Genomic DNA, 455377 nt, shown 5'->3' with positions numbered 1-455377 from the left:
AAGTGATGAGCGAGGGGGACCTGGCCGGTCCACGGTCGCCACCAGCGTCTCGTGCAGGAGGGCGACGCGACGCATGAGGCTGCCGGCCGCCAGCCCCGGAGGAAGTACGAGACCGCCAGAGCGGCCAGCGGCGCGCCGAGTGCCGCCTGGGGCAGCGAGAAGGCGGCGCGCAGCGACGGCCAGGCCACTCCGAGCACCGCGTCGGGCAGCCCGAGGCTGATAAAGCCGAGGTAGGCGAGCACGAGGAGCGTGGTCAGGTGACGCGAGGCGGCGGTGGGCTCGGGCATGAAGGCGAGGCGGCGCGCGGCTGCAGGGAGCCCCGGCGCCCGCGCTTTAATGGGGGCAGGGCGCGCTCGCACGTGAGCGAGGGGCTCGCGGGCGCCGGCGCGCTCTCAGCCGGGGGCCGGCTCTCCGTCTGCTGCGGGGGCGCAGATCCCGAAGTCGCCGGCGCAGGTGCCCGCTCGCCTCGGCTCGGCGTCCCTCGAAGAGGTGCGCCCACGATGCGAGCCGCTCGGCCGCGCTGCCGGGCGACGCCCGGGGGCCGTTCACCGACTCGGCCGGCGCGGCTCGGCTCGCCTCGCCTCGGCGAGATCGCACGACACTCCCGTCAGACCAGGACGCCGGTGGGCTCCAGCCTCGTCGCAGGGGCTTCACCGACCCGCGCTGCAAACGGCGTCCAGGTCGCCTGCACGTCCTCTGGGCGGCTTGGCACGGCCCCTGCTAAGGCCCATCCGCATGACGACCACGACTCGCCTCCTCACCTTGTCCTCGCTCTTCCTCGCACTGCCGGCCTGTGACTCGAAGGTCGAGGGTCATCACGCGAACGACGGCGACTCCGCGGCCGGCGAGGGCGACAGCGAGGGCGACGAGGAAGGCGAGGGCGACAGCGAGGGCGAGGTCAAGAGCGAGGACGAAGGCGAGCCCGAGCCCGAGCCCAAGGCGGACTTCGGCCGCGCGGGCGAGGTCTGCGACCAGAGTCAGCTGTCCAGCGAGTGCCAGATCGGCGGCGTCGCCGGCCTCGAGTTCTGCGTGTGGTCGCTCGATCAGTACAACCACATCTGGACCGCCTGTCTGACGGAGACGTGCGCCAAGGAGGGCGACTCGCGCGCCTGTGAGGGCGGCACCCAGCACTGCGTCGCTTACGAGGCGACCCCCGACACCGGCGAGACGCGCTGGGGCGAGTGCGGCGAGGCCGACGAGTGCAAGCCGGGCGACAGTCAGTCGTGCGGCTTCGGCGAGGAAGAGTTCGACATCGACATGGGCTGCATGGTCGACGAGGAGACCGGCCGCCACGTGTGGAACTGGGAAGACTGCAACACCCCGCTGGTGCTGAGCTTCGGCGACGCCATCGAGTTCGCGCCGACCTCCGCCTCGGCGGCGGACTTCGACATCCACGGCGGCGCCGGCAGCTGCGCCCGCGCCGACTGGCCGACGGCCACCACCCCGTGGCTCGCGCTCGACCGCGACGGCAACGGCAGCATCGACGGCGGCCAGGAGCTGTTCGGCGCCGCCACCCGCATGTCCTTCGGGTCAGGTGTGCACAACGGCTTCCAGGCCCTCGCCGAGCTCGACAGCGACCACGATGGCAAGATCACCGCCGCGGACGCGCGCTGGGGCGAGCTGATGCTGTGGGCCGACCACGACGCCGACCGTCGCTCGAGCGGCTGGGAGATGCTCCCGCTCGCGAGCTTCGAGATCGTCGAGATCGATCTCGGCTTCACCACCCGCCGCGAGTGCGATGCGCGCGGCAACTGCGGCCTCGAGCGCGCCAGCTTCGTCTACCGCACCGCCGGCCAGCAGCGCACCGGCGAGGTCGTCGACGTGCGCGTCGCCTGCGAATGAGAGGACACGGCCGCGGGGCGGGGCTCGAGACATCGCCTCGGCCCCGGGCTGCTCACCCCGACGGCTCCAGCAACTGCTGCCCGAGCGCCTCCGGGCAGCGCCACGCATCCGCCACCGGCTCGTATGTACATATCGTCGTGCGCGCGCTCGATCGCGGCCCTGCCGGCGGCTGATCGTCCGCGGCGATGTCCGTGAGCCGGCTGGTCTCGCGCAGCTGCAGGTCCGCGTGCCCGTCGCCGTCGACATCGCGGGCCAGCCACACCGTCTCCGCCGTCGACTCGCTGCCCCCGACATCCTCGGCGCGCATCACGTGCCGACGCGTCGCCGAGAACTGCACGTGCAGATCGGCCACCTCGAGGATGAACCCGACCTCGCCGCTCTCGTGGTCCATCGCCTGGTCGTGCTGCGGCCGCTCGACCGGAACGATCACCGTCAGCTCCGAGCGCCCGTCACCGTCGACGTCGTACACCTTGAACTTGTGGGGCACGTCGTCGACCCGCATCGACCCCTCGAACAGCCGCCTCCGCCCCAGCACCGCGCCGTCGCGCACACGCGCGACCTCCCACGCGAACACCTCGCGTCCGGCCGCCGACCACATCACGTACGGATCGGCGATCGCCCCGGCGAGGCACACGCTGAGCTCCCCCGGTGTCCCTTCGCACGCGTCCACCTGCGCCTCCAACCCCGTCAGCGCCGCCTCGAGCCGCCCGGCTCGCCGCTCCTGTGCCTGCCACGCCCGCGCGCCGTACCAGCGCAGCAACACCAGCTCGTCGCGCCCGACCGCCTTTCGATCGACCACCTCGATCACCTCCGCGTCTTCCCCTGCGAGCACCCGGTCCAGCGCCTCGAGCTCGACCGCCGACCCAGCGGGCGGAGCGACATCCGGCCTCGGCGCCTCGGCGACCTGCGACGCGACATCCTTCGCCGCAACGACCTCCGTTCCGGGGCCGACATCCTTGCCCTGGGCGACCTCTTCCGACCCGACCGCCGCGCCGTCCTTCGCCGCCACGACCGTGTCCGCGGCTCGATCGGCCGCGACCTGCCCGGCCGGCCCAGCCACGACCTCGGCCTTCCCGTCACTCGCTCTCCCACCCGTGCCCTCGCTGGCCGTGCAGCCCATCGCACCGCTCAGCGCGACGATCCACCCGAGCGCGCGTGGTCTCGAGATCGACATCCAACCCAGTCAGCCACGCTCTCCTCGCCGGGTCAACCAGTTCGCGCGCGCGCTCACCCGCTCCGAGAAAAAGACACCGAATCCCATCGCCGTTCAGGAGGCTGCTGCGACGAAATCGTGGATCGACTGCGCCCGAACGTCGAGCAGCCGATGGTGCTGGCCCAGCTGATTTTGGCCTTCTCGGCCCCCGCGGATCCCGGCGAGGCCCCGAGCGGGGCGCGAGCGAGCGAGGGCCGCAGCACGACCGTGCCTCGATAGAGCTCGTGGTCGGGACAGCCGGGCGCTCTTCCAGGCCGGCTGAGCCGCCGCGGCACGGACAGTGTCGCTATCGGCAAAAGGCTGCCCGTGCGGCAAGCCGCGCGTGCGCGGGCTGCAGGGACGTGACAGGAGATCCGGTCCTGCGAAAGAACGCACGTTCGGCTGGTAGGAATGAGCCGGGTGGCATTTGCCTGACGATGGCGCTCGCCGCGCTGTCGAGCGCGTGCGGCCGTTGACGCGCTCCTGGAGCTGACGTCCCCGCTTCGCGCTGCGGTCGCGCCGGCGGGGACTGCCGTGGTTGCTAGCGAACACACCTTACGACGAGGCGGTGGTTCATTCATCGAAGTGCGGGTCTCCCCGTGGCCTCCAGGGCGCGGGCGGAGCCGCCCCGGCCGCGCGAAATGCCTCCACGGCATGAACGCGGTTCGGGCCGGGACCGAGAGCAATGCCCATAGCCGCGCTCGCGCGGGCGAAGGATGAAGTTTATGAACAGATCCACTCTCTCGACGAACAATGCTCGGGGCGCAGCCGGCGTGTGCGTGGCGCTACCCTTTCTCGAAGCCATGGCGCGACCCGGCGCGGGCTCGCGGCCGCGAGCGGCCCATCCGCAGCGCTTTATCGTGTTCTATACGCCGAACGGCACGGTGATGAAGAATTGGCGGCCGTCGGGTGACGAGGACGCATTCACGCTCTCGCCGATCTTGCAGCCGCTGGAGCCCTTCAAGCAGAAGCTCGTCATCGTCGACGGCGTCGACGCGCTGTCGGCCTATCACGGGCCGGGAGACGCCCACCAGAAGGGGACGGGGCAGGCGCTGACCGGCACCCAGCTGCAAGAGGGCAATTTCAAGGGCAGCAGCGACTTCACGGCCGGGTGGGCCGACGGCATCTCGATCGATCAGAAGATCGCCGACGCGATCGCGGGCTCGACGAAGTTTCGCTCGCTCGAGTTCGGGGTCCGCATCAAGGGCGCCACGGTCAGCTCGCGGATCTCTTACCGCGGCCCGGCGCAGCCGCTCCTCCCGAGGTCGATCCGGCGGCGGGTTTCGCCCGGATCTTCGGCGACCTCCATCTGTCCGCCGACGAGCGCGCGCGCAAGATCGCCGAGCGCCGCAGGGTCCTCGACGCGGTCGCGGCGGACTACGAGCGGCTCCTGCCGAGGGTCGGGGCGGCCGACCGGATCAAGCTGGAGGCGCACCTCGAGGCGGTCCGCGACATCGAGGGGCGGCTCGAGTCCGGGTACGACGAGAGTGGCGTGTGTGCGCCGCCCGAGCTCTCCGACGAGCCCGACCTGCAGACGCTGGCGAAGGTCCCGGCGCTCGGCAAGCTGCAGATGGATCTGCTCGCCATGGCGATCGCCTGCGACCTGACCCGAGTGGCGTCGATCATGTGGGCGAACTCCTCGAACATCGACCCGTTCCCGTGGCTGTCGATCCACGAGGCGCACCACGAACTGTCTCACCGCGGCGACAGCGACGACGACGCGCAGGAGAAGCTGACGAAGATCAACACCTGGTACGCCGAGCAGTTCGCCTATCTGCTCGCCAGATTGAGGGCGATCCCCGAAGGCGACGGCACGGTCCTCGACAACACGCTGGTGGTGTGGGTCAACGAGCATCAGAAGGGCAATAACCACGATCGCAGTCAGATGCCCTACGTCCTCGCCGGGAAGGCGGGCGGCGCGGTGAAGACGGGCCGCTGGCTGCGGGTCGACGGCGAAGTGCCGCACAACAACCTCTGGGTCGGCTGCATGCACGCGATGGGGATCGACGAGATGAGCTTCGGCAACCCCGAGTACTGCACCGGCGCCCTGAGCCTGGCCTGAGGCCGCGTGCGGCAGGACGCCGGGGCAGGCGCATCGGTGGTCGGAGGACCCGGGCGGGACGGGTCCGCGCACGCGGTACGCGGCCGCGACCCACGTCGGCCGGAAGCGAGAGCGCCATGTCGCCGCGTACGCTGTCGATCCGGGGCCCGGCGGTTCGTCCCGTGCAACGCGGTCACGTCGCGGATGACCTTCGGCGCCCACCTGCCGGGCCTGCTGCTCGGGCTCGGCGCGGTCGACGTCGGCGCCGAGGAGACCGCGCACTTGCTGCGACCCGGCCCGCAGGTCGCCCTCAGGCTTGCGACCGTGCGAGCCTTGCGGACCCACGCGGTCGCCTCCGGCTCGTTCACGGAGGCCGAGTTCGACGAGTACTGCGCCCTGCTCGCCGACCCCGACCTCGTCGCCGTCAACTCGCCCCTGATCAGCGTGTGGGGCCGCAGGCCCTGATCGAGGCGTCGCGCGGGGCATCGTCGCCGCGAGCGGGGAGCGCGAAGAGGAGCGAGGCTGGCCGATGAGACAGGTGGGGCGAACCGGGACGTTGGCATATGTAGGCGGGCGGGACGGGAAGGGCCCGCGAGGGCCGGCCAGGCCTCGTCCGCGCAAGTCGGGAGCGAACGGCCGGTGGCCGGCGGTGAGGCGAGGTCGGTGCGGCGGCGCGCCGAACGGGGCGACGATGAGGCCGGGGTCGTGCCAGTTCGCTGCACAAAGTCCGTGAAGTGTGCAATGGTGGCTTGCACAAAGTCGTCGCCGTGTGCAATGCTGCATCGACGGTGAACGGGTCCAGGGGCAACGGCGAGACGCGCGAGGCGATCCTCGACGCCACCGATCGGCTGCTGACGACCCGGGGGTTCCGCAGCGTGACGATGGACGACATCGCCGGCGAGGCGGGGGTCAGCCGCCGGACTGTCTACATGTACTTCCCGAGCAAGGAAGAGGTCGGCCTGTCGTCGATCGACCGGGTGGTGGCGCAGACGTACGCGTGGCTGGCGGCGCTGGCCCGCGGGGGCGGCGATCCGGCCGAGGTGCTGCGCTCGGTGCTGATCGAGCGGGTGCTGCGACGGCTCGACAGCGTCAGCGCGTACCGCCAGAGCCTCGACGAGCTGTTCGAGGCGGTGCGGCCGGGGTACATGGCCCGAAGGACAGCCCACATGGAGCGCGAGGTGGCGCTGGTGGCCGGGGTGCTGGCGGCCGGCGTGGCGTGCGGGCGGTTCGAGGTCGAGGACGCGGCGGCGACGGCGTCGACCCTGGTGAAGGCGACCAACGCGTTCCTGCCGTACAGCCTGAGCGTCGCCGAGCTCGGCGAGCGGGCGAAGGTCGAGGTCGAGGTCCGGCGCATGGCGGCGCTGCTGCTGAAGAGCGTGGTCGCGCCGGAGCCTCGACGTGTGGCGAAGCGGCCGACGCGGGCGAAGCCGACACGGGGCAAGCCGGCGCCGGCGCGAGCTCGGACGCGGGGCGCGAAGTGAAGACAAAGAGGTGAGGCGAAGATGCGATTGTCGACAGTGATCCGCGGTTGGTTGGCGCTATCTACCCTGTATTCGCTCGGCTGCGCGAAGGCGGCGGTGGCCAGTCCGGACGCGGCGCCGCCGACCTCCGGCGGACCGCAGATGGCGGTGCCGAAGGCGCCGCCGCCGAGAGGGCCGGACGGGCCGATCACGGCGGCGGAGCGCGACGAGGCGGTCGAGGCGTTGGCGCGCGCGCTGACGGCGAAGTACGTGTTCCCGGACAAGGCGAACGAGGTGGCCAGGGCGATCCGCGCCCGCCGCAAGCGCGGCGAGTACGACAAGATCACGACGGGCCACGCGCTGGCGACGACGCTGACGAACGACATCAACGAGGTGCTGCGCGACGCGCACTTCCACGTCCGCTTCAGCAAGGAGACGCTGCCGCCGCAGGAGACCGAGGGGAAGCCGTCGGCCGAGGAGCTGGCCCGCTTCGAGGACTTCTCGCGCCGCATGAACGGCGGGTTCGAGAAGGTCGAGCGGCTGCCCGGCAACATCGGCTACCTGGAAGTCCGCGGGTTCGCGTTCCCCGGCCGCGGGTTCGAGGCGGCGTCGGCGGCGATGGCGTTCCTGGCGGAGACCGACGCGCTGATCGTCGACCTGCGCCGCAACGGAGGCGGGTCGCCGGAGATGGTGGCGTACCTGTGCAGCTATCTGTTCGACGAGCGGGTCCACCTGAACGACCTGTACTTTCGGCCAGCCGACGAGACGCGCCAGTTCTGGACGGCGCCGGTGCCGGGCAAGTCCTACGTGGGCCGCGAGGTCTACGTGCTGACGAGCCCGCGCACGGGGTCGGCGGCGGAGGAGTTCGCGTACAACCTGAAGAACTTGAAGCGGGCGACGATCGTCGGCGAGGTGACGTGGGGCGGGGCGAACCCGGGCGACATGGTGCGCCTCGGCGACCACTTCAGGGCGTTCGTGCCGACGGGCCGGGCGATAAACCCGATCTCGAAGACGAACTGGGAGGGTGGGCGTGCAACCCGACATCGCAGTGCCGGCCGAGGACGCGCTGCGGGTGGTCCAGGTCAAGCTGATCGAGCAGCAGATCGCCAAGGCGACGGACCCGGAGCTGAAGGCGGAGCTGGAGGAGCGGCTCCGCGAGCTGCAGCCGAAGTGAGGCGCGGCAGAGCGGGAGGATATGTCCGATAGGACATGTCTTATCGGACGTGGCCGACGAGACAGATGGCTGGCGTCGGGGCGGCGCTCACATGGCGAGCTGGGCGCCGTCGATCGCCAGCGAGTGGCCGGAGATGAAGGCGGCGTCGTCGCTGCTGAGCCAGGCGATCGCGCGGCCCACCTCGTCGGCGCGGCCGGGGCGGCCCATCGGGATGGCGGAGATGACGGGCTCCATGACGGCGGGGAAGTTCGCCAGAGCGTTGTCGACCATCGGCGTGCCGGTGATGGCGGTCGGGGCGACACAGTTGACGCGGATGCCCTGCTTGGCGTGGCCGAGGGCGGCCGAGCGGGTGATGCCGAGGACGGCGTGCTTGGTGGCGACGTAGGCCGAACCGGTGGGGGTGCCGACGTGAGGAGGATCGAGGCGACGTTGACGATGCTGCCGCCGCCGCCCTGGGCGACCATCTGCTTCAGCTGGTGCTTCATGCCGAGCAGGGTGCCGCGGACGTTGACGGCCATCATGCGATCGAAGGCGGCGCCGTCGACGTCGGTGACGGGGCCGAAGTCCTCGCAGATCCCGGCGGAGTTGACGGCGCAGTCGAGGCGGCCGAACTCGGCGACGGTGGCGGCGACGCCGGCGACGATGTCGTCCTCGACGGTGACGTCGAGAGGGACGAAGATCGCCGGGGTGCCGCGGGCGCGCAGCTGCTCGACGACGCCCTGCCCCTCGGCCCGGCGACGCGCGGCGACCACGACCCTGGCCCCGGCGTCGGCGAAGGCGAAGGCGGTGGCCTTGCCGATGCCCGATTGCCGCCGACGATCAGCGCGACCTTGTCTCGCAACGAAACCATGCTGCGAGCATAACCAAAAGGCGCGGGCGATTCGGCGGCGCGGCAACGCTCGCGGCGGAGCGCGCCGCGGAGGTCTCCACGCGCGACGCGAGGCGGTGAGAGGTCCTCGATGCAATGGATGCATCGGCGGCGCTGCACGGGGAGAGTCGCGTTGCTCCGCGGGGAGGGTCGGCGTGGTCGGTCAGCGCGGGCCGGAGGTCGGTTCGACGCGGACGCAGGTGCCCTCGGCGCCCTCGCGGACGAACTTGGCCAGCAGGGCCTCCATCTCGACGCGGGTGCCCTGCGCGAGGGCGTCGAGGCGCGTGCGGGCGACGGCCGGCGAGAGGCCCAGCATGTCGCGGAGGGCCTGCAGGACGCGGATCGGTCGCGGGCCGAGGCTGGTGAGGCGGACGATCCACGAGCCGTTGGTGGCGAGGACGGCCGCTCGCGCGGCCGAGTCGCCGGCGTTGCTGTCCGACTCGAGCGAGAGGCCGCAGGCGAGGCAGCGGATCGCGGTGGACCAGCGGACCCCGTCGTCGCGGCGGGCGACGGTGTGATGCACGGTCACGCCGGTGCCGCACTGGGGACACCGGGCGGACGTGGTCGCGTGTTCACGCGTGACCGACACGGCGCTAGGAGGCGGGGACGGGCTCGGCCCCGAGGTCGCGGGCGAGGTCGGCGAGCTCGCCGATCGGGACCTGCAGCGCGGGCAGACGGGTGATGTCGGCCCGCGCGGCCTGGGCGATCGACTCGCTGGCGCGCATGATGAGGCCGCCGTTGGCGTCGGCGACGACGGTGTAGCCGGCCTTGCGCAGGCGGGCGAGCCGGGCCTGGGCGGCGGGGGTGAGGTCGGTGGCGGTGATGCGCAGGGAGGGCACGCGGCCGGGCCAGAGGGCGGCGAGGTAGGCGGTGATCCGCGGCGGGTAGACGACGCCGCCGGCTGTCTTTTCGTTCAGGTGGACGTCGACCAGCGCGGGGTAGCCGTGTACGTCGCAGCGGACCGCCCCGTGCAAGTGGCTGGTCCACATCGCCTCGGGGCTGACGGGCGCGGGCCACAGGCGGTCGAACCACGCGGCGATGGCGTCGTAGCTGGGGAGGCGCTGGCCGCCGAGCGCGTCGCCCAGACGCTGGACCTCGGCGCCGAACCGCTCGCCGCGCTCCTCCCGGCGCAGGCGCAGGAGGATGGCGAGGACGGCGATGGCGATGGCGGCGTACCACAGGCCGAACAGCAGCAGCCCGCCGCAGACGATGGCGGCGAACAGGAGGCCGAGGCCGCCGTCGCGGACCTGTTGCTGGCGCCGCTCGTCGGCGTGGCGGGCCAGGAGGGCGCGGCGGGCGACCGCGAGGGCGCTGGCGGGGATCCGGCCCTCCGGCTCGGGGCCGGCGAGGTCGGGGCGATCGGGGAGGAAGGAGCGGACGGCGGCGATCAGGTCCCGGGTCGCGGGCGAGGCGGGGCTGTCGGCGGGCTCGCGCACGGCGGCGACCACCAGCGGCGCCTCGGCCAGACCGCCGGGCGGGGCCGCGAGCCCCGCCGTGGCCGAGGGGGTGCTGAGGCTGGCGCCGGAGCGGTTGGAGAGGATCGCCAGGAGCGAGGAGTTCGAGGGGCTCATCGCGGCGCCCGGGAGGGTGTCGCCGGCGGCCGTGCGCGCGGCCGGGTCGCGGGCGAGGCTGGCCCCGAGGCCAGGTACCTGCTCGCGCGGGGCGGGCAAGGGGCCGGACAGCGCGGCGGGGTCGAAGCCGGGAGCGACCGCGGTGCGGAGGCCCGGCGCGGCGGGTGAGCTGTCTGCAGGGACAGGTGACGAGGAGGCGCGGAGGGCGGCGAGGTGGCTGTCCGAAGGGACAGATGATGGCCGGCTGTCCGTGGGGACAGGCGGGGAGCGCGTGGGCGCGCGGTCGAGGTCACGGCTGTCCGTGGGGACAGGCGAGGAGCGCGTGGCCGCGCGGTCGGGGGCACGGCTGTCCGTGGGGACAGGTGGGGAGCGCGTGGCCGCGCGGTCGAGGTCATGGCTGTCCATGGGGACAGGTGGCCGGGGGCTGTCCGCGAGGGCAGGTTGGTGGAGGCTGTCCGCAGGGACAGGCGCGTCGACGGGCAGGGACAGCTGGGCCGGCTCCGGCGCGGCGTCGTGCCCGTGGGCGGGCAGGCCCGCGGCCAGCTCGGCCGCCTGGGTGCCGGGGCGGGCGTCGGTCCAGCGGCCGGGGCGGGGCCCTCCAGGGTGTCGCCGGGCTCGGGGGCGGCGAGCGGAGCGTTGCTGTCCCTCAGGACAGGTCGCATGGGGGTCGGGACGGCGGGCGGCGGGGCCGGGCCGATCGAGAGCAGGGTGGTCGGCGGGACGGGCGCGGCGAGCAGCCTGGCCGAGGGCCGGGCTGGTGACGCGCGTGGAGCCGAGGGCTCGGCGGCGGGATCTCGGCGTCGGGTTCGGGGCTGACCTTCGGGACAGGTGCGCTGTGGACCAGGTCGCTGACGGCCTGCTGGATCGCCCGCTCGTAGAGGGCCAGCGCGTCGGCGACGGCCGGCGGCAAGCCGTGGGGCTGCCGGCAGGCGGGGCAGTCGGCGGCGTCGCGGAGGTCGGCGAGCGAGAGCGCGTGCTGGCAATGCGGGCAGCGCAACGCGAGCGTCGGAGAGAGCACGGCGGGACCATACCGCAGAACACGGGCGGCGGACCGGCCTGCGGGCGCGGGCGTGGGCGCGCAGGCGGAGCGGGCGGCCCGGGAGCGACGGCGGCGGTGTCGGCGGCGAGATCGCCGAGCGGGCTCGTCGGTGACGGCGGGGCCGGGCGCGGTCGAGATCGCGGCGGGGCGCGTGACGAGATCGACAGGTCGGGGCGGTGAGGGCGGTCCGCGAGCGGAGGAGCGGGCGGGACGCAGTTCGTGAGCGAGGAGCCGGTAGCGGCGCTGCGCGAGTGCTGGCGGCCGAAGCGGCGATTCGGTTGCGATTCGGCGCCGGGCGCGGGCGAGGATGCGCGCGGCGGCGACTCGCGGTATGAGGAGGCGCCGCGCGCGACCGGCGGGCGGCGAGCTTTACCGTGCCCGATCTGCCCGTCTCGCCTCCTTCGCCCCGCGGCCTCGATCTCCCCGGCGCCGCCACTCAATTCGCGCCGCTCGTCGACGAGCGGCTGGCCAACGGCGCCCGCCTGCTGATCCTGCCCGGGCGACCGGCCGGGGCCGGGCCGGCGGCGGTGCAGCTGTGGGTCGGTTCGGGCACGGCGGCCGAGCGAGAGGACGAGCACGGCTGCGCCCACCTGCTCGAGCACATGCTCTTCAAGCCATGTGTTTTGGGACATGGCCCGAAGAGCAACCGCGCGCGCCTGGCGGCGGCCGGGGTGCGGCGGGCCGAGGAGGCGTTCGACCTGGCGGGCGCGATCGAGGCGCTCGGCGGCGACATCAACGCGTTCACCAGCCACGACGAGACGGTGGTCCACGTGACGACGCCGGCGGCCCGCGCGGCCGAGGCGGCGGCGCTGGTGGCCACCGCGACGCTGTTCCCGACGCTCGACCCGGCCACGCTGGGGCAGGAGCGCGAGGTGGTGATCGAGGAGATCAAGCAGTACGACGACGACCCGGGCCAGCGGGTGACGCAGGCGGCGCTGTCGCGGGTGTACGGAGCGCACGCGTACGCGCGGCCGGTGCTCGGCCTGGTGGAGGAGGTCGCGGGGCACTCGGCGGCGCGGCTGCGCGGGTATCACCGGCGCGCCTATGCCGGCGAGCGGCTGACTCTGGTGGCGGTCGGCGCGGTCGACGTGGCGGCGCTGCGCAAGGTGGCGCGGGCGATCGTCGGCGCGTTGCCGGCGGCCAAGAGGCGCGCGACGGCGGGCGAGCCGGCGGCGAAGCCGGGGTGACGCTGCGCCGCGCCGAGGTCCAGGAGACCTACGCGCTGCTGGCCTGGCCGGCCCCGGCGGCGGGCGCGGCCGAGGCGGCGGCGATCGACGCGGCGGCGGTGGTGCTCGGCAACGGCGAGTCGTCGCGCCTGGTCGCCGAGACACGTCGCAAAGAACAGGTCGTTTCGGACATCCAGGCCCACTGCGACACGCTGCGCCACGGCGGGACGGTGATGGTGTCGGCGCGCACGACCGCGGGCCAGACGGCGGCGGCGGTGGCGGCGGTGCTGGCCCAGGTGCGGCGCCTGGCGGACGCGCCGGTGTCGGCCGAGGAGCTGGCGCGGGCCAAGGCGATCCTCGAGAGCGACCTGGTGTACCGGCGCGAGACGGTGCAGGGCCAGGCGCACGCGCTCGGGGCCTGCGCGACGCTGTTCGGCGACCTGGCCCGCGAGCGCGAGTACTACGCGGCCCTGGCGGCGCTGACGCCCGAGGCGGTCCGCTCGGCCTGCGCGCGCTGGCTCGACCCGGCGCGCGCGAGCGTCAGCCTCGAGCTGCCGCGCGCGGAGGTGGATGTCCCGAAGGCCAGGTCGATCAAGGCCGCGGTGGCCGAGGCGCTGAAGCCGGCGGCGACGCCGGGGCGCGCCGGGGTGAGGCCGCGCTGCGCCAGCGACGGCATCGAGACGGTGACCCTGGCGTGCGGGCTGCGCCTGCTGGCGCGGGTCGAGCCGGCGGTGCCGGTGGCGGCGGGCTGGCTGATCTGGCCGGGCGGGCTGCGGCGCGAGCCGGCGGCGCTGGCCGGCGCGAACTCGGTGATCGCGGCGCTGCTGACCCGCGGCAACGCCCGCACCGGCGGCGAGGCGCTGAGCCGGGCGATCGACGGGATGGCCGCGGGGCTCGACGGCTTCGCCGGCCGCAACAGCCTGGGCCTGCACTTCGAGTGCCTGAGCCGCCACTTCCCGGCGGTGCTCGGGCACGCGCTCGACTGCGCGACGACGCCGAAGTTCGCGGCCGACGAGCTCGAGGAGGAGCGGCGGGTGGCGCTGCAAGATCTGGCGGCCGAGGTCGACGACCCCGGCGCGGTGGCCAGCCGCGGGCTCAACGCGCTGCTGTACGGCGAGCACCCGTTCAGCCGACCGGGCCGCGGCACGCCGGCCGGCCTGCGGGCGCTGACGCCGGCCAAGCTGCGCGGGCTGTGGCGCCGCGACTACCCGATCGGGCAGGCGGTGCTGGCCCTGGCCGGCGACATCGACGTGGCGGCGGCGGCGGCCCAGGTCGAGGCGGCGCTGCGCGAGGCTGGCCTCGGGGACAGGCTGTCTGAAGGGCCAGGAGCGCCGAAGAAGTTCGCGGCGCCGACCGGGCCGCGCGAGCGGGAGATCTTCCAGGACCGCGAGCAGGCCCACATCGCCCTCGGCTGGCCGGGCATCGCCGTCGGCGACGAGCGCGAGCCGACCCTCGACGTGCTCAGCGCGGTGCTCGGCGGCCAGACCGGGCGGCTGTTCACGGCGCTGCGCGAGGTCCAGGGGCTGGTGTACGAGGTGTCGATGAGCAGCGTCGAGGGCCTCGACGCCGGCCACGTGGCGATCCACGCGTCGACCAGCCAGGACAAGCTGCCGAAGGCGATGGCCGCGATCGCGGCGGAGGTCGAGCGCGCGGTGCGAGAGCCGCCGTCGACGGCGGAGGTCGAGCGCGCCAAGGCGTGGCTGGTCGGGCAGTTCGAGCTCGGCCAGCAGCGCCGCAGCCGGATGGCGTCGCTGCTGGCGCTGTCCGAGGTCTACGGGCTGCCGCGCGCGCGTTCGCGTACCCGCAGCGCGTGGCGGCGGTGACCGCCGAGGGGGTGTGGGCGCTGGCGAGGACGCTGTTCCGCCCGCAGCGCGCGGCCCGCTGCGTGGTCCGGGCGCGCCGGCGCAAGGGCTGAGCCGGCGCCTGCCCTTCGGGACAGGCTTTCGCCCGGTGCGAGCGTGAGGCGGAGCGCCGGAGCCCGGATGTTCGGCGCCGGGCGTGGGTCTCGCGCCGACGCGACGGTGAGCTGGCGCTTCGGACATGAGCGAAGGGGCAGGCGGCCGGCGCGACGCGGCGGGCTCAGGCTGCGTGTCGGGTCAGCTGCAGCTGAAGAGGACGCAGGTCGCGCTGCAGCACTGGCCGCCGGTGTTGCAGCTCTGGCCAGCGATCTTGCAACAGCCCGAGAAATCGAGAGCCAGGCAGTTCGCGTTGCACTTGAGGAGGCCGCCGCCGTAGTTGGGGAAGTCACTGCAGGCCTTGCCCACGAGGTCGGTGCCGTCGCAGGTCTCGCCTGTCTCGGCGACCCCGTTGCCGCACATGGGCTCGGGCATCGCGGTCGTGCCGGGGTCCGGCTCTCCGCTGCTGGTCGAGCTCGTCGTCGCGGTGGTGGTCGTCGTCGTGTCCGGGTCGCCCGTGGTGGTCGTGCTGGTGGACGTGGTGGTCGTGCTGGTGGACGTGGTGGTGGTCGTGCTTGTCGAGTCGCTGGCGGTCTCGGTCGAGGTGGAGGTCGGCGTGGACGAGGTGCTCGTCGAGGTCGGTGCGCTCGTCGTCGTCGTCAAGGGCGGGTCGGTGCTGGCGTATCCGGCCTCCGTGGTCGAGGGACCGCCCGTGGAGCCGGAGCTACCAGAAGGCTGGTAGAAGCAGGCCGACGCCAGGCCGAAGAGGAGCGCCAGGACACGTCGCGTCACGGTCCCTCTCTAGCATGGAAGGAGGGGCGGAACGGCGCGGATGCGCCCGCATGTGCCGGGTTGCGAGAGCGTCGAGCGAGGATCAATCCTCGTCGTCCGGATCGACGTCGGGCTCGGCGACCCGGCGCGCGCCGGCGACCGTGAGGTACTCGTCGCGGTCGCGCAGGCGGTCGACCCGGAGGTCGCCGCCGACGTAGAACTCGGTCTCGAAGATGGCGAGCTCGCGGGCGACGAGGTCGCCGAGGACGACGGCGCACATCAGCCGGTCGGACACGCAGAGGTCGCCGCGCACGGTGAGGCTGCCGGTGACGACGATGGTGCCGATGTCGTCAGGGGCGGCGGCGAGCTGCAGCTGCGACCAGTGCTCGTCGCTCAGCCAGGCGTCGCCCTCGATCGTGACATCGCCGTCGTAGACGGCGCAGGCGCAGCCGTAACGGCCGCCCGAGGCGAGGCGGGCGAAGGTGCCGTGGCGGTGGTCGAGCTCGGCTTCGCTGATGACGACGGGCTTCGGCACGCGGCGAGTCTGGCACGCGGCGGGGGCGCTGTCATGGGGGCGACATGGCGTGATGGACATGTTTTGAGGGACATGATTCTAGAGTCATGTCCGAACCGGCAGCGCGCGCCTCGGGGACGGTAGGCGTCGAGCTGGCGAGCTGCGTCCCGCGGCTGATCGATGGTGGCGGAGCCCACACTCCACGTACTTAAGAAAGCTGTCCTCAGGGCCAGTCGTCGAGGTCGAGGCCGCGGGCCAGCTCGGCGTCGCCGGCCAGCAGATCGCGCAAGGTCGCCTCGCGCACGCCGAGGGCGCGGGCGCCGGCGCTCACGCTGCACTGGGCCGCCAGGACCGCCCGGACCTCGCGGCGAAAGGCGAGCGGGTCGGCGCGGCGGAGGGCCAGGAGCAACGGCTCGCGGGGCTCGGCGGGCAAGGTCACGCGCGAGGACTGTAGCGCTTGTCGCGGCCAAGGCGGAGCGCGGCGAAGCAGAGGCCGTGGGGTTCGTCGCAGCGGGGACGCGCGGGCCGAAGCCGAGGCCGGGGCGCTTGTCGCGGCCGGGGCAGACGTGTTGAAGTGGCGTCGATGTCGGGACGATGGATCGGCGCGTGGATGTTGCTGGGGCTGCTGCTGGGCGGTTGCGACCCGGCGAAGGAGAGGGAGCTGGCGGCGGTGCGGGCGGAGCTGGCGGCGACGTCGGCGCTGGTCAAGGAGCAGGGCCAGCGGATCGAGTCGCTGACGAGCGAGCTGGCGAAGGCGCGGGCCGATCGGGTCCTGTGCGAGATCGACCGGTCTCCGCCCGGTGGGGCCGGTGACGCTCCGCCAGCGCCGGCGACGGACGCTCCGCCGGCAGGAGAGGCGACGCCGACGCTGTCGCCGACGTGCGCCGAGGGGACCTGCGTGGTGAAGCGCAGCGAGCTCGAGGCGTTCATGGCGGCGCCCGAGGCGATGGCCCGGCTGGCGCGCGTGCTCCCGGCGATGGAGGACGGCAAGGCGGTCGGCTTCAAGCTGTTCGCAATCCGCTCCGAGTCGCCGCTGGCGCTGCTGGGTTTTAAAATGGGGACCTGGTGCGCACCGTGGCCGGGCAAGCGGTGGGGGACATGGAGGCGTTGCTGCGCGCGTACTCGCAGCTGCGCACGCTCGACCGCTGGACGGTCACGGGCACGCGCAAGAGCGGGCCGTTCGAGGTGACGATCGCGGTGCAGTGACGAGAATGTCCGAAGGGACAGGTGCGTGCGACGGGCCGAGCGGTGCGACATGACGAGCTCGGTATCGTGAGAAAAATGTCCGAAGGGACAGGTGCGCGTGGCGGGCCGGGCGGTTCGCGGCGACGATCTCGGCACGCGATGATACTGTCCGAAGGGACATGTGGTCGTGGTGGGGCGGGCGGTTCGTGGCGACGACCTCGGCACGCGAGAATACTGTCCCGAGGGACATGTGCGTGCGGCCGTCACTTCGCGTCGGGGTCGAACTGAAACACGGCCTCGATCGGGACTGCGAAGACGAGGGCGATCCGGAAGGCGACCTCGAGCGAGGGGGCGTACTTGCCGCCCTCGATCGCGTTGACGGTCTGGCGGCTGACGCCGATCCGCTCGGCCAGCGCCTGCTGCGTCATCTCGCCGTGCTCGAAGCGGAGCTGGCGGATCCGGTTCTTCACGCTGCCGCGCGCGGGCTCCACGGCTACATCCCGCGCCGGTAGTAGACGAGCTGCAGCGCGAGGCGGGCGAGCTCCGACAGGTACAGCGACAGCAGCAACAGGTGCGCGACCCACACCGGCTCGACCGCGACGACGAGGGCGCCGATGGCCCCGATCACGCCGGTGGCGAGGATCCAGCCGGTGCGGCCCTCTGCGCGTCCCTCGAGCTCGCGGTCGCGGACGTCGGCGGGCTCGGGGCGGCCCATGAGCGCGGCGACGAGGTGACCGCCGATGAGGATCGCCACCAGCAGCACGACGGCGACCACGAACACGCCGGCGAAGTCCGGCAGGATCGTGATGCCGCTCGCCAGCATCCAGCCGGCGACCACGAAGTAGAGGCCCAGCGCGACCGCCATGCCGAGCAGCTGGATCCACACGCTCTTCTCCGCGAACGAGGCGCTCATGCGCGCCTCAGGGGTGGCAGCTTTGCTTGACACGATGTCAAAGATACGCGACACGAAAGCGGTGTCAAGCTAGCTTGACATGAGTGGCGAGAACGTGGCGGAACGCCTGGCCTGCAGGCGCTGGCGTCGAGCGACAGCGATGCGCGGGGACGCGCGGGCGCCGGAGCGTTGTGGCAGGGGCCACACGGATCTGCTCCAGGTTTTGGGTGGGCGAAGTCGCGCAAGATCGATCCGCGCGGGCGATCGAGCCGTTCGCGTCGGGACGAGTTGCGCCACGAAGTCGCTCGCGCGCCCGGTGACGCGGGCGTCGGCCTCGCGTGTCTGCGAGGACATGCGCGCGAGGACATGCGCGCGAGGACATGCGCGGGGACGTGCGTGCGAGGGCATGCGCGCGAGGACATGCGCGGGGACGTGCGTGCGAGGGCATGCGCGAGGACATGCGTGCGAGGACATGGGCGCCAGGGCATACGCGCGAGGACATGGGCGCCAGGACATGGGCGCGAGGACATGCGCGCGAGGACATGCGCGCCAGGACATGCGCGCCAGGGCATGCGCGCCAGGACATGCGCCAGGACATGCGCGCGAAGACCTGTCCGAGAGGACACGCCCTCGGAGCCAGCGGCTCAGGCGGCGGAGGCGACGCCGAGGGTGCGGGCGAGGGCGCGGGCGACCGCGAGGGGGCGGCCCTTGAACACGCGGACGTACGGGATGGCGCTGGCCCGGGCGGCGCGGGCGAGGATCCCGTCGATGTTGTGGGCCTGGAAGCCGGTGGCGATGAGCACGTAGTCGTAGCTGTGGCGCGAGATGCTCTCGCACTGGGCCTGGACCTTGCGGGCGTTGCCGTCGCACCAGGTGATGTCGAGGCCGAGCGACTCCTCGAGCTTCGACTTGAGGTCGGGGTCCTCGCGGTTGCTGACGAACAGGACCCGCTTGCCCTCGACCTTGGGCCGGACCTGGGCGACCAGGTGCGCGCCCGGATCGTCGACGTCGTCGGTCTCCTCCTCGAGGTCGCTGTCGCTGTCGGACGGCAGCACGCCGAGCTCGCCGCGCTTGATCACGTCCTGCAGGCCGGTGAGGCGGCGACGCATGCGGCGGTCCTCGAACAGGTCGGGGCGCAGGGCGTCGATGCGCGGGCGGATCGGCTGGACCAGCGACGCGACCTCGGGCGTGTTGTGGGCGTCGAAGGCCCGGCCGAGGAAGGCGAGCAGGGCCTCGTCGTCGAAGCTGTCGGCGGCGACCAGGGCGTCGCGTTCGGCTCGCACCGCCGCTTGCTGCTGGCGCACCTGATCGGCCGAGGGCCCGGTCTTGGCGCGCTCGGGCGGCGGGATGAACTCGGGGTCGAGCCAGCGGCGCAGCTGCGGCAGGCGCTCGCCGAGGCGCCCCGCGAGCCAGCGCAGGCGGCCCATGACGGCGCCCCAGGTCTCGGGGTCCTCGGCGGCGATGAAGCGACGGATGTCGCGCAGCGCCTGGGCGTGCTTGACGAGCGCGTCGAGCTGCTCGTTCGGCAGCTCCTCGGGCGGCGTGGTGAGGTGGCGCGGCGGCGGGTCGGTGACGTTGCCGGCGATGGCCTCGACGGCGCGCTGGGCCTCGCGCAGGAGGGCGCGGGGCTGGCCCGGCGGGGCCTTGCGCGGGCGGTCGGCCCAGCCGTAGTCGTCGACCGGGACCTCGCTGGTCATCGCGCGCTCGCGATGGTTCTGCACGAACTCGTGCGCCTCGGCCCAGGTCTTCGGCGCGTGCAGCGTCTTCAGCCCGAGCTCGGTGACCACGCACGCGGGCACCGCGTTCATCTGCAGCGCCTGCACCGAGCCGGGCCACAAGGTCTTGCTGAGGTTCGTCAGCTCGTGGGCGATCCGCCGCACCAGCACGGTGATCTTGTGCTCGCCCTGGAACTGCTCGTCGAAGCTGCGCGCGCGGGAGATCCAGGCCAGCATGTAGACCTTCTGATAGCGCGGCGACATCAGCGCGAAGTCGGGCCGCATGTCCTGGATGTCCTTGAGGATCTCTTCCAGGGTCTCGCGCGCCTCGGCGACCGCAGCCGCGGGATAAGTCGGTAGCTGGATCCGGCCGACGATCGGGCTGCGCGGTAGCTCGGGCTGCTCGGGCGCGGCGGGCGGGGCGGTGGGGATAACTTCGGCGGATACTGCGGCGCTGGGTGGCGCCGCCTGCGGACGGGCTGGCTCCTGGAGGCCGTCGCGGAAGCGATCGAAGAGTTGACGCGCGGCCGCCGACGGAAACATCTGCGTCAGCGCATCTTCGAGGGCGCTGTCACGATCGGGTCCGCGGCCGAGCCACCGCTCCGTGTCGCGCCAGATCAGCACCTCGGTCCACTGATGGGTATACATCGCGTGGCGGTAGCCGCTGTCCGCGAGAAACTTGGGTAGCCAGCGCGCGCCGTCGTCGTGCATCGCCCGTTACGCTAGTCTTTTCGCGCTGCTGCTGCAACGAAGGGGCAAAATGCCGCGCGCGGACGGAGGTCCGCGCGGGCAGGGTGAGGGCCTGCCGTGGCGGAGGCTGTTCAGCGCCGCGCGCGCCGTCACGGACGCCGTTCGCCGCCCGTGAGGCCCGATCAGAACCGCGTGCGGCGGTTCAGGTGCCGATGACGGAGCCGCCGTCGACGCTCAAGATGGCGCCGTTGATGAAGCTCGACTTGTCGTCGGCCAGGAAGAGATAGGCGCGAGCGATGTCGTCGGGCAGTCCGGCGCGGCCGACCGGGGTGTGCTCGATCAGCGCGTTGTAGACCTTCTCGGGGATGCTCTTGACCATGTCCGTGGCGATGAAGCCCGGGGCGACGGCGTTCGCCGTGATGCCGTAGCGGCCGAGCTCGCGCGCCCATACGCGCGTCATGCCGACGACGCCAGCCTTGGCGGCGACGTAGTTGGTCTGGCCGAAGTTGCCGTACAATGCGACCACCGAGCTGGTGCTGACGATCCGCCCGTACTTCTGGGCGATCATCGTCGGCACGACCGCCTGGGTGCAGTTGAACACGCCCTTGAGGCAGACATCGAGGACGAACTGGAACTGGTCGGCGCTCATCTGACCGACCACCTGTCCGTCCTTGACCTTGACCAGCTGGCCGTCGCGGACGACGCCGGCGTTGTTGATGAGGACGTCGATCCGGCCGAAGCGCTCGAGCACGGCGGCGACCCCGGCGACGCAGTCCTCGGGCTTGCTGACGTCGACCTTGCGGGCGATGGCGACGCCGCCGGCGGCGGTGATCGCGGACACGACCTCCTCGGCTGCCTGTTCGGCCAGGTCCCACACGGCCACGCCGTAGCCGGCCTCGGCGAACTTGAGAGCGGTGGCGCGGCCGATGCCGTTGCCGCCGCCGGTGACGATGGCGATCCGCGGTTGCTGGGTGCTTGTCATGCGGCGGCGAGCGTACCGAGGGCCGCCGAGGTCGCCTGCACCAAGAGCCAGGGTGAGATGTGAGCTTGCGCCGTGTCGGTGACCGCAGCGCGCGGCTCGGGCGTCCACGGAGGATGATGGGCGCCGCTTGTCGTCTCCAGGGCGATCCCCGTAGGATGCGCCGACCCCATGACAGAGACCGCGCCGCCCGAAGCCCTGGTCCGCGAGATCAAGGAGCTCATCATCGAGGCCCTGATGCTGCAGGACATGACCCCCGAGGACATCGACCCGGAGGCGCCGCTCCTGGTCGAGGGGCTGGGCCTCGACTCGATCGACGTGCTCGAGCTGGCGATGGCGATCGGCAAGAAGTACGGCGTCAAGACCCGCGCCGACGACGCCCAGAACCGCCACATCTTCGCCAGCGTGACCAACCTGGCCCGCTTCGTCGCCGAACAGCGCGCGCCGGCGGCGAGCTGAGGCCCGACATGGCGGACCCGAACGGCGAGCCGCGGCGAGCCGCGGGGTCCCGAGGTGGGTGCCCGCGGTGCTGCGGTCGGTGGTGATCGGCGGCTATCCGCTGGTCGTGTACCTCGGCATGACGCGCTGGAGCCCGCGCACGCTGGCGCTGGTGCTGGCGGTGGCGCTGCTGCCGGGGCTTCTGCTGCGCCTGCGCGAGGCCCGGCGCGAGGACCTGTGGCCGGTGCTGCGGGTGCCGCTGTCGCTGTTCGGGCTGTTCGCGGCGGCGGCGCTGTCGGGCGAGCAACGGCTGTTCATGGCCCTGCCGGTGCTGGTCAACCTGGGCCTCTTGGCCAACTTCGCCGCCAGCCTGCGCGGGCCGGTGTCGCTGGTCGAACGGTTCGCGCGCCTGCAGGAGCCCGACCTGCCGCCCGGCGGGCCGGCGTACTGCCGCACGTGGACCAAGATCTGGTGCGGCTTCTTCGTCGCCAACGCGGCCGTCAGCGCCGGCCTGGCGCTGTGGGCCCCGGTGGCCTGGTGGACGCTCTACACCGGACTTTTGGCCTACCTGCTGATCGGGGTAATGTTCACCGTCGAGTTCGTCGTCCGCAAGGCGACCTTCCGTCGCTTCGGCGACGGGCTGCCCGACCGCCTGCTCCGCCGACTGCTCCGCGCATGAAGTCGTTCGTCCCGCTCGTCCACACCGATCCCGCGGCGCTCGTCGCCGTGGGCGAGGCCGGCGCGCGCACGGCCGGCGAGCTCATGCGCGACGCGAGGGCCGTCGCGGCGCGGCTGCCGGGGCCCGCGCCGGGCAGCGAGGTGCTGGTGGTGTGCGGCGACCGCTACCACCTGGCGGTGACGACCCTGGCGGCGTGGCTGCGCGGCCACGCGGTCGCGCTGCCGCCCAACGCCCAGCCGGCGGCCGTGCGCGAGCTGGCCGGGCGGCCGTCGGTGGTCGCGCTGCTGCACGACTCCGACCTGGCCGACGCGCAGGACGTCCGGGAGTGGCTGGAAGGACATGTTTTAAGGGACATGGCCGATCCGACATGGCCCGAAGCGCTGGCGGCCGATCGCCGGCTGGCGGTCGTGTACACCTCGGGCAGCACCGGCGACCACCAGCCGTGCGCCAAGACGGCCGCGCAGCTGCTCGGCGAGGCGCAGGCGCTGGCGGCCACGTTCGCCCTGCGGGCCGGGGAGGTGGCGCTGGCGACGGTGCCGCCGTACCACCTCTACGGGCTTTTGTTCGGGATCCTGGCGCCGCTGGCCGCGGGGGCGGCGTTCGCCCGCGAGACGCCGCTGCACGCCGAGACGGTGGCCCGGGCGGCGCGGCAGGTGGAGGCGACGGTGCTGGTCAGCACGCCGGCGCACCTGCGCGGGCTGACGGTGCTGACGCGCGGCGACTTGCCGCCGCTGTCGCGGGTGTTCTCGTCGGGCGCGCCGCTGCCGCGGGCGACCGCCGACGAGCTGCTGACCCTGCTGGGCCTGCAGGTGACCGAGGTGTACGGCTCGTCGGAGACCGGCGGGATCGGCTGGCGGCGGCACGAGGATGTTTTAAAAGACATGTCCCCGGAGCCAGCCTGGACGCCGCTGCCGGGAGTGACGGTCGAGGTGGCGGCCGAGGGGCGGCTGCTGCTGCGCTCGCCGTTTCTGGCCCCGGACGCGCCGGTGCCGTACCCGTGCGAGGATCGCGTCGAGGTCGACGCGCGCGGCGGATTCCACCTGCGCGGGCGGCTCGACGGGGTGGTGAAGATCGCCGGCAAGCGGGTGGCGGTGGCCGAGGTCGAGCAGCGCCTGCTGGCGCTGGCGGCGGTGGCCGACGCCGCGGTGGTGGCGGTCGAGTCGCCGGGCGCCCGCGGGCACGAGCTGGTGGCCGCCGTGGTGGCGCGCGAGGCCGGGCGCGACGCCGGCGAGCTGGTGGCCGAGCTGCGGCGGGCGCTGCTGCCGTGGTTCGACCCGGTGGTGGTGCCGCGGCGGATCAAGGTGGTGCCGGCGCTGCCGCGCGAGCCGAGCGGCAAGCTGACGCGGCGCAAGCTGCACGCGCTGCTCGGGCTGGCGGGCGAGGAGGAGAGTGCGCCGGGTGGCCCGAGGGACATGTCCGTGAGTTCGGCGAGTGACGCGCCCAGCGCGGGAGCGGGACTGGGTGGCTCACGGGACATGTCCGCAGGGGCAGGTGGCCCGGGAGCGCCGGTGAGTGGCCCCAGGGACATGTCCGCGGGGACAGAGGGCCCGGGCGCGTCGGCGTTCGCGCTGCGCGGGCATACGCGGCGCGACGAGGGCGGGGCGGCGGTGCACGAGGTCGAGGTGGGGGTGCCGGTCGACCTGGCGTTCTTCCGCGGGCACTTCGACGCGCTGCCGGTGCTGCCGGGGGTGGCGCAGCTGACCGCGCTGGTGGTGCCGCAGGTGGCGGCGCTGCGGCCGGAGCTGGGGCCGCTGCGGCGGGCGGCGCGGCTGAAGTTCACCCGGCCGATCGCGCCGGGCGACGCGCTGGTGCTGCGGCTCGAGGTCCGCGGGACTCAGGTCCGCTTCTCGCTGGCGCGGGCGGGCGAGGTGGTCACGGCGGGGGCGCTCGAGTACGAGGCGCGCGGAGGCTGAGGCGGTGCGTATGGCCGAAGGGGCAGGTCGTTGCCAGATGTCCGGGAGGACAGGTCGTCCGCCGGGCGGCGGGCCGGGTGCGGCCGGCGGCGGGAGGCGAGCGTGAGCGCTGAGAGGGGCCAGGACGTGTCTCGAGGGACAGGTGAAGCCGCGGCGTTCCGGCCGTGCGCGCTGATCCCGACCTTCGATAATCCGCGGACGGTGCGGGACGTGGTGCTGCGGGTCAAGGCGCACCTGCCCGACGTGGTGGTCATCGACGACGGCTCGGGGCCGGAGGGCCGCGCCGCGGTCGAGGCGATCGGGGCGGAGGGGCTGGCGCACGTGCGGCGGCGGCCGCACAACGGCGGCAAGGGGGCGGCGGTCAAGACCGGGTTCCAGTTCGCCCACGAGCTCGGCTACACCCACGCGCTGCAGGTCGACGCCGACGGGCAACATGACCTGGGGGACATCCCGCATTCCTCGCCACCGCGCGCGAGCGGCCGGAGGCGCTCGTCCTCGGGGCGCCGCTATACGACGCGTCGGCGCCGAAGGGGCGGCTCGTCGCCCGCAAGATCACGCTGTTCTGGACCAACTTCGAGGCGGGGCGCGGGGTCATCACCGACCCGATGTGCGGCTTCCGCGTGTACCCGCTGGCGCCCGCGCTGGCGCTCGGGCGCACCGGCGACCGCATGGACTTCGACATCGAGATCGCGGTCCGCCTGGTGTGGGCCGGGGTGCCGGTGATAAACCTGCCGACCCGGGTCCGCTACATCGGCCGCGACGAGGGCGGGGTGTCGCACTTCCGCGTGTTCGGCGACAACGTCAAGATCTCGTGGCTGCACACCCGGCTGTCGTTCCAGCGGGTGATGGTGCGCCCATGGGTCAACCTCTACCGCCGCCTGCGCCGCCCGGCGCTGCCGGCCGGCCGCTGACCGGGCTGCGCGAGAGGACAGGTTCGATCGGCCATGGCTCATCAGGCAGGTACGAGGGGACATGTCCCGGAGGACAACCGGGCCGGGGCCGCGGCGGGCGAGCGCGGGGCGGGTGTGCCGGCGACCACCGCGTGGCAGGGGAGCGAGCGCGAGGCGGGCGGGGCCGCGGCGGTCGAGGGCGACCGGGCGTGGATGACCCGGCCCGAGCGCGGGACGGTGCTCGGGATCAAGGCGACGCTGCTGTTCTGCCGGGTGTTCGGCCGCCGCGGGGCGGGGGTGCTGCTGGCGGTGATCACCTTCTACTACGCGCTGTTCGCCGGGGCGGCGCGGCGGGCCTCGCAAGACTACATGCGGCGGATCGGCCAGCCGCACGGTTTTATGGCCAGCTGGCGCCACATCTACACGTTCGCCCGCTGCGCCCTCGACCGCGTGTTCCTGGTCCGCGGCGAGACGTCGCGGTTCCGCATCACGCACACGGGCATCGAGCACCTGCGGGCGCTGCAGCAGCAGGGCAAGGGGGCGCTGCTGCTCGGGGCCCACCTCGGCTCGTTCGAGGCGATGCGGGCCAGCAGCGCCGACAAGCGGCTGCCGATCCACATCCTCGCGTACTGGCAGAACGCGAAGATGATCAACGACTTCTTGCGCACGGTGCAGGCCGACTTCGACGTGCGCGTGATCCCGATCGACCCGCGCGACACCAGCTACATCCTGGCCGCCAAGGAGGCGATCGAGCGCGGAGCTGGTGGCGGTGCTGGGCGACCGGGTCGGGGTCAACGAGAAGACCTGCACGGCCGAGTTCCTGGGCGCTCCGGCGCGCTTCCCGACCGGGCCCTACACCCTGGCGGCGCTGCTAAAGTGCCCGATCTATTTGACTTTCGGGCTTTATCACGGGCAGGGCCGCTACGATCTGTATTGCGAGCCCTTCGCCGAACAATTAGAACTCCCCAGAGGCCGCCGCGAGGCCGCCACCGCCGCCCATGTCCAGCGCTACGCCGAACGCCTCGAGCACTACTGCCGCCTCGCGCCGCTCAACTGGTTCAACTTCTACGAGTTCTGGAGGGCGGAGTGAGTAGCGCGCGCGTCCTCATCGTGGGGCCCGGGGGCATCGGCCTCGACGACGTGGTTCAGCTGGCCGAAGGGACAGCTTTCCCGGCGCTCGACGACGCCCCGGAGTACCGGGCGCTGCTGGGCCGCGGCGCCGACCACCTGGCGCGCCGGCTGGCCGCGGGCGAGGTCGTCTACGGGGTCACGACCGGGTTCGGCGACTCGTGCGAGACGAGCGTGCCGGACGAGCACGTGGCGGCGATGCCGATCAACCTGATGCGCTTCCACGGCTGCGGCACGGGGCGGATCCTCGACGAGGTCGAGGCGGCCGCGGTGGTGGCGGTGCGGCTGGTGGCGCTGGCGCGCGGCTGGTCGGGCGTGCGCGTCGAGGTGCTCGAGCGGCTGTGCGACCTGCTGCGGCACCGCCTGCTGCCGCGGATCCCCGCCGAGGGCTCGGTCGGCGCCAGCGGCGATCTGACGCCGCTGTCGTACGTGGTGGCGGCGCTGGTCGGCGAGCGCGAGGTCTGGTTCAAGGGACAGGTCGCGCCCGCGGCCGAGGCGCTGCGCGAGGCCGGGATCCCGCCGCTCGTGCTGCAGCCCAAGGAGAGCCTGGCGCTGATGAACGGGACCAGCGTCATGGTCGGGCTCGGTTGCCTGGCGGTCGCGCGCGCGCAGCGGCTGGCGCGCCTGTGCGCGGCGCTGACGGCGATGGGCAGCGACGTGCTCGGCGGCAACCCCGCTCACTTCGACGACCGCATCTTCGCCGCCAAGCCGCACCCCGGCCAGAGGGCCGTGGCGGGGTGGATCCGCGAGGATATCGAGTTCCCGCGGCCGGCCGCCCCCGCCCGCATCCAGGACCGCTACTCGATCCGCTGCGCCCCGCACGTGATCGGGGTCCTCGTCGACGCGCTACCCTGGGTCCGGCAGTGGCTGGAGGTCGAGATCGTCGGCGCCAACGACAACCCCCTGGTCGACCCGGAGACCGGCGAGGTGCTGCACGGCGGCAACTTCTACGGCGGCCACGCCTGCTTCGCGCTCGACTCGCTCAAGACGGCGGTGGCCAACCTCGCCGACCTGGTCGACCGTCAGATCGCGCTGGTCTGCAACCCGGACACGAACGCGGGCCTGCCGGCCAACCTGGTCGGGCGCACCGGCCCCGATCGTGCGGCGCACCACGGCTTCAAGGCGATGCAGATCTCGGCCTCGGCGCTGGCGGCCGAGGCGTTGAAGCTGACGATGCCGGCCAGCGTCTTCAGCCGCAGCACCGAATGCCACAACCAGGACAAGGTGAGCATGGGCACGATCGCGGCGCGCGACTGCCTGCGGATCGTCGAGCTGACCGAGACGGTCGCCGCGATCGGGCTGCTCACCATGTGCCAGGCGGTCGACCTGCGCGCGGGGCACAACGTCCACGCGCGGGCGCGCACGCTGCACGCGGCGGTGCGCGGCGTCATCCCGATGGTCGACGCCGACCGCCGTCAGGACCGGGACATCGCGGCGGTGCTGACGCTGCTGCGCGCGGGCGCGTTGCCGATCGGAGCGCTGTCGTGAGCCGCCTGCACGAGGTCTCGGTCGAGTTCGAGGTCCCGTTCCACGACGTCGACATCCTCAACATCGTCTGGCACGGGCATTACTACAAGTACATGGAGTACGGCCGGACCGCGCTGATGCGCTCGCGCGGGCTCGACGTCGAGGACATCCGCCGCGCGGGTTACGCCCTCCTGCTGGTCGACAGCCACTGCCGCTACACCTACCCGCTGCGCTACGCGGACCGCGCCCGCGTCGACGCGTGGTTCGTGGCGGTTGCGCCGCGGCTGGTCGTGGCCTATCGCATCCGCAACCTCAAGGACGACCGCTGCTCGGCTCGCGGGCAGACGATCCTCGTCACCACCGACCAGGAAGGTCGCCTCTTGTCGGAGACGCCCGATGCTCTGCTCCAGCGCCTGGTGTAGCTCGCCATCCTCGCCCGCCCGTAAGGGCATGTCCGCCTGGACAGGTCTTTCGCGCATGTCCTCGCGGCCATGGTCTTTCTGAGCGGTCCGATCGGCCAGGCGAGCGCCGCCGAGCCGCTGCCGATCACCGTGGCCGCGCCGGTGGTCGCCAGCATCACGCTCGACCAGCTGCTCGGGCAGTTCGCCGGGATGAGCGGGCTGCAGGCCAGCTTCCGCGAGGAGAAGCACATGGCGCTGCTGGCCGCGCCGCTCGTCAACGAGGGCACCATCTACTTCGTGCCGAACGGCAAGAAGCCGCGCCTGGCCCGTCACACGGCCAAGCCGGCCCGCTCGGTGGTGGTGATCGACGGCAGCGCGCTCAAGCTGGCCGACGACGCCGGGCGCGAGGAGATCGCGCTCGACAAGAGCCCGGCGGTGCGGCTGTTCGTCGACTCGTTCGTCAAGATCTTCGCCGGCGACCGCGAGGCGCTGACGACCATGTACGCGATGGACCTGCAGGCCGAGGGCCAGCGCTGGACGCTGAAGCTGAAGCCGAAGCTGGCGCCGCTCGACAAGCTGATCGAGCGGGTCGAGATCGCGGGCGACGGGGTGGTGATCGCGACCATGCGCGTGGTCGAGGTCGGCGGCGACGAGGCCGTGACCACGTTCTCGGCCGTCGACGCCAAGCGCAAGTTCTCCGCCGAGGAGCTGGGCTCGCTGTTCAGCCTGCCGCCGAAGCCGGCCGCGGCGCCGCCGGCCGCCCGCTGAGCGCGGCGCGGTCTCGCTGGTCACCTGTTCCATGGAACCTGCCCGATCAGACAGGCCGAGCGCGTGGCGGGCGGGCCTCGGCGCGGCGCTCATGGCCGGGCTGGTGGCGTTCTGCGCGCTGCGCCTGCAGGTGGTCACCGACATCACCGCGTTCATGGCCGACGTCGCCGACCCCAAGCTGGCGGCGCTGTCGCGCGGGATGGCCAGCTCGGAGCTGACGCGCACGCTGGTGCTGTCGGTCTCGGACGAGCGCGGTGAGCCGGACGTGGCGATCGCCGGCGCGCAGGCGCTGGCCGATCGGCTGCAGGGTCGTCCCGAGGTGGCGTGGCTGCGCACCGGGCCGGGCGAACTGCACGCCGAGGCGATCCACAACCTGTACTACCCGCGGCGGTTCTACCTCCTGGCCGACGAGGCAGCTGGCCTTCAGGACAGGTTGTCCGACGACGGCCTGCGCGCGGCGGCCCGCGAGCTGCGGCGCCAGCTCGGCCTGCCGACGTCGGGGGTGATCAAGCAGATCGCGCCGGCCGACCCGCTGCTGGCCTATCCGGCCCAGCTGCGCCGGCTCGAGGCGGCCCAGGGCGGCGGAGTGGCGCTGCGCGACGGGCACTTCGTGGCCGAGGACCAGCACGCGCTGGTGATGCTGGCGACCCGCAGCTCGCCGTTCGACGCCGCCGACCAGGCGCCGCTGCAGGCCGCGATCGAGGCCGCGTTCGCCGAGGTCGACGCCCAGTCGGGCGGGCGCCTGGTGCTCGAGCAGTCGGGCGTGGCTCGCTTCGCTCTGGCGGCCGAGACCAGCATGCGCGAGGACATCGGCCGGATCTCCACGGTCTCGCTGGTCGGCATCGTCGCGCTGTTCCTGCTGATGTTCCGCTCGCCGCGGCTGGTGCTGCTGTCGCTGGCGCCGCTGGTGGCCGGCGTGGCGGCGGCGCTGGCGGCCTGCCTGGCGCTGTTCGGGGCGGTCCACGGGCTGACACTGGCGTTCGGGGCGACGCTCATCGGCGTGTGCATCGACTACTCGGTGCACCTGTTCAACCACCACATGCTCGACCCGCGCGGCGGGCCGCGCCAGAGCGCGCGGCAGATCTGGCCGGGCCTGCTGCTCGGGGCGCTGACGACGGTGGCGGGCTTCGCCGGGCTGGCGTGGACCAGCTTCCCGGGGCTGCGCGAGGTGGCGCTGTTCGCCTCGATCGGGGTGCTGGTGGCGGCCCTGGCCACGCGCTACTGGCTACCTGACCTTTTGCCCATGGCCCCAAAGCCAGGTTGGGTGCAGCGGCGCGCCGCGGCCGGGCTGGCGCGGGTGGTCGCGGGGATGCGACGCCGGCGCTCGGCGGTGGCGGTGCTGCCGGCGGTGGCGCTGGGCCTGTGCGTGGTCGGGCTGCCGCGCATCGAGTGGTCGGACGACGTGCGGCTGCTGACGGCGCTCGACCCGGGGATGCTGGCCGAGGACGAGCGGGTGCGGACGCGGGTGTCGCGGATGGACGCGGGGCGCTTCGTGGTCGCGTTCGGGGCCGACGAGGAGGAGGCGCTGGCCGGCAACGACGCGGCGGCGGTGCGCCTGCGCGGGGCCCAGGCGGCCGGCGAGATCGAGGCGTTCCGCAGCCTGCACGCGCTGGTGTGGTCGGCGGCGCTGCAGAAGGACAACCAGGCGGCGCTGGCCGACCCGAGCCTGCCGGCCCGGCTCGACGCGGCGTTCGTGGCCGAGGGCTTCCGCGCCGGCTCGTTCGCCAAGTTCTTCGCGGACATGTCCCATGGGCCAGACGTGATGCGGCCGGCCGACCTGGCCGCGACGCCGCTGGCCGAGGCGGCGCGGACGTTCCGGGCCGAGCTCGACGGCGGCGAGGTGGCGGTGGTGACGCTGCTGCGCGGGGTCGCCGACGCGACGGCGCTGCAGGCCCGCCTGGCCGACCTGCCGCAGGTGCGCTACTTCGACCAGCAGGGCATGATGCAGGCGGCGTTCGGCCGCTACCGCGCGCGCACGCTCGAGCTGGTGGTGTTCGGCCTGTTCGCGGTGCTGGCGATGGTGTGGGCCCGCTACCGCCGGTTCGGGCTGGCGCTGGCGGCGTTCGCCCCGGCCGTGCTGGCGGCCGCGACGGCGCTGTCGGTGGTGGCGCTCTCGGGGATGACGATCGGGATTCTGCACGTCGTCGCGCTGCTGCTGGTGCTCAGCATGGGCGTCGACTACGGGGTGTTCCTGGCCGAGAGCCGGCGCGACCCGGGCGGCTTCGACGCGACGGTGCTGAGCGTGCTGCTGGCGTGCCTGTCGACGGTGCTGGCGTTCGGGCTGCTGGCGATGTCGCAGAGCCCGGCGCTGCAGGCGATCGGGGTGACCGTCGGGCTCGGGGTGCTGCTCAGCCTGGTGCTGGCCCCCGCCGCCCTGGTGCTGGCCGGCGCGGGCGAGGGGAAGGAGCGCGGATGAACCGGAGAGCATGGTCGATAGGTCCTGTCGTCGCGGCCATGCTCCTCGGGGCATGTGCGAAGGGACAGGAGGCCGAGTCGACGCCGCCGCAGCTGGCGGAGGCCGACTACCCGGGGGCGCTGGCGACGACGCTGACGGGGCCCGACTTCATGGCCCGGCAAAGGTTGCATGGGACGGCCCGCGGGCGCGAGATCGGCGGCGAGGTGGTGCTGCAGAAGCAGGGCGACGCGCTGACGCTGATCGGGCTGACGCCGTTCTCGACCAAGGCGTTCGTGGCCAAGCAGCAGGGCGCGGAGGTGAAGGTCGACGTGTTCGCGCCCGAGGGCAAGCTGCCGTTCCCGCCTCGCTTCATGCTGCTCGACGTCCACCGGGTCCAGTTCCTCGGGCTGCCGGGGGCGCCGCTGGCCGACGGGACCCACCGCGGCGAGGTCGGCGAGGAGAAGGTGACGGAGGTGTGGCAGGGCGGGGCGCTGCTCGAGCGCCGCTTCGAGCGCAAGGACGGCAAGCCGGGCGGGGAGATCGTCGTCACCTACGAGGGCGGCGGGATGAAGGACGGGGCGCTGCCGTCGCGGCTGAAGCTCGTCAACGGGTGGTTCGGCTACGAGATCGCGGTCGAGACGCTGCAGTGGCAGCCGCTGTGAGCGCGTAGAAGAACGGCCATGTCGTGAAGGACATGGCCGAAGAGACATAAGAGTTGCCGGCCGGCGAGCGTCGCCGGGGGAGCGGCGACGGGCGGCGGCCGGCCGGGGCCTCAGCGGCTCTCGAGCTTGAAGCCGGTGAGGCAGCGCTCGCCGCCGTTGCCGGCCTTGTAGGTCGGCGTGACCTCGACCTGCTTCTTGGCGCGCAGGGCCTCGAACAGCAGGTTGACCGCGTTGGCGCTGAGCTCGCGGCCGGGGCACAGCGAGCCGCCCCACTTGTAGTCGCGCTTCTGCCCGGTCTTCTCCTTGATCGAGACCGAGCCGTTGAACATGGCGTGGTTGTCGCTGCTGCTCTCGTAGAGGGTGACTGCTTCGACGTTGCCGACCGTGCCGTTGGAGTCGGCGAAGGCGGCGGCGGGGAGCATCAGCGCCGTCAGGGCGGCGAGCAGGGACAGACGAGGACGTTGCGACATTGTGATTCTCCTGGGGGTCGGCCCGTGGTGGGCACTCGGACTGCGGAGGCCAGGGTCCTATTTGCGTCCCCGACCTGCAACACCAAGTGAGCTCTCGATCTGGGCGAGATCGCGGGCCGAGGGCGCGTCAGCGCCCCCTGCGGGCTGGCGACGACAGGATCGGCCTGGAGACAGAGATGTCTTTCGGGACATGTCGCGCTGGCGCGCCGGGACACGTGACCGCGGGAGCGGAGCGTGTCTCTCGGGACAGGTCGGTCACGTGCAGGGCTCGGGAGGCCGGCCGGGAGGCGAGAGTGTCTCTCGGGACAGGTCGCCCGCGTGCGGCGGACAGCCGACCGCCCGTCGAAAAATGTCTCTCGAGACAGTTCGACGCGCGGCGGACAGCGGCGGGCCCGTCGAAAAAAGTGTCTCTCGGGACAGGTGCGGCCGCGCGCGGGGACGGCCGACCGGCCGTCGAAAAAAGTATCTCTCGGGGCAGGTTCGGCCGCGCGGCGGGCAGCGGACCGGCAAGTCGACAAAAACGTCTCTCGGGACAGGTCGACCACGCGCGGCGGACGGCCGACCAGATTGTCGGCACAAGTGTCTTTCGGGACATGTCGAATGCGACAGTCCCGAGGGGCAGCTCAGCCGCGCGCGCGCAGGGCGGCGCGGATCTTGGCGAGCGTGTCGTCGAGGCGCGAGGCGGGCACGCTGACGCGCGTCGGCATGCCGCCGCCGAGGCCGAGCAGGGCGACGAAATCGAGGCCGCTGGCGAAGCTGGCGGCGATGTTCAGGGTCTGGCCGTCGATGACGACCGCCACGGGGGCGCGCTCCTGGCCGAGCAGCAGCAGCTCGGTCTTGTCGAACGAGCGCGGATTGCCGGGCACGCGCACGAGGGCGACGCCATCCTCGACGACGTAGGCGCGGGCCAGCGCGGCGGCCTCGGCGGCCATGGCGTCGAAGTCGGCGGCGGCGGCGGCGATCGCCTCCTGCTCGGCGCCGCGCGGGCGACCGGCGACCAGCCAGCGGACGATCTTGTTGAGGAGGACGGTGTCCTCGTAGTGGGCCCGCAGCGCCTTGTCGACGAGGGCGCCGATCGGGCCGACCTCGCCGATCCGGGTGTCGACGGCGCGGGCGTCGGCGTCGGCGCCCGGGTAGGGCTCGACGCCGCGGAGCAGCCACTTGGCGGCCGAGTAGAGGCCGTCGAGGTCGAAGTGGGCGACGATGGTGTCGACCGGACCTGTCTCTTCGACCATCTGCGGCGTGACGATCTCGGGGCAGGCGCCGTGCTCGGCCTTGGTGTGGAGCACGAAGCGCCGGTCGCCGCGGAACTGGGCGTGGCGCTCGTGATCGTGGTGGTCGACCCACCGGGCCAGGCGCGCGCCCAGGCCGGCGAGGAACTTGCCCGTGATCTTCTCGAAGCCGCTGCCGATGCCCTCGGCCGCGAAGGCGACGTCGAGCACGACCACGCGGCCGCGCAGGTTCGCGGGCTTGGGCAACCGTCGCGGACTGGCGAACACCAGGTCGATCGCGGCGGCGTCGGCGAGCCTGGACGTGGCGCTCACCCTTCCAGCGCGGCGCGGGCGGATTCGAGCTCGCCGAGCGCGTGCGCGTCGCCGGCCGCGCGCGCGGCCTGAACGCCCTGATCGAGGACCTGCAGGGCGCCGTCGCGGTCGCCGGCCTCGACCAGGGTGTTGCCGGCCATCAAGTAGGCCGGCACGTATTCGGGGATCTTGGCGATGAGCTCGCGGAACTCGACGATCGCCTCGGCGAGCTGCCCGCGGCGCTTCAGCTCCATGGCCAGGCCGTAGCGCGGGAACGCCTCACCTGGCTTTTGGGCCACGAACTGTCGGAGCATCGCCAGGCGATCCACGGCGGGACCTCAGGAAGCGGCCTGCTGCTGGCGCATGCGCGGCTTGTAGGTCTGCTTGTGCTTCTCGATGTACTCGCCGGCGGCCGCGTCCTCGACGCCGAGGGCCTTGAGGACCTCGGGGGTCTGGTCGAACACCGGGGTGTCCTGCAGGTGGCCGACGAGCAGCAGGTAGCTGGCGACGTGGGCCGGCGGGTACTTCTTGAGCAGCTCGGCGACGCCCTCGCGCAGCTTCTCGGGCGGGTTGGTGACGCAGAAATCCTCGTCGGTCTCGCCCATGGTGTGCTTCACGCCGAGGAAGTCGAGGTAGTCGACCAGCATCTGGCGGTGGTGGCGCATGAGCCACTCGAGCAGGAGCGCGAGCGCGAGGTTGTCGTTGCCGCCGGTCAGCTCGGTGTCGAAGCGGCGGCGCCACGCGCGGCGGCGGGCGGCCTGGGTGTACGCGGTCGGGGGGACGTTGACGCTGCAGCCGCCGGCCTTGAGCACCTCGCGGACTTCCTTGCCGGAGAGCTCGTCGTAGTACGCGTCGATGTGGCCTTGGCCCAGGTGTTGACAGATCTCGATCGGCTTCACAGCGCTTCCTTCGGGTGGCCGGCACCCTAACCGCCCTGCCGGTTCCGCGCAACCCGGCCGCGCCGGGAACGCCGTCCGGCAGCAGGCCGGCTTTTGCCGGGCCGCCCGGGGCGCTATGGTTGCCGGACCCTCGCCGATGCGATCCTCCCCCGGCCCGCGCGCCCCGGTGCGCCCTTGACCCGCGCCGTCCTCCTGTGGCTCGCGCTCGGCCTCGCCGCCGCGGCGGCGCTGCATCGCTTCGGCCCCGACGTTCCTGTCCTTGTTCACCCTGCCCGAGTGGCTGGCGGCCCGGCTGTCCGAGGCCGGCGACCGCACTCTGGTGCTGGCGCGGCCGAGCGTGCTGTGGCTCATGCCGGTCGCGCTGCTGCCGTTCCTCGTCGCGGCCGCGCGCCGCTCGCTGGTCGACCTGCCGGCCTGGCAGGTCGCGCTGCAGCTCGGGGCGCGCGTGCTGCTGCTGCTGGCGCTGGCGCTGGCGCTGGCGGCCCCGAGCCTGGAGGCGCCGCGGCGCGGCAAGACAGTGGTGGTGGCGGTCGACGTGTCGGCGAGCGTCGACGACGGCCAGCTGAAGGCGTTCACCGCGGTGGCCCGCGAGGTGGTCCGGCTGGTGAAGGCCGAGACCGGCGACCGCGACGACCGCACGCGGCTGCGCCTGGTGACCTACGCCGGCCGGGCGCAGGCGGTGCCGCTGTCCGAAGAGACAGGTGATATCGATCTGTCCCGAGAGCCAGGTGGCGGGCTGGCCAGCGACCACGCCGGAGCGCTGCGGTTGGCCGAGGCGCTGCTCGACCCGGACACCGAGGGCCGGGTGGTGCTGGTCAGCGACGGGGCCGCCAGCGTGGCCGAGCGCACCGACCTGATCGCGGCGGCCGAGGGGCTGCGGCGCCGCGGGGTCGCGCTGCACACCCGCACCGCCGCGCCGGCGGCCCGCGGCGACGTGCTGGTCGCGGGCGTGCACCTGCCGGGCGAGCTGCGCGTGGGGCAGACGTTCGACGCGGCGATCGACGTGTGGGCCAGCGGGCCGCACACGCTCAAGCTGTACGTCGAGAAGGACGGGGTGCCGAACCCGCTGTCGCCGAGCGTCGACGTGACGCTGCGCGGCGGGCCGCAGCAGATCAAGGTGCCGGTCCGCGCCAACGCGCCGGGGCCGATTGTGATCGCTGCCCGACTCGACGCGGCGGAGCTCGACGCGGCCGACAACCGCAGCCTCGACAACGACCGCGCGGCGACCGTCGGCGAGGTCCGCGGGCGCCCGCGCGTGCTGCTGGTCGGCGAGGGCGATCCGTCGGGGCGCTGGCGCGGGCGCTGCGGGCCGACCACCTGCAAGTCGACGCGGAGGCGGCTTCGGCGATCCCGGCGGCGGCCGAGGGGCTACAACCGTACGACCTGGTGATCCTGTCGGACGTGCCGTCGCGCCACGTGTCGGGGGCGCAGCAGCAGGCGATAGCGAAGTGGGTCCAGGACGGCGGCGGCTTCGTGATGATCGGGGGCGAGAGCGCGTTCGGGGTCGGCGGCTGGGGCGGCAGCGTGCTCGAGGACGTGCTGCCGGTCCGCTTCGAGGGCGAGCGCCAGCGCGAGCAGCCGACGCTGGCGCTGGTGCTGGTGATCGACAAGAGCGGGTCGATGTCGAGCGAGGACCGCCTCGACCTGGTCAAAGAGGCAGCTCGCTCGACGGCCAGCACGCTCGATCCGGGCGACGAGATCGGGGTGATCGCGTTCGACTCGCGGCCGGTGACTCTGGTGCGCCTGCAGCCGGCGGCCAACCGTATCCGCATCGCCGGCGACATTCGTCGGCTCAGCGCGGGCGGCGGGACCAACGCGCTGCCGGCCCTGCGCGAGGCGTACATGCAGCTGGCGGGCAGCAAGGCGCTGGTGAAGCACGTGATCCTGCTGTCCGACGGACAGTCGCCGGAGGCCGGGGTGTCGGCGCTCATCACCGACATGCGCGACGCCGACATCACGGTGTCGGCGGTCGGCGTCGGCGCGGGGGCGGGCAAGGACTTCCTCGCCCGCGTGGCGGAGCGCGGCCGCGGCCGCTATTACTTCAGCCAGGACGGCACCGACGTGCCGCGGATCTTCTCCCGCGAGACCCGCGAGGTGACGCGCAACGCGGTGGTCGAGCGCGACCTGTTCGCGCGCGTGGCCAAGAGCGCCCAGGTGCTGCGCGGGATCGACTTCGACCGCGCGCCCGGGCTCGGCGGGGTGATCCCGCTGAAGACCAAGCCGCTGGCCGAATTGCTGCTGCGCACGCACGTCGGCGACCCGCTGCTGGTCCGCGGCCGCCGCGGGCTCGGGCGCACGGCCGCGTTCGCGTCCGACGCCAAGCCGCGCTGGGCGCATCGCTGGATCGGCTGGGACGGGTTCCCCAAGTTCTGGTCGCAGGTGGCCCGCGACCTGATGCGCCAGGGCGCCGCGTCGCTCGGTGGGGCGTCGCTGCGGATCACGCCCGGCGCCGACGAGGGCAGCTTCCGCGCGGTCGTCGACGTCGACGCGAGCACCGGCTTCGTCAGCGACCTGCGCGGCGAGCTGCAGGTGATCGATCCGTCGCTGCCCGCCGGCGCCGAGGGCCACACGACGACCCTGGCGGCCCAGCTGACGGCGCCGGGCCGCTACGAGGCGACCGTGCTCGGGGTGCGCGCGGGCCAGCGGCTGATCAAGGCGCAGATGTTCGACGACGGCCAGACGCCGCCGCGCCTGGTGGCCGAGGCGACCGGGCAGGCGAGCGTGCCGTACCCGAGCGAGCTGGCGCCCGATCAGCTGGGCGCCGACCCGGCGTGGCTGGCCACGCTGGCGCCGGACGGCTCGCACTCGGGGCCGATCGACGCGGTCGTGACGACCCCGGGGCGCCGCAGGGGACGCGCCAGCGGGCGGTGTGGCCCGAGGTGCTGTGGGCGCTGGCGCTGCCGCTGCTGATCCTCGATCTGCTGCTGCGACGCGTGGCGTTCGGCCGGGCGCGCCGCGGCGAGATCGGGTGAGCGGGCGGGGATGTCTCGTGGGGCATGTCCTGATGGACATGCGGGCTGGGCGCGGCGAGACGGATGCATGGGGGAATGAGGATGCCTCGAAGGGCATGTCTTGAAGGACATGCATTGGCGGGCGGCGGGATGTCTCGATGAGCATGTCTTGAAGGACATGCATGCGCGCGGTGACGGTGACGAGCCGTCTCGATGAGCACGTCTTGCGGGACATGCAGCAGTACGGTGCGGGCGGCGCAGGGCGAGGCGGTGGATGGCTCGTGGGAAGGGAGTCCTTCGCCGCGACCGTGACTCCGCGGCGCTCTGCTCGGCAGGGTCGCCTGTCTCGAAGGACATGCCACGTGGATCCTCGACGACCCTTACATATGTCTGTTTGGGCATGTCCATTAGGACATATATTGTGAGGCGTGACGCGCAGCACGGGCGGCGTTTGCATCGCGGACGGCGCCGCGCATCCCTGGAGAAGGGGTGGCGATGCAGGGGAGCGGCTCACACATTCGACCCGGACGCAGGGCCGCGGCGCTCGTGGCGCTGCTCGGCTGTCACGCGCCCGAGGTCGTGGGGCTCGACGGAATGGTGCCGGACGCGGTGCCGGGGTGCGCGGGCCCGGGCGGGCGCGGGTTCGCGTTCACGGGCGGGCCGCAGGTGTTCGTGGTGCCGGAGTGCGTGACGACGCTGTCGGTCGAGCTGTGGGGCGCGCAGGGCGGGCCGAGTCGCTGCGGGATCGACGAGATCCACGGGCTGCCCGACGTGCAGATGGACGGCGGTCGCGGCGGCTGGCTGCGCGCGGAGCTGCCGGTGCGACCCGGCGAGGTGCTGCTGGTGCTGGTCGGCGGACGCGGCGGGATCGACGGGGCGCCGGGATGGAACGGAGGCGGACGCGGCGGCGTGTGGGCCGGGGGCGGCGGCGGCGGATCGGACATCCGGATCGGCGGCGCCAGCCTGATCGATCGCGCGCTGGTGGTAGGCGGCGGAGGCGGCGGCTCGTGCGGCTTTCCAGACCACGGGGCGGGCGGCGCCGGCGGGGGCTCGTCGGCGACGACGGGATCGTGGGCGAGGACTTCTGGAGCGCGGGTGGCGGCGGCAGGCAACACGCCGGAGGCGCAGGCGGCTCGTCGCCCGGGCAGTCCGGGGTGTTCGGGCTCGGCGGCGGAGCGGCGCGCTATCACGTGGCAGGCGGCGGCGGCGGCTGGTACGGCGGCGGCGGGGCGTTCGGCGCGGGCGGTGGCGGCGGTTCGTCGCACGTGGGCGTCGACGCGGACGAGGTGGAGTTCGAAGCGGGAGCGCGCCGCGGCGACGGTGCGGTGCAGATCTACTGGTGAGCGCGGGCCGCCTGGCGTGACGCGGGGTGATGGTTGCGATCGCTACCGCGTCGAGGCGGGCGCGCGTGCGCCTCGCGGTCGACGGTCGACGACTGCGATCCGTGGCGAGGATCGCCGGCTACGAGCCACGGCTGCTTCGCGGCGGTGGTGATGCGTCATGGAGTTCTTTAGGACATGTCTCGAGAGACATATGATGGGCGATCGCTCGTGACTGGCGACACAGGGGTGTTTGCGTGGATGCCTCGTGCGCCTCATGCCTACAGGTCGCAGGGGAGGCCGCGCAGATGGTTCTCGAGGGTCGGTGGCGTACGGTGTCGGTGATGCTCGCAATCGTGTCCGGCGGCTGCGACGAGATCACGGATACTCGCCACCTGCGACCGGTGCCGAGCACGGTCGCCGGTGCAGGGGTCGAGGCCGACGACGCGCTGGCGCTCGAGTGCGAGGCGGAGGCGCTCGACGTGTGCGAGGCCGAGTGCGTCGACGTCGCGAGCGACGCGCGTCACTGCGGCGGCTGCGGGCGCGTGTGCGCGGGCACGTGCGCGGCGGGCTACTGCGAGGCGCAGTGCGGGCCGGGCCAGCTCCGCTGCGACGGTCGCTGCGTCGACCGCACGCGCGTGACGCCCGACGGGAGCGCGCGCGAGTTCGAATTCACCGGGGCGCCGGAGACGTTCGTGGTGCCCGAGTGCGTGTCGCGGCTCACCGTCGAGCTGTGGGGCGCGCAGGGCGGCGGCTCGCGCTGCTGCGACGGGCTCGAGCAGGCCGACGGAGGGCTCGGCGCCTACGTGCGGGCGGAGCTCGAGGTGGAGCCCGGCGAGGCGCTGCAGATCCGCGTCGGCGGGCGCGGCGGGCTCGAGGGCGCGGCGGGCTTCAATGGTGGTGGCCTGGGCGGCGCGTTCGCGGGCGGCGGGGGGAGCCAGCGACGTGCGCCAGGGCGGCGGGACGCTGGAGGACCGGATCTTCGTCGCGGCCGGCGGCGGGGGCGGGCAGTGCGGCTGCCCGGACCACGGCGCAGGCGGCCCGGGCGGGCTTGCGATCGGCGGGCCCGGGGTGGCGCTGCTGCCCGAGTGGCACGCGGCCGGCGGCGGGACGCAGAGCCACGGCGGGGCCGTGGGCTCGACGCCCGGCGAGGCGGGCGGGTTCGGCGAGGGCGGAGGCGGCGGGGTCTACCACGTGGCGGGCGGCGGAGGCGGCTGGTTCGGGGGCGGCTCGGCCCACGCGGCGGGCGGGGGCGGCGGGTCGTCGCGCCTGGGCGCCGACCCGGACGGCAGCGGGCTGCCGGCGGTGCGCGAGGGCGACGGGCTGGTGCGGATCCGCTGGTGAGCGCGGGCGAGGTCACGTGTCCGTTCGCACATGACCGGAAAGACATCCACTCGACCCGCCGGCCCGGCCTTCCCCCCTCTGCCGCGGCCGGCGGGTTTCTTTGCCGAGGTCGTGGCATCCTCGCCGCGGCCGCGCATGACCGCTCCCGATCGCACCATCGTCGCCGCCGACGGCACCCGCGTGGTCTACCGCAGAGAGGGCGAGGGGCCGGCGCTGCTGCTGTGCAATGGCATCACCACGTCGCGGTTCTTCTGGACCCACCTGGCGCCGCGCTGGGCCAGGCGGTTCACGGTGATCACGTGGGACCTCAAGGGCCACGGGCGCAGCGACCCGGCTCGCACGGCCGCGGGCGTCGAGATCCCGGCGCTGGCGCGCGACGCCCTGGCGATCCTCGACGCCGAGGGGCTGGCGGAGGCGGTGCCGGTCGGCTTCTCGATGGGCTGTCAGGTGGCGCTCGAGATCTATCGCGCCGCGCCGGCGCGGGTGCGCGGGCTGGTGCTGCTGCTCGGGCCGTCGGGGCGGGTGTTCGACACGGCGCTCGGTCCGGTCGGGCCGGCGCTGCACGGGCTCATCGCTCGCCTGCCGGCGCCGGGGTTCCGGGTGGCGTTCCGCGGGGTGCGCTCGATCGTCGGCCTGCCGGGGAGCCGGCGTCTGGGGCAGCTGCTCGGGCTCATCGGCCCCGCGGCCACGCCGGCCGACGTGAAGCTCTACATCGATCACTTCGTGCGCGACCTCGACCCGGCCACGTTGGCGGCGATGGCGCTGGCGGCCCAGAGTCACTGCGCGGGCGACCTGCTGCCGAGGATCGCCGTGCCGACGCTGGTGGTGGCCGGCGACCGCGACGTGTTCGCGCCGGCGCCCCGGGTCGGCCTGCCGCTGCATCGCGCGATCCCGGGCAGCCAGCTGCTTCGTCTGGCCCACGGGACTCACACCAGCCTGTTCGAGCACCACCAGGAGATCGGGGCGGCGGTCGAACGGTTCTGCGAGGGCCTCACGGGGCGCCGCGAGGTCGGGTAAAACGGCGGCATGCGCCGCTTCGCTTCGCTTACTCTCCTCCTCGCCGCCTGCAGCACCGCGGCGGCCACCTCCGGCCCCGACAGCGCCGGCGGCACCGACGGCTCGGGTTCTTCGATCTCGTCGACGACCGGCGAGCCGCCCGGCCCCGGGTCGTCGGCGGCGACGGATACGCCGACGACCGGCGCGGGGACGACGGAGGGTGGCACGCTGGATCCGGACGCGACCACCACGGGCCAGGGCTCCGAGGAGGACTACGACGCGCCCGGGGCGGCGCCGGTCGGCAACGCGACGTTCTCGGTGGTCGCCGGCGAGCGCACGCTGTTGGTGGAGGCGTGGTATCCGGCCGACATCTCGGCGCAGGCGGCCGCCGACGCCGGGCATCCGATCGCCGAGTTCGTGCCGGAAGGCCCGCAGCGCGACATGATGGTGGCGCTGCTGGCCAAGCTGTCGGAGCACGGGCAGGTCGGCGTGCGCGAGCAGACCCGCTCGGCGCGCGACGCCGCGTCGGCGGGCACGGGGCCGTACCCGCTGGTGATGTTCTCGCACTGCCACGGGTGCGTGCGCTTCTCGATGTTCACGATCGCCGAGCACCTGGCCAGCCACGGGTTCGTGGTGGTCGCGCCCGACCACGCCGGCAACACCCTGTTCGATGAGCCGCAGGCGCCGCTCGACGAGGCGTTCCTGCAGGTCCGAGTGGCCGACCAGATGGCGGTGCTCGACGCGGTGCTCGACGCCGGCAACTCGGCGGTCCCCGAGGCCATCCGCGGCGCGATCGATCCGGCCCGGATCGGCGCGATGGGCCACAGCTACGGGGCCGCGACCGCGGGGCGCCTGGCCCAGGAGGACGACCGGATCGTGGCGGCGCTGCCGATCGCGGCGCCGGTCCAGAACCCGATCTTCTCCGGCACCAAGCTGGCGGAGATCGACGAGCCGCAGCTGTTCGTGCTCGCCGCCGAGGACAACAGCATCGGCAAGATCGGCAACCAGCTCATCGAGTCCAACTTCGACGCCGCGGCCACGCCGGCCTACCTGGTGCGGATGAAGGACACCGGCCACTGGGGCCCGACCGACATCTGCGGCCTGGCCGAGCAGTTCGACGCCGGCTGCGGCCCGGGCGCGCGTCAGACCGACGGCAGCGAGTTCGTCTACCTCGAGCCGCTGCAGGCGCGGGCGATCGTCGCGGCCTACGCGGCGGCGTTCTTCGACCACCACCTGCGCGGCAACGCGGCGGCGCTCGAGTTCCTGCAGACGGCGACGCCGCCCGAGGTGGTCGAGGTCGAGGCGCGGCTGTAGCGAGGGGAATGTCTGAAAGGGCATGTCTCGAGAGACATGCCCTCGGAGGCATGGCGCCAGGGACATGGCGCCAGGGACATGCGGTCTCTCGGTGCGACCTGAGCGACGGCTACCCGGGGCCGCTCGAGTTCGAGCGGCCCATGCGGTGAGCGGGGCGACGTGGGCCCGTCGTGCCGCGCGGGAGCGTCGGGCACCCGGCGGGCGCGCGAGTCGAGAAGTCCAGCGCTCTGCGTCCGGAGGTTGCCTCTCGAGGTGTCGCTCGCGCCGCGCGGTCCTGGTTTTTGAACTGTCGCGGGGTCGACGAGCAACGCCGTTCCGTCGCGGCCTTCTCGGGCGATGACGGGCGGGTTCGTCCGCGCGGGTCGGCCCGGCGCGGGCGGAGATCTTGTCGGGCGGGCCTTCGCGGGCCATGCTGCGGGACATGGACTTCGCACGGCTCGCGGAGGGGCTCGGCGGCGAGACCCTGGCGGCGGAGGCGGGCGGGCGGAGCGAGCTGGCGCCGTTCGTCCTGCGCTTCGGGACAGGTCCCGAGGTCCATGTCTATCCCGAGCTCGAGGACGGCGCGTGCGTCGGGGCGGTGTTCGCGGTGCTGCGCGCCGACGCCGGCGAGATGCCGCGGATCGTGCTGCGGGCCGAGGACGCGCTCGACCGCGGCGGCAAGGCGGTCGGCCTCAACCGCGAGCTGCAGCTCGGCGACCCGGCGTTCGACGCGGCGGTCTACGTCGAGTCCGAGGCCCCGGACGCGCTCGTGGCCCGGGTGCTGGCCGAACCGGCGGCGCGGGCGGCCGCGGTGGCGCTGGTGCGCGGGCCGGCTCGCGAGGTCCAGCTCGGCGAGGGTCGGGTGACCGCGCGGCTGTCGGCGGCGCAGCTGGCGGAGACGACGGTCGCGGAGGCGCTGCTCGCGTCGCTGCGCGCCCTGGCGACGGCGATGGCTGTCCCGAAGGACATGCCCACGCGCGGCGAGCTGGTGAGCCGGCGCGCGGTCGGCCACATCTTCGTGATCGCGTTCGCGTGGCTGGTCACCCTCGGCCTGGCGGTGCTGCTGCGCCCGCCGCCGGTGCTGGCGTGGGGGCCGGTGTTCGGGGCGCTCGGGCTCGGCGGCCTGTTGTGGCTGGTGGTGCTGGTCCCGCTCGGGCTCATCCTGCGCGGCGCGCCCGACTCCCTGCGGTGGTTCACGCTCAGCGCGGCGGCCTTCCTGCTGACGACGCCGTTCGCCGGGATGAAGCTGGCGCTGTGGGCCAACGCGGCGCTCGACCGCGGCTCCGAGGTCGCCGTCCGCCTGCCGGTGCAGCTGGTCGACCGCAGCGAGACGCTGGTGCTCGTCGACGTGGTCGGGCTCGAGGTCGGTCGCACGTCGACGCGCCTGTCTGTCCCGATGGACAGGGTCTTGGGGACATTGCCGGAAGCGCCTGGCTCGTTGGTCCTGACCCAGCGGCCGGGGGCGCTCGGCTGGCCGTGGCTGGTCGACCTGCGGCCGTGAGCGGTGGTAGGGGGCAGGCGGCCGAGACCGCGTCGAGAGGCAGGGCACGTCCGGCTGTCTCTCGAGACATGTAGTATCCCTGCGGCGAGGGACGGAGCATCGTCGGCCGCCGCGAGCGACGCCCGGCGCCGAGCTCCTGCCCGACATGGTCGAAGAGATAGGTCTTATCGAGCATGTCGAATGTGACATGTCTCCGAAGACATGCCCATGAGGGCATGTCGTGGGGGACATGCTTCACCGTCAGCGCGCCAGCAGGGCCCGGCGCAGCACGCTCGGGTGGAACAGGTCGCGGCTCGGGCGCATCAGGTGCAGGACCTCGATCAGGCGCAGGTAGAGCTCGGGCGAGCGGGTGGCGGCGGCGAAGATCCGGTCGACGAAGCGGTGCATGAGCTTGAGGCCGGGCGAGACCTTGCCGGTGGTGCCCGGCCAGCGCAGGTCGTCGCTGCTGGCGGTCATGAAGGCGGCGAGGTTGCCGGCGGCGAGGCGCTTCTGGAAGCGCAGGCCGAGCGGCTCGTGCGGGCGCGCGCGCAGGGCGTCGTCGAGGACCGTGGCGGCGACGGCGGCGACGCTCATGCCCTGGCCGTAGACGGGGTTGAGGGCGCAGGCGGCGTCGCCGAGGACGACGAAGCCGTCGGGCCAGCGGCGCAGGCGCTCGTAGTGGCGCAGGCGGTTCTCGGTCCTGCGATAGCCGTGGATGGCGGAGCACGGCGTGGCGTCGACCAGGACTTCGCGCAGAGCGGGGTCTCGAGCGCGCCGGCGAACTCGAGGAAGCCGGCCTCGTCGACCGGCGGGAACACGCCGCCGTAGCCGACCAGGGTGACGATGTGACGCCCGCCCTCGACCGGGTAGACGACGCCGCCGCGCGGGTTCTTGCCCGGCTTGCCCATGGCGTAGAGGACCTTCCAGTCAGGCCGGGCGCGCAGCTCGTAGAGGCGGGTGGCGTAGCCGAGCTGGGCGTCGATGATGGTCTCGGGCGGCTCGGGGTAGCCGAGCGCGGCCAGCCAGGTCGGGGCCTTGGAGGCGCGCCCGCCGGCGTCGACGACGAGGTCGGCGCGCAGCTCGTCGGCCGCGAGCTCGGGGGCGCCGGCGCGGCGGTGGACCTGGACGCCGACGATCCGCTCGCCGGCCGCCTGCAAGCCGGTGACCTCGAGGCCGGAGTGGATGCGCACGCGCTCGTCGGCGACGAGGGCGGTGCGCACCTGGTACTCGAGCAGGCCGCGGGTGCAGGCGCGCGAGCGCAGCGGCGAGGGACCCGCGGGGCCTGACCGAAGGGGGTGTGCCAGGCGACGTCGTCGAGCCAGTCGATCTCGTGGGCGCCCGCGGCCGCGAGGGCGTCGCCGAGGCCGGGGAACTGCTCGCTCAAGATCTTCCAGCCGCGCGTCAACAGGACGTGGACGTGGTGGCTCTGCGGCGCGCCGGCGCGCGGCTCGGGCCCGGCCGGCAAGCTGTCGCGATCGAGGAGAGTGACGCGCTCGAAGTGACGCGTGAGCACGCGGGCGGCGAGGAGGCCGGCGATCCCGGCGCCGATCACGATCGCGCGGCGAGGCGCCGACGCGGAGCCTGTTGTGGGCATGGCGGAGTGATACGACAGCGCGGCCACGGCCGGAAGCGGGCCCGCACGCAGGCGGGGCGCGCGATCGCTCGCGCTCCGTGCCAGGCTGGTCGAAGAGACAGGTCGGGCAGGACCCGGCGCTGCCCCGCGCGGGCGCCGGTGGCCGCCGGAACGGCGTGCTCGCCGCGGCCCGAGGGGAGGGCGAGCTGACCGAAGGGACATGTCCGGGGCGGTCTGCAGCGGCGGGGTGCGCGGCGGAGGTCGGCGAGGGCGATCGCCGGCGGGGCGATCGAGGCTGGCCGAAGAGACATGTCGCGGCGGCTGCGGCGGCGAGCCGGGTGAGGCGAGCGGGCATGGAGCGCGGGTGCCGAGGCGGGGACGCGCCGGCGAACGGGCCGAGCTCGGGAGGCGGGCGACGGCCGCGCGCGGGCAGCGAGCGCGGGTGCCGAGGCGGGGACGCGGCGGCGAACAGCCTGGGCTCGGCCCGGCCGGCTGCGGCATGACGAGGTTCGCCGGGTAAGCGGTGGCTGGCTGAAGGGACAGGTTCGGCGCGGGCGCCAGGCGGCGCGCCGGGGTCGGCCCCATTATAATATGTCCGAAGGGACATGTCGTCGCGGGCGACGCGGTGATCGGCGACACGCGAAAGGAGGTGATCGCAATCGCAGGTGTGGGATGGACGGGCCCACGAGCTTCCGCACGAGCGCTCGCCTTGACCGCTCCAGAGGCCGCGTGTATCCCCAAATCGATGCTCCGGCGCGCCACCACCGCGACTACCACCACCACCCTTCCGGGTGGGGTCGGTCGCGTGCGCGTGCGCTGAGAGCCCGAGACACACGCCCTGCGAAGCCCCGCCCGAGCCGGCGGGGCTTTTGCGCGCATGGTGGCGTCGCTCCGTCCGGCCGGTCCTTTCACCCCCGGAGACCGCCGCCATGAGCCACGACATCAGCCCCCATTCCGTCCTCGACGCCCACGACCACCGCGCCCTCGGCCCGCGCCTCGGCCTGTTCCACTTGCAGGAAGAGGCGCCGGCGATGGTGTTCTGGCACCCCCGCGGCCTGGTCCTCGCCCGCGCGCTGGAAGACGCGGCCCGCCGCCGCGCCAGCGCCGACGGCTATCACGAGGTCCGCACGCCGCAATTGCTGCGACAGCCGATCTGGGAGAAGAGCGGCCACTGGCAGCATTTCCGTCAGGGAATGTTCGCAGTCGCCGACGAGGGCTGCTGCGCGGCGCTGAAGCCGGTGAGCTGCCCGGGTCACATCCAGATCGCCCAGCGCAGCGCGCTGTCGTACCGCGACCTGCCGCTGCGCCTGTGCGAGTTCGGCCTGTGCCACCGCGACGAGCCGAGCGGGACGCTGCACGGGCTGTTCCGCCTGCGCCAGTTCACGCAGGACGACGGCCACGTGTTCTGCGCTCCCGACCAGATCGCGGCCGAGATCGTGCGCTTCTGCCAGGGCGCCCGCAGGTTCTACGCGGGCTTCGGGTTCGATGACTTCGCGGTCGGGCTGTCGACGCGCCCGCCGGAGCGGGTCGGCGACGATGCGCTGTGGGACCGCGCGGAGGCGGAGCTGGCTGCGGCGGCCCGCGAGGCGGGGCTCGATTGCGTGGTGCAGCCGGGCGAGGGGGCGTTCTACGGGCCGAAGCTCGAGTTCTCGCTGCGCGACCGCCTCGGCCGCTCGTGGCAGTGCGGGACGATCCAGCTCGACTTCAACCTGCCGGAGCGCTTCGGGCTGCATTACATCGACGAGGCCGGTCAGCGCCGCCGCCCGGCGATGCTGCACCGGGCGATCTACGGCAGCCTCGAGCGCTTCCTGGCGATCGTGCTCGAGCACCACGCGGGCGCGCTGCCGGCCTGGCTGGCGCCCGTGCAAGTGGTGGTGGCGCCGGTGGCCCCGGCCCAGCAAGCGGCGGCAGAGACGGCAGTGGCCGAGCTGCGCGCGGCGGGGATCCGGGCCGAGCTCGACGACCGCCGCGAGACGCTGGCCCGCCGCGTGGCGGAGGCGCACGCGCAAGGAGTGCCGATGCTGGCGGTGATCGGAGCGCGCGAGGCGAGCAGCGAGGCGCTGACGCTGCGGATCCGCGAGGAGCAGCAGGTGCTGCCGCGCGCGCAGGCGGTGGCGCAGATCGTAAGGCACTGCGCGCCGCCGGTGTGACGGGGCGGAACGAGTCGCCGCCCGCGCGGAGCGGGCGGGCTCTCGGGATGAGACATGAGTGCATTCGACGCCCGAGCCCCAAGGACGAGCTCGTCGCTGGCGGGATGCTCGTCTCGACGGGTGCAGGGACCCTCGCGGTATCTGGCCGCATGGCGGCCGACGTGGTACGGAAGAGGCGTGCAGATCCGCGACATCGAGCTCACGAACTTCCGCGGCTTCGAGGCACTCAAGTGCGAGCTCCACCCGGAGTGCACGCTGTTCGTGGGGATTAATGGATCTGGCAAGACCAGTGTGCTGGATGGGATCGCGGCGTTGCTTGCGATCTGGACGATGGCGACGCAAAATCGCGGGCACGATGGGAAACTCTTAGCGGATGACCGGCGCTTGATCCGGCGGGTCGTCAACGGCGTGCCGAGCCCGAGGTCGCGGGCCAGACCCGCGTTCGCGGCCAGATCGAGGGGCCGGGCGCGGGGCTGCACCGGGAGGCCGTGACCCCCGATAGTGCGGAATGGGCGCAAGGATCCCTCTTTGACACCGCGAGGCGGGCCGTGTCTTCGACCGGGAGAGGCCAGCAGATCGAGCTCCCGCTCATCGCATATTATCGGACGGGCAGGCTGTGGAGCGGAAACGAAGGTCGGGAAACGACGAAGCTTCTGAGCGTTCTCGACGGATATCGCCATTGTCTCCAGGCGGCCGTGGGGTATCAACTCCTCGAGAGCTGGATGTCCTGGCGAGAGTCCGTGCGCTTGCAGGAAATTTCGCGCGCCGTGGAAGCCAACCTATCGGTGGCTGCGGTTCGGGAGCCGCTGCTCGAGGTCGTGGCGAATGCGATCGTCGATTGTGTGGAGGGCGCGAAGCGTTTTTATTACTCCGTCAATCACGAAGAGCTGCGGGTCGACTTCAAGGATGGCCGCACCCTGCCTTTCCGCGTCCTCTCGGACGGTTACCGTAACTTGTTGGCCCTCGCTGGCGACATCGCATGGCGGGCGGCGCGGCTCAATCCCCACCACGGCGAGAACGCGGCCAAAGAGACGTCCGGGGTCGTGCTCATCGACGAGCTCGATCTCCACCTGCATCCGAGCTGGCAACGATCCGTGCTCCCGAACCTGCGGCGCGTGTTCCCAGGATCCAGTTCATCGCCACGACTCATTCGCCGCAAGTGTTGTCCACGGCCGAGCCAGAGTGGATCCGCGTGCTTCACCCGGACGGCCGCATCGGAAGGGTCGAGCACACGCATGGACGGGACTCCAACAGCCTGCTCGAAGATGTGTTCGGCGTACCGGAGCGGCCGGTCGAGACGCGAGACGAGGTTCGCCGGCTCTTCGACCGGATCGATCGGGGCGCGTTCGACGAGGCTGAAGTGCTTTGGCAGAAGTTGCAGCAAGAACTCGGGCCGGACGATCCGGACATCGTCCGCGCGAGGACGGCGATCGATCTCGAGAGGGGCGTATGATCTCTGCGCCCAAAGGACCTGCACCTGTCTGTCTCACGACCCTCACCACGACGCCTGGCGCCGATTGGGACAGCGTCCATGGCGATCAGAAGCAGTCGATGCGAGATGCGCTCGTGCGCGATCAGGGGTCGCTCTGCGCCTACTGTCAGCGACGGGTGCAGCCGACCGAGAGCGAGATGCGTATCGATCACTGGCATCCGCGCGAGCGCGGAGGTGGCGTATTCCAGTGGAACAACCTCGTCGGTTCTTGCGCCGACCGGATTACCTGTGACGTTGCCAAGCAGGAGACTCCGTTGTTCCTCCATCCTGCCCGGGGCGTGGGGCCGGATCCGCGTCGTTTCCTACGATACACAGGGTCGGGCGAGGTCGTCGCGGACGATGCACGAGCCGGCGAGGACATGGAAACGCTCGGTCTCAATGATGCTCGTCTGGTCAGGGCACGACGGGCGGTCATGGATGCGCTGGGCGCGTGGTTCGAGCGGAGCAGTCCGACGACGAAGGAACTGCACCGGCGAATTGCACTTCTGGAATCTCCCGAAGGGGAATCTCCGAGTACGCGGCAGTTCGCGCGTATTACTTTCGAAAAAGGTCAGGGCACGCGGCACGCCAGCGGAGTTCTAGCGCCGAGACTTGATGCCGCTCGTTTCCCGGTGCTCGCCGCTGTGAGCGGTGCGACGAGGGATCGAGGGTGGGTGCGGGACGCTGCGACTTCTTCGAGGTGGCGCGTTCCCGCAGGTCGAACCAGGGCGTCGCCGCGTGACTCGAGTGTCGAGAAACGCGACGCGGTGTTTCAAATCCGACAGCCGCGCGGAGGCGAGGGAGATCGCCCGGGTCGCGTCGGGCGGAGGGGGGCGTCCGGGCCGCCGGCGGGCGCGAGAGACGGGCTCGCTGCGCGGCTGGGGGGCCGTAGCCGCGGGTCTGGCTCCGGGCGACGGGCGAAGGCGCGCGTCGCGCTCCGGGCCATCTGCCACTCGTCGGCGGGACCGTGGTGAGCGACAGTCGGGCCCCCGGCATGTCCGTAAACGTTCCCAAGCCCATCACCGCGCTCGAGGCGCTGGAGCGTGCGCAGTGGATCGCGTTCGCCCCGTTCGTGTTCCAGGCCACCCGCGTGCTGCGCGACCGCGGGATCCTCCTCGCCATCGAGCGCAGCCGCGAGGGCCTCACCCTCGAGGAGGTCGCGGCGGCGGCGGAGCTGCCGATCTACGGCACGCGCGTGGTGCTCGAGGCGGGGCTCGGGATCGGGCTCGTGACCGAGGTCGATGGCCGCTATCGCATCACCAAGACCGGCGTGTACGTGCAGCACGATCCGATGACGCGCGCCAACTTCGACTTCGTGCGCGACGTGAACTACCACGGCATCGCGGGGCTCGACGCGGCGGTGGCGTCGGGCAAGCCGGAGGGGCTCAAGGTGTTCGGCGAGTGGCCGACGGTCTACGCCGGGCTGTCGCAATTGCCGGAGTCGGTGCGAAAGTCGTGGTTCCAGTTCGACCACTACTATTCCGACGGGGCGTTCGGCGCGGCGCTGCCGCTGGTGTTCGCGGGCAAGCCGAAGCGGCTGCTCGACATCGGCGGCAACACGGGCAAGTGGGCGGCGGCGTGCATGCGGCACGACCCCGACGTCGAGGTGACGCTGATGGACCTGCCGGGGCAGCTCCGCAACGCCGAGCAGAACCTGCGCGAGGCGGGGCTGCTGGCGCGGGCGCGCTTCCACGAGGCCGACCTGCTCGACGAGCGCTCGCCGGTCCCGACCGACTTCGACGCGATCTGGATGAGCCAGTTCCTCGACTGCTTCTCCGAGGCCGAGATCGTGTCGATCCTGCGCCGCTGCGTCGCCGCGGCCGGGCCGAATTGCAAGATCTACATCCTCGAGGCGTTCTGGGACCGCCAGCGCTTCGAGGCCGCCAGCTTCTGCCTGCAGATGACGTCGCTGTACTTCACGGCGGTCGCCAACGGCACCAGCCAGATGTACCGCTCGACGACGTTCCTCGCGTGCGTCCACGCGGCCGGCCTCGAGATCGAGCGCGAGTACGACGACCTCGGGGTCAGCCACACGCTGCTGGTGTGCCGCCCACGGCCGATGTGACGCGCGCACGCGTGGGCTCGGCCCGCGGGTGAGGACGGGCGCCGCGTCCGATCGACGACCGCGGCGCCGCGGCGTGAGGCCGCGGTACGTTGACGGTGGATGCTCGTCGCCGTGCTCGCGCTGCTGGCCGCCCCGGTCGTGACGCCGGGGCAGGACGCTCACTACCGGCTCGACAACGGGCTCGAGGTGATCCTCCGCCACGACCGACGGACACCGCTGGTGGCGGTGCGGCTGCGGGTCCACGCGGGCAGCGTCGACGATCCGCGCGGTCGCAGCGGGCTGGCCCACGTGGTCGAGCACGTGGCGCACGAGGGCTCGGCGCACGTCGATCGCAACCGGCGCGAGGGCCTCGAGTACGCGCTTTCGGCCCACGCGAACAACGCGGAGACCGGGTTTTATGCCACGGAGTATTATTATACGGCGCCGGCGCAGGCGACCGAGCACGTGCTGTGGATCGAGGCCGATCGCCTCGGCTTCGTGCGCGGGCAGCACGGCGCGCCGACGCTGGCGGGCGTGCGACGGATCGTGCTCAACGAGCGGCGCCAGCGGGCCGAGCAAGATCCGCTGGCGCGGCTCGAGATCCAGGCGCTGACCGCGTTGTTCCCGGCGGGGCACCCGTATCACGGGGCGATCATCGGCAGCGCGGACGACCTGGCGGCGGCGACGATCGCCGACGTCGACGCGTTCCTCGGTCGATGGGTGCATCCGGGCAACGCGACGCTGGTGCTGGTCGGCGATCTGCCGGCGGAGACGCCTGCGTGGATCGAGCGGCAATTCGGCGGCCTGCCGGCGCAGCCGCGACCGCCGGCGCGCACGGTGCCGCAGGTGAGGCGAGCGACCGAGCTGCGCGTGACGGCCGAGCGACCGGTGGGGGCGGCACCTGCCGTGCTGATGGCCTGGCCGTCTCCGAAGCTCGACGGCGACGGCGACGCGACCGCCGACGTGCTGGCAGAGGCGCTGGAGCGCGGCGGATATGTCCGGCTGGCGCGCGCGGAGGGTCCGCCGGAGGCGGCCGGATTTCAGGCGACGCAGCGCAGTCTGCCGAATCAGTCGGTGTTCTTCGTGCGGGTGATCGGCCGCGTCGGCGGCGATCCGGAGCGCCTCGTGGCGGAGGTCGATCGCGTGCTGGCTCGCGTGGCCGAGGGAGCCCTGGCGGAGCCGGCGGTGCGACGCGCCCGCTTGCGGATCGCGCGGGAGCATCGCAGCGCGCAGCAAGACCTGCAGGACCGCGCGGCCCTGCTGGCGGCGGAGGCGGCCGCCGGCAAGCCGCTCGGCGGGGCGCAGGACGTCGCGGAGTGGATGGCGGTGACGCCCGCGGAGGTGGCTCGCTTCGCGCGCGAGCTGCTGCGGCCGGAAGGACGCGTGGCGGTGCTGGCGGAGGGGGACGGATGAGGCGCGGGGGCGTCGCAAGGGCGTGGTTGCTGGCGTGGCTCCTCGGCGCGTGCGCGAGCAATCAGTCGTGGCGGCACACGGCGCCGGAGCTGCCCACGAACGCGCCGCCGGTGGTCGCGCCGCGGATCGAGCGGTTGGGGCCGTCGCTGCTGCACGTGCGGCGGGCGGGTCCGACGACGGCGATCGGGCTGGTCTTGCGGACAGGTGCGGAGATCGATCCGCCGCTGGCGAGCTTCACCCTCGAGCTGCTGGCCCGCGGGCCCGATCGGGCCGTCGAGGACGCGCTCGGCGAGCTCGGCGGGGCGATCGAGGTGGTGTGGCTCGGAGACGGGGCGCTGCTGCGGGTCGAGGTCGAGGCGTCGGCGTGGCGCGAGGCGCTGGCGATCGTGAGCGCGGCGCTGCGCGGCGCGGAGCTCACCGCGGAGGACGTCGAGGCGCTGCGGCGCGAGCGGCTGGCGGCCCAGCAGCGGCGCGACGGCGATCCGGCGAGGCGGGGGCTGCACCAGCTGCAGCGCCGCCTGGCCCCGCGGCTCGACGCGCTCGGGGAGGCGCGCGCGACGGCGGGCTGGTCGATCGAACATGTCCGAAAGGCGCAAGAGCAGTGGCTGCGGGCCCGGCCGGCGCTGGTGGTCGTCGGGGAGGCGCCGCGGGCCGAGCTCGCGCGGGCGGCCGCGGGGGCGCTGGGCGAGTGGCCGGGGTCGTCCGACATGCCCGCGCCCGCGTCCGAGCTAGCGACGGCGCGCCGCGAGGTGCTGGTGGTGCCACGACCGGGGCTGGCCCAGACTGCCATCGTGGTGGGCCGAGCGATCGCCGGCGACGCCGACGACCTCGCGCTCGAGCTGGCTTCGGCCGTGGTCGGCTCGGCTCTGCGCGAGGTGCTTCGGCGCGATCGCGGCGACACGTACAGCGTGGCGGTGAGCCACGTGCCGGCCCGGGGCGGCGGAATGCTGGCGATCGAGACCCAGGTCGACGCGGCCGCCACGGGCTCGTCGCTGCGGGCCATGCTCTCGCAGCTGAAGGCGGCGCAGGGCCGCTTCTTGACCGGAGACGTGCTGCGCCTGCTCGGCCTCGCGTTCCAGGTCGAGCGCATGCTGGAGCACCAGCGACTCGCCGCCGTCATCGAGGCGGTGGCGCGGATGCAGGTGGCGGGGCGGCCCGACGACGCCCTGGCGGCCGAGCTGCGCCGGCTCGGGGGCGTGCGCGACGACGACGTCGAGCGCGCGCTGGCGCAGTGGTTCGAGCCGGCGGCGATGCAGGTGGTGTTGGTCGGCGATCCCGCGACGATCCGCGCCCAGGTCGAGCCGCTCGGGCTCGGGCCGCTCAAGGTGATCGACGACTCGCTCTGAATGATAGGACATGTCACATGTGACATGTCTAAAGGGTAAGTTTCACAAGGACATGTCTTGAAGAACATGTCCTCGAGGCGTCGATACGAGCTCGGTCGACGCGCGGGCGCTCGTACGACGAGCCTCGCGCGCAGGAAAAGCCGGGGACCGACGCGGGCGCCCGGCTCGTGGGGGACGCAGCGCTCGCGCGCGACTCAAGACTTCGGCGGGAGCACGCGGAGGGCGATCCGGCGGTTCTGGGCGCGGCCCTCCTCGGTGGTGTTGGCGGCGACGGGGTGCTGCTCGCCGTAGCCCTCGGTCTCGATGCGATCGCCGGGGACGCCGCGCGCGACCAGCTCCTTCTTCACGTTGTCGGCGCGCTCCTGCGACAGCTTGAGGTTGGCGTTCGGGTCGCCGGTGTTGTCGGTGTAGCCGCCGATCTTGATGTGCACGTTGGGATAGGCCTTGAGGATCGCGGCCAGGTTCTCGAGCTGCTCGTGCGAGCCGGCGGCCAGCGTCTGCGCGTTGGTGTCGAACACCAGGCGGTCGAACTCGAACCAGGTCTTGTCGTCGTACTTGGCGCCCTTGTCGCGCAGGAAGGCGAGCAGCTTGGCCTCGACGCCGTTCTCGGCGAACCGCAGCTCGCGGTTGACCTCGGCGACGTGGACGGGCCTGAGCTCGGGCTGGGCCTTCGGCGCCGGCGCGGCCTGTGGGGTCGGCGTGGCCTGTGGGGTCGGGGGGTCGCGCGCTTGCTCGCGGGCGGCGGAGCAGAGGGAGGCGTGCGCGTGGCGACGGCCGCCGGGGTCTCGTAGCGCGAGGCGGTGGTGTCGGCCTGGCGCTCGGTCCGGCGGGCGTCGAGGAACCACCAGGCGAGCAGCGCCAGCGGCAACAGGGCCAGCGGGATGGCCCACCAGGCCGGCCGCCGGGGCTCGACGGCCGCGGGGTGCGGCAGGTGAGGCACTTGCGGCTGGGCCTCGCGGACGACGTCGTAGATCTGCGCGCGGCCGATCGTGCCCGCCAGCGACGGCGGCACCGCGTTCATGATCTCGCTCTGGTTGCCGAGCAGCGCCTGCCCGAGCGAGCCGACCGTCAGGCCGCCGCCGCGCACCAGGCCGCCGACCGCCCGCAGGACCAGCGGCGCCGCCATGCTCATCAACGAGGCGGCCGCGGTGCTGCCGATGCCGGCGTGGCGGGCCAGGCCGCCGACGACGTCGTCGGTGCGACCGCCGAACAGACTCGAGGTCAAGCGGGTGCCGAGGTCGCGCGCGCGGGTGGCCTCGGCGGCGCCGCTGAGCAGGCGCGCCGGATCGTCGAGCGCCGAGCTCGTGAGCGCCGGATCCTGGGCCATGTTGAAGAATTCGCCGAGCGCCAGCGGATCGCGGGCTTTGTTGGCCAGACCGGCGAGCATGGCCGAGCCCGCGGCGGCCAGGCCCTTCGACGCCGAGGCGCTCGAGATCCCGAGGGCGGACGCGGCGCCGTTGACGATGCCGCCGGAGGTCAAGGCGTCGCGAACTGTGTCTGTCAGGGAGAACGTCATGGTGTTCCTTTCGAGTCGCGCGAAAGAGTAATCGGGACGCGCGATGCGACAACCCGACGCTGCGGCCGTCCGCTCGCGCTCGTGAGGGTCGCCGGCGGCGCCGCGAGCGGCGCGGCGGGCCGCTCGTCACAATGACTCGAAGGACATGTCGGAACGGCTATGTGGGCAGCGCACGGGTCCGCGGGTCGGCGCTGTGATCCGCGCCGCGCTCACGAGGCCGCCGGCTCGCCGTCCTCGCCGTCGAGGATCCGCCGGACCAGACCGACCAGGGCCTCGCCGGTGAACGGCTTGGCGATGAAGCTGGCGGCGGCGTCGAGCTCGGCGGCGGCCTGCAGGGCGCGCTCCGGCGAGCTGCTGGTGAACAGGACGCGCAGGCCGGGGCAGCGCGCCGCGACCCGCTGGGCCAGGCTGGCGCCGCTGGTCCACGGCATCACCAGGTCGGTGACGAGGAGGTCGACAGAGCCGCCGTTGCGCTCGCAGATCAGCAGCGCCTCGGCCGCGTCGGCGGCCGCCAGCACGTGGTAACCGGCGGCCCCGAGCACGCGCAGCACGAGCCGCCGCACCGGCTCGCTGTCCTCGACCAGCAAGATGGTCTCGCCGCCGGGCTCGCGCGTCTGCGGCGCGGGCGCCGTCGACGGCCGGCGCGGCAGCGGCTCCTGGTCGCGCGGGAAGTAGATCCGGAAGGTCGTGCCGCGGCCCGGCTGGCTGTCGACGACGATCGCGCCGCTGGCCTGACGGACGATGCCGTAGACGATCGCGAGGCCCATGCCGGTGCCGAAGCCGGGCGGCTTGGTGGTGAAGAAAGGTTCGAAGATCCGCGCCCGCGTCGCCTCGTCCATGCCGCTGCCGTCGTCGCGCACGGTCATGACGACGCGCGGACCGGGCGGCAGGTCGAGGTGAGCGCCGTCGTCGTCGCCCGCCTCGAGGGTGGCGGTGGCGATGACGACGCGGCCGCCGACGCGGGTGGCGTCGCGGGCGTTGATGACGAGGTTGACGAGCAGCTGATCGAGGTGGCCGGGGCCGATCCGCACCGGACACGGCGCGCCGGCCAGCGAGATGGTCAGGGTCCGCTCCTCGCCGAGCAGGCGGACGAGCATGCCGCGGAGCTCGCGGATCTTGGCGCCGAGGTCGATGACCTCGGGGGCGACGATGTCGCGCCGGCTGAAGCTCAGGAGCTGCTGCGTGAGCGCGGCGGCCCGCTCGCTGGCCTTGCGGATCTCCTCGAGGTCGGCGACGTCGGAGCCGGCGGCCTCGCTGGCGCCGACGCTCTTCTCGAGGATGCCGGTGTAGCTGAGGATCACGGTGAGGAGGTTGTTGAAGTCGTGGGCGACGCCGGCGGCCATGCGCCCGAGCACCTCCATCTTCTGCGCCTCCTGGAAGCGCCGCTCGAGGTGACGCTCGCGGGTGACGTCGACCACATGGGAGAGCACGAGGTCGGGCGGGACGAAGCCGAACGAGACGACGAAGATCGCGGGCGGGCCATCGGGTCGCGCGACCTCGACCTCGCGGCGGAGGGCGCCCTGCGTGGCGACGCAGGTCTTCATGGCGTCGACGAGCTCGGGGCGGTCGGGCAGCAGCTCGGCGAGGTCGCGTCCGACCCATGCCGACACGTGGCCGTCGCTGAGGGCGAAGGCCGCCAGGTTGTGATCGACGAGCACGAAGGCGTCGCCGCGCTGCTGCCAGCACACCGTGGCGATCGGCAGGCGCTCGTAGAGCTCGCGGGCGTGGCGCTCGCTGGCGCGCAAGGCCTCGACGATGCCGGCCCGCTCGGCCAGGGCGCCGATCCGGCCGGCGATGACGTGCAGCATCTCCTGCTCCTCGCGCAGGAAGTAGCGCGCGCAGGGGATCTGCGAGTCGGCGATCCGGCACACCTCGAGCACGCCGGCGACGCGACCGCCGACGCTGATCGGCGCCGACTGGCTGCACGGATCGGCGGCGAAGCGCGACGAGGTGTAGACGCGGTCGCCGAGCTGGATCCGCGCCGCCACCTCGGGCGGGTAGCAGTAGCCGCGCGGGATCCGGTCGGCGATCTGCCACAGCGCCTCGTCGAGCGTGAGCTCGTCGCCGGCGATCGACGAGACCTCGAAGAGCAGCTCGAGCTCCTTGATCCGCTCGCGCAGGTCGTGCTCGGCGCGGCGCAGCGGCGAGATGTCGGTGACGAAGCCCTCGAGCACGGCGGCGGTGCCTTCGCCGCGCAGCAGTCGGCCGCGCTCCCACACGTGCTTGAGGCGGCCGGCGCGGTCGCGGATCCGGTACTCGATGGTGAACGACTGACCGGCGGCGATGGCCGTATCGACGGCGGTCTCGACGGCGCGGCGGTCCATGGCAAGGATGAGATCGGCGTAGGACCGCCGCTCGCTCGCCAGCAATTCGTCGGGCCGATAGCCGGTGAGCTCGAGCGCGCCGGCGCTGACGTAGTCGAGCGTCCACACGCGGTCGGCCCGGCAGCGATAGACCATCCCCGGTAGGCTGTCGATCAGCGCCGCGAGGTCGCACGGGGCGCCGGCGTGTCCCTCGGACTCTTGCATATGCGCTCAGCATAGCGGACGGGCCGCGCGTCTTCTCGTCCGCGAGCCGACGCCTCGACGCGGTGGACGGCGTTCGTGGCGCGGCGGCCGCGACACCTGTTTCAAGGGATAGGTCCGTCGAAAACGGGCTGTGGTCATTCACCCGCGCGTCGTCGCCGCCGAGCGTCGGCAGCAGCAGACGAGCGGGGGACCTCGATCGTCGCTCCGCGGTCCACACGTGGGGGCCGGCCTCCTCGAGTCGGCCTTGAACCATCGGGCATGGCCTTCAAGACATGTCCCGATCGCCAGCCGGAGCCACGAGCCCGCCGCTAGCGGCGAACGGCGGCGATCCGGGCGACCGCCCGGCGCGCGGCCAGGTCCTCGGTGGTGCGGCCGGTGGCGGCGCTCTCGGCCAGCAGCTCGCCGGCGGTGGTGCCGAGCGCGGCGATGAGCGGCTCGCGGTCGGCGAGGTGCATCACCGAGCGGCCGATGCCCTCGATCACCGCGCCGGCCGAGGCGACCACGTCGGGGACGTGCAAGATCCCGCGGGCCCGCAGCGCCTCGGCGACGGCGGGTTCGGCGAGCAGGTTGTTGGCGGCGCCGCACAGCGCCCAGGCCGGCGCCTGAGCGGCCACCTCGGCGGTGACGACCCCGCCGACGGCGCACGGGGCGAGGACGTCGACCGGCGCGAACAAGATGTCCTTTGGGTCATGGACGTGAGAACCTGTCGCTTCGGCCACATCGTGGGTGCGCCGCGGGTCGACGTCGGCGACCCGCAGGAACGCGCCCTCGGCCGCGAGCGCGCGCGCGACCGCCGAGCCGATCGCGCCGCAGCCCTGCACCGCGACCCGCAGGCCGCCGAGCCCGCGCCCGCGGGCCCGGGCGCACGCGCGGACGCAGGCGACCACGCCGCGCGCGACGGCCTCGGCCAGGCCGTGATCGTCGGTGTGGACGTAAGGGCAGGACTCGGCCATCGCCGCGAGGTCGGCGGTGGTGGTGCCGAGGTCGCCGGCGGTGCGGAAGACCCCGCCGAGCTCGGCGATGAAGCGGCCGAGCGCGCGGAAGGCCGCCGGGCGATCGAGGCCGGGGTGGTCGAGGACGACCGCCTTGGCCCCGCCGGCGTCGAGGCCCGCGAGCGCGCACTTGCGGGTCATCGCCCGCGCCAGCGCGGCGGCCTCGGCGATCATCGCGGCGGCGTCGGGGTAGGCGCGGGTCCGGACGCCGCCGGCGGCTGGCCCGAGAGACAGGTCGTCGATCACCAGGACGGCGGCCAGGCCCGAGGAGGGTCGCGCCACAGCACGCAGCGAGCGGCGCCGGCGGGGTCGAGGAGGTCGGGGAGCGTCGCGGACATCGGCGCGACTTACCGCGCTTGCGCGCGCGTGCGCCGGCCTACGGTCGCTCGCGCATGGGCACCTGGGACGACGGCCTCTACGACAACGACTCCGCGCTCGACCTCGTGAGCAGCCTGGTGAAGCTGCCCGCGATCGACGCCCCGCCGGTCGCGCTGGCGGTGGGCATCGGCCTGGTCGCGTGGCTGCAACCGGTGGTGCTGAAGCTGCGCGGGGCGGACCACGTGGCCGCCGCGCTGGCGCACGGCGAGGCGCTGCCGGCCGACGCGCGCGAGGTGCTGGCCGGGCTCGCGCGCGATCTCGAGGGCGCGCTCGAGGGTCGCTCGCGCAGCGAGGCCGCGGAGGCGGTGATCGGCGGCTACAACGACGGCCCGCGGTTCGACGCGCTGCTGCGGGTGCCCGGCGGGCAGGCGAGCATCGACGCCCTGGGCGAGCGCGCGGGCGCGGTCCTCGATCGCGCCGACGACGGCGATCTTTATGAGGGCGCGGGCGACTACGGGGCGCTCGGTCTCGTCGTCGAGCTGGTCGACGCCGGCCTGTGGAAGCCTGCGCCGGAGCGCGTGGTCGCGTGGCAGGGTCGCTTCGACCGCGCCGACGCGGGCACGCCCGACGAGCGGGGCTTCTGGGACAGCTACGCCGCGCGCGTGCGCCGGGGCTTCGAGCTCGTCCTGCGCGCGTGAGCGCGCCTCTGGCGATCGTGAGGCGCGGCCGCGGGGCTGCCGTCGCGGTGCGTCGGCTCGTATGCTCGGGGCCCGCGACGTCCGCCGTCGCGACAGGAGCCCCATGAACGACCGAGGCCGTGAACGAGACCTTGTCCTCGCACCGAACGAGTTCGCCTTCATCCTGGACGAGACGAAGGGCAACATCAACGTCTACGTCGGGCCGCACAAGACGAGCCTCGCCAACACCGACGCGCCCGTGGTGTTCGACGCCGGCAGCAAGCGGTTCGAGCGGCGCCCGCTCGACGGCGCGATCCAGTCGCTGTCGATCGCGCCCGAGGGCTGGTACCTGAGTTTGAAGAACCCGGCGACCGACAAGAGCCACCCGCGGACCGGCGCGCTCAACAACCTGCCGTCGCTCGACACCGGTCGCAAGGTCAACATCCCCGGGCCGGCCTCGTTCGCGCTGTGGCCGGGGCAGATGGTGCGCGTCATCCAGGGCCACCACCTGCGCTCCAATCAATACCTGCTCGTGCGCGTGTACGACGAGGAGGGCGCCAAGACCAACTGGAAGAACGCGGTGCTGCGCATGCGCGCCGAGGCGGCGGCGGACGAGGGCGAGGCGGTCCACGTGCAGCGGCCGCCCGACCTGACGATGGGCACGCTGCTGATCATCCGCGGCACCGAGGTCGCGTTCTACATCCCGCCGACCGGCGTCGAGGTGGTGCCGGACGTCGACGGCAACTACGTGCGCGAGGCGATCACGTTGGAGCGGCTCGAGTACTGCATCCTGCTCGACGAGAACGGCAACAAGCGCTACATCCAGGGCCCTGCGGTGGTGTTTCCGCAGCCGACCGAGACGTTCGTGGCGATGCGGGGCGCCCGCAAGTTCCGCGCGATCGAGCTCAACGAGAACACCGGCCTCTACATCAAGGTCATCGCGCCGTACGAGGAGAACGGGGTCCGCTACAAGGTCGGCGACGAGCTGTTCATCACCGGCAAGGACACGATGATCTACCTGCCGCGGCCGGAGCACGCGATCATCAAGTACGGCGATCAGGAGCGGCACTACGCGGTCGCGATCCCCGCCGGCGAGGCGCGCTACGTGCTCGACCGCAACAAGGGCACCATCACGCTGAAGCGCGGCCCGGCCATCTATCTGCCCGATCCGCGGATCGAGCTCATCATCCGCCGCGTGCTCGATCCGAAGACCGTCTCGCTGTGGTTCCCCGGCAACCGCGAGGCCTACGACTACAACCGCCGCCTCGCGCAGCAGAACGCGCCGCAGATCGCCGCCGAGTTCGCGGCGGTGGCCTCGGTGCCGGTGCAGGCGGCGCGGGCCTCGGCCTCGCCGAAAGCCGCGCCGGCGCCGGGCGGACCGGCCGCGCCGCCGCCTCCGCCGCCGTCGTCGGAGTTCGCCGGCGACGACTTCACGCGCAGCCAGACCTTCACCGGGCCGCGCACCATCGTGCTCGACACCCGCTACGACGGCGCGGTCGCCATCGACGTGTGGACCGGCTACGCGGTGCTGGTGGTGTCGAAGACCGGCGAGCGCAAGGTCGTGACCGGGCCGCACACGCACCTGCTCGAGTACGACGAGACGCTGCAGGTGCTCGAGCTGTCGACCGGCACGCCGAAGACCGAGCACAACCTGTTCAAGACGGTCTACCTGCGGGTGCTCAACAACAAGGTGTCCGACCAGGTGGAGGTCGAGACCCGCGACCTCGTGCGCGTGCAGCTGCAGCTCAGCTACCGCGTCAACTTCGAGGGCGACCCGAACCGGTGGTTCGAGGTCGAGAATACGTCAAGTTCCTGACCGACCACCTGCGCTCGCTCGTCCGCGCGGCGGTCAAGCGCCACGGCATCGAGCAGTTCTACGCCGACTCGGTGGCGATCCTGCGCGACGTGATCCTCGGGGTCGCGGGCGAGGACGGCAAGCGGCCGGGCCGGCGCTTCGAAGAGAACGGGATGCGGGTGTACGACGTCGAGGTGCTCGAGGTGACGATCGGCGACGAGGCGATCGCCGAGCTGCTGGTCCAGGCGCAGCACGCCGCGGTCCAGCAGACGCTGTCGCTGGCCGCCGAGCAGCGCCGGCTCGACATGGTGCGCCAGGCCGAGGCGGTCACGCAGCAGGTCGCGGAGGCCAAGTCGGCGACGCTGCAGCAGGCGATCGCGCTGCGCACCCGCGAGGGCGAGCAGCAGCAGCGCCTAGCTGGCCGAGCTGGCGGCCAAGCTCGACTTGCACGAGCGCCAGCAGCAGGCGCTGCTGGCCGAGCAGGAGCGGATCGGGGCGATCCACGGGGCCGAGCTCGGCCGGCGCCAGGCGACCGCGACGCTCGAGCTGACGGTCCAGCAGCAGCAGCTCGACCAGCGCCTGCGCGAGCTGCAGGCCGAGGTCGCGGCGGTGGTCGAGAAGGCGCGGGCGGTCTCGCCCGACCTGATCGCCGCGCTGCAGGCGTTCGGCGATCGGGCGCTGGCGGAGAAGATGGCGGAGTCGATGGCCCCGCTGGCGATCCTCGGCGGCGAGAGCGTGGCCGAGGTGCTCGCACGGCTGCTGCGCGGCTCGCCGCTGGCGCGCCTGCTGCCGGGCGCGGCGAACGAGCCGGCCAAGTCGTGACGATGGGGCTCCGGCGCCGCGTCCCAGGTGTGGGGTGCGGTGACCGGGGCAGCGGTGTCGCGGTGCCGCGGTGACCGGGTCATCGGCGTCGTGAGGCATCGTCCCGGCGCCGCGCGGCCGGCTCGCGCCCGCGCGAGCATCGGTACAGGCCGCGTGTTAGGCTGTCGCCATGAGCTTAAGTGATGTGCGCCGTCGTTTGCCCGTGGTCGCCTCGTTGCCCGCACCAGCCAATCGCTGGCTGAGCATCCAGGACCGCCGCGAGGCCAAGGCGCCGCGCTGGGCGGTGTGGGAGCTGACCCTGGCGTGCGATCAGCACTGTGCGCATTGCGGGCCGCGGGCGGGCCACAAGCGGCCCGACGAGCTGTCGACGGAGGAGTGCCTGAAGGTCGTGCGCGAGCTGGCGGACCTCGGGTGCGGCGAGGTGGTGCTGATCGGCGGCGAGGCCTACCTGCGCAACGACTTCATCCTCATCATCCGGGCGATCCGCGAGGCCGGGATGGCCTGCACGATGACGACCGGCGGCCTCAACCTGACCGAGGAGCGGGCGGCGGCGATGATCGAGGCCGGGATCGGCAGCGTGACCTTCTCGATCGACGGCCTCGAGGACACGCACGATCGCCTGCGCGGGGTGCAGGGCAGCTGGAAGCGGGCGTTCGCGGCGATGCGGCGGATCCGCGCGGCGGGCGGCAAGATCGCCAGCAACACCCAGATCAACGCGCTGACCCGCCACGAGCTGCTGCCGCTGTTCGAGCTGCTGGCCGACGAGGGCATCCATTCGTGGCAGCTGCAGATCACGGTGCCGCACGGCAATGCGGCCGATCACCCGGAGATCTTGCTGCAGCCGCACATGTTCATCGACATCTTCGAGACGCTCGACAAGGTGCTCGACCGCTGCGAGGCCCGCAAGGTCCGGCTGTGGCCCGGCAACAACCTCGGCTACTTCGGGCCGCTCGAGCGGCGCCTGCGGAGCTCGCAGCGCAAGCACTGGCGCGGCTGCACGGCCGGGGTGTCGGTGATGGGCATCGAGAGCGACGGGGCGATCAAGAACTGCCCGAGCCTCGGCGGCGGCACCAACATCGGCGGCAACTGGCGGGTCCACGGGATCAAGAAGGTTTGGGAAGAGTCGTATCAGCTCGGCTATATCCGCGCGCGCACGGTCGACGACCTGTGGGGCTATTGCCGCGAGTGCTACTACGCCGAGACGTGCATGGCCGGCTGCACCGCGGCCGCCGAGCCGCTGCTCGGCCGCCCCGGCAACAACCCGTTCTGCCACCACCGCGCGGTGATGATGGAGCGCGCGGGGCTGCGCGAGCGCATCGAGCAGGTCCGCGGCGCCGGCGGCAAGTCGTTCGACAACGGCCTGTTCCGGGTGATCCGCGAGCACGTCGATCCGGAGCTGCGCGAGAAGCACGGGCCGGTGGCGATCGAGGAGCCGCGGGTGTCGCGGCTCGAGGAGCCCTTCGGGGCCGGGCGCACGGTCACGCTGTGACGGGCGCGTCGCCGCGGCGCCGAGGCGGCGCGCAGTGATTCGCGTCGGGCGGTTTCGCGGCACTCGGCGCCGAATACGAGGATGACTTCGGGGACATGTCCCCGAAGTCATGACGTCATCGCCGCAGGAGCGGCTGGGCCGCGTGTCGTTCGTCGAGGCGGCTCCGTCCGCGATCTCGGCGTGTGCCACGGCTCGACCGCGTGAAACGCAGGCCACACGTTCGCCCGGCGCGGACGCGCCGGCCGGAGCGGCGACGAGAAAACCGCATGTCCGCACGGACAGGTTCGTGCGGGCACGCGGCCGGGTGCGGGCGAGCGGTGCTGGGCTCAGCGGCCCTGGTCGTTGGGCTCCCACGAGTCGGCGCCCGCGTAGGTGCTGGCGTCGGACGAGTCGTCGGAGGTCGTCCAGTCGGTCGTGGTCCACTCCTCGTCGGGGCCGGCGTAGGTGCTGGCGTCGGACGAGTCGTTGGTGCTGTTGGTCGTCGTGGTCGTGGTCGTGCCCGGCGTGGTGTTCGTCGTGGTCGACGTATCGCCGGTCGTGGTGGTGGTGTCGCCCCACGTGTCCCACTCCTCGTCGGGGCCGGCATAGGTGGCGCCGTCGCTGGAGGTGGTGATCGTCGGGTCGACGGTGTCACCGCCGGGGTTGGTCGATTCGGAGACCATCGAGGTGTCGACCGTATCGGCGGTGTCGACGGTGTCGCCGGCGGTGGCCGACGTCTCGTCGCCGATGTCGCGGTCGACCTGGCAGGCGGCGCCCATCACTCCCAGACTGGCGGTGAAGGCGACGGCGGCCCACGTCGCGCCGAGCGAGTGACGCTGAACGTGACCGCAGAACGGGCAGGTCGCGTCGGAGGCTCGGAACAGACAGGCGCATTCGGGGCAATCGATAAGCGAAGACATGCCCGGACCTTAGCAGATCGAGGGCGCAGGCGACCAGAAAATCTGCCAGCGCGGGACCGGGTCCGCCCGGCGTCGGGTACACTGAACCGGTGTCTCCGGGACTCGCGGTGGCGCTCGCCCTGACGGCTGCGAGCCTGGTCGGCCTCGTCGCTCTATACCGCGAGGGGCTGCGCCGGGTGCTGCTGCGCGCGGTCGATCCGCGGCCGCTGGCGCTGCTGCGGATCGCGTTCGGTTGCTGTCTACTCGTCAACTTGCTCGAGATCGCGCCGCTCGCCGCGTATCTGTTCTCCGATGAGGGGCTCCTGCCGCGGGCCGCCGTTCCGGAGCGGATGGGCCGCGGGGCGCTGATCGGCTTCGGCGACGGGGTGCGCGAGCCCGCGGGCCCGCGCGACGCGACCGCGGTCCTCGATTTCGTGATCAGCGGGCGCTGGTCGCCGCTCTACTTCGCCGACAGCCCGGGTGTGGTCGGGGCACACCTCGGCCTGCTCTTCGCGGCAGCGCTGGCGCTCACGCTGGGGTTTCGCACGCGGCTCAGCGCGATCGCCTCGTGGTTGCTCTACGCCGGGCTGCTGCGCCGCGGCGAGGCCCACTGGGGTGGAGAGCAGGTGTTCTGCGCGTTCCTGTTCCTGCTGATGTGGTCGCGCTGCGGGGCGGCCTACAGCGTGGACAACTGGCGCCGCTGCCGGGCATTGCGAAGACGTGGCCTTTTGAGCATGCCCTCGGGGCCAGGTGGGGGCGCGGGCGCGGGCCCGTCGGCCGCGGCGCCCCATGGGCTGGCGGCGATCTATCGCCGGATCCCGGCCTGGCCGCAGGCGCTGATGGCCGGCCAATTGGTGCTGTGCTACGCGGCCAACGGGTGGGTCAAGGCCGGGACGTCGTGGCAGACGGGGGACGTGCTGCAGTTCGTGCTGCTGCGCGACACGTATGTCCGTTGGGACATGTCGGCCGCGATCGCGGCGATGGGGCCGTGGCCGCTGCGCCTGGCCGCTGGGGCGTGATGTGGTGGGAGCGGCTGTTCCCGCTGGTGCTGGTCGGGCTGGCCGCGAGGGCGCTCGCGCGCTCGGGGACGCCGGCGCTGCGTGGGTCCGCGGCGGCGGCGGCCCGGGTGTGCTGGGGCGGGCTGGCGGCGGCGGCGGCGATCGCCGCGGCTGTCCCTGTGGACCTGGTCGAAAAGCCAGGCACGCCGGGGGCGGCGGAGCGGGCCGCGGCGCTGGCGGTGCTGGCCGCCGTGTGCGCGGCGGTGGCGATCGCGGGGCCGCGGTCCGGGGCGGCGGCGCGGCGGCTGGCCGCGGGGCCGCTGGCGCCGAAGTGGTGGCTCGGGTTCGGGCTGCTGTTTCACCTCGGCAACCACGCGCTGCTGGCGGTGGGGGCGTTCGCGCCGGCGACGATCAGCGTCTACCTGGTCTGTGGGGCAGGTCCGTGGGCGGTGGCGACGCTGCAGCGAGCGCTGCGCGGGCTGGCGCGGCGGGGTGTACCTGTCCCCGAGCACCTGCGCGAAGAGACAGCTTGCGAGGACCCGTCGCTGCCGCACCTGCACCACGACGCGGCGGCGCTGCCGGGGTGGGCGATCGCGGGGGCAGGCGGGCTGGTGCTGGCCGGCGGGGCGATCGCGCTGATCGGCGGGACAGGGGCGCGGGCGTGGCACATTGCGTGGCTGGCCGCAGGGACAGGTCTGACGATCGTGGGTTGGCGGATGGCGCGGCGCGATCGCGGCGCGGTGATCGAGCTGCGCGAGCCGTGGGCCCACGGGCCGGCGGGACGCCTCGCTGCGGGCGGGCTGGTCGCGTACCACGTGGTGGCGCTGCTGGTGTGGCAACTGCCTGCCTGGTCGAGTGTGCCGTGGCGTTCGCAGGCGCGGGCGCTGGTGGGGCCGTGGATCGAGCTGAGCTTCACGAGCCAGGTGTGGGCGATGTTCGCCCCCAACCCGCCGCGCGAGCAGAACCTGCTGCGGGCGACGGTGGTCGACGCGACGGGGGAACGGCATCGCTTCGGGGCGGAGCCGCAGCGCGAGGACGACCTGCCGCGGCCGCACGTGTGGCACGACCGCTGGCGGAAGATCGGCGACAACGTGCTCGGGCAGCGCGAGAAGCTGGCGCGGTGGCACGCGCGCTATCTGTGCCGCCGCTGGGCGCTCGAGCACGCGGGCGAGCCGCCGCGCGAGGTGCTGCTCGAGAATCTGCGCGCTCCGTTGCCGCCGCCCGGCAGCGACCCGCGCGAGCACTTCGCGGCGCGACACCAGGTGCGGGTGGTGGCGCAGGTGAGCTGCGCGGACGAGCCGTTCGCGCAGCTGGACCCCGAGGTGCGCGCGCGGCACGGGCTGGCGCCGGTGTCGACGGAGACGCGGCGGTTCGCGTGGGAGCGGCCGGCGACGTGGACAGAACGACAGGCGCGACGCGATCCGCTGGCGCCGCTGTGGCCGCTGGCGGCGCTGGGGCTGCTGGGGGCGCTGGCGCGGTGGAGCGGCGAGGATCGCCGCGCTCGCGTGGCGGCCCGGGTGGCTGCGGCTCCCGCGGAGAGGGATGCGCAGGGGTGATCGGGGCGCCCGGGGCTCGGGCGGGGCGACGGGCGCGCGAATGTGACGGCAAAACGGAGCAGAGGCGTGAACGTCTCGGGATGTCTGAGAGGACATGTCCTTGAGGGCATGTCTGAAAGGCCGGGACAGGCAGACGTGGGCTGGGGCGAAATTTCTCGGAGAAGACGGCTTCAGGACGCGTTCGGGACGCCGGGGGCAGAAAAGGAGTGTCTGAAAGGACATGTCCATACGGACATCGCGGGAGGCCTTGACCGCGAGGGCTGAAACGGTATGTCTTGAAGGACATGTGTGGAAGGGCACTTCGGGTGCCGCGGCATGGGAGGAGGCCGAGTCGGGATGCCTTTAAGGACATGTCCTCGAGGACATGTATGAAACCCGGGAAGGGTGAGACGGAGGCGGCGGTCTCGAATGACATGTCCTTGGAGCCATGTCGCTAGCTCGACGGGGCGATGGGCGGCTCAGGGACGCGGGACCCGAGTGAATCTGGCTCTGAAGCCATGTCGGCGGGGCGGGCGACCGGGGGAATCGCACGCTGGAGCGGGGGCGCGAGCGAGGGCCTCGCGCGGTAAGACTCGGGCATGCAGACGCCGTCGTTCATCGCGTGCTGGTCGGCTCATGGCGGGGTGGGGCGCACTCTGGCCGTGTGGGGCGTGGGGCGGGTGCTGGCGGCGCGCGGGCTGCGGGTGCTGCTGGTGGACCTCGACCTCGAGGCGCCGGGGCTGACGCGGATCGCCGCCACGGACGGCGAAGGGATCGTCGAGTGGGCGGCCAGTCGGGGCGATGCACAGGCGCTCGTCGAGCGGTGCGTGGCGATCGGCGAGGGGCTGCGGGTGCTGCCGGCGGGGCGGCTCGGTGCGGATATTGGGATCGACTGGACGGGTGGGCGGCCGCGGAACGGGGCGCGGCGTGGGACGAGCTGCGCCGGGCGATCGCGGGGGCCGACGTCGCCGACGTCGTGCTGATCGACGCGCCGACTGGTTCATCGCGGGCGGCCGAGCGCGGGGTGCGGGCGCTCGCCGATCGCGTGGTGCTGTTCACGGCGCTCGATCGCCAGCACGTGGCCGGCGCGGCCGAGCTGGTGCGTCGCTGCGAGGACGCGGGGCTGGCGACGCGGGTGGTGGGCAGCCCGCTGCCGGTCGGCGAGGACGAGCTGAGGGCGGTGCGCGAGGCGGCGGCGCGCGGCGGGGATCGAGCTGTCCCTGGTGATCCCGCAGCACCCGCGCGCGGCCCTGGACGAGCGGGCGAGCGAGCGCGGGCCGATCCTCGCGGCGCACGTCGAGCTCGCGCGTGTGATGGTGCTCGACGCGGGGTTCGAGGTGCGATCGATCCTCCGCGCGATCGAGGCGGCGATCGCTGAAGAGGCGTGGCCGCGCGTCGTGTCGCTGGTGCGGGTGGCGAAGGTGGTCGAGCCGAGCGGCGAGTCCCTGGCGGCGACGCTGGGCTGGTTGCGCGAGCACGCGGGGCCGGGCGCCGGAGATCCGGTGTTCTCGCTCCTGGTGGAGGCGTTGCCGGCCGATGCGCCGATCCACGCGAGCTTCGCCACGGCGCTGCACCGGGCCGGCAACCCGCTGGCGCGCGGCTTTTACGAAAATTTCTGGCGGAGGTGCCCGAGCACGCGGACATGCTCGGCAACTTCGCGGCGTTCCTCAGCGACGTGGGCGGCGAGCACGATCTGGCCGAGGCGTACTACGAACGGGCGCTGGCCGCTGACGGCGAGGACGCCGACCATCGCGGCAACTTCGCCAACTTCCTCGCGCTGATCCGCGGCGATCGGGAGCGCGCCGACGCGTGCTACCGCGAGACGATCGCGCTGGCGCCGGAGGACGCGCACCACCTCGGCAACTACGCGAACTTTCGCGTCAGCGCGTTCGTCGATGCGGCCGGGGCGGAGGCGCTGTACCGCCGGGCGCTGGCGATCGAGCCGGACGACGGCAGCTTGCTCGGGAACTTCGCCCGGCTGCTGCTCGCGGAGGGTCGCGCGGCGGAGGGCCGCGAGCTGCTGGCGCGCGCGCTGGAGGCGTCGGAGCCGGAGTCGGCGCTGCGCTGCGAGCTGTGCTTCTACGCGCTCGCGCACGCGCCGGAGCTGTGCCCGGACGCGCTGCCGCAGCTGCTCGCGGCGCTGAGGGCCGGGGTCCGCTCGCCGGGGTGGGACCTGACGGCGAACGTGGCGCGGGCGCGAGGCGAGGGGCATCCGCAGATCGAGCTGGTGGCTGCGCTGGCGCGGGTGATCGCCGACGAGGCGCCGCTCGCCGAGCTCGATGCGTTCACGCGAGAGCGCGCGTGAGTGCGGACGTGTTCACGCGAGAGCGCGCGTGAGTGCGGACGCGCTGCGGTCGATGACTCCGAGCAAGCGCCGGCGCGCGACCTCCGCCGGCGGCTCGAGCCACGGCTTCGGGCCGCCGGGGGACAGGCGTTCTGTTGATGGTCCAAGAGACATGTTGAATAAGACATGTCCACGAAACCATGTCCTTCTTCACATGTTCGTTCAGACATGGCTTGTGACGGACGACGGGGAGCGGGCCGACGAGCGGGCGCTGCAGTGAGCCGTGCCGGGTCGTTGCCGAGCCCTCGAGCGCCGGACCTGCGCGGCTGCACTCTGACGCGGACGGTCAGAGATACCCGGTGATCGCCGGGGGCGGTCCTGGCGGTCGCGCTTGCCGTCCTCGTAGATGACGGGCGCGGCGGCCAGCGCCTCCTCGGTGGCGTCGTCGAGGCAGGCGACGTTGACGGCCCAGAAGTCGCCGCCCATCTCTTTCTCGAGGTAGCCGCGCGAGCACACGTGTGCGCCGCAATGGCCGCAGTGATAGTGGTTGATGTCGCCGGGCGGCCAGTGCAGCGGGGTCGGCTGGTAGTCCTTCACGGCGTCCTGGCCGGCGGTGATGCGCACGGCGGGGTAGGGCACCAGCGCCTTGCGGTAGCCGAGCTTCCAGCAGAAGCTGCAGTTGCACTTGCGAATGCCGGCGGCAAGGTCGATGTCGGCCTCGAAGCGGATGGCGCCGCAGTGACAGCTGCCGTGGTAGGTGGTCGGCATCGGGGAGGTCTCCGCGGGGAGCATGCACGACGATGGCCGTCGTGCCAGCGCGACCTGGTGCGTGCGCGCGTGCTGCCGCGGCGGTACCATCGCGGTCGATGTCCGCCAGCGAGTTCCAGGTCCGTCCGGCGAGCTGCGACGACGCGGCCGCGATCGCCGAGGCGCACGTCGACGCCATCCGCTCGCTGGGTTCGTCGGCGTACGCGCATGAGGTGGTGGCGGACTGGGCGAGCCCGCGGACGGGAGAGCGCTACGTGCAGGCGATGCGCCAGGGCGAGCAGTTCTTCGTGGCGGTCGACGCGGACGCGCAGGTCGTCGGCTTCGCGGCGCATCGCGTCGAGGCCGGGGACCACCGCGTCGCGGTCTACGTCCGCGGTCGCGCCAGTCGCCGCGGCGTCGGCTCGTCGCTGTTCGCGGCCGCCGAGGCCGTGGCGCGCGCCCGCGGTGCGAGCGAGATCCGGGTCGACGCGTCGCTGGTGGCGGTGCCGTTCTACGCGGCCCGCGGGTTCGTGAGCGAGGGCCCGGCGATGCACACGCTGCGCAGCGGCCGGGCCATGGCGTGCGTGAAGATGCGAAAGCCGCTGACTTGAACGCGCGAGGACCCGCGGGCCGGAGCGCGCGGGTCCTCGGTGCGTAGCGCGGCGGACCTGTCTCTCAGGCCAGCAGCTCGCCGTACTCGCCCTGCTCGAGGCCGGCGCGGCCGAACTGCGTGACCGGGCCGCCGTTGTCGGTGCAGCCGACGGCGTTGAGCAGGGTGATGAGCAGGCGGTTGTGCGGGTGGGTCTGGACCCACGGGTCCTGGCCGTCGATGAGGTCGATGTAGTGGCCCTGCTTGAGGTAGCCGCCGGCGCCGCCGGCGATGATGACGGGCAGGTCGAGGTACGAGTGGGCCTTGCCGTCGGACAGCTCGTTGAACCAGACGACGGCGCTGTTGTCGAGCACGGTGCCGTCGCCCTCGCTGTACGAGGACAGGCGGTCGAGCAGGTGGCGGTACTGCTCGGCGTGCCAGCGATCGATCTGGGTCAGCATCTCGAGGTAGCCGGCCACTTCCTCGCCCGAGTTGTCGTCCTTGGTGTTGCCGTGCGACAGCTTGTGGTGGTTGAACTCGTGGTTCATGCCGTCCCACTTGTAGATCGGGCCGCCGGAGCCCGAGGCCCACTGGATGCTGCCGACGCTGGTGGCCCCGCAGGCGACCGCCATGGCGAGGATGTCGAGCTGCATCAGACCGATGGTCTTGAACTGCCAGTCCTCGAGCACCGAGTCGGGGTCGATGGCCTCGATCTCGGCGGCCCGCGCCGGGTCGAGGGCGCACTCGATGAGGCCGTTGCCGACCATGTCGATCTCGAGGTCGCGGATCGAGTCGGCGTGCATCTCGAGCTTCTGGGCGTCGGCCTGGCTGAGGTTCTTGGCCTTGAGCGCCTTGAACTCCTCCTCGACGAGGTCGAGCACGCTCTGCCGGCGCGTGGCGATCTGCATCTTCACCGCCTCGTCGAGGCCGCCCAGGCCCATGAGGTCCTGGTAGGTCAGCCACGGGTTGCCCTCGGGCGTGACCGGCGTGTTGTTGCCGGCGTAGGAGATGTGGCCGAGCCAGTTGGTGTGGCGCCAGCCGACGGAGAGCGTCATCGACGGGCTGCCGTCTTGGTTGAGCTCCTGGGCGGCGCGCTGGTCGACGGAGATCCCGCGGGCGTAGAGGGTGCCCGGATCGAGGGCCTCGGCGGTGAGCTTGTGGCCCATGCCCTTGGCGTGGTCGTCCCCGGGGGTGTCGGCGTCCTGGCCCCAACCCTTGGGCACCATGTGCATGCCGCGAGGGATCAGCAGCTTGCCGGCGTAGTCGGCCAGCGGCTCGATGCTGGTGCCCATCAGCGACGCGGCCGTCAGCGGGCCGGGCGCGGCGGGGAAGAAGCTCTCCATGTTGACGCCGTTGCACATGAAGAACACGACCAGCCGCTTGCCGCCGGGCTCGGCCGCCCTGGCGGTCTTGATGAAGCGCCGCCAGCCGAGCGACTCGAGGAAGGGCAGCGCGACCGCGACTCCGCACGCGCCTCGCAGGAAGTTGCGCCGTCTCATGGTCATCACTCCTCCACCGCGCGGAAGCGGAAGGTTCGGGTCAAAGTGAGGGACACCAGCAGCTCCTTGATGTTGTAGCCCGAGGCGGCCAGCTCGGCGTCGAGGGCGTCGATCGTGCAGCGATCGATGGGGGCGACGTCGCGGCCGTAGCCGTAGCGGAACCAGTTGGTGAGGTAGCAGCGGGTGCCGTTGGCGGACTCGCCGATCTGACCCACCATGTCGACCGCGTCGGTGAACGAGAGCAGCCACGAGCCCGAGACGGCCTCGCCGCTGGCGTCGACGGGGGCGCCGTTGTCGAGGTCGCGCCACTTGCCGAGGGCGTCGTAGTGCTCGAAGGCGAAGCCGGGCGGGTTGATGATGCCCTTGTGACAGCCGGCGCAGTACGGGTCCTGCTGGGTGTGAGCCTCGACCTGATCGCGGGTGGTGACGATGTCGTCGCCGAGCGGCGGCAGGTTGGGGTCGATGCCGCCGGGCGGGGGCGGCGGCGGCGTGCAGAGGATCTGCTTCTGCACGAAGGCGCCGCGGAAGATCGGCGACGACATGCTCTGGTAGGCGTGGGTGGCGAGGAAGCTCGGCTGGGTGAGGATGCCGGCGCGCTTCTGCGGGTCGAGGGCGGCCTCGGTGAACTCGGCGCCGAACTGGCCCTGCAGGCCGTAGAGGGCGGCGAGCTCGGCGTTGACGAAGGTGACGGGGGCGGTGAGCAGGGCGGCGTAGTCGCCCTCGAGCTCGAACACGACGTGACGCACGAACCGCTGGGTCTCCTCGCGCATGGCGTGGGCGAGGGCCTTGTTGAACTCGGGGTAGAGGTCGCTGTTCTTCTGGAGGTTGTCGACCTTGTCGAGCTCGAGCCACTGGCGGTGGAAGTCGGCGACGGGCGCCTCGGCCTTGGGGCTGTCGAGCAGGCGCCGCGCCTGCGCCTCGACGCCCTCGGCGGTGTCGAGCTCGCCGGCCTCGGCGGCGGCGAGCAAGGCTTCGTCGGGCATGCTGCCCCACAGCAAGTAGGACAGGCGCGAGGCGAGCTCGTAGCCGGCGAGCGGGATGACCTGGTCGCTGTCGACGCTGTCGCTCAGCTCGACGCGGTAGAGGAAGTGCCCCGACTGCAGCATGGCCTCGATGATGAAGCGGATGCCCTGCTCGAACGGGGTGCCCTCGGGGTAGAGGCCGGCGCCCTGGCTGAACAGGCCGCTGTAGGTGGTCTGCTCGGTCGGGGTGAGCGGGCGACGGAAGGCGCGGCGGCCGAACTCGGCGACGAACTGCGCGGCGCACTGCGAGCCGTCGCCCTCGGGCTGACACGGCAGCAGGGCGGCGAGGGCGTCGGGCTTGGTGGCCTCGCCGGCGAGGCGCTCGGCGGCGCGGCGATAGTCGCGGCCGAGGCGATCCTTGACGACCATCTGCTGGGCGTTGTTGTCGAAGCCGGCGACCGCTGGGTCGGCCAGGAACTCGGCCGAGGGCAGCGGGTCGAGGTTCAACTTCAGGAGGTCGGCGACGGTGAGGTCGTACTGCGAGTGGGTGAGCCGGACGAGCCGCGGCATCGGCCCCGGTTGCGGGCCCTCGTCGCACGAGACGGGCTGGCTGCCGCCGGTCGGATCGTCGCTGGTGTCGGTGCCGCCTTCCGTCGGATCGCCGCCGTCGGTCCCGGCAGAACCCTGGGTCGGTCCGGGGTTCTCCGTGGCGCCGACGGTCGCGCCGGCATCGTCGTTGCCGCCTCCGCCTCCGCCGCCGCAGCCGATCGCCGGCGCGAACAGGGCCAGCGCGGCCAGGTATCGTGGTAGGGATCGTGACACTCGGTCGCCTCCTGGGAAGCCACGGTAGAGGCCGGCCAGAGGGCTTGCAACGCAGGATCGGCGCGGGGCCGAAGGCCCCCACGGGGCCCTCGTCGAGGCCGCGGCAGGGAGCCCCGACGGCGCGGACGCGCTATGTTGGGGGCATGTCCGACCGAGAGGTGGAGAAGACCGACGCGGAGTGGCGCGCGACGCTGAGCCCGGAGCAGTACCGGGTGCTGCGCCAGGCGGGGACCGAGCGCGCGTTCACGGGCGCGTACTGGGACGAGAAGGCGCCGGGCCAGTACCGCTGCGCCGGCTGCAAGGCGCTGCTGTTCGACGCGACGACGAAGTTCGACTCGGGCTGCGGCTGGCCGAGCTTCTTCGACGCGGTCGATCGCTCGGCCATCGAGGAGCGGGTCGACACCAGCCACGGAATGCGCCGCGTGGAGGTGCTGTGTCGCCGCTGCGGCGGCCACCTGGGCCATGTGTTCCCCGATGGTCCGCAGCCGACACGTCTGCGTTATTGCATCAACTCGCTGAGCCTCGACTTCGAGCGCGAGGGCGGATCGCAGTAGGCCGATCTCGCCGCTCAGTCCGACAGCCAGTGGCTGCGAAAACGGGCGCCGTCCCAGTAGATGAGCGCGCTCGAGGACTCGAGCTTCATCATGACGATGCCGTCGCCCTTGAGCGCCGGGGCCTTGCCGCCGGGCCCCCCGGGCACGGAGGTGCCGCGATCGTGGACGTACCAGGCGTCGCGCGCGGGCAAGGTGAGGCCGGCCTTGGGATCGTCGTCGAGCCAGACGGCCGGGCGCCCGCCGCCGCGCAGCACGACCAGCCGCGGCAGCGCGCCGGCGCCGAGCTTGGGCACGACGCTGACGAGGTAGTCGGGCGCGGCGTCGCCGTCGAAGTCGCCGCGCAGGTAGAACGGGTTGATGCCGCGATCGATGGCGTGGTCGGCCCAGATCTTGGCGGCGGCGCCGCGCTCGAGCAGCTCGGGCGGGGTGTTGGCGTCGCCGAGGCGATCGGCGAGCGCGGCGTCGTCCTGAGCCGGCGGTGGCGGCGGCGGCGACGCGGCTGGCGTGGGCTCGACCTTCGCGGGCGCGGGCGAGGGCACCGCGGCCGGCGCGGTGCAGGCGAGGACGGACAGGCCGAGGGTGACGAGGAGGTCGATGCGAGCGCTCATGAGGAGGAGGCGGAGCGTCACGACAACGGCGGCGGCCGGCGGCGCATTCCGTCGCGCCTCGGGATAGCACGCACGTCGGCGGCGCCCAGCCGCACGGGCCTGGCGCCGGTCGCGGCGGCGTCGACCGGAGCAGCAGCGGCGAGGGCGCGGATGGCGGCGAGCGAGCTCGGCCGTGGGCCGATCGGGGGACGCCGGGCGACAATGAGGAGGTGCTCGCCCTCGCATGAGGGACATGTCGCAGCGAACATGTCCGGTGCGACATGCGCAGTTGTTCGCTGGCGGAGTATGTCTAAAAAGACATGTCATCTCGGGTGGCGAGCGTGCCGGGCGCGAGGGCTGGCGCTCGCTGCGAGGTTGCTGTCTTTCGGGACATGTCTTTCTGGCCGTGCCATCGGGAGCATGCGGTGGCGGGGCCGTGGTATCCCGGTTCTCGAGCGTGCCCGGGCGCTGGCGCTCGCTGCGATGGTGCTGTCCGATAGGACATGTCTTCATGGCCATGCCATCGAGAGCATGCGGGTGGCGCTCGTGGTGGAGATTTTGGGAGGATATGTCTCCATGGAAATGTCTTATGGGTCGTGCCACGGACAAGGGCACGAAGGCTCGGGACGGCCCAGCCTTGAAAATGACATGTCCCCGTGGACATGCTCTCGGGCACAGGTGACAGCGCCCGCGCTCAGCGCTCGCGCGCAGGCGAGAAGCCGGGGCCGGGGTCGGGGCCGATCGGGGTCGGGCTCGGCGGCGGGTCGGGCGGCGGCGGCTCGGCGACGGTCTGCGGCGCGGCGTCGGCGGTGCCGAGCTCGGTCTCGGCGCTGACGTCCTCCGGCAACACGGGGGCGTCGTAGGGGCGGAAGCGGGTCTTGCCGGCGCGGCCGGCGTTGAGGCGGTCGAGCTCGGCGTCGGTGAAGGCCTGCGGCGAGCCGTACGGCGCGACCTGGCGGACGAACGCCTCGATCTTGGCGCGGGCGGTGCGGGCGACCTCGAGGCGCATGCGATCGACCTCGGTGCGACGGGTGCTGGTCGGGTCCTCGCACTCCTCCCAGCGCTCGAAGATCCGCCGCTTGCGTTCGATCAGCGGCAGCTTGGCGTCGCGCCAGACCTCGAGGAGCTGGCCGCCGAGGTCGGCGAGCTCGCTGCGCAAGCGCTGCTTGTACCAGGCGTTGGCGAGGTGGAAGCGCAGCGGCTCGGTGGCGATCATGAACGCCTGCTTGGCGCTCTTGTGGCGGTTCTTGCGGCGGCCGTCGGCGAGGCCGCCGAAGCGGGCGCCGAAGCCGACGAGGATCGGGGCGCGGCCGTACGGGGCGGCGTTCCGGGGAACAGGGCGTCCTCGATCACGCCCATGAACCAAGGCGGGTGTCGCTCGGGCTCGGGCTCGCGGAGGCGGCGGCGCCACAGGTCGAGGCCGAGGAAGTTGATGTCGGCGGTGCCGCCGTGGTCGCGGAACTCGACCGAACCGTCGGGGTAGATGATGGCGGTGAAGCCGTCGCCGCGGTGGCGCAGGCGACCGGCGCCGTCGGGCTCGAGGTCGACCGAGGGGCGCGGGATGTTGGGCGGCAGCTTGGCCGGGGCGGCGTGGACGTCCGGCGCGACCGCCAGGCCCAGCACGATCGCGCTCGCGCGGACGAGACGGGGCAGGGGCGGAAGGCGCGGACGCATCGATGAGCTCCGGCACAACACGGCGAGCTGGGCCGGCATTTCTGCGGTCGTCGCCGCCGGGCGTGGGCGCTTCGAGTTCATCGCTGAACGCGGTGGCTGTAAAGCGGCGCGGAGGTCGCTCGGGCGCGCGAGGGGGCGCGACGCTGCGCCGCACGAGGAGCGCGGTCGAGGCGGGCGAGGGCGTCGTCGCTTCATCGGGGGCTGGGAGCCGTGGCGTCGACTCGTGGGGAAGCCGCCGGTCTCAGCGTCGTCGCAGCGGACTCAGTCGCGCTGGCCGCGGGTGCGCGGGTCCTTGTAGTAGGCGCGCAGGACCCGGTGATCGGCCTTGCGGGCGCGATTTCGCGCGGCGACGTCGCGGTCGCGGGCCAGCGAGGCGAGCTCGGCGACCAGCTTGCGGTAGCTGTCGAGGCGCTCGGGCTCGATCTGGCCGGCGGCCGCGGCGGCCACCACGGCGCAGCCGGGCTCGTGGGCGTGGGTGCAGTCGCGGAAGCGGCAGCCCTCGGCGACCGCGGCGATGTCGGCGAACGCCTCGGGCACGCTCTCGTCGGCGTTCCACAGGCCGAGCTCGCGCATGCCGGGGGTGTCGATGACGAGGCCGCCGCGCGGCAGCACCAGCAGCTCGCGGTGGGTGGTGGTGTGGCGGCCCTTGCCGTCGTCGCGCAGGCCGCCGGTGCTGAGGCGCTCCTCGCCGAGCCAGCGGTTGATGAGCGTGCTCTTGCCGACGCCCGAGACGCCGATCAGCGCGGTGGTCTGCGGGCGGGCGACGTAGGCGTCGAGCTCGTCCAGGCCCTGACCGCTGACGCTCGAGAGCACGTGGATCGGGATGCTCCGTTCGCCGGCGACGCGGGCGAGCAGCGGGCGGATGGCCGCAAGGACAGGTTCGGCGCTGTCGACCAGGTCGGCCTTGGTCAGCGCGATCACGGGGGCGGCGCCGCTGGCGAGGGTGATGGCGAGGTAGCGCTCGAGCCGGCGCAGGTTGGGCGCCTGGTCGAGCGGGTGGACGATGAAGACGCTGTCGACGTCGGCGGCGACGATCTGCGGGGCGGCGGCGCCGCGACCGGCGGCGCGGCGGGTGAGGACGGTCTTGCGCGGGAGGACGGCGTGGATGGTGGCGGTGCCGGCGGCGGCGTGGACGTCGAGCGCGACCCAGTCGCCGACGGCCGGCTTCTGCATGGCGTCCCTGGCCGCGGCCTTGCGCAGCTTGCCGGCCAGCTCGCCGCGCAGCTCGCCGGCGGCGGCGAGGACGATGTAACCACCGCGGTGCTCGGCGGCGACGCGACCGGGCAGGTTGCCGTCGCCGCGGTGGTTCGCCCAGGCCGCGGCGGCGTGCTCGTCCCAGCCGAGGCGCGCCAGCGGATCTGGCGCTTCGGTCATGTCTTTTTGCTCATGTTGATGATGACCTTCTTCGACCCGGTATGGATCACCGGGCGCGGGTCGGCGAACTTGCGCACGCAGGCGACGCCGTCGCCGAACGGGCCCGCGCCCTCGTAGATCGGCTCGATGACGATGCGACCGGTGCGGTCGATGAAGCCCCACTTGTGGTCGACGCGCACGGCGGCCAGGCCCTCGCTGAAGCTCTGGGCCAGGTCGAAGCGCGGCTCGATGACCATGCGGCCCTCGCGGTCGATGAAGCCGGTCTTGGCGCCGACGCCCACCGGGGCCAGGCCCTCGGCGAAGTTGCCGGCGCGGAGGAAGCGGAAGTCGACGGCGGCGGTGCCGCTCTTGTCGCAGTAGCCGTACTGGCCGCTGTCGCCGACGGCGGCGAGGTCCTCGTGGAAGTCGCCGGCGTCGGTGAAGCGCGGCTCGATGGCCCAGGCGCCGCTCACGTCGATGAAGCCGAACAGGTCGTCCTGCTGGACGCAGGCGAGGCCCTCGCAGAACTCGCCGGCGTAGTCGAAGCCGGCGGGCACGACGACCTGGCCGGTGCGATCGATGTAGCCCCACGCGGGCACGCCCATCCGCGACAGCGCGCGGAACGGGGCCCGGCCCTCGGCGAAGCGGCCGAGCTGCGAGGCCTGCGGGGGGCCGGGACGAACGCGCCGGCGCGGTCGCAGTAGCCGGTCTGGTCGCCGAGCTGCACGCACGCGAGGCCGTCGGCGAAGCTGGCGGCGGCGGCGAAGCGGGCCGGGATGACGAGCTCGCCGCGGACGTCGATGAAGCCCCAGCCGCCGTCGAGCTTGACCGCCGCGAGGCCCTCGCTGAAGCCGAGCGTCAGCGCGTAGGCCGGGGCGATGGCGACCTCGCCGCCGGCGCGGACGAAGCCGAAGCGGTCGCCGTCGCGGAACGGCAACAGGCCGCTGGCGTGGGGCAGGGCGAACCGCAGCGACGAGGCGGCGAGCACCTGCCCGCGCGGGTCGATCAGCAGGAACGCGCCCGGCTCGCCGTGCGGGTTGACGTACGGGAAGTCGATGTTGCGCAGCAGGGCGCCCATCAGCGCGTCTGGCGATTCGGACAGGTCGGCGCCGGACTCGACGCGGCTGGCCACGCGGTCGAGCAGGGCCACGACTTCCTTCATGCCGATCGGCGCGTCGCCGAGGTAGGTGCCGAACTCGTGGCCGAGCCGCAAGGTGCAGCGCGACTTCTTCTTCGGGCCCTCGAGCACCTCGATCTCGTGCTGGTAGTCGGCCATCGCGTCGCCGTGCAGGCCGGTCGCCGCCTTGAAGCCGTACTGCGCCAGGCGGCCGAGGACGTCGCCGTAGACCTCGGGCGGCAGCTGCACCTCGCAGTGGCGGCCCTGCGAGGTCCACGTCGCCCGGCCGTCGGGCTCGAGCGTCAGCGTGTCGACCTCGCTCGAGTGGCGGGAGCCGACGCGATAGACGATCTGGGTCGCACGGCTGAGGGTGCCGGTGGCGTTCATCTCGGGGGTCCTCGGGGGCCCGACTATAGCGCGGCGGTCCTCCGCAGGAGGCCGGCGAAGCAGCCTCGCGGCCGGCCGCCGGCGCGCGCGCTCACGAACCGGTCGCGGCCGGACCGGCGTCGCCGTCGTCGCGGTCGAGGGCGCGGCGGATGCTGGCGGCCCAGCCCTCGAGGTCGGTGAGGGTGGCCTGGAGCTCGGCCGGCGAGCGGGCCAGCTCGGCGAGGCGGGCCCGCAGCTGGTCCTTGCCGAGGCGCAGCCGGCCGCGCACGGTGCCCTCGGGCACGCTGAGCAGCTCGCTGATCTCGCGCCCCGACAGGCCCTCGAAGATGTTGAGCTCGAGCACGATTTGCTGGTCGAGCGGGATCTCTCGCAGCGCCAGCACGAGCAGCTGGGCCTCGCGCCGGCGCATGACGATCGAGCTCATCGACGACGGCGACAGGTCCTTGGCGCACAGCGCCCCGAAGTCGAGCGCCTCGCCCTGACGCTTGTGCTTGGTGCGGATGTAGAGGCGCAGCACGTTGAGGGCGATGGCGAAGACGAACCGCTTGAAGCTGGTCTCGCCGCGGAAGCCGTCCTTCGCCTTGGTGCACTCGAGGAAGGTCTGACTGACGAGGTCGGCGGCGTCGTGCTCGCTCGAGACCTTGTTGCGGAAGAAGCGGGCGATCGCGCCGAAGTGTCGCTTCACCAGCCGCTCTCCCGCGCCGCGATCGCCGCTGCGCCAGGCCGAGAGCAGTTCCCAGTCGGGGTCCATGGCGCCTCGATCTTACCTCCGATCGCGCCGCCCGCGGGGCCGCTCCGCCTGTTATCTTCACTGCGATCCGACGATGTCGACGCCGCCCCACACGCCGCCCGACACGCCTCCCGACTTGAGGGCCGCCCGCGGCGCAGGTGCGGGCACGTGGGGTGACGTCGACGTCCATCGTCTCCACGCGCGCGTGATGGGCCGGCTGTTCGGCGAGCCGGCCGCGCCCACCATGATCGGGCGCTTCCACGTCGAGCGCCGGCTCGGGGAGGGGGCCATGGGCGTCGTGTATGCGGCCGTCGACGCCCAGCTCAATCGCCGCGTCGCCATCAAGCTGCTGCACCCGCACCTCCAGGGCGACGACCAGGGTCGCGCCCGCCTGCTGCGCGAGGCCCGGGCGATGGCACGCCTCGAGCACGAGCACGTGGCGCGGATCTACGAGGTCGGCGCGTGGGGCGACCAAATCTACATCGCCATGGAGCTGATCGAGGGTGTGACCCTCGAGGCGTGGCTGCGCGAGCGCCCGCGGCCGTGGCAGGAGGTGCTCGCGGTGTACCTGCAGGCCGGGCGGGCGCTGGCCGCGGCCCACCACGCCGGCCTGCTGCACCGCGACTTCAAGCCCGAGAACGTGCTCGTCGACAGCCGCGACCGCGCGCGCGTCCTCGACTTCGGACTCACCTGCGCCCTCGATTTCGGCGAGGCCCTCGACGACGAGCTGATGCCGCTGACGCGCACCGGCAGCATCCTCGGCACGCCCGCCTACATGGCGCCCGAGCAGCAGCGCACCGGCAACGCGGAGCCGCGCTCCGACCAATTCAGCTTTTGCGTGGCGCTGTTCGAAGGTTTGTTCGGTCTGCGGCCGTTCGGCTCGCTTCCGCGCTTCGGACAGGTCGAGATCGCGCCCATTCCGCGCGAAAGTCGCGTGCCGTTGCGCGTCCGCCGCGCGATCGTCCGCGGCCTGTCCGAAAAGCCAGCCGAGCGCTGGGCGACGATGGAGGAGCTGCTCGCGGCCCTGCAGCCGCGGCGGCGCTTCGCCGAGAACCCCGAGCCGGTGCCCGTGCGGACGTGGCTGATCGCCGGCGGCGCGGCGGCCACCGCGGCGGGCCTGGTCGCGCTCGGGGTGTCGCTGGCGCAGCCCGAGGCGGGCGCGGGCGCGGCCGCGGCCCCGCAGGCGACCGCGCCCGAGAGCGCCCCCGCCGACGCGCAGGCCGGCGAGCTGGCGGTCGAGCGCGCGGCCGCGGAGCGCCAGGCCCACGCGCTGCGGGTCCGCGACGCCGCGTTCTCGCTGCTGCCGCGCGACCCGACCGCCGCGGCGCTGCTGCTGCGCGAGCTCGACGAGCCGGGCGCGCTGGCTCAGCGCGTGCTGGCCGAGCCGATCAGCCAGGCGATCCTGCGCGGTCACGACGGCGCGGTGACGGCGGTGCGCTGGGTCGAGGCTGTCCCGGGGGACAGGAGCGCGGTGCCGGGCGCGGTGGGGGCTGTCCGCGAGGACAGGTCAAAGGCGCGGACGGGAGCTGTCCGCAAGGACAGGTCGAACGCGCGGACGGGAGCTGTCCGTGAGGACAGGTCGGATGCGCACCGGCGCGAGGTCGTGCTGGCGAGCGGGGCGGGCGCTGGTGCGTCTGGCCGCGCGGACAGGTCGGACGTGCGCCGGCGCGAGGTCGTGCTGACGAGCGGGCTCCCGGCGGGCGCCGGTGCGCCTGTCCTCGCGGACAGGTCGGACGCGCACCTGCGCGAGGTCGTGCTGGCGAGCGGGGCCGGCTCCGCGGCGGTTGTCGATCCGCCTGTCCTCGCGGACAGGTCGGACGCGCGCCCGCGCGAGGTCGTGCTGGCGAGCGGGGCGGTGCCGGTCGCCGGTGCGCCTGTCCCTGAGGACACGTCACCTGTCCCGCAGGACAGCCCACGGCCTGCCGCGGCCGCCGAAGATCTGCGCGGCGCGGTCGAGACGGTCGACGCCGCCGGCAACGTCCGCCGCTTCGCGCTGGCCGGCGGGCCGCCCACGCCGGGGGCAGGCGGCTCCGTGTCCGATCCGCGGCGCGGACCCGGCGGCGAGCAGCTCCGCACCGACGCGCGCGGCGGGGTGTCGCTGGTCGCGGTCGATCGGGTCACGCCGCTGCGCGGCGTCGCGGGTCCGCTCGCGGCGGTCGCGTGGAGCCCCGACGGCGCGCGCGTGGCCGCGGCCGGCCCGCGCGGCGAGGTCTGGGTGGTCGCGGAGGGCCGCGCGACCCTGGTCGTCGCTCGCGGCGCGGCGGTGGGCGCGTTGGCGTGGGACCGCAACGGGCGCCAGCTGGCGATCGGCCGCGACGACGGCGGCGTCGAGGTCTGGCGGGTCGACGGCACCCCGCGGCGGGTCGCCGCGGTGGTCGGCGACGGCGGCGTCACCGGCCTGGCTCTCGGGACAGGATGGTTCGCCAGCGGCAGCGACGACGGCAGCGCGCGGGTGTGGCGGATCGGCGGGACCGCGCGCCCCTACGTGCTGCGCGGTCACACCGGGCCGGTGCGGGCGCTGGCGTTCGCGCCCGTGGGCGTCCGCTTGATCACCGGCAGCGACGACGGCAGCGCGCGGGTGTGGCGGCTCGCGCCGGCCGCCTTGCGCGAGCATGACCTCGGCGCGGCCGTGCACGCGCTCGCGTGGAGCCCCGACGGCACCGCCCTGGCCGCCGCCGGCGCGCGCAGCGTGTGGCTGCTGCCGACCGACGACGGCCCGGTGCGCCGGCGCGACCACGCCGGCACCGCGCTGGCGCTGGCCTGGCGGCGCGACGGCCAGGAGCTGGCGATCGCCGACGACGGCGGCGCGGTCACCTGGATCCCCCGCGGCGAGGGGGCGACGCGGCGCGTCAGCCTCGACCGCCGCCCGGTGTCCGCCCTGGCCTGGGATCCTCGCGCCGATCGCCTGGCCGCGGGCGGCAGCGAGGGCGCGTTCTTCCTCTGGCCTTCGGGACATGACTTCAAGGACATGCTCGATCCGTCCCGCGCGCCGCAGGGGCGCGGGGCCATCACCGCCATGGCCTGGTCGCCGGTCGACGAGCGGCTGGCGGCGGTCACCGCCTCCGGCTTCGTGCTGGTGCGCGTCGAGCAGACGGTGTTCATCGAGCTCGGCCACCCGCTGCGCGCGCTGGCGTGGAGCCCCGCCGGCGACGCGCTCGCGGTCGCCGGCGAGGCAGGGCGCTTGTCCGCGTGGCGGCCGCCACCGGCGTGCGCACCGAGCTGGGGCGGGCCTCGGCGGCGCTGACGAGCGTGGCCTGGGACCCGCGCGACGGCTGGATCGTCGCCGGCGCGGCCGACGGCGCGCTCCTCTTCTGGTCGCTGCAGGGCGACGCCGGGCCCGAGCTGCTCGCGGGCCACGGCGGCGGCGTCAACGCCCTCGCGTACGACGCCGGCGGCGATCGCCTCGCCTCGGCCGGCGCCGACGGCCGCGTCGTCGTGTGGCCGCGGCCCGGCGAGGGCCTGCGCGCGCGCCTCGCCGCCGCCACGCGCGCGTGCCTGCTGCCCGCGGAGCGCCGGCGCCACCTCGGAGAGGCCGACGACGTCGCGGAGGCGCGGGCCGGCGCCTGCGAGCGATCATTTGGTAATCTGAATTACTAAATGATCGAATGCGGCCCGACGGTGGCCGCAATGCGTGCAGTCGATCGCGCGGCGGCCTGTCGCCCCCAAAGCTCGTCGGCGACCCGGGCAACCACGCAACGCGGCGGAAAAATTGCCGTCATACGTCTGCTACACGGTTTTCTCGAAATTTTTGTCGGGGGCGGTGATCGATCGGGCGGGTGCCGTTACTCGAGTGACAGGTCGGGTCCCGCGGTCGTCGCGGACTTCCCGCCCCATGCGCCACGGAAGGTGCTCTGCCACGGAGGCTGTCTTTTAGGCCAGGATGGCCAATCCTATTTCTCGCGGTCCGACCAGGCCGTCGCCAGCCTTGTGTGTTCCATGCAAGGCCGGCCTGTAGGACAGCAACGTCGCCGCGCGCCGCAATGACGCGGCCGCGGCCCTCAAGGAGAGCACATGTCGACAGTACGATCGCAGGGGCGCCGTTCGCTCCTGATGGTGGGGATCGCATTGTCCCTGGCGATGCCGGCGCCCGCGTGGGCCGGTCAGCCGGGGGAATCCACGAATGGATGGAAGACCGAATCGGCGGCCGCGCCGGCCGCCGACGACGACACCGTCGTCCTCGACGATTCGCCGGGGCCCGCGAAGAAGAAGAGCGGGAGCGGCAAGAAGAAGGCCGCCAAGGCGCAGCCGCGCGAGGCGATGATCAAGGCTCAGGTCGATAAGGCCGAGGCCGAGCGCGCGCCGCTGCAGGACCAGGCGCAGCAGCTGTCCGACGCCGGCAACCTCGAGGGCGCCGTCGGCCTGCTCGCCGGCGGGGCCGAGGCCCTGCGCGACCCGGTGCTGCACCTCGCGGCCGCCGACGCCCGGCAGAAGCTCGCGCGCAAGCGCAGCGCCGACCAGGCCAAGGCCGAGTGGGAGGCCAGCCTGCGCCACATCGACCGCGCGGACGCGTTGCTCGCGGCCAACAGCGGCGGGGCGGTCGACGGCATCCGCGTCAACCCGGACGACCTCGAGACGATGCACGCGTGGAGCACCGAGCTGCGGACCGCGGCCGATGGCGCGCTGCCGGACCTCGTGCGGCGCACCAACCCCGTCCGTCGCAACGCCCGCGGCGAGCTGATCGCCGGCTCGATCTTCCTCGCCGGCGGCCTCGCGGCCCTCGGCGTCATGGGCGGCGGCATCTACCTCAGCAAGTCGGCCGACCGCGAGCTGCCCAAGGCCGGCGACAACCCCGAGTACCTCGCCCCGCTCGAGGCGCAGAAGAAGCAGGGCGACACGATGACCGCCGCGGGCGCGGTCGCCGGGGTCCTCGGCGTCGCGCTCGGCGTCACCCTGGTCGCCCTCGGCGCGACCGACTTCAAGAAGGCGCGCCAGGAGCAGCTCTCGCGCGTCCGCGTCGCGCCCGCCGTCTCGCCGACCTTCGGCGGCATGTTCCTGTCCGCGCGCTTCTGACCCCCTGGCCCGAGGCCGCCGATCGTCGCCCCGGCCCGGGCCCCGCGATCCCCACCTGTCCTACGGGCCACATCTTCCAGGAGCACCTTCGACCATGACTCAACGATTCTACTCATCGATCCCGCTGATCTCCGCCGCAGCGCTCGCGCTGATGGTGGGCGGCGCTTGCAAGACCGTCGTCCTGCCGGGCAACGACAGCGGCGACGAGACCGAGGGCACCGGGGGCACCACCGCCGGCGGCGGCACCGACGGCGGCAGCAGCACCGGCGGTGACGGCGAGCAGGGCGAGGCCAACTGCGGCGAGCTGTCGGCGCAGACCCTCAACATCCTCGACAAGAACTGCAAGCAGTGTCACGGGGCCGACAGCGCGGCCCTCGGCAGCATCAACTACATCACCAACCTCGACGCGCTGATCTCGAACGGCAAGGTCGTCCCCGGCGAGCCGAACAACTCGGCGATCTACCGCCGCATGGCCGCGACCATGCTGCCGATGCCGCCCGAGGGCCAGGAGCCGCGGCCGAGCGAGGACGACATCCGCGTGGTCGAGCAGTGGATCGGCGAGTGTGCCGGCGTGACCGGGTGCGGCGAGAACCCGTGGATGACCCGCACGCAGGTGATCGACCTGATCCGCAACGACCTGCTCAACACGCAGGAGATCTCGGCGGACGCGCGGCCCTTCATCCGCTACTTCAGCCTGGTCCACCTCTACAACTACGGCTGGTGCGACGACCAGATCGAGATCTACCGCCACGCCCTGTCGAAGCTGGCCAACAGCCTGTCGAACGAGATCAAGGTCGTGGCGCCGGTCCCGATCGATCCGGACAAGCTGATCTTCCGCATCGACATCCGCGACTACGACTGGGACGCGCCGGGCCGCGTGCTCGACATCGAGACCAACACCTTCGTCGAGGAGTTCCGCGACACCTGGGAGCTCATCGCCAACAAGGACCCGTACGCGATCGAGTTCATCGGCGACAGCGCCGAGGACGTGAAGCAGGCCACGAACACCAAGTTCTTCCTGCTGCAGGCCGACGCGTTCGTCGAGGTGTCCGCGCAGCCGCCGCTCTACCACGACATCCTGCGGATCCCGCGGACCCGCTTCGAGCTCGAGCAGAGCTTCGGCATCGACGTGGACGCCAACGTCACCGAGGAGATCGAGACCAACCCGAACCGGGTCGCGCGCGCCGCGTTCCACGAGTCGGGCGTGTCCGAGAACCACCGCGTGATCGAGCGCCACGACTTCCCGAACGCCAGCAACCGCGTCTACTGGATCAGCTACGACTTCCAGAGCAACGCCGGCGACGCCAACGTGTTCGTCGACCCGTTCGGCTTCGTCGAGGACGGCAGCGAGATCATCTACAGCCTGCCGAACGGCCTCCAGGGCTACATGATCGTCGACGGCCAGGGCGTCCGCATCGACGACGCGCCGATCCAGATCGTGCAGGACAAGAACGCGCCGGACGGCGTGGTCCGCAACGGCAAGTCGTGCATGGGCTGCCACAACGTCGGCATGATCAACAAGGAAGACGACCTCCGCTGGGAGATCGACAACAACCTCGGCGAGGGCGACTTCGACGACAACCAGCTCGACGCCGTCCGCGCCCTCTACCCGAAGCGCGACGACTACAACGTCCTGCTCGCGCTCGACTCCGACCGCTTCAACCTCGCGGTCAAGTCGGCCGGCGTGCCGCTCGGCGGCGACAAGGAGCCGATCGTCACGGTGTTCAACGCCTTCGACGAGGACGTCGAGATCCGCCGCGCCGCCGCCGAGCTGTGGACCACCGAGACGACCCTGCGCGAGAAGCTCGGGCAGCTGAGCCCCGACCTCGACGACCTTGGCAAGAGCCAGACCGGCGTCCGCCGCGACGTGTTCACCGCCGCCTATGCCGACGCGATCTGCCAGCTCAAGGTCGGCATCACCAAGGCCTGCAAGTAATCCTCACCCACCAGACCGCCCGGGCAGATCTGGCGACCTGCCCGGGCGGTCGCCTGTCGTCTCACCGACCTGTCTGAAAAGACATCTCGCGCGCGGGCCCGCCAGGGACGGGCATAGGTCCGCGCGTGGCCCGGCGCACGCGGGATGGGGCGCTCGCGCCCGTGCGCGATAGCGTCCTCGCCGCAGGGGCGCAGGTCGTGTACCGTCCTCCATGGTGGGTGCCCACTCGCCCGACGACAAGCGCTCCGGGCCCTCGGACCCGGACCTGCTCGCGACCACCGACACCAAGTCGCCGGCGCTGGACGTCACCGCCCGGGCCCGCCCGAGCCCGATCGAGGAGACGGCCCTCGCGTCACCTGGTCGAAGAGACAGCACGCCGCTCCACGCGGCCTCGGGCGTCGGCCTGCGCGGCGCCGCGGCCCCGCTCGAAGACTCGCTGATCCGCCAGTCGCGCCGGATCGGCCGCTACGCGATCCTGAGCGAGCTCGGCGAGGGTGGCATGGGCGTCATCCTGTCGGGCTACGACGAGGTGCTCGAGCGCCGCGTCGCCATCAAGGTCGTGCGCTCGCACCACCGCCAGGACGAGCGCCTGCAGGCCCGCCTGCTGCGCGAGGCGCAGGCGCTGGCCCGCCTGTCGCACCCCAACGTCGTCCAGGTCTACGAGGCCGGCGCGATCGGCGACGAGCTGTTCATCGCCATGGAGTTCGTCCGCGGCGTCACCCTGTCGGCCTGGTTGGAGGACCGCGAGCGCTCGCAGCAGGAGATCCTCACCGTCTTCTCGGAGGCCGGGCGGGGCCTCGCCGCGGCGCACCGCGTCGGCCTCACGCACCGCGACTTCAAGCCCGGCAACGTCCTCGTCGACCTCGAGGGTCGCGTCCGCGTGGTCGACTTCGGCCTGGCCGCGCTCGCCGAGCAGGCCGAGCGCCCCGCCGGCGACGAGCTCGTCGACGTCGGGGTCGAGCGCACCGTCTTCTTCGCCGGCACCCCCGCGTACATGGCCCCGGAGCAATGGCTCGGCGGACAGGTCGACGCCCGCACCGATCAGTTCAGCTTCTGCGTCGCGCTGTGGGAGGCGCTGTGGGGCTCGCGTCCGTTCTCCGGCGACACCGTCGACGAGCTGCGCGACCAGGTCCTGGTCGCCGACCTGCCCGAACGCGTGCAGGTCGGCCCGCGCGCGGGCAAGCGGCTCTACCGGGTGCTCGCCCGCGGCCTCGCGCGCGTCCCCGACGCCCGCTACCCCAGCATGGACGCGCTGCTGGCCGACCTCGCCGGCCCGCAGGTGCGCGCGCGACATGCCGTGGTCGGCCTCGGCCTCGGCGCGGTGATCGGCCTGGCCGCGGCCGCGTGGAGCTTCCAGGACGAGGGCCGCTGCCTCGGCGGCGAGGCGCGCCTGGTCGGCGTGTGGGACTCGGCCCGCCGCGACGCCGCCGCCGACGCCTTCGAGGCCAGCGGACTCGGCTTCGCCGACGAGGCGTGGACGCACGTGGCCGGCCGCCTCGACGCCCGCGCCGAGGCGATCGTCGCCATGCACCGCGACGCCTGCGAGGCCCACGCCCGCGGCGAGCAGTCGGAGCACCTGCTCGACCTGCGCATGGCCTGTCTTTCACGACATGTCCATGAGGTCAGGGCGGTCACCGACCTGCTGGTGGCCGCCGACGCCGGCGTGGTCGAGCGGGCCGTCGACGCCGTGGCTGCGCTGCCGCCGATCGAGCGCTGCGCCGACGTCGGGCTGCTCCGCGCCGAGGTGCCGCCGCCCGCCGATCCGGCCACCGCGCTGGCCGTCGACAGCGTCCGCCGCGCGCTCGCCAACGTCGCCGCGCTCGAGCACACCGGCCGCTACGAGGCCGGCCTGCTCGGCGCCGACCAGGCCGTCGCCGCCGCCGAGGCCGCCGCCTACGCCCCGGCGGTCGCCGAGGCCCAGCTCGCGCGCGGCCGCTTGCTCGCGCTCGTCCAGCGCGACGCCGAGGCCGAGACCAGCCTGCGCGCCGCCTTCACCACGGCCACCGCCAGCCGTCAGGACGCGGTCGCCCGCGACGCCGCGGCCGCCCTGGTCGACACCCTCAACACCCTCGGCCGCCTCGACCACGCCGAGGTCTGGCTCGAGATCGCCGGCGCCGCCCAGACGCGCGCGCCCGACGACGGCACCGCCGCCTTGCTCGCCCTCGCCCGCAGCAAGTTGTTGTGGTCGCTCGGGCGCTACGCCGAGTCCGAGGCGCTCATCGAGCGCAGCGTCGCCGCCTACGACGCCCTCCACGGCGCCGACAACCCGGCCACCGCGCGCGCCCGCCAGTGGTTCGGCACCGCCCTGTGGGCCCGCCAGGAGTTCGACCGCGCCAAGGCTGTCCTTCCGGACAGCCGCGCCCGCCTCGAGCGCGCCTTCGGCCCCGAGCACCCCGAGGTCGCCGCGGCCCTGCGCTACGAGGGCAACCTCTACTTCGTCCTCACCGACTTCGACGCCGCGCTGGCGACCTGGCGCCGCGGCCTCGACATCATCCTCCGCACCCGCGGCGAGGACGATCCGCTGGTGGTCGTGTTCCAGGGCAACATCGCCGCCGCGCTGGCCCGCGCCCGCCGCCCGATCGACGCCGTCGCCGCCTTCGAGGCGGTCGTGCGCTCGCTCGAGCGCCGCCACGGCCCCGACCACATCGAGCTGTGCACGCAGCTCGACAACCTCGCCGCGTCGTACCTCGAGGCCGGCCAGCTCGACGCGGCGCGCGCGGTCATCGACCGCTCGCTGGCGATCCGCCGCCGCGTCCTCGGCGAGGACCACGCCGAGGTCGCGCGCTCGCTGCTGGGCCTGGGCGAGTGGGGCCTCCACGCCAGGGACTACGCGACCGCCATCCCGGCCTTCGAGCGCGCCCTGGCGATCCGCGCCGGCACCGACGTCCACACGCTCCTGCGCGGCCGCGCCGAGTACGGACTGGCCCGCGCGCTGTGGCTGTCCGAGCGCGACCGCGTCCGCGCCCGCGCGCTCATCGAGCAGGCCGTCGCCACCTTCACCGCCCTGGGGCCCGCCGGCTCGCTCGACCTGACCGAGGCCACCGCGTGGCGCGACGAGAACGTCACGCCCGGCGGGTCCGCGCCGGCCCAGCCGAAGCGGTGAGGCGCTCGCTCCCGGTGGTTCGCTCGAACATGTCGTAAAAAACATGTCCATGAAGACATGTCGATGAAGTCATGTCGGAGCGTCAGCCGGCTGCGCGGCGACGGCCGAGCGCCTCGGCGCGCCGTCGGAGCGACGCCTCGGCCGAGCGCGCGGACGGGGCTCAGGGGTCGCGGCCGGCCGCGTGCCGCCGGCAGCGGCGCCAACATCCTCTCGCCATCGCGGGCCGGGCCGCGCTACCTTCCGCGGATGCGCCACGTCATCGTCTTCGGGGCCACCTCCGCCATCGCCGCCGAGGTGAGCGCCCGCTGGGCCGCGCGCGGCGATCGGCTCCACCTCGTCGGCCGCCATGCCGACAAGCTCGCGGCCGTGGCCGCCCGCTGCGCCGGCGCCGAGGTCACCACCGGGGCGGGGGACTTCACCGACCTCGCGCGCGGAGGCGCTGGCGAACGAGGCCGTGGCCGCGCTCGGTGGCCGGGTCGACGTCGTCCTCGTCGCCCACGGCGACCTCGGCGATCAGCAGCGCAGCGAGCACGACGTCGCCGAGGCCGCGCGCATCGTCCAGGTCAACTTCCTCTCGGTGATCGCAGTCCTGGTCCCGCTCGCGGGCGTGCTCGAGCGCCAGCGCAGCGGCACGCTCGCGGTCATCACCTCCGTCGCCGGCGAGCGCGGCCGCCCGCGCAACTACACCTACGGCTCCGCCAAGGGGGCGCTGCACGTCTATCTGCAGGGCCTGCGCAGCCGCCTCTACCCCGCGGGCGTCAACGTCACCACGCTCAAGCTCGGCCCGGTCGACACGCCCATGACCGTCGGCCACCCCAGGAACGCCCTGTTCGCCACCCCGCAGCGCGCCGCTCGCGACATCGACCGCGCGATCGCCCGCCGGGCCGTCGTCGCCTTCGTCCCGTGGTACTGGCGCCCGATCCTGTTCGTCGTCCGCCACACCCCCGAGCCGCTGTTCCAGCGCCTCGGCTTCCTGTCGGGCCGCTGAGGGGCACGGGCGAGGCGCGCTCGCGGCCAGGCGTTCGAGACATGCCCTCAGAGGCATGCTCTCTCGGACATGCCCTTTCGAGCATGTCCGTTCAACCATGGCAATCAGCCGAGCTCACCCCAGCGGACGATCGTGCCGTCCTCCGAGCTGCTCCACAGCGCCCCGCCGGCCCACGTCAGCGCCCGGACCGAGTCAGTGTGGAAGCGCAGCATCGCCAGCGTCGCGCCGTCCGTCGCCTGGTGCTGCACGATCGGTCCGGCGGGGTGGCCGATGAACAGCCAGCGCCCCTCGTCATCGAAGCAGAGGCAGCGGTGCGAAGTCGACTCACCGTGCAGCTCCGGCGCCAGCTCGACCATCGTCCCTGTCACCACGTCGACGATCCGCGGGCGGTCGACCCCGATCACACCGACGCGCGCGCCGTCGCGGCTGATCGCCACGCTCACCGCGAGGGTCGGCAGCTCGAGCGTCAGGAGCGTCTTGTTCTTGGCGAGGGCGACCACGACCAGCTGCTTGCCCACGGTCACCACCACCGCCGAGTCGCACAGGGCGATGCGCGACCAGAAGCCCGGGAGCTTGAGGTTCTTGGCCCACTTCGTCGCCCCGAACGCGCGCCACTGGGCATGCGTCGTCGGCTCGGCCAGGCGCGACACGGGGTACGTGCGCGACGTGACGCCCCAGGTCCGCCCGTCGGGCGCCAGCGCCAGCTCACCCGCGCCTTTCTGGACGTCGAACGACTCGCCCGGCTGGCCGGCGGCGTCGAACTCGGTGATCTTCAACGGCCCCAGCGGGTAGGGCTGGTAGAACACGAGCAGGCGCTGCCCGTCCGCGGTCGCGGCGATGTCGTGGATGGTGTCCAGCTCCAGCAGCTTCATCGCGCCGCTGTTCAGCTCGAGCGTCATCACCGCCGGCAGCGAGTTGGCGGGTTGGCACCTCTGCAGCGTCAGGGCGTCGTCGCGGACCGCCAGGCGCTGCGCCCCGGGGCTGTAGGCGGTCAACGACGCGACCTGCTGCCTCGGATCGTCGACGTGCCAGATCCGCACCGCCGAGGTCGCGTGATCGATGGCCGCGACGTGGGTCGCGCTCGCGGCTGCGGCCTGGCCCTCCCAGCCCGGCATCTGCCCGGTGGCGGATTGCAGATGCGCGGTGAACACCACCCGCTGCTCCGCGACGTCCCACACCTGCACCGCCCCCAGCTCGGCGTAGAGGGTGACGCGGCTGCGGTCGTACGCGATCGTCCCGCCGTTGGCCCGCTCGGGCAGGTTCTCCAGCCGCTCGATCGCCCCGTCGACGAACGCCGCCCGTTCACCGCCCTCGCCGATCAGTCCGCGCGCGTCGGCGAAGAACGGCTGGAAGCCGGCGACGAACGGCGAGTCGTCGAGCGCCTCGATCCTCCCGTCGGGGTGAATCGCCGCGACCGCGTCGTCACGAAGATAAATCACCCCGTCGGGGCGCACCGCCAGGCACCTCGCGTCCGCGAGTTCCGGCGGCAGCGCCACGTCTCCCAGCGGCGCCCCCGTCATCGCATCGACGGAGCACAACGCCACCGGCGTGCCCTCGCGGCGCCACACCAGCCGCGAGCCGTCGGGCGAGAGCGCGGCGCTCAGGCGCTCGCCGAAGCGGTCGCTCGCCAGCACCTCGACCACGCGCCCGGTCGCCGGCCACACGCGCACGACGACGCGACCGCTCGAACCGAGGGCCCACGCGAGCACCGACTCGCCGTCGGGGTGCGCGAGCATCCACCACACGCCGACGACCTCGACCCTGGCCCGCGGCGGCGACGGTGCGGCCGGATCGTGCAGCGTGATCTCGTGGCTGCCGCCGACCACCAGCGAGCCGTCGGCGAGGAACGCCAGCGCGTGCGGCTTGCCGGCGAAGATTCGCAGCGACGGCGCGCGCGGGGCAGGGGGAGGTGGGCGATCGGGGCCGAGGGAAACGGGGTCCAGCGCATGGGGGGTGCGACCTCGATAGCAGCGCGCGGGTCGCGTCCGCAAGCGCCGTCCGGATCGCCGGTGGGCGCTCTCTCCTATGACCGAAAAGACAGGTAGAAGGACCTTCGCCCCGATAAGTCCCTGCGGACATGTCCCGAAGAACACCTGCTCAGTACAGCCGCAGCACCGCCACGCACGCGTCCCACAGCACGTGGGACACCAGCACCACGAACAGGCTGCGGGTCTTGAGCCCGAGCCAGGCCCAGAAGAAGCCCGCGCCCGCGGCCGCCACCACCAGCGCCGGCACCCCGAGGCTCACGTGCGCCACCGCGAAGGCCGCCGCGGACGTCGCCGCGCCCCACCACGGCCCCGCGCGCGACGCCACCGCGAACGCCACCGCCCCGCGCCACACCACCTCCTCCGCCGCCGCGATCAGCGGCAGAAGCACCGCCGCGAGCCCGGCCGGCAGCAGGTGGACCCAGCTGTACACCGCGGCCACCTCGGTTCGCGCCTCCGGCGTCACCGCGAACAGCAGCTGGCTCCCGAGCCAGCCGGCCGCGACCAGCACCGCCGCCGCCATCACCCCCTGGACCAGCCCGCGCAGGCTCGGGCGCCACAGCTGGGGCCACGGCAGCCGCACCGTCAGCAGGCACAGCGGCACCAGCACCAGGTTGGCCGCCAGCATCCGCCACCACACGTGCGGCGTCAGCGAGCCGAGCGCCCAGATCAGCGCCACCGCCAGCGGCACCAGCCAGGCCACGTGGATCGCGCCTTTGGAACATGTCCTGAAGAACATGTCCTCGTCGCCACGTCGCAGCCGCAGCGACAGCCCCAGCCACGGCTCGACCCCGGCCGACAGCGCCACGATCTTGGCCGCGGTCAGCGGCTGCGTCACCAGCCCGAGCTCGGCCGCCGCCGGGCCCGGATCGCCGACCAGACCGTGGCTGAGCAGCCCGAGCTGCGCCCGCGTCAGCAGCGGATCCGGCAGCCTCTCGAGCCCCGCGACCGCGACCGCCAGCAGCGGGGCGGGGCAGGGCACCAGAGTCACCGGCAGCGCCAGCGCGTCGGCCACCCGCGTCACCACCTCGCGCAGCGTCAGCACCTCCGGCCCGACCACGTCGTAGCAGCGCCCGATCGCCGCCGGCCGCTCCAGCGCCGCCGCGATCGCCAGCGCCACGTCCTCGACCAGCACCGGCTGCAGCGGCGCGTGGCCGCCGTCGGGCGCCGGGAACACCGCCGCGTGGCGCAGCGTCGCCGCCAGGTTGCGCACGAAGTCGTCGCCCGGCCCGGCCACCGGCCCCGGGCGGAGGACCGTCCAGTCTGTCTCCGAGGACATGACCGAACGTTCAGCCTCTCGCTTCGTCGCCATGTACTGGGTCGGCCGCGGCGGCTCCGCTCGCGGTCCTGCCACGCTGACGTGGACGAGCCGCCGGATCGCCGCCGCCTGCATCGCGGTCGTCAGCGCCGCCACCGTCGCCACGTGGGCCGAGTCGAACGACTGCCCCGGCTCGGGCCGCTTGATCCCCACCAGGTTGACCACCGCCTCGCAGCCCGCCAATGCGGCCACCAGCTCGGGCCCCCGCGGCTCACGTCCACCTCTCGCCACACCAGCCCTGGCCGGTCGAAGCGGCCGCGACGGCCCCGCGACAGCCCGACCACCGCGTGACCGGCCTGCAGCAGCGCGTGGACCGTCGCCTGTCCGATGAACCCGCTCGCTCCGGCCACGGCGACCCGCATGCGAAGCCAGCCTCGCACCCGCCGGGCCCGCGGCGCAAGGCGGGATTTTGCTTCTCAAACGCCGTCCGCGCGCCTACAACAAAAATCAGACCCGCATGTTCAGCGCCCTCGCCGATCACGCCTGCGCCCGCTTCGACCGCGTCATGCGGCACGGGCTTCGCCGCGTCCTCATGCAGCGCAACGAGCTCGACCGGCTCGCGCGGGCCGAGCTCGAGCGTCGCCTCGAGGTCGTCGCGCAGTACACCGACCCCGCCGTGCTCGCCGAGCCCGATCGCCTGCTCGCGCCGCCGCCGGCCCCGCCGCCGCTCGTCCCGCTCGCCGTGCGGCCGCTCGTCGACGGCCGCGCCACCCACTTCAGCTTCGCCTCGCCGTACCGCCCGCGCGACCCTGGCTACGCCCGCGAGTACGCCACCTACGATCGCGTCGACACCGTCCACCTGCACGCCTGGCAGCACGACCGGCCCGCGCCCGCCTCGATCTTGCTCGCGCACGGCTGGTGCGTCGGCAACCGCCGCCTGCACGAGATCGAGTTCAGCATCTCCACCCTCTACCGGGACCTCGGCCTCGACGTCTACCTCTACGTCCAGCCGTTCCACAGCCTGCGCAAACCGACGGCCGCGCGCTTCTCGGGCGAGCTGTTCCCCTCGACCGATCTGGTGCGCACCAACGAGGCCTTCATCCAGACCGTCCAGGACGTGCGCGCCGCCATCACCGCCATCCTGCGCCACAGCCCGGCGCCGCTCGGCATGATGGGATCGAGCCTCGGCGGCTACACCTCGGCTCTGGTCGCCTCGATCGATCCGCGCCTGTCCTTCGTCGTCCCGATCATGGCCCCCGCCTCGTTCGCGCACCTCTTCTGGGATCACGGCGAGGGCGACTCGTTCCGCCGCCAGGCCGAGGCGCTCGGCATGACCCGCGAGCGCTTCCACAGCTCGTGGGCCCTGCACAGCCCCCTCTCGTACGAGCCCAAGGTCCCGTGGGAGCGCCGGCTCGTCGTCACCGCCCGCGGCGACGGCCTCGTCACCGAGGCCCACGCCGACGTGCTGTGGAACCACTGGCAGCGCCCGCGCCGCTTTCGCTTCACCGGCGGCCACTTCCTGCAGCTCGGCCGCCGCGACTACATCCGCGAGCTGGCCCGCTTCCTCACCGACCTCCGCATCATCCCCGGGCCGCGCTGAGGCGCCGCAGGCCCGCGAGGGCGCGTACGAGGCGCGAAGGACTGGCGTGTCGCTCGGATGCGAGGGCACCATGTGCGAAGGGACATGCTCTTTCAGGCATGGCTGAAAAGACATGCTTCATGGAGCATTGCCGGTAAACATGTCGTACGAGATAGACATGTTCTTTCGGGCATGTGATCGCGCACCGAACTCCCCGCAGCAGCCGCGAGCGAGCGCGGTTAGGCTGGGCGACCAAGAGGCCACGTGCCTCGGGCGACGCGTTTGCGTGGCGCGAGACAGAGCTCGGCCACACCGATTCGACGCGAACAAGGCAGGCATTCCGCCGTCTGGCTCGGCCGCAGCGGTCCGACGCGAACGGGCATGGACCGCGCCCCTGGCTCGGCCGCTCGGCTGTTGGACGCGAACGGGGCAGGGACCACGCCGCTGCTCTCGGCGCCCGCCGATCCCGACGCGCAGGTCCGCAGCGCCGTCGTGGCCGTCGCGCTGACTCGCGCGTCGAATCACCGCTCGCGCTCCGGCTCCAGCCCCGCTGGACCGGACAGTCGTACTCCCGCCGCAGCACCTCGTGCCGATCGACGCACTGCGCTTCGCCCATCGGCTACAGCGCCGGCCCGGCGACGTCGCCTGCGCCGCCGCGCGATCGAGCAACGCGTTTCAGCTCGCCTCACCATCGACGCACCGACGCGGGTCACGAATGACGCCGCAAGGAACGGTCGCGCGAGCGCCATGAACGGGCGCGCGTCGACCGAGCCTGAAGGGACAGGCGGCGGGCCGACCGACGTCATCGACCGTGCAGCCGCGAGCGCGGGTCATCCTCGCGACCGACGCTCCGATGAGCCGGCTCCGGCTCGCACCGCCAGCGCCCGGGCGCCGCGGGCCCGCGAAAGCGCCTCTGCGTGGGCCTCGCCGCCGCGACGGCAGGGCGACGGTCGGTGCGCCGACGCCAGGCCGTCGCCGTTCCTTCTTCATCCTTCATCGCGTCGGGCCTGTGCCGCGCATCACCGATGTGTCGCAGCGACCTTCTTACACCGGCGATGCTCGCCCACATCCCCGGGCCGCCCGAGCTCGCGATCGTCGCGTCGCGCCGGGACCGCCAGCGCTGCGCTTCCTTGATCTCCTCCGCGTGCTCTGGCAGCATGAGACCGTGCGGTTAGGTCTTGGCGCGCGCCCGGCGGGCGTCGCCGTTCTCTTCTCGTGGCTGGTAGCGACCGGGTGTAGCCCTGGGCGGTCCGACGCGGCCTCGCGCGGCACCGACGGCGAGGGCAGCACCGTGGCGACCGCCGGCGAGGGGAGCACCACCGGCACCGCCGGCAGCACGAGCACCGGCGACGCCGCCACCAGCATGCCGGTCACCGGCACCGGCGCCCTCGTCACGCCGCCGCCCGACCTCGCGCCCGAGCTCCCGCCCGCGCCCGTCGAGCCGTGCGAGTCGCACGCGGTCGAGGCCGACTGCGACGCCGCCGGTTGCATCTGGTTCGCCACCGAGCGCCTCGCCGATCGCTCGACCTGCGCCTTCGAGGCCGCGGGCTTCTGCGCCACCGCCAGCGCCTCGACCGGCGACGAGGACTACGACTCCACCTTCTACAAGCGGGTCGGCGACGTCGTCCACGTCCGCCGCGTCGGTCGCAAGGCCGGCGAATTCCCGGCCCCGAGCATCCTGCGGGCTGGACCGAGTGCGGCCTCGGCTCGCAGGATCCCGAGGCGTGCGCCTGCGTGTGCGCGGCCGGCCGCTGCCCGGGTGACATCGCCCTCGCGCTGCTCGACGCGTGCGCCTCGCCGCGCCCGTGCGACGACGAGGTCGCCGGCGACGCCTGCCTCTACCAGGCGCTCGCCGGCGAGGCCGCCGCCAGCCTCCGCGTCGAGGGCCTCGTCGGCACCCGCGACATCGACGACCGCGTGTTCCTCCGCGGCGACGGCACCGCGACCTGGATGCGCAGCACCTGCGACCCGCGCGACGCCAGCTGCCGCGACCGCAAGTGGGAGCTGCCGCGCCTGTGCTCCCTGCGCGACCGCGCCGGCTTCCTCGCCTGCGCCGCCGCCGACCCGGCCGACCCGCAGTGCCGCGACGTGGCCGCCTGGTTCAGCGAGTGCAAGCTGGCCCCCGCGACATGTCCTTAAGGGCATCCTTCGGGCGCCGGCTGCGGCTGCCCCGGCGGACCTGTCTCATCGGCCAGCCCGCGTCACGCCGGCTCTCGCGGCCGCCGAAGCTCCAGGCGTGAACCGTCCTCCGTCCGACCCGGTCGAGACGGCTCCGTGCCGGGCTCGACCGCCCGGTGATTTCGCCGCCCGCCAGCCGGCCGTCCTCGAGCCCGAGGCCGTGTGAGGCGACGAGCCCCTCGTTCGCGCCCCCTCCGAGGCGCTCGCCCGTTTGCGCGAAATCGCCCCTCGCACCTGCAGCACGACCTCGGCTACCGTTCTCGCCGTGTTGCAGGTCAAGAAGTACGGCAACCGTCGGCTCTACGACACCGAGGGCAGCCGGTACGTCACCCTCGAGGAGATCGCGGAGCGCGTGCGGATGGGCGAGGACCTCAAGGTCGTCGACGCCAAGAGCGGGCAGGACCTCACCCAGATCACGCTCGCGCAGATCATCCTCGAGAGCCGCGGCGCCGCGCGCCTGCTCCCGGTGTCCCTGCTCAAGCAGCTCGTGCGCATGCGGGACGACGCCCTCGCCGAGTTCTTCGGCCGCTACATCGCCTGGGCCCTCGAGGTCTACCTGCAGCTCAAGGGGGGCGCGCGCGCCGTCGTCCCGTGGAACCCGCTGGCCGACCTGGCGATGCCCGGGATCCTCAAGCGGTGGTTCGGCGGGGCCCCGCCCGCGGCCGGCGAGCCGGCGCCGCCGCCGTTTCCCGACGAGCCGCCGCCGCCCGAGCCTGGCGGCATGTCCGACGAGCTGGCCGCGTTGCGGCGCGAGCTCGCCGAGCTGCGGCGGACCGTCGAGGACGGCAAGCCCCCCCGCAAGGGCAGGCGGCCCGCCTCCTGAGCCGTTTGTGCGCTGCACAATTCAGGTCTTGATCTCGAGCCGCGTCGGCCTATCCTCGGCCGGCAGACCCCGGCAGACCGTTTCGCAGGTGCAGCACGGCCGGGCCTTCGGGTAGCCTCGGGAGCGGAGGATCTTCGCATGTTCATCGGCGACTGGATGCGACGTGGAGCGCAGTACTGGCCGGACAACCTCGCCGTGGTCGACGTGGCCAAGGGCGAGGCGGGCCGCTTCACCTACGCCGCGCTGAACCGGCGCGCCGACGCCGTCGCCGGGTGGCTGCGCGGCCGCGGCGTCGAGCGAGGCGACCGCGTCGCGCTCCTGGCCCACAGCGGCGTCGAGGTCCTCGACGTCTTCTTCGCCTGCGCCAAGCTCGGCGCGATCTTCGTCCCGCTCAACTGGCGCAGCCCCTGGCGCGAGCTCGTCGACGTCATCCTCCCGGTCGCGCCCAAGGTCCTGGTGTTCGGCCCCGAGTTCGCCGCCACCACCGCCGAGCTGCACCCGCACACCGCGATCGCCGAGCTCGTCCACCTCGAAGGCGAGCCTTTGGCCGGCAGCACCGCCTACGCGACCATCCTGGCCGGTCCGGCCGAACCGGTCGACAACCCGGCCGTCGACGTCGAGGACATCGCCTGCCTGCTGTTCACCGGCGGCACCACCGGCGCGCCCAAGGCCGCCCGGATCTCGTACCGCCAAATCGCGTGGAACACCCTCAACACGATGGTCCACGAGATCCAGCGCGGTGACGTCACGATCACCCACACGCCGATGTTCCACACCGGCGGCCTGTTCGTGTACACGGTCCCGCTGCTCACCCTCGGCGGCACCGTCGTGATCATGAAGAAGTGGACCGCCGACGACATGCTCGCGCTCATCGAGCAGTACGAGGTCACCGCGCTGTTCTGCGTGCCGACCCAGTACCAGATGATGCTCGACTCGCCGCGCTTCGCCGCGACCTCGTTCGCCAGCGTCCGCTTCCTGACCAGCGGCGGCGCCCCGCTGCCGGTGCCGCTCATCCGCGCGTTTTGTGCGGTGCACAAGGTCGCCTTCAAGCAGGGCTTCGGCATGACCGAGTTCGGCCCCGGCGCCTTCTCGCTCGCGCCCGAGTTCGGCGAGGCCAAGGCCGGCAGCATCGGCCGGCCCAACTACTTCGTCGACGCGCGGATCGTCGACGAGGACAACGTCCCGGTGAAGGACGGCGAGGTCGGCGAGCTCGTGCTCAAGGGCCCGGCCGCCTGCTCGGGCTACTTCGGCGTCGACGCCCCGCACTTCGACGAGCACGGCTTCTTCCACACCGGCGACCTCGCGCGCCGCGACGCCGAGGGCTTCTACTACATCGTCGATCGCAAGAAGGACATGTTCATCTCCGGCGGCGAGAACGTGTACCCGGTCGAGATCGAGAAGATCCTCTACGAGCACCCCGCGGTCGCCCAGTGCGCCGTCATCAGCGTGCCCGACGCGCAGTGGGGCGAGGTCGGCAAGGCGGTCGTCGCCCTGCGCCCGGGCGCCAGCGCCAGCGAGGCCGAGCTGCTGCAGCGCTGCCGCGACCACCTCGCCCGCTACAAGGTCCCCAAGTCGGTCGTCTTCCTCGACGCCCTCCCGCTCTCGCCGGCCGGCAAGATCCTCAAGCGCGAGCTGCGGACCCTGCTCTCCACCTCCGCATAGGAACTTTTCGCCATGTCCCAAGAGACAGCCCCCAGGAACCTCACCGCCCGGATCCTCCGGCTCGTCGGCTACCTCACCGACCCCAGGAGCGGCCCCGGCAAGTGGTGGATGCGCTTCGAGGGCGCCTCGACCGGCGTCATGACGCGCCTGGCCACCAGCCCGCGCTACCTCAAGTTCGCGGGCCGCGGGCTGCAGAAGATGTTCCACCTCCACCGCGACGTCGTCGACCTCACCGAGGAGGTCCTGCACTTCTGGCGCGTGCCGACCCTCGGCGACTTCAACGAGGTGCGGGCGCAGCTGCGGCGGGCCGAGGACCGGCTCGAGATCACCACCACCCAGCTCGAGCTCGCGCTCCAGCTGCTGGAGAAGCTGCAGGCCGAGCTGGCCCGCTCGGTCCGGGGGGCCGCGTGACGACGCCGTTTTCGCGGGTCAAGGGCGCCGCGCGCAAGCTCGCGGACATGGCCGAAGGGACAGCCACGATCGGCGCCGCCTGGCAGCGGGCGCTGCGCGACCGCGCGATCAGCCCGACCCGCTACCTGGCGCCGCTGGTCAAGCGCGCGACCGGGCTCGGCGATCCGCCGGTCAACTCGACGCCGAAGCGGGTCGTGTACGAGCGCGGCGGCATGAAGCTGATCCGCTTCGAGCCGGCCGTGCGTCGCTTCCGCACCCCGATCCTGTTCGTCTACTCGCTGATCAACCGCTACTACATCCTCGACTTCCTGCCGGGTCGCAGCCTGATCGAGTTCATGACCCAGCAGGGCTTCGACGTCTACGCCATCGACTGGGGCACGCCCGGCGCGGTCGAGCAGGACATGACCTGGGACGACCTGCTCGGCGGCTTCGTCGAGGCCGCCAAGCGGTGGGTCTTCAAGCTGTCCGGCGCCGACGACCTGACGATGTACGGCTACTGCATGGGCGGCACGATGGCGCTGGCCGCCGCGGCGCTCCACCCGAACGGCGTGCGCAACTTCGTCGCCCAGGCCACCCCGGTCGACTTCAAGCACGGCGGCATCTTCACCACCTGGACCGACCCCGAGTTCTTCGACGTCGACAGCATGGTCGACGCCTACGGCAACGTCCCGATCGACCTGATGGAGTCGGGCTTCTCGATGATGGCCCCGGTGCAGCGGATCTCGAAGTGGTTCGAGGTGTTCCGCCGCCTCGACGACCGCGACTTCGTCACCAACTTCCTCGCCATGGAGCACTGGGCCGCCGACAACGTGCCGTTCCCCGGCGAGGTGTACCGGCAGTACATCCGCGACTGCTACCAGGAGAACAACTTCTTCGAGGGCCGCATGATCGTCGGCGGCCGGCGCGTCGATCTGCGCCAGATCCACGGCCCGCTGCTCGTCCTCGTCGCCGACAACGACACCATCGCCCCGCCGCCCTCGTCGGAGGCGCTGCTCGGCGCGGTCGGCTCGACCGACAAGACCCTGCTGCGGTTCCCGGTCGGGCACATCGGCCTGTCGACCTCGAGCAAGGGCCCCAAGGTCATCTGGCCGAAGATCGCCGGCTGGCTCGCCGAGCACAGCGAGCCGCTGTCGCCCGGGTGAGGCCCCGGGCGGGCCTTCGCGTCACTGTCCGAGCCACGTCGAGATCTGGGCGGCCGCCGTCGGGTGCCAGCCCAGCTTGAGGTGGTTGATGTCCTTCAGGACAGCCGAGTCGGTGAGCGTCCCGATCCCGTCGGTCGCCGCGCAGCTGTCGACGAACACCACGCCGTCGCTCGGCCCGGCGATCTCGTTGGGGATCCCCGGGATCAGCACGCTGTTGTCGTCGAGGTTCAGGTCGCCGCACAGCAGGTGCGTCGAGATCGAGGCCGGGATGCCGGCGTCGATCATGTCGGCGATCACCGAGCCTTGCTGGATCGCGTAGTCGATGCCCTTGCCGCGGGCGTACACGCCCTTGTACTGGCCCTCACCGTAGTAGGTCGACTCGCTGTCGCCGACGATCCACTGCATCAGCCCGTTGTTGGCCGTGCCGGTCAACGGATACACGTCGTCCCACGCCGCGAGCATCTGCAGCTGCCCGCGGTAGTTGTCGCCGGCGGCCGACTTGTAGATCGCGTACTCCGAGCGATCCTCCCACAGGCCGAAGATCAGCAGCTCGTCGTGCGGCCCGGGCGCGTGGATCTTGCCGCCGAAGTCGGCGTAGACGCCGGCGTTGTGGGCCGTGCCGTAGCGGAAGATGTAGTCGAAGCCGAGGTTCGGCCCGCCGATCAGGATCAGCTTGCCGATGTCGTCGCGGTACTCGAGGTGACCGCCGGTGAGGCCCGACGCGTACATGCGCGTCGACATCACGCCCTTGCTCCACCCGATCACGTCGACCTTCTCGACCGCGGTGCGCTCACGGATGATGTCGATGGCCCACGCGATCTGCAGGGCCCAGAACACGTTGTCGCCCTGGCTGTGCGCGTGCGAGACCGCGAACACGCGGTGGCCCGCGGCCGCCAGCTCCTGCATCAGGCCGATGTCGGGGCAGGTCGACTGACCGCAGCCGAAGTCGCCGCTCTCGCCGGGGTTGGCCCACGCGCGGTCGGCCTGGTCGTTGGCGCCGTGCGCCAGCAGCACCGTCGACTTGGCGCCGTTGTTCCAGCCGGGCGCGTAGTACAGCAGAAGCGCCCGCTGTGCGGGACCGGGTCGTTGCCGAAGAACTCGAGCCGCTGCCCGGTCTGGTGGGCCCGCTGATCGAGGTCGAAGCGATCTTCCTGAATGAAGAACGGATCGGGGTCGAACCACCGCTCGACGCGGACCCAGCCGTTCAAGATCCCGTCCTCGAAGGTGTCCTCGAGGACGAGCCCGTGCAGCCCGTCGCCGCCGGTCTCGGTGGTCGTGCCCGTGGGCGCGGTCGGATCGTCGGTCGTCGTCGAGGTGGTCGCGGGCGGCTCGGTCGTCGTCCCCGTCGGCGGCTCGTCGCCGGTCGATGTCGGCCCCGTCGTCGCAGTGCCGGTCGCGTCGCTCGAGGCGGTCGAATCGGTGCCCGGCGTGGAGTCGGTCACCGCCGCGGTCGTCGCGTCGGTGTCGCCGCCATCTTGTGGGGTACAGGCGAGGAGGAGGGTGAGGGCGGCCCAGGGACGGCGTGTTCGCATGTGCAGCAATTAGCCCATTCCTCGCCGGCGCCAAAGCGCGCAGGAGCCCGCTTTCGCGGCTAGAACACCAATGCGGCAAAATTTCGCAGCGCCGCAAGAAAGCGCTCGTGCTGCTCGATGTGCGGCGAGTGTCCGCAGTCGAAGAACACCACCTCCTCGTAGCGCCCGCCGTTGCCGGCGTAGGCGTCGAGGACCGCGCGCATCTGCCCGACCATCGGCTGCGGCGGCGCGACCTCGTCGCCCGGCCAGCCCGGCACCGCGCCCAGCTTGCCGAGGAACCCGAAGTCGAACACCGACGTGTCGCTGACGATCTGGTCGTCGGCCCCGCGGATCCACAGCACCGGCGGCCGCGGATCGACGCCGGCGAACGGCGACAGGTCGACGTACTTCGGCGAGATCGCGTTGTTCATCCCGCGCGTGCCGGGCGCGACTCCCGGCCAGTTCGCCGAGGCGGTCATGTCGCCGGGGTAGTGGTCGTCGCCGATCTTGGTCTTCACCACCGCCTCGACGAACGCGTCCTCGAGGGCCGGCTCGACCCGGAACGGCGGCTTGAAGTAGAAGGTGTTCATGACGTTGCGCGGCGACACCTGGTTGTCGCCGCTGCGGTCGCCGGCCTTGATCAGGCGCGCGAACTCGGGGTTGGCAGTGCCGCCGCCCGAGCCGGCGAAGTCGGCGGTCGTCGCGGTGCCGCGGGCGTCGCGGGTGCCGCCGAAGCCGTAGGGCGACATCGGGTTCTCGAGCACCAGCCCGGCGACATTGCTGGCGTGGTCGATCGCGTACTGCATGATCACGCCGCCGCCCGCCGACCAGCCGACGAACACGGCTGGCTTCGAGGACAGGTCGAGCGCGACGAGCAGCGCGTGCAGGTCGTCGGCGAAGTCGCATACGCCGCGGGTCGCGTCGATCGGCGCCGGCTCGGTGTCGCCGAAGCCGCGCATGTCGGGCGCGATCACGCGGAAGCGATCGGAGAGCGCCAGCATCAACGGCTCGAAGAACCCGCCGCTCGAGGCGTTGCCGTGCACGAGGACGACGAGCGGCGCCCCTGCCGGACCGGCGATGCGGGTGTGGACGCGGAGACGCGAGGTGGGGACGAGCTGCTGTTCGATCGGCATGTCGGCAGCAGGCAGAGTCGCAAATGACCCCGCACTTGTCGATGCGAGCGAGGATGCTCGATTTCGCGCCGAGGGAGTCACCTGGCGTAAGGGACAGGTCTCTCGGTGGACCATGCCGGCGCGAGGCCCTCGCATCGCTCGGAGTCCGGGCGCGCAGGGCAGGGCGCGCATCGAGTGATGCTCGGCGGCCGCACCCGCCGCGCGGAGCCCTGGACGCGCAGGACAGGGTGCACGGCTCGTGCGGTGGAGGCTGGGTCCTCCGGCGCACTGCGCCGCAGCGTCACCACGCGGCCCGGTCTGCCCCTGCGTTTCGGGTCGGACCCGAGGCTGCTCCGCTCGCCCGCTCGTGTCAGCGTCGCCGCGAGCGCCGGCCGATCGCCAGACCGGGGACGCTCCGCTCCCCCGCTCGCGCCGGGCCGCCGTCAGCGTCGTCGCGAGCGCCGGCCGATCGCCAGCCCGAGGACGCCCAGGGCCAGCAGCGCCGGCGCGGCGTCGTCGCTCGTCCGGCAACCTTCGCAGCCCTCCTTCTTCGGCGGCGTGCCCTCGCTGCCCCCGTCGGAGTCGGAGCCCTGCGAGGTGCCGGAGCCGTCGCTCGTCGACGTCGTGCCGGTCGTGTCCGACACGCACAGCTTGAACGACTTGCACATGCCCGCAGCGCACGCACCGCCCTCGCCGCAGTCCCCGAGGATGTTGTCGACCGAGAAGTCGCCGCCGGTGCTGGTCCACCCGCCGCCGCACGTGACCGTGCCCGCGCAGCGCTCGACCTCCTTGCACACCTTGCCCGAAGGACAGGTGTCGGTGCACTCGTTCGGCTCGCAGTACTCGCCCCCGTGGCAGCCGTTGGGGCTCGAGCCGTCGGGACAGCTCGGCGGTTCGGACACGGCGTCGGCGCGGGCGGTGCGGCTCGCGGCCGGAGCGAGCAGGAGCAACAGGGCCGCGGACCACCGCGCGGCGGAGCTTGTTAAGCAGCGACACAAGGTCATCGCGCGATCGTACACGCGGCGAGGCGACCTCCGCAACTCGCGCGGACGCGGACGCGCGCCCCGGACTGGGTCTTGCGACCGCGAGCGGCCGCGCCCGTTCACGGCTGGCCCTTGTGACATGTCGATCGAGACATTGCGCCGTGTCCGACGGTCGGGCGGGTCGACCGGCTCGCCGGTGGTCCCGGTCTCGGTCGTCGCCGCAGTCGGGTCGCTGGCGTCGTTGCTGCCGCCGCCGCAACCGCAGGCGAAGACGAGCGCGAAGGTCCATCGATGCGAAGCGAATGTCATAGGTCGACGCTAACACGTCGATCGGCTTCGGCAGCACAGGCGAATGCGCGCCCTGCGGCCTGCAGTCGCCGTTCTGCGGCGGTTTACGAGGTCGGCGAGCCTCACGTCGCGGGCGGCCCGACGAAGTCGAACATGGCTTGAAGGACATGTGCCATGTATCGCGGCGCCCGGGTCGCGTGGGCCGGCATCGCAGCTGGGGGCAGAACAACACCAACCTCGGCGAGCCGTACTGGGCCGCCCCGACCGCCGTCCCGAGCCCGAGCGGCACGCGGATCCTGTTCGGCAGCGACTGGGGCGGCGGCGAGACCGTCGACGCCTACGTGGTCGAGCTGCCGAGCTACACGCCCTGAGCGGGCGCCTGTCCTTGCAGACATCCGCGATCCCAAACCGCGAGGATGTCCCCAGGGACAGGTCATCTCTCGCGCAGCTCGCCTGTCCGCAAAGACAGGCGAGTCTCCTCGCCGGATCAGCGCGGCCCGTAGATCACGTCCGAGCGCACCGCATACTTCACGCCGGCCGTCACCTCCGCGCCCTCGTGGAGCAGCAGGTGATCGAACACCACCGCGCCGCCGACCGTGGGCTTCAGCGCGAACCTCACCTTGTTGTCGAACTTGCGCCCGCGGCCCTGGCCGCGGCGCTGCGACTTGTCCTTCTCCTCGAAAAAGCGGGTCGCGCCGCCCTCGAACTCCGCGTTGAGAAAGATGACCAGCGACTCGCGCGTCTCGCCGAGCGGCACCGCGGTGCGGACATCGACGTGCGGTGAGAAGCGCATCCCGACCTCGTAGCGGTACACGCGGAAGCGGAAGTTGAGCCCGCGCAGCGGCGCCCCCTCGTGCTGCGGACCTACGACCCCGCGGATCCGCTGCCACAGCCCGTCCGCCAGCTCCGGCGCGTCGAACACCACCCGCAGGTTGTTGCGGGCCGCGAGGTTGACCCGGTACGTGTCGTCGCCGATCGCCAGGCCCGCGTGGGTGAAGCCGATCGCCTCCGCCGCCGCGATCAGTCGCTTGCACTCTTTCGGCGACATCACCCCGTGGAGCACATGCACCCCCGGCGCCACCTCTTCGCGGCGGGCGGTCGCCTCGCGGTCCGCCTCCAGGACCGCCTCCGTCAGCGCGTGGGGCGCCGCGTGAAACGTCGCCTCGCGGCGGAACGACTCGTGCTCGCGGCTCCGCATCCCCTTGCCTCGGCTCACGGTCCTCCTTTTATCACGCCCCCATGCGGCGCTCCGCAGTGCGGACATTCGACCGCGAGAGCGCCGCTCGCGCAGGCCCTCGAACGGCTCAAACTGCCTCCAGCCCGCCGCCTGCACGGACTTTTCCTGAGCTTGCTCAGCATATCGGCCTCGGCTAGTGTCGTCTCGTGGCCAACTACTTCGACGACAACGAAGACCTCCAGTTCTACATGGATCGCGGCCTCGACTGGGCGCCGATCGTCGGGCTCGTCGAGCAGGACTTCCGCATCCCCGGCGGTTACGCCTCGCTGGACGAGGCGCGGGCCGCCTATCGCGACATCCTCGGCATGGTCGGTGAGTTCGCCGCCGAGCAGGTCGCGCCGAAGTCGATGGCCATCGACGCCAAGGGCGTCCACTTGAAGGACGGCGAGGGCCACCTCGCGCCCGAGACCGACGCCCTGTTCGAGCAGATCAAGGGCCTCGACCTCCACGGTCTGGCCCTGCCGCGCGAGCTCGGCGGCATCGGCTGCCCCGCCGTCGTCCACTTCATGGTGTGCGAGCTTCTGGCGCGGGCCGACAACGTCGTCATGACGCACTACAACTTCTACAGCGGCATCGCCCTGATGCTCCTGCTGTACTCGGTGCACGAGGGCTCCACCACCTTCGACCGCGAGCAGCGGGTCATCACCGGCACGCGCTTCCAGCCCGAGATCGCCGAGATCCTGCGCGGCGACGCCTGGGGCAGCATGGACATCACCGAGCCCGACGCCGGCAGCGACATGGCCGCGCTCAAGGCCCGCGCCGAGCAGGACGAAGAGGGCAACTGGTTCATCACCGGCCAGAAGATCTTCTTGACCTCCGGCCACGGCAAGCACCACATCGTCATCGCCCGCACCGAGCCCGACAAGCCCGGCCTCGGCGGCCTGTCGCTGTTCCACGTCCCGGCCTACGAGGACATGCCCGACGGCACGCGGCGTCGGATCGCCGTGATCGACCGCCTCGAGGAGAAGCTCGGCCACCACGGCTCGGCCACCGCCGCGGTCAGCTTCGACCGCGCCCCCGGCCGCCTGGTCGGCAAGCGGGGCGAGGGCTTCCAGCTCATGCTGCTGCTGATGAACAACGCCCGCGTCGGCGTCGGCTTCGAGTCGATCGGCGCCTGCGAGGCCGCCTACCGCAAGGCCAAGGCCTACGCGGCCGAGCGCCGCAGCATGGGCAAGTCGATCGATCGCCACGAGATGATCGCCGACTTCCTCGACGAGATGCAGACCGAGATCCTCGGCCTGCGCGCGCTCGCCATGCAGTGCGCCTACCACGAGGAGCTGCACCAGCGCACCAAGATGCAGGGCGTGCTCGACACCGACCCCGACAGCATCGAGCGGGCGCGCGTGCTCAAGCAGGCCAAGCGCCACGCCAACCGGGCCCGCCGGCTCACCCCGCTGCTCAAGTACATCGCCAGCGAGAAGGCCGTCGAGATGGCGCGCAAGTGCATCCAGATCCTCGGCGGCGCCGGCTACGTCCGCGAGTACGGGGCCGAGAAGCTGCTGCGCGACGCCATGGTCCTGCCGATCTACGAGGGCACCAGCCAGATCCAGTCGCTCATGGCGATGAAGGACGCGATGAGCGGCATCATGCGCAACCCGCAGCGCTTCCTCACCCGCGTGGCGCAGGCCCGCTGGCGCAGCCTCTCCGCCCTCGACGCGCTCGAGCGCCGCGTCGCTCGCCTCACTTCGCTGACGCTCGCCGCCCAGCAGCACCTGATCCAGCGCACCGCCGCCGACAAGCTGCGCGGCCTCGGCAAGCACAAGATCACCGAGTGGTCCAAGGAGTTCTTCCAGAACTGGGACCCCAAGCGCGACTTCTCCTACGCCATGCTGCACGCCGAGCGGCTGACGCGCCTGATGGCCGACACCGCGATCGTCGAGATCCTCCTCGAGCAGTCGCGCAAGCACCCGGAGCGCCGCAGCATCCTCGAGCGCTGGCTCGAGCGCGCCGAACCGCGCTGCAACGCCCTCTACGAGGAGATCACGACCCGGGGCGACCGCCTGCTGGCCCAGTTGCGCGACCAGCAGGAGGACGAGGCCGCCTCGGCTCGCTGAGCCCCGCGGTCCCGGTCGGCGCCGGCCGGTCTGCCGCGAGCGGGCCGCGCCGGCGCGCGCATTTCGGGCCAGCGGCCGCGAGATCGGGTACCGTCCGGCCCCCATGGCCGCCCGCTCCCGATCCGCCGCCGAGCCGCGCCCCGCGACCGCCCGACGCGGACGGGCGCGCAAGGCCACCACGGACGAGTCGGGCGCACCTGTCGAGCCGCGTCGACCCACACCGCGCCCCCGTCGCACCGGCGGTAGCGAGCGGACCCGGGAGGCCGCTGCGGACGAGTCGCAGTCTGCGACCCCCCGGCGCGCGCGGGCCCATGAGACCTCGGGCGCCGAGCCACGCCGAGCCGCGCGGTCGAGCGTGCGTAAAGCCGCGCCCGCCGAGTCGCACCCAGCCGCGCCGAAGAACGAACGTACCCCCGAGGTCGCGCCCACCGAGCCGCGACCTGCCCGGCGCGTGCAGGGTGGGGTGGCCACCGCCGACGTCGTCGTGTCCGCGCGGGTCGGCGACAACGCCGAGCTGTTCGCCCAGATCCTCGAGTTACATGTCCCGAAGGGCAGCACCGTCGCCGACGTCACCTACGGCCTCGGCGTGTTCTGGCGCCGCGTCCCCGACGGGGCCTACACCCTGCTCGCCAGCGACATCGCCCTCAAGCCGGATGTCCCCGCGCGCGCCGGCGCGAAGCTGACGAGCGGCGTCGACTGCCGCGCCTTGCCGTACGCCGACGCCAGCCTCGACTGCATCGTCCTCGACCCGCCCTACATGGAGGGCATGTACCGCCGCAGCGTCGACCACATGGCCGGCTCCGGCACCCACGCCGCCTTCCGCCGCGCCTATTCGGCGGCCGCCGTCACCGAGTCGGGCCCCAAGTGGCACGACGCCGTCGTCGACCTCTACGAAAAGGCCTGCCGCGAGGCCGCGCGCGTGCTCGTGCCCGGCGGCGTCCTGATCGTCAAGTGCCAGGACGAGGTCAGCGCCAACAAGCAGCGCCTCACCCACGTCGAGCTGATCACGGGCGGCGAGTCGCTCGGCCTCTACTGCAAGGACCTGTTCGTGCTCGTGCGCCCCAACAGCCCCGGGGTCAGCCGGCTCAAGGCCCAGGTCCACGCGCGCAAGAATCACTCCTACTTCCTCGTGTTCGAGAAGCGCCGCCTGGCGATCCGCAGCGTCCGCGACTTCGCGGCCGGCGCCGACATGTCCGCGAGGACGGCCACGGCCGTCCCCGAGAAGCTGCCCGAAGAGACAGGCGCGGGCCCGAGCAAGAAACCGCGCAAAGTCGCCACCAAGCGCGCTGTCGGCGATGACATGTCCTCCAGGACAGGCCCGTCGAAGCCGGTCGTCCCCGAGAAGCTGACCGAAGAGACAGGCGCGGCCCCGAGCAAGGAACAGAGCAAAGCCGCCACCAAGCGCGCTGTCGGCGATGCCACGCCCTCCAGGACAGGTCCGTCAAAGTCAGAGACGCCGGTGGAGCCCGAGGCGATCGCGCAAGCCAGGGCCGCGAGCACCCGCGCGACCGCGAAGCCCGCCGAAGCGGAGATGTCCCAAGAAACAGGTGCACCGCCACCTGCGACCCTACCCAGCAACCCGAGCGAAGCGCCCGCCGGGACCCATAGGTCCGTCGAGACAGGCACGCCCCAGGCCGAGCGCCCACCGGCCACGCCGGCGACAAGGGCCATCACCGCCAATCTGTCCTTCGAGACAGCCCCCCGCACTGCCTCGGCCTCGCCTCCGTCGCAGCTGCCGCTCCTCGACCTGTCCCAAACGCCAGCCCCCGAGTCCTCCCCGGGCCGACCCCGCCGCCGCCCAGCCAAGGCGGGGCAGGGGGGTGGCGGTTGAGGCGCCGGGAGTTGCGCGCGAGAGCCGCGCTTGCCATTTTGGCAACCCGCCTCGGACGGCCTGACAATTGCGCGTGACACCCTCGTTCTGGCTCCAGGAGTTGCTTTAGAATCATTCGCTTTTCACCGAGGACCCCGAATTGCACACCGCGGGTTCGACTCGAGCGCCCATGACCAGCACCGCCCGTACCCCGACCATCCTCGTCGTCGACGACGAGCCCAGCATCCTCGACGCGCTGCAGAAGGTATTGGCGAAGGAGAACATGTCCGTTCGGACAGCCTCGAGCGGACAGCAGGCGCTCGACATCCTGCGGAACGTGCCGGTGCAGGTCATGATCACCGACCTGCGCATGCCCGGCATGACGGGCGAGGACCTGCTCAAGGCGGTCAAGGCGCTGACCCCCGAGGTCGAGGTGATCATGATGACCGCCTACGGCACCGTCGAGAACGCGGTCGGGGCGATGAAGCTGGGCGCCTACGACTTCATCTCCAAGCCGCTCAAGCGCGCCGCCATCATCGCCGCCGTGCAGAAGGCGCTCGACAAGCACGCGCTGGTCGCCGAAAACCGCGAGCTCAAGGCCCAGCTGGCGGCCGCGACCAACCGCCCGATCGTCGGCAACAGCCAGGTGCTGCGGGCCGCCCTCGACATGGCGCGCCAGGCCGCGGGCTCGTCGGCGACCGTGCTGCTGCTCGGCGAGAGCGGCACCGGCAAGGAGCTGTTCGCCCGCTACATCCAGCAGCACAGCCCGCGCGCCGCTCGGCCGCTGGTGCCGACCAACTGCGCCGCGCTGCCCGAGTCGATCCTCGAGAGCGAGCTGTTCGGCCACGAGAAGGGCGCCTTCACCGGCGCGGTGCGGGCCCGCGAGGGCCGCTTCCTCGAGGCGCACACCGGCACGCTGTTCCTCGACGAGATCGGCGAGATCCCGCTGCACATCCAGGTCAAGCTGCTGCGCGCGCTGCAGGAGGGTGAGATCGAGCCGGTCGGCGGTCGCCTGTCGAAGGTCGACGTGCGCCTCATCTGCGCCACCAACCGCGACCTCTCCGAGGAAGTGAAGGCCGGGCGCTTCCGCGAGGATCTCTTCTACCGCATCAACGTCATCCCGATCCGCGTGCCCCCGCTCCGCGATCGCCTCGAGGACGTGCCGCTGCTGGCCGACCACTTCCTGCGCATCTTCGCCGGCAAGCACGGCAAGCCGGTGTCCGGCTTCACCGAGGCCGCGCTCTACCGCATGGGCAATACGGCTGGCCCGGCAACGTGCGCGAGATGGAGAACGCGGTCGAGCGCGCGGTCGTGCTGTGCCGCGGCGGCCTCGTCGACGAGAGCGACCTCCCGCCGGAGCTGCGCGACCCGCAGGCCGGCCATGGGCGTCAGATCACATTCTCCGTGGGGACCCCGCTGGAGGAGGTCGAGCGCCGGATGATCACGGAGACGCTAAAGTTCACGCGCGGCGACAAGCGGTTGGCGGCCGACCTGCTCGGCATCGCCACCCGCACGATCTACCGCAAGCTCGAGTCCGGCGCGCAGCCTGCAGAGCCCGCGCCGCGCGTCGAGTCGGAGAGCGACGAGGTCATCCACTAGCGGAGAGCGATGGAAGCCGTCTTCAAGCAGCACTTCTGGGTCGTCAAGGCGCTGGGCCTCAGCGTCGCCGCTGCGTTCGCCGCCTCGGCGTTCACCACCTGGCTCGGCACCTCGTACATCTACGAGACCCCGACCGACGAGGCCGAGGCGACCGGCACCGACACTGACGGCGCCAAGGAAGAGGAAGAGGACGAGGAGGACAAGCCGATCATCAACCCGCGGCTGATGTCGAGCCCCTCGCGCGGCCCCTCCGCGGCCGACCGCAACAAGGTCACGCAGACCATCCTCTCGCTCAACCTGTTCTGCCCGACCTGCACCAAGGTCGTCACGCCCGAGACCGGCCCCGGCGGCCCCGCGGTCGCGCCCGACCTCGGCCCCGGCGAGCTGCCGCAGGTCGCGGGCGGCAAGCAGCCCGGCGAAGGCCCGTGCACGCAGCCGCTGCGGCTCATCGCCACGATGGAGACCAACATGCCCGAGTACTCGTGGGCGACCATCCGCGACGAGGAGGACGGCAGCGTCGGTCCGTACTGGCCCGGCGATCGCATCCGCTCCGGCGTCTACCTCGTCAGCGTCGAGCGCAGCCTCGTCCACGTCAAGAACGGCGGCGCCCTCGAGTACATCGAGCTCGGCGTCGAGCCGCCGAAGCCCTCGGCCAAGCCGCTGCAGGTGGCGGAGAAGAAGGAAGACGCGCCGCCGGCGGCGGGCGCCATCCCCGGGGCCGAGGACGCGATCAAGTGCGAGAGCGAGAACTCGTGCACCGTCGATCGCATGTTCATCGACAGCCTGTTCGCCAACCCGGCCGCGCTGACCAAGCAGGCGCGGGTGATGCCGTCGATCAAGGACGGCGAGACCAAGGGCTTCAAGTTCTACGGGATCCGCCCGGGCAGCCTGCCCAAGCTGCTCGGCATGAAGAACGGCGACCTCCTCACCTCGGTCAACGGCATCGAGCTGAAGTCGGTCGACCAGGTCATGGGCCTTTTGACCAAGATGCGCAGCGCCAGCAACCTCCAGGTCACGATTGAGCGCAAGGGCGAGTCGATCACCAAGGACATCACGATCCAATGATTGCGCGTAGCAACCCCGTCCGCCCGACTGCACTGGGCCTCGTCTCTCTCGGTCTGGCCGCTCTGACGCTCGGCCCGACCACCGTCTCCGCGTCCGCGCAGGATCCGACCACCGGCAGCCGCGGCGGCGAGCTGATCGGCGACGAGGGCGGCGGCACGCCCGGCGGCGGCCCGATCCCGTTCAACACGTGCAAGAAGACCCCGCGCGGGGCCAAGTTCACGATCACGTTGCCGAAGGAGACCGAGCTCGAGGACCTCGTCAACTGGATCATGTCGATCACGTGTCAGAAGTTCATCTGGGACCGCAAGGTGCGGTCCGGCAAGGTGACCATCCTGTCGCCCGAGCCGGTCACGGCCGAGGAGGCCTACGCGGCCTTCTACGCCGCGCTCGAGACGATGGGCCTGACCGTGGAGCCTTCGGGTCGCTACTTCAAGATCGTCGAGACCACCGACGCCAAGAACCGCACACTGCCGACCTACGGCGACGACGCCAACGCGCCCAACAGCGACCGCTTCGTCACCAAGCTGATGCGCGTCAAGCACGGCAACAGCAAGGAGATCAGCGACGTCCTCGGCCAGCTCAAGAGCAAGGCGGGCAGCGTCGACCTGGTCGGCAACCTCCTCATCATCACCGACAAGGGCTCGATGGTGCGGCGGCTCGAGACCTTCGCCGCCGAGCTCGATCAGCCGATGGGCAGCGAGAAGATCTTCTTCTACCAGCTGCAGTACGCCAACGCCGAGGAGGTCGCGCAGATCATCCGCGACATCTTCGGCGAGGCCAAGGCCAGCGGCGGCGGCGGCGGCGGCGGCGGCGGGGCCACGGGCGGCCGCGCCGGTCGGCGGGCCAGCGGTGGCGGCGGTGGCGGCGGTCAGACCGACTCGGCGATCAGCCGCGTGATCGTCGACGAGCGCAGCAGCACCCTCATCATCGTCACCACCGAGTCCGACTACGTCGTCATCCGCAAGCTGATCGAGCGCCTCGACGTCAAGCTGCCCGGCGGCGGCGGCCGGATCCACGTCTACAAGCTCAAGAACGCCGACGCCACCGAGGTCGCGCAGGTCCTCTCGCAGCTGGCCACCGGCGCCAAGCAGGCCGCCCAGGCCTCGCAGCAGGGCGGGCAGAAGCCGCCCGCGGGCAATCCGGTCAGCGCCGACCTGTTCTCCGGCGACGTCAAGGTCACGCCCGACCCGGCGACGCGCTCGCTGGTCATCATCGCCTCGGCGGCCGACTACAAGAACTTGGAGCCGGTGATCGAGAAGCTCGACCGCGAGCGGCGCCAGCTCTACATCGAGATCTACATGCTCGAGGTGAGCATCAAGCACAACACCGACGCCGGCGCGGGCGGCCACTTCGGCTACCCGATCAGCACCGAGCTCGGCGGCACCGCCGGCACCGCGATCGGCATGGTGGGCAGCGCGCCGACCCCCGCGCTCAACTCGCTGCTGCTCTCGCCCGACTCGCTGAAGAACTTCACCCTCGGCCTCATCGGTCCCCCGCTGCTCAACTCCGGCACCATCCTCGGCACCGGCCGCGACGTGCCGGCCTTCGGCGCCATCATCCAGGCGCTGCAGAGCAACAGCGACGTCAACGTCGTCAGCGAGCCGCACATGTACGCGGCCGACAACCAGGAGGCCACCATCGAGGTCGGCCGCAACGTCCCGACCCCGGCGCCCTGTCCTTCGGAGCAGGTGGCGGCGGCGGCACCGGCCTGGTCCCGCTGCAGTCCGTCGAGCGCCAGGACGTCACCCTGCGCATCAAGGTCAAGCCCTACATCAACGACGAGCGCAACGTGACGATGGACGTCGAGGTCGAGGACCGCGACATCACCGAGAAGGACCCGGTCCTCGGCGTCACCACCACCAAGCGGCGCATCAAGCTCGACAAGATCGTCGGCCGCGACGGCCAGCCGGTCGTGCTCGGCGGCCTCATCCGTGACCGCGAGAGCGAGAACGTCAAGCAGGTCCCCGGCCTCGGCTCGATCCCGCTCCTGGGCTGGCTGTTCAAGAACCGCGTCAAGGAGAAGGAGAAGATCAACCTCCTCCTCGTCATGGTCCCGCACATCATCGACAGCCCCGACGACGTGCGCCGGATCCACGAGCGGCGCGACAAGGAGCGGCTCGAGTTCATCGAGCGCGAGACCAACTTCCGCAAGCGCGAGCTCAAGAGCAACATCAACTACCGCAAGAAGTCCGGCATCTTGGCCGCGATCGACAAGGAGGCCCGGCGCATGGAGCAGGAGGAGCTGCTGCTGCGCCGCGCCGAGGAGGAGATGCGGCGCGAGATCATCACCGGCGAGCTCGGCCTCAGCCCGCGCTCGGCCGCGGTCGACGACAACGTCGGCGGCGAAGGCGGGCGGCGGCGCGCCGCCCGCGACGGTGAACCCGGCGCCGGTGATCCGGCGCGAGCCCTGAAGCTATCCTGTTGTCTGAGATGCCCATGGACACCGCCCTCAAGACCACCGCAGAACGCAACGCCGGCTCGACCTTCGCGCCGCTCGGGGTCCGTCCGCTCGCGCGCCCGCTCGGCGAGATCTTGATCGAGATGGGCTGCGTCACCGCCGAGGCGCTCGCCGAGGGCTTGCAGGCGCAGCACCTCGAGGGCGAGAAGATCGGCGAGACGCTGGTGCGGCTCAAGCACTGCTCCGAGTGGGACCTCGCGCGCGGCCTGGCGCGGCAGTTCGGCCTGCCCGCCCGCGAGAACACCGAGATCAGCGACATCCAGGACGAGCTGGTCGAGCAGCTGCCGATCCAGTACGCGCGCGCCAACAAGGTCCTGCCGTACCGCCTCGACCGCGAGCGCGGCGTGCTCAGCGTCTACGCCGCCGACCCGCTGCGACTCCTCGACCTCGACGACCTCGGCACCCTCTACGACGCCGACGTCGACGTCACGCTGATGCCGGAGTCGAACGTCCTCGAGATCATCAACCGCACCTACGCGCGGCGCACCAAGGACGTCGACCTCGAGAAGAAGGAAGAGGAGTACGAGGAGGAGGACGAGGACATCCTGCATGCCTCGGCCGAGGACGCGCCGATCATCCGCTTCGTCAACAGCCTGATCTTCAACGCCTCGAAGGAGAAGGCCAGCGACATCCACATCGAGCCGGGCGACAAGGAGATCATCGTGCGCAACCGCGTCGACGGCGTGCTGCACGAGGTCAAGCGGGCCCCCAAGGCGCACCTCCCCAGCGTCATCGCCCGCGTCAAGATCATGGCCGGCCTCAACATCGCCGAGAAGCGGCTGCCGCAGGACGGCCGCATCCGCCGCAAGATCGCCGGCAAGGAGGTCGACATGCGCGTCGCCACCGTGCCCACGGCCCACGGCGAGCGCGTCACCGTCCGTCTCCTCGACAAGTCCGCCGTCGCGCTCAAGCTCGACAACATCGGCATCGCGGCCGACCACCTGCGGATGATCCGCGACGTCATCAACCGGCCGCACGGCATCTTCCTCGTCACCGGCCCGACCGGCTCGGGCAAGACGACCACGCTGTACTCGGCGCTGACCGAGATCAACACGCCGGACCTCAACATCCTCACCGTCGAGGACCCGGTCGAGTACCAGCTCGCCGGCATCTCGCAGGTGCAGGTGCAGAGCAAGATCAACCTGACCTTCGCGGCCGGCCTGCGCTCCTTCCTGCGCCACGACCCCGACGTGATCATGGTCGGCGAGATCCGCGACGTCGAGACCGCCGAGATCGCGATCCAGGCGTCGCTCACCGGTCACTTGGTGCTCAGCACCATCCACACCAACGACGCCGCGACCGGCATCACGCGCCTCGTCGACATGGGCGTGCAGCCGTTCCTGGTCGCCTCGTCGCTGGTCGCGCTGCAGGCCCAGCGCCTGATCCGCCGCGTCTGCGTCCACTGCTGCGAGCCGTACCGGCCGCTCGCCACGGAGCTCGAGGAGATCGGCATCATCCCCGCGGCCTTCTACGCCGGCGAGCAGGCGCTCAAGGTGCCGGTGCGCGACGAGAACGGCGAGGTCATACCGCTGTCGGTGCCCGAGCCGCGGCGGCTGCCGCCGCGCGGTCACGTCTACCGGGCCGTCGGCTGCGACAAGTGCCAGGGCAGCGGCTACTCCGGGCGAACCGGCGTGTACGAGGTCTTGATGGTCAGCGAAGAGGTCCGCCGCCTGGCGATCCGCAACGCCGACGCCATGCAGATCAAGCAGGCGGCGCTGGCTCAGGGCCTGCGCACGCTCCGCGACGACGGCGCGCACAAAGTCGTCTGCGGCATCAGCACCCTCGACGAGGTCCTGCGCGCGACCTCGGTGGAGTCGTAACGGAGCATGCCGGCGTACGCGTACACGGGCCTGCGCAAGGACGGCAAGACGGTCAAGGGCGTCGAGTCGGCCGACACGGTCGCCGCGCTCAAGGCCAACCTCAAGCGCGCCGGCATCTTCCTCACCGCGGTCAGCGAGACCACGGCGCAGGTCGCGGCCGCGGGCGGGGCAGGCGGCCGCGAGGTGGACCTCGGGGCGCTGTTCGACCGTATCTCGCAGAAGACGGTCTCGCGCACCACGCGGCTCTTGGCCACGCTGCTGTGCGCCGGCGTCACGCTGCCCGAGTCGCTGTCGGCGATCACCGAGCAGAGCGAGAGCCGGCGGCTCAAGGGCATCCTCAGCGACATCGCCAACAAGGTGAACGAGGGCAGCTCGCTGGCCGACGCCTGCGCCCGCTACCCCGACGTGTTCCAGCCGCTGTTCATCAACATGGTCCGCGCGGGCGAGGCGTCCGGCTCGCTCGAGACCGTGCTCCTGCGCATCGCCGACTTCATGGATCAGCAGGAGGAGCTGAAGGGCAAGGTCACCTCGGCGATGATCTACCCGGCGATCATGACCGTGCTGTCGGGCGGCATCATCACGATGCTGATGCTCAACGTGGTCCCGCAGATCACGGAGATGTTCGAGGGCATGAACGCCCAGCTGCCGTGGAACACCGCGTTCCTGATCTGGCTCAGCGACTTCATCGCCGCCTGGTGGTTCATGATCATCGTCGGCTTCTTCGCCGCCGGCTGGCTGTTCCGCCGCTGGCGCAAGACCGACATCGGCCGCGCGACCGGCGACACCATCCTGCTCAAGCTGCCGATCATCGGCGACCTCGCGCGCAAGCTGGCGATCGCGCGGTTCGCCCGTACACTTGCGACCATGCTCGCCAGCGGCGTGCAGCTGCTCGCGGCGCTCGACATCGTGCGGGCGCTGCTCGGCAACTGGGTGCTCGAGAAGGTCGTCGCCACCGCCCGCGACAACATCCGCGAGGGCGAGGGCATCGCCCCGGCGCTCAAGCGCAGCGGCCAGTTCCCGGCCCTGGTGACGCACATGATCTCGGTCGGCGAGCGCTCCGGCCAGCTCGAGCAGATGCTCACCGACGTCGCCAACGCCTACGACCGCGAGGTCAACACCGCGCTCACGCGCATGACCGCGCTGCTGGAGCCCCTCATGATCGTGTTCATGGGCGGCAGCGTCGGCTTTATCGTGTTCTCGATCATGCAGCCGATCATGATGCTCAACGAAATGGCCGCGCAGTAGCCCGAGTACCTCAGGAGAGACCACCCATGAATCCGCAACTTCACACCGTCCGCCAGGCCGTCCGCCGCCGTCGTCAGAGCCGCGGCATGACGCTGATCGAGATCCTCGTCGTGCTGGCGATCATCGGCCTCATCGTCGGCGGCGTCAGCGTCGTCGCCTTCAACGCGCTCTCGGACTCGAAGGTCAAGGTCGCCTACAACGAGGTGGTCGAGATCCAGAAGCTCAGCGAGCAGTACATGCTGCAGAAGAACGACAAGTGCCCGAAGAGCATGGCGGACCTCAAGGCCGCCGGCGTCACGGCGCGCGTCAAGAAGGACCCGTGGGGCGAGGAGTACGTCATCGTCTGCCCCGGTCAGCACGGCCCGGTCGACGTCACCTCCAACGGCCCCGACAAGAAGCCGTCCGGCGGCGACGACGTCAACAGCTGGGAGGACCCGAAGGAGATCGAGGCCGCCAAGGAGGAGAAGAAGTGATCGGGCGCTAGCCCCGATCGTTCTCTCCCGCGAGGATCGTCATGGCCATGCGGAGTCGACATACGGCAGCGCGGCGCGGGAGCCTCGGCTTCACGCTGATCGAGGTCCTCGTGGTCATGGGGATCCTCGCGCTGCTGATCGGCTCGGTGATCACCGGCCTCGGCGCCAGCAAGCAGGCGCAGGTGGCCCGCGTCACCAACCAGCTCGCCAACACGATCCGCTTCGCCTACAACAAGGCCCGCGTCACCGGCACCTACTACCGCCTCCTCATCGACATCGACAAGAACTCCTTCACCATGCAGCGCGGCGACGACCGCATGTACCTGCCCGCGACCGACCGCTACGGCCGGATCGTCGTCATCGACCCGGGCAAGGTGAAGGAGAAGGAGGAGCGGGACAAGCGGGCCGAGGAGAACTACAACCGGTCGCTGCAGGCGCGCGTCCTCGACGCCGTCAAGGGCGCGCCGGTCGGCAAGCCCGGCCAGACCATGGGCCCGATGGGGCAGCCCATGGCGAGCGTGGCCCAGGGGACAGGTACTCCGGGACAGCCGACGAAGGCCGGCACCCCGGGCGCGCCGGCGACCCCCGGGCAGCCCGCGGCGGCCGGCGCGGCCAAGCCGGGCACCACGCCGTCCTCCGGCTCGTCGCTCGACAAGTACATCACGCCGCCGAAGAAGGTCCCGCGGCGCAAGCCGCCGATCTTCGGCGCCTTCGAGGACGACAACAGCCTGTCGGAGCTGCGCAAGCCGTTCAAGTTCCCGGCCGAGGTCAAGGTCATCGCCGTGCGCACCGCCGAGGACCTCAAGCCGATCACCAAGGGCGAGGCGAGCCTCTACTTCTTCCCGCAGGGCCACACCGCTGGCGCACATCCACGTGCAAGAGGTCGCCAACCCGGAGAACGAGTTCACGATCATCGTCAAGCCGCTGACCGGCCGCGTCGAGGTCAAGGAGGGCCACATCGACCTGGCGCTGCAGGAGGACCCGACGGCGATCCGCGACGACCTCGGCAAGAAGATGAACCGGAGGGCGTTCTGACATGACCTCGCCCGACACCAAGCGCCCGCGGCTGCGGCCGCCCGAGCAGCGCTACGCCGCCGCAGGCTTCACCCTGCTCGAGGTCATGATCGCCATGGCCGTGCTGGCGCTGTCGTTGACCTCGATGCTCACCTCGCAGATGGCCAGCCTGCGGGCTACTCGCTACGCCCAGACCATCACCTCGGTGGCGTTCCTCGCCGACTACCAGCTCATCGAGACCGAGTACATCGTCCGCAAGGAGGGCGGCTGGGTGCTCGAGGACAAGTTCTACGAGGGCACCTTCGCCGACCAGGGCTGGCCCGACGTCAAGTACAAGTGCATCGTCGACTTCCTCAAGCTGCCGGAGTTCACCGAGCTGCGCGCGGCCAAGGACGACACCGACCGGGCCAACCGCGGCGAGAGCAGCATGTACTACCGCAGCGCCGCCGATCAGGCGTTCACGGCGCTCGGCATGGTCTGGACCCCGGTCAAGCAGGCGATCGAGCGCTCGATCCGCAAGGTCAAGTGCACGGTCAAGTGGAGGAACGGCAACCTCGACGAGGAGTTCATCGTCAACACCTTCTGGGCCGACCCGGAGAAGCTCAAGCAGCTGCCCGGCCTCGGCGGCGAGGCGAAGGAGGGCGACCTCGGCGACGAGAAGCCGCAGGGCGGCGGGGCCGGGACCGGCACAGGGACCGGCACCGGCACCGGGGCGCAGCCGGCCGGCGGGCGCCAGACGGGCGCGACGGGGCCGGGCGCGAGCATGGGCATGGGAGGGAAGCGATGAGCGCCATCGGCCATGTCGTTCCGACCATGTCCTCCAGGACAGCCCGCCAGCGCGGCCTGTCGCTGATCGAGATCCTCGTCGCGGTGGCGATGATGACGATGATGACCGCCTCGGTCTACGCCAGCTTCAGCACCACGGCGCAGAGCATGCGCTCGGCGGAGAAGACCCAGCAGAAGTACGCGGTGCTGCGCAACTGCCTGGCGCGCATGGGCACCGAGGTCTCGCTGGCGTACCTGTCGCACAACCGCCCGGCCGGCGACGACAGGCACTACACGCTGTTCGAGGGCCGCGACCAGTTCAACTCCGACAGCCTGACGTTCTCGGCGTTCGCCCACATCCGCATGCGCAAGGACGCCAACGAGAGCGACCAGTCGGTCGTCCAGTACTTCCTCGCCAAGGACCCGAACGACGCCAACCGCACCCACCTGTTCAAGCGCGAGACGCGGCGGCTCATGGGCGACGTGCCGGAGAAGATGGAGGAGTGGTGGCCGGCCTACGTGTTCTGCGAGGACATCAAGTCGTTCGACGTCAAGTTCTGGGACGTCAAGCGCATCGAGTGGCGCGACGAGTGGCGCACGATGAAGCAGGACATGCAGCCCAACCGCCTGCCCGAGCGCGTCAAGATCACCCTCGGCGTGTGGGACGCGGACCTCGGCAAGGAGGTCAAGTACGTGACCCAGACCCTCATCCCGATGCAGGAGCGCATCGACTTCTCCCGCTGAAAGGCCCCCGCCCGTGACCGCCCACCCCGACACCGCCAAGCCCAAGCGACATGTCCGTCCGGCCAGGTCCGGCGCGGCGCGTCGGCGCGGCGGCGGCAAGGAGCACGGCATCGCGCTGCTGATGGTGCTGGCCTGCATCGCGGTGCTGCTGCCGTTCACCGCCGCGTTCAGCTACACCACGCGCGTCGACTGGCAGGCCGCGATCAACCTGCGCGACGAGATCTCGGCGCGCAACCTGACCCGCGGCGGGATGCGCCTGTCGCTGCTGCTGTTCGAGCTGCAGCGCATGGTGTTCAACCAGAAGCAGTTCCGGCAGATGCTCGGCACCTGGGACATCACCCAGGTCGCGCCGTACCTGATGTCGGCGTTCGGCTCGAAGGACGGCCACGAGGCCATCTCGGGCCTGGTCGGCCTCGACAACTCGACCTTCAAGGACCTCGCCATCGACCACGGCGGCTTCGAGATCCGCGTCGAGGCCGAGAGCGGCAAGCTCAACGTCAACTGCCTGGCGGGGACCGGGCAGGGCAAGGACAACCCGCAGGCGCGCACCGTCGAGACGCTCGAGGCGATGCTGATGCCGACGCTCTACGACCCGCTGTTCGACGAGGAGAAGAGCGACGGCCAGCGCTACACCCGGGCCGACGTCATCAAGGCGATCGTCGACTACATCGACGAGGACAACAAGTCCTGGGACATGGTCAAGCTGGCCTCGTCGTCGACGCAGGAGCGCTACCGCTACACCGAGATCTTCGACCCGTACCAGCCGCGCAACGCCCGGATCGACAGCGTCGAGGAGCTGCACCTGGTCCAGGGCGTCGACGACGACCTGATGACGGCGATCGCCGCCGACCTCACCGTCTACGGCGGCTGCAAGGTCAACCTCAACTTCGCCAGCGCCGACCAGATCGCGCTGGTGCTGCGCCACTCGGTCACCGAAGAGGACAAGTGGAAGACCGAGGGCGAGAACTTCCTGATCAAGACGCTGCCGCTGGCCCGCTACGTGGTCGACACGCGGACGATGAGCCTGTTCTCCGACATGAAGGCGTTCAAGGAGTTCGTCGAGAAGCCCGACAAGCTCATGAACCCGATGGCCGCGCTCGGCGGCGGCGGCGCGGCCGGGCAGGCGCTCAACCGGGCCAACCTGCCGCGCATCCCCGAGGGCATGAACATCCGCGAGAACAGCGAGGAGAACAAGGACTCGGGCGAGCAGCTCGGCGGCCTCAGCGACATCGCCACCATCGCCCCCGAGCGGGTCTATCGCATCGAGATCATCGCCGAGGTCGGCGCGGTCAAGAAGCGCCTCACCGCGATCTACGACATGCAATTCGTCCGCAGCGAGGGCGCGAAGGGCACCGGCGCGTGGCTCTACCTGCGCGAGGACTGATCTCCATGGCTCTCATCTTCAACCGCAAGGACTGCCGCACGTGGCTCAGAAGTACGTAGGACTCGACCTCGGCACCTCCGAAGTCAAGGCCGTGCTCATCAACGCCGGCCTGCGCACCATCCAGGTGCTCGAGACGGTCGTCGAGCCGGTGACGCTCACGCCGCAGGGCGACACCTCGCTGGCCGCCGCGCTCGACATCGGCATCGCCGTGCTGCGCCGCCGCGGCTGGAACCACTACCCGATCGGCGTGGTGCTGCCCGGCAGCTTCGCGGCCTATCGCGTGTTCAAGTTCCCGTTCAGCGACCCGCGACGGATCGCCCAGGCGATCGCGTTCGAGGCCGAGGGCCAGTTCCCCGTCCCGCTCGAGAACCTCGAGCTCGACCACGTGCCCGCGACCGTCGCCGGCGGCGGCGGCCAGGCGCTCGCGGTCGCGGTCCGTCGCTCCGCCGTCGACCAGGTCCAGGCCGCGTTCAAGGCGGCGACGATCGACGTCAAGCTCATCACCGTCGACGTCCTGGCGACCGCGCAGGTGCTCACCGCCGACCTGCCCGAGCCGGCCAAGGGGGCGCCCTCCGAGGCGCGCACGCCGGTGGTGCTCGGCCTCGACATCGGCCACGCGACCACCGACCTGGTGGCCTTCGGCGCCAAGGGCCCGCTCGCGGCCCGCATGCTCCGCCGCGGCGGCGTGCACGTCACCCGCGCGCTGCAGCAGCGCTACCAGCTGAGCGACGCCGAGGCCGAGGCGGCCAAGCGCGACAACGCCTTTCTGCCGCACCGCGGCCAGGGCGACCTGTCGGCGGAGCAGCTCGAGTCGGCGACGATCGTGGCCCGCGCGCTCGAGCCGGTGGTGCGGGAGATCGAGCACACGCGCATGTGGCTGCGGGCCGAGTTCTCGGCCGAGGTCGTGCAGCTGCGCCTGTCCGGCGGCGGCGCCAACCTCCGCGGCCTCGACGCCTACCTGGCCGAGCAGCTCGGCCTGCCGACCGAGCGCGCCCGCCCGCGCGAGAGCCTCGGCCTCAAAGGTCTCGCGGGACATGACTGGACGGCCATGTCGGCGGCGCTCGGCGGCGCCGTCGGCTGCGCCCGTCGGCCGCTGATCCAGCTGCACAAGGACGCCGCCGTCCAGCGCGGCGGCGACGGCAGCTGGATCGCCGAGCGCATCGCCACGGTCGCCGCGCTCGGGTTCGCGATCCTCGCGTTCGGCGTGGTCGACACCGTGGTCGGCTCGAGCGCGCTCGAGGCGGAGCGCGCGGCCTACGAGGAGGAGCTCGGCGAGGCCAGCCACAAGGTGTTCGGCGAGGCGCTCACCTCGAAGGCCGAGATCGAGGACCGCCTCAACGCCGTCGACGGCCGCGACATCACCAAGCTGATCCCGCAGCGCGGCGCGCTCGACGTGCTCGCCGGCTTCGTCAAGGCGGCCACGCCGACCGGCCCGAAGCCGGCGCCGGCGCCGACGCCGATGGTGGCGGAGGAGGGCGCCAGCCCCGACGCCGAGCGCGTCGGCGACGACGCCGACAGCGCCGGTGCAGCTGCCCTCGGTCGAGGGCTCGGCGGGCGTCGTGTGGGACGACGACTTCGTGCTGTCGCTGATCGAGATCCGGCCGCGCGCGATCCAGTTCCGCGCCTCCGCCACGCGCTCGTCGGCGCAGGAGCGGTTCAAGAACAAGCTGCTGCAGACGCTGCCCTGCGTCATCCCGTTCCAGGTCGCCAAGGTGCGCGACGAGGGCACCAAGAAGGTGTTCGACCCCAACATCGAGCACGACTGCTACAGCAGCACGGAGACCGAGTCGTGAGCGCCATCGAAACCACCCTGTTCGGGTTCATGTCCCGCTTCAACCAGCGCGAGCGGGCGCTGCTCGGCGTGCTGATGCTGGTGTTCTTCGTCACCGCCGTCGGCGTGCTCTACATGATGCGCAAGAGCTCGTTCGACACGGCCCGCGCCGAGATCGCCGAGCTGCGCGAGGCCCTCGTCCTCGTGCGCACCAAGGGCACCGCGTACGACACCAAGAAGAAGGAGAAAGAGGCGCGCGAGGGCAGGATCGCCAGCGCCCAGCCGATCGTGTTCTCGATCCTCCTCGAAGAGGCGCAGAAGGACCTGGTCACCGGCACCCTGCGCGGCGAGGAAGAGCGGCAGCCGATGGTGGTCGACGAGGAGAAGGGCCTGACCAAGCGCGTGGTCGCGTTCGAGGTCCGCAACGTGGCGCTCGAGGAGCTGCTGAACTTCCTCGCCAAGCTCGAGGGGCAGCCGGGCAACATCCTGTTCGTCGAGCGCCTGATGCTGCGCTCGCCCTCGGCGCTCGAGGACCGCCTCAACGCCGAGGTCGAGCTCGCCACGTGGCAGCTGCAGAAGCCCGAAGAGCCGGCGCCGGTGCCCGGCGGCGAGGAGGGGGAGTCGTGAAGATCCGCCTGCCCAACCTCGCCAACCTGCGCCGCGGCGGCGGCGACCTGCCCGCGGCTCCGCCCGCGAGCGGCACCATCGTCGCGCCGGCGGCCCCGATCGGCGGCTTCGGCGACCGCATGCGCCTGTTCTCGCGGCGCCTCCGCAGCTCCGCCGGCTGGGTGTTCCTGGCCGTGTTCGTGTTCTTCGCCTTCATCTGGATCAGCCTGCCGACCCGCGCGCTCGCGTGGCGCATCGGCCACCAGGCGCGCCAGGCCGGCTACCTCATCGACATCGAGGACATGTCGGTGCGGCCGTGGGGCAGCGCGACGCTCTACAACGTCACGTGGACGTACGCGCCGTCGCACCCGGGCCAGATCCCGCACCAGATGGTGCTCGACGCGGTCGACGTCGACTTCTCGATCCTCGGCTACCTGCTGCTCGGCAACATCGACGTCGAGGTCGACACGATGCTCGACGAGGCGCCGATCCACGCCGAGTACGCGCGCAGCGGCAGCGAGTCGAGCATCAAGATCGAGGTCACCGAGCTGCCGCTCGGCTCGGTGCCGAAGCTGCAGCAGGCGCTGGGCGCCCCGCTGCGCGGTCTGTTCGCCCTGCACGTCGACATGACGATGCCGGAGAACCTGTTCGAGAAGGCCGAGGGGTCGATCTCGCTCGAGTGCGCCTCGTGCTCGATCGGCGACGGCGAGGAGCTGCTGTTCATCCCCGGCTCGTCGGGCATCACCGCCAAGGGCATCACCATCCCCGAGATCGACCTCGGCACGCTGGTCGGCAAGCTGAAGGTCGCGGAGGGCCGGGCCACCGTCGAGGACTTCAAGACCAAGAGCGCCGACATCGAGCTCGAGCTCACCGGCGACATGCCGCTCAAGGATCCGTTCTCGAAGTCCGAGTTCGCGTTCCAGATGAAGCTGCTGGTCACGCAGGCGCTGCAGGACAAGAGCGAGACGTTGCGCTTCGCGGTGCAGACTGCCGGCCCGTCGTCGAAGATGGATCCGCCGGACGACGGCTGGCTCGGCTTCAAGCTGCGCGGCACCGTCGGCAAGCCGCGCTTCATGGGCATCAAGAGCAAGACCGCCGAGGAGCGGATGCTCGAGCGGCGGCAGAAGAACGCCGAGCGCGAGGCGGCCAAGAAGGCGCGCACGAAGTCGCGTTCGACGAAGAAGACCGAGGAGAAGGACGCGCTCGAGCGCAACAACGGGCCGGAGCTGCCGAGCGTCGGGGCGGGCGAGACCGGCGGGGCCGACCGCGAGCCGACGAAGGCGCCGGACACCGAGATGCGTCCGGCCGAGCCGCCGTCGACGCCGTCGACGCAGCCGCCGCCGCCCGAGCCGGAGCCCGAGGCGCGGCAGGAGGAGCCGCCGCCGCCGCCGCCGCTGCCGCCGGCGATGGAGGAAGTGCAGCAGCCGGAGGGTGGTCAGGGGCAGGGCCAGGGCGACGGTCAGGCCCCGCCCGAAGGCCAGCCGGACGGCCAGGCGCCGGCCGAGGCGCCCCGCGAGGGCGAGGCGCCGCCGCCGAATGACGCGCCGACTGGCTGAACGCCGTGCCAGTGCGCCTTCCGTGCCAGACATGAAAATCTCGCAACGATAGGAGAATCGTCGTGGGCGGAGGACGCGGGTTTGCGCGAGCGCGCAAAGTATGCATTACACCCGCGCATCTTCCGCCCGCAGAGTAGGCGAAGCCCCGCGGAGGTACCGCCTATGACGAACTTTGAAGAGACCAGGCCGACCCGAATTTTAGTGGTCGATGACGAGTCAAGCGCACGCTCTGCACTCAGCGAGCTGCTGCGCGAGGAAGGTTATGAAGTCCAGTCCGCCGCCGACGGATACAAGGCGCTCGGACGCATCGACCAGTGGGAGCCGGATGTCGTCATCACCGACGTCAAGATGCCCGGCCTCAATGGCCTCGAGCTCATATCCAAACTCCGTGAAATCTACCCTGACGTCGCGGTCGTCGTGATGACGGCCTTCGGCTCGGTCGAGGGCGCCGTCGAGGCGCTCCACCTCGGCGCCGACGATTACCTCAGCAAGCCCGTCGACCTGCCGCAGCTGCTCATCGTGCTGCAACGGGTCCTGCGACACCGCGCGCTGCAACGCGAGGCCCGCCACCTCCGCTCGGCGCTCGCTAGCCAGCGCGCCGACCAGCGCGCCGGCATCATCGGTCAGTCGAAGGTGTTCCGCGACCTCCTCGGCCTCGCGCGCCAGGTCGCCGACTCGCCGGTGTCGGTGCTCGTCACCGGCGAACGCGGCACCGGCAAGCAACACCTGGCGCGCCTGATCCACCACTGGTGCGGCCGCCGCGGCCCGTTCGTCAGCCTGCAATGCAGCGGCTTCACCGACGAGGCGTGCGCCCGCGAGCTGTTCGGGGTGCGCGACGGCGAGGCGGTGCTGCGCGAGGGCCGACTCGTCGAGGCCGACGGCGGCACGCTCTTCCTCGCCGACGTCGACGAGCTGCCCCCGGGCGTGCAGGCGGCGCTGCTGCGGTTCCTGCAGGATCGGGCGTTCTGCCGCGTCGGCGACAGCGAGCCGCTGCAGGCCGATGTCCGCGTGATCGCGGCGACCAGCCAGGATCTCGGCGCGGCCAAGGGCAGCAAGCTGCGCGAGGATTTGTATTACCGCCTCAACGTGGTCAGCCTGCGCATGCCGTCGCTGCGCGAGCGCCGGGACGACATCCCGCTGCTGGCGATGCACTTCCTGCGGCAGTTCGCGGCCCAGGCACATCGACCGGTGGTCGGCTTCAGCGAGCGGGCGCTCGGGGTGCTGCTCGGGTGCGACTGGCCGGGCAACATCCGTCAGCTCGAGAACAGCGTCGAGCGAGCGGTGGTGCTCGCGCGCGGTGCGGAGATCGAGCCGCGCGACCTGCCGCGCGAGCTGATGTCGAAGATGCGCGGCGACGACTCGGCGCCCGTGATCCCGGGCGCGTCGCTGCGAGAGATCGAGCGCTACGCGATCCTGCGGACGCTCGAGCACGTCGGCGGCAGCACGAGCAAGGCCGCGAAGATCCTCGGGATCTCGCCGCGCAAGATTCAGTACCGCCTCAACGAATACCGCGTCGCTCCGCAGACGGGGATGCCCCCCGTGCCGCCCGAGCCGCACGCGCACCGCGGCGCGCTGAAGTAGGGCGCAGAACATCGAACCGCGGCGCGTGACCACGGTTCACCGACTTCCATGGCTGTCCCGAGGGACATGTCGTATCGCTCCAGCGCCGCTGCGCCCGGGCGCGTGGAGCGCGCGTCCGGTGACGTCGTGGCAGCGTGTTACGCTCGCGCCTTCGGAGGGTGCGATGAAGGAGATCGAGATTCGGATCGGGCGTGGCGCCGCGGCCACGCGTTTCGCCGCCGTCCTTGTCAAGTCCGGCAGCACGGCCACCCGCAGCTTCGAGCGCGCGCAGCGGCCCGGGCGTGCAGCTCCACCTCACCGGCGAGCGCGACTACCACGTCGCCCTCGTCGCCGAGCCCTCGGCGGCCGACAAGGCGCTGCTGCGGTCGTCGGTCGGGCACAAGCTCCTGCTCGACTTCCCCGGCCGCCGCGCCGTCCGCCAGCGTCTCGCCGGTCTCTCGGGACAGGGCCTTCAGGACAGGCCGGAGCCCCGGGCGGCGGCGCTCGACCTGACCGCGGGCATCCACGGGGCGGCCCCGCTGTTCCTGCTGCCGTCCGGCGAGCTGGCCGGCGACGCTGCCGGACCTGCCCCGAAGGACATATCGGCGCTGCCGGTGTTCGTCGCCGCGGCGCGGTGGATCTCCGCGCGGCGGACCTCGAGCTTCGAGTGCCTGTTCCCGCCGAGCGCGTTCTTCCCCGACGAGCCGCTGCGGACCGAGCGGCTGACGCCGGCGCAGGCAGGGGCGCTGCTGCAGCAGGTCGAGGCGGTGTTGACCGCGGCGGCGCCCGCGGGTCCGCACGGGGCGGTCGACGACGCGGTGCAGCTGCGCTCGGCGGCGCTGACGGTGCTGTCGCACGTGGTCGCCACGGTGCTCAAGGACCCGGAGTTCCGCGCCGCCGCCGACGCGGCCGCCGCTCGCATCTTCCGGCTGATCGACGACGAGGCCGGACCCGGCGGGCGCAGCGAGCTGCGGGCGCACGCCATCTCGCTGCTGTCGCTGCGCGGTCCGGCGCTGCGGCCCGAGCAGCAGGCGCGCGCGCAGGCGCTGCTGCGCTCGCTGTCGCGGCAGGCCCCGCCGTACGCGGCGCTGAACGGGCCGTGGCGGCTCGCTCTGGCCTCGGCGTCCGAGTTCTTCCCCGGCGAGGTCGAGCTGCTGCAGACCAAGTACGGCTTCACCAAGATCGCCGCGCCCGAGGGCACGCCGAAGCCGCCGAACCAGTGGGGCGAGGGCTACGCGGTGCTGCAGGCGCCGTTCGTCGGCAAGGGCGGGCGCGAGTTCTTCGTGTTCGCCCGCTCGGCCTCGCCGCGCGACGAGAACTTCGAGATGTCGCAGGAGTTCTTCACCGGCCTGCTCGTCAGCCGCCACGCCAACCTCGGCGCCTACGACATGCGCGCCTCGGCGATCCAGACCCAGCAGGTCGGCTACAAGCTGATGATGAACTGCCAGTGCGCCGGCCTGACCACGCGCTTCGCCATCGCCCGCATGTTCCCCGACGCCGACATCTTCTCGAGCTGGGACTCGACCTACTTCCGCACCGGCGAGGGCGACAAGGTGGTGGCCTCGGAGGGCATCGACTGCTTCGTGGCGATCCTGCGCGGCCTCGCCGAGGAGGAGGACTTCGCGGCCATCGACCAGCGGATCCGCAAGGCCCAGTGGCACCACCGCCAGAGCCGCACGCCCGACTTCGTGCAGTTCATCGGCCCGGCCCACCCGCTGGTGGTGGCGCGCTACCAGGACATCAACCGCGACGGCAAGGCCGACTACTACGACGGCTTCCTCGACTTCCGCCTGGTCGAGATCGCCGAGAGCCTCAAGGACTCGGCGGTGCCGCGCGACCCCGGCGCGTCGCCGTCGCAGATCAGCGGCGAGGCGGCGCGCGGCTCGGCTGGCCGCCGGCAGCCTCAACCGGGTCACGCAGTACTCTGAACTTTGGGACAGCTTGCCGGGTCAGGCCGAGATCCTCTACGCGTTTCGGGCCGGCGGCTTCTTCAGCGGCGCCGAGCCGCCGCGCGACGTGCCGGCCGGCAAGGGCCCGCGCGGAGAGCTCGGCCGCTTGCCCGCGGTGGTCCGCTACGTCCGCGACCCGGCCGGCGACGCGCTGACCGCCGACGTGCTGTTCCACAGCCACCTCAGCCACAGCGCCCAGGAGCTCAAGCGCTTGCTGGTCGCCGCGGAGGCGTGGTGGCGGGCGATCGACCTCGGCTACCTCGCCGACGCGCCGCCGCTCGACACGCCGCTCGGCCAGCGCGCCGGGCTGCTGCTGCTGCTGGCCGGCCTGCTCGAGTTCCCGGCCGACCAGAACTTCGTCGACGGCCTGTGGGAGATGGCGCTCGACATGCTGCAGCTGCCACGGCTGTCCCGCTCGCTGATCCGCCGCTGCAACAGCGACGAGGACCACGACAACGGCAACTACTACGGGTCGGTGCGAGGCATCCGCGAGCTCGTCGGCACGGCCGAAGCCCCCGGCGGGGCGCTCAAGCAGGCCAACCCGGAGGCCTACGAGGACCTGGCCGCCGCCGACCCGGCGATCGGCCGCGCCCGCCCGCTCGGCGAGGTCGCGCAGGCGGCAGGTGTGAAGCAGCTGAGCGCTGCGATCGGCCTCGCCCGCCCGCCCGGCGAGGTCGCGCAAGCGGCAGGGTGTGAAGCAGCTGAGCGCTGCGATCGGCCTCGCCCGCCCGCTCGGCGAGGTCTCGCAGGCGGATGGGGCGTGAACCAGATGGGCGCGGCGATCGGCCGCGCGCGCCCGCTCGGCGAGGTCGCGTGAGCGGCAGGGGCATGAACCAGCCGGGCGCGGGCGCCGGGGCAACGCCGCTGCTGCGACGCCTGTCGGCGTGCACGTTCACGGCGCCCTGACTCGCGGGCTGCCGGGCTCGCGCGAGGCGACGCTCGCAGGAAGTATCTCGTCCGCGAATATGCGCTTCAGGACATGTCCCGAAGCACATGCGCAGCTCACTCCGTGTTGCTGTCCGCAGGGACCTGCTCTTCGGGCAATGTCCCGGCGACCAGGTGCTCGAGCCAGGCGGCGAAGCGCGGGCCGGTGAGCCCGTGGCCGAGGTGGTAGCGCAGCTCGGCCTCGACCGCGCCGCGCCACGCCTCGATCTCGCCCGAGCCGGCCAACAGCTCGCCGACCGTGACGTCGCCGAGGCCGGCGACCGCCTCCGTGAGGACGGCTTCGACCTCGGCGGGCAGGCGGTCCCAGGCTGCGACCGCGACCAGCGCGGCCTGGACGTCGGCCGCGACCACGGCCGGGTCGAGCTTGACCAGCTTGGCGTGGACGGCCGACTCCGGCAGGTCGAGCAGCGAGGCGAGGACGTCGGCGCGGAAGGCCGCGCCCTCGCCGGCGTGCTTGGGGTCGCTGACGCGGTCGACGATCATGTCGATCACGCGACCGACGGCGCCGTCGACGAAGCCGCGCACGCGATCCTCGACCGAGGCGTCGAGCCCGACCACGGAGGCCACGCCCTTGGCGACGCCGAACAGCTTCGAGGTGACGCCGGCGCCCGGGATCTTGCTGGTGTCCGGCAAGATCGAGCCGACCTTCTTGGCGAAGTCGAGCAGGGTGGTGTGGAGGATCGTGCGCGACAGGTCGCGCACGGTCGCCTGATCGACGACGGCTCGCACGAGCGCGCGGTTCGGCGTGTAGGGCCTGCGGACCACGGTGCGAAGCAACGGCAGCAGGTCGCCGGGCAGCCGCGCGCGCAGCGTGCCCTGCCGCGGACGGATCCGGGCCAGAGCGTCGCGGAGGCGCTGCTCCAGCCACGACGCGTGGCCGGGCGCGGCGGCGACGGCCTGCAGGCCGGTGACGATCAGCGGGGTCAGCCGGACGGGATCGATGAAGCGGCGCGCCGGCGCAGCGAGGACCTCGTCGACCAGCAGCGCTGCCAGCGCGGCGAGGTAGCGCGGCTCGTCGCGCAGTCGCGCGAGGAGGGCAGGGACGTGGGGCACGCCGGCCCTATACCAAGCTTCTCGCACGGGGGATACGCTGGTCCTCACGACGCGCTACGCCGAGCTCTCGCCCGAGACCCGGCCTCCACCACGCGCGTTGTCCCGCCGCCATGCACAGTCGCAACGTCGAGATCAAGAGCCCCTGCCACGAGTCGTGGGACGCCATGCACGGCGATGCGGAGCGCCGCTTCTGCGATGTCTGCGCCAAACACGTGCACAACCTCTCGGCGATGACGCGGCAGGCCGCCACCGATCTCCTGCAGGCGCACAAGGGCGAGCACCTGTGCGTCCGCTACTCGAACCAGGAAGACGGCCAGATCGCGTTCCGCGACACCGTCCCGCTGTCTCGCCTCCGCCCGGTGCGGACCGCCTTCGCGGCGCTGCTGCTCGCCGCCTGCGCCCCGCACGGCGACGGCCCGCCGATCCAGGACATCGGCGACATCGCCATCGAGGCGATGGCCCGCGACGCCAAGCCCTCGCCGGAGGGCGGCTGCGAGGTCCAGACCGGGCCCTTCACCACGATGCACTTCCCCGCGGGTCACGAGGTCTGCAAGAACGTCGTCGATCTGGGGGCCCAGATCCGTCCGCCTCAGCCGCCGCCGATCCCGACGACCCCCGAGGTGACGGTGCCGACGATGGGCGCCGCGCCGATCGCCGCCGACCCGCCGCCGCCGCCGCCGACCGAGGAGTTGATGGGCAAGGTGGCGCCGGTCGAGCACGCGAAGATGGGCGAGGCGATGCCGGAGGTGAAGGAGCCGTGCGACCCGCAGCCCGGCTTCGCCCCGCCGCCGCCGCAGATGGGCCAGGCGCCGGTGAAGGTGGTCGAGCCGCCCAAATCGGAGCCGCTGATGGGCGACATCGCCGTCGACATCCCGCCGCCGCCGCCCGAGCCGGTGCGGATGGGCCGGATCGCCCCGGCCAAGACCGGCACCGCGAAGGTCGTCGGCGACCGCTGAGCGGGGATCGACGGAGCATGTCCGGACGGTCATGCTTGCGCCGAGCCCTTGCGAGCTCGGGCCGCGCAGGTGCGGCGCCGTGGCCGCGGCGGTCGTGGGCATGGGCGAAGGCCGCGCCCGGACGGCCGGGCCTGCGGCCGTACCGGTGAGCACGCCTCGCGCCCGCTCGGGTGGCGCGCGGGCCATGGTCCAGAGGACATGCCCGAAACGCCATGCTGCTTCGGGCATGTCTTCGAGGACATGCCCGAAGCGACAGGCGCTCAGCTACCGGCGGTGAAGTCCTCGCGGTTGCTGTCCCACCAGGCTTGCCAGGCGCGCAGGGCCAGGTCGCGGCTGCGGCGGTCGCCCTCGGCCGGGAACGGGATCCGCTGGCCGGTGATCCGCGCCAGCTCGTCGGCGGCCCAGCGGCGCACGGCCTCGTCGCGGTGGCGCAGGCCGTCGATGACCCACTCGATGCGCGGCTCCTGGCCGTGCTCGGCGTACCAGGCCCGCCAGCGCTGGGCGCGGTAGCCGTGGTGCTTGGCGGTGATCGAGCACAGGGCCTCGAGCGCGGCCTCGCGGACGTGCTTGTCGCGGACCGCCAGCAGGTCGATGAGGCGCGGCACCGCGAGGGTGTCGCGCAGGGTGCCGGCGGCCTCGACCGCGAGCAGCTGGCGGTCGCGGTCCGAGCTCTCGAGCTCGCCGCGGATCTCCGCGGCCACCGTCGCGAAGTCGGGCACGCGGCTGTAGGACTCGAGCACGCGGGTGGCGATCAGCCGCACGTCGGGGTCGGGGTCGAACGCCAGCTCGCCGAGCGGCCGCAGGCACTTCGGGTCGCGCAGCTCCTGGAACAGGAACGCGGCGTAGAAGCGGATCTGCGGCCGTGCGCTGGCGAACAGGGCGAGCACGTGCGGGCTGACCGCGTGGCCGAGCTCGACGCAGGCGCGCAGCAGCGGGCCGTGAGCGCTCGGCGGCGGGAAGTTGGTCGCGTTGGCGAGGTCGATGGGACCGGGGAAGCGCGCGGCCAGGCGGGCCAGACCGCGCTCGTCGAGCGCGCGCAGCCGCGACACGCTGGTCCACTCGGCCGGGTTCTGCAAGAAGTCCTCGATCACCGCGTCGATCTCGCGGTCGTCGAGCGCCGCGCCGGAGGCGGCCTCGGCGGTCGCGGCCGGCTCCTCGGTCGACGGCTCGTCGCTCGCGGGCGGCTCGGCGGCCGGCGCGGCCGCGGGGCGGTCGGCCGCCGGCGGGGCCGCGACGGACCCGCTGGCTTCGGCGGCGTCGCCAGTCGCGTCGACCTGCGCCTTGGAACCGGTCGCCAGAGACATGTCCTCGGGGGCATGTTCCGAAGGGATGGCCCCTCGCGCGGTCGACTGGGCCGAGGCGTCGTCGGCCTCCGCCTCGCGCACCAGCTTGGGCATGGTCAGGGCGCTGGACGAGGAGTCGGGGCGCGGGTCGTGCTTGCCGCGCCGCCGGCGCTGCGCGGGCCGATCAGCGTGGTCGGCATCGACAGCGTCGGACCGCCCTCGAGCTCGTCGGGGTCGCTGCGACGAGCCATCGGGTGCGGCGTGGCGGTGAGGCCGCCCGAGCGCCGCAGCGTCTTCGGGATCACCAGCACCGGCTCGTCCTCGGCCGGCTCGTTCCCGCGGCGACGGCGGCCCGCGCCGGGCGTGCCGGGCGGGGCGACGAGGTTGGGGATCAAGGTCTCGGGCGGGACCGGGGAGTCGACCCGCGGGAGGTCGAGGACGGTCTTGGCGTCGGGCGCGGCGCGGGTCTCGACCAGCAGCGGCTCGTGCGTCGGCGGCGGCGAGAGGTCGAGCATGGTCGGGGTGTCGGAGGCGGCGCGCGGCCACTCGTCGAAGTCGTCGCGCGTGGATGCCCGCGTGGTCTCCTCGAGCACCACCCGCGGCGCGCCCGGCAACGTCGCCGCCGGATCGTGATCGACGCGGGCCTCGGCGGCGGTCGCGGCCGAACGCAGCGCCGCGGCCACGGGCAGCGGGTCCTCGATGCCCGACGGCTCGGCGGTGGCGATCCAGCCCGGCATCTCCGGCTGCGGGCTCGCCGGCGGCGGCTCGGGGCTGTCCGATCGGGCATGTCCGAAGGTATTGGGCCGATCGGACAGGTCGATCGTCACCGCCGGCAGCGGCGGCTTGGTGAACATCGCGGCGAAGCGGGCCACGAGCGGGCTGTCCTGGCCGTTCTCGGGGCCGAGGGGCACCGGGACCGGCGCGAGGCCGAGGCCGGGGCCGCCGCGGCGCGGCGGCGGGCTGTCGGGCTCGTCGGGGTCGTCGGTGAGGTCCTCGTACTCCGGCTCGTCGGCGGGCGCGGGCGGCGGCTCGTCGGCGAGCGTCTGGGCCCGCACGAGCGCCGAGCTCTCGGCGCGCACCGGCAGCGGCGTCACGGTCGCCGGGTCGTCGCGCCGGATCGGGTTCTTCAGGGTGATGACGGCGCGCCCGCGGTTGGCGCGGCTGCGCATCCGGCTGGCGAGGCTGTTGCTGTCCCCGAAGCCAGGTTCACTCGCGGCGCCGCTCGCGGTCGGCGGCGCTTCGGGCTCGTCCGAGGCCTCGGCGACCGGCGGCTCGGGCTCGCTGTCCGAGCTGTCCGCAGAGACAGGTGGCGTCGTGCCCGGCGCGTCGGCCTCGTCGACGGTGACGATCGGGGTCGCCGGCCGGATCGACGGGCGCGTGCGGTCGGCCGGGCCGGCCCCTGGCGTGCCGCCGGGCACCACCCAGCCGAGCAGCCGCAGCAGCGCCTCGAGGCTCTGCCGGGCCGTGTCGCACAGCTCGCGCAGGACGGTCCGCTCGCGCGGATCGAACGCGACGCCGGAGCGGTCGAGGTAGAGCATCAGCACGGTGCGGCCGCCGGCGAGCACGGGCTCGAAGATGCAGGGGATCCCCAGCGGCTGGCCGACGGCGAACGACAGGCTCGGCTCGATCAGGAGGTGCAGCGGGCCCTGGCCGGACACCGCGCGATCGAGCAAGCCACCCTCGGGCAGCGGGATGACGAGGCCTTCGGACATCCGCAGCGCGCTGCCGGGCGCGGCCAGGACGCGCAGGCCCTCGCGCTTGACCCCGAACAGGGCCACGCGCGGGGCGATCAGGCTGGCGGCTCGCACCAGGGCCTCGGTGATCCGGTCGCGCTCGCGCGCGGTGGCGAGGGTGGCGCGGGCGGCGTCGAGGCGCTGCGCCAGAGTCATGACCATCGGCTGCGGCGCGGCCGGCGGCTTGCGCGTCGACGACTCGACCAGATCCTCGTCGGACGCGGTCTCCGGGGTGCTCGTGGCGACTTCGGCAGAGCTGGTCGAAGGGACAGGCTGGCTCGGCGCGGGCTCGACGGGACTGGCCGAAGAGACAGGTGGATTCGGCGCGGCCGCAGGGCGAGCGACGCCGTTGCTGGAGCCGTGCGCGGGGGGGACTTGTCGGGGGCGGGGAGGGCGCCACGCCGACGGGGATGCCGACGAGGGTGCGCCTGTCCCAATTGCCAGACGAGGTGTCCGAGTAGATCGGCACCCCGAGGGCCGGGGTCACCGGTCGCGGCGTGGTCGCCGGCGGCAGGATGATGAGCGGCGTGTCGGGGGCGATGGCCATCGCCGCCAGCGATGCGTTCTCGTCCTCGAAGCCGCCCGGGTCGATGAGCGGGGCGTCCGGGGCGACGGGGACGGGCGAGGGCCGCGTCGAGGGTCGGTTGGCCGCCGCAGCGGAATCGGGCTCGGGCGCGCGGGAGTCGTACGCCGCCGTCTGGCGGCTCGCCGCGGCGGCGGGCGTGGGGGCGGGCTCGGTCCGGCGTCCCGCAGCGGCGTGGCTCGGGGTGTCGAGCTGGGGTGACCTGGTCGGAGAGACAGGTGTCGTGTCTGACGCGGGCGCGCGGCCGGAGGGCGGGGCCGAGGAGCTGTCCGTGGGGACAGGTGCTGGCGCGCCGGTGACGCCCGACGACGCCGATGCTGCGCCTTGGCTGTCCTCAGGGACAGGTTTCGTGGGCGTGGCGCTCGCGGAGGCGGCCGTCCGGTCCGCGGTGAGGGCGCGGCGGCACGGACATCCCGGTCGGGCGCCGGCGAGCCGGCGGGAGTCGGCGCTGCGGGGGCGGCGGATGCCGGGTCGTTCCCCGGGCGGGCTCGGCTGCTCGATCCGGCCGTCTCGTCGCGGCTGTCCTTGAGGGCAGGTGCGAGCGGTTCGATCGAGCTGTCTCCGGGGACAGGCGCGGTTGCGGCGGCGTCGGCGGACGCGCCCGTCCGCGGCGAGCCGGTCGCAGCCTCCGCTGGCGGCGGAGCGGCGCTGGACGGTGACCCCGTCGCGCGCGCCGCGGTGTTCGGTCCCGACATCGCCGCCGGTCGCGGGCCGGCCATCTGTCTGTCCGCTGGGACAGGTACGTCGGCCTGCAGCGCGTCGGCCAAAGACGCCGGGGCGGCGGCAGTCGAAGCGGTCGTCCCGTCCGCCACGACAGGGGCAGTCCGCGGGTCTGCCGCGCCGCTCGAGCTCGCGGCGCCGGCGGCAGGCCCGGCCTCGGCGCTTTCTACCGTCGCGTCGACGGAGCTGTCCCCGGAGACAGGAGCATCCGGGGGGCCAGCGGCGGGCGCCGATCGCTGCGCGGCGCCGGCGGTCTGGTCGACCGCAGCGCCGTCGGTCCGCGACGAACCACGGGCAGGGCCCCCGGCCTCGACCTCCAGGCCATGGGTGGCGGCGGGCGCATCGGTGCGAGGGGCCGGAGCGCTGGACGTCGTGCTCCCGTCCGGGCGGGCCGCTCGTTCGGCGCCGGCGTTCGCTGCGTCGGCGATTCGAGCGTCGACCGGCGTGTCCGCGCCGGACGGCTCCCGTCGGGCGTCGGCGTGCGACCTGTCCGCGGGGACAGCCGCTTCCGTCGCGCGGTCGCCGGCCGGCCGGCTGTCCGCAGGGACAGCTGCCTCGGCGCGTGCATCCGCCGGCCGGCTGTCCGCGGGGACAGCTGCCTCGGCGCGGGCCTCGGTCGGCTGCCTGCCCGAAGGGACAGCTGCTTCGGAGCGAGCCTCCGTCGCCTGCCTGTCCGCGGGGGCAGCTGCCTCGGCGCGGGCTTCTGCTGGATGCCTGCCCGAAGGGACAGCTGCCTCGGCGCGAGCCTCCGCCGGCTGTCTGTCCGCCGGGGCAGGTGACTCCGTCGCCTGCCTGCTCGCGGGAACAGCTGACTCGGCGCGGGCCTCCGCCGGCTGCCTGTCCGCCGGGACAGCTGCTTCCGCCGCCCGCCTGTCCGCAGAGCCAGCCGCTTCGCTCGGCCGCGGCTCGGCGGCGCCCGGCACCAGGCTGATCGTGATCGAGGCGGTGCGCAGCGCCTCGAGGTAGTCGAGCAGGATCAGCGCGTAGCGCGGGGCGAGGATCGAGCCGGTGCGCTCGGCGGCGATCTTGGCCAGGCAGCACTCGGGCGCGACGACCGGGTAGAAGCCGCGGACCATGCGGTAGAGCTGGCCGAGCTTGGCGTCGGGCAGGTCGGGGTGGACGGCGACGATCAGCCGGCCGTCCTCCTGCGCGAGCGGCATGGCCCAGCCGATGTCGACCAGGTCTCTCGGGACGTGTTCCCAGGGACGGCTCGCCCCGCGCTCGAGCAGCCGCACCGGCGCGCCGGGCAGGCCGCAGGCGCTCTGCAGCAGGGCGTCGAGCTGCATCGGGGTCATCAACCCGAGCTCGAGGATCGCGGTGTCGAGGCTGCCGCCGGCGAGCTGCTGCCGCCGGGTCGCGGCCTCGAGATCGGCGCGCGACAGCGGGCCGTTGGCTTCGAGGTGGCGCAGGAGGAGGCTCAATGTTCCCTCACGACGTAGGTGCCTGTCAGGTAGTCGTGGAAGGCCCGCTTCTCGCGGTCGAAGGCCATCCACAGCGAGCCGAGGCCGCCGGGCACCAGGCCGACGGCGGTGCCCGCGAACCGCACCGTCGCGCGCACCGGGCCGACCTTGCCGCCGGCGCGGTGGACCACGCGGATCCCGGTGAGCTTCTGCCCGGGTGTCCTTCCGGACAGGGCGATGAAGAGCACGAAGTAGATCGCGACCATCACCAGGAGCGGCGCCAGCCACACGAGGATCTCGAGCGGGTCGACGGTCAGGAGCTGGAGCAGGCCGGCCCACGAGAAGGCGCCGCGCACCGGGCTCGCCTCGCCGATCACGCGCTGAAGACCGAGGTGCAGCGGGCCGGCGGTGACGAGCAGGATCGCGGCGTCGACCAGCGCGGCGGCGAGGCGACGCCAGAAGCCGGCGACGCGCACCGGCACCAGCGCTTGCCCGCACGCCGGGCACGTCGGTCGCCCGTCCTTGACGAGGCCGATGTCCAGCGCTGCGTCGCAGCTCGGACACGGTGCGGGTCGCTCCTTGCGGGACCAAAACGCCATCGGCGCGCACCATAACACGGCCCCGGGCCTCCCGGCCCGTCCCCGCGCGGCGCGGCCGGTCCCCGCCGGCGCTCAGGCGAACATCACGCGAGCGACGGCGACCAGCGCCGCCGTCTCGGTGCGCAGCGTGTAGGGCCCGAGGCCGAGCGCGCGGAAGCCCGCGGCGCGCAGCAGCGCCGCCTCCTCGGGGGTAAACCCACCCTCGGGCCCGACGCACACGCGAGCACCCGCGGCGACCGCCGGCGCGTCGCTCGATGTCGCGCGCAGCTCCTCCCACGCGAACAAGCCGGGGAGGTCGGTGCGCCGGTACGTGGCCTCGCGGAGATCGACGGGTCCCGAGATCGCGGGCGCGCGCGGCCTGCCGCACTGCCGCTGCGCCGCTCGCAGCACCCGCGCGATCCGTTCGCCGCCGGGCGCCGCGCCCTGGCTGCGGGCGCAGCGGACCAGCACGACCTCGGCGACGCCGATCTCGCACAGCGCCGGCAGCACGTCCAGCACGGTGGCCGGCTCGGGCATGCCGAGCAGGACCACGACCTCGCGCGCGGGGACCGGCACCGTTCGTTGCTCGAGCAACTTCACGGTGGTGCCGCGCGCGTCGCCGCCGACGACCTCGGCCAGCCACAGCGCGCCGTGGTCGTCGATCGCCTCGATGCGCGCGCCGTCGCCGACCCGACGGACCCGCCGGAGGTAGTGCGACTCGGCGGCGTCGAGGTCGACGCGCGCCGGGTCGGCCGGCGCGCCCACGAACACCCGCGTGCTCATCCGGCCGCTCGCAGGACCAGCGCGCACCACTCGGCGAGGTCGCGGCGGTCGGCCAGCGCCAGCCCGGCCGCGGTGTAGGCGGCCAGCACGTCCTCGGCCTCCTCGCCGAGCACGCCGCTGAGGACGACCGCGCCGCCGGGGGCGAGGCGGCGCGCGAGGTCGCCGGCGATCGGGATCAGCACGCCGGGGCGGATGTTGGCGAGGATCAGATCGAAGCTGTCCGAAAGTTCCAAGACGGTCGCGGCCCGGATCTCGAGCCGGTCCTCCAGCTTGTTGGCGGCGGCGTTCTCGGCGGTGGTGTCGGCGGCCTCGGGGTCGTTGTCGGCGGCGACCACCGCGGCCTGCGGGAACAGCCGCGCCGCCGCGAGGGCGAGGATGCCGGAGCCGCAGCCGAGGTCGAGCACGCGGTCGGGGCGCGCGCCGGCCTCGGCGAGGGCGACCAGCAGCTCCAGGCACAGCCGCGTGGTCTCGTGCTGGCCGGTGCCGAAGGCGCGGCCGGGGTCGAGGACCAGCTCCATCTCCGGGTCGCCGGGCCGGCGATCGATCCAGCTCGGCCGCACCAGCAGCGTCGTCGTCGCGGCCGAGAACACCAGCGGCGCGTAGAACTGCTTCCACGTGTCGCGCCAGTCGTCGTCGGTGCGCACCGCCGGGGTCAGCCGCAGCGGCAGGCGCAGGTCGGCGCCGAGCCGCTCGACCTCGGCGATGAGGCCTTCGAGGCCGTCGGGGGTGGTGTAAATCGTCAGCTCGGGGATCTCGCACCGACTGCCGAGCGTCGACGCGTCCCGCGTCTCCACACCCGCAGCGCGCGGGTCCTCGGCGATCAGCGTCGCCAGCGCCTCGAGCCGCTCCGACGCCTCGGTCAGCTCGCCGAGGTCGAGGCCCTCGCCGTCGTCGGACCGGCCGCGGAGCTGGACCAAAAGCGTCGCCCACGGTTCGGCGGTCGTCTCTGCTGTCTCACGCATGGCGCGGCAATATAGGCGAGTTCGTCACAATATCGACGGATCACATGCATGCTCAATTACAAAAAAGGCTCTAACAGCCCGTGACCTGCGGCCCGCGGGCCCGTGCGCACTTTAACTTTATTCGCCCCGTGGCCTCTGCCATACCTCAGGGCCAGATCTGGGCGGCGCCTCCGGCGACGGCGACCCATGAGGGGTTGGCCGCGACGCATCATCCCCCGGGCGCTGCAGAGGGAGAGGCACATGGTGGCATTTACGGGAGTCAAGGTGTTCTCGGCGACCAAGGCTTGGGAGCGCGAGCAGATCAGCGACCGCATCAACGAGTGGCTCGAGGCCAATCCCGGCGTCGAGATCGTCGACAAGGTGGTCACCCAGAGTTCCGACAGCGAGTTCCACTGCCTGACCATCACCCTGTTCTACAGCCGCCCGACCAGCCGTGGTGCCCACGCCCAGGCGTCCGCGGCGCCCTGACGCCGGTCGCGGCCCGCAGTCCGAGTCGAGCTTTCTCCTCGTGCCCCGGCGCCTGTCGCGTCGAGGGTCGCGCTGTCTCGGCGGTTCGCGTCGTGCCCCGTCGAGAGCGCGAGGGACGCGGCCCGAAGTACGTCTGACCTTCGGGACAGGTCCCCTGGGACATCTGGTGGCGCCGCTTGTCGCGCAGCCTGGCCAGCGGGTATGGTGCGCCCGGCGATGGCACGAGGGCGGCTCAGCGTCGAGGCGTACGCAGCGGGGGTGCAGGCCGGCGATCGGGCGGTGCTGGCGCGAGCGATCACCCTGGTCGAGAGCCAGCGGGCCGACGATCAGGTGCTGGCGCGCGAGCTGGTGGCCGCGCTGCAGACGGGCGATTCACGGGCAGGCGGGGCGCTGCGCGTCGGCATCACCGGCAGCCCGGGGGCGGGCAAGAGCACGCTGATCGAGGCGCTCGGCCTGCATCTGGTGCGAGACCTCGGCCGGCGCGTCGCCGTGCTCGCGGTCGATCCGAGCTCCGTGCGCAGCGGCGGCAGCATCCTCGGCGACAAGACCCGCATGCAGGAGCTGGCCCGGGAGCCGCGCGCCTTCATCCGCCCGTCGCCGTCGCTCGGCGAGCTCGGCGGCGTCGCCCGCCACACCCGCGAGACCGTGCTGCTGTGCGAGGCCGCCGGCTTCGACGTCGTGCTGGTCGAGACCGTCGGCGTCGGCCAGTCGGAGGTGATGGTCGCGCAGCTCGTCGACTGCTTCCTCGTCCTCATGCTCGCCGGCGCCGGCGACGAGCTGCAGGGCATCAAGCGCGGGATCCTCGAGCTCGCCGACATCCTCGCCATCACCAAGGCCGACGGTGACAACCTCGCCGCCGCCGAGCGCGCCCGCGCCGAGTACGCCCTGGCGATGCGCCTCATCCGGCCCAAGCACGCCGGCTGGTCGGTCCCCGTCGTCACCACCTCTTCCGTCACCGGCGCCGGCCTCGCGGCGCTGTGGCAGACCGTCGAGCGTCACCGCGAGGCCCTCCAGGCCGGCCCCGCCTGGCAGGCCCAGCGCGAGGCCCAGCACGTGTACTGGCTGTGGCGCGCGATCGAGGCCGAGTTGATGCGCCGCTTCGCCGCCGATCCCGAGGTGCTCGCGCGCCGGCCCGCGCTCGAGGCGGCCGTCCGCGCCGGGCGGCTCAGCCCCGACCACGCCGCTGCCGAGCTGCTGGCCGCGTTCGCCGGGCCGGCGGGGCGGTAGGGCAGATCCTCGCGCGCATCGTCGGTTCGGGGGCGAAGCGTTGCGCGGGGCGAGCGCGGAATCCGGCCGGTCGCTATGATGCGCCCGTGAGCGTCGATCCCGACCGGTTGCTCGAGTTGTTCCGCCGTCACCTCCCGCTGCGCGAAGGTTCCGTCGAGCTCGCGTTCGCCTCCGGCTACGACGCGCCGGTGTGGCGCACCGAGGCGGGTTATTTCATCGTGGCCCTGCGGCTGACGACCTTCGATCCGGTCGACGGCGTCATCCCGCTCGACGTCCGCGAGCAGGAGGTTTTCATCGGCGACGATCGCAAGCACGCACCCGAGCGCTGGCTGGCGTACGTCGAGGGCCACCTGCGGGCGATGCCCGCGATCCTCGCGCATTTCGACGAACCCGACGCGATGATGCCGTGCGACCTGTTCGTCTACGAGGCCGTGCTCGCCGACGAGGCGCTGCAGCGGGCCGACGACTTCGCCGCGGCGCTCCGCGATCCGGTTCGCATCGCGACCATGGACGAGGCCGCGCGCCAGGCCGAGTGGCGCGAGCGCCTCGAGCCGCTCGGTCTCGCCGATCACGTCGACGAGGTGCGGGCCATGGCGCGCGCGTCGATCCGCCTGCACCTGTCTCGCAGCGAAGAGCTCGACGAGGACGAAGACGATGACGACGATGCCGAGGTCGACGAAGACGAGGGCGGAGAGGACGAGGACGATGACGACGATGCCGAGGTCGACGAAGACGACGGCGACGAAGACGAGGGCGGAGATGCCGAGGTCGACGACGACGACGACGAGGACGCAGAGGCCACCTATAAGCCCGGCCAGACGCGCCTGGGCGGCGCTCCCGACTTGCCGCGCGACCTGCCGTGGCCCGAGGTCGACGGCGTCTTGCTGACCTTCGTCGCCCAGTTCGACCTCGCCGGGCTCGCGGGCCATCCCGCCGCGCGCGAGCTGCCCGCGCACGGCCTCCTGAGCTTCTTCTACGCCCCCATCCCGCCCGACGGCGTGCGCGGCCATCCGGTGCGGGTGCTCCACTTCACCGACCTCGACGCGCTCGCGCGCCGTCCGGTGCCTCCGGGGTCGAGCCGCTGAGCGCCTACGACATCGACGTCGCCGACGAGCGGCTGTACCCGTGCGTCGACAGCTACTTCTTCTACGAGTCCTTGCTGCCCGAGGCGCGCATCCTCGCGGTCCATCGTCAGCGTCAGCGGGGCGAGGGGGCGAGCTCGTCCCGTTCAACCCGCTCGAGTACTTCATCGCCGAGTCCGGCGAGCTCGACGACCACGAGCGGCCGTACCACCGCCTGCTCGGCCACCCGGCCTCGATCCAGGGCGATCCGTACCTCGACGTCGAGATCGACACTCGCCCCCAGGGCTGGGACGGGTGGGACGACGGCAGCCCCGAGGCGCTGGCGATCCGCCGGCGAGCGCTGCGTTGGCGGCTGCTGCTGCAGATCGACGCCACGGAGCGGGACGAGCTGCTGCTCAACCAGGACGGCGGCTTCTTCTACTTCTGGATCCCCGCCGACGCCCTGGCCGTCCACGACTGGTCGCAGGCGCGCGGGGCGCTGCAGTGCCACTGAAGCGCATGTCCGGGGAGCATGTCCGTGAGGACATGCTCGAGAACATGCCCTCGAGGGCATGCTCGATCAGCCGGTCGCGCCGCGGCCGGTGATGTCGATGCGGCGCCAGGCGCCGGTGCGGAAGCGGAGCACCATCGCCAGGGCCAGGAACACCATGTACACGCACATGCTCCACATCGCCGCGGTCGCGCCGCCGTCCCAGACGAACACGGTCAGCCAGGCCAGGGGCAGCCAGATCGCCCAGGCGAGCGCGATCCGGAGGACCAGCGGCCAGGCGGTGTCGCCGGCGGCGCGCAGCGCCTCGCTGAAGGTGATCACCGAGGCGTCGAGCAGCTGCCACACGGCGCTGATCGCCAGCAGCTGGGCGCCGAGGTGCACGACCTCGCTGGACGTCTCGAGCTCGTCGCGGGCGAAGATCGTCATCAGCGGCACCGGGATCGCGAAGTAGAGCAGCCCGACCAGGCCTTGCCACGCGGCGGCGACCGAGAAGGTGCGCATCACGATCCGCGGCACGTGGTCGTGGCGGCCGGCGCCGATCGCCTGGCCGACCAGCACCGCGCCGGCCGAGCCGAGGCCGAAGGCGGGCATGAACGAGACCGAGTTGACGGCCACCACGGCCATCAGCGCCGCGACGGCGACGGTCCCGAGCTCGGCGACCACGAGGTTGATGAAGATCAAGAAGGCCGCGAACTCGAGGAACCAGTTGAGGCCGTTCGGCAGGCCGAACCGCATCATCCGCGAGAACTCGCGCAGGTCGAGGCGGCCGTCCGAGCTGTCCGGAAGGTCAGGTACCGGGTGCTCGACGTGGCCGAGCGCCGCCGGGTCGATGGTCCGCCGGTCGCGCGCGCGCCAGAAGGCGTGGCAGCACACCGCGAAGCCGGCCACGCTGGCGAACACGCTGGCCCACGCGGCCCCCTGGACGCCGAGCGCGGGGGCGCCGAGGTTGCCGTAGATCAGGACCCAGTTGAGGCCGATGTTGACGACCATGGCGACCAGGCTGGCCCGCATCGACACCTGGGTGTCGCCGAGGCCGGCGAACCAGTTGCCGAGCGCCTCGGTGCCGACGACCACGCCGGTGCTGAGCATGCGGATCGCCATGTACTCGGCCATCACCTCGCGCACCGCCGGCTCGTGGCCGGTGAGCGACAGCAGCGGGCCTATCGCCGGGATGGCGGCGATGGTGGCGAGCATCGCCAGCGCGGCCAGGCACACGCCGTACCAGGCGTAGCGGCGCGCGCTGGCGAGGTCGCCGCGTCCGGCGAGCTGGGCCGCGTAGCTCTGGACGATGAACGTGATGCCCATCGGCAGCACGAGGATCCCCAGCGCGTTCATGGCGCCCGTGGTCGCGGCCGCGAGCGCGTCATCGCCGAGCGGGGCGACCATGGCCGCGTCGCTGAAGCTGATCACCGACTGCGCCGAGCGTGCGAGCACGATCGGCCAGGCGAGGGTGATGAGCGCGCGGAGTCCGGGGACCGAGGCCATGGGCGCGGGAGGATACTCGCCCTTCGCCCGCGACGTCTCGCGCGTCAAGGCGCGCGTGAACTGTGCAGCCGCCGGATCGACGAGGCTGTCGACGCTCACGCGGCCGTTGCTGGCGAGGTGACGCAGCACCTGCCACACCGCCACCGGGTCGGCGCCGAGCGATTCGGCGAGCTCGCGCGCGGTCTTGCTTCCCGAGCCGCCCGTCAGCGCGGCGAGCACCGCGGCCTGCAGCGTGAGCACGCCCTTCGCCGCCTGCTTGCCGGCCTCGACGCCGGGCTGGTGGTAGGCGTTGACGTCGATGAGCTCGGCGTAGATCCCGACCGCGCGCTCGAACAGCGCGATCAAGGCGCCGACGGCGGCAGCGTCGACCTGGCGCAGGACGATGGTCGCGCTGGCCCGACCGCGCTCGGCGAGCGCGGCGCGGGTGCCCTGATAGAAGCCGTCGAGGCAGTCGCCCGAGCTCACCTGCGGCTCGACCTCGACCATGCCCGGGCCCGTGACCTGACCGTCGAGGTCGCGGAGCACCCGCACGAACACCGCGAAGAAGTTGTGCAGGCCGTCGCGCAGCTGCTGCACGTAGGCGTGCTGGTCGGTCGAGCCCTTGTTGCCGTAGACCGCGAGCCCCTGCCACACCTCGCGGCCCTGGCGGTCGAGCCGCTTGCCGAGCGACTCCATCACCAGCTGCTGCAGGTAGCGCGACAGCAGCGACAGGCGATCTTTGTATGGCAAAATGACCATGTCCCGAAGGCCATGTCCGAGCCCTGCTGGTGCCACAACCAGGCGAGCAGGGCGGCCGGGTTGCGCCGCGCCGGCCGCACGCGGCCCCACTGGTCCATCGCCGCGGCGCCGCGCAGGAGGCCGCGCCAGTCGTGCCCGAGCAGCGCCGCCGGCAGCAGGCCGACCGGCGAGAGCACGCTGGTGCGCCCGCCGACCCAGTCCCACATCGGGAAGCGCGCCAGCCAGCCCTCGCGCTGCGCCAGTTCATCGAGCGCGCTGCCCGCGAGGGTGATGGCGATCGCCCGCCTGGGGAACTCGATCGCCTGCCGGGCGCAGGCGGCCCGCAGCTCGAGCATGCCGTTGCGCGTCTCGACGGTGGAGCCCGACTTGGAGACGACGAGGATCAAGGTCTGCGCGAGCGTACCTGTCTCTGCGAGCAGGTCGGCGATGCCGGCCGGGTCGGTGTTGTCGAGGACGCGCAGGCTGAAGCCGGGGCCGCTGTCGCGCGCGGTCAGGGCGGCCTCGAGCAGCTGCGGGCCGAGAGCGCTGCCGCCGATCCCGACGAGGATGGCGCCGGTGAACGGCCGACCGTCGTCGGCGAGGATCTGGCCGCCGCGCACGCCGTCGGCGAAGGCCTCGATCTGCCGCCGCTGTCGTGGATGGCCTGGGCGATCGCGGGATCGGGGGCGCGCTCCGGGTCGCGCAACCAGTAGTGCCCGACCATGCGGCCCTCGTCGGCGTTGGCGACGGCGCCGCCCTCGATCCGGTGGAGGGCGTCCAGCGCAGCCTCGAGCCGCGGGGCGTTGGCGGTCAGCGCGGGCTCGTCGAGCTGGGCGTCGGCGAAGTCGAGCTCGATGTCGAGTTCGGCACGGTAAAGGCGCCAGGTGAGATAGTGGTCGAGTGCGTCGGCCATGTCGGCGCGCTTTATAGCAGCGTCGGCGCTCGCGGGGGCCTGGGGACGCCAGGCCTCGGGCGGGCGGCCTTGCTTCGGAGGTTCGTCGCGCTTGCTGCGGGTCTCTCGGTTCGCGAACTGCCGAGGCCGCCTCGCGGGCGGTCGGGGACGCGGGCCGGCGCCCAGTCCTCGCGGATGCACCCTCCTTCGTCGGGCGCATCTCGCTGCGGATGGGCGCCGACCCGCGTCCCCGACCGCTGCACGGCCCGCCTCGTGGGTGGCCCGAGCGCCGGTCGTCGGCTCCGGTGGCGGGAGGGCGCGACGCGGGGAGGCTCTCCGAGCGATGGACGGCCGGCCGGCCGCCCATCGCTCGGACCTCCTGGAGAGCTATCCGGCGCTCGTCGGTGCGCGGCGACGGGTGGCGCGGGGAACGTCTCGGGGCGGGCGAGGGCGGGGAGGACTGGGGAAACTACCGGACATGTCCTTCGTGGCATGTTGTCTGGAACATGGTGAGGAGGACATGTCGCAACGGGCATGTCCTTGCGGGCATGCCGATCGGCGTGGGCCTGCTCGACGGAGACGGAGGGCCGGCGGCGGTGCGAAGGCGCAGGCTTCAGCCGGGATCGAGGCCGACGCCGCGGACGATCTCGGTCATCGCGGGGCGGGCGGCGGCGAGGTCGTCGCGGGTCTTGATCGGGAGGAAGCGGGCGCGATCGACCCGCAGGCAGGCGGTCCGGGCGAATTCGGTGATCTGGCCGATGAGCTGTTCGAACTGGATGACGGGCAGGTCGTCGCGGCCGGGCCACTCGACGGAGCGCTGGACGGGGAACCAGGTGAGCGGGTAGGGGCGCTCGAGGGCGGCCAGGGAGATCCACAGGGTGTTGGTGTTGAAGTGCGGATACTGGGCCAGGGAGACGCCGGGGGGCAGGCGGAAGGACTCGATGATGGTGGCGCGGCCGTCGACCTCGGCGACGCAGCCGCCGGCGTCGTCGGGGGCGCGCGCGACGACCTCGACGCTGAGCTCGGCGCCGCCGTCGACTGCGTCGAGGTGGGCGCCGAGGACGGTGGGATCGAGGGAGGCGCCGAGGTTGTCGACGTTGGAGACGAGGAGGTGCTCGACGCCGCTGCGGCGCAGCTCGGCGACGACGCCGCTGTCGCGCACGCGCCGGAGGGTGTCGCCGTGGCCGGGCGCGGCGTAGACGGTGGTGTCGGGCAAGGCGTCGGCGCCGGGCAGGCTGACGAGCGGGGTGCCGTCCGGCAAGACGCGCGGCATCAAGGACTGCAAGAACTCGAGGCGATCGTCGGCAGGGACGCCGGACCAACCGATGGTGGCGAGGTGATCGCCCGAGGCGGCCGCGGTGGCGAAGCTGTGCATGACGACGGCCGGGACGCCGGCCGCGCGGACGCCGGCGAGCTTGACGGCCAGGAACGAGAGGTCAGGTCGATCGGGCAAGACGGGGACGACGCCCTTGACGACGCCGCCGAAGCGCGTGGCCATGCCGCCGTTCAAGATCAAGGCGGCGACCTTGCGCGCGGCGAGGGCTTCCTGACCGCGCGCGCGCCAGCGGGACCGGGCGTCGGCGCGGCCGAGGTCGAGCAGGACGTCGTCGCCGAGCGGCCGCGGCGGGGCGGTCAGCCGGGCCCGGGTAGGGCTGAGCTCGCCGCGGGCGAGGGCGCTGCGGAGCTCGTCGAAGAGGGCGGCGTCGAAGGCGATGTCGGCGACCGAAGGGCGGAGCATGACGCGCTCGTCTTACTCCACGTCGGCCGCGCGGTCGAACCCGAGGGCCCGAAGACCCGGCGAAAGCGCCCGCGGGTGACGGGCGGACGACATGCTCGCGACGCCTCGCCGACGCACGCCGTCGACTGCGGAATCACCGCAAGAGCGCACCCTCGGGAGCGCCAGGAGCCGGTGCCCTGGCGACGCGGCGCGCGAGGTCCGAGCCGCGTGGTCGCACCGGACCTCGCCGCCCGGAACGACCCTCGTCGTGGACGCCGTCGTCGCGGACGCCAGCGTCACGCGTCGAGGCGGACGCGCGGGATCACAGGCGACCGACGCCGCGGGCCCACGCGACGGTGTGCTCGAGGCCTCGCGCGAGCGGCCACTGCGGGGCGTACTCGAGCTCCCGCACGGCCCGGCTGTCGTCGCACCACCAGCCCGGGGCCATGCTGCCGCGGGCCTTGTCGAGCGTCAGCGCGGGGGCCTTGCCGCGCAGGCGGCCGATCGCGTGGTTGATGCCGGCGACGGTCCACACCGCGGCCTGAGGCATCGGCAGCGCGATCGCCCGCCGGCCGAGCGCGGCGGCGGCGGCCCGGCCGAACTCGACGACGGTGCTGCGCTGGCCGTCGGTCAAGTAGTAGATGCCGGCGCCGGCGGGGTGGGAGATGTCCTCGGGGACATGGTCGAAGGGGCTGCCTTGATCGGCGAGCACGTGCTCGCCGTCGCGGGGGATCGGGCAACCGCGAGCGCCGGCACGGGCGATGCCCTCGACGAGGTCGAAGGCGTGGATGAAGGACATCCACGCGGGGCGCAGGCCGGGCTGGGCGATGACCCCGAACTTGGCCGAGCGGATCATCTGCAACATGTCGAGGTCGCGCGGGCCGTAGACCGCGGGCGGGCGCACGATCACGGCCTCGACGTCGCCGGCGCGCGCGGCCGCGAAGACCAGCCGTTCGCCGTCGAGCTTGCTGTCGCCGTAGAGCGTGTAGCCGACGCGCGGGGCGTGGTGCTCGCGCCGCGCGACCTCCGGGTGCGAGGGGCCGGCGGCCATCAGCGACGACACGTAGACCAGCCGCCGCGGCCGTCGCGGGCCTGGCGGATCGCCGCGAGCACGTTCGCCACGCCGGCCGCGTTGGCCCGCGCGAACTCGTCGCGGGTGAACGCGGCGGTCAGGCCGGCCACGTGATAGACGGTGTCGACGCCGTCGAACGCGGCCGCCATCGCGTCGACGTCGGACAGCGACGCGCGCACGAGCTCGGGCTGCGCGTCGGTCCGCGCGAGCGCGTCGGCGAGGTTGTCGAGGTTGGCGCTGGCGCGGACCATCGCCCGCACCGCGTCGCCGCCCGCGAGCAGACGATCGACGAGGTGACTGCCGATGAAGCCGTTCGCGCCGGTGACGAGGACCTTCGTGCGCACGAAGCGGGGGATTACCTACCGCGACGCGTCGACGTCAAGGCTGTGACACAGGACCCGAGAGCTTCACCACGCGCCGCTTCGATCGCGGTCTCCTGTCCGCAGCATGCGTGACATACAGCCAGTGTGCGACGCATTTCGCAGTCCACACGCGAGCGCGAGCGCGACTCGGCCGTCGAGTTCGCTGCAGGGCGTGGAGATTGTTGCACTCGAGATTAACTACCAGCGGCCGATGCAGCCGCATGCGGCCGTATCGCGGCGCATCATTTTATGCACCGGTTTAAATAGTTCGCCGATAAGGCCAGCGCGTCGCAATCTGCAACATGTGCAACGAGGCGACAGCGCGCGCTGCACGTGGATCCGCATGCGCTGAGGAACAGAATTTCCGTGACAGCCGCGATACTTTCGCTGTAACTACGCCCGGGCCCCGACATGCCGGGGAGTTCCGTGATGGGCCGCGAAGCCGAGCACAGTTTGGCCGACTTCTACTTCTCGGACAGCGACGATCCGCTCCGTCCGCCCGAGGGCTTCGTGCAGTGGGCCGAGGCCGGCTCCTGGGCGATGTCGATGTACGAGCCCCACATGTTGGGGGCCGTCGCACCGCGCATGGCGATCGAACGCGCCGGCGAACGCAGCGACGTCATCAACCTCAGCTCGTACAACTACCTCGGGCTCGCAACGCACCCGGAGGTCGTCGAGGCGGCGCAGGAGGCCCTGCGCACCTACGGCACCGGGGCCTGCGGATCGCCGCTGCTGTCGGGGCTGTCGGATCTGCACCGCGGGCTCGAGCAGGAGCTGGCGGCGTTCCTCGGCCAGGAGGACTGCATCCTCTTCAACAGCGGCTTCGCCGGGGGAATGGGCACGCTGGCCGGCGTGTTGCGCAAGGGCGACGTGGCCATCCTCGACGCCAAGACCCACCTGTGCTCGATCGACGGCGCCAAGCTGTCGCGCGCCAAGCTGGTGTTCTTCGACCACAACGACCCCGACTCGCTCGACCAGGCGCTGACCGACAGCGAGGGCGCGCGCCGGCTGGTGGTGGTCGAGGGCGTGTACTCGATGGACGGCGACACGGCCGATCTGCCGAAGCTGCTGCCGGTCGCCGAGAAGCACGGCGTCGGCGTGCTGATCGACGAGGCCCACTCGATCCTCGTGTACGGGGCCAACGGCCGCGGCGTGGTCGAGCACTACGGCGCCGAGAAGTCGATCGGCCTGCAGTTCGCGACCTTCAGCAAGGCGTTCGCCGGCTGCGGCGGCTTCACCGTCGGCCGCGCGCTGCTGCAGTACATGCGCTACTACATCAACGCCTACGGCTTCAGCGCGCTGCCGCCGGCGGTGGTGGCCGGGCTCCGCAAGGCGCTCGAGGTGGCGACCCGCGACAACTCGCTGCGCGAGACGCTGTGGGCCAACACCCGCTACTTCCGCGAGAAGGCGCAGCAGATCGGCCTCGACCTCGGGCATGGCTCGAGTCAGGTCGTGCCGATCATGGTCGGATCGGATCGCCGCCGGCTGTATGAGTTGACGCGCACGCTCCACCGTCGCGGGCTGTTCCTCGCGCCGGTCGACTACCCCTCGGTGCCCGAGGACGGGCTGCGCTTCCGCGTCGCGATCACGGCCGCGCACACGCGCGCCGACCTCGACCGCGCGCTCGAGATCCTCGAGGACACGATCATCCGCGGCCGCGTCGACGGGGCGGCCGAGTGAGCGGGACAGGGTAGGGGGCACGATGAAGACGACGCTGGTGTTCATGTTCCCAGGGCAGAGCTCGCGCTACCCGGGGATGCTCGGCAAGCTGGCCCGGCTGCACCGCCGGGCCGCCGAGGTGCTGGCGCGCTGCAGCGACGTGCTCGGCCGCGACCTCGACGCGCACACCAGCGAGGACAACCCGACGGCGTTCGATCGCAACGTCGACGTCCAGGTCGGCGTGTTCGTCGCCAACCACATGATGCTCAGCATCCTGCAGGCCGAGGGCGTCGACGCCGAGCTGTCGCTGGGGCTGTCGCTCGGCGAGTACAACCACCTCGTCCACATCGGCGCGCTCGAGCTGCCGGAGGCGCTGCGCCTGGTCCAGGCCCGCGGCGAGGCCTACGACGCCGGCCCGCGCGGGATGATGGCCTCGGTCCAGCCGCTCGACCTCGAGACGCTCGAGGAGGTGGTCGAGCAGATCCGCGGCCAGGGCCTCGGGGTGCTCGAGATCGTCAACCTCAACTCGCCGAAGCAGCACGTGCTGTCGGGCGACGCCGCCGCGGTCGAGGCCGCGGTCGCGCTGCTGGAGGACGAGCACTACGTGGTGCCGACGATCATCGAGCGCCAGGTGCCGATGCACTCGTCGCTGTTCGAGCCGGTCGGCGCGGCCCTGCGCCCGCACCTGCAGCGCGCGCGCTTCAAGGCCCCGCGGCTGCCGTACCTGCCGAACCGCCGCGGCGAGTTCATGCCGGCGCCGGGGCCGGGCGTGTTCGTCGACCTGCTCGAGGAGCACGTGCACACGCCGGTGCTGTGGCGCAAGTCGATCGACCGCGTCACCGAGCGCCACCCGGGCGCGGTGTTCGTCGAGGTCGGCCCGCGCCAGGTGCTGCACAACCTGCTCGATCGCAAGTGGTCGTCGCGGCCGAAGTACGCCACCGACAACCGCGACGACGCCGCCTCACACCTGGCCGGCGTGCTCGCGGCGCTGCGCCAGCACCTGCCGCCGACCCCGCGCAAGGACGTGGCCCAGGAGGCGTCGTGGACGAGCTGAGCGGCCTCGACGCGCTGATCAAGCAGCACCGCCGGCGGCCCGTGTTCGTGCCCGGCGAGGGCAGCACGCCGGTCGAGTTCGGCCGCGCCGCGATCGAGCGCATGCTGCCGCACCGCGACCCGTTCCTGTTCGTCGACGCGATCGACGCGGTCGAGCTGCCGCGCACGCCCGAGGACCCGGGCATGATCCGCGGCGTGCGGACGATCGACGCCGGCGACGCCGTGTTCGCCGGCCACTTCCCCGGCGACCCGGTGTACCCGGGCGTGCTGCTGGTCGAGGCGATCGGGCAGCTCGGGATCTGTCTCTTGCACCTCATGGCCAAAGGGACAGCCAGCATCGACGCCGCGGACGCGCCGGCGCGCCTGCGGCTGCTCAAGGTCCACCACGCCCTGTTCCAGGGCGGCGTCCGCCCGGGCGACCGGCTGACGCTGCTCGCCCGCTCGCTCGAGCACAGCGACTACGTCTCGACCTGCGTCGGCCAGGCCCTCCGCGGCGAGGAGGTCCAGGCCCTCGCGGTGTTCGAGGTCTACTTGATGGACTGACTCCCCCAGAAGAGCACGCATGGTCTCATCGCAGGCACAATCGCCCCGCCGCGTGGTCATCACCGGCCTCGGCATCAACACGCCCCTGGGCGACGATCTCGACACCTTCTACGCCAACCTGGTCGCCGGCAAGTCGGCGATCACGCGCTGGAAGTGGCACAACAACGACGGCGTGTACTCGAAGATCGGCGGCGATCTGTCGGAGTACGACGTCAAGGCCAAGCTGGCGCGCCTGCGCGACGTGCTGCCGGCCGAGGTGCACAAGCGGGCCCGCCAGCGGCAACAAGGCGCCGTTCTCGACGTCGCTGTCGGTGCTGTGCGCGGCCGATGCCTGGCGCGACGCGGGCATGGTCGAGGTCGCGGACCCGACCCGCTGCGCGGTGCTGGTCGGCGGCCACAACCTCAACGAGCGCTACTTCGCCGACAACTACGTCACCTTCCAGACGGAGGACCCCGACTACATCGACTCGATGGCGGCGCTGCACATGCTCGACACCGACCACGCCGGCTCGGTGAGCGAGATGCTCGGCTGGAAGGGCGCCTGCTACACGCTCGGGGGCGCGTGCGCCAGCGCGAACGTGGCCCTGCGCAACGCGATCGACGAGATCCGCCACCACGACCACGACATGGCGATGGTGGTCGGCGCGGTGCTCGACTTCTCGCAGATGGGCGTGCACGCGATGGCGCTGCTCGGCGCCATCACCTTCGAGAGCTTCAACGACACGCCCGAGCTGGCCAGCCGGCCCTACGACTCGCGGCGCGAGGGCTTCGTGCCGTCGCACGGCGCCGGCGCGCTGGTGCTCGAGGAGCTCGGCCACGCGCTGAAGCGCGGCGCGACGATCTACGCCGAGGTGCTCGGCTGCACCTCGACGTCGGACGGCTGCCACCTGCCGTCGCCGTCGACCGAGGGCCAGGCGCGCACGCTCGAGCGGCTGCTGCGGCGCGCGCAGGTGCGGCCCGACGAGATCGACTTCGTCTGCGCCCACGCGACCAGCACGCCGCTCGGCGACCTGTCCGAGCTCAACGCGATCCGCAAGGTCTTCGGCGACCACGCCAAGAAGCTCAAGATCAACGCGCCGAAGTCGATGCTCGGCCACACCTGCTGGTCGGCGCCGGCGGTCGAGACCGTGGCGGCGATGCTGCAGATGCGCGGCGGCGTGCTGCACCCGTCGATCAACATCGACGAGCTCGACCCCGAGGTCGACGTCGACGTGTGCGCCAACAAGGCGGTCGAGCACCGCATCGACCTGATGGTCAAGAACTCGTTCGGCTTCGGCGGCCTCAATTGCTGCGCGCTGTACCGCCGGTGGGACCCGAACAGCCTGTGAGCCGCGCCATGAACTTCTTCGTCACCGGAGGCTCGCGGGGCATCGGCGCCGGCATCGTGCTCGAGGCGGTGCGCGCCGGCCACGACGTCGCGTTCGCGTACCGCAGCAACGACGACGCGGCGCGCCAGATCGAGGCCGAGGCGGCGGCGATCCGCCCGGGCGCGAAGGTCAAGGGCTACGCGCTCGACGTGAGCCGCTCGGACCGCGTCGGCGAGGTCGCGGACGCGGTGCTCGAGGACTTCGACAGCGTCGAGGCGATCGTCAACTGCGCCGGCATCAACCGCGCCAACCTCGTGGTCTCGATGTCCGACGAGGAGTGGCACGACGTGCTCGCCACCAACCTGCACGGCCCGTTCTACGTCGTGCGCGCGTTCCTGCCGGCGATGCTGGCGGCGCGCTTCGGGCGGATCGTCAACATCTCGTCGATCCAGCACAACGGCGCGGCCGGCCAGGCCAACTACGCGGCCAGCAAGGCCGGCCTGCACGGCTTCACCCAGGCGCTCGCCAAGGAGTACGGGCGCAAGGGCATCACCGCCAACGTCGTCGTGCCGGGCTTCTTCGACACCGACATGACGCGCGAGACCATGCCGCAGGCGGCCAAGGACTACTGGCAGCAGTACTGCCCGATGCCGAAGGGGCGCATGGGCACGCTGGCCGAGCTGGCGGCGACGGTCCTGTTCCTGGCCACGGGCGGCAGCTTCATCAACGGTCAGGTCGTGCCGGTCACGGGCGGCCTCGACTGGACGTACTGAGAGGGAGGACGGCGATGGCGCACCACCGGCCGCGCGTGGGCATCGAGCGGATCACGGCGTACCCGTGCACGCTCTCGCTCGACATGAAGCTGCTCGCGGAGGCGCGCGACCACGATCCGCGCCACCCGCTCGAGGAGCTGTGGGTCAGCGAGCGCTCGCTCAACCCGACGTGGGAAGATCCGGTGACGATGGCGGTCAACGCCGCGCTGCAGATCGTCCGGCCCGAGGACCGCCAGGACATCGAGCTCGTGATCGTCGGCACCGAGTCGTCGGTCGACTTCGGCAAGCCGATCTCGACCTACGTGCAGCGCTACTGCGGGCTCACGGCCAACTGCCGCAATTTCGAGACCAAGCACGCCTGCTACGGCGGCACCGGCGGTCTGATGATGGCGGCTCACTGGGTCGCGTCGGGCGCGGCGCCGGGCAAGAAGGCGCTCGTGGTCTGCACCGATCAGAGCCGCGTGCACCTCGGCCAGCCGTGGGAGTACGTGCTCGGCGCGGCGGCGACGGCGATGCTGGTCAGCGCCCAGCCCGACGTCCTCGAGCTCGACCTCGACACCTGCGGCTACTGGACGCAGGAGATCTTCGACACCTACCGCCCGACCTCGACGAAGGAGGTCGGCCACGCCGACACCAGCCTGTACGGCTACCTCGACGCGCTCGAGGGCGCCTACGACCACTTCGTCGCCCGCTCGGGCATGGTCGACTACGACGCCGAGTTCGCGCGCCACATCTACCACGTGCCGTTCGGCGGCATGACCTTCCGCGCCCACCGGGCGCTGCTCCGCCGCGGCCCGCACGAGATGTCGCTGCGCGAGGCCAGGGCTCACTTCGAGCGCAAGTCGAAGCAGGCGCTGCGCTTCAACTCGCGCTTCGGCGGCACGTACACCTCGGCGACCTTCATCGCCATGCTCGGCCTCATCGACGCCGACCCCGAGCTGCGCGCGGGCGACAAGGTCTCGATCTTCTCCTACGGCTCGGGCTCGTGCGCCGAGTTCTACCGCGCGACCGTCGGCGAGCGCGCGCGCGAGCAGGTCGCCAGTCAGCACGTCGGCGCCGGCCTCGATCGCCGCATGCCGCTCACCATCGACGAGTACGAAGCGCTCGAGCGCCAGCGCGCCGCGTACATCGACCAGAGCGACTACGAGGTCGACCAGTCGGGCCTGCGCGGGCTCTACGAGCGCGCCTACGCCGGCAAGGGCCGCCTCGTGCTCGACGCGGTGCGCGGCTACCAGCGGGAGTACCGCCTGTCCTGAGGCTCCGACCATGCCGCGCACGTCCCTCGCCACGCCGGCCGCGCCGCCCCTCGGCGGCGTGCGGCCCGGCCGCTCGTTTCATCGTCTCAGCACTCCGGAGGTGATCGCGTGCGCGTCCGCTGCGAAGAGGGCGAGCTAGTTCATCGGCTGTTCCTCGGGACAGGTCCCGGAGGACATGTCGCATTGGACACCGACGGGATCGCCGCGCTGGCCGAGGCGGTCGAGCAGGCGGTCGCCGGTCCGGCGCGCGCGCTGGTGATCGCCAGCGAGGGCCCCGAGTTCTGCGCCGGCATGGACCTCGCGGCGGCGCTGCGGACCCCGTCGGCGCAGATGCGCGAGGCCATGCAGCGCTTCGCCAGCTGCCTCGAGCTGCTGGCCAGCGCGAAGCTGGCGACGATCGCGGTGGTCACCGGCGCGGCCAGCGGCGGCGGGGTCGGCCTCGCGGCCGCCTGCGACCTTGTGGTGGCGGCGCCGGGGGCCACGTTCGCGCTGCCGGAGCTGCGCTACGGGCTGGTGCCGGCGGTGATCTTCCCGGCGCTGGAGGCCCGGATCGGCGCGCGGCGGACCCGGCGGCTGGCGCTGACCGGCGAGCTGGTGACCGCGGCCCAGGCCGAGCCGTGGGGCCTCGTCGACGCGGTCGCGGACGACCCGGACAAGGCGCTGCGCGGGCTGTTGCGCTCGCTGCTGCGCGCGCGCCCGCAGGCGGTGGCGACGCTCAAGCGGATCACCGGACCCGCGGGGCAGGGCGGGGTGGCCCAGACCGCGGCCGACCTCGAGGACCCCGAGCTGCGGGCGGCGCTGGCGGCCCTGCTGGCCGAGGGCCAGGCGCCGCCGTGGTTCGTCAGTCTGAAAGGACAGGAATGAACGCGCATGTCCAAACAGACAGCCTCGTCGAGGTGACGCTCGAGCGCGACGGCGTGGCCGTGCTGACCATGCGCGACGCGGCCGGCAAGAACGCGTTCGGCCGCGCGTTCGTCGCGACGTTGACGCGCGCGCTCGAGGACCTCGGCCGGCGCGCCGACGTGCGCGTGGTCGTGATCGCCGGCCTGCCCGAGGTGTTCTCCGCCGGCGGCGACCGCGACGTCCTGCTCGGCCTCGCCGACGGCACGATCGCCCCGTACGACCTGCTGCTGACGCGGGCGCTGCTCGAGGTGCCGGTGCCGACGATCGCCGCGATGGCGGGGCCCGCGGTCGGCGGCGGCCTGGTGTTCGGCCTCGCCTGCGACATGGTCGTGATGGCCCGCGAGAGCCGCTACGGCGCCAACTTCATGGACCTCGGCTTCACGCCGGGGATGGGCGCGACGCGCCTCGTGCAGTTCGCGTTCGGCGAGTACGTCGGGGCCGAGATGCTGTACGGCTCGCAGTACTTCCGCGGGGAGCATTGGCGGGGCGCGGCCAGGTCAACGCGGTCGTGCCGCGCGCCGAGGTGCTGCCGCGGGCGCTCGACATGGCGGCGCGGATCGCCGACAAGCCGCGGGCTGCGCTGCTGTTGCTCAAACGTGCGCTGGCGTTGCCGCGGCGACGGGCCTTCGAGGAGGCGCGCACGGTCGAGTCGATGATGCACGAGGTATGCTTCGCCGACCCGGAGACGGTGGCGCGGATCCGCACGAACTACGGGCCAGGCCAGGGAGGATGACGCTTGCTCAATGACTTCAAGGACAGGGTCGTCTTGATCACGGGCGGGACGCGCGGCATCGGCCTCGCGTGCGCGCTCGCGTTCGGGCGCCAGGGCGCGCGCACGGTGCTGACGCACCGCTGGGGCTCGGCCGACGAGGACGCGCTGAAGGCCCGCTTCATCGCCGCCGGGGGCCCGGCGCCGCTGGTGATCGAGGCCGACGCGTCGCGCGAGGAGGACACCGACAAGCTGACCGCGCGGCTCAAGGAGGAGTGCGACGGCGTGTGGGCGTTCATCAGCAACGTCTGCGTGGTCCAGCGCGGCGAGGGGCCGGAGAAGCACACCCGGCGCGCGCTGTACAAGAGCCTCGAGTACTCGAGCTGGCCGTTCGTCGGCTACCTGCAGGCGCTGCACGCCGCGTTCGGCCGCTACCCCCGCTACGCGCTGGCGATGTCGTCCGACGGGCCCGACACGCACTACCCCGGCTACGACTACGTGGCGGTGGCCAAGGCGGTGCTCGAGACGTTCGTGCGCTACATGAGCACGCACTTGTACGAGCACGGCTGCATCGTCAACGCCCTGCGCACCCGCCAGGTCATGACCGAGAGCTACGAGCAGATGTTCGCCGCCCAGCAGCGCGAGCTGGCGAGCAAGTTCCCCGAGTTCGCGTGCACCGTCGACGAGGTCGCCGACACGACCCTCGCGCTGTGCAGCGGGCTGTTCGACGCGATGGGCGGGCAAGTGCTGACGCTCGACCGCGGCGCGGCGTTCGTCGACAACGTCGCCACGCTCGGGCCGCGGCTCGTCGGCGGCAGCGACAAGGAAGGAGCTCCGGCGTGATCCTCCGCAACGACCTCAAGGGCAAGGCCATCATCGTCACCGGCGGGACGGCGGGCATCGGCCTGGCGACCGGCCTGCTGTTCGGCAAGTACGGCGCGCACGTGTACCTGACGCACCGCTGGGGCTCGGCCGACGAGGACGAGCTGCGGGCCCGGTTCGAAGCCGCGGGCGCGCCGGCGCCGACGATCGTCGAGGCCGACGCGTCGCAGGACGAGGACACCGAGGCGCTGATGGAGGCGGTCAAGCGCGACCACGACGCCGTGTTCGCGCTGATCAGCAACGTGTCGTTCGCCCACGTCAGCAAGTCGCACGAGGACCTCGACAAGAAGAGCTTCCTGCGCAGCCTCGGCTACAGCGCGTGGCCGTTCGTCGGCTACCTGCAAGCCATCCGCGAGACCTTCGGCCGCTGGCCCGCTACGCGGTGGGAATGTCGTCGCGCGGGCCTGAGTACTTCCTCCCGGGCTACGACTTCGTGGCCGCGAGCAAGACCGTGATGGAGACCTTCTGTCGCTACCTCACGGCAGATCTGCTCAGTGAGGATGTTCGCATCAACATCCTGCGCGCGAACCCGGTCGAGACTGCATCGCTGGAGGCCACCTTCGGGCCCGACTTCGTGCCGTTCTGCAAGAAGTACTACTCGGAAGGCTGGTTCATCGACCCCGACGAGGTCGCGGCCGCGGCGCTGGCCCTCTGCAGCGGCCTCATGGACGGCGTCAAGGGGCAGATTCTGCTACTGGACAGGGGCCTCGGTTTCGCCGACAACGTCGTTCGCCTGTTTTCGGCGCGCGAGCGCCACGGGCTGAGTTTTGACCTTCGCTTCCTGCGAGATTCGCTGCGGGCAACCTGCACCGCGCCCACCAAGGAGAACCGAGAATGAGCACCCGCGATGATGTCTTGGCCGTCGTCAAGCGCCACCTCGTGGACACCGTCGAAGGGATCGATGCGGCCCAGGTCGACCCCGCCAAGTCGATGAAGGACCTCGGGGCCAACAGCCTCGACATCGTCGAGGTCGTCTCCTGCAGCATGCGCGAGCTCAAGGTGAAGATCCCCGCGCCGAGCTCAACAAGCTGACGAACATCGACGAGCTCGTCGACCTGCTGCACAAGACGGTGCAAGAGAAGCAGGCCGCGGCGTCCTGAGCGCCGCCGGCGTGTGTCCCCGCGGACAGGGTCCCGGGACATGACCGATCGGCCAGACACGTTCGCGCCCGCGCTGCGCTCGCCGCAGCCCGGGCGCGCTCGTCGTACCTGGACCTCGCGCGTCGCTTAGCCGGGTGGCTCGAGCGCAGTCGTGCGCGGCGCTGGCGCTGGGGTGCGTCAGGCCTTCGGGGCAGGTGTGGACCTCGGGCGGAGAACGCGGCGAGGCGGTACGCCTGGCCTTCGGGTCAGGTGTAGACTCGTTCGCTAGTACAGCCGCCCCGAAGTTCTTCGAGGGTTGTTAGGCCTGTGGCGTGAGGACCCACCCGAAGTCCGCGACGAGCGCCTCGAGCAGTGCGTCGCGGGGGGCGCGGAGGGGAGTCGGTTGCCAGCGGCCCGTGTGGGTGGCCATCTCAAGCTGCCAGATCTGGCCGGCCACGCGGCGCAGGCGAGCGTGCGGGATAGGGTCGTTTGAGGGACCGGACTCGAGGGTGATGAGCGCCCCGCGGTGGCGGACGCGGATGTGCGCGAGGTTTGGACGACGGCGAAAGAACTGTTCGACGGCGCGAAGGTCGTCGTCCGTGTCGGGGACGGCGCGGCGGGCGGTGGTTCGAGGGCGGCTCATGAGGCGAGTCGCCGCTCATTCTGGACGAAGTGGCCGCGGAAGGTCCAGTTGAACGGGTGGGCCTCCTTGCGGTTCCAGTGCCGGATGAAGCCCCTCACGGCGCGAAGCAACGCGTCGGCGTCGGGGAAGTCGGCGTGGCGCAGGACGCGACGCTGGAGCAGCGAGAACCAGATCTCGATCTGGTTGACCCACGACGCGTGCAGCGGCGTGTAGACGAAGTGGAACCGGCCGCCGTGACGCTTGTTGAAGCGGGCCCAGCGCTCCTCTCGACCATCGTAGTGGATGTTGAGGTTGTCCCAGACGACGTACACGTCGCCGGTCGGGTACTTGCGCGCCAGGCCCTCCATGAATGCGACGAGGTCCTTGGCTTCGCGCCCTGCCTTGCACTCGCCGAACAGCTCGCCGGTGCGAACATCGAAGGCGCCGAACAGGCACCACGTACCACGTCGGATGTACTCGAACTCGAAGCGACCGGCCCGTCCAGGGGCCGGAAGCTTGGTCGGAAACCGGCGTCCGAGTGCTTGCATGCCGGTCTTCTCGTCGACGCAGATGACATGAGCCTCGTCCGGCGGGTGATGATAGAGGTCGCAGATATGCTGTACTTTGGGACAGAACTCAGGATCGGGGCTGTGCAGCCACAACCTCATCTTGTGAGGTCTGAAGTCCTCGTTGCGGAGGATCCTGCCCACCTCGGACACGCTGAGCTTCACGCCCGTCTCGCGCAGCAGCACCTTCGCCAGGGCCCCGTAGGTCCACGTGGTCTGGTGCTTGACACCGTGGTTTTCCGGCTTGTCGCATGCGAGCTTGATGAGCTCGCACCGCGTTGCCGCGGAGACCCGCGCTGGACGGCCGCTGCGCGGCAGATCTGCGAGCGTGCTCACCCGGCCGTCCTCGGCGAAGCGCTGGCGCCACTGCCTCACGGTGTCGACGTGGCAGCCCACTCGCCGAGCAATCTCGGCGTTCGGGAGCCCTTGGGCCGCCAGCAGCACGATCCTGGCTCGCTGAACCAGGCGCGCCTCGATGCAACGACTCCGCGCCAGCGCCTCCAGCTCCTTGCGGACGGACGGCGCCAGGCGGAGTCGCTGCGCTCTCGGTCCCGGCACACCAATGAGATCGTTTTCGCGCGCTCTCTATTTCAAGGCCTACGGCCCCTTCAGCGATGGATCCAGGTGGATCCATGAACCGCCGCCGTCGATAAACCCCTGGAGAACTTCGGAGCGGCTGTACTAGGCAGCCGGAGGACCAGCGCCGCGGCGAACCGGCGCACCTAGGCCCGAGGCCAGGCGCGGCCTTCGGGCGCCGCAGGCAGCGTTTCGGCGTTACATCTGGCCTGAGGGGCAGGTGCGGACTTCAAGCGGGTCAGCGCTGCGGCGAGGATGCGCCTGGCTTTTGGGTCAGGTGCGGACTCTGTCGGGGGTAGCCGGCGGACTGGCGCCGCGGTGAACCGACGCACCAGGTTTGAGGCCAGGTGCGGCCCTCGGGCGCGGCAGTCGGCGGGCAGCGCTGCGTCGTCACACTTTGCCTGAGGGGCAGGTGCGGACTTCGGGCGCGCTGCGGCGAGGATGCGCTCTGGCCTTTGGGCCAGGTACGCGGCTCGGTTGAGCCCGCGGGTCGGCGCGCAGTCATCACCTGACTTGCAGCTCAGGCGGGCGGGAGTCGGCGGACCAGCGCCTCGGCGCGGCGCCAGGCCGACACGACCAGCAGCGCCCACACGTTGAGCCCGACCGCGACCGCGAGCGCGGCTGTCCAGAAGGACAGATCGAGCCGGATCGCCGCGGCGGCGGTGGCGACGTAGAGCAGCGCGAGGTGGGTGTCGTGGCTCAGCGGCGCTGCCATGCGCAGCGGCGGGGCCAGCAGCGAGCGGGCCGCGCCGGGGGTGGGACGAGGGCCGGTGTGCTCCGGCCCGAGCAGCGCGGCCGCGATGTCGTGGAACACAGCGGGGCCGAGCCCGCGGGACAGCGCGGCGACCGAGGGCCGCGGCGAGGGCGGCGCTGTGTCGCTGCCTGCGCCGGTCAGGTCGCGGAAGCGGCGACGCAGCTCGGCGTGCAGCCCGACGTGGATCAGCGCGCTGACCAGCGCCACCGACGCGAGGGTGCAGGCCCACGGGTTGGCCGGCGCCGCTCGCAGCGTCAGCGCGACCCAAAAGGCGGCGCCGATCGTAAACTCGAGCGTGCCGGCCTCGGCCTCCGCGGCGCCGGCGAGGAGGCGGCGACACCGGCTGGCGACGGTGAACGCGAACAACAGCCAGGCGGGGAAGATCCAGTCGACGCCGCTCGGCGCGGCCAGCAGCACGGCGACGGCGCCGGTGAGGCCGACCACCAGTCCGGCGAGGGTGAGCAGCTCGACGCTCGGCGCCGGTCGCACCCGCTCGAGGACCCACGCTGCGAGCGGCCGATGGAGGTGGCGATCGAGAGTTCCCTCGGTGATCGGATCGTCGTCGGCCATCGCCTCGGAGGGTGGGCGGGGCCTCGGGCCCTGTCAAGCGAGCCCCGGCGCCGCCACAAACCGCTCAGGAGCGCGGCTTGACGTTGTCGGGGACGACGAGCCCCTGCCCGTCGACGGTCTTCCAGAAGGCGGGCCAGCGCGAGATCTCGCGCAGCGTCGGCAGCACGTCGACGGGGTTGTGCGGGTACGTGCGGCGCAGGAACAACACCGCGGCCTCGGCCGACGGCGCCTCGAGGAAGTGCGCCTCGCCGGGTGGGTACTCGTAGCGGAATTTCAGGAGAGGCGGGGTCACGGGGCGGGCTTCCGACGGTGGGTATCCCACAGCACTTCGGGGACGGCGAAGGCGTGGGCCGCGGCGCGGGCGACGACGAAGAACCAGTCGCTCAGGCGATTGATGTAGCGGACGGCCTCGGGGCGGACCGGCTCGACGCGGGCGAGGGCGACGACGTTGCGCTCGGCGCGGCGGCACACGGTGCGCGCGAGGTGGGCCCAGGCGCCGAGCGGCCCGCCGCCCGGCAGGATGAAGCTGCGCAGCGGCGGCAGGTCGTGGTTCCACGCGTCGAGCTCGTGCTCGAGGCGCGTGACGTCGGCCTCCTCGACCTTGAGCGGCGCCTTGCCCTCGGTCGCGCCGGGCGTCGCCAGCTCCGCGCCGAGGTCGAACAGCTCTTGCTGGATCCGCGCCAGCGAGGCGTCGAGCGCGGCCAGGAACTCGCGGCGCTCGCCGGGCTCGCCGACGCGGGAGAGCTCGACGCGCAGCACGCCGATCACCGCGTTGAGCTCGTCGACCTCGCCGTAGGCGGCGACCCGCGGGGTGTCCTTGCCGACGGTGTCGCCGCTGGCGAGCATCGTGTCGCCGCAGTCGCCGAACTTCGTGTAGACCTTGCTGATGTAGACCACGGGGCTGTCCGATCGGCCAGGTTTATTCGGGCAGGTGCTCGGGAGCAGGTGCCGAGGGACATGCCCGTGAGGACATGTCCCTCAGGACAGTCGGCTCAGCGGCCCTTCAGCGCGGCGATGAGGCGCGGCTGGAGCTCGGGGATGATGACGAACACCCAGCCCAGCTGCGCCTTGACGCCGTCGACGAGGATCGCCCAGCGGTGGCGATCGTCGAGCTCGATGACGAAGATCAGGAGGCCGTTGTCGCCCTCGATGATGAACTTGTTGATGCCCTTGGCGAGGGCGTCCTCCGAGCGGGTCAGCGCGTTGTGCAGCTGCTCGGACAGGCGGTTGAACATGGCGCACGCCTTGGGCGCCGAGTTGATGCCCGCGAGCGACATGCCCGAGGCCTTGCTGATGATGTCGACGCTGATGAGGCCGCCCATGAGGTGGTCGTCGAGCTCCTCGAGGATGGCCTTCACGACCTTGAGGTCCATGTCTGACAGCTCCTTGTCGCGCGCTGCAACGTTGGGGGCGGCCGCGTAGGCCGGCGTCGGTGGGGTGAGGGGCAGCGGCGGAAGTGGCGGGACGGTGACCGGCGCAGCTCGCTGCGGCTTCTCGATCACCGGCACCGGCGGAGGGGAGGGCGGCGTCGCGGCACGTGGCGGTGGCTCGCGTTGCGGCGGCGGCTCGCTGCGCGGCGGCTCGCTGCGCGGCGGGGGCTCGTTGCGCGAAGCCTCGTCGCGCTGACGGGCCCGGTCCATCAACAACGCGACGATCGAGGTGTGTCGCACCGTCTGCGGGCAGTTCTCGGGCAACTGCGAAGACGAGACGCTCCCCTCGCGCCAGTCGAGGATCGTGTTGACGGCGTCGTCACCCTGGGCCGCGCCGGTCTCGGCGTGGACGAGGTTGCCGCCCTGGAAAAACATCGCGCCGACGCCATGCGGCGACTCGACGGACAGCTTGATCGACATGCGCGACGTCTGCGCAAGTTGCAGGATGTCCCAAAGTTCAAATCCACCGATCTGGGCGATCGTGGTTGCCATTATTCGCCTCCCCGTGGCCCACGTGGGCCGCGACCGCGATCGGAGGGACAGCTCCCGCCGATGTTGGTCTGGGTACAATACCGCGCCTGCTCATATCTTTGGGACAGGTTCTTCACGCGAGCCTGCGGCGACGCCATCTCAGCCCAGGTCCGTGGGGCCGTAACGGCGTCGCGTGTGTCCCGTCTCACTCGGATTACGAGGTTTGGCGTCCGAACTAGCATCCGCGCTCGCCGGGCAAGCCTGCGGTCAAGGCTTTTCGCCGGCCACGCTAACACCAGCTTCGGAAAAAGCTACGTTGGAGACACCGGACACGCTGCGCGCTGAGTGCGCAGCGCCGCACGAGTCTCCCGGGACCTGGCCGCCCGACCCTGCTCGCATCCCGCGTCACCGCAGCAGGGCGTAGGCCGACGTCACCAGCAAATTGGCGATCGCCAGGGGCATCGCGGCCCGCTCGAGAAAGAAGAGAGCAGCGCGCACGCGAGCCGGTGGCCGGCGCGTGCAGCCGCTGCACGAACCACACGACCGCAGCGATCTTCGCCGCCGCCACGACTGCGCCGATGAACAGCACGAGGCCGTGGCCGCTGCCGGCGAGCGCCGCCGCGGGCAAACCACCGCCGAGGAAACAGGCGACGAACGCCGCTGCGAAGGCGAGTCGCTCGAGCCGTCCTGCCGGCGGCGCGGCCGCGGCCGCGAGGGCCACGGCAGCGGCGATGGGTTGCACGAAGATTCCCCAAGAGGAGGGATCGCAGCTCCGCCGACGAGCCCCGCTGCTTGCTCCCCCACGAGCCGCCGTGGATCGAGAGTCCCAAAGGCCAGCAACGGACCGGCGAATGCGGCGGCGAGGGCGAGGTCGCGCGACGCGAGGCGGCGGGCCAGCGCAGCCCGGTCGACGAGGCGACCGAGGCCGGCGAACACGAGGGCGACGAGATAGACGAGCCAGCCTTCACCGACGGCGATCAGCGACAGCGAAGCACCGCCCCGACCCACGGCGCACTGCTCGACGTCCGCCGCCGAGAGGCTGCTGCCGACGCCGTCGAAGCACAGGCCGGGACCGAACGGGAACAGCGCCAGGGCGGCGAGCACGGGCAGCCAGGTGGTCCAGTTCAGCCGGGTGCGACGCGTCGAGATCCACGCCAGCGCGACGAGCGCGAGCGCCAGGGCGGTGCGGATCGCCGTGCGCCGCAGATCGCTCGCGAGGTCGGGCGGCTCCCAGCGGAGCTCGACGATCTGGGGCGCCTCTCCCGCCGCAAAGAGGAGGCGCGCGCTGCCGGAGCGAGAGGCGCCGGCGCGATCGAAGTGGTCGCGGTCGACGCGGAGGCGCAGGCTCACGGCTCCGCCGGCAGCGATCTCCCGCGGGTACTCGCGGTTCTCGATCGAGAAGGCGCCCCAGTCGGGGGTGCGGGTGTCGAAGCGGATCCGCGTCAACGGCACGGGCGCCGCGCCGTGATTCACGAGCCGCAGCTCGAGACGCTCCGCCGCCGGCGTGAACACGAGGGTCCCCGGTTCGGGGCGCACGCCCGTCGGCGGCGCGCCGCAGCCGAGCGCGAGCGCGACGAAGAGGACGCAAGGCGCGGTGGGCGAGGTCGCGGCGCGGAGGAGGTTGCGACGCGGAAGCGGCGAGCTCGCGTGCGCGACCAGCGAAGTGGACGGTAGCGATGCGACGTCCACCGACGCGATCTCAGGCGAGGTGCTCGTGTTTGCTTCGAGGGCGCGAAGAAGTGGAAGCGGCGACGCAGTATCGGGCGAGGAGCTCGCCAGCGTCTCAGCGAGACCGCGCATGGCCGAAGCGGACGGAAGCGGCGATTCGACCTCGGGCGGGGCGCTCGCGCTTGCGTCGAGGTTGCGAGGAAGTGCGAGCGGCGATGCGACCTCGAGCCGAGTGCTCGCGCTTGCTTCGGAGCTGCGAAGAAAGAGAGGCGGTGAGACGACCGCGAGCGAGGAGCTCGCAGACAGCTCGTCGACGCCTGGCAGGGCCGAAGCGGGCGGGTGCAGCGGGAAGTCCTGCCCCGCGACCTCGAGCGAGGAGCTCGCACGAACCTCGAAGTCGCGAAGCTGCGACTGGAGCTCGCGCGACATGTCGTCCGGCACAGCGACGTCGCCGACGCTTCGGGCACGACCATTCGCCGAGACGCGCAGCGCGACGTCGCCGCTCGCCGACGCGGGCGCAGGCGAGGCGGCAGCGCGCGGGCGGATCATGGCGCGCGGGTCAGCGAGGGCCACGCGATCGCGGTCGCCAAGCCCAGCAGACCGAGGCCGGCGGCGCTGACCCAAAGGGCAGGTCCTTCCGGACATGTCGTGCTGGACAGACAGACCGCGGCGGTCGGCGCGAACAGGACCAGGGCCAGCGCGAGCGCGAAGCCGAGGCCGGCGAGCGCGAGGAGGCCGCCGGTGTCGACGGGCTGGCGCGGGCGCAGCTGCACCAAGCCCTCGCCGGCGTCGGGCGCGGCTTGCTGCCTCGCCCGGGCGCGGACCAGGCCGGCGAGGACCCCGATGAGCCCGACGGCTGCGACGAGCGGCAGGTAGTCGAGCAGGGGGCCCATTTACGGGATGTTCCCTTCCATGGCCAGCTCGAACACCTCGACGTCGTCGGCGTCCTTGGCCATGAGGAAGGCGCGGAGCGGGCGGTCGCCGCGGTAGACCTTGAGCTCGCTGTGGATCGCGCGAGCCGCTTCCTCGGCCGGGATCCCGAGTTCAAACGCACCCATCAACGGGACGGCGACGCTCGTGAAGCCCTTGACCTTGCAGGCCACCAGCACGGCCGCGGTCGCGCGCAGGACGTCCTCGACCTGGACGCGGCCGCCGGGGCGATCGGTGTTGGGCACGTGGATGAGGTACTTCGCCTTCATCTTGCCGGCCGGCGTCACGAACGCGGCGCCGATCGCCAGCGGGGTGTGCTCCTTCACCATCGCCTCGATCTCGCGACCGGCGAGGTCGCGGATCTTGTTGGCCGGGAAGTGACTCATCACGCCCTCGGAGTTGGTCGGACAGACGAAGGCGTCGACCGCGATCTGCTCCCAGGGCAAGGTCGAGATCTGGATCTCGACGGACTCATTGATGTCGGTGGCCACGCGCGGACCTTACTCAAGCCTGCAGCATCGAGTCCAGCTCGGCGGCGATCGCGGACTCGGGCTCGTTGCGGACGGTCGAGAGCTCACGAATGACCAGGTTCCGGGCGGTCTGCAGCATCTGCCGCTCGCCGTGCGAGAGGTTCTTGGTGTGCTTGAGGAGGCTCAGATCGCGGTACACCTCGCCGACCTCGAACAGCGAACCCGTGCGGATCTTCTCCATGAAGCCGCGGTAGCGCCGGTTCCAGGTCTGGCGATCGCACGGGACCTCGTGGTCGCGCAGCAGATCGTAGAGCTCGTCGATCATCTCGCCGTCGGCGAGGGGACGCATGCCGTTCTCTTCGGCCTTGGCCACCGGCACGATGATCTTCAGGCCGGAGCCGAGGACGCGCAGGTGATAGAACTGGAAGGGGCGCGACTCGATGATTTTCGTCTCGAGGGCCATGACCTCGGCGACACCGTGAGTCGGGTAAACGGCCTTCTCACCAACGTTGAATCGGGGTTGCATCGGCAGTTCGTCTCCAGGCGTTTGCGCGCGCCCCTCTGCACCTCTTGTGCCGCCGACTCGTCGACGGGCGTCGTGGGGACGATTTCCCCACCTTCAGGGTAGTTCGGGACAGTTGGGCCCGGTGCAGTCGGGCTCGGCGCGTCGGCGCAGGGTGCTCCTTAGCGGAAAAAAGGCCCAGGGGGCCGATCGGGGCGATCCTGCGGGTGACGGCGCCGCCTGTGGATGGCGCGGCGGAAAGGGCGAAGAAGCAGCGACAAGCCAAGGGGGTCGGAATTCGGACGGCCGCCCGGACACCGGTCGGCCACTTGCCGGCCATCGCGAGGCCAGCAGTCAGGTGGCTACTGCAGGTGGCTACGATTGTGGCCACCCCGGACGAGCGGGTTTGCCCGCCTGTCGGGCAAAGTAGATAGCAGCCGGGTAAGGCGCGTCCAGTGAAAAGAACGGTGTGAACCTGGCATATCTCACTGCAGGGCCACGATCCGCCATCCCTGAGGAGTCTGCTCGAGCGTCAGGGCGCGCCCGGGCTCGTAGCGCAGGATCGCGCGTTCCATCCCCGGCGTGAACTCAATTGCCCCAGGTTGCTTCAGGAGTTGCTCCAGAAGGTCGGCGCGGCGGTTCCAGTCGTCGCGGAGGCGCGAAGAGAGATCGTCTGCGAGCAGCGCGGAAAGCGCGCCGAGATCGGCCCGCCGGACGGCGGTCAAAAAGGCCCGAATCGCGCTGGCCGGGGTCGAGAGGTCCGGCAAGCCCGGCAGGCCGGTCACGATCTGGTAATGACCGCCGACCTGCGCCCAGGCGAGGACGGCGCCGTCGTGGATGGTCTCGCCGCCCCGCATCGGCGTCTTGAGCGCCGGCGGCAGCGTGTCGAGCGCGGCCTTGGCCGCCGAGCGCTCGGCTGCCTGCGCTTTCCAGCGCGCCGTGAACGCCTCCTTCGAGGTCGCGGCGCGCAGCTCGGGCTGAGCAGGGCGTACGCAGCGGCCGGATCGTCGGCGGCCAGAGCGCGGGCATAGGCGTCGCGCAACGCTTCGGGGCTGCGCGCGCCGCCACCGCCGCGACAGGCCAGCAGCAGCAGACCGACGAGCAACAAGGACGAGCGGCGACGTACGGGCCGCCGAATGCCGGGTGCGCGGAGCGTGGGCAAGGCTCGATGGATTCCTGTCACAAAGGCCAGGTCGGCTCAGGCCTTGGGCCCGCTGCGCTTGTCGAGGATGATGTCGTGCGCGTACTCGTCGCGCGTGGTCGGGTAGTCGATCGTGTAGTGGAGGCCGCGCGACTCCTTGCGCTGGCGGGCGCACTCGATGATGAGGCTGCCGACCAGAGAGATGTTGCGCAGCTCGAGCACGTCGCGGGTGACGCGGAATTTCCAGTAGTACTCGAGGATCTCCTCGCGGATGAGGTCGAGCCGCCGCCGCCCGCGCTCGAGCCGCTTGTCCGAGCGGACGATGCCGACGAAGTTCCACATGGCGGCGCGCACCTCTTCCCAGTTGGCCGAGACCATGACCGCCTCGTCCGACTCGCGCGCGGCGCCCTCGTTCCACGGGCTGACGTGGTCGGGCGGGCCGCGGCCGAAGTCGTCGCAGGCCTGAGCGGCGCCGTCGGCGAGGACGACCGCCTCGAGCAGACTGTTGGAGGCCAGGCGGCAGGCGCCGTGGAGGCCGCTCATGGCGACCTCGCCGATCGCCATCAGCCCGGGGACGTCGGTGCGGCCGTGGCGATCGACGACGATGCCGCCGCACATGTAGTGGGCCGCGGGGACCACGGGGATCGGGTCCTTGCGCATGTCGATGCCGACCGACATGCAGCGGGCGTGGATCGCCGGGAAGCGGCTGACCACGTAGTCGGGATCGAGGTGCGTCATGTCGAGGAACACGCAGCGCTCGCCCGACCGCTTGAGCTCGGCGTCGATCTCGCGGGCGACCACGTCGCGCGGGGCGAGCGAGCCCATCGGGTGCCGCTCGGCCATGAGGTCGCTGCCGTCGGCCCGCCGCAGGATGCCGCCCTCGCCGCGCAGCGCCTCGGAGATCAAGAAGGTGTTGGCGTCGGGGTGGTGCAGGCAGGTCGGGTGGAACTGCATGAACTCGAGGTTGCCGACCGAGGCGCCGATCCGGTAGGCGACCGCGACGCCGTCGGCGGTGGCGACCGCCGGGTTGGTCGTATAGCGGTAAACGCGGCCGGCCTCGCCGGTGGCGAGGACCGTGATCGGGGCGACGAAAGCCTCGACGCGATCGGCGGCGTTGTTGAGGGCATACACGCCGAAGCAGCCGCGGCTGCCGTCGACCTTGGTCCAGCTCAGGAGGTCGATGACGGTGTGGTGCTCGTGGATCGTGATGTTCGGGTGGGCGTGCGCGGCCGCCAGCAGGGCGCGCTCGATCTCGTAGCCGGTGGTGTCGCGGTGATGCACCACGCGGCGGCGCGAGTGGCCGCCCTCCCGCCCGAGCTCGAAGGGGGCGTGCTCGTCGCCGCCGACGCGGTCGAAGTGGACGCCGTAGCGCTCGGCCAGGCGCCTCACGAGGGTGGGCCCGCGCTGGACGGCGTAGGTGACCATGTCACGGTTGCACAGGCCGGCGCCGACGGTCAGCGTGTCCTCGATGTGCTCCTCGAGCGAGTCGTCGCCCGCGAACACGGCCGAGATCCCGCCCTGGGCCCAGCGGGTGTTGCTGGACTCGGCGCGGTGCTTGGTGAGGATCACCACCGGCCCGCGATCCGCGACCTCGAGGGCGAAGTAGAGGCCCGCGAGCCCGCTGCCGAGCACGAGGTAGCGCGCGTGGTGGATCGGCGTGCTGGCAATCATGGTGCTGGGGCGAAAGTAGCAGAGCGGCGGGGCCGGTCGACAAGGGTCCGCCGCGGCGATAGGCTGGGCCCGTGGGAGCAGAACGGCCCATGTCGCGGCGGCAGGCCTGGCAGGTGCAGGGCGCCTGCGCGGCGGTGCTGGCGGCGATTTTGAGCGCGCATCCGGGGCCGGTCGGCGCGGCCGAGCCGAGCTACCGCCGCTACACGGACGCGCAGGGGGTGGTCCACGTGACGCCGGTGCGCGCTGTCGGCGCGGGACGGCGCGAGGTCGAGGAGATGCCGGGCAGCGGCGGCGAAGGCGGGGCGCCGAAGACGGCGGCGGCCGAGGCGGAACCATCGGCGCCGCGCCGAGATCCGCAGGTCGAGGTCGCAGAGGCGCTGGCCGACGAACGCTCGCGCCGCTGGGAGACGCACATCCGCGGGGCGGCGCGGCTGTATCAGCTGCCGGAGTCGCTGGTGCGCGCGGTGATTCACACCGAGAGCAACTACTATCCCGGGCGGTCAGCAGCACCGGGGCGATGGGGCTGATGCAGCTGATGCCGTCGACTGCGCGCTTCCTCGGGGTCCAGCAGCCGTTCGAGCCGCGCCAGAGCATCTACGGCGGGGCCAAGTTCCTGCGCCTCCTGGCCAACCGGTTCGGCGGCGACATGGTGCTGGTGGCGGCCGGTTATTTCTCGGGGGCCGGCGCGGTGCAGAAGTACGGCGGGGTACCGCCACACCCGGGGGTGCGTGCGTACGTGAAGGCGGTCCTGCGCCGGTTCTATGCGTACGAGCGGCTGCTTCAGGACGGGGCCGGCGGGGCGAGCCCCGCGCGGGCGATCGCCGGACCGTGAGCCGCCGCCGATCTCGCAAGACCTCGCGTCTTGTCTTGGACCTGGCCCGAGCTTCGCGGTAGGCTCCCGCGGCTTTCTGTGAAGAGGTACGAAGGCTTCCGCCGGGAGATCCTGAATCTCCCCAACATGATCACCATCGGCCGGGTGTTCCTCATCCCGCCGGTGCTCATGCTGATCGACAAGACCGATCCGTGGCGCTGCGTGCTCGCGTCGCTGCTGTTCACGGTCGCGTCGCTGCTCGACCTGATCGACGGCTGGCTGGCCCGCCGCTCCGGCCTGGTGACGGTGTTCGGCAAGTTCGTCGATCCGCTCGCCGACAAGATCATGGTGGCGGCGGTGCTCATCTATCTGGTGATGGACGACCGCGCGCCCGCCTGGCTGGTGGTGCTGCTGCTGACCCGCGAGTTCTACATCAACGGCCTGCGCTCGCTCGCCAGCTCGGAGAACATCATCATCGCTGCCAGCGCCGGTGGTAAGGCGAAGACGGCGTTCCAGCTGACGGGCATCTCGTTCCTGCTGATGCACTTCCGCTACCGCCTGCCGGGCATCGAGGAAGCGCTCGACTTCCATCGCGTCGGCCTGGTGCTGCTCGGGCTGTCGGTGTTCGTGTCGATCAAGAGCGCGGTCGACTACACGTTCGGCTTCCGCGAGGCGCTGGCGCAGAAGAACGCCGAGTGAGCCGGGCGCGCCAGATCGCGGCGCTGGCCGCGTCGGAGCCGGGCGGCGCGCTGGCGTGGCTCGACGGTGGGGCGGGGCGAGGGTTCGTGGCGCTCGAGCCCGACCTCGAGGTGGTGGCCGACGACCTGTCGGCGTTGCCGACGATCGAGGCGCTCTGGCGGGCCGAGCCGACGCTGCCGTGGTTCGGTTGGCTGACGTACGAGGTCGGCACTGCGGCGCTGCTCGGCCGCCCGCCGACGACGGCGAGCTTGCCGGGGCTGGTGCTCCGCCGCTACCGGGCGGCGCTCGAGCTCGGGGCGCGCGAACGGATCCACGGGGACGCTTGCGCGGGGGCGGAGCTGCTGGCGCGGCTGGCGACCGCTACCTGGCCTTGGGGACAGGACTGGCCGCTCGGTCCGGTCGAGGCGCTGGTCGCTGCCGAGGACTACCGGGGGCGCGTGCGCCGGGCGCAGGAGTTCATCGCGGCCGGGGAGACGTACCAGATCAACCTGACGCAGCCGTTCGTGGCCAGGTGGCTGCCGGAATGGGCGAGTCGGCCGGTGGCGGCCAGGGCGGCGGCCGTGTACGCGGCGGTGCAGGCGGCGACGCCGGCGAGCATGGGCGGCCTGCTGGCGATCGAGCCCGGGCGGCCGTGCGGGCGCTGGGCGATCTCCAATTCGCCGGAGACGCTGCTGGCGATCGAGCTGGGGGCGGGAGAAGACGGGGGCGACCTGGCGCGCTCGTGGCCGATCAAGGGGACGCGCCCGCGAGGGGCCGATCCCGGGAGCGATCGGGCGGCTCAGGAAGAGTTGCAGCGGAGCATCAAAGATCTCGCTGAACATGTGATGATCGTTGATCTTGTGCGCAACGACCTGGGCCGGCTCGCGCGCCCGGGTTCGGTCCGCGCGCCGGCCCGGCCCGAGCTGGTGACGCTGCCGACGGTGCATCACCTGGTGTCGGAGGTCCGCTGCACGCTGCGCGAGGGATGGACGCTGGCGGAGGTGATGGCCGCGGTATTCCCGGGCGGGAGCGTGACGGGAGCCCCCAAGCGACGCACGGCCGAACACATCGAGCGGCTCGAGCAGCGCGCTCGCGGGATCTACTGCGGGGCGATCGTGGCGCTGCTGCCCGACGGGCTGCGCTGCAGCATCCCGATCCGCACCGGAGTGGCCGACGCAGCCGGGCTGTGGCTGCAGAGCGGCGGGGGGATCGTGACCGACTCCGACCCGGAGGCCGAACGCCGCGAGTGCTGGGACAAAGTGCGCGCGTTCGAGCGGTCCTGAGCGGCAGGCTTCGGCAGCCCGGTGAGCTGCTTGGAAGACAGGGCGAAAAACGCGGGCGACGGCGCGCCAGGAAGCGCGGGAGCCTGATCGCGTCGCGCAGGCGGGCCCTCTGGGCCGCTGACCCGGTTTTGCGACGAAGCGCGCAAGAAGCTTGGGCCGAGGGGCGCTTGCCGGGCAGGCGGGCCGAGGGGCGCTTGCCGGGCAGGCGGGCCGAGGGGCGCTTGCCGGGCAGCGGCCGAGGAGGGGGCCTTGCGTGGAGGCGTCGGGCGCGTCTCGGCTCAGAGGGGGCTTGCCGCGGAATGGGGCGCGAGGTCCAGGGTCGGGGGCCCAGGGCATGAATCGAGCCTGGCTGGCCTCCGAAGATAGAGCTTGGTCGCGGCTCAGGGGCGGGCTTCGCCTCGGGCGTATTCTCTTTGGTTTCAGGCGGTTGTGCGTGAAACATCAAGTACGGGATGAGCAACAGGACGCCGATGACGAGGGCGATGTCGGCGACGTTGAAGTTCGGCCAGCACAGACCGCGAGGGTTCCACGGGGAGCACACGCGGATGAAGTCGACCACGCCGTGGGTGAGGTTGCCGTGGAAGTCGGTGTCCTGGCGCAGCAGGCGGTCGTGCATGTTGCCGAGGGCGCCGCCGATGATGCAGCCGATGGCGAAGAAGCCGTAGAGGCGGTCGGTCGGCAGCTTGCGGACGAGGGCGGCCATGTAGACGACCGTCACCAGGGTGACGACGATGAACAGGGGCCGCGAGAAGTCCTGGCCGCGCAGGAAGCCGAAGGCGGAGCCGGTGTTGAAGCTGTAGGACCAGTGGAACCAGTTGCCGATCGCGGCAATCTGCCGGTTCGGCGGCCGGAGGTTGTCCCAGGCCCAGCTCTTGGTCACGAGATCGAGGATCAGAAACACCGCGGCTGCGGACGCGGTGACGAGGATCGGCCGGAGCCGGTTCGATGCTGGCGTGTCGCTCATGTAGGGCCGAAAACCTGGCCAGTGTACCCGAGGCACCAGGGCGAGCAAGCGCAGCCGCCGCTGCTCCGCGGGCCGCAGAGACGGTCGGAAGGGCAGCCGAGAAGGGTTGCGGGTAGGTGGCGCGGTCGCCGCTGCGCGCGCTGACGGATCCAGGATTCGCGGTTCGAGGGGCTGAGCACGACCGCTGAGCGCGACATCCGACCGTCGGTGCGCGGCAGCACGAGGTCCCGAGGGGTGGGGACGTCGAGGCGCGGCAGGGCGGAGGGCGGAGGGTCGGCGCCTCAAGGTGGCAGCACGAGGTCCGACGGGTGGGGACGTCGTGGCGCGGCGCGACTGGCGATGCGTCACCATAGGCGGCACGCAGGCCCGCGGCCGTGGGGCGATACGGCATTGTCAGGTGCCGCAAGTCGCGGCAGTACGAGGCTCAGGCGGAGGGCCGATGGTCGGCGGCGGCTTCGGTGCGCGGCAGCACGAGCAGGAACAGGAGCACCCCTGCGACCAGGACGGCGTCGGCGATGTTGAAGGCCGGCCAGGTCTTGCCGCCCCACAGGTAGACGACGATGAAGTCGACCACGCAGTAGTCGCCGGCGTAGACCCGGACCAGGCGGTCGTGGAGGTTGCCGAGGGCGCCGCCGGCGATCAGACCGATGGCGATGAAGGCGGCCCGGCTGGTGGTCGGCAAGGTCCGCGCGAGGTGGACGAGGTAGCCGACCGCGGCCAGGGTGATGACGATGAAGAAGTAGCGCGCCCAGTCGACGTCGTTGAGGAACCCGAAGGCAGAGCCGGGATTGCAGGCGAAGTCGAAGTGCAGCAGCTTGTCGCTGACCTTCCAGGCGGCCTGGTCTCGCAGGTTGTTCCAGACCCACGCCTTGCTCCAAAGGTCGAGGCCGAGGCTGAGACCTGCGATCACCGCTGCGAGGGCGATCCGCGGTCCGCGTGTGGGTTCGGGTGGGGCGGCCATGGCGGGCGCGGAGCATACCAGGGTCGCGCCCGCAGTGAACCCGTTCGCGAGGCGAGATCCGTGACGTCGACCTCGCACGCACGCCGCGCCTCCGAAGCCGCGGCTCCAGGGACCTCGAAGGGCGGCGCTCGACGTACGCGACGGTGCGTCCCGTTCGCGCTTGCTCGGTGGCGATCCCGGGAGGACAGGCGATGTTCCGCTGCGCGCCGACCGGCGAGGGCCACGGCCGGACGCGAACCGACAGAGCGGAGGAGGCTTCGAGCGCCGCGGGTTCCGACGGAGCAGGCGCAGTCAGGCGAGGCGCGCATGGGCCTCGGGGAGCCTTGAACTCGCCGTGAGCGTCTTGTGGTGGGCGAGGGTCAGCGTCGGCCGGTGGTGAGCACGTTGGCGATCGCCAGGTAGTTCGATGCGGGGGTGCTCGCCCGCTGTTGGGCCTGCTTGCTCACCCTCATCGTGGGTCCCCTGCTTCGAATTCGACGCAGAGCCAGGCGCCGCGGGGGCAGAGACGTCGTGCTTTCCTGCGGCGAGCCCTCAGGCGCGCTGGAGCAGATCGAACAGGGCCGGGCGGCGGCGGCGGGGCCACGTCGAGCGCGGATGGGCGAGCGCTCGCCGGCCGCGAGAGACCCGCTGATCCATGGCCTGGCGCGTCATGCCGTCGAGGGCGACCGGGCGCTCGGCCTGCAGTTCGGTGAGCTCGCGCCGCTCCTCGCCCAGGAGCGCGGCCAGGGCGTTCTCCAGCAGGACGGCCTCGGGCAGGCGGAGCTCGCGGAGGGCGGCGCGGAGGCGGGCGCGCATGCGCAGCTCCTCGCGGGTGTCCTCGCCGGTGTCGCGCAGCTCCTCGGCGCGCGACTGGGCGTCGCGGGCGAGCGACACCGAGGCTGACGCGAGCAGGACGGTCAGCGGGCGAACTTCGGGATCGGCGAGCTCGGGGTGATGGAGGAGCGTCGCGACCTCGGTGTAGGCGATCGCGTCGACGTCGGACTCTTCGCCGCCGACGACCTCGAACTCCTCGCCCCGAAACGCGGTGACGAACAGGCGCAGACGGATGGCCTCGAACACCAGCAGCTTCGCCAGCGCGGCCTGGAGGGCGCTGCGCCGGTCGTCGTCGCCGCCGCGGGCGAAGTCGACGAGCATGTGCTGCAGCGGCGGATTGCCGACTCCGTTGGCGGCGAGCCGCGCCCATGGCTCCAACTCCTCCGGAATTTCGAGGAAGAGGGCGTCGCGCAGGCCCTGGTGGAAGCTCTGCAGCGCCGGGAAACGCGGGTCGCGGACCGCGGTCAACAAAGAAAGGCCCTGGCGGCGCGCGCGCAGGGCCTCGTCGGCGAGGACGTCGAGCTCGGTCTGGAGCTCCACCACATCAAGGGGGCGGCGACGCCGCCACCGGCCGGGAGAGGAAGGAGGTGGGTGACGGCGGCGGCGACGTTCATGGCGTGCTCAGGGTTCGAACCACCCGCCCGAGGCACGCAAGATCAGGGGCTCGCCGGGGTGTGAGAGGGATGCCGGAGGGCCACGCGCAGCAGCGTCTTCAGGCGCGCGTTGCCGACCCGCTTGCCGATCGCGGCCGGACCCGCGGGCCGCTCCCACCGCGGGGGCGGTCGCCCGGCGAGGGCGGCGAGGCGAGCGAAGATCTCGCGCCGCGGGGTGTGGTCGTCGTCGACGACGTTGATGACGCCGCGCTCGTCCGGCGCGAGGGTCAAGGCGGCGAGGACGGCCTGCACTGCGTCCTCGCAATGGATGAGGTTGGTCGGCTGCATGCCGTCGCCCGCGAGGACTGCGTCGTCGCCGGCGCCGCGGTAGAGGCGGAACAGCTCGCGACCCGGACCGTAGAGGCCGCCGAGGCGGAGGATCGTCCATGGCACTGCGTGGCGCGTGCAGGTGTCTCGCACCAGCCCTCGGCCTCGCGCTGCACGCGACCTCGCGGCTCGTCGGGCCACTCGCGGCAGTCGTCGTCGAGCCACGCGTCGCGGTCGGGCAGGGCCGAGGTGGACGAGGTGTAGACGAGGCGGGTGAGCGGGAGGGTGACCGCGGCGGCGAGCAGGCGCCGGGTGCCCTCGACGTAGAGCTCGCGGCGGTCCTGCTGCTTGCCGGGGGCGTAGCAGACGACCAGCGACTGCACGCCGGCGAGGACCGCGGCGATGTCGGCCGGGGCGAGTGCGGCGACGTCGAGCGGGCGGAGCTCGATGCCTTCCGGGACATGTCCTTGCGGCCATGTCCCGGAGCGCGTGGTCGCAAGGACAGGCGGATCGCCGACGCCCCCGGTCGCCGCGAGCGCGGCGGCCACGGGGGCGCCGAGGAACCCGGCGCCGACGACGGCGACCGGGCGAGCGAGAGGGACGCGCCGCTGGGCACGCGCGGCTCGCTCAGAACGACACGCCGCCGCCGAGCAGGAGGTTCAGGCGGGCGATGAAGAAGGCCGGGCAGGCGCCGGGGGCGGCGCCGCAGCCGTAGCCGTAGCGCGGGCCGAAGCTCATGTCGAACTGCGGGAACTGCAGCCACACGATCCAGCGGTCGTCGAGCATGAGCTTGAGACCGACGCCGAACTGCAGGTTCGCGGCGTGGTTCGTGTAGTGGTAGTAGGCGCCGTTGTAGTAGTTCCAGCGGTCCGACAGCAGGTGGTAGCCCAGCGAGACGTTCGGGGAGATGTAGAGGCCGAGGTCGCGCTTGACCTGGATGTCGTAGGTGAACTTGGGCGCGATGACGAAGCCGAAGCGACGGTAGCCGAACTCCTCGTTGAGGAGGACGCCCAGCGCCGGACCGGAGGCGTTGCCGCTGAAGTGGCCGCTGAACTCCTGCGTCAGCTTGAACGAGCCCCAGTAGCCGAAGCCGCCGTAGCGACAGGGGAAGCCGGGTGCTCCGCAGCCGGGGCCGTAGTAGCCGGCGTCGTAGTAGTACGACGAGCCGCCGATGCCCCACGAGGGGCCGATGCCGAACAGGAACTGCATCGGGCGAGTGCCTGGTCGCAGCACTCGCGGAACGGCCGCTTCAGCGTTCGAGGGGGCGACCGTGCTGCCGAGGAGGGCGGCGCCGAGCGCCGCGGTGGCGAGGCCGAAGCGACGTCGGCGACGACCAGTAGTGACAGGCAGGGGACGGTCCGAGGTGGTGGCCTGGGTCATGGAGACTCCTGCGAGCGAGGGAAGGGGCACGCTCCGTAGACCGGGGCGCGCGCAGTGATTCTAACGTGTCTTGCGGCAAGCACGGAAGTTCGGGGTTGCTCGGAGAAACTCCCGGGGGTGAAGGCACCCAAGGCACTGCCGCCGACGCGAGTGTGATCTACGCTGCGGTCGGTGCCAGGTGATCGAGGCGACGAGGCGGCGATAAGCATTCGTGCGCAGACGCGCACGGCTCGTCACCAGCGGCTCGCCGCGGCGATCGAGACGCGTCGGCTCGAGCGCCGGCGGCGAGCGAAGATCCTGGCGATCTGGGCGGCCTTGTCGACGATCGCCGTCATCGTCACCGCGCTCATCCGTGGGGTGTTTGACCCGCTCGAGCTGGTGTTTTTTGCGAGCACGCTGGGGACGATCGCGTTCGCGTCGTTCTCGGGGTGCTCGCTCGCCCGCTGCCGATGATGGAGCGGCAGGCGCTGGCGGGCGCGGACGCGGCGCTGGCCCTGGACCACCTGCCGCCTCGCGTGGCCGAGCTGGCCCGAGAGACACGCGCTGCGGCTCGCGGTCGAGGCCGCCGATCCGGCCGACGCGGCGATCGACGCCTGGGTGTGGAGCTGGATCCGCAGCGTCCGCGAGCTCGGGCCCGAGGAGCGCGAGCTCGTCGCCCACGTCGGGATCTCGACCCACGACGTCGAGGCGGTGCTGCTCGGCGAGGCGCTCGACGCCGGCCCGGCGGACAGCCCTGCGCTGCCGGCCAGGCGCACGGCGGGCGGGGTCCGCGGCTGGCGCCGGTCGAGCTGGCGGTGCTGGTGCGCCGGGTCGAGCTGCTGGCGGAGCACTTCGAGGCGTTCGAGGTGGCGCTGCTGCGCTACCGCCCGGGGACCTACCGCGGGTCCTGAGGGACATGTCTGTCCCGACATGTCCTCCGCGACATGTCCTTCAGGACTCGCGAAAGCTGACCATGACGGCGTGGGCGTCGTGCTTGTGCTCGAAGTTGGTGGCGCGGCGGAAGGCGGTGGCGTCGACGACGATCGGGTGCTTGATGTGGGCGACGGCGCCGGGCGGCAGGTAGGGCAGGCCGAAGCGGCCGGCGCTGTACTTGAAGAGCGGCTCGGGGATCGGGATCGGCTGGCGGCCGGTGCCGCGGGCCAGCGTCGACAGCGGGACGGGCGGCGGGCCGGCGACGTTGTAGATCCCGCTCAGCTGGTGATCGACGGCGCGCACGATCGCCTCGACGCCGTCCTCGTCGTGCATGAAGTGGTAGAGCGGATCGAAGCCGAGGATCGTCGGCACCCGCGGGCCGGCGAGGAAGCTGGCGAGGGTGCCGCGGTGCGTCGGGCCGAGCATGTAGACCATGCGCAGGACGGCGGTCTTGAGCCCGGGCCAGCGCCACAGCGCGGCGGCGGCGAACAGGTCGGCGGCGACCAGGTCGGCCAGCTCGGGGAAGGTCGAGACGGCCAGCGGCGGCTCCTCCTCGGTGCGGTACAGCGGCGCGTCGGGGGCGGCGCCGTAGATCGTGTGGCGGCCGACGAACACGGCCTGCTTGACGCCGAACTCGTGGCAGTACTCGAACACGAGGCGGGTGCCGTGGAGGTTGATGCGCAGCCGCTCCTCGGCGCTGGCGGTGAAGTGGGTGATCGTCGCCATGTGGATGACGACGTCGGGCCGGTGCTGGCGGAACACGTCGGCGGCCGGCCGCTTGCGCACGTCGGTCTGAAACACGTGCACGCCCTCGGGCGCGTCGGGCCAGGGGCGGCGGTCGATGCCGAGGATCTCGTCGCCGCGGGCGCGCAGGCGCAGGGCGACCATGCGCGCGTGGGCGCCGTTGATGCCGGTGATCAAGATCTTCATGGTTCGGAGTCGGTGTCGGTCGGGCCGGAGGTCGAGGAGGGCGCGGCGGAGGACGAGCCGGACGAGCTGTCCTCGGGTTCCTGTGCGAAAGTTCCGTCGGTGCGCTGGCGGTGGAGCGCGCAGCCGCGGAGGACCAGCAGCTTGACGACGCTCTTGACCTGCTCGACGTAGCCCTCGATGACCTCGTCGGGCTCGCGGCCGGTGCCGGGGAAGTGCATCGGCTTGCCGTAGTGGATCTCGCAGCCGAGCGGCAGCGGGAACGGCACGAGGTACGGTGGGACCGGCCAGTAGGGGGCGCCGACGATCTTGGCCAGCGTCTTGGCGTGGTAGATGGTGGGGAGGGCCTCCTCGCCGCCGATGAAGGCGAAGGGGACGATCGGCGCGCCGGTCTGCAGGGCGATCCGCATGAAGCCGGTGCCGAACTGGACCAGGCGGTAGCGATCCTTGAAGAGCTTGCCGGTGCCGCGCGCGCCCTCGGGGAAGATCATGAGCAGGCGGCCGTCCTGCAGCAGCCGCAAGGCGTGCTCGGGCAGGCCGGGGAGCTGACCGACGCGCGAGAACCACTCGGACACGAAGGGCCAGTTGCCGGCGAACTTCTCGACCATGCCGGTGGCGTGGCGCGGGAGGTCGCGGGCGAAGAACAACGATGCGAGCACCATGCCGCCGTCGACCGGCAGACCGCCGGAGTGGTTGCCGACGAGCATCGCGCCGCCGCGCTCCGGCACGTTGTCGATGCCGAAGCACTTCACCCGGAAGTATCTTGTAGAAGACCTCGAGCATCGAATAGAAGACGCCGAGGTGCTTCTTGGAGATCCCGAACGGATCCATGCCGTATTGATTGAACGGTAGCTCGAGACGTTCGAGGCGGTCCCGGACGTCGCGGCTGGTGAGAGTCTCGAGGCGGAACGGTCCCATCCGGCTCGCAGAAGTCTCAGGCGGCGCGGGTCCTGAAGCAAGTCGCACGCGAGAAGCCGCGGCGAGCGAGGTTCTGTGCGGCTCAGGACGCTGCGGTCCGGACCGCGCGCCGGGGCGGAACCACTGCCCAGGCCGCGGCATTTCGAGCGGCGCTCGCATGCCCTCGCGCGCCCGGGCGCGGGCGCGAGGGCGACGCGAAACGACCCCCGGGCCGCGCTAGGGCGTGCACTTCAGCGTGGCGCCGATGATGGTCGAGCTGGCGTTGCCGCCGTGCGAGGTCTTGATCTGGGCGACCTGATAATAAACGGTCTTGGCGATGCCGAAGTCGGGGAGCGGGCCGAGCGAGATGCGCGGGTCCTCGCCGCCGAGCTCGATGGGGACGCCGATGTTCGAACACGGGAAGCCGCCGGCCTCGAGCGGCTGCCCGAGGGTGAAGGCGGTGGCCTTCGCGGCGGGGTCGCCGGTGCGCAGCTTGCAGAACACGTCGGCGTCGGCCTGGTCGCAGCCCGACGCGCCGCCCCACGAGCAGGTGCCGGCGCAGTACAGCTGGGGGACCGACGAGAAGTCGTAGATGCAGTCCTCGGTGCAGCCGACGCCGGCGTGCGGATCTTTGCCGTCGCAGTACTCGAAGCCCTTGGGCTGGTTGATGTCGACCTTGTCGACGATGCCGTCGCCGCAGTGCGGGCCGAGCTTGCCGCAGCCGGGCGCGCAGCCGTTGTAGTTGTTGTCGTTGAAGCCGTCGTCGCAGGCCTCGACGCCGCCCCAGATGAGGCCGTCGCCGCAGGCGGCGGCGACACAACCCTCGAGGCAGGCGTCGTCGTCCTTGGTGTTGCCGTCGTCGCACTCCTCGCCGGGCTGGGCCCAGCCGTCGCCGCACACCGGGAACAGGCACTCGGCGGTGCAGTCGTCGGTGCTGTCCTGGTTGCCGTCGTCGCAGTCCTCGCCCTCGTGCATGATGCCGTCGCCGCACTCGGGCGGCCGACACTTCGAGGTGCAGCCGTCGAGGTCGTCGGCGTTGCCGTCGTCGCACAGCTCGTCGCCCTCCGGGACGCCGTTGCCGCACTCGCCGACGGGCTCGGTGGTGGAGGTGGTGGGCTCGCTGGTAGGGCCCTGCGAGGTGACGCCGGTGTCGGTGGGATCGGTGGTCGCGGTGCCGTCGGTGTCGACGGTGGTCGGATGGCCGGTGACGGTCTGGATGCCGGTCTCCTCGTCCTCGGTGGTCGAGCCGGTGGTCGAGGTCGGTGACCCGGTGGTCATCATGTTCTGCGTCGGTGTGCAGGCCGCGAGCGCCAGCATCCATCCCAATCTGCGCATATCCGAACGTTAGGCCGGCCTCTGCGCGTTTGCAAGCGTGTTTGCCGCGCGCGTCGACGCGAACGTCGAGCGAGCGCAACTCCGCGCCGAACAAACACGAAAGGCCCGGATGTCACCAGGACATCGCGGGCCCGCGCGTGCACGGTGTCGATGCTTACGCGCTGGTCTTGGCCCCGAGCACGCGGGCCATGGTCGAGCCGAGGTCGGAGGGCGTGTCGGCGATCGACACGCCGGCCTCGCGCAGCGCGGCCAGCTTGGCGTCGGCGGTGCCCTTGCCGCCCGAGATGATGGCGCCCGCGTGGCCCATGCGCTTGCCCGGAGGCGCGGTGACGCCGGCGATGAAGCCGACCACCGGCTTGGTGACGTGCTCGCGAATGAAGGCCGCGCCGTCCTCTTCGGCCGAGCCGCCGATCTCGCCGATCATGATGATGCCCTCGGTCTCCGGGTCGTCCTGGAACAACTTGAGGCAGTCGACGAAGTTGGTGCCGTTGACCGGATCACCGCCGATGCCGATGGCGGTGCTCTGGCCGAGGCCGAGCGTGGTCAGCTGATGCACGGCCTCGTAGGTGAGGGTGCCGGAGCGCGAGACGACGCCGACGCGGCCGGGGGTGTGGATGTAGCCGGGCATGATGCCGATCCGGCACTGCTTCGGCGTGATGATGCCGGGGCAGTTGGGGCCGAGCAGGCGCGAGCCGGGCTTGTCCTGCAGGAACCGCTTGGCCTTGACCATGTCGGCCACCGGGATGCCCTCGGTGATGCAGACGATCAGCGGCACGCCGGCGTCCGCGGCCTCCATGATCGCGTCGGCGGCGAACGGCGGCGGCACGAAGATGACGCTGGCGTTGGCGCCGGTCTTCTCGACGGCGTCGCGCACGGTGTGGAACACCGGGACGCGGCCGTTCAGCACGGTCTCGCCGCCCTTGCCGGGCGTGACGCCGCCGACGACCTGGGTGCCGTAGGCGAGCGACTGCTCGGCGTGGAAGAGGCCGACCTTGCCGGTGATGCCCTGGACGATGAGGCGGGTGTTCTTGTCGACGAGGACGCTCATGGCTGGACAAGCTCCACGATCTTGGTGGCTGCGTCGCGCAGGCTGCTGGCGGTGGTGATCGCAAGACCGCTCTCGTCGAGCATCTTCTTGCCGAGCTCGACGTTGGTGCCCTCGAGGCGGACGACCAGCGGGACCTTGAGGCCGACTTCCTTGACGGCCGCGATCACGCCGGTGGCGATCGTGTCGCACTTCATGATGCCGCCGAAGATGTTGACGAGGATGCCGCGCACGTTCGGATCGCGGGTGATGATCTTGAACGCCGCGGTCACGCGCTCGGCCGTGGCGCCGCCGCCGACGTCGAGGAAGTTGGCCGGCTTGGCGCCGACGTACTGGATGATGTCCATGGTCGCCATCGCCAGGCCGGCGCCGTTGACCATGCAGCCGATGTTGCCGTCGAGCTTGACGTAGCTGAGGTCCCAGCTCTTGGCCTCGAGCTCGCTCGGGTCCTCCTCGTTGGGGTCCCGCAGCTCCTCGAGCTCCTTGTGGCGGAAGGTCGCGTTGTCGTCGAACGAGACCTTGCTGTCGAGCGCGAGCACCTGGTCGTCGCCGGTGACGACGAGCGGGTTGACCTCGAGCAGGGCGCAGTCGAGGCGGTCGTAGGCGGCCGCGAGCGCCAGCAGGAACTTGACGAAGCGCGGGGCGACCGGGTCGACGAGGCCGAGCGCGTAGGCCAGCTTGCGCGCCTGGAACGCCTGCAGGCCGACGGCCGGGTCGATGGACTCCTTGAGGATCTTCTCCGGCGTGTGCGCGGCGACCTCCTCGATGTCCATGCCGCCCTCGGTCGAGGCCATGACGGTGTTGCGACCGGTGGCGCGATCGAGGGTGATGGCGATGTAGAGCTCGCGGGCGATGTTCATGCCCTGCTCGACGAGGACGCGCTGGACCTTCTTGCCCTCGGGACCGGTCTGGATGGTCACGAGGGTGTTGCCCAGCATCTTCTCGGCGATCTGCGCCGCGTCCTCGGCCGACTTGACGACCTTGACGCCGCCGACCTCGGGCTGCTCGACGAAGCGGCCCTTGCCGCGCCCGCCGGCGTGGATCTGCGACTTGACGACGACGACCGGGTTGCCGGTGCGCTGGATCAGGTCGGCCGCGACGAGCTTGACCTCGCCGGGGGTGAACGCGACGCCGCCCTGCGGGACCGGCACGCCGAGGCCGCGCAGCAGCTCCTTGCCTTGGTACTCGTGGATCTTCATCAGGTCGCCTGGCCTTTCCCGTAGGGCAGGAGGGCCACCAGCTCGCGCACGGCGTTGGCCGAGACCTCGAGCATGCCCTTCTCCTTGTCGCCGAGCTTCATCTCGATGACCTTCTCGACGCCGCCCTTGCCGAGCACGCACGGGACGCCGATGAAGAGGTCGCTGTAGCCGTACTCGCCACCCAGCAGCGCGGCGCACGGGAGCACGCGCTTGCGGTCGCGGACGATCGACTCGACCATCGCCACCGAGGCCGCCGCCGGCGCGTAGTAGCCGGAGTAGCCGAGCAGGCCGACGATCTCGCCGCCGCCGCCGCGCGTGCGCTGGATGATGGCGTCGATCTTGTCCTGCGGCAGCAGCTCGGTCAGCGGGATGCCGGCCACCGAGGTGTGGCTCGGCAGCGGGACCATGGTGTCGCCGTGGCCGCCGAGGACCATGCCGTGGATGTCGTCGACGCTGACGTTCAGCGCCTCGGAGATGAAGTACTTGTAGCGCGCCGTGTCGAGCACGCCGGCCATGCCGATCACGCGCTCCTTGGGGAAGCCCGACTCGGCGTACATGACGTGGCACATGGCGTCGAGCGGGTTCGAGACGCAGATCAGCACCGCGTTCGGCGAGCGGCTGGCGATCTCGCGGGTCACGCCGCCGACGATCTTGCGGTTGATCTCGACGAGCTCGTCGCGGCTGGTGAACTTGCCGGTGACCGGGTCCTTCTTGCGCGGCACGCCGGCGGTGATCACGACGACATCGCTGTCGGCCGTCTCGTCGTAGCCGTTGCTGCCGACGATCTTGAGGTCGAAGCCCATGACCGGCGCGGCCTCGGCGAGGTCGAGCGCCTTGCCCTGCGGTACGCCCTGGGCGATGTCGACGAGGACGATGTCGCCGAGGTGCTTCTGGGCGGCCCAGTGTGCGGCCGTCGCTCCGACGTTGCCGGCTCCCACGATCGTGATCTTGTTGCGGCGTGACATGTGCGAGATCTTTCCCCTAGGAGGTCCGCGCTGCATATACCAGCCGCGGAGGCATCGGAGCAACGGCGGCGAAGCGGCCGATGAACGCTGATCTCGCGCTCCTCCGCGGATCTCCGGCAAAGGTGCGACGATCGCGCCGGTCGCGGACGGACGACCGACGCCGAATCGGACCCGGCGACTACCGACGCGTGGGAGCCGCCGGTGTGATGGTCAGCTCGACCTTCGCCCCCTCGCGATCGACGACCACCGGGACGGCGACGCCCGGCTGCAGCTCGCCGAAGCAGGCCATGTAGTCGTCGATGTTGTGGATCTCGCGCTTGCCGATCTTGACGATGATGTCGCCGGCCTTGAGCCCGGCGGCCTCGGCGGGGCTCTGCGGGCGGACGCCCGTGAGCTTCATGCCGTCGACGTTGGCGGCGTAGTCGGGGACGGTGCCGAGCGAGACGCGGAAGCCGCCGCCGCGCGGGGCCGCGGCCGCGATCTTCTTGAAGTCGAGGACGGGCCGCTCGCGCTGCATCAAGGCGACCAGGCGGACGCTGAGGTCGGCGATCGCGACGGCGCCGTCGAGGTTGATCTTGTCGAAGTCGTCGGTCGGCCGGTGATAGTCGTCGTGGGCGCCGCTGAAGAAGTGGAGGACCGGGATGTCGGCGGCGTAGTAGCTGGCCTGGTCGGAGGCGCCGAAGCCGTCCTCGCTCGGCTTGATGACGAGGGTCCGCGCGGCGTCCCGCGGGTCGACCTTGGCGCGGTCGAGCAGGCCCGGCCAGGCGCTGCTGGTGCCGGTGCCGACGACGACGACGGTGTTGTCGCGCACGCGCCCGACCATGTCGAAGTTGAGCATGGCGACGATGTCCTTGCGCGCCTCGGGCGCGAGCGACTCGACGACGCGCTTGCTGCCCAGGAGGCCCATCTCCTCGGCGGCGAAGGCGACGAACTGGAGGTCGAAGGGCCGCGCCTCGGGCGGCAACTGGGCGAGCGCCGCGGCGACGCCGAGCAGGGCGGCGACGCCGGAGGCGTTGTCGTCGGCTCCGTTGTGGATGGCGTCGACGCCGGGCGCGAGCGAGGAGTTGCTGCCGCGGCCGAGGTGGTCCATGTGCGCGCCGAGGACGATGCGCTTGAACCTGTCCCTTGAGCAGGGCGGCGACGTTGGCGGTGGTGGCGGTGACGCGCTGGACGGGGCTGTGCAGCGAGCCCTTGACGACGGCGCCGGGCTTGAGGCCGCCGTGCGGGTCGTCGGCGGTGACGGGGCCCTTCTTGCCGAAGGCCTTGAGGAGGTCGGGGGTGCCGGCGGCGGACACGGCGAGCGCGGGCGCTGGAGGTCGTTGGCCTCGCCGTGGTTGGGGTACGGGACGGTGGCGTCGGGCTCCCACAAGATGAAGCCGACCGCGCCGCGATCGCGGGCGGCGATGACCTTCGACTGCACGCGGGTCTTGGCCGGATCGAGGTGAGGGTCGGCCGGGGCGCCGCTGCGCGCGACGACGATGGCGCCCTTCACCTTGTCGAGCAGCTTGGCGTAGTCGCCGCTGTCGGGGGTGTCGCCGGGGATGCCGTGGCCGACGTAGACGATCCTGGCGCCGACCGGGGCGGCGCTGGCGGCGGCGAAGGGGACGAGGGTGTGCGCGACGGGCCTGCCGCCGAGCTGGAGGACGCTCTGCTCGCCGGAGCGGAGGGCGACGCCGTCGGTGAACTCGAAGCTCTGACGGAAGCTGTCCCCAAAGCCAGGCCCGAGGCCGAGCTGACGGAAGGCCTGCTCGATGTGCTCCTCGACCCGCTGGTCGGCGGCGGTGCCGGGTGGGCGGCCCTCCTGGGCGTCGTCGGCGAGGAAGGCGAGGTGCCCGCGCAGGCGCTCCGGTTGGACCGGGGGCGGGTCCTGCGAGGCGGAGCGCGGGGGGTCGTTCGCGGCGGGCTGGCTCGTCGGGGCCTGCGTGGACTGCTCGGGCCGGCAGGCGAGCAAGGAGGCGAGGAGGAGCCAGGAGGCGCGGGACGACATGGGGCGAAGGATGCGCGAGCGCAGGCGAGCGGCGCAAGAGGTGGGAACCCGGGCGGGCGGCGCGGTCGAGCTGTCCTCGGAGACATGACCTTCCGGACTCGTGGCGGGCGCGGCGCCGGCGGGTCGGACGGGGAGGTCGTGATGGGACTTACGCGCGCGTGGGGGGTCTTCAAGAGGATTAGGATTTTCGTGAGGATCGGGAGGTGCGGGAATTGCTTGCGGAAGCGACAGATGCGGCGTCGCTCCGGGCTGCGATTCACGGTGACGAGTCTCCGCGCGGAGATGGCCGCCGGGAGTCGGCCGCCGAGGAGGCAGGCGCGTACGACGGCGGGCGCCGTGAGGGCGAGGCTGACCGAAGAGGCAGGTTCAGGTCGGGCCGGGCTGAAGATGCTCCGGGGCGACGCGCGGGCCCGCTCGCGGGCAGGCGGCCGAGCAGGCGCCGGCGCTGCACCGTCGTGGGGCGAAGAACGAGGAATTGCGGACGGCCTCGGCGGCCGCGAGCGAGGAGAGAAATATGATTAGAACATGGTATATTGGACATGTCCTTGGGTTCATGGCTGTAGTGACAGGTTGCGATCCGAAGGACCCGGGGGTCACGGGCGGGACCGTCAGCACGGGGACGACCACGGGCGGGAGCGACAGCGAGGGGACGACCGGCGGCGGGAGCGACAGCGAGGGGACGACGAGCGCGGCGGAGACGACCGGCGGCCCGGACGAGACGACCGACGGACCGGGCGACGCGACGACCGAGACGACGACGGGCATGCACGACACCGACTCGGGCTCGACGCCGGAAGACTTCGCGTGCGAGGGCGGGGCGTGGCTGTTCGTCGATCCGGAGACGAGCGGCGCGGGCAAGGTGTCGCTCGCGGCCGACGGGCGGGCGCGGGTGTTCAGCGACGGTCTGTCGCGCGAGTTCGACGCGACGGGGACGCTGGTGGCGACGACACCGATCCCGTCGGGGGCGGTCCACTGGGACATCGACGCCGAGGGCAACGGCTACGGGATGTTCCGCGACGAGGACGGGGTGTCGCCGCGGAAGTGGCTGCGCAAGTTCGACCCGGCCGGAGCGATGCTGTGGGAGCGCGACCTGGGGCCGCGCGATCAGGGCTACGCGTGGGGCTACGACATCGCGGTCGCGGGCGACGGGACGACGGTGTACAGCGACCGCGCCGCCGTCGGCGACGGGACGCGGATGGTCAAGCACGCGGCCGACGGGACGCTGCTGTGGGACCTCGAGGTCGCGGAGCAACTCGAAGTGGCGGCGATCGGCTCGGCGGGCGCGATGGTGGCGCTGGTGTGGGACGAGGGCGTCCGGTTGTTCGACCCGTCCGGCGAGGAGCTGTGGACGCGCCCGTGGGAGCTCTCGGTGCTCAGTACCGCGGCGATCGACGGCGCGGGCGCGGTGGTGGTCGGGGCCGAGATCGGGTCGTCGGCGGTGAAGATCGGGAAGTTCGCGGCGGATGGGACGCCGCTGTGGGACACGTTCGTCGAGGGGATGTGGGGCTTCGGCGACCTCGCGGTCAACGCGAGCGGTGAGATCGCGGTCGGCGGCGAGTACAACAACGAGCCGCCGTTCCGCGGGATGGTGGCGCGGCTCGACCCGTCCGGCGTGACGCTGGCGGTGCACAGCTGCGACAGCGGGTCGTGGGAGGTCGACGTGGCGATCGACGACGCGGGGACGATCTTCGCCTCGGGCGCGGTCGACTTCGAGACGTATCACATGTACGTGACGGCGTACGAGTGAGTCACAGGTCGAGGCGCTCGCGGCAGGCCGACTGCCGCGGGCTGTCTGGAAGGACAGGCGCTGCCGAAGATGTCCTGAAGGACATATGAGGTCAGAGGTCGAGGAGCTCGCGGCAGGCGGCGGCGGCCTGGCGCACGGTGTGGCGATCTGTCCCGAAGTGCAGGCCGGCGGCGGCGAACAGGTCGGGCAGGCGGGCGCGGGCGCCGAGGGCGAGGGCGCGACGCAGGTCGGCGACGGCGGCGGCGGGCTCGGCGAGGGCGCGGCGGTACAGCTGGACCGCGCCGAGGCCGGCGATCGCGTACTCGATGTAGTAGAAGGGCAGCTCGAACACGTGCAGGCGGCGCTGCCACAAGGCGGCGCGGTCGGCCTCGAGGCCGCTCCAGTCGACGCCGGGGCACAGCCGCCAGTGCTGCGCGAGCCAGGCGGCGTCGCGGGTCGCACGATCGCCGGCCTCGTCGGGGCGGGTGTAGACCCAGTGCTGGAAGGCGTCGATGGCGGCGGCGTGCGGGAGGAACAGGACGAGCTGCTCGAGCTGGTGGCGGGCCGCGCGGGCGCAGGTGTCGGCGTCGTAGAAGGCGCCCAGGTGGGTGGCGGCGAGCAGCTCCATGCCCATGCCCGCGACCTCGCAGAACTCGATCGGCGGGTGGCGGTTCCAGATCAGCGGGTCGCCGGCGCAGGCGAGGGCGTGGAAGGCGTGGCCGCCCTCGTGCAAGACGGTGAGCAGGTCCTCGTGGCGGCCGACGGCGCCCGCGAACACGAAGGGGAGGCCGCTGGCGTGGAGGTGGACCTGAAAGGCGCCGGCGGCCTTGCCTGGCCGCGACATCAGGTCCAAAAGGCCATGTTCGGCGAGGCGCGAGAACTGACGGGCGAACTCGGGGTCGACCGCCTCGAAGGCGCGGGCGCAGCCGGCGATCAGCGCCTCCTCGCGGGTGAACGGGACGAGCGGGCCGCCGGGCAGGGCACCGAGGTCCCACGGGCGCAGGACGTCGAGGCCGAGCGCGGCTGCGCGGCGACGGAGGACGCGGCCGGCGAGCGGGACGAACTCGGCGGCGATGGCCTCGTGCAGCGCGAGGCAGTCGGCGGGGCCGTAGGCGAGGCGGTCGAGGCGGCGGAAGCGATAGGCGCGGTAGTCGGGCAGCTCGGCGGCGGCGGCCTGGGCCCGGCGGTTGTCGAGGAGGCGGTCGAACAGGTGATCGAGCTCGGGCTTCACTGCGCGGAACTCGGCGGCGACGGTGCGCCAGGCGGCCTCGCGTCGCGAACGGTCAGGTCGTCGTCGCTGCGCTCGACGTGGGCGAGCGGAATGTCGGCGCCGTCCCAGTGGAAGCGCATGCCGGCCCGCAGCTGGCCGTAGGCGGCGCACAGGTGCTGCTCGGCGGCCTCGAGCGGGACGAGGGCGGGGCGGTGGAGGTCGGCCTGGTTGCGCAGCACCGCGAGGGCGCAGGCGTGGCCGGGCGGGAGGCGAGCTGCGGCCGGGTGCTCGACGAGCCGCCGCGCGAGGCCGTGGCGCAGCGGTTTGCAGGCGGGGCCGAGGACGTCGACGTGGACGAGCCAGGCGCGCGCGGCCTCGGGGTCGTCGGCGCTGGAGCTGGTGGCGATCTGGCGCCGCGCCTGCGCCTCGGCGAGGTGGCTCTCGAGCTCGGACCAGTCGCGCAGCCATTGCTCGAGGATCCACGGGTCGTCGGCCGGCAGCGGTCGCGCGCCGAGCTCGCCGTAGCAGGCCTCGAGATCGGCGAGCCGATCGAGGCGCACGCGCGCGGGCAAGTAGCGCCGCGGCGGCGGCGGGAGCGAGCCGAACACGTGCGTCAGAGTAGCACCGCGGCGCGCGGGCGCAGGGGGTCGAACCAGGCCCCGGAGGCGCAGGGGACAAGGCGACGTCGCGGGGATGCGCGCGTGAGGTTGGCGAGAGGGCGCGACGCCGATGGGCAGGGCGCACGTGTCGGGGGCGCGCAGGTGAGGCTGGTCGAAAGGACAGAACCTCGAGGACAGGACCTCAGGGACATGGCCGAGGTGAGGCGCACGTGTCGGGGGCGCGCAGGTTAGGCTGGTCGAAGGGACAGGACCTCAGGGACATGGCCGAGGTGAGGCGTCGTCCCGGGTACGTGTGAGGCTGGTCGAAGGGACAGGTCAGTCGGGGCGCAGGCCGCGGGTCATCGCGCCGATGGTGAGCTCGATCTCGCGGTCGTCGTCCCACGGGTAGTCGGGCAGGATGGCCAGGCGCGTGATGATGTAGCCGCCGAGGGCGCTCATGAGGAGCCGCAGGACCGTCTCCGGTGGGTCGCTGCGGATCTGCCCGCGCGCCTGGTACTTGCGGATGACGGCCAGCAGCTCGGGGACGACGTGGCGGCCGATGTGGCGGAACACCATCGTGCGCAGCTCCGGGCTGAGCGGGACCTCCTGTAAAAAGATCCGCAGGGCCGGCACGTGCTCGCGCGCGACCGCGAGGCGGTTGCGCGCGAACTCCCGCAGGAAGTCGGCGAAGTCCGGGTAGTCGGTGTCGATCAGCCGGTGCAGGTCGCGGAAGGCGATCGGCGCGAGCACCCGCTCGACGAAGGGCTCGAGGATGTGGTCGAGCAGCAGCTGCTTGGTCTTGAAGTGGCGGAAGATCGTGCCCTCGGCGACGCCCGCCCGCCTGGCGATCTCGCTGGTCGCGGCGCCTCGAAAGCCGCGCTCCGCGATCACTTCGATCGCGGCGCGGACGATGCGCTCGACGCCGCGCACCGGCCCAGAGTCGTCTTCGCGCGTGGCCATGACCCCGAGAGCGTGGCCTGAGTGAGCACTCACTTGCAACTGTCCTGGAGCCGTGACACGGTGAGTGAGCACTCACTTGCAGGAGCGGAGCGATGGGGTCGATCGATGTGTTGGTGGCAGGAGCGGGGCCCACGGGCCTGACGATGGCGTGCGAGCTGCGGCGGTACGGACTGACGGTGCGGGTGGTCGATCCCGCGCCGCGCACGACCGAGCACTCCAAGGCGCTGGTCGTCCACGCGCGCACGCGCGAGGTGTTCGAGGCGATGGGGCTGCGCGCGGCGGTCGAGGCCGAGGCCGAGGCGCTGATGGCGGTGCAGCTGTTCTTTGAAAAGCAGCTGCTGGGGACGCTGGACGTCGCGCGGTTCGGGCCCGACGTGCCGCGGCCGGTGTTCCTCGATCAGAGCGCGACGGAGCGGATCCTGGCCGAGCACCTGCGACACCTCGGCGGGGCGGTCGAGCGCGGGCTGCGTCTGCTGTCGTTCCGCGACGAGGGCTCGCAGGTGGTGGCGACGATCGGCGGCGACGACGGCTGCACCGAGTCGGTGACTGCGCGCTGGCTGGTCGGCTGCGACGGCTCCCACAGCGCGGTGCGCCACGGCCTCGGTCTGCCGTTCGAAGGTTCTGCCTATGAGGACATGTTCGATCAGGCAGATCTGAAGATCCGCTGGGACCGCCCGCCAGGGCTCGGCTGCGGGTTCTTGCGGCCCGCGGGGCTGGTGGTGTTCGCTCCGTTGCCGCGCGGTCGCTATCGCATCATCGCCATGGGGGGCGACGGTCACGCGCCCGAGCCGACGCTCGAGATGTTTCAGAAGCTGGCCGACGAGCTGGTGCCCGGGGCGGTGCTGTACGACCCGGAGTGGATCCTGCGGTTCCGCCTGCACCACCGCATGGTGCCGAAGATGGGCGTGGGCTCGGTGTTCCTCGCCGGCGACGCGGCGCACATCCACAGCCCGGCGGGCGGCCAGGGGATGAACACGGGGATCCAGGACGCCTTCAACCTGGCGTGGAAGCTGGCGATGGTGGCTCGCGGCGCGGCTCGGCCGGAGCTGCTGGCGACGTACGACGCGGAGCGATTGCCGGTGGCGAGGCGCACGCTCGAGATGACGGACCGCCTGTTCCGCGGCGCGACGAGCCGACGGACGATGATGCTGCGCAAGCTGATCGTCGGCACGGCGCTGCGATCACGCGCGCTGCAGCAGCGGTTGGCGCGACGCATGTCGCAGACGGGCGTGTCGTATCGCGAGTCGCCGGCGGTGGTCGACGCCCGCAGCTGGCCGCGGCGCTCGCCGAGGGCCGGTGATCGAGCGCCGGCGGCGATGCTGCGCGCGGGCGCGGCGACGGTGTCGCTGCACGTGCTGGTGGCGAGCGAGGCGAAGATGACCCTGTTGCTCATGCACGGAGCGGCGCGCTCGCAGGCGCTGGCGATCGCGGGTCGGGAGCTGGCGGAGAAGTGGGGCCGATCGCTGGTGGTTCGCGACCTGGTCCTGGGTACAGGCGACGCCGAGACTCTCGGCGATCCTTCGGGCGCCGTGGTCCGCGGGTGGAGAGTGCGCGCGCCTGAGCTCGTGCTGCTCAGGCCCGACGGGCACATCGCCGTGCGCGCGCCGCTGGCTCGCATCGACGTGCTTCAGGCCTACGCAGCGCGCTGGTTCTAGCGCGCGCTACTTGTGGTTGAGGCCGAAGTACGCGGCGAGGAGGCCGAGCAGCGGCGCGACGAACCACAGCACGCGACCGGCGCCGGGCTTGCGAGCGACCAACGCCGGGGCAGCCGCGAGGCAGATCCACGCGAGCAACTTGGGGTGAACCCAGCCAGGCATGGCGCCGCCGTACTTCACCCCGAGCATGCCGAAGCCGGCCGCGACGATGAGCAACGTTCCCACGCCGTGCGTGGCAGCGACCAGGCCGCGCGCGGGGTTGGTGTCACGAGTGCCGCCGGCGATGCCGTGGAACGCGAGGCCGCCGAGGCCCATAAAGAGGAGGACGATGCCGAAGATGTGGAGGACCAGGAAGAGCTCGTAGGACACGGCGGCGCCGAGCCTCGCACGCCTCTGCGCGATTTGACAAGCTCGCCCCGGCCCGAAGGCTGATACACTCGTGGCGATGTCGATCCAGGGCTACAGCGCATCGGAGTTCACCCACGAGGGCGTCACCAAGACGGTCTATCGGCGCGGGCGCGGCCCCGGGGTCATCATCATCACCGAGGTCCCCGGCATCCACGAGGCGGTGGTCGCGTTCGCCAACCTGGTGGCGGACGCGGGCTTCACCGTGGTCTTGCCCGACCTGTTCGGCGAGCCGATGAAGCCGGTGTCCGGCGGCTACCTCGCCAGCACGATGCTCAAGCTGTGCGTCAGCAAAGAGTTCAAGCTGCTCGCCGGCCAGGAGTCGAGCCCGATCACGAACTGGCTGCGCGGCCTGGCTCGCGCGCTGCACAAGGAGCTCGGCGGCAAGGGCGTCGGCGCGATCGGCATGTGCCTGACGGGGAACTTCGCGCTGTCGATGGCGGTCGAGCCGTCGCTGATGGCGCCGGTGATGTCGCAGCCGGCGCTGCCGCTGCCGGTGGGCAAGGCGCGCCGCGGGCAGCTGGCGATCGCGCCGGACGAGCTCGCCACGGTCAAGCGGCGGGTCAAGGACGAGGGCCTCAAGGTGCTCGGCCTGTGCTTCACCCACGACGGCAAGGTCCCGCGCGAGCGGTTCGAGACGCTGAAGCGCGAGCTCAAGGAGGGCTTCGAGGCGATCGAGATCGACTCCGGCCCGGGCAACGCCCACGGGATCAAGCCGTCGGCCCACAGCGTGCTGACCGTCGACCTCGTCCGCGAGACCGGCCACCCGACCGAGCAGGCGCTGCAGCGCACGCTGTCGTTCCTGCGCGAGCGGCTGCAGTAGAGCAGGGCGGCGGCGCCGCCGGTGCGGGGTGACTTCGGGGGCATGTCCGTTCGGGCATGCCCCTTCGCACATGTCCGAACCGGTCGAGGCGCGGTGCCTGGAATTCAGCGCATGCCTTTTCGGGCATGTCTGAGCGGCCATGTCCTTCGGGTCATGGCCCGCCGGACAGGGTCACGTACAGCACAGGGACGGCGACGCCGAGCAGCACGAGCACGCCGCCGCGGCCGACCAGGCCCTTGCGGCCGGGCAGCATGAACAGGCCCGAGGCGGCGAGGAACAGCAGGAACACGGCGTAGCCGTCGGCGATGTAGGTCCAGGCCTTCTTGCCGCGGTTCAGGTGCAGCCAGTTGGCGACCCGCAGCAACAGGCGCGGGCGCTGGCCGTCCTCGAGGACGACGCCGCTGTCGAGATCGACGTGGAGGGTGCTGCCGTCGAGGAGGATCGACAGCTCGCGCGCGTCGCTGCGGTAGACCTCGGTCGGCGGATTTTGGATGGAGAGCTCGGCGAGGACCTCGTCGGCGGCGGCGCGGTCGTCCTCGGGCAGCGGCACGGCGACCTGGTGGCGCGCCTCGTAGTTGTCGAAGTTCGGGTCCCAGTCGGCGATGTGATTGACCGCGAGGCCCGACAGCGCGTAGACGAAGGTGAGGCCGACGGCGACGTAGCCGATGTCGCGGTGGAGGGCGCGCAGCCACGGCCGCCAGCGGACCGGGCGCCGGCGCTCGGGCTCAGGCATAGCGCTCTTCCTTCCACGGGTCGGCGTGGTTGTTGTAGCCGCGGGTCTCCCAGTAGCCGGGCTCGTCGCGGGCGACGAACTTGATGCCGGTCAGCCACTTGGTGCTCTTCCAGAAGTAGAGGCCGGGCACCACGGCGCGCACCGGGCTGCCGTGCGGGCGCGCGAGCGGCTTGCCGGCGTGGCGGTGGGCGACCAGGACGTCGGGCGCGAGCGCCTCGGCGAGCAGCACGTTGGCGGTGTAGCCGTGGGCGCCCTCGAACACGACGTGGCGCGCGGTCTTCTTCAGGCCTGCCTTTTCGGCCAGGTGACTGACGCGCACGCCCTTCCACGCCGCGCCGAGCAGCGACCAGCCGGTGACGCAGTGGACGTCGGCCTCGAGCTCGGTCTGCGGCTCGGCGAGCAGGCCGTTCCAGTCGAGCTCGAACGGCCTCTCGACCTCGCCGTAGACCTTGATCTTGACGTCGGCGGGGCTCGGCGAGCCGGGCACGCCGCCCATGGGCCGCAGCGCCTCGAGCACGCGCTGGCCGGGCGGGAGGCGCGGGCGGCCGTCGGCGAGGGTCATGGCCTTGGCCTCGCGCGTGAGGCGGTCGTTGAGGACCCACAACATGCCGCCGCCCATGGCGGCGACGACGGTGCCGCTGGCGGCGCGGGCGAGGAAGTCGCGCCGGCTCATGGCGGCGGACACGGCGGGAGGCAGCGGGCGAGAGGCGGACATCGTTCGACCTTCCGGCTCGGACAACGCGGGGCCCCAGCGAGTGTTACGCCGGGGGACGGACCCGCAGCCGCAGGGTACCGTCGGCCGCCTGGGTGGTGTCGACGGCCAGGCCGGCGGCGCTCGCCGCGGCGCGCACGCGGGCGGCCGCCAGCGCCCGGGTGAGCGGGGCCACCAGGCGCTCGGCCAGGACGGCGCGATCGTGCTCGCCGCACACCAAAACGAAGGTGCTGCCGGCCGCGCGCAGGCCGAAGTCGGCGACGGCCCCCAGCGTGCCCGCGGGCACGCGCAGGTCGACCGGCTCGCCGGCGCACTCGAAGTTGCCCTCGAGCATGAGGCCGCCGGGGATCTCCGCGACCTCGGCGCGAAGCTCCAGCTCGGCCAGCGCGGCCTCCAGGTCAGCCCGCGCGAGCTCGCGGGCGCCGAGGTCGAGGCGGACGTAGCGGCTCATGGCGTGCTGTCCTTCGGGGCATGGCACAAAGGACATGTCTCTTCGGCTCGGCGCACCAGCCAGCCGCAGCGGGCGCAGGCGGCCGCGGGGGTCGGCTCGGGCAGGTCGGGGGCGCCGGCAGGCTCGTCCAGCGCGGGCAGCTCGAGCTGCTGCTGGGCGAGGTTGCGCGCGGGACACGGCCAGAGGCTGACCCGAGCGGGCCGGCCTGGCAATTCTCGCCGGATGAGCGCGCCGGGGGCCGTGCAGGAGCGCGCTCAGGGCGAGCAGGACGGCTCAGGTACGGCCGGCGGCGGGCTGGCCGGCGAGGCCCTCGGTCGCCCACAGGACGGCGAGGCGGCGCAGCTGGTGCGCGCTGTGAGCCCCGAGCTTGAGCTTGAGGTTGGACTGGTGGGTCTCGACGGTCTTGATCGAGATCTTGAGCGACTCGGCGATGTTGCGGGTGTCGTGCCCGCGGCCCAGCAGCTCGAACACCTCGAGCTCGCGGTCGCTGAGGTTCTCGATGCCGGTGCCGGCCCGCGGGCGCGAGACCATGGCGTTCAGCATCGTCTCGGCCAGCTGCTCGCTCACCGCCAGCTCGCCCTTCAGCGACTTGCGGATGGCGCCGACGATCCGCTCGGCGGGCACGTGCTTCATCAGGTAGCCGTGGGCGCCGGCCCGCAGCACCCGCTCGCCGAACAACTGCTCGTCGTGCATCGACAGCACCAGCAGCTTGAGCTCGGGCCAGGCGGCGCGGATCTGCTTGATCAGATCGATGCCGCTGCCGGTCTTGAGCGAGAGGTCGACGACCGCGAGGTCGACGGGCTTCTCGCGCAGGATCGCCAGGGCGGCTTCGGCGTCCTCGGCCTCACCGACGACCTCCAGGTCGGTCTCGGCTCCGAGGAGCTGCGACAGGCCGAGGCGGAAGATCGGGTGGTCGTCGACGAGGAGGACCCGCGCCGGCGACGAGGGCTGGTCCGCGGGTCCTGTTCCTTGAGACAGGGGAGTGATCGGCGGCTGCACGGTCATAATGAGCGCTCGTACAGTATCCCATAGCCGTGATCGCAGTGTCACGCACCTGGAGTTCGCAGGATGGGTGGGACGTGAGCACGAAAATTCCCACAAGACTCGCAGCAGGTTTGGCGGTGCGAGTCACGTTCGCTCGCGACATCGTGCTCGCTTGAATTGTGTTCAACAGCACACCGTGCGAACCGCCGTTCGCCGGCCATCCTCGGGCGATTGGCGCGGTTGTGCAGACATTGCGCGACCGCAGGTCACGCGCCGCATTGGAACTTAGAGACAGGTTCCTCAAGCCCTGCGGGCCGCAGCGCTCGCCCACGCCCGCAGGGCCGTGATTTCGCCGGCACGACTGCGACTGAGCGGGATGGTCGCGGCGAGCGCGCGAGCGAGGTCGCCGCGCGCGAGCGGTCGCGACTCGGCGAACGCGTCGAGGCGAGCCTCCACGATCGCGCCCTCGATCTCGGCGCCCGAGAGTCCGTCGGCCGCGCGCACGAGGTCGACGAGGTCGGGCAACGGATCAGCGAGGACCGGGGCGGCGCCCATGTGCGAGCGCGGCGCATGCTCGAGATGGATCTCCGCGATGGCAGCGCGTTCGTCCGCATCGGGCAGGTCGACGAAGAAGATCTCGTCGAGACGGCCGCGACGTGTCAGCTCGGGCGGCAGACGCGTGACCTGATTGGCGGTGGCGACCACGAACACCGGACGACGGCGCTCCTGCAGCCACGTGAGCAGGCCGCCCAGCACCCGCGCCGCGGTGCCGGCGTCGCTGGCCGGGCCCTCGCTGCCGGCCAGGCCCTTGTCGAGCTCGTCGATCCACAAAACGACCGGAGCGATGCGCTCGACCGTCGCGGTGACGCGGCGCAGGTTGGCCTCGCTCTCGCCCAGCGTGCCGCCGTAGAGCCGGCCCGGCTCCAGCCGCAGGAGGCCGAGGCCGAGCGCGTGGGCGCAGACGCGGGCCGCCAGGCTCTTGCCGCAGCCCTGCACGCCGACGAGCAGGACGCCGCGCGGGTCGGGGATCGCCGCGGCGCGGGCCTCGGGGCGGAGGGCGAGGGCGCGGCGGGCCAGCCACTGCTTGAGCTGCGCGAGCCCGCCGAGCATGTCGGAAGGGACAGGTTCGACGCGCTCGAGCAGGCCGCCGCGGCGCAGCAGCTCGGCCTTGCCGGCGCCGAGCTCGGCGAGCGCGGCGTCGTCGGCGGGGACGTCGGCGGCGCGGCGCAGCAGTCGACGGGCCTGGTGCTCGGACAGGCCGAGCGCGGCGTGGGCGAGCCGCGAGGCGCGGCGAGCGAGCGCGGCGGCAGGACCGGGACGGCCGGCGATCCGCAGCTCGTCGACGAGGTCGGCGGCGAGGCCGGTGAGCTCGTCGGCGTCGGGCAGCTCGAGCTCCAGCAGCTCGAGCTCGGGGATGGCGACGAGCGCAGGCGCGAGGTCGCCGACGACGACGACCGCGGGCCCGACGCTGCGCTGCGCGAGCTCGCGGAGGGCCCGCAAGGCGACGGGCTCGAGCGGGGGCGGATCGAGCAGCACCCACAAGCCGGGATCGGGGTCGCGCAAGAGGCCGCGCAGGAGGTCGGCCAGCGGCTCGGGGGCGCCGAGGCCGTCGCGCCCGCCGGCCGCGCTCCAGGTGTGGACGGGCCAGTCGAGCCGCTCGCCGACGTCTTCGCACAGCCGCAGCGCCCGCGCCTCGTCGACCGCGCGCAGGCCCAGGCCGCGCGCCCCGGCCTGCAGCGCCTCGCGCAGGCGGAGGCGCGCGCGCGAACGAGGTGTCCTTCAGGTCATGTCTCACGGGGCATGTCCTTCGGACCATGTCAACCACGCGGCCAACAGATGGCCCTGGGCGGCGACCGACACCGGGCCGTCGTCCGGGAAGCAGAAGCCGTTCAGCCACAGGCGGGCGCCGCGGAGGCGCGCGAGGCGGCCGTGGAGCAGCGCGAGGTCGGCGGCGCAGGCGCGGGCGAGCTCGGCGCGGGCGCGCGGCGGGATCGTGTCTGGCCAAAAGGACAGGCGGTAGGCGGGCTTGCCGTCGACGCGGAGGACGTCGAGGCGCAGGGCGCCGCTCGGATCGGCGGCGACCAGCTGGGCGCGCCGCAGCAGGTCGGGGAACGGCCGCGCCCGCGAACCGCGGAAGTCGAGGGCGAAGAACACCGGCGCGGAAGCGGAGCCGGGCAGGGCGCGGGTGAGGCCGCGAGCGAGGGCGCGGGCCGCCGCCTCGAGCGCGCCGGGGACCTGCGGCAGGGTGAGCAGGCCGGCCACCGCGGCGGGGCTGCCCGCGGCCGCGAGGGCTGCCACGACGGCGCGCAGGCGGCCCGGGGCGCGCGGCGCCAGGGCCACCAGGCGAGCGACGGCGGGCTCGTCGAACTCGCCGCGGGCGAGCAGCTCGTCGAGCTCGCGCAGGGCCTCGTCGGCGTCGCCGGCGGCGGGCGGGGCGGGGACCAACCAGAGGTGCGGGCCGGCCTGGTCGCGGGCGCGGTCGAGGGCCGCGAGGGTGTCCGATGGGACAGGTCCGTCCGAGCGCCGGCCGCTCACGTCACCGCTCCCGTATGGCCCTGTCGATCTCGCGCTTCTGCTCGCGCTCCTTGATCGAGGCCCGCTTGTCGTAAGTCTTCTTGCCGCGGCACAGCGCCAGCTCGAGCTTGATCCGGCCGTTGCGGGCCAGCAGGGCCAGAGGGATCAGCGTGAGCCCGGCCTGATCGACCGCGTCGGTCAGGTGATCGAGCTCCTTGCGGTGCAGCAGCAGCTTGCGCGGGCGCAGCGGCAGGTGGTTGCGGTCGTGCGCCTGCGTGTACTCGCCGATGTGCGATTGATAGAGGAAGAGCTGGTCGCCCTGGAACTGGCAGTACGACTCGCCCAGGCTGGCGCGGCCGTCGCGGATCGACTTGACCTCGCTGCCCATGAGCGCGAGGCCGGCCTCGTAGCGCTCGAGGACCTCGTACTCGAAGGTGGCTCGGCGGTTCTGGACGAAGATGTGGCCGTCCTTCGTCGCGGTCTTGTCGGTCTTCTTCACGGCGGGGGTGGAAAGCTACAAAGCGGACCGCAGGAGGGCAAGTCCGGCGGCGCGGGCGGCCCCTGCGGCCCGAACGGCGGCGAGGCAGGCGGTCAGGGTGGCGCCGGTGGTGGTCACGTCGTCGACCACGAGGACGCGCCGGCCGACGAGCGACCGCCCGGCTCGCACGACGACCGCGCCGGCGAGGTTCTCGCGGCGCGCCGGCCCGTCGAGCTCGCTCTGCGGCGTGGTGGCGCGCGTGCGCTGCAGGAGCCGCGGCTCGAGGCGGGCGCCGGTCGGGTGCTCGCGCGCGGCCCAGCGAGCCAGCAGGGCGGCCTGGTTGAAGCCGCGGGCGAGGGCGCGGCGCCAGTGCAAGGGCACCGGCGCGACGAGATCCCAGCCCTCGCGCCACACCGGCGCGTGGGCGAGGAGCCGGCCCAGCGGCCCGGCGAGCTCGAGCTCGCCGACGAACTTGAGCCGCCGGACGGCCGCGGCGAGCGGGCCGTCATAAAGGAAGCAGGCCTCCACGTCGCCGACGCGCCGCGCAGCGGGGTCGAGCCGCGCGAGCTCGGGGGCGCAGCGGCTGCACAGGGGCGGCACGCCCCCGGCCGGCGGGGCCCGGAGCAGGTGACGACAGGCGATGCACACCGGCGGCGCGAGGAAGTCGAGGAGCACACGGAGAGGTCGTGTGAACCGCCGTCGTTGTTGCACGCGCAAGAGATCGCGCTGGAGATCGCGTCGAATTCGCGGCAGCAGAGGCGTGTGAAGATCATTTCGCCGTTCGATGCAAGCAGGCGGTCATGCGCACGATCGCCGCCAGTGCCGAGAAATTCGCCGGATCTGCGGCGATGCTCGCGATCCACGGCGGAGGAAGACGCACACATCGCCGCTACGCGTGATCTGGCGTGCAAATCGCGGCAGTGGGCGGCACGCTAATCCCAGGAGGCCGCGTCATGCTCGCACACGATCTCGGATCTCTCAGCGTCGGAACGGTCTTGACGACTTCCACCTTCACGGTGAAGCCGGCCGATCTGACTGCGCATGTAGAGTCCAGCTTCTTGGGACAGGTAGTGGGTTGCGGAGAGGAGATGCTGTCGACCGGGAGCGTGTCCGGCGGCGGCGCGCCGGAGCCGTGGGGTCGAGTTTGTCCGCTGCCGGTCGCGTTCGGTCGGGCGCTGTCGGCCCTGGCCCACAGCGAGCCGTTCCGCGACGTCGCGCTGACGCTGCGCAGCATCAGTCGCGTGCGGCGCTTCGGTGAGGTGCTGGTGGGGGAGCCGCTGACTGCGATCGCGACGGTGCGCTTCCGCAGCGGCAGAGTACCGAATGCGACGCACGTGACGCTCGCCGTCGAGGTCCACCGCGAGAGCCAGCGCGGCCGCGTCGGTGCGACCGCGCTGAGCTTCGAGGTCGGGCTCGAGCTGCGATCGCTGGCGAGCGCCGCTGCAGAGGTGCAGATGGCCGGCGGCGCCGCCGCCGCTTGAGGCCTGCTTTCGGGCCACTTTCGCCGGGCTCGCCGCGCCGCGTCATGGTTTTCGGACCATGTCTCAAGATGCAGTCCGTCGCACACGCGACCTGCGCAGTGGCCCGCGGTCCGGTAGCGCCGCTGGGTGGTCTTTGAGACAGAGGCCGACGGGGCCTGCGCCAGGCTACGCGGCGCGTTTCCGCGCGAGGGCTGAGATAATCTTCTCGGCCACGATCGGGTGCGCATCAGCTTGCCAAGGCGGATCCCCTGTGTGACCTTCAGTCTGCGGCGCATGCTCTACGAGGACCGCTACAAGCTGATTTTGGCCGCGTGCCAGGACATTCGCCGGCATCGCGAGCAGGTCGCCAAGACGGTGATAGCGAGCCAGCTCCTCGACGCCCTCGACGTCGATGTCCCGAGCGACGCGCTGTTGTCCCACATCGTCGCCGAGTCGCTGTTGCGACGGATCGACCGCAACCTGCTGTCGGGGCGGAACTTGTACCTGCAAGCCGAGAAGCGGCCGCAGATCGACCTGTTCACGCTGCTGCAGCGGGCGATCCCGGCGGTGCCGCAGGGCTACGCGCTGGCCAACCAGTACCTCGTGCACGCGATGCGGCAGTCGAGCACGCCGGCGCTGCTCGAGATCGGGATCGGCAAGGGCCTGCAGATCGTCGCGCTGCTGCGGGCGCTCGCGCGCGACCCCGGCAAGATCGAGCGCCTCCGCGTGATCGCGCTCGAGCCGAACCGCACCGCCCTGAACGAGGGCGTGGCCGCGATCGACGAGGTCCGCGCCGAGCTGCCGTTCGACATCGAGATCTATCCGCTGGTCAAGCTGATCGAGGTCTGCGAGGATGCCGACTACGCGCACTTCGAGGCGCTCGCCGAGGGGAGCTTGTCGATCAACGCGGCCTACACGCTGCACCACACCACGGGGCCCGACAGCGACGCGCGCACCCGGCTGCTGCGGCGGCTGCGGGCCCTGCGGCCGCGGGTGTTCACGCTGGTGGAGCCGAGCTCGGACCACGACACCGAGCACCTCACCCGGCGCATGCACCACTGTTGGCAGCACTTCGCCACGGTGTTCGATCTGGTCGACCGCAGCGACGCGTCCCCCGACGAGAAGTTCGCCATCAAGGAGGGCTTCTTCGGCCGCGAGGTCCGCGACATCCTCGGCACCAGCGACGCCTTCCGCACCGAGCGCCACGAGACGCTCGAGTCGTGGCTGCTGCGGCTGAAGAAGTCGGGCTTCGTGCCGTACCCGGCGATCGACCTCGACGTCGACCTGCCCGAGTACTGCCGCTCCTCGGTCAGCTCCGGGCTCGTGCGCCTGTCGTACCGCGGCGTGCCGATCATCGCGGTGTTCGCGTTCGCAGGGGAGGCGGGATGAGCGACGAGAGCGAGCCGAGCGAGCCGGTGGTCCACGGGGCGCTCATGGGCGGCTTCGCCCAGGCGTGCGTCAACCTCAACATCGTCGCCGGCAGGCGGGCCACCGCGCTGCTGGCCGACATCGACATGGGGCGGTGGTTCCCGCTGTCGAAGTGGATGGAGATCGAGCGGATGGTCGGCGAGTCGTACGCCAACGTCGAGCCGATCCGGCTCAAGCTCGGCATCGAGATGATGACGTTGTGGTACCACCACGGCCCCGGCAAGGCGCTCATCCACCGCGGCGCCGACTTCCTGCACTTTCAGACCGGCAGCCACGGCATCGCCAGCGTCATCCGCGGGCCGCGCGAGGTGGTCGGCTCGTTCGACCTCGCCGAGTTCGACTCGGAGCGCGGCCACGCCGTGATCCGCTCGTCCACGCCGTTCGACAAGACGATCGAGCGCGGCGTGCTGATCGGCGGGGTGATGGCGCCCGGCGACCTCTACTACGTCGACGTGACGAACGACGGCGACCCCAACCGGCTCGTGGTGGAGTTCCACTGAGATGACGCTCGACGAGATCCTCGAGGGGCGAGACCCCGACCGCCTGTCCGAGCTGTCGCGCGAGGACATGCGCCGGCTGTTCTGGATGTACAAGGGCCTGCTCAAGCGGGTCGAGCGCGACACCGCCTACTGGCAGGCGACCAACGACAACCTGCGCACCGCGTACGAGCGGCTCGACGAGCAGGAGCGCGAGCTGGCCCGCGCCTACCAGACCATCCGCCAGGACCTCGAGATCGCCCAGCAGGTCCAGCACGCGCTGCTGCCGAAGGACCACCCGGAGATGCTCGCGCGCTTCGAGTTCTCGGTCTACCACAAGCAGATGACCGAGGTCGGCGGCGACTACTACGACTTCTATCGCCTGCGCGACGGCAGCCACGCGATCGGCGTGTTCGACATCTCCGGCCACGGGGTGTCGGCGGCGCTGATCATGGCCTACCTCAAGGCCCAGCTGGTCCAGACGATGGAGCAGGTGTCGCGCCCGCGCGACATCGTCGAGTACCTCAACAACGCGACCGTCGGGTTCCTCCGCGAGGTCCGCCGCTACGCCACCGTCAACTTCGTCGCGTTCGGCGAGCGCACGTTCCGCTACGTGTGCGGCGGCGGGTACGGGGTGCTGGTCCGCGGCGGCGAGGTCCACACGTTCAACAAGGGCGACCCGTTCATCGGCCTGCGCCGCCGCGCGTACAGCGAGTACGAGCTGCCCTTCGAGACAGGTGACGTGCTGGCGCTGTACACGGACGGCATGGTCGAGGCGCAGGACAGCGCGGGCGCCGACTACAGCACTCGCCGGCTGCACGAGCTCGTGCGCACCAACGCGGAGCTGCCGGCCAATCAGATCCTCCAGCGGTGCCTCGACGACTACGGGCAGTTCCGTCGCGTCGACGCCGACGACATCACCCTCATCGTGCTGCGGAGGCGGGCGGCGTGAGCGATCACGAGTTCGACGACGAACCGATCACGACCAGCGTCGGCCTGACGCTGACGGTCGCGCCCATGGGCGACGCGCGCGGCAACCTGGCGACGACCGTCGGCGAGTCGCTGCTGGCGATGCTGACGGTGTTCTACCCGCAGGCGCTGTGCAAGAAGGCCAACGTGGTCATCACCGAGCTGGTCCAGAACGTGATCGACAACGTCAGCGATCCGGGCAGCCAGATGCGCGTCGACCTGCGCATCGACGGCGACGCGCTGCAGGTCCAGGTCACCAACAAGGCGACCTTCGAGCAGTACCAGGACGTCAAGGACCGCGTCGAGCGGCTGACGACCGCGACGGACCCCAAGCGCCTGTTCGCCGACACGCTCCGCGCCCGCCGCATGCAGCGGCTGCGCGGGGGGCTCGGCCTCATCCGCCTGGTGTCCGAGAACCGCTTCCGCTTGTCCGCGACGTACTCGGGCGAGAACTTGACGATGCAGGCGGTGTTTCCTTTGCGAGGTGCGCAATGAACGTCCTCACCTACGGCGAGATCATGGACGGCGGCGTCAGTGTGTTCCACTGCGTCGCCCGCGAGGACGAGGGGAACTTCTCCCTCACGTTCTCGGGCGTGGTCCGGATCGACAACCCCTATCGCTATCTGTCGGCGCTGCTGCAGGACCTGCGCGAGATCCTGCCGAAGCGGGAGATCCAGCGCAGCGTGCTCGACTTCACCGAGCTCGAGTTCTGCAACTCCAACGGCTTCTACGTGATCATGGACATCGTCGAGCTGGTCTACCTGCTGCTGCCCGGGCCGGTGCTGGTCCGCCGCCTGCAGGAGGACGACTGGCAGCAGGAGACGCTGCCGATCCTGCTCAACCTCGACGAGGAGACCATCGCCGCCCGGACGACCTTCGAGGACGTGCGAGAGTTCTGACATGGTGGCGATCCTCGAGCTGGTGGAGTCGATCGCGCTGCGCGTCGATGCCGACGGCAGGGTGACCCCGGCGTCGCCGGCGGCGGCCCGCTGGCTGGCCGCCCGCCCCGGCGCGCCCAGCCTCGGCGCGCTGTTCGGCGCCGCGTCGCCGGCGTTCCTGCGCAGCCTGGCCGAGAGCAGCGGCAAGGCGGTGCCGGAGAATCCCTGGCCCGAAGGACCTGTCGCATGGGACCTGTCCTTGGAGCCCTCCGACGGGGTGCTGGCGGTGGGCGTGGCCATCCGCTCGCCGCGGGCGCTGGCGTCGCAGCTGGCGACCGCGACCCTGCTCGACAAGAGCCTGGCGCTGGCGGTGCTGCCGCGCGAGTCGGCGGCGCCGCTCGGCGAGCGGCTCCAGCCCAAGGCCTACCGCGAGTCGACGGTGATGTTCATCGACGCGGTCCAGTTCTCGCGCCTGGCCGCCCGCGTCGATCCCGTCACCTGCCTCAAGCAGCTCGACTTCTTCTTCTCGGCCTTCGACCAGATCACGTCGGCGTTCGGGGTCGAGAAGCTGCGCACCGCCGGCGACACGTACGTGGCGGTCTCGGGCATCCCCCACCGCCGCCTGTCGCACGCCGTCGACGCGACGTTCGCGGCGCTGCGCTGCGCCCAGGTGGTGGCGTCGGGGCTGACGCCGATCGTCGACGAGTGGGACTGGAGCTTCCGCATCGGCCTCCACTCGGGCCCCTGCATCTCCGGCGTGCTCGGCTCGAAGAAGCCCGTCTACGACCTGTGGGGCGACACCGTCAGCGTCGCCAGCCACGTCGAGCGCGTCGGCCAGCCCGACTCGGTGTGCGTGTCCGGGGCGGTCCGTCAGCTCATCGAGCCGTTCTTCTCGCTCGAGTTCCTGCAGACGACGGTGACCCGCAGCGTCGGCGAGATCGAGGTGTTCGCGGTCCGCGGGCTGCTCCCCGAGCTGCAGACCGACGACCAGGCGATGGTCGCCAACGCCGAGTTCACGGCCCGCTACGAGTCGCGCTTCGGGTCGCCGTGCCCGACCGCCGCCCAGGAAGCGCTCGGGGTCGAGCTCGGCCAGGGCCTCGACGAGTTCTGAGCCACGGCGGAGCAGGCTGTTCGAGAGGGCATGTTCTTGCGGACATGTCCTCTTCGATCATTCGAGGCGGTAGTCCTTGAACAGGTAGGCGTAGAAGCCGACGACCTCGCGCAGCAGCGACCACGGCTCGCGCAGCTCGAGCTCGAGGTCGGCGTGGGCGCCGGTGGCCTCGACGCCGAAGCGGCGCAGCGCCAGCTTGGTGCGGGTGACGTGGTAGTACTGGCTGACGGCGATGGCGGAGCGCTCGCCGCGGGCGCGCAGGTCGGCGGCGACGAAGCGGGCCGTGGCGTGAGTGTTGACGCCGCCGCGGTCGACGGCGATCCGCTCGGCCGGGACGCCGCGAGCGACCAGGTAGTCGCGCATGACGTCGGCCTCGTGCGGGCTGCCGGGATCCCGGCCGCCGCTGACGATGATGCGTGGGGCGAGGCCGGCGGCGTACAGGGCGGCGGCGCGGTCGAGGCGCAGCTGAAGACGGCGCGAGGGCTCGCCCGCGGGGCTGACGTGGTTGCCGAGGACGACCGCGACGTCGGCGGGGCGAGCCTCGTCGGTGCAGCCGTCGACGGCGACGATGACCAGGTGAACGAGGCCCCAGACGCACAGGAGGGCGAGCAGGCGGAGGATGTACTTTCGTACCTGGCGCATGGGACCTGTCCTCACGGACCTGTGATTTCGCCGGCCGGCGGGCGCACGGGCAGGCAGGCGAGCCGGGCGGTCTCGGGGTCGTAGCGGAAGGTGTCGTGGCGGGCCAGGAGGCGGCGCGCGTAGGCGTGCAGGCGCTCGGGTCGCATCGACCGCCAGGCGACGCCGGCGGCGCCGGTGGTGTCGAACACGCGCACGCGGCCGAGGTGATCGCGGGCGGGGTCGACGATCATCATGTGATGGTACATGCGCTCGCCGCCGCGGGCGCGAGCGCGGTGCGAGACGCTGCAGAGGTGGAGCGCGTCGGGGACGAGGGCGGCGATCAGAGCGTCGGGTGCGAGCTCGCCGAGGCGCAGGTCGAGCAGCTCGAGGCCGTGCGGGAGGGCTTCGGCGGGCAGGCGGGCCGCTATCTGCAGGAGGGCGGCACGGCCGGCGTGAGCGCCGTCCTGGCACGACTCGAAGCCGCCGGGCGGGTCGCAGGGCACGAGGTCGGCGAGCTCGATCCGCGGCAACCACAGCAGGCGAACGCCCTCGAGGAAGCCGCCGAGGCAGCCGAGGTCGTATGTCCCCGGGGACAGCTGAACGGGGCGGCCGGCGTCGGTGCGGCAGAAGCCGGCGGGTTCGTCGAGGCGGATGTGGCCGAGGCGCTCCCAGGCGTCGATCTCGGCCCAGCGATCGGGCTCGAAGGCGAGCTCGAGGCCGCGGAAGATCGCGGCAGGTTCGCGCGCGCGCAGGCCCGCGGCGAGCACCTGCGGGACGCGGGGGTAGTGCGCGAGCGAGGGCCAGCGCGCCAGAAGGTCGCGGTCGCGGGGGTCGATCGGCTCGCGGTGGACGGCCGGGCGGAACGGCAGCGAGGACCCGCGCGTGAGGTCGAGATCGCGGGGGCCGAGCGGATCGAGGTGGGCGAGCGGCGGGGCGGCGCGCGAGGTCGATGCCGGCGCATCGTCCTCGGGCTCCGCGACAGGCGACGGCTCACCGCAGGCGAGCGCGGCCGCCAGGCCAGCCGTGAGCACCCGCGGGTCGCGCACGGGAGGCATCTAACCGCAGCGAGCGGCCTTCGTCGAGGTGCCGGAGGGACGGGTGCCAAACGCGCTCAATCACCCAGATCCGCGGAGCTCGTGAGCCCTGCTCGCGGCCCAAGCGACGGAGGCAATCGCTCGCGTGGGCCGAGGCGCCCGCGCGTCGACGGGTCGCGCGGGGGTCGACGCCCCCGCACGCGCGCTACGGGCGACAGGGTTGAGCCTGGCCGCGACGGTCCGGCGAGCGGTGCGCCGGCGCTCGCTGGTCGGAGCCGCGATTCGACGCCTCTCGAGAACATGTCGAGGAGAACATGCTCGCAGGAGCATGTCCTTTGAAAAGGTCGGAAAGAACATGGCCGGGGGGCCATGTCTGGTGCGAGGCGGCGATTGCCGTGAGCGTACGGCGCAGGACCAGATTGGTCCAGGTGTCGTCAGCGGCAGGGCGGGGATCGTGACGCTGCCGTCGGGGCCCGCGACCACCCGAGGAGAACATGCTCGCTAAAGCATGTCCCTCTAATAAGGATGTCTGAACGGACATGGCCGGAGGGCCAGGTGTCAGTGGGAGGCGGCGATCACGGTGAGCGTGCGGCGCAGGACCAGAGTGGTCCAGGTGTCGGTCAGCGGCAGGGCGGGGATCGTGACGCTGCCGTCGGGGCCGGCGACCACCTCGCCGTGGTCCTGGCCGAACGACCAGGCGACGCGCTCGCCGGGGCGGCAGCGGAAGGCCTGGGTGCGGCGCGGGGTCACGTCGACGAACGCGGGCAGCTCGGCCATCACCCGGTCGCCCTCGCTCGGGTAGCCGGGCGCGGGCGGGTCGGCGCCGTCGCCGGCGTGGACGCGCAGGGCGAATTGCAGGCGATCGACGGTGTCGACCACCGAGGCGCCGTCCCAGCGGAGGAACCGGCCGAGCGCGCCGGCGATGGCGCCGTCCCAGCCGGTGTCGCCGGCGATGGCGACCTCGCCGGCGAAGCCCGCGTTGGCGCTCCAGTCCTGCTTGCCGTTGCCGACGCCGACGCCGGGGTCGTCGTCGAGCGAGGAGTACGAGAAGGCGGGGAACGCCCGGTCGCGGCGCAGCGTGGCCTCGTCGCCGCTGATCGGCGCCCACGAGCCGGTCCACCAGCTGTCCCCGAGGACAGGATCGGCGACGCCGTGGCCGCCCTCGTCCCAGATGGCGAAGTGGCCGACGCCGCGGCTCTGCAGCGCCTGATAGAAGCTCTCGCCGGTGCGCGGGCTCGGCAGGACGGCGGCGCCGAAGTGGATGGTCGGGTCGTCCTTGCCGTGCTTGAGGAACAGGAACTGGTCGCGGGCCTCGCTCGAGTCGGCGAGGGCGCGCGTCAGGTCCATGTGATCCCACGCCGACAGGCCGCCGCCGCCGTCGAGGTCGAGCTCCGGCGCGCCCCACCAGCCGGACAGCTGGGTGATCCGCGACGGCCGGTGGTTGCGGGCGATCGCCTGACCGAGGCGCGCGTCGATGTACGCGAAGTGACGCCCGCGCAGGAGGCCGAGCAGCATCGCCCCGGCGCCGCCCATCGAGCTGCCGTAGACGTAGACGCGCTGCGGGTCGGCCTCGGGTGGTGGCGCACGACGTACTCGACGAGGTGGAGCACGCGGCGCATGGTGTAGTCGGGCGCGCGCGCCGGCCGCGGGCTCGACGTCGGGCAGCGAATCGGCGTAGCCCCACCAGTAGGTGTTGTCGGGGTCGTGCGGGGAGATCCGGATCTCGTTGGCCGAGCCGGTGCCGCCGGGGTTGGCCGTGGCGAAGCCGTGCAGGCCGATCCGCACCGGCACGCCCTCTGGCGGGACGTCGAGCGGGACCATGACCTTGGCGACGAACTCGCGGCCGGCGTAGCCCGGGCTGTCGAGGTAGTCATCTGTCTTTTGGGCCAGGTGGTAACGGACATATCCGCTGGCGTCGAGGAACTCGGTGTCGACGACCTCGGGCCACGGCGGCTGGATGGTGTCGCGGACGACGACGTCGAAGGTGGCCTCGACGCGCGACTCGTGGTCGTGGGCGAGCACCGTGACGGTCCAGCGATCGCCGCCCTGGGTGAAGTCGGGGGTGAAGCGGAAGGTGCGGGTCGGCTCGTCCCAGGTGGCGCCCGGCGGCAGGCCGAGCACGTGGACGCGCAGGGCCGCGGGATCGGCGACGTCGACGACGTCGACGACGAGGCCGACCTCGGTGTCCTCGTCGACCCCGACCTCGGCGGGGACGAGGATCCGCGGGGCCGAGCGCTCGACGGCGAGGGTCAGCTGGCGCGACTCCTCGTCGTCGCGGCGGACCAGCACCTCGTAGTCGCCGCGCTTGCGCGGGCCGCTGTGGGCGTGCAACTCGCCGCCCGAGACGAAGGTGGTCGGCAGCTCTTGACCGGCGACGACGACGACGCTGGAGCGCGTGAACCCGGCGCCGGTGACGTGGAGGTCGAAGGCGACGCCGCCAGGCGCAGGGTCGGGCGAGAGGGCGTCGAGCTCGAGCGGTGAGAGCTGCGGGGCGCCCAGCGGGCCCTCGCTGACGGGCGGGCGCTCCGGCGGCGTCTGCTCGTCAGGGATGGCGCCCGAGAAGCCGCTGTAACAGCCGGCGAGGGCGAGCCACGTGACCGTGAGGTACGCGCGCGAGACCAGGCCAGAGCAGGACAACATGCGCTGATCTTTCCCACGACGTTCGCCGATGCGCCAGCGCCGACCGACGAAATTTCTGTGACGTGGTCGCAAGACCGGCGAGCGGACGGCCCGCGATCCGGCGCACAAGGTAGGTCCGGGGCGCGAACTTCCTGGGGCGAGGCGTCGCCGCGGTCACGCCTCCGGTGCCCTGCTCGTTCCCCTAGGGCTCCCGCCGGATGTCGGTTGCGACATGGCGGAAAGGACATGCGAAGATCAGGCCGGGTGACGCTCGAGCCAGGCGTCGACCTCGGCCTGGTAGTGCTTCGCCCCTGCCTTCGGAACAGGGTCTGCGCCGAGACAGCGAGGGTGCGGGCCTGTGCGCGATCTCCGCGAGAGCCCCAGAGGACCTGTGCGAGCTGGAATTCGGCCTGGGCGCGCTGGATGGGAGCGTCGCGCGGATCGAGCAAGGAAATGCTGCGCTCGAGATCGCGGCGCGCGTCGTCGAGGCGACCTTGCGACTGCCGCACCCTGGCGCGAGGGGTCAGGACCTCGGACATCCACAGCGAGTCGCCGCCGTAGTTGCGCTCGATCGCCGCGACGGCGGCGTCGGCCTCGCGCTCGGCCGCCGACAGGTCGCCGAGGCCCGCGAGCGCGACCCCGGATCGCCCGACTGACGGCGGTATAGAGGTTGTCCTCGCCGAGCACCGAGGCGGACAGGGGCAGGGCCTTGTCGGTGTGGTCGCGGGCGGCGGCGTAGTTGTCGCGGGCGAGCTCGATCTGCGCGAGGGCGAGGTGGGCCAGGACGATGCCCTGGGGGTCGGGGCTCTGCGCGGCGCTCCAGATGGCGAGGGCGCGGGTGGCGTGCTGCTCGGCCAGCCCGAGCTCGCCGCGCACCTGCTGGACCGAGGCGAGGCGCTCGAGCATGGCGGCCACGCGGGTGCTCAGCGGGCCGAAGTTGTGCTCCCAGATCGCCCGCGCCTCCTCGTAGGCGTCGAGGGCCGCGCCGAAGTCGCCGCGCTGGGCGGCGATGTCGGCCAGCGCCGACAGCGGGTAGGCGAGCCGCTCGTGGCGCGGGGGCAGGGCGGCGCGGAGGATCGTCAGGGCGGCGCGCTGGTGCTGCTCGGCGGTGTCGAAGTCGCCGCGCAGGGTGGCGACGTTGCCGAGGTCGGCCAGCGAGAAGGCGTTGCTCGGGTGACCCTCGCCGTAGATGTCGCGGCGCAGGGCCAGGAGGTCCTCGAAGATGATCTGCGCCGGCTCGAGCTGACCGAGGCTGAGGTGGACGTTGGCGAGGTTCTGGCGGGTGGTGACGGCGGAGATCGAGCGCTCGGGCAGGTCGGCGAGCGAGCGGCGGTAGTGGTCGATGGCGGTGGCGTACTCGCGGCGGGCCTCGGCGATCTGGCCGCGACGGAACTCGAGGTCGCCGCCGAGGCGAGGCGGGCGACCGAGGCGCTCGTGGAGGGCCTCGGCGTGGCGCAGCCACGGCTGGGCGTCGTCGGGGTGGCCGAGCGTCTGCGCCAGGCGGCCGGCGAAGCCGCTGGCTGTCTCGAAGGCCAGGCGGTCGTGGCCGGCGGCGAGCGCCTCCCAGTAGGCGTCGCCGTAGACGCGGACGCCGTCGTCGTACTTGCTGGCGACGAACAGCTGCTCGGCGAGCTGCGCCAGCACCTCGGCGCGCAGCGGGCGGTAGCCGAGGTCGCGCGAGCGCTGCTCGGCGGCCTCGAGCAGGTTGAGGCCGGCGCCGGGGTGGCCGGCCGCAGCCTCGGCGCTGGCGCGCGAGAGCTGGTCGCGCAGCTCCTGGACGGCCTCGGCGAGGGCGGGCGCGGGCGGGGCGACGTCGGCGCGGAGGGCGTCGAGGTCGGCGCAGCGGGCCGGGGACGGCAAGGCCTCGACGGCGTCGTGGGCGTGCGCAACGGCGTCGGCGTCGGCCCCGGCGAGCACGCCGAGCAGGGCGTCGAGCTCGTGGCGGCGATCCTCGAGGCAGTGCATGCGCCTGTCCAAAGGTCATGTGATTGCTCGCCGCGGATGTTGGCCGCGGCGCACGCGTCGGTGTGGCCGGCGATCCACGCCTCGGCCCAGGCGTCGACGCGCGCGCCGGCGCGAGCGGCCGCGTCGGGGGCGTACGGCAGGCCGGTGGCCGCGAAGGCGGCGTCGAGGGCGGCGCGTCGCTCGGGGTTCCACGTCGGCGCGAGCGCCTCGGCGGCCCCGGTACACAGCGCAGGCGCTTCGCCGGCGAGGGCGAAGGCGACGGCGCCGGCGACGAGCAGCGCGCCGCCGCCGGCGAGGGCCCAGCGCCTGCGGTCGCGCCGCAGCGGCCGCTCGAGCGCGTCGAGCAGCGCCTGCATCGACGGCCACCTGTCCCCGGGTTCAGCCGAGAGGCCGCGCAGGAGGGCGCGGTGGATCGCCGGCGGGACCTTGGCGGGGCGACGCGGCGGATCGACGCGACCGCGGGCCTTGGCCGCCTCGAGCGCGAACAGGTTGTCGCCGCTGAACGGGCGGTTGCCGTAGAGGCCCTCGTAGAGGGCGACGCAGAAGCTGAACTGATCGGCGCGCTCGTCGATCGCGGCGCCGCCCCGCTGCTCCGGGGCCATGTAGGCCGGCGTGCCGACGAGCGTGCCCACGCGGGTGAGCGGGCCGGACACGAGCGAGGAGGACAGCGGATCGATCGGGGCGCCGGGTTCGGGCGAAGCGGCGGGGCTGGTCGGCTCGACCTCGCCGGCGGGGCGCGCCAGGCCGAAGTCGAACACGCAGATCCGACCTGTCTCTCCGACCAGGACGTTGCCGGGCTTGAAGTCGCGGTGGATGATGCCGACGGCGTGCGCGGCGACCAGGCCGCGACCGGCGGCGAGGAACACGTCGAGGACCTCGCGCACGCCGCGGACGCGGTCGTCGAGCCACTGGGCGAGGGTGATGCCGGGGACGTACTCCATCACCAGGAACACGCCGGCGGTCTGCGGCACCCTGTCCTTCGGGACAGGCTCCGTGCGGTGCGGGCCGATCCGCATGGTGGTGAGGGCGTCGGCGTCGTAGCTGCCGACGTCGTGGACCGCGACCACGTTGCCGTGCGACAGCCGGGCCAGCGCCTGGGCCTCGCGCAGCAGGCGAGCGTGCGCGGCCTGGGCGGGGCCGTCGCCGGGGGCCACGCGCAGCAGCTTGATCGCGACCTTGCGATCGAGGCTGGGGTCGTAGGCGAGGTAGACGACACCCATGCCGCCGGCGCCGAGGCGACGCATGAGGACGTAACGGGTGAGCTGGAGCGCGCGCTCGCGCTGCGAGAGCGACGAGCGGTCGAGGTCCGGGGGCGGGCTCGCGGGGGGCCGCGCGCGGGGCGACAGATCTCCGGCCAGAGTCTCGTCGGTGGCGAAGTCCGGCCGCGGAGGAGGGTCGCCGACAAGCGTGGGATCGGGGTCCGGCCCGGAGGACCGCGGGGTGGGATCACCGCCGGCGCGCGACATCTGCGGGTCCAGGCTAACCCGACGGTGCAGCGCTGTCGTGTCGGGCTTGAGGCGCAATGCCGCGCGCCTGTATCATCCCGCCGATCGCATGACCGTCCTCGTCACCGGCGCCGCGGGTCACATCGGCGCGAATTTAGTCCGTACGTTGCTGTCTCGCGGCGAGCGCGTCCGCGTGCTCGTCCGCAATTCCCAGCGCGCGCTCGCGGGGCTCGACGTCGAACGCGTCACCGGCGACGTGCGCGATCCGGACGCGGCGCGCCGCGCGACCGCGGGAGTCGACGTCGTGTATCACCTCGCGGCCCAGATCTCGATCTCGGGCGACCCGCGGGGGCTGGTGCGCGCCGTCAACGTCGACGGGGTGCGCTCGATCGCCGAGGCAGCGCTGGCCGCCGGCGTGCGCCGCCTGGTCCACTGCAGCTCGGTCCACGCGTTCGACCTCTACCGCGAGGGCACGAGCGGCGTGGAGGTCGACGAGCGCTGGCCGCGGGTGCCCGACGAGCCGAGCCACTTCGCGTACGACCGCTCGAAGGCGGCCGGCGAGCGGGCGCTCCGCGAGGTGATGGGCCGCGGCCTCGACGCGGTGATCGTGCATCCCTCGGGCGTGATCGGGCCGTACGACTTCGGACCGTCGCGCATGGGCCGGATGTTCTTGCAGCTGTACCGGCGGTCGCTGCCGAGCCTGATCGACGGGGCGTTCGACTTCGTCGACGTGCGCGACGTGGTGGCCGGGATGCTGGCCGCGCAGGCGCGCGGCGAGAACGGCGAGAACTACCTGCTGACGGGGCACACGGTGCACGTGCGCGACATCGGAGCCGTCGCCGAGGCCATCACCGGCGTGAAGCCGCCGCGGCTGGTGGCGCCGATCTGGTTCGCGCGCGTGGGGGTGCCGCTGTTCGGGGTCGCCGGCGCGGTGATGCGGCAGGAGCCGCTCTACACCCACGAGTCGCTGTCGGTGTTGGCCACGCGCGCGCTTCGACCACGGCAAGGCCGAGCGCGCGCTCGGCTACACGGTCCGGCCGTTCGCCGACAGCGTGCGCGACATCTACGAGTGGTTCGACGCCGCGGGGATGCTCGGAAAGAAGCGCCTGGCGAGCAGCGAGACGCGGATCTGAGCGGCTGTCCCGCGGGACATGGCCTGCGGGACAGCCGCGATCCTATCGGCGGTCTGTTCGCCGCGCCCGCCAGCTCGGCCACGCGACCGGCGCGTCCAGGTCGGTCGCAAGCCCGATCGCTCCGTCGTGAGCAGGAGCGTGGAGGGGGCTCCGAGAGCGCGGGTGGCTCTCGGGGCATGTCCAAAAGGGCAGGTTCGAGGGGGCATGTCGCGGAGGACATGCCCGAAAGGTCACCAGGACGGCTTCTCTTCCTCGGGGCCCGGGTCGGGCTTGGCGGCGCCGGCGGGCTTGTCGGCGGCGGCCGGCGCGGGCGGGGTCGCAGGCGGGGCGGCCTCGGGCGCGGCGGGCGGAGCGGCGACGGGCGCCGGGGTCGGCTGGGGTTGAGCGGGCGGCGGGGCCGCGGTCTTGGTGTCGGCCTTGGTCTCGACTTTCTTGGCGTCCTTGCTGCCGCAGGCCGGGGTAGTGGCGGTGGCGAGCAGCATGGTGGCCGCGAGGAACTTCTCCAGGTCGATCTTCATCGCTGTCTCCTTCGTGGCGCGGTCGCCGCGCCGTGCCGCGCGAGTATAACCCCGTCCTCGCGGGTCGCCACGAACCGGCGACGGCAGGCGGGCGGCTTGCGCGGGCTCGCCGCGGGGCCTGGCCCAAGGTCAGGCGCCGGTGAACTTCGCCGCCCGGCGCTCGACGAACGACTGCATGCCCTCGCGCGCGTCGTCCGAGCCCATGATCGCGCGGACCTCGGCCATCATGCCGGCGAGGGCGGCCTCGGGGCCGCGCTCCACGGTCGTGCGGGCGGTGGCGAGGGTGGCTCGCACGCCGAGCGGGGCCTGGGCGGCGATCGTGGCCGCGATCTCGGCGGCCCGCTCGACCTGCTTGCCGGGCTCGACCACTTCCTGCGCGAGGCCGATCCGCAGCGCCTCGGCGGCGTCGAACATGTCGCCGGTGAGGAGCCAGCGCATCGCGTTGCCCCACCCGGCGACCTGCGGCAGCCGCAAGGTCGCGCCGCCGAACGGGAAGATCCCGCGCCGGATCTCGATCTGGCCGAAGCGCGCGTCGCTGGCGGCGATCCGGATGTCGGCGGCCAGCATCAACTCGATGCCGAGGGTCAGACAGTAGCCCTGGGCCGCCAGCACGACCGGCTTGCTGCGCACGCGGCCGTGGAGGCCGAGCGGGTCGACCGCGCCCGCGGGGAACAGCGGCTCGCCGCGCGCGACGGCGGGGCCGACCTCGGCGAGGTCGAGGCCGGCCGTGAAGTGCTCGCCGTGGGCGAACACGACGGCGCAGCGCAGTTGCGGGTCGTCCTCGAATTCGGTGAAGGCCTCGGCCAGTTGCCGCAGCATGGCGAGGTCGAAGGCGTTGCGCTTGGCGGCGCGGTCGAGGCCGATCATCCGCACGTGGCCGTGTGTCTGGGTCGAGATCCGGCGGTCCGTGGACATGCGCGCGAGGATACACCGCGAGACGGGACGGCGGGATGACGTGGATGTCCGAAGGGACATGATGGAAGAGACAGTTGATGAGAGGGGGGCGAGGGGGTGAAGGGTGGTATCGTGGCGGTATGGCGGACGAGCCGACGGGAGAAGAAATGATGGCCGCGCTCATCGAGCTGCACCGCGGGCTCGAGCGCATGGGGCCGGGAGACACGCAGTTCAGCCGGGAGATCCTGGCGGGCTTGCCGGCGCTGCCGGAGGCGCCGCGGATCGCCGACCTCGGCTGCGGCGCGGGGGCCGGGGCGCTGCTGCTGGCGGAGACGTTCGGGGCGCCGGTGATCGCGGTCGACGGGTTGCGGGCGTTCCTCGACCAGCTCGAGGCGCGGGCGCGCGAGCGCGGGCTCGCGTCGCTCGTGCGCGCGGTGGAGGCCGACTTCGAGCGCTCGACTGGCCGGCTGGATCGCTCGACTTGCTGTGGTCGGAGGGGCGGCGTACCACCTGACGTTCGCCGGCGCGGTGCAGCGCTGGCGACCGCTGCTGGCGCAGGGCGGGGTCGCGGTGATCTCGGAGGCGAGCTGGTGGACCGACTCGCCGGCCGCGGCGGCGCGCGAGTACTGGGCCTCCGGTTATCCGGCGATGGGGACGGAGGCGACGAACGCCGCGCACGCGCGTGAGGCGGGGTTCGCGGTGCTGGGCGTGCACCGGCTGCCGGCGCGAGCGTGGTGGGACAACTACTACGGGCCGCGCCTGCGCCGGATGGAAGAGCTCCGTGAGACGGCGGACGCGGCGATGCGCGCGGCCATCCGCGAGACGGAGGCGGAGGTGGCGATGTTCCGCGCGCACGCCGAGGACTACGGGTACTCGTTCTACGTGCTGCGGGCGGTGTGACGGCCAGGCTGGTCGATGGGACAGGTTTCGTGGATGATTGAAGGGACATGACTGGAAGAACATGTCCTTCGAGTCGTGTCGGTCTGCTGGGTTTCGGCGGCGGCGGCGGGCTCGCCTCCTGGGGCTTGCGGTAGTCACTCCGGTGAAGGCCTTGCCCCGACGACGACGCTCCACGTGCCGGCGGCGATCGGGCGGGGGACGTAGGAGCGAGGTGGCGGCCTCGACGACGACGGCGTTCACCTCGTTGCCGCCGCCCCGGCCGCGGAACACACCCTGCGGGTCGACGAGGCCCCAGTCGAGGATGTTGTCGTCCGACAGTCGTCGTGGGCGATCTCGATCGCTCGCGTGCCGGCAGGGACGTCGAAGGCGACGAAGAATTGGCCGAGGCTGTCCATCGAGACCTGTCCCTCGAGCTCCTGGACGGTCTCGGCGGCGCGAGCGGAGGCCACAGGCTCGAGCCGCGCGAGCGAGGCGGGCCTGCCGGAGGCGGGTCATGGAGGCACGATCGCGCACCGGCGGGCGGCGCGGTCCGGGCCGTCGCAAGCGACCGGGGCGCTCGGGTACACTCGCGCCCGATGGCCGAGCGCGACCCCGAAACCAACGTGGCCCTCGGTGAGGGCAAGCTGACGTTCCCCTGCGAGCAGTGCGGCTCGGCCCTCGAGTACGCGCCCGGATCGGACCAGCTTCGCTGCAACCACTGCGGTCACACGCAGGCGATCCAGGGCGAGCGGTCGATCCTCGAACATGACTTCGAGGACATGTTGCAGCGGATCGGCCGCGCGCCGGCGTCGACGCTCGGGGGCCACAGCGTGCAGTGCGAGGGCTGCGGGGCGCAGGCGATGCTGGCCGGGCAGGCGGGTCGCTGTGCGTTCTGCGGCGCGCCGGTGGTGATGGACGTCAAGGAGCTCGGCGAGATCGTACCGCCCGAGTCGCTGCTGCCGTTCGGCATCGACGGACCGAAGGCGCGCGAGGCGTTCCAGCAGTGGGTCCGCAAGCTATGGTTCGCGCCGAACGACCTGAAGCGGCTGGCGCAGGTCCACGGGATCGACGGCGTCTACCTGCCGTACTGGACCTACGACTCGCAGACGACGACGCGCTACAAGGGGCTGCGCGGCGATCACTACTACGTGACGGAGTCGTACACCGACGCGCAGGGCAACCGGCAGACGCGTCAGGTGCAGAAGACGCGCTGGCGCCCGGCGAGCGGGACGGTGCACGTCGGCTTCGACGACGTGCTGGTGTGCGCGTCGCAGTCGCTGCCGCGGCCGCTGATCGAGAAGCTCGAGCCGTGGGACCTCCACAACCTGCGCGGCTTCGAAGCCGGCTACCTCAGCGGGTTCATCGCGGAGCGCTACCGGATCGGGCTCGAGGACGGGTTCCAGGTCGCCGACGAGCGCATGCAGCCGGAGATCCGCTCGGCCATCCGCAGCGACATCGGCGGCGACGTGCAGCAGATCCTGTCGATGCAGGTCCGCCACGCGGACGTGAAGTGCAAGCACGTGCTCCTGCCGCTGTGGATCTCGAGCTTCCGCTACAAAGAGAAGGTGTTCCGCTTCATCGTCAACGCCCGCACCGGCGAGGTCGCGGGCGAGCGGCCGTGGAGCGTGGCCAAGATCGTGCTGACCGTGCTGCTGGTGGCCGCGGTGATCGCGGCGATCGTCATCGTCGCAAAGTCGCGCTGAGGTCGGCGCCTGCGGGCCTGTCCGCGCGGACAGGCCCAAGGACACCTGTCCGGTAGAACATGTGCCAGTACACCTGTCCGCAAGGTCATGCGTGCGGCGAGCGATACCAGGTGTCGACGAGCGGACGGATGGCCGCGAGGATGTCGTCGTGGTGCGCGCCGTGCGAGGCGACCAGCCCATGGTCGTGGCCGAGCCGAAGCGGGTCGTAGATCAGTGGTTGGCCCCACAGATCGGTGATGACGCCGCCGACGGCGCGCAGCAGGGCCCACGGCGCGCAGGTGTCCCACAGCTTGGTGCCGCTGCGCGGGTGGACATAAAGGTCGGCCTCGCCGCGGGCGATGGTGCCCACCTTCACGCCGACGGAGCCGAGCCGGAGGTTGCGCTCGGGCGGGATGCCGAGGACCCGCATGACCTCGAGGGTCTTCGGGGAGGCGTGACTCAGGCTGCTGACGAGGCGCAGCTCGGCGAGCGAGCGACCGCTGGCACGCAGCGGGGTGGCCGCGCCGCTGTCGTCGATGACGAACGCTTCACGCCGATCGGGCGTGCAGATGCCCCACGAGAGGCGCGCCGCGCCGGCCTCGTAGACGACGCCGAGGACGGGTTCGCCGCCGATGCAGAGGCCGATCTGGATCGCCCAGCACGTCTCGCCGCGGGCGTACTCGGCGGTGCCGTCGATCGGGTCGACGTACCAGCAGCGCGAGACGTCGGCGGCTGCAGCGGCGTCGTCGGCGGACTCCTCGGCGACGACCGCGTCGCCGGGGAAGGCCGCGCGCAGCGCAGCGACCAGGCGCGCGTTGATCTCGGTGTCCGCGCGAGTGACCGGGCCGGCGTCGTCAGGCTTGTCCTGGGCCTGCATGACGTCGGCACCACCTGTCTGATAGGCCAGGGCGATGGCGCCGGCCTCGCGGGCGAGCGAGAGGACGAGTCGGAGCTCGGGGTCGAAAGTGGCCACGCGGGGAACTCTTTCCGGCGCCCTCGGGCGCTCTCTGAAGGGGGTGGCGAGATCTCACTGAGGACGCGGCCGGGACCGGCTCATCGGGATGCGCCTGATATGCGGTGGAATCTTGAATAACCTGGCGACAAAACAGCGGAAATCAGCCGTCGCCCGAGGCTGGCATTTTTCTCGCTGAACGTCATTTTGGGGTTACGAACCTTGTTCCAAGTTGCGCCCCCGGGAAATCCAAGGTTCCGTCAGGCAAAAAACCTGCTAGTCATGAGGAATGTCACGTGTTCAGCGAGCAGGCCTACGACAGGGAATCATCCAAACCAGCCTCGAGATCGGGAGCGAGCGGGGTGAAGAAGGGCTGACGATGCGCGGCATCGCGGCCCGCCTCGGAGTGAGCGCCACGGCGCTCTATCAGCACTTCGAGAGTAAATCGAAGATCCTCCGCGAGATCCGGATCTACGGGGCCGAACTGCTGCAGAGCGAGGTATTGGAGCCCGCAGCCTCGACCGAGGACCCGGCGGAGCGCCTCGTCAACGCCGGCCGCAACTATGTGCAGTTCGCCAAGTCGCACAAGTGGCTGTACTCGGTGATGATGGGTAACGAGCAGATCGATTGGTCGCAGCACAACACCGAGGAGGTGGACCTGCTGCTGCGCCCGCTCAAGACGTTCCAGGGCTGGCTGGAGGAGGGCGCGGCGCGCGGCTGCTGGCGCGGCGACGTCGACCTGTCGCTGGCCTCGTTCCGTATCTGGATGTCGCTCCACGGGCTCTGCACGATGCTGCTGTCGGGGCGCATCAGCGAGGCGCATCCGGCGTTCCCGCGCAAGGACGAGCAGAGCTTCGTCGACGAGTTCATCATCTCGATGATCGCCTGTCTCAAGCCCTGACGGGCTACGCCGGCACGAAGCAGGCCCCGATGCTCTCGAACCCGGGCGCGGGGCTCGGAAACAGCGGTTCACAGAGGGAGGGCGACGCGCACTGGGCGTCGCCCTCGTTCGTGGCGCAGGTCGAGGTGCAGCAGCTGGAAGAGCCGCATCGGCACCAGCGCCCCCGGCATGCACACGTACGTCGGCGCGCAGCCGCGGCCGTTGAACTCGGAGCAGTTGGCGCCCTCGGTGCCCATGTCGACGTCGAGCAGCATCTCGCAGACGAATCGATCGGTGCCCTGGCGACAGCCGAGGTTGGGCGGACAGATGGCCACGAGAGGATCACAGCTGTCCGCGCAGTAGGTCGTGCCGCTGAACGGACTGGTGACGCACAGGCCCGGGTCGCAGTCGATGTCGTTGCGGCAGAGCGAGAAACAGAGGCCGGAGGTCGGGTCGTCCTGCGTCGGCGAGAGGCACACGGTGCCGGCGCCGCACGCGTCCTGTCCGCTCTCGGGCGCAGGCACGCACGGCTCGAGCGGAAGGATCGCGCTGTCGTCGGGCACGCACTTGAAGTGGTTCTGCAGGCCGCCCTCGCTGATGGCGGTACACTTCTGTCCTTCGGGACATGCGGGAGTTCCGGACGGTTCACAGTCGTAGACCGGGTTGAGGTCCGGCGGCGGCTCCGGCGCTCCCGTGGTCGGCTGGGTGTCGCCCCCGCCGTCGGTGTCGGTGTCGCTCTCGTCGTCGCCCTGGTTGCCGGCGGTGTCGTCGTCGTCGTAGGGGACCCGCTGGCATGCCCCAAAGGACAGGAACGCGAGGACAGAGACGAGCCGGGCGGCGGTGACGCCGGGGCCGCGGAGCTGCGCGTCGAGCATGGGCTCACAGTAGCAGGTGCCCGCGCGCGCGGCCCGATGCGTGCCAGCGCGAGGGCGTGGGGTCCGATCGCGGACCGATGTCGCGGCCGGTTCTCGGACTGCTGTCCGCCTGACGCTGCTGCGCGGACGCGGGTCGGAAGGGGGCGCGGCGGACTGCTGTCCGCGAGGTCGATCGCGATCGCAGCGCATGGGCTCGCCGGACTTGTGTCCGAGGCGAGGGCGACGCACGAGCTCGCCGGACTTGTGTCCGCGGCGAGAGCGGCGCCCGGAGGTGCCCGCAGCGCTCGCCATGCATCGGGGCAGGCTCGTGCGTCGGCTTCGGGTGCGGCGCGACAGGCCGTACACGAGGTCCGCAAGTCGGGTGATGCGTGCCGCGAGCGTCGAGGCGCGAGCAGTTGGGGGCGATGAGCTCTCGTGACCGAGCGAGCGTCGACCGAGAGGCCCGAGGCGTGCGAGCGGGTCGCTCAAGGAGCACCGACGCGATGCGATCGGCGATGCGCTCGCGTGCTCGAGCGTCGAGGTTGACGATTCGTTCGCGGGCTCGAGCGGCCGTCGATGAGGACGATGCGCTCGCGCGCTCGAGCGATGATCGGTGACGGCGATGCGCTCGCGCGCTCGAGCGTCGAGGTTGACGATTCGTTCGCGGGCTCGAGCGGCCGTCGATGAGGACGATGCGCTCGCGCGCTCGAGCGATGAGCGGTCACGGCGATGCGCTCGCGTGCTCGAGCGTCGAGGTTGACGATTCTTTCGCGGGCTCGAGCGGCCGTCGATGAGGACGATGCGCTTTCGCGCTCGAGCGATGATCGGTGACGGCGATGCGCTCGCGCGCTCGAGCGTCGAGGTTGACGATTCGTTCGCGTGCTCGAGCGGCCGTCGATGAGGACGATGCGCTCGCATGAGGATCGAAGAGGGCGATGCGCTCGCGTGCTCGCGCGACTGTCGTCGAGGACGATGCGCTCGCATGAGGAGCGAAGAGGGCGATGCGCGCTCGTGGTGGAGCGACTGTCGATGAGGACGAGGCGCTCGCGCTCGCATCGAGCACGCGTTCGCTGCGCTCGCGTTGGCACTCGAGCGGTGCAGGGTGAAGACGATGCGTCCGCGCGCTCGAGCGTCGCGCGCGCTCGCGTCGGCGAACGAGCCTTGCGGGCGGCGCCTCCGCGCCTTGCGAGCGGTCGCTACAGGGCCGCGGTTCGCAGGTCGGCGATGGCGTTCGCGCAGCCGTGGACAATCGTGCGGGCGTGGTCGAGGCCCTGCTGCGCGGCCTGGTTGGGGCCGCGGTGGAGCTGGACGAGGACCTCGGCGCCGGCGGAGCCGGCGGTGATGGCCACGGGGATGGCCATCAGCGCGCGGGCGGCCTCGGCGGCGCGGGCTCCGAGGGGGACCTGGTTCTCGGGGCCGCTGTCGCCGAGCAGGCGCAGGTGGTCGACGTAGCTGCGGCCCCAGCGCGACTCGGCGGCCTCGAGGGCGTCAGGCGTGCCCTGGGCGTGCGCCCAGGCGACCAGGACGGCGTTGAGGGCCATCCCGGCGGCCCGGCGGGCGTGGGTGAGGGCGGTGCGGCGGACGGCGACGTGGTCGGCGCCGGCCTCGAGCTCGGTCAGCGCGGACCGCATCCAGGCGTCCGCGTCGAGGCGCCACAGCCAGTGGGCCTCGGCCTCCGTCATCCCGACGAGCTCCCGGTGCTGGTCGAGCTGGTCGAGTCGGTGGTCGAGCCGGTGGTGGTCGTCGTCGAGTCGGTCGAGGTGCTCGTGGTCGACGAGTCCGTGGTGCTCGAGGTCGTGGTCGTGTCGGTCGTCGACGTGGTGGTCGTGTCCGTGGTCGACGAGGTGGTCGTCGTGTCGGTCGCGGTGCCGTCGGTCGCGGTGCCGTCGGTCGCGGTGCCGTCGGTCGCGGTGCCCTCGGTGGTCGTGCCGGTCATCGACGAGGCGGTGGCGGAGCCGTCGGTCGGGCCGCTGGCGCTCTCGCTGAGGCTGTTGCTGCCCGGGCCGGCGATGTCGCGCTTGGACGGGAGGTCGTCGCGGATCGGCATGTCGGGCAGGCCGGGGCCGGCGGAGTCGGTGTCGACGCTCTCGGAGACGACGCACTGGCCGATGACGCCCGGCTTGAAGCAGGCGTCGCCCGACAGGATCTTCTCGCCCTCGGCGTAACACTCGAGGCCGGCGCCGCAGTCGCTGGCGCAGCGACACGGATCGCCGGCCTTGGGCCGGCAGCCCGCGAGCGCGACCAGCATGGCCAGCGCGACGCCGGAGGCGAAGGTCTGGCGCGGACGGGGCGGCGTCACGAGATGGCCTTGTACTCGATGCGGACGACCTCGTACTCGCGGTCGCCCTTGGGCAGCTTGACCAGGACCTCGTCGCCGACGCGCTTGCCGAGCATCGCCCGGGCGATCGGGGCGCCGAGCGAGATCTTGCCGTGGGTGGCGTCGGACTCGTCCTCGCCGACGATCTGGTAGACGACCTTCTGGTCGTTCTCGACGTCGAGCATCGTCACCGTGGCGCCGAAGGTGACCTTGTTCTCCTTGACGGTCTCGGGGTCGATGACCTGGGCCATGCCGATCCGCGACTCGAGGTAGCGCATGCGGCCGTCGAGCTGGGCCTGGCGCTCCTTGGCGGCGTGGTACTCGGCGTTCTCGCGCAGGTCGCCGTGGCCGAGCGCGGTCTCGATGTCACGGACGTTCTCGGGCCTGTCGACTTCCTTGATCTGCTTGAGCTCGGCGCGCAGCTTGGCGTACCCGGCGGGGGTCATCGGGATCTTCTGCTCGGTCATGGCGTGTCCTGAGTCGCGGACGGAGGCGCAGGCTCTCGATGATAGTCCTGCAGGGTGCGGGCGACGAGGGTTTTTTCGCCGCTGCGCACCGCCTGGATCGCGCGCGCCGCGGCCATCGCCGCGGAGATCGTCGTAAAGTGCGGGATCTTCTGCATCAGCGAGGTGCGGCGGATGCTGAAGCTGTCGCGGATCGACTGCAGGCCGACGGTGGTGTTGATGACCATGGCGATGGTGCCGTTGACCAGCGCGTCGACGATGTGCGGGCGGCCCTCCTTGACCTTGTTGATGAGCTCGCAGTCGAGGCCGGCGGCCCGGATGGCGACGGCGGTGCCGCGGGTGGCGACGATGCCGAAGCCGAGGTCGATCAGGTGGCGGACGACCGGCATGACGAGGTCCTTGTCGTCGTCGCGGACGCTGACGAAGACCCGGCCCGACTGCGGCAGGACCACGCCGGCCGCCAAGAGGCCCTTGTAGAAGGCCGCGCCGAAGTCGGCCGCGACGCCCATGACCTCGCCGGTGCTGCGCATCTCCGGGCCGAGGATGGTGTCGACGCCCGGGAACTTGTGGAAGGGGAACACCGAGACCTTGACGCTGACCTGGGCCGGCATGCGCTCCTTCAGGCCCATCGGCGCCAGCGGCTCGCCGGCGGCCACGCGCGCGGCGATCTTGGCGAACGGGACGCCGGTGGCCTTGGCGACGAACGGGACGGTGCGGCTGGCCCGCGGGTTGACCTCGAGCACGTACACGTCGTCGCCCTGGCGGGCGAACTGGACGTTCATCAGGCCGACCACGCCGAGCTCGCGCGCGAGCGCGACGGTGGTGCGCCGGATCTCCGCCAGCACCCCGGGCGGGGCCAGCACCGGCGGCAGCGAGCAGCCGGAGTCGCCGGAGTGGACGCCGGCCTCCTCGATGTGCTCCATCACGCCGGCGATGACGACGTCCTTGCCGTCGGCGACGGCGTCGACGTCGAACTCGGCGGCGTTGTGAAGGAACTCGTCGACGAGCACCGGGTGGTCGGGCGAGGCCAGCACGGCGGTGCGCATGTACTCGTCGAGCTCGGCGCGGTCGTAGACGACGCGCATGGCCCGGCCGCCGAGGACGTAGCTCGGGCGCACGAGCACGGGGAAGCCGATCCGCTCGGCGATCCCGCGCGCCTCGTCGGGCGAGCGGGCGACGCCCCAGCGCGGGCAGCGGACGCCGAGGCGCTGCAGCAGCTCGCCGAAGCGGCCACGGTCCTCGGCGAGGTCGATCGCCTCGGCCGAGGTGCCGAGCAGCTTGTAGCCGGCCTTCTCGATCTCGGCGGCGAGGCGCAGCGGCGTCTGGCCGCCGAACTGCACCAGCACGCCGACGATCTCGCCGCGGGCTGACTCATGGGCCAGGACCTCGAGGACATGTTCCGCGGTCAATGGCTCGAAGTACAGGCGGTCGCTGGTGTCGTAGTCGGTCGAGACGGTCTCGGGGTTGCAGTTGACCATGATCGTCTCGTAGCCGGCCTCGCGCAGGGCGAAGCTGGCGTGGACGCAGCAGTAGTCGAACTCGATGCCCTGGCCGATCCGGTTGGGACCGCCGCCGAGGATGACGACCTTCTTGCGCGCGGTGACCTCGGCCTCGTCCTCCTCCTCGTAGGTCGAGTAGAGGTAGGGGGTGCCGGCGGCGAACTCGGCGGCGCAGGTGTCGATGCGCTTGTAGACCGGGCGCAGGCCGGCGGCCTCGCGCTCGGCCCGGAGCTCGCGCTCGGGGACGCCGCGGACCTGGGCGAGGCGGCGGTCGGACAGGCCGGAGCGCTTGGCCCGGGCCAGCAGGGCGGCGCCGAGCGGGCCGGGCGGGGCGCTTTGGACCTCGGCCTCGACGGCGAGCACGGCCTGGATCTGGGCGAGGAACCACGGGTCGATGCGGGTCAGCTCGTGGACGCGCTCCAGCGAGACGCCGGCGCGCAGGGCGTTGCCGACGTGCCACAGGCGCTGCGGGTGCGGCCGCCCGAGCGGGACCTCGGCGGCGGCCGGGCCGTCGCCGTCGAGCGGGAGGTCGAAGCCGTAGGTGCCGGTCTCGAGGCCGCACATGGCCTTGCCGAGCGACTCGCGGAAGGTGCGGCCGATCGCCATGACCTCGCCGACCGACTTCATCTGGATCGTCAGGGTCTCGTCGGTGCCGGCGAACTTCTCGAAGGCGAAGCGCGGGATCTTGGTGACGACGTAGTCGATGCTCGGCTCGAAGCTGGCCGGGGTGGCGCGGGTGATGTCGTTCTGCAGCTCGTCGAGCGTGTAGCCGACGGCCAGCTTGGCGGCGAACTTGGCGATCGGGAAGCCGGTGGCCTTCGACGCCAGCGCCGACGAGCGCGACACGCGGGGGTTCATCTCGATGACGATCTGGCGCCCGGTCTTGGGGTCGACGGCGAACTGAATGTTGCAGCCGCCGGTCGACACGCCGATCTCGGTGACCACCGCGCGCGCCGCGTCGCGCATGCGCTGGTACTCCTTGTCGGTCAGCGTCTGCGCCGGGGCGATGGTGATGCTGTCGCCGGTGTGGACGCCCATCGGGTCGAGGTTCTCGATCGAGCAGATGACGACGAAGTTGTCCTTCGCGTCGCGCATGACCTCGAGCTCGTACTCCTTCCAGCCGAGCACCGACTCCTCGATCAGGATCTCGCCGCGCATGCTCTCGGCCAGGGCGTGCTGGACGTGGGCCTCGAACTCGTCGCGGTTGTAGGAGATGGCGGCCCCGCTGCCGCCGAGGGTGAAGCTGGCGCGGATGATGGTGGGGAAGCCGATCTGCTCGAGCGCCGCCCACGCCTCGGCCACCGAGTGGCAGTAGAAGCTGCGCGGGACGTCGAGGCCGATCTTCTTCATCGAGGCCTTGAACTTGTCGCGGTCCTCGGCGCGCTCGATGGCGTCGAGGTCGGCGCCGATCAGCTCGACGCCGTACTTGGCCAGGATCCCGCGCTTGCCGGCCTCGATGGCGAGGTTCAGCGCGGTCTGTCCGCCGACCGTCGGCAGCACGGCCTGCGGTCGCTCGGCCTTGAGCACGCGCTCCAAGAACTCCGGTGTCAGCGGCTCGACGTAGGTCCGATCGGCGAGATCGGGGTCGGTCATGATCGTCGCCGGGTTCGAGTTGATGAGGACGACCTCGTAGCCCTCCTCACGCAGGGCCTTGGTCGCCTGGGTGCCCGAGTAGTCGAACTCGCAGGCCTGACCGATGACGATCGGGCCCGAGCCGAGGACGACGATCCGACGCAAGTCGTTGCGGCGCGGCATGGCTTATCAGCGCTCCTTGATGTGGGTGCCGTCGAAGGTGTGGTCGTTGCCGATGGCCTTGTTGATGACGTCGCGGTGGGCACTCACGTCCCAGCCGAGGCGCGCGAGGCCGGTGAGGATCCGGGTGCGCAGGCGCAGCGAGTCCTCGGCGGGGTTGCCGAGGCGGGCGACCAGCGGGCCGAGCGAGCGCGGCTCGCCGATGTCGAGCAGCGCCTCGACCGCGAAGAAGCGCACGCCCTCGTCCGGATCTTCGAGGTAGCCGGCGAGGATGTCCGGGACGCGCGCGTCGTCGATCTCCTGCAGGTGCGTGAGCAGCTGCAGCTTGGCGCTCGGGTCGCGCTCGTAGCCCGGCGGGTGGTGGGCCAGCAGCGCGTCGAGGATGTCCCACTCCTGCTGCTTGCTCGCCAGCTCCTCGACGACGCGCAAGACCCAGGCGATGTTGTCGCTCTGGAGGCAGAACTCCTTGGCCGCCGGCAGCACGGTGTCGAGCGGGAGGCCGAGCAGGCGCTTGTACAGCCAGCCCTTCTCCTCCTCGTCCTCGATGGACTTGCTGGCGTTCATCGTGAACCGCTTCATCAGGCCGACGATCGCCGGGATCTCGGCCATCTCCAGCAGCTGCTCCATCGCGTAGTAGCGGTCGGCCGACTGCGCGTACTGGTTCTGGACGGTCTTGATGTGCTTGTCGAGCTTGCTCTTGCTGCGACCCGCGCTGCTGAAGAGGTCCTTGAGTCCCACGATCGTCCCCGTGTCGCTGCGGGCCCGCGAGCCCGCGGTTTTCGGCCCGGTGGGGCCGCGTAGCAAGAGCCCCGCGAGGGGGCTCCATGAGATCGGGCCAGAGGCGCCCGGGTGCAAGTGGCCCTGTGGGCCGTGAAGCAAAGTTCATGGCCCAGGGGGCCGGGAGGCAGGTGCGTGCGCCGTGAGGGCGAGGCGCCGTGAGGCAGGCCCGGCGCGTGCGGTGGGGCGGAGGCGCCGCCCCGCGGCTTCAGGAGGTCGTGTCGCCGGTGGTGGCGCCGCCGGTGGAAGTTGCGCCGGTCGTGGTGGTCGCGCCCGTGGCGTCGGTCGCGTCGGTGGTGCCGGCGGTGCCGTCGCTGTCGGTGCCGGTCTCGGTGGTCGTCTGCGGGGGCGGGGGCGGCGGATCGCCAGGGTTCGCGCCGGTGGCGCCGAGCTTGCACGCGCCCACGGAGTCGTCGTCGGGCGTGTCCTCGCGGTGGCAGCAGCCGTCGATCCGGCACTCGTAGCCGGCCGGACACTCGCCCGCGTCGTCGGGCTCGCAGGCGAACTGCACCGGGTCGCTGGGCGCGTTGAAGCAGGCCGACAGCGCGGCGGACCCGAACAGCAGGCCGCTCAACATGGCGTTCGCGACATGGCGCATGGGTCCTGTTCCTTCGGCCATCTAGAAGCGCACCTGGAGGCCGCCGAGGCCGGCCTGCACGCGGGTGGGCCGGCGCTTGACGCGGTCGGCGATGAACAGGCCGATGGCGGCGGCGAGCACGACGCCGCCGGCGGCGAGGAAGCTGCGGGCGAGCACCGCGTCGCGGCGGCCGCGGGCGAGGATGTCGTCGTACTCGCCCTTGACGTCGGCGTACTGCAGGGAGGCGCCGGTCTCGGGGTCGAGCTGGGCGATGAGCCGCGCGGCCTTGTCCTCCTCGGTCTCGGCCAGGCCGGCGAACACGCCGCCGGTCGAGGCGAGGGCGAAGCCGCCGAACACACACCACCAGCCGGCCCGCTGCAGCGGCGGCAGCCGCTCGGGGACGCCGTCGACCGGCTTGTCGCGCAGGGCGGTGCCCTCGAGCTCGGCCTTGGCCCGCTTGGCCTCGGGGTCGCTGGTGGCGACGGTGCTGCCGAGACCTGCGCTTTGGGACACGTTGTTCGGCGGCGCCACCAGGTCGGCCTGCCCGGCCGGGGGCGGGGCGGTGACCGGCTGGGTCTGCGGGACAGGCTCCTTGCCGTCAGGCCCCGGAGCGGGGGGATCTTGCTTGCTCGCGTCCGGCGCAGGCGCGGGCTTGGACTCGGGCGCAGGCGCAGGCGCGGGGGCCGTGGCAGGGGCGCTCGGGCCCTGCGCGTGGACGGGCAGCGAGGCGCCGGCGACGGCGATGCCGACGACGAGGCCGAAGGCCCGCGCGGACATCGTGGTGAATCGTGCGCCCATCGCCGGGCGGGATTGTAGTCAGGTCGTCGGCGTGACGCTCGTGCGTTTCCGGCGCCCCAGAGCGGCCAGAACGTGTGACTTTTGCCACCGCCGTGGAAGCAGCGAACCGCGTCGGATCGGGCCGAGAGGTATCCACCATCCCTCGTATGGCTCGCCTCCTTCGCGCCGCGCTCCTGCTCGCGCTCGCCGGCGGCTGCAAGCCGAACGGCGCGCGGGTCTCGGACGTGGTCGACGTGACGCCGCCCTCCGGCGAGGTCTATCCGGAGGGGGCCAGCGACTTCACCGGCGAGTGGGTCGGCGAGAGCGCGGGCATCTTCGGCACGCTGTCGATCCAGCGGCTGGCGAGCGATCGCTACTACGGCCGCTTCGTCAGCGAGGACGGGCTCATCCGCTTCGTCTGCAACCTGCGCCAGATCCGGGCCACGCCGCCCGAGGGCGGGGCGATGCTGCCGAGCAACCTGGTGACCTTCCAGTGGCAGGACGGCCGCGGCGGTCGCGGCGGCGGCTACGTGCTGATCAACCGCGAGGGCTCCGCGCTGACCGGCGAGATCCGCTACGGCGGGCTCGGTCCGCTGGACTTCGTCCGCACCGACGCGCCCGACATGGAGGCGCCGGCCGACGCCGAGACGGCCGAGGCGTTCGCCGACGAGCTCGACGAGCAGGCCGGCTGAGCGGGGGGCGACGGGCAGGTCGGCCGCCCGAGCGGAGACGGACACGACGAGCTCCCTGGCGCCGAGGGCATGTGCTCATGGACATGCTCTTTCGGGCATGGTTGGAAAGACATTCCTGATGGGGCATGGTCAAAAGGACATGTCCGAATGGTCATGCCATCGAAGGGCAGTCGCTTCGTGGAAGTCACCGGAATAGCGACGGCTACCCGGGGCCGCTCGAGTGGAGCGGTCCAGCGAGCACAGGCGGCGCAGGATTCGAGCGGCCGACCTGCGCGGCCTGGGCGCAGTCCGGCCGACAGGCCCGAATGAGCAGGTCATCGGGTGGACGAGCCGGATGGAGCGGCCGAGCCGCGCGGCCCGGGCATGGTCCGGCGGACATGCTCGAACGGACAGGTCAGCCGGTGCGCGGGGTGGGGCGCGGGAGCAGGCGGCGCTGGGTGAAGCAGAGGCCCCAGCCGTGCGACTCCTCGGGCGGGCGCGCGGGGCCGGCGACGAGGCGGGGGCCCTCGGCGCGGGCGGGGGTGGGCGCTCGCCGCCCGCGTGGACGCGGACGAGGGCGATGTCGAGGTGGCCGCGGCCGTCCATGTCGAGCGGGAGCTCGGCGACGGTCTCGGCCTCGAGGGCGAGCGGTCCGCCGGGGGCCTCGACGGCCAGGCCGGTGCGAGCGGGCGCGCGGCCGGGGCGGCGCTCCTGCGTGACCCCGAGGTCGCGGATCGGGACGACGCCGCCGGGCCGCTGGACGAAGCCGCCGGACAGGCTCACCCACGGGAAACGGGCGGTGTGCACCCACGTCCGCAGCGGGCCGAGCGTGGCGAAGCACTGCATGGCGGCGTCGCTGGCGCCCCAGTCGCGCACGCCCCAGTTGTGGACGCGCAGGGCGGCGCCGCCGAAGGCCCGCAGGTCGCGGCCGAGGGTGATCGTGCCGTGTAGATCGCCGGCCTGGACGTAGCCGCGGAGCGGGTGGCGGCGCACGGCGCGGAGCAGGCGAGTGTCCCAGGCGGCGGCGCCGAGCTGGCGCGCGAGCAGGTCGGGGTCGTCGTCGGTGCCGGGGACGAACGGCAAGAGGCCGGCGAGGAAGGTGAGGTCGAGGCGGGCCTCGATCGACTCGGCGGGGGCGTCGCCGGCGGGGCGCAGCGGTCGGCCGCGCGGGTCGTGCACGTGCAGGGCGCCGCGGTAACGCAGGGTCCAGGTGCGCAGCGGCTCGACGCAGTCGAAGCTGAGGCCGCCGACCGACCAGCCGCGCTCGCCGTCGCCGCGCAGCAGCGCCTGGCCGCCGGGGAGGCAGTAGATCGCGGTGGGCGTGAAGAGGGTGAGCCAGACGCGGTGGGCGTCGCGGCCGGGCAACCACTCGAGGCGCGCGAGCACGGCGAGCTCGGGCTGCACGCCGACGAACACGAAGTCCTCGGCGAAGTGCGGCCGGCCGTCCCAGGCGTGGCGGGCCTCGTCCTGCGGGCGCGGCCACTCGGCGGCAGGTCGTCGCAGTACGGCCCAGCGCGCGATCGCGGCCTTGACCCCGCGGCGCAAGAGGCCGGAGAGGCCGGGATCGGCGATGTCGGCGCCCAGCTCGAGGCCGGGGTCGTCGCTCGGCTCGGCGAGCCCGACGTGCGGGCGCAGCGGCCGGGGCCCGCGCGGGTCTTCGGAGTGGGAGTCGCGTCCGGACATCGGCCTCGGGAGGCGGCCAGCGTATCATCCGCGCGCCAAAACGGCCACCGGCGCGAGCGGCCCGCGAGCGAGCGATCGAAGGGCGCGCGGGGCCCGGGTCCGCGCCGCGCGAGGGGCCGGGGCCGGCAGGCGAGCGGCCGCCCTTGTGTCGGCGGGCCGCCGCGTGATACCGAAGTCGCTGGAGGTCCCTCTGTGCCCCGTTTCGCCGCCTGCGCCCTGACCGTCGTCCTGACCGCCGCCTCCGCCCTCGCGCCGGCGTGCAACTCCACGCCCGCGGTCGATCCGGCCGAGCAGGCGGCCCAGATGAAGAAGGACCTCGCCAACGCGGCCGCGCGCGTCAACGACGAGAAGTGGGAAGAGGCCCAGAACCTGCTGAAGCGCGTGCTCGAGGTCGAGCCGAGCAACCCGGAGGCGCAGGCGCTGCTGGCGAAGGTGCGGCTGTACGGCGACAAGGACCCGGCCAAGGCGATCGAGCTGATCGACAAGGCGATCGCCGCCAAGGGCGACGTGGCCGACTACCACGCGACCCGCGCCGCGGCGCTCGAGAAGAGCGACAAGGACGCCGACGCGGCCGCGTCGTGGGGCAAGGCGGCGCAGCTCGACCCCGACAACGGCAACTACGGGCTCCACCAGGGCCAGGCGCTGCGCCGCGCGAAGCAGTTCGAGCAGGCCGAGGCGGTGTTCCGCGAGGTCATCAAGAACGACGAGGCGGTCAAGTTCGTGTACAGCGAGCTCGGCGACGTGCTGCGCGAGCAGGGCAAGCTCGACGAGGCGCTCACGACCTACGCCAAGGCGATGATCAAGTACCAGGGCGACAAGACGGCCCACGCCGGCGCCGCCCAGGTCTACGAGGCGAAGGGCGAGACGCAGAAGGCGATCGACGAGTGGTCGACGTACATCCGCATGGATTGCTGCTCGGACTTCAGCAACAACGTGGCGAAGAAGCGGATCGCCGAGCTGCAGCAGGGCCGCGCGGGCTGAGCTGTCCGAACGGGCAGGTGCGGCGCGGCGCGTGCCTGCGGGCCGGACTGGCTGTCCTCGCGGACAGTGAACAGGGCCGCTTCTCGGCTGTCCGTCCGGACAGGTGCGGGGAGATGTCCTCGGGGACAGGCCTGGCTGTCCTCACGGACAGCCGGTCTCTCACGGCGCGAGGCTGGGGCCGGCGATGGCGGCCAGGCTCTCGCGCAGGTAGCGGACCGCGAGCGCGACGGTCTGCTTGCCGCCGTCGCGGGCGAGCGGCGGGGCGACCTCGACGACGTCGGCGGCGCACAGGCCGACCTCGCGGCCGAGAGCGCGGATCAGCTCGACCACGAATTCGGGCTCGAGGCCGTCAGGCTCGGGCGTGCCGGCGGCGTCGGCCCAGTGCGAGTCGGTGCCGTCGATGTCGTTGGAGAAGTAGACCGAGGTGACGCCGAGGCCCTTGAGGTGGGCGACGATGGCGGCGATCGTGCCGGCGGGGTCGGCCTTGACCTCCTCGGCCCAGAACTGGCGCACGCCCAGGCCCTGCTCCCAGTGGCCGCGGTCGTGTCGCGAGGCGCGCACGCCGACCTGCACGAGCCGGCCGTCGCGGCCGAGCAGCTCGTTGGCGTGGTAGGACCAGGTGGCGAAGCAGATCTTGATGCCGAGCCGCTCGGCCAGGAGATCGGTGTGGGCGTCGGGCTGGACGATGGCCCAGCGATCGCGGCGGTGCTTGGCCAGGTTGGCGGCCACGGGCCAGGCGTTGGAGTGGTCGCCGCCGAGGACGACCGGGACGATGGCGGGGTTGAGCTGGTAGACGAGGTCGAGCGCGCGCTCGGCGATCGACAGCGGCGAGACCGGCAAGGTGGCGGCTGTCTCTTCGGGCAGGTGGCCGTAGAGCGCGCGCCGGCTGGCGGCGAGCTGGCCGGCGCTCAACATGTCGTCGTGGAGCAGCTGCGGGATGACGAACACGTCGCCGATGTCGAGCACGCCGGCGGCGGCGGCCCGCGCCGGCCAGTCGGCGTCGCTGGCGAGGAGGCCGGTGCGGATCGCCTGGGGCCCGACGTTCGCGCCGCGCAGGAAGCCGGCGCCGACGTCGAGGGACAGCCGAGGATGACGACGCGCGCGTCGGCGATCGCGGCGAGGTTGCGGCGAAACGCCGCGTCGACGCCGGTCTCGTCGTCGGCGCCGTAGATCCGGCGCTGCATCGCCAGCTGCTCGGCGCGCCCGGTCGAGACGAGGAAGAGCCCGCCGCCTGCCGGACGCAGCAGGGCCGCGAGTTCGTCGAGTGGGGTCATGCGTCAAGGCTAAGCCCGCGCGCGGCGAAACGCGAGAGCACCCGGCGCGGGCGCGCGAGGGGCGGCGCCGGCTCGGTTCGCTGGCAGGCCGCCTCATGACTCGGCGGTCGATCGCGGAGCGCCGCCGGTGACCTTCGTCTCGCGCCCCGAGCGAGCCTCGCCGAGGGCGTCGGTGCTGGTGCTGTAGCGAGGGACGCAGGGACGCGGCGGCCCGGGTGCGGACGTGCGCGAGCGAGGTCTGCGCTCGGTGAGCCGAGCACCGGGAGCTTTACTTCGGTGAGATCAGATGTCCTCGAGGACATGTGCCTCCGCCATGGCGATCGATGGCTCGAGCGGGGCGCATCGGTGGCGAGAAGTGAGCACTTGTTGGCGTTTTCGCCACTTGCCCGGGCGCGGCGACGCGTGCGAGCGTGGGAGCATGACCTTGCGTCCGCACGTGGTCGCGGTGGTGGCCTTGCCGGGGGTGGTCGCGTTCGACCTGACGATGCCGTGCGAGGTGTTCGGGCGCGCCGAGGTGCCCGGGGGCGCGCGGCCGTACGAGGTGCGCGTGTGCGGCGAGACCCGGAGCGTCGACGCGGGGGCGTTTCAGCTGGCGCTGCGCTGGGGCCTCGCCGATCTGGCGCGGGCGCACACCGTGATCGTGCCCGGCGTGATGGACCCGACGCGGCCGTCCTCGCCGGCGGTGCTCGAGGCGCTGCGGGCGGCGGCGCGGCGGCGGGCGCGGATCGCATCGATCTGCAGCGGCGCGTTCGTGCTGGCGGAGGCCGGGCTGCTCGACGGCCTGCGGGTGACGACGCACTGGGTCGCCGCCGGCTTGCTCGCCCGGCGCTATCCGACGCTCACCGTCGATCCGAACGTGCTGTTCGTCGACAACGGGCGGATCTTGACCTCGGCGGGCGGGGCCGCGGGGATGGACCTGTGCCTGCACATGCTGCGCAGCGATCACGGCGCCGCGGTGGCCGCTCACGCCTCGCGGCTCGCGGTCGTCCCGCTCGAGCGCAGCGGCGGCCAGGCGCAGTACATCGTCCACGAGCCGCCGACGTCGACCAGCAGCCTGGCGCCGCTGCTCGACTGGATGAACCGGCACCTGCGCGACGAGCTGACGCTGCCGACGCTGGCCCGGCGGGCCCGGATGAGCACGCGGACCCTCAGCCGGCGGTTCCGCGAGCAGACCGGGACGACGCCGCTGAAGTGGGTCCTCACCGCCCGGATCGCCCGCGCCCAGCAGCTGCTCGAGTCGACCTCGCTGTCGCTCGAGGAGATCGCCGGCGACGTCGGCTTCGCGGCCGCGTCGACGCTGCGCAACCGCTTCGCGCAGGTGATGGGCGCGTCGCCGATGACGTACCGCAAGCTGTTCCGCCGCGAGGGCGAGGCGCGGGCGCAGCACTGAGCTCGCCGGCGACGGCCTCGGCCGCGCGCCGACATGTCCTGAGTGCCGGCCGACCGGGGGCTGGCCTTGCGAACATGTCCCGAGTGCCAGGCTCCCAGGCTGACCCGAGGGACATGTCCCCGGTGCCAGCTCAGAAGTTCACGTCGAGGTACAGGTTCGTCAGGAAGATGTTCTGCTTATAGATGCCGTCGGCGCTGGCGGCCTTCGTCGGCGCCTGGAACTTGTTGAGGACGCTCCGGCCCTTGGTGTCGACCTTGAAGTAGGCGATGTCGGTGAAGGTCAAGCCGAGGTGGAGGCGCTGGTGCAGGCGGAAGCGGCCGCCCAGCGAGAAGGTCATCTTGTTGGAGTCGAGCAGGGCGGGCTCGATGGTCTGGACGGGGACGGCGGTCGAGTCGAAGCCGAGGCCGGCGTACAGCTCGACGGCCTCGATCACCCAGTAGCTGGCGCCGAAGCGGACGCCGCCGGCCGGCTTCCAGAAGCGCGGGATGTTCTGGGTGACGTTCTTGACGTTGTCGTCCGGGCCGTCGCCGCCGTACGACGCGGGGTCGGTGAGGGCGGTGTCGGCGTTGGCGAAGTCGCACTGGCGATCGGCCTTGGTGGCGTCGAGGACGCACTGCTTGTCCATCACCTTCCAGTTGGTGAAGTCGCCGAACAGGCGCAGCTCGAGCTTGGGCACCGGGCGGACGCGGAAGCCGAAGCGGACGATGTCGGGCAGGCGCTGCTGCAGCTCGATCGGCGCCGCGGGGGCCACGGCGGCGGTGCCGAACGCGTTGCTGAGTTCGCCCTTCAGCGTCATGTTGCCGGTGATGTTGGGCCGGCTGGTGTAGGAGGCGCCGATCCACAGCTTGTCGCGCCAGTTCCAGATCGCGCCGATGCCGAAGCTGCCTTGCCAGCCCGAGGCCTTGAGCCAGCTGCGACCCTCCTTGAGGGTGCCGTCGGAGCCCACGAGGTCGTCGGTGCCGTCGGCGTTGCGGGCCCGGATGGTGTCGATCTCGCTGCGGATGGCGCTGCCCGACAGGCCGATCGAGAGGCCGATCTTGGCGATGTTGAAGGCGACGGCGCCGGTGATGTACATCGACCGCAACTTGCCGTCGATGGTGTGCCAGCGCTGCACGCCGTCGACCGCGCCCGGGTAGTCCTGGCTGCCGCGGTACTTCTCGTTGGGCTTCCACGTCGACTGGCCGCCGAACGGGAAGTACACCGCGGCGCCGGCCGAGAAGAACTTGGTGCCGAAGTCCGAGCTGGCGCCGGCGAACGGACCGGCGATGAAGTTGGACAGCTTGGCGACGCCGGCGTTGGCGTCGGTGGCCCCCTCGGGGGTGCCGGTCGCGCTGCTGATCGCGGACTCCGGGCGGTCGTAGCTGACCCATCGGGCCGCGAAGCTGCCGTCGACGAAGATCCGCGTGCCGGGCTTCAGCGCGATACCCGCGGGGTTGTAGTAGATCGCGGTCGGGTTGTCGGTGGTCACGTGGCCGTGCTCGCCGCCGAATCGCGCGGTGCTGAGGCCGGACGCCCGGGCCTCGTTCGCGCCGACGAGCGCGGCGGTCAACAGGCCACAGGCGAAGAGGGTGCGCGAGCGAGACGCATGACGAGCGAGCGACATGAAGGTGACCTCGTACGGCGACAAACCGGCGCCACTTTACACCGAGGTCACTGCTTTACGGCGGACAAAATGCACGGCAGAGTGATGCGCAGGATGTCCCGATCGTTTTCTGTGCCCTGTCCTCGGGCCGGCGCCTCGCTGCTCGGACTGTCCTTGCTGATGCCGCTGCTGGCGGGCTGCCCCGACTCCGAGGCCAAGTTCGAAGAGTTCCTCGACAACACCAAGGACGATCGCGACTTCATGCCGCCGCCGCCTCCGGACGTGATGCCCGCGGAGGCCGACATCAGCGGCGACTTCCTGCTGGCAGTGTCGACGGTCATCTCGCCCGACCTGCCGCTGCAGTTCATCGCCACCAACACGCTGACCACCGACGAGATGGGCAACACGCTCCTCGCGGCCTGCCTGCAGCCGCTGAGCCTCATGCAGGGCAAGGTCAACGTGCCGCGCGAGCCGATCGGCGACCCGCTGTGCTACTCGGACATCCCCGTCGCCGACGGCAAGTTCGACATCGACGCCGGCCTGGTGAAGGTGACCGGCGCGGCCAATCCGGTGACCGGCGCCGACATCGAGGCGACGCTGAGGATGGTCGCCACCATCATCGACGAGAAGTTCTTCTGCGGGGATATCGAGGGCGATCTGTCAGTGCCCTTCGCGCTCGACCTGAAAGGCTCGACCTTCGCGGCGATGCGCCTCGAAGATCCCGCGATGCTGCCGCTCGATGTGACAAAGAACTGCAAGCGCGACTCGGTCCGCGACAAGGAGTGAGCGCGAAGCCGCGCGAAAATCACGCAAGATCACGCGTGATGGGACTGGTTTTTCGCCTGCCCGGACCCGATCATCGCGTCCCCCCACGATGACGACGACGGTCTCGCCCCCCACACCCGCCGGGCAGTGGTCCAAGGTCCGCAACGAGCTGCAACAGCTCTGGCACAGCGAGCTGCGCGACTCCAACATCCGCACCGCGTACGTCGTTTGCGGGATGACGGGGACGGCCTACGGGATGGTGACCGCGGTCGTCGCGGTCTACCTGAACAAGGTCCGCGGGATCGACGAGCTCACGATCGGCGAGCTGGCGATCTTCTTCTCGCTCGGCATCGCGGCGTTCAGCGTGCCGATGGGGCTGCTGATCAAGAAGCTGTCGCCGCGGACGATGCTGGCGGCCGCGCTGCTGGTGTACGCGGGGGCGACGGCCATCTTCCCGTTCCTGCTCAGCTTCGGCGGGCTGGCGACGGCGCGCGGGATCGACGGCGCGTTCTCGGTCGGCGTGTGGGTCAGCCTCGAGACGATCCTGCTGATGCGCACGACGACGGCGCACCGCGGGCTCATCACCAGCCTCTACACCATCTCGATGGCCACAGGTTACGGCATCGGGGCGGTGTTCGGCTGGGCGGTGATGCTGCTCTACCCGATGCAGATGGTGTTCGTGGCCGCGGGGCTGTTCGCGTCGCTGGCGGCGCTGATCGCCTACGTGTTCCTCGACCGCGACATCCAGCCGATCGCCGGCAGCGATCACGGCGGCGATCACGGCCACGAGGCCGGCGCGCAGCCCGTCAAGCCGGCGGAGGACGACGCCCGGCCGCCGATCCTCTCGCTGTATTGGAAGATCAAGACGGCCTGCATCCCGACGTTCTGCTACGGCTACTTCCAGGCGTCGCTGGTGCTGTTCCTGCCCCTGTTCCTCATCGCGGTGCGGAAGGTGCCGAAAGAGGACACGAGCCTGCTGGTGGCGAGCTTCTCGATCGGCATGGCCGCCAGCGTGGTGTTCGTCGGCCGCCTCGGCGATCGCTACGGCCACCTCAAGACGGTGCGCTCCCTGGTGGCGCTCGGAGTGGTGCTGACGGCGTCGCTGGTCTACTTGCCCGCGTTCTGGATGGTCGCCGTCGCGGTGCTGTTCGCGGGCGCTTCGCTGGCGCCGATCTGGCCGATGAGCCTGGCGCTGCAGAGCCTCATCGTCGACCCACGCGACTTCAGCCGCAGCAACGCGCTGCTGAACGGCTCGTACGGGCTCGGCACGCTCGCGGGGCCGCTGGTGTCGGGCTTCCTGTTCAAGCATTACGGCGGCGAGACGATGTTCCTCCACATCGCGGTGCTGTGGGCGCTGGCGCTCCTGGCCACGCTGGCGTTCCGCCGCGACGATCCGAGCTTCCGCGCGATCGCCCACGCCCGCGCGCGCGGCGGGGTGAGGCTATCCTCGCGGGCATGGGCCTGCTTCATCGTCTGTATGCTCGCGCCGCGCCCGAGGTCTGGGAGACCGAGACGCGGCTGCTGCACGCGCTCCGCCTGGTGCGCCGGCCGGTCGCGGTGCAGTGGATCGCCACCGCGATGTGCGACCTCCGCTGTCCGCATTGCTACTCGGGCGCGGGCAAGCGGGCCGAGGGCGAGCTGACGACGCAGGAGGCGATCCGCCTGGTGGTCGACGAGCTGGTGGCGCTCGGCCGGCCGACCTTCGTGATCGCGGGCGGGGAGCTGCTGCTGCGCCGCGACATCGCCGAGATCGTGGCGCACGCGCGGGCGCAGGGGCTCGAGTGGGCGATGCACACGCACGGGGGACATGTCCCCAAGTTCAGGTCGCTGTTCGAGCGTCACCCGCCCACGCTGGCGGCGATCAGCCTCGACGGCGAGGCCCGGCAGCACGACCTGTTCCGCGGGCGTCAGGGCAGTCACGCGGCGGCGCTGGCTGCCATCCGCACGCTCAAGGTGCGGCTGCCCGGAGGTGGTGGCGGGCACGACGGTGACGCGCGAGAACGCCGACCGCCTGGCCGATCTGTTCCCGATCGTGGCTGCCTCGGGCGCCGACTCGTGGGGCCTCCATCTCTTCGCCCCCGAGGGCCGCGGGGCCGAGCACACCGCGCTGTGTCCGACGCCGGAGCAACTGCGCCGCGTGGCCGCGTTCGCCCGCCGCAAGCGCGGGCTGTTCCACGTCGAGCTGTGCAACGAGTGGGGCAGCGCCGGCGCCGACGATCGCTTCTACCGCGACCAGCCGTTCCTGTGCGGGGCCGGCCGGATCTCCTGCGTCGTCGGGGCCACCGGCGAGGTGCTGCCGTGCACCACCACCGACCTGCGCGAGTCGGAGGGCAACGTGCGCGACCGGCTGCTGCGCGACATCTGGACCCGCGGCTTCACGCGCTTCCGCAGCGCCGGCCACCGCGAGTGCTCGGACGGCCACGAGTGCTGGCTGCAGGCCCGCAACGGCAACCCGTGCCGCGAGCAGGCGTTCGGCGCCTGCCGCAAGGAGGCGGTGTGAGGCGCTGGTGGCTCGATCTGGGGTCGTTCGCGGTGGCGCTCGCGCTGGCCGCGGCGGTGGTGCTCCGCTGGCGCCGCGGCCAGGTGGCGCTGCTCTCGAGCGCGGCGGCGCCGGCGATCCGCCTGCTCGCGCTGCTGATCGTGTTCGTGCAGGGCTGCGCCGACCGGCTGCGCGGGCGCGAGGAGCCGGACGGGCACGGGGCGGCGCCCGGCGCGGGGCAAGGCTCTCAGGACATGTCGAATGGGGCAGGTCCTTTGCAGCAGGGTGAAGAGGACATGTCCCGGGAGACAAGTGCTGCGGAGAGCGCCGCGCCGGCGCTCGGGCCCGACGTGTTCCCGCTGGCCGACGAGGCGGCGCTGGGCCGGTGGGCGCGGCTCGTCGCCGACGACGGGCTCGACGTCGGGCCGGGCAAGCGATTGGCGCTGGCGCTGGTGACCGTGCCGGAGGCGACGCCGGCCTCCGACCCGCGCTGGTTGCAGGTCGCGTCCGCCCTCGAGGCGCTGGCGGACGCGGTCGGCGGCGCCGAAGGCGAGGCGTTTCGCAGCCGCTGGCGGGCCCACGTCGAGGCGCGCAAGGCGGGCGGCGGCGAGACGATGGCCGAGCTGCCGGCGCTGCTGAGCAGCATGGAGGCGCTGCCGCTCTTCCACGCGGGGCTGGCCGGCTACCTGTGGCGCCGGGCGGCGCCGCTGCCGGCGAGCGCGCCTGTGCGGGCGGAGCTGCTGGGGCGGATCGAGCGGCACCTGCGGGCCTGCGAGGCGCTGCTGAAGGGCCAGTTCGAGACGGGGCCGATCGAGTTCACGGCGTGGCGCAGCAGGCGGCGCCGCCGGTCGGCTACTCGGGCTTGAAGGTGCCGAAGGGCCTGCTGGCGGCGGCGAAGGGGCACTATCCGCAGATCGACGCGGGCACGTGGACGACCGAGGCGACGCTGACTCTGACGGCGGTCGACGCGGGCGTGACGCTGCTGCGCGCGGGCCGGGCGACGGCGCTGGGGGCGGGGCAACGGTTCACTCTGGGCCGGCTGGACGTGCTGACGAGCGAACGGCCGGCGAAGCTGCGCCACGATGAACTCGGAGACATGTCCCTCGGTGCAGGCGCGGTCGTGACCGCGTGGGACGTGGGCCCGCGGCTCGCGGGGCCCGGGCGCGAGCGGGTGCAGGCGAAGGTGGCAGCGGCCCAGGGCGGCGATCCGAAGGCGCTCGAGCAGCTGCGGTCGATCCTGCCGGCGGCGCACCTCGAGATCCGCCGCGCGCTGGCCGACAAGCCGCAGGCGCCCGGCTCGCCGGGGCTGCGCACGCTGCTCGAGCTGTTCGACCAGTAGCCGATAGATCGGGCCTTTGCGGCATGTCACCAAAGACATGCTGCAGGGGACATGTCGCAAGCGACATGTCCCGAAATCATCCAATGCTCAGCCGGCGTCGACGACCACGCGGATCTCGGCGGCGGCCGCCTCGGCGCGGGCGCGGCACTCGGCGACGTCGTCGCCGTAGGCCAGGACGACGCCCATGCGCCGGTACTTGCGGGTGTCGGGCTTGCTGAACAGGCGGACCTTGGTGCGCGGGTCGGCGAGGGCCTTGCCGACGCCGGTAAAGCGCGGGTTGGTGCCCGGGCGATCGGCCAGGACCACGGCGGAGGCCCCGGGCGCGCGGAGGATGACCTGGCCGATCGGGAGGCCGAGGATCGCGCGCACGTGCAGCTCGAACTCGCTCTGGTCCTGCGTGATCATGGTGACCATGCCGGTGTCGTGCGGGCGCGGGCTGACCTCGCTGAAGATGACTTCGTCGCCGACGACGAACAGCTCGACGCCGAACAGGCCGGCGCCGCCGAGCGCCTCGGTGACCGCGGCGGCGATCTCCTGCGCGCGCGCGAGGGCCTGCGGCGCCATGGCGTGGGGCTGCCACGACTCCATGTAGTCGCCGCGCTCCTGCCGGTGGCCGATCGGCGGGCAGAACAGGGTGCCCTCGTGGCGGGTGCGGATCGTGAGCAGCGTGATCTCGTAGTCGAACGGGACGAAGCCCTCGACGATGACGCGGGCCGAGCGACCGCGGGCGCCCGACAGCGCGTACTCCCAGGCGGCGGCGACATCGGCGGCGGTGCGCACGGTGCTCTGACCCTTGCCCGAGCTCGACATGACGGGCTTGATCACGCACGGCAGGCCGAGGCGCTGGACCGCGGCCTCGACCTCCTCGCGCGTGTCGGCGAAGGCGTAGGGGCTGGTCGGCAAGCCGAGCTGCTCGGCGGCGAGGCGGCGGATGCCCTCGCGGTCCATGGTGAGCCGGGCGGCCCGCGCGGTCGGGATGACGGCCCAGCCCTCGCTCTCGAGCTCGACCAGCGCGTCGGTGGCGATGGCCTCGATCTCGGGGACGATGTAGTGGGGCTTCTCGCGGGCGACGACGGCCCGCACCGCGTCGCGGTCCTGCATGTCGAACACGTGGCTGCGGTGGGCGACCTGCATGGCCGGGGCGTTGGCGTAGCGGTCGCACGCGATGACCTCGGCGCCGAGGCGCATGGCTTCGATCGCAACCTCGCGGCCGAGTTCGCCCGAGCCGAGCAGGAGCAGCCGTGTGGACGAGGGAGACAGAGGAGTGCCGAGCGTGAGATCCATGGCGAGCGCGCGCAGGATAGTGGCGCACTGTCGCGCGCGGCAAGGCGGGCGCCGCGGGCGCGAGGTCACACGCGTCGGCCAGGCCCTCGCGCGGGGCAATGCGAGGCTCTGCGGGGCTCACGCCGGTCGGGCTGCGGAGCTCACGCCGGTCGGCCTGCGGAGCTCACGCCGGTCGGTCGCGGCCGGCGGACCGGCCGGTGCGAGCGAGCCGAGCTGCGGGGTTCATCGTCGACGAGCGCCGCGGTGACGCGAGGTCGCGGATGCGGAGGATCCGGCGCGGGCAGGTCGTCGCGCAGTCGATGCGCGGAGGGCGAGCGCTGTGGTGACGCGAGGTCGCGGATTCGGAGGATGGGGCGCGAGCAGGCCGTCGCACAGTGGATGCAGCCGCGCGTCAGGTGGGCGCGCTGCCGTTGTACATCGCGCTCCACTGGGCGGGGCGGAGGATGGCCCGCGAGGCGAGGTACTGGTCGGCCTGGGCGATCAAGGTGGCGCCGCTGGGGCCCAGCAGCTCGCCGCGGCGGCGCCGGGCGCAGGCGGCGTGGACCGGCATGTCGGCGGTGTCGAAGCTGGCGGCGGCGGCCTCGAGGCGGACGAGCGCCTGCTGGATGTCGCCGTTCTGCGCGGCGATGCCGGCCCGGATCAGCGCGGCCATGGCGACGGAGTCGTGGCGCAGCGCGCGGTCCTCCTCGAGCTGGGCGGCGTCGCGTTCGGCGGCGGCGAGCAGGACGCCGGCGTTGTGCGGCTGCTCGCGCGCGGCCGCGACGGCGGCGAGGCCTCGCGCGTGGAGGAAGAGGATCCGCTGGCCCTGCCAGCCGAAGATGTACGAGTTCTCGACGGCGACCCAGCTCTCGGCCAGACGCTGCCAGGCGGAGCCACCTTGCCCTTGGTACAGGTCGCACGAGGTCTCGAGGATCAGCGCGAGCATGTGCTGGAAGTGGAAGCCGTCCTTCGACCAGCGGCGCATCGCCCCGCGCACGCGGTCGCGCGCGCTGGTGATGTCGTCGGCGCCGAGCAGGGCGTAGGCGCTGTAGAGCGCCGACCAGACCTCGCCGCACAGATCGCCGGCGTCCTCCGACTCGCGCAGCCAGGCGTGGGCGCGGTGGCCGAGCTCGGCCAGCTCGCCGAGCATGAACAGGCCGCGCATCGTGCTCATGCGGGCGAGGTCGAGCTCCCAGCCGACGCCGACGCAGCGGTCGAGCAGGATCTGGGCGCCCTGCTCGCAGTGCTCGAGCGCGCGGCGCCAGCGGCCGAGCGAGACGGCGGCGATGGCGTCGACGATCTCGCACAGGCCGATGAGGCGCGGCTCGGAGAGCTGCTCGGCGAGGCGGCGCGCCTCCTTGAGCAGGGTGGTGCCGCGGCCGACGGCGTTGGCGGTGCCGCGGCTCATGATCATGGCGCCGACGCCGGCGAGGGCGCGGGCGATCCGCTGCGGCTCACCTGTCTGAAGGGCCAGGAGGAGGCCGCGCTGGTAGAAGCTGTAGCCGCGGATCGGGTCGACGAAGGCGAGGCCGACGGCGGCCGACAGGCACACGTCGAGGCGCAGCAGGTCGGCCGGCGGGACCTGCTCCTCGCGCACCGCGGCGAAGCCGAGGCCGCGCAGGCTGAGCTGCGTCGAGCGAGTGATGATCGACATGTTGGCGCGGCCGGGCGTGGCCGGGTAGCCGAGGTCGACCTCGACCAGCGCGGGGCGCAGCATCTGCACGCCCTGGTCGATGTTGCCGCTGACGAGGAACTGCTCGCCGGCGCGGCGGCGCAGCTCGAGTGATTCGGCCGGCGAGGCGCCCTCGGCGGCGCTGGCGTAGACGGGGGCCGCTTCGGCGCTGCGACCGGCCAGCGCGAGCGCGTCGGCGCGGCGACGCAGGAGGGCGCGCCGCTCGTCGTCCGGGAGGTCGGACGCCCACGCGAGGGCGCGACCGTACAGCTGGGCGGCGCGGTAGAAGGCGAGTGAAGCGGCGGCCCGCTCGGCGGCGGCGACGGCGGCCGCGTGCGCCTCCTTCAAGGCGCCGGCGGCGTGCAGGTGGTGGGCCAGCAGCTCGGGGTCGTCGGCCGACTGCGCGAGGGCGTCGGCGAGGGTGCGGTGCAGCTGCGCCAGGCGGTCGCCGCCGAGCTGCGCCAGCACGGTGTCGCGGATCCGGTCGTGGTAGCACTCGACGGTGTCGCCGCTGCGCGAGGCCAGCGTGCGCAGCAGGTGCTGCGCCTGCAGCTCGCCGAGGACCGCGCGATCGGTGACGCCCGAGGCCGTGAACGCGAGGCTCGGCGGGATCGGCCGCCCGGCGACGGCGACGATCTCGAGCAGGCTGCGACCGGCGGCGCGCAGGCCGGCGAGGCGGGTGCGCACGACCGCGTCGAGCGAGACCTCGGCCGGCGCGGCGCCGCGGTGACCGGCGATGTGACGCGCGAGCTCCTCGACGAACAGCGGGTTGCCGCCCGACTCGGCGGCGATCCGGCGCGCCTCGGCGCGCGCGCTGTCGCTGTCGCGGCCGAGCCGGGCGAGCGCGAGCTCCTCGGCCTGATCGGGCGAGAGCGGCTCGACCAGCAGGTCGCGCACCAGCGCCTTGAGCTCGGGCCGCGCGCCGAGCCGCCGCAGCTCGCGGAGCATCGGCGCGTCGTCCTCGTCGATGCGGTACGAGCCGATGAAGAGCATCGCCGGCGGATCGGGCGGCGACAGCAGCTCGACCAGCAGGCGCGCGCTGTCCTCGTCGCCCCACTGCAGGTCGGCGATCCGCAGCACCAGCGGGCGGCGATCGGCGATCCGCGCCAGCAGCTCCTTGAGCCCGCGGAAGGCCCGACGCCGCGCCTCTTGCGGGTCGGGGGCGACGAAGTTGCGCTGCGGCAGATCGGCGACCACGGGGGCGCGCGCGAGGACGGGGAACAGCCGCGTGAGCTCGTGGATCTCGCGCGGCAGCAGGGCCGCGGCCTCCTCCTGCGGGAGGTGGCGGAGGTGCTGCGCGAGCGCGTCGAGGACGCTGTCGAAGGCCTTGTACGGCACGCTCTCGCGCTCGTAGCAGCGGCCCTGGAGGACGAAGGCGCGGTCGTTGCGGCGCAGCTCGGCGATGAAGCGATCGATGAGCGCGGTCTTGCCGATGCCGGAGCGGCCGCGGACGTACACGCACACCGGCGAGCCGGCGAGCGCGAGCTGGAAGGCGTCGCGCATGGCCGACAGCAGGTCGTCGCGGCCGACGAAGCGCGCGCCCGACTCGGTGGGCCCGAGCGGGGCCTCGCCGAGGGCCTCGCGGATGTCGGCGCCGCCGAGCCGCGCGGCCGGGTCGCGCTGCAGCAGGCCCATGCACAGCGCCGCCAGCTCGGATCGACGTCGGGCACGAGCGCCTGCGGCGGCGCCGGATCTTCGTGCTGCTTGGCGTGGAGGATCGCGAGCGGCGGGCCGGTGAACGGCAGGCGGCCGGTCAGCGCCTCGTAGAGCATGACGCCGATCGCGTACCAGTCGCTCGCGGGCGAGGCCGGGTTGCCGGCGGCCTGCTCCGGCGCCATCGTCGCCGGCGTGCCGAGCAGGCCGTCCTCGCCGCCCTCGGCGACGTCGTCGGCGGCGAGGCCGAAGTCGAGGATGACGACGCGGCCGTCGGCGGTGACCAGCACGTTCGACGACTTGAGGTCGCGGTGCAGCTTGCCGGCGGCGTGCAGGGCGCTGACGCCGGCGGCCAGCTGCAGCAAGGCGGGGCGCAGGCGCTCCGGCGGCGGCGCTGCGCCTGTCCTTTCGGACATGCCCTGACGGACATGGTCGAAGAAGCTGACGCCGTCGACGAACTCCATGGTGATGAACCACTCGTCGTCGTGCGAGACGAGCTGGTGGAGGCTGACGAGGTTCGGGTGCGACAGGCCGGCGGCGCTGCGGAACTCGTTCTTGAGGCGGAACAGCGCGCCCGGGTCGAGCTGGTGCAGGGTCTTGAGCGCGATGGTGCGGCCGCTGTCGCGATCGACGGCCGCGTAGACGACGCCCATGCTGCCGGAGCCGACCCGACGCACCAGCTCGTAGCGGCCGAGCGGACGCGGAAGGATGTCCTCAGGGACAGGTGGCGTCACCGGCAGCGAGGCGCGGGCCTGGGGCTCGTCGGGATTCAAGGCGGAGCGTGGATTATGCCACGCGCCCGGGGCCCGGGTCGCCGTCCGCGGGCAACGCCCCGGGCGGGACGCCGAGGCCGGGGCCGCAAAGCCGCGGCAGGTCGGGCGCGAGCCGCTCTTGGCTCCCCGGCGGCATCGGGTCGGCCCGCGTGAGCATGTGGGCGTCGAGGTCGGCCTCGTCGGCGAGGCGGGCCAGGGCGGCGCCGGCGGCGAGCCCGACGCGGGTCTCGATCATGCAGCCGACGAGCACCCGCAGGCCGCTATCCCGGGCCGCGGCGATCGTCGCCAGGGCCGGCGAGATCCCGCCGCACTTCATCAGCTTGACGTTGATCCCCGCGACCCGGCCCCGCAGCGCCGCCACGTCGTCCGGGCCCTGCACGTCCTCGTCGGCGTAGATCGGCAACGGGCAGTCGCGCGCGAGCGCCGCGAGGAGGTCGGGCCGACCCGCAGGCAGCGGCTGCTCGAGCTGCTCGACCCCGAGATCGACCAGCAGCGGGAGCAGGGCGCGCACGTCGTCCGGGGTCCAGCCGCCGTTGGCGTCGACCCGCAGGCGGGCGCGCGGCGCGGCGGCGGCGACCGCACGCAGGGCGGCGCGGTCGAATTCGCGGCCCTTTCCGAGCTTGATCTTGAGCACCGGGAGGTGCGCGGCCGCGGCCGCGCGGGCCGCCATCGCCGGGAGCTCGTCGAGCGCGATCGTGTAAGAGGTGACCGTGGCCCCCGAGGTGGCCGAAAGGACATGGCGATCGAGACCTGCCCGATCGAGCACGTCGGGATCGGCCAGCAGCTCGGCCAGCGGGCGGCCGCAGGCGCGGGCGGCGGCGTCCCACAGGGCGGTGTCGACGGCGCAGCGAGCCGCGGAGTGATCGGGGGCGAGCTCGCGCATGCGCGGGCCGGCGGCCGCGATCGCGCGCGGGTCGGCGAGGATCTCGGGGGAGAGCTCGGCCGCGATCGCGACCGCCAGCGGCGCGGCAGCGACCGCCGACTGACCGAGGTAGCGCACGGGCGAGGCCTCACCGAGGCCGCGGCGATCGGGGCCGTCCGCTGCTGCGCCGTCCGGGTCGCCCGGGTCGATGCGCACGAGCAAGCTCGGCAGTTCGCTCACGGTGCCGCGCGACAGGCCGAACGGGTGGCGCAGGCGGAGCGTGACGAGGGCGGTGCGCAGGTCCATGCCGGCCGCCCCGGTGTACCACCGCCGAGGCGCCATTGTATCGTGGCCCCGCATGCCAGGTCGCCGCCCCGGAGGCTCGTCCCCCAGCGCCGCGCTCGAGCGGCTGTTCGACCGCGACTCCCCGCTCTCCTATGAGGAGCGGCTGGAGGCCCTCATCCGCGCGGCGCTGCCGGACCAGGTGCCGCGGCTGTCGTTCGGCGACGAGCTGGCGCGCGGCGGGATGGGCTCGGTGCGGCTCGCGTTCGACGAGGTGCTGCAGCGGCGGATGGCCGCCAAGGTCATGCACGCCAAGACCTACGACCACCTGATGCTCGTGCACGGGTTCTTGCGCGAGGCCCAGGTGACGGGTCAGCTCGACCACCCCAACATCGTGCCGATCCACGAGCTCGGGCGCGACGAGCAGGGCCAGCTCTACTTCACGATGAAGCTGGTCGAGGGCCAGAGCTGAAGGCGCTGATCGGCGGCGAGCCGGCGACCGACCACGAGCGGCTGTTCCACCGCCTCGAGATCTTCGTCAAGGTGTGCGACGCGCTGTCGTTCGCCCACAGCCGCGGGGTGATCCACTGCGACATCAAGTCGGCCAACGTGATGGTCGGCGCCTACGGCCAGGTCTATCTGATGGACTGGGGCGGGGCCCAGATCCTGCCGCTGCGGTCCGCCGAAGACGAGGCGCGGTGGGTCCGCGACGCCCTGCCGCCGCTGCCGCCGTCGGAGACCGACGGGCTGGTGTTCGGCACGCCGTCGTACATGTCGCCCGAGCAGGCCAACAGCCACCCGCTCGACGAGCGCGCCGACGTGTTCTCGATGGGCGCGCTGCTCTACGAGATGATGGCCGGGCGGCCGCCGTACCACGCGCGCACGGCGATGGACGCGCTGATCCTCGCGCGCGAGGCGAAGTTCGCCCCGCCCGACAGCCACGTCGCGGTGCCGTTCCCGCGCGAGCTGGTGCGCATCGTGACCCGGGCGCTGCGCCGCGACCCCGACGATCGCTACCCGAGCGTGGCGGCGCTGCAGGCCGACATCGTCCGCCTGCTGCGCGGCAGCGGCAGCTTCCAGACGGTCCGCTTCGCCGCCGGCGACCACGTGATCCGCGAGGGCGAGATCGGCGACGCGGCCTACATCGTGCTGGCCGGCAGGCTCGAGGTCTACAAGCTCGAGGCCGGGCACCACGTGTCGCTGCGCTGGCTCGGGCCGGGCGACGTGTTCGGCGAGACGTCGATCTTCGCCGCCTCGCGCCGGACCGCCAGCGTGCTGGTCGTCGAGGACGCGACGCTCACCAAGATCACCAGCGACCTGATCGAGGAGGAGCTGACGTCGATGAAGCCGTGGATGGGCGCGTTCGTGCGCACCCTGGCGGCCCGCTTCGCCGGCGTCGAGGGCCGCGGGTCGCGGACCGCCCCCGTCGAGGGCCCGCCGGGCTCGGTCGCGCCGCGCTCGGTCCCGCCGATCCCGCCGCCGACCAGCTCGGGCGGCGAGAGCGTGATCATCGACATCGACGAGCCGCTCGACGAGAGCATCGACGGCAGCGACATGCACGCGACGCTGCTGGCCCGCCGCGACTGACGTACCGGAGGGGCATGTCCGATGGGGCATGCTCCGGAGGACATGCCTGTTCAGCCATGCCATGAAGGACATGTCGATACGGACATGTCCCATCGCGCAGCGAGGCGCAGCGTTGCGCCTCGCGCCTCAGGCCCGCGCGGGCAGGGAGTCGAGCAGCTCTTGCAGCGCGCGCGGCAGGGCGGTGAAGCGGACGACCGCGCGGCCCGGGCCGGCGGCGACGACCTTGGCGTAGGCGTCGACGCCGGGCAGGGCGGCGAGGACGAGCTTGAGGTCGGCGCGCAGCGGCAGCGAGGCGGCGACCCGCAGCTCGGCGTTGTGGCGCTCGTCGTGGGCCACGAGCAGCGCCGGGAACTCCTGGCCGCCGGTGTCCTTGCCCTCGAGCGCGGTGAAGACGAGCGGCTGCGGCTCGGCCAGGACCCGCCACTCGGCGGCCTCTTCGATCATGTGGATGGCGAACGGGCCGTCGACGCCGGTGACGTCGTGGATCGTGATCGGCTCGCGCACGCCCTTGGGCCGGACCTCGAAGCAGCCGCGGGTGCGGAGGCGGTCGCCGAGGGCTCGCGCGGCCGACTCGGAGATCAGCACCTGACCGCCGACGGTGTAGCTCTCGATGCGCGAGGTCAGGTTGACGTGGCGGCCGACCACGCCGTACTTGGCGCGGCGGTTCGAGCCGATGTTGCCGACCACGACCTCGCCGGTGTGGACGCCGATGCCCATCTCGAGCGCGGGCAGGCCGTGCTCGGCCAGCTCGGCGTTGACGCGGCCCATCGCCCGCTGCATGGCGATCGCGCAGGCGACCGCGCGCTCGGGGTGGTCGTCCTGCGGCACCGGGGCGCCGAACACCGCGAGGATGGCGTCGCCGATGAACTCGTTGATCGAGCCGCGGTACTCGCCGATCACGTCGGCCATGGCGCCGAGGTAGATGTTGAGGATCGCCACCACCTGCTCGGGGCCGAGGCCCTCGCACAGCGTCGAGAAGCCGCGCAGGTCGGAGATCAGGATCGTCAGGGTGCGCCGCTCGCCGCCGAGCTGGCGGCCCTCCGGCGAGGCGAGCAAGGTGTTGACGACCTCGTCGGTGACGTGGCGGCCGAACACCTGGCGGATGAAGGTGTTGCGCAGCTCGAGCTCGACCACCAGGGCCTCGACTTGCTCGATCTTGACGGCCAGCTGCTCCTCGATCTCGTTGGCGTGCTCGAGCGTCGAGTCGTGCAGCAAGACCAGGTCGTCGTGCTCGGCCTGCAGCGCGGCGACGGCGGCCATGAACTCGGCGCGCGCGCCGGGGTCGGCCAGGAGCTCGGCCGCGGCGTCGGGGTCGGCGAGGGCTCGCTGCCAGCGCGGGTCATCCGTGAGCATGCGGGCGGCCGGCTCAGTCGAGGGCGATGACGATCGTCGGCAGGAACTTCTTGAGGTTGGGCAGCGACTTGCCCTGCCACGGGATGTTCGACGAGCCGTGGACCTTGATCTCCGTCTCGCCCTTCTTGCGCGCGGCGATGGCGAACTTGTAGAGCATGTTGATGCCCGAGCTGTTCAGGAACTGCAGCTCGGTCATGCGCAGGCCGAGCGCGGGGCTTTCCAGCAGGACGCGGTCGAGCAGGTCCTCGATCGGCTTGTACTCGCTGGTGCTGAGGCGGAGCACGCCCTCGAAGTGGACCGTGCGCGCGGGCGCGTCGAACCACACGCGATAGCCGGGGCCTTTGATGTCGGTGTCCGACCCGGAGGGTCGCGTAGTTGTGTCCGTCATGACGATTTCACCTGTAGCCGGGCGGCGGTCTTGAGGAGCGCGTTGTCAGGATTGCCAGGGGCGGGGTCGAAGCGCCAGCCGAGCCGGGCCTTGTAGTCCGACAGCATGGTGAGAAAGCCCAGGCCCGAGGTCGTGAGTTCGGGGTTGGCGGCGTTCTCCTCGACCCGCTGCATCAGGAGCTCGGCGGGATCGCCGTCGAGCAGCTCGGCGAACTTGACCCGCAGGCCGTCGACCGCGTCGCCGCACACCTGGTTGCTGACGACGACCACGAACTCGCCCGCCTCGACGCCCGCGTCGATGACGACGGTGCCGCCGGCGCAGAACTTGACCGCGTTCTCGATCAGCTCGTTGAGCACGTAACCGACGCTGCCGACGAAGTCGCGCCGCTCGGCCTCCTCGGTGAGCCCGCCCTCGCCGACGTCGACGAAGTACTCGGCGAAGAAGTCGGCCGCCACGCTGCACTGGTTCCACTTCACCGGGAACGCCCCGGGGTAGAACGTCAGCATGACGCGCGGTCCAGCGTCGGTGGGCTCTTTGTACTCGCCGATGATGCCGTCCATACTCTCCGTCCGCCTCGGCGCCTCAGCGCCGCTTGATCACCACCGTCGTGATGTCGTCGAAGACCTTCTGCGCGCCGATGAAGCGCATGACGTCGTCGACGATCGCCTGCTTGATGTCGGCCGCCGGCCGCTCGTGGACCCGGTGCACGACCTCGCACAGGCGGTCGATGCCGTACTGCTCGCCGTGGATGTCCTCCGCCTCGGTTATGCCGTCAGTGTACAGGACGACGACATCGCCCGGCGACAGGCGCAGCTCGGTGCGGGCGATGAACGCGGCGATGTCGACCTCGAGCCCCACCGGCATGCCGAGGTCGACCGTGTCGATGCGCTCGATCGAGCCGTTCCGCCGGACCACCACCGCCTCCTCGTGCTGCCCGGTGAGGCGGAGCACGCCCTGCGCGTAGTCGAGGAGCACCAGCGTCGCGGTGCGGTCGAGGCCGACGCGCTGGATGTTCTGGTAGAGGACCTTGTTGACGATGTTGAGGAAGCGCTCCGCGTCGCGCTCCTCGGCGGCCTGCAAGGTGCGCACGGCCGTCTGGATCATCAGCATCAGCACGCCGCTCTCGAGGCCGTGGCCGGTGACGTCGCCGATGCCGATCTTGACGCCGTCGCCGGCGCGCAGGACGTCGTAGTAGTCGCCGCCGACCTCGTCCGCGGGCCGCATGTAGCCGGCGACGTCCAGGCCCTCGAGCTCGGCCAGCTCGCGCTCCTGCGGCAGCACCATGAGCTGCAGCCGGCGGGCGACGTCGAGCTCGGCGCCGAGGCGCAGGTTCTCCTGCTTGAGCCGCTCGTTGAGTGCCATGATCTCGCGGGAGGCCCGCTGCAGCTCGGCGGTGCGCTGCTCGACCAGGCGCTCGAGGTCGTGCGTATACGCGCGGATCTCGGCGGCCATCTGATTGAAGGCGCGGCCGAGCGCGCCGAACTCGTCGTCGCTGCGCACGTCGACCCGCACGTCGTAGTCCTTCTGCGCGATCTTGCCGGCGCCCGCGGCGAGGTCGACCAGCGCGCCGGTCATGCGCCGCGAGACCAGGAGGATCCCGAACATCACGATCGCCAGCGCGACGAGGGTGATGACGATCTGGCTGCTGAGGATCCCGCGGCTGCTGGCAGCGATGGTGTCCTGCGCCTTGTGCAGCGAGGCGTAGATCTCGGCGGCAGGCACGACGAAGCCGAGGGTCCAGCGCTCCGGCACGATGTCGGTCGAACCCGACCAGACGTTGAACGGATCGAGCCGCTTGAGCACGACGACGTAGTCCTTGCCGCCGATCGCGACCGGGTCGCGGTAGTCGACGGCGTCGCCGCCGGGCAGCGCGAGCGCCCGGATGGCCGGGTCGCGCGACTGGTGCAGGAACTGCTGGAAGATGTCGACGCCGGCGCCCGACGAGCCGCTGGCCTGCTGCAGGCCGAGGATCTCCTGGCCGTCGGCGTTGACGGCGAACACGTTGCCGTTCTCCTGGGCGAGGAAGGCGAAGCCCGAGCCGGCGAGCTCGAGGTCCTGGACGTAGCGGATCAATTGGCCGAGGGTGACGTCGACGCCGACGGCCCCGGCGAACGCGCGCGCGAGGCGTCCCACAGCGGCTGAAACATGGTCATGATGGCCCCGCTGCCGCCCGCGTCGGTGTACGGCGCGGTGCCGGTGACCTGCGCCGCCGGGTCGCGCATGCGCGCGGGGTCGCCGAGCCAGCGCCGCCAGCCGTCGACGATGCCGGGGAAGTAGAAGCCCCAGAACGGGCTCTTGTTGTGGCCGGGATAGAGTCGATCGGCGTGGCCGGCCGCGTCGGCGTAGGGGGCGATCCGCAGGTACTCGGCGCCCTCGGGGCCGATGAAGTACATGGCCTGCTTCTCGGCCCCGTACTGCAGCAGCGCAGGCAGCAGCAGGTCGAGCAGGGCGGTCTGCTCGACCGCGGCGCGGACCTCGGGCTTGATGTCCCGAAGGCCGGGCTGATCGGGAGCTACCGGCGCGTGCAGGTAGCCCCACACGGCCACCGCCGACGCCTCGCCGGCCTCGGTCTGCGACCAGTCGCCGCGCGGGTCGTAGACGAGGGCGTCGCGCAGCGGCCCGGCGGCGGCGGCGGCGGCGGTCAGCGGCGCGAGGTCGGCCTGCTCGTCGATGAGCGTCTGGGTGACCGCCGCGAGCACGCCGAGCTCGGCCCGCGCCCGCCCGCGCAGGAATTCGACGCGCTGCGCGGTGTCCTCGATGTGGTTGGTGAGGTACTCGCGGCTGGCTCGCTCGAGGCCCTTGCGGATCTCCTCCGACGCGTCGCCGCCGAGCACGCGGATGCCCTGCAGCGAGGCCAGCGCCGCGAGCGTCAGCCCGATGACCAGCCCGACCCCGGCGACGAGGACGAACTTGGTGCGGAACCTTGAGCCCGTGGTGGCCATGCGGTCGAGCGGCGAGGGCCGTCAGCGCTCCGGTTTGCGGCCGGAGGCGACGTAGATCGGCCAGGTGGCGAAGCCGCGGCGGCTGCGGATCGCGTAGACGTGATCGCGGAAGCCCATGCGCAGGCGCTCGACCACCTCCGGCGGCTGCTGCGTGGCGGTCGACAGCTCGCCGGTGACGTACTCCTCCCAGCTCTCGATCACCCGCGCGAAGTCGTCGATCGCGGTGTTGTTGTTGGTGATCGGGATCTGCTCCATGCGCACGTCCTCGAGGCCCATGTCGGTGAGCTGCGAGAACATCTTGGGCCCGAAGTTCATGTCCATGCCGAGGCTCTGGGCGATCTTCACGGCCTGCTGGTAGGTCCACGCGACCGACTCGTGGCGCGGGTAGCCGTAGTTGTGCGCCGTCATCTCGTTGGTCAGGTAGACCCGACCGCCGGGTTTACAGATCCGCACCAGCTCGCGCAAGATGCTCGACGGGTCGTTGAAGATCTGCAGCGCCAGGCGCGAGGTGACGAAGTCGAAGCTGTTCGACGGCAAGAACAGGTGGGTCGCGTCGCCGAACTGATACTCGATGTCGGTGATGCCGAACTCGCGGGCCATCTGCTGCGCGTATTGAAGGAAGGGCCGCGAGTGGTCGACGCCGACGATGTACGCGGGCTCGAACTCCTTGTAGACGAGCACCGCGAAGTCGCCGATCCCGCAGCAGATGTCGGCGATCCGCATGTGCTTGCCGAGGCCGTGGCGGCGCAGCAGCTCGCGCTCGTGCGACCACACGATGTTGGTCTGAGTCCGCAGGACCGGCACGAGCTGATCGTTCTCGATGACGCCCTGACCGGGGTAAAACGCCTTGTCGTACTGCTCGACGATGGTGTTGCCGAACTGCGCGCCGAGGAAGCCGAACCGCAGCGGCGCCCACGGGACGACGCTCGAGACGACGAGCTTGAGCTTGAGGCTCGGGTGGCGCTCGGCGCAGGCGGCGATGAAGCGCGCGAGCTCGAGGAAGCCGGTGTGGTTGAGGTAACGCAGGCGCTTGAAGTTGAGGTAGAGGACGCCGCGCACGGCGTCGGCGGCGTGGTCGAGGCGCGCCCGCACCGGCGCGAACGCCTCGGGGCCGGCGGGCCGCAGCGTCCCCTCGAGCGCGACCTCCTGGTCGTTCTCGCTGAAGCGGATCGAAAACGGTTGCTCGTTCTCCATACCCAGCTCGGCTCACTCGTGCGGGACGGTAAGGACGATGACGCCGACGCCGTCGCCCTCGCGCAGCGCGAGCTCGACGCCGTGGAGCGCCACCAATTCGAGCAGCCCGACCTCGGCCGGCGGACGCAGGATCATCGACTCGAACTCGGCCTCGTAGCGGGCGCGCGCGTCCGCCGGCGCGACCCGCCCGAGGTCGTCGCGCAGCCGCTGCGCGAGCGCCTCGTCGGTCGGTATCGTCAGCTCGGCGATCACGTGCTCGTCGGTGCGCCCGACCTCGACCACGATCTCGCCCTCGCTCGGCCGGGCGCGGAACACGTACTCGAGCACCTCGTTGAGATAGGTCGAGAGGCGCGTGGTCAGCTGCTCGGGATCGAAGCGATCGGAGGCGACGAAGCGCGCGATGTAATCGGCCAGCCGCTGGCAGTGCGTCCAGCTGTCATAGAGGCCGCGGACGCTGATCCGGAGGGTGAGGATCGGGCTCGGGCCGGGAGGTGAGGGGGCGCGAGGTCGGAGGTCATGCCGGGGCGAGGGCGGGAGAGGGGCGGCAGGCGCACCTCGCCCGGATCCGGGCACGGACGGCGCCTCGGTTCACGGTATCACGAAGCCGTCGCGGCCGGCCGCGAGCCGCGGACGCGTGGCCGGACGCAGGGGCGCGCCGGAGCCCGGGTCCGCGCGCGGACGTGCGCCGGCGCAGACGGCCCGCGCGGGCGCGAAAAAAGCTCGCGGGCCTCGGGAACAAGCCCCAAAGGCCCGTGTCCGAGGCGCCACACGACCGGGGCAAGGACGATGACAACGACCAAGACGCTCGCCATCAAAGTGTTTTACGGCGATCAGCTCGTCGATACGCAGACGCTGACGCAAGACGTTATCAAGATCGGAAAACTGAAGAGTAGCCACATCTGTCTGGATGACGAGGCCGTGGCCCGCATGCACGCCGTGATCGAGGTGTCCGGCGAAGAGGTGCGGGTGATCGATCTCGGGAGCGCGGCGGGCACCGTGCTCAACGGCCAGCGGATCGACAAGAACGCGGTGCTGCACGACGGCGACGCCCTGAACTTCGGGCCGTACCGGCTCGAGGTCGGCTTCGCCAAGCAGCAGGTCGCGGCTGCGCCGGCGCCGGCGCAGGTGGCCGCGCCGGTGGCCGTGGCGGCGGCCGCGGTGGCGGCGGCTCCGCTCGCGGCGGCGCCGATGGCGACGCGGGCCCCGATCCAGATCGACCTCAGCGAGGTCGAGGTTCAGAGCGGCTCGCGGGTGGCCGAGGTCGTGGCGATGTACGGCTCGACGGTGCTCGACGTGCAGCACGTCGGCCAGCTGAAGAACCGCAAGTCGCAGGCGCCGCTCTTCCTCGCCATTGGCGGAGTGATGCTGGCCGCCGGCACGGCGGTGTTCTTCAGCGACGTGAACCAGGACTGGCCGGGCTACGGCAAGCGGGTCCAGGAGTCGATCGAGCAGGGCACGCCGCGCCCGACCCCGCCCGGAAACGGCCTGGCGGCGATCGGCATGTTGCTGGCGATCGCGGGCCTCGTGCCGTTCAGCATGGGCCTCATCCGCACCGGCGACTACGTCAACAAGAACTTCACGATCGGCGAGGGCCACGGCGCGTCGTTCCACGTGCCGCCGGCCGGCCTGCCCGAGCCCAACGGCTTCCCGCTGGTCCGCGGCAGCGACCACGAGTTCGCGCTCAACTTCACGCAGAACATGAGCGGCGAGGTCACCTTCGACGGCCAGACGATCACGCTGCAGCAGCTGGTCGCCACCGGCCGCGCGGGCTCGCAGGGCTCGTCGTTCAGCTTCCCGCTGCCGCCCGGAGCGACGGCGCGGGTCAAGTACCAGGACGTCACCTTCTACGTGAACTCGGTCGCGCCGGGCGCGGTGATCAAGGGCGGCAGCGAGACCGACAAGCCGTTCTGGATCTACAACGGCGCGTCGTTCGTGGTCATCGGCAGCCTGCTGGTGCTCACGCACCTGATCCCCAACGAGGCCGGCAACCTGAGCCTCGACGAGATGATGGAAGAGAACCGCTTCGTCGGTTACCTCAACCAGCCCGACAAGCCGCCGGAGGAGGAGGAGCCGCCGCCGGAGGACATGGAGAACTCCGACGACGAGGCCGGCGGCACCGGTCAGCGTCACAAGGGCGAGGAGGGCAAGATGGGCAAGCCCACCTCGAAGACCAAGTCGGGCCTCTACGCCATGAAGGGCCCGAAGGACGCCATCCCGCAGATGGCCCGTAACTTCGACCCCGACATGGCCGCGCGCCAGGCCGGCATCCTCGGGGTGATGAGCGCCGAGAGCGGCCACTTCCTCGCCTCGCCGTACGGCGGCGCGTTCGCGGTCGGCAACGACGACGCGGACGTGTGGGGCGGCCTCACCGGCACGGAGATCGGCGAGGCGTACGGCGTCGGCGGCCTCGGCCTGGTCGGCACCGGCCGCGGCGGCGGCGGCACCGGCGAGGGCACGATCGGCCTCGGCAACACGGGCCTCATCGGCAAGGGCGGCGGCGGCGGCACGGGCTCCGGCTACGGCCGTGGCGCCGGCGCCGGCTTCGGCGGCCGCGGCACCCGCGTCCCGACGGTCCGTCAGGCCAAGGCCGAGGTCCAGGGCGCGCTCGACAAGGACATCATCCGCCGCATCGTCCGCGCGCACATCAACGAGGTCCGCTACTGCTACAACCAGGCCCTCGCCCGCGACCCCAACGCCAAGGGCCGCGTCGCCGTCCAGTTCACCATCGGCGGCACCGGCAAGGTGCCCACCGCGGTGGTCCAGGAGAGCACGATGAAGGACCCGGCGGTCGGCTCCTGCATCGCCCAGGCGGTCAAGCGCTGGACCTTCCCCAAGCCGGAAGGCGGCGGCTCGGTCATCGTCTCGTACCCGTTCGTCCTCGAGCCGGGTTGAGCTGAGTCGATCCGTGAGGCTGTCTCGAAGGACAGCATGTCTCGAAGGCCAGGAGGCCCGGCGCACGCCGGGCCTTCGGCGTCTCGCCCGCCGGCGAACGCGAGCGGCGTGCGGCCGACGATGGCGAGGGCAGGGCGAGGAGCGGGCCGTGGCAGGCCGCGCGAGAGGTCGAGGGCCCGTTTGGCGTCGTTGGCGTTCCGCCGTCGCTGTGGGCGGCTGGCGAGGGGCTCCGAGCAGCCTCACCGATCACTCACCACGTCGGAGACGAAGACGGCGGACGTGCGGGCATCGAGAACAGGCGCCGCCGTGCGTCGGAGGGCGAACCGAAGCTGCTCTTCACAGCGGTGGAAGCGGGGCACCGGGGCCGGCGCGATGGAGCGGGATTTCGTTGCGGCCCGCGGAGGTGCCGAGCGACCTATTCGTCGAATCGAGGCGAACGGGTGCAGCCTGTTAATATAGATAGTCTCGGTTCTCCAATCGGCGGTCGGTGCGCGAGAGGCGACGCAGCGTCACGGAGACGTAGACATGTCCGAATAGACACTTTCACGCGCCGCGCGAACGCGCTCGATGCCACGCCGTGCCACCCGACCCGGGCGCTTCATCACGGCGAGGCCGAGTGCCGGGGCGGCAGATGCTCGCCGCGTGCCCGCTGCGACCCGATCGTGCAGCGACATGACCCAAGAGCCAGCCCTCCGCGAACGCGCCTGCACGCCCCCGCAGAGGCGCGCGCGAGGAGCTTCTGCGCCGCGGCGAACTGCGCTATCAGTCGCCCATGCAGGCCCCTGACCCCTGGGGCGAGCGGTTGCCTCGCAAGCTCGGCCTCGCCAGCACCGTCGCGGTGCTGGTCGGCTCGACGATCGGCAGCGGCATCTTCCGGACCCCGGCGGAGATCGCCGGCCACATCGACGACCTGACCCTGTTCGTCCTCGCGTGGGTCGCCGGCGGCGTGGTCGCCCTGGCCGGCGCATTGACCGTCGCCGAGCTGGCGATCCTCTATCCCCGCAGCGGCGGCATCTACGTCTACCTGCGCGAGGCGTTCGGCAAGCTGCCGGCCTTCCTGTTCGGCTGGGCCGAGCTGCTCATCCTGCGCCCGGCCGCGTACGGCGCGATCGCGGTGACCTCGGCCGAGTACCTGCTGCGCACGTTCGGCATCGACGAAGCGCCGCCGGCGCTCGGACCGCTGTCGCGGGCCCAGGTGGTGGCGGTGGCGATGATCGCCACGGTCGCCGCGGTCAACCGCCGCGGCGTCGAGTTCGGGGCCCTCGTGCAGAACGTCAGCACCGCGCTGAAGGTCGCGGCGCTGCTCGGGCTGGTCGCGCTCGGCCTCCTGCTGGCCCCGGAGGCGACTGTCCCGGCGGCCGCGGTCGCGGCGCCGACAGCCGACGGGGCCTTCGTCCTGGCGATGGTCGCTATCCTCTGGGCCTACGACGGCTGGTGCGACGTCGGCTTCGTGAGCGGCGAGGTCTGCGATCCGCAGCGCACGCTCCCGCGGGTGTTCATCCTCGGGACCGCCGCGGTCGTCGCGCTCTACCTCGCGGCCAACCTCGTGTACCTGCGGGTCATCCCGCTGGAGCAGATGGCCCGTGCGCAGCTGGTCGCCGCCGACACCGCCGCCGCCCTGATCGGCTCGCTCGGCACCACTCTGGTGGCCGCGGCCGTCATGATCAGCACCTTCGGCACCCTCAACGGGTCGATGATGACCGGGCCCCGGGTGTTCTACGCCATGGCGGAGGACCGGCTGTTCTTTCGCCGGCTGGCCCAGGTCCACCCGCGCCACGGCACGCCCTCGGCCAGCATCGTCCTCGGCGCCGCGCTCGGGATCGTGTTCGTCTCGGTCCACAGCTTCGCCGAGCTGGCGAGGCAATTCGTGATCGGCATCTGGCCGTTCTACGCGCTCAGCGTGGCCGCCGTGTTCGTCCTGCGGCGCAAGCGCCCCGACCTGCCGCGGCCGTACCGGACGTTCGGCTACCCGTGGGTGCCGCTGCTGTTCCTGGCCGCCTCCGTGTTCCTGCTCGGCAACTACGCCCTGTCGCAGCCGCGGGAATTCGTCGTCGACTGCGCCATCGTGCTGTCCGGCGTGCCTGTCTACTGGTTGTGGTCGCGCCGCGCGCCGGATGCCGGAATCGTCGGCGATGACACCGCCGACGGCGGGTAGAGGAGATCTCTTCTGACCGCAGACCTGTGAGCATGGTTGGTTGATCATGCATTGCGGTCAGGTGCGCTCTAATCAATAGAGTAAGAATATGTATTGATCTACAATTTTCTTGTCGGCGCCGCGGACGCCGACCGTGGGATCGTCGTAGTTGCCGCCAAAACCTGTCCAGACCGCGAAAAATTGTATTGGCTTTCGCATCCATGCGCGTGAAGTGCGTCCGTGCGGCCGCTCTGTGCTCGCGGTCTCACCGAACCAAGGCGTGATCCGGGGGTGCGTGAATGGTTGCGCTGCGCAGCACGCGACGATTATGGTGGTGCGGTCTCAGGTGAGCTGACCTGAGGCTGCCTCTCCGGCAATGTCCTTTTCACCATGGTCGTTCGGCCAGGGTCTTTAGACCCTGTCCGATGGCCCCAGGGGGTCTCATGTCCGCTCGTCGCGTCATCGTCTCTGCCGTCTCCGCCTGTCTGCTGTCCGCCTGCCACGAGGGGGGATCGCCGCTGAAACCGAGTCTCGCACCGTCACCGCCGACGACGTGGCGGCGCTCGGCCCAGGCGAGGTCCTCGAGCTCGACCTGTCCGAAGGGGCAGTGCGCTTCGCGTTGGTCGACGGGCCGATCGACTTCACCCGCGTATCCGTGCGCAGCGGCGACGAGCGGCCCGCGCTCGTGCAAGACCTGCTGGTCCGTCACGGCGGGCGCTGGGGCGTGCAGACCGCCGGAGCGGCCGCCGACTTCGCGTTCGAGCTCGACGGCGAGATGGTCGCGGCCGCGACCTCGGCGGGCGGGACGGCGACCTTCGTGTGGTCGCAGAGCCAGGCGCTCGGCCGCCTGCCGCGGGTCGACCGGGTGCAGGCCGACGAGGCCGGCGTGCCGCGCTTCATCGCCGGCGACCTCGGGACGCTGACCCGCGGCGGCAACGTGCGGGAGAGCGCCCGCGGCTGGCTGGCCGACATGGCGCCGGTGTTCCGCCTCGGCGACGAGACCGACCTCGAGGCGGTCCGCCACCACACCGACTCGCTCGGCAAGGTCCACGTGCGCTTCCGGCAGTACCTCCACGACCTGCCGGTGGTCGGCGGCGAGCTGACGGTCCACGCCGACGCGCTCAGCGGGCAGGTCCAGGCGGTCACCGGTCGCGTCGTCCCGGCCGAGGCGCTGCCGCTGGCGCCGACCCTCGATCCCGACGAGGCGATCGAGGCGGTGGCGGGCCGCCTGGCCGCCGAGTGGGTCAGCGTCGACGCGCCCGAGCTCGTCTACGTGGTGACCGAGGCCGGCCCGCGCCTGGCCTGGCAGGCGGTGGTCGAGTACGAGGACGAGGAGGGCCCGCAGCGCGACATCGTGTTCGCGGACGCCGTGAGCGGCGAGATGGTGGCCCGTCACCCGCAGATCCACCACGTCAAGCACCGCAAGGTCTACAACGCCAATAACGGCACCAAGCTGCCGGGCAAGCTGATCGTCAGCGAGGGCGGCGCGTCCGACGACAAGGTCGCCCAGGCCGCCCACGACCTCTCGGGCGTGACGCACGACTTCTACCTGGCCAAGTTCGGCCGCGACAGCTTCGACGCCGCCGGCGCGACCATCCACTCGACCGTCCATTACTCGAAGAACTACGTCAACGCGTTCTGGAACGGCCAGCAGATGGTCTACGGCGACGGCGACGGCTACTACGCCAGCCCGTTCGCGCAGGACCTGGACGTGGTCGCTCACGAGCTGACCCACGCGGTCACGCAGTACGAGGCCAGCCTCGTCTACCAGAACCAGTCGGGCGCGCTCAACGAGGCGATGTCGGACATCATGGCGGCGGCCGTCGACGCCTTCAAGAACGGCGTGTCGGCCAAGACCTGGCTGCTCGCCGAGACCTGCTGGACGCCGGGTGTGGCCAATGACGCGATGCGCTACATGTCCAATCCGACCCAGGACAAGCAGTCGTACGATTACTACCCGGAGCGCTACACCGGCCAGCAGGACAACGGCGGCGTCCACATCAATTCGGGCATCGCCAACCTGGCGTTCTACCTGCTGTCGCAGGGGGGCAAGCACCCGCGCAACAAGACGAACACGGTGGTGCCGGCGCTCGGCATCGACAAGGCGGCGCAGATCTTCTACCGCGCGCTGACGAACTACCTCAACTCCAACGCGACCTTCCAGGACGCTCGCGACGCGACGGCTCAGGCGGCCTCCGAGCTCTACGACGCCGAGGCGGTCGCGGCGGTCCACGCCGCGTGGACGGCGGTGGGCGTGCCGGGTGGCCCCAATGGCGACGGCGGCGGCGACGGCGGCGACGGGGGCGAGCAGAGCTGTTCGGGCACGCCCTTCAAGGGCAACCTGAGCGGCAGCGGCAAGGACCAGTTCGAGCCGGGCGGCTCGTACTACTCCACGAAGGCGAGCGGGTCGCACACCGGCTGTCTCGCCGGCCCGGCCGGGGCCGACTTCGATCTCTACCTCTACAAGTGGAACGGCTCCACCTGGGCCAAGGTCGCCAAGTCGGAGGGCCCGACCAACAACGAGTCGGTCACCTATCAGGGCACCGCCGGCCACTACACCTGGCAGGTCGTGTCGGCCAGCGGCGCCGGCGACTACACGCTGACGCTCAAGGCCCCGTGAATAGCCCGCCCGCGGCGGCCTGGCCCCGTGCAGGTCGCCGCGATCGGGGTAGGGTGCAGTCTCCACGTGACAGCCGGTCAGGACCGCGGGTCACGATGTAGGCACAACCACCGCGAGCACGAAAAAAGCGGGCACGGTCCTCATCCGTGCCCGCTCACGCCTCAACAACACACCTCGAATTCGATCGGGCCTCCTCTCACCACGGTACACCCTTCAGCCGCGAAGGACCGAAGACTGCCGGCTTATCAAGACCGAGATGCTCGGGCTTGAATCGCGGCCGGCAGCCGTGCACCGGGGTGCAGAGAGGAGGACCGACCGACGCTTCCATTCTTGTCCGTGCCGACGGTGCTTGTCAAACCGAAAAGCGAGCACAGCAGTCGCAACATTATCGCTCGGTGCATTTTCGGGTCCGCACGCGGACGGCCCACATTTTCGCCCGAGCCCCGATCGCTTCGGCGAATTCGACCGCAACCACGTCCACTACGGTGAATCGCGGGCGGGCCGGCCTGATGCGATTTCGTGGGAGCCCTTCGGACATGTCTGTAGGGTCATGTCGCGCGCTTCCACTGTCACTTGCCCGCGCGCCCCGTGCCGCCTGGCCCCAGGCTCGCGGCCAGAGCGGCGCGCGGAGGATCGGCCGAGGCAGGCCACGATCGCGCCGATCGTCGCGTACAGGTCGTCGCGCGCCGGCCGTCGCGCGAGCGATTCACGTGGGCGCGACGGGGAGGCCGCCGCGATCGTGAGAAGATCGGCCTCGTTCCGCAGGACGCTCGACCGCGCCGCGACGGTCATCCTCGTCGCGCGGGAGCGCGGCCGTGTTCACGGCGGCGCGAAGGGAGACCGTCGTGGGCGCAGGGGGCGTCCTCGTCGCACAGGGTCGCTCGGCCGCGCGAGCGGCGAACGGGGAGGCCGCCGCACTCGCGGGATCGTCCTCGTATCGCAAGGGCGTGTCCGGAGGCGCGAACGGGGAGGCCGCCGCACCCGCGGGATCGACCTCGTATCGCAAGGGCGTGCCCGGTGGCGCGAACGGGGAGGTCGCCGCACCCGCGGAAAACGGCCTCGTATCGCAGGAGCGCTCGGCGTCGTGTCCTGGCGGCGGCGCGAGAGGGAGGCGGGGAGCGGCTCCGTTCGCAACGCCGATCGGCCGCGGGTACGCCGGCGCGAACGGGAGGACGCGGGTGACGCTCGCGTCATCTTCGAGCTCCGGGCGATCGATCGCGGCGCTCCGGCGCGAACGGGAGGACGCGGGTGACGCTCGCGTCATCTTCGAGCTCCGGGCGATCGATCGCGGCGCTCCGGCGCGAACGGGGAGGCCGCCGCGACTGCGGCTGCACGCTTCGTCCTCGCGGCCTCCTGGGGCGGACCGGTCTCCGGGGACAGGCGCCTCGCGGCGAGAGCGGGGACCGGTTTCTCGGCGCGTCCCGGGGGCTGTGCTAGTTTGAGGGGACCATGGCGCCGGCGAGCCACCCGAAGCGGATGTCTGCCCTGACGCTGTGCATGGCGACCACGGCGCTGCTCGCCTGTCGACCCGCGGCGCTCACCCCCGAAGCCGAGCGCGTGCATCGGGGGGTCAATCAGATCCCCCTCAGCGCCCGCCCGCCGACCGCAGGGACCCAGGCCCCACCGGCAGCCGCCCTGCCGCCCCAGGCGCCTGCGGAGGTCTCCGCGGCGGCCTTGCTGGCGCGCGGCGAACCCGAGGCCGCGCTCGCGCGCCTGGCTCACGAGCCCGCGCCCGTCGGTTCGCTGCAAGCCTCCGTGCAGCGCCTGACGAAGGCCCGCGCCGCCCGCGAGCTCGGGCGCCCGGCCGAAGCGGTGCAGGCGCTGGCCGAGCTGGCGGCGGAGCGGCGGCCGGCCAAGTCGTGGCCGCACGAGGTGGTGCTTCACGAGTACGCCCAGGCGCTGGTCGAGGCGGCGGCGTCGGCCCCGAGCGCCGAGGCCGACGCGCTGCGCAAGCAGGCGGTAGCGGCGTGGGAGCGGGCGATCGACCACGAGCCGGTGCGCAACGCGGCGCCGATGCGAGTCGCGCGGGCGCGGACGATGGCGGCGATCGAGGGCCCGGCGGCGGCGCGCCGCGCAGTCAAGGCGCTGACCGAGGTGCTGCGCGATTACCCCGAGCACCCGGACGTCGCCGGCCTCGAGCTGCTGCGAGCGCAGGCGATCGCGCGCGAGGGCAAGACCGCCGACGCGGTCAAGGCGCTGCGCACCGTGGCGATCTGGCGCGCCGGCACCGAGGCGGCCGTCGGCGCCGAGGCGGCGCTGGCGGAGCTCGGGCGCCCGGTCCGCTACAGCGCGGCCGAGCAGCTCGACCGCGCGGCCGCGGCCCGCCGCTCGCGCGACATGACGCTGTCGCGCCAGGTCCTGACGGACCTGGTCGAAGATTCCAAAACTCCGGGACATGTCCGAGAGGTCGCGTTGCGCTCGCGGGCGTCGACCGCCTCGCGCGCCCACGACTACGGCGCGTGCGCGGATGACCTTTCGGTCCTGTTCAAAAGTCAGCCTCGGGCGACCTCCGCGGCGACCTGCTGCGCTGCCTCGACAAGGCCGGGCGCTACGACGAGGCGCTGGCGATCTGGACCGAGCAGGCCGGGCGCAAGGGCGGGGCCGGGCGCGCGGCGCTGTGGGAGGCGATCCGTCAGGCGGTCCGCGGCGGCCGCTACGAGAAGGCGCGCGAGCTGCTCGGGCGCACGCCGGCGAAGGAGCGCCAGCGCGGCGAGGGGCTGTGGCTCGACGCCTGGCTCGACTTCCGCCTCGGCGACTTCGACGCCGCCGCGACCGCGTTCGCCAGCGCGGAGCGCCGCCTGCCGGCCGACCAGGCCCGCGCCGCTCGCTACTTCCGCGCCCGCGCGCTGCTGGCCGCCGGCGCCGGCGCGAAGGCGACGGGCGAGGCGGGCGAGGAGCAGACCCCCGATCGCGGCGAGGCCGAGCGCCTGCTGCGACAGCTCGTGGCCGAGGATCCGCTCGGCTACTACGGCCTGCAGGCGCGCCAGCGGCTGCTCGACATCGGCGCCGATCCGGGGCCGCTGCCGGCGCTCGCCCCGGTGCCCGCAGAGGCGAACCCGGCGCCCGACTTCGCGGCCACGCGCGCGACCTTCGAGGCGCTGGCCGGCGAGTTCGGCTGGGCCTTCCCGGCGCTGGCCCGCGGCGCGGCGCTCCACGCCGCCGGCCTGCTCGACGAGGCGCGCCGCGAGCTGCGGGTCGCGGTCGACGCCTACGAGGGCCTCTACGGGCTCGATCGCGGCGGATGGGTCCCGCGCCACGAAGACCTGGTGGTGGGGCTGAGCTGGAAGTCGACGTGGAAGCAGCCGCGCCTCGGCCTGCCGAAGGACGCGCGCAAGCTGGTGCGCGAGCGCGGGGCCGGCGAGACGCTGCGCGAGGGGCTGTTCGCGCTGACGTGGGCGCTCGACGAGCCGTACCGCCGCAGCCGCCTGATGCCTGCGACGGCCGGCTCGTACAAGGCGCGCTGGCACCCGCGGGCGTTCCGCGAGGCGGTCGAGCGCGAGGCCACCGCCCGCGCCTTCGACCCGACGCACCTGTGGGCCTTGATGTACACCGAGTCGCGGTTCCGCCGGCACGTGGTGTCGTCGTCGGGCGCGCGCGGGGCCATCCAGATCATGCCGTGGACCGGCCAGCAGCTGGCGGCGCGCCTCGGCGAGTCGTTCGACGTCGACGCGCTGTTCGACGAGGAGCACAACGTGCGCCTGTCGGCCTATTACTTCGCCGAGCTGCTGCACAAGTTCCACGGCCAGGCCGCGCTGGCTTACGCGAGCTACAACGGCGGCCCCTTCAACGTCGCCCGCTGGCTGGCCGCCAAGGGCTCGAGCTCGGCCCCGCTCGAGCTCGACGTCTTCATCGCCGAGATCCCGTTCCGCGAGACGGCCAACTACACCCGCCGCGTGCTCGAGGTGCAGGCCGCGTATGCCCTGATGTACGGCGGTTCGCTGCCGCGCTGGCAGAACACGGTCGACCTGCGCGTCGAGGACAACATCGACTTCTGATCGCGCGGTCGGGGCGTGACGCTCGCGCGGCCGACGGTGCGCATGGCGCCCGGCGCTCGCCTGGCCGCCGCCCGCGTGCGAACCACTCGCACATGTCTCCGCGGCAGCGGCGCAGGATCACCGGCGCGGAACCGGACCGGGCGCAGGCTCGCGCCTTTTGCCGCGAAGGAGGCCGGCTTGTCGCCGCGACCGCCGCAGCGGTACCGTCGCGGTGGTGGCGAGCGCCACTCCGGCGGGAGCCGGCACCTTCGCCCTGACGGGCAGACACGAGGTTTTCGTGATGAACGAGAGGCTAAACCAGCTCGGGCAAGCCGCGCAGCGGCTCAACGAGGGGTCCGATCAGCTCAACGCGCTGATCTCGGCGATCGACAAGGCCCTGGGCCGCCTGATGATCGGCATGGACTACGTCCACCCGCGGCCGCTGCAGGAGTCGATGTCGACCGGACGCGACGGCAAGCGAGTCATCGAGCTGTGCTTCCTCGGCTACCTGCGCGTCCAGGGCGAGTACCACCTCGTCATCAAGACGGTGAAGATCCTCGAGTCGAAGATCGCGCTGGCCTCGGAGAACCCGGGCAACGTGATCCCGCTGCTGCAGGCGCCGCGCGTGCTCAGGCACGCGGCCGTCGATCTGTTCCCCGAGCTGATCCAGGTGCTGTCGAACCAGGTCGGCGACCTCGTGGCGCAGATGGAGCGCCGCTGCACCACCGCGAAGGGGCTGCTCGAGCAGCTCGAGGGCCTGGAGGCGCAGATCACCGCCGCCCGCGACGCGCGAGGGCCGGAGCCGTCAGGCGCCTGAGGCCGTTTCGGGCCGCTCCGCCGGCCTTCCTCGCCGGCCGCGGGCGAAGCGTGCTATAGGCGCCCGCGATGCCGCGCCGCGTCCTCGTCACCGCCGCCCTCCCGTACGCCAACGGTTCGCCCCACCTCGGGCACCTGCTCGAGTACATCCAGACCGACGTCCACGTGCGGGCGCGCCGGCTGGCCGGCGAGGACGTGATCTTCATGTGGGCGGTCGACACGCACGGCACGCCGATCGAGCTGCGCGCCCGGCGTGAGGGCGTGGACCCGGCCGACCTGGTCGCGCGCATGCACGCCGAGCACGCGCAGGTCTATCGCGACTTCGGCATCGAGTCGGACATCTTCTACACCACGCACTCGGACGAGACCCGCAAGCACGCCGAGTTCATCTACGAGAAGATGCAGGCGGCGGGGCAGATCGAGAAGCGGGTCACGCGGCAGCTCTACTGTCCCAAAGACCAGATGTTCCTGCCGGACCGCTTCGTCAAGGGCACCTGCCCGTACTGCGCCTCGGCGGACCAGTACGGCGACGTCTGCGAGAAGTGCGGCCACACGTACAACCCGAGCGAGCTCAAGGATCCGCACTGTGCGATCTGCGGGACCACGCCGGAGCTGCGCGACTCGGAGCACCTGTTCGTGTCGCTCGGCCGCTTCGAGGGCTTCCTGCGCGAGTGGCTGAACTCGACCAAGCTGCAGTCGGCGGTCCGCAACTACGTGATGCGGTGGGTCGACGACGGCCTGCGCGACTGGGACATCTCCCGCGACGCGCCTTACTTCGGCTTCTCGATCCCCGGCTACGAGGGCAAGAAGTTCTTCTACGTGTGGTTCGACGCGCCGGTCGGCTACATCGGCGCGACCCAGAAGTGGTGCGACGAGCACCCCGACCGCGCCTCGTTCGCGTCGTACTGGCGCGCCGATCAGAGCCAGGACACCGAGATCGTCCACGTCATCGGCAAGGACATCGTCTACTTCCACGCGCTGTTCTGGCCGGCGATGCTGCACGCGGCCGGCTACACCACGCCGACGCGGATCAACGTGCACGGCTGGCTGACCGTCAACGGCGAGAAGATGTCGAAGACGCGCGGGACCTTCATCCTCGCGCGCACGTACCTCGACCACCTGCCGGCCGACTACCTCCGCTACTACTTCGCGGCCAAGCTCGGGCCGGAGCAGGACGACATCGACCTCGACCTGGCCGACTTCGTCAGCCGGGTGAACACCGACCTGGTCAACAAGGCGGCCAACCTCGCCAGCCGCTGTCAGAAGTTCCTGGTCGGTCGGCTGGAGGGCAAGCTCGGCCCGATCCCCGCCGACGCCGAGCCGCTGATGGCGAAGGCCCGTGAGGCGCTGGCGCAGGTGCCGGCGCTCTACGCCAACTTCGAGTCGGCCAAGGCGCTGCGCCTGGCGATCGAGATCGGCGGCGAGTTCGACGCCTACATCACGGCGCAGGAGCCGTGGAAGGTGGTCGGCAAGGATCCCGAGCGGGCGCGGGCGGTCTGCACCGCGGGCATGTGGGCGAGCAAGGTGATCGCGGCGATCCTCAAGCCGGTGCTGCCGAAGTGGGCGGCGACGATCGAAGAGGGCCTGCGCCTGCCGGCCCCGCTCGACTTCGTCAACGCGATCGAGCCGCTGCCGGAGGGCCTGGTGGTCGGCGCCTACGTGACGCTGGCCGAGCGCATCGACCCCAAGAAGATCGAGGCGATCGTCGAGGCCAGCAAGGAGACGATCGCGGCTCCGGCGGCCCCGGAAGTGCCGGCGTACACGGTCGAGCCGCTGGCGGCCGAGGCCAGCATCGACGCGTTTGCCGCCGTCGACCTCCGCGTCGGCAAGGTGCTCACCGCGGCGCGGGTGAAGGGCTCCGACAAGCTGCTGCAGCTGACGATCGACCTCGGGCCGCTCGGGCAGCGCAACATCTTCAGCGGGATCGCGGCCTCGTACGCGCCCGAACAGCTGGTGGGCAAGCACGTGGTCGTGTTCGCCAACCTCAAGCCCCGCAAGATGCGGTTCGGCGTCAGCGAGGGCATGGTCCTCGCGTCGGGCGCGAAGGACGACGCGATCACGGTGCTCGAGCTCGACCCGCGCAGCTTGCCGGGCGAGAAGATCAGCTGACGTCGCGGCCGCGCCCGGCATCGGCCCATGCGGCCGATGCCGCTCGTGGTGGCTCGGTCGCCGGTGGCGTCGCCCGGGCGGGCTGGTCCGAGGAACATGTCCTGGGGCGCAGACAGCTCGGCCAGGGGGCGAGCGCCTGCTCGACACCCCAGGCGGGGAGTCCGTACCGTAAGCGGGTAAGCGGGCAGCCGGTCCTCCGAGGCATCTGCGCTCGTGAGCGACTCGGCCAGCCCGAGCCGTCACCAGGCTCGAGAGTCAGCGCGAATGTTCATGGGCTGCGGTATCTCCGCCCCCCGGCAGTCCGAGGAACATGTCCGCGTGGACATGCGGTGAGGCCACGCGCGCGCTCGAGGGTCAGGTCGACAGGCACGAGCGCGAGCGAGCGCATTCTCAGGAGTAGCCGCCCCAGCAGAAGTCGAGCACGCGGCCGAGGCCGTTGGCCTCGCAAAAGTTGTGCGCGGCGGGGTCGCACTCCTGGTCGGCGAGCTGACCGAGGTCCCAGCGGCGCACGCCCGAGCTGCTGCACTGGACCAGGCAGACGTCGTCGGGGGTGTTGCGTGCACAGCTGCTGTCGCCGCAGGCGTGACACTGCGGGGCAGACAGCAGGGCGGCGTCGCCGAGGGCGGCGAGCTGTCGCGCCGGCAGCTGCGAGACGGGCTTGGGTTCGGGGGTGCGGATGATCGGTCCGTCCGGATCGGTGGGCCCGGGGCCCGGGGTACAGCCGCCGATCCACGAGACCGCCACGATCCAGAAGATGAGGCGCGGAGGCGGGAGTCTCATGATGGTTCCTCCGCCGGAGTTCTGATCCGGGTCGAGCGGACGAACAAGTCAAAAGGTCGTATCGCGCGCGCCGCCCGCGTGGGCTGACTTTAAAACATGTGCGGCCGGACATGTCCCGAAGGACATGCCCGACCGCGCTCGTCCAGGACGACGTTCAGTTGACCGCGACGGGCGCGGAGGCGCCGAAGAAGCGCTCCTCGAGGGCGGCCAGGCGGGCGCCGACGCGGCCGTCGCCGGCGATCCCGCGCAGGCGCGAGAACACGCGCGCGGCCGTCCGCTCGGCCAGGCCGCGGACGCGGTAGCGCCAGCTCGAGCGCTCGTCGGCGGTGCCGATGAGGACCTGCAACGAGCTGAGCAGCTCGTGCTCGATGCGATCGACGAGCGGGGTCAGGTCCGGCTTGTCGTGAGTGACGTTGAAGTGGATGAGGTCGGTCAGGCGGCACACACCTGGGTGCGCGCGGCCCGGAAGCGCTCGGGTTGATCGCCGAGGTCGGCGTGGATGCCGTCGGCCAGCGCCTGGATGAAGCCGCGCAGGTTCTGCTCGGCGTCGCGGAGGTGTGCGGCGTCGCGGAGGTCGCGGCGGAGGTCGCCGAGCTCGGCCAGCAAGTCGGCCGCGATGTGGAAGCTGTCGAGCGCGCGCACCGAGGGGGTGCCCGGCGGCAGGGCGCGGTCGAACCGCAGGCGCGGGCGCTCGGCCGAAGTCGAGGCCTCCTCGGCGTCGTCGAAGTGGTCCTCCTGGACGTCGGTCGCCGGCGCCTCGGCCTCGGCGGTCTCGGCAGCCTCGGCCGCGGCGTCGTCGCCGTCCTGGCCGCTGTACTTGCCGGACATGAGGTCGTCGCGGTCGATGAGCCAGCGCGAGCCGACGCGGCGGGCGGGCAGGCGCCCGGTCTGGGCCATGTGCCGCACGGTGCGCTCGCTCTTGCCCAGCAAATCGGCGGCGTCCTTGATCGAGATCTCCATAGAGGTCCTCCTGTGTGCCGGCACTCTAACCGAAGTCGGATCGGGCGCCGCAAAATCGGCAGAAATCTTGCCGGTTGCGGCAGGGCCCCTGCCGTTTCTGGATCCAGCAGCCAGTCTCCCGACCGTGCGAAAGCCCGAGCATCAGTGGGAGACCCGCCGTTTCGTGGCCGTCCGCTCGCCCTCGGTGCCGCCGCCACACGCGGCCGAGGAGGCGGCGCAGGCGTTCGAACTCCGGCCGCGCGGCGGAGGTCACGCACAGGTCGCGGTGTTCTCGCTCGGTCGGCAATTGCTGCCCCGGACCGCGGTCGAGGAGGACCCCGACCTGCTCCACGCGGCCCGCGCCTGGCTCGCCGCGCGCGGCTCTCGCGAGCTTCGTGCGATCGACGAGGAGGGGCAGGCCATCTGCTCGGAACGATTCACGTTGTCCGACCTCGGGTCGAGCGCCTCGCAGGCTGTCCGAAAGGTCATCACGCTGGCGCCGTCGAACGCCGAGCTGGTGGCCAGCCTGGGCTGCTTCGACCGCGTGATCGCGTGCGAGGACTCGTCGGACTCGTTGCCGGAGACGGCCAGGTGCGAGCGCCTCGGGCCGGACCTCGGGCCGGATCTCGATCGCGTGGCCGAGCTGCGACCTGACCTTGTGTTCAGCTCGCTCTCGGTGCCGGGGATGGAGCGGATCGTCACCGGGCTGCGCGCGCGGGGTGCCGCAGCGGGTGCTGGCGCCGCGATCGATCGCCGACGTGATCGCCGAGGTGCGGCTGGCCGGGGCGGACCTCGAGGTGCCGGGCCGGGCCGAAGAAGTGGTGGCGGCGATGGAGGCCGAGGCGGCCGCGCTGCGCCAGCGTCGGCCGCCGCGACCGGCGAGGGTCTACCTCGAGTGGTGGCCGCGGCCGATGTTCACCCCCGGGGCCGCGTGCTTCAGCAACAACCTCATCGACCTGGCCGGGGGGGTCAACGTGTTCGCCGACCGGCCCGGCGCGAGCCTCGAGATCACGCCGGCCGAGCTGGTCGCGGCCGACCCGGACATCTGCTTCGTGTCGTGGTGCGGGGTGGCGATCGACAAGCTCGACCCCGACAACTTGATCCACCGGCCCGGGCTCGAGGCGCTGCGAGCGGCCCGCGCCGGCCGCGTGGTGAAGCTCGACGAGCGCTACTCGGGTCGACCGGGACCGCACATGCTCGAGGCGGCACGCATCATGGCGCGCGCGATCGCCAGCCTGTGATCGCGGAGCGCCGATTTTTTGCGGCGGCGATCGAGGTGTGTAAAGGCTGCACCCATGGTGTCGCTCGAACCGCAGGTCGCCCGTCTCGTCGATGAACTCGCGCAGTACCACGGCCATCGCACGCTCTGGCTCGATCGCCGCGGCTATCTGTGCCACGCAGAGCCGGAGGACGACTTCGAGGATATCGGCTACCAGTACGTGGCGACGCTGCTCAAGCCGACCAGCGACGAGCTGCGCGCCACCATCATGCACTTCACGGCCCGCCGCGCGGCGCGGGTGGGGGCGTGCCCGGTGCCGGGCGCGTTCCACATGCACCCGGTGCCGGTGCTGATGGCGATCTGACCTTCAGGTCATGTGAGGCGCCGTTGGGGCGCTGCGGGTGAAAAGTTTGGGACATGGCCTTCGGGTCATGTGAGGCTCGGGGTCAATCGACGGGGGCCAGCGAAGATCGGAGCGCTGGCCGTCACGTATTGCCGACTGGACCTCGCGGTGGGACGCCGGCCTCGGTCGGTCCGCCGATCCCACGCACGGCTGCGGCCGTGAGGGCCGACACGATCGGTCTCGGTGGAGGATGTCCTTCGGGACACGTTGCTCGGCGCCTGTTCGACGGCCAGGGTTGGCCGCCGAACAGGCGCCTCTTCACGTCCTCCACGGTCCGCTCGGGTCGGTGCGCGTGAGGAAGGGGTGTCGTCGACGACTGCCGGCCGGTGGGGCGGCGGGCGGCGGCGGCGAGCGTGAGCTGGCTTTCAAGCCAGGTCCGCCGATGGCGTGAGCTGGCTTTGAGGTCAGGTGCGCTCGCGGCGGCGGCGCACCGCGGCGAGGGCGAGCAGGAGGGCGAGGGCGGGGGCCGGCTCGTGGGAGCGGCAGCCGCAGCCGCTGTCCGTGTTGCTGCCGCCGGTGTCGCCGTCGCTGCCCTCATCGCGGCCGCCGCTGCTGCTGCTCGAGGTGGTCGGGTCGGTGGTGGCGGTGGTGGTCGGTTCGGTCGGGCCGGTGTCGTCGCTGCCGGTCGGGTCGGCGCCGGTGTCGTCGCTGCCGGTGCTGGTGCCGGCCTCGCAGAACACGCCGGGGCGGACCGGGTCGGCGCTGAAGGTGCGGTTGATGATGTTGGCGCGGCCGCGGGTCTGGCCGACCCACATGTTGATCGAGCGGTCGACGATCTCGTCGATGACCGCGTACTCCTCCTCGCACAGGACCTCGTCCGGGCGCTTGAGGAGGACGAAGGAGATGCCGAACTCGTTGGGGGCGTCGGGGTAGGCGGGGACGCGCTCGCCCTCGGCCTGGATCACCTCGTCGATGGTGACGTCGCGCCGCGTGCCGCTGACGGTGAAGTTCTCGGCCTTGAAGAGGAACGAGTTGGGTTCGGGGCAGGCCTGGTCGGGCAGCGCAGAGTCGATGCAGTCGTGCGGGTCCTCGATGACGAACCACGGCTTCACCTCGGAGGGATCCATGAGGCCCATGAGGTAGAGGTCGAGGTCGCTGAACTCGAACTGGTCGAGCTTGTCGGCGGTGAAGGTGCCGTCGCCGTTGTCGGTCCAGCGGTGGCCCTCGACCGGCGAGCCGTTCGTGTGCATGTAGAAGTTCCAGTGGGCCTGGGAGCGGCCGAGGAGCAGCTCGGTGTTGCCGCCGCCGGCGACGTGCGGGAAGGCCAGCCAGGCGTGGCCGAGCTCCTGGCCGAACACCAGCGAGATCCACCAGTCGTCGATCTCTTCGGTGCCGGTCTTGATGAACTTCCGCCAGTTGTTCATGTGCAGCATGCCGATGAACTGGCTGTTCGGGGTGTCGTCGAAGAACTCGGCCGGGATCACCGGGTCGAAGTCGGCGGCGTGCGAGTAGCCGATGCCGGCGACGTCGTTGGCGAGCGACTGATAGAAGGCGCCGACGCCGTCGACCAGGTCGAAGGTCGAGTAGACGACGATGAACTGGGCGTCGTCCGGGTGCGCGGCGAGGAAGCCCTCTTCGAGCGGGCCATAACCGTTGTAGAAGCCGGTGCGCGAGAACCAGTTGGCGTGCTCGACGGTGCCGTCGTCGTCGAACACCATGAAGTTCTTGCGCTGCTCGACGAACTGGACCGGGCCGGCCTGCGCGGTGTCGACGAGGAGGGGGCCCGAGGCGAGGAGGAGGGCGAACGGCGCGACCAGAGCGAGGCGGGGCACGAGGGCAGGATAGAAGCAGTTGCGCGGACACCCAAGCGGATAAAGTCCGCGGACGCGCGGGACGCCGGCCGCGCCGCGACGTCAGGCCCCGGCGCCCGCGCTCCGCTGCTCGAGCTCCTCCCAGCGCGTGACGAGGGCGGCGGCGCGCTGACGGGCCGCGTCGAGCTTGCGCACCAGGTCCGCGACCTGGTCCTTGCCGGCGCTGTAGACAGTGGGGTCGCCCAGCTTGGCCTCGAGCTCCTGGACCTCGCCCTCGGCGGCCTCGATCTTGCCGAGGATCCCCTCGAGCTCGCGCTTCTCGGAGTAGTTGAGGCCGCGCTTCGCGGCGGGCGCAGCGGTCTTGGCGGCCGCAGGCGCGGCTCGTGCGGCGGGCTGTGGTTCGGGAGCCGCTTCGGTCTCGGCCAGGCGCTCGAGGTAGTCGCTGTAGTTGCCGTGGTGGCGCACGACCCTGCCGTCGCCCTCGAAGGCGAGGATCGAGGTGGCGACGCGATCGAGGAACCAGCGATCGTGGGTGACGATGATCGCGGCGCCGGCGAAGTCGAGCAGCATCTCCTCGACCGCGCCGAGGGTGGCGACGTCGAGGTCGTTGGTGGGCTCGTCGAGGAGGACGAGGTTGGAGGCGCCCGACAACAGCACCGCGAGGGCGACGCGGGCCCGCTCGCCGCCCGACAGCGAGCCGACCTTCTGGGCGTAGGCGCTGGGGTCGAAGAGGAACCGCTCGAGGTAGCGGGCGATGTCGAGCGGGTGACCGCCGCCGAGCTCGAGGCCGCGGCGCCGCTCGGCGATGTTGTCGTAGACGCTGCGGTCGTCGTCGAGGCCGGAGCGGTTCTGGTCGAGGTAGGCGATCGCGGTGTGCTTGCCGCGGACGATCTCGCCGGCGGTCGGGGAGCTGGCCGACGATCGAGCGCAGCAGGGTGGTCTTGCCGCTGCCGTTGGGGCCGACGACGCCGATCCGCTCGCCCTGATTGAGGGCGAGGGTGAAGTCGCGGACGAGGACGCGGCCGAGCTCGAGGGTGACGCCGCGCAGCTCGAGGATCGTCTTGCCGCTGCGAGCTGCCTCGAGGGACAGCTCGACCCGACGCTCGCGCTGCGGGCCCGACTTGGCCAGCTCGGCCTCGGCGCGGTTGACCCGCGCGGTCTGCTTGGTGGTCCGCGCCTTGGGCTGGCGCCGCAACCACTCGAGCTCGCGGCGGAGGAAGTTCTGGCGGTTGGCCTCGGTGCGCTGGGCGTGGGCCATGCGCTCGGCCTTGGCCTCGAGGTAGGCGCCGAAGCCCCCGTCGTAGGCGTAGACCTCGCCGCGGTCGACCTCGAAGGTCCGCGTGCACACGCGGTCGAGGATGTAGCGGTCGTGGGTGATGAGGAGGACGGCGCCGCTGTAGTCCTCGGCGAGGTGGCGCTCGAGCCACTCGATCGCGGCGACGTCGAGGTGGTTGGTCGGCTCGTCGAGCACCGCGAGGTCGGGCCGGCGCGCCAGCAGGGCCGCGAGGGCGACCCGGCGCCGCTCGCCGCCGCTGAGGCGCTCGGTCGGCGCGGCGGGATCGCGGACGCCGAGGCGCGCGAGGTAGGACTCGGCCTCCGCCGCCCGCGACCAACCTCCGCAGCGCTCGATCTCCGCGGCGGCGGCCGCCTGCTCGGCCACCAGGGCGTCGACCGCCGCCCCCGCGGCCCGCTCGAGGCTCGCGGTGGCCGCGTCGTAGCGGGCGCGGGCGGCAGACCACTGGCCGAGGCCGCTGAGGACGGCTTCGAGGGCGGTGAGGCCGGGTGGGAGGCGCGGCTCCTGCTCGAGGTACGCGATCGCGGCGTCGCGGCGGAGGACCACTTCACCGGCGTCGGGGACGTCCAGGCCGGCGAGGATCCGGGCCAGAGTGGTTTTCCCGAGCCGTTGTTGCCGACCAGCCCGACACGCTCGCCGGTCATCAGGGTGAGGTTGACGCCGGCGAGGACGCGACGGACGCCGTAGCTCTTTTCGACCTGGCGCAGGCTTGCGATCGGCACGGGGCGGACTCTACCTCCGCCCGGGCCGCCGGCGCGGCAATGTGGGGGAGGGCACGCCCACCTCGGCGTGCGCCGGCCTGCGAGGCGATCCGCCGGCTCGTGGAGGCCGGCGCGGCATGGCCGCCCGGGCCGCCAATTCCAGGGGGTGAGGTGAAGTCCAGGCCCCAGCCGCGTGAGGTGAAATCGCCGCCGGAGGGGTTCGCGGAGGTTGACAGGGCCCGGGCCGAGGGCGGATCCTGCCTCTGGTCATGACCTCAATCGGCACTCACGGAGCCCGCCGGGTCGCAGCCGGCCTCGCTCCGGTCGCGTCGCGCGTGTGCGTCCGGCGTGTCGCTTGTGGAGTGTCGACGCAACGACGCGGTCCCGCTCAGGGCGCCGCGAGCCACGGCCGACGTGGCGTGCAGTGAAGAGAGAATAGGAGAGAGACAGAAGTGAAAATTTTCGTCGGTGGACTGGCGTGGGCGACGGGCGACGAGAGCCTGCGCGCGGCCTTTGAACCCTTCGGTAAGGTCGACGAGGCGATCGTCGTCAAGGACAAGGAGACCATGCGCAGCCATGGTTTCGGGTTCGTGACGTTCGCCGATGAGGCGGCCGGTCGTGCCGCGCTCGAGGCGATGAACGGCGCGGTGCTCGACGGGCGGACCATCCGCTGCGACGCCGCGGTCGAGCGCGCCCGCAGCGATCGGCCCTCGCGGCCCTTCGTCGAGCGCGCCCCGTCGGGCGGCTTCCAGGGCGGTGGCGGCGGTCCCCGCGGTGGCGGCGGCGGCGGCGGCGGCCGTGACTGGGGCGGCGGCGGCGGCGGCGGCGGTGGTCGCGGCGGCGGCGGCGGCGGCTATGGCGGCGGCGGCGGCGGCGGTGGTCGCGGCGGCGGCGGCGGTGGTCGCGGCGGCGGCGGCGGCGGCGGTCGTGGCGGTCGTGGCGGCCGGCGGCGCGACGACGACTACGGCGACGACTGAGTCCTGCGTCGACAACTGAGCAAGTGCGCCGCCCCGGGGAGACCCCGCGGCGGCGCGCTCGCTTGGGTCGCCGGCATCGCGTGGCCGGGAGCGGCGGTCGCAGATCGAGCTGGTCCAAAGGACAGCTCCCCTGCGTCGGTGCGGGGGGCGCGCGAGCGACCGGGCGCGCGAGAGCTGTCTATTGGGGCATGTCCGAACGGCTAGGCCGGGACCTCGATGACGGCGGGGACCACCAGCTCGTGGCGGATCACCGTGCCGTCGGGCTTGAAGTAGAGCTCGTGCAGGCGACCGCCGGCCTCGAACTCGATCTCGTACTCGTCGCCGGCCCCGGTGAGGGTCTTCTTCTCGACCTCCTTGATCGCAACGCCGGGGTGAGCCTTGGCGAAGGCGGCGCGCACGGGCTCGGGGAGGGCCTTGGCGTCGATGTGGCACTCGGTGTAGACGACGCCGCCGTCGGCTCTCGCGCTGAGCTCGCACTGCTGCTTGTCGGCGGTCTCGACCTCGACCTCGTGCAGGCGGCCGTGCGGGACCACGTGTTCGGTCTCGTAGCGCAGGACCTTGGCGCCGGGGTAGGTGGCTTCGAGCTGCTTGCGCACCGCCTCGGGCACGGCGGCGGGGTCCTGGTGATAGACGGACAGGTAGCGCACCGAGCCGTCCTTCTCGAGCTCGACCTTGATCTTCTCGACACCCTGGGCCGTGCCGGCGGTGCGTACGAGTTCGGTGTCGAGCTGGCCGGGGCCCGTGGGCGCGGGCGCGGGCGCGGGCGGCGGAGCCGGGGTGACCTCGGCAGGCGGGGGCGCGGCGACTTTGCTCGGAACCGGGGTGGGCTCGGCCTTGCTCGCGGTCCCCGGGCCGCATGCGGCGAGGAGCAGGCCGGCGACGCCGAGCGCCAGGATACCGTGGTGATGCATGGTGCGAATGACTCCTCTTCCAAGTGTACACTCATGCGGTGCGGGCGCCGTCGATCCGGCTGGCGCGGCCTGCTGACCTCGCCGCGATCGCCACGGTCCATGCTGCCTCGGTGCGAGCGCTGTGCGCCGGCCACTACTCGCCGCAGGCGATCGAGCAGTGGCTCGCGCCGAGCCCGGGGCTGTACGACCGCATGCTGCGCTCGTCGACGGTCTACGTGGCCGAGCGCGCCGGGCGAGTGGTGGCGTTCGCGGCCGTCCGCCTGGCGACCCGCGAGGTGCGAGCGATGTACGTCAGCCCGGACGCGACCGGCGGCGGGCTCGGCCTGCGGCTGATGCAGCGGGTCGAGCGAGTGGCGCGGGCGTTCGGCGCCGCCGAGCTGCGCCTGTCGGCCACGCTCAACGCGGTCGGCTTCTACGAGCGGCTCGGCTGGCGCCGCGACCCCCGCGACGCCGGCACGCGGCCGCCGCAGCGCTGCGTGGCGATGCGCAAGCGGTTGACGTGAAGGCCGGCGGGGGCGGGGCGAGCGGGCGAGATGTCCTGGAGGACAGGTGCTTCGGAGGCGAAGGTGACGCGGGACGACGGCTGACCCGAGAGACAGGTGAATCGCGGGCGTCGAGGCCGGGGCAGGATGTGTTGTCCCGAGAGACAGGTGAATTCGGAGCCGTCGCGTTCGCGCGCGAGTGGTGTCCGAGAGAGCGGCCGGTCCGAGGGGCGGGTGACGGGTGCGAATTGGGCTGTCCCCGGAGACAGATGAATTCCGACCCGCCGCGCGCGAGTGCTGCCCCGAGAGCTCGTCGAGTCCGAGGGCGCCGGTGAGGGGGAGAAACGGGATGTCTCGAGAGACAGGTCGATCATCCGCGGGCCTGAGGCTGCGAGGCCTCGCCTGTCGCGCTCGCATGGGCTCGTCGCCACGGGCGCGTCCGGAGCGGCTCGTGTGAAAGCGCGCGCGAACGAACCGCGGCTGCGGCGGCGCGCGCTCCGGTCGCACGGGTCGTCAGGCGGCGGCGCCGGGGTACATTCGCGCGCCCATGACGAGCGCGATGGTCCGCCTGTTCCCGCCCCGTACGCCCGCCGCCGTGCTGATCGCGGGGTGGGGCATGCTCGGGGTGGTCGCGCTGCTGGCGAGCGCGCTCGCCCGCCTGACGCCGCTGGCGATCGAGCCGCTGACGACCGGGATGACGCCGCTGCAGTGGGCGCTGTACATCGGCTGGTCGCTGTTCAACCTGTACGCCGAGGGCTACAAGGGCTTCCAGAAGGCGTTCGTGCCGCGCTCGGTGGCGCGGGCGTTCTACCTGGCCCGCTACCCGCGACCGCTGCACGTGGCGCTCGCGCCGCTGTTCTGCATGGGGCTGTTCCACGCCAACCGCAAGCGGCTCATCCTGTCGTGGGGCCTGGTGATCGGAGTGACCGCGCTCGTCACCCTGGTCCGCGGCCTGGACCAACCGTGGCGCGGGATCGTCGACGCGGGGGTGGTGCTCGGGCTGTCCTACGGGACAGTCGCGCTGCTGATCGCGTTCGTCGCGGTGCTGCGCGGGCGGCCGATCACCGTGTCGCCCCAGGTGCCGGACGGGGCGCCGCAGTAAGCTGGCCCTCGAGACAGGCTATCCGGGAGGCCAGGCGCGACGCGCCCGGAGGACGCTCAGTTGTGCGAGACGAGGCTGTACTCGACGCACTCGTCCTGGGTCGGCTTGTCGATGCGGACGTAGACCTGGAGGTCGTCGGAGCTGCCGGAGCAGTTGAAGTCGGACACGGTGAAGGTCGCGCCGCCGCAGCAGCCGGGGCGCAGGGCGCCGGACAGGGCGGTCTGCGTGCCCTCGGGGCAGGTGATCTCGGTGCCGACGGCGCCGCCCTGGTCGCACTCGATGAACTGACACACGCGCACGGTCGCGGACGAGGTGACCTTGACGGTCGGCTCGGCGACGTGGCCGAAGGTGTCGAGGGCGTGGTAGGTGTACCAGTCGACGTCGCCGGCGCCGCTGAGCACGCCCTCGGCCATGACGGTGATGTCGTCGTCGTCGGTGATCTCGCCCAGGTCCTGGGCGTTCGCCTCGGTGTCGTCGGGCTCGCCGAGGTCGCCGTCGCAGGCGACGGCGGGCACGCAGATGCCGTCGACGCACTCGAGGTCGTCGGCGCAGGCGTCACCGTCGCACACGCAGTTGGCCTGCCCGGGGTCGCAGATCGGGCCGGTCGTGCCGGTGGGCTCGTCGGTGGTGCTGCCGGTGGTCGTCGTCGAGGTCGAGGTCGAGTCGCCGGTCGTGGTGCCGTCGCTGGTGGTCGGCGTCGCACCGGTCGAGGTGCCGGTCGTCGTGGTCGAGTCGGCGGTGGTCGACGGATCGGTGCCCGCGGTGGCCGTGGTGACGCCGCTGTTGCTGCCGCTGTCGCCCGGCTCGTCGCCGGTGCTGCAAGCGAAGAGGGCGAGCGAGGTGAGGAGCAGCGTCGCGCGTGTCATTTCAGTTCACTGCATACGGGATGTTGAGGGCGAACGGGGCGATCTCGGCGTCGAACTGCTGGCCGTCGTCGGTGACCATCTGGTAGGTGCCGCGCATGGTGCCGTAGGCGGTCTTGAGCGGGCAGCCCGAGGTGTACTCGAACGACTCGCCGGGCGCGAGGACCGGCTGGGCCCCGACGACGCCGGCGCCGCGGACCTCCTCGGTGCGGCCGTTGGCGTCGGTGATGACCCAGTGACGGCTGACGAGCTGCACCGTGTCGATGCCCTCGTTGGAGATCTTCACGGTATAGGCGAAGAACCACTGCCGCTCGCTCTGGCCGGCGTGCGAGTGTTCGGGGAGGTACTGCGACGCGACGCGCACGCGCACGCCGTTGGTGATCGCCTCGGAGGTCGACACGCGGCATCTATACGCCGCGCGCACGCCCGCCGACAAGCGGGCCCGGACTCGCGCGTTTCGGCGTGGTGACCCGCCGCGGCGCCGCTTCGGCGCGGCGGCGCAAGAATTCTCATTCGCCGGTCGGCGCGGCGCAGGCCTCGGCCTCGGCCTCGCAGCCGGCGGGATTGTCGTCCATGAGGAGGAAGCCGATGCACGCCAGACACACCGGGTCCATCAAGGTGTCGGCGCTGCAAGCCTCGCTCTCGAAGCACGACATGCCGACGCAGAGGGCCAGCTCGAAGGCCTTGCCGGCCTCTTCGGGCGACAGGCCGTCGGCGCACATCTGGGCGCACTCGAGGTCGAGGCCGAGAGCGCACGGGAGGACGCAGTCGAGCAGCTCGCCGCAGGTCGGCGGCGGCTCCGGCGCGAGGGTGGTGCTGCTGCCGCCGGTGGTGGTGTCGCCGCCGGTGGTGGTCGTCGTGGTCGTGAGCTCGCCGGTGGTCGGCGGTTCACCGGTGGTGGTCGTGGTGCCGGTGCTGGTGCTGGTGCTGTCGGGCTGGTCGAGCCCGCCGAGCAGGTCGTCGCTGTTGCAGGCGGTGCTGATGCAGGGAGCGACGACCAGGGCGAGGAGCGACGCACGACGCGACATGCGTCCGCCACGATAGCAGGTGCAAGCCCTGGCCGGGGGGAAGGCGCCTGAGAAGCCGCACGCGCGCGGGCGCGAGGCGAGTTCGGCGGGCGGTAGTACACTGCCGGGATGCCGCTGACAGAGGCGCTGCGAGACAGGATCCAGGGGCTCATCACCGCCGATTCGGTGGTGCTGTTCATGAAGGGCACGCGGTTCCGACCGGCGTGCGGCTTCTCGGCCGGCGTGGTCGAGGTGCTGGACTCGCTGGTGCCGGGATGGACCAGCGTCGACGTGCTGGCCGACGCGGAGCTGCGCGAGGGGATCAAGGAGTTCTCGGCGTGGCCGACGATCCCGCAGCTCTACGTGCGCGGCGAGTTCGTCGGCGGCGCCGACATCGTCCGCGAGATGCACGCGTCGGGCGAGCTGGCGACGCTGCTCGGGACGCCGGAGGTGAAGCCGCCGCAGGTGCAGGTGAGCGCGCGCGGCCGGGGTGTTCCGCGAGGTCACCGCCGAGGCGGGCCCGGGCGAGGCCATCCGCGTGCGCATCAGCCCGCGCTTCGAGCACGACCTGGCCGTCGAGGGCCGCGAGCCCGGCGACCTCGAGGTCACCGTGGAGGGCATCACGCTGCTGTTCGATCGCATGAGCGCCGCCCGGGCCGAGGGCCTGCGCCTCGACTTCGTCGAGCGCGACGGGGAGGCCGGCTTCGCCATCGAGAACCCCAACGCGCCGGCGCAGGTGCGCCCCATCACCGCGCGCGAACTGCAGGGCAAGCTCGCGCAGGGCGCGGTGCGGCTGTTCGACGTGCGCACGCCGCAGGAGCAGGCCATCGCGGCGATCGCCGGGGCGCGCCTGGTCGACGAGGCGGTGCGCGCGGAGATCCTGGAGCTCGATCGCGGGACGCCGCTGGCGTTCCACTGCCACCACGGGGTGCGCTCGCAGGCGGCCGCGGAGTTCTTCGTCAGCCAGGGCTTCCGCGAGGTCTACAACCTCCGCGGCGGGATCGACGCCTGGTCGCGCGAGGTCGACTCCGCGGTGCCGCGCTACTGACCCGTCGCGCGCGTCCGGGCCCGCCAGCGTTGCGCTTGACCGGCCCGGATCGGTAAACTAGCGTCCTCGGCATCCGCGCCATGTCCTTCGCTTCTTCTGCCGTTCGATTGTTGTCGCGCCCTGTCCTCGGGGCCATGTCGCTCCTGCTCGCGGTCGGCCTCGGCGGGTGCGCCAGCCCGTGCGAGCGCCTGAGCCAGGGGGTGTGCGCCGGCGGCGACGCCGACTACTGCGCGGCCGTCGACGCCTGGCTGGCCACCCGCCTGGTCGACCCCGCCACCAAGGAGCCGCTGGTCGGCGAGGCGCGGGACCAGATGTGCGGGGCCATCTACGACAACGTCGAGATGTTCTACGCCTACCAGTTCAAGGCCAAGCAGAAGATCCTCGGCGAGCCCGACTTCATCCTGGCGTCGCAGAAGAAGGCGCAGGAGGAGGCCGAGGCCTACGAAGAGGCGAGCAAGAAGATCAACGAGGAGCCGGGGGAGTCGCCCGGCGGCGCGAACATGTCCGATTGAGCAGGGCCTTCGGGGCAGGCTCGAGCGGGCAGGTCGGAACGGTCAGCGGCGATCTCGGTGACGGCGGCGGCGTCGTCGCAGGTGCTCGATGGGCGCGGGTCGAGAGCCCGTCTGATGAGACAGGTTGCGAGCGCGCGCGGCGGCAAGGTCGAGAGCCTGTCCGATGAGACGGGTGTCCGAGCGGCGTGTCGTACGCAGGTCGATGGCCTGTCTGATGAGACAGGTTACGGCGCCGCGCGGGACGCGAGAGGCGGTGGGGTCGAGAGTCTGTCTTATGAGACAGGTCGCGGTGCCGCGCCGGGCGCGAGGGGGAGGCGGCGAGGTCGAGAGCCTGTCTGATGAGACAGGTCGCGGGGCCGCGCAGGACGCGAGGGTGAGGCGGCGAGGTCGAGAGCCTGTCTGATGAGGCAGGTCGCGGTGCCGCGCAGGACGCGAGGACGAGGCGGCGGGGTCGGGAGCCTGTCCGATGAGGCAGGTCGCGGGACCGCGCAGGACGCGGAAGGTGCCGCGAGGCGCTCGCGTCAGGCCGCAGGCGGGCGCGTCGGGACCGGCAGGCGCCGGTCGCCCAGGCGCAGGGCGACGGGGTCGCCGTCGTCGAGCCAGGGGGCGAGGTCGGCGAGGGCGGTGTTGGTGAAGCGGACGCTGAGGGGGCGGCCGCTGGGCTCGGCGGGGACGCTGCAGCGCAGGCCCTGGCCGGGCTCCTCCCACAGGGTGTCGGGGTCGAGCGGGAGGTCGCGGCCGTCGTCGAGGTGGAGCTGCGGCGCGCCGTCGCCGGCGCGGGTGACCCGGAGGGCGCGCAGCAGGCAGTCCTCGACCTGGAGGTAGCACCACTGCTCGCCGACCCGCAGGCTGGGCTCGCCGGCGGGCGTGACGTCGAGGCCGCGGAGGAACAGCGCGCGCACGCCGGGGTGGGTGACGGGGTCGTCCTCGAAGAAGAACTGACCGCGCCGGTCGAGCCGCAGCGGGACCTGGCGCCTGAGCCGCTCGAGGGTGTCGGGATCGAGGGTCGTCATCGCGGTCGTGAGTGTACGCGCACAGCGCCCGTGTGCACGCCCCTGGAGTTCGGCGATAACCCGCGGCCGTGAGCATCGTCGTGTTCGAGAACGTGTCGCTGGGCTTCGGCAAGAAGACCATCGTCGAGGCTCTGAACCTGCGGATCGGGCGCGAGGACCGGATCGGCCTCATCGGCCCCAACGGGTCCGGCAAGTCGACGCTGCTGCGCATGCTGGCCAACGAGCAGGGCACCGACCGCGGCACGATCCGCTTCGCGCGCGCGGTGCGGGTCGGCTACCTGTCGCAGGACCTCAAGCTCGGCGGCGGGCAGACGCTGACGAGCTTCGTGGTCGGCAGCGTGCCCGGGCGTGCCGAGCTCGAGCGTGCGCTGGCCGAGGCCGAGCGCGAGATGGCGACGGCGGAGCAGAGCGGCGACGAGGATACGATGATGACCGCGGCCGAGCGGCTGGCCGACGCGCACACGCGGACCGCCGACTTCGACACGCAGTACACCGAGCACGAGGCGCTGCGGATCCTCGCCGGCCTCGGCTTCCAGCCGGAGGACGCGGGGCGCGACCTCGACGAGTTCAGCGGCGGGTGGAAGATGCGGGCGGTGCTGGCGTCGCTGCTGTTCCAGCAGCCCGACCTGCTGCTGCTCGACGAGCCGACCAACCACCTCGACCTGCCGTCGGTGGCGTGGTTCGCGGCCTACCTCAAGCGCTACCGGCGGGCGTTCGTGCTGGTGTCGCACGACCGCGAGTTCCTCAACGAGCAGATCGATCGCGTGGTCAGCTTCGAACCGGAGGGGATCCGCCAGTTCAGCGGCGACTACGAGGGCTACAAGCGCCAGCGCGCCGAGGAAGAGGTGGTGCTCGAGAACAAGGCCAAGAACCTGGCCCGCGAGCGCGAGAAGACCGAGCAGTTCATCGAGCGCTTCCGGGCCCAGGCCACCAAGGCGGCGGCGGTGCAGAGCCGGATCAAGATGCTCGAGAAGATGGACGAGGTCCGCCTGTTCGAGCGCCGCCAGGTGATGGGGTTCGACTTCCCGCCGTGCGAGCGCACCGGCAACGAGAGCCTGCGCGTCGACGGGTTGCGCAAGGCCTACGGCGCGCGCGTGGTGCTCGACAAGGTCGACCTCAGCGTCCGCCGCGGCGAGAAGATCGGCATCATCGGCGTCAACGGGGCCGGCAAGACCACGCTGCTGCGCACCATCGCCGGCGAGCTGCAGGCCGACGGCGGCAGCATCACGTTCGGCAACAAGATCAAGGTCGGCTACTACGCGCAGCACCACGCCGACGCGCTCCGCAGCGAGCGCACGGTGTTCGAGGAGGTCGCGGCCGTCGACCCCAGCGCCGGGCAGACGCGCGTGCGCACGATCCTCGGCGCGTTCCTGTTCAGCGGCGACGACGTGGAGAAGCCGATCCGCGTGCTGTCGGGCGGCGAGCGGGCCCGCGTGGCCCTGGCCAAGCTGCTGCTCAAGCCGGGCAACCTGCTGCTGATGGACGAGCCGACCAACCACCTCGACCTCGAGTCGAGCGAGAGCCTGGCCGAGGCGCTCAAGACCTACGACGGCACGCTGCTGTTCGTCAGCCACAACCGCAGCTTCGTGCGCGCGCTGGCGACCCGGATCTGGGACGTCGAGGGCGGCAAGGTCGAGACCTACCCGGGCACGCTCGACGAGTACATGGACTCGAGCCGCCGCCGCCGCGAGGGCGAGCCGCCGGCGGCGCCGGGCCGGACCGCGGGTCCGAGCCGTCCTCCGGAACATGTTCAAAGGGCAGGTCCGAAGCGCCAGGTCGCAACGACAAGGTCCCGGCGGACAGGTCCGAACCGCCCAGGCCGGGTCGCGACGCCCGCCGGCGCGAGGCCGAGCGCCGAAGCGAACGTAACCGCGTGCTCGGACCCCTCCGCAAGCGCGTCGCGGCGATGGAAGGGGAGATCGCGGCGCTGGAGGCCGAGCAGCGCCGTCGCAGCGCTCTGCTCGCAGATCCGGCGACCTACGCCGACAACGACCGCCGCAACGAATTGCTCGACGGCTATCGCCGCGACGCGACTGCGCTTGAGGAGCTCACCGCTCGCTGGGAGGTCGCGCAGGCCGAACTCGAAGGAATGGAAGCCGAGGTCGCGGGCGAGGCGTGAGCGAATACCCCTTCAGGGTCGCTCTGACTCGCATTGTCAGGCTCCAGATTTGCCTACTTCGTTCTGCGAGGAATTCAGCGCGGGTGCTGTCGCCGCTTGAGCGGCGGATCACGATAACGTCGCACATGCCCTCGCACGCCGCGTTCGCGGCGTAACGCCGAGCACGCTGCTATAGTGCCGTGATGCCGATTCTGGAGGGCGCGATGTCGAAACGATTGACGTGGCTGACCGGTGTGGCGGCGAGCATGCTGAGCGCGGGCTGCGACGTGCCGCAGGCGGGCGAGTGCGCCTGCGACGACGAGGCGCTGAGCGTGCGCGAGACGCAGATGAACGGGACGCGGCTGAACGGGACGCGGCTGAACGGGACGCGGCTGAACGGGACGCGGCTGAACGGGACGCGGCTGAACGGACCCGACGGATCGCTCGATTACATCGAGATCGAGAAGATCAAGCTGCGCAAGGAGACCTACACCGTCGAGTCGAGCTGGCTGGAAGGGAGCAACCTGCACGTCAAGACGACGACCAAGGAGACGTTCGCGGGGACCCAGATCGACTCGGCGAAGATCAAGTTCGACCTGTTGGAGGACGGGACGTCGCGGAAGAAGACGGTCAAGGTCCTCGACGTCGAGCCGCTGTCGCCCGGCTCGGACGTGCTGCTCTACGACCTCTCGCTCAAGGTCGACGAGAAGGAGTGGCAGCCGCTTTGCGTCGACAACGCCGGCGAGCCGACGCAGGCGATCCTGCTGGCAGATGTGTGGGACGCGTCCACCGGCGATCGCCTGACCGCGACTGGCGACGGGCTGACGTTCGCCTGCCGCGACGCGGCGCTGGCGAAGTGCGTCGAGTGGGGCTATAAGCCGTGGGATCCCGATCTGCGCCAGCTCCACCAGGCTTGTACGCGCCTGGTCCGCGCCGATTATTGCGGCGACGGCGTGTCGCACACGTCGACGGGGACGCTGGTCCACGTGCTCGATCAGGTCGGCGTCCAGACCATCGATCCGGACCGCCAATTCGTGGTCGAGGCCGAGTGGGGCCCCGACGGCGCGGTGTGCCTGAACAGCGCCAACATGCGACTCGGAGCGCAACAGATCGGCTGCAGCCTCCCGGCGTGCGGCGGCGACTTCGCCTCGGGCGGTCTTATCCAGAGCGGCAAGATCGTGGTAGGTCCGTAGATGGCCGGATGAGCGAGGCGAGCCCAGATCCCGCGTCCATCGGCCCCTTCCTCGTGGAGCGCAAGCTCGGCGAAGGGGCCATGGGCGTGGTGTTCGTCGGCTACGATCGCAAGCTCGAGCGCAAGGTGGCGCTCAAGCTGGTCCGCAAGCAGCTGCTCGACAACCCGGCGGTGCGCGAGCGGATGAGCCGCGAGGCGCAGGCGATGGCCCGCCTGTCGAACCCGCACGTGGTGCAGGTCTACCAGGTCGGCGAGCACGACGGCGGCATCTACATGGCGATGGAGTACGTCGAGGGCGAGACGCTCTCGGAGTGGCTCCGCAGCGCGCCGCGGCCGTGGCAGCTGATCCTGCGCACGCTGTGCGACGCCGGCCGCGGCCTGGCGGCGGCGCACGCGGCGGGGCTCGTCCATCGCGACTTCAAGCCCGACAACGTGCTGGTCGACGCGGCCGGCCGCGCGCGCGTCCTCGACTTCGGGCTGGTGCAGGCGGAGGGCAGCCCCGACGAGCTGGCGGAACGGTCGGCGATCGATCACGAGGTGGCGGTGACGGCGATGGGCGAGCCGTCGCACGCGACGGCGCCGGGGACCGAGCCGCTCGACCGCTCGAACCTGCTGCACTGGTCGGTCCGCCTGACGCAGATGGGCAACGTGCTCGGGACGCCGGCGTACATGTCGCCCGAGCAGCACTTCGGGCGCCCCGCGGGGCCCACGTCGGATCAGTTCAGCTTCAGCATCACGCTGTACGAGGCGCTCTACGGGGCGCGCCCGTTCATCGGCGACTCGTGGGCGGCGATCCGCCTGCAGGTCCAGGACGGCATCATCCCGGCGCCGCCGCTCGAGTCGCCGGTGCCGCGCCGCCTGTTCAAGGTGATCCAGCGCGGGCTGGCGCTCGAGCCGGGCGACCGCTGGCCGAGCCTGGCGGCGATGATCGCGGCGCTCGAGCACGACCCGTGGAAGGCGCGCGTGCGCGTGGCGGTGATGGCGGGCCTCATCGGCGCGGCGTCGCTGGCGAGCTACGCGGTGGCGGTGTCGCGGGTCGAGGGCGGACAGCGCTGTCAGTTCGACGCCGACAAGCTGGCGGGGGTGTGGGACCCGGCGCGCGCGACGGCGGTGACCCGCGCGTTCGAGCGACCCACCTGCCGTTCGCGACCGACACCGCGCGGCGCGTGGAGGGGCGCGTCGATGCCTATGCAAGGCCTGGCTCGGCGCGCGCCAGGCGGCCTGCCAGGATCACGCGGCCGGGGTCCAGACCGATCGCTTGATCGATCTGCGGGTCGCCTGCCTCGAGCGGCGCAAGGCCCACCTGGCGACGCTGGTCGACGTGTTCATCGCCGCCGACGGGGCGGTGGTCGAGAACGCGGTGCAGGCGGCGGCGTCGCTGCCGAGCCTGGGCGCGTGCGCCGACTCGAGCGACCTGGTGGCGAAGGTGCCGCCCGACGATCCGGCGGTGGCCGAGCGCGTGGAGGTGGTGGGGCGCGAGCTGGGCCGCGTCGACATCCTCGAGCGCACGGGGCAGTACGAGGAAGGGCTGGGGCTGGCGAAGCGGCTGCGCACGGAGGCCGCGAGCCTCGGCTACCCGCCGCTCGAGGCCCAGGCGGCGCTGAGCGAGGGCCGGCTGTTGATGGCGTCGGCGCGCGCGGTGGAGGCCGAGGCGGCGCTGCGCCAGGCGCTCAAGCTGGGCATCGCCCACGACCTGCACGCGACGGCGGCCGAGGCGGCGATCATGCGGATCTTCGTGCTCGGCAACGAGCTGGCGCGTCCGCAGGAGGGGCTCGCTTCGGTGCCGTTCGCCGAGGCGCTGGTCGAGCGGGCCCGCGGCGCGGGGCTCCTGGGCCCGCTGCTTCACAACAACGCGGGGGCGATGCACGACCTGCTCGGCGACGTCGACGCGGCGCGCGCCAGCTACGAGGCGGCGATCGCCGGGCTGCGCGGGCTGGCCGAGCCCGATCCGCTCGAGGCGATCGTGCAGCACAACCTCGGGCAGATGTTCCTCGACCGCGGCCGCCTCGAGCCGGCGCGCGATCAATTTTTGCGCGCACGCGATCGCTTCGTGGCGATCGTCGGCGACGGTCACCCGCTGGTGGCGCACCCGCTGATCGGCCTCGGCGACGTCGACCTGGAACGCGGGCGTCACGTCGAGGCGATGCCGAGCTACTTGCGCGCGCTGGCCCTCCTCGAGGGGGCGCACGGGCCGGAGCACCGCTACTTGATCTACCCGCTGGTCGGCCTCGGGCACGCGCACGCGCGGGCGGGGCGCGGCGAGGAGGCGGCGAAGTTCTACGCGCGGGCGGTGCAGATCGCGGAGCGGGCGGACATCCGCGATAAATTCTTCGCGGCGGCGCTCGCGGGGCTGGCGGACGTCTCCGCCTCGGCGGGCGCGACAGAGCAGGCTCAGCAGCTGTACGAGCGGGCGTGGACGGTCTACGAGGAGCTCGGCGCCGAGGACGAGGAGGCGGCTCGAGCGGCGCTGCGGGCCGGCGAGCTGGCGCTGCAGCGGGGCGAGCGCGAGGCGGCGAGCCGGTGGTTCGAGCGCGTGCTGGCGAAGCCGGGCCAGGCCGGGAGGCAGCTCGCGCGCGCGCCGCGGCTCAGCTCGCCGGGGTGCTGGCGGGCCGCGGCGGGGCGGGGAGCGCACGGGTCTGCGGATTGGCACAGGGGGCCGCCGCAGGGCTCGACGAGGCCGAACCGCTGCGCGCACAAGCGAGCGAGCTGGCGCACGAGTCCTGCGCCGGCCGTTGAGCGCGGCGGGGTATGATCGCCGAAGGTGAGCGCCGGCGACGTGGAAGACACGGTCCCGGGGGACAAGGCCCCCGCTTCGCCGCGCGCTTCGCCCGAGCCGGTCGAGGTCCCGCAGAGCATCGGTCGCTATCGCGTGCTGTCGCAGCTCGGGGTCGGCGGGATGGGCGTGGTGTACGCGGCCTACGACAACGACCTCGACCGCAAGGTGGCCATCAAGCTGGTGCTGCCCGACAGCGAGAGCCTCGGACGCGAGGCGGCGCTGCTGCGCGAGGCGCAGGCGCTGGCCAAGGTCGAGCACCCGCACGTGGTGCGCGTGTACGAGGTGGGCAACTACCGCGGCCAGGTCTATCTGGTGATGGAGTTCCTCAGCGGCGCGACGCTGCGGAGCTGGATGCGCGCCGAGCCGCGGCCGTGGCGGCAGCGGCTGGCGGTGCTGATCCAGGCCGGTCGCGGCCTGCAGGCGGCGCACGACGCCGGGGTGGTGCACCGCGACTTCAAGCCCGACAACGTGGTGGTCGACGGCTCGGGCCTGGCGCGCGTGGTCGACTTCGGGTTGGCGCAGGCCGACGCCGGCGAGGACGACAGCACGGTGCTCGGCACGCCCCGCTACATGCCGCCCGAGCAGTGGCGCGGCGAATCGGCGGGGCCGCGGGCGGACCAGTTCAGCTTCGCGGTGACGCTCTACGAGGCGCTGTACGGGCGGCGGCCGTTCGCGGGGGCGACCACGATCCTGCTGCGGGAGGCGATCGAGATCGGGATGGTGCCGCCGCCGCCGTCGGACTCGCAGGTCCCGCGGCGGTTCTTTCGCATCCTCGAGCGGGCGCTGTCGCCGTCGCCGGAGGCGCGCTGGCCGAGCATGGCCGACATGCTGGCGGCGCTCGAGCACGACCCGTGGGCCGTGCCGCTGCGCGTGCTCGCGGTCAGCGTGGCCCTCGTGGTCGTCGGCGTGGCCGGCTATGCGACCGCGACGGTGCGCGCGACCGACTCGCCGCGCTGCGAGGCGGCGGGCGAGCGGCTCGACGCGGTGTGGGGCGAGCCGCAGCGCGTCGAGGTGCGTCGCGCCTTCAAGGGCACCGGGCTGGGGTTCGCGCGCGACGTCGGCGACCGCGTGATCGCGCGGCTCGACGACTACGCCGACGGCTGGCGCGATCAACGACGGGCGGTGTGCGAGGAGCACGCGGCGGGGTTGCAGACCGATCGCTTGACCGATCTGCGCAACGCTTGCCTCGATCAGCGGCTGGCCCACTTGTCGGCGCTGACGCAGGTGTTCATGGCGCCCGATCTGTCGGTGGTCGAGAACGCGGTGCAGGCGACCGCGGCGCTGCCGGGGCTGGCCGCGTGCGCCGACGCCAACGCGCTGCTGGCGGTGATCCTGCCCGACGATCCCGCGGTGGTGCGCGAGATCGAGGCGCTGCGGGCCCAGCTGGCCCGCGCCGACGTGCTCGAGCAGACCGGGCGCTACGAGGAGGGGTTGAAGATCGCGGCCGAGGTGCGCAAGGAGGCGGCGCGGCTCGGCTACGCGCCGCTCGCGGCCGAGGCGGCGCTCAGCGACGGGCGGCTGCGGATGGCGGCCACGCCGGGCGCGGAGGCCGAGGCGGCGCTGGCCGAGGCGGTGCGGCTCGGCATCGCCAACGATCAGTACGCGGTCGCGGCCGAGGCGGCGGTGATCCACATGTACGTCGTCGGCAGCGACGAGAGCCGGCGCAGCGAGGGGCTGGCGTCGGTGATGTACGCCGAGGCGCTGGTGGCCCGCGCCCGCGGCGACGCGCGGCTGGTCGCGCTGCTGCACAACAACATCGGCACACTGCACGACGACCGCGAGGGCAGCGTCGACCTGGCGCGGGCCCACTACGAGCGGGCGATCGAGGCGCTGCGCGTGCGCGGCGAGGCCGACCCGCTGGCGGCGATCGTCCATCACAACCTCGGGATCATGTACGTCAACCACGGGCGGCTCGACGAGGCGCGGGCGCAGTTCGAGCGGGCCCTCGAGCTGTTCGCCACCGTGTTCGGCGCCGACCACCCGCTGGGCGCTCACCCGCGGGTCGGCTTCGGCGACGTGGCGACGCGGCGGGGCGCGTTCGCCGAGGCCATCCCGAGCTACCGCGAGGCCATCGCCCTGATGGAGCCGTCGCTCGGCGCGGAGCACCAGTTCTTGCTCGATCCGCTGGCCGGCCTCGGCGTCGCCTACGTGCGCGTCGGCATGCACGCGGAGGCCCGGCCGTACCTCACGCGGGCGCTGACGATCGCCGAGCGCGACGGCCTGCGGCGTGAACCCGTCGGCGACGCGTTGGTCGGCCTCGCCGACATCGCCGCGTCCGCCGGTCGGACCGCCGAGGCGCGCGACTTCTACGGCCGGGCCGCCGACCTGTACGAGGCCTCGCTCGAGAGCGACCCGGCCAAGGCCTCGCGCGCGGCGCTCCAGGCCGGCGAGCTGTCGGCCGCGCTGGGGGAACGGGACGAGGCGATCCGGTGGTTCGAGCGGGTGCGGGTCAGCCAGCGCGGGTCGGAGCTCGAGCGGGGGCAGGCCGCGCTGTCGCTGGCGACGCTGCTGTCGAGCCGCGCGGCCGAGCACGCCCGCGTGTGCGCGCTGCTGACGAGCGGGCGCTCGGCGGTGCCGGAGGGCGACCTGCGGCGGACCGACACCGAGGCGCTGTTCGCCGCCTGCGAGCGGCACTGAGGGCAGGGAGCCGCGTACGCGGTCACGAGGTGCTGCGCGCCGCGTGGGAGCCGGTGATGGCGCTCGGAGCGGAGCGTCGCAGGCGCGGCTCGCCGCGGGCGGGCTCGCCGGTCGCGCGGGCGCAGCGTGCCTGGTGCGCGCTCGCGGGTTGCGTTCAGTTGCCGGCGGCGCCGAGGCACCGGACAAGGGTGAGGGCGCGTCATCGCGGCGCGGATGGGACGCCGGCCAGGAGATGTCCGGGAAAGCATGTCCTCACAGACATGCTCGTAACGACATGCCCCGGCGGACATGCCGCTCGGGACATGCCCCTTCGGCCAGCCTCAGCCCGCGCCGCGGCGCAGGCGGGCCAGCTGGGAGTTGGCGTCGCGGGCGTAGCGGCCGGTCGGGGCCAGCTTCAGGTACGTCTCGTAGGCGACCACCGCGCCGGCGTCGTCCTTGCCGGCCTGGCGCAGCACGCCGAGGGTGAGCCAGCAGTCGGCGAGGTTGGGATCGACGGCGACGCACTTGTCGGCGGTGGTCCGCGACTCGGACATCTTGCCCTGCTCGAGCTGGACCTGGGCCGTCAGCAGCAGGACCTCGGGGTGGTCGGGCGCCTGCTGCGACAGCTCGCCGAGGGCGGCCGAGGCGACCTTGAGCTTGCCGTCCTTGTAGGCGTCCTTGGCCTTGGCGAGCCGCTCGGTGAACGCGGCGTCGGTGGGCGCAGGGGCCGGGGGCGGGGCTTGGGCGCCTCGACGAGCCGGGTCTCGGGCGGCGGCTCGGGCTTGGCCTCGGGGGCCTTGGCCTCGGCCGGCAGCGCCTCCGTGGTGGCGCCGGCGTCCGGACCGGCGTCGGGGCCCTCGCCGAACAGCGAGTCGCGCATCGCGTAGAGGGCGAGCGCGACCACCACCGCGGCGACCGCCCCGATCAACGGCCACGGCGGGGCGGGGGCGGGGCCGGCGTGGCGAACAGGTCGTCGTCGCCGCCGCTGTCGCTCACCGGCTCGGCGGCGCCGAGGAACGCCTGCATGAACTCGTCGGCGGGCCGGGCCTGGAACGACGGCGGCGGCTCGCTCGGCGGAGCAGGGATCGGCGCAGAGGCGATCGGCCGCGGGGGCGGCGGCAGCGAGTGGAGCGGCGCGGCCTGCACCGGCGAGAGCGCCGGCAACACGTCGAGGTCGAGATCGCCGCCGAGCGGCGCGTACTCGCCGGGACGCGTCAGCGAGGCGGCGCCGAAGTCGGGCCGGCGCTCGGGCTCGGGCTGCGCGGTCGGGCTCGTGCGCGACTCGACGGACAGCGGCGGGATGCCGCCGCGCAAGGTCGTCGAGAACACGCTGTCGGCCGCCAGGCTGGCGGGCGGCGGCTCGCTGACGGGCTCGGCGGGGGCTGTCCCTGGAACATGTGCGAAAGGCCAGGCGTCGAGGCGGGCTGCGAGGGCTGGCCGAAGTCGCCGAGGGGACGCTCCTCGAGGCCGCGGGCGGGGGACAGGCTGGCGAACGCGGCGCTCGCGGCCGATACGGGCGCGGCAGCCGCGGCCTCGGGTCGCCGCGACGGATCCAACCACTCACCGCAGTATCGGCACTTGACGGCGACTTCCTGGATCTGCTCCCCCAGAACGGGCAAGGTTTCATTAGAGTTGGAAGCATACCGGGCCCTGCGGCCGCGACCCAGCATCGGGGTGATTCAGGCCCGAGTCCTCTCATGAGGAAGGTCTCGCCTTCTTTTGCTGCGAGGCGTAACGCCTCTCAGGCAAGCTGGCTCGGCTCGTTTCTCGGCCCATGAAGCGCGAACACTACCTGTCGCCGTTCTTGCGCAACCCCCCGGCTCGCCTCGATCTGGCGACGTTGCCGACGCCCGTCGAGCGGGCGCCGTGGCTCGACGCTCCCGGGGCTGCGGTCTACGTCAAGCGCGACGATCAGACCAGCCGTCTCTATGGCGGCGGCAAGGTGCGCAAGCTGGAGTGGCTGCTGGCCAACCCGCCGTACGACGATCGACGTCCGATCGTCTCGGTCGGCGGGATCGGCAGCCATCACCTCGTGGCGCTGGCGCTCCACCTGCAGGCCCAGGGCCGCGAGCTGCACGCCTGGGTGTTCGACCAGGTCCCGACGGCGCACACGCTCGACGATCTGGCGCTGCTGCTGTCGACGGGGGCCAAGCTTGGCCGGTACCGACGCGGCCGGCGCTGCCGCTCGCGTGGCTGGCGTACCGCACCTGGGCCCGGCCGGAGCAGGCCGGGGTGTACATGCCGCCCGGCGGGACCACCGGGCTCGGTTCGCTCGGCTTCGTCGAGGCCGGGCTCGAGCTCGCCCAGCAGGTGAAGGACGGCGTGCTGCCGGCCCTGCAGGCGCTGTACGTCACCGGGGGCACGTGCGGCTCGTGCTGCGGGCTGGCGCTCGGGCTGGCGCTGGCGGGCTTGCCGGTGCGCATCCGCGTGGTGTCGGCGCTCGAGCGCCTGTACCTCGGGACATATCTGCTCAAGCGCACGCTGAGCCAGGTGTTCGCCGCGATGGTCAAGGCCGGGCTGCAGCCCGAGCTGGCCGCGCTCGGGCCGGACGGGCTGCTCGCGCGCGCCGGCGTGACCTGGTCGATCGACCACTCGCAGGTCGGGTCCGGTTACGCGGTGCCGACCATGGCGGGCGAGGAGGCGGTGGCCCTGGCCGCGGGCGGCGGCCTCGCGCTCGAGACGACCTACACCGGCAAGTGCCTGGCCGCGCTGCGGAGCGACCTGGCGGCCGGGGCGGTGTCCGGGTCGGTGCTGTTCTGGGACACCCACGGGGCCACCGACCTGCGCCCGCACATCGTCGAGGGCTGGGAGGCGCGCGTGCCGATGGCGCTGCGGCGGCGACTGATCCGCGCCGGCGCGGCGCTGCCGGCCGCGACCTGAGACCTGCGGGCCTGCTCTTCGGGGCATGTTCGAGCGAACATGTCCTGCACGACAGGTCCGGCCGCGGCCGCGGCCTGGCCGGAGGCGGCGGCCGGCGGCGGTCGGGTGGGGACGAGCCCCGGGTCCGGCCGACCCCGGCGGCCGGCGGCCGTCCGGACCCGGCAGGACGGTTTGTGCTTGCGCCGGGTGGGCCTTCGCGTCAATGTCCGGCCCGCCATGTTCACCCTCACGCTCGACCCACCGGAGGTGTCGCCCCGCCTCGCGGTCATCACGATCGACCGCCCGGGCGAGAAGGTCAATACGATCGCTCCGGCGGCGCTGGCCGCGATCGAGGAGCAGTTCGCGGAGCTCGAGAGCACGCCCGGTCTGGCCGGCGTCGTGCTGATCTCGGGCAAGCCCGACAACTTCATCGCCGGCGCCGACGTCGAGGTGTTCGCCACCGCGAAGGACCGCAAGGACGTCGAGACGTTCAGCCGCAAGGGCCACGAGGTCCTCAAGCGGATCGCCAACTCGAAGGTGCCGATCGTCGCCGCGATCCACGGGGCCTGCCTCGGCGCCGGCCTCGAGCTCGCGCTGTGCTGCACCTGGCGGATCGCCACCGACTCGCCGAAGACGGTGCTCGGCCTGCCCGAGACGATGCTCGGCCTGTTCCCGGGCGGCGGCGGCGTGACCCGCCTGCCGCGCCTCATCGGCGTGCGCGAGGCGCTCGACGTGATCCTCACCGGCCGCAACATCCGCCCGCGCGCGGCCAAGAAGATGGGCCTCGTCGATCAGGTGGTGAGCGAGGAGTCGCTGCTGGCGGCCGCTCGCCGGGCGGCGGGGCTGCTCGCGGCGCACAAGCTCGAGCCGCACCTGCACCCGAAGAGCGACGTGGCCCGCGTCCTGCTCGAGCAAAACCCGGTCGGCCGGCGCGTGCTGTTCAACCAGGCGCGCAAGACGGTCCAGCGCAAGACGCTGGGCCTGTACCCGGCGCCGCTGGTGGCGATCGACCTGATCGAGCGCGGCCTGTCGCTGCCGCTCGACGAGGCGCTGGCCCAGGAGCCGCCGGCGTTCGCCGAGCTGGCGGTGGGGCCGGTGGCGCAGAACCTGGTGTCGCTGTTCCGCCGCAGCAACGCGCTGAAGAAGCAAGAGGTCAAGGACGCCGAGGGCGACGTCGTCGAGGGCGCGCCGATCCACCGGCTGGGTATGGTCGGCGGCGGCTTCATGGGCGCCGACATCGCCGTGGTCTCGGCCGAGAAGGGCATCGAGACGCGGATCCGCGACATCGCCCCCGAGCCGCTGGGCAAGGCGCTGGCCCACTGCAAGTCGTACTTCGACCGGCGGGCCAAGAGCCTCGGCGAGCGCCACGTGTTCAAGGCCAGGAGCCGGGTCAGCGGCAGCCTCGAGCTGGCCGGCTTCGGCACCATGGACCTCATCATCGAGGCCGTGCCCGAGAACCTCGGCCTCAAGCAGGACGTGTTCGCCCAGCTCGAGACGATCGTGCCGCCCACGACGATCCTGGCCAGCAACACCTCGGCGCTGCCGATCGGCAAGGTCGGGGCCAAGCTGCAGCACAAGGACCGCCTGATCGGCCTGCACTTCTTCTCGCCGGTGTCGAAGATGCCGCTGCTCGAGATCGTGGTGACGCCGGAGACCTCGCCGCAGACGCTGGCGACCTGCCTGCGCTACGCGGCGCAGATCGGCAAGACGCCGATCGTCGTCAAGGACGGCCCGGGCTTCTACACCACGCGCGTGCTCGGCTTCTACTTGATGGCCGCGCTGCAGATGGTCCAGGACGGCCACACGATCGAGGCGGTCGATCGCGGGGCGCGGCAGATCGGCTGGCCGGTCGGCCCGATCACCCTGCTCGACGAGGTCGGCATCGACGTCGGCGCGAAGGTGTCGAAGACGCTGGCCGAGGCGTTCCCCGAGCGCATCACCGTGCCCGACACGGTCGACCAGTTCCTCGCCAGCAAGCGCTACGGCCGCAAGAACGGCCGCGGGTTCTACATCTACCCCGGCGAGAACGAGCGCTCGTTCCTCGGCAAGAAGCCGCGCAAGCGCGTCGACCCCGAGGTCTACGAGTTCTTCGCCGGCCGCACGCCGCTGTCCGAGCCGGGCGACCCGGAGGAGCTGGGCGAGCGCCTGACGCTGATCGCGGCGCTCGAGGCGATCCGCTGCCTCGAGGAGGGCATCATCGCCACGCCGCGCGACGGCGACATCGGGGCGGTGTTCGGCTTCGGCTACCCGCCGATGCGCGGCGGCCCGTTCCGCCACATCGACGCGCTCGGCCCGGGCGCGGTGGTCAGCCGCCTGGCCCAGCTTCGCGAGCGCTACGGCGACATACACGCCGCCGGCGCTGCTGCTCGAGCTGGCCAGGTCGGGCAAGGACTTTCGAGCCTCAACAAGGATGAGGGAGGTGCCGCATGAGTTCGCAGGTCCGCAGAGTCGCGGTGGTCGCCGGGGCGCGTACGCCCTTTTGTAAGGCGGGCGGGCAGCTGATCCGCAGCTCGGCCGTGCAGCTCGGCGTGGCGGCAGCCCGCGAGACGCTGATGCGGGCCCAGATCCGGCCCGAGCGCGTGCAGCAGATCGTGTTCGGCATCGTCTCGCCGCCGGTCGGCGCGCCGAACATCGCCCGCGAGATCGCGCTCGCCGGGGCGTTCCCCACCGGGGTGCCCGGCTTCACGATCAGCATGGCCTGCATCTCGAGCAACCAGGCGATCACGACCGCCGCCGAGTCGATCGCGCTCGGCAAGGCCGACGTGGTGCTCGCCGGCGGCGCCGAGGTGCTGAGCGACGTGCCGATCCAGTACGGCCGCCGCTTCCGCGACGCGCTGTTCGTCGCCAGCAAGGCCCGCACGGCCTCCGAGCGGCTCAAGGCGTTCCGCGGGGTCAAGCTCGGCGACCTCGCCCCGGTGGCGCCCGCCATCGCCGAGACGTCGACCGGCCAGACGATGGGCCAGTCGGCCGAGAAGATGGCCAAGGCGTTCGGCATCAAGCGCGAGGACCAGGACAAGTTCGCCGCGCAGAGCCACCAGCGCGCCGGCGAGGCGTGGAAGAACAAGCTCATCTCGTCGCGCATCGCCCCGGTGGCGGTCCCGCGCGGCAAAGAGGTGAACATCGTCACCAGCGACGACCACCCGCGCCCGGACACGAGCGTCGAGAAGCTGTCCAAGCTGAAGCCGGTGTTCGACCGCGAGCTCGGCTCGGTCACCGCCGGCAACAGCTCGCCGCTGACCGACGGCGCGTCGGCGGTGCTGCTGGCCTCGGAGGAGGTCGCCCGCGCCGAGGGCTGGCCGATCCTCGGCATCCTCCGCGGCTACCACTACACCGCCATCGATCCGTTCGAGCACCTGCTCATGGGGCCCGTCAGCGCGGTCGCCAGCGTGCTCGATCAGACCGGCCTGGCGCTGTCCGACCTCGGCGTGATCGAGATGCACGAGGCGTTCGCGGCCCAGGTGCTGGCCAACATTTACGGCCTCGGCTCGGCCAAGTACTGCGCCGAGAAGCTCGGCCGCCCGGCCGCGGTCGGCGACATCGACCCGACGTTCATCAACCAGTGGGGCGGCAGCATCAGCCTCGGCCACCCGTTCGGCGCCACCGGCGGCCGCCTGGTGATCCAGCTGCTCGACCAGATGGCCCAGAAGTCGGCCCAGTTCGGCCTGATCTCCGCCTGCGCTGCCGGCGGGATGGGCTCGGCAATGATCTTCGAGCGGGCCTGAGGCTCGCTGACGAAAAAACGCGGGCTCCGGGGGTCGCCTCGGGGCCCGTTCGCTTCGGGCCCCGCGAGCGCGTCAGACGTGACCGCATGGGCTCGGCGCTGAGCTTCGAGCGGGCCTGACGCTCATGGCAATGAACTACGGGCTCCGGGGTCGCCTCGGGGCCCGTCTGCGCCTTCGGGCTCCGCGAGCGGCGCGCGTCAGGACATGTCCTCCAGGGCATGTCCAGGAGGACATGTGATGAGGGGCATGCTCTTCAGGACAGCCGCTCAGGCGAGCCGGGTATCGCCGTCGTCGAAGCGGTCGTCGTCGAGGTCGTCGCCGTCGTCGAGGTGATCGAGGGCGTCGTCGTCCTCTTCGTCGCGGGCGGCGACCAGGGTCGAGCCGGCGGAGAAATCGACCGCGGCGCGGTAGCGGAGCGGGTCGACGCCGACGCGGCGGATCCGGAACAGGCTGAGGCCGATGGCGGCGGTCACGTCGGGGCTGCCGCGGTACTGCAGGCGGCAGTCGCCGGTCGACGCGATCTGGATCGAGCCGCTCAGCTTGCCGAGCTGCTGGAAGCGCAGGAGCTCGGACGACTCGCCGCGCAGGGCCACGCCGGCCTGGCCCGACTCGGAGCCGTAGAAGAGGAGGTCGCGGCCCTTGAACAGCTCGCCGACGACGAAGTAGCGGAGGAACGGCCAGTCGTCGCGCTCGCGCAGCTCGAGGGCGATCTGGCGCGGGCTCTGGAGGCGCTCGACGTCGAGCTCGGCGACCGAGACGAAGAAGGAGGCCCGGCGCGCGAGGGCGATCTGCAGCTCGGCGCCGGCGTCTCCGAGCGCGAGGTCGGCGGCGCCGCCGAAGCCGAGCGTGCCCTCGCTGTGGTACTGGAATTTCTCGGCGCGTCGACCGCCCGGCTCGCTGACGACGGGCACGCCGAAGTCGGTGGTGAGGTGGCCGATGCGCACGAACACGCCGCCGCGGAACACCCCGTAGTCGCCGGGACGCACGTCGAGGAGCGGCGGCCAGACCGCCCGGCAACGCAGGTGCTTCCGCAGGGAACGGGTGTACTCGCGGGCGATGCTCATCCCCATCACTATGGCACGCCTACTCCCAGTCGAGCAGGCTGAGCGAGGCGCGCACGAGCTCGCCCATGGATTCGCAGCGCAGGAAGCGATCGTCGCGGTGGTGATGCGCGAGCTCTTGCCGCAGCCGCTGGATGTTCTCGACCGGCGCGAGGTCGTCGTCGCTCATGGTGTGCAGGAGATCGCCGAGCGCTTCGTGCTCCGCGCGGGCGCGCAGGCGCAGCAGCGCGTGCTCCTCCTCCTGGTACTGCTTGACCGACTCGTGGGTCATGCACGACATGGCGAGGAAGATGACCGCGTTGTTCTGCGAGTAGTACTTGGGCATGTACACGTTGCAGCGGCCCTCGTAGCTCTGCTGGTCGAAGTCGATCGCGCGGATCCGGACCATCACCTCGTCGAGGTCGGGGATGACGTTGACGACGAAGTTGCTCGAGTGCATGTCGCCGAGGAGGCGGACGAAGCAGCGCTCGTTGAACTTGACGAACTCCTTGGCCAGGCGGACCGCCTCGATCCGCGAGTCGCCGAGGTGCTCGCGGATGAACTGGTCGCCGGGGATCCCGGCGATGTGCTCCTCGATGAGGGTGACGCCGTCGGTGAGGTACTGGATCCGGCTCGGCGACAAGAGGTCCTCGAGCTCGAGGCCGTAGAGCCGCGAGGCGTCGGCGTGCTTGACGTAGAAGTAGTCGAAGTTCTCGTTGAGGGTGTTGAGGATCCGGACGCGGAACGGCTGGGTGTTGCCGTAGGTGCAGACGTCGACGCGATCGGTGATGAGGTGCTGCATCAGCGCCGCGTTGCCCATGACCCGCATGTTCGCGTAGGTGCGCACGAGGTCGCGGTGGATCTCCTTGCGCATCGACGGCGGATACAGCACCGACTGCCACAAGGTGTCGCGCCCGCGCTTGTCGTAGACCGGGGTGGCGTCGTCGTAGCGCGTGAGATCGGCGTACGACACCGGCAGCTCGGCGAGCCGACTGTGACGGCGGAGGTAGCCGCGTAGACCGTCCTGCACGCGGTAGGGACGCTTCTTCCGCGAGATCATCGCCATGCCGCGGCAGGATGACGGCTCGCCGCCGCCGGCGCAAGCAGGGCCTCGGGTCGCGTCGGGCAGGCCGCGGCGCCGGCAGTGCTCGACGCGCCGCGCGAGCGGCCCGGTCGGCGGTCGCTCTGCAGTTCAAAGCGACGACGCGGTCGCGTCTGGCGCGGCGGGCCGGACGTCGGCATGCTGCCGGGGTGCGGGCGATCGCGGTGATCGGGCTCGGCGCCGCGCTCGCGTGCGGGAGCGAGGCTGGCCTTGCGGACAGGCGAGGCGGCGAAGCGCCGGCGGCCGTCGAGCTGTGGTTCGCCGGCGACGTCCACCTCGGGCCCGGCGGGGTAGGGGCGCTCGCCGGGCTCGGCGCGGCCATGGCCGACGCGAGCGGCGTGGTCAACCTCGAGGGGCCGATCGATCCGCGGGGCGTCCATGGGGTCGAGCGCGAGCCCGCGGCGCTGCGCCTGTTCAATGGGACAGGTACGCCGGAAGAGCTGGCGCGGGCGGGCGTCGCCGCCGTCGGGCTCGCCAACAACCACGCGGGCGACGCCGGGCCGGCGGGACAGGCGAACACCGCCGCGGCCCTGCGCGCCGCCGGTCTGGCGCCGTTCGGCGGCGCGGCCGGCGTGGCGGTGATCGAGCGCGACGGGCTGCGGGTGGCGCTCGCGGGGTTCGACCTGGCCGACGAGGTGCCGCCGGAGCTGCCCGCGGCGCTGGCCGAGGCGCGTCGCGCCGGCGATGTCCTCGCGGTCGGCTTTCACACCACGGGTCCGCCGCTCTATCTGCCCGAGCCGCCGCTGCGGCGCGCGGTCGACCTGGCCTTCGAGGCAGGTGCCGCGGTGGTCGTCGCCCACGGCTCGCACTCCCTCGCCGGCGCCGAGCTGCGGGGCCGAGGGGTCGTCGCCTGGGGCCTCGGCAACGCCGCGTTCGCCTGCGACTGCACCGAGGAGCGCGAGGCCCTGGTCCTGCGCGTGCGACTGGGCCGCGACGGGGTCGAGTCGGCCGCGCTGCTGCCGATCGACGCCGGGCTCGGCGGCCAGCCGGCGCGCGTCGCCGCGGATCCGGGGCCGGTGCTCGACCTGCTGCAGGCGCTCGGGGTGGCCGGCCGCCGCGATGCCGACCGCCTGACGCTCACGCCGTGAGCGAGGTTCGCCGAGCGGCTGTGACGCGAGCGCACGGTGCTCGTGGTGAAGGCGACCGCCGCCCCGCGCTCCTCGCCGCCGACGACACCTCGCGCGCCCGTCGCTCGCGCCGTCGGCCACACCTCGCTCGCGCGCTCGGTCAGGTCTGTCTTCCATGACATGTTCGAGAAGACATAAACATTGGAGCATGCCCGATCGGGCATGCTCTTTAGGTCGCGCTCGAAGATGGTTCCTGCGCCCGCCCGGGGCGCTGCCTGTTCATCAGGCGGCGAAGAACCAGCCCTCTTCGACCTTGTGCTCGTAGTCGGTGAGGGGCCCGCCGCTGGCTTTCTCCACGCTCTGGAGCAGGCGGATGTTCTTGCGGTCGATCGGCGTCAGCTTCGCGTCGGTGTACGCCTCGTCGGGCGTGTACCACTCCATCATGCTGAAGTGCTGGAACAGCAGGACCGAGCGGAACGGCCGGCCGCGGCGGGCGTAGATGGTGTTGCGCAGCATCCTCAGGTCGCGCAGCGACAGCGTCGCCAGCTGGTTGGCGCTCAGCAGCGCGTCGAGCTGGGTCGGGTCGGCGAGCGGCGACAGGTCTTCGGGCTTGAGCTCGGGGTCGGCAGTCCAGCCGCCGAGGTGGACCGCGAGCAGCTCGAGCTCGATGTCCTCCTCCGGGCTGAGCGGGCCGGCGGCCTTCTTGTCGAGGAGGGCCTTCTGCTGCGACACCAGCGTGTCTCTGGGGATCGCTCGCTCGTGGTCGACGATCGCGCGGGCGTTGGTGTAGTCGGTGGGCGTGAGCTTGCCGAGGTCGGGCGTGGGGGCCGGGGCGTACCAGTCGAAGCGGCGGAAGTGCTGGTCGAGCCACGGCTTGCGGAAGCTCTGGCCCGCGCGCGCGTAGATCGTGTTGCGCATCAGCGTGAGCTCGCGCAGGGTCCGGCCGGAGAGGTCTGCGGGGGTGAGCTCGCCGTCGTAGTAGAGCGGGCGCGCGGCGGCCTCGGGCGGGCTGACGGGGGCCGGCGCCGCAGCTGTCTTTTCGGGCAGGTCATGGATCACGGGCGCGGGCGGCTCGGCCGGGGCGGGCGCGGGCGGGGCGGGGGAGGCCGGCTGCGCCGGCGCGGGTTCGGTCGTGGTCCGGTCGCACCCCGAAGCGGGTCCGAGCAGCGCGGCGAGCAGCGCGAGGGCTCCAGGGGTCCGCGCCATGAACGTGAGAAGGCCGGGACGTGAAGGTCGGTTCATGCCAGCCGCACTTTACCCTGGCGGGCGCGCGCGGCAGTGGGCGATGATGTCACCCATGGTCTACCGAAATGTGACGCCGCTCGTCGTCGCCTGCGCGCTGGCGGCCGGGTGTGGCGACGATCTCAACACCACCGACAGCGCCGCCGGGACCGAGACGGACCCGACGAGCACGACCGACACGCCGGCGACCACCACCGACGTGACGCCGACGACGACCGAGACGAGCACGGACTCGACCACCGGCGACACCTCGACGGGCACCACCGGCGACGAGGTCCCGGTCGGCGGTTGCGGAGCGCCGCCGTTCGAGTGGCTCCCGTCCGACGGCATGGGCGAGATCATCGACTTCGAGCAGGTCATCGAGCTCGACGCGCCGACGATCACCGACCTGCTCGAGCAGAACGGCTTCACCGCGCTGGGCGAGGCCGACTTCGGGGCGCGGGTCTACAAGATCCGCTACGTCACCCAGGATCGCGGCGAGAAGCACGAGACCACCGGCTTCGTGTCGTTCCCGCTGCTGGACGCGCCGGAGGAGCGGCCGGTGGTGGTGTGGGCCCACGGGACCAGCGGCTTCACCGACGCGTGCGCGCCGACCAAGGATCCGATGGGCTTCCAGGTGCCGCTGATCCTCGCGGCCAAGGGCTTCGTCTCGGTCGCGCCGGACTACATCGGCATGAACGGCTGGGGCCCGGCGTCGAACCGCCTGCACCCGTACATCGTGCCCGAGCCGACGGCGATCGCCACGCTCGACTCGATCCGCGCGCTGTATCAGCTGGCCGCCGGCAACATGGATCTGCCGAGCTTGCCGGGCGACGACGTGGTCCTGTTCGGGGCCTCCGAGGGCGGCTTCGCCACGCTGTGGGCCGACCGCTACGCGCCTCACTACGCGCCCGAGCTCAACATCGTCGCCAACGTGGCCGCGGTGCCGCCGACCGACGCGGTCGGGCTGACGGAGCACGGCGCGACGGTGTTCGGGCCGACCACCGGCGCGCTCGCCGCCGCGGTCGTCGGCGGCTGGGACTGGACCGGCCGCCAGGGCGACCTCAGCGAGGTGCTCAGCCCGGGGCCCCCGATCGACGTGGCCACGACGCTGCCGATGTTGATGGAAGGCGGCTGCAGCTTCGACCTGCCGCCGGAGATCACCGGGACGAACCAGGTCTACACGCAGTCGTTCATCGACGCGGTGGTCGCCCGCGACTGGGAGGCGCTCGGCGACTGGGGCTGCTTCCTGCGCCAGGCCACGCTCGGCGAGTCCGAGGTGCCGCTGCTGAAGATCACGCCGACGCTGATCCAGCAGGGCGAGGTCGACGACCTGGTCTACACGCCGGTGGTCAAGGCCGACCTGCCGCGCCTGTGCGACCAGGGCTACCAGCTCGAGCACATCGACTGCGCCGGCGCCGGCCACGGCGACTCGGTGCTGCAGGCGGTGCCGTACATCCTGGATTGGGTCACCGCCCGCCTGGACGGCGAGCCGCTGGCCGAGCCGTGCGTGATCCACGAGCCGACCGACTGCACCGCGCTGTGAGCCGGGGCGCGTGAGCGCTTCGGGGCAGGTCCCCGGGGACAGGTCCGAACGGGCAGGTCCTCGGGGACATGCTCGTTCGGACAGGCTCAGCCCGCGGGCGGGTCGGCCGGGGCGGCGCTCGCGGGAGCCGGGGCGGCGGCCGCTGCGGTCGGCTTGCTGGCCCCGCCGGCGGCGGCCCAGGCGTCGAGGTGGCGCAGGACGGTCATGACGATCTTGTCCTCGGCGCGCTTGCGCTTGGCGGCCACGGCGACGCGGCCGTCGTCGACGTTGATGAGGATCGAGAAGCCGACCTGCGGCGTGCCGTCCTCGGCGGTGATGACCCCGGTGAGGCCGCTGACGCCGTCGAGGGTGCCGGTCTTGGCGCGCACGCGCTTGCCCGACTTGCGCAGGCGCGACACCATGGTGCCGCGCTCGCCGGCGACGGGCAGGGCGGACAGGAGGCCGCCCTCCTCGGCGCGCACGCGGCCGGCGACGGCGATGAGATCGACGAGCCCGCTGGTGGTGACGCGGCCGAGGTCCGACATGCCGGAGCCGTTCTCGAACACCAGCGCGTTGGGGTCGAGGCCGAGCGCGCGCCAGTAGCCGAGCACGACCTGCGAGCCGTTGTCCCAGTCGCCGGGGCTCTGGGTCACGCGCCAGCCGACGGTGCGCAGCAGCTGCTCGGCCATGAAGTTGTTGGAGAAGGCGAGGGCGTCGGCGGCGATGACCGCGAGCGGGGCCGAGTCGCGGCGCGTGACCGGCTCGGCGCCGTGGCCGTAGGTCGGCGCGCGACCGCGGACGACCGGCAGCGGGGCGTCCTGGCTGCGCGCGGCGAGCATGACCGCGAGGGCGCCGCCGGTGTAGAGGCCGGGGTCGGAGATCCGCCGGCGCACGAGCACCGGCTTGGCGCGCCGACGGATCTTGCCGGTGACCTCGACGACGGTCTCGAGCGCGTCGCCCTCGCCGCGCGCGTAGGTGCGGACCGTGGGCACGCCGCTGCCGATGGTCGCGCGGTTGTCGATGACGACGTGGGTGCTGTCGGGGAAGAGCTTGACGACCGGACCCTCGGCGGCGGGCGCGACGGTGATCTCGACGGTGTTGAAGTCGAGGCTGAGCGCGCCGCTCGGGGCCTGGTACGACAGGCCGATCGCGGTGTCGGAGAAGCCGGGGGCCAGCCGGCGCGGCGAAAAGGCGTCGTCGTCGACGACGATCCGCGTCAACGAGGCGAGGTCGGTGCGCGCGGCGATCTCGTCGGCGAGCGCGGCCAGAGCCACGTGGTCGAAGCTCGGGTCGCCCTCGCCGACGACCACGAGGTCCTCGCCGTGCCGCAAGACGCGGGTCTCGAACCGGTAGTCGGCCCCGAGCAGGTCGAGCGCGGCGGCGGTGGTCAGCAGCTTGTTGTTGCTGGCCGGGTTGAGCGGGACGTCGCCCTGGAAGTCGAACAGGACGGTGTCGCTGGCGAGGTCGCGGACGTGGACGCTGACCGAGGCGAGCCGCTCGAGCGGGGCGACGATCTTGCGGATCGCGGTGTCGAGCCCGGCGGTGTCGAGGGCGATCGGCGGGCCCCCGGCGCCGCCCCGCACCTGCTCGACGGCGCGGCTGACCGCCTCGAGGCGCGACAGCAGCCGCTCCTCGGCGGTCGGCGGCGGCAGCTCGTCCGGGACCACGACGACCTCGACGTAGGCGTCGCGCCGCGGCTCGCCGTCGCCGGTCCCGAGGGACATGGCGTACGGGACAGGTGCGACCATCCGCGTGAGCGCGCCGCCCTCGAAGGCGAGGACGGCCGCGGCGACCAGGGTGATCGCGCCGGCCGCGGCAGGCCAGACGTGCATGCGCACACACAATGATCCGAGGCGGAAGAGCGCGTCAAGCCGCGGGGGCGCGGCAAAGGCGGCGGGGCGCGCCGCGCGAGGTGACAGCGCCGTCAGGTCGCGCGCGCAGGTGCGGAGGGGAGGCTGGCCGAAAGGACATATGCGGTCCAGCGGACGCGAGCGCGCGCAGGCGCACCGGCGCCCGCGCGCGCACGGGGATGCGCCGGATCGACGCCGAAGATCCCCGGGTGCGGGCGGGGGCCCGGTCCGGGTTCGCCCGCGCTTGCTCACGTCGGCGGCGGCCTCGTGGATCCGGCAGGTGAAGCCCGGTACCCTGCGGCATGACCTCACTTGTGCGTCGTTCTCTGGTGTCTGTTCCCCTGCTGCTGGCCGCCTGCGGCGACGACGAACGCGAGAGCGCGACCGCGGGGGCGATGACGATGACGGGCGCGACGGTGACTGCGACGACGCCGGGCATCACCACCGAGAGCGTCACCACGAGCAGCGGGACGGAGGCGCCGACCACCGGCGGCAGCGAGTCCGGCAGCTCGACGACGGAGGCGGTGACGACGACCGAGAACACCGGCGGGATCAAGTTCGACCTCGGCGCCAACGACCTCGGCGAGACGGGCGGGCCGCCGCCCGGCAACGTGTGCAAGGTGCAGGGCGACATGGACGCGATCGGCGACTGCGAGATGGAGGCGGCGCCCGACAGCTTCGCGCCGGCGCTGCAGTGGTCGTTCGGCGCCAACCTGCAGTCGATGGTGACGCCGCTGGTCGGCAACTTCACCGACGACAACGCCGACGGGGAGATCGATCTGTGCGACGTCCCCGACGTGCTGTTCGTCGCCGGACCGACGATCGGTTACGGCCAGATCTGCGAGCTGTTCGTGCTCGACGGCGCGACCGGGACCCAGCACTACGCGATCCCGACGAGCGAGAGCCTGTCGTGCTTCGCCACGCCGGCGTTCGCCGACATCGACAACGACGGCCTGCCGGAGATCGTGGCGATCTGGAACAGCGGCGGGACCTACCGCCTCAAGGCGTTCGAACACGACGGCACGCTGAAGTGGACCAATACGACCGACGGCGGCCAGTACGACCAGTTCTACCGCGAGACCGGGGCGGTCGCGATCCATGACCTCGACGCCGACGGCGACGCCGAGATCATCTTCAACCACGAGGTCTACGACCACAACGGCGTGCTGCTGTGGGCGCAGACCAACCCGCAGCCGGGCGAGCTCGAGGCGAGCGTCGGCGTCGACCTCGACGGCGACGGCAAGATGGAGGTCGTGACCGGCCACTCGGCGTATCGCCACGACGGCTCGGTGTACTGGGAGAAGTACCCGCAAGTGACCGCGCAGGCGATCCCGCAGATCGCCAACCTCGACGACGACCCGTTCCCGGAGGTGTTCATCACCTCGGGCCAGGGGCTGTGGATGCTCGAGCACGACGGCACGGTGAAGTGGGGCCCGGCGACGCCGACCGGGGTGCAGCCGGCGGGCTACCTGACGTGGATGCGGCCCGGCACGGTGCACGACTTCGACGGCGACAGTCAGCCGGAGTACGCGTCGTCGTCGAGCGCCTTCTACGCCGTCTACGAGGGCAACCCGGCCACCGTGCTGTGGCAGTCGCAGGTCGTCGACAGCTCGGGCGCGGCCGGCGGCACCGCGTTCGACTTCCTCGGCGACGGCGTGGCCGAGGCGATGTACGCCGACGAGCAGAACTTCCGCATCTACGACGGCGTCACCGGCCAGGTCGTGCTGACGCAGGCGCGCGTCAGCTACACGCTGAGCGAGTACCCGATCGTGGCCGACGTCGACAACGACGGCTCGGCCGAGATCCTGGTGGTGTCGCTGTCGGGGCAGCCGGCCCTGCAGGTGCTGCGCGACGCCGAGGACCGGTGGATCCAGGCGCGCCGGATCTGGAACCAGCACGCCTACTACGTCACCAACGTGCGCGAGGACAGCACGCTGCCGACGACGCCGGTCGACAACTGGAAGATCTTCAACACCTACCGGACCAACGCCCAGATCGAGGGCGGCGGGCTGTGCATGCCCAACCCGCCGGGTTGATCGCATGATCTTCAGGACATGTCCGAGAGGGCATGTCCTGGAGCACGCGCTGGCGGGGAGGCGCGCGGCCGCGCGGCGGAGAAAATTCGCGGCCGCTCACGGAATCCGATTCGGCCGGGAAACCATGGATGACGGCCCGTACGGCCGGACTTAACCATGACTTTCCAGACCCTTCGTATTCCTCGATTCCTCTCGTTTTCTCTCCTTCTCGCGCCGGTGGCCGCTTGTACGCTCCAGAAGGCCGACCTGGGCGCCTACTCCGGCACCGAGGGGACCGACTCCAGCGGCGGCTCCTCCAGCGAGACGAGCACCTCGGGCGACGCGACCACCGGTGAGCCGCCGCAGCAGACGACCTCGACCGAGGCGCTGACCAGCCACGGAGCGGAGTCCTTCACGACGACCGGCACGCCGTGGGCGGGGTGCCTCGGACCCGAGGAGGGGACCGCGGTCGCCGTCGAGGTGAGCGCGCCGACCCTGATCGATCCCGAGGCCTACCCGAGCGAGTTCGACGTCCGCTGCAGCGTGCAGGGGATCATCGGCGGTGCGATCGCGCTGCAGTGCACCGACGATCTCGAGGGCGTGCACGCAGTGACGCTGACGGTGGCGACGGAGACGCCGCACACGGGGCTGCTCGGCGGCGAGACCGACGTGCGTGTCAGCTACCGCGCGGCCGACTCGCAGGAGTTCGGGCTCGACCTGCGCACGCACGTGGCGGTCCACGCGGTCGACGACGGCGCCCTGCTGCTGTTCTACGCGATCGGCTACGACGTGTTCGCCGCGGACCTCGAGGCGTTCTGGGCGCCGATGCACTTCGTCGACGGCGACCTCGGCTTCTGCCCGGCGGACCCCAGCGAGCTGTGCGGCACCACCGAGCGGGCCACGGTGTACGTCAACGACGGCGTGGACCAGATCACCGTGTACGACGGCAACCTCGAGACGTTCACGGCGTCGAGCGTGTACGTCTACGCCGAGACCGTCGAGGATACCGTCCAGACGAACTTCGAGGACTGCGCCGACGTGCTGTACGGCCGCTGGGTCGAGCTGCTCGCGCTCAAGGCCGACATGTGACGTGTCCGCAGGGACAGGTCGCTGCCTGGCTCACGGCTTGAGCCGCGGCTGGGTGCGGGTGTGGCGATCGGGGTGCGGCTCGCCGCGCTCGTCCTGCCACGGGAACACGCGCAGCGAGGGGTCGCTGTCCGGGTCCCAGGCGACCAGGCCGAGGCCCTCGATGTCGCGCGGGACCATGTCCCAGGCGTAGCGGAACATCGGGTTGTGGGCGTTGCCGAGGCGGTCGAAGATCCGCACCTCGAACGACAGGCGGATCCACGTGCGGTAGGTGTCGACCTCGGCCGCGGCGCCGCGGTGCACGGTGTACGCGTCCATCAGCGTCAGCTCCCACGGCGGGGCGTGCCAGGCGTGCGCGCTGCGGGTCCTGGCGACCTGGTTGTTCATCTCGAAGAAGAAGTTGTGCCTGGCCTCGTCGAGGCCGGTGAAGTCGAACGGCTGGACGTAGTAGGCCGTGGGCAGGCAGTCGGTCACGGTGTACGTGTGGTTGATGCGGACCTTGGGCTGCCAGCGCGCCCTGGAAGCCGTCGACGTGGCAGGGCGCCTCGCGCTGCAGCACGCCGCCGCGGACGGGGCCCTGATCGACGGTGAGGTAGCAGTAGTACTCGTCGTAGTGGCGCGGGTTGACCGCGAGCTCGAGGTCGGCGACGCGCTGGACGAGCCAGCGCAGCTGCGCGAGCTCGGCGGGCAGGCGGAAGTCGGAGCCCGGGAACTTGATCGGCATGTCGAGCGTGCGCGGCATGCCGGGCTGCGTCAGCGCGGCCCGCTCGGCCTCGGGGACCTGGCCGAGCTCGACCGGTCGGCGCGCGACCTTGAAGTTCTCGAGGTCCCAGACCGTGCCGATCTTCTGCAGGATCGGCGAGTCCTCCGGCAGCGCGGGGAGGCTGGCCTTCGGGTCAGGTTCGATCCGCACGCCGACGTCGGCGAGGCCGGGGACGGTGTAGTGCTTGCCGCGGTAGCCGAGCTCGTGGACGGTGGTCACGCCGACGTCATCTCGCACAGGCCGCGGACGTTGGCGAGGCCCTCGACGGCGTCGACCTCGGGCGCGCGGCCGTGCGCGACGGCGTCGACGAAGTCCTGGAGCTCGCCGAGGTAGGGGTCGGCTGGCTCATAGGACAGCTCGCGGTCGCCCACGACGATCCGACCGCCGCCGTGCGGGCCGAGGACCTCTTCGCCGCGGGCCGAGCCGGCGTCGCCGAACACCTCGATCGAGCGAGGGGCGCGGAAGATGACGGAGGTGAGGATGTCGGCCGTGGCGCCGCCGGCGAAGCGCAGGGCGACGGCCGCGGTCTCGTCGTGGGGGCCGTGGTGGACGGGGCTGGCGGTGAGCGCGTGGGCGCGCTCGATCTCGCCGTGACCGGGCCGCAGGTACCAGCGCACGAGGTCGAGGCAGTGAGTGCCGACGGCCGCGAGCGACCACCAGCGGCCGACCTCGGGCGAGGCGCGCCAGTTGTTGGCGTCGCGTTCGATGAAGGTCCAGGTGGCGCGCATGTGCAGGACGCGGCCGAGCTCGCCGGCGACGATCCGCTCGCGCAGGGCCCGGAGGCCGGGGTGGAAGCGCAGGTGGTAGCCGACGGCGAGGCGGACCCCGGCGGCCGCGCAGGCGCGCACGACGGCCTCGGCGTCGGCGACGTCGGTGGCCATCGGCTTCTCGACGAACACGTGCTTGCCGGCGGCGGCGGCCGCGATCGCCTGCGCGGCGTGGAGTCGATCGGGGGTGGCGAGGACGACCGCGTCGAGCCGCGGATCGGCGAGCATGTCGGCGAGGTCGGTGAAGATCGGGCCGCGCGCGCCGTGACGCCCGGCGAAGGCCTGCGCGCGCTCGCGGTCCCGCGAGCACACGCTCCACAGCACCGCCCCGCGGACCTGCGCCAGCGCCGGCGCGAGGCGGCGGTCGGCGATCGATCCGGGGCCGACGAGTCCGACGTGCAGCATCTTGGGACGCTAGCACGCGCGTGGGCTGCCGCGATCGCGCGGCCCTGACCGGGCCGATCGAACATGTCCGGAGAGACATGACCTTGAATTGCGGAGACCGGGCCCGAGCCCGCGCCAGGCCGGGTTGCGGCGATCTCCGCCATCCGCGCCGATGCGACCAATCCCACGCCCCCGCGCCAGGACGCGTTTGCGGCCGTTTCCAGGCGAGGGCGGGGCTCGCGCGACTAGGCACTTCGTGACGCTTCCGTCACCATCCCGCCACGCATCCGTGATGCGCTCCGTATGCCGCTGCACCTCACGCTCGCGCTCTCCTGGCCGCTGATGATGCAGGCGGCGCCGACCTCTCGGCTGCTCGCCGACGCGCCCGACGCGGTGCCGACTCGGAGCGCCCGAAGGGCGGAGCCGCGCCGGTCGCCGAGGCGCCGGGGCCGGTCGACGCGGAGCCGGCGAACGAGGGCTCGGAGGTGGCGGAGTCGAGCGAGGGGCCGGCGCCGATCGACTCCGAGCCCGAGACCGCCGCGCCGGCGAAGCTCGATCGCAAGGCGGACGCGAAGGTGCAGAAGTTCAAGTTCAAGCCGGGCCGCGGCTTCGAACTGGCGACGAAGGACGGCAACTACGTGCTGGCGATCCGGGCGCGCCTGCAGGTCCGCTACGACCTCGAGCACCCGAACATGCCGGGCGAGCCGATCGATCACCTGCTGCAGATCCGGCGCGCCCGCGTGGTGTTCGCCGGCAACGTGTTCGGCAAGCACAACCGCTACTACATCCAGTTCGGCTTCTCGCCGCGCGACATGCTGGGCGGGCTGCCCGACAACTCGCCGGGCATCCGCTACAACCCGGTCCGCGACGCCCGCGTCGAGTTCACGTACCTGCGCGACGCGACGGTCTGGCTCGGCCAGATGAAGGTGCCGTTCAGCCGTCAGCGCGTGATCTCGTCGGGCAACCAGCAGTTCGTCGACCGCTCGAGCGTGAACGAGGAGTTCAACCTCGACCGCGACATCGGCCTGGTGCTGCGCTCGGACGACATCGCCGGGCTCGGCCGCCTCAAGTACGCGCTCGGCGTGTTCATGGGCGACGGCCGCAACGCCTACGAGCTGACGAACACCGGCGCGCTGTACGTCGGCCGCCTGACCGTGATGCCGCTGGGCAAGTTCGAGGACGACTCGGAGGGGGACCTCGAGCGGTTGAAGAAGCCCGGCCTGTCGCTGGGCGGCGCCTACGCGTACCACGACGACGCGCCCGGCGAGCGCGGCGTGCACGGGCCGCGCCCGGCCGACGGCGGCACGACCGACATCCACCACGCGACCGCCGACCTGATGTTCAAGTGGCGCGGGCTGTCGTTCGAGTCGGCGTTCCACTACCGCAAGGCCCGCCGCCGCAACCCCGGGGGCGCGGTCGACGAGATGGGGCTGCCGGTGCCGGTGGCGCTCGCGCGCGACGGGGTCGGCTGGTTCGGCCAGTTCGGCTACCTGATCCCGCCGGCGGACGTCGAGTTCGTGACCCGCTACAGCTTCGTCCGCAACATCTTCGGCGACAAGAGCTCGATGATCGACCGCGACGAGCTCGGCGGCGGCGTCAACTGGTACATCGCCGAGCACAACTTCAAGATCGCGTTCGACTACTTCCGCGTGTGGGACGGCCTGCTCGGGCCGACCGTGCGCGAGGCGATGGCGAACGGCGTCGACCGGTTCCGCCTGCAGATCCAGCGGCGTTCTGAGTCCTTCGGGACATGTCGACGAGGACATGTCCCGAAGGCCAGCGAGTGCTACTTGCAGTAGTCGTCCTGGTGGGCGACGCCGTCGACCACGACCTCGGTGCCGGCGCGGATGACGAACTCGCTGAGGCCGACCTCGGTGCCGGCGTCGGCGTCCCAGTCGTAGGTGTAGCCGAGCTGCGTCCACGGGTAGCCGGGGTCGTCGCCGTACGAGGCGGCCCGCAGGTCCTCGATCCACATCTTGTGCTCGGGATCGACGTCGGCGCGGAAGTCGAGCTCGGCCACCGAGTCGTCGATCTCGGGGTCGGGGCTCGGCCGGAACATGCCGTCCAGCGGCACCCACAAGGTCACGAGGCGATCCTTGCCGTTGTCCGGCGGGAGACCCATGAGCCGCTCGAGGCGCGCGGACAGGTCGGCGCCCTGCAGGCCGGTGGCGGTGCAGAAGTCCTTGAGCGAGGGGACCGGGGTGACCCACACCTCGACGCCGAGCGGCATGGTGGTGCCCTCCTTGCCGTCGTAGCCGTTGTACGAGGTCCAGGTGACCATGAGGACGCGATCCTCGGCGTCGAACACGAGGTCCGGGTTCTCGAGGGTGATGGCGACGAGGTCGTCGTCGATCTCGTCGGCCTCGGGGACCGCGGCGTCCTCCACGGCCGCCCGGTAGAGCTCCGCGGGGGTGGCCTCGGGCTCGGGCTCGGTACACGCGACCGCCTGGATCGCGAACGTGAACAAAAGGACAGGGCGCAGCAGCGACATGCGCGGAGGGTACACGCGTCACCGACGGCGGTTCAATCGCCGGTCTCGCACGCAAACTCGCGGCCGGGCGCCCACTGGGCGCACGTGGGCGCCCAGGGGTGGCGCCCGCGCGCGTCGACGCGCCGGACCGGCGCGCGTCCGACCGCGATCGGCGAACGATACGACGTTTGCGGCCGCGGATGTCCGATCGGACAGGTCGGCGCCGGGCTCAGTGCTCGTGGCCGTGCTCGTGATCGTGGTCGCAGCGACCCTCGGCGTGGGCCTTCTCGTGCTCCTCGATCTGGCGCCGGACGTCGTCCATGTCGAGGCCCTGGACCTCGCCCACGAGCTCGTCGAGGGCCTTGGCGGGCAGCATGCCGGCCTGGCGGAACAGGAGGATGCCCTGGCGGAACACCATGACGGTGGGGATCGAGCGGATGTCGAAGGCGGCGGCCAGCTCCTGCTGGGCCTCGGTGTCGAGCTTGCCCCACAGGACGCCCTGGTGGCGCTCGGAGGCGGCCTCGTAGACGGGGGCGAAGGCGCGGCAGGGGCCGCACCAGCTGGCCCAGCAGTCGAGCACCACCGTGTCGTTGCCCTCGACGATGCTCTGGAAATTGTCGCTGGTGATCTCGGTGGTGCTCATGTCGTTGCTCCTCGGTGCTTGCATAGCACCCGTCGCGGGAGGTCTGTCATGGATCGGCACGCCGCGCCCCCCGGAACTCGCGCGTGCAGGCGGCTCAGCGGGAGAATTCGGCGAGGATGTCGGCGATCGGCCGGCCGGCGTGGCGCGCCCGGACCTGGTCGCCGGTGGAGAAGGAGCGCGTCAACATGCGGTCGACGTAGAGGGTGCCGTCGAGGTGGTCGACCTCGTGTTGCAGGATCCGGGCGGGCCAGCCGCGCACCCGCAGGGTCTGCGGCTGACCGCGCCGGTCGAGGCCGGTGACCTCGACCTCGGCGTGACGCTCGACCAGCGCGGTGTAGCCGTGGACGCTGAGGCACCCCTCGAAGAAGGTCCGCCGGTCGTCGCCCACCGGCCGCAGCACCGGGTTGATGAACACGTGCACCGGCAGCTTGACGCGCTCGCGCTCGCGCAGCTCGGCCGGCGTGAGGCGAGCCATGAGATCGGCCCGGTCCTCGAGCACGAGGATCCGCAGCGGGACGCCGAGCTGCGGCGCGGCCAGCCCCACGCCCGGGGCCGCTCGCATGGTCGCGATCATGCGGTCGACGAGCTCCTGGATCTCGGGCGTGGAGATCCGCTCGACCGCGAGCTCGGCGGCGCGGCTGCGCAGCACCGGGTCGCCGGCCTGGACGATGTCGGGGTGCGCAGCAGAGGACGCGGGCGCGGAGGGGACGGGCGCGGAGGGCGGCATGGGCCTGGAGACGGACGGAGCGCACGCAGCGCTGGCGAGCGCGAGCGCAAGGAGGCGAGGGGACATGCGCGCTTCCGGCTAGCACGAACGGCGGCGCGTCGGAAGCGGCGGAACGGGCCGGGCGGACGAGGCCCGGCGATCCGGAGCTGTCGCCGGGCCGGCCGGCGCGCGCGGGTATGTCGGGTTGCCTGTATGTTCGAGCATGTCTTCAGGGACATGTGATTCGGATCGGTGATGGTGCGAGGTCGGCGGACGGCGACGGCCAGGCGTCCGCGGGCGCGGCGGTGTCGGCACGATCCTCATGAACGCTGCGGACAGATCGGGTAGATCGAGGACATGTCGAGGGTCTTTACCCGGGAGCGCTGCATCCCGTGGCTGTGCGCCCGCGTCCCGCTCGACGACGAGCCGCAGGAGGTCGCGCTGTCGGTCGACGAGTTGTGCGCCCGGATCCCGCGCCGCGCCGCCCGCGGCTTGCGGCTGTCCGGTGCGCTCGGGCTGGGGGCGGCGGCGCTGGTGCTGCTGACCGCGCCGCGCCCGGCGAGGGCCGAGAGCGCCGCGGGCGGGCCGGCGGTCCGCTCGGTGGCCGGCTACACGCTCGGCGGCCTCGGCCTCGGCGCGCTCGCCGTGAGCCGTCGCCTCCACCGCTCGTCGCCGGGGCTGGCGGTGCTGTGCGCCGGGCGCGACGCCGACCTCGACCCGACGCGGATGGCGGCGCTCGTCAAGACCGCGCGCGCCAGGCTGTCCGAAACTGCATGGCCGAAAGGACATGTCTGGTTGATCTCGGAGGGCCCGCTGTCGGCCGAGCGCAAGGCCCAGGCGGCGGCGCTCGAGGTGCGCTGCTTCGTGGCGGTGAACGGGCGCATCACCGAGGTGTGACGGTCGGCGCCCGCGGACGCGCCGCGCGGCGCGCCGCCCTCGTCTCATGGAGAGCGCGGGGGCCCTGATTGGCGCGGCGTCGCCGTCGGTCGACACTGCCGGCCGATGAGCGCAGCGAAGCCGGAGTACTACGGGGCGGCCTTGAACTCGTTCGTCCTCGCGTTCGGCGAGGCGAACAGCGTGGTGCAGAAGATCCTCCACGACGCCGGGGTGAGCCGGATCGATCCGGAGCGCTGGTACGACTACGAGTGGGCGAGCGCGATCTTCTACCGGATCGGCGAGAAGGTCGGTCGCGCGGCGGTCATCAACGTCGGCCGGAAGATGATCGAGGCGGCCCCGTTCCCGCCCGGCATCGACAGCGTGCAGAAGGTGCTGATGAGCCTCGGCGCCGCGTTCAAGCTCAACATCCGCGGCGGCGACGTCGGCGACATCTTCTGCACGCTCGAGGACGACTACAGCGCGACGATCGTCCGCACGCAGCGCGGCCTGTGCCCGTTCAACATCGGCATCATCGAGGGCTGCTGCGCCCGCTACGGGGTCAAGCCGCTGATCGAGCACGGGGCCGACGGCTGCCAGGACGAGGGCGCGCCGACCTGCACGTACCACGTGAGCTGGTAGGGCGAACGGCGCATCGGCGGCGCCGGGCCGTCGCCGCCTGCGCATGCTCATGCGCGCATGTCCGTTGACACATGTCCACGAGGACATGTTCATCGTGACAGGCGGAGCTCGCTCGTCGTCGGCGTCGAGGGCGCCGGTCATGCAGGGCGGTGCAGACGGGGCGAGGGCGCGCGTCCTCGCCGGGCCGTCGGGCCTCGTCTCTTGGAAGAGATCGGTCGGGCTCGGTCCAAGCGAACGGAGGCTTCATGCCTGGGTTCCGACGCCTGTCTGTGCCGAGCGCGCTGGAGGTCGCCTGCGGGCTCTCGTTCGCTCTGGCGGCGCACCTGGTCCTGAGTTGGATCTGCGTCCCCGCGGCGGGCGCCTGCGATGGCGGGGGCAGTCACGGCTGGACCGCGTGCGAGCGGACGGGGACGGTCTGGGTGCCCCGAGGTCTGCCGTGCCAGGGGCCCGTGCGGGGCGCCCGACCGGCAACACAAAGGAGGCGGTGAGCGTGGCAGGTGAACGATGGTTCCTCTTTTCGCTCGCGCTGGGCGCGTGGGCATGCGGCGATGGCGGCGCGCTGGGCTCGACCGAGGACGACGGCTCGAGCTCGGAGGTCGGGTCGACCTCCGCTGCGGGCACGGCGGCGTCGACGACCGGGGTGGAGGAGAGCACGTCGGGCACCACGGGTCCGGAGCCCGCGACGACGACGCCGATGACGACGACGGCGCCCACGACCGGGGCCGAGCCCGGCTGCGGCGACGGCGTGACGGACGCGGACGAGGAGTGTGACGACGGCTCCGCCAACGCGGACGACGCCGCTTGCACCGTCGCGTGCAAGGTCGCGGTGTGCGGCGACGGCCTCGTACACGCGGGCGTCGAGGCGTGTGACGACGCCGACGCCGACGACACCGACGCGTGCGTGGCGGGTTGCAAGGCCGCGGCGTGCGGCGACGGCTTCCTCGGGCCCGGCGAGGCGTGCGACGACGGCAACGCGGTCGACGACGACGCGTGCAGCAACAGCTGCGGGCTCAAGTCCTGCGGCGACGGGATGGTGCAGGGGATGGAGGAGTGCGACGACGGCAACGCCGACGACTCGGACGACTGCACGAACGCCTGCCTCGCGGCGGTGTGCGGCGACGGCAAGGTCCAGGCCGGCGTCGAGGACTGCGACGACGCCAACGACGTGGACGACGACGCCTGCTCGAACACGTGCATGCAGGCCGGCTGCGGCGACGGGGTCGCCAACGGTGACGAGACGGACGTCGACTGCGGCGGCGGGACCTGCCCGGCGTGCGCCGACGGGAGATGTGCGCCGCCGCGAGCGACTGCACGAGCGGCACCTGCAGCGCCGGCGTGTGCAAGGGGCTGCTGACGCTGCCGGCGTGCCCGGACATGGCGGTCGACGCGGCGATGCTGTGGAGCTCGGTGGTGTCGAAGCAGTGCGGCAACGGCTGCCACCTGATGAACGCCGACCTCGGGGGCCTCAACCTGAAGAGCGCGGAGGTCATGAAGACGAACCTGGTCGACAAGCCGGCCCAGATGGCCCAGCTCGACCTCGTCGAGCCGGGGTGCTCGCCGAGAGCTACCTGATCTTCAAGATCCTCGATCAGCAGAACCAGGCGCCCGGCGGCTCCGGGAGCGGTATGCCGGTCAACGGCAGCCTGACCGAGGCCGAGAAGTGCATGTTCATCAACTGGGTCGAGGGCGGGCGCAGTGACCGCGCGCGAGCCGGGTGACCCCAAGGGCATGTCCGGAGGAGCATGTCTGTATCAGCATGTCTTTCGGAACATGTCTTGAAGACACTCGGTCGACGGACGCGCTGATCCGCGGCGGCCGAGCGCGGCGCGCGTCAGCCCGGCGGATCGGGCATGCAGACGGCGCCGCCTTCGATCTGGGCGTTGGTGCGGAAGGTGTTGAGGGCCTGCCAGGAGGATCTGGTGCTGCGGGATGGTGCCGTCCTCGCGCACGTTGGTGACGTGGTAGGCGTGCTGGTTCCAGATCCTGCGGGCCTGGATCCACCGGTCCTCGACGTCGCGGACGACCTGGACGGCGGGCTGCTGACCGCCGTTGGAGACGACGACGATCTCGGCCGAGCCGTCGTCGTCGACGTCGGCGACGACGGGGTTCTCGGCCTGCGTCCACGACGACCGCGGGCTCGACAGCAGGACCGCGCCGCCCTCGCCGTAGACGAACAGGAAGTTCTCGTCGGCGTACATCGCCTGGGCGTAGCCGGCGCCGATGAAGTCGAAGGCGGTGCCGGCCGCGTAGCCGCTGTTGTCCTGCACGGAGGCGGTCCACAGCAGGGTGAGGTCGGGGCGGTAGATGTTGTAGTGCTGGTTGGAGCTGACGAGGATCTCGGCCGCGCCGTCGCCGTCGACGTCGTGGATCGCGGCCGGCCGCCACCACGAGGCGTCGCCGCTCGGGTTCTGGTCCTGATAGACGATGGTGCCGTCGTGCTCGAGCAGCGACAGGCCGCTGAAGCCGGCCAGCAAGACCTCGGGCTCGGGGTCGTCGTCGAAGTTGCCGACCTGCGGGTGAGCGATGACGACCGAGGTGCTGTAGTGGACGCTGCCGTCGTGGTGGAAGGCGTGGCCGCCCTGCAGGACCTCGAGGTCGCCGTCGCCGTCGAGGTCGGCGGCGAAGGGGATGTCGATCGCGCCGTTGCCGTTGCCGAGGAAGATCTGGTTGCCGAGGTGATCGAGGACAGCGCGGCCGGCCATGATCTCGACGTCGCCGTCGGCGTCGAGGTCGGCGAGGGCGACGGCGACCTGCCAGGCGTCGAACACGACCGGGCTCTCCCACTTGAGGGTCCCGTCGTGCTCGAAGGCGATCGCGTGGCCGTTGATGATGTTGCCGACCTCGCTGCGGATCGTGACGATCTCGGGCAGGCCGTCGCCGTCGATGTCGCCGATCGCAGGGTTGGCGTAGCCGTCGATGATGTCGGGGATCTTGAGGTTCACGGCGCCGGTGAGGCCGTCGAGGATGTAGATGTGGCCGTCGGAGTTGGCGTTGCCGTAGAGCGGGACGACGACGTCGGGGACGTCGCACAGGTCGATGACGCCGTCGCCGTTGTCGTCGGTCATGTTGGCGACCAGCGGGGTGGCGACGGCGTGAATCTCGCCGTCCTGGCCGGCGAAGGCCCACTGGACGGCGGGCATGAAGCTGTCCGGCGGGGCCTCCATCTCGCACTCGCCGACGGCGTCCTCGCCCTGGACCTTGCAGCGATCGACGGGCGGCGGCTCGCCGGTGGTGCCGAAGCCGACGTCGAGCTTGACGCCGTCGGTGGTGGGGCCACCGGTGGTGGTAGTGCTGGTGGTCGTCGTCTCGCCGTCGGTGCCGGTGCCGGCGGAGGTCGTGGTGGTGGTCGTCGGCGCGCCGGTGCTCGGGGCAGCGCCGGTGGTCGTGGAGGTGTCCGAAGGGACAGGTCCTGCGGTTTGCCCGTCGGTGGCAGTGGTGGCGTCGCCGCAGGCGGGGAGGAGCGCGAGACCGGCGAGGCTGCAGGAGAGGCGTGAGGGCGACACGGAGCGACGATACACCGGCGGCCCGACTCTGCGTGCGCGGAAGTCCGTGGACGGGCGCCGGACAGGTACCATGCGCGGATGGCGGAGACACCCGGGACACTGCAGGTGGCGCGAGAGCGGGCGCGCGGGCTCGGACGCGCGGCGCGAGCGATGGGATGGCTGCTGCCGGCGCTGACTGCCTGCGGGCAGGCGCCGGCCGACAGCGCGAGCGAGGGGACGAGCGCTGCGACGACGACGAGCTCGACGACGGGCACGACGACGCCCGAGCCGGACACGAGCACGGGCACGAGCACGAGCACGGGCACGCCGACGTCGACGTCGCCGACGACGACGACCGCGGGGACGACTGCCGCGGCGACGACGGGCGAGACGACCGGGACGACGGACGCGAGCACCACGGAGGCGCCGGTCGAGGGGTGTGCCGATCTGCCGCTGTGCGACGATTTCGAATCGGCGGCCGCGGGCGGGATGCCGGATCCGTCGCTGTGGATGGTGACGTCGCCGAACTGCAGCGGGACCGGGACGCTGGCGATCGACGGGGCGGTGGCCCACACGGGCATGCAGTCGCTGCGCGTCGATGGCGGGGGCGGGTACTGCGATCACGTGTTCGTCGCCAACACGGAGGCGATCGCGGCGATAGGGCCGCAGGTGTACGGGCGGCTATGGGTCCGCTTCGAGGCCGCGCTCGGGCAAGGCCACGTGACGTTCGTGACGCTGCGCGACAGCGCCGACGGCGGCGGGAAGGACCTGCGGATGGGCGGGCAGTCGACGATCCTGATGTGGAACCGCGAGTCGGACGACGCGACGCTGCCGGCGCTGAGCCCGGCGGGGATCGCCCTCAGCGTGGCGCCGACGCCGGGCGAGTGGACGTGCGTGGAGTTTTTGATCGATTCGGCCGCGCCGGGGCTGACGACGTGGGTCGACGGGACGGAGGTGCCAGGGCTGGTGATCGACGGCGAACCGACGCCGGACGTCGACCAGCAGTGGCTCAGCAAGCCCGACTGGCAGCCGTCGTTGGTCGACTTCAAGCTCGGGTGGGAGAGCTACGGCGGACAGACGATGACGCTGTATTTTGATGACGTCGCGCTGGCGGGGGAGCGGATCGGCTGCGAGCCGTAGCGGTCGGGATATCGAGCGACCCCGTCCGCGGGCGAGTCTCGCGGCTCCAGTGCGGCGCGAACCGAGTGTCGGGGGCTTGGGACGAGTTGCTGTACCCGAGGCTGGCGACTCGGTGTGCGGGCTCGTGAGAGGCGGCGGGCGAAGGTCTCGCTGCGGTGTCGGCAGCTCTATGCATATGTCTATCTGGTCATGTCCTTAGAGACATGGTAAAATGAGCATGCCCGATCGAACCTGTTGAAACGGACATGCTCTCGCGGACATGATGTCATGGTTCGGGGTCGGTCGGGCGGCGGACGCCGGTGGGGCCGTGGAGGTGGTCGACGCTGACGAGGACGGGCTCGCCGGCCTGCCAGCCGTCGTACTCGGCCTTCGGGGTGTCGCGAGTGTAGGTCTCGCCCTCGTCGCCGTAGGCGAACACGACGGCGTAGCTGCCGTCCTGGACGGTGCGCTCGCGGTCGCCGTTGGTGGCGATCTCGGCGAAGCGCAGGCCGTCGTGGCCGTCGCCGCGGACGACCGCGCCTTCGAAGGCGGCGTCGTCGGGCGGCCGCATGGCGTCGAGCTCGTGCTGCTCGCGCGGGTCGCCGCACGAAGGGCAGCGCTTGTCGCGGCCGCTGATGTCCTTCTGCCCGCAGCGCGTGCAGTCCCACAGGCCCCAGGCGGTGACGGTGGTGTCCACCGCGGGGAACGATACCGCGGGCCGGGGCGCCCCGCATGCCGAAGCGAGGGGCAGGTCCGCAGGGCGGCGAGGCGGCGCCGGAGCACGGCGTAGCGAACGCACGCTTTCGCTCGCGGCGGGGGCCGAACGCGAGGCAGATGCACAGGACCGCGCTGCGGCTCCTGCAGTCGAGTTAGCCTGGTGAATAGGACATGTTTTGAAAGTCATGTCCTGAAGGACATGGAGCGGCGGGACCCGGTGGCGTCGGGTTCGCGGACGATGTTTCATGCCCGCGTGGACGCGCCGCCCGCTGGAGCCGCCCGAGCCGTCGCCGACGAGCCGCGGCGCAGAGGGTGAGCGACGACGAGTCCATGGTCTGGGCGGCGCGTGAAGGGCGCGGGCCGATCGCGGTCGGATCGCCGGCCGGAGCGGGGCGTACACTTGAAACCATGCGGAGCTCGCTGCTGCTCGTCGCCCTGATGTCGCTCGCATGTACCGCGCACGAACCACCGCCGCGGATCCGCGTGCCGGACGAGCCGGCGCAGGAGCCGTGGGTGGGGCGCCAGGTGCCGAGCGCGGTGCAGGAGACCGAGGGTGCCGGCGATGCGGACGCGCCGGCTCCGGTCGCCGGCGAGGCGGGGCAGGACGGGCCGGTGAAGCGGGTCGAGCCGCTGGCGGACGGCTCGCTCGCGGACGTGGGTGCGCCGGTGGTCGCTGGTGAGGCGGCGCAGGACGGGCCGGTGAAGCAGGTCGAGTCGCTGGCGGAGGACGCGTACGAGCGAGGCAAGGGCGACGCGCGGGCGGCCGTCGCCAGGAACGAGCTGGCGCTCGAGACGTACGGTTACCCGGCGGCGTGCCGCTACGAGTACGCCCGGATCTTGCGCGAGCAGTACAAGGTGACGCTGCGCGAGGTCGCGGGCTGCGTGATCGACGAGACGATCGCCGAGCACGCGCGCGGCTACAACGAGGTGATGGAGGCCGAGATCGTGCGCCGCCACGGTCCGGACGTGTTTAAAGGTGAGCCGGAAAGCCGGCTGCTGAAGGGCGAGCGGGCGGCCGAAACCTCGGCGGAGAAGGCACGAGCGCGTGCGACGCCCCGGTCTGAAGGTGAGGCGAAAGCCGGCTGAGGAGCGACCGGACTGCGAATACACGGCCGCCCTGGCGCGGTGCGTCGGCCCTGCCGACGATGTGGCATGTCTTATGGAACATGCCCTCATAGACATGGCGTATGGGACATCCGCTTCGGGCATGACGCCGGCGCGAGGGCCAGCGCCGCTCGTCGGCTTCGCGTGCTGGCGAGGCCGACGATGAGGCGCGGCGTCGGGGACATGCCCTCGGAGGCATGGCGCATGGGATATGACGCTTCGGGCATGACTCGAGGCCGTGCGCGCCGAGGGCCAGGGCCGCTCGTCGGCTTCGCGCGCGGTTGAGGCCGACGATCGGGCGTATCGCCGGGGACATGCCCGGAGAGACATGGGTGACAGGACATGCCGTTGCGAGCATGTCCCCAAGGTCATGCGGGCGCGAGGACCAGCAGGAGGTCGCCGGCGTCGAGGTTGTCGGCGACGGCGACGGCGAAGCGGCGGACGACGCCGGGGTGCGGGGCGGCGACGACGGTCTCCATCTTCATGGCGGAGAGGACGACCAGGGGGTGCCGGCGGCCACCTTGTCGCCGACGGCGACGCGCAGCTCGGTGACCGCGCCGGGCATGGGCGCGGCGACGGCGGCCGGATCGTCGGGGGCGGCGCGCTCGCGCTGCTTGACGGTCTGGGTGGCCGACTTGTCGGGGATCCGCAGCGAGCGGGGCTGGCCGTTGAGCTCGAAGAAGACGTCGCGCTGGCCGTCGGGGCCGAGCTCGCCGACCGCCTTCATGCGCACGATCAGCGTCTTGCCTTGCTCGATCTCCACGCTGAGCTCCTCGCCGACCGGCAGCCCGGCGAAGAAGGCCCGCGTCGGCAGGCGCGAGACGTCGGCGAACTGGGTGCGGAACGCGAGGTAGTCGCGGAACACGCTCGGGTAGAGCGCGGCCGAGACGACGTCGACGTCGCGCAGCGGCATGGTGGTGAGCTTGCGCAGCTCGGCGGCGAGGGCGTCGAAGTCGAAGTCGGGCAAGGCGGCGCCGGGGCGGCCGTCGAAGCTGGGACGCCCGCGTAGGACCTTGGTGCGCAGCGGCTCGGGGAAGCCGCCGTAGGGCTGGCCGAGGTGGCCCTGGAAGAACTCGACGACGAAGCTGGGGAACGACAGGGTGTCGGCCTGCGCCAGCACTGCGGCCTCGTCGAGGTCGTTCTGGACCATGAACTGGGCCAGGTCGCCGACGACCTTGGAGGACGGGGTGACCTTGATGACGTCGCCGAGCAGGCGGTTGGCGGCCGCGTAGGCGCGCTTGATCGCGGGCCAGCGCGAGGCGAGGCCGAGGGCGTTGGCCTGGAACTGCAGGTTGGTGAGCTGGCCGCCGGGCATCTCGTGCAGGTACACGTCGGCGCTGCCGCTGAGGTTGCCGGCCTCGAACGGGGCGTAGAGGCCGCGCGCCTGCTCCCAGTAGTTGCCGAGCGGCTGGAGGTCGGCGATCGCGAGGCCGGTGTCGCGCTCGCTGCCGTGGAGCGCGGCGACGATGGCCCCGAGGGCCGGCTGCGAGGTGACGCCGGCCATGGCGGTGATCGCCGCGTCGACGATGTCGGCGCCGGCCAGCGAGGCGGCGAGCATGGAGGCGACGCCGGTGCCGGCCGTGTCGTGGGTGTGGACGTGGATCGGGACGTCGGGGTGAGCGGCGCGCAGGGCCTCGACGAGCATCATGGCGGCGCGCGGGCGCAACAGGCCGGCCATGTCCTTGATGGCGAGCACGTGGGTGCCCATCTCGACCAGCTTGCCGGCGAGGTCGACGTAGTACTGCAGCGAGTACTTGGTGCGCCCGGGGTCGGCGACGTCGCCGGTGTAGCAGAGCGCGGCCTCGATCACGCCGCCGGCCTCGCCGACGGCGTCGACGCCGAGCTTGAGGTTCTCGGTGTAGTTGAGGCAGTCGAAGATCCGGAACACGTCGACGCCGCGCTCGGCCGACAGGCGCACGAACCGGCGCACGACGTTGTCGGGGTAGTTGGTGTAGCCGACGGCGTTGGCGCCGCGCAGCAGCATCTGGAACGGGATGTTGGGGACGAGCGCGCGCAGGCGCTCGAGGCGGTCCCACGGATCTTCGCGGAGGAAGCGGAGGGCGACGTCGAAGGTGGCGCCGCCCCACATCTCGAGGCTGAAGGCCGGGGCGAGCACGCGGGCGGTCGCCGGGGCGATGGCGAGGAGGTCGATGGTGCGGACGCGGGTGGCGAGCAGCGATTGATGGGCGTCGCGCCAGGTGGTGTCGGTGAGGAGCAGGCCAGGGTGGGCGCGCACGGCCGCGGCGAAGGCCTTGGGGCCCTTGTCGCGCAGGAGGTCGCGCCAGCCGGACAGACGGGCGCCTTCGCGGGTGTCGGGGATCTCGGGGTCGATGCGCGCGGGCGGGTTGCGGGTGGCCCACGGCGTGGTGGGGCCGTTGACCGCGACCTCGGCGAGGAAGCGGAGCAGCCGCTGGGCGCGGTTGCGCCGGGTGGGCAAGTCGAACAGCTCGGGGGTGCCGTCGACGAAGCCGGTGGTGATGTCGCCGGCGACGAACTTGGGGTGGGTGAGGACGTTTTGAAGGAAGGGGATGTTGGTCTTGACGCCGCGGATCCGGAACTCGGCGAGGGCGCGCAGCAACTTGTGCCGCGCGACCTCGAAGGTGTTGCCGCGCGCGGTGACCTTGACGAGCAGCGAGTCGTAGTGCGGGGTGATGACGGCGCCGCTGTAGCCCGAGCCGCCGTCGAGGCGGATGCCCATGCCGCTGGCCGAGCGGTAAGCCTCGATCCGGCCGGTGTCGGGGCGGAACTGGGCCCGCGGATCTTCGGTGGTGATCCGGCACTGGATGGCGTGGCCGCGCGCGACGATCGCGTCCTGATGGAGGCCGAGGTCGTGGAGGGTGGCGCCGCCGGCGATCCGGATCTGCGCCTGCACGAGATCGACCCCGGTGATCTCCTCGGTGACGGTGTGCTCGACCTGGATCCTCGGGTTGACCTCGATGAAGTAGTGGCGGCCTGTCTCATCGACCAGGAACTCGACGGTGCCGGCGTTCTCGTAGCCGACCGCGCGCGCCAGCCGGAGGGCGTCGCCGTGCAGGCCGGCGCGCGTCTCGTCGGAGAGGCCGAGCGCGGGCGCCATCTCGACGACCTTCTGGTGGCGGCGCTGGACCGAGCAGTCGCGCTCGAACAGGTGCACGACCTCGCCGGTGCGATCGCCCAGGATCTGCACCTCGACGTGGCGGGCGGCGCCGACGTACCGCTCGAGGAAGACGGTGCCGTCGCCGAAGGCGGCCTTGGCCTCGCTGGCGGCGCGCGTGAACGCCTCGTCGAGCTCGTCCTCGCTGCGGACGACCCGCATGCCGCGGCCGCCCCCGCCCATGGCGGCCTTGACGATGATCGGGAAGCCGTGGGCGGCCGCGAACGCGCGCGCGGCGGGCAGATCGGGGACGGGACCGTCGCTGCCGGGGACGACGGGGACGCCGCTGGCGATGGCGAGGGTGCGCGCGGCGGTCTTGTCGCCGAAGGTGTCGAGCGCCTCGGCCGAGGGCCCGACGAAGGCGATGCCGGCGGCCGCGCAGGCGCGCGCGAGGGCGCTCTTCTCCGACAAGAAGCCGTAACCGGGGTGGATGGCGTCGACGTCGTGGGCCGCGGCGAGGGCGACGATGGCGTCGATGTCGAGGTAGGCCCCGACGGGGGTCTTGCCCTTGCCGACCAGGTAGGCCTCGTCGGCCTTGTAGCGGTGGAGGTGGACGCGATCTTCGTGGCTGAAGATCGCCACGGTGCGGATCCCCAGCTCGGTTGCGGCGCGGAACACCCGGATCGCGATCTCGCCGCGGTTGGCACAGAGGAGCTTGCGGATCGGTCGAGTCGTGGGGGCCATGGCGCGTCGGAGATAGCAGAGCTCGCGTGCGCGCGTGGGGCGGGGTGCGATGACACGGCGCGGGGGCGGGAGAACACGGTCTGCGCGCGTTCTGGCGCGGGCCCTACGCGAGCCGCGCAGGTGGGGCGGCAGGGCCTCCGTGCGGTATGGTGCAGGTGTGACCGAGGAGCCGCTGCCGCGCCTCTACGGCGACTTCGAGCTCGCGCGCCTGATCTGCGCCAACGAGACCGGCCGGATCTATCGCGGCTTCTTCCGGGGCTTCCGCGCGTCGAACGTGCGCGTGTTCAGCCGCCAGTACACGTGCGACGAGGCGGCGGTGCAGACGTTGCGCGCCGATCTCCAGGCCGACCGCGTGATGCACAATTCGTCACCGGCGGCTCGTGCTACCTGCCGTTCCGCGTCGAGCAGACCGTGCTCCAGGCGATGAGCCCGCGCGAGGGCGTCGACCTCGCCACCGCCATCGCCACCCGCGGGCCCATGCCGTGGCCGGAGGCGCGGTCGGTGCTGCTCGACGTGTGCCGCGGGCTGGCCTACGCCCACGCCCAGTGATCGTCCACGGCGACCTGAAGCCGGAGAACTGCTTCTGCGAGGAGCCGATGGAGGACGAGTCGGACGATCGCCCGCGGGTGCTGGTGATGGGCTTCGGCCTGGCCCGCGCGTACCGCCGCGCGTTCCCGGAGTGGCGGCCCGAGCTCGCCGAGGTGTTCGAACCGTCGACGGTGTTCCCGGTGTACATGTCGCCCGAACAGGTGGCCGGCGAGCAGCCGACCGTCCGCTCCGACATCTATGCGCTAGGCGTGCTGATGATCCACCTGCTCACCGGCCACCGCCCGCGCGCGACGGGGCGCCGCCGGCGGTGGAGCGCGCGGGCACCCCCGGCCCGTACCGCGCCGACGAGGGCAAGCTGACGCGAGCGCAAGCCGAGGTGGCGCTCAAGGCGGTCGCCCGCGAGGCGAGCCGCCGCCACCCCACCGTGTACGAGTTCGCGTCGGCGCTGGTAGCGATCGACGGCGGCGACCCGGCGACGGAGCTGGCCGACTTCCGGCCGCCGGTCGGACGCTGAGCGGCGGGGAGCGGCGGGGAGCGGCGGGGCCTCGGCGCGTCGACGTCGCGGGGTCGGTTTTACATGTACTCACGGGCATGCTCGATGGAGCATGTCCTCGAGAACATGGGCATTCGGACATGTCCTCGAGGATGTGCCGTGTGGCCTTGCGCGTGAAGGCTCGTCGGCGCGTCGGGGTACGTCCCCGGGTCCGCGTCGCGGGCGCTCGCGCGTCAGAGGACGAACCAGGCGATCGTGGCCGCGATCCCGCCGATGGCCGCGAGGGCGACGAAGATCAGCACCGGGTGCGGATCGCTGGCCTGCGCGCGGGTCCTGCCGGCGGTCGAAGGGCCGGGGCTCGTGGCGGCCGCGGCGGGGACGGGGATGGCGGTGATCTTGGCGACGGGCGGGTGGGCGCCGGAGGGCGTCCGGGGCGCGCGGGCGGCGGGACTCTGGCCGACGGGCGGGTGGGCGCCGGAGACGTTGCGCGGGACCGGAGGGTAGGCGCCGGAGGTGTTCTTGGGGATCGGCGGGTAGGCGCCCGAGGTGCTGTTGGCGACGGGCGAGTGGGCGCCGGAGATGTTCTTGGGGACAGACGGGAGCGCGCCGGCGGTGCCGGATGAGCTGGCCTTGGGGACAGGTGCGTGCGCGCCGGAGGGGCCGGCAGGGCTGGCCTTGGGGGCAGGTGCCGGGGCGCCGATGCTCTTGGCGACGGTCGGGTGGCCGCCGGACGGGCCCGCGGAGCTGGCTTTGGGGACAGGTGGGAAGGCGCCCGAGGTCCTGGCGGGAGCGGGCAGGGCCGGCTGCGGCCTGGCGCTCGGGACAGGTGCGGGCTCGCCGTCGCCCAGGGCCCGCGGGGCCGCGCCGGTGCGCGGGAGGGTGTCGTCGAGGCGGACGTCGCCGATCGGGGTGGTCGGCAGCAGGCGGGTGCGCGGGCCCGGGCGCTCGAACGGGAGCAGGGCCTCGGCGAGCGCGGCGGCCGAGGGCCAGCGCTGCTCGGGCTGCTTGCGCAGGCAGCGGGCGACGATCTCGGACAGGCCGGGCGGGACCTCGGGGGCGACGGTGTGGATCGGCGGCGGGTCGAAGCTGCGGACGGCGGCCAGGGAGTCGGCGACGGTGTCGCGCGCGAACGCCTGCTGGCCGGCGAGCGCCTCGTAGAGGATCGCGCCGATCGACCACACGTCGGCGCGGCGGTCGACGGCCCCGGCGCCGTGGATCTGCTCGGGCGCCATGTAGTTGGGCGAGCCCATCATGGTGCCGGCGCCGGTGCGGATCGAGTCGTTGAACTTCGAGATGCCGAAGTCCATGAGCTTGACCAGCCACTGGTCACGGATCGCGCGGCACAGGTAGATGTTCTCGGGCTTGAGGTCGCGGTGGATGATGCCGGCCTGGTGGGCGGCGTGCAGGCCGTCGAGCGCCTGGCGGACGATCCACACCGCGAGGCCGGGCTGCAGCCGCTGGTAGGCGTCGATGAGGTCGCTGAAGGAGCAGCCCGACAGCAGCTCCATGACGATGTAGGGGCCGATGGTGCTGCGGCCGAAGTCGAGGACGTCGCAGATGTGCGGGCTGCCGATCCGGCCGGCGGCGGTGGCCTCGTTGCGGAAGCGGGCCAGCAGGTCGGCGTCCTCGGCGTAGCTGGCGTGCATCAACTTGATGGCGACGGTGCGCTCGACGAACACGTTGGTGGCCTGCCACACGGAGGCCATGCCGCCGTGGCCGAGGCGCCGGTCGAGGCGGAACTTGCCGTCGAGCAGGCGACCCTCGAGCGGCAAGGTGGCGCCGTCGACGGGGCACACCAGGAGGTCGTCGCGAAAGCTCTGACCGCACGTGCGACACGCGGCGGGCTTCGGCGGCGATGCGACCATCCGCGGCGGACTATATCACCGGCGCCCGAGCGACCAAGTCGTGCACGCGGTTGCGCGCGAGTCCGGGCGCCGGATGTGTCGGTGAGGGCCGGCCGATGTGTGCGCCCGGTCCGGCCCGGGGCGTCGTGAGGGAATGGGGGCGATGCGCGGCGACACGGGCCGGAAAACGAGCCGCCGGCACGCGCGGCTAGGGGGCGACCTCGTAGCGCTGCTGGCGGTGCCGGAACGCCTCGCGGCCGCCCTCCATCAGGCGCAGGATGTGCTGCTTCACCGCCTCGACGGGGCCTTGCGCGACCTGGCGGGCGTTGCGGCCGTCGGCCTCGAGGACGATGACCTGGGCGGCCTCGCCGAGGACGGGGAGGTTGGGGTTGTGGGTGATGAAGACGAGCTGACGCCGGCCGCGGCTGGCCGCCAGCTGCGGGATGATGGCGTCGGTGATGAAGCTGTTGTCGAGGTTGTCCTCGGGCTGGTCGACGAGCAGCGGGGCCTCGCTGTCCATGAGGAGGATCGGCAAGATCGCGGCGCTCTTCTGCCCGGTCGACAGCTTGTCGCTGCTGCGCCAGTCGCCCTGGACCTGCAGCTCGATGCGCGGGACGTCCTCGAGCTCGAGCACGTCGAGCTCGAACCGCTTGTCCGGGGCCTCGCGCAGGGCCTTGAGCAGAGAATCGGCGAACTCGGGGTTGATCTCGGCGGTCGCGGCCAGGGCCGCGTGATCGTCGCGGTCGACGAACTGACCGAGCTGGACCGGGGTGACCTGGGCGACGAGGCGCTCGATCGGGGCGTTGTACTGCTTGCCCGAGCGGCGCATCACCGCGACCAGGAACTCGCGGTAGGCGACGACGTCGGCGGCGGCGGCGAGGATGATGCGGACCTTGCCGCCGAGGTGGGCGCTGACGTTGCCGGCGGCGGCGCTGCGGCGGGCGTGGCGATCGCCGCGCAGGCGCTGCAGCTCGTCGCGCAGCTCGCCGCGGGCCCGCTGGGCCTGGTCGAGCTCGGCCTGCAGCTCGCCGAGCGCGCCCTTGCCGGCCGACAGGCGCATGACCTCGCGGGCGGCCTCGTCGCGGGCGGCCAGGCGAGCCCCGCTCTTGGCGGCCACGGCCGCGAGCTCGGCGTAGCGGGCCTCCTGCGGGGCGTGGACGGCCGCGAGGGCGGCGGTTGCGTCGTCGACCGAGCGCTCGAGCAGGGCCAGCTTGTCGAGCGGGGAGGAGACGTAGAGGTCGATCTCGATGATCTTGCGGTTTATCTCTCGGGACAGGTCCGAAAGGACATGTCCGTTGGGACTCTTGAGGAGGCTCTCCGGCAGGGCGGCCGCGAGCGCCTTGACCTGCGGCAGGACGGTGTCGCCGATGAGGCCGCGCAGCTTGTTCAGGGCGGCGCGGACGCGGTCGAGGGCGGCCTTCTCCTGCTCGCGCAGGGCCTTGTGCTCGGCCGCGGCCTGCAGCCCGTCGGCCAGGCCGCCCTCGCCGAGCGCCGCGTTGGCGGCCGCGAGCTTGCTCTCCCAGCTCGAGAGGTCGATGAGGTCGCGCTGGGCGGCCTGCAGGCGGGTGTGGAGGGCGATGATCCGCTGCGCGTTCTCGCGCAGGCGCGAGGTGGTCTGCGCCAGCTGGTTCTCGATGGCGTGGCTCTGCTGGCCGCACAGGCGGTCGATGAGCTCGCGCTGGGCGACCGGGCTCTGGGCGATGTCCTCGATCTGGTTGTGCGAGAAGATGGCGGCGTCGACGAGCACCGAGGAGCCGAGCACCTCGGGCCGGACCGGCTTGCCGGCGGCGTCGGTGACCTGCGGCGCGTCGTGGGCCCCGCGGCGGATCTGGTAGACCAGGCCCTCCTGGCTCTCGAACTCGAGCTCGACGTAGCCGCTGGTCCCGAGGTTGGCGGCGAGCAAGGTCTTGAGCCGATCCTCGGCCGCCTTGGCGGCGGAGGTGCCCGAACGCGGGGCGCGGTCGAGGGCGTGGCGGATGAACTCGAGGACGGTGGTCTTGCCGCTGCCGCGACCGCCGATGATGCAGTTCAGGCCGTCGGCGAAGCGGATGTCGAGCTTGTCGAGGAAGCCGCCGTAGACGCGGAGACGACGCATGTGTGGTGAACCACGCGGGACCCTCCGCCGACAGGTTAGGACCCATGCGCGATCTCGTCCAGAGCGTCGAAGACGCATTCTCTGGGCCGGATAAAGCCCGATCGAGCGCGTGCGGGGACGGCGCGGGACGGCGGAGGGGCGAATCCGGAGGCGAGCGAGGAAATGCCGGCGCGGCGCGACGGCTCGCGTGGGGGCGTGCGTGGAGGACGGCAGGGCGGCGCGCGACGCGGGGCGTGGTGCGCGGGGGTCCGGGCGGCTAGTGTCCAGGCGTGCTCCGTGCTGCGCCGTGGCTCGTGCTGTTGCTGTCGGGATGCGAGGCGTTGATGGATCGCCAGCCGGCGCCCGCGGCCGCGCCGGTGGCCGCGGCCACGCTCGCGGAGCCAGGGCCGCTGCGGGCCGTGATCGCGGCGGGGGTGCGCCGGCGCAGCGAGAACGAGGCGAGCTACGAGATCGACGCGTTCGTGGCCGCGCTGGCGGTCGAAGAATTGGCGAGCGGGACCGGCGGGGTGCGGGTCGAGCCGGCGTTCGAGCGCGGGGCGCAGGTCGGCTACCGCCTCGGCGAGGTGGTGCCGGGCTCGGTGTACCAGCGGGTGGGGCTGCGCGCGGGCGACGTGATCGAGGCGATCGGCGAGGTCCGGCTCGACAGCCCGGGCCGCGCGGCCGGTCTGCTGGGCCGGCTCGAGCGGGGCGCCCAGGTGACCGTGAGCCGCGACGGGGTCGGCTTCTCGCTCGACCTGCGGATCGCCGGCGGGCTGGCGTGGTCGGAGCTGCTGCGCTCGCGGACAGGTTCGCCAGGACAGGTCGCCGGGGACATGCCCGTGGGGACAGGTCCTTTGGCGCAGGGCCCGGGGACAGGTTGGCGGCGGGGGAGGACGGGGAGCCGCCGGCCGGGCCGCGCGACGGTGAGGCGGGCGGGACGCCGGTGGTGCCGCTCGGCGGGGTCGGCGGGGCCTCGTCCGGGGTGCCGGCCGGGCCGCGGCCGACGGGCGGGGGAAAGCCGGTCGGCGGCGGGTACGGCCGCGGCTCCGGCGTTGCGACCGGGTCGACGGGATCGAGCAGTGCGGGCGGGCAGACGGGGGTGCAGTGCGCGACGGCGTCGAGCTGCACGCTCGAGAAGCGGCTGTTCGACGCGGCGGTCGCCGATCCGAGCAAGCTCGAGCGCCAGGCGTCGATCTCCCCGGCGCGCGGCGGCTACAAGCTGACCCGCGTGGCGCCGGGCAGCGCCGTGGCGGCGCTGGGGTTCCGCGCGGGCGACCTGATCGTGTCGGTCAACGGGGCGCGCCTCGACGACGACATGGCGGCCCTGGGGCTGTACATGGGGCTCGAGAGCACGCGCAGCTACAACGTGACCTACGAGCGCGACGGGGCGCGGGCGAGCAAGTCGATCGCGCTGCGGTAGGCGGACGCCGCGAGCGCGAGCGCGTCTCATGGGGGCGAGCGGCCCAGGGCGAGCTGAGCGGGGCGGAGGGAGCGCATGTCCTTCGGGGCATGTCGCATCGGACATGTCCGATACGACATGCCATGACAGGCGCGGTCAACCGAGGTCGCCGGCCGGGCTGGCGAGGACGACCGTGTAGCCGTCCGGGTCGCGCAGCCAGATCTCCCGGTGGCCGGCGTTAGGGTTGACGTGCGGCGCGAGGACGACCTCGGCGCGCAGCTCCGCGGCGCGGGCGACCGCGGCGTCGAAGGCGTCGGTCTCGAACCACAGCAGGACGCCGTTGCCGTACGGCCGCGCGCCGGGGTCGCCGATGGGGCCGTGGTGGTGTTCGACCTCCCAGCGGTGCAGTTGCAGGATCAGGGCCCCGCCGTGCACCAGGCGCTCGTACTCGGGGCCGCCGTGGTCGCTCTCGCAGCCGAGGAGGCGCTGGTACCAGCGGCTGCTGGCCTCGACGTCGGCGACTGCGATCAATGGTTGGGGACGCATGGGGAAGGAGTGGCGCGCGGCGACGGAGAGGTCAAGGCAGGAGCGGTGAACGGGGGCGGGCGACCGTGGCGCGGGGCGGGCGGGGTCGAGCGAGGCGCGGCGGATCGCGAAGGGCGAGGCGCCCGTGACGGGGATCACTGCCGAGGTCGGTGCAGGAATGGGCGGCTTCAGCGAGCGTCGCTACACACGCGGGCTTCGCCCCACACAAGCCATGCCAGCTCTCTCGCTCCGTTCCATCGCGCCGCTGTTCGCCCTCTCGCTGCTCTCGGCCGGGTGCTCGGCGGCGCGGATGCAGCTCGACCCGGCGCTGACCGCCAAGGCGCCCGAACAGGCGGTCAGCGGCACCGCGTTCGCGGCGTTCCGCAAGCCGGTGACGTTCGGCGCCTACACGGCGACGCTGACGAAGGGCGGCTTTCAGACCAACAAGAGCACGTCGGTGGGGCCGTATCAGCGCAAGGAGTCGAAGCAGGCGTTCGACTTCTCGCTGGTGGGCGGGACACCGGCGAGCTGGGCGGGGTCGTGCGCGTACGGGACGAGCAAGCAGGGCGTGCTGTTCCCGATCAGCAACGACGCGGGGTTCGTGTGCACGATGGTGCCGCAGGGCGCAGGCGGCTGGCAGCTCGAGCTCAAGAGCCAGGGCAAGCTGTACGGGCCGAACACGCTGTCGGGGTCGATGACCGACGGGACGACGACGCTGTCGATCGCGATGGTCCACAAGCTGGCGGGCTCGGCGTTCTCCAGCTCGGGGCCGGTGGGCTACGAGATCCGCGACGCCGGCGGGGTGGCGGTCGCGGCGGTGCAGATCTTCAACCCGCAGTTCGTGTGGATCGACCCGGGGCTGCCGCCGGAGGTGCAGACGGCGATCGCGGCGGCCGCGGCGGGGCTGCTGGTGTCGGGCAGCGCGGCGTCGGACATCAACGACTCGCGGTGAGTCCCTGGGGACATGTCCGCAAGGCCAGGTGGTGCGAGCGCCGGACGTGCGCCGACATGACGAAGACGTAAGGCTCGCGCGGCGCGGCGCTCCGATCCGCCCGTGACGAGGTCGCCCTCGCCCGCGGCGGACCTTCGACGGCCGCACCGGCGCGGACCCCCGACGTCGATGTCGTTGTGAACGAGGTTCGGCCTCCCTTACGGTTCGTCTCGTGCGAGACAGCGAGGAGGGCGGCGAGGGGCACACGCTCGAGGTCGTGGGCCCGGCGACCGACGAGGCGTGGTTCGGCGTCCCGGCGCTGCACGCCGGCGGAGGGCTGCTGGTGGTCCTCGCGGTGGCGCTGGTGGTCCACGCGGCGGCGCTGCGGATCGCGCTGCCGCTGGCGCACGGGGTGGCGCGGCGCAGCCGGACGACCTGGGACGACGTGCTGGTGAAGCACGAGGTGCTCGCGCGCCTGGTGCCGATCGCGGCGCTGGTGGTGCTCGGCCGCGGCGTCGGGCTGGTGGTCGGCCTCGACGACGAGTCGGCGCGGTTCGTCGAGCGCCTGGCGCTGGCAGCGATCCTGGTGGTGGCGGTGCGGGCGTTCGGGGCGCTGCTGACGGCGACCAACGAGATTTACACCCGCAACCCGCAGGCGCTCGGCCGACCGATCAAGGGCTACCTGCAGGGCCTGAAGGTGCTGGCGTACATCGGCGCGGCGATCGTGGTGATCGCCACGCTGCTCGACCAGTCGCCCTGGCTGCTGCTCAGCGGCCTGGGGGCGATGACGGCGGTGCTGCTGCTGATCTTCCGCGACACGCTGCTGTCGTTCGTCGCCGGCATCCAGCTGACGACCAACGACCTGATCCGCGTCGGCGACTGGCTCGAGATGCCGCAGTTCGACGCCGACGGCGGGGTGGTCGACATCTCGCTCAACGTGGTCAAGGTGCAGAACTGGGACGCCACGATCACGGTGATCCCGACCCACAAGTTCCTCGAGCACTCGTTCAAGAACTGGCGGGCGATGTTCGAGTCGGGCGGGCGCCGGATCAAGCGCGCGGTCCTCATCGACATGTCGACGGTCCGGTTCCTGACGCCGGCGGAGATCGATCGGCTGGCGAAGATCGTGGTGCTGCGCGACTATCTGGCGGCGAAGATCCCGGAGATCGCGGCGCACAACCTCGCGACGGTCCCGGCCGACGCTGCCGACGTGCCGGTCAACGGGCGCCACCTGACCAACCTCGGCACGTTCCGCGCCTACGTCGAGGCGTACCTGCGGTCGCACCCGCGGATCCACCCGGGGATGATGCGGATCGTCCGCCAGCTCACCCGACCGCCCAGGGCCTGCCGCTCGAGATCTACGTGTTCACGACCGAGACGGCCTGGGCGGTCTACGAGGGCATCCAGGCCGACATCTTCGACCACGTGCTGGCGGTCGCGCCGGAGTTCGGCCTGCGCGTGTTCCAGGCGCCGTCCGGCAGCGACCTGGCGCGCCTGGGCGAGCGCTGAGATGGCCTTCGGGGCATGCCCCGAGAGGCATGCCCGAAGGGACATGTTCAGGCGAGCATGTCGGAAGCGACAGGCTCGGCCTCGGGCCGCGGCTTCTTGGGGGCGAAGGTCGGGCCGAGCGCGCGCAGGCTGACCAGCTCGTCGCCCGAGCGGGCGAGCAGGCGCTCGCGGACCAGCTTGTGGTCGGGGACGACGGCGCCGACGAGGGCCTGGACGACCTCGCGGGGGCGGGCGCCGGGGCCGTCGGAGCTGAGGCGGACGCGGAAGCGCAGCAGGCCGGCGGCGACGTCGACGTCGGCGTGGAGCAGGGCGGCGCCGACGTCGACGGCGGTCGCCTCGCCCACGGGGCGCTTGAGGCCGCGGCCCGACTTGGCCTTGCCGGCGCGCTCGACCTGCAGCGGGCCGGCGAGGCGCTCGGACAGCCCGGCGGCGACCTCGGCGGCCAGCTCGGGGCCGAGGTCGACGGCGTAGTCGGCGGCGGCGACGAGCTCGCCGAGGCGGCGCTCGCCCTGGACGAGGACGCGGACGTCGAGGATGTCGATGCCGGGCGGGGCGGCGGCGGCGAACCGCTCGCGCAGCTGCAAGGCCTCGCGCAGGCGGTCGTCGTCGCTCCACAGGCCGGCCATGTCGGCGTCGGAGCGCGGCAGCAGGACGTCGAGGTCGACGACCTCCTCGCGGGCGCCGACGCCGAGCGCGAGGGCTGGCCCGAAGGACATGCGCGGGACCGGGTTGAAGCCGCGCGAGAAGGCGGCCTCGACCCCGGCGCGCCGCAGCATGCGCGGGAGGACGCGGGTGAGGTCGAGGTGGCCCATGAAGCGCATCGGCCCCGACTTGGCGAAGAACACCCGCACGCGGGTGAACGGGGCCTCGGCGGCGGCCTTGAAGGCGCTGTCGTCGGCCAGCTTGCTCGGGTTGAGGCGGCCGCGCAGGCGCTCGATCGGGACCAGGTCGGCGGCGATCGCCCGCTCGCGCTCGCGGACGACCTCGTCGTCGCGCTCGCGCTCGTGCCGCTCGACCTTCATGCCGGCGAGCTCGTCGAGGGCGACCATCCGCTCGCTGCGCATCTCGGACATGTCGCAGGCGATCCCGCAGTCGTAGCAGACGAGGCGGCGCGCGTCGGCCTCGGCGGCCTCGCGGCTGATCGGGTGGACCTTGGCGCCGAACGGCTTGCCGCACGGCGGCGAGTTCCGACCGCGCAGGGCCTTGCGGTACTCCTCGGCGAGGAAGCCGGGCTCGAGGCCGATGTCGATGTGGTCCCACGGCAGCCGCGCGTCGACCGGGATCGTGCGGGTGTAGCGGGCCGGGTCGACGCCGACGGCCGCGATCGCGGCGGTCCAGCGGGCCATCGAGAAGCGCTCGCGCCAGCCGTCGAAGCGGGCCCCGGCGGCGTAGGCGTGGCCGAGGACCTCGCCCATGTCGCGGTCGCCGCGGGCGAACAGGCACTCGAGCCAGCTCTCGGTCTGCGAGTGGGTCTTGAGCTCGAGGCGGTAGCGCCGGGCCAGGTCGCGCAGCAGGCCTACCTTTTGGGACAGGTCCGAAAGGCCATCCATGGCTGCCCACTGGAACGGGGTGTGCGGCTTGGGCACGTGCTGCGAGACGCTGACGGTGACGGTGGGCATGCGCTGGAGCTTGAGCTCGCGCGCGACGTCGCGGACCTTGCGGCCGGTCTCGGCGATGCCGACCACGTCGGCCTCGGTCTCGGTCGGCAGGCCCATGATGAAGTACATCTTGATGCGGTCGTAGCCGCGCTCGAAGATCCGCCGCGCCGAGGTCAGGATGTCGTCGTCGCTGACGTTCTTGTTGATGACGTCGCGCATCCGCTGGGTCCCGGCCTCGGGCGCGAAGGTCAGGCCGCTGATGCCGACGCTCTTGATCTCGTCGAGCAGCTCCTCGTTGAGGCCGTAGGCGCGCAGGCTGGCGATGCCGAGCTTGATCTTGCGGCGCTTGAGCTCGGGCACCAGCTCCTTGATCAGCGGGTCGATGCACGAGACGTCGGCGGTGCTCAGCGCGGTGAGGCTGGTCTCGGAGAAGCCGGCCGCGTCGACGCCGTCGAGCACGGCCTTGACGATCTGCTTGGGGTCGCGCTCGCGGACCGGCCGGTAGATGATGCCGGCCTGACAGAAGCGGCAGCCCTCGGTGCAGCCGCGGGTGATCTCGACGCTGGCGCGGTCGAAGATCGCCTCGGCGTAGGGGATCGGGAAGCGGGTAGGGAACGGGAACTGATCGAGATCGCGCACGTAGACGCGCGTGACTCGCTCGGGCACGCCGAGCGCGCGGCCCTCCTCGGTGGGGCCGCCGACGACGAGCAGCTCGCTCCGCGCGTCGCGCTCGACGGCGTAGAAGGTGGGCGCGTAGATGCCGGGCGTGCGCGCGGCGGCGGCCAAGATCTCGCGCCGCGGCCGGCCCTCGCGGCGCATACGGCCGATCGTGCGCAAGAGCTCGGGCAGGACCTCCTCGGCCTCGCCGACGAGGAAGAGGTCGACGAAGGGGGCCAGCGGCTCGGGGTGCGTGGCCGTGGGCCCGCCGGCGAGGACGATCGGGTCGGCGTCGCCGCGATCGGCGGAGCGCAAGGGGATCCCGCCGAGGTCGAGGTTGAGGAGGACGTTGGTGTAGCTGAGCTCGTACTGCAGGCTGAAGCCGACGACGTCGAACTCACGCAGCGGGGTGGCGGTCTCGAGGCTGACGAGCGGGAGACCCCGCGCACGCAGCTCGGCCTCCATGTCGGTCCACGGGCTGAACGCGCGCTCGCACACGAGGTCGGCGTGACCGTTGACGAGGTCGTAGAGGATCCGCGTGCCCAGGTGGCTCATGCCGATCTCGTAGAGATCGGGGAAGGCGAGGACGAAGCGACACGCGAGCCCGGCGCCCGACTTGCGGATCTGCTGCTCCTCGCCGCCGAGGTAGCGCCCGGGCTTCTCCACGCGCCCGAGGAATTCGGCGTAAGGATGTTCGGCCATGACGAACCGCCCTTTTAGCCGAAACGGCGGCCCCGCACCACTGCAGCCGCGCCGGGCGCACCGCCCCCTTGCCGAGGGCCGCCCGTGACCCAAGAATGCCTGCCGTGAAGGACCTGTACTCAGTCCTGGGCGTGCCGCGCACTGCCGACGAGAAAGAGATCAAGCGGGCGTTCCGCAAGCTGACTCAACAGCTTCACCCGGACAAGAACCCGGGCGACAAGAAGGCGGAGGAGAAGTTCAAAGAGGTGTCCGGCGCCTACGAGGTGCTGGGCGACGCTCAGCGGCGCAAGAACTACGACGAGTTCGGCGACATGAGCCTCACTCAGGGCTTCGATCCCGAGCGCGCGCGGGCGTACCAGCAGGCGACGCGCGGCGGGGCGGGCGCAGGCGCACGGCCGGTCCCGCGGGGTTCGGCGGGGGCGGGTTCGACGCCGACGGCCACTTCAACTTCCAGAACTTCGGCGACGCGCGCGGGGTGTCGTTCGACGACCTGCTGTCGCAGCTGTTCGGCGGCGGCCGCGTCGTCGACCCGGCGGCGCGCGCGGGCCGGCGCCCGGTCAGCACGCGCGGCCACGACATCGAGGGCGAGATCACGATCGACTTCTCGCAGATGCTGCGCGGGGCCGTGATCCCGCTGCGCATCGAGTCGCAGGAGGGCGGGCGCGCACGCTCGACGTCAAGGTGCCGCCGGGGATAAGCGACGGCGGCAAGCTGCGGCTGCGCGGTCAGGGCGGCCCGGGCGACCCGGCGGGCGACATCCTCCTGACGGTGAGGGTCGCGCCGCACCCGCGCCTCAAGCGCGACGGCAACAACCTGCAGATGAGCCTGCCCGTGACCGCGCTCGAGGCGGTGCGCGGCGGGCCGGTCGACGTGCCGACGCCGGCCGGGCCGGTGACGCTCAAGCTGAAGCCCGGGAGCCAGAACGGGCAGACGCTGCGGCTCAAGGGGAAGGGCATCGCGCCGCCGAACGCCGAGGTCGGCGACCTGCTGGTGACGCTCGACGTGCGCCTCCCCACCGCGACCGACCCCGAGCTCACCGCGGCGCTGGAACGCCTGCAAGGGCACGAGAACGTGCGCGGCGAGCTCGAGCTGTAGAGGTCGCCGCGTGCTATGCCTTGCGCGTGACCGTTCGCCTGCCGATCGTCCAAGCCGAGGCCGAGCCCGCGCCCGCGCCGCGCAAGCGTCACCCCGACTGGCTGCGCGTGCCGATGCCGGGCGGCGACGGCTATCAGGCGCTGCGCAGCATGGTCAAGGAGCTCGGGCTGCACACGGTGTGTCAGAGCGCGAGCTGCCCCAACATCGGCGAGTGCTGGAACCACCGCGCGCTGACGATCATGATCCTCGGCGACATCTGCACCCGCTCGTGCCGCTTCTGCGACGTGGCGACGGGGCGGCCGCTGCCGGTCGATCACGGCGAGCCGGCGCGCGTGGCGACGATGCTGGCGGCGCTCGAGCTGAACCACACGGTGATCACGTCGGTCGACCGCGACGACCTGCGCGACGGCGGGGCCGGGATCTGGGCCGAGACGCTGCACGCGTGCCACGCGGCGGCGCCGGACATGACGATCGAGGTGCTGGTGCCCGACTTCAAGGGCGCGCTCGCCGACGTCGACACGGTGCTCGACGCCGGCCCCGACGTGTTCGCCCACAACCTCGAGACGGTGCCGCGGCTGTCCCGCGAGGTCCGCGTGCAGGCCCGCTACGACCGCTCGTACTCGGTGCTCCGGCGGGCCCGCGAGCGCGGGGCGCTGGTCAAGACGGGCTTGATGCTGGGGCTCGGCGAGGAGCTCGCCGAGGTCCGCGAGGTCATCGACCAACTGGGCGAGCTCGGGCTGACGATCTTGACGCTCGGGCAGTACCTGCAGCCGAGCAAGAAGCACCTGCCGGTGCACCGCTACGTCCACCCCGACGAGTTCGCCGAGCTGAAGCGCCACGCGCTGGCGGCCGGCATCGTCCACGTGGAGAGCGGACCGCTGGTCCGCAGCAGCTACCACGCGGAGGGCCAGGCCGAGCTGATCCGCCGCCTGCAGGCGGGGGCCGGCAAGATCGGGTTCGCCAGCCTGCGCCCGCCGCCGGCTTGAGGATGGTTTTCAGGACATGCGCGAAGGTGCATGTCCTTTCAGACATGTCGAAACGCCCCGGAGGACTCCGATGCAGCTCGAGCTGATCAGCCACGCCCTGTGCCCGTTCGTCCACCGCGCCTGCATCATGCTGCGCGAGAAGGGGTCGAGTACACCCGCCGCGACGTCGACCTCGACGCCAAGCCGGAGTGGTTTCTGGCCCTGTCGCCGCGCGGCAAGGTGCCGGTGCTGGTGGCCGACGGCACGCCGCTGTTCGAGTCGGCGGCCATCGTGGAGTTCCTCGACGAGACCCACCCGCCGCCGGTGATCCCGACCGAGCCGTTCGCGCGGGCGCGCCAGCGGGCGTGGGTCGACGTGGCGAGCGAGCTGCTGATGGGCCAGTACCGCGTGATGACGGCGGCGACGCAGGCGGACTTCGAGGCGGCGGCGAAGACCGTGACCGCGACGCTGGCCCGCTACGACGAGGCGCTGAAGAAGGGCGACCTGGCGGGCGACGAGTTCAAGCTGGTCGAGGTGGCGGTCGCGCCGGCGATGTTCCGCTTCGCGCTGCTCGCGGCCCGCACGGGCTGGGCGTTCTGGGCCGCCGGCTCGAAGGTCGAGGCGTGGGCGCGGCGCCTGGCGAGCCGGCCGTCGGTGACGTCGTCGGTGGCCGAGGACTTCCCGGAGCGGTTCATGAAGCTGCTGGCCGACAAGAACAGCTACATGGCGAAGGTCCGCCCGGCGAGCTGAAGGAGCGCGAACCATGCACATCGACGTCGTGTCCGACATCGCCTGCCCGTGGTGCTTCATCGGCATCGAGCGGCTCGAGCGCGCGCTGGCCGAGACGAAGGCCGAGGCGACCGTGACGCTGCACCCGTACCTGCTCGACCCCGACGGGCCGGACAGCGGGACGGACCTGCGCGAGCGCCTGCGCCAGAAGTTCGGCGGCGACCCGACGCCGGCGTTCGCCAACGTCGAGCGCGCGGCCCGGGAGACGGGCATCCCGCTCGACTTCACGAAGGTGCGCATGGGCTACCCGACGCTGCGCGCGCACACGCTGCTGCGCCACGCGGAGGCGCGAGGGAGCCAGCGAGCGCTGTCGCGGGCGCTGTTCGGGGCGTACTTCCTCGAGGGCAAGAATGTCGCCGACCCGGCGGTGCTGGCGGAGATCGCGGGGCCGCACGGATTTTCGGCCGAAGAGGTGGCGCGGCTGACGAGCGACGCCGAGGAGCTGGCGCAGACCCGCCAGGAGGCCGAACACGCGGCCCGCAGCGGGGTCCGCGGGGTGCCGCTGTTCATCTTCGACGGCCGCGCGGCGATCTCGGGGGCCCAGCCGGAGGCGGTGTTCCGCGAGGCGATCCGCAAGGCCGCGGGCTGAGCGCGGGGCATGTTCTTCAGAACATGCTCGATAGCGCATGTCCTGAAGAGCATGCGCGTTGCGTCATGTCCGTAGGGACAGTTTGCGCAGGAGGGCCGGGTCGAGCGAGCCGGTGACGTCCGGGCGGTGGAAGTCCGGGCGCGCGCCGGCGGCGGGGATGGCCGAGAGGTAGCGGCGGGCCTCGCCCTGGCCGTGGATCGCGTGGGCGTTCCAGCGGGCGAGGCCGGGGGCAAGAGGTCCGGAGAGACGACGGCGCGACCGCGCCAGCGGCCGTTCGCCGGCGGCTCGGCGACGAACGCGACGTCGACGGTGGCGACGAGGTTGCGGACGCCGTGGAGCTGGAGCGCGAGGGAGTGGCCGTGGGGGCCGAACTCGAGCTCGAGGTAGCGATCGTCGGGCGCGTGGAGGAACAGCTCGACGACCTCGAAATTCCACAGGCCGGGGTCGAGCCAGATGGGGCAGGTGGCGGTGGGTCGTCGTGGAACGGGGCGTCGACGGCGATCTCGAGCGCGCCGGCGCGAGCGTGGAGGTCGAGGAAGATCCGCTCGGACGGGGCCGCTGCGCTGCCGTCCCACAGGCGATCGATGACGAGCTGCACGCGGACAGGGTAGCCTCGGTCGAGGCGCGCCGCGTCGCCGAGGAGCGCCGCCAGCGTGGCCTCGCTCGGCGGGCCGCGTCACCGAAAAGCGCCGAGTCCAGCGCGGCCGCGGCCAGCGTATGTAGTCGGCGAGCGCGGCGTCGCCGAGGATCGCCGAGTAGAGGGCGGGGGCGGGGTCGAGGGCGGACGCGGGGGCGGCCAGCAAGAGCACGGCGTGGTCGCCGAGGCGGCGCTCGACGACCCGCGCGATCGTCTCGCCGTTGCGCTGCAGGGTGTAGTTGACGAAGCCGGCGAAGGCCGGGGCGGGCGCGTCCTCCGGGCGGATGACGAGCTCGCGCGCGAGGGCGGGGGCGAGGGCGAACAGGGCGCTGCCCTCGGCCGGGGCGTCGGGGACGACGACGAACTGGACGAGGTAACCGCCGCGCAGCGCCTGGGTGTCGAGCCAGCCGGGGAACACCTTCAGCAGCGGGTGGCGGCGATCCTCGGCCTCGACGCGCTCGAAGCTGGCGGGCAAGGCGAGGGCGACGCCGTTCTCGCTGACGCGGCGGTCGCGGTGGGCGGCGGCGAAGGCGATCGGGTCCTCGCGCGCGACCTGGACGGCGCCGAGGCCGACGACGGCGATCGCCGCCAGGCACAGGGCGGCGAGCGGGCGGCGGGTCCAGCCGGGCAGGGTCGGCGGCATCAGCAGGGTGAGGACCGAGGCGACGAAGGCGGCTGTCCCGAGAGACAGGGGCGTCGAGCGCAGGCCGTAGACCCCGGGGATGCAGGCGAACACGTGGGCGCCGAGCAGGAACAGCAGGGTGAGGACGACGCTGCGGCGGACCGTCGACAACAGGCCCGGGGTGCGCGCGGGCAGCAGCGTCCACAGGGTGGCGACCAGCACCGAGACCGCGAGGGCGTTGCCGCCGCCGATCACCTGGGCGGGATCGGGGTCGGCGACGGCGGCGGCCCACATGCCGGCGGCGCTGCCGAGGATGGCGATGAGTCCGGTGCGGGCCCAGCCGTGGATGCGCTCGAGGACATGTCCTGCGAGCCAGATGGAGTAGCAGTCGAGCAGCAGGCCGAGGAGGTCGGCGTGGACGAACGGGGCGGTGAAGAGGCGGCCCCAGCTGCCCGCGCGCCACAGCTCGCCGGTCAAGGCGCCGGCGCGCAGGAGGCCGACGCCGGCCCACCCGGCCGCGAGCGTGATCGCGTACCACCCGGCCGAGACGGCGATCAGGGCGGTGGTCATGAAGAGCGGCTGCAGCCGGCGGGTGGCGCTGCGCTCGCGGACGGCGGCGCGGAAGCGTTCGCCGACGGCCTGGACGAATTCGTGGAGCTCGGGCTCGAACACCGGCGCGGGGTCGTCGAGGTGGGCGCGGGCGGTGCGGGCGGCGGCGGCGAGGCGGGTCTCGCTGCGCCGCGCGAGCCCGGGGACCTGCTGCAGCAGGGCGTCGGCGCGGACCGGGTCCCCGGCGCGGGCGGCGGCGATGCCGAGGAAGAGCGTGGCTGTCCCCGGGGACAGGCCGAGCCTCCGCCCGCGGTCGCGCGCCAGCGCGTCCTCGACCACCCCGAGCGCGCCGGCGTGGGCGAGGAAGGTGAGGCGCGCCTGGGCCAGCAGCTCGGCGGCGCCGGTCTCGCTGCCGAGCGGGCCGTCCTCGATCGACCGCAGCAGCGCGGCCGCGGCGTCGTGACGGCCGAGCTCGCCGAAGGCGCGCAAGATCCCGAGCGCGAGCGTCGGCCGGACCGAGGCGTAGCTGGGGTGGAAGTGGCTCTCGTAGTGCGTCACCGCCTCGCTCCAGCGGTGGTCGAACAGCAGCATGGCGACGATCTGCTCGTGGATCACGGCCAGCTCGGCCGGGTCCTCGGCGGCCGCCACGAGGCCGCGGAAGTAGGCGAGGGCGGCGTCGGCACCGTCGCGGTCGAGGAGGGCGAAGCCGCGGAGGATCTGCTGCTGACGCCCGAGGCCGGCGCCCGGCATCAACATGGCCCGAAGGCCAGACAGGCGCACGGCCAGGCGCGGGCGCCCGAGCGCGAACATCTGTCGGGCCCCGCGCTCGAGCGCCGCGGGGGCGATCACCGTCAGCGCGCACAGGCAGATCGCGACTGTCCCGAGGTACCTGTCCTCGTAGACGATCGCGGTGAAGGTCAGGACGAGCTGCAGCGCCAGCACCGCCGCGTAGACCCGCGGCCCGCCGGGCCGACGGATCGTGCGGAGGAGGACCATCGCGAGGATCAGCCCCGCGAGGACCAGGAGGTTCTGATAGAGCGCCACGCCGACCTTAAGCCTGCATCTCCACGTGACCCATGCGCCGGAACTTGGCGTAACGCCGCTCGAGCCGGTCCTGGACCGAGAGCGCGGCGAGCTCGCCGTAGTGGCGGCGCAGGGCGTCGTGGAGCGCGGCGGCGGTGGCGGGGAGCCCGCGATGGGCGCCGCCGAGCGCCTCGGGCACGACCTCGTCGCAGATCCCGAGGCCGACGAGGTCCTGCGCGGTCATCTTGAGCTGCTCGGCGGCGGTGCGCTCGGCCTCGGCGTCCTTCCACAGGATCGAGGCGCAGCCGCGCGGCGAGATGACCGAGTAGACCGCGTGCTCGAGCATGAGGATCCGGTCGGTGACGCCGATCGCCAGCGCGCCGCCGGAGCCGCCCTCGCCGATGACGACGGAGATCGAGGGCACGCGCAGGCCGGCCATCAGCTCGAGGCAGGTGGCGATGGCCTCGGCCTGGCCGCGCTCCTCGGCGCCGATGCCCGGGTAGGCGCCGGCGGTGTCGATGAGGCAGAGCAGCGGCAGGCCGAACTGGTCGGCCATCTTCATCAGCCGCTGGGCCTTGCGGTAGCCCTCGGGGCGGGCCATCCCGAAGTTGCGGTGCAGGTTCTCCTTGGTGTTGCGGCCCTTCTGCTGGCCGAGCACCACCACCGAGCGGCCGTCGAGGCGGGCGATGCCGCCGACGATCGCAGGGTCGTCGCCGAAGGCGCGGTCGCCCTTGAGCTCGACGAATTCGGTGAGGATCTCGCCGATGTAGTCGAGGGTGTAGGGGCGATCGGGGTGCTTGGCGAGTTGCAGCTGCTCCCACGGCGTGAGCGCGGCGAACCGCTCGCGCTGCAGCTCCGCGGCCTTCTGCTCGAGCCTGGCGATCTCGTCGGCCATCTCGCTGCCGGCGCCCGACAGATCCTTGAGCTCGCGGATCTTCGTCTCGAGCTCCACGATCGGGCGCTCGAACTCCAACACTTTGCCGCTCATGTCAGCTCCCCCGCGAGGAACGCCGCGGCCTCGGCGGCGATGGTGTCGGCCTGGCGCTCGAGCTCGACCTGGCTCAAGAGCCAGATCGGCCGCGAGACCGCGATCGTGCGCGCCGCCGTCAGCTGATTGCGGAAGTAGGTGCGCTGGCGCCGGGCGTAGCGCCGCGTCTCCTGCTTGATGGCGGCGACGGCGTCGCCGAGGCTCTGGCCGGCGAGGTGGTCGAGGATCTGGCGGTAGCCGAGGCTTCGCATGCTTCGATGGCGCGAATCATACCCAGCAGCGACGAGGTTGGACACCTCGGCGACGAGGCCGGCGCGGATCATCGCGTCGCAGCGGTCATCGATCGCGCGGTCCAGAGCGGTGAAGTCGGGCTCGAGGACCACGGTGGCGAGGCGAGCTCGCGCACGCGGCGGATCTTCGGCGCGGACGAGGCTCACGGGCCTTTCGTGCGCTTCGCACAGCCACAGCGCTCGCAGGGCGCGCACGACGTTGCGCGGGTGAATCGCGGCTGCGGCCTGGGGATCGCGGCGCTGCAGCTCCGCGTGTACGGCGCCCGCGTGCTCGCGCTCGCTTGCTTCCCACTGCGCAGTGAAGCTCGCGCGCCGCGGATCGCTCGCGGGGGCGTCGGCCTGCGGATCGGCGCCGCTGTACGTGTACGCGACTGCGCGCAGGTAAAAGCCGGTGCCGCCGGCGAACAGGCCCGGGCGTTGCGCGAGCAATTGCCACGCGGCCTCCTGGTAGTCCCCCGCGCTGAACTCGGCGTCGGGCTCGACGAGGTCGAGCAGGTGATGCGGGACGCGTTCGCGCGTGGCGGCGTCGACCTTCGCCGAGCCGATGTCGAGGCCGCGATAGATCTGCACCGAGTCGCAGCAGAAGATCGGCAGGTGCAGGCGCTCCGCGAGCGCGACCGCGAGGCGTGATTTTCCAGACGCGGTCGGGCCGACGACCGCGAGCAGGCGCGGCAGATCGTCCGCGCGATCCGTCGCGCCTTCTACGGTCATCATTCGCCTCCGAGCAACGCGGTCGCGGTCCAGCGGCGGATCCCCGGCACCGAGTCGAGCGCGGCGCCGGCGTCGACGAGCTCGGCGAGCCAGCGGCGGGCCAGGCGGGGCGCCGGATCGCCGCCGTGCGTGGCCGCGATCGCGTCGAGCAGGCCGCGTTCACGCGCGGCCCTGTCGCCGTCGCCGGAGCGGATCCGCAGCCACGGGACGATCCGGGCCACCAGGTCGGCCGCGTCGGCGTCGTCGACACAGTGACGCAGGTGGGCCGGTACGCCGCGCACGACCACGGCGTCGTCGCCGAACACGTCGAGGTCGACGCCGAGGCCGAGCAGCTCGGCGCGGGCGGCCTGGATCAGCGCGACGTCGGCGGCGGGGCGCTGGACCACCGCCGGCGACAGCAGGCCCTGCACGGCGACGGCGCGCCTACCGACCAGGTCGCGCTGCAGGCGGAGGTAGACCAGGTGCGAGCGGACGCGCCGGAGGTCGACGGCGAGCAGCGCGTCGCGGTCGGCGAACACGGCCACCGGGCCCGGCAGGCAGGCGAGCAGGGCCGGGATGTCGGGCCGCTGCGGCGCGGCCGCGGGCGCACCGGCCTGTCCGCCGGGACCGGTCTGTTCGCGCATGTCCCTTGCGCCAGGCACGTCGAGCGCCAGCGGCAGCGCCGCAGACGAGGCGTCGCGCTCGGGTTCAGACGGGCGCGAAGCGGCGCCGTCGGGGCGGAGCGCGGCGGCGGCGTCCATGACCGCCCGCTTGTGGCGGTCGTAGCCGTGGTCGAGGGCGCGCGTGCTCAGGCGGTAGGCGCCCGGGCGCCGCTCCTCGGACGCGGGCGGCGGCGTGGGCGGTGGATCGGGCTGGCGCTCCGACCAGCGCAGCAGCGGGTCGCTGCCGGCGTCCAGGTCGGGCGGGAACTCGCCGCCCGCTCGCTCGATCCACGCGGCGGCCCGCTCGCGGGCGGGGTCGTGCTCGCTCGCGGCCCCGGCGCGGGTCAGCCAGGCGGCCGAGGCCTCGTCGGGCATGTCTTCAGGGACAGGTCGGCCGGGAGCGGAGCGGAGGGACATGTCCCCGGGAGCAGGTGCGGCCGCGGGGCGGAGGGACGTGTCCCCGGGAGCAGGTGCGGCTGCGGGGCGGAGGGACGGGTCCGGGGCGCCGGTATCTTCGCGGGAGGACCGGGCGGCCCGATCTCGGCCGGACATGTCCTCGGGAACATGTCCTTCGGGGCTGGTGCCATTCGAGGTCGAACCTGGATCTCGGGACATGTCCCGAGAGACATGGTCGAATGTAGGGCGAGCGGCAGACGGGCCGGCGCTGGGCGACATGTCCGAAAGGACATCGCGGCGGCCGCTCGGCGCGGAGGCGTCCGACGGGGCATCGACGTCGTGCGAAAGGGCGGAGCCGGGACGGACGTCGTCGCGGCGACCGCGGGCCGCGGACATGGCCGAAGGGGCAGGCTCGTCGGCGAGCGGGTCGAGGCCGGGCCTGGCCCGGGTGTCGTCGCGGCCGCTCGCCGTGGAGGCGCCGGAGGACATGTCCGGAGAGACATCTGCGCCGCCTGCTCGAGAGGACATGTCCCTGGAGGCAGCCGGTGCGGAGGCGAGATCGAGGTCCCAGCCAGCCTCGCCCGGCGGCGCGGGGAGCGGTCCGGAGCGCGGCGCGGGGAGCGGCCCCGAGCCGGAGCGGGCCGCCGGGCGCGGGCCGGACCCCGGGCGCGACGTGGGCGCAGCGGGGAGGTCGGTCTCGACGAGCGGGCGACGGGAAGCGTCGATCGAGGCCTCGGCGCGGCTCAGCCAGGCCTCGGCCTCGGCCCGGCGACCCGCGGCGGCGACAGCGGCGGCCTGCTGGGCGCGGCGCACGGCGGGTCCGACCGCATCATCATCTTCAGGAGAGAGAGCCTCGGCGGAGGCGGCGCGGCCGTCGTCGTCGGGCCGGCGCAGGGCCGCAGACCGTCCCGTGTCCCTGCGCCGGGTGTCCGGCTCGCCGGGCTCGGCTTCGTCCGCGTCCTCGTCGTCGCGGGCCGCACGACGCCAGGCGCTCGCGGGAGGTTGCCGCGCTTCCGCCGAAGCCTCGTCGTCGCGGCCGGTGCGAGGCGAGTCGCCGACGCGGACCGGCGCGAAGCCGATCGGGATCGCGCCGGCGCGACCGGGAGGCACGCCCGCCGGAGCGGCGCGCCCGGCCTCGCCCGCGGCTGGCGCATCGGACATGGTCGTCGCGACATGTCCCGAAAGACTGGCGAGCTCGCCGGCCCACGGCGCGGCGGCGACGGCGGCGGCGAGAACCCGGCGCACCGCCGCGTAGATCTGCTGCGGCTCGCTGAAGCGGACCTCGGCCTTCTGCGGGTGGACGTTGACGTCGACCGCGCCGGCGGGCGGCTCGACGAACAGGCAGGCCGAGGGGGCCTCGCCGCCGAGGCCGTAAGCCTGGGTGAGGATCTGCGCGAGGCTGCGCTCCCGCACGACGCGCTGACGCGTGATGAGGTAGGGGCTGCCGCGACCGCGGGCGGCGGCGGTCGGGTGGGGCAGGTAGGCTTCGACGCGGATGCCGTCGTCCTCGCCGCGGAAGGCGAAGAACGGACCGGCGACGCGGCGCTCGAGCACCTGAGCCACACGGCCCTCGGGGGTGGTGCGCGGCAAGTTGAGCAGCTCGCGCTTGCCGTGGCGCAGGGTGAAGTGCACGCCCGGGTGGACGATGGCGAGGCGCAGCAGGGTGTCGCTGCAGTGGCCGACCTCGGTCGCCTCGGCGCGCATGAACTTGCGCCGCGCCGGCAGGTTGGCGAAGAGGGCGTGGACGTCGATCTGGGTCCCGACCGGCATCCCGGCCGGGGTGAGGGTGGGGGCCTCGCCAGGGATGCCGTGCAAGTGGACGCCCACGGCGGCGCCGGGCTGGCGGCTGCGCAGGTCGACCCGCGCGACCGCGGCGACGCTGGCGAGCGCCTCGCCGCGGAAGCCGAGGGTGGTGATGTCGGCGATGTCGGCGGCGTGACGCAGCTTGCTGGTGGCGTGGCGGGTGACGGCCAGCAAGAGGTCGTCGGGGTGGATCCCACGGCCGTTGTCGCGGACGGAGATCCGGGCCATGCCGCCGTCCTCGAGCTCGACGTCGACGCGGGTGGCGCCGGCGTCGAGGCTGTTGTCGACCAGCTCCTTGATGACCGAGGCGGGCCGCTCGACGACCTCGCCGGCGGCGATCTGGTCGATGACCAGGGCCCCGAGCACGGCGATCCGACCGGAGGCGGCAGGCGCGGGCGAATTCACGCGGATAGTTAGGCCGACCGGAGCCCGCCGCGCAAGGCCCCGCGCGTAAGCGCGCCCGCCGCGGCCCGGGCAGGCTATGGTGGCGGACCTGCCTCCCATGGACCTCCGCGCGTTCTTTACGACCTTCGGCCTCGTGTTCCTCGCCGAACTCGGCGACAAGACCCAGCTCACCACGATGAGCATGGCGGCGTCGAGCGGCCGCCGCTGGCTGGTGTTCGCCGCGTCGGCGCTCGCGCTGGTGCTGTCGAGCCTCGTCGCGGTCCTGGCCGGCGAGTGGCTGCGCGGGCGCGTCGATCCGGTGCTGATCGAGCGCGTCGCCGGGGCGCTGTTCGTGATCCTCGGCGGCTGGATGCTGGCCGCGACGTTCGTCGGCAAGTCGTGACGCGCAAGCCGGCGGTCGCTCGCCCGGTGAACACGCCGCCGCTTCGGTGCATGTGCAGCGACACGAGCGAGCGAGCGGCCCGGATCTTCCTTCTTAATGGAAAACGGGCCGCGCCGGCCGGCGCGGCGGCCGACGACGACGCGCCCGAGAACGCGTCAGTCGGCGACGACGCGGTTGCGGCCGGTCTGCTTGGCCTTGTAGAGGCGCGCGTCGGCCTTCTTGATCAGGTCGTCGTAGGTGGCGATGTCCTGCGTCAGCTCGGCGACGCCGATCGAGATCGTGACCGGGATGTGGCGGCCCTCGAACATGAACTTCGACTCCGCAATCATCGTGCGGATCTTCTCGGAGAACTGGGTCGCGCCGCGGATGTCGATCTCGGGGAGGATCATCGCGAACTCCTCGCCGCCGTAGCGCGCCAGCACGTCGACCTTGCGGGCCCGCTCGCGCACGACGTCGGCCACCTCGCGCAGCACGAAGTCGCCGGCGCGGTGGCCGAAGGTGTCGTTGCAGGCCTTGAAGAAGTCGATGTCGAACATCACCAGCGCGAGCGGGCGGTCGTACCGGCGGGCCCGCGACAGCTCGCGCTCGAGCGTCTCGAGGAAGTAGCGCTTGTTGAAGATCTGGGTCAGGCCGTCGACCGTGGAGAGGCGGTAAATCTCTTCGTGGTAGAGGCTCTCGACGTTGTCGCCGCTGAGGAACTTGAAGATGGCGCGCCCGATCTTGATAAGGTCGCCGTCCTTGAGCCAGGCCTCGTGGATCTTGTGGTCGTTGACGTAGGTGCCGTTGGTCGACTCGTTGTCGCGGAGCTTGACCCCGTGATCTTCGACCCGCAGGGTCGCGTGCGTGCGCGAGACGCTGTCCTGGCTGACGCAGATGTCGTTGAGGGTGCCGCGACCGATCGTCATCTCGCGCCCGTCGATGTGGTACTTGCGGCCGAGCTCGGCGCCGTAGATGACGACGAGACAGGCCTCCTTCTTGGGGCCCTTGCCGCCGCCCTCGTCGCTCTTGTTGATGACTGTAACGATCGTCTCGTCCCGCATAAGCCCGCGGCAGTCCAGGGGGCGCCCCCTCTGCGCCGGTCAATACCAGAGCCGGGGAACGACGCGGAGCGCGGGGGGTGATTCTGGTGCGACGCAGTCCGGCGATGTAGGCTCGTTATGGCGCGTGCGGGCCGACACCCCCCGTCTCAGGTCACGCTTCATAAGTGCTTGAGATGACAGGTTTTCCGGGCACCTTCGCGCCTCGCGCGCCAGCTCCGACGCGGCAGCGATCTCGCGAACTTTGCCGAGCCCGCAGGGGCGCTGCTATGACCCTCCGACATGTCGGCCCCCAACACCCGACTCAGCGGACTCGGCGCGCTCTTCTTCGTCGGAACCCTCGGCGCCATCGCGTTCTACGTGCAGCGCCAGGAGGTCCCGGAGACGCACGACGTGGTGCGCACCGCGGCGACGGGGACGCAGGCGGCGCCGGAGGAGGCGCCGGTGGCCGCGCTGCCGTGGCAGGACCGACTCGACCTCGCGGCCGCCACGCCGGCGCCGCTCGGCGCCGAGGCGCCGACCCCGGCCAAGGTGACGAAGACCGCGGATCCCGACTTCCCGACGCTCGCCACCGATCTGGCGCGCACGCGCCTGGTCCAGGAGCTGAGCGACGGCCACCGGATCCTCTACACGCTCGACCCGGTGCTGCAGGACGCGGCGCTGCAGATCTTCCGCAACCGCGAGGTGCCGTACGCGGCCGCGGTGGTGCTCGACGTGCGCGACAACGCGGTGCTCGCGCTGGCCGGTCACTCGAGCATGGACCCCGAGGTCGACCCGCTGGAGATCGTGACGACGGCGTGGGCGCCGGCGGCGTCGACCTTCAAGCTGGTGACCGCGGCCTCGCTGCTGGCCAACAAGCACGTCAACACCAAGACGCGGGTGTGCTTCAGCGGCGGTCTCCACGGCATCACCGACGACCTGCTGCTCGACGACCCGCGCCGCGACGAGCGCTGCGACGACCTCGGCGGCGCCGTCGCCCACAGCCACAACGTCGTGATCGCCAAGCTCGCGCTCAAGCACCTGAGCGCCGACTCGCTGCAGGCGACCGTGCGCTCGTTCAAGTTCGACAGCGACATCCCGTTCGAATTCCCGGTCGAGCGCTCGCCGGCGCTGATCCCGGCCGACGCGAAGGAGCGGGCCAAGGTCGCGGCCGGGTTCTGGCACGTCGACATGAGCCCGCTGCACGGGGCGCTGCTCGCCAGCGTGTTCGCCCGCGACGGCGTGTACCAGGCGCCGCACGTGATCTCCCAGGTGCTCGGGCCCGACGGCACCGACCGCACGCCGGCGCTGCCGAAGACCGAGCGCGTGCTGTCGAAGGACGTCGCCGAGGCGGTCGGCGCGATGATGGTGCGCACGACCACCGAGGGCACCGCGCGCGCGAGCTTCGTCGACCGCCAGGGCAACTCGTACATCGCCGAGACGCAGGTCGCCGGCAAGACCGGCAGCCTCACCGGCAAGCGCGCCCCGGGCCTCAACTACAACTGGTTCGTCGGCTACGCGCCGGCCGAGCGCCCGGAGATCGCGTTCGCGGTGCTCCTGGCCAACGAGCCGAAGTGGCAGATCAAGGCCCACTACGCGGCCCGCCGGCTCGTCCAGATCTACATGCAGCGGCGCGACTCGATCGCCGACCACCGCGTCGCCAAGCTGACCAAGAAGGGCGTCGAGCTGCCGGTCGAGGGCAAGAAGCCGGCGCCGGCCGCCAGCCCGAGCAAGCCCGCGCCGCCCGACGCCGTGGCCGCGCGCAAGGCCCCGGCCGCGCGCCCCGACCCGGACGCGCTGCCGCCGGTGCCCGGTCCTGTGGCAAGGCCGCAGGCGGCGAGCGGCAAGGCGCCGAGCGGCGTCTGAGTGCGCGCGGTCGTACGCGCCGGCGACGAGGCCGAGGGGCCTCCCGCTCGCGGACGCCGAGCGACGTCCGGCCGCGCGAGGCCGTACGCGCTTGCACCCGGCCCCGCCGCGCGGCAAAGATGACGCCGTGCGAGCCAGCGCCGCAGTCGTCCTCCGCGCCTCTCGCACGTGTCTCTCGGGGCATGTCCGATGGGCCATGTCTCTCGGGCTAGGTCTGACGATCTGCCTCTCGGGACAGCCAGCGATCGCGGCCCCGGCCGCGCCGCCGACCGAGGCGCGCGCGGCCTTCGAGGCCGGCGCCAAGGCGTACGCCGCCGGCGACTTCGACAAGGCGCTGGCGCAGTTCGAGCGGGCGATGGCGCTGCGGCCGTCGCCGAAGATCCACTACAACATCGGCGTGTGTCGCCAGCAGCTGATGCTCGCCGCCCGCGAGCGCGGCGACGTCGCGGCGGAGTCGCTGCACGCGGCCGCGGCGGTCGAGGCGTACAAGGCGTACCTCCGCGAGCTGCCCGAGGCGGAGGACCGCGTCGAGGTGGAGGCGACGATCCGCGATCTCGGCGGGACGCCGCATTCAGCTCAAAGCGATCCCATTCCCGCGGGCCGAAGGGACACCTGTCGGACGCGAGGATGCGGCGACGTCACCCGCACCTGTCCCCGCGCCGCCGCCCGTGCCTGTCCCCGATCCGGCACCCGTGGCCCCGCCGGTAGCCGGTGCGGACGCGCGCGACTCGACGTCGCCGCCGTCGCGATCGGCCGAGGTAACGCCGTTGTTCCGCGGTCGCGTGGGTGTGACCTTCGGACTTAACGGGCAGCCGCAAGTCGGCACGGCGCGGCTCGACGGCGCGGTGCAGGGCTTCGCGATGGGGCGGCTCGGCGGCTTCGTCGGCGCGCGACGTCGGGTCTACATCGGCGGCGCCGGGCTGCTCGCGGGCGCCGGCGTGACCGCGAACGACAAGCTCGCCCTGCAGATGCAAGCGGTGCTGCTCGACCTCGAGTACGCGCATCCGGTCGGTCGCGCGAGGCGAGTCGAGATCGTCGGCGGCGGCTTCCTCGTCGGCGCGCGCGAGACTCTGCGGATCCGCGCGGAGGCACAACGGCCGATCTGTGCGGCGCATTCCAGCAGTGCGCTCGTCAGTCAACGGGGCGGGGCGGGCGCGGGTGGACGGGTCGGTCTCCACGTGCTACTTGGAGCGCGCAAAAACCACGAGATCGGCGTGCGACTCTCCACCGCAATCCTCGGCTTCGGACAGGGCACGGCGGCCGCCGGCTGCGAGCCGCCGTTCTCTCAGCTCGATGTCCCGAGAGCCAGGTGGCTCGTCCTCGTCGACTCGGGTTACTCGTTCCGATTCTAGGTCGAACATGGTGTACACACCGCGACGGCGTGGCGCCTGGAGGCGGCACGCATGACCGCCTCCGACGCCGGACAGTTCTACCGCTGGCTCGAAGAGGCCGTGCCGCGAGCGGGCAGTCAGCGCTCCCTCGACAGTCAGGACACGACGCTCAGCCGCCGCGGCCTCATCATCCGCGCCGACAAGCGAGCCCGCGAGCTGGCCGGCCTCAAGGTCGGGGCCGGCGACGTGGTCGCGCTCAGCATGGGCAACGTGGCCGAGTTCGTGATCCTGCTGCTCGCGGTCAGCAAGCTCGGCGCGATCGCGATGCCGGTCGACCCGGCCAACGGCGACCGCAGCCTGCTGGCCGCGGCGCGCCGGATCCCGATCCGCGCCGTGCTCCGGCGCCCGCGCGGGCTGGAGAACTCGCCGCTCGAGTACCCGGAGGGCTACACGCTGCACTCGCGGCGCAAGCTCAGCGGCTCGTTGCTCGAGGTCGACGTGCTCGACTCGCCGGCCGAGCTGCGCGCGGCGGTGCCGGGGGACACCGAGTTCATCCTCGAGGCGGTGAGCCCCAACGGGGCGGTCCACGACATCTTCCGCAGCGGCGCGCACCTGCGCTGGCTCGGCGAGACCGCGGCGGCGCGGCTGGAGCTCGGCGCCGGCACGCACCTGGCCTGCTCGCAGGCGTTCACCAGCCCGCGCTTCTTCGACGCGGTCGTGCTCGGCTGGTTGGCCTCCGAGGCGCGCCTGGCGATGGCCGACAACCCGACGCTCGAGTCGGTGCTGCCGCCGCAAGGCACGTACGACCGGCTGGTGGTGGTCGACCTGCTGTACTCGCTGCAACGGACCGCGCGCGCGCTCAAGGCCGCGGGGGCCGAGCGCGAGCTGCTGGCCGTGATCCCGCAGGCCACGATCGCCACGTCGCACGGCAAGCTGCTCAAGCAGGTGTTCGGCGCGCCGCCCGTGCAGCTGCTCTGCCTCGAGGAGATCGGGATCCTCGGCAGCCGCATCATGGCCCGCAACGAGCGCTTCGAGCCGTCGCCCGGGGTCGAGCTGCGCCCCGGCAAGGCCAGCGACGGCGGCCACGAGGTGCTGGCGCGCTCGCCTCATCCGGTGCGCACGCGCCCGCTGCTGGCGGCCGGCGAGCCCGGCGGTCCGGTCGCCGGCGAGACGGCGTGGATCCACACCGGCTACGCCGGCCACTTCAACAGCGCCGGCTCGCTCGGCGAGGTACCTGGCCGAACGGACAGCCTCGTCAACCTCGAGGGTCGCCGCGCCAGCCTGCGCAGCATCGAGGCCGCCATGCGCAAGCACCGACGCATCACCGAGGCCGAGGCCGAGGTCGAGTACGACGTCGACGGCAACCCGTTCGTCCACCTGCGCTACCGCGCGACCGGCTCGACCGCCCTCGACGACCTCGAGGAGTTCATGGTCGCCGAGCTGCCGCCGTACCTGGTGCCGCGCGAGCACACCCGCCTCGACCCGCCGCCGCCCGACGGCGACGACGACTGAGCGGGACACCTGCCGCCCGGCCGCGGCGCGGGCGACATGTCCGAAGGGGCAGATGGACCTGCCCGAAAGAGCAGCCTCGGCGGGCGTCGCCGCTGAGCGGGCTGCACGTCGAGCGCGACGGGGCGGCTCGGCCGGCTTGTCGCGCCGCCGGCTTGTCGCGCCGCCTCGCCGCGGCGGTCAGCCGGCCGCCGGGAGGACCTTCTCGATCGCCGTCGTCACCTCGGGCGCCAGCGGGTCGACCGGGGACTCGAAGCGGGCGACCACGTGGCCCTTCGGGTCGATGAGGAACTTGGTGAAGTTCCACTTCACTTCGCCGCGGATGCCCTCGGGTGTCTCTTCGGTCAGGGTCTTGTAGATCGGCGCGATCTCGGGGCCCTTCGCGTGGACCTTGTTCATCATCGGGAAGTCGACGGCGAACTTGCTGGCGACGAAGTCCTTGATCTGGGCCGCGTCGCCCGGCTCTTGCCCGCCGAAGTCGTTCGAGGGGAAGCCGAGGACCACCAGGCCGCGGTCCTTGTAGCGGCCGTAGAGCTCCTGCAGCTTGGCGTACTGCGGGGTGAAGCCGCACTCCGAGGCGGTGTTGACGACCAGGACCGCCTTGCCGCGGAGATCGGCGAACTTCTGCTGGCCGCCTTCGAGCGTCTCGACGGTGTGGTCGATGACGGGGCCGTCGGCGGCGGCGACCGGGCTCGGCTTGTTCTCCGCCGGGGCGGCCTTGGCGGGCTCGGCCTGGGCGGGCTTCGCGGGGGTGGAGGAGGACGAGTCGCAGGCGACGGCGACCACGGCGAGGAGCGCGAGCGAGCGGAGCATGGGCGGCAGCATAGCGGAGGTGTGCGCTAAAGTGACGACCATGGCAGCCGATCGTCCCATGCTGGCGCGGGCCCTCGAGTTCGCGGCGGTCGCCCACGGCGACCAGACGCGCAAGGGCACGACGATCCCGTATGTCAGCCATCTCCTGCAGGTCAGCGGGCTCGTCCTGGAATGGGGCGGCGACCTCGAGCAAGCCGCGGCGGCGCTGCTGCACGACGTCGTCGAGGACACGCCGGTGAGCCTCGACGACGTCTTCGCGGCGTTCGGCTCGGGGGTCGGCGGCATCGTCGCCGACTGCACCGACACCTACGCCGACGACACGCCGGGCAACAAGCGGCCGTGGCTGGTCCGCAAGCGCGCGTACCTCGAGCGGCTGGGGACGGTCGCGCCGCGCAGCGCCCTGGTGATCGCCTGCGACAAGCTGCACAACACCTCGACGCTGCTCGTCGACCTCGAGCTGCACGGGGTGGCGACCCTGGCGCGCTTCAACGCGCCGGCGCCGAAGCAGCTGTGGTACTTCCGCTCGGTCGCGGCGGCGCTGAAGGGGCGCGTGCCGGACGGGCTGCAGGCCAGGCTCGGCGAGCACGCCGAGCGGTTCGCCGCGCTCACCGGCGCGATCGAGTGGCGCGAAGGCGAAGGGTAGCGAGGGCGCGCGGGCGAGCGGCCGGGACGACGCGGAGCCGCTCGACGCGGCGCCGCGGGGCAGTGGAGCCTGCGCTCGTCGCCCAGATCGGGATGTCGCTCGCGGAGTGCCCGAAGAGACATGTCTCTTCGGGAAGGTTCCAAGGGACATGCGCGAAGGCGCATGTCCCATGCGCCATGTCCCATGAACCAGCGCCCGAGCCGCCGGTCGGCGGGCTCGCGCCGGCGCTCAGCGCTGGAACGCCAGCGCCGGCACGCCGCCGAGCTCGAGCTGCAGGTGGCCGAGCAGGCGCAGGATGTAGAGCAGGGCCAGCAGCTCGTGCTCGTCGACGTCGAAGTCGTCGAGCAGCTCGGCGAGGGTGCGCGAGCCGTCGAGGCGCCCCAGCCAGGCCGACTCGCTCGGCTCGAGCATGAGCGTGGCGGTCAGCTCGGCGCGCCCGTCGTCGGTGCGGTGCTCGTAGGCGAGGCGCGGCAGCTGGTGGTGATCGCCGATCGCGTCCCACAGGCGGCGCAGCGGGATCCGGTGGCGGGCCGCGCTCATGATGATCGCGGCGGTCGAGCGATCGAGCGTGATGCGGTCGGCGGAGGTCCCGGGCTCGAACTGCCAGCTGCCCTCGTTCCACGAGAACATCGACTCGATCATGCGCAGGATCTGCTCGCCGAGCGCCTCGTTGAGCTCGCGCTCGTGGATGAGGCCGTTCTCGAGCAGGACCTCGCCGATCCGCTTGCCGGTCGAGCGCGCCAGCAGATCCTGGGCCTGGTCGTACTGCGCGCGCGTCAACAAGCCGCGGGCCAGCAGGCGGTCGGTGAGGCGGTCGCCGGCCTCGTTGCTGCGGGCGAACACCGGCACGCCGGCGACCAACCACAAGGTCTTCTCGAGCGCGCCCTTGCGCAGGCGCAGGCAGCCGCTGCGGGCCTCGCTGTGGAACTGCCACAGCAGCTCGGGCAGCGGGAAGTCGCGCAGGCGGCCGCCTTCGGGGCGGGTCTCGGCGCTCGCGTCGGGCGCCCGTGCGGGGGAAGCAGACTCTGCGCGGCTCGGATCGTGCGTATCCATTCTCGGCTTCGTCCGTCTGCGCCGGAGGCGCGTGCGCCACCAGGATAGACCACAACCCTGGTGTGCGTGGCGCCGGGGGCGGCGGGCTTCGCCGTGCGGGCGGGTGTGAGGCCGTGTGCGGGCGCGCACGTGAACCAGTGCGGGGTCCGCGAAGCCCTCGACGCGGGCGGCCGCGAGCTCGAGCACGGCCTGGCTGAAAGGACAGGTTCCATGCGCTATGTCCGAAAGGACAACCGGGACGTGCCCGCGCGTCCGGGCGCCCGGGCCGCGGGCCGCATCCGCGCGAGTGCAGGCGTCCTTGCTGGGCCGCGCGCCGCCGGGTTAAAACCGCCGGCCATGAGGCTCGCTCCGCTCGCCGCGCTCGCGCTGTCCGTCACCGCTTGCACCAAGCCGGAGGCCGCGCCGGCCCAGGACGCCAAGCCCGAGACCGCGCCGGCGGAGGCCGCAGCGCCGCTCAGCGCGGCCGGCGGCATCACCCCCGGAGCCGCGCGCGTGACGGAGTGCCCGCGCACGCTCGGCGGGGCGGAGACGCAGATCGATCGGGTGATCTCGAAGGACTGCGGGCCGGTCACGGTGGTCGAGGACTACCGCGTCGACAACGGCTCGCTCACGCTCGAGGCCGGCGCGACGCTGCAGTTCAAGGACGGGGCGGCGCTGATCGTCGGCGCGTCGGAGCCGGCCAAGCTGCTGGTCGCCGGCACGCCCGAGGAGCCGGTGACGCTGACGTCGGCGAGCGACAAGGCGGCGGGCGCATGGCGAGGCGTCGAGCTGTGGGACAAGGCGGCGCGCTCGCAGATCAAGGGCGCGGTGATCGAGTTCGCCGGCACCGAGGAGCGGGCGCTGCTGATCGCCGCGGCCGAGGTGGCGCTCGAGGGCTCGACGATCCGCGAGGCCCGCGGGCCGGCGATCCGCATCGAGGGCGCCGGCAGCCTGGCGGCGTTCGCCGGCAACACGCTGCGCAAGCTCGGCTCGAAGGCGGCGATCGTGACCCCGCCGGCAGGGCTGGTCGGGATCGCGGGCGGCAGCCGCTACGACGGCGAGGCGGTGGTGCAGGTGGTGGGCGGCGACGTGGCCGCGCCGACGACGTGGCCCAACCCGGGCGTGCCGCTGCGGCTGAACGAGGAGGTCAGGGTGGGCGGCGCCGGTCCGGAGCGGGCGGTGCTGAACCTGTCCCCGGGGACAGAGCTGCGCTTCGGGCCGGAGGGCCGGCTGTCGATCGGCGGCAGCGCCGACGGCGGCCTGGTGGCTCGCGGAAACTCCGAAGCGCCGATCACCTTCACTGCCGGCGACAGGCGTCAGGCCGGCGGGTGGGGCGGGCTGCAGATCTGGGCCCGCGGCGACGCCGAGCTCGAGCACGCGGCCTTCGAGTTCGGCGGCGGCGGCGACGAGGGCAACGCTGTGTTGGTGGTCGAGGACGGGGCGCTGTCGCTGCGCGAGACGACCTTCCGCAGCAACAAGGCCGGCGTGCTGGTGCGCGGCGCGGCGACGCTGCGGGCGTTCGCCGACAACCGCTTCGCGGCGACGCGGCGGGCGGTCGAGCTGCCGGCGAACCTGGTCGGCGCGCTCGGGGAGGGCAACGCGTTCGACAGCGACGGGCGCATCCTCGTCATGCCGGGTCCGGTGGCAGCCAAGGCGACGTGGGCGGCCCACGGCGCGCCGCTCGAGCTGACGGGCGAGGTCCAGGTCGCGGCCGAGCTGACCCTCGAGTCAGGTCTGCGCGTGCTCGCCGGACCGGAGGCGGCGCTCGTCGTCGGCGTCGACGCGCCGGCGGCCCTGCTGGCCCAGGGCACCGCCGACGCGCCGATCGAGTTCCGCGCGACCGCCGGGGTGTGGAAGGGCATCAAGCTGCACGGCAAGTCGCTGGCGAGCACGCTGCAGCACGTCCTGCTGTCGCAGACCGGCGCCGAGCCGGGCGTGTGGGTCGAGGCGCCGGTCGAGCTCCGCCTCGACAATGTGACCTGCTCGCAGTGCAAGGCGGCGGTGGTCGGCTGGCAATGCGGCGCGTCGGTGTCGCAGTCCGCAGTGCTGGCGACCGACGGGACGCCGGCGATCGACGCGCCGCCGCAGGGCTGCTAGCGGGGCAGGGGAGCGTCGCGCACGGCGGCCGTGAGGTGTTCGCTGCGATATGTCCGATCGCGCATGGCGCTGCGGCCATGTCGTTTCGCCGGCGCGTCATCGGCCTGCGGATGTCCGAGAGGACATGTCGCTTCGGACCGAAGACTTCGCTCGTCGGCGCGGCACCGACCCGCCGCCGATGGGCGAGCGCGCTCGAGAGCGCATGTCACTCGGACATGTCACCGCGCTCGAGCGCGGGGCGAGAGCGCACGGGGTCCTGCAGCGTCTGCGCGAGCTGCGGAGCGCCGCGCCTCGGCCCGACGCGGCCGACGCGGATCACAGGATGCCGAACTTCTCCGGCTGGACTTCGCGCAGCACGTCGCGGATGCGCGCCTGCAGCAGGTCGTCCTCGTACGGCTTCATCACGTAGCCGTGGGCGCCGTTGCGCAGGCCCCAGTAGCGGTCGCTCTCGCGGGCCATGGTGGTGACGAACACGAACGGCGGCACCTGGCCTGGAGGCAAGGTGGCCCGCAGGCGGCGGAGGATCGACAGGCCGCTCAGGCCCTCGAGCAGCACCTCGCTCAGCACCAGCGCCGGCTTGCGCTGCTCGATCAGCGCCAGGGCCACCTGCCCGTCGCTGGCCGCGTGGACCTCGAGCGACAGGTTCAGCTCCTCGGCAGGGACGCGCAGCAGCTCCTGCACGCGCGCCCGCTCGCGCGGGTCGGGGTCGGCGACGACGACGTGGCGCGGCTCGCTCATGCTGGCCTCACACCGTCACCGGCATGACCCGCTTGCGCACGAGGTTGGCCTTGGCGTGGCGGTACAGCACGCGCGCGACGGCGAAGGTGCCCGTGCGGGTCTTGCGCGCGATCTCTTTGACGCTGTTGCGGCCGTTCACCAGCTTCAGCACCGCGAGCTCGTCGCGCGGCAGCGCCTCGCGGCTCAGCTTGGCGACCTGCTCGTCGATGCGCAGGTACACGTCGTCGACGTCGGGGATGTGCGGGCCCATGAGCGCCTGCTCGTCGAGCAGGCGCAGGCCGTCGAGGAGGGCGTCGGCGATGGTCAGCTCGGCCCGGCCCTGGGCGGCTGCGGCGGTGGCCATCGGGTCGAGCTCGACGGTCGGCGTGAACGTGAAGGTGCCCTGCTTCCACGCGAGCAGGTGGGAGATCAGCGCGCGCGCCTGGTCGACGAGGATCTGGGCCAGCTCGGCGGGGCTGAGGAAGCCGCCCTCGACCAGGCGCGAGCCGAGCGGCCGCTGCTCCGGGTCCTTGCCGACGATGAACGCCTCGAGCTGCTCGTCGCGCATGAAACCGCCCTCGACGACGAAGCGGCCGAGCTTGAGGTCTTCCTCGGTGCCCTTGACCTCGGCCAGGCGGATCCGGCCGGCGTCGAGGTGCAGCTTGCCCCACGACGAGCCCTGCTCGACCTTCAGCACCCCGCGCACGCCGGAGTTGCCGAGCATCTCGAGCACGGCCTCGAGGCGGACCCCGCCGAGCGAGCCGCGGATCGCCGGTTTGTCGGCCTGGACCGCGAATTCTTCGTCGGAGCGCAGCGCCTTGACGAAGTGATCGACGTCCGCGTCACTGAACTCCTGGCCAGGAAAGTGGTCGCCCAGCAGGTGCTTGAGCCGGGTCACGGCCGGGTCGAGCGGGGTCTGGGCCGGCGCCTTGGACGCCGGGACGTGGCCCTCGAGCGCCTCCTCGACGATCTTGATCAGCGCCGGGGTGCTGAACGGCCGGCGCAGGGCCGGCAGGTCCTCGGCGCCGGGGATCGGGTTGGGGTTGGAGCGGCTGACGAGCAGGATCCCCGGGAGCTGCGCACCGCCGGGGATCTGGACCAGCGCCCGCAGCACGCCGGCGGAGGCGGCGGGGTCGGCGGCGGCGTCGAGCAGGAGGGCCATGATCGCCCGATCTCCGGCCGGACCGTGCCGCTTGCACAGTTCGACCGCGTCCTGCTGCGTGTGCGCGTTGAACACCTGGTAGCCGGCCAGCCGCAGGCCCGCCGTCGCCAGCTTGGCCGTGGTCGTATTCGGGTCGTAGTACAGAATCCCGGGCTGGGACGGGCCGGACGGGGCTGGCATGGATGCGGCAAAGGATACTCGGAAAGTGCCGAGTCGTGGTAGCGTTTGGCACACACATGGTCATGGGCGAGATTGAGCGACTGAACCCCCCGCCAGCTGGGCAACGTGACCCTGCTTGCTGCGCTGGGCGAGGGCGGGATGGCGACCGTTTATCTCGCGTCGCTCGGCCTCGGGGCGTCGGCCCGACTCGTCGCCGTCAAGCTCTTGCGACCCGGTCTGCCCGACCACGACTACCGCACGCGCTTCCTCGACGAGGCCAAGCTGGTGCTGCGGCTGCACCACCCGAACATCGTCGAGGTCCGCGAGGCCGGCGAGTTCGAACAGCAGCTCTTCATCGTCATGAGCCTGGTCGAGGGGCGCGATCTCGCGGACATCTGGGACCGCTGCGCGGCGGTCGGGAAGGCGTTTCCCGTCCCGATCGCGGTCCACATCATCCGCGAAATCCTGCGTGGTTTGCACTACGCGCACACGTTCCCCGGCCTCGGGCTCGTGCACCGCGACGTCTCGCCGTCGAACATCCTGATCGACTGGACGGGCAGCGTGTTGCTCGCCGACTTCGGCCTGGCGACGTCGACGCTGAAGGGCAGCCTCACCGTGCCCGGCGTGGTGTTCGGCAAGGTCGGGTACATGTCGCCCGAGCAGGCGCGTCACGAGACGCTCGACGGCCGCGCGGACGTCTACGCCTGCGGCGCGGTGCTGTGGGAGCTGCTGACGGGGCGGCCGCTGCGCGGAGGGGACGGCGTCGACACCGAAGACGTGTCGCACTTCACAGCGCCGCCGCCCTCGACGTACTCGAGCCGCGTCGACCCGGAGCTCGATGCGGTGGTCATGAAGGCCCTGGCGCGCGACCGCGAGGACCGTTACCTGTCGGCGCACGAGTTCATGGAGGCGCTGGGTGGCTGGCTGCAGCGCAACTACCCCGGCTTTACCGGGCAAGAGGCCGCGGCAGACTTCATGGGCATGCTGTTCGGCGACGCCGCCGCCCGTGAGGCCGAGAACCGCGAGTACCTGCTGATGGAGCTGGCCGGCACCACGCAGGCCGCGTCCAGCCGCGACGACAACAAGGACACGCTCGTCGACGAGGAGGAGTTCGAGCTGGCGCTCGACAACTTCGACGAGGGCGCCGACGTCAGCATGGGCAGCAAGAAGATCATCCCGCTGCCGCCCGACCGCGCCCAGCCGCCGCCCGCCGCCGTCGCCGCCGCCGCCGCCAACCGCCGCCCGCGCGAGAAGAACAGGGACGACGACCCGGTCAACGACATCGAGTACATCCAGCCCGGCACGATCATCGCCGACCGCTACTGTGTGGTCAGTCGCATCGGCCGCGGCGGCATGGGCACGGTGTACCTCGGCGAGCACACGACCGTCGGCCGCCGCGTCGCCATCAAGGTCCTCACTCACCAGTGGAGCCGCAACGAGCTGGTCGCCAAGCGGTTCCGGGCCGAGGCGCGAGCCGCCAGCGCCGCCGGTCACCACAACATCATCGAGGTGTTCGACGCCGGCCAGCTGCCTGACGGTCGCCTCTACCTGGTGATGGAGTACCTCACCGGGCGCAATCTCTACGACGAGATCCAGGAGCTCGGCTCGCTGCCGGTCGGTCGCGCCGTCCGCATCATCCGCGACATCTCTCGCGCGATCCGGGCGGCCCACGACGTCGGCATCATCCACCGCGACCTCAAGCCCGACAACGTGATGTTCGTGCCCATGCCGGAGGGCGAGGGCGAGTACGTCAAGGTCCTCGACTTCGGCATCTCCGCCGGCGCCGAGCGGGTCGAGGGCGAGGCGCGGCTCACCATTCCCGGCCATGCCCTCGGCACGCCCGAGTACATGGCGCCCGAGCAGGCCAAGGGCAAGGACGCGACCGAGTTCTTCGACATCTACGCGCTCGGCGTGATGCTGTTCGAGTGCCTCGTCGGCGAGCCGCCGTTCGTGTCGAACAACATGGTCGAGATCATGGCGCGCAAGGCCACCGAGCGCGCGCCGTCGCTGGGCGACCGGCGGCCCGACCTGCCGCGCCAGCTGATCAAGCTGGTCGACGACTGCCTCGAGATCGATCCGGGCATGCGGCCGCAGTCGGCGCGCGAGTTCCTGACCCGCCTCGAGGAGGTCATCCGCCTCCTGCCGCCCGACGAGCACGACCTCGACGCCGACGACCCCGGCGCCTCGCTGGTGGTCGCGCCGGTGCGGCGCGAGAAGCTGCTGTCCGTACCTGGCCCTGTGGCCATGGCCAAAGAGCCAGACAAGGTCGCGGCCACGGTGCCGATGCCGACGCCGCCGCCGCCCACCGGCATGACCTACGAGCGCCAGCGCCAGCTCAGCATGGCCGCGATCGTGGTGTTCGCCGCGTCGCTGCTGTGGATCGCGCTGCGCTGGGGCCCGAGCAACGAAGAGGGCGGCGGCGACGAGGGCGGCGAGGTCGCGGTCAAGACGACCGGCGAGCCGGTGAACAAGCCGCCGCCGTCCAACGACCCGCCGACCAAGAAGAGCAACCCGCAGTGGGGCGCGGTGGTCGTCGACCCCAAGCTCCTGAACCCGCCCGAGACCAAGACCGACCCCAAGGCCGGCGACACCGACGGCGAGACCCGGGATGAGAAGGGCGACAAGGAGCCGAAGAAGGGCAACGACCCGAAGCCGGCTCGTGACCCCAACAGCGAGTTCTGCAAGCAGACCGTCGACAAGGTCAAGTCGGCGCGCGCGAGCGGCAAGCCGGCCGACATGCTGCGCTTTTTGAACGCGGAGCCGGGTTGTTGGAAGAGCAAGGCCGAGTCGGCCAAGCTCAAGACCTACGCGTACAAAGAGCTCGAGAAGTGGAAAGAGTGCGCCCGCGCGGGTCGCGGACAGACCGACGCCGACGTGGTCAAGTGGGTCAAGTTCTGCGAGCGCCGCGAGGCCGGGTAGCGCGCAAGTCCGGGCCTGCGTGATCGCGCCGGGATCAAGGCGCGAACGCGCGCCGCCCGAAGCCTCTGAGAAGTGGACGCGCGGGGAGGTGTGGGGCCATAATTGGCGTCACCCTTGTCAGAGTGGGGCAGGTGGTGTCACCTTAGCCCGCCGCTCCTGGCCCTTTGGGTCCCCCCGCGCTCATGTACGCCTCGATCCTGGTCGCCCTCTCGCTCGTCCTCTCGCCTGCGCCTGGGGTCTGCCGTAGCGCGCCGTCGCAGCCGGCGCAAGCCGAACGCGTCCTGTTGCCGCCGGCCTCGCGCGGCGTGCCCCAGCCGCCGCCGGCCAAGCGCGACCGGCTGGCCGCGTCGGCCTCGGTCGCCATCGACACCGCGGCCGCCGGCGAAGAAGGCCAGCTGATGAACCCGCGGATCCAGGCCCGGGTGGTCGACGCCATGAAGGCGTTCAACATCACCGAGGGCAAGGACGCCGGCCTGCCGAAGGTCGCCATCAAGGTCAGCGAGCTAGGCGGCGACGCGATCGGGTGGAGCTACACGATCGACGTGCGCCACGGCAGCGACCAGGCCATCTCGGGCGGCAGCCTGCGCGGCGAGTGTGTCGACTGCATCGAGAAAGAGTTGGTCGAGAAGGTCGGCACCGACGCTCGCCTCGCGCTGCAGCAGTTGCGCGTCTACATCGACGAGTACAACGCCAAGGTCGACGCCGATAACAAGCAGGCCGAGGCCGCGGCGACGCCGACGACCACCGACGCCGCCGCGACGCCGGGCGCTCCCGCGGCCGCCGCCGGTCCGGGCGTCGACGCGTCGCCGATGCATCCGCTGTGCAAGGCCGGCATCGGCCTCATGGCTGCCGGCGTGGTCGGCATCGGCGTGGGCGTCGGTCTCGCGGTGCTGCCCGATCGCCAGCTCGATCCGAACATCGGCTACGAGTTTCGCAGCACCACGCTTCCGGGTTACGTGACGCTCGGAATCGGCGGCGCGGCCGCGCTCGCCGGCGTCGCGTTGTTCGTCGTCGGCCACCGCAAGTCCCGCGCCTCGCAGACCGCGCTCGTACCCAGCTTCGGCGCGGGCGTGGTCGGGCTGCAGTGGTCCGGACGGTTCTGATACCCTTCGGGGTCGAGGTTAGAGGTACTTATGTCGGAGCTTGGGTTGCGTGGACTCGGGGTGCGGACGCTGTCGTTGCTGCTCGGAGGCGGCGCGCTGATCGGGTTCGCGGGCGGCTGCTTCATCACCAACACCGCCCACTGCGGCTACCACGAGAACGGGGCCGACAACCCGTGCCCTGCGGGCTTCGTGTGCAACGTGTGCGCGGCCGACAACAACGGCTGCGTGCCCGAGGGCGAGGCCGACTCGATCGACCCGCAGTGTCGTGAGAGCGGCGGCACGGCCGGGCCGACCACCGAGCCCGACACGGTCGGTCCGACCGGCGACCCCACGACGTTGCCGACGACCACCGAGATGACGACGGACAGCACGACGATCGGCGTCACGAGCATGGGCCCGACGTCGACGACCGAGACGACGACCGAGACGACGACCGAGACGACGACCGAGACCAGCACCACCCAGGTGCCGGAGACGACCATCGAGACGATGTGCGACCCGGCGAACCTCAACGACCCGAACTGCGGCGAGCAATACTGCGTCGCCGAGGATCAGTGCGGCTGGTGCACCTCGCTGCCGGAGGGCAAGACGTGCAGCGACGTCGACGTCAACACCCCGGCGTGCGACGAGGCCTCGGGCAAGTGCGTCGAGTGCACGCCGGACGAGGCGCAGCAGTGCAGCGGCGACACGCCCGTGTGCGACGAGGCGAGCCACACCTGTGTCCCGTGCACCGAGCACGCGCAGTGCGGCACCGGCAAGGCCTGCGACATCTTCGAGGGCAGCTGCTTCCCCGACACCCCGAACACGGTGTTCTTCGTCCAGGGCAGCAAGACCGACTGCCAGGCCAAGACCGGCCTGACCGCCGACAGCCCGTTCTGCAAGTTGACCGACGTCCCGCTCGACGCGCCCAAGGTCACCATCCGCCTGATGGCCAGCGCCACCGCGCCCGGCGGCCTCGCCGTGCCCCAGGACAAGGTGGTGGCGATCATCAAGGAGACGCAGGCGGTGCCCGAGATCAACGGCCAGGACATCATCGGCACGCCGGTCTCGGTCAACGCCAACGCGCGGCTGTACCTGTCGTGGATCAAGCTGCGCTTCGGTCAGGGCTCGATCGTCAAGTGCGCCGGCGGTTCGCTGTGGGCCCACGACTCGTTCTGGGACGGTAACGGCATCAACGCGGCGCGGGCCATCGACGCCTCGGCCTGCAAGGTGTCCGTCCACCGCTCGCGGATCATCCGCTGCGGCGCGGCGATGCAGCTCGCCAACAGCGAGGTGCGGATCGAGAACAGCTTCATCGTCGACAACGGCGCGCTCACGGCCCAGCACCCGGCGTTCAACTTCCTGACGAACGCCAAGGCCCACATCACGTACTCGACCATCGCCCGCAACCAGGTGGTCAACTCGGTGTCGACCTTCAATTGCGTGGGCAACGGCCAGGACATCGTGGTCCGCAACTCGGCCGTGGTGGGCGTCGCCAAGCTCACCAACTGCAACGACATCGACCCGCGGCTCGAGTTCGAGAACGGGCGCTTCGAAGAGGTGGCCGACACCGCCGCGGTCACCAGCGTGATGGGGCAGTGGTTCAACGCGCCGATCCAGGACGTCTACACGCCGAAGAACGGCGGGAACGTGGACCCGCTCGAGGACATGGCGACCTGGGCCGAGGGCGATCCGCTGCTCGACTTCACCGGCATGGCGGCGATCCCCACCGACGAGCCCAGCTTCGCCGGCGCCAGGCAGCCGCTCTAGATGTGGGTGCGGCGGCGCGCAGGGTTTTCCGGCCAGAGCAGCGGCCGGAGCCCGCGTAGCCGCCTGATTGTTCGTTCAGGGGTGTGCCGTGGATACGTGGTTCGGCCAGCTCCCTGCGGGACTCTGGTTGTCGGGCCCCGGATGGTGAGCGATAATCGAACTTGCCATGCGTTCACCCCGTGCCTGGTCTTATGTGACGTTCCTCGCCTCTACCGTCGTCCTCGGCGCCTGTCCGTCGACGCCGTCCGCCACGACGGACACGGACACGGACGTCGGCCCGACGACGGGCGGGCAGACCCAGACGATGGGCAGCACGGGCGAGGAGTGCCCCATCGGTGACCTCGGGTGCGCGTGCACGCAGGGCGGCGCCTGCAACGATGACCTCAGCTGCTCCCCCGAGCAGAAGTGCGTGCCCGGCGAGACCACCACGACCAGCGAGAGCGGCCCCGACGAGACGACGGAGAGCACCACGGCTGAGCCCGTCACGACGGACAGCGACGCCTCCACGACCGGGCCGGTGACGCCGTGCAACCCGGCGGACGGCCAGCCGAACGTCGAGTGCATGGACATCGACGCCCAGCAGCCGTTCTGCTCCGACGCCGGGGTGTGCGGCGGCTGCACCGTGCTCCCGCCCGACGGCTGCGCGCTCGTCGATCCGGACAAGCCGATCTGCAACCCCGACGACGGCCAGTGCGTCGCCTGCACGAGCGACGATCAGTCGCTCTGCACGGGGGCGACGCCGGCGTGCAACCCCGCCAACAACACCTGCGAGGGCTGCTTCGAGCACAGCCACTGCCCCGACACCGCGTGCGACATCTTGAAGCGCGAGTGCTTCCCGACCGACAAGGTGCTCTACATCCGCCACGGCCTCGAGATCGACAAGAAGTGCACCAACAAGGTGGGCCAGGGCGGCTACGAAGAGGCGCCGTACTGCAACGCCAACCTGGCGATCGACCACGCGCAGTCGGAGGGGCCGACCAGCGGCTGGACCTTCAAGTTCCTCGAGACCGACGCCGCCACGTTCCACGGCGACATCCACATCCCGTCGGTCGACGTCCCGGAGCCGATCAGCTACGCGTTCGTCCACGTGGGCAGCTTCCCGCAGCAGGAGCTGGGCCAGAAGCAGCACACGCGGCTGGAGTCGAACGGACCGGTCATCACCGTCGGCGCCAACGTCGTCGCCTACATCAACAACTTCAGCATCTACAGCATCAGCAACCAGGACGACAACGCCGTCGGCGTCGGCTGCTTGCAGAACTCGAGCGTGTTCCTCGACGCCAGCTACATCCGCGACACCCGCGGCTCCGGCATCCGCTCGATCGGGTGCGACGTGTATCTGCGGCGGTCGAGCGTGTACAACAGCCGGACCGAGGGCGTGGAGCTCAACTGCGCCGAGCAGCACTGCGAGCTCCACATGATCAACAGCTACATCTCCGACAACCAGCACGTGCAGAGCGACGGCGGCGGCGGCATCTTCGCCGAGAACGCCACCCTCGACATCGTCTTCAGCGGGATCCTCGGCAACAACGCCGAGATCGACCCGAACGACATGTTCGCCCGCGGCGACTCGATCCACTGCGTCGGCGACACCGTGGACGGCCAGATCCGCAACTCGGCCATCGGCCGCAAGCCGATGGGCAACGCGATGTCGATCAAGTGCGCCGGCGGAGACCTGACCATCGAGCACACGCTGCTCGACAGCGACGACTTCAAGACCGGCAACAACAAGAAGGCCGGTGAAGACGTTCTCGGGTACTTCCTGACCAACCAGTTGTCGGGTGCGCGCCCGATCAATCCGGAGCCGCCGGACGGCCTGCCGAAGGATCTCGAGTTCGCGGTGTGGGAGAAGGGCGATCCGCAGGTCGACTACGACGGCCAGGCGCGGAAGGCCAAGGACAAGCAGATCGACTTCGTCGGCGCCGACGTGATGGGCCAGTGAGCCCGCGTGCGCGGTCGCGCGCCGGTGCGCACGAGCTTGCGCGTGGGCGCGCGAACGGCTCGGATTGCGGCTCGTGAGACCGTTGGGGATACTGCCGGGACCATGCGTATCTCCTTGTCTTGTCGGGGCCTCGGGTTCGGCCTCGGCCTCGGCTTCTCGCGGCGGCCTGTACGCCGGGCGGCGCGCAGACCGAAACGTCGTCCGAGAGCGACAGCGAAGGTTGTCAGCCCGGCTCGCTCAACTGCGTGTGCGAGGCCAACGGCTGCGATCCCGGGCTCGTGTGTGCGTCGGGTTACTGCGTCGAGGACAGCAACGTGACCTCCGAGGTCACCCTCACGACGGGCCCGACGACGCCGACCACGGCGACCGAGACCGAGACCGGCACGACCGACGACACGGGCGCTTCGATGACCACCGAGACCCCGCAGTGCGACGACGGGCCGGGCGTCTCGCAGCAGTGCCCCGAGACCGCGCCGTACTGCCTCGCCGAGGGCGTGTGCGCCGACTGTTCGGGGCTCACGAGCTGCGCCGACGTCGACGCCGCCAAGCCGGCGTGCGACGCCGCGTCGGGCCTGTGCGTCGAGTGCACCGAGGCCGACGCGTCCGCCTGCAGCGGCAACACGCCGGTGTGCGACACGGGCGCGAACGCCTGCTCCAGCTGCGTCGCCCACGAGCAGTGTCCCAGCGGCGCGTGCAACATCGCCACCGGCGCCTGCTTCGAGGACTCGCTGTGGGTCGATCGCCAGGCCACCTGCGGCGGCGACGGCAGCGAAGAGAACCCGTTCTGCGAGATCCAGGACGCCGTCGCCACCATCGGCACCGACACGCCGACGCTCGTGCGCGTCAAGCCGGGCCCGTCGGCGTACAAGACCAAGATCGACGTCGGCAGCAACCGCATCGTGGCGATCGTCGGCGAGGGCGGGGCGCCCGCGATCGACGTCGACGTCGACGCGCTGCTCGTCAACGACGACGCCCGCGTCTACCTCAAGGACCTGCGCTTCGTCGGCAGCTCGATGTCGGCCGGCAACGGCCTGGTGTGCCTCAACGCCGAGGTGTGGACCGACGCGGTCGAGTTCTCGTCGCGCGAGTCGGTGGCGATCGACGCGATCGGCTGCACGCTGCAGATCCGGCGCTCGCGCCTCTACGCGAACCCGGGCGGCGGGATCAAGGTCGACAAGGGGACGACCCGGATCGAGAACACCTTCATCACTTCGAACGGCGGCAACTTCTCGCAGTACGCCGGCATCCACGTCGTCACCGGCGAGCTCGAAGTCGTCTACGCGACCATCATCGGCAACAACAGCGACGCCACCGCCGACTCGCTCCACTGCGGCGACCCCGGACCCGTCTCCCTGCGCAACGTCGTGCTGTTCGGCCAGTCGCAGGCGACCTCGGTCAGCTGCGACGGCGCGACCGCCAGCGACAGCATCGTCGACAGCACCTTGCTCTCCGGCAGCAACGTGACGGTCGAGGTCTCGGCCCTGTCGGCGTGGTTCAAGGACGCCGCGAGCGGCGACTTCCATGTCAAGGCCGGAGCGCCGTTCGCGGAGCTGGGGCGCTGGCGCACCGGCGATCCCGCGGTCGACTACGACGGCGACCCGCGGCCCGACGTCGACCTCGCGCCCGACTGGGCCGGCGCCGATCGCCTGCCGTGATCGTCGTCGTCGTCGTCGCGGGTGACGAGCGCGGCGCTCCTGCGTCGTCCTCGTCGCGCGCGACGGGCTTGCGCTCGATCGCGGGGGCGCGCGGGGGCGCGCGCGCGCTTTCATGAGATGTCTTCGGGGACAGGTTGCGACCCGACCGGCGAACGGGAATACTCGAGCGAATGATGCGGCTCCCGTCAGCGCATTTGGCCTTGCGGCTCGGATTCGGCGTCTTCCTCGGCGCCGCATGCCCGGGCCCGTCTGCGACGACCACGGAGGGCTCCGACACGACCACCGGCAACACGGACTGCCTGGTCGGCAGCGTCGGCTGTCAGTGCACCCCGGGCGGCACCTGCGACGGCAACCTCGTGTGCGCCTCGAAGATCTGCGTGCCCCTCGACGACACCACCACCGGCGTCACCGAGACGAACACGGACACCGTCCAACCCACCGCGGGGACCGACACTTCGGCCGGTGAGTGCGAGCCGGCGAACGGCCAGCCGAACGCGGCCTGCGGGCCCGCGGAGCCGTACTGCAGCACGCTGGGCGCGTGCGTGCCGTGCTCCGGGATCGCCAGCTGCGCGGCGGTCGATCCGGCCACGCCGGCCTGCGACGAGGCCAGCGGCCTGTGCGTCGCCTGCACCGAGAGCGACGCGTCCGGCTGCACCGGCGCCACCCCGGTCTGCGACCCCGGGACCCAGACCTGCCACGCCTGCACGCGCCACGACGAGTGCACGAGCGGCGCCTGCGACATCGCCACCGGCGCGTGCTTCCCGGCCGACGGCGCCCTGTGGGTCGACGGCGCCGGCGACTGCGACGACGCCGGGAGCGGCAGCGAGGCCGAGCCGCTGTGCACGATCGCCGAGGCGCTGACGCGCGTCGCGGTCGATCCGCAGGCCGTCCTCGTGCGCCCCGCCGTCTACGACGAGCCGCTCGTGGTGCCGGGCACGAGCGTGGTCGCCATCGTCCGCGCGGGGGAGGGCGCCGTCGAGATCACGGGCAGCGCCGACGCGACGCTCGGGCTCGGCAGCCAGGCCCGCGTCTACCTCGACGGCCTCGAGATCCGCGACAACGAGCTCGGCAGCGGCGTCGTCTGCGACGCGGGCGAGCTGTGGATCGATCGCACCTGGATCCGCCAGCACCACGTCAGCGGCGTCTCGGCGATCGATTGCGACGTCCGCGTGCGGGCGAGCGTGTTGCACAAGAACCTCGGCGAGGGCGTGTTCGCGTCGGGCGGCTCGGTGAGGCTCGAGAACAGCTTCATCACCGAGAACGGCGACAAGGCCAACGCCGACAACCCGCGCGGCGGCGTCGCGCTCGCCGGCGGGGCCGCGGCCACGCTGGTCTACGTCACGCTGGTCGGCAACAACGCGTACACCGGCGGCGGGCTGTCGGTCGAGTGCGAGCCCGACGCGGGCGTCGAGGCGGTCAGCCTGCGCAACTCGATCGCCTTCAACGCCGTCGGCTACAGCACCTTCAACTGCGAGGGCGTCGAGGTCGTGTCGCACTCCGCGTACTCGGCCGCGACCGACGAGCCCAACGACGACAACCTCGGGGTGGCGACGGCCGACGTGCCGATGCTCGTGACCGCCGACATGGCGATCCCGGGCGTGTACCGGCCGACCCCGGGCAGCGAGCTCGACGGGGTGGCGATGTTCGAAGGGGGAGACCCTGACGTCGACTTCGAGGGCGACCCGCGGCCGACCGACGAACCCAGCTTCCCCGGCGCGGATCAGCCCCCGCCGTGAGCGTGAATGATGCCACCGCGGCCGAAATCGCCGCGGTCGCCGGGCCGGTGGCGAGTTTTCCGGTCCGGGGATGGCTTTGTGGACAACTCGCGTGGCCCGGTGCATCCTGGCCGCGATCCCCTTTGTGCACTAGGAGTTACCGATGACCCGACAGTACTGGACCGTCGCAATCTTGGCCTGCGCGCCGCTGGTCGCCGGCTGTCCGCCGACCTACACCCCCGGGGAGACGGAGAGCGGGACCGAGACCGACAGCGAGACGAGCGAGACGTCGAACACGACCACCCCGGACGTGACGACGACGTCGCCGACGACCACGGTCGAGCCGACGACGGACACCGAGACGTCGACGACCACCACGAGCACGTCGACCACCGGGCCGACCACCGGCAACATGGGCTGCGCCGGCGACGGCGACTGCTCCGACCCCTCGAAGCCGTTCTGCATCGACCAGGCCTGCGTCGGCTGCGGCAGCACGCCGGACCCGGACGCGACCTGCGCCGGGGTCGACGCCGAAACGCCGGTGTGCAACCCGGACTCGGGCGCCTGCGTGGTGTGCACGCCGGAGAACAAGGGCCTGTGCGCGGACGCGACGCCGGTGTGCGACGCGGCCACCAACGAGTGCGTCGGCTGCGTCGAGCACGACGACTGCCCGGACAGCGCGTGCAACAGCGAGACGGGGGCCTGCTTCGCGCTCGAGTACGTCGTCTACGTCGACGGGGTCGCCCAGTGCGACATCGGCGACGGCACCATGGCCGCGCCGTTCTGCCAGATCACCCACGCGCTCGACCACGTGGCGATGAACGACCCGTCGCTCGGCTGGACCATCAAGGTCAAGACCGGCAACTACATCCAGCCGTCGCTGGTCGTGCCCGAGGCGAGCAACCTGGCGATCGTCGGCGACGGCGGCATCGCCAAGATCCGCTCCAACGCCGGGCCGACCCTGCAGATCAACCCGTCGTCGAAGGTCCTGCTCGGCAAGCTCAACCTCGCCAGCAACGCCGACGACACCGGCCTGACCTGCACCGGCTCGCAGCTCCAGGGCACCGACCTGACCTTCAGCCTCAACCGCCAGGGCTACGTCGGCACCGACTGCAACGCGCACTTCAACCGCAGCGTGTTCTACAAGAACACCTCGGGCGGCCTGTCGGCGTTCGGCGCGGGCGCGACGGCGATCGTCAACAGCTACATCTCGAACAACGGCTCGAACGCCGAGTCGAACTACGGCGGCCTGCTCACCGGCCAGGGCCACGAGCTCAGCCTGGTCTACTCGACGGTCGTCAACAACCTGTCCGAGGTCGGCGCCCGCTCGCTCCTGTGCATGCCCGACGCCGGCGCGACCACGGTCCGCAACTCGGTGATCATCGCGTTCGTCGCGCCGTCGATCGACTGCCCGACCGTGACGTTCGAGAACTCCGCGATCGACGAGGGCAAGACTGACGGCGACACCAACCTCGCCGCCACCATGGCCGACGCGATGGCGTGGTTCGAGGGGCAGGTCGGCGGCGTGTACAAGGCCAAGCTCGACACGCCGATCGCGACCCTCGCCGTGTGGAAGGACGGCGACCCCGCGACCGACTTCAACGGCGACCCGCGCCCGGCCACCGACGGCGAGACCGACTACGCCGGCGCCGACCGCCCGGCTCGCTGAGCTGTCCGTGAGAGCAGGTCCTTCGGGACCTGTCCGAAGTGCAAGAGGAGGCTCCGGCCTCCTCTCGTCGTTGGGTCGCCCGGCGAGAGCGGCGGGCCCACGTGCTGCCCGTGAGAGCATGTCCTTGTGGACATGTTCAAAGTGCAAGATGACACTCCGGCCTCGTCGTCGGGTCGACCGAGCCTCGAGCCACTCGAAGCCGTCAGGCCCTCAGAAGCGGCCGGTCACGCCGAGGCCGAGCGGGATCAACGTCGGTCTCCAGGTCGAGCGCCGCGCCGCGCAGGACGGCGGCAACAGGCCCACGCCGGCGCCGAGCGTCAGGCCCAGCCCCGCTCCGAGCAGCGAGGCCGCGACGGCGCGGCGAGCGAACCACGGCTCGACGCGGGCCACGTAGTCTTCGCCGAGGCCGCGCGGATAGGTGGCGCTCTCGGCGGTCAGCCACACCGCGCCGAGGATGAGCGTCGCTCCGCCGACGATCGCCTCCGCGAGCCAGACGCGGCGCGTCACCGGCACGGCCGCGGTGACGCCGGCGGCGACGAGGCCGAGGCCGGCGGCGACGAGCCCCGCGCCCGCGGCCGCGTAGTGGGCGTGCGCGACGATCGCGGGCTCGCTGCACAGCGGCTGTGTCGGCCCGATCGCGCAGCTGCCGACCTGGCGATCGAAGCTGCGGGTGCGCAGCACCACCAGCGCGGCGCCCGTAGCGAGGAGCGGCAGCGACAGCGCCAGGAGAGCGGCGCTGCGCCGGACGCGGGCACGGGCGGGCAGGGGCGCGGCGGAGAGGTTCGCGAGCGACCTGTTCGGTGATCTGCGGCCCGCGGGTGGTCGAGTCGTCCGCGTGCGGTCGCTCGCGCGTGGCGTCGACTTCGACGAGGAGGCCGCCGGCGTGGGCGTGCACGAGGCCGGCGGGACGCGTTCGAGTCGCCGCGACGACGTCGTGGGCGAGCCGACGAGCGACAGGCCGAGCAAGACCGACCCCAGGGCCATGCTCGCAGCAGTATGGGCGACGGGTGCGGGCGATGGCCGTCGTGCCTCGCGAGGTCATGGCTGCGGCGGTATGGCCGGCCTCGCAAGCGCCGAGGCGAGCAGGGCGGTGCGACCGCCCGGTCCCGAGAGCGGCGCGGGGCGGGTTCGCGGCCGACGCCGACGTACGCCGCGAGCCGGCTCGCGTGCGCGAGTTCCGGCGCTGGTGGCGTCGGCGTGCGAGCGTGCTAGCGTCGGCAGGGATGAAGATCCGCTGCCCGATCTGTCACAAAGAGCAGGAGGTGCCCGAAGACTTCGCGTACCGGCCGTTCTGCTCGCAGCGCTGCAAGACGATCGACCTCGGCAACTGGCTCGGCGAGGCGTACCGGATCTCCCGGCCGATCACCGCCGACGACGAGGAGCCGGGCGTCCGCGGCGAGAACTGAGCCGCAGGCGGCGTGGTGTCCGCCGGGCGGCTGAAAGTTCGACTCGGGGCGTGGCGCGGCGGCCGTCGCTGCGGACGACGAGGAGCCGGCGCGGACGGAGCGGCTGGGTGACGCGACTGCGCGGCCGGCGTCGAGTCGACTGCGGGCCAGGCGAGCCCTCCTGGCCGATCACTGCCGTCGCGCTCGTCGAGCCGCGGACGTCAGCACTGAACCGGCGAGTCCGCCGGGCCGGTCGACGTCGCGCGCCTGGACCGGATGGACATGCCACTCGGGACATGAACATGGCGCCATGTCCCTGGCGCCATGTCCGAAACGACCTGCCCGTGCGGGCAGCTCACTTCTTGTCGCGGTTCTTGCGGCGGGCCAGCTTCTCGGCGCGGCGCTTGTCGGCGAGGTTCTTGTAGTCGACCTTCGACGGCGAGCGCGGGGCCGGGGCGCCGCCGCTCTGCTGCTGGCCGCCGAGGCCGGGGAAGCCGCCCATGCCGGGGAAGCCGCCCATGCCGGGCAGGCCGCCCATACCGGGCAGGCCGCCGCCGCCGCCGCCCATGCTGTTCATCAGCGAGCCGAGCGCGTTGGGGTCGGACAGCATCTTCCGCATCGCGTTCATCTGCTTGAGCATCTTCATGCCCGGGACCTTGTCCATCATGCCCTGCGGCTTGGCGGGCATGCCGGGGATCATGCCGCCGAACATGTCGCCGAGCATGCCGAACATGCCGCGCATGGTCATGAAGCGGCTGACGAGGCCGCGGACATCGTCCTCGGTGCGGCCGGAGCCGCGAGCCACGCGGGTGACGCGGGCGGCGACGAAGTCCTCGGGGCGCAGATCGTTGGGGTCCTTCTCCTTGGCGCTCTTGTGGACCGACCGCTTCTGCCGCCGGCTGCCGCGGCCGCTGTTGCCCTCGTCGTCGAGGAAGACCTCGGGGTTCTTCCGCTCTTCCTTCGTCATCGAGCGGATCATCGCCTCGACGCGCACGAGCTCCTTGTCGTCGGCGGCCTTCTCGAGCGCCTCGGGCGGGATGTTGGCCCCGAACATCTGCCCGAGCGGCATCTTCTCGAGGATGTCCTTCATGCTGCCCATCGACTGGATCGTCTTGATCTGGCTGAGGAAGTCATCCATCGTGAAGGATCCCGAGAGCATCTTCTCGGCGTCCTTCATCGCCTGCTCCTCGTCGACGACCTCGGTGAAGTCGTTCATCAGGCCGACGATGTCGCCCATGCCGAGGATCCGGCTGGCCAGGCCCTCGGGGCGGAACTCGTCGAGCTTGTCGAGCGACTCGCCGATGCCGAGGAACTTGATCGGCTTGCCGGTGACCGCCTTGACCGACAGCGCCGCGCCGCCGCGGGCGTCGCCGTCGAGCTTGGTGAGGATCACGCCGGTGACGTCGAGCCGCTCGTCGAAGGTCTTGGCCGTGGTGACCGCGTCCTGGCCGATCATGGCGTCGATGACCAGGAAGATGTTGGCCGGCTGGACCCGCGACTTGATGTCGTCGAGCTCCTTCATCAGCGGCTCGTCGATCGTCAGGCGACCCGCGGTGTCATAGATGACGAAGTCGAGGCCCTCGGCCGCCGCGTGGTCGGTGGCGTCGGCGCAGATGTCGACCGGGCTTCCGCCGTCGACCGAGAACACCGGCACGCCGATCTTCTGCCCGAGCACCTTGAGCTGGTGGACGGCCGCCGGCCGGTAGACGTCGGCCGCGACCATCATGACCTTGTAGCCGGCCTTCTGCAGCTTGCGCGCGAGCTTGCCGGCGGTGGTGGTCTTACCCGAGCCCTGCAGGCCGACCATCATGATGCCGGTGCAGCCCTTGCGCGCCCGGTTCAGCGAGGTGTCGACGGGACCCATCAAGGCGATGAGCTCGTCGTGGCAGATCTTGACGAAGTGGTCCTCCGGCTTGACCCGCATCGTCTCGCCCTGCTTCTTGGCCACCAGAGTGACCTTCTCGCCGAGCGCCTTCTCTTTGACGGACTGCAGGAAGCGCTTGACGACGTTGAACTCGACGTCGGCCTCCAGGAGGCTCAGGCGGACGTCCTTGAGCGCCGCCGCCACGACGTCGTCCGTCAGTTCGCCCTTGCCGGTCAGGCGCTCCCGCGCCGCGCGAAAACCCTTCGAGATCGTCTCAAACACAGCCCGCGCTTTCTACCACGGGCCCCCCGGCGCGCCGACCCGCGCGCAGGCGCGGGTCAGCTCACAAGCCGGGGCCGGCCCCGACGCCCGTCCCCGGCCCGGCGCTGGTGAATCTCGCGCCGGAAGGCTACGTTCCGGGGGCATGCCGAAGGCCGACGCCGCGCCCGGGGAGCCCTGTGGTTGGGGGATCCGCCTCTCTTTCCGGGGCCGTACGGTGGCCCAGTTCGCGGCCGACGACGCGACCCCCGTCGCCCTCGGCGAGCGCAAGGGCTGCGATCTCGTGCTCCCCGGGATCGGCGAGCACGCGCTGCTGACCGACGGCGCGACCCTCGTCGTCCCCGCCGGCCTCGTCGGCGAAGTCCACGTCGGTGAGCGCACGCAGCCCGCCGAGGGCAGGGTGACCCTGTCGCCGGGCGACCGGGCGTCGCTGCGCGTCGCGGCCCACCCGGACATCACCCTCGAGGTCCAGCGGGTCACGCGCGAGCACCTGCCGTGGTCGGCCCGCTTTCACGCCCGCGACCTGGCCCGGCAGCTCGTCACCGGCGCGGCCCTGGTCGCCATGGTGGCGCTGCTGGCGGATCGAGAAGGTCGAGAACGTGCTCAAGCTGCGCGGCGAGCCGACGGCCGAGGACGATTCGCCGCTGATGCGGGTGATCTACGCGCCCACGGTCGAGCCCATCGAGGTGACCCGGGCCCGCGAGCTGTACGCCGCGCACCTGCCGCCGCCACTACCTCCGGCGCCGCCGCCAGCTCCCGTCGAGCCCGGCCTGGATCTCGTGACCTCCGGCCCGACAGCGATCCCGCTGGCGCAGGAGGGCGTGCTCGCGGCGGAGCCCGTCACGCCGGAACTCGCTGAAGAGGCGCCGGTCGAGGCGCAGCGGCCGGGCAAGAAGTCGCGCCGCAGCAAGCGCAGGCCGGAGCCCATCGATGGCGGCGAGTTCGCGATCCTCGGCGCGCTGAGCCACGACGCCAACGTCCTCAGCGCCGTCCTGACAGAGGACGACAGCGCCTACGCCGGCCTGCTCGCGCTGCGCGGCGAGGGCGGCGGGGGCTTCGGCGAGGGGGTGGCCGTCGGCATCGGCGAGATCCACGGGGTCGTGGGCGGTGTCGTCGACGTGGTCGAAGGCGGCGTCGAAGGCGGCGTGCCCGGCGGGGTGGTCGGCGGCGTCGAGGGTGGGATGGTCGGCGGCGTCGAGGGCGGGGTGGTCGGCGGTGTCGTCGGCGGCGTGGTGCTCGATGGCAGCATGCCTCAAGCACCAGGTCCCGAAGGACATGTCCCTCCGAACATGGCCCCGGGAGCAGTCTTGACCGGCGGCCCGAACTCGCACGCGTCCGGGGGGGCGACCGCGACCCGGGGCGAGCGCGACGGCCTGGCGGCCGTGGTGGCCCAGGCCTCGTGCGCCGACCCGGCGGTGGTGCGCAAGCAGCAGATCGACGTGGTGTTCGCGGTCGATGTGTCGACGACGATGAACTTCATGCTCGGCAAGATCGGCCGCGAGATCGCCGCGGTCGACGCGACCGTGCGGGCCCACAACCTCGACGCCCGCTACGGCCTGGTCGTGTTCGTCGACGACGTGATGGTCACGAACGGCGGCCAGGCGTTCACCGACCTGGCGGCGCTGCAGCAGGAGCTGGCGAAGTGGCAGCAGTTCACCGCCAGCAACCGCGAGGTCGTCGCCGGCGAGGCCAATTTCGACTGGCCGGAGAACACGCTCGACGCGCTCCACGCCGCCGCGACCCAGTTCGCCTGGCGCGACCGCGCGACCACGCTGCGCGCGGTGGTCCACGCCACCGACGACGACTTCGGCGAGGCGCCCGCGGTGCAGAGCGGCCAGCGCGTGCAGCACGGCTACCGCGACACCGTCGCGGCCCTGCGCGCGGCCGAGGTGCGGGTGTTCAGCTTCGCGGCCAAGGTGGGCGGGGCGTGCGAGTGCCTCGACGTCCGCGCCGGGTTGTTCGCGCCGTACCGCGGTCAGCAGGCGATCCCGGCGGCCACCGGCGGGGCGGTGTTCGACATCGACGAGGTCGCGTCGGGCGCGCTCGGCTTCGGCGCCGCGGTGTCGGGCGCGCTGCAATCGGCGGTCTGCACGCACTATCCGCTGTCGCCGTTCGCCGCCAAGTAGCCCGCATCTCGCGTCGCCGGGGTCTTCTCAAGCGCCGGTGTCCGGGGCTAAGGTGACGGCCGGTGGCGGGCGACGTGCAAAAGCAGCTCGGCGAGCTCGAGCAGCTGGCGAGCAACCTCGGGGTGCGGGTCTGCTACGAGGCGATGACCGGCCTGTCGCAGGGCAGCGGCGGCCTGTGCAAGGTCCGCGGCGAGTGGCGGGTCATCATGGACAAGCGGCTCAAGCCGGCCGAGCGCCTGGAGGTGCTCGCCAACTCGCTGAAGGGCTTCGACACCGAGGCGCACTTCGTGTCGCCGCAGGTCCGCGCGCTGCTCGAGGCGTGAGCGGGGCTCGCGGTCGCGACGAAAGTGTCCTCGAGGACAGGTGGGCGCGAGGCCTGTCCCGGGGGACAGGTTCGGCGAACCGCCGGCGCGCCCGCAGACGCTCGCAGAGGCGGCAAAACCCCCGCGGCGGGCACTAAATCGGCGCCAAGAGATCGGCCAGCGCCGGGTCGTCGGCGAGCAGCGCCGAGACCTCACGTTCCACCGCGGACCACACTTCGGGGGAGACGCGGGCCGGGCGCTGGGCCGCGACGGTCGCCGCGACGAGCCGCTCCGCCGCGACCGCCGGTTCGAGGGTGCCGGCGGCGACCGCCGCCGCGAGCGCCTCGCTGGGCGACACACCGCTCGTCGACGCGGTCGCCGCGACAGCCTCCGCTTCGGCCGCGGCCGGGCTGACGGACTGCGGGCCTTCGGCGCGGGTGATGCCCGCGACCGTCGTGGGGTCGTCGGCGATGGGCCGCATCGGTGTCACCCGCGAAGGTAACAGGTCCGGCGCGCACTGTCAGGGGCGCGCGGCTCACCTTCGCCCGGCGAGGACGGCGCGCGACCTGCGAGGCGCCCGTGAGGTGGCGAGGTCACCCGGCGCCGCGGCGGGCCCTCGCGCGGTGCCCGGAGGTCGCTCTCCAGCGCTGGCTCGGACCGCCACGTTTGCCGCCGGCAAGGCGCGCGGGAGCCGCCGCTGGCGGCCGATTGACTTTCGCTCGCGCCCGGGGTCACATGGCGGGGCCCTGCTTCCTCGCGTGCACGGGCCGGAGTTCGCGTTGAATCAGATCACCCAGTTGGCCCCTACAAGCTGATGGAGCGCATCAGCGTGGGCGGCATGGCGGAGGTGTACAAGGCCGTCGAGCAGGGCGTCGAGGGCTTCGAACGGATCGTCGCCGTGAAGCGGATCCTGCCGCACATCGCCGAGGATGACGAATTCATCACGATGTTCAAGGACGAGGCCAAGATCGCCGGCCAGCTCCAGCACGGGAACATCGCGCAGATCTACAACCTCGGCCAGCAGGGCGACAGCTTCTACATCGCGCTCGAGTACGTCGCCGGCAAGGACCTCCGCAACATCTTCACCCGCTGCCAGCAGCAGGGCAAGCCGATGCCGCTCGCGCAGGCCTGCTTCGTGGTGATGAAAATCTGCGAGGGCCTCGACTACGCCCACAACAAGCGCGACAAGCACGGCCGGCACCTCAACATCGTCCACCGCGACGTGAGCCCGCCGAACATCCTCGTGTCGTACGAGGGCGAGGTGAAGCTCATCGACTTCGGCGTGGCCAAGGCCGCCGGCCGGGTCTCGCGCACGCAGGCCGGCATCCTCAAGGGCAAGTTCGGCTACATGTCCCCGGAGCAGGTCCGCGGCATGCCGCTCGACCGCCGCAGCGACGTGTTCTCGCTCGGCGTGGTGCTCCACGAGGTGTTGGTCGGCAACCGCCTGTTCCAGGGCGAGACCGACTTCGCCACCCTCGAGATGGTGCGCACCGTCGACGTCCCGTCGCCGAGCTCGAAGAACCCGGAGATCCCGAAGGACCTCGAGAACATCATCATGAAGGCGCTCTCGGGCGAGCCCGAGACCCGCTACCAGACGGCGATGGAGCTCCACGACGACCTCCAGGCCTTCATGTTCGCGCACGGCATGTTCTACAGCCGCAAGGACCTTGCGACGTGGATGCGCAAGCAGTACGCGCGAGAGATCGAGCTCGAGAAGGGCTCCGGCAAGGCCCCGCCGGCGCCCGGGCAGCGGCCCGCGCCGCCCGGTGCCGCGCCGCGCAAGGCCCCGCCGCCGCGCCCGCCGGGCAACAAGACGGTGCCGCCGCAAGCCGCCGCGCGGCCGGCCCCGATCCCGACGGCCGCGGGCCGCTCCGCCGCGCCGCCGCGCGCCGAGGCCAAGGATGGCGACCCGCTGCAGCCGAGCGAGGACCAGCTGGCCGCCGCGCGCAAGCGGTCGAAGACGATGTTGATGTCGCCGTCGAGCCGGCCGTCGACGCTCAAGCCCGGCACGCCGGCGACCGGCAGCGTGCCGACGTTGCCGCCGGGGATGGGCGGCCCGAAGGATCCGCTCAAGTCGACGATCGTGCCCGGCGGGGCCCCGCCGCAGCCCGCGAAGGCCGGCGCCGCCCAGGCGCGCGTCGCCCCGGCGCCCGCGGCCGTCAAGGCTCCGCCCGCGCCGGCGTCCGACCTCGACTGGGACGACGACGAGCTCGAGACCAAGTTGTTCGACGATCCGGTCGGCGCGCCGAAGGCGAAGCGGCCGGAGGGCGAGGGCCGATGCGGCCCGAGCCGCCGCCGCAGGCCGGCCAGATCGAGTCCGACGCCGACGAGGGCTCGCCGACGGTCCAGATCCCGCCGAGCGCCGCGGCCGTGATCCTGGCCGCCTCGGTGGCCCAGGGCCCGTCGCAGGCGATGCCGGCCCCGCCGCCGGGCGCGACGCTCAGTCCGGCGGCCTCGTCGAGCATGGCCCGCGCGCCGGCGCCGATGTCACCGTCGGTCACCGGCCCGCGCCCGGTCGCGCAGGCCCAGACGCACGCGGTCACGGCCGAGGTCGAGGTCGAGGACACCGAGACCGGCAAGCGTCCGCCGCCGATCGCCCTCTACGCGGCGGCCGGCGTCGGCGCGCTGCTGCTGATCGTGGTCGTCGTCATGTTCGTCTCCGGCGGCGACCCGGCGACCACGCCGGCGCCCAGCGAGACGGTCGCGGCCGCCGACACCGCCGCGCCGCCGCAGCCGACCGCAACGGTCGGCACGATCCAGCTCGACGTGAAGCCGGCCGACGCCCGCGTCACCGTCAACGGCGTCGAGTACCCGGGCAACACGCCGCGCCTGATCTCCAACCTCGGCCCCGGCACGCACAAGCTGGTCGTCTCGCAGGACGCGGGCTTCTTGCCGTTCGAGCAGGATGTCCCGATCTCGGCCGGCCAGCAGCTCGCGCTGCCGGTCAAGCTGCAGGTCCGCGACGTCACCCTCACGATCAACACCAAGCCGCCGGAGGCGACGGTCAAGCTGCTCGAGTCCGGCGCCGCGCCGCTGCCGGTCGGCAAGGGCGGCGAGCTTCAAGCTGTCGCGCAAGCCCGGCGCGTCCTACAAGGTCCTGGTCGAGGCGCCGGGGTTCGATCCGAGCGAGGTGCCGCTGACCTTCAGCGGCGAGGCGTCCGACAGCGCCGAGGTCGTGCTGGTCAAGGCCAAGGGCCCGACGCCGCCGCCCGACAACGGCACGGTGACGCCGCCGCCGAACAACAACACCGCGACGCCGAAGCCGCCGGCCGACAAGCCGAAGCCGCCGGCCGACAAGCCGAAGCAGAAGGCCAAGACCGCCGAGCTCAAGATCGGCAGCGCCCCCGGCCGCCCGCCGGCCACCGTGTGGGTCGACAACCAGAAGCAGGCCAAGCCGACGCCGGTCGTCGTCATGGTCGCGCCCGGGTCGCACACCATCAAGTGGAAGTACCCCGACGGCAAGACCGAGACCCGCAAGATCACCGCCACCGACGGCGCGCAGGTCATCAAGGGCACGCCCTGAGCGACGATCCTGCCCGAACGCGCAGGTCCTCGCGGACATGTTGAAACGGACAGGACCCGAAGGCCATGGCCTTCAGGTCCTGTGCTTTCGGGCAGGGAGGCGGAGAGCGAGCGAGGATGCGTGCCCTGGCGCTTCGGACAGCTCGAGACGACGGCCTGACCTGCGTGACCGCTGGCGCCTGGGCGAGTGCGGCCTCAGGGTGTCGCCACCGCGCGGGGCCTGGCGCTTCGGACAGGTCGAGAAGACGGCCTGGACCGGCGCGACCTCCGGCGCGCGGGCGAGTGCGGCCTCAGGGCGTCGCCGCCGGCGAAGGGCGACGCCATGCGGGGCCTGGCGCTTCGGACAGGATCGAGAAGACGGCCTGGACCGGCGCGACCTCCGGCGCGCGGCCTCAGGACGTCGCCGCCGGCGACGGGGCGAGGGCGCGCGCGGGACCTGGCGCTTCGGACAGGTCCGGGCTCGTCCCGACGCGGACGAGCGTCCGGGCGTGGCCGTCCGCGGCAGACCCCTGGGGGTGGGCCTGAAGGACTCTGGTCAATCGGACATGGCCTGGGGGCCAGTGCCTTCGGGGCATGTCCCCAGGGGCATGCGCAGACGTCAGCGGGACAGCGCCTCGGGGCAGGCCTGCAGCGGGCCCGCGATCACGCCCTCGGCGGTGGCGACGCCGTCGCGGCGGAACTCGTTGCAGGGGTCGTCGTCGTCGTCGCCGCGGACCACCACCGTGAAGCGGCACACCCCGTGGTCGTCGGGGTTCTGGTTGTGCGTGATCAGGTCGTAATGGTGCGCGTGCGGCGTGGTCTGCACGAACCCGAGCGCGATCCACATCGGGTGTGCGGTCCATGCCGTCAGCGGGTAGGCGCCGGGGATGTCCGTCGCGCCAGGTGTGCAGGCGCCGCCGGCGGCGTCGCTGCAGACGATGTCGAGGCTCGGAGTGAAACCTGTTTCACCGCCCGCGGGCGCGCCCGGCGGGTGCGGGCAGCGGTGCGGGGCCTCGGCGCCGTCGTCGGTGAAGCTCGGCCGGCGCTCGTGGTAGTAGGCCGCCGTGGCGTTGAACAGCTCGCCCATGACCGTCACGGCCTCCGTGTGACGCTCGTGTCGCTTGATCGCCGCATGCTCGCGCACCGCCAGGGTCGCGAGGATCGCCGCGATCGCGACCACGAGCAGCGAGTCGAGAGACGACAGACCCCGGCGCGCGCGACCGGAGCGTGGTGGGGGAGGCGGGCGATGGGCGTGGGGGGACATGTTCGCGTCGGTGGGTCGGCCGAAGGCCAGCCGGAGGGGAGGGCTGCTGGGTCTGTCGGCGTGACACGCGGCTCACCTGGGCTGGCCGCTGCACTTCCTAGGTAAACTCTATTCAAAATCGATCACACTCGGCTCCGATGCAAGGATCCAGATTCGCACAGATATCTTGGGGTATCTCGCGCGCTCCTGTCCGGTGACCTCAAGGATGCGCGATCCGGCCCGCGTTTGGGTCGGGCTTGCGCAGGACGGCGAGCAAGTGCGCGCCGAACTGGCGCAGAAAGCTGTCGCGGGCCCACCACTCACCGGCCGCCAGGACTCTGCCGAGCAGCGGCCACGAGAGGATCCGGGAGATCGGCACGAGCACCCGGATGCCGTACGTGCGCACGAGCTCCAGCTCGCGGGGGGCGAGCTTGAGCAGGCGGCCGAGCGAGTCGTAGCGGGTGACGTGGTGGTCGCCCTCGACGAGCACGCCGCCGGCGGCGACGATCGTGATGGGGTGGCGGATCCCGTGGGCCAGGCCACGGAGGCTGCGCGGGTTGTTGATCTCGAGCAACAAGAGGCCGCCCGGCGCGGTGACGCGGACGGCCTCTCGCAGCAGCGAGCGCACCAGCGCCAGCGAGCTCTCCTCGTCGCGGCCGAGGTGCGGCAGCGTCCGCAGGCAATACACGGCGTCGTAGGTCGCGTCGGCGGCCGGAATCTGCAGCGTGTCACCGTGTTGGTCGAGCTCGGCGAGCGGCGCGACCGAGACCTTGCTGGCGGCGCGGCGGACCCATTGGGTGATCTCCGGCGCCCCGTGGCCGAGGTCGAGGACGCGGCGGCCGGCCACGTGGCGGAGCACGGCCTCGCCCGTGAGGGCCTGGGCCAGCTCACTGGCCCCGGAGACCGGCTCCGTCATCGCCGGCACGGGAGCACCCCACCAGGTCTGTTCGCTGGACAGCGGAGGCGGTGCGGCCGCGCCCTGGCGGTCCTTTGCGCCCGACGACCGTGGATTCGTTGACCCGCTCACAGGCTCCATGGTACCCCTTGGACCCTCGAAGGAGCCTCGATGCCGACCAAGATCCTCGCGATCGACGACAGCAAGACAATGCGCCTCGCCATCAAGATCACCTTCGCGGCCGAAGACTATGATGTGGTCGCGGTGAGCAAGGGCTCCGAGGCGGTCGCGCGCGCCAAGCAGATGCCAGCGGACGTGCTTATCGTCGACGCCGCGCTCGCCGCCGGCGAGCCCTCGGGGTACGAAGTGGTCAAGGCGGTGCGCGCCGACCCCGACACGGCGCACATCCCGGTGCTCCTCCTGGTCTCGAATCAGGTCGGCATCGACGAGGCCCAGGTCCAGGCCTGCGGCGCCAGCGGGGCGATGACCAAGCCCTTCGACACCCAGGAGATGCTCGAGAAGGTGACCGCCCTCGCGCAGGGCAAGTCGATCACGAGCGGCAAGACGGTCCCGAAGGCCGCGCCCGCGCCGCAGGCCGCGGCTCCGGTTCGCCCGGCCCCGGCCGCCGCGCCGTCGCCCGTGGCCGCCGCCCCGACGCCGGCCGCCCGTCCAGTCCAGGCTCCCTCGACGCCTCCGGCCGCGGCGCCCAAGCCCGCTCCGGCGGCGACCCCCGCGGCTGCTGCGCGGCCCGCGGCGACTCCCGCCAGCAGCGGCAACAAGAGTTCCCGGCAGCTTTCGCCTCAGGAGAGGATATGGCCAGCAAGATCCCGATCGCGACCCCCATCCCGTTCGCTCCCGCCGATGCGCCGACCGCCGGCATGCTCAAGCGCCTTCAGGCGGCCGGCGGGGCCGGCACCGGTCTCGACCCCAAGGCGGTGCAGGCGCTCCTGTCGCTCAGCCGTGACGTGATCGAGCAGGTCGTCTGGGAGGTCGTCCCGGACATGGCCGAGCAGATCCTCGCGCGCGGGCAGCAGGCCCGGCACTGAGCGCCGTCCCGGGAGGTCCCCGGATCTCAAGTTCGATGGCCGCCTCGCGCGATCTGGATCGCTCCCAGATCGATGCGTGGCGGCTTTGCCGTGTTCGCGGTGCAGGTCCACGCCGCGACGAAGGTGCGCAGTCGCCGAGTCGTGACAGAGTCTCGGCGCGAATGGGCCGAATGAGTGCGACTGAAGAAGATGCCGCCCCGACGAGGGCCGGAGGGAGCATGGAGAAGCTCAACAGTGTCTACGAGCCGCAGGCCGTCGAGTCGCGGCTCTACTCGTGGTGGCGCGACGCCGGGTACTTCCAGCCGGCGCCGGGCGAGCAGCCGACCTTCACGGTCGTGCTGCCCCCGCCGAACGTCACCGGCCGGCTGCACATGGGCCACGCGCTCACGGCCACCATCGAGGACACGCTGGTCCGCTGGCGCCGGATGTGTGGTGAGGCGGCGCTGTGGCTGCCCGGCACCGATCACGCCGGGATCTCGACGCAGGTGATGGTCGAGCGCCAGCTCGTCAAGGAGGGCACCAGCCGCGAGCAGGTCGGGCGCGACGCGTTCATGCAGCGCGCGTGGGAGTGGACCCGCGAGCACGGCGGCATCATCGATCGTCAGCACGAGGCCCTCGGCGCCTCGCTCGACTGGTCGCGCTACCGCTTCACCCTCGACCCGGTGTCGTCGCGCGCGGTGCGGGAGGCGTTCGTCCGCCTCTACGAGGACGGCCTCGTCTACCGCGCCTTCCGCCTGATCAACTGGGACTGGGCCAGCCAGACCGCGCTCAGCGACCTCGAGGTCGAGCACCGCGAGTCCGACGGCTCGCTGTGGCACCTCGCGTACCCGGTCGAGGGCTCGGACGACGTCCTCGTGGTCGCGACCACCCGGCCCGAGACGATGCTCGGCGACACCGCGGTGGCGGTCCACCCCGACGACCCGCGCTACCGCCACCTCATCGGCCGGCGCGTGATCCTGCCGCTGACCGGGCGCAAGGTGCCGATCGTCGGCGACCCGATCCTCGTCGACATGAACTTCGGGACAGGCGCCGTCAAGGTCACGCCGGCCCACGACTTCAACGACTTCGAGGTCGGCAAGCGCCACGACCTCGACCTCGTGGTCGTGATCGACAAGCGCGGCAAGCTCAACGAGAACGCCCCGGAGCGGTTCCGCGGGCTGTCGGTGGCCGAGGCGCGCGAGGCGGTGGTGGCCGCGCTCGCCGAGGCCGGCGCGCTGGTCAAGGTCGAGCCGCACAAGCTGAACCTCGGCTACTCGCAGCGCACCGGCGTGGTGTGCGAGCCGCTGCCGTCCGACCAGTGGTTCGTGCGCACGAAGCCGCTGGCGCAGCCGACGATCGACGCGGTCCGCAGCGGTCGCACCAAGATCCTGCCCGAGCACCGCGAGGGCGACTACTTCCGCTGGATGGAGAACATCCACGACTGGTGCATCTCGCGACAGCTGTGGTGGGGCCACCGGATCCCGGCGTGGCACTGCGCCGCGTGCAGCAAGATCACCGTCGGCCGCGAGGACCCGACGGCGTGCGCCCACTGCGGCTCGACCTCGATCGAGCAGGACCACGACGTGCTCGACACGTGGTTCTCGTCGGGCCTGTGGCCGCTGACCTGCCTCGGCTGGCCCGACCAGACCGCCGACATGCAGCGGTTCTACCCGACCGGGCTGATGGAGACGGGCTGGGACATCCTGTTCTTCTGGGTCGCCCGCATGATGATGTTCGGCATGTACTTCGGCGGCGACGTGCCGTTCCGGACCGTGTTCCTCCACAGCATGGTGCTGGGCGAGGACGGGCGGAAGATGTCGAAGATGCGCGGCAACGTCGTCGACCCGATGGAGCTCATCGAGAAGTACGGCGCCGACAGCCTGCGCTTCTACCTGTCGACGATGGCCGGGCAAGACCAGGGCATCGTCTTCAGCCGCGCGCGCGTCGAGGGCTACCGCAACTTCTGCAACAAGCTGTGGAACGCGGCCCGCTTCGCGCTGATGAACCTCGAGGACTTCGGCCCCGAGGAGCTCGCGGCCTACCGCGCGCAGGTGATCGAGAAGGCCGACGTCGGCCCGCTGGCGATCGCCGACCGCTGGATCCTCGCGCGCGCGCTCGAGGTAGCGATCGCCGTCGACGACCTGTTCTCGCAGTACCGCCTCGACCTCGCGGCCCACACCGTCTACCAGTTCGTGTGGTACGAGCTGTGCGACTGGTACCTTGAGCTGGCCAAGAGCAACCTCCGCGAGGGCGCGCCGCCGGCCGATCGCCGGGCGACGCAGGGCACGCTGGCGACGGTGTTCGATCTGGTGATGCGGGTGCTGCATCCGATCGTCCCGTTCATCACCGAGGAGATCTGGCAGCGCCTGCCGCGTCCTGCCGACGCGCCGGCGAGCTTGATGCTGGCGGGTTTCCCCCGCCCGCGCACGCGCGACGGCGAGAAGGTGCTGGAGCTCGATGGGCCGGTGCAGCGCGTGGGGGCGATCCTCGCCGAGGAGGGCACGCTCCGCGCCCGCGAGGACATGACCGCGCTGGTCGAGCTGACCACGGCGGCGCGCAGCCTCAAGGCCGAGTTCAAGCTGCCGCCGGCGAAGCGCGTCGAGGTGCTGGTGCGCAGCGAGGACCCGGAGGTGCGGGCCCGCGTCGCGCGGCTGCACCCGCTGGTGGTCCACCTGGCGAAGCTGCAGCAGCTGCGGCTGATGGAGCCGCACGAGGTGGCGCCCAAGGAGGCGGCGACCGAGGTGGTGCGCGGCGCGGAGGTCATCCTGCCGCTCGCCGGTCTGGTCGACTTCGCGGCCGAGCGCACGCGCCTGTCGAAGGACCTGGAGAAGGCGCGCAAGGAGGCCGACGGCCTGACGGCGAAGCTGCAGAACCCGGGCTTCCGCGGCAAGGCGCCGGCGGACGTGATCGCCAAGGGCGAGGCGCGGCTGGTCGAGCTGCGCGACGATCTCGAGCGCCTGCAGGCGACGCTGACGCGGCTCGGCGGGTGAGCTGCGTGCGGTCATGTCGACAGGCTGCTAGCCTGTCGACATGATTCGTTCAAGCCTTTTATTATCGATAGTGGTGGCACCGTCGGCGGCCTGCGGGACCGAAAAGAACGACGCGACCGTTACCAGCGAGACGGGTGATACAGGAGCCACGGGTGAGCCCGATACCGGCGCGACCGGCACCAGCACGACGGGGAGCCCGACACCGGCGACACCGCGCCCACGGGCACGACGGGCGAGACGTCGCTGCTCGAGACCTGCGTGTTCGACCCGCCGTGCGAGCACGAGATCGGCCCCGACTTCACCGACTCCGAGCAGCAGGTGTACGACGGGCTCCTGTGCGCGTGGACGCGGCTGCGCGACGCCGCTCCCTCGCGCGTCGACCTGACCTTCGGGGGCGACGAGCCGACCAGCCTGATCCCGCTCGGCGACCCGGACCGCTCGGTGCTGGTGGTCAAGAGCGCCGGCGGCGAGACGGTCCAGCGCTGCACCCTGGCCGAGGAAATGTTCTTCCAGACCTGCATCGACGCCGGACCGGAGGGGCTGGGCGAGAGCTGCGCGTTCGGCTACGGCTGGTATGACGACTGCGTCGACGAGCCCTCGCCCGTCTGCCCGGGGTGATCGCGTACTCGTGGACATGCGCTTGAAGGCATGTCCATGAGGACATGGCTCCAAGGGCATGTTCTTCAAGACATGTTCGGAGCGACATGTCCACGAGCGCTGCGACCGTCACTCGGGCGGCGCGCAGCCGACCTCGGCGCGCGGCGGGTCGTCGGCGTCGGCGCGGGCGGCGATGAAGGCGCGCAGGCTCCCGGAGTCGGTGGGGAGGGTGTCGCGCCAGCGGAGCACGCGGCCGTCGAGGTCGACGGCGACGACGCTGCGGCCGTCGTCCTCGATGGCGAGGACGAGGAGCTGCTTGAGGCCGCGGAGGCGGCGGAAGTCGCGGCGCGGGGCCAGCGGGTCGGGCTCGTCGCCGATGTCCCACAGCAGGACGTCGCCGCCGGTGACTGCGACGGCGACCCGGCTGCCGTCGCGCGAGACCGCGACCAGTCGCTCGACGAGGTCGGGCGGGACGAGCTCGATGCGCAGCTCGTGGCTGACGCTGTCGAACACGCGGAGGATGTTGTCGCGGCTGACCGTGACGATCCAGCGGCCGTCGTCGGACACCTCCACTTCGCCGACCTGCAGGCGATGCCCGCGCAGCTCGCCGAGGCGCCGGCCGTCGAGGTCGACGTGCTCGACGTGATCTTCGGCCGCGAACACCAGCTCGCGCGTGCCGGGGATGGCGACGGTCACGGCGATCCGGTGACGCACGCGCAGGAGCTCGCGCAGGCCGGCGTCGCCCTCGTGGCGCAGCAGCTGACCGTACGGGCCGCCGATCACGAGCGCGGGCTCGCCCGGGAACAGCAGCGTCGGCGGCGAGCCCTCCACGCGCTCGAGCTCGCGGACCGGCTCGCGCGCGGCGAGGTCGACGAGCAAGATCCGCCCGTCGTCGCACGCGACCGCGAAGCGCGGCCGCGAAGGGTCGACGCCGGTGCGCATGCCGTCGCAACCGGGGCCGACGGTGGTGCGCAGCGCCACCGCGCCGTCGGGCAGCGAGATGGCGAACAGCTCGCCGGCCTCGTCGAGGGCGAGGCCGTGGCGGCCGTCGTGGGCGAGCGCCAGCCGCTGGATCGGTCGCTCGATCGGGATCGCGGCCACAGGTCGCATGCGCGCGGTGTCGACGACGTGGAGCCGAGTGGCGCCGCCGAGCAGCACGCGGCCGGCGGCCGGCGCCATGGCCACTGCGTTGCGCGAGATCGGCTCGGGCGCGACGTACTGCTCGCGCGCGAAGGCCGAGGCCGGCCACACGAACACGCGCGGGTCATTGCCGACGGCGGCGATCCAGCGGCCGTCGGGCGAGAACTGGGCGTCGATCATGTGCGCCGGCACGGCGAGCGGATAGGAGGTGGCGGTGGCGAGGTCCCAGATCCCGACGCGCGCGTCGCCGCCGACCGAGGCGACCTTGGTGCCGTCGGGCGAGAAGCTGCCGCGGCGGATGTAACCGCTGTGCGGGGCCAGCAGGTCGCCGCGATCGCGGACGAGGTCGTAGTGGCGCAGGTAGGTGGTCGAGGCCGGGGCGATCAGCTGATCGGAGGCGGGGGAGAAGCGGATCTCTCGCAACGAGCCGAGCCACACGTCGGAGGGCGCCTGCGGCCAGACGAGCCGCCGCCCGGCGCCGGCGCGGGTGTCGTACAGCCACACGCTGCCGTCGGCGACGGTGCTGGCGAACCATCGCCCGTCGAGGGAGACGCCGCCGGCCTGCTGCATGACGACGTCGCCGGCGCGGACGACGGTGCGCGCGCCGGTGGTGAGGTCGTGGAGGTAGGCCTGGTTGGTGTCGACGTCGATGCAGCCGATGTGCTTCGCGGTCCACGGGACGGAGTTGGCGAAGCAGCGATCGATGACCTCGCCGGCGCCGGTGTCGAGGTCCCAGCGGCGCAGGGCGAGCGCGTCGTCGGCGGTGTAGAGGCGGCGGCCGTCGGGGCTGAAGACGACGTTGCGCACGCCGTCGGTGTGGCCGAGCAGCACCTGCGGCTCGCCGCCGTCGAGGTCCCACACGCGCACGGTGTGGTCGCGGCTGGTGGACGCGACGCGGCGGCCGTCGGGCGAGAAGGCGGCGCGCCAGACGTCGCTGGTGTGGCCGGCGAAGACGCGAGATGTCCCGGAGGACATGTCCCAGACGCGCAGGGTGCAGTCGTCGCTGGTGGTGGCGAGGAGGTCGCCGGTCGGCGAAAAAGCGGCGCGGCTGATCGCCGCCCGGTGGCCGCGGAGGACCCGCGGCAGGCCGCGCGCCTCGAGGTCGGCGGCGATCTGTCGGGTGCGCCGCCAGTCGGCCGCGGGCGAGAGGTTGTCGAGCAGGCGCAAGGCCTCGATCGGGTCGCTGTCGAGGACGAGGCGAGCTTGCTCGAAGGACAGGTTGTCGGCGCGCCGCTCGGCCTCGACCTGGGCGGCCTGGGCCCGCCGCTCGGCGTCCTCGGCGAGGTCGCGCGCGCTCTCGGCGAGGTCGCGCTGCTCCTTGACCTGGCGGAAGCTCAGGGCGGTGACGCCGACGATCAGCGCGACGCTGACCGCGGCGAGCCCGAGCAGGGCGCGGTGGCGGCGGACGAACCGACGCACGCGCTCCCACGCGGTGTAGCGGTGCGCGCCGACGATCTGGCCGGTCTGGAACCGCCGCAGGTCGTCGGCGAACTCCTTGGCGCTCGGGTAGCGGGCCCCGCGGTCGCGCGCCATCGCCTTGTCGACGATCGCCACCAGCTCGTCGGGGGCGTCCGGCTCGCGGCTGCGCAAGGGACAGGTGACTCGTAGACGGTCTTGTAGATCATCTCCATGGCGTTGCCGGCGTCGTGCGGCAACTGCCCGGAGAGGACGTGATAGAGGATCGCGCCGAGGGCGTAGACGTCGGTGCCGGTGTCGACCTCGGCGCCCTCGGCCTGCTCGGGTGACATGTAGCCGGGCGTGCCGATGACCGCGCCGACGAAGGTGAGGTCTTTACCCGGGGTGACGGGGGTCGGTTCGCCGGCGGCGAGGTCGGCGACGTCGAGCTCCTTGGCGAGGCCCCAGTCGATGACGACGGTCTCGCCGAAGGCGCCGACGAGCACGTTGTGCGGCTTGAGGTCGCGGTGGATGATGCGCTGGCTGTGCGCGTAGGCGACGGTCTCGGCGATCGCCAGCACGTGCGGGAGCAGGGCCAGGCGCGCGGCGAGGGTCCTGGCCTCGGCGATGACCTTGTCGAACGAGCGGCCCGAGACCAGCTTCATGGCGAAGAAGGGCTCGCCCGTGGGCCAGCGACCGGCGGCGTAGACCGGGACGATGCCCGGGTGCTGCAGGCGCGCGGTCAGGAGGACCTCGCGGACGAACCGCTCCTCGTCGACGGAGCGGCCGCGCACCAGCAGCTCCTTGAGCGCGACCGGGCGATCGAGGCTCGGGTCGTGCGCGCGCAAGATCCGTCCGATCCCGCCCTGCGCGAACTGGCCGGCGATCACGTAGGCGTGGCGATCGATCTGCGGCAGGCGGCTGGTCGCGAGCGTCCGCGGCACCACGGGCGTGGGCGCCTCCGAGGGCGGCATGGTCACGAACTCTTCGCCGACCGGCGGCGTGGCGACGCGGGTCGGCAGCGCTGCGCTCGCGGACAGCGTGTCGTCCGGGCGCTCGGGGCTCATGGCACGCGCGGCGCGAGGAAGCTGGCGTCGAAGGCCAGCGGCAGGAGATCGCGGACCCGGGAGCGCATGGGCGCCGTTCGTGGTGACGAGCACGAGGTCGGCGTCGGCGGCGAACTCGAACAATATCTGGCGGCACGCGCCGCACGGCGGGGCAGGGACGTCGGCGCCGGTGACGACCGCGACGGCCTCGATCGCGGCGGCGCCGTGGGTCAGCGCGTAGAAGAGCGCGACCCGCTCGGCGCACAGGCCGAGGGTGTAGCTGGCGTTCTCGACGTTGGCGCCGGTCCAGAGCGTGCCGGCGGCGTCGCGCAGGGCGCAGCCGACGGCGAAGCCGCTGTGCGGGCAGCGGGCGTGCCCGCGGGCCTCGACGGCGGCGGCGACGAGCGCGGCTTCTTTTGGATCAGTTGCCGTCATCCATCACGTCTTCGATCTCTTCGATCTCTTCGACGAGCTCGGGCTCGGCCTTGGTGAGCTTGGGGATCACGAGGCCGCGCGGGTTGGTCTCGACGAACGACTCGGTCTCGTCGGTGTCGACGTCGACGCCGACGTCGGCCTCGGTCTCGCTGACGTCGACGACCATGGTGCGCTCGCTGTTGTCGCCCATGGCGTGGGCGAGCTGCGACTGCGAGTCCTCGAGGCGGCGTCCGAGCTCGGTGGCGAGGCTCCACAGCAGCTTCGAGGCGAGCGCGTGGTCGCGGCGCATCAGCTCCTGCAGGTCGCGGCGGCCGATCTTCAGCAGCTTGCCGTTGGCCTCGACGGTGATGGTGAGGCGCGCGGTGTCGGTGCCGACGAGGTCGGTCTCGCCGAGCAAGGTGCCGGCGTTGACCGTGGCGAGGTGGTTGCCGCCGCGCGAGAGGGTGGCGCGACCGTCGAGGACGACGAACAGGTCGCCCGCCTCCTCGCCCTCGCGCGCGAGCACCTCGCCCTTGTGGCAGGCCTGCACGCGCGAGATGTTCATCAGCTTGCACAGCTGCTGGTAGGTGAGGCCCTCGAACAGCTGGACGCGGCGCAGGGTCTCGACGGTGAACTGCAGCTGGGCGACGCGCGTGGCGTCGCCGCGGACCTGCACGGCGAGGGCGGTGACGTTGTCCTTGCCGCCGCGGCTGTTGGCGAGGTCGATGAAGCGGCCCGGGATGTCCTCGATGTTGGAGAGCGCGAGGTTGCTGGCGATCTCGGCGTCGTCGAGGTAGTCGTAGAGGCCGTCGGAGCACAGCAGGAACGCGTCGCCCGGCAGGATCTCGAAGTCGAGGATGTCGACCTCGACGTGCTCGTAGACGCCGACCGCCCGCGTCATCGCGTTCTTGAAGTTGGCGTACGGGCTGACCGCGAACTCGTCGGCGCGGACCTTGCCGCTGCGGATAAGCTCGTTCATCAGCGAGTGATCCTCGGTGAGCGGATAGACCACGCCGTTGCGGCTGAGGTAGATCCGGCTGTCGCCGACGTAGGCGATGAAGCCGCGCTGACCGATGATGAGCAGCGCGACCACGGTGGTGCCCATGCCGCGCTTCTCGGGCTCCTGCTGGGCCTTGTGGTAGATCTGCGCCGAGGCCGAGTGAACGGCGTACTCGAGCAGCGTGCAGAGCTCCATCTGCGCGGTCGCGTCGAAGTCGCCGATGCGCGTCAGCAGGTCGCGCTCCCGACTGACGACGTCGCGGATCGTGTGGACCGCGAGCGCGCTCGCCACTTCACCGGACGCGTGGCCGCCCATGCCGTCGGCGACGATGAAGAGGTTGAGGTTCTTGTCGATGAGGAAATTGTCCTCGTTGTGCGACCGCTTTCGCCCGACATCGGTCGCTGCCCAGTGCTTGATCTCCATCGCCATGGACCTCATCGCGGCCGGACCTCAGGGCTCCGGCGCCGCTGCCGAGAATACGGCATCGAGCGGGCGCTGGGCGGCGTCGGCTCCTGCGAGCCTGGCGGCGAGCGCGTCGAGATCGCTCTGGCCGACCGCGGCCCCGTCGAGCCATACGCCCTCCGGCAACGCGGTGATGCCTCCAGGCCCCCGCTCGAGCTCGGGTTCGCCCAGGTCACAGGTCTGCGCTTCGGGCGCCTCGTCGAGCCGGGCGATGAATTCGGCCGCGGCGGCGCTCCGCGGCTCCCTGCGAGCGCCTTCGCCCTCGCGCGCGAGGATCCGCAGGTACTCGAGCTGCAGCCCCAGCCGCTCGGCCACGCAGGTGCGCACCCGCAGCTGCCGGGCGCCGGTGTTGGTCCCGCGGGCGATGACCTGCACGGCCAGGACGCCAGGGTTTTGCCGACGAAACTCGAGAACAGGGGCGAGCAGCGAGAAATGGGGTGCTCGTCGTGCTCGGCGAACACGACGAGGCGATGGGGGAGGCCGACCCCACCGACCAACATGCCCGCCTGCACCGGCGGGCGCATGAGGCGCTGGCTGACGCCGCGTCGCGGGGCCACGAGCGGGCGCGCCGGGGGTCGATTGGCGCGCAGCCGCTGGGCTTCACGGGCCAGCTCGCCGCGCACGCGCTCGAGGCCGGGACCGTCCTCGAAGGCCGCGGCCTGGCCGACGAGGAAGATCGGCGGGCGACCGAGGTAGCCGCCCGCGGCCTGGTGCAGGCGCTGGAGCTCGGCCTTGCCGGCGCGCATGGCGACGTCGAGGCAGCGATCGTCGACGATGGCGGCGAGATCCTCGGGACGCAGCCCGAGCTCGCCGGCGAGGACGGCGCGGGCGGCGGGATCGGCGAGGCGGACGGCGAGGCGATCGCGGCCGTCGCGGTCGAGCACTCGCAAGGCGGCCTCCTGGCGGCCGCGGGCGCCGGCCCCGAGCAGGAGGCGGAAGATCCGGGTGTCGCCCAGGTTCTCGACCATGCCGGTGGCGACGGGGATGACGCGCACGCCGACGGCGCCCTCATGATCGGCGACGAGCCGCCGCAGGTCGAGCCACACGCCGAAAGCAGTGGAGGCGAAGGGGTCGAGGAAGGCGGAGATCGCCAGGGGGGCGTCGACGGGGCCGACGTGCAGGGCGAGGGCCGGGCAGTCGTGGGTGCGCGCGGCCGGTGCAGTGAGGAGCACGGCGGCGAGCGCGGTGGCGAGGAGCACGCGGGGACTGTGACCCGCCGCGGCGGTTTGTTCAAGCCGGGGCGGAAGACGGCGGCGCCCAGCGAGCGCCGTGGGGGCATACGGAGGTGCCTTTCGAGCGCCCTGGGCCGGCCGCGGCGACGTTTGTCCGAGGCGGGCACGAGACGAGGCGACGCGAGCGGTCAGCCGGTCGCGGCCTTTCGCGCGCCCGGGGCCGTGGTAGTCTCGCGGCCCGTGCTGCGCGTCGCCTTGCATGTTTTGGTCAGTGGGTCGCTCCTCGCCGGCCCGCCCACCACGCGCGAGTACACGGGCGACGACGCGGTGATCGATGCGCCGGGCGCTGGCGGGGCGACGCCCGCGGGTCCCGAGGCGCCGGGCGCCGAGACGACGCCCGCGGTGCCGGAGCCGCTGCCTGCCCAGCCGCCTGCGGGTGCGGTGGCGCCGACCGGAGCGCCGATGTCGACGGAGGGCACGAGCTCGGCGAGCGCGACGGCACCGTCGGCCTCGACGCCGGAGACGACGACGCCGCCGGTGCAGCCGGAGGGGCCGGCCGAGGATGAAGAGGACGAGGACGAGGTGCCCTACGACCCGCTCGTCGACAGCCCGGAGGCGCAGCGGGCCCGCAGCTGGGTGCGCAGCGGGGCGGTGTTCATCGGCATCGGTGCGGTGCTGACGGGCGGCGGGATCGCGATGTCGCAGGCCAAGGTCAACACGCTGGAGCAGCAGGAGGCCTGCGATCCGCGCCAGGACCACGCTGGCAACGGTTGTCTGGAGCCTGCGCGAAATCGCGCCACGGCCGCGCTGCTCATCCCCGGGGTGCTGCTGCTGGCCGGCGGGATCGCCATGCTGACGGTCGGCAAGCTGCAGCAGAAGCGGCTGCGCGCCGATCTGCGGGCCAGCCGGCGCGAGGTGGTGCTCGGGCTGCAGTGGGCGTTCTGAGGCGGGCTTGAACCTGTTCGTCGAGCCAGGTCACCCGGACGCGGGGGCGCCCTGTTGCCGGTCATGGCGCGCGCGCTGGCGGCGATGGGCGCGGAGGTGGTGATCGCGGCAGGCGACGACAACCTGATCCGGGCCCGCCGCGCGGACGACCCGGGAGACAGGCCGTTCGTGGTGGTGGCGGCCGGCCTGCCGAACCTGGTCCACGAGTTCGCCCACGCGATCCAGGCCGGGCGCCTGGCCGACGACCACGGCTTCGACTACGGGCTGATCCCGCTCGACCTGCGGGCCGGGGAGCAGCGGGCGCTGCTGTGGGAGGAACTGGCGTGCTCGGTGCTGTCCTGCGCCTACGCGCCGGCGGGCGGCGACGTCGATGCGTGGTTCAAGGAGCAGGTCGAGATCCAGGGGGTCTTCTATGGGGTGAGCGAGGGCGCCGAGTTCGCGGCGCTGGTCGACGCCACGCGCGCGGCGCATCCGGCCGAGCTGCCGGCCACGGTCGAGGCGGCTTACCGGGCGGTGGCGCAAGCTTTGCGCGAGGCGGGGGCTGCAAATGCAGAGGCTGAGCCCCCCGACACCTCACCTTCGAGACCCTGTGGGCGCGGTATCGCCAGCAATTGCCTGCATCGCCGCTTGCTTCGGGGTGAAACCGCGGGGACCCTGGTCGGGTCGTACGAGGGTCGATGCTGCGCACCTTTTTGTCAGCTCTGGACTACGGCGGGTTCGGCCTGCACATCGATGACCTGGTCGAGGGCGCCGCGATGGCGACCCGCGGCTGCTTTACCCGCATCGGCTCGTTCTGGTGGGGCGGCCCGACCGGACCGAGCGGCGGCGCGGACGTGTGCGCGTCGTCGGTGGTCGTCGACGTGGCGTTCCTGGCGCTGCTGGTGATCGCGGTGATCGCGGTGGTGAGGATCCGCCAGCGCGGCGAGGAAGGCCGATTCGAGCTGGCGCGACGCTACCTCGAAAAGGGCATGGATCCCCCGCACGATCTGTTCCCGTCGTCGGCCCAGGGCGACCTGCGACGCGGGATCGTGCTCATCTTCGCCGGCCTGGGTCTGCTCGGCGCTTCGGTCAGCATGCCCGGCCTCGGCCCCACGGGCCTCATCCCCGGCTTTATCGGTCTCGGCTATCTCGCTTCGTTCGCCGCGTCGCGCAAGAGGAACTCATGAGCAAGGTGTCCACAGCAGCGCTCTCATGGCTCGGGTTCGGGCTCCGCAAGACCCAGAACCTGGCCGATCTCGGCGACGAGGCGCTGGTCCAGGCGGCCGGCCGAGCCGACGGTGAAAAGGCGTTCGGCGAGCTGCTCCGGCGGCATCAGGGCAAGGTCCGCGGCCTGCTCCTGCGCCTCACGAGCGACCGCAACCTCGCCGACGACCTCGCGCAGGAGGTGTTCCTCCGCGCCTATCGCGGTCTGTGTGGCTTCGAGGGCCGGGCCCGGTTCTCGACCTGGCTGTACCGGATCGCCTACAACGTCTATCTGAACCACCGCGCCCGCGTGCGCGAGCTGGCGGCGCTGCCCGAGAACTTCGAGGCCGGCGCGATGGCCCCCGAGACGTCGACGTCGGCGAACCGCTGCGACATGCGCAAGGACCTCGACGCGGCGATCGGCGCGCTGCCCGAGCGCTACCGGGCGGTCGTGATGCTGTACTACCTCGAGGACGTGTCGTACCCGGAGATCGCGGAGATCCTCGAGCTGCCTCTCGGGACAGTCAAGACGCACCTCCACCGCGCCAAGCGGATGTTGCGCGAGCACCTCGACGGTTGGGGTTCGGGCGAGGTCGAGGCCGAGGATGCCTGAAGCATCGCCATCGATCGTCCGGCTGCGCGCCTTCCTCGAGGAGCTCGACGTGCAGTCGAGCACGCTCAAGCGCGACCCTCGCGGCCAGACGTGGTTGCCGCCGGAGATCCGATCGCTGGTCGAGTCCGATCCGGAGTGCCGCGCCGAGCTCGGCCGCTTCGTCGACCGCGAGCTCGAGCTGTTCGACAGCGTGCGGCAGCGCAACGATCCGATGTTCGCGAAGGACGTGTTGAACGCCACGCACTCGGTCGAGATCGCCGGCTCCGGGCTCGATCCGCGGGTCCGCAGCTGGATCCTCGGGCTGTTCTACGCGCTGGCGACGATCGCCGCTTACACCACGCTGGCGCCGCTGTTCGGGCTCAGCGAGCGGGGCAGCGTGCTGGCGCAGGCCCGCGCGGCGCTCGGGCTGGCGAGCGAGGCGACGAGCCCGAGCGCGTGGGGCCTGGCGGCGGTCGGCGCCGCGGTCGCGCTGGCGCTGCTGCTGGCGTTCATGCCGTGCCGGCGCCCGAGCTCGCGCGCGTGACCGGATTGTGTCGCCGATCACCGGCAGGCCGATCTCGGGGGCACGCGCAAGGCCGCAGGGCGTGAGTTGGCGGACGGCCGAGAGGCCCCTGGCGAGCGCGGCAATTCGCCCGTAAACCCGAGCGGGCGGCCCGCCCGCGCTAGGTTTCGCCGCGGCGGCGAGACGGTGCATAGTTCAGAGGCAGGCCCGTCCAAGCGCGCCAGGAGACAACATGCCCGTTTCACGCAGACTCGCTTCCATCGCCCTCGCCGCCGCTTGCTGTGTCGCCGTCGGGACGGCCACGCAAACGGCCAAGGCGGGTGATGGCACCGTCAACGTGCTGGTGATCAAGGAGCACGGAGTCGGCAGCGCGGCGCAGGCCCAGCCCTTGATCGACAAGCTCATCGCGGTGGTGGCGAAGCAGAACGGCTGGACTGCGAGCGCGGGCAAGTACCTCACGAGCCGCGAAGCCGCGGAGACGCAGATCCACTCGGTCGACCCGCACTACGGGATCATGTCGCTGGCCGCGTTCCTGGCCCTCGGTCCCAAGCACAAGCTCGACGTCATCGGCCAGGCCGAGGTCGCTCAGGCCGGCGGGCGGCAGTACCACATCATCAGCAAGAACCAGGCGGACCTGGCCGGCTGCAAGGGCAAGACCCTGGCGAGCGACCACGCCGACGACCGCAAGTTCATCGACAAGGTGATCGGCGCCGGCAAGTTCACGCTCGGCGACTTCACGCTGGTCGAGACCAAGCGGCCGGTGCAGACGCTGAAGAAGGTGACGAGCGGCGAGGCCGAGTGCGCCCTCGTCGACGACGCGCAGCTGGCCGAGCTCGGCAAGATCGAGGGCGGCGCGGCGGTGAAGTCGATCTGGGCGTCGGACAAGCTGCCGCCGATGGTGGTCGTCGCGTTCCCGTCGGCGCCCGCGGCGGAGCGCAAGGCGTTCCAGAGCAGCCTCGGGAAGATCTGCGCCGGCGACGGCAAGGCGACCTGCCGCGAAGCCGGGCTGTCGGCCTTCAAGAGCGCGAGCGCCTCCGACTACGCCAGCGTGATGTCGGCCTACGACAAGTGACCGCGTGGCGAGCGCCGTGGTATTCCTGCCGGCGATGCGCAGCTCGCTCCTCGCCGTCATCCTCGTCGCGCTCGCCGGTTGTCGCCCGCACGGCAACACGCAGAACCCGAAGTTCGCGGCGGCCGCCGAGGCCCACGACCCGATCGCCGTGTACGAGGCGCTCGAGGCCCAGATCGACGCCCAGACCGACAAGCCGTCCGATCGCGAGGACGCCTACGCGCTGATCTCGAGCTGGGAAGAGGACACGGCCGCCTACGCGTTCGCCCGCGCCGCCATCGCCGGCCGGCTGGCAGAAAATCGCGGGCTGCAGGCGGGCGGGCTGGTGACCGAGGCCGAGGCGTACGCCCGCAAGGCCCGCGAGAAGGAGCCCGACTTCCGCGAGGGGGCGGCGACGCATCTGCTCGGGTCGCTGTACGTGGCGGCGCCGTCGCGGCTGCTCAAGCACGGCGACTCGGAGACGGGGATCGAGCTGCTCGAGAAGGAGGTCGAGGCCCACCCGGAGCGGCCGATCGCCCAGCTGCGACTGGCGAGCGGCTACATCACGCTGGGCGACTCGGACTCGGCGAAGGAGCCGCTGTGCGCGGCCAAGGGGATGGAAGATCGGCTCGGTGCGGGCGATCGCCGGCTGCTGGCGAAGCTGATCGAGGAGGCGGGCGGCGCGGCGGCGCTGGCCTGTCCGGCTCCCGTCGGCGGGGCCGCGGAATGACGACCGCCGCCGGCGGAGGCCCTCGCCGGTCCGAGCGGCAGGGCCTGAGCATGACCGCCGATGCCGACGGGTTCGCTCCGCAGGACGAGGGAATGAGGACCGAGAGCGGGCTGGGCCAGTCCGAGCGGCTGGCCCGAGCGGCTCCGAGGGACGGACGCGAGCGGCACGGCTCGGCTCGGCAGGACGAAGGTGTGACGAGCGAGGGGCGGCGCTGCCGGTCCTTTGGGACATGGCGGAAAGCGCTGGTCGCTTGGGCCATGTTCTTCGGGACAGGTACGGTCGCGTGCCACTCGCGCCTGCCGCGGCTGTCCGAGCAGGGCCGCCACGAGGAGGTGGTGGCCCGCGCCGGGCAGGCCCGGATCCTGCCGCGCGGCAAGGCGGCGCGGGCGTGGGCCCGCTCGCTGGTGGCGCTCGGGCGGGCGGACGAGGCGCGGGCGGTGCTGCTCCGCGACTTCCGCAAGCACGCCGAGCTGCCCTCGCTGGTGGCGCTGGCCGACCTCGAGGCGACCGAGGGCCTGACCGGGCTGGCGGCGGCGCACTACGCCCGCGCGGCCAGCCTGGAGACCGATCCGCTGGCCGGGCGCCAGGACGTCTGCGGGCTGTTCCGGCGCCGGGCGGCGCGGTTCCTGGCCGAGGGCGAGGCGCTGGCGGCCGACCTCGACCTCCGGCGGGTGGCGATGATCTGTCCCAAGGGCAAGTCGAGCGCCGACGAGGTGCAGTGGCGGGCCGACCGTGCGCTGCACGAAGAAGTGGTGGCGGCGGCGAAGATCCAGGCGCGGGCGCAGCGGACGCTGGTCGGCTGCGAGGGAGCGCTGCCGGCCGCCGTCGCTCGACGCGCGCACGCAGGCGCTGACGCAGGCGCTCGCGCAGGCGCGGGCGGCCGGACCGGCGGCGCTGCGCGAGGCGGCGGCCAGGCTGGCGGTGCAGCTCGATCCGGGCGACGTGGCCGAGCTGCTGGCGGCGGAGCTGCGCGGCGAGCTGGGGCTCGACATCGTCGACCTCGACGAGCTGCGCGGGTGGATCGGCGAGTCGGCGGCGGCGGACGTGGTGGCGGCGGCGGACGCCCGGGTGTCCCAGCTGGCGCGGGATTACGTGCGGCTGCGGCTGGCGCAGCTGGGGCCGGGCTACGAGCTGCCGGGGGACGACGCGGCGCGGTCGACCGCGAGCACGGTGATCCGCCTGCTCGACGCGGCGGACGACGACCCGGGGGCGGCGGCGATGAGCTGGCGGGTGTTCGTGCTGCTCGGAGATCTGCCGAGCGCCGAGATGGCGCTGACGGGCAGCCTCGGCGGCCGGGCGGCGCCGGGGCGGGCGGCTGCGGTGGCGGACGACCTGGCGCGGGAGACGGCCGGAGAGCGCGGAGCCGACAAGGCGGACGCGAAGCGGGGCCCGGCGGGCGGCAAGAAGGTGTCCGGAGGGACAGGTAAAGCGACTGCCCCCGCGGGCGCGGAGAAGCTGTCCGGAGGGACAGGTGAAGCGACGGCCCCCGCGGGCGCGGCGAAGGTGTCCGGAGGGACAGGCGAAGCGACGGGCCCGGCGGGTGCTGCGAAGGTGTCCGGAGGGACAGGCGAAGCGACGGGCCCGGCGGGCGTTGCGAAGCTGCCCGGAGGGACAGGCGAAGCGTCGAGCCCGGCGGGCGTTGCGAAGATGTCCGGAGGGACAGGCGAATCGTCGAGCCCCGCGGGCGTTGCGAAGCTGTCCGGAGGGACAGGCGAAGCGGCGAGCCCCGCGGGCGCTGCGAAGCTGTCCGGAGGGACAGGCGAAGCGACGGGCCCGGCGGGCGATGCCAAGCTGTCCGGAGGGACAGCAGGTAGCGCGGGCCGGTCCGAGCCGGCTGCGAGCGGGCCGGCGCAGCGGTCGGTGCCGCCGCCGGCGTTGTGGTCGGCGCGCGCGGCGGTCGACGCCTCGACGCTGCCGCGGCTGCTGCAGCTGGCCCGCCTGCGCGGGGCCGCGGGGCGGCGCGACCAGGCGCTGGCGATCGCGGCGTGGGGGCTGGCCGAGGGGCAGGCGCGCGGGTTGCCGGCGATCGCCGAGCTGGCGGCGGCCGAGGCTCGACACGAGCTGGCGGCGGGGCGGCCGTGGGGGCGCTGGCCCTGGCCACGGTGGTCCGCAGCGCGCCGACCGACGACCTCGTGCGGGCGGCCGGCTCGGCGATCGTGCTCGAGCGGGCGGCCTGCGGCGAGCGCTGCGGCGACGCCGACGATCGCGCGGCGGTCGTGCAGGTGTTCGGAGAGACATGGCTTGCGGAGCAGGAGCGACGCGCCACCGAGTCGGCCCACGCGCGCGCCGGCGGGGCCGCGGGGGGCCGCGTGCCCGCTGCTGGCCGAGTCGCTGGCCCCGGGGGCGAGCGGAGCGCTGGCGGAGACGCTCCGGCGGGCCCGCGTCGAGGGCCTCGGGGCGCCGGAGCTCGGGGACGCGCTGCGCGGGGCGATCGAGGCCGACCTGACGCTCGACTGCGCCGGGCGGGTGGCGGTGCCGCTGATGTACGCCGCCGACACGCGGGTGGCCGTGGAGGCGCTGGCCGACACCCTCGCCCACGTGCCGCAGGAGGTCGCGGCCGGGCAGCTGGCGCTGCAGTCGGAGCTGGCGCTGGTGCTGGGCCGCCGCGATCACGCCGATCAGCTGGCGCAGGCGGCCGCGGCGGCCTCGGCCGATCCGCGCGCGGTGTGGCGGCGAGCGGCGCGGATGGCCGGGTGGATCGACGCGCGGCACTACGAGCTGCTGTCGCTGCGGCAGTTGCTGCTGCACGGGGTCGAGGGCGCGGAGGCCGAGGACGTGCGGCTGCGGCTCACGGTGCGGGCGGTGCGGGACGCGAACGACGCCTGGGCGCCGCGTCAGGCCGAGGCCGGCCGCGAGGCGCTGATCCGCGGGGTCGAGAGCTACCTCGCCGAGGTCCCGCCGGCGCGCCGCTGGCACGCGCGCGAGGCGCTGGCGCTGGCGCTGGCCGAGTACGCGTGGACCGACGAGCAGGCGGCCGCGCTCGTGCGCGCGGCGCTGTGGCCCGAGCTCGCGGTGGTGCTCACGCACCCGGCCGGGTTCCGCCGGATCGAGCGGGCGTTCGGCGGCGATGTCCCCGGGGTCACGGCGCCCGCCCTGGCGCCGGCGCAGCTGGCGGCCGAGCTGGCCCCGCTGACGCCGCTCGGCGATCCGCGGCTGGCGGTCGGGAAGGACATGTCCAAAGGGCAAGGTGCTCAGGGACCTGTCGACAAGGGCATGGCCAAGGGGGCAGGTGCTCCGGGACATGGCGCGAAGGACAGGACCGACGGCTCGGCGGCGGCGGGCGCGGCCCCGCTGCCGGTCGAGGCCGAGGCGTTCTGCGGCGTCGACGCGATGCAGCCGGCCAGGCTGGCGGCCCTGCGCGGGCTGAGCGGCCAGGCGCGGGTGCGAGCGGCCGCGGCGCTGGCGACCACGGGCGACGCGGCGACCCGCAAGGAGGCGCTGCAACAGCTCGTCGCCGGGCTCGATCCGGGGCGCCGCGGGGCCGTGCTCGACGCGGTGATCGTGGGACTGGCGGCGGCGCCCGGCCGCGGAGCGGAGGCGATGGTGGTGAGCGACGACGACCTGCTGGCGATCGTGTTCGGGCTGGTCCGCGAGCCCGCCCGCCAGCCGCGCGAGATCAAGGGGCAGGACGGGTGAGCGCGCCGCGCTCGCGCATGGCGTTTGGAGCAGGAATTTCGGGCCATGGACTTCGGGCCAGATGAACGAGGGAGCGAGGCCGGCGCGGTGCCGCTGGAGCCGGCCGGGCTGACGCGGCCGACGACGGGCTCGCGGCGGGCGGACGCGGGGGCGAGGCCGCCGGAGCGGGCGGCAGCGCAGCGGTCCTTCAGGACATGGTGGAAGGGGCATGTGCTGACGGGCATGTTCTCTCTGACATGTCTCTTCGGACCTGGCTGTGAGGCCAGCAGGCCCGAGGCGCGTCCGCGCCGGTCGCCGCGCCGCGGCCGGCCGCGCCGGCGCCGGTGGCCCGGATCGTCACGGCCGACCTGTGGCAGGATCTGATCGCGCAGCGGCCGGGCGCGCTGACGCTGGTCGACGGGCGGCTGGTGGTCGAGCTCGGGCGGGTGCAGGCGCGGGCCAACCTCGACCTGGGGACGGGCGCGGCGCTCCGGCTGGGCGAGGAGTTCGGCGAGGAGCGCGGGGCGCTGGTGTTCGGCGCCGGCGGGACGCTGACGCTGCCGCTCGACGGCAAGCTGGCGCCGAAGCTGCACCCGGACAGCGACGGGCAGCCGGGGCTGGCGATGGCGGTGACGCTGCGGGCGATGGTGCCGGGGCAGGCGGTCACGGCGCTGTGGAACGAGCAACCGCTGGCGCACCTGTCGATCGGCGAGGAGTGGGAGCGGCGGACGTTCTCGCTGCCGGCGGCGCTGGTGCGCGCGGGCGAGAACCGGCTGCGGCTGCACTTCTCGCGCCTCGGTCGCGGCGGGCAGCCGAGCGCGGCGATCGGGCGCGTCGAGGTCGGGCCGCGCGCGGCGATCGTCGCCGGGCCGGCGGCGCAGGCGGGCGGCTATCGCGTGCACGCCGGCGAGGGCGACGAGGTCTCGCTCGACCTGTCCCAGGGGACATCTCTGGTGTTCTACGCGCTGGCGCCGCGGCGCGGGCGGTTGCGCGTCGAGGGCCGCGGGGAGGTGGCGGTGCTGGTCAGCACCGACGCCGAGCACCGCGAGGGCCGGCCGCCGGCGCTGCTGCTCGACGGGGCGCTCGGCCCCGCGGGCCGCGACCTCGACCTCTCGGGCTACGGCGGGCAGCCGCTGCGGATCGAGGTGCGCACGCCGGCGGGCGGGGAGGGGCGACGCTGCGGGTGCTGCAGCTGGTCGCGGGTCGCTCGCGGCCGGTCGATCGCCGCGAACGCAAGCCGCGCGACCTGATCGTGCTGGCGGTCGAGGGCGCCCGCGCCGACGACCTGCTCGGGGTGCTGCTCGGCGGGCCGCGGTTCCCGGCGGTCGAGCGGCTGGCGGCCGAGTCGCTGGTGTTCGAGCGCGCCTACGCGGTGTCGCCGTGGGCGGTGCCGACCCACGCGGCGCTGCTGTCGTCGGTGCCGCCGCCCGGCCACGCGACGGTGCGCGGGACGTTCGTCGCCGACGGCCAGGTGCTGCTGCCGGAGCTGCTCGATCGGGCAGGTTATTACGGGGTCGCGGTCGCCGCCAACGCCGACTTCAACGCCGAGCGCGGGCTGGTCCAGGGCCTCGACTTCGTCCGTAACATGACCCAAGGGACAGGCTCCGGGAAGGACGCGCGATCGGTGGTGCGCGCGGCGCTGGAGGCGATCGCGGGCCGGCCGGCGCCGCGCTTCGTGTACGCCGACATGACCGATCCGCAGGCGCCGTACGACCCGCCGCGCGAGCACGTCGGCGGGCCGCCGCCGCCCGACGCGCCGCTGCCGCATCTGACGCATTTGTGGCTCGGGCGGGTGCGCGCCGGCCGGGTGGTGGCCGAGCCGGCCCAGCGCGACTACGTGCGCCGGCTGTACCGCGGCGAGCTGCAGGTGGTCGACGCGGCGCTGGCCGACCTGCTGGCGGCGATGGAGGAGCAGGGCGGGCTCGACGAGGCGGCGCTGGTGCTGGTCGGGCTGCACGGCGAGGAGTTCTTCGAGCACGGCGGGGCGCTGCACGGGTTCTCGCTGCACGAGGAGAGCCTGCGGGTGCCGCTGGTGATCCGCGCGCCGGCCCTGCTGGCGCCGGGGCGCGTGACGGCGCCGGTCGACCTGCTCGACCTGGCGCCGACGCTGGCCGACCTGCTGGGGCTGCCGTTCCCGCCGCAGTGGCAGGGCGACAGCCTGGTGCCGCTGATCGACGACCCCCAGCCGCCGCCCCGGCTGGTGGTCGCCTACCTCGGCGACGGCGCCCGCGCGGCGGTCCTCGGCGACTACAAGCTCATCGTCGGCAGCGGTCGCGACGCGCAGCGCCTGTACGACCTGGCGGCCGATCCCGGGGAGACCCGCGACCTCGAGGACGACGGCGGGATCGCCCTTCGCCTGACCCGCACCGCCCTGGCGTGGGAGACAGCCGCCGAAGGGCGGTGGAAGCGGAGCCGCTGGGGGACCGGCGCGGACCTCAAGCCGGCCTTTGCGCTCGACCACGGGATGTAGTAATCGCCGCGCATGGCATCCGGCCCCGCTCTCCTCGAGTCGATCCCCAAACTCGTCGCCGCTCGTGACGCCGCGGCGCTCGTCGCCCTCCAGGACCACGACGACAAACAGGTCCGCAAGGCCGCGCGCAAGGCGATCCACACGCTGCGCAGCAAGGGCGTGACGATCCCCGAGGCCGACGCCCCGCGCGGCTGGTCGGCGGGCGACCTCAAGGACCTCCGCGGCGACCTCGCGGCGGTGGCGGTCGTCGACACCGAGAGCACGCCCGGCCTGTCGCGGGTGATGATCAGCGCGCCGCAGGAAGAGCGCAGCTACCTGTGGGTGGCGGCGATCAGCGGCCGCGACCAGATCGTCGACTTCGCCACGTACGTGCAGACCGACGGCCAGCGCTCGCGGATGATCCGCGACTGGGACCGCGGCAGCGACCGCCGCGTGCCGGCCGACTGGGCCCGCGCCCGCATCCGCTGGGCCCGCGAGCAGACGCTGTCGTCCGGCTTCGCGGTGCCGCGCCAGCTCGACGACATGCTGGTCCACCTGGGCGAGGCGCCGGCGAGCCGCCCGACCAGCTTCCTCGACGGCGTGCTGCCCCCGGTCGACTTCACGCCCGACAAGGACAACGTGATCATGACCCTCGCCAACGCGCGCGTGAACGTGTGGCCGCCGGTGATCGACGTCGAGCCGATGATGCGCCGCGTCAACGAGAAGCACCCCGACCTCAACGAGCAGAGCGCCGAGGACGCCCGCTACGACGCGCTGCTCGACGGCGCCCGCGGCGACGAGACGCTGCGCGCCGACCTCAAGGCCCAGGTCGCCAACCTGCTCGAGGACAGCGCGATCACGCTGTGGCTCGGGGGCAACGACGTCGAGGCCGCCAAGGTCCGCGTGCTGGCGGCGGAGATCCGCCTGGCCGCCGAGCCCGAGGCGCTGCCGTGGATCGGCCGCCTGCTCGGGTTCCAGATCGCCAGCACCTTCGCGTACCTGTCCCGCCAGCAGCAGGGGCAGTGAACCTGATCTTGCTGCGACCGGACGAGCTCGCGCCGGCCGAAGCGGGCTCGTACCGGGCTGTCCTTTCGGACAGACGACTGCAGCACCTGCGCGAGGTCCTGCGCGCGCGCGCCGGCGACGAGGTCGGCGTCGGGGTCGAGGGCGGGGCGATGGGTCGGGCCACGATCGTCGCCGTCGACGACCACGCGGCCAAGCTGCAGGTGCGCCTGTCGGACCCGCCGCCGCCGGCCCTCGACGTCACGCTGGCGCTGGCGCTCCCGCGGCCGCCGACGCTGCGCAAGGTGCTGCAGCAGGCGACCGCGCTCGGGGTCAAGCGCTTCGCGCTGTTCCGGGCCGAGCGGGTCGAACGCAGCTACTTCTCGAGCCACGGGCTGCACGCCGAGGCGATCGCGGAGGACCTCCGCCTCGGGCTCGAGCAGGCGCGCGACACGATCGTGCCGACGGTCGAGATCCACCCGGAACACTTCGGCCGGTTCGTCCGCGAGCGCCTGCCGGCGCTGAGCGAGGGCCGCGCTGCGCTGGTGGCCCACCCGGGCGCGCCGACGCCGTGCCCGCGCACGCCGACAGGTCCGGTGACGTTGATCGTGGGACCCGAAGGCGGGTTCATCCCGGCCGAGGCAGCCGCGCTGGCGCAGGTGGCCCAGGCGATCGACCTCGGGCCGCGGATCTTGCGGGTCGAGACGGCGGTGGTGGCGCTGCTTGCCCGCCTGTCGCCGTGACGACCGGCGCGTGAGCGTCGAGTCCCGACGACGAAACGACTTCGGAGGTCGTGCATCACCGATCTCGTCGGTCGGCTCCCCTCCGAGGTAGCGATGACGGTGGCGCTGCTGACCCCGCCTGTCGCCGTGAGTTGAAAGGCGAACATTGAGCCCCGACGACGAAGCGACTTCGGAGGTCGTGCGATCGCCGATCTCGTCGGTCGGCCCACCTCCGAGGTCGCGCGGGGGGCCCTCGTGTGGTGCGCCCGTTCGAAGCCATCGCGGGTGAGGTCGGCGAGGGTCGGCCTCGACACGCGCGAGGCGCCGGTCTAGCGTTCCCGGCGGGTGACTGCTCCCCGCACCAACCCCGCGGCGCGCTGGCTGCTCGGCGCGGCCGTGCTGGCGATCCTGGCCCTCGGCGCCAACCCGGCCCGCAAGGCGTTCGTGCGCGCGCTCGTCGGGCGCGACGGACAGGTCCCGATGGACATGTTCCTCGGGACAGGCTCGGGTCCGGGCCTGGCCCCCGCGGCGCACGTGCGGGTGGTGCTGCTCGACGGCCTCGGGGCTGCGGCGGCGCGCAAGCTGCCGGCCCTGTCGGCCGTGTGCGCGGCCGGGCAGGAGCTGCGGATCGACGTCGGCTTCCCGACGGTCTCGCTGCCGGTGCAGGCGGCGCTGTGGACCGGGCGGACGCAGCAGCAGTCGGGCCTGCAGTACCGCGCGACGCAGCTCGAGGCGCCGCCGCCCGGCGCGAGCCCGGCCCAGGTCGCGGACAGCGTGGCCCTCGCCGAGTCACACCCGGAGATCGTGCGCTCGTTCGGCCGCGACCACGCGCCCCGATCCGTCGCGCGACCCCGAGGACCCGGAGGCGTGGCGCGCAGCGTTCCCCGAGCACGCGGTCGCGGCGGTGGCGTCGCCGTCGCGACTCGTGCATGTGCACGTGCTGCGCGTCGACGAGGCCGGCCACGCGGCGGGCGCGGCCTCGCCGGCCTACGCCGAGGCGGTCCGCGGCGCCGACGAATTGCTGGGCCGCCTGCGCGCCGCGGGGCCGGCCGACGCGCTGTGGTTCGTCCTCGCGGACCACGGGCATCGCCCGGCGGGCGGGCACGGAGGCGAGGAGCCGGAGATCCGGATCGTCCGCGGCTGCGTGGCGGGGCCAGGGATCGCGCCGTCGCCGACGATCGCGTCGATCCACCTCGTCGACCTCGCGCGGGCCCTCGCCGACGCGCTGGGGGCCGAGCTCCCCAGCGACGCTCGCGGGCGTCCGTGGTCCGACGCGCTCGCCGATCCGGCCCCGGGCGTGACCCTGCCGCGGCCGGGACCTCTGCGCGTCGCCGTGGCGGGTCTGCTGGCGGCGCTCGGCCTGGGGTGGGGTGTACGATCGGACAGGTCGTCCGCGTGGTGGCGGCGCGTGCCGTGGGCGCTGCTGCTGGCGCTCGTGGGGATCGCGGTGATGCACGGCTGGCCGTCGCTCTCGGACCCCCGGTGTTCGCGCCGCGAGGTCAGCAGCTGTGGTTCGCGTGCGTCCCCGCGGGCGTGCTGGCGCTGGGGCTCGGGCTCGCCGGACAGTCGCCGCGGGCCCAGCTGGCGCCGGCGCTCGGGCTGCTGGCCGCGGCGCTGGTGCTGTGTCGGGCGCCGGACGTGTGGCTCTTGCCGGGTCTCGGCCTCGGCGAGCCCGGTCCGCCGCTCATGCCCCGCTGGAGCGCGACGGTCAGCGTGCTGTTCGTGGTGGTCTGCAGCATCGCCGAGGGCGCGGCGCTGGCGTGGCTCCTGCTGCCGCTGTCGAGGCGGGTGCGTTCGCGGATGCGGGCTGGGGCGTGACGCGGCCTGTGTGGCCAGCAGGGCCGTAAACTGGGCCCGGATCGCCGGGGCGATCGTGCTTGACGCTCCTGGCGCGGTTTGGGATTGCTGCTGTGGCGGGCGACAGGCGTCGCGCGCGGAGGGACGACGGCGATGCTTATCCTTCGTGGCTTGCGAGTGGTGCTGTTCGGCGGGCTTCTCGTGGCGCCCGCCGGCTGCGGCGACGACGACAACCAGACCAGCGGGTTCTCCGGGTTTGCGACCAACCAGCCGACCAGCGCGACGAACCCGAACACCACGCCCGGCACCACGCCTGGCACCACGCCCGGCACCAGCGACACCACCAACGACACGTCGGGCGATCCGGGACGAGCACCACGCCGGTCGACACGACCAGCGTCGATCCGACCTCGACCAGCACGCCGGCGACCTCCGACCCGCCGGAGACGACCTCGGAGCCGAACACGACCGACGAGACGACCTCCAGCTCGAGCTCGTCGTCGAGCACGAGCACGACCACCGGGTCGACGTCGAGCTCGACCACCGACGACACCAGCTCGTCGTCGAGCTCGAGCACGACGATGATGATGACGACCGACCCGCCGCCGGCCAAAGATCCGCAGCCGGCCACCGGCCTCTACTCGAACTGCTTCCCCAGCGAGATGTGCCCCGGCCTCAACGGCGGCGGCTGCCTCAGCCTGCAGGACGCCGACATGGTCGCGTTCGACGGCTTCTGCACGGTGCTGTGCCAGACCGAGGCCCAGTGCGCGCCGAAGCCCAACAGCCCGGCGATCACGCGCTGCCTCGCCATCGACGCGATGCAGAAGGCGTGCTTCCTCGAGTGCGTGACCGACGCCGACTGCCCGACCGGGATGGCGTGCGAGCTGGTCGGCCTGCCCAACGGCGACGGCAACTACTGCTGGTGAGTCAAGCCGCCGCGGGTGAGGCGGCTGACATGACCAAGGGTCAGGTCAGCGGCCCGCGCCGCGGCGCTCGGCTATGCTCGGGTCCGCGTGAACGCCCCCGCCTCCGCGGCCGAATCGGTCGACCTCGCGCTGACCGGGATGCGCTGTGCCAACTGCGCGCAGACGATCGAGCGCGCGCTGGCGCGGGTGCCCGGGGTCGCGGCGGCGCAGGTCAGCTTCGCCAGCGAGACCGCCTCGGTCGCGCTGGCCACGACGGCCCCGGCGACTCGCGGGGCGCTGGTGGCGGCGGTCGAGGGCGCGGGCTTCGGGGTGATCGTCGGCGCCGACGCGACCGACCTGTCCGTCGAGACAGCCGCGCGCGCGGCTGAACTTCGGGCTAGCTGGCGCCGCTTCGTGGTCGGCGCGGCGTGTACGGCCCCGCTCATGGCGATCAGCATGGGGCGCGACTTCGGGGCGCTGGAGGACCGGCCGTGGCTGCCGTGGCTGATGCTGGCGCTGACGCTGCCGGTGCTGGCGTACACCGGCGGGCCGCACTTCCGCGGGGCCGCGCGGGCGCTGCGGGCCGGCCGGGCCAACATGGACGTGCTGGTGGCGCTCGGGGCCGGGGTGGCGTTCGCCGCCAGCGTGCCGGTGGTGCTCGCGCCGGCGGCCGGGCATCACCTGTACTTCGAGACAGCCGCGGCGATCGTCACGCTGGTCGCGCTCGGCCGCCTGCTCGAGGCGCGCGCCCGCGGTCGCGCGGGCGAGGCGCTGCGCTCGCTGCTCGAGCTGCGACCGCGCAAGGCACGGGTCGTCCGCGACGAGGTCGAGCTCGAGCTGCCCGCCGAGGCGGTCAAGGTCCGCGACGTGGTGGTGGTCCGCCCGGGCGAGGCCATCCCGGTCGACGGCCGCGTGATCGCGGGCGAGTCGGCGGTCGACGAGAGCGTGCTGACCGGCGAGAGCCTGCCGGTGGCCAAGGGGGTCGGCGACGCGGTGGCGGGCGGGACGATCAACGGGCCCGGGCTGCTGCGCGTGACGGCGACGCGCGTCGGCGCGGCCACTGCGTTGTCGCAGATCGTCCGCCTGGTGCGCGCGGCCCAGGCCAGCAAGGCGCCGGTGCAGGCGCTGGTCGATCGGATCGCGGGGGTGTTCGTGCCGGTCGTGGTCGGCCTGGCGCTCCTGACCTTCGGGACATGGCTGTTGCTGTCGTCGCACGGGGCCGCGCACGCGCTGATGCGGGCGGTCGCGGTGCTGGTGATCGCGTGTCCGTGCGCGCTCGGGCTGGCGACGCCGACGGCCATCGTGGTCGCCACCGGGGCGGCCGCGCGCCGCGGGCTGCTGTTCAAGAACAGCGCGGCGCTCGAGGCGATGCGGGCGGTCCGCGTGGTGGTGTTCGACAAGACGGGGACGCTGACGCTCGGCCGCCCCGAGCTGCAGGCGATCACGCCGGCATCGGGAGTGGCCGAGGACGAGCTGCTGGCGGTGGCGGCGGCGGCGGAGCAGGGCAGCGAGCACCCGCTCGGCCGGGCGATCGTGGCGGCCGCGCGAGCCCGCGGCGCGCAGCTGCCGGCGCCGACGGGGTGCGAGCGATCGGCGGGCGAGGCCTGCGAGCGCTGGTCGACGGGGCAGAGGTGTGGATCGGGACGCAGGCCTGGCTCGCTTCGCAAGGCGTGGCGGTGGCAGGGCGGACGGAGCGTCCGACCGGGGGCGTGGGTGCAAGAGGGAGCGCGGGGCGCGAAGACCAGGGCGATCGTGTCTCCGCGGACATGTTCCAGAGCGCGGATGCAGGCGCGGGGCGCCAGGCCCAGGGCGATCGTCTCTCCAGAGACATGTTCCAGAGCGCAGATGCAGGCGCGGGGCGCCAGGCTGATGCTGTTTTCAAGGACATGTCCGAAAGCACAGGAACGACTCCGGGCGCGCGCGGTGCGGCTGAGGCTGTTGTCTCTGGGGTTATGTCCGAAAGTGCAGGTCATGTCGCCGACTCGAAGCGATCGCATGGCGCTCGGGACATGTCCGATAGAACATTCGATCCGCCGGGCCGCACGCGCGTGTACGTGGCGCGCGACGAGCAATTCTTGGGATCGATCGCGCTGGCCGACGCGCCGCGGCCCGAGGCGCGCGAGGTGGTTGCGGCGCTGCGCGGGCAGGGGCTGCGGGTCGCGCTGCTGACGGGCGACCGGCGGGCGACCGGGCTGGCGATCGCGTCGATGGTCGGGATCGAAGCGGCGGACGTGTACGCGGAGGTGCTGCCGGCCGACAAGGCGGCGACCGTGGCCGCGCTGCAGCGCGCGGGCCCGGTGGCGATGGTGGGCGACGGGGTCAACGACGCGCCGGCGCTGGTGCAGGCGGACGTCGGCGTGGCGATCGGCAGCGGCACCGACGTCGCGGTCGACGCCGCCGACGTGACGCTGCTGCGCAGCGACCTGCGCGGACTGCTCGACGCGCTCGCCATCGGCAGGGCGACGGTCCGCACGATCCGCCGCAACCTGTTCTGGGCCTCGGCCTACAACCTGGTGCTGATCCCGATCGCGGCCGGCGCGCTGTATCCCTTGAGCAGCCTGCCGGGGTGGTTGCGCGCGCTCGATCCGGCGCTCGCAGCCGGGGCCATGGCGCTGTCGAGCGTGACGGTGGTGGTGAGCAGCCTGGCGCTGCGGCGGGTCGTCGCGGACCGCTGAGCTCGCGCCCGCTCGAGCGGCCGCCTGGAGCCGGCGTCGCAGCGCGCGGGGCGGCGAGGACGCGACGTCGGACGCGTCGGGGGTCGCCGCATGCAGCCTGCGCCGGCGAGTGGAAACCGTGCCGAGCGGCGGCCGATCGGGGCCGCGACGAACGGGCGGCGAATCGTGCTACGGATCGCGCATGTTCTTCCAGGAAGCGCCAGGCCGCCCCGATCTGTTCGCCAGCGACGAACCCTTGCACGCGCTGCTGCGTCAGCGCCTGCCGCCGGAGGTGCTGCAGGAGATCCGGCCGCAGTACGAGGCGATCGGGCGCGCGACCACGGGCGAGCTGTGGGACTGGATGATGCGCGCCGAGGCCGAGCCGCCCGTCCACGTGGCGTACGACCCGTGGGGCCGCCGGATCGACGAGATCCGGACCTCGCCCGCGTGGAGGAGCTGCGCAAGTTCTCGGCCCGCCACGGCCTCGTCGCCACCGGCTACGACGACCGCCTCGGCGAGCACCGGCGCGTGGCGCAGGCTGTCCTTTTGTACCTGTTCTCGGGGACATCCGCGACCTACTCGTGCCCGCTGGCGATGACCGACGCGGCGACGCGGGTGCTGCTCGACCTGGCGCCGGGCGGTCTGCGCGATCGACTGGTGGCGGGGCTGACCTCGCGCGACCCCGACAAGTTCATCACCTCGGGTCAGTGGATGACCGAGCGGACAGGTGGCTCGGACGTCGGCAACAGCGAGACGATCGCGCGGCCGTCGCGGGTGGTCGGCGACGAGAGGCGCTACACGCTGCACGGGGTCAAGTGGTTCACGTCGGCGACGACGTCGGAGATGGCGCTGACCCTGGCGCGCATCGACGACGGCGGGACGACGCCGGGCTCGCGCGGGCTGTCGCTGTTCTGCGTCGAGATCGGGCGCGAGCCGGGCCGCGGCTGGACGGGCATCCAGGTCAACCGGCTCAAGGACAAGCTCGGCACCAAGGCGCTGCCGACGGCCAAGCTGACGCTCGACGGGGTCGAGGCGACGCTGATCGGCGAGCCCGGCCGCGGGGTGGCCAACATCTCCGGGATGCTCAACGTGACGCGGCTCTACAACGCGATCGCGTCGGCCTCGGGGATCCGCCGCGCCTGCGCGCTGGCCCGCGACTACGCGACGCGCCGCTCGGCGTTCGGGGCCCGGCTCATCGATCTGCCGCTGCACCAGACCACGCTCGACGACATGGACGCCGAGGCGGCGGCCGTGCTCGCGCTGGTGCTCGAGGGCGCGGCGCTGCTCGGGCGCAGCGAGGCCGGCACCGCCACCGAGGCCGAGCGCCGGCGCCTGCGCGCGCTGATCCCGATCGCCAAGCTGACGACCGCGAAGCAGGCGGTGTCGATCGCCTCCGAGGCGCTCGAGTGCTTCGGCGGCGCCGGCTACGTCGAGGACACCGGCGTGCCGCGGCTGCTCCGCGACGCGCAGGTGCTGACGATCTGGGAGGGCACGACCAACGTGCTGTCGCTCGACGTGCTGCGCGCCGAGGCCCGCGAGGGGGCGTTCACGGCCCTGGTCCAGGACCTGGCCGCCCGCGCCGAGCGCTCGTACGCCAACGTCGCCGCCGGCGACCTGGCGACCCTGCGCGCCGGGGTCCGCAGCCTCATCGGCCAGGTCAAGGCGAACATGTCCCGCGGCGAGGCTGCGATGCAGGCCGGCGCCCGCAAGATGGCCCTGACCACCGGCTACCTCACCGAGGCGCTGCTGCTCGCCGAGGCCGCCGCCGCCGAGCCGATCGCCGGGGAGCACCTGGCCCGCTTCATCGCCCACCGCCTGCGCGGCCCGTTCGAGGGCTGAGCCGGCGATGCGGTGACCTGGCTTTCGGGCCAGGTCGACGAAGGCTGGTCTTCGGGACACGTTCTCAGGGCGGGGTCGCTCGGCTGCGAGAAAACTGCGCGGGCGGCCCTGAGCTCCGGGAGCAGTTCGGCGGGGCCGCGCACCGGCTCGCTGCGCGGCGCCCTGCTGGTCTTCGAGGCAGGTCGGCGGGGCGCCGGCTCACCATGCGCGCCTGGTCTTCGGGGCAGGTCGGCGGGGCGTCGCGGCGGCTCGCTTCCTCACGTCGCGCGGTCGAAACCACCGGCCCGGGTGGGGGCGTCTGCGGAGGGGCGTCCTGTTCGCTGCAGCGCGGTCCGATCGCGGAGCGAACCGCCCGGCCGCGACTTCGCCTACGATCGAGACGACCATGCCGATCCGCGTCCGTCATCGACCTCGCTGCGCCGCGCTGGCGACGGCGGTGCTCGTCGGCGCGCCGGTGCTGGCCTTCGCCGCCCCGCAGACGGCCCGGGCGCTCGAGAACGCGGGCCTGAACGGGGCGGTGAAGGACAAGCAGACCGGCGAGCCGCTCGCGGGCGTCCTCGTGATCGCGCAGTGCAACTGCCTGCAGGGGACGCGCCAGACCCAGACCAACGCCGACGGCATCTACGCCTTCCGCGACCTGCCGCCCGGCATCTACACGGTGCAGGTGCTGTACCGCGAGAACGACCTCAACCGGATCGTCGAGCTCATCCCGGGGGCGAAGGTGCGGATCGACTTTCAGCTCGCGCCCGATCAGCGGTGGGTCGAGACGATCGTCGTCGACGCGGCGCCGATCCGGACCGACGGCGCCAGCGTCACCAAGGTCGACGTCGAGCGGATGCGCAAGATCCCGATCGGCGGCACCAGCCGCGACTACACGGCCGTCGTCGACATCGCCCCGCTCGCTGGCAAGGACGCCGGCGGGATCCGGATCGCCAGCGCCACCAGTGCCGAGAGCAAGTACGTCGTCGACAGCCAGAACTCGACCAGCCCGGCGTTCGGCACCGTGGGCGCCAGCATCGTCCAGGAGTTCGTCGACGAGGTCGAGGTGGTCGAGGGGGTGTTCGACGCGGAGAACGGCGGGGCCAGCGGCGGCCTGGTGCGCGCGCGCCGGATCGGCGGCACCAACAAGCTGCGCGGCGTGGCGCTGTTCCGCTTCACGCCGCGGATCGCCCAGCCGCGCTTCATCGACGCCACCGACGAGTCGCTGCGCGTGGCCGAGATCTACAACTACGAGATGCAGGGCGTGGTCACGCTGTCCGGCCCGATCGTGCGCGACAAGCTGTTCTTCGCCGTCGGCGTGGCCCCGAGCGGCAGCAACAACTCGCTGGTGCAGTCGTTCTTCCGCCGGCGCGACAAGGACCTCTCGGGCGGCTACGAGACCTGCCCGTACGCCAACGGCGTCAACGACTGCGCGGCCAACGGCAACTACATCGACACCGTCAAGTTCGCCGAGCAGAAGTTCCGCACCGGCCGCTTCGACCTCGGCTGGACGGCCAGCCTCGACTGGCAGATAAGCCCGCGCCACCGCCTGCGCCTGTCGGGCGGCGGCGGGCCGAACTTCCGCCGGCGCAGCTTCCGGCAGCCGCCGGGGTCCGAGCCCAACGCGTTCGGCACCAACCCGAACGCGACGCTGGGCGGCGCCTCGCGGGTCGCCTCGGGCGTGGTCAACGACAGCTTCGGCGTCGACTACGGCAACGGCACCGGCGTCGGCCTCGAGTACGAGGGGCGGGCGCTGAACGACAAGCTCGAGATCGACGGCTACCTCTACTACACGCGCTTGCGCAGCCAGCAGGCGTGGAAGCTCGACCACGAGCGGATGCGCCAGATCCCGCTGACGCAGGAGCGCGACACCCAGGGCCGCAACCTGTACGACCTGCTCGACCGCGACGACGCGGTGCGGCTGGTGCAGGGCGTCGGCGACGCGTGCAACGACTCGAACCTGCCGGGCCTGACGTGCCCGACGCGGGTGTGGCTGTCGGGCGGCATCGGCTCGCACTCGAGCACGCAGCAGGACCGGATCGGCGGCGGGCTCGCGCTGACCCATTTCTTCTCGGGCAAGCGCGCCGGGGCCCACCAGTTCAAGTACGGGCTCGAGATCGACGGCTCGCAGATCCGCCAGCGCTCGGCCTACTCGGGCGGCAACGACCCCGACTTCTACGCCAACTGTCCCCAGGGACAGGTCGGCGGCGGCGAGTACTGCTACGATCCGGCGAGCGGCGAGTACAACATCAACAACGTCAACCGGGTCAACAACAACCGCGTGATCCTGGTCCAGTCGGACAACCCCGATCAGCGGCAGACGCTCGGGTTCGGCCGCGTGCGCTACGAGCAGGACGACCTGCGGGCGATCGCCACGCCGGTGGGCGCGGGGGTGCGGGTTCCGGCCTACGCCTCGTCGCTGTCGAGCCAGAACTACGCGCTGTTCGTCCAGGACAAGTGGTCGATCCTCTCGAACCTCTACGTCTCGGGCGGCGTGCGCTGGGAGATCCAGGAGCTGCGCGACGTGTTCGGCCGGCGCGGCCTGCTCATCGCCGACAACGTCGCCCCGCGCGCGAGCTTGGTTTACGACTGGACCGACGAGGGCAAGAGCCGGCTGTACGTCAGCTACGGATGGTTCTACGCCCAGATCCCGGCGATCCTCGGCAACCGGATCTTCGGCGGCCTGGTCAACGTCACCCGCTCGTACCGCAACTCCGACTGCGAGGCGCCGGTGACGATCGGCGGGGTGACGCACGACCGACTCGAGGGCGGCGCGCCGACCGAGTACTGCACCGACGGCAACACGAACACCAGCGGCCTGACCTTCGGCGCGGTCGTACCTGACCTCAAGGGCATGTACGTGCAGCGCTTCAACGCCGGCTACGAGCACGAGGTGGTCGAGGACCTGCTGGTCGGGGTGCGCTGGCAGCACGACGGGCTCGGGCGGGCGATCGAGGACGTGTCGCCCAACGGCGGCCTCAACTTCCTGCTGGCCAACCCGGGCGAGTCGGTGTCGCGGGCCGACATCGCCCGCCAGGAGGAGCGCTGCGCCGAGCTGCAGGCCACCGCCGACGCCACCGCCGAGGACGACCCGCAGCGGCAGAGCGTCATCCGCGAGCTCAGCCGCTGCCAATTCCTGGCCTCCTCGTTCAACTCGATCGGCGGCCTGTTCTCGCGCCCGATCCGCAACTACGACGCCTGGGTGTTCCAGATCACCAAGCGCTTCGCCAAGAACTGGGTGTTCCAGGGCAGCTACGTCTACAGCCGGCTGATCGGCAACTACGACGGGTTCGTCGATCGCAACACCGGCGCGATCAACATCGGCGCCAGCACGACGTACGACATCCCGGAGCTGGTGCGCAACAGCTACGGGCCGCTGTGGGACAACCGGCCGCACCAGCTCAAGCTCGACGGCTACTACACCTTCGACCTCCGCCGCGGCGGCCGGCTCACGCTCGGGCTCAACCTCCGCTACCAGTCGGGCTCGCCGATCAGCGTCTACGCCGACAACAACCGCTACCAGGGGCAGTCGCTGGTGTACGTGCTGCCGCGCGAGGCCGGCGGCCGGCTCGAGCCCAACTACTTCGCCAACCTCGGCGTCTCCTACGCCTACCCGCTGCCGGGCGAGCTCGAGCTCGAGGTGTCGGCGCGCCTGGTCAACCTGACCAACTCGAAGGCGGTCCTGCGGGTCGACGAGACCTACTCGTTCGCGCAGAGCCGGGCGATCGCCGGCGGCGACTTCGACGACCTCAAGCACGCCAAGGTCCAGACCGCCAACGCGCCGACGGCCTTCTTCCAGCGCACGGTCCTGCCGGCCCAGGGCAACTTCGGCGTGCAGACCCAGTTTCAGCAGCCGATCGGGGCCCAGTTCGAGGTCCGGCTGCGGTTCTGAGCGGTCCGAAGGGACATGTCCGGGAGGACATGTCCGAGGCGCTAGGTCGCTTCGGACATGCCCCGGAGGACAGCCGCGAGCGCGGCGGCGTCGAGCGCCTCGAGGCGGCCGCCGAGCTCGACCTGGCAGCCGCCCGGCCACACGCGGGTGCGGTGCTCGGGGAACGGCGCGAGGGCCACGAGGAACGACTCGGGCAGGCGCTCGAGCCGGCGGGCGTCGCCGCGGGCGCGGTGGCCGGCGACCAGCGGGTGCGGCTCGTCGCCCGCGCGGCCCGGGACGAGCTCGACGTCGGGCGCGCCGCGGCCGAGCACGCCCGCTTGCAGGACGACGTGCCAGGCGCCGCGGTCCTGGCGGGCGCGCAGGTCGACGGCGACGCGCGCGACCTCGCCGCGCAGGGCGATCACGGCCCCGCGCTGCTGCTCGAGCACCGTCGGCGCCGGCAGCTTGAGCAGGGCCGCGGCCTCGGCGACGATCGCCTCGAGCGGGACCGCCGGGGCCTGGGTGCGCGGGGCGGGGGCCGGCGCGCCGACGACGGTGTCGAGGGCGAGCAGCAGGCCGGCGCCGGTCATCAGCACCAGCTAGGGCGTCGACAGGCCGAGGCCGGCGCACAGGAGGATCACGAGGCAGAGGCCGCGCACGTGATCGCGGCGCGACAGCAGCGAGGTGGTGGTCAGCGCGAATACGACGAACAGCGCCAGCATGCCGCCGACGATCCGCCAGCCCGGGAGGTAGCCGGGGTAGGGCAGCTCGAAGCCGAGGAGCGAGCGCGCCAGCTGACCGACGGCGGCCTCGAGCTCGCCGAAGCGCAGGGTGTAGCTGCGGTGCAGGGTGAAGCAGGCGACCGCCGACAGGCCGAGCGCGGCGCCGTGGAGGCCGCGCTCGGCGCGGGGGCGCATCACCGCCACGCCGAGCAGGGCGGCCACGCCGACGCTGACGAGGATCGGCGCGGCGCCCTCTGTCCCGAGGGGCATGCCCGAAAGGACAGACTTGCCCGCGAGCGCGCAGCGGACCGCGAGCGGCGTCAGCAGGGCGACCGCGCCCCAGCGCAGCGCGAGCGGCTGGAGCTGCGACCACAGGGCCGCGAGCGCGAGCGGGACGGACAGCAGCAGGCTGGCCGTTCCGACCTGTCCCAAGAGACCGATGGGCGCGTCGGCGGCGCGCGACAGGTGCTCGGCCAGCAGCAGCGCCGCGCCGACGAACGCCGGGACCGCGGGGATCAGGCGCGAGCGCCCGAGCTTGGGGTCGGCGACCCAGCCGATCGCCACCGTGACGCAGGCGGCGGCGCACAGGATGGCGAGGAAGTGATGCAGCAGCAGCTCGCCGTGGTAGGCGAGGCCGAGCAGCGAGCCGCGCAGGCGCACCAGCAGCGCCGCGACCACGACCGCGGGCAGGCCGAGGGCGACGCACACGAGCAGCGGCCGGTGGCGCTGCCACACGACCACCCCGGCGCCGATCGCCAGCGCGGCGGCGACGAGCAGGTAGATCGTCGGGCCCTCGCGAGCGGCGCGCATGACCGCGGCGTCGCTCGACAGCGACAGCTCGAGCGTGGCGACGAGCTGAAGGATGCCGGCGAAGGCTGCAGCCGCAGCGAGGGCGTGAGTCTTTGGCGTGCGACCTGTCACGCGACTCTGTGCGGCGTCATGAGGGCGAGACGCGCGGCGAATTGCCGTGCGTGGAACCCGTGCAGGGTAGCACGCCGGACGGCTCGCACGGACCGCCGCGACGATCCTCGGGGGCGAGCGAGCACGCACGCCGGCCCCGGCCGGGGGCGCCGGGCTCGGCGGGAGTGGCGGACGGACCGCGCCACGTTCGGAGGCGGCAGCGCGGTGGTCGGCGCGCCGGGCGTCGCAGGGAGCTCCGCCCCGGCGCGGACGAACTCGAGGCCCGAAGCTCGGGCGCCCCACGAGCCGGAGGCTGCGGGGCGCTGAACTTGCTCTTTGAAGGGCGATTAATGGGATTCGAACCCATGACCTCTCGGACCACAACCGAGCGCTCTAACCAGCTGAGCTATAATCGCCGTGTTGCTGACGTGTGCCCCGGGCGACCGGGGAGGCGGTGTGTAACACAGGCCGATGGGGTTGGCTAGCCCGATTGCGTCGGTTTTGCGCCGCGGTCCTCGCGGGGGGAGGGGGCGGCGCGAGCTGGCCGGCGGCGGGGTGGTCCTTGCAGACGCGGAGCCACAGCGGCACGACCTCGGCCAGGTCCTCGGCGACGGCGCGCGGGACGACGCAGTGGGCCAGGCCGTGATGGCTCATGTACGCGACGATGGCGGCCCGGCCCGCGGCGATCTCGGCGTGAGCTCGGGCTCGAGGGTGAGGCGGCCGAGCGAGCCCTTGTCGGTGGGGAAGTGGAACGCCTCGGCGCGCTCGCTCGGCAGGCCACCGACCGGGTCGAGGCGCGTGCGCTCGACGACGCGGCGGACGGTGTCGTAGATCTCGCTCTTGCCGGCCTTCTTGAGGGCGGCGACGTCGAGGCCCGACTTGGGCCTGGCCGGGGCGGCGGGGGCGGGCTTGGCGGCGGGTTTGCCGGCCGGCTTGCCGGCCTTCTTGCGCTCGGCGGCGGCGAGTTGCTCCGGGGTGACGAGGCCCGCGGCGGCGAGCTTGGCCTTGAGGTCGAGCATGGGCGGCGATCTATAGCTCAGGCGGCGCTGCTGAGCATCGCCTGCAGCAAGGTGGCCTCGAGCTCGGTGAGGCCGACGAAGCGCAGGCCGAGCCCGGGGAAGCGACCCTCGCGGGTGCCGCCGAGGCGCACGACCTCGGCGTCGAGCACGAGCGGGTTCTTGGCGTCGCCGCGGTGCATGGTCAGGCGCACCGTGGTGCCGACGGCGACGGTGCGCGCAGTGGTGACGAAGGCGCCGCCGGCCGAGAGGTCCAGGGTTTGCCCGCGCACCTGGCCTTCGGGCGTGTGGACCAGCGAGTCGATGCGGACACGCACGCGCGGGAAGGCACGGCGCTCGTGACGAACGGTCAGATCTCCCATGGCCCTCATCCCGGCGAACCAACAGCGCCGACGACCGACGCCTCACCTTCTTGTGCATCAATTCGCGGGGCGCGCCAGAGACGGTGACGCCGCGGGTGTGTCCGGTCGCACCCGTGGGCCGGCTTGACCGTCCGCGCGGGAGCGGTCCATCCTTGCCGCCGCTTTGAAGGTCCACCTCATCGGCATCGGCGGCACCGGTATGGGCGCGTTCGCAGGGCTTCTACAGGAAGCCGGCCACGACGTCCGCGGTTCCGACACCCAGTTGTTCCCGCCGATGTCGACCCAGCTCGAGGCGGCCAAGATCCCCGTTTTCGAAGGGTTTCGGCCCGAAAACCTCGACTGGGAGCCGGACTTCGTGGTCGTCGGCAACGTGTGCGGCCGCGAACACGTCGAGGTCGTCGGCGCCCAGGCGCGCGGGCTCGCGCTCGAGAGCTTCCCGTCGCTGCTCGAGAAGGTGGTGCTGCCCGAGCGCCGCGCGCTGGTGGTCGCGGGCACGCACGGCAAGACGACCACGTCGTCGCTGCTGACGTGGATGCTGCAGGTCGCCGGGCTGCAGCCGAGCGCGCTGGTCGGCGGCGTGCCGATCAACCTCGGCCGCGGCTACCTGTTCGGCCGCGGCCCCTCGATCGTGCTCGAGGGCGACGAGTACGACACCGCGTTCTTCGACAAGGGCTCGAAGTTCTTCCACTACCGCCCGTTCCGCGCGATCGTCACGAGCGTCGAGTTCGACCACGCCGACATCTTCGCCGACCTCGACGCGGTCAAGGCGGCGTTCGTCCGCTTCGTCGAGCTCATCCCGCCCGAGGGCGACCTGGTGGTCTGCGCCGACGATGCCGGGGCGATGGAGGTGTCGCGCGCGGCCCGCTGCAAGGTCACGACCTACCGCGTGCTGGGCGACGGCGACGACCCGCGCTCCGCCGACTACACCTGCCGCGTCGAGGCCAAGCGCGGCCGCGGGATGATGGTGTTCGAGGTGTTCGAGCGCGGGGTCAGCCTCGGCGAATTTCAGACCACGCTGGTCGGCACCTACAACCTCGGCAACGTGCTCGCGGCGCTGGCCGTGGCCCGCCAGGAGGGCGCGTCGGTGCCGGCGCTGCACGACGCGGTGCGCCGGTTCCTCGGGGTCAAGCGGCGCCAGGAGCTGCTCGGCATCGCCAGCGGGATCCGCGTCGTCACCGACTTCGCCCACCACCCGACGGCGGTCCGCCTCACCACTACCGCGATCCGCCGCCGCTTCCCCAACGGCCGCATGTACGTGTGCTTCGAGCCGCGCTCGGCGTCGTCGCGGCGGGCGGTGTTCTCCGACGGCTACGCCGAGAGCTTCGCGGCCGCCTCGCGCGTGCTGGTCGGGCCGCTGTTCCGGCCCGAGAAGATCCCGCCGGACCAGCGCCTCGATCCGCAGGCGCTGGCCAAGGCGATCAACGCCCACGGCATCGAGGCGACCGCCCACGTCGACGTCGACGACCTCGCGCAGTCGGTGCTCGCCGAGGCCGCGCCGGGCGACACCATCCTGCTGCTCACGTCGGGCTCGTTCGGCGGGCTCGGCGAGAAGATCCTCAAGGCGCTCGGCGACGCGGTGATGTTCGCGACCCCGGAGGACCTGCCGTCGGTGCACGCGCTGTGCGCCTCGTACGGGCTGGCGCCGACGATCCCGGGCGACACCACCGAGACGCTGATCATCCGCGAGCCCGAGGGCGCGGTGGTCGGCTGCGTGTCGCTGCGCATGGTCGGCCCGCAGGCGCTGCTGTTCAACCTGGCGATCGACCGCGAGCGCCGCGGCGAGGGCCTCGGTTGGATGCTGGCCGACGGGATCCTCCGGCGCGCGCGCATGCTCGGGGTCCAGCAGGTCTACCTCGTCACCACCGACGCGACCGACTTCTTCGCCGGCAAGCTCGGCGCGACGCCGGCCTCGGTCGAGGAGATCGACCCGCAGATCCGCCGGGACCCCAACTTCGTGCTCGGCGACCGCGCCGTGTGCATGAAGATCGATCCGAGCTACAAGCGGGGATGATGACGGTCGCGCTGTTCGCCGCGTTCGCCGCGGTCGCGCTGGCGGCCGGCGCGGCCGCGGTGTGGCGCGCGCCGACGTGGGCGCCGATGGTGCTGGCGCTGGCGCTCGCCGGGGTGATGCTGCTGTACGAGGCGACCGGCCTGGCGCTGGTCACGATCGCGGCGGTGGGCGCGGCCGGGCTGGTGATGGCGGTCGCGCGCGGGCCTGTGCGCGCGGGCGCCCCCGCCGAACCCGCGGAAGGTGCTGCGCCGTCGGCGAGGCTCGGGGTGGGGCGGATCGCGGCGGTGGCGGGCGCGGTGGCGGGCCTGGTGTTCGTGCTGGTCGGGACGTGGGCGCGCCAGTTCCTGTGGACCGGCCGCGAGCTGGCGCCGGGCTCCGGGTTCGGCGAGATGCCGCGGCTGGGGGCCGCCCTCGCGGGCGCGCCTGGGCTGCTCGGCGTCGGCCTCGTGATCGTTGTGGCGGCAGCCGCGTGCGCCGGGCCGCCGCGGCATCGGATATAAGACCGCGCGTGCCCATCACCCACGTCTACTACCTGGCCAGCGGCTTGTGGCTGCTCGGGCTCGCGGGCGTGCTGCTGCGCCCCGACGGGTGGGCGCGGACGACGGCGCTGGTGGTGATGCTGGTCGGCGCGGCGACGGTGCTGGTCGGGGCCGCGCGCGCGTGGGCGGCCGCCGACATCCACGGCCTGGCGGCGCTGCTGCTCGCGCTCGCCGGCGCCTACGCGGTGGTGCTGGCGACGCTGCAGGCCGCGCCGGACCGGGAAGGTTCGTGATGGGCGCGCTGGCGGCGACGCTGCTCCCGGCCGCGGTCGGACTGGCGCTCGTCGGCCTGGTCGGGCCGCTGGAGCGGCGCTGGGGCGCGGCCTCGGCCAGCGCGGCGGCGGCCCGCGGGGCGCTGGTGGCGGCGGTGCTGGCCTGCCTGGTGCTGTGGCAGGCGATCCAGCGCAACCAGCTCGAGCACCGCCTCGAGTGGATCCGCGTCGGCCGCACGACGACGATCGACTGGATCGTCCAGCTCGACGGGCTCGGCCTGGCGCTGGCGGTGGTCGCCCTGGCGGCGCTGGTGCTCGGGGTCGTGGCCAACCTGGCCTTCGGGACAGCCGGAGGCGGCCGCCCGGGCGCGCGCCTGGCCTCGGCCGCCGGCGGCGCGCTGGTGGTGGCGAGCGGGGGGACCCTGGCCCAGCTGGCGATCGGCGTCGGCCTGGTGGTGCTGGCCCTCAGGGCATGGCCGAGCGACCATGTGTCTTCGGACATGCCCGATCGGACATGGCTGATCGGCCTGGTCGGCGCCGGGCTGTCGCTGGCGATCCTGGCCTGGCTCGGCGCCGCCGGCGACTTCGATCTGATGCGGCTCGAGCGGGCCTCGTTCGCGCAGGAGCGCTCGGAGCTGGTCCGCGGGCGGATCGGCGGGCCGCTGTTCGGGCTGCCGCCGGGGGCGGTGGCGACCCTGGCGGCCGGGGCCGCGGCGCTGGCGTGGGCGCTGGCGTGGCCGCGGCTGCTGGCGCGCGCGTGGTCGGAGGGCCCGGCGCCGGCGCTGGTGGCCACGTGCGTGGCGGGGCCGGCGCTGGCGGTCGTGCTGCTGCGGACGCAGGTGGCGCTGGCGACGGCCCCGACGGCGCTGGCGCTGCTGACCACGGCGGCGGCGGCGGCGGCGGCGTGGGCCGGGATCGAGGCGGCCAGGGCCCGCACGAGCGCGCGCGCGCTGGCGTGCGGGACCGCGGCGACGCTGGCGATCGCAACCGCGACCATCGCCATCGGCGAGCCGATCGCGGCGGCCCAGCTGCTCCTCGCGGGCGGGCTGGCGTGGGCGGCTCCGATCGCCGGGCTGTTCGCGCCGCGACCGCTGCGAGCGGGGATCGTCGGGGTGGCGGGGCTCGGCCTGGCCCTCGCGCTCGGGCCCGCAGTGGCCGCGCTGTGGAACGACCTCAGCGCGTGGTCGTCGGGCATCAACATGGTCGCGCCGGCGCTGGCGCTGGTGGGCGTGGCGGGCTCGGCGAGCGCGGTGCGACGTGTCCTCGGGGACAGGACCGATGCGCCAGGTTGGCCGCGGCCCGAGGCGCCGCCGCTGCTGCTGGGGGTCGCGGGGGCGCTGGCGATCGGGGCGGTGGCAGCCGCTCTTTGGCCGCTGGCGCCGCAGATCTGGCCGCTGTTCGTGAGCGGGCGGATGTTCGAGGGGGCCTACGCGCTGGGGCCCCGGCCCGACGCATGGATCGTGGGGCCGCGGGTCGGCGCGGGGCTGGTGGCGGCGGCGATGGCGATCGGGCTGGTGCTGGCGCCGCGGATCCGCCCGGCCAGCCGGCCGCGCTCGCGCGCCGCGGGGGCGGCCGGACCGACGATCCCGCGGCTGCTGCGGCTCGGCGAGCGGCTGGTCGGGCGCCTGACCTTGTGGCCAGGTGACGAGCGCGTGACGGTCGCGCCGGGTCGCTTCGATCTGCGCGGGCCGCTGCTGCTGGCGACCGCCGGGGCGCTGGCGATCCTCGGCTCGGTGTTCTGCAACCCCGACGTGGCGGTGCTCGGGCCGACGCGCGCGCATCCGGTCGACCTCGGCGGCCTCGACGCGGCGATGGCCGGCGCCCGCCGCGGGAGCGCGGAGGCGCCGGCGCAGCCGAGCGTCCGCGGCCCGGGGACGGCGCTGGAAGGTCAGGGCGAGGACATCGGCCCGGCTCCGCGCGGGGAGGTGCCGGCTGGCGCGGGGGACATGCTCGAAGGGGCAGATGCGCCAGGCGCGGAAGAGTCGGCGCGCGGCGGCGAGGTGCCGGCGGGGGCTGGCGCGGGGGACATGCCCGAAGGGGCAGGTTCAAGGAGCGCCGCCGGGCCGACGCGTGGCGGCGAGGTGCCCGCGGGGACGCAAGAGGCTGGCGCGAGAGACATGCGTGAAGGGGCAGGTGCGGCGCAGGCCGGCCAAGCGGTGAAGGCTGGCGCTGGGAACATGCCCGGAGGGACAGGTCCGGCGCAGGCCGGCGAGGCGGTGAAGGCTGGCGCCGGGGACGTGCCCGGAGGGACAGGTTCGGTGCAGAAGGCTGGCGCTGGGGACATGCCCGCAGGGACAGGTTCGGCGCAGGCCGCCGACACGGTGAAGGCTGGCGCTAGGGACATGTCCGGAGGAGCAGGTCCGGCGCAGACCGCCGACACGGTGAAGGCTGGCGCTGGGGACATGTCCGGAGGAGCAGGTTCGGTGCAGGTCGGCGCCTCGGGGGCGGGGCCCGCGGGAGGGCGCCGGTGAGCGTGCTGGCGGACCTGCGGCTCGTCGCGGCGCTGCCGTGGCTGGCCGCTCTGGCGGTGTTGGTGCTGCCGCGGCGGACGGCACGGGTCTGCGCCCTGGGGGCGGCGGCGCTCGGGGTGGCGGCGGCGATCGCCTGCGCGGCTGGTACGGCGGCGATCGAGGTGCCGTGGCTCGGCCGCGGGGCGGCGCTCCGCCTGGCGCTCGGCCCGCTGTCGGCGCTCGGGCTGGTGGCGACGGCGATCGCGGGGCTGCTCGCGCTGCTCGAGGAGGAGACGCGCCGCCGGGGTCGGCTGGTCGGGCTGCTGGCGCTGCAGGGGACGGTGCTGGCCGGGCTCCTGGCCGACGACGCGCTGCTGCTGGCGGCCGCGTGGGCGCTGGCGCCGGCGCTGGTGCTGGGGCTCGTGGGGGCGCGGGCGAGCGAGGCCGAGGGACGGATCGCCGGCCGGGCGCTGGCGCTGTTCCTGTCCCTCGGGGCAGGTGCGGTGCTGCTGGTCGCGGCGGGCCTGACCGTGGCTCACCGCGGCGCGAGCGGCGGGACATGGAGCGCGGCGCTGGTCGACCTGGCGAGCGTGCGCGTGCCCGAGGGGGCAGGGACGGCCCTGGCGGCCGCGCTGGCGCTGGCGGGGACGCTGGCGATCGGGCTGTGGCCGCTGCACGCGGGGCTGGTCGAAGGGACAGCCGTGGGCTCGCGCGGGACGGCGCGCCTGCTGGCGGGCCCGGTCCGCTGGCTCGGGCTCGACGCGCTGATCCGGCTGTGGGCGCCGCTGGTGCCGCTGGGCGCGGCCGTGACGGCGCCGTGGCTGGCGGCTCTGGCGACGCTGGGGGCGGTCTACGCCGGGCTGTCGGCGCGCGTGGAGGTCGACCCGGACCGCCGCGCGGCCCGAATTGCGCTGGTCGGCTGGAGCGTCGCGGTGGTCGGCGTGGCCACGCTGACGCACGAGGGGTTGGCCGGGGCGCTGCTCCTCGCGGTGGTGGCCGGGCTCGGGCAGCCGGGGCTGGCGCGCGCCGCGACGCTCACGCGCGTGGTGCTCGGCTTCGCGGCGGGGTTGGCGGGCGCGCTGGTGGTCAGCGCGGCGCTGCGTCCGGCCGAGCTGACGCTCGCCGGGCTCGGGCCTTGGTGCGCCTGCGGGGCCGCGCTGGCCCTCGGGCTGGCCGGCTCGGCGCTGATCCGGGGGACAGGTCCGAAGGGGCATGTCGTGGGGGACATGGCGCCTGCAACAGGTCCTTCGGAGCATGTCTCTGCGCGCAGGTCGGCGGCGGCCCTGGCCGTGGTGGCGGCGGTGGCGATCGCGCGGCCGAACCTGGTGCTCGCGCGCGTGGACCAGGCCGGCGAGGCGTGGGTCCGCGCCAGCGCGCTGCAGCGCTGCCTGGCGCTGGTCGACCCGCGCGTGGTGCCGGTGCTGCTGCCGCCGGTGCTGCCGACCCGCTGCGAGTCGCCGCTCGCGGGCCTGCGCGCCGGGTTGGCGACCGCGGAGGAGAGGCGGGTGCGCAGTGAGTGAGGCGCTGGTGCCGAGCGGCCGATCTGCGCGGAGGCGAGGCGAGCGCATGGCGCTGCCCCGCTGCGAATCGCTGCGCGTCAGGCTGGCGACCGCGGAGGAGAGGCGGGTGCGCGGTGAGTGAGGCGCTGGTGCCGTTCGCTTCGGTGTTGATCGTCGGGCTGTGGGGCGTGCTCAGCTTGCTGGCGGCGCGCGCGGGGCAGCCGGCGGCGCTCGGACGGCTCGCGCTCGGCCGGGTCGTGCCGGCGGGCGGGCTGGCGTTCGCGCTGGCGACGGCGCTCGCGGGGTTGACCGCGCCCGATCAGGTCGGCGAGCTGCAGGCCCGCGGGTCGCTCGTCGTCGATCGGCTGGCGGCGCTGTTCGACGCGCTGCTGATCGCGGTGTTGCTGGCGGCGGTGATCGCCGATCCGCGGCCCGGCACCGATCCGCGGGCGGCGTGGGGCCGGGGCATGCTGCTGCTCGCGGGCGCGGGGGCGATGCTGGCGGTGCGCGCGGCCGACTGGGCGAGCCTGTGCGTCGGCCTCGAGCTGGCGACCCTGGCCGGCGGGCTGTGCCTGGCCGCGGGCCGCGAGGGCGAGCCGGCGGAGGGGGCCGCGGCGGCGGGGCGCGAGTCGGCCCGAACCTGGCTCTTGGGACAGGGGCTCGGCGCGGCGCTGCTGTGGCTCGGCGTCGGGCTGGTGGTGGCGGCGACCGGGACGGTGCGGCTGCACGAGCTCGGCGCCCGCGTCGGCGCGGTGTTCCTGCGCTGGGGCGCCCACACGACGCAGGCCGCAGTGGACGTGCTGCAGGCCAAGAACGAGCTGCCGGCGGGGCTCGTCGCCCACGCCCGCGACGCCGCGGTCGAGGGCATGGCCCCGGCGGCGCTGTACATCCCGGGGGCGCTGTTGGTGCTGGCGGGGCTGCTGGTCCGCGCGGGCGTGTTCCCGCTGCTGGCCGGGCGCACGCGGGTGGCCGGGCGCGCGGGGCTGTGCGGCTGGGTGGCGACCGAGCTGGTCGTGAGGACAGCCGCGGTGGCGGTGCTGATCCGCGTGTTCGTGGCGGCCCTGCACACCCCGCGGGTGGTCTACGCGCCCTACGGCTGGGGCACCGCCGCGGCGGTGCTCGCCGGTGTCTCGGTCGTGGTGTGCGGGATCCGTGCCGTGCGGGCCGCCGATCTGCGGCGCCTGCTGGCGTGGGCCGGCGCGGCCCAGGTCGGGCTGACGCTGCTGGCGATCGCGGCGGCCGCCAACTTCGTCGCGCACGCGGGGCTGCGCGCGGGCGGGCTCGAGGTCGCCGATCACTACCTGTGGGGCCACACCGCGGCGGAGGCGGCGGTGACGGCCGCGGTGATCGGTCACGGCGTGTTCGCGCTGGCGGCGATGGCAGCGATGGCCGCGGCCGCGTCGGTGCACGCCAACCGCGGGCTGGTCGACCTGGCCGGCGCAGTGCGTCGCAGCCCGGTGCTCGCGGCGTCGCTGGCGATATGCGCCCTGGCGCTGGCGGGGCGCCGCCCACCGCCGGGCTGCCGGCGCGCTGGGGGTTGTTCACGGCTGTCCTCGAGGACAGCAACGTGTTGGTGCGGGCGATGGCCGCGGCCGCGGCGCTCGGCAGCGCGCTGGTCGGCTGGGCCTGCCTGCGCCCGTTGCTGGCGGCGCTGACGCCCGCTCCGGGGCAGGCGGAGCAGCCGACCCGACCGCGCCGCGCGGCGCTGGTGGTGGCGGCTGTCCTCTCGGGCATGCTCCTCGGGGCAGGAATCTGGGCGCAGGGCGTTTGGGACATGGCCGGAGAGGCAGCTTCGGGGATCGCGTTCCAGGCCGGGAGCAAGGGCCGTCGCGAGTGGCTGAGCCGCGCGGCGGAGTGACGGATAGCGCGGAGAGGCGGAGAGACGGGGCCGAAGCCGCGGCGCGCCGACAGGGCGGTCGCTCGCGGGGCCGGCTCGTGTCCTCGTCGAGGTGACCGACGGGGCATGTCCATCGGGTCATGCGAAGCGAGCGACCCGCGGCCAGAGCGGTCGTTCGATGAAGGCCGGGCCGGCTCGTGTCCTCGAGGTGACCGACGGGGCATGTGTTTTAGAGCATGTCCATCGGGTCATTTGAATGGAGCGACCCACGAGCCAGAGCGGGTAGCTCGATGCGGCGGGGCCCGCTCGTGTCCTTGTCGAGGTGACCGATGGGGCATGTGTTTTAGAGCATGTCCATCGGTCATGCGAAGCGAGCGACCCACGAGCCAGACCGGTCGCTCGATGACGGCCGGCTCGTGTCATCGTCGAGGTGACCGATGGGGCATGTGTTTGAGAGCATGTCCATCGGGTCATCCGAAGGAGCGACCCACGAGCGAGGCCCGCGGGCGCGGTGCGCCGGCGGGCCTCGGGTGCGGCTCCAGGCGCTGCGGATCACTCGCAGACGCTGCCCATCGCGCCGCCCTGGCCGAGCGAGCCGGGGGTGCAGGTGCCGCCCATGCAGTCGGCGTCGGTCTTGCACTCGCCGCACACGCCGAGGGTCAAGAAGCCCATGACGCTGACCTCGCCGCACTGGCCCGAGGCGCAGGCGGCGTCGGCGTCGTCCTCGCCGAGCGGGCAGAGGGCGCCGTTCTCGACGCTGCCGGGCTCGACGCACTTCTTGGCGCCGCTGAAGGCCTGGATGTCAAGCTCGGGCGTGCAGATCATGCCCATGTCGCAGTCGCCCGAGTCGGAGCACTCGCCGCAGGTGTCGGGGATGACGCCGGGGATCGGGATGTCGACCGCGGGGCCGCAGATGAGGCCGTCCTGGCAGGCGTCCTGCGACATGCACTGGTTGCCGTAGCCGCCGGCGGCGCAGGTGGCCCCGCTGGGCCCGAGCGAGCAGGAGATGCCGGTGCCGGCCTCGACGCAGTCGGAGTCCTCGTTGCACTCCGAGCAGATGCCGCCGTCGGGGAACAGCGGGCTCGTGTAGCAGTTCATCGACTCGCATTCGGCGTCGGTCGTGCACATGCCGCCGTTCGGCTGCGGGTTGCCCGGGCCGGTGGTGCCCTGCGTGGTGTCGGTGGTGATGAAGCCGGCCGACATGTTGGTGGTGGTCGGCGTGCCGGTCGTCGGATCGTCGGCGGTGGTGGAGCTCGAGGACGACGTGGTGCTGGTCGTCGGGTTGTCCGTGCCGGTCGTGGTGCTCGTGCCGTCCCCGCTGGTGGTCGAGGTCTCGGTGGCGGTCGCGCTGGTCAGCGGATCTTCGCCGCGACAGGCAGCGAGCGCGAGGGTGGCGGTGAGGACGAAGGTTGCAGTCTTGGCGAGGTTATGCGCGAGGGTCACGTTGAAGCTCCGGAACGGTCCGCGCGCATCATCCATCGCCCGATCGGAGGTTGTCTAGCTGCCGCGGAAGCGCGAGATCCATGGCCGCGAACCGCTGCGCGACGCGAAACTCGCCGCGGTGCTGCGTGAGGTGCAGAGCGTCCCGCGAGCGCTCGCCGAGGTCGCCGTGCAGCAACGCGGCGGTGATCGAACTCACCGGGTCGGCTCCGTACAGGAGCAGCGGCATGCTCGTGGGCGTCCGTGCGAGCAAGGCCGCGACCGCAGCCAGCGGATCGACGCCACGCGCGACGAGCATGCGCTGCACCAGCAGGGCTCGACCCTCGCGCGAGACGTGGGCCCACGCGCCAGGCAACGGCTCCAGCGTGGCAGCGAGCGTCGGCGGCGTGCGAGCCCACGCGCCGGGACGCCACGCGCAGACCTCGATCGCCTCGCGGTCCGTGGGGGCCGGGGACCACGGCTGTTTGGCGTGGTCGGCGAGCTCACGGTCCCATCGGACAGGTGAGATCGGGCATGTCCCATGAGCCAGGAGCGTGACGCGGCGGGCGGTAGCGACGAGGCCGAGGCGCGCGTAGAAGGCCTCGCGCTCGGGCTCGGCGAGCACGCGCAAGGCGGTGAAGCGATCGGCGAGGCGGGCGGCGGCGGCCTCGACGAGGGCGCGACCGAGGCCGCCGCCGCGCCGCGCCGCGATCACGCCGAGGCCGGCCGAGTGGGCGAGCCGGTCGGACGGATCCTGGCCGATGAGGAAGTACCCGAAGAGCATGTCCTGAGGGACATGTTCCGGAGCGCCGGCGGCGACCGCGAGGACCGAGAGCTCGCGGTCGACGTCCTCGCGCTCGAGCTTGCGCGCGAACCACCCCGGCGCCCGTTCGCCGCGGCCGAAGATGTCCTCGGCGAGGGCCGTCAGCGCGTCGGTGGCGACGCCGCGCAGGCTGCGGAGCTCGAAGTCCATCGCGCGGCGAGTCTGGCAGAGGCGCGCGGGCCAGGCGAGGGCGCCAGGGCGCCACGCTGCTGCCCTCGGCGGCTGGGCGCCGGCGCTCAGGTAAGGCCGACGGCGCGGCGGCAGCGGTCGATCGTGGCGCGGGCGATCGGGCGGGCGCGCTCGGCCGAGGCGCGGAGGATGGCCTCGACCTCGTCGGGGTGCTGCAGCAGGTGCTCGCGGCGGGCCCGGGCGGGCGCGAAGTGGGCGTCGATCTTGTCGGCCAGCAGCACCTTGGCGTGGCCGTAGCCGAACGGCTGGCCGTCGCGGGCGCCGGCGCGGTACCACTCGGCGATCTGCGCCAGCTCGGCCTCGTCGCTGAGGAGCTTGAGCAGGGCGTAGACGTTGCAGGTGTCGGGGTTCAGCGGCTGGCCGAGCGGGGTCGAGTCGGTGACGATCTGGCCGACCAGCTTGCGCAGCTTCTTGCCGGATTCGAACAGCGGCAGGAAGTTGCCGTAGCTCTTGGACATCTTGCGGCCGTCGTTGCCGGGGACGATCGGCGCGCTGCCGAGGATCGCCTCGGGACGGACGAGCAGCGGCGGGCCGCCGGCCGCGTAGGCCTCGTTGAGGTAGGTGGACATGTCCTGGGCGAACTCGACGTGCTGCAGCTGATCCTTGCCGACCGGCACGAGGGTGCCGTCGTAGATCAGGATGTCGGCGGCCATCAGCAGCGGGTAGTTGAACAGGCCGGCGTTCGGCTTGATGCCCTGGGCGATCTTGTCCTTGTAGCTGGTGGCCCGCTCCATCAGGCCGAGGCCGGTGACGCAGGCGAGCAGCCACGCGAGCTCGTGGACCTCGGGGATGTCGCTCTGGCGGAACAGCAGCGACTTGGCCGGGTCGAGGCCGAGCGCGAGGTAGGTGACCGCGGCGTCGAACACGTTCTGCCGCAGCGCCTCGGGGTTCCGCAGGGTCGTGAGCGCGTGGTAGTCGGCGATGAAGTAGAACGCCGCGCCCGGGTAGCGATCCTGCAGGGCGATGTGCTGGGCGATCGCGCCGAAGTAGTTGCCGAGGTGGAGCACGCCCGAGGGCTGGATGCCCGACAGCACGCGCGGAGCAGGGGATGGCGCTTGGGACATGGCGTTCGGGACCTGTCGTGAGGGACCTGTCGCTCGGGACCTGTCGCTCGGAACCTGTCGTGGATGACCTGGCGAAACGCTCAGGCGCGGCGGCGCGGGCCGATCACCGGCTTGCCGACCAGGGGCTGCAGCACCTCGGGCACGGCGACGGTGCCGTCCTGCTGCTGGTAGTTCTCGAGGATGGCGACGAGCGCCCGCGAGGTGGCCACGGCGGTGCCGTTCAGCATGTGGACGTGGCGCGGCTTGGGCTTGCCCTCGCCGCCGGGGCGGTAGCGGATCCGCAGGCGGCGGGCCTGGTAGTCGGTGCAGTTCGAGGTGCTGGTGATCTCGCCGTGGGCGCCGCGGCCGGGCATCCACGCCTCGAGGTCGAACTTGCGGAAGGCCGGGCCGCCGAGGTCGCCGCTGGCGATGTCGAGGACGCGGTAGGGGATCTTCAGGGCCTGGAAGATCTCCTCCTCGATGGCGAGCAGGCGCTCGTGCATCGCCTCGCTCTGCTCGGGCGTGGTGAAGGCGAACAGCTCGACCTTGGTGAACTGATGCACGCGGTAGAGGCCCTTCGACTCCTGGCCCGCGGAGCCGGCCTCGGTGCGGAAGCAGTGCGACAGGCCGGCGAGCAGCAGCGGCAGCTGCTCCTCCTCGAGGATCGCGTCGGCGAGCATGCCGCCGAGCGTGATCTCGGCGGTACCGACGAGGCAGAGGTCGCTGTCGGCGACGCTGTAGATCTGGCTCGACTCGCCGCGCGGCTGGAAGCCGAGGCCGCGCAGGATCTCCTCGCGCGCGAGGTCGGGGGTGGTGTGCAGCGCGAAGCCGTGGCGCGCGGCGACCCCGAGCGCGAAGTGCTGCAGGGCGAGGTCGAGGAGCACGGCCTCGTGCTTGAGGTAGTAGAACTTCTGGCCGGCGACCTTGGCCCCCGACTCGAAGTCGACGAGGTCGAGCGACTCGGCGACCGCGAGGTGGTCGCGCGGGGTGAAGCCCTCGGCCGCGAAGTCGCGAGGGGTGCCGACGCGGCGCAGCTCGCGGTGGTCGTCGTCGGTGCGGCCGCGCGGCGTCTCGGCGTGGGTGAGGTTGGGGACGCGGGTCCAGGCTTCGTCGCGGGCGCGCAGGGCGGCCTCGGTCTGGTCGACGAGAGATCTCGTCGGTGCGCAGCTGCTTGCCCTGCTCGATGAGGCGGGCCCGCTCGGCCGCCTGCTGGTCCTTTGGCAGCGAGCCGACCGACTTCATGGCGGCGTTGATCTGGTTCTGTTGCTGGCGGACGTCGTCCTGGCGGCGGAGGAGGCCGAGGTAGGTGGCGTCGAGGTCGACCAGGCGCGCGACGGTCTGCGCGGCCCAGTCGGCGCCCGCGGGGTCGGCGTCCGCGCCAGGGGCGAGGTCCTCGAACACGCGCGCGTGGCGGTCGCGCAGGTTCTGGGCGATCCGGGCGCTGTCTTCGCGGAGGACGTGGATGTCGAGCATGGGGCGCGGACATTAGCAGGCCCCGCGCGCGGGGGAAGGGCTCACCGACGAGGTGCCCGCGCGGGCAAGGGGTCGCTCGCGCGGCGCCAGGGGCCGCGCCGGAAATCAGCGCTTGACCCTGGAGGGCCGCTCACGCATCCTACGCCGCCCGAAAGCGCCGGCCTTCCGCCGGCCCGGGGCCGCCAAATCGCCCGAATTCGGGTGAATCAGGCCCCGCAGACCAACACTTGCCGCCACAGAGGTCCTTGCCGCCATGGGATACGGAGATAACCGCCACACGCCGAAGATGCGCCAGCGCCGGAGCCGGAACAAGCTGATCGCCCGCCTCAAGCGCAAGGCGGCCGAGGTCAAGGCGACCCGCCTGGCCAACAAGCAGCAGGTCCAGGCCGAGTCCGGCAGCAAGAAGACCAAGACCAAGAAGACCGACAAGGGCTAGTCGGTCCCGCCGCAGCGGCGGCCTGTCCCGAAGGTCAGCGCGAAAGCGCGCCGGGCAGGCCGCGACCCTCGGCCCGATGAGCGGGCGAGGGTCGGGCGAGGGCCCCGAGCGGGCGGAAATTCCGATTTCTTGAGCGGAGGGGGCGGGTGCGCCATGGTGGGATATCCCGCCGTGACCCGCTCCGTCCCCCAGCTCGCAAGCTTCGCCCTCGCCCTGATCACCGCGTATGCGGGCCTGGCGACCGCCGGTCCGCGTTCGCCCGGGCCCGCCCCGGCGCCGCAGTCGATCCGCGAGGTCGTCGAGCCGGACGAGCCGGTGTTGCCGCCGCGTCCAGGCGCGCCCTTCGCGGCGCAGACGTGGCCGCAGCGAGTGGCCGCGCGCCTGGCCGACGTGTCGGCGCGCGCGCAGGCACGCGGCTGGACGGCCGATCCGGCCGACGATCCGAGCCTGCGGCGCAAGTTGGCCGAGCTGGTCCGCCGCGCCGGTCCCGGGGTCGCGGTCCACGTGGCCGACCTGGACGAAGGGACATGGCTCTTCGACCAGAATGGCGCGGCCCGCCTGAACCCGGCGTCGAACCAGAAGGTGCTGACCGCGATCGCGGCGCTCGAGCTGCTCGGCCCCGATTATCGCTTCGAGACCCGGATGGTGCGCGACGGCGACGCGCTGGTGCTGATCGGCGACGGCGATCCGAGCTTGCAGCTGCAAGGGTTGCACGCGCTGGCCAGCAAGGCGCTGGCCGCCGAGGCGCTGGCGGGGGTGCGCCGGATCGTGATCGACGAGCGGGCTTTCTCGCCGGAGCGCTTCGGCCCCGGTTACGAGGAGCCGCCGGGCCCGGGTCCGAGCTACCTGGCGCCGAGCGGGGCGCTGTCGCTGAGCTTCAACACGGTCGAGACGACGGTGCGCACCGACGGGACGACCGTGCACGTCGAGGTGACGCCGGCGAGCGAGCACGTGACGGTGACGAACAAGGCCCGGCCGCTCCGCGGGCGCGCGCTCGAGGTGACGAGCACATGCGAGGCCGGTCGGACGGTGCTGACGGTGACCGGGGCGGCCAAGCGCAAGCCGGTGACGGTGCGGCGGCGGATCTGCGACCCCGGCAAGTTCGCCGGTGAGGCATTCGCGGCGGTGCTGCACGAGCTCGGCGGGCCGCTGTTGCCGGTCGAGTCGGGGGCGGCCTCGGCCCACGCGCGCGAGGTGGCGACGCTGGTGTCGCCGCCGCTGTCGCAGATCCTGGCGAGCGCGCTCAAGTACTCCAACAACTTCACGAGCGAGCAGGTGGTGCGCACGCTCGGGCGCCGGATGTCCGGAGAGCCAGGTTCGTGGGACAACGGCCGCGCGGCGCTGCAGGCGTTCTGGCGCGCGGCGGGCAACGATCCGCGCGAGCTGCAGCCGGAGAACGGCTCGGGCCTGAGCCTGCGCGGGCGGGTCAGCGCGCGCGGGCTGGTCCGCGTGCTGGCGCTGGCCCGCGACGAGGGCGCGGCGGCGGCGAGCATCGTGCCGGCGCTGGCCGGGGCGGGCGGCGAGGGGACGCTGCGCCTGCGCATGCCGAACGGCCGCGGGCGCGTGCGCGGGAAGACGGGGACGATCGGGGGGTGAGCGCGCTGTCGGGGATCGCGGCGACGCCTGACGGCCGCCGCGCGCTCGGCTTCAGCGTGCTGATCAACGGCAAGAACCTGGCGATGCCCCGCAGCCGGGCGCTGCAAGATCGGATCGTCCTGGCGCTGCTCGACCACCTCGACGCGGGCTGACTGATCGGACCTGTGCTTTTGTTCCTGGTGAAATAGACAGGTCCGAAAGAGCATGGCGAAGCAGACAGGTCGAAGAGACCTGGACCTGGGGAGACGCGGACCGACGATGAGCCTGGGGGTGAGAGACAGGTGCGGGCTCCGGCGATGAGCCGCGGTTCGCCGCGTCGCGTTCGCGCGGCGCCCGAGCGCGACGCAGGTGCGCGGAGGTCGTCGGGAGGTTCGTCGCGCTGTCTGCAGCGTTCGGGCACGAGGCTCGCCGGGAGCGCGATGGGTCGCGCCGCGCGGAGTTCGGCGGCGACGACGGCTCGCAGGGAGCTGCGACGCCGGCAGCGTTCGGGCGCAGCCCGGTGACGCGACGGCGGTTCGCCTGCGAGGCGAGGAGGCTCGCCGTAACCCGGCCGCGATCGCCGAAGGATGACCTGGCGAAAGAGACAGGTCCGCGCGTCCGCGGCCGGGCTCGTCCGCGGGGCGCGGGCGGGCGAGGGGCCAGGAGATCGGTCGCGTGCGGCCGGCGGGCGGCCGAGGAATGCCCGCCGAGCCTGGTGCGTCACGGCGAGGCGCCATATCGCCATCGCCGTCGCGCGGTGGTAGCGTCCACCCGCCCATGCCAGCTCGACGTCTCCTCATCGTCTTCGGCGGTCGCTCCTCGGAGCACGAGATCTCGCTCCGCAGCGCGACCGAGATCCTCAAGGCCATCGACCGCCAGCGGTTTACGCCGATCCTGCTCGGGATCCGGCGCGACGGCAGCTGGTGGACGGGCCCGGCGGAAGGGTCGCTCGAGGCGGTGCTCGAGCACGGGGAGGCGGTGTCCGACCTGCGCAAGCTGGCGCCGGACCTGGTGTTCCCGGTGCTGCACGGGCCCTACGGCGAGGACGGGACGTTCCAGGGGCTGCTCGAGGTGCTGGGCCTGCCGTACGTCGGCTCGGGCGTGCTGGCGTCGGCGCTGTGCATGGACAAGGCGCTGCTCAAGCACGTGCTCGGGTCGCAGTCGCCGACGATCCCGGTGGTGCCGTGGGTCGAGGTCGACGCGCACGGGCTCGGCACGGCGGCGCAGCGGCAGGAGATCGTCGACGCGATCGTCGAGGGGGTCGGGTTCCCGTGCTTCGTCAAGCCGGCCAACCAGGGCAGCTCGGTCGGCATCAGCCGCGTCGACGAGGAGGCCGGGCTGTGGCGCGCGCTGACGCTGGCGTCGCGCTACGACGCCAAGCTGGTGGTCGAGAAGGGGATCGACGCCCGCGAGATCGAGCTCGCGGTGCTCGGCAACGGCGACGCGCACACGCTGGTCAGCGCGCCCGGCGAGATCGGGCTGCCGGCCGGCGAGTGGTACGACTACGAGAACAAGTACCTGAAGGACGCGGCGACCCTGCAGATCCCCGCCGACCTGCCCGAGGCCGCCGCCGAGCGCCTGCAAGACCTGGCGCTGCGCGCGTTCCGGGTCGCCGGCTGCAAGGGCCTGGCCCGCATCGACTTCCTCGTCGACCGCCAGACGCTCCAGCCGTACCTCAACGAGATCAACACGATGCCCGGCTTCACGACGATCAGCATGTACCCCAAGCTGGTCGAACGGGCAGGGGTGCCCTACGCCGAGCTGATCAGCCAGCTGTGCGAGCTGGCCCTCGCGCACCACGCGGCGCGCAGCAAGCTCAGCGTGACGCGCTGAGGGCGCGGCGTCACGAGAGACCCGGGGCACTTCGAGCGGAGCGGCGAGCGGGAGTCGTACGTTCGCAGCGGCCTGCCGCGCTTGTTCAGCCACCGCTCGCGCGCGCGAGAGGGTCGCTTCGAGCGGAGCGCGGCGAGCGTGAGTGGTACGTGCGCAGCGGCTGCCGCGCTTGCTCTGTCCCCTCTGGGCATGCCGTCAAGGACATGTCGCTTTGGACATGCCGCGAACGACATGCCCGATCGGCCATGCCCTTCAGAGCATGGTCCAGGGGACACGTTCGCCCCAGCCGAAGGCGGCCATCAGGGCGGCGAACACCAGGATGTTGAGCAGCCAGACCAGCGCGGCGAGGGCGGCGGAGCCGAGCCAGCCGGTCTCGGCGACGGCGCGGCGGGGGTGCCCGTGGACCCAGCCGAGCAAGTAGACCGGCGCGAACACCAGCCACAGCGCGGCCTGGCCGACGAACAGGGCGGTCACCAGCGCCTCGTGGCGCTCGGGGCAGGTGCTCGCCAGCAGGCCGAGGACGATCAGCGTGGCGGCGGTGGCGAGGCCTGCGGGGACGAAGCCGAGCAGGAGGGCGCGATCGATCGGCCATAGCAGGTTGTCGGACGCGGCGCTCGGCTCGAGACCCGGCATGCTCTCAGTGTCCCCGCGGTGGGGCGCCCGGGCAAGCCGCGGCGGCGCTTCACGCGAAGAGCAGGCGCAGCGCTTGCTCGCGCGGGACGGCGGCGAAGGCCGCGAGCTCGAGGAAGAAGTCGCGGCCGAGGTCGGCGCGGCTCGAGGCGGACACGAGCGGACCGATGGCGCGCAGGACGGCGAAGCGGCGCTCGCGCGGGAGGGCCGCCAGGCGAGCGCCGACGTGATCGAGCTCCGGTCGCTTCGACAGGTACTCGCGCGCGAGCACGTCGCGGCGCTCGGGCGTGAGCGGCAGGCGACCCAGCAGCGCGCGGTACTGATCGATCTCGTCGGGGTCGAGCACGCCGTCGAGGTGGATCATCACCGCCGCGAAGGCGGCGATGTGCTCGCCGAGATCGGCGGCCTGCTCGGTCCACTGCCGACGCCAGCGCGCCAGCTCGTTCGGCGTGACGCCGAGCTGGGCGGCGATCCGCTCCATCATAGCGACCTCGGCCGCGCTCGCCTCGCCGTCGGCCAGCGCCATCGCCCAGGCCCGCTCGAGCGTGGTCTCGGTGAACGCCGGCAGCGGCGGCGGGAGGTCGTCGAAGATGCGGTGGAGCGCGTTGAGGTCGCCGAGCTGCTTGAACCACCGCCGGCTCTCGGCCTCGTCGAGGTGCTCGTCCAGCATGGTCAGGATCAGGTCGGCCTCGCCGAGCTTGATCTCGCCGTCAGCGTGGGCGATGAGGCCGCAGGCGACGAGGATCCACTCCTGCTCGGGGGTCAGGTGCATGGCGCGTCTCCGCGGCCAGCGTACAACGGATCGCCGCCGTCGGGGCTGAATCGGCCCGCCGAGCGTGGGCGTGAATTCGCGCACGCGCGGCCGGCAGCTCGAGCGCTGCGGGGCTCTCGTGACGTCAGCCGTCGAGGCCGCAGTAGCGCAGGCACTCGTCGGGGGGATCGGCGAGCCTGTAGACGTAGTAATCGCCGCAGTTCCGCACCTGGATCGTGGCCTCCCACTGGCACTCGACGTCCCACGCGAAGCAGACCTGGCGATCGACGACGCCCTCGTCGACGATCGGGTGGACGCCGACCATCCAGCCGGGAGCGTCGGTGCCGCAGTCGAACGGCTTGAGCGGGGTGGTCGGCATCAGCGTGCCGGCCGGGCCGGTGAGGCGGTACCACTTGTTCTCGAGCACCTTGTCACACTTGGTGACCTTGCCCGGGCCGTCGTTGAAGGTGGAGTTGCGGTCGGGCTCGGCGAGCGGCACGTAAGTCAGGCACTCGGCGGGCAGCTCCTTCTGGCACTTGTCGTCGCAGCCGTCGAGCGGGACGACGTTGCCGTCGTCGCAGGTCTCGATGTCCGGCTCGACCTGGCCGTCGCCGCAGTGCGGCCCGAGCGAGGCGCAGCCCGGGCGCAGCCGCCGTAGCTGCCGTCGTTGACGCCGTCGTCGCAGACCTCGTCGCTGTTGTGGACGAAGCCGTCGCCGCAGCTGGCCTGCGAGCAGTCGACCAGGCAGTCGTCGTTGTTGTCGAGGTTGCCGTCGTCGCAGGCCTCCATGTCGGGCCACAGGTAGCCGTCGCCGCAGTACGCCGCCATGCACTCGATGCAGCCGTCGTCGGTGCTGAGGTTGGCGTCGTCGCACTCCTCGAACACCGCGTGGGTGAAGCCGTCGCCGCACGAGTAGGGGACGCAGCTCGACAGGCAGTTGTCGTCGTCGAGGGTGTTGCCGTCGTCGCACTGCTCGCCGTCGTCGACCTTGCCGTTGCCGCACAGCATCACCGGCGCGACCTCGCAGGCGATCGTGCAGCCGTCGTCGTCCTGCGAGTTGCCGTCGTCGCACGCTTCGGCGCCGAGCTGGACGAAGCCGTCGCCGCAGCGGGCCGGCTGACACTGCGCGGTGCAGGTGTCGGAGTTGTCGCGGTTGCCGTCGTCGCACTCCTCGGCGCCGCTCTGCACGAAGCCGTCGCCGCACACCGCGAGCACGCAGCCGTTCAGGCAGGCGTCGGAGTTGTCGAGGTTGCCGTCGTCGCAGGTCTCGCCCGGGTCGACCTCACCGTTGCCGCACTGCGAGGCCGGCCCGGTGCTGGTGTCCTCGGTGGTGGTCGGCTCGGTGCCCGCGGCAGTGGAGGCGTCGCCGGTGCTGTCGCTGTCGGTGACGAGCGAGCCACTGGCGTCGGTGACGGGGGTCTGGCCGGTGTCGTTCGAGCACCCCGCCTGCAGCGCGACAACGCCCGCCAGCAGCGCCACCAAACCCACCCGTTGTCCGCCGCGTCCGGCCCAAGCCATGATTTTTCCACTACCACCGATCCCGGGGGCCGGCAACCGCGGGCGCGCGCGTGGCGTGTCGCGGGCGTAACAAAGCGCGGAGCGCCTGGGGCGTCCGCGCAGACCTCGGACCACTCATGACCTCGCCCGCGCCAGCGGAAGTGCTCGCGCGCGCGTCATCTGTCCCGAAGGACAGATGAGTTCAACGCGCGCGGTAGACGATGCGACCGCGCGTCGGATCGTACGGCGTGACGCCGACGGTGACGCGGTCGCCGAGCACGACCTTGATGCGAAAGCGCCGCATCTTGCCGGCGAGGTGGGCGAGGACGTGGTGGTCCGGATCGATCTCCACCTTGAATAACCCGCCTGTGAGAACCTCGGTGACGGTTCCCTCAAATTCGATCAGATCGTCCTTGCTCATTCGCGGGGGACTGTATGGGTCCCTCCGGTGTCGCGCAACGGGGGGACGCAGGGATTTCGGCGGAGCCCCGTCACGCACGCGGCCGACCGGAGGCGGCGTCACGCCGGGCTGACGGGGGAAACTCGTGCGTTTGCGCGCGACTTCGCCTGGCCCGCAGACCCGGCTCAGGCGCCTGGCGGAGGCACGAGCAGGCCGCGTGACTCGAGCAACCCGACGATCGCGGCCGCGTGCTCGTCCGGCGAGGCGCCGACGGCGACACGCGCTTCAGCCTCGGCTGCGGGCCCTGCGTCCGCATGAGCCGGGCTCGCGTCCGCGGGCACATCGGGCGAGCTCGCGTCGGTGCGAAACAGCAGGTGCAGGTCCGGCGCACCCGGCGGCTCGTAAGGGGCGTCGATACCGCTGAAGCCGGCGATCTCGCCGGCGCGCGCGCGACGGTACAGGCCCTTGGGGTCGCGGGACTCGCACACGGCGAGCGGGGCGTCGACGAACACCTCGAGGAAGCGCCCCGCGGGCAGCGCTCGCGCACGCGGGCTCGGTCGTCGCGGTAAGGGCTGATCGCGGCCACGAGGACGATGAGGCCGGCGTCCTGCAACAGGCGCGCGGCTTCGCCGAGGCGGCGCACGTTCTCGGCCCGATCTTCGGGGGAGAAGCCGAGATCTCGACACAGGCCGAAGCGCAGGTTGTCGCCGTCGAGGATGTAGCTGTGGCGGCCGCGGGCGTGAAGCTGGGCGTCGACCCGCGCGGCGATCGTGCTCTTGCCGGCGCCCGAGAGGCCGGTGAGCCAGACGACCACGCCTCGCTGGCCGAGCCGCTGCGCGCGCTCGTCGGGGCCGATGGCGGCTTGGTGCCAGCGAACGTTGGTCGCGACCTGGTTCAAGGGACCTCCACTTATGACACACCGGACCGGCCCCGCCCAGGCCGATCCGCCGCGGCCGGCGCCGAGAAACGGGGCGCCGAGAGCTTGACCTGGATCGCCCCGCGGGTAACCTTCGGCCGCGCCTGGCTGGCCCGGATACGGGCGAGACGGGCGTCGCAGGCCGCGCAGGAGCACTTTCCGGCGCGTCCAACCTCGGGAGCGCAGGATGACTGTCCGGACGTCTGACGAAGAAGGGCCCTCCAGCCGCGGCCGCCGCAAGGCGACGCGCACGCACGACGACGACGAGGGCGGCGGCCCGATGCCCATCACGCTCGGCGACCTCGCCGAGGAGGCGCGGCGCAAGTACCTCAACTACGCGCTCAGCGTGATCACCTCGCGCGCGCTGCCGGACGTCCGCGACGGCCTCAAGCCGGTCCAGCGCCGCATCATCTACACGATGTTCGCCGACCTGGGCCTCACGCACGAAGCCCGGCACCGCAAGAGCGCGAAGGTCGTCGGCGACGTCATCGGCAAGTACCACCCGCACGGCGACACCGCGGTCTACGAGGCGATGGTCCGCCTGGCCCAGGACTGGGTCATGCGCGCGCCGCTGGTCGACGGCATGGGCAACTTCGGCTCGATCGACGGCGACTCGCCCGCGGCCTACCGCTACACCGAGGCCCGGCTCACCAAGGTCGCGTCGGAGCTGCTCACCGAGCTGACCCGAGAGACAGTCGACTTCCGGCCGACCTACGACGGCACCGGCAAGGAGCCGATCACGCTGCCGGCCCGCTTCCCGCACCTGCTCGTCAACGGCAGCACGGGCATCGCCGTCGGCATGGCGACCAACGTGCCGCCGCACAACCTCGGCGAGGTGGTGCGCGCCGCGATCGCGCTCATCCCCCTGCTGCCGCCGGCGCGCGAGGACGAGGCGGCGGCGGAGAAGCGGCGCAAGGAGGCGCTGAAGGTCGCGCTCAAGGCGATCAAGGGCCCCGACTTCCCGACCGGCGGGCGCCTGGTCGCGACCCGCAAGGAGCTGGCCGAGCTGTACGAGGAGGGCAAGGGCTCGTGCAAGCTGCAGGGCGAGTGGAAGGTCCGCGAGGAGGACAAGTCGACCTTCATCGTCATCACCTCGGTGCCGTACGGGATCGAGAAGTCGGCGCTGGTCGAGGAGATCGGCGACATCATCGCCGCCAAGAAGCTGCCGCAACTGGTCGGCGTGCAGGACCTGAGCACGCGCGACGTGTGCATCGAGCTCGAGGTCAGCCGCAAGTCGGGCGCCGAGCCCGAGCTCATCATGGCGTACCTGTTCAAGCACACGCGGCTGC

General features: G+C 72.4%; 398 protein-coding genes, 1 tRNA gene and 28 pseudogenes (2 of these 427 cut by a window edge). 228 read left to right on the top strand and 199 right to left on the bottom strand.

From position 1 onward, the window contains the following. Window positions 1–287, bottom strand: partial view of a hypothetical protein gene (locus OV079_RS16045; protein ID WP_267769557.1) — the 5' portion only. It extends 94 nt beyond the left edge of the window; the window shows 287 of its 381 coding nt (coding positions 1–287); it begins with the start codon at window positions 285–287; its stop codon lies beyond the left edge, outside the window. Between the two features lie 448 nt (window positions 288–735). Here OV079_RS16045 and OV079_RS16040 point away from each other — a divergent pair, with 448 nt between their 5' ends. Further along, complete coding sequence (locus tag OV079_RS16040) at window positions 736–1842, top strand: hypothetical protein (protein WP_267769555.1); 1107 nt, start codon at window positions 736–738, stop codon at window positions 1840–1842. Window positions 1843–1894: 52 nt separating this feature from the next. On the opposite strand, the gene OV079_RS16035 is transcribed toward OV079_RS16040, so the two are convergent. After that, a complete protein-coding gene (locus tag OV079_RS16035) occupies window positions 1895–3016 on the bottom strand; it encodes a hypothetical protein (protein WP_267769553.1) in 1122 nt (373 codons plus the stop codon). Window positions 3017–3133: 117 nt separating this feature from the next. On the opposite strand from OV079_RS16035, the gene OV079_RS16030 reads away from it, so the two are divergent. The 5 genes and pseudogenes from OV079_RS16030 (at window position 3134) to OV079_RS16005 (ending at window position 7741) form a co-directional block, all read left to right on the top strand. Further along, window positions 3134–3274: a hypothetical protein gene (locus tag OV079_RS16030; RefSeq protein WP_267769552.1), complete on the top strand. Its 141-nt coding sequence runs from the start codon at window positions 3134–3136 to the stop codon at window positions 3272–3274. Window positions 3275–3750: 476 nt separating this feature from the next. Beyond that, window positions 3751–5096 (top strand): annotated as a pseudogene (locus OV079_RS16020) (DUF1552 domain-containing protein). Between the two features lie 183 nt (window positions 5097–5279). Then, window positions 5280–5540: a hypothetical protein gene (locus OV079_RS16015; RefSeq protein ID WP_267769550.1), complete on the top strand. Its 261-nt coding sequence runs from the start codon at window positions 5280–5282 to the stop codon at window positions 5538–5540. A 323-nt stretch (window positions 5541–5863) separates the two neighbouring features. Then, complete coding sequence (locus OV079_RS16010) at window positions 5864–6556, top strand: TetR/AcrR family transcriptional regulator (RefSeq protein ID WP_267769549.1); 693 nt, start codon at window positions 5864–5866, stop codon at window positions 6554–6556. 21 nt (window positions 6557–6577) lie between these two features. Beyond that, a complete protein-coding gene (locus OV079_RS16005) occupies window positions 6578–7741 on the top strand; it encodes a S41 family peptidase (protein ID WP_267769539.1) in 1164 nt (387 codons plus the stop codon). Between the two features lie 55 nt (window positions 7742–7796). Here the strand turns inward: OV079_RS16005 and OV079_RS16000 are convergent, their stop codons facing one another. The 5 genes and pseudogenes from OV079_RS16000 to OV079_RS15980 all read right to left on the bottom strand — a co-directional run bounded on the left by OV079_RS16000 (window position 7797) and on the right by OV079_RS15980 (window position 11166). Continuing rightward, complete coding sequence (locus OV079_RS16000) at window positions 7797–8282, bottom strand: SDR family oxidoreductase (protein ID WP_267778552.1); 486 nt, start codon at window positions 8280–8282, stop codon at window positions 7797–7799. Beyond that, window positions 8183–8683 (bottom strand): annotated as a pseudogene (locus OV079_RS57990) (SDR family oxidoreductase); the annotation flags it as partial. The pseudogene OV079_RS57990 and the gene OV079_RS16000, both read right to left, overlap by 100 nt. A gap of 57 nt (window positions 8684–8740) precedes the next feature. Further along, window positions 8741–9100, bottom strand: coding sequence for a hypothetical protein (locus OV079_RS15990; RefSeq protein WP_267769534.1), 360 nt, complete (start codon window positions 9098–9100; stop codon window positions 8741–8743). Between the two features lie 70 nt (window positions 9101–9170). Next, complete coding sequence (locus OV079_RS15985; RefSeq protein WP_267769533.1) at window positions 9171–10553, bottom strand: hypothetical protein; 1383 nt, start codon at window positions 10551–10553, stop codon at window positions 9171–9173. A gap of 241 nt (window positions 10554–10794) precedes the next feature. Continuing rightward, on the bottom strand, window positions 10795–11166 hold the full coding sequence (locus OV079_RS15980) for a hypothetical protein (RefSeq protein ID WP_267769531.1): 372 nt from the start codon (window positions 11164–11166) through the stop codon (window positions 10795–10797). 395 nt (window positions 11167–11561) lie between these two features. Between OV079_RS15980 and OV079_RS15975 the strand changes: the two genes are divergently transcribed. Together OV079_RS15975 and OV079_RS15970 are read left to right on the top strand one after the other, a co-directional pair. Next, window positions 11562–12374, top strand: coding sequence for a M16 family metallopeptidase (locus OV079_RS15975; RefSeq protein ID WP_267769530.1), 813 nt, complete (start codon window positions 11562–11564; stop codon window positions 12372–12374). After that, complete coding sequence (locus tag OV079_RS15970; protein WP_267769529.1) at window positions 12371–14176, top strand: M16 family metallopeptidase; 1806 nt, start codon at window positions 12371–12373, stop codon at window positions 14174–14176. Before OV079_RS15975 ends, OV079_RS15970 begins: the two co-directional genes overlap by 4 nt. Before the next feature lie 273 nt (window positions 14177–14449). On the opposite strand, the gene OV079_RS15965 is transcribed toward OV079_RS15970, so the two are convergent. The 3 genes from OV079_RS15965 to OV079_RS15955 form a co-directional block, all read right to left on the bottom strand. Further along, the gene (locus OV079_RS15965; protein ID WP_267769528.1) at window positions 14450–15040 is read right to left on the bottom strand and encodes a hypothetical protein; all 591 of its coding nucleotides are present in this window, start codon (window positions 15038–15040) and stop codon (window positions 14450–14452) included. 82 nt (window positions 15041–15122) lie between these two features. Beyond that, window positions 15123–15554: a hypothetical protein gene (locus OV079_RS15960; protein ID WP_267769527.1), complete on the bottom strand. Its 432-nt coding sequence runs from the start codon at window positions 15552–15554 to the stop codon at window positions 15123–15125. A gap of 202 nt (window positions 15555–15756) precedes the next feature. Further along, window positions 15757–15972: a hypothetical protein gene (locus tag OV079_RS15955; protein ID WP_267769526.1), complete on the bottom strand. Its 216-nt coding sequence runs from the start codon at window positions 15970–15972 to the stop codon at window positions 15757–15759. Window positions 15973–16116: 144 nt separating this feature from the next. Here OV079_RS15955 and OV079_RS15950 point away from each other — a divergent pair, with 144 nt between their 5' ends. Beyond that, a complete protein-coding gene (locus OV079_RS15950) occupies window positions 16117–16722 on the top strand; it encodes a hypothetical protein (protein ID WP_267769525.1) in 606 nt (201 codons plus the stop codon). Window positions 16723–16981: 259 nt separating this feature from the next. Here the strand turns inward: OV079_RS15950 and OV079_RS15945 are convergent, their stop codons facing one another. The 4 genes from OV079_RS15945 to fabG form a co-directional block, all read right to left on the bottom strand. Beyond that, window positions 16982–17209 carry a helix-turn-helix transcriptional regulator gene (locus tag OV079_RS15945; protein ID WP_267769524.1) on the bottom strand — a complete coding sequence of 76 codons (228 nt, stop codon included), beginning with the start codon at window positions 17207–17209 and terminating at the stop codon, window positions 16982–16984. A gap of 2 nt (window positions 17210–17211) precedes the next feature. Further along, on the bottom strand, window positions 17212–17631 hold the full coding sequence (locus tag OV079_RS15940; protein ID WP_267769523.1) for a hypothetical protein: 420 nt from the start codon (window positions 17629–17631) through the stop codon (window positions 17212–17214). 623 nt (window positions 17632–18254) lie between these two features. Next, complete coding sequence (locus OV079_RS15935) at window positions 18255–20036, bottom strand: hypothetical protein (protein WP_267769522.1); 1782 nt, start codon at window positions 20034–20036, stop codon at window positions 18255–18257. A 181-nt stretch (window positions 20037–20217) separates the two neighbouring features. Continuing rightward, window positions 20218–20997, bottom strand: coding sequence for a 3-oxoacyl-ACP reductase FabG (gene fabG / locus OV079_RS15930; protein ID WP_267769520.1), 780 nt, complete (start codon window positions 20995–20997; stop codon window positions 20218–20220). 168 nt (window positions 20998–21165) lie between these two features. Between fabG and OV079_RS15925 the strand changes: the two genes are divergently transcribed. The 10 genes from OV079_RS15925 (at window position 21166) to OV079_RS15885 (ending at window position 31735) form a co-directional block, all read left to right on the top strand. Then, window positions 21166–21453, top strand: a complete 288-nt coding sequence (locus OV079_RS15925) for a phosphopantetheine-binding protein (RefSeq protein ID WP_267769518.1) — start codon at window positions 21166–21168, stop codon at window positions 21451–21453. 58 nt (window positions 21454–21511) lie between these two features. Then, window positions 21512–22111 carry a COG4648 family protein gene (locus OV079_RS15920; protein ID WP_267769517.1) on the top strand — a complete coding sequence of 200 codons (600 nt, stop codon included), beginning with the start codon at window positions 21512–21514 and terminating at the stop codon, window positions 22109–22111. After that, a complete protein-coding gene (locus OV079_RS15915; protein WP_267769512.1) occupies window positions 22108–24024 on the top strand; it encodes an AMP-binding protein in 1917 nt (638 codons plus the stop codon). The genes OV079_RS15920 and OV079_RS15915 overlap by 4 nt, the downstream gene beginning before the upstream one ends. Before the next feature lie 102 nt (window positions 24025–24126). Further along, window positions 24127–24747, top strand: coding sequence for a glycosyltransferase (locus tag OV079_RS57985; RefSeq protein ID WP_420829412.1), 621 nt, complete (start codon window positions 24127–24129; stop codon window positions 24745–24747). Further along, on the top strand, window positions 24630–24935 hold the full coding sequence (locus OV079_RS15910) for a hypothetical protein (protein ID WP_267769510.1): 306 nt from the start codon (window positions 24630–24632) through the stop codon (window positions 24933–24935). The genes OV079_RS57985 and OV079_RS15910 overlap by 118 nt, the downstream gene beginning before the upstream one ends. A gap of 33 nt (window positions 24936–24968) precedes the next feature. Then, window positions 24969–27530: an aromatic amino acid lyase gene (locus OV079_RS60605; protein ID WP_267769508.1), complete on the top strand. Its 2562-nt coding sequence runs from the start codon at window positions 24969–24971 to the stop codon at window positions 27528–27530. After that, entirely contained in the window at window positions 27527–27931 is a 405-nt protein-coding gene (locus OV079_RS15900; RefSeq protein WP_267769506.1) for an acyl-CoA thioesterase, read from the top strand. The genes OV079_RS60605 and OV079_RS15900 overlap by 4 nt, the downstream gene beginning before the upstream one ends. Window positions 27932–28000: 69 nt before the next feature. Further along, window positions 28001–28678, top strand: coding sequence for an outer membrane lipoprotein carrier protein LolA (locus OV079_RS15895; RefSeq protein ID WP_267769505.1), 678 nt, complete (start codon window positions 28001–28003; stop codon window positions 28676–28678). Between the two features lie 31 nt (window positions 28679–28709). Then, window positions 28710–31094 carry an MMPL family transporter gene (locus OV079_RS15890; RefSeq protein ID WP_267769503.1) on the top strand — a complete coding sequence of 795 codons (2385 nt, stop codon included), beginning with the start codon at window positions 28710–28712 and terminating at the stop codon, window positions 31092–31094. Window positions 31095–31132: 38 nt separating this feature from the next. Continuing rightward, a complete protein-coding gene (locus tag OV079_RS15885; RefSeq protein WP_267769502.1) occupies window positions 31133–31735 on the top strand; it encodes a DUF3261 domain-containing protein in 603 nt (200 codons plus the stop codon). Window positions 31736–31845: 110 nt separating this feature from the next. On the opposite strand, the gene OV079_RS15880 is transcribed toward OV079_RS15885, so the two are convergent. The 4 genes from OV079_RS15880 to OV079_RS15865 all read right to left on the bottom strand — a co-directional run bounded on the left by OV079_RS15880 (window position 31846) and on the right by OV079_RS15865 (window position 34627). Continuing rightward, complete coding sequence (locus OV079_RS15880; protein ID WP_267769500.1) at window positions 31846–32205, bottom strand: hypothetical protein; 360 nt, start codon at window positions 32203–32205, stop codon at window positions 31846–31848. A gap of 623 nt (window positions 32206–32828) precedes the next feature. Beyond that, window positions 32829–33749 carry a hypothetical protein gene (locus OV079_RS15875; protein ID WP_267769498.1) on the bottom strand — a complete coding sequence of 307 codons (921 nt, stop codon included), beginning with the start codon at window positions 33747–33749 and terminating at the stop codon, window positions 32829–32831. Then, window positions 33746–34042, bottom strand: coding sequence for a tetratricopeptide repeat protein (locus tag OV079_RS15870; protein ID WP_267708191.1), 297 nt, complete (start codon window positions 34040–34042; stop codon window positions 33746–33748). The genes OV079_RS15875 and OV079_RS15870 overlap by 4 nt, the downstream gene beginning before the upstream one ends. A 24-nt stretch (window positions 34043–34066) precedes the next feature. Next, complete coding sequence (locus OV079_RS15865; protein ID WP_267769496.1) at window positions 34067–34627, bottom strand: hypothetical protein; 561 nt, start codon at window positions 34625–34627, stop codon at window positions 34067–34069. Between the two features lie 259 nt (window positions 34628–34886). On the opposite strand from OV079_RS15865, the gene OV079_RS15860 reads away from it, so the two are divergent. From OV079_RS15860 to OV079_RS15830, 7 genes are all read left to right on the top strand, one after another. Then, window positions 34887–36017: a vWA domain-containing protein gene (locus tag OV079_RS15860; protein WP_267769494.1), complete on the top strand. Its 1131-nt coding sequence runs from the start codon at window positions 34887–34889 to the stop codon at window positions 36015–36017. Next, window positions 36014–37537, top strand: a complete 1524-nt coding sequence (locus OV079_RS15855; RefSeq protein WP_267769493.1) for a vWA domain-containing protein — start codon at window positions 36014–36016, stop codon at window positions 37535–37537. Before OV079_RS15860 ends, OV079_RS15855 begins: the two co-directional genes overlap by 4 nt. A 587-nt stretch (window positions 37538–38124) precedes the next feature. Beyond that, the gene (locus OV079_RS15850) at window positions 38125–39072 is read left to right on the top strand and encodes a glycine-rich protein (RefSeq protein ID WP_267769492.1); all 948 of its coding nucleotides are present in this window, start codon (window positions 38125–38127) and stop codon (window positions 39070–39072) included. Window positions 39073–39791: 719 nt separating this feature from the next. Further along, on the top strand, window positions 39792–40241 hold the full coding sequence (locus tag OV079_RS15845) for a glycine-rich protein (protein ID WP_338088903.1): 450 nt from the start codon (window positions 39792–39794) through the stop codon (window positions 40239–40241). A 135-nt stretch (window positions 40242–40376) separates the two neighbouring features. Beyond that, window positions 40377–41258, top strand: a complete 882-nt coding sequence (locus OV079_RS15840; RefSeq protein ID WP_267769491.1) for an alpha/beta fold hydrolase — start codon at window positions 40377–40379, stop codon at window positions 41256–41258. A gap of 9 nt (window positions 41259–41267) precedes the next feature. Next, window positions 41268–42551 carry an alpha/beta hydrolase family protein gene (locus OV079_RS15835; RefSeq protein WP_267769489.1) on the top strand — a complete coding sequence of 428 codons (1284 nt, stop codon included), beginning with the start codon at window positions 41268–41270 and terminating at the stop codon, window positions 42549–42551. Window positions 42552–42972: 421 nt separating this feature from the next. Continuing rightward, complete coding sequence (locus tag OV079_RS15830; protein WP_267769488.1) at window positions 42973–44031, top strand: hypothetical protein; 1059 nt, start codon at window positions 42973–42975, stop codon at window positions 44029–44031. 240 nt (window positions 44032–44271) lie between these two features. On the opposite strand, the gene OV079_RS15825 is transcribed toward OV079_RS15830, so the two are convergent. From OV079_RS15825 to OV079_RS57960, 3 genes and pseudogenes are all read right to left on the bottom strand, one after another. Further along, a complete protein-coding gene (locus OV079_RS15825; protein ID WP_267769487.1) occupies window positions 44272–44604 on the bottom strand; it encodes a hypothetical protein in 333 nt (110 codons plus the stop codon). Beyond that, a complete protein-coding gene (locus OV079_RS15820) occupies window positions 44601–45230 on the bottom strand; it encodes an NAD(P)/FAD-dependent oxidoreductase (RefSeq protein ID WP_267769485.1) in 630 nt (209 codons plus the stop codon). Before OV079_RS15820 ends, OV079_RS15825 begins: the two co-directional genes overlap by 4 nt. A 245-nt stretch (window positions 45231–45475) precedes the next feature. Beyond that, a pseudogene (locus tag OV079_RS57960) lies at window positions 45476–45604 on the bottom strand (NAD(P)-binding protein); the annotation flags it as partial. Window positions 45605–46512: 908 nt separating this feature from the next. Here OV079_RS57960 and thrS point away from each other — a divergent pair. From thrS to OV079_RS15790, 8 genes and pseudogenes are all read left to right on the top strand, one after another. Further along, window positions 46513–47733 (top strand): threonine--tRNA ligase, encoded by a 1221-nt coding sequence (gene thrS, locus OV079_RS15815; RefSeq protein WP_267769483.1) that lies wholly within the window; start codon window positions 46513–46515, stop codon window positions 47731–47733. A gap of 177 nt (window positions 47734–47910) precedes the next feature. Further along, on the top strand, window positions 47911–48225 hold the full coding sequence (locus tag OV079_RS15810; RefSeq protein ID WP_267769481.1) for an AAA family ATPase: 315 nt from the start codon (window positions 47911–47913) through the stop codon (window positions 48223–48225). Between the two features lie 230 nt (window positions 48226–48455). Further along, window positions 48456–48776, top strand: a pseudogene (locus OV079_RS57955) (hypothetical protein); the annotation flags it as partial. A gap of 149 nt (window positions 48777–48925) precedes the next feature. Beyond that, window positions 48926–49186 (top strand): hypothetical protein, encoded by a 261-nt coding sequence (locus tag OV079_RS54035; protein ID WP_276602708.1) that lies wholly within the window; start codon window positions 48926–48928, stop codon window positions 49184–49186. Beyond that, window positions 49183–50178 carry a retron system putative HNH endonuclease gene (locus OV079_RS57950; protein ID WP_420829407.1) on the top strand — a complete coding sequence of 332 codons (996 nt, stop codon included), beginning with the start codon at window positions 49183–49185 and terminating at the stop codon, window positions 50176–50178. Before OV079_RS54035 ends, OV079_RS57950 begins: the two co-directional genes overlap by 4 nt. A 20-nt stretch (window positions 50179–50198) precedes the next feature. Then, complete coding sequence (locus OV079_RS15800; protein ID WP_267769478.1) at window positions 50199–51269, top strand: methyltransferase; 1071 nt, start codon at window positions 50199–50201, stop codon at window positions 51267–51269. Window positions 51270–51368: 99 nt separating this feature from the next. Beyond that, window positions 51369–52661: a M16 family metallopeptidase gene (locus OV079_RS15795; RefSeq protein ID WP_267769477.1), complete on the top strand. Its 1293-nt coding sequence runs from the start codon at window positions 51369–51371 to the stop codon at window positions 52659–52661. Further along, a complete protein-coding gene (locus OV079_RS15790; RefSeq protein ID WP_267769475.1) occupies window positions 52658–54007 on the top strand; it encodes a M16 family metallopeptidase in 1350 nt (449 codons plus the stop codon). Before OV079_RS15795 ends, OV079_RS15790 begins: the two co-directional genes overlap by 4 nt. A gap of 194 nt (window positions 54008–54201) precedes the next feature. Here OV079_RS15790 and OV079_RS55945 read toward each other — a convergent pair whose 3' ends face one another. From OV079_RS55945 to OV079_RS15770, 4 genes and pseudogenes are all read right to left on the bottom strand, one after another. After that, window positions 54202–54852 carry an OmpA family protein gene (locus OV079_RS55945; protein ID WP_267769473.1) on the bottom strand — a complete coding sequence of 217 codons (651 nt, stop codon included), beginning with the start codon at window positions 54850–54852 and terminating at the stop codon, window positions 54202–54204. 308 nt (window positions 54853–55160) lie between these two features. Continuing rightward, a pseudogene (locus tag OV079_RS57945) lies at window positions 55161–55523 on the bottom strand (DUF937 domain-containing protein); the annotation flags it as partial. A gap of 209 nt (window positions 55524–55732) precedes the next feature. Next, complete coding sequence (locus OV079_RS15775; RefSeq protein ID WP_267769470.1) at window positions 55733–58051, bottom strand: PAS domain-containing hybrid sensor histidine kinase/response regulator; 2319 nt, start codon at window positions 58049–58051, stop codon at window positions 55733–55735. Between the two features lie 308 nt (window positions 58052–58359). Beyond that, window positions 58360–59325: a Glu/Leu/Phe/Val dehydrogenase dimerization domain-containing protein gene (locus tag OV079_RS15770; RefSeq protein WP_267769469.1), complete on the bottom strand. Its 966-nt coding sequence runs from the start codon at window positions 59323–59325 to the stop codon at window positions 58360–58362. Window positions 59326–59435: 110 nt separating this feature from the next. Here OV079_RS15770 and OV079_RS15765 point away from each other — a divergent pair, with 110 nt between their 5' ends. Further along, window positions 59436–60059, top strand: a complete 624-nt coding sequence (locus OV079_RS15765; RefSeq protein WP_267769467.1) for a hypothetical protein — start codon at window positions 59436–59438, stop codon at window positions 60057–60059. 61 nt (window positions 60060–60120) lie between these two features. After that, window positions 60121–61991 (top strand): annotated as a pseudogene (locus OV079_RS15760) (hypothetical protein); the annotation flags it as partial. Here OV079_RS15760 and OV079_RS55940 read toward each other — a convergent pair. Then, the gene (locus OV079_RS55940) at window positions 61913–62221 is read right to left on the bottom strand and encodes a hypothetical protein (RefSeq protein ID WP_267778880.1); all 309 of its coding nucleotides are present in this window, start codon (window positions 62219–62221) and stop codon (window positions 61913–61915) included. The pseudogene OV079_RS15760 and the gene OV079_RS55940 sit on opposite strands and share 79 nt — an antisense overlap. Before the next feature lie 56 nt (window positions 62222–62277). Here OV079_RS55940 and OV079_RS15745 point away from each other — a divergent pair, with 56 nt between their 5' ends. Together OV079_RS15745 and OV079_RS15740 are read left to right on the top strand one after the other, a co-directional pair. Continuing rightward, window positions 62278–62655 (top strand): hypothetical protein, encoded by a 378-nt coding sequence (locus OV079_RS15745; protein ID WP_267778879.1) that lies wholly within the window; start codon window positions 62278–62280, stop codon window positions 62653–62655. Window positions 62656–62824: 169 nt separating this feature from the next. Next, window positions 62825–64144: a radical SAM/SPASM domain-containing protein gene (locus tag OV079_RS15740; protein ID WP_267769464.1), complete on the top strand. Its 1320-nt coding sequence runs from the start codon at window positions 62825–62827 to the stop codon at window positions 64142–64144. A 326-nt stretch (window positions 64145–64470) separates the two neighbouring features. Here OV079_RS15740 and OV079_RS15735 read toward each other — a convergent pair whose 3' ends face one another. Further along, the gene (locus tag OV079_RS15735) at window positions 64471–65043 is read right to left on the bottom strand and encodes a hypothetical protein (protein ID WP_267769462.1); all 573 of its coding nucleotides are present in this window, start codon (window positions 65041–65043) and stop codon (window positions 64471–64473) included. 89 nt (window positions 65044–65132) lie between these two features. On the opposite strand from OV079_RS15735, the gene OV079_RS15730 reads away from it, so the two are divergent. The 5 genes from OV079_RS15730 to OV079_RS15710 all read left to right on the top strand — a co-directional run bounded on the left by OV079_RS15730 (window position 65133) and on the right by OV079_RS15710 (window position 69860). Continuing rightward, window positions 65133–66041, top strand: a complete 909-nt coding sequence (locus OV079_RS15730; RefSeq protein WP_267769459.1) for a hypothetical protein — start codon at window positions 65133–65135, stop codon at window positions 66039–66041. After that, complete coding sequence (locus OV079_RS15725) at window positions 66011–67576, top strand: hypothetical protein (RefSeq protein WP_267769456.1); 1566 nt, start codon at window positions 66011–66013, stop codon at window positions 67574–67576. Before OV079_RS15730 ends, OV079_RS15725 begins: the two co-directional genes overlap by 31 nt. Before the next feature lie 578 nt (window positions 67577–68154). Further along, on the top strand, window positions 68155–68538 hold the full coding sequence (locus OV079_RS15720; RefSeq protein WP_267769454.1) for a nucleotide-binding protein: 384 nt from the start codon (window positions 68155–68157) through the stop codon (window positions 68536–68538). A gap of 240 nt (window positions 68539–68778) precedes the next feature. Beyond that, window positions 68779–69336, top strand: a complete 558-nt coding sequence (locus tag OV079_RS55935) for a hypothetical protein (RefSeq protein ID WP_267769452.1) — start codon at window positions 68779–68781, stop codon at window positions 69334–69336. Continuing rightward, window positions 69231–69860, top strand: a complete 630-nt coding sequence (locus OV079_RS15710; protein WP_267778550.1) for a tetratricopeptide repeat protein — start codon at window positions 69231–69233, stop codon at window positions 69858–69860. The genes OV079_RS55935 and OV079_RS15710 overlap by 106 nt, the downstream gene beginning before the upstream one ends. A 201-nt stretch (window positions 69861–70061) precedes the next feature. Here the strand turns inward: OV079_RS15710 and OV079_RS15705 are convergent, their stop codons facing one another. Beyond that, window positions 70062–70697: a GFA family protein gene (locus OV079_RS15705; protein WP_267769449.1), complete on the bottom strand. Its 636-nt coding sequence runs from the start codon at window positions 70695–70697 to the stop codon at window positions 70062–70064. A gap of 8 nt (window positions 70698–70705) precedes the next feature. On the opposite strand from OV079_RS15705, the gene OV079_RS15700 reads away from it, so the two are divergent. Next, window positions 70706–71197 carry a GNAT family N-acetyltransferase gene (locus OV079_RS15700; protein WP_267769447.1) on the top strand — a complete coding sequence of 164 codons (492 nt, stop codon included), beginning with the start codon at window positions 70706–70708 and terminating at the stop codon, window positions 71195–71197. 64 nt (window positions 71198–71261) lie between these two features. Here the strand turns inward: OV079_RS15700 and OV079_RS15695 are convergent, their stop codons facing one another. Beyond that, window positions 71262–72674 (bottom strand): DUF1552 domain-containing protein, encoded by a 1413-nt coding sequence (locus OV079_RS15695; RefSeq protein ID WP_267769445.1) that lies wholly within the window; start codon window positions 72672–72674, stop codon window positions 71262–71264. A gap of 5 nt (window positions 72675–72679) precedes the next feature. Then, on the bottom strand, window positions 72680–74458 hold the full coding sequence (locus OV079_RS15690) for a DUF1592 domain-containing protein (RefSeq protein WP_267769444.1): 1779 nt from the start codon (window positions 74456–74458) through the stop codon (window positions 72680–72682). A 143-nt stretch (window positions 74459–74601) separates the two neighbouring features. Here OV079_RS15690 and msrB point away from each other — a divergent pair, with 143 nt between their 5' ends. Next, window positions 74602–75012, top strand: coding sequence for a peptide-methionine (R)-S-oxide reductase MsrB (gene msrB / locus OV079_RS15685; RefSeq protein ID WP_267769442.1), 411 nt, complete (start codon window positions 74602–74604; stop codon window positions 75010–75012). A gap of 14 nt (window positions 75013–75026) precedes the next feature. Here the strand turns inward: msrB and OV079_RS15680 are convergent, their stop codons facing one another. The 7 genes from OV079_RS15680 to OV079_RS15650 form a co-directional block, all read right to left on the bottom strand. Next, window positions 75027–75620 (bottom strand): hypothetical protein, encoded by a 594-nt coding sequence (locus tag OV079_RS15680; protein WP_267769440.1) that lies wholly within the window; start codon window positions 75618–75620, stop codon window positions 75027–75029. Window positions 75621–76293: 673 nt separating this feature from the next. Then, entirely contained in the window at window positions 76294–76815 is a 522-nt protein-coding gene (locus OV079_RS15675) for a hypothetical protein (RefSeq protein ID WP_267769439.1), read from the bottom strand. Further along, window positions 76812–77273 (bottom strand): hypothetical protein, encoded by a 462-nt coding sequence (locus OV079_RS15670; protein WP_267769438.1) that lies wholly within the window; start codon window positions 77271–77273, stop codon window positions 76812–76814. Before OV079_RS15670 ends, OV079_RS15675 begins: the two co-directional genes overlap by 4 nt. A 261-nt stretch (window positions 77274–77534) precedes the next feature. Beyond that, window positions 77535–78647, bottom strand: coding sequence for a ribosome small subunit-dependent GTPase A (rsgA, locus tag OV079_RS15665; protein WP_267769436.1), 1113 nt, complete (start codon window positions 78645–78647; stop codon window positions 77535–77537). Continuing rightward, window positions 78644–79183 (bottom strand): WG repeat-containing protein, encoded by a 540-nt coding sequence (locus tag OV079_RS55930; protein ID WP_267769434.1) that lies wholly within the window; start codon window positions 79181–79183, stop codon window positions 78644–78646. Before OV079_RS55930 ends, rsgA begins: the two co-directional genes overlap by 4 nt. Further along, window positions 79096–80130: a WG repeat-containing protein gene (locus tag OV079_RS55925; RefSeq protein WP_267769433.1), complete on the bottom strand. Its 1035-nt coding sequence runs from the start codon at window positions 80128–80130 to the stop codon at window positions 79096–79098. Before OV079_RS55925 ends, OV079_RS55930 begins: the two co-directional genes overlap by 88 nt. Window positions 80131–80221: 91 nt before the next feature. Continuing rightward, window positions 80222–80881 (bottom strand): RNA polymerase sigma factor, encoded by a 660-nt coding sequence (locus OV079_RS15650; protein ID WP_267708160.1) that lies wholly within the window; start codon window positions 80879–80881, stop codon window positions 80222–80224. Window positions 80882–80954: 73 nt separating this feature from the next. Here OV079_RS15650 and OV079_RS15645 point away from each other — a divergent pair, with 73 nt between their 5' ends. The 6 genes from OV079_RS15645 to OV079_RS15620 all read left to right on the top strand — a co-directional run bounded on the left by OV079_RS15645 (window position 80955) and on the right by OV079_RS15620 (window position 91897). After that, on the top strand, window positions 80955–84104 hold the full coding sequence (locus OV079_RS15645; protein WP_267769432.1) for a protein kinase domain-containing protein: 3150 nt from the start codon (window positions 80955–80957) through the stop codon (window positions 84102–84104). Continuing rightward, window positions 84050–84457 carry a WD40 repeat domain-containing protein gene (locus tag OV079_RS15640; RefSeq protein ID WP_267769431.1) on the top strand — a complete coding sequence of 136 codons (408 nt, stop codon included), beginning with the start codon at window positions 84050–84052 and terminating at the stop codon, window positions 84455–84457. The genes OV079_RS15645 and OV079_RS15640 overlap by 55 nt, the downstream gene beginning before the upstream one ends. Window positions 84458–84910: 453 nt before the next feature. Further along, on the top strand, window positions 84911–85870 hold the full coding sequence (locus OV079_RS15635; RefSeq protein WP_267769429.1) for a hypothetical protein: 960 nt from the start codon (window positions 84911–84913) through the stop codon (window positions 85868–85870). Between the two features lie 94 nt (window positions 85871–85964). Further along, entirely contained in the window at window positions 85965–87806 is a 1842-nt protein-coding gene (locus tag OV079_RS15630) for a c-type cytochrome domain-containing protein (RefSeq protein ID WP_267769428.1), read from the top strand. Window positions 87807–88017: 211 nt separating this feature from the next. Next, the gene (locus tag OV079_RS15625; protein WP_267769427.1) at window positions 88018–90909 is read left to right on the top strand and encodes a serine/threonine-protein kinase; all 2892 of its coding nucleotides are present in this window, start codon (window positions 88018–88020) and stop codon (window positions 90907–90909) included. A gap of 454 nt (window positions 90910–91363) precedes the next feature. After that, window positions 91364–91897 (top strand): SDR family NAD(P)-dependent oxidoreductase, encoded by a 534-nt coding sequence (locus tag OV079_RS15620; protein WP_267769425.1) that lies wholly within the window; start codon window positions 91364–91366, stop codon window positions 91895–91897. 104 nt (window positions 91898–92001) lie between these two features. On the opposite strand, the gene OV079_RS15615 is transcribed toward OV079_RS15620, so the two are convergent. The 3 genes from OV079_RS15615 to OV079_RS57940 all read right to left on the bottom strand — a co-directional run bounded on the left by OV079_RS15615 (window position 92002) and on the right by OV079_RS57940 (window position 95562). Then, window positions 92002–93888 (bottom strand): WD40 repeat domain-containing protein, encoded by a 1887-nt coding sequence (locus OV079_RS15615; protein WP_267769422.1) that lies wholly within the window; start codon window positions 93886–93888, stop codon window positions 92002–92004. Between the two features lie 106 nt (window positions 93889–93994). Continuing rightward, window positions 93995–95392 (bottom strand): CPBP family glutamic-type intramembrane protease, encoded by a 1398-nt coding sequence (locus tag OV079_RS15610; RefSeq protein WP_267769420.1) that lies wholly within the window; start codon window positions 95390–95392, stop codon window positions 93995–93997. Next, complete coding sequence (locus tag OV079_RS57940) at window positions 95284–95562, bottom strand: NAD-dependent epimerase/dehydratase family protein (protein WP_267769419.1); 279 nt, start codon at window positions 95560–95562, stop codon at window positions 95284–95286. The genes OV079_RS15610 and OV079_RS57940 overlap by 109 nt, the downstream gene beginning before the upstream one ends. A 95-nt stretch (window positions 95563–95657) precedes the next feature. On the opposite strand from OV079_RS57940, the gene OV079_RS15600 reads away from it, so the two are divergent. The 6 genes from OV079_RS15600 to OV079_RS15575 all read left to right on the top strand — a co-directional run bounded on the left by OV079_RS15600 (window position 95658) and on the right by OV079_RS15575 (window position 102935). Next, window positions 95658–96740 (top strand): alpha/beta hydrolase family protein, encoded by a 1083-nt coding sequence (locus tag OV079_RS15600; protein WP_267769417.1) that lies wholly within the window; start codon window positions 95658–95660, stop codon window positions 96738–96740. A gap of 1713 nt (window positions 96741–98453) precedes the next feature. Further along, window positions 98454–98858 (top strand): hypothetical protein, encoded by a 405-nt coding sequence (locus tag OV079_RS15595; protein WP_267769415.1) that lies wholly within the window; start codon window positions 98454–98456, stop codon window positions 98856–98858. 304 nt (window positions 98859–99162) lie between these two features. Next, on the top strand, window positions 99163–99720 hold the full coding sequence (locus tag OV079_RS15590) for a polyhydroxyalkanoate synthesis regulator DNA-binding domain-containing protein (protein WP_267769413.1): 558 nt from the start codon (window positions 99163–99165) through the stop codon (window positions 99718–99720). Window positions 99721–99858: 138 nt separating this feature from the next. Then, complete coding sequence (locus OV079_RS15585; protein WP_267769411.1) at window positions 99859–101382, top strand: AMP-binding protein; 1524 nt, start codon at window positions 99859–99861, stop codon at window positions 101380–101382. A gap of 12 nt (window positions 101383–101394) precedes the next feature. After that, window positions 101395–101793 carry a hypothetical protein gene (locus OV079_RS15580; RefSeq protein WP_267769410.1) on the top strand — a complete coding sequence of 133 codons (399 nt, stop codon included), beginning with the start codon at window positions 101395–101397 and terminating at the stop codon, window positions 101791–101793. After that, on the top strand, window positions 101790–102935 hold the full coding sequence (locus tag OV079_RS15575) for an alpha/beta fold hydrolase (protein WP_267769409.1): 1146 nt from the start codon (window positions 101790–101792) through the stop codon (window positions 102933–102935). The genes OV079_RS15580 and OV079_RS15575 overlap by 4 nt, the downstream gene beginning before the upstream one ends. 21 nt (window positions 102936–102956) lie before the next feature. Here OV079_RS15575 and OV079_RS15570 read toward each other — a convergent pair whose 3' ends face one another. The 4 genes from OV079_RS15570 to OV079_RS15555 all read right to left on the bottom strand — a co-directional run bounded on the left by OV079_RS15570 (window position 102957) and on the right by OV079_RS15555 (window position 106508). Beyond that, the gene (locus tag OV079_RS15570) at window positions 102957–103949 is read right to left on the bottom strand and encodes an esterase/lipase family protein (protein WP_267769408.1); all 993 of its coding nucleotides are present in this window, start codon (window positions 103947–103949) and stop codon (window positions 102957–102959) included. Then, window positions 103841–104467 (bottom strand): hypothetical protein, encoded by a 627-nt coding sequence (locus OV079_RS15565; RefSeq protein WP_267769406.1) that lies wholly within the window; start codon window positions 104465–104467, stop codon window positions 103841–103843. Before OV079_RS15565 ends, OV079_RS15570 begins: the two co-directional genes overlap by 109 nt. 59 nt (window positions 104468–104526) lie before the next feature. Beyond that, entirely contained in the window at window positions 104527–105579 is a 1053-nt protein-coding gene (locus OV079_RS15560; protein WP_267769405.1) for an alpha/beta hydrolase, read from the bottom strand. A 422-nt stretch (window positions 105580–106001) separates the two neighbouring features. Continuing rightward, window positions 106002–106508, bottom strand: a complete 507-nt coding sequence (locus OV079_RS15555; protein ID WP_267769404.1) for an MYXO-CTERM sorting domain-containing protein — start codon at window positions 106506–106508, stop codon at window positions 106002–106004. A gap of 518 nt (window positions 106509–107026) precedes the next feature. On the opposite strand from OV079_RS15555, the gene OV079_RS15550 reads away from it, so the two are divergent. Further along, window positions 107027–107200, top strand: coding sequence for a hypothetical protein (locus OV079_RS15550; protein ID WP_267769403.1), 174 nt, complete (start codon window positions 107027–107029; stop codon window positions 107198–107200). A 116-nt stretch (window positions 107201–107316) separates the two neighbouring features. On the opposite strand, the gene OV079_RS15545 is transcribed toward OV079_RS15550, so the two are convergent. Continuing rightward, window positions 107317–108045 (bottom strand): 2OG-Fe(II) oxygenase, encoded by a 729-nt coding sequence (locus OV079_RS15545; protein ID WP_267769402.1) that lies wholly within the window; start codon window positions 108043–108045, stop codon window positions 107317–107319. Window positions 108046–108212: 167 nt separating this feature from the next. On the opposite strand from OV079_RS15545, the gene OV079_RS15540 reads away from it, so the two are divergent. From OV079_RS15540 to OV079_RS15455, 18 genes and pseudogenes are all read left to right on the top strand, one after another. After that, the gene (locus OV079_RS15540; protein ID WP_267769400.1) at window positions 108213–110120 is read left to right on the top strand and encodes an acyl-CoA dehydrogenase family protein; all 1908 of its coding nucleotides are present in this window, start codon (window positions 108213–108215) and stop codon (window positions 110118–110120) included. 451 nt (window positions 110121–110571) lie between these two features. Further along, window positions 110572–111951 carry a DNA methyltransferase gene (locus tag OV079_RS15535; protein ID WP_267769398.1) on the top strand — a complete coding sequence of 460 codons (1380 nt, stop codon included), beginning with the start codon at window positions 110572–110574 and terminating at the stop codon, window positions 111949–111951. A gap of 169 nt (window positions 111952–112120) precedes the next feature. Next, a pseudogene (locus tag OV079_RS15530) lies at window positions 112121–113529 on the top strand (sigma-54-dependent transcriptional regulator). Between the two features lie 9 nt (window positions 113530–113538). Next, complete coding sequence (gene gspC / locus OV079_RS15525) at window positions 113539–114594, top strand: type II secretion system protein GspC (RefSeq protein ID WP_267769396.1); 1056 nt, start codon at window positions 113539–113541, stop codon at window positions 114592–114594. Then, window positions 114591–116387 (top strand): secretin N-terminal domain-containing protein, encoded by a 1797-nt coding sequence (locus OV079_RS15520; protein ID WP_267769394.1) that lies wholly within the window; start codon window positions 114591–114593, stop codon window positions 116385–116387. The genes gspC and OV079_RS15520 overlap by 4 nt, the downstream gene beginning before the upstream one ends. Continuing rightward, window positions 116303–117130: a type II secretion system protein GspD gene (locus tag OV079_RS15515; protein ID WP_267778549.1), complete on the top strand. Its 828-nt coding sequence runs from the start codon at window positions 116303–116305 to the stop codon at window positions 117128–117130. Before OV079_RS15520 ends, OV079_RS15515 begins: the two co-directional genes overlap by 85 nt. Next, on the top strand, window positions 117031–118872 hold the full coding sequence (locus tag OV079_RS15510) for a GspE/PulE family protein (protein ID WP_267769392.1): 1842 nt from the start codon (window positions 117031–117033) through the stop codon (window positions 118870–118872). The genes OV079_RS15515 and OV079_RS15510 overlap by 100 nt, the downstream gene beginning before the upstream one ends. Window positions 118873–118878: 6 nt before the next feature. Next, window positions 118879–120117 carry a type II secretion system inner membrane protein GspF gene (gene gspF, locus OV079_RS15505; RefSeq protein ID WP_267769390.1) on the top strand — a complete coding sequence of 413 codons (1239 nt, stop codon included), beginning with the start codon at window positions 118879–118881 and terminating at the stop codon, window positions 120115–120117. Between the two features lie 26 nt (window positions 120118–120143). Continuing rightward, window positions 120144–120590, top strand: a complete 447-nt coding sequence (locus tag OV079_RS15500; protein WP_267769388.1) for a type II secretion system protein GspG — start codon at window positions 120144–120146, stop codon at window positions 120588–120590. A 47-nt stretch (window positions 120591–120637) separates the two neighbouring features. Beyond that, entirely contained in the window at window positions 120638–121630 is a 993-nt protein-coding gene (locus OV079_RS15495) for a pilus assembly FimT family protein (protein WP_267769387.1), read from the top strand. Next, a complete protein-coding gene (locus tag OV079_RS15490; RefSeq protein ID WP_267769385.1) occupies window positions 121627–122391 on the top strand; it encodes a type IV pilus modification PilV family protein in 765 nt (254 codons plus the stop codon). Before OV079_RS15495 ends, OV079_RS15490 begins: the two co-directional genes overlap by 4 nt. Window positions 122392–122417: 26 nt before the next feature. Beyond that, window positions 122418–123113, top strand: coding sequence for a PulJ/GspJ family protein (locus OV079_RS15485; protein ID WP_267769384.1), 696 nt, complete (start codon window positions 122418–122420; stop codon window positions 123111–123113). 13 nt (window positions 123114–123126) lie between these two features. Then, a complete protein-coding gene (locus tag OV079_RS15480; RefSeq protein WP_267769382.1) occupies window positions 123127–124497 on the top strand; it encodes a type II secretion system minor pseudopilin in 1371 nt (456 codons plus the stop codon). Window positions 124498–124537: 40 nt separating this feature from the next. After that, window positions 124538–126895, top strand: coding sequence for a pilus assembly protein PilM (gene pilM / locus OV079_RS15475; protein ID WP_267769381.1), 2358 nt, complete (start codon window positions 124538–124540; stop codon window positions 126893–126895). After that, on the top strand, window positions 126892–128430 hold the full coding sequence (gene gspN, locus OV079_RS15470) for a type II secretion system protein GspN (protein WP_267769379.1): 1539 nt from the start codon (window positions 126892–126894) through the stop codon (window positions 128428–128430). The genes pilM and gspN overlap by 4 nt, the downstream gene beginning before the upstream one ends. 201 nt (window positions 128431–128631) lie before the next feature. Further along, entirely contained in the window at window positions 128632–130011 is a 1380-nt protein-coding gene (locus OV079_RS15465; RefSeq protein ID WP_267769378.1) for a sigma-54-dependent transcriptional regulator, read from the top strand. Window positions 130012–130292: 281 nt separating this feature from the next. Then, the gene (locus OV079_RS15460) at window positions 130293–131918 is read left to right on the top strand and encodes a hypothetical protein (RefSeq protein WP_267769377.1); all 1626 of its coding nucleotides are present in this window, start codon (window positions 130293–130295) and stop codon (window positions 131916–131918) included. Window positions 131919–131931: 13 nt separating this feature from the next. Then, window positions 131932–132756: a hypothetical protein gene (locus OV079_RS15455; protein WP_267769374.1), complete on the top strand. Its 825-nt coding sequence runs from the start codon at window positions 131932–131934 to the stop codon at window positions 132754–132756. A gap of 185 nt (window positions 132757–132941) precedes the next feature. On the opposite strand, the gene OV079_RS15450 is transcribed toward OV079_RS15455, so the two are convergent. Further along, window positions 132942–133937, bottom strand: coding sequence for a hypothetical protein (locus OV079_RS15450; RefSeq protein ID WP_267769372.1), 996 nt, complete (start codon window positions 133935–133937; stop codon window positions 132942–132944). A 110-nt stretch (window positions 133938–134047) separates the two neighbouring features. Here OV079_RS15450 and OV079_RS15445 point away from each other — a divergent pair, with 110 nt between their 5' ends. After that, window positions 134048–134893, top strand: a complete 846-nt coding sequence (locus tag OV079_RS15445) for a hypothetical protein (RefSeq protein ID WP_267769371.1) — start codon at window positions 134048–134050, stop codon at window positions 134891–134893. A gap of 260 nt (window positions 134894–135153) precedes the next feature. Here OV079_RS15445 and OV079_RS15440 read toward each other — a convergent pair whose 3' ends face one another. The 5 genes from OV079_RS15440 to OV079_RS15420 form a co-directional block, all read right to left on the bottom strand. Then, window positions 135154–136290: a HEAT repeat domain-containing protein gene (locus tag OV079_RS15440; RefSeq protein ID WP_267769368.1), complete on the bottom strand. Its 1137-nt coding sequence runs from the start codon at window positions 136288–136290 to the stop codon at window positions 135154–135156. Window positions 136291–136292: 2 nt separating this feature from the next. Then, the gene (locus OV079_RS15435) at window positions 136293–138065 is read right to left on the bottom strand and encodes a hypothetical protein (RefSeq protein ID WP_267769366.1); all 1773 of its coding nucleotides are present in this window, start codon (window positions 138063–138065) and stop codon (window positions 136293–136295) included. A 2564-nt stretch (window positions 138066–140629) separates the two neighbouring features. Further along, complete coding sequence (locus OV079_RS15430) at window positions 140630–141211, bottom strand: RDD family protein (protein WP_267769364.1); 582 nt, start codon at window positions 141209–141211, stop codon at window positions 140630–140632. Between the two features lie 72 nt (window positions 141212–141283). Continuing rightward, window positions 141284–141973 carry an RsmE family RNA methyltransferase gene (locus OV079_RS15425; RefSeq protein ID WP_267769363.1) on the bottom strand — a complete coding sequence of 230 codons (690 nt, stop codon included), beginning with the start codon at window positions 141971–141973 and terminating at the stop codon, window positions 141284–141286. Beyond that, a complete protein-coding gene (locus OV079_RS15420; RefSeq protein ID WP_267769362.1) occupies window positions 141970–142935 on the bottom strand; it encodes a 50S ribosomal protein L11 methyltransferase in 966 nt (321 codons plus the stop codon). The genes OV079_RS15425 and OV079_RS15420 overlap by 4 nt, the downstream gene beginning before the upstream one ends. A 240-nt stretch (window positions 142936–143175) precedes the next feature. Here OV079_RS15420 and OV079_RS15415 point away from each other — a divergent pair, with 240 nt between their 5' ends. The 4 genes from OV079_RS15415 to OV079_RS15400 all read left to right on the top strand — a co-directional run bounded on the left by OV079_RS15415 (window position 143176) and on the right by OV079_RS15400 (window position 146205). Then, entirely contained in the window at window positions 143176–143403 is a 228-nt protein-coding gene (locus tag OV079_RS15415) for a hypothetical protein (RefSeq protein WP_267769361.1), read from the top strand. A gap of 216 nt (window positions 143404–143619) precedes the next feature. Beyond that, window positions 143620–144630: a methylmalonyl Co-A mutase-associated GTPase MeaB gene (gene meaB / locus OV079_RS15410; RefSeq protein ID WP_267769360.1), complete on the top strand. Its 1011-nt coding sequence runs from the start codon at window positions 143620–143622 to the stop codon at window positions 144628–144630. An 86-nt stretch (window positions 144631–144716) separates the two neighbouring features. Next, window positions 144717–145715 (top strand): DUF1963 domain-containing protein, encoded by a 999-nt coding sequence (locus OV079_RS55920; protein WP_267769359.1) that lies wholly within the window; start codon window positions 144717–144719, stop codon window positions 145713–145715. A gap of 40 nt (window positions 145716–145755) precedes the next feature. Continuing rightward, on the top strand, window positions 145756–146205 hold the full coding sequence (locus OV079_RS15400) for a DUF1963 domain-containing protein (RefSeq protein WP_267769358.1): 450 nt from the start codon (window positions 145756–145758) through the stop codon (window positions 146203–146205). A gap of 66 nt (window positions 146206–146271) precedes the next feature. Here OV079_RS15400 and OV079_RS15395 read toward each other — a convergent pair whose 3' ends face one another. The 5 genes and pseudogenes from OV079_RS15395 to OV079_RS15370 form a co-directional block, all read right to left on the bottom strand. Further along, window positions 146272–147735: an MATE family efflux transporter gene (locus OV079_RS15395; RefSeq protein ID WP_420829521.1), complete on the bottom strand. Its 1464-nt coding sequence runs from the start codon at window positions 147733–147735 to the stop codon at window positions 146272–146274. Then, window positions 147736–149317: pseudogene (locus tag OV079_RS57935) on the bottom strand (glucose-6-phosphate isomerase); the annotation flags it as partial. Between the two features lie 592 nt (window positions 149318–149909). After that, complete coding sequence (locus OV079_RS15380) at window positions 149910–151034, bottom strand: UTP--glucose-1-phosphate uridylyltransferase (RefSeq protein ID WP_267769349.1); 1125 nt, start codon at window positions 151032–151034, stop codon at window positions 149910–149912. A 301-nt stretch (window positions 151035–151335) separates the two neighbouring features. Then, entirely contained in the window at window positions 151336–152076 is a 741-nt protein-coding gene (locus OV079_RS15375) for an NAD-dependent epimerase/dehydratase family protein (RefSeq protein ID WP_267769347.1), read from the bottom strand. Then, window positions 152064–152429, bottom strand: coding sequence for an NAD-dependent epimerase/dehydratase family protein (locus tag OV079_RS15370; protein ID WP_267769346.1), 366 nt, complete (start codon window positions 152427–152429; stop codon window positions 152064–152066). Before OV079_RS15370 ends, OV079_RS15375 begins: the two co-directional genes overlap by 13 nt. 429 nt (window positions 152430–152858) lie before the next feature. Between OV079_RS15370 and OV079_RS15365 the strand changes: the two genes are divergently transcribed. From OV079_RS15365 to OV079_RS15305, 13 genes and pseudogenes are all read left to right on the top strand, one after another. Next, a complete protein-coding gene (locus tag OV079_RS15365; protein ID WP_267769345.1) occupies window positions 152859–154127 on the top strand; it encodes an aminotransferase class I/II-fold pyridoxal phosphate-dependent enzyme in 1269 nt (422 codons plus the stop codon). Window positions 154128–154149: 22 nt separating this feature from the next. After that, the gene (locus OV079_RS15360; RefSeq protein ID WP_267769344.1) at window positions 154150–155160 is read left to right on the top strand and encodes an ACP S-malonyltransferase; all 1011 of its coding nucleotides are present in this window, start codon (window positions 154150–154152) and stop codon (window positions 155158–155160) included. Further along, a complete protein-coding gene (locus OV079_RS15355; protein WP_267769343.1) occupies window positions 155148–155702 on the top strand; it encodes a 3-hydroxyacyl-ACP dehydratase FabZ family protein in 555 nt (184 codons plus the stop codon). Before OV079_RS15360 ends, OV079_RS15355 begins: the two co-directional genes overlap by 13 nt. Before the next feature lie 19 nt (window positions 155703–155721). Beyond that, window positions 155722–155847: pseudogene (locus OV079_RS57930) on the top strand (beta-ketoacyl synthase N-terminal-like domain-containing protein); the annotation flags it as partial. Window positions 155848–156049: 202 nt separating this feature from the next. Further along, window positions 156050–157030 (top strand): beta-ketoacyl-[acyl-carrier-protein] synthase family protein, encoded by a 981-nt coding sequence (locus tag OV079_RS15345; protein ID WP_267769340.1) that lies wholly within the window; start codon window positions 156050–156052, stop codon window positions 157028–157030. An 8-nt stretch (window positions 157031–157038) separates the two neighbouring features. Continuing rightward, window positions 157039–157782: an SDR family oxidoreductase gene (locus OV079_RS15340; RefSeq protein ID WP_267769339.1), complete on the top strand. Its 744-nt coding sequence runs from the start codon at window positions 157039–157041 to the stop codon at window positions 157780–157782. A 14-nt stretch (window positions 157783–157796) separates the two neighbouring features. Then, the gene (locus OV079_RS15335) at window positions 157797–159038 is read left to right on the top strand and encodes a hydroxymethylglutaryl-CoA synthase family protein (protein WP_267769337.1); all 1242 of its coding nucleotides are present in this window, start codon (window positions 157797–157799) and stop codon (window positions 159036–159038) included. Window positions 159039–159146: 108 nt separating this feature from the next. Beyond that, the gene (locus tag OV079_RS15330) at window positions 159147–159902 is read left to right on the top strand and encodes an enoyl-CoA hydratase/isomerase family protein (protein WP_267769335.1); all 756 of its coding nucleotides are present in this window, start codon (window positions 159147–159149) and stop codon (window positions 159900–159902) included. Next, on the top strand, window positions 159899–160597 hold the full coding sequence (locus OV079_RS15325) for an enoyl-CoA hydratase-related protein (protein WP_267769334.1): 699 nt from the start codon (window positions 159899–159901) through the stop codon (window positions 160595–160597). The genes OV079_RS15330 and OV079_RS15325 overlap by 4 nt, the downstream gene beginning before the upstream one ends. An 80-nt stretch (window positions 160598–160677) precedes the next feature. Then, window positions 160678–161493 (top strand): SDR family oxidoreductase, encoded by an 816-nt coding sequence (locus tag OV079_RS15320; RefSeq protein ID WP_267769333.1) that lies wholly within the window; start codon window positions 160678–160680, stop codon window positions 161491–161493. Beyond that, window positions 161490–161987, top strand: coding sequence for an SDR family NAD(P)-dependent oxidoreductase (locus OV079_RS15315; protein ID WP_267769332.1), 498 nt, complete (start codon window positions 161490–161492; stop codon window positions 161985–161987). Before OV079_RS15320 ends, OV079_RS15315 begins: the two co-directional genes overlap by 4 nt. Then, window positions 161966–162370 carry an SDR family oxidoreductase gene (locus OV079_RS15310; protein WP_267769330.1) on the top strand — a complete coding sequence of 135 codons (405 nt, stop codon included), beginning with the start codon at window positions 161966–161968 and terminating at the stop codon, window positions 162368–162370. Before OV079_RS15315 ends, OV079_RS15310 begins: the two co-directional genes overlap by 22 nt. Beyond that, window positions 162367–162564, top strand: a complete 198-nt coding sequence (locus OV079_RS15305; protein WP_267769329.1) for a phosphopantetheine-binding protein — start codon at window positions 162367–162369, stop codon at window positions 162562–162564. The genes OV079_RS15310 and OV079_RS15305 overlap by 4 nt, the downstream gene beginning before the upstream one ends. A gap of 366 nt (window positions 162565–162930) precedes the next feature. Here OV079_RS15305 and OV079_RS15300 read toward each other — a convergent pair whose 3' ends face one another. The 12 genes from OV079_RS15300 to nadB form a co-directional block, all read right to left on the bottom strand. Continuing rightward, entirely contained in the window at window positions 162931–163254 is a 324-nt protein-coding gene (locus OV079_RS15300) for a hypothetical protein (RefSeq protein ID WP_267768255.1), read from the bottom strand. Continuing rightward, window positions 163251–164357, bottom strand: a complete 1107-nt coding sequence (locus tag OV079_RS15295; RefSeq protein ID WP_267769327.1) for an IS630 family transposase — start codon at window positions 164355–164357, stop codon at window positions 163251–163253. The genes OV079_RS15300 and OV079_RS15295 overlap by 4 nt, the downstream gene beginning before the upstream one ends. 538 nt (window positions 164358–164895) lie before the next feature. Next, window positions 164896–165699: a hypothetical protein gene (locus OV079_RS15290; RefSeq protein WP_267769326.1), complete on the bottom strand. Its 804-nt coding sequence runs from the start codon at window positions 165697–165699 to the stop codon at window positions 164896–164898. A gap of 64 nt (window positions 165700–165763) precedes the next feature. Continuing rightward, a complete protein-coding gene (locus OV079_RS15285; RefSeq protein WP_267769325.1) occupies window positions 165764–165991 on the bottom strand; it encodes a hypothetical protein in 228 nt (75 codons plus the stop codon). Continuing rightward, entirely contained in the window at window positions 165988–166596 is a 609-nt protein-coding gene (locus OV079_RS15280; protein WP_267769323.1) for a cob(I)yrinic acid a,c-diamide adenosyltransferase, read from the bottom strand. Before OV079_RS15280 ends, OV079_RS15285 begins: the two co-directional genes overlap by 4 nt. Before the next feature lie 95 nt (window positions 166597–166691). After that, a complete protein-coding gene (locus tag OV079_RS15275) occupies window positions 166692–167621 on the bottom strand; it encodes a DUF4388 domain-containing protein (protein WP_267769321.1) in 930 nt (309 codons plus the stop codon). Window positions 167622–168005: 384 nt separating this feature from the next. Continuing rightward, window positions 168006–169289 (bottom strand): hypothetical protein, encoded by a 1284-nt coding sequence (locus OV079_RS15270; RefSeq protein WP_267769319.1) that lies wholly within the window; start codon window positions 169287–169289, stop codon window positions 168006–168008. A gap of 524 nt (window positions 169290–169813) precedes the next feature. After that, window positions 169814–170161, bottom strand: coding sequence for a hypothetical protein (locus tag OV079_RS15265; protein WP_267769318.1), 348 nt, complete (start codon window positions 170159–170161; stop codon window positions 169814–169816). Further along, window positions 170162–170689 (bottom strand): macro domain-containing protein, encoded by a 528-nt coding sequence (locus OV079_RS15260; protein WP_267769316.1) that lies wholly within the window; start codon window positions 170687–170689, stop codon window positions 170162–170164. It lies immediately after the preceding gene. 13 nt (window positions 170690–170702) lie between these two features. Then, entirely contained in the window at window positions 170703–171194 is a 492-nt protein-coding gene (locus OV079_RS15255) for a CarD family transcriptional regulator (protein ID WP_096333423.1), read from the bottom strand. 461 nt (window positions 171195–171655) lie between these two features. Further along, window positions 171656–172027: a hypothetical protein gene (locus tag OV079_RS15250; RefSeq protein ID WP_267769315.1), complete on the bottom strand. Its 372-nt coding sequence runs from the start codon at window positions 172025–172027 to the stop codon at window positions 171656–171658. 341 nt (window positions 172028–172368) lie between these two features. After that, window positions 172369–173982, bottom strand: a complete 1614-nt coding sequence (gene nadB / locus OV079_RS15245) for an L-aspartate oxidase (protein ID WP_267769314.1) — start codon at window positions 173980–173982, stop codon at window positions 172369–172371. A 71-nt stretch (window positions 173983–174053) separates the two neighbouring features. Between nadB and OV079_RS15240 the strand changes: the two genes are divergently transcribed. The 4 genes from OV079_RS15240 (at window position 174054) to OV079_RS15225 (ending at window position 176754) form a co-directional block, all read left to right on the top strand. Continuing rightward, window positions 174054–174509, top strand: a complete 456-nt coding sequence (locus OV079_RS15240; RefSeq protein WP_267769312.1) for a lysozyme family protein — start codon at window positions 174054–174056, stop codon at window positions 174507–174509. Beyond that, window positions 174500–174814, top strand: a complete 315-nt coding sequence (locus tag OV079_RS15235) for a lytic transglycosylase domain-containing protein (RefSeq protein WP_267769310.1) — start codon at window positions 174500–174502, stop codon at window positions 174812–174814. The genes OV079_RS15240 and OV079_RS15235 overlap by 10 nt, the downstream gene beginning before the upstream one ends. A 78-nt stretch (window positions 174815–174892) precedes the next feature. After that, complete coding sequence (gene pgsA, locus OV079_RS15230) at window positions 174893–175492, top strand: CDP-diacylglycerol--glycerol-3-phosphate 3-phosphatidyltransferase (RefSeq protein WP_267769309.1); 600 nt, start codon at window positions 174893–174895, stop codon at window positions 175490–175492. Continuing rightward, window positions 175489–176754: a chorismate-binding protein gene (locus tag OV079_RS15225; RefSeq protein WP_267769308.1), complete on the top strand. Its 1266-nt coding sequence runs from the start codon at window positions 175489–175491 to the stop codon at window positions 176752–176754. Before pgsA ends, OV079_RS15225 begins: the two co-directional genes overlap by 4 nt. A gap of 499 nt (window positions 176755–177253) precedes the next feature. On the opposite strand, the pseudogene OV079_RS57925 reads toward OV079_RS15225, so the two are convergent. The 14 genes and pseudogenes from OV079_RS57925 to OV079_RS15155 form a co-directional block, all read right to left on the bottom strand. Then, a pseudogene (locus tag OV079_RS57925) lies at window positions 177254–177718 on the bottom strand (signal peptidase II); the annotation flags it as partial. A gap of 424 nt (window positions 177719–178142) precedes the next feature. Next, on the bottom strand, window positions 178143–178679 hold the full coding sequence (gene lspA, locus OV079_RS15215; protein ID WP_267769306.1) for a signal peptidase II: 537 nt from the start codon (window positions 178677–178679) through the stop codon (window positions 178143–178145). Between the two features lie 531 nt (window positions 178680–179210). Next, complete coding sequence (locus OV079_RS15210) at window positions 179211–180032, bottom strand: hypothetical protein (protein ID WP_267769305.1); 822 nt, start codon at window positions 180030–180032, stop codon at window positions 179211–179213. A 116-nt stretch (window positions 180033–180148) separates the two neighbouring features. Then, window positions 180149–180376, bottom strand: coding sequence for a Rossmann-fold NAD(P)-binding domain-containing protein (locus tag OV079_RS15205; RefSeq protein ID WP_267769304.1), 228 nt, complete (start codon window positions 180374–180376; stop codon window positions 180149–180151). Next, window positions 180373–180960: an NAD-dependent epimerase/dehydratase family protein gene (locus OV079_RS15200; RefSeq protein WP_267769302.1), complete on the bottom strand. Its 588-nt coding sequence runs from the start codon at window positions 180958–180960 to the stop codon at window positions 180373–180375. The genes OV079_RS15205 and OV079_RS15200 overlap by 4 nt, the downstream gene beginning before the upstream one ends. 79 nt (window positions 180961–181039) lie before the next feature. Next, on the bottom strand, window positions 181040–181621 hold the full coding sequence (locus tag OV079_RS15195) for a hypothetical protein (RefSeq protein WP_267769301.1): 582 nt from the start codon (window positions 181619–181621) through the stop codon (window positions 181040–181042). A 404-nt stretch (window positions 181622–182025) separates the two neighbouring features. After that, window positions 182026–182547, bottom strand: a complete 522-nt coding sequence (locus tag OV079_RS15190; RefSeq protein ID WP_267769299.1) for a hypothetical protein — start codon at window positions 182545–182547, stop codon at window positions 182026–182028. A 175-nt stretch (window positions 182548–182722) separates the two neighbouring features. Continuing rightward, window positions 182723–183634: an NAD-dependent epimerase/dehydratase family protein gene (locus OV079_RS15185; protein WP_267769296.1), complete on the bottom strand. Its 912-nt coding sequence runs from the start codon at window positions 183632–183634 to the stop codon at window positions 182723–182725. Then, window positions 183631–184383 (bottom strand): lysophospholipid acyltransferase family protein, encoded by a 753-nt coding sequence (locus tag OV079_RS15180; RefSeq protein ID WP_267769294.1) that lies wholly within the window; start codon window positions 184381–184383, stop codon window positions 183631–183633. The genes OV079_RS15185 and OV079_RS15180 overlap by 4 nt, the downstream gene beginning before the upstream one ends. Window positions 184384–184765: 382 nt before the next feature. Then, window positions 184766–185863, bottom strand: coding sequence for a DUF4215 domain-containing protein (locus OV079_RS15175; RefSeq protein WP_267769293.1), 1098 nt, complete (start codon window positions 185861–185863; stop codon window positions 184766–184768). A 154-nt stretch (window positions 185864–186017) separates the two neighbouring features. Then, the gene (sucD, locus tag OV079_RS15170; protein WP_267769291.1) at window positions 186018–186911 is read right to left on the bottom strand and encodes a succinate--CoA ligase subunit alpha; all 894 of its coding nucleotides are present in this window, start codon (window positions 186909–186911) and stop codon (window positions 186018–186020) included. Next, the gene (gene sucC, locus OV079_RS15165; RefSeq protein ID WP_267769290.1) at window positions 186908–188107 is read right to left on the bottom strand and encodes an ADP-forming succinate--CoA ligase subunit beta; all 1200 of its coding nucleotides are present in this window, start codon (window positions 188105–188107) and stop codon (window positions 186908–186910) included. Before sucC ends, sucD begins: the two co-directional genes overlap by 4 nt. Then, entirely contained in the window at window positions 188107–189072 is a 966-nt protein-coding gene (gene mdh, locus OV079_RS15160; RefSeq protein ID WP_267769289.1) for a malate dehydrogenase, read from the bottom strand. The genes sucC and mdh overlap by 1 nt, the downstream gene beginning before the upstream one ends. A gap of 178 nt (window positions 189073–189250) precedes the next feature. Continuing rightward, window positions 189251–191059 (bottom strand): M20/M25/M40 family metallo-hydrolase, encoded by a 1809-nt coding sequence (locus tag OV079_RS15155; protein ID WP_267769288.1) that lies wholly within the window; start codon window positions 191057–191059, stop codon window positions 189251–189253. 553 nt (window positions 191060–191612) lie between these two features. Here OV079_RS15155 and OV079_RS15150 point away from each other — a divergent pair. Next, a complete protein-coding gene (locus OV079_RS15150; protein WP_267769287.1) occupies window positions 191613–192806 on the top strand; it encodes a PQQ-binding-like beta-propeller repeat protein in 1194 nt (397 codons plus the stop codon). A gap of 91 nt (window positions 192807–192897) precedes the next feature. Here OV079_RS15150 and OV079_RS15145 read toward each other — a convergent pair whose 3' ends face one another. The 3 genes from OV079_RS15145 to OV079_RS15135 form a co-directional block, all read right to left on the bottom strand. Further along, window positions 192898–194124, bottom strand: a complete 1227-nt coding sequence (locus OV079_RS15145; protein ID WP_267778547.1) for a M3 family metallopeptidase — start codon at window positions 194122–194124, stop codon at window positions 192898–192900. Further along, window positions 194013–194603: a gluzincin family metallopeptidase gene (locus OV079_RS55905; RefSeq protein ID WP_267769286.1), complete on the bottom strand. Its 591-nt coding sequence runs from the start codon at window positions 194601–194603 to the stop codon at window positions 194013–194015. Before OV079_RS55905 ends, OV079_RS15145 begins: the two co-directional genes overlap by 112 nt. A gap of 327 nt (window positions 194604–194930) precedes the next feature. Then, window positions 194931–195554, bottom strand: coding sequence for a TetR/AcrR family transcriptional regulator (locus OV079_RS15135; RefSeq protein ID WP_267769285.1), 624 nt, complete (start codon window positions 195552–195554; stop codon window positions 194931–194933). A 92-nt stretch (window positions 195555–195646) separates the two neighbouring features. On the opposite strand from OV079_RS15135, the gene OV079_RS15130 reads away from it, so the two are divergent. Beyond that, complete coding sequence (locus OV079_RS15130; RefSeq protein WP_267769284.1) at window positions 195647–197209, top strand: FAD-dependent monooxygenase; 1563 nt, start codon at window positions 195647–195649, stop codon at window positions 197207–197209. Between the two features lie 6 nt (window positions 197210–197215). On the opposite strand, the gene OV079_RS15125 is transcribed toward OV079_RS15130, so the two are convergent. Continuing rightward, entirely contained in the window at window positions 197216–197578 is a 363-nt protein-coding gene (locus OV079_RS15125) for a hypothetical protein (RefSeq protein ID WP_267769283.1), read from the bottom strand. 76 nt (window positions 197579–197654) lie between these two features. Here OV079_RS15125 and OV079_RS15120 point away from each other — a divergent pair, with 76 nt between their 5' ends. Beyond that, window positions 197655–198437, top strand: a complete 783-nt coding sequence (locus tag OV079_RS15120; protein WP_267769282.1) for a dienelactone hydrolase family protein — start codon at window positions 197655–197657, stop codon at window positions 198435–198437. A gap of 151 nt (window positions 198438–198588) precedes the next feature. On the opposite strand, the gene OV079_RS15115 is transcribed toward OV079_RS15120, so the two are convergent. The 9 genes from OV079_RS15115 to OV079_RS55900 form a co-directional block, all read right to left on the bottom strand. Continuing rightward, a complete protein-coding gene (locus OV079_RS15115; protein ID WP_267769281.1) occupies window positions 198589–199170 on the bottom strand; it encodes a hypothetical protein in 582 nt (193 codons plus the stop codon). Further along, complete coding sequence (locus tag OV079_RS15110) at window positions 199163–199855, bottom strand: molybdopterin-dependent oxidoreductase (protein ID WP_267769279.1); 693 nt, start codon at window positions 199853–199855, stop codon at window positions 199163–199165. The genes OV079_RS15115 and OV079_RS15110 overlap by 8 nt, the downstream gene beginning before the upstream one ends. Before the next feature lie 73 nt (window positions 199856–199928). After that, window positions 199929–200333 (bottom strand): hypothetical protein, encoded by a 405-nt coding sequence (locus OV079_RS15105; protein ID WP_267769277.1) that lies wholly within the window; start codon window positions 200331–200333, stop codon window positions 199929–199931. After that, window positions 200330–200545, bottom strand: a complete 216-nt coding sequence (locus tag OV079_RS15100) for a hypothetical protein (protein WP_267769276.1) — start codon at window positions 200543–200545, stop codon at window positions 200330–200332. The genes OV079_RS15105 and OV079_RS15100 overlap by 4 nt, the downstream gene beginning before the upstream one ends. A gap of 61 nt (window positions 200546–200606) precedes the next feature. Then, window positions 200607–201338, bottom strand: a complete 732-nt coding sequence (locus OV079_RS15095; protein ID WP_267769274.1) for a response regulator — start codon at window positions 201336–201338, stop codon at window positions 200607–200609. A gap of 279 nt (window positions 201339–201617) precedes the next feature. Beyond that, window positions 201618–202880 (bottom strand): AAA family ATPase, encoded by a 1263-nt coding sequence (locus tag OV079_RS15090; RefSeq protein WP_267769273.1) that lies wholly within the window; start codon window positions 202878–202880, stop codon window positions 201618–201620. Between the two features lie 228 nt (window positions 202881–203108). Continuing rightward, on the bottom strand, window positions 203109–203852 hold the full coding sequence (locus tag OV079_RS15085) for a hypothetical protein (RefSeq protein WP_267769271.1): 744 nt from the start codon (window positions 203850–203852) through the stop codon (window positions 203109–203111). A 1-nt stretch (window position 203853) separates the two neighbouring features. Further along, window positions 203854–204330: an SsrA-binding protein SmpB gene (smpB, locus tag OV079_RS15080; protein WP_267769270.1), complete on the bottom strand. Its 477-nt coding sequence runs from the start codon at window positions 204328–204330 to the stop codon at window positions 203854–203856. Between the two features lie 15 nt (window positions 204331–204345). Further along, window positions 204346–204984, bottom strand: a complete 639-nt coding sequence (locus tag OV079_RS55900; protein WP_267769268.1) for a ComF family protein — start codon at window positions 204982–204984, stop codon at window positions 204346–204348. Between the two features lie 230 nt (window positions 204985–205214). Between OV079_RS55900 and OV079_RS15070 the strand changes: the two genes are divergently transcribed. The 7 genes from OV079_RS15070 (at window position 205215) to OV079_RS15040 (ending at window position 210631) form a co-directional block, all read left to right on the top strand. Then, window positions 205215–205790: a hypothetical protein gene (locus OV079_RS15070; RefSeq protein ID WP_267769267.1), complete on the top strand. Its 576-nt coding sequence runs from the start codon at window positions 205215–205217 to the stop codon at window positions 205788–205790. Between the two features lie 252 nt (window positions 205791–206042). After that, window positions 206043–207158, top strand: a complete 1116-nt coding sequence (locus OV079_RS15065) for a GRAS family protein (RefSeq protein ID WP_267769266.1) — start codon at window positions 206043–206045, stop codon at window positions 207156–207158. Continuing rightward, window positions 207155–207697: a hypothetical protein gene (locus tag OV079_RS15060; protein ID WP_267769265.1), complete on the top strand. Its 543-nt coding sequence runs from the start codon at window positions 207155–207157 to the stop codon at window positions 207695–207697. The genes OV079_RS15065 and OV079_RS15060 overlap by 4 nt, the downstream gene beginning before the upstream one ends. A gap of 1 nt (window position 207698) precedes the next feature. Beyond that, window positions 207699–208625 carry a PP2C family protein-serine/threonine phosphatase gene (locus OV079_RS15055; protein WP_267769263.1) on the top strand — a complete coding sequence of 309 codons (927 nt, stop codon included), beginning with the start codon at window positions 207699–207701 and terminating at the stop codon, window positions 208623–208625. Further along, window positions 208622–209137, top strand: coding sequence for an ATP-binding protein (locus tag OV079_RS15050; RefSeq protein WP_267769261.1), 516 nt, complete (start codon window positions 208622–208624; stop codon window positions 209135–209137). The genes OV079_RS15055 and OV079_RS15050 overlap by 4 nt, the downstream gene beginning before the upstream one ends. Further along, window positions 209134–209541 carry a hypothetical protein gene (locus tag OV079_RS15045; protein ID WP_267708056.1) on the top strand — a complete coding sequence of 136 codons (408 nt, stop codon included), beginning with the start codon at window positions 209134–209136 and terminating at the stop codon, window positions 209539–209541. Before OV079_RS15050 ends, OV079_RS15045 begins: the two co-directional genes overlap by 4 nt. A gap of 1 nt (window position 209542) precedes the next feature. Further along, the gene (locus OV079_RS15040) at window positions 209543–210631 is read left to right on the top strand and encodes an adenylate/guanylate cyclase domain-containing protein (protein WP_267769260.1); all 1089 of its coding nucleotides are present in this window, start codon (window positions 209543–209545) and stop codon (window positions 210629–210631) included. A gap of 57 nt (window positions 210632–210688) precedes the next feature. Here the strand turns inward: OV079_RS15040 and OV079_RS15035 are convergent, their stop codons facing one another. From OV079_RS15035 to OV079_RS57920, 5 genes and pseudogenes are all read right to left on the bottom strand, one after another. Continuing rightward, window positions 210689–211273 carry a YdcF family protein gene (locus OV079_RS15035; protein WP_267769258.1) on the bottom strand — a complete coding sequence of 195 codons (585 nt, stop codon included), beginning with the start codon at window positions 211271–211273 and terminating at the stop codon, window positions 210689–210691. Window positions 211274–211284: 11 nt separating this feature from the next. Beyond that, window positions 211285–212298, bottom strand: coding sequence for a hypothetical protein (locus OV079_RS15030; protein WP_267769256.1), 1014 nt, complete (start codon window positions 212296–212298; stop codon window positions 211285–211287). 546 nt (window positions 212299–212844) lie between these two features. Next, entirely contained in the window at window positions 212845–214926 is a 2082-nt protein-coding gene (locus OV079_RS15025) for an alpha/beta hydrolase (protein WP_267769254.1), read from the bottom strand. Window positions 214927–215160: 234 nt separating this feature from the next. Continuing rightward, complete coding sequence (locus OV079_RS15020; RefSeq protein WP_267769253.1) at window positions 215161–216870, bottom strand: tetratricopeptide repeat protein; 1710 nt, start codon at window positions 216868–216870, stop codon at window positions 215161–215163. A 479-nt stretch (window positions 216871–217349) separates the two neighbouring features. Beyond that, window positions 217350–218114, bottom strand: a pseudogene (locus OV079_RS57920) (serine/threonine-protein kinase); the annotation flags it as partial. A gap of 310 nt (window positions 218115–218424) precedes the next feature. On the opposite strand from OV079_RS57920, the pseudogene OV079_RS57915 reads away from it, so the two are divergent. After that, window positions 218425–219096, top strand: a pseudogene (locus OV079_RS57915) (NAD-dependent epimerase/dehydratase family protein); the annotation flags it as partial. 582 nt (window positions 219097–219678) lie between these two features. Here OV079_RS57915 and OV079_RS15010 read toward each other — a convergent pair. Both OV079_RS15010 and OV079_RS15005 read right to left on the bottom strand, forming a co-directional pair. Next, complete coding sequence (locus OV079_RS15010; RefSeq protein ID WP_267769249.1) at window positions 219679–219966, bottom strand: hypothetical protein; 288 nt, start codon at window positions 219964–219966, stop codon at window positions 219679–219681. A 129-nt stretch (window positions 219967–220095) separates the two neighbouring features. Next, entirely contained in the window at window positions 220096–220881 is a 786-nt protein-coding gene (locus OV079_RS15005; RefSeq protein WP_267769247.1) for a crotonase/enoyl-CoA hydratase family protein, read from the bottom strand. A 77-nt stretch (window positions 220882–220958) separates the two neighbouring features. On the opposite strand from OV079_RS15005, the pseudogene OV079_RS57910 reads away from it, so the two are divergent. Together OV079_RS57910 and OV079_RS14995 are read left to right on the top strand one after the other, a co-directional pair. Continuing rightward, a pseudogene (locus OV079_RS57910) lies at window positions 220959–221258 on the top strand (hypothetical protein); the annotation flags it as partial. A 130-nt stretch (window positions 221259–221388) separates the two neighbouring features. Further along, window positions 221389–221760 carry a hypothetical protein gene (locus OV079_RS14995; protein WP_267778878.1) on the top strand — a complete coding sequence of 124 codons (372 nt, stop codon included), beginning with the start codon at window positions 221389–221391 and terminating at the stop codon, window positions 221758–221760. 236 nt (window positions 221761–221996) lie between these two features. On the opposite strand, the gene OV079_RS14990 is transcribed toward OV079_RS14995, so the two are convergent. Next, on the bottom strand, window positions 221997–222209 hold the full coding sequence (locus OV079_RS14990) for a hypothetical protein (protein WP_267769244.1): 213 nt from the start codon (window positions 222207–222209) through the stop codon (window positions 221997–221999). Between the two features lie 126 nt (window positions 222210–222335). Between OV079_RS14990 and OV079_RS14985 the strand changes: the two genes are divergently transcribed. Then, a complete protein-coding gene (locus tag OV079_RS14985; RefSeq protein ID WP_267769242.1) occupies window positions 222336–223442 on the top strand; it encodes a TFIIB-type zinc ribbon-containing protein in 1107 nt (368 codons plus the stop codon). A gap of 85 nt (window positions 223443–223527) precedes the next feature. Here OV079_RS14985 and OV079_RS14980 read toward each other — a convergent pair whose 3' ends face one another. Beyond that, a complete protein-coding gene (locus tag OV079_RS14980; protein WP_267769241.1) occupies window positions 223528–224394 on the bottom strand; it encodes a 3'(2'),5'-bisphosphate nucleotidase CysQ family protein in 867 nt (288 codons plus the stop codon). 268 nt (window positions 224395–224662) lie between these two features. Here OV079_RS14980 and OV079_RS14975 point away from each other — a divergent pair, with 268 nt between their 5' ends. Then, a complete protein-coding gene (locus OV079_RS14975; RefSeq protein WP_267769240.1) occupies window positions 224663–225274 on the top strand; it encodes a TetR/AcrR family transcriptional regulator in 612 nt (203 codons plus the stop codon). A gap of 68 nt (window positions 225275–225342) precedes the next feature. Here the strand turns inward: OV079_RS14975 and OV079_RS14970 are convergent, their stop codons facing one another. From OV079_RS14970 to OV079_RS14935, 8 genes are all read right to left on the bottom strand, one after another. Continuing rightward, window positions 225343–226128, bottom strand: coding sequence for a hypothetical protein (locus OV079_RS14970; protein WP_267769238.1), 786 nt, complete (start codon window positions 226126–226128; stop codon window positions 225343–225345). 1175 nt (window positions 226129–227303) lie between these two features. Further along, window positions 227304–227789 carry a hypothetical protein gene (locus tag OV079_RS14965; RefSeq protein ID WP_267769236.1) on the bottom strand — a complete coding sequence of 162 codons (486 nt, stop codon included), beginning with the start codon at window positions 227787–227789 and terminating at the stop codon, window positions 227304–227306. Beyond that, window positions 227786–228406, bottom strand: coding sequence for a hypothetical protein (locus OV079_RS14960; RefSeq protein ID WP_267769235.1), 621 nt, complete (start codon window positions 228404–228406; stop codon window positions 227786–227788). Before OV079_RS14960 ends, OV079_RS14965 begins: the two co-directional genes overlap by 4 nt. Beyond that, complete coding sequence (gene greA, locus OV079_RS14955; RefSeq protein WP_267769233.1) at window positions 228403–228891, bottom strand: transcription elongation factor GreA; 489 nt, start codon at window positions 228889–228891, stop codon at window positions 228403–228405. The genes OV079_RS14960 and greA overlap by 4 nt, the downstream gene beginning before the upstream one ends. After that, window positions 228888–232142, bottom strand: a complete 3255-nt coding sequence (gene carB / locus OV079_RS14950) for a carbamoyl-phosphate synthase large subunit (RefSeq protein WP_267769231.1) — start codon at window positions 232140–232142, stop codon at window positions 228888–228890. The genes greA and carB overlap by 4 nt, the downstream gene beginning before the upstream one ends. Before the next feature lie 6 nt (window positions 232143–232148). Further along, window positions 232149–232877 (bottom strand): HEAT repeat domain-containing protein, encoded by a 729-nt coding sequence (locus tag OV079_RS14945; RefSeq protein ID WP_267769229.1) that lies wholly within the window; start codon window positions 232875–232877, stop codon window positions 232149–232151. Between the two features lie 247 nt (window positions 232878–233124). Beyond that, window positions 233125–233514, bottom strand: coding sequence for a hypothetical protein (locus tag OV079_RS14940; RefSeq protein WP_267769228.1), 390 nt, complete (start codon window positions 233512–233514; stop codon window positions 233125–233127). Between the two features lie 21 nt (window positions 233515–233535). Further along, window positions 233536–234291, bottom strand: a complete 756-nt coding sequence (locus OV079_RS14935; RefSeq protein WP_267769227.1) for a hypothetical protein — start codon at window positions 234289–234291, stop codon at window positions 233536–233538. Window positions 234292–234437: 146 nt separating this feature from the next. Between OV079_RS14935 and OV079_RS14930 the strand changes: the two genes are divergently transcribed. Beyond that, window positions 234438–234962: a hypothetical protein gene (locus OV079_RS14930; RefSeq protein ID WP_267769225.1), complete on the top strand. Its 525-nt coding sequence runs from the start codon at window positions 234438–234440 to the stop codon at window positions 234960–234962. A 129-nt stretch (window positions 234963–235091) separates the two neighbouring features. Here the strand turns inward: OV079_RS14930 and OV079_RS14925 are convergent, their stop codons facing one another. Continuing rightward, on the bottom strand, window positions 235092–236624 hold the full coding sequence (locus OV079_RS14925; RefSeq protein WP_267769224.1) for a hypothetical protein: 1533 nt from the start codon (window positions 236622–236624) through the stop codon (window positions 235092–235094). A 192-nt stretch (window positions 236625–236816) separates the two neighbouring features. On the opposite strand from OV079_RS14925, the gene OV079_RS14920 reads away from it, so the two are divergent. Beyond that, complete coding sequence (locus OV079_RS14920) at window positions 236817–237605, top strand: tetratricopeptide repeat protein (RefSeq protein WP_267769223.1); 789 nt, start codon at window positions 236817–236819, stop codon at window positions 237603–237605. A 159-nt stretch (window positions 237606–237764) separates the two neighbouring features. On the opposite strand, the gene OV079_RS14915 is transcribed toward OV079_RS14920, so the two are convergent. Beyond that, a complete protein-coding gene (locus OV079_RS14915) occupies window positions 237765–238631 on the bottom strand; it encodes an arginase family protein (RefSeq protein ID WP_267778545.1) in 867 nt (288 codons plus the stop codon). After that, the gene (locus OV079_RS55895) at window positions 238514–238879 is read right to left on the bottom strand and encodes a hypothetical protein (protein WP_267778877.1); all 366 of its coding nucleotides are present in this window, start codon (window positions 238877–238879) and stop codon (window positions 238514–238516) included. The genes OV079_RS14915 and OV079_RS55895 overlap by 118 nt, the downstream gene beginning before the upstream one ends. Window positions 238880–239297: 418 nt before the next feature. On the opposite strand from OV079_RS55895, the gene OV079_RS14905 reads away from it, so the two are divergent. Continuing rightward, the gene (locus OV079_RS14905; protein WP_267769222.1) at window positions 239298–240269 is read left to right on the top strand and encodes a GlxA family transcriptional regulator; all 972 of its coding nucleotides are present in this window, start codon (window positions 239298–239300) and stop codon (window positions 240267–240269) included. 130 nt (window positions 240270–240399) lie between these two features. Here OV079_RS14905 and OV079_RS14900 read toward each other — a convergent pair whose 3' ends face one another. Continuing rightward, window positions 240400–241818 (bottom strand): OmpP1/FadL family transporter, encoded by a 1419-nt coding sequence (locus tag OV079_RS14900; protein WP_267769220.1) that lies wholly within the window; start codon window positions 241816–241818, stop codon window positions 240400–240402. Between OV079_RS14900 and OV079_RS14895 the strand changes: the two genes are divergently transcribed. The 6 genes and pseudogenes from OV079_RS14895 to OV079_RS14875 all read left to right on the top strand — a co-directional run bounded on the left by OV079_RS14895 (window position 241738) and on the right by OV079_RS14875 (window position 246434). Next, the gene (locus OV079_RS14895; protein ID WP_267769218.1) at window positions 241738–242637 is read left to right on the top strand and encodes a hypothetical protein; all 900 of its coding nucleotides are present in this window, start codon (window positions 241738–241740) and stop codon (window positions 242635–242637) included. The two genes, OV079_RS14900 and OV079_RS14895, sit on opposite strands and share 81 nt — an antisense overlap. A gap of 88 nt (window positions 242638–242725) precedes the next feature. Next, a complete protein-coding gene (locus OV079_RS14890; RefSeq protein WP_267769216.1) occupies window positions 242726–244258 on the top strand; it encodes an MFS transporter in 1533 nt (510 codons plus the stop codon). Beyond that, window positions 244195–244512 (top strand): annotated as a pseudogene (locus OV079_RS57905) (radical SAM protein); the annotation flags it as partial. The gene OV079_RS14890 and the pseudogene OV079_RS57905, both read left to right, overlap by 64 nt. A 76-nt stretch (window positions 244513–244588) precedes the next feature. Further along, complete coding sequence (locus OV079_RS14885) at window positions 244589–245116, top strand: SPASM domain-containing protein (RefSeq protein WP_267769214.1); 528 nt, start codon at window positions 244589–244591, stop codon at window positions 245114–245116. Next, window positions 245113–245961: a hypothetical protein gene (locus OV079_RS14880; RefSeq protein ID WP_267769212.1), complete on the top strand. Its 849-nt coding sequence runs from the start codon at window positions 245113–245115 to the stop codon at window positions 245959–245961. Before OV079_RS14885 ends, OV079_RS14880 begins: the two co-directional genes overlap by 4 nt. Continuing rightward, window positions 245919–246434, top strand: a complete 516-nt coding sequence (locus OV079_RS14875; RefSeq protein WP_267769210.1) for a hypothetical protein — start codon at window positions 245919–245921, stop codon at window positions 246432–246434. The genes OV079_RS14880 and OV079_RS14875 overlap by 43 nt, the downstream gene beginning before the upstream one ends. Before the next feature lie 87 nt (window positions 246435–246521). Here OV079_RS14875 and purT read toward each other — a convergent pair whose 3' ends face one another. The 4 genes and pseudogenes from purT to OV079_RS14855 form a co-directional block, all read right to left on the bottom strand. Then, window positions 246522–247718: a formate-dependent phosphoribosylglycinamide formyltransferase gene (gene purT / locus OV079_RS14870; RefSeq protein ID WP_267769209.1), complete on the bottom strand. Its 1197-nt coding sequence runs from the start codon at window positions 247716–247718 to the stop codon at window positions 246522–246524. A gap of 391 nt (window positions 247719–248109) precedes the next feature. After that, a complete protein-coding gene (locus tag OV079_RS14865) occupies window positions 248110–251004 on the bottom strand; it encodes an ATP-binding protein (protein WP_267769207.1) in 2895 nt (964 codons plus the stop codon). 143 nt (window positions 251005–251147) lie between these two features. Beyond that, a pseudogene (locus tag OV079_RS57900) lies at window positions 251148–251675 on the bottom strand (serine/threonine-protein kinase); the annotation flags it as partial. Between the two features lie 133 nt (window positions 251676–251808). Beyond that, the gene (locus tag OV079_RS14855; RefSeq protein WP_267769205.1) at window positions 251809–252963 is read right to left on the bottom strand and encodes an enolase C-terminal domain-like protein; all 1155 of its coding nucleotides are present in this window, start codon (window positions 252961–252963) and stop codon (window positions 251809–251811) included. 52 nt (window positions 252964–253015) lie between these two features. On the opposite strand from OV079_RS14855, the gene OV079_RS14850 reads away from it, so the two are divergent. Both OV079_RS14850 and OV079_RS14845 read left to right on the top strand, forming a co-directional pair. Then, the gene (locus tag OV079_RS14850) at window positions 253016–253411 is read left to right on the top strand and encodes a protein kinase family protein (protein WP_267769203.1); all 396 of its coding nucleotides are present in this window, start codon (window positions 253016–253018) and stop codon (window positions 253409–253411) included. Beyond that, window positions 253408–254526: a serine/threonine protein kinase gene (locus tag OV079_RS14845; RefSeq protein WP_338089081.1), complete on the top strand. Its 1119-nt coding sequence runs from the start codon at window positions 253408–253410 to the stop codon at window positions 254524–254526. The genes OV079_RS14850 and OV079_RS14845 overlap by 4 nt, the downstream gene beginning before the upstream one ends. Before the next feature lie 126 nt (window positions 254527–254652). On the opposite strand, the gene OV079_RS14840 is transcribed toward OV079_RS14845, so the two are convergent. Genes OV079_RS14840 through OV079_RS14810 form a run of 7 tightly spaced genes read right to left on the bottom strand, consistent with a single transcriptional unit; the run spans window position 254653 to window position 260976 of the window. After that, a complete protein-coding gene (locus tag OV079_RS14840; protein WP_267769201.1) occupies window positions 254653–255879 on the bottom strand; it encodes an adenylate/guanylate cyclase domain-containing protein in 1227 nt (408 codons plus the stop codon). Window positions 255880–255892: 13 nt separating this feature from the next. Next, window positions 255893–256267 (bottom strand): slr1659 superfamily regulator, encoded by a 375-nt coding sequence (locus OV079_RS14835; RefSeq protein ID WP_267769199.1) that lies wholly within the window; start codon window positions 256265–256267, stop codon window positions 255893–255895. Further along, a complete protein-coding gene (locus OV079_RS14830) occupies window positions 256264–256827 on the bottom strand; it encodes a slr1658 superfamily regulator (protein WP_267769198.1) in 564 nt (187 codons plus the stop codon). The genes OV079_RS14835 and OV079_RS14830 overlap by 4 nt, the downstream gene beginning before the upstream one ends. 22 nt (window positions 256828–256849) lie before the next feature. Beyond that, window positions 256850–258400, bottom strand: coding sequence for a PP2C family protein-serine/threonine phosphatase (locus OV079_RS14825; RefSeq protein WP_267769196.1), 1551 nt, complete (start codon window positions 258398–258400; stop codon window positions 256850–256852). Then, on the bottom strand, window positions 258337–259209 hold the full coding sequence (locus OV079_RS14820; protein WP_267769194.1) for a hypothetical protein: 873 nt from the start codon (window positions 259207–259209) through the stop codon (window positions 258337–258339). Before OV079_RS14820 ends, OV079_RS14825 begins: the two co-directional genes overlap by 64 nt. Window positions 259210–259230: 21 nt before the next feature. Then, a complete protein-coding gene (locus OV079_RS14815) occupies window positions 259231–260403 on the bottom strand; it encodes a methyltransferase domain-containing protein (protein ID WP_267769192.1) in 1173 nt (390 codons plus the stop codon). Window positions 260404–260415: 12 nt separating this feature from the next. Then, complete coding sequence (locus tag OV079_RS14810; RefSeq protein WP_267769190.1) at window positions 260416–260976, bottom strand: hypothetical protein; 561 nt, start codon at window positions 260974–260976, stop codon at window positions 260416–260418. 213 nt (window positions 260977–261189) lie between these two features. On the opposite strand from OV079_RS14810, the gene OV079_RS14805 reads away from it, so the two are divergent. From OV079_RS14805 to OV079_RS14795, 3 genes are all read left to right on the top strand, one after another. Further along, window positions 261190–263295: an AgmX/PglI C-terminal domain-containing protein gene (locus OV079_RS14805; protein ID WP_267769187.1), complete on the top strand. Its 2106-nt coding sequence runs from the start codon at window positions 261190–261192 to the stop codon at window positions 263293–263295. A 772-nt stretch (window positions 263296–264067) separates the two neighbouring features. Further along, a complete protein-coding gene (locus OV079_RS14800) occupies window positions 264068–265450 on the top strand; it encodes an APC family permease (protein WP_267769186.1) in 1383 nt (460 codons plus the stop codon). A 532-nt stretch (window positions 265451–265982) separates the two neighbouring features. Then, complete coding sequence (locus OV079_RS14795) at window positions 265983–268049, top strand: M4 family metallopeptidase (protein WP_267769184.1); 2067 nt, start codon at window positions 265983–265985, stop codon at window positions 268047–268049. A gap of 1880 nt (window positions 268050–269929) precedes the next feature. On the opposite strand, the gene OV079_RS14790 is transcribed toward OV079_RS14795, so the two are convergent. Then, on the bottom strand, window positions 269930–270130 hold the full coding sequence (locus OV079_RS14790; protein WP_267769182.1) for a hypothetical protein: 201 nt from the start codon (window positions 270128–270130) through the stop codon (window positions 269930–269932). A gap of 861 nt (window positions 270131–270991) precedes the next feature. Between OV079_RS14790 and OV079_RS55890 the strand changes: the two genes are divergently transcribed. The 3 genes from OV079_RS55890 (at window position 270992) to metG (ending at window position 274948) form a co-directional block, all read left to right on the top strand. Then, window positions 270992–272044: a lytic transglycosylase domain-containing protein gene (locus tag OV079_RS55890; RefSeq protein ID WP_267769180.1), complete on the top strand. Its 1053-nt coding sequence runs from the start codon at window positions 270992–270994 to the stop codon at window positions 272042–272044. 280 nt (window positions 272045–272324) lie between these two features. Beyond that, the gene (locus tag OV079_RS14780; RefSeq protein WP_267769179.1) at window positions 272325–272840 is read left to right on the top strand and encodes a hypothetical protein; all 516 of its coding nucleotides are present in this window, start codon (window positions 272325–272327) and stop codon (window positions 272838–272840) included. Window positions 272841–272908: 68 nt separating this feature from the next. Next, complete coding sequence (gene metG, locus OV079_RS14775; RefSeq protein WP_267769177.1) at window positions 272909–274948, top strand: methionine--tRNA ligase; 2040 nt, start codon at window positions 272909–272911, stop codon at window positions 274946–274948. A gap of 390 nt (window positions 274949–275338) precedes the next feature. Here metG and OV079_RS14770 read toward each other — a convergent pair whose 3' ends face one another. From OV079_RS14770 to OV079_RS14760, 3 genes are all read right to left on the bottom strand, one after another. Further along, window positions 275339–275728, bottom strand: coding sequence for a hypothetical protein (locus OV079_RS14770; RefSeq protein ID WP_267769175.1), 390 nt, complete (start codon window positions 275726–275728; stop codon window positions 275339–275341). Between the two features lie 154 nt (window positions 275729–275882). Continuing rightward, window positions 275883–276173 (bottom strand): hypothetical protein, encoded by a 291-nt coding sequence (locus tag OV079_RS14765; RefSeq protein ID WP_267769174.1) that lies wholly within the window; start codon window positions 276171–276173, stop codon window positions 275883–275885. Beyond that, the gene (locus tag OV079_RS14760; RefSeq protein WP_267769173.1) at window positions 276161–276688 is read right to left on the bottom strand and encodes a helix-turn-helix domain-containing protein; all 528 of its coding nucleotides are present in this window, start codon (window positions 276686–276688) and stop codon (window positions 276161–276163) included. Before OV079_RS14760 ends, OV079_RS14765 begins: the two co-directional genes overlap by 13 nt. 698 nt (window positions 276689–277386) lie before the next feature. On the opposite strand from OV079_RS14760, the gene OV079_RS14755 reads away from it, so the two are divergent. Together OV079_RS14755 and OV079_RS14750 are read left to right on the top strand one after the other, a co-directional pair. Then, window positions 277387–277908, top strand: coding sequence for an ABC transporter substrate-binding protein (locus tag OV079_RS14755; RefSeq protein ID WP_267769171.1), 522 nt, complete (start codon window positions 277387–277389; stop codon window positions 277906–277908). Window positions 277909–277962: 54 nt separating this feature from the next. Next, complete coding sequence (locus tag OV079_RS14750) at window positions 277963–278250, top strand: hypothetical protein (protein WP_267769170.1); 288 nt, start codon at window positions 277963–277965, stop codon at window positions 278248–278250. Between the two features lie 443 nt (window positions 278251–278693). On the opposite strand, the gene OV079_RS55885 is transcribed toward OV079_RS14750, so the two are convergent. The 4 genes and pseudogenes from OV079_RS55885 to OV079_RS14730 form a co-directional block, all read right to left on the bottom strand. Beyond that, window positions 278694–280061 carry an MYXO-CTERM sorting domain-containing protein gene (locus OV079_RS55885; RefSeq protein WP_267769168.1) on the bottom strand — a complete coding sequence of 456 codons (1368 nt, stop codon included), beginning with the start codon at window positions 280059–280061 and terminating at the stop codon, window positions 278694–278696. 81 nt (window positions 280062–280142) lie between these two features. Next, window positions 280143–280697, bottom strand: coding sequence for an ATP-binding cassette domain-containing protein (locus OV079_RS14740; RefSeq protein WP_267778542.1), 555 nt, complete (start codon window positions 280695–280697; stop codon window positions 280143–280145). A gap of 9 nt (window positions 280698–280706) precedes the next feature. After that, window positions 280707–280907: pseudogene (locus OV079_RS14735) on the bottom strand (ABC-F family ATP-binding cassette domain-containing protein); the annotation flags it as partial. 85 nt (window positions 280908–280992) lie between these two features. Next, window positions 280993–281880 (bottom strand): annotated as a pseudogene (locus OV079_RS14730) (ATP-binding cassette domain-containing protein); the annotation flags it as partial. Window positions 281881–282487: 607 nt separating this feature from the next. Between OV079_RS14730 and OV079_RS14725 the strand changes: the two are divergent. Continuing rightward, on the top strand, window positions 282488–283012 hold the full coding sequence (locus tag OV079_RS14725) for an RNA recognition motif domain-containing protein (protein ID WP_267769166.1): 525 nt from the start codon (window positions 282488–282490) through the stop codon (window positions 283010–283012). A 200-nt stretch (window positions 283013–283212) separates the two neighbouring features. On the opposite strand, the gene OV079_RS14720 is transcribed toward OV079_RS14725, so the two are convergent. Next, window positions 283213–283923, bottom strand: a complete 711-nt coding sequence (locus tag OV079_RS14720; RefSeq protein WP_267769163.1) for a PepSY-like domain-containing protein — start codon at window positions 283921–283923, stop codon at window positions 283213–283215. Between the two features lie 38 nt (window positions 283924–283961). On the opposite strand from OV079_RS14720, the gene OV079_RS14715 reads away from it, so the two are divergent. Both OV079_RS14715 and OV079_RS14710 read left to right on the top strand, forming a co-directional pair. Beyond that, window positions 283962–284426, top strand: a complete 465-nt coding sequence (locus OV079_RS14715; protein WP_267769160.1) for a GNAT family N-acetyltransferase — start codon at window positions 283962–283964, stop codon at window positions 284424–284426. A gap of 526 nt (window positions 284427–284952) precedes the next feature. Next, window positions 284953–285507, top strand: a complete 555-nt coding sequence (locus OV079_RS14710) for a hypothetical protein (protein WP_267769158.1) — start codon at window positions 284953–284955, stop codon at window positions 285505–285507. Between the two features lie 56 nt (window positions 285508–285563). On the opposite strand, the gene OV079_RS14705 is transcribed toward OV079_RS14710, so the two are convergent. From OV079_RS14705 to OV079_RS14695, 3 genes are all read right to left on the bottom strand, one after another. Continuing rightward, on the bottom strand, window positions 285564–286373 hold the full coding sequence (locus OV079_RS14705; RefSeq protein WP_267769157.1) for a hypothetical protein: 810 nt from the start codon (window positions 286371–286373) through the stop codon (window positions 285564–285566). Window position 286374: 1 nt separating this feature from the next. Beyond that, window positions 286375–286770 carry a Co2+/Mg2+ efflux protein ApaG gene (gene apaG / locus OV079_RS14700; RefSeq protein WP_267769156.1) on the bottom strand — a complete coding sequence of 132 codons (396 nt, stop codon included), beginning with the start codon at window positions 286768–286770 and terminating at the stop codon, window positions 286375–286377. A gap of 109 nt (window positions 286771–286879) precedes the next feature. Further along, window positions 286880–287398, bottom strand: coding sequence for a hypothetical protein (locus OV079_RS14695; RefSeq protein ID WP_267769154.1), 519 nt, complete (start codon window positions 287396–287398; stop codon window positions 286880–286882). 108 nt (window positions 287399–287506) lie between these two features. Here OV079_RS14695 and OV079_RS53980 point away from each other — a divergent pair. The 3 genes and pseudogenes from OV079_RS53980 to OV079_RS14680 form a co-directional block, all read left to right on the top strand. Then, a pseudogene (locus OV079_RS53980) lies at window positions 287507–287755 on the top strand (glutaredoxin family protein); the annotation flags it as partial. 112 nt (window positions 287756–287867) lie between these two features. Beyond that, window positions 287868–288425 (top strand): rhodanese-like domain-containing protein, encoded by a 558-nt coding sequence (locus OV079_RS14685; protein WP_267769153.1) that lies wholly within the window; start codon window positions 287868–287870, stop codon window positions 288423–288425. A 134-nt stretch (window positions 288426–288559) separates the two neighbouring features. Next, window positions 288560–288937, top strand: coding sequence for a hypothetical protein (locus OV079_RS14680; RefSeq protein ID WP_267769151.1), 378 nt, complete (start codon window positions 288560–288562; stop codon window positions 288935–288937). A 521-nt stretch (window positions 288938–289458) separates the two neighbouring features. Here OV079_RS14680 and OV079_RS14675 read toward each other — a convergent pair. Further along, window positions 289459–289950 (bottom strand): hypothetical protein, encoded by a 492-nt coding sequence (locus OV079_RS14675; protein WP_267769150.1) that lies wholly within the window; start codon window positions 289948–289950, stop codon window positions 289459–289461. Window positions 289951–290018: 68 nt separating this feature from the next. Here OV079_RS14675 and OV079_RS55880 point away from each other — a divergent pair. From OV079_RS55880 to OV079_RS57895, 4 genes and pseudogenes are all read left to right on the top strand, one after another. Further along, window positions 290019–291386 (top strand): annotated as a pseudogene (locus OV079_RS55880) (ABC-F family ATP-binding cassette domain-containing protein); the annotation flags it as partial. A 470-nt stretch (window positions 291387–291856) separates the two neighbouring features. Beyond that, entirely contained in the window at window positions 291857–292069 is a 213-nt protein-coding gene (locus OV079_RS55875) for an ABC transporter C-terminal domain-containing protein (protein WP_338089078.1), read from the top strand. A 182-nt stretch (window positions 292070–292251) separates the two neighbouring features. After that, window positions 292252–293241, top strand: coding sequence for an ADYC domain-containing protein (locus OV079_RS14665; protein WP_267769148.1), 990 nt, complete (start codon window positions 292252–292254; stop codon window positions 293239–293241). 8 nt (window positions 293242–293249) lie between these two features. Continuing rightward, window positions 293250–293735, top strand: a pseudogene (locus OV079_RS57895) (serine/threonine-protein kinase); the annotation flags it as partial. Window positions 293736–293770: 35 nt separating this feature from the next. Here the strand turns inward: OV079_RS57895 and OV079_RS14660 are convergent. Together OV079_RS14660 and OV079_RS14655 are read right to left on the bottom strand one after the other, a co-directional pair. Beyond that, window positions 293771–293911, bottom strand: a complete 141-nt coding sequence (locus OV079_RS14660) for a hypothetical protein (protein ID WP_267769147.1) — start codon at window positions 293909–293911, stop codon at window positions 293771–293773. Window positions 293912–293992: 81 nt separating this feature from the next. Next, a complete protein-coding gene (locus tag OV079_RS14655; RefSeq protein WP_267769145.1) occupies window positions 293993–294232 on the bottom strand; it encodes a hypothetical protein in 240 nt (79 codons plus the stop codon). Window positions 294233–294498: 266 nt separating this feature from the next. Here OV079_RS14655 and OV079_RS14650 point away from each other — a divergent pair, with 266 nt between their 5' ends. Together OV079_RS14650 and OV079_RS14645 are read left to right on the top strand one after the other, a co-directional pair. Further along, entirely contained in the window at window positions 294499–295992 is a 1494-nt protein-coding gene (locus OV079_RS14650; protein ID WP_267769143.1) for a tetratricopeptide repeat protein, read from the top strand. Window positions 295993–296001: 9 nt separating this feature from the next. Further along, complete coding sequence (locus tag OV079_RS14645; RefSeq protein WP_267769141.1) at window positions 296002–298653, top strand: protein kinase domain-containing protein; 2652 nt, start codon at window positions 296002–296004, stop codon at window positions 298651–298653. A gap of 320 nt (window positions 298654–298973) precedes the next feature. On the opposite strand, the gene OV079_RS14640 is transcribed toward OV079_RS14645, so the two are convergent. The 3 genes from OV079_RS14640 to OV079_RS14630 are packed head-to-tail and all read right to left on the bottom strand — an operon-like array spanning window position 298974 to window position 299961. After that, the gene (locus OV079_RS14640; RefSeq protein WP_420829520.1) at window positions 298974–299258 is read right to left on the bottom strand and encodes a tetratricopeptide repeat protein; all 285 of its coding nucleotides are present in this window, start codon (window positions 299256–299258) and stop codon (window positions 298974–298976) included. After that, complete coding sequence (locus OV079_RS14635; protein ID WP_267769138.1) at window positions 299216–299560, bottom strand: hypothetical protein; 345 nt, start codon at window positions 299558–299560, stop codon at window positions 299216–299218. Before OV079_RS14635 ends, OV079_RS14640 begins: the two co-directional genes overlap by 43 nt. Continuing rightward, the gene (locus OV079_RS14630) at window positions 299557–299961 is read right to left on the bottom strand and encodes a hypothetical protein (protein WP_267769135.1); all 405 of its coding nucleotides are present in this window, start codon (window positions 299959–299961) and stop codon (window positions 299557–299559) included. Before OV079_RS14630 ends, OV079_RS14635 begins: the two co-directional genes overlap by 4 nt. 445 nt (window positions 299962–300406) lie before the next feature. On the opposite strand from OV079_RS14630, the gene OV079_RS14625 reads away from it, so the two are divergent. From OV079_RS14625 to OV079_RS14610, 4 genes are all read left to right on the top strand, one after another. Further along, window positions 300407–300946, top strand: coding sequence for a hypothetical protein (locus OV079_RS14625; protein ID WP_267769133.1), 540 nt, complete (start codon window positions 300407–300409; stop codon window positions 300944–300946). Continuing rightward, window positions 300871–301512, top strand: a complete 642-nt coding sequence (locus OV079_RS14620; RefSeq protein WP_267769131.1) for a PALP domain-containing protein — start codon at window positions 300871–300873, stop codon at window positions 301510–301512. The genes OV079_RS14625 and OV079_RS14620 overlap by 76 nt, the downstream gene beginning before the upstream one ends. Window positions 301513–301728: 216 nt before the next feature. Next, on the top strand, window positions 301729–303921 hold the full coding sequence (locus tag OV079_RS14615; protein ID WP_267769130.1) for a 3-hydroxyacyl-CoA dehydrogenase NAD-binding domain-containing protein: 2193 nt from the start codon (window positions 301729–301731) through the stop codon (window positions 303919–303921). Beyond that, entirely contained in the window at window positions 303918–305213 is a 1296-nt protein-coding gene (locus OV079_RS14610) for an acetyl-CoA C-acyltransferase (RefSeq protein ID WP_267769129.1), read from the top strand. The genes OV079_RS14615 and OV079_RS14610 overlap by 4 nt, the downstream gene beginning before the upstream one ends. A 266-nt stretch (window positions 305214–305479) precedes the next feature. Here OV079_RS14610 and OV079_RS14605 read toward each other — a convergent pair whose 3' ends face one another. Together OV079_RS14605 and OV079_RS14600 are read right to left on the bottom strand one after the other, a co-directional pair. Further along, window positions 305480–306277 carry a hypothetical protein gene (locus OV079_RS14605; RefSeq protein WP_267769127.1) on the bottom strand — a complete coding sequence of 266 codons (798 nt, stop codon included), beginning with the start codon at window positions 306275–306277 and terminating at the stop codon, window positions 305480–305482. Between the two features lie 19 nt (window positions 306278–306296). After that, complete coding sequence (locus tag OV079_RS14600; protein WP_267769125.1) at window positions 306297–307319, bottom strand: hypothetical protein; 1023 nt, start codon at window positions 307317–307319, stop codon at window positions 306297–306299. Window positions 307320–307504: 185 nt separating this feature from the next. Between OV079_RS14600 and OV079_RS14595 the strand changes: the two genes are divergently transcribed. Beyond that, window positions 307505–308443, top strand: a complete 939-nt coding sequence (locus OV079_RS14595) for a CapA family protein (protein WP_267769124.1) — start codon at window positions 307505–307507, stop codon at window positions 308441–308443. A 261-nt stretch (window positions 308444–308704) separates the two neighbouring features. Here OV079_RS14595 and OV079_RS14590 read toward each other — a convergent pair whose 3' ends face one another. Beyond that, a complete protein-coding gene (locus tag OV079_RS14590) occupies window positions 308705–309664 on the bottom strand; it encodes a YARHG domain-containing protein (RefSeq protein ID WP_267769122.1) in 960 nt (319 codons plus the stop codon). 55 nt (window positions 309665–309719) lie between these two features. Between OV079_RS14590 and OV079_RS14585 the strand changes: the two genes are divergently transcribed. Further along, window positions 309720–311189 (top strand): lipase family protein, encoded by a 1470-nt coding sequence (locus OV079_RS14585; RefSeq protein WP_267769119.1) that lies wholly within the window; start codon window positions 309720–309722, stop codon window positions 311187–311189. An 86-nt stretch (window positions 311190–311275) separates the two neighbouring features. On the opposite strand, the gene dacB (OV079_RS14580) is transcribed toward OV079_RS14585, so the two are convergent. Next, window positions 311276–313000, bottom strand: coding sequence for a D-alanyl-D-alanine carboxypeptidase/D-alanyl-D-alanine endopeptidase (gene dacB, locus OV079_RS14580; RefSeq protein WP_267769117.1), 1725 nt, complete (start codon window positions 312998–313000; stop codon window positions 311276–311278). A 347-nt stretch (window positions 313001–313347) separates the two neighbouring features. Here dacB (OV079_RS14580) and OV079_RS14575 point away from each other — a divergent pair, with 347 nt between their 5' ends. Then, on the top strand, window positions 313348–315054 hold the full coding sequence (locus OV079_RS14575) for an FG-GAP-like repeat-containing protein (RefSeq protein ID WP_267769115.1): 1707 nt from the start codon (window positions 313348–313350) through the stop codon (window positions 315052–315054). 216 nt (window positions 315055–315270) lie between these two features. Continuing rightward, the gene (locus OV079_RS14570; RefSeq protein ID WP_267769113.1) at window positions 315271–316122 is read left to right on the top strand and encodes a hypothetical protein; all 852 of its coding nucleotides are present in this window, start codon (window positions 315271–315273) and stop codon (window positions 316120–316122) included. A gap of 30 nt (window positions 316123–316152) precedes the next feature. Here the strand turns inward: OV079_RS14570 and OV079_RS14565 are convergent, their stop codons facing one another. Next, window positions 316153–316593 (bottom strand): hypothetical protein, encoded by a 441-nt coding sequence (locus OV079_RS14565; RefSeq protein ID WP_267769111.1) that lies wholly within the window; start codon window positions 316591–316593, stop codon window positions 316153–316155. Window positions 316594–316841: 248 nt separating this feature from the next. On the opposite strand from OV079_RS14565, the gene OV079_RS14560 reads away from it, so the two are divergent. Beyond that, a complete protein-coding gene (locus OV079_RS14560; RefSeq protein ID WP_267769109.1) occupies window positions 316842–317063 on the top strand; it encodes a hypothetical protein in 222 nt (73 codons plus the stop codon). Window positions 317064–317097: 34 nt separating this feature from the next. Here the strand turns inward: OV079_RS14560 and OV079_RS14555 are convergent, their stop codons facing one another. Next, window positions 317098–318054, bottom strand: coding sequence for a Gfo/Idh/MocA family protein (locus tag OV079_RS14555; protein WP_267769107.1), 957 nt, complete (start codon window positions 318052–318054; stop codon window positions 317098–317100). Between the two features lie 464 nt (window positions 318055–318518). On the opposite strand from OV079_RS14555, the gene OV079_RS14550 reads away from it, so the two are divergent. Then, the gene (locus OV079_RS14550) at window positions 318519–319832 is read left to right on the top strand and encodes a porin (RefSeq protein ID WP_267769106.1); all 1314 of its coding nucleotides are present in this window, start codon (window positions 318519–318521) and stop codon (window positions 319830–319832) included. Here the strand turns inward: OV079_RS14550 and OV079_RS14545 are convergent. From OV079_RS14545 to def, 3 genes are all read right to left on the bottom strand, one after another. Continuing rightward, complete coding sequence (locus OV079_RS14545) at window positions 319820–320524, bottom strand: hypothetical protein (RefSeq protein ID WP_267769104.1); 705 nt, start codon at window positions 320522–320524, stop codon at window positions 319820–319822. The genes OV079_RS14550 and OV079_RS14545 overlap by 13 nt on opposite strands. A 208-nt stretch (window positions 320525–320732) precedes the next feature. Further along, window positions 320733–321146, bottom strand: a complete 414-nt coding sequence (locus OV079_RS14540; protein WP_267769101.1) for a thioredoxin family protein — start codon at window positions 321144–321146, stop codon at window positions 320733–320735. A 94-nt stretch (window positions 321147–321240) separates the two neighbouring features. After that, window positions 321241–321873 carry a peptide deformylase gene (def, locus tag OV079_RS14535; protein WP_267769100.1) on the bottom strand — a complete coding sequence of 211 codons (633 nt, stop codon included), beginning with the start codon at window positions 321871–321873 and terminating at the stop codon, window positions 321241–321243. Window positions 321874–322209: 336 nt separating this feature from the next. Here def and OV079_RS14530 point away from each other — a divergent pair, with 336 nt between their 5' ends. The 5 genes from OV079_RS14530 (at window position 322210) to OV079_RS14510 (ending at window position 325085) form a co-directional block, all read left to right on the top strand. Then, on the top strand, window positions 322210–322749 hold the full coding sequence (locus OV079_RS14530) for a hypothetical protein (protein WP_267769098.1): 540 nt from the start codon (window positions 322210–322212) through the stop codon (window positions 322747–322749). Between the two features lie 105 nt (window positions 322750–322854). Beyond that, window positions 322855–323367: a hypothetical protein gene (locus tag OV079_RS14525; protein WP_267769096.1), complete on the top strand. Its 513-nt coding sequence runs from the start codon at window positions 322855–322857 to the stop codon at window positions 323365–323367. Between the two features lie 490 nt (window positions 323368–323857). Further along, complete coding sequence (locus OV079_RS14520; RefSeq protein WP_267769095.1) at window positions 323858–324721, top strand: DUF4215 domain-containing protein; 864 nt, start codon at window positions 323858–323860, stop codon at window positions 324719–324721. Beyond that, window positions 324703–324939: a hypothetical protein gene (locus OV079_RS14515; RefSeq protein WP_267769094.1), complete on the top strand. Its 237-nt coding sequence runs from the start codon at window positions 324703–324705 to the stop codon at window positions 324937–324939. Before OV079_RS14520 ends, OV079_RS14515 begins: the two co-directional genes overlap by 19 nt. Beyond that, window positions 324918–325085: a hypothetical protein gene (locus OV079_RS14510; protein ID WP_267769093.1), complete on the top strand. Its 168-nt coding sequence runs from the start codon at window positions 324918–324920 to the stop codon at window positions 325083–325085. Before OV079_RS14515 ends, OV079_RS14510 begins: the two co-directional genes overlap by 22 nt. Before the next feature lie 33 nt (window positions 325086–325118). Here OV079_RS14510 and OV079_RS14505 read toward each other — a convergent pair whose 3' ends face one another. After that, the gene (locus OV079_RS14505; protein ID WP_267769091.1) at window positions 325119–326870 is read right to left on the bottom strand and encodes an FG-GAP repeat domain-containing protein; all 1752 of its coding nucleotides are present in this window, start codon (window positions 326868–326870) and stop codon (window positions 325119–325121) included. Window positions 326871–326948: 78 nt separating this feature from the next. Here OV079_RS14505 and OV079_RS14500 point away from each other — a divergent pair, with 78 nt between their 5' ends. Then, window positions 326949–327989, top strand: coding sequence for a hypothetical protein (locus OV079_RS14500; RefSeq protein ID WP_267769090.1), 1041 nt, complete (start codon window positions 326949–326951; stop codon window positions 327987–327989). Window positions 327990–328254: 265 nt separating this feature from the next. On the opposite strand, the gene OV079_RS14495 is transcribed toward OV079_RS14500, so the two are convergent. Further along, window positions 328255–328665 (bottom strand): hypothetical protein, encoded by a 411-nt coding sequence (locus OV079_RS14495; protein ID WP_267769088.1) that lies wholly within the window; start codon window positions 328663–328665, stop codon window positions 328255–328257. Between the two features lie 428 nt (window positions 328666–329093). Here OV079_RS14495 and OV079_RS14490 point away from each other — a divergent pair, with 428 nt between their 5' ends. Continuing rightward, window positions 329094–329771: a hypothetical protein gene (locus OV079_RS14490; RefSeq protein ID WP_267769086.1), complete on the top strand. Its 678-nt coding sequence runs from the start codon at window positions 329094–329096 to the stop codon at window positions 329769–329771. Window positions 329772–330157: 386 nt separating this feature from the next. Here OV079_RS14490 and pyc read toward each other — a convergent pair. Next, window positions 330158–333606, bottom strand: a pseudogene (gene pyc / locus OV079_RS14480) (pyruvate carboxylase). A gap of 157 nt (window positions 333607–333763) precedes the next feature. Here pyc and OV079_RS14475 point away from each other — a divergent pair. Genes OV079_RS14475 through OV079_RS14460 form a run of 4 tightly spaced genes read left to right on the top strand, consistent with a single transcriptional unit; the run spans window position 333764 to window position 334669 of the window. Further along, on the top strand, window positions 333764–334033 hold the full coding sequence (locus OV079_RS14475; protein ID WP_267769081.1) for a hypothetical protein: 270 nt from the start codon (window positions 333764–333766) through the stop codon (window positions 334031–334033). Further along, window positions 334030–334155 (top strand): hypothetical protein, encoded by a 126-nt coding sequence (locus OV079_RS14470; protein ID WP_267769079.1) that lies wholly within the window; start codon window positions 334030–334032, stop codon window positions 334153–334155. The genes OV079_RS14475 and OV079_RS14470 overlap by 4 nt, the downstream gene beginning before the upstream one ends. Further along, the gene (locus OV079_RS14465; RefSeq protein WP_267769076.1) at window positions 334152–334514 is read left to right on the top strand and encodes a protein kinase domain-containing protein; all 363 of its coding nucleotides are present in this window, start codon (window positions 334152–334154) and stop codon (window positions 334512–334514) included. Before OV079_RS14470 ends, OV079_RS14465 begins: the two co-directional genes overlap by 4 nt. Further along, window positions 334463–334669 carry a hypothetical protein gene (locus OV079_RS14460; protein ID WP_267778876.1) on the top strand — a complete coding sequence of 69 codons (207 nt, stop codon included), beginning with the start codon at window positions 334463–334465 and terminating at the stop codon, window positions 334667–334669. Before OV079_RS14465 ends, OV079_RS14460 begins: the two co-directional genes overlap by 52 nt. Window positions 334670–334881: 212 nt before the next feature. Here OV079_RS14460 and OV079_RS14455 read toward each other — a convergent pair whose 3' ends face one another. From OV079_RS14455 to OV079_RS14445, 3 genes are all read right to left on the bottom strand, one after another. Next, a complete protein-coding gene (locus OV079_RS14455) occupies window positions 334882–336513 on the bottom strand; it encodes a serine/threonine-protein kinase (protein ID WP_267769074.1) in 1632 nt (543 codons plus the stop codon). Between the two features lie 187 nt (window positions 336514–336700). After that, on the bottom strand, window positions 336701–338587 hold the full coding sequence (locus tag OV079_RS14450; RefSeq protein ID WP_267769072.1) for an AAA family ATPase: 1887 nt from the start codon (window positions 338585–338587) through the stop codon (window positions 336701–336703). Between the two features lie 547 nt (window positions 338588–339134). After that, complete coding sequence (locus OV079_RS14445; RefSeq protein ID WP_267769071.1) at window positions 339135–339401, bottom strand: hypothetical protein; 267 nt, start codon at window positions 339399–339401, stop codon at window positions 339135–339137. Between the two features lie 42 nt (window positions 339402–339443). On the opposite strand from OV079_RS14445, the gene OV079_RS14440 reads away from it, so the two are divergent. Then, window positions 339444–339986 (top strand): PDZ domain-containing protein, encoded by a 543-nt coding sequence (locus OV079_RS14440; protein ID WP_267769069.1) that lies wholly within the window; start codon window positions 339444–339446, stop codon window positions 339984–339986. Window positions 339987–340121: 135 nt separating this feature from the next. On the opposite strand, the gene OV079_RS14435 is transcribed toward OV079_RS14440, so the two are convergent. Beyond that, window positions 340122–340511: a VOC family protein gene (locus OV079_RS14435; RefSeq protein WP_267769068.1), complete on the bottom strand. Its 390-nt coding sequence runs from the start codon at window positions 340509–340511 to the stop codon at window positions 340122–340124. A 211-nt stretch (window positions 340512–340722) separates the two neighbouring features. On the opposite strand from OV079_RS14435, the gene OV079_RS14430 reads away from it, so the two are divergent. Both OV079_RS14430 and OV079_RS14425 read left to right on the top strand, forming a co-directional pair. Further along, a complete protein-coding gene (locus tag OV079_RS14430) occupies window positions 340723–341442 on the top strand; it encodes a hypothetical protein (protein ID WP_267769067.1) in 720 nt (239 codons plus the stop codon). Between the two features lie 211 nt (window positions 341443–341653). Beyond that, on the top strand, window positions 341654–343063 hold the full coding sequence (locus OV079_RS14425; RefSeq protein ID WP_267769066.1) for a mechanosensitive ion channel family protein: 1410 nt from the start codon (window positions 341654–341656) through the stop codon (window positions 343061–343063). Here OV079_RS14425 and OV079_RS14420 read toward each other — a convergent pair. Then, window positions 342978–345887, bottom strand: a complete 2910-nt coding sequence (locus OV079_RS14420) for a TIGR03960 family B12-binding radical SAM protein (RefSeq protein ID WP_267769063.1) — start codon at window positions 345885–345887, stop codon at window positions 342978–342980. The genes OV079_RS14425 and OV079_RS14420 overlap by 86 nt on opposite strands. A gap of 104 nt (window positions 345888–345991) precedes the next feature. On the opposite strand from OV079_RS14420, the gene OV079_RS14415 reads away from it, so the two are divergent. The 5 genes from OV079_RS14415 to OV079_RS57890 all read left to right on the top strand — a co-directional run bounded on the left by OV079_RS14415 (window position 345992) and on the right by OV079_RS57890 (window position 349325). Beyond that, window positions 345992–346516 carry a J domain-containing protein gene (locus OV079_RS14415; RefSeq protein WP_267769062.1) on the top strand — a complete coding sequence of 175 codons (525 nt, stop codon included), beginning with the start codon at window positions 345992–345994 and terminating at the stop codon, window positions 346514–346516. Between the two features lie 52 nt (window positions 346517–346568). Beyond that, window positions 346569–346982 carry a DnaJ C-terminal domain-containing protein gene (locus OV079_RS14410; protein ID WP_267769059.1) on the top strand — a complete coding sequence of 138 codons (414 nt, stop codon included), beginning with the start codon at window positions 346569–346571 and terminating at the stop codon, window positions 346980–346982. Window positions 346983–347008: 26 nt separating this feature from the next. Further along, window positions 347009–347968, top strand: a complete 960-nt coding sequence (gene lipA, locus OV079_RS14405) for a lipoyl synthase (protein WP_267769058.1) — start codon at window positions 347009–347011, stop codon at window positions 347966–347968. 99 nt (window positions 347969–348067) lie between these two features. After that, window positions 348068–348697, top strand: coding sequence for a glutathione S-transferase family protein (locus tag OV079_RS14400; protein ID WP_267769056.1), 630 nt, complete (start codon window positions 348068–348070; stop codon window positions 348695–348697). A gap of 13 nt (window positions 348698–348710) precedes the next feature. After that, on the top strand, window positions 348711–349325 hold the full coding sequence (locus OV079_RS57890) for a DsbA family oxidoreductase (protein WP_267769054.1): 615 nt from the start codon (window positions 348711–348713) through the stop codon (window positions 349323–349325). A 1364-nt stretch (window positions 349326–350689) separates the two neighbouring features. On the opposite strand, the pseudogene OV079_RS57885 reads toward OV079_RS57890, so the two are convergent. The 4 genes and pseudogenes from OV079_RS57885 to mutL form a co-directional block, all read right to left on the bottom strand. After that, window positions 350690–351154, bottom strand: a pseudogene (locus OV079_RS57885) (rhomboid family intramembrane serine protease); the annotation flags it as partial. Between the two features lie 1030 nt (window positions 351155–352184). Then, window positions 352185–353144: an acetyl-CoA carboxylase carboxyltransferase subunit alpha gene (locus OV079_RS14385; RefSeq protein WP_267769052.1), complete on the bottom strand. Its 960-nt coding sequence runs from the start codon at window positions 353142–353144 to the stop codon at window positions 352185–352187. Beyond that, a complete protein-coding gene (miaA, locus tag OV079_RS14380) occupies window positions 353141–354148 on the bottom strand; it encodes a tRNA (adenosine(37)-N6)-dimethylallyltransferase MiaA (protein WP_267769049.1) in 1008 nt (335 codons plus the stop codon). The genes OV079_RS14385 and miaA overlap by 4 nt, the downstream gene beginning before the upstream one ends. Then, entirely contained in the window at window positions 354145–357351 is a 3207-nt protein-coding gene (gene mutL / locus OV079_RS14375; RefSeq protein ID WP_267769048.1) for a DNA mismatch repair endonuclease MutL, read from the bottom strand. Before mutL ends, miaA begins: the two co-directional genes overlap by 4 nt. A gap of 136 nt (window positions 357352–357487) precedes the next feature. On the opposite strand from mutL, the gene OV079_RS14370 reads away from it, so the two are divergent. After that, complete coding sequence (locus tag OV079_RS14370) at window positions 357488–357772, top strand: TMEM165/GDT1 family protein (RefSeq protein ID WP_267769045.1); 285 nt, start codon at window positions 357488–357490, stop codon at window positions 357770–357772. Between the two features lie 155 nt (window positions 357773–357927). Here the strand turns inward: OV079_RS14370 and OV079_RS14365 are convergent, their stop codons facing one another. Next, window positions 357928–358812, bottom strand: a complete 885-nt coding sequence (locus OV079_RS14365) for a GGDEF domain-containing protein (protein ID WP_267707943.1) — start codon at window positions 358810–358812, stop codon at window positions 357928–357930. A gap of 279 nt (window positions 358813–359091) precedes the next feature. On the opposite strand from OV079_RS14365, the gene OV079_RS14360 reads away from it, so the two are divergent. The 4 genes from OV079_RS14360 to OV079_RS14345 all read left to right on the top strand — a co-directional run bounded on the left by OV079_RS14360 (window position 359092) and on the right by OV079_RS14345 (window position 363497). Further along, window positions 359092–360654, top strand: a complete 1563-nt coding sequence (locus tag OV079_RS14360) for a penicillin-binding transpeptidase domain-containing protein (protein ID WP_267769043.1) — start codon at window positions 359092–359094, stop codon at window positions 360652–360654. Window positions 360655–360850: 196 nt separating this feature from the next. Further along, entirely contained in the window at window positions 360851–361459 is a 609-nt protein-coding gene (locus OV079_RS14355; RefSeq protein WP_267769041.1) for a tetratricopeptide repeat protein, read from the top strand. Beyond that, window positions 361437–362006, top strand: a complete 570-nt coding sequence (locus OV079_RS14350) for a hypothetical protein (protein ID WP_267769040.1) — start codon at window positions 361437–361439, stop codon at window positions 362004–362006. Before OV079_RS14355 ends, OV079_RS14350 begins: the two co-directional genes overlap by 23 nt. 51 nt (window positions 362007–362057) lie before the next feature. Continuing rightward, the gene (locus OV079_RS14345) at window positions 362058–363497 is read left to right on the top strand and encodes a class I adenylate-forming enzyme family protein (RefSeq protein ID WP_267769039.1); all 1440 of its coding nucleotides are present in this window, start codon (window positions 362058–362060) and stop codon (window positions 363495–363497) included. Window positions 363498–363674: 177 nt separating this feature from the next. Here OV079_RS14345 and OV079_RS14340 read toward each other — a convergent pair whose 3' ends face one another. Then, entirely contained in the window at window positions 363675–364307 is a 633-nt protein-coding gene (locus OV079_RS14340; protein WP_267769037.1) for a glutathione peroxidase, read from the bottom strand. A 40-nt stretch (window positions 364308–364347) separates the two neighbouring features. Between OV079_RS14340 and OV079_RS14335 the strand changes: the two genes are divergently transcribed. After that, entirely contained in the window at window positions 364348–364950 is a 603-nt protein-coding gene (locus OV079_RS14335; RefSeq protein WP_267769036.1) for an HD domain-containing protein, read from the top strand. A 228-nt stretch (window positions 364951–365178) separates the two neighbouring features. Here the strand turns inward: OV079_RS14335 and OV079_RS14330 are convergent, their stop codons facing one another. Next, entirely contained in the window at window positions 365179–366003 is an 825-nt protein-coding gene (locus tag OV079_RS14330; protein WP_267769035.1) for a DUF4388 domain-containing protein, read from the bottom strand. Between the two features lie 336 nt (window positions 366004–366339). On the opposite strand from OV079_RS14330, the gene OV079_RS14325 reads away from it, so the two are divergent. Beyond that, window positions 366340–368079: a hypothetical protein gene (locus OV079_RS14325; RefSeq protein ID WP_267769034.1), complete on the top strand. Its 1740-nt coding sequence runs from the start codon at window positions 366340–366342 to the stop codon at window positions 368077–368079. Between the two features lie 315 nt (window positions 368080–368394). Here the strand turns inward: OV079_RS14325 and OV079_RS14320 are convergent, their stop codons facing one another. Together OV079_RS14320 and OV079_RS14315 are read right to left on the bottom strand one after the other, a co-directional pair. Then, window positions 368395–368817 (bottom strand): response regulator, encoded by a 423-nt coding sequence (locus OV079_RS14320; protein WP_267769033.1) that lies wholly within the window; start codon window positions 368815–368817, stop codon window positions 368395–368397. A 7-nt stretch (window positions 368818–368824) separates the two neighbouring features. Then, complete coding sequence (locus OV079_RS14315) at window positions 368825–370138, bottom strand: DUF4388 domain-containing protein (RefSeq protein ID WP_267769031.1); 1314 nt, start codon at window positions 370136–370138, stop codon at window positions 368825–368827. Between the two features lie 105 nt (window positions 370139–370243). Here OV079_RS14315 and OV079_RS14310 point away from each other — a divergent pair, with 105 nt between their 5' ends. The 7 genes from OV079_RS14310 (at window position 370244) to OV079_RS14280 (ending at window position 382866) form a co-directional block, all read left to right on the top strand. Further along, on the top strand, window positions 370244–373036 hold the full coding sequence (locus OV079_RS14310) for a serine/threonine-protein kinase (RefSeq protein WP_267769029.1): 2793 nt from the start codon (window positions 370244–370246) through the stop codon (window positions 373034–373036). 182 nt (window positions 373037–373218) lie between these two features. Beyond that, the gene (locus tag OV079_RS14305; RefSeq protein WP_267769028.1) at window positions 373219–374139 is read left to right on the top strand and encodes a hypothetical protein; all 921 of its coding nucleotides are present in this window, start codon (window positions 373219–373221) and stop codon (window positions 374137–374139) included. Between the two features lie 30 nt (window positions 374140–374169). Beyond that, window positions 374170–375888: a hypothetical protein gene (locus tag OV079_RS14300; RefSeq protein ID WP_267769026.1), complete on the top strand. Its 1719-nt coding sequence runs from the start codon at window positions 374170–374172 to the stop codon at window positions 375886–375888. 166 nt (window positions 375889–376054) lie between these two features. Continuing rightward, entirely contained in the window at window positions 376055–377827 is a 1773-nt protein-coding gene (locus OV079_RS14295; protein WP_267769024.1) for a hypothetical protein, read from the top strand. A 245-nt stretch (window positions 377828–378072) separates the two neighbouring features. Next, a complete protein-coding gene (locus OV079_RS14290) occupies window positions 378073–379482 on the top strand; it encodes a hypothetical protein (protein WP_267769022.1) in 1410 nt (469 codons plus the stop codon). A gap of 200 nt (window positions 379483–379682) precedes the next feature. Then, window positions 379683–381218, top strand: coding sequence for a hypothetical protein (locus tag OV079_RS14285; RefSeq protein ID WP_267769021.1), 1536 nt, complete (start codon window positions 379683–379685; stop codon window positions 381216–381218). A gap of 142 nt (window positions 381219–381360) precedes the next feature. Next, window positions 381361–382866 carry a right-handed parallel beta-helix repeat-containing protein gene (locus tag OV079_RS14280; protein WP_267769020.1) on the top strand — a complete coding sequence of 502 codons (1506 nt, stop codon included), beginning with the start codon at window positions 381361–381363 and terminating at the stop codon, window positions 382864–382866. 210 nt (window positions 382867–383076) lie between these two features. Here the strand turns inward: OV079_RS14280 and OV079_RS14275 are convergent, their stop codons facing one another. Beyond that, window positions 383077–383850 (bottom strand): hypothetical protein, encoded by a 774-nt coding sequence (locus tag OV079_RS14275; RefSeq protein WP_267769019.1) that lies wholly within the window; start codon window positions 383848–383850, stop codon window positions 383077–383079. A gap of 239 nt (window positions 383851–384089) precedes the next feature. On the opposite strand from OV079_RS14275, the gene OV079_RS14270 reads away from it, so the two are divergent. Beyond that, the gene (locus OV079_RS14270; RefSeq protein WP_267769018.1) at window positions 384090–384272 is read left to right on the top strand and encodes a DNA gyrase inhibitor YacG; all 183 of its coding nucleotides are present in this window, start codon (window positions 384090–384092) and stop codon (window positions 384270–384272) included. Between the two features lie 334 nt (window positions 384273–384606). Here the strand turns inward: OV079_RS14270 and OV079_RS55870 are convergent, their stop codons facing one another. Continuing rightward, window positions 384607–386397 carry a signal recognition particle protein gene (locus tag OV079_RS55870; RefSeq protein ID WP_267769015.1) on the bottom strand — a complete coding sequence of 597 codons (1791 nt, stop codon included), beginning with the start codon at window positions 386395–386397 and terminating at the stop codon, window positions 384607–384609. A gap of 127 nt (window positions 386398–386524) precedes the next feature. Beyond that, window positions 386525–387001: a hypothetical protein gene (locus tag OV079_RS14260; RefSeq protein ID WP_267769013.1), complete on the bottom strand. Its 477-nt coding sequence runs from the start codon at window positions 386999–387001 to the stop codon at window positions 386525–386527. On the opposite strand from OV079_RS14260, the gene OV079_RS14255 reads away from it, so the two are divergent. Both OV079_RS14255 and OV079_RS14250 read left to right on the top strand, forming a co-directional pair. Continuing rightward, window positions 386994–388520 carry a vWA domain-containing protein gene (locus tag OV079_RS14255; RefSeq protein WP_267769010.1) on the top strand — a complete coding sequence of 509 codons (1527 nt, stop codon included), beginning with the start codon at window positions 386994–386996 and terminating at the stop codon, window positions 388518–388520. The genes OV079_RS14260 and OV079_RS14255 overlap by 8 nt on opposite strands. A 62-nt stretch (window positions 388521–388582) precedes the next feature. Continuing rightward, window positions 388583–388843, top strand: coding sequence for a hypothetical protein (locus OV079_RS14250; RefSeq protein WP_267769009.1), 261 nt, complete (start codon window positions 388583–388585; stop codon window positions 388841–388843). A 133-nt stretch (window positions 388844–388976) separates the two neighbouring features. Here OV079_RS14250 and OV079_RS14245 read toward each other — a convergent pair whose 3' ends face one another. After that, window positions 388977–389303: a hypothetical protein gene (locus OV079_RS14245; RefSeq protein ID WP_267769008.1), complete on the bottom strand. Its 327-nt coding sequence runs from the start codon at window positions 389301–389303 to the stop codon at window positions 388977–388979. 333 nt (window positions 389304–389636) lie between these two features. On the opposite strand from OV079_RS14245, the gene OV079_RS14240 reads away from it, so the two are divergent. The 3 genes and pseudogenes from OV079_RS14240 (at window position 389637) to OV079_RS14230 (ending at window position 392345) form a co-directional block, all read left to right on the top strand. After that, window positions 389637–391196 (top strand): serine/threonine protein kinase, encoded by a 1560-nt coding sequence (locus OV079_RS14240; protein ID WP_267769006.1) that lies wholly within the window; start codon window positions 389637–389639, stop codon window positions 391194–391196. Continuing rightward, a pseudogene (locus OV079_RS57880) lies at window positions 391100–391717 on the top strand (PEGA domain-containing protein); the annotation flags it as partial. The gene OV079_RS14240 and the pseudogene OV079_RS57880, both read left to right, overlap by 97 nt. 235 nt (window positions 391718–391952) lie before the next feature. Then, window positions 391953–392345, top strand: coding sequence for a hypothetical protein (locus OV079_RS14230; RefSeq protein ID WP_267769002.1), 393 nt, complete (start codon window positions 391953–391955; stop codon window positions 392343–392345). 597 nt (window positions 392346–392942) lie between these two features. On the opposite strand, the gene OV079_RS14225 is transcribed toward OV079_RS14230, so the two are convergent. Both OV079_RS14225 and OV079_RS14220 read right to left on the bottom strand, forming a co-directional pair. Beyond that, on the bottom strand, window positions 392943–393503 hold the full coding sequence (locus OV079_RS14225) for a hypothetical protein (protein WP_267769000.1): 561 nt from the start codon (window positions 393501–393503) through the stop codon (window positions 392943–392945). A gap of 283 nt (window positions 393504–393786) precedes the next feature. Then, on the bottom strand, window positions 393787–394482 hold the full coding sequence (locus tag OV079_RS14220) for a class I SAM-dependent methyltransferase (protein ID WP_267768997.1): 696 nt from the start codon (window positions 394480–394482) through the stop codon (window positions 393787–393789). A gap of 150 nt (window positions 394483–394632) precedes the next feature. On the opposite strand from OV079_RS14220, the pseudogene OV079_RS57875 reads away from it, so the two are divergent. Beyond that, window positions 394633–394926: pseudogene (locus OV079_RS57875) on the top strand (response regulator); the annotation flags it as partial. On the opposite strand, the gene OV079_RS14215 reads toward OV079_RS57875, so the two are convergent. Then, a complete protein-coding gene (locus OV079_RS14215; RefSeq protein WP_267768994.1) occupies window positions 394893–395015 on the bottom strand; it encodes a hypothetical protein in 123 nt (40 codons plus the stop codon). The pseudogene OV079_RS57875 and the gene OV079_RS14215 overlap by 34 nt on opposite strands. A 258-nt stretch (window positions 395016–395273) precedes the next feature. On the opposite strand from OV079_RS14215, the gene OV079_RS14210 reads away from it, so the two are divergent. From OV079_RS14210 to OV079_RS14200, 3 genes are all read left to right on the top strand, one after another. Further along, window positions 395274–395507, top strand: a complete 234-nt coding sequence (locus OV079_RS14210; protein WP_267768991.1) for a hypothetical protein — start codon at window positions 395274–395276, stop codon at window positions 395505–395507. Window positions 395508–395725: 218 nt separating this feature from the next. Next, on the top strand, window positions 395726–398476 hold the full coding sequence (locus OV079_RS14205; protein ID WP_267768989.1) for a valine--tRNA ligase: 2751 nt from the start codon (window positions 395726–395728) through the stop codon (window positions 398474–398476). A gap of 258 nt (window positions 398477–398734) precedes the next feature. Further along, window positions 398735–399094, top strand: a complete 360-nt coding sequence (locus OV079_RS14200) for a hypothetical protein (RefSeq protein WP_267768986.1) — start codon at window positions 398735–398737, stop codon at window positions 399092–399094. A gap of 108 nt (window positions 399095–399202) precedes the next feature. Here OV079_RS14200 and OV079_RS14195 read toward each other — a convergent pair whose 3' ends face one another. The 4 genes from OV079_RS14195 to OV079_RS14180 are packed head-to-tail and all read right to left on the bottom strand — an operon-like array spanning window position 399203 to window position 404845. After that, on the bottom strand, window positions 399203–401632 hold the full coding sequence (locus OV079_RS14195; RefSeq protein WP_267778541.1) for a WD40 repeat domain-containing protein: 2430 nt from the start codon (window positions 401630–401632) through the stop codon (window positions 399203–399205). Continuing rightward, window positions 401569–403089 carry a cytidine deaminase gene (locus tag OV079_RS14190; RefSeq protein WP_267768984.1) on the bottom strand — a complete coding sequence of 507 codons (1521 nt, stop codon included), beginning with the start codon at window positions 403087–403089 and terminating at the stop codon, window positions 401569–401571. The genes OV079_RS14195 and OV079_RS14190 overlap by 64 nt, the downstream gene beginning before the upstream one ends. Beyond that, the gene (locus OV079_RS14185; protein WP_267768982.1) at window positions 403076–404506 is read right to left on the bottom strand and encodes a protein phosphatase 2C domain-containing protein; all 1431 of its coding nucleotides are present in this window, start codon (window positions 404504–404506) and stop codon (window positions 403076–403078) included. Before OV079_RS14185 ends, OV079_RS14190 begins: the two co-directional genes overlap by 14 nt. Before the next feature lie 12 nt (window positions 404507–404518). After that, a complete protein-coding gene (locus OV079_RS14180; RefSeq protein ID WP_267768981.1) occupies window positions 404519–404845 on the bottom strand; it encodes a hypothetical protein in 327 nt (108 codons plus the stop codon). Window positions 404846–404976: 131 nt separating this feature from the next. On the opposite strand from OV079_RS14180, the gene OV079_RS14175 reads away from it, so the two are divergent. Further along, window positions 404977–406647, top strand: coding sequence for a hypothetical protein (locus OV079_RS14175; RefSeq protein ID WP_267768979.1), 1671 nt, complete (start codon window positions 404977–404979; stop codon window positions 406645–406647). Between the two features lie 30 nt (window positions 406648–406677). Here OV079_RS14175 and OV079_RS14170 read toward each other — a convergent pair whose 3' ends face one another. After that, window positions 406678–407118 carry a hypothetical protein gene (locus OV079_RS14170; protein WP_267768977.1) on the bottom strand — a complete coding sequence of 147 codons (441 nt, stop codon included), beginning with the start codon at window positions 407116–407118 and terminating at the stop codon, window positions 406678–406680. A gap of 206 nt (window positions 407119–407324) precedes the next feature. On the opposite strand from OV079_RS14170, the gene OV079_RS14165 reads away from it, so the two are divergent. The 12 genes and pseudogenes from OV079_RS14165 to OV079_RS14115 all read left to right on the top strand — a co-directional run bounded on the left by OV079_RS14165 (window position 407325) and on the right by OV079_RS14115 (window position 420328). Next, entirely contained in the window at window positions 407325–407813 is a 489-nt protein-coding gene (locus OV079_RS14165; RefSeq protein WP_267768975.1) for a DUF6249 domain-containing protein, read from the top strand. Then, on the top strand, window positions 407810–408442 hold the full coding sequence (locus OV079_RS14160; protein ID WP_267768973.1) for an RNA polymerase sigma factor: 633 nt from the start codon (window positions 407810–407812) through the stop codon (window positions 408440–408442). The genes OV079_RS14165 and OV079_RS14160 overlap by 4 nt, the downstream gene beginning before the upstream one ends. Then, complete coding sequence (locus OV079_RS14155; RefSeq protein ID WP_267768972.1) at window positions 408435–408965, top strand: hypothetical protein; 531 nt, start codon at window positions 408435–408437, stop codon at window positions 408963–408965. The genes OV079_RS14160 and OV079_RS14155 overlap by 8 nt, the downstream gene beginning before the upstream one ends. 316 nt (window positions 408966–409281) lie before the next feature. Then, window positions 409282–410016 (top strand): PhnD/SsuA/transferrin family substrate-binding protein, encoded by a 735-nt coding sequence (locus OV079_RS14150; RefSeq protein ID WP_267768971.1) that lies wholly within the window; start codon window positions 409282–409284, stop codon window positions 410014–410016. Window positions 410017–410050: 34 nt separating this feature from the next. After that, window positions 410051–410722, top strand: a complete 672-nt coding sequence (locus OV079_RS14145) for a hypothetical protein (RefSeq protein WP_267768968.1) — start codon at window positions 410051–410053, stop codon at window positions 410720–410722. A gap of 732 nt (window positions 410723–411454) precedes the next feature. Further along, window positions 411455–414358: a hypothetical protein gene (locus OV079_RS14140; protein ID WP_267768965.1), complete on the top strand. Its 2904-nt coding sequence runs from the start codon at window positions 411455–411457 to the stop codon at window positions 414356–414358. A 323-nt stretch (window positions 414359–414681) separates the two neighbouring features. Further along, window positions 414682–415587, top strand: coding sequence for a hypothetical protein (locus tag OV079_RS14135; RefSeq protein WP_267768963.1), 906 nt, complete (start codon window positions 414682–414684; stop codon window positions 415585–415587). Further along, window positions 415521–416807 carry a sulfatase-like hydrolase/transferase gene (locus tag OV079_RS14130; protein WP_267768962.1) on the top strand — a complete coding sequence of 429 codons (1287 nt, stop codon included), beginning with the start codon at window positions 415521–415523 and terminating at the stop codon, window positions 416805–416807. Before OV079_RS14135 ends, OV079_RS14130 begins: the two co-directional genes overlap by 67 nt. Window positions 416808–416819: 12 nt before the next feature. Beyond that, window positions 416820–417812: a hypothetical protein gene (locus OV079_RS14125; RefSeq protein ID WP_267768960.1), complete on the top strand. Its 993-nt coding sequence runs from the start codon at window positions 416820–416822 to the stop codon at window positions 417810–417812. Further along, window positions 417809–418531: a 16S rRNA (uracil(1498)-N(3))-methyltransferase gene (locus OV079_RS14120; RefSeq protein ID WP_267768959.1), complete on the top strand. Its 723-nt coding sequence runs from the start codon at window positions 417809–417811 to the stop codon at window positions 418529–418531. Before OV079_RS14125 ends, OV079_RS14120 begins: the two co-directional genes overlap by 4 nt. Before the next feature lie 328 nt (window positions 418532–418859). Then, window positions 418860–419591: pseudogene (locus OV079_RS57870) on the top strand (alkaline phosphatase family protein); the annotation flags it as partial. A 401-nt stretch (window positions 419592–419992) separates the two neighbouring features. Next, on the top strand, window positions 419993–420328 hold the full coding sequence (locus tag OV079_RS14115; protein WP_267768958.1) for a hypothetical protein: 336 nt from the start codon (window positions 419993–419995) through the stop codon (window positions 420326–420328). Between the two features lie 136 nt (window positions 420329–420464). Here OV079_RS14115 and OV079_RS14110 read toward each other — a convergent pair whose 3' ends face one another. Next, on the bottom strand, window positions 420465–420884 hold the full coding sequence (locus OV079_RS14110) for a hypothetical protein (protein ID WP_267768956.1): 420 nt from the start codon (window positions 420882–420884) through the stop codon (window positions 420465–420467). A gap of 4 nt (window positions 420885–420888) precedes the next feature. Here OV079_RS14110 and OV079_RS14105 point away from each other — a divergent pair, with 4 nt between their 5' ends. The 6 genes and pseudogenes from OV079_RS14105 (at window position 420889) to OV079_RS14080 (ending at window position 429576) form a co-directional block, all read left to right on the top strand. After that, complete coding sequence (locus OV079_RS14105) at window positions 420889–421233, top strand: hypothetical protein (RefSeq protein WP_267768954.1); 345 nt, start codon at window positions 420889–420891, stop codon at window positions 421231–421233. Between the two features lie 87 nt (window positions 421234–421320). Next, window positions 421321–423381 carry a heavy metal translocating P-type ATPase gene (locus OV079_RS14100; protein WP_338088899.1) on the top strand — a complete coding sequence of 687 codons (2061 nt, stop codon included), beginning with the start codon at window positions 421321–421323 and terminating at the stop codon, window positions 423379–423381. Beyond that, window positions 423267–423887, top strand: a complete 621-nt coding sequence (locus tag OV079_RS14095) for an HAD-IC family P-type ATPase (RefSeq protein ID WP_338088898.1) — start codon at window positions 423267–423269, stop codon at window positions 423885–423887. Before OV079_RS14100 ends, OV079_RS14095 begins: the two co-directional genes overlap by 115 nt. Before the next feature lie 181 nt (window positions 423888–424068). Next, a pseudogene (locus OV079_RS14090) lies at window positions 424069–424266 on the top strand (hypothetical protein); the annotation flags it as partial. A 47-nt stretch (window positions 424267–424313) separates the two neighbouring features. Further along, window positions 424314–425705 carry an acyl-CoA dehydrogenase family protein gene (locus tag OV079_RS14085; protein WP_267768950.1) on the top strand — a complete coding sequence of 464 codons (1392 nt, stop codon included), beginning with the start codon at window positions 424314–424316 and terminating at the stop codon, window positions 425703–425705. Window positions 425706–426090: 385 nt separating this feature from the next. Beyond that, complete coding sequence (locus OV079_RS14080) at window positions 426091–429576, top strand: TonB-dependent receptor (RefSeq protein ID WP_267768948.1); 3486 nt, start codon at window positions 426091–426093, stop codon at window positions 429574–429576. A 41-nt stretch (window positions 429577–429617) separates the two neighbouring features. Here OV079_RS14080 and OV079_RS14075 read toward each other — a convergent pair whose 3' ends face one another. The 5 genes from OV079_RS14075 to OV079_RS14055 all read right to left on the bottom strand — a co-directional run bounded on the left by OV079_RS14075 (window position 429618) and on the right by OV079_RS14055 (window position 432555). Then, entirely contained in the window at window positions 429618–430145 is a 528-nt protein-coding gene (locus tag OV079_RS14075; RefSeq protein ID WP_267768946.1) for a hypothetical protein, read from the bottom strand. A gap of 9 nt (window positions 430146–430154) precedes the next feature. Next, the gene (locus OV079_RS14070; protein ID WP_267768945.1) at window positions 430155–431198 is read right to left on the bottom strand and encodes a hypothetical protein; all 1044 of its coding nucleotides are present in this window, start codon (window positions 431196–431198) and stop codon (window positions 430155–430157) included. A gap of 321 nt (window positions 431199–431519) precedes the next feature. Further along, window positions 431520–431593: transfer RNA gene (locus OV079_RS14065), tRNA-His, on the bottom strand. 234 nt (window positions 431594–431827) lie between these two features. Next, on the bottom strand, window positions 431828–432196 hold the full coding sequence (locus OV079_RS14060; RefSeq protein WP_267768944.1) for a hypothetical protein: 369 nt from the start codon (window positions 432194–432196) through the stop codon (window positions 431828–431830). A gap of 17 nt (window positions 432197–432213) precedes the next feature. Continuing rightward, window positions 432214–432555 carry a PilZ domain-containing protein gene (locus tag OV079_RS14055; protein ID WP_267768943.1) on the bottom strand — a complete coding sequence of 114 codons (342 nt, stop codon included), beginning with the start codon at window positions 432553–432555 and terminating at the stop codon, window positions 432214–432216. Between the two features lie 163 nt (window positions 432556–432718). Between OV079_RS14055 and OV079_RS14050 the strand changes: the two genes are divergently transcribed. From OV079_RS14050 to OV079_RS14020, 7 genes are all read left to right on the top strand, one after another. Further along, window positions 432719–434566 carry a GNAT family N-acetyltransferase gene (locus OV079_RS14050; protein ID WP_267768942.1) on the top strand — a complete coding sequence of 616 codons (1848 nt, stop codon included), beginning with the start codon at window positions 432719–432721 and terminating at the stop codon, window positions 434564–434566. Continuing rightward, window positions 434563–435066: a hypothetical protein gene (locus tag OV079_RS14045; RefSeq protein WP_267768941.1), complete on the top strand. Its 504-nt coding sequence runs from the start codon at window positions 434563–434565 to the stop codon at window positions 435064–435066. The genes OV079_RS14050 and OV079_RS14045 overlap by 4 nt, the downstream gene beginning before the upstream one ends. Before the next feature lie 8 nt (window positions 435067–435074). Further along, the gene (locus OV079_RS14040; RefSeq protein WP_267768940.1) at window positions 435075–435338 is read left to right on the top strand and encodes a hypothetical protein; all 264 of its coding nucleotides are present in this window, start codon (window positions 435075–435077) and stop codon (window positions 435336–435338) included. Next, window positions 435338–437788: a hypothetical protein gene (locus OV079_RS14035; RefSeq protein ID WP_267768939.1), complete on the top strand. Its 2451-nt coding sequence runs from the start codon at window positions 435338–435340 to the stop codon at window positions 437786–437788. The genes OV079_RS14040 and OV079_RS14035 overlap by 1 nt, the downstream gene beginning before the upstream one ends. Beyond that, window positions 437785–439287, top strand: a complete 1503-nt coding sequence (locus tag OV079_RS14030; RefSeq protein ID WP_267768938.1) for a hypothetical protein — start codon at window positions 437785–437787, stop codon at window positions 439285–439287. The genes OV079_RS14035 and OV079_RS14030 overlap by 4 nt, the downstream gene beginning before the upstream one ends. Window positions 439288–439415: 128 nt before the next feature. Continuing rightward, window positions 439416–440921 carry a hypothetical protein gene (locus OV079_RS14025; RefSeq protein ID WP_267768937.1) on the top strand — a complete coding sequence of 502 codons (1506 nt, stop codon included), beginning with the start codon at window positions 439416–439418 and terminating at the stop codon, window positions 440919–440921. After that, window positions 440849–441124 carry a hypothetical protein gene (locus OV079_RS14020; RefSeq protein WP_267768936.1) on the top strand — a complete coding sequence of 92 codons (276 nt, stop codon included), beginning with the start codon at window positions 440849–440851 and terminating at the stop codon, window positions 441122–441124. Before OV079_RS14025 ends, OV079_RS14020 begins: the two co-directional genes overlap by 73 nt. Window positions 441125–441655: 531 nt before the next feature. On the opposite strand, the gene OV079_RS14015 is transcribed toward OV079_RS14020, so the two are convergent. The 4 genes and pseudogenes from OV079_RS14015 to serS all read right to left on the bottom strand — a co-directional run bounded on the left by OV079_RS14015 (window position 441656) and on the right by serS (window position 446050). Next, window positions 441656–442546 (bottom strand): hypothetical protein, encoded by an 891-nt coding sequence (locus OV079_RS14015; protein WP_267768935.1) that lies wholly within the window; start codon window positions 442544–442546, stop codon window positions 441656–441658. A gap of 28 nt (window positions 442547–442574) precedes the next feature. After that, window positions 442575–443495: a GNAT family N-acetyltransferase gene (locus OV079_RS14010; protein WP_267768934.1), complete on the bottom strand. Its 921-nt coding sequence runs from the start codon at window positions 443493–443495 to the stop codon at window positions 442575–442577. Window positions 443496–443581: 86 nt separating this feature from the next. Next, window positions 443582–444598, bottom strand: coding sequence for a tryptophan--tRNA ligase (gene trpS, locus OV079_RS14005; protein ID WP_267768933.1), 1017 nt, complete (start codon window positions 444596–444598; stop codon window positions 443582–443584). A gap of 80 nt (window positions 444599–444678) precedes the next feature. Next, window positions 444679–446050, bottom strand: a pseudogene (gene serS / locus OV079_RS14000) (serine--tRNA ligase). Between the two features lie 253 nt (window positions 446051–446303). On the opposite strand from serS, the gene OV079_RS13995 reads away from it, so the two are divergent. The 4 genes from OV079_RS13995 to OV079_RS13980 all read left to right on the top strand — a co-directional run bounded on the left by OV079_RS13995 (window position 446304) and on the right by OV079_RS13980 (window position 449894). Then, window positions 446304–446486 carry a hypothetical protein gene (locus OV079_RS13995; protein WP_267768932.1) on the top strand — a complete coding sequence of 61 codons (183 nt, stop codon included), beginning with the start codon at window positions 446304–446306 and terminating at the stop codon, window positions 446484–446486. A 171-nt stretch (window positions 446487–446657) separates the two neighbouring features. Then, entirely contained in the window at window positions 446658–448082 is a 1425-nt protein-coding gene (gene dacB / locus OV079_RS13990) for a D-alanyl-D-alanine carboxypeptidase/D-alanyl-D-alanine endopeptidase (protein WP_267768931.1), read from the top strand. Further along, entirely contained in the window at window positions 448079–448234 is a 156-nt protein-coding gene (locus tag OV079_RS13985; protein ID WP_267768930.1) for a hypothetical protein, read from the top strand. The genes dacB (OV079_RS13990) and OV079_RS13985 overlap by 4 nt, the downstream gene beginning before the upstream one ends. A 604-nt stretch (window positions 448235–448838) precedes the next feature. Beyond that, window positions 448839–449894: a D-alanine--D-alanine ligase family protein gene (locus OV079_RS13980; protein ID WP_267768929.1), complete on the top strand. Its 1056-nt coding sequence runs from the start codon at window positions 448839–448841 to the stop codon at window positions 449892–449894. A 252-nt stretch (window positions 449895–450146) separates the two neighbouring features. Here OV079_RS13980 and OV079_RS13975 read toward each other — a convergent pair whose 3' ends face one another. The 6 genes and pseudogenes from OV079_RS13975 to cysC form a co-directional block, all read right to left on the bottom strand. Continuing rightward, window positions 450147–450527: a hypothetical protein gene (locus OV079_RS13975; RefSeq protein WP_267768927.1), complete on the bottom strand. Its 381-nt coding sequence runs from the start codon at window positions 450525–450527 to the stop codon at window positions 450147–450149. A 49-nt stretch (window positions 450528–450576) separates the two neighbouring features. Beyond that, window positions 450577–451296: a tellurite resistance TerB family protein gene (locus OV079_RS13970; protein ID WP_267768926.1), complete on the bottom strand. Its 720-nt coding sequence runs from the start codon at window positions 451294–451296 to the stop codon at window positions 450577–450579. A gap of 124 nt (window positions 451297–451420) precedes the next feature. Further along, complete coding sequence (locus tag OV079_RS13965; RefSeq protein ID WP_267778538.1) at window positions 451421–451864, bottom strand: hypothetical protein; 444 nt, start codon at window positions 451862–451864, stop codon at window positions 451421–451423. Next, a complete protein-coding gene (locus tag OV079_RS13960; protein ID WP_267768925.1) occupies window positions 451780–452793 on the bottom strand; it encodes a DUF4215 domain-containing protein in 1014 nt (337 codons plus the stop codon). The genes OV079_RS13965 and OV079_RS13960 overlap by 85 nt, the downstream gene beginning before the upstream one ends. A 181-nt stretch (window positions 452794–452974) precedes the next feature. After that, a complete protein-coding gene (infA, locus tag OV079_RS13955) occupies window positions 452975–453193 on the bottom strand; it encodes a translation initiation factor IF-1 (protein ID WP_096334112.1) in 219 nt (72 codons plus the stop codon). A 350-nt stretch (window positions 453194–453543) separates the two neighbouring features. Continuing rightward, window positions 453544–454070, bottom strand: a pseudogene (gene cysC / locus OV079_RS57865) (adenylyl-sulfate kinase); the annotation flags it as partial. A 205-nt stretch (window positions 454071–454275) separates the two neighbouring features. Here cysC and OV079_RS13940 point away from each other — a divergent pair. After that, on the top strand, window positions 454276–455377 hold the 5' portion of the coding sequence (locus OV079_RS13940) for a DNA gyrase subunit A (RefSeq protein ID WP_267768923.1). Its footprint extends 269 nt past the window's final position; only the first 1102 of its 1371 coding nucleotides appear in the window; its start codon is at window positions 454276–454278; its stop codon lies off the right edge, out of view.

Origin of the sequence: Nannocystis pusilla (genome assembly GCF_026626665.1) — a bacterium.
Classification (GTDB): Bacteria; Myxococcota_A; Polyangia; order Nannocystales; family Nannocystaceae; genus Nannocystis; species Nannocystis pusilla.
This window is presented reverse-complemented; position numbering and strand designations above follow the sequence as displayed.

Excerpts from the sequence above, each read along its gene's own strand:
- OV079_RS16040 (WP_267769555.1), top strand. The coding sequence starts at position 736 with ATGACGACCACGACTCGCCTCCTCACCTTGTCCTCGCTCTTCCTCGCA.
- OV079_RS16035 (WP_267769553.1), bottom strand. The coding sequence starts at position 3,016 with ATGTCGATCTCGAGACCACGCGCGCTCGGGTGGATCGTCGCGCTGAGC.
- OV079_RS16015 (WP_267769550.1), top strand. The coding sequence starts at position 5,280 with ATGACCTTCGGCGCCCACCTGCCGGGCCTGCTGCTCGGGCTCGGCGCG.
- OV079_RS16005 (WP_267769539.1), top strand. The coding sequence starts at position 6,578 with ATGCGATTGTCGACAGTGATCCGCGGTTGGTTGGCGCTATCTACCCTG.
- OV079_RS15985 (WP_267769533.1), bottom strand. The coding sequence starts at position 10,553 with ATGGACAGCCATGACCTCGACCGCGCGGCCACGCGCTCCCCACCTGTC.
- OV079_RS15950 (WP_267769525.1), top strand. The coding sequence starts at position 16,117 with ATGTCGGGACGATGGATCGGCGCGTGGATGTTGCTGGGGCTGCTGCTG.
- OV079_RS15940 (WP_267769523.1), bottom strand. The coding sequence starts at position 17,631 with ATGAGCGCCTCGTTCGCGGAGAAGAGCGTGTGGATCCAGCTGCTCGGC.
- OV079_RS15935 (WP_267769522.1), bottom strand. The coding sequence starts at position 20,036 with ATGCACGACGACGGCGCGCGCTGGCTACCCAAGTTTCTCGCGGACAGC.
- fabG (WP_267769520.1), bottom strand. The coding sequence starts at position 20,997 with ATGACAAGCACCCAGCAACCGCGGATCGCCATCGTCACCGGCGGCGGC.
- OV079_RS15925 (WP_267769518.1), top strand. The coding sequence starts at position 21,166 with ATGACAGAGACCGCGCCGCCCGAAGCCCTGGTCCGCGAGATCAAGGAG.
- OV079_RS15915 (WP_267769512.1), top strand. The coding sequence starts at position 22,108 with ATGAAGTCGTTCGTCCCGCTCGTCCACACCGATCCCGCGGCGCTCGTC.
- OV079_RS15910 (WP_267769510.1), top strand. The coding sequence starts at position 24,630 with ATGTGCGGCTTCCGCGTGTACCCGCTGGCGCCCGCGCTGGCGCTCGGG.
- OV079_RS60605 (WP_267769508.1), top strand. The coding sequence starts at position 24,969 with ATGGCTCATCAGGCAGGTACGAGGGGACATGTCCCGGAGGACAACCGG.
- OV079_RS15895 (WP_267769505.1), top strand. The coding sequence starts at position 28,001 with ATGGTCTTTCTGAGCGGTCCGATCGGCCAGGCGAGCGCCGCCGAGCCG.
- OV079_RS15890 (WP_267769503.1), top strand. The coding sequence starts at position 28,710 with ATGGAACCTGCCCGATCAGACAGGCCGAGCGCGTGGCGGGCGGGCCTC.
- OV079_RS15885 (WP_267769502.1), top strand. The coding sequence starts at position 31,133 with ATGCTCCTCGGGGCATGTGCGAAGGGACAGGAGGCCGAGTCGACGCCG.
- OV079_RS15880 (WP_267769500.1), bottom strand. The coding sequence starts at position 32,205 with ATGTCGCAACGTCCTCGTCTGTCCCTGCTCGCCGCCCTGACGGCGCTG.
- OV079_RS15870 (WP_267708191.1), bottom strand. The coding sequence starts at position 34,042 with ATGCTCCGACAGTTCGTGGCCCAAAAGCCAGGTGAGGCGTTCCCGCGC.
- OV079_RS15845 (WP_338088903.1), top strand. The coding sequence starts at position 39,792 with ATGGTGGTGGCCTGGGCGGCGCGTTCGCGGGCGGCGGGGGGAGCCAGC.
- OV079_RS15840 (WP_267769491.1), top strand. The coding sequence starts at position 40,377 with ATGACCGCTCCCGATCGCACCATCGTCGCCGCCGACGGCACCCGCGTG.
- OV079_RS15835 (WP_267769489.1), top strand. The coding sequence starts at position 41,268 with ATGCGCCGCTTCGCTTCGCTTACTCTCCTCCTCGCCGCCTGCAGCACC.
- OV079_RS15830 (WP_267769488.1), top strand. The coding sequence starts at position 42,973 with ATGGACTTCGCACGGCTCGCGGAGGGGCTCGGCGGCGAGACCCTGGCG.
- OV079_RS15825 (WP_267769487.1), bottom strand. The coding sequence starts at position 44,604 with ATGAGCGTCGCCGCCGTCGCCGCCACGGTCCTCGACGACGCCCTGCGC.
- thrS (WP_267769483.1), top strand. The coding sequence starts at position 46,513 with ATGAGCCACGACATCAGCCCCCATTCCGTCCTCGACGCCCACGACCAC.
- OV079_RS57950 (WP_420829407.1), top strand. The coding sequence starts at position 49,183 with ATGATCTCTGCGCCCAAAGGACCTGCACCTGTCTGTCTCACGACCCTC.
- OV079_RS15800 (WP_267769478.1), top strand. The coding sequence starts at position 50,199 with ATGTCCGTAAACGTTCCCAAGCCCATCACCGCGCTCGAGGCGCTGGAG.
- OV079_RS15795 (WP_267769477.1), top strand. The coding sequence starts at position 51,369 with ATGCTCGTCGCCGTGCTCGCGCTGCTGGCCGCCCCGGTCGTGACGCCG.
- OV079_RS15790 (WP_267769475.1), top strand. The coding sequence starts at position 52,658 with ATGAGGCGCGGGGGCGTCGCAAGGGCGTGGTTGCTGGCGTGGCTCCTC.
- OV079_RS15775 (WP_267769470.1), bottom strand. The coding sequence starts at position 58,051 with ATGCAAGAGTCCGAGGGACACGCCGGCGCCCCGTGCGACCTCGCGGCG.
- OV079_RS15765 (WP_267769467.1), top strand. The coding sequence starts at position 59,436 with ATGGGCACCTGGGACGACGGCCTCTACGACAACGACTCCGCGCTCGAC.
- OV079_RS15740 (WP_267769464.1), top strand. The coding sequence starts at position 62,825 with ATGAGCTTAAGTGATGTGCGCCGTCGTTTGCCCGTGGTCGCCTCGTTG.
- OV079_RS15735 (WP_267769462.1), bottom strand. The coding sequence starts at position 65,043 with ATGTCTTCGCTTATCGATTGCCCCGAATGCGCCTGTCTGTTCCGAGCC.
- OV079_RS15720 (WP_267769454.1), top strand. The coding sequence starts at position 68,155 with ATGCAGACGCCGTCGTTCATCGCGTGCTGGTCGGCTCATGGCGGGGTG.
- OV079_RS15705 (WP_267769449.1), bottom strand. The coding sequence starts at position 70,697 with ATGGTACCGCCGCGGCAGCACGCGCGCACGCACCAGGTCGCGCTGGCA.
- OV079_RS15700 (WP_267769447.1), top strand. The coding sequence starts at position 70,706 with ATGTCCGCCAGCGAGTTCCAGGTCCGTCCGGCGAGCTGCGACGACGCG.
- OV079_RS15695 (WP_267769445.1), bottom strand. The coding sequence starts at position 72,674 with ATGAGACGGCGCAACTTCCTGCGAGGCGCGTGCGGAGTCGCGGTCGCG.
- msrB (WP_267769442.1), top strand. The coding sequence starts at position 74,602 with ATGTCCGACCGAGAGGTGGAGAAGACCGACGCGGAGTGGCGCGCGACG.
- OV079_RS15680 (WP_267769440.1), bottom strand. The coding sequence starts at position 75,620 with ATGAGCGCTCGCATCGACCTCCTCGTCACCCTCGGCCTGTCCGTCCTC.
- OV079_RS15675 (WP_267769439.1), bottom strand. The coding sequence starts at position 76,815 with ATGATCGCCACCGAGCCGCTGCGCTTCCACCTCGCCAACGCCTGGTAC.
- OV079_RS15670 (WP_267769438.1), bottom strand. The coding sequence starts at position 77,273 with ATGCGTCCGCGCCTTCCGCCCCTGCCCCGTCTCGTCCGCGCGAGCGCG.
- rsgA (WP_267769436.1), bottom strand. The coding sequence starts at position 78,647 with ATGACCGAAGCGCCAGATCCGCTGGCGCGCCTCGGCTGGGACGAGCAC.
- OV079_RS55925 (WP_267769433.1), bottom strand. The coding sequence starts at position 80,130 with ATGAACGCCACCGGCACCCTCAGCCGTGCGACCCAGATCGTCTATCGC.
- OV079_RS15650 (WP_267708160.1), bottom strand. The coding sequence starts at position 80,881 with ATGGACCCCGACTGGGAACTGCTCTCGGCCTGGCGCAGCGGCGATCGC.
- OV079_RS15645 (WP_267769432.1), top strand. The coding sequence starts at position 80,955 with ATGTCGACGCCGCCCCACACGCCGCCCGACACGCCTCCCGACTTGAGG.
- OV079_RS15635 (WP_267769429.1), top strand. The coding sequence starts at position 84,911 with ATGGTGGGGATCGCATTGTCCCTGGCGATGCCGGCGCCCGCGTGGGCC.
- OV079_RS15630 (WP_267769428.1), top strand. The coding sequence starts at position 85,965 with ATGACTCAACGATTCTACTCATCGATCCCGCTGATCTCCGCCGCAGCG.
- OV079_RS15625 (WP_267769427.1), top strand. The coding sequence starts at position 88,018 with ATGGTGGGTGCCCACTCGCCCGACGACAAGCGCTCCGGGCCCTCGGAC.
- OV079_RS57940 (WP_267769419.1), bottom strand. The coding sequence starts at position 95,562 with ATGCGGGTCGCCGTGGCCGGAGCGAGCGGGTTCATCGGACAGGCGACG.
- OV079_RS15600 (WP_267769417.1), top strand. The coding sequence starts at position 95,658 with ATGTTCAGCGCCCTCGCCGATCACGCCTGCGCCCGCTTCGACCGCGTC.
- OV079_RS15585 (WP_267769411.1), top strand. The coding sequence starts at position 99,859 with ATGTTCATCGGCGACTGGATGCGACGTGGAGCGCAGTACTGGCCGGAC.
- OV079_RS15580 (WP_267769410.1), top strand. The coding sequence starts at position 101,395 with ATGTCCCAAGAGACAGCCCCCAGGAACCTCACCGCCCGGATCCTCCGG.
- OV079_RS15565 (WP_267769406.1), bottom strand. The coding sequence starts at position 104,467 with ATGCGAACACGCCGTCCCTGGGCCGCCCTCACCCTCCTCCTCGCCTGT.
- OV079_RS15560 (WP_267769405.1), bottom strand. The coding sequence starts at position 105,579 with ATGCCGATCGAACAGCAGCTCGTCCCCACCTCGCGTCTCCGCGTCCAC.
- gspC (WP_267769396.1), top strand. The coding sequence starts at position 113,539 with ATGGAAGCCGTCTTCAAGCAGCACTTCTGGGTCGTCAAGGCGCTGGGC.
- OV079_RS15520 (WP_267769394.1), top strand. The coding sequence starts at position 114,591 with ATGATTGCGCGTAGCAACCCCGTCCGCCCGACTGCACTGGGCCTCGTC.
- OV079_RS15510 (WP_267769392.1), top strand. The coding sequence starts at position 117,031 with ATGGACACCGCCCTCAAGACCACCGCAGAACGCAACGCCGGCTCGACC.
- gspF (WP_267769390.1), top strand. The coding sequence starts at position 118,879 with ATGCCGGCGTACGCGTACACGGGCCTGCGCAAGGACGGCAAGACGGTC.
- OV079_RS15500 (WP_267769388.1), top strand. The coding sequence starts at position 120,144 with ATGAATCCGCAACTTCACACCGTCCGCCAGGCCGTCCGCCGCCGTCGT.
- OV079_RS15495 (WP_267769387.1), top strand. The coding sequence starts at position 120,638 with ATGCGGAGTCGACATACGGCAGCGCGGCGCGGGAGCCTCGGCTTCACG.
- OV079_RS15490 (WP_267769385.1), top strand. The coding sequence starts at position 121,627 with ATGACCTCGCCCGACACCAAGCGCCCGCGGCTGCGGCCGCCCGAGCAG.
- OV079_RS15485 (WP_267769384.1), top strand. The coding sequence starts at position 122,418 with ATGTCCTCCAGGACAGCCCGCCAGCGCGGCCTGTCGCTGATCGAGATC.
- OV079_RS15445 (WP_267769371.1), top strand. The coding sequence starts at position 134,048 with ATGCACAGTCGCAACGTCGAGATCAAGAGCCCCTGCCACGAGTCGTGG.
- OV079_RS15440 (WP_267769368.1), bottom strand. The coding sequence starts at position 136,290 with ATGCCCAAGCTGGTGCGCGAGGCGGAGGCCGACGACGCCTCGGCCCAG.
- OV079_RS15435 (WP_267769366.1), bottom strand. The coding sequence starts at position 138,065 with ATGACTCTGGCGCAGCGCCTCGACGCCGCCCGCGCCACCCTCGCCACC.
- OV079_RS15430 (WP_267769364.1), bottom strand. The coding sequence starts at position 141,211 with ATGGCGTTTTGGTCCCGCAAGGAGCGACCCGCACCGTGTCCGAGCTGC.
- OV079_RS15425 (WP_267769363.1), bottom strand. The coding sequence starts at position 141,973 with ATGAGCACGCGGGTGTTCGTGGGCGCGCCGGCCGACCCGGCGCGCGTC.
- OV079_RS15420 (WP_267769362.1), bottom strand. The coding sequence starts at position 142,935 with ATGCGTGAGACAGCAGAGACGACCGCCGAACCGTGGGCGACGCTTTTG.
- OV079_RS15415 (WP_267769361.1), top strand. The coding sequence starts at position 143,176 with ATGGTGGCATTTACGGGAGTCAAGGTGTTCTCGGCGACCAAGGCTTGG.
- meaB (WP_267769360.1), top strand. The coding sequence starts at position 143,620 with ATGGCACGAGGGCGGCTCAGCGTCGAGGCGTACGCAGCGGGGGTGCAG.
- OV079_RS15380 (WP_267769349.1), bottom strand. The coding sequence starts at position 151,034 with ATGCTCCGCCCTTCGGTCGCCGACATCGCCTTCGACGCCGCCCTCTTC.
- OV079_RS15365 (WP_267769345.1), top strand. The coding sequence starts at position 152,859 with ATGCCGGGGAGTTCCGTGATGGGCCGCGAAGCCGAGCACAGTTTGGCC.
- OV079_RS15360 (WP_267769344.1), top strand. The coding sequence starts at position 154,150 with ATGAAGACGACGCTGGTGTTCATGTTCCCAGGGCAGAGCTCGCGCTAC.
- OV079_RS15345 (WP_267769340.1), top strand. The coding sequence starts at position 156,050 with ATGGTCGAGGTCGCGGACCCGACCCGCTGCGCGGTGCTGGTCGGCGGC.
- OV079_RS15340 (WP_267769339.1), top strand. The coding sequence starts at position 157,039 with ATGAACTTCTTCGTCACCGGAGGCTCGCGGGGCATCGGCGCCGGCATC.
- OV079_RS15335 (WP_267769337.1), top strand. The coding sequence starts at position 157,797 with ATGGCGCACCACCGGCCGCGCGTGGGCATCGAGCGGATCACGGCGTAC.
- OV079_RS15325 (WP_267769334.1), top strand. The coding sequence starts at position 159,899 with ATGAACGCGCATGTCCAAACAGACAGCCTCGTCGAGGTGACGCTCGAG.
- OV079_RS15305 (WP_267769329.1), top strand. The coding sequence starts at position 162,367 with ATGAGCACCCGCGATGATGTCTTGGCCGTCGTCAAGCGCCACCTCGTG.
- OV079_RS15300 (WP_267768255.1), bottom strand. The coding sequence starts at position 163,254 with ATGAGCCGCCCTCGAACCACCGCCCGCCGCGCCGTCCCCGACACGGAC.
- OV079_RS15290 (WP_267769326.1), bottom strand. The coding sequence starts at position 165,699 with ATGGCCGACGACGATCCGATCACCGAGGGAACTCTCGATCGCCACCTC.
- OV079_RS15275 (WP_267769321.1), bottom strand. The coding sequence starts at position 167,621 with ATGGCAACCACGATCGCCCAGATCGGTGGATTTGAACTTTGGGACATC.
- OV079_RS15265 (WP_267769318.1), bottom strand. The coding sequence starts at position 170,161 with ATGGGCCCCCTGCTCGACTACCTGCCGCTCGTCGCAGCCGTCGGGCTC.
- OV079_RS15255 (WP_096333423.1), bottom strand. The coding sequence starts at position 171,194 with ATGCAACCCCGATTCAACGTTGGTGAGAAGGCCGTTTACCCGACTCAC.
- OV079_RS15250 (WP_267769315.1), bottom strand. The coding sequence starts at position 172,027 with ATGCGGGGCGGCGAGACCATCCACGACGGCGCCGTCCTCGCCTGGGCG.
- nadB (WP_267769314.1), bottom strand. The coding sequence starts at position 173,982 with ATGATTGCCAGCACGCCGATCCACCACGCGCGCTACCTCGTGCTCGGC.
- OV079_RS15235 (WP_267769310.1), top strand. The coding sequence starts at position 174,500 with ATGGGGCTGATGCAGCTGATGCCGTCGACTGCGCGCTTCCTCGGGGTC.
- lspA (WP_267769306.1), bottom strand. The coding sequence starts at position 178,679 with ATGGCCGCCCCACCCGAACCCACACGCGGACCGCGGATCGCCCTCGCA.
- OV079_RS15195 (WP_267769301.1), bottom strand. The coding sequence starts at position 181,621 with ATGCAGTTCCTGTTCGGCATCGGCCCCTCGTGGGGCATCGGCGGCTCG.
- OV079_RS15185 (WP_267769296.1), bottom strand. The coding sequence starts at position 183,634 with ATGAAGATCTTGATCACCGGCATCAACGGCGCCCACGCGCGCATGGTC.
- OV079_RS15175 (WP_267769293.1), bottom strand. The coding sequence starts at position 185,863 with ATGCGCAGATTGGGATGGATGCTGGCGCTCGCGGCCTGCACACCGACG.
- sucD (WP_267769291.1), bottom strand. The coding sequence starts at position 186,911 with ATGAGCGTCCTCGTCGACAAGAACACCCGCCTCATCGTCCAGGGCATC.
- sucC (WP_267769290.1), bottom strand. The coding sequence starts at position 188,107 with ATGAAGATCCACGAGTACCAAGGCAAGGAGCTGCTGCGCGGCCTCGGC.
- mdh (WP_267769289.1), bottom strand. The coding sequence starts at position 189,072 with ATGTCACGCCGCAACAAGATCACGATCGTGGGAGCCGGCAACGTCGGA.
- OV079_RS15155 (WP_267769288.1), bottom strand. The coding sequence starts at position 191,059 with ATGTCGTCCCGCGCCTCCTGGCTCCTCCTCGCCTCCTTGCTCGCCTGC.
- OV079_RS15150 (WP_267769287.1), top strand. The coding sequence starts at position 191,613 with ATGGCTGTAGTGACAGGTTGCGATCCGAAGGACCCGGGGGTCACGGGC.
- OV079_RS15135 (WP_267769285.1), bottom strand. The coding sequence starts at position 195,554 with ATGGCCACGCGCGAAGACGACTCTGGGCCGGTGCGCGGCGTCGAGCGC.
- OV079_RS15130 (WP_267769284.1), top strand. The coding sequence starts at position 195,647 with ATGGGGTCGATCGATGTGTTGGTGGCAGGAGCGGGGCCCACGGGCCTG.
- OV079_RS15120 (WP_267769282.1), top strand. The coding sequence starts at position 197,655 with ATGTCGATCCAGGGCTACAGCGCATCGGAGTTCACCCACGAGGGCGTC.
- OV079_RS15115 (WP_267769281.1), bottom strand. The coding sequence starts at position 199,170 with ATGCCTGAGCCCGAGCGCCGGCGCCCGGTCCGCTGGCGGCCGTGGCTG.
- OV079_RS15105 (WP_267769277.1), bottom strand. The coding sequence starts at position 200,333 with ATGAGCCGCTACGTCCGCCTCGACCTCGGCGCCCGCGAGCTCGCGCGG.
- OV079_RS15095 (WP_267769274.1), bottom strand. The coding sequence starts at position 201,338 with ATGACCGTGCAGCCGCCGATCACTCCCCTGTCTCAAGGAACAGGACCC.
- OV079_RS15060 (WP_267769265.1), top strand. The coding sequence starts at position 207,155 with ATGAGCGACGAGAGCGAGCCGAGCGAGCCGGTGGTCCACGGGGCGCTC.
- OV079_RS15055 (WP_267769263.1), top strand. The coding sequence starts at position 207,699 with ATGACGCTCGACGAGATCCTCGAGGGGCGAGACCCCGACCGCCTGTCC.
- OV079_RS15045 (WP_267708056.1), top strand. The coding sequence starts at position 209,134 with ATGAACGTCCTCACCTACGGCGAGATCATGGACGGCGGCGTCAGTGTG.
- OV079_RS15040 (WP_267769260.1), top strand. The coding sequence starts at position 209,543 with ATGGTGGCGATCCTCGAGCTGGTGGAGTCGATCGCGCTGCGCGTCGAT.
- OV079_RS15035 (WP_267769258.1), bottom strand. The coding sequence starts at position 211,273 with ATGCGCCAGGTACGAAAGTACATCCTCCGCCTGCTCGCCCTCCTGTGC.
- OV079_RS15025 (WP_267769254.1), bottom strand. The coding sequence starts at position 214,926 with ATGTTGTCCTGCTCTGGCCTGGTCTCGCGCGCGTACCTCACGGTCACG.
- OV079_RS15020 (WP_267769253.1), bottom strand. The coding sequence starts at position 216,870 with ATGCACTGCCTCGAGGATCGCCGCCACGAGCTCGACGCCCTGCTCGGC.
- OV079_RS15010 (WP_267769249.1), bottom strand. The coding sequence starts at position 219,966 with ATGAAGATCGACCTGGAGAAGTTCCTCGCGGCCACCATGCTGCTCGCC.
- OV079_RS15005 (WP_267769247.1), bottom strand. The coding sequence starts at position 220,881 with ATGTCCACGGACCGCCGGATCTCGACCCAGACACACGGCCACGTGCGG.
- OV079_RS14985 (WP_267769242.1), top strand. The coding sequence starts at position 222,336 with ATGGCCGAGCGCGACCCCGAAACCAACGTGGCCCTCGGTGAGGGCAAG.
- OV079_RS14975 (WP_267769240.1), top strand. The coding sequence starts at position 224,663 with ATGTCACGTGTTCAGCGAGCAGGCCTACGACAGGGAATCATCCAAACC.
- OV079_RS14970 (WP_267769238.1), bottom strand. The coding sequence starts at position 226,128 with ATGCTCGACGCGCAGCTCCGCGGCCCCGGCGTCACCGCCGCCCGGCTC.
- OV079_RS14965 (WP_267769236.1), bottom strand. The coding sequence starts at position 227,789 with ATGACGGAGGCCGAGGCCCACTGGCTGTGGCGCCTCGACGCGGACGCC.
- greA (WP_267769233.1), bottom strand. The coding sequence starts at position 228,891 with ATGACCGAGCAGAAGATCCCGATGACCCCCGCCGGGTACGCCAAGCTG.
- carB (WP_267769231.1), bottom strand. The coding sequence starts at position 232,142 with ATGCCGCGCCGCAACGACTTGCGTCGGATCGTCGTCCTCGGCTCGGGC.
- OV079_RS14940 (WP_267769228.1), bottom strand. The coding sequence starts at position 233,514 with ATGCGCCATGTCGCGAACGCCATGTTGAGCGGCCTGCTGTTCGGGTCC.
- OV079_RS14935 (WP_267769227.1), bottom strand. The coding sequence starts at position 234,291 with ATGGGCGCACGATTCACCACGATGTCCGCGCGGGCCTTCGGCCTCGTC.
- OV079_RS14930 (WP_267769225.1), top strand. The coding sequence starts at position 234,438 with ATGGCTCGCCTCCTTCGCGCCGCGCTCCTGCTCGCGCTCGCCGGCGGC.
- OV079_RS14925 (WP_267769224.1), bottom strand. The coding sequence starts at position 236,624 with ATGTCCGGACGCGACTCCCACTCCGAAGACCCGCGCGGGCCCCGGCCG.
- OV079_RS55895 (WP_267778877.1), bottom strand. The coding sequence starts at position 238,879 with ATGACCCCACTCGACGAACTCGCGGCCCTGCTGCGTCCGGCAGGCGGC.
- OV079_RS14905 (WP_267769222.1), top strand. The coding sequence starts at position 239,298 with ATGACCTTGCGTCCGCACGTGGTCGCGGTGGTGGCCTTGCCGGGGGTG.
- OV079_RS14890 (WP_267769216.1), top strand. The coding sequence starts at position 242,726 with ATGACGACGACGGTCTCGCCCCCCACACCCGCCGGGCAGTGGTCCAAG.
- purT (WP_267769209.1), bottom strand. The coding sequence starts at position 247,718 with ATGGATCTCACGCTCGGCACTCCTCTGTCTCCCTCGTCCACACGGCTG.
- OV079_RS14865 (WP_267769207.1), bottom strand. The coding sequence starts at position 251,004 with ATGGGCCTGCTGCAGCGCGACCCGGCCGCGCGGCTCGGCGGCGCCGAC.
- OV079_RS14855 (WP_267769205.1), bottom strand. The coding sequence starts at position 252,963 with ATGGACCTGCGCACCGCCCTCGTCACGCTCCGCCTGCGCCACCCGTTC.
- OV079_RS14850 (WP_267769203.1), top strand. The coding sequence starts at position 253,016 with ATGCCAGGTCGCCGCCCCGGAGGCTCGTCCCCCAGCGCCGCGCTCGAG.
- OV079_RS14840 (WP_267769201.1), bottom strand. The coding sequence starts at position 255,879 with ATGCTCACGGATGACCCGCGCTGGCAGCGAGCCCTCGCCGACCCCGAC.
- OV079_RS14835 (WP_267769199.1), bottom strand. The coding sequence starts at position 256,267 with ATGACGGACACAACTACGCGACCCTCCGGGTCGGACACCGACATCAAA.
- OV079_RS14830 (WP_267769198.1), bottom strand. The coding sequence starts at position 256,827 with ATGGACGGCATCATCGGCGAGTACAAAGAGCCCACCGACGCTGGACCG.
- OV079_RS14820 (WP_267769194.1), bottom strand. The coding sequence starts at position 259,209 with ATGGCCACCACGGGCTCAAGGTTCCGCACCAAGTTCGTCCTCGTCGCC.
- OV079_RS14815 (WP_267769192.1), bottom strand. The coding sequence starts at position 260,403 with ATGGAGAACGAGCAACCGTTTTCGATCCGCTTCAGCGAGAACGACCAG.
- OV079_RS14805 (WP_267769187.1), top strand. The coding sequence starts at position 261,190 with ATGACAACGACCAAGACGCTCGCCATCAAAGTGTTTTACGGCGATCAG.
- OV079_RS14800 (WP_267769186.1), top strand. The coding sequence starts at position 264,068 with ATGCAGGCCCCTGACCCCTGGGGCGAGCGGTTGCCTCGCAAGCTCGGC.
- OV079_RS14780 (WP_267769179.1), top strand. The coding sequence starts at position 272,325 with ATGAACGAGAGGCTAAACCAGCTCGGGCAAGCCGCGCAGCGGCTCAAC.
- metG (WP_267769177.1), top strand. The coding sequence starts at position 272,909 with ATGCCGCGCCGCGTCCTCGTCACCGCCGCCCTCCCGTACGCCAACGGT.
- OV079_RS14770 (WP_267769175.1), bottom strand. The coding sequence starts at position 275,728 with ATGAGACTCCCGCCTCCGCGCCTCATCTTCTGGATCGTGGCGGTCTCG.
- OV079_RS14760 (WP_267769173.1), bottom strand. The coding sequence starts at position 276,688 with ATGGAGATCTCGATCAAGGACGCCGCCGATTTGCTGGGCAAGAGCGAG.
- OV079_RS14750 (WP_267769170.1), top strand. The coding sequence starts at position 277,963 with ATGGTGTCGCTCGAACCGCAGGTCGCCCGTCTCGTCGATGAACTCGCG.
- OV079_RS14720 (WP_267769163.1), bottom strand. The coding sequence starts at position 283,923 with ATGCATCACCACGGTATCCTGGCGCTCGGCGTCGCCGGCCTGCTCCTC.
- OV079_RS14710 (WP_267769158.1), top strand. The coding sequence starts at position 284,953 with ATGACGAGCGCGATGGTCCGCCTGTTCCCGCCCCGTACGCCCGCCGCC.
- OV079_RS14705 (WP_267769157.1), bottom strand. The coding sequence starts at position 286,373 with ATGACACGCGCGACGCTGCTCCTCACCTCGCTCGCCCTCTTCGCTTGC.
- OV079_RS14695 (WP_267769154.1), bottom strand. The coding sequence starts at position 287,398 with ATGTCGCGTCGTGCGTCGCTCCTCGCCCTGGTCGTCGCTCCCTGCATC.
- OV079_RS14680 (WP_267769151.1), top strand. The coding sequence starts at position 288,560 with ATGTCGCTCCTGCTCGCGGTCGGCCTCGGCGGGTGCGCCAGCCCGTGC.
- OV079_RS14675 (WP_267769150.1), bottom strand. The coding sequence starts at position 289,950 with ATGACGACCCTCGATCCCGACACCCTCGAGCGGCTCAGGCGCCAGGTC.
- OV079_RS55875 (WP_338089078.1), top strand. The coding sequence starts at position 291,857 with ATGGAAGGGGAGATCGCGGCGCTGGAGGCCGAGCAGCGCCGTCGCAGC.
- OV079_RS14665 (WP_267769148.1), top strand. The coding sequence starts at position 292,252 with ATGCCGATTCTGGAGGGCGCGATGTCGAAACGATTGACGTGGCTGACC.
- OV079_RS14660 (WP_267769147.1), bottom strand. The coding sequence starts at position 293,911 with ATGTACGCCGGCGTCCCGAGCACGTTGCCCATCTGCGTCAGGCGGACC.
- OV079_RS14655 (WP_267769145.1), bottom strand. The coding sequence starts at position 294,232 with ATGAGGCCCGCCATCACCGCCACGCGCACGCGCGCCTTCCACGGGTCG.
- OV079_RS14625 (WP_267769133.1), top strand. The coding sequence starts at position 300,407 with ATGAAGCGCGAACACTACCTGTCGCCGTTCTTGCGCAACCCCCCGGCT.
- OV079_RS14620 (WP_267769131.1), top strand. The coding sequence starts at position 300,871 with ATGCCGCCCGGCGGGACCACCGGGCTCGGTTCGCTCGGCTTCGTCGAG.
- OV079_RS14615 (WP_267769130.1), top strand. The coding sequence starts at position 301,729 with ATGTTCACCCTCACGCTCGACCCACCGGAGGTGTCGCCCCGCCTCGCG.
- OV079_RS14610 (WP_267769129.1), top strand. The coding sequence starts at position 303,918 with ATGAGTTCGCAGGTCCGCAGAGTCGCGGTGGTCGCCGGGGCGCGTACG.
- OV079_RS14605 (WP_267769127.1), bottom strand. The coding sequence starts at position 306,277 with ATGAGCATCGCCCGCGAGTACACCCGTTCCCTGCGGAAGCACCTGCGT.
- OV079_RS14600 (WP_267769125.1), bottom strand. The coding sequence starts at position 307,319 with ATGGCGATGATCTCGCGGAAGAAGCGTCCCTACCGCGTGCAGGACGGT.
- OV079_RS14590 (WP_267769122.1), bottom strand. The coding sequence starts at position 309,664 with ATGAACCGACCTTCACGTCCCGGCCTTCTCACGTTCATGGCGCGGACC.
- OV079_RS14585 (WP_267769119.1), top strand. The coding sequence starts at position 309,720 with ATGGTCTACCGAAATGTGACGCCGCTCGTCGTCGCCTGCGCGCTGGCG.
- dacB (WP_267769117.1), bottom strand. The coding sequence starts at position 313,000 with ATGCACGTCTGGCCTGCCGCGGCCGGCGCGATCACCCTGGTCGCCGCG.
- OV079_RS14560 (WP_267769109.1), top strand. The coding sequence starts at position 316,842 with ATGTCGAGCGTGCGCGGCATGCCGGGCTGCGTCAGCGCGGCCCGCTCG.
- OV079_RS14555 (WP_267769107.1), bottom strand. The coding sequence starts at position 318,054 with ATGCTGCACGTCGGACTCGTCGGCCCCGGATCGATCGCCGACCGCCGC.
- OV079_RS14545 (WP_267769104.1), bottom strand. The coding sequence starts at position 320,524 with ATGTCGCTGCTGCGCCCTGTCCTTTTGTTCACGTTCGCGATCCAGGCG.
- OV079_RS14540 (WP_267769101.1), bottom strand. The coding sequence starts at position 321,146 with ATGAGCACCACCGAGATCACCAGCGACAATTTCCAGAGCATCGTCGAG.
- def (WP_267769100.1), bottom strand. The coding sequence starts at position 321,873 with ATGCCGCCCTCCGCGCCCGTCCCCTCCGCGCCCGCGTCCTCTGCTGCG.
- OV079_RS14530 (WP_267769098.1), top strand. The coding sequence starts at position 322,210 with ATGTCGAGGGTCTTTACCCGGGAGCGCTGCATCCCGTGGCTGTGCGCC.
- OV079_RS14525 (WP_267769096.1), top strand. The coding sequence starts at position 322,855 with ATGAGCGCAGCGAAGCCGGAGTACTACGGGGCGGCCTTGAACTCGTTC.
- OV079_RS14500 (WP_267769090.1), top strand. The coding sequence starts at position 326,949 with ATGGCGGAGACACCCGGGACACTGCAGGTGGCGCGAGAGCGGGCGCGC.
- OV079_RS14490 (WP_267769086.1), top strand. The coding sequence starts at position 329,094 with ATGCGGAGCTCGCTGCTGCTCGTCGCCCTGATGTCGCTCGCATGTACC.
- OV079_RS14470 (WP_267769079.1), top strand. The coding sequence starts at position 334,030 with ATGAGCCCGCGCGAGGGCGTCGACCTCGCCACCGCCATCGCCACCCGC.
- OV079_RS14455 (WP_267769074.1), bottom strand. The coding sequence starts at position 336,513 with ATGGTCGCATCGCCGCCGAAGCCCGCCGCGTGTCGCACGTGCGGTCAG.
- OV079_RS14450 (WP_267769072.1), bottom strand. The coding sequence starts at position 338,587 with ATGCGTCGTCTCCGCGTCTACGGCGGCTTCCTCGACAAGCTCGACATC.
- OV079_RS14445 (WP_267769071.1), bottom strand. The coding sequence starts at position 339,401 with ATGTCCCCGGCGACCTGTCCTGGCGAACCTGTCCGCGAGCGCAGCAGC.
- OV079_RS14435 (WP_267769068.1), bottom strand. The coding sequence starts at position 340,511 with ATGCGTCCCCAACCATTGATCGCAGTCGCCGACGTCGAGGCCAGCAGC.
- OV079_RS14430 (WP_267769067.1), top strand. The coding sequence starts at position 340,723 with ATGCCAGCTCTCTCGCTCCGTTCCATCGCGCCGCTGTTCGCCCTCTCG.
- OV079_RS14420 (WP_267769063.1), bottom strand. The coding sequence starts at position 345,887 with ATGGCCGAACATCCTTACGCCGAATTCCTCGGGCGCGTGGAGAAGCCC.
- OV079_RS57890 (WP_267769054.1), top strand. The coding sequence starts at position 348,711 with ATGCACATCGACGTCGTGTCCGACATCGCCTGCCCGTGGTGCTTCATC.
- OV079_RS14385 (WP_267769052.1), bottom strand. The coding sequence starts at position 353,144 with ATGAGCGGCAAAGTGTTGGAGTTCGAGCGCCCGATCGTGGAGCTCGAG.
- miaA (WP_267769049.1), bottom strand. The coding sequence starts at position 354,148 with ATGATGACCGTAGAAGGCGCGACGGATCGCGCGGACGATCTGCCGCGC.
- OV079_RS14370 (WP_267769045.1), top strand. The coding sequence starts at position 357,488 with ATGGACCTCCGCGCGTTCTTTACGACCTTCGGCCTCGTGTTCCTCGCC.
- OV079_RS14365 (WP_267707943.1), bottom strand. The coding sequence starts at position 358,812 with ATGCGGGACGAGACGATCGTTACAGTCATCAACAAGAGCGACGAGGGC.
- OV079_RS14360 (WP_267769043.1), top strand. The coding sequence starts at position 359,092 with ATGTCGGCCCCCAACACCCGACTCAGCGGACTCGGCGCGCTCTTCTTC.
- OV079_RS14355 (WP_267769041.1), top strand. The coding sequence starts at position 360,851 with ATGTCTCTCGGGCTAGGTCTGACGATCTGCCTCTCGGGACAGCCAGCG.
- OV079_RS14345 (WP_267769039.1), top strand. The coding sequence starts at position 362,058 with ATGACCGCCTCCGACGCCGGACAGTTCTACCGCTGGCTCGAAGAGGCC.
- OV079_RS14340 (WP_267769037.1), bottom strand. The coding sequence starts at position 364,307 with ATGCTCCGCTCGCTCGCGCTCCTCGCCGTGGTCGCCGTCGCCTGCGAC.
- OV079_RS14335 (WP_267769036.1), top strand. The coding sequence starts at position 364,348 with ATGGCAGCCGATCGTCCCATGCTGGCGCGGGCCCTCGAGTTCGCGGCG.
- OV079_RS14330 (WP_267769035.1), bottom strand. The coding sequence starts at position 366,003 with ATGGATACGCACGATCCGAGCCGCGCAGAGTCTGCTTCCCCCGCACGG.
- OV079_RS14325 (WP_267769034.1), top strand. The coding sequence starts at position 366,340 with ATGAGGCTCGCTCCGCTCGCCGCGCTCGCGCTGTCCGTCACCGCTTGC.
- OV079_RS14320 (WP_267769033.1), bottom strand. The coding sequence starts at position 368,817 with ATGAGCGAGCCGCGCCACGTCGTCGTCGCCGACCCCGACCCGCGCGAG.
- OV079_RS14315 (WP_267769031.1), bottom strand. The coding sequence starts at position 370,138 with ATGCCAGCCCCGTCCGGCCCGTCCCAGCCCGGGATTCTGTACTACGAC.
- OV079_RS14305 (WP_267769028.1), top strand. The coding sequence starts at position 373,219 with ATGTACGCCTCGATCCTGGTCGCCCTCTCGCTCGTCCTCTCGCCTGCG.
- OV079_RS14300 (WP_267769026.1), top strand. The coding sequence starts at position 374,170 with ATGTCGGAGCTTGGGTTGCGTGGACTCGGGGTGCGGACGCTGTCGTTG.
- OV079_RS14295 (WP_267769024.1), top strand. The coding sequence starts at position 376,055 with ATGCGTTCACCCCGTGCCTGGTCTTATGTGACGTTCCTCGCCTCTACC.
- OV079_RS14280 (WP_267769020.1), top strand. The coding sequence starts at position 381,361 with ATGACCCGACAGTACTGGACCGTCGCAATCTTGGCCTGCGCGCCGCTG.
- OV079_RS14275 (WP_267769019.1), bottom strand. The coding sequence starts at position 383,850 with ATGGCCCTGGGGTCGGTCTTGCTCGGCCTGTCGCTCGTCGGCTCGCCC.
- OV079_RS14270 (WP_267769018.1), top strand. The coding sequence starts at position 384,090 with ATGAAGATCCGCTGCCCGATCTGTCACAAAGAGCAGGAGGTGCCCGAA.
- OV079_RS14245 (WP_267769008.1), bottom strand. The coding sequence starts at position 389,303 with ATGCGGCCCATCGCCGACGACCCCACGACGGTCGCGGGCATCACCCGC.
- OV079_RS14240 (WP_267769006.1), top strand. The coding sequence starts at position 389,637 with ATGGAGCGCATCAGCGTGGGCGGCATGGCGGAGGTGTACAAGGCCGTC.
- OV079_RS14220 (WP_267768997.1), bottom strand. The coding sequence starts at position 394,482 with ATGACGGAGCCGGTCTCCGGGGCCAGTGAGCTGGCCCAGGCCCTCACG.
- OV079_RS14210 (WP_267768991.1), top strand. The coding sequence starts at position 395,274 with ATGGCCAGCAAGATCCCGATCGCGACCCCCATCCCGTTCGCTCCCGCC.
- OV079_RS14205 (WP_267768989.1), top strand. The coding sequence starts at position 395,726 with ATGGAGAAGCTCAACAGTGTCTACGAGCCGCAGGCCGTCGAGTCGCGG.
- OV079_RS14190 (WP_267768984.1), bottom strand. The coding sequence starts at position 403,089 with ATGACGGCAACTGATCCAAAAGAAGCCGCGCTCGTCGCCGCCGCCGTC.
- OV079_RS14185 (WP_267768982.1), bottom strand. The coding sequence starts at position 404,506 with ATGAGGTCCATGGCGATGGAGATCAAGCACTGGGCAGCGACCGATGTC.
- OV079_RS14170 (WP_267768977.1), bottom strand. The coding sequence starts at position 407,118 with ATGCGCCGCGCGCGTGGCGTCGACCAGCGCCGCGAACTCGGCGCCCTC.
- OV079_RS14165 (WP_267768975.1), top strand. The coding sequence starts at position 407,325 with ATGCTGCGCACCTTTTTGTCAGCTCTGGACTACGGCGGGTTCGGCCTG.
- OV079_RS14160 (WP_267768973.1), top strand. The coding sequence starts at position 407,810 with ATGAGCAAGGTGTCCACAGCAGCGCTCTCATGGCTCGGGTTCGGGCTC.
- OV079_RS14155 (WP_267768972.1), top strand. The coding sequence starts at position 408,435 with ATGCCTGAAGCATCGCCATCGATCGTCCGGCTGCGCGCCTTCCTCGAG.
- OV079_RS14145 (WP_267768968.1), top strand. The coding sequence starts at position 410,051 with ATGCGCAGCTCGCTCCTCGCCGTCATCCTCGTCGCGCTCGCCGGTTGT.
- OV079_RS14125 (WP_267768960.1), top strand. The coding sequence starts at position 416,820 with ATGGCATCCGGCCCCGCTCTCCTCGAGTCGATCCCCAAACTCGTCGCC.
- OV079_RS14105 (WP_267768954.1), top strand. The coding sequence starts at position 420,889 with ATGATGATGACGACCGACCCGCCGCCGGCCAAAGATCCGCAGCCGGCC.
- OV079_RS14080 (WP_267768948.1), top strand. The coding sequence starts at position 426,091 with ATGCCGATCCGCGTCCGTCATCGACCTCGCTGCGCCGCGCTGGCGACG.
- OV079_RS14075 (WP_267768946.1), bottom strand. The coding sequence starts at position 430,145 with ATGACCGGCGCCGGCCTGCTGCTCGCCCTCGACACCGTCGTCGGCGCG.
- OV079_RS14060 (WP_267768944.1), bottom strand. The coding sequence starts at position 432,196 with ATGCTCGACCTCAAGGCCAAGCTCGCCGCCGCGGGCCTCGTCACCCCG.
- OV079_RS14055 (WP_267768943.1), bottom strand. The coding sequence starts at position 432,555 with ATGGGAGATCTGACCGTTCGTCACGAGCGCCGTGCCTTCCCGCGCGTG.
- OV079_RS14045 (WP_267768941.1), top strand. The coding sequence starts at position 434,563 with ATGATGACGGTCGCGCTGTTCGCCGCGTTCGCCGCGGTCGCGCTGGCG.
- OV079_RS14035 (WP_267768939.1), top strand. The coding sequence starts at position 435,338 with ATGGGCGCGCTGGCGGCGACGCTGCTCCCGGCCGCGGTCGGACTGGCG.
- OV079_RS14020 (WP_267768936.1), top strand. The coding sequence starts at position 440,849 with ATGGCCGCGGCCGCGGCGCTCGGCAGCGCGCTGGTCGGCTGGGCCTGC.
- OV079_RS14010 (WP_267768934.1), bottom strand. The coding sequence starts at position 443,495 with ATGGACTTCGAGCTCCGCAGCCTGCGCGGCGTCGCCACCGACGCGCTG.
- trpS (WP_267768933.1), bottom strand. The coding sequence starts at position 444,598 with ATGTCCCAAGCGCCATCCCCTGCTCCGCGCGTGCTGTCGGGCATCCAG.
- OV079_RS13995 (WP_267768932.1), top strand. The coding sequence starts at position 446,304 with ATGGGATACGGAGATAACCGCCACACGCCGAAGATGCGCCAGCGCCGG.
- OV079_RS13980 (WP_267768929.1), top strand. The coding sequence starts at position 448,839 with ATGCCAGCTCGACGTCTCCTCATCGTCTTCGGCGGTCGCTCCTCGGAG.
- OV079_RS13975 (WP_267768927.1), bottom strand. The coding sequence starts at position 450,527 with ATGCCGGGTCTCGAGCCGAGCGCCGCGTCCGACAACCTGCTATGGCCG.
- OV079_RS13970 (WP_267768926.1), bottom strand. The coding sequence starts at position 451,296 with ATGCACCTGACCCCCGAGCAGGAGTGGATCCTCGTCGCCTGCGGCCTC.
- OV079_RS13960 (WP_267768925.1), bottom strand. The coding sequence starts at position 452,793 with ATGGCTTGGGCCGGACGCGGCGGACAACGGGTGGGTTTGGTGGCGCTG.
- infA (WP_096334112.1), bottom strand. The coding sequence starts at position 453,193 with ATGAGCAAGGACGATCTGATCGAATTTGAGGGAACCGTCACCGAGGTT.